Origin of the sequence: Xanthomonas sp. CFBP 8445, from assembly GCF_025666235.1 — a bacterium.
GTDB lineage: Bacteria > Pseudomonadota > Gammaproteobacteria > Xanthomonadales > Xanthomonadaceae > Xanthomonas_A > Xanthomonas_A indica.
Genome location: NZ_CP102594.1, coordinates 1,172,144 through 1,633,516, shown reverse-complemented (window position 1 = coordinate 1,633,516; position 461,373 = coordinate 1,172,144). Strand labels below are relative to the sequence as shown.

351 protein-coding genes, 2 tRNA genes, 2 other RNA genes, 2 pseudogenes and 1 riboswitch (2 of these 358 only partly in view) are annotated in these 461,373 nt (G+C 69.6%); of the genes and pseudogenes, 178 read left to right on the top strand and 179 right to left on the bottom strand.

Annotated features, from left to right (window positions below; translation table 11 throughout):
* The 3 genes from NUG21_RS06830 to NUG21_RS06820 form a co-directional block, all read left to right on the top strand.
* Positions 1-592: the 3' end of a DUF4153 domain-containing protein gene (locus NUG21_RS06830; protein WP_263392649.1), read on the top strand. The gene continues 1,202 nt to the left of window position 1, outside the view; only the last 592 of its 1,794 coding nucleotides appear in the window; its start codon lies beyond the left edge, outside the window; its stop codon occupies positions 590-592.
* A 14-nt stretch (positions 593-606) separates the two neighbouring features.
* The gene (locus tag NUG21_RS06825) at positions 607-1,146 is read left to right on the top strand and encodes a DNA-3-methyladenine glycosylase I (RefSeq protein WP_160946400.1); all 540 of its coding nucleotides are present in this window, start codon (positions 607-609) and stop codon (positions 1,144-1,146) included.
* Positions 1,147-1,229: 83 nt separating this feature from the next.
* Positions 1,230-2,144, top strand: coding sequence for a DUF72 domain-containing protein (locus NUG21_RS06820; RefSeq protein ID WP_263392648.1), 915 nt, complete (start codon positions 1,230-1,232; stop codon positions 2,142-2,144).
* 124 nt (positions 2,145-2,268) lie between these two features.
* On the opposite strand, the gene NUG21_RS06815 is transcribed toward NUG21_RS06820, so the two are convergent.
* The 6 genes from NUG21_RS06815 to NUG21_RS06790 form a co-directional block, all read right to left on the bottom strand.
* The gene (locus NUG21_RS06815) at positions 2,269-2,985 is read right to left on the bottom strand and encodes a YitT family protein (RefSeq protein ID WP_263392647.1); all 717 of its coding nucleotides are present in this window, start codon (positions 2,983-2,985) and stop codon (positions 2,269-2,271) included.
* 151 nt (positions 2,986-3,136) lie between these two features.
* The gene (locus tag NUG21_RS06810) at positions 3,137-3,307 is read right to left on the bottom strand and encodes a hypothetical protein (protein ID WP_263392646.1); all 171 of its coding nucleotides are present in this window, start codon (positions 3,305-3,307) and stop codon (positions 3,137-3,139) included.
* A gap of 43 nt (positions 3,308-3,350) precedes the next feature.
* Entirely contained in the window at positions 3,351-4,850 is a 1,500-nt protein-coding gene (locus tag NUG21_RS06805; RefSeq protein ID WP_263392645.1) for a GGDEF domain-containing protein, read from the bottom strand.
* Positions 4,847-6,127, bottom strand: coding sequence for a WD40 repeat domain-containing protein (locus NUG21_RS06800; RefSeq protein WP_263392644.1), 1,281 nt, complete (start codon positions 6,125-6,127; stop codon positions 4,847-4,849). Before NUG21_RS06800 ends, NUG21_RS06805 begins: the two co-directional genes overlap by 4 nt.
* Before the next feature lie 156 nt (positions 6,128-6,283).
* Entirely contained in the window at positions 6,284-7,414 is a 1,131-nt protein-coding gene (locus NUG21_RS06795) for a PilT/PilU family type 4a pilus ATPase (protein ID WP_160946405.1), read from the bottom strand.
* A 118-nt stretch (positions 7,415-7,532) separates the two neighbouring features.
* Positions 7,533-8,570 (bottom strand): type IV pilus twitching motility protein PilT, encoded by a 1,038-nt coding sequence (locus NUG21_RS06790; protein ID WP_160946406.1) that lies wholly within the window; start codon positions 8,568-8,570, stop codon positions 7,533-7,535.
* A gap of 122 nt (positions 8,571-8,692) precedes the next feature.
* Here NUG21_RS06790 and NUG21_RS06785 point away from each other — a divergent pair, with 122 nt between their 5' ends.
* The 5 genes from NUG21_RS06785 (at position 8,693) to NUG21_RS06765 (ending at position 12,276) form a co-directional block, all read left to right on the top strand.
* On the top strand, positions 8,693-9,343 hold the full coding sequence (locus tag NUG21_RS06785; protein ID WP_263393047.1) for a YggS family pyridoxal phosphate-dependent enzyme: 651 nt from the start codon (positions 8,693-8,695) through the stop codon (positions 9,341-9,343).
* Positions 9,344-9,659: 316 nt separating this feature from the next.
* Positions 9,660-10,688: a hypothetical protein gene (locus NUG21_RS06780; RefSeq protein WP_160946530.1), complete on the top strand. Its 1,029-nt coding sequence runs from the start codon at positions 9,660-9,662 to the stop codon at positions 10,686-10,688.
* A 131-nt stretch (positions 10,689-10,819) separates the two neighbouring features.
* On the top strand, positions 10,820-11,665 hold the full coding sequence (gene proC, locus NUG21_RS06775; RefSeq protein ID WP_263392643.1) for a pyrroline-5-carboxylate reductase: 846 nt from the start codon (positions 10,820-10,822) through the stop codon (positions 11,663-11,665).
* Positions 11,666-11,726: 61 nt separating this feature from the next.
* Positions 11,727-11,802: non-coding RNA, sX9 sRNA (locus NUG21_RS06770), on the top strand.
* Positions 11,803-11,823: 21 nt separating this feature from the next.
* Positions 11,824-12,276 carry a DUF4426 domain-containing protein gene (locus NUG21_RS06765; protein WP_263392642.1) on the top strand — a complete coding sequence of 151 codons (453 nt, stop codon included), beginning with the start codon at positions 11,824-11,826 and terminating at the stop codon, positions 12,274-12,276.
* A gap of 939 nt (positions 12,277-13,215) precedes the next feature.
* On the opposite strand, the gene soxR is transcribed toward NUG21_RS06765, so the two are convergent.
* Entirely contained in the window at positions 13,216-13,653 is a 438-nt protein-coding gene (gene soxR / locus NUG21_RS06760) for a redox-sensitive transcriptional activator SoxR (RefSeq protein WP_160946410.1), read from the bottom strand.
* 102 nt (positions 13,654-13,755) lie between these two features.
* Between soxR and NUG21_RS06755 the strand changes: the two genes are divergently transcribed.
* Entirely contained in the window at positions 13,756-15,141 is a 1,386-nt protein-coding gene (locus tag NUG21_RS06755) for an MFS transporter (RefSeq protein WP_263392641.1), read from the top strand.
* 146 nt (positions 15,142-15,287) lie between these two features.
* Here the strand turns inward: NUG21_RS06755 and NUG21_RS06750 are convergent, their stop codons facing one another.
* Together NUG21_RS06750 and pdxH are read right to left on the bottom strand one after the other, a co-directional pair.
* Positions 15,288-16,088, bottom strand: coding sequence for a cobalamin-binding protein (locus NUG21_RS06750; protein WP_263393046.1), 801 nt, complete (start codon positions 16,086-16,088; stop codon positions 15,288-15,290).
* A 67-nt stretch (positions 16,089-16,155) separates the two neighbouring features.
* A complete protein-coding gene (gene pdxH / locus NUG21_RS06745; protein WP_160946412.1) occupies positions 16,156-16,755 on the bottom strand; it encodes a pyridoxamine 5'-phosphate oxidase in 600 nt (199 codons plus the stop codon).
* A gap of 133 nt (positions 16,756-16,888) precedes the next feature.
* Here pdxH and NUG21_RS06740 point away from each other — a divergent pair, with 133 nt between their 5' ends.
* Complete coding sequence (locus NUG21_RS06740) at positions 16,889-17,431, top strand: shikimate kinase (protein ID WP_263392640.1); 543 nt, start codon at positions 16,889-16,891, stop codon at positions 17,429-17,431.
* Complete coding sequence (gene aroB, locus NUG21_RS06735; protein ID WP_242159430.1) at positions 17,428-18,537, top strand: 3-dehydroquinate synthase; 1,110 nt, start codon at positions 17,428-17,430, stop codon at positions 18,535-18,537. The genes NUG21_RS06740 and aroB overlap by 4 nt, the downstream gene beginning before the upstream one ends.
* A gap of 77 nt (positions 18,538-18,614) precedes the next feature.
* Here the strand turns inward: aroB and NUG21_RS06730 are convergent, their stop codons facing one another.
* Positions 18,615-19,433, bottom strand: a complete 819-nt coding sequence (locus NUG21_RS06730; protein ID WP_263392639.1) for an AraC family transcriptional regulator — start codon at positions 19,431-19,433, stop codon at positions 18,615-18,617.
* A gap of 111 nt (positions 19,434-19,544) precedes the next feature.
* On the opposite strand from NUG21_RS06730, the gene NUG21_RS06725 reads away from it, so the two are divergent.
* Positions 19,545-20,570, top strand: a complete 1,026-nt coding sequence (locus NUG21_RS06725; protein WP_263392638.1) for an alpha/beta hydrolase — start codon at positions 19,545-19,547, stop codon at positions 20,568-20,570.
* Between the two features lie 68 nt (positions 20,571-20,638).
* Here NUG21_RS06725 and NUG21_RS06720 read toward each other — a convergent pair whose 3' ends face one another.
* The 5 genes from NUG21_RS06720 to NUG21_RS06700 form a co-directional block, all read right to left on the bottom strand.
* Positions 20,639-22,081, bottom strand: a complete 1,443-nt coding sequence (locus tag NUG21_RS06720) for an efflux transporter outer membrane subunit (protein ID WP_263392637.1) — start codon at positions 22,079-22,081, stop codon at positions 20,639-20,641.
* Positions 22,081-25,281, bottom strand: a complete 3,201-nt coding sequence (locus NUG21_RS06715) for an efflux RND transporter permease subunit (protein WP_263392636.1) — start codon at positions 25,279-25,281, stop codon at positions 22,081-22,083. Before NUG21_RS06715 ends, NUG21_RS06720 begins: the two co-directional genes overlap by 1 nt.
* On the bottom strand, positions 25,278-26,495 hold the full coding sequence (locus tag NUG21_RS06710) for an efflux RND transporter periplasmic adaptor subunit (RefSeq protein ID WP_237473100.1): 1,218 nt from the start codon (positions 26,493-26,495) through the stop codon (positions 25,278-25,280). The genes NUG21_RS06715 and NUG21_RS06710 overlap by 4 nt, the downstream gene beginning before the upstream one ends.
* 334 nt (positions 26,496-26,829) lie before the next feature.
* On the bottom strand, positions 26,830-27,153 hold the full coding sequence (locus NUG21_RS06705) for a cupin domain-containing protein (RefSeq protein WP_242080780.1): 324 nt from the start codon (positions 27,151-27,153) through the stop codon (positions 26,830-26,832).
* The gene (locus tag NUG21_RS06700) at positions 27,150-27,773 is read right to left on the bottom strand and encodes a cysteine hydrolase family protein (RefSeq protein ID WP_263392635.1); all 624 of its coding nucleotides are present in this window, start codon (positions 27,771-27,773) and stop codon (positions 27,150-27,152) included. The genes NUG21_RS06705 and NUG21_RS06700 overlap by 4 nt, the downstream gene beginning before the upstream one ends.
* 92 nt (positions 27,774-27,865) lie before the next feature.
* Here NUG21_RS06700 and NUG21_RS06695 point away from each other — a divergent pair, with 92 nt between their 5' ends.
* From NUG21_RS06695 to mdtD, 4 genes are all read left to right on the top strand, one after another.
* A complete protein-coding gene (locus NUG21_RS06695; protein ID WP_263392634.1) occupies positions 27,866-28,819 on the top strand; it encodes a GlxA family transcriptional regulator in 954 nt (317 codons plus the stop codon).
* A gap of 66 nt (positions 28,820-28,885) precedes the next feature.
* Positions 28,886-29,140, top strand: a complete 255-nt coding sequence (locus NUG21_RS06690; RefSeq protein WP_263392633.1) for a WGR domain-containing protein — start codon at positions 28,886-28,888, stop codon at positions 29,138-29,140.
* Positions 29,141-29,150: 10 nt separating this feature from the next.
* Complete coding sequence (gene hemE, locus NUG21_RS06685; protein ID WP_263392632.1) at positions 29,151-30,218, top strand: uroporphyrinogen decarboxylase; 1,068 nt, start codon at positions 29,151-29,153, stop codon at positions 30,216-30,218.
* Between the two features lie 288 nt (positions 30,219-30,506).
* Positions 30,507-31,937 (top strand): multidrug transporter subunit MdtD, encoded by a 1,431-nt coding sequence (mdtD, locus tag NUG21_RS06680; protein WP_160946423.1) that lies wholly within the window; start codon positions 30,507-30,509, stop codon positions 31,935-31,937.
* Positions 31,938-32,091: 154 nt separating this feature from the next.
* Here mdtD and NUG21_RS06675 read toward each other — a convergent pair whose 3' ends face one another.
* Positions 32,092-35,667, bottom strand: coding sequence for a hybrid sensor histidine kinase/response regulator (locus NUG21_RS06675; RefSeq protein WP_263392631.1), 3,576 nt, complete (start codon positions 35,665-35,667; stop codon positions 32,092-32,094).
* A 92-nt stretch (positions 35,668-35,759) separates the two neighbouring features.
* Positions 35,760-39,332 carry a hybrid sensor histidine kinase/response regulator gene (locus NUG21_RS06670; RefSeq protein WP_263392630.1) on the bottom strand — a complete coding sequence of 1,191 codons (3,573 nt, stop codon included), beginning with the start codon at positions 39,330-39,332 and terminating at the stop codon, positions 35,760-35,762.
* Positions 39,333-39,563: 231 nt separating this feature from the next.
* On the opposite strand from NUG21_RS06670, the gene NUG21_RS06665 reads away from it, so the two are divergent.
* The 3 genes from NUG21_RS06665 to NUG21_RS06655 are packed head-to-tail and all read left to right on the top strand — an operon-like array spanning position 39,564 to position 41,392.
* Positions 39,564-40,247 carry a YceI family protein gene (locus NUG21_RS06665; RefSeq protein ID WP_263392629.1) on the top strand — a complete coding sequence of 228 codons (684 nt, stop codon included), beginning with the start codon at positions 39,564-39,566 and terminating at the stop codon, positions 40,245-40,247.
* Entirely contained in the window at positions 40,244-40,810 is a 567-nt protein-coding gene (locus NUG21_RS06660) for a cytochrome b (protein WP_160946427.1), read from the top strand. Before NUG21_RS06665 ends, NUG21_RS06660 begins: the two co-directional genes overlap by 4 nt.
* Positions 40,811-40,822: 12 nt before the next feature.
* A complete protein-coding gene (locus NUG21_RS06655; protein ID WP_160946428.1) occupies positions 40,823-41,392 on the top strand; it encodes a YceI family protein in 570 nt (189 codons plus the stop codon).
* A gap of 76 nt (positions 41,393-41,468) precedes the next feature.
* Here NUG21_RS06655 and NUG21_RS06650 read toward each other — a convergent pair whose 3' ends face one another.
* Entirely contained in the window at positions 41,469-42,101 is a 633-nt protein-coding gene (locus NUG21_RS06650) for a glutathione S-transferase family protein (protein WP_019797883.1), read from the bottom strand.
* Between the two features lie 74 nt (positions 42,102-42,175).
* Positions 42,176-42,424, bottom strand: coding sequence for a glutaredoxin family protein (locus NUG21_RS06645; protein WP_263392628.1), 249 nt, complete (start codon positions 42,422-42,424; stop codon positions 42,176-42,178).
* A gap of 87 nt (positions 42,425-42,511) precedes the next feature.
* On the opposite strand from NUG21_RS06645, the gene NUG21_RS06640 reads away from it, so the two are divergent.
* The 5 genes and pseudogenes from NUG21_RS06640 to NUG21_RS06620 all read left to right on the top strand — a co-directional run bounded on the left by NUG21_RS06640 (position 42,512) and on the right by NUG21_RS06620 (position 50,645).
* On the top strand, positions 42,512-43,894 hold the full coding sequence (locus NUG21_RS06640; protein WP_048490425.1) for an L-serine ammonia-lyase: 1,383 nt from the start codon (positions 42,512-42,514) through the stop codon (positions 43,892-43,894).
* A 111-nt stretch (positions 43,895-44,005) separates the two neighbouring features.
* Positions 44,006-47,092, top strand: coding sequence for a ligand-binding sensor domain-containing diguanylate cyclase (locus NUG21_RS06635; RefSeq protein ID WP_263392627.1), 3,087 nt, complete (start codon positions 44,006-44,008; stop codon positions 47,090-47,092).
* Positions 47,093-47,160: 68 nt separating this feature from the next.
* On the top strand, positions 47,161-48,171 hold the full coding sequence (locus NUG21_RS06630) for an alpha/beta fold hydrolase (protein ID WP_263393045.1): 1,011 nt from the start codon (positions 47,161-47,163) through the stop codon (positions 48,169-48,171).
* 422 nt (positions 48,172-48,593) lie between these two features.
* Positions 48,594-49,007, top strand: a pseudogene (locus tag NUG21_RS06625) (Ig-like domain-containing protein); the annotation flags it as partial.
* 399 nt (positions 49,008-49,406) lie between these two features.
* A complete protein-coding gene (locus tag NUG21_RS06620; protein ID WP_263393044.1) occupies positions 49,407-50,645 on the top strand; it encodes a glycoside hydrolase family 18 protein in 1,239 nt (412 codons plus the stop codon).
* Positions 50,646-50,800: 155 nt separating this feature from the next.
* Here NUG21_RS06620 and NUG21_RS06615 read toward each other — a convergent pair whose 3' ends face one another.
* Genes NUG21_RS06615 through NUG21_RS06605 form a run of 3 tightly spaced genes read right to left on the bottom strand, consistent with a single transcriptional unit; the run spans position 50,801 to position 54,134 of the window.
* Complete coding sequence (locus NUG21_RS06615; protein ID WP_263392626.1) at positions 50,801-51,886, bottom strand: homoserine dehydrogenase family protein; 1,086 nt, start codon at positions 51,884-51,886, stop codon at positions 50,801-50,803.
* Entirely contained in the window at positions 51,883-53,100 is a 1,218-nt protein-coding gene (locus NUG21_RS06610; protein ID WP_017909760.1) for an O-succinylhomoserine (thiol)-lyase, read from the bottom strand. Before NUG21_RS06610 ends, NUG21_RS06615 begins: the two co-directional genes overlap by 4 nt.
* A complete protein-coding gene (locus tag NUG21_RS06605; protein WP_160946434.1) occupies positions 53,097-54,134 on the bottom strand; it encodes a homoserine O-succinyltransferase MetX in 1,038 nt (345 codons plus the stop codon). Before NUG21_RS06605 ends, NUG21_RS06610 begins: the two co-directional genes overlap by 4 nt.
* 70 nt (positions 54,135-54,204) lie before the next feature.
* A riboswitch (SAM riboswitch) is annotated at positions 54,205-54,323 on the bottom strand.
* 244 nt (positions 54,324-54,567) lie between these two features.
* Between NUG21_RS06605 and NUG21_RS06600 the strand changes: the two genes are divergently transcribed.
* From NUG21_RS06600 to NUG21_RS06585, 4 genes are all read left to right on the top strand, one after another.
* Positions 54,568-55,302, top strand: a complete 735-nt coding sequence (locus NUG21_RS06600; RefSeq protein ID WP_263393043.1) for a M23 family metallopeptidase — start codon at positions 54,568-54,570, stop codon at positions 55,300-55,302.
* Between the two features lie 127 nt (positions 55,303-55,429).
* Positions 55,430-57,034: a peptide chain release factor 3 gene (locus tag NUG21_RS06595; RefSeq protein ID WP_263392625.1), complete on the top strand. Its 1,605-nt coding sequence runs from the start codon at positions 55,430-55,432 to the stop codon at positions 57,032-57,034.
* Between the two features lie 108 nt (positions 57,035-57,142).
* Positions 57,143-57,814 (top strand): PAQR family membrane homeostasis protein TrhA, encoded by a 672-nt coding sequence (locus NUG21_RS06590; protein WP_010344180.1) that lies wholly within the window; start codon positions 57,143-57,145, stop codon positions 57,812-57,814.
* Between the two features lie 52 nt (positions 57,815-57,866).
* Positions 57,867-59,840: an AsmA family protein gene (locus NUG21_RS06585; RefSeq protein ID WP_263392624.1), complete on the top strand. Its 1,974-nt coding sequence runs from the start codon at positions 57,867-57,869 to the stop codon at positions 59,838-59,840.
* A 142-nt stretch (positions 59,841-59,982) separates the two neighbouring features.
* Here NUG21_RS06585 and NUG21_RS06580 read toward each other — a convergent pair whose 3' ends face one another.
* The 3 genes from NUG21_RS06580 to mtgA form a co-directional block, all read right to left on the bottom strand.
* The gene (locus NUG21_RS06580; protein ID WP_263392623.1) at positions 59,983-60,411 is read right to left on the bottom strand and encodes a CBS domain-containing protein; all 429 of its coding nucleotides are present in this window, start codon (positions 60,409-60,411) and stop codon (positions 59,983-59,985) included.
* The gene (locus NUG21_RS06575) at positions 60,371-61,393 is read right to left on the bottom strand and encodes a glycosyltransferase family 2 protein (RefSeq protein WP_263392622.1); all 1,023 of its coding nucleotides are present in this window, start codon (positions 61,391-61,393) and stop codon (positions 60,371-60,373) included. Before NUG21_RS06575 ends, NUG21_RS06580 begins: the two co-directional genes overlap by 41 nt.
* Before the next feature lie 197 nt (positions 61,394-61,590).
* Entirely contained in the window at positions 61,591-62,334 is a 744-nt protein-coding gene (gene mtgA, locus NUG21_RS06570; RefSeq protein WP_263393042.1) for a monofunctional biosynthetic peptidoglycan transglycosylase, read from the bottom strand.
* 81 nt (positions 62,335-62,415) lie between these two features.
* Between mtgA and NUG21_RS06565 the strand changes: the two genes are divergently transcribed.
* The 3 genes from NUG21_RS06565 to NUG21_RS06555 all read left to right on the top strand — a co-directional run bounded on the left by NUG21_RS06565 (position 62,416) and on the right by NUG21_RS06555 (position 67,385).
* Positions 62,416-63,309: an Hsp33 family molecular chaperone HslO gene (locus tag NUG21_RS06565; RefSeq protein WP_263392621.1), complete on the top strand. Its 894-nt coding sequence runs from the start codon at positions 62,416-62,418 to the stop codon at positions 63,307-63,309.
* Positions 63,310-63,424: 115 nt separating this feature from the next.
* On the top strand, positions 63,425-64,285 hold the full coding sequence (locus NUG21_RS06560; protein ID WP_242080763.1) for an XOO1806 family protein: 861 nt from the start codon (positions 63,425-63,427) through the stop codon (positions 64,283-64,285).
* 220 nt (positions 64,286-64,505) lie between these two features.
* Complete coding sequence (locus tag NUG21_RS06555; RefSeq protein WP_263392620.1) at positions 64,506-67,385, top strand: TonB-dependent receptor plug domain-containing protein; 2,880 nt, start codon at positions 64,506-64,508, stop codon at positions 67,383-67,385.
* A 123-nt stretch (positions 67,386-67,508) separates the two neighbouring features.
* Here the strand turns inward: NUG21_RS06555 and NUG21_RS06550 are convergent, their stop codons facing one another.
* Positions 67,509-68,120: a TetR/AcrR family transcriptional regulator gene (locus NUG21_RS06550; RefSeq protein WP_019797016.1), complete on the bottom strand. Its 612-nt coding sequence runs from the start codon at positions 68,118-68,120 to the stop codon at positions 67,509-67,511.
* A 139-nt stretch (positions 68,121-68,259) separates the two neighbouring features.
* On the opposite strand from NUG21_RS06550, the gene NUG21_RS06545 reads away from it, so the two are divergent.
* From NUG21_RS06545 to NUG21_RS06535, 3 genes are all read left to right on the top strand, one after another.
* Positions 68,260-69,177 carry an alpha/beta fold hydrolase gene (locus NUG21_RS06545; protein ID WP_263392619.1) on the top strand — a complete coding sequence of 306 codons (918 nt, stop codon included), beginning with the start codon at positions 68,260-68,262 and terminating at the stop codon, positions 69,175-69,177.
* Positions 69,174-71,660, top strand: coding sequence for an acyl-CoA dehydrogenase (locus tag NUG21_RS06540; RefSeq protein WP_160946445.1), 2,487 nt, complete (start codon positions 69,174-69,176; stop codon positions 71,658-71,660). Before NUG21_RS06545 ends, NUG21_RS06540 begins: the two co-directional genes overlap by 4 nt.
* A 68-nt stretch (positions 71,661-71,728) precedes the next feature.
* Positions 71,729-72,205 (top strand): hotdog fold domain-containing protein, encoded by a 477-nt coding sequence (locus NUG21_RS06535; protein WP_263392618.1) that lies wholly within the window; start codon positions 71,729-71,731, stop codon positions 72,203-72,205.
* Between the two features lie 42 nt (positions 72,206-72,247).
* On the opposite strand, the gene NUG21_RS06530 is transcribed toward NUG21_RS06535, so the two are convergent.
* Positions 72,248-72,601, bottom strand: a complete 354-nt coding sequence (locus NUG21_RS06530; RefSeq protein WP_010344196.1) for a DUF1304 domain-containing protein — start codon at positions 72,599-72,601, stop codon at positions 72,248-72,250.
* Between the two features lie 82 nt (positions 72,602-72,683).
* Positions 72,684-74,030 (bottom strand): NTP/NDP exchange transporter, encoded by a 1,347-nt coding sequence (locus tag NUG21_RS06525; RefSeq protein WP_263392617.1) that lies wholly within the window; start codon positions 74,028-74,030, stop codon positions 72,684-72,686.
* Positions 74,031-74,239: 209 nt separating this feature from the next.
* Here NUG21_RS06525 and NUG21_RS06520 point away from each other — a divergent pair, with 209 nt between their 5' ends.
* Together NUG21_RS06520 and NUG21_RS06515 are read left to right on the top strand one after the other, a co-directional pair.
* Positions 74,240-75,838 (top strand): GMC family oxidoreductase, encoded by a 1,599-nt coding sequence (locus NUG21_RS06520; protein ID WP_263392616.1) that lies wholly within the window; start codon positions 74,240-74,242, stop codon positions 75,836-75,838.
* A 416-nt stretch (positions 75,839-76,254) separates the two neighbouring features.
* Positions 76,255-77,607: a serine hydrolase domain-containing protein gene (locus tag NUG21_RS06515; protein WP_184502665.1), complete on the top strand. Its 1,353-nt coding sequence runs from the start codon at positions 76,255-76,257 to the stop codon at positions 77,605-77,607.
* A 1,316-nt stretch (positions 77,608-78,923) separates the two neighbouring features.
* On the opposite strand, the gene NUG21_RS06510 is transcribed toward NUG21_RS06515, so the two are convergent.
* The 10 genes from NUG21_RS06510 to nudE form a co-directional block, all read right to left on the bottom strand.
* Positions 78,924-79,364 carry a hypothetical protein gene (locus NUG21_RS06510; RefSeq protein WP_019797776.1) on the bottom strand — a complete coding sequence of 147 codons (441 nt, stop codon included), beginning with the start codon at positions 79,362-79,364 and terminating at the stop codon, positions 78,924-78,926.
* 1,202 nt (positions 79,365-80,566) lie between these two features.
* Positions 80,567-80,962, bottom strand: coding sequence for a glycine cleavage system protein GcvH (gene gcvH, locus NUG21_RS06505; protein WP_017910465.1), 396 nt, complete (start codon positions 80,960-80,962; stop codon positions 80,567-80,569).
* 94 nt (positions 80,963-81,056) lie between these two features.
* Positions 81,057-82,163 carry a glycine cleavage system aminomethyltransferase GcvT gene (gene gcvT / locus NUG21_RS06500; RefSeq protein ID WP_263392615.1) on the bottom strand — a complete coding sequence of 369 codons (1,107 nt, stop codon included), beginning with the start codon at positions 82,161-82,163 and terminating at the stop codon, positions 81,057-81,059.
* A 221-nt stretch (positions 82,164-82,384) separates the two neighbouring features.
* Complete coding sequence (locus NUG21_RS06495) at positions 82,385-82,816, bottom strand: NfeD family protein (RefSeq protein ID WP_160946452.1); 432 nt, start codon at positions 82,814-82,816, stop codon at positions 82,385-82,387.
* Between the two features lie 3 nt (positions 82,817-82,819).
* The gene (locus NUG21_RS06490; RefSeq protein WP_242080756.1) at positions 82,820-83,782 is read right to left on the bottom strand and encodes an SPFH domain-containing protein; all 963 of its coding nucleotides are present in this window, start codon (positions 83,780-83,782) and stop codon (positions 82,820-82,822) included.
* Between the two features lie 67 nt (positions 83,783-83,849).
* Complete coding sequence (locus NUG21_RS06485; RefSeq protein WP_019798030.1) at positions 83,850-84,152, bottom strand: Mpo1-like protein; 303 nt, start codon at positions 84,150-84,152, stop codon at positions 83,850-83,852.
* Between the two features lie 421 nt (positions 84,153-84,573).
* Positions 84,574-84,897: a YnfA family protein gene (locus NUG21_RS06480; RefSeq protein ID WP_263392614.1), complete on the bottom strand. Its 324-nt coding sequence runs from the start codon at positions 84,895-84,897 to the stop codon at positions 84,574-84,576.
* Complete coding sequence (gene mazG / locus NUG21_RS06475) at positions 84,894-85,670, bottom strand: nucleoside triphosphate pyrophosphohydrolase (RefSeq protein WP_160946536.1); 777 nt, start codon at positions 85,668-85,670, stop codon at positions 84,894-84,896. The genes NUG21_RS06480 and mazG overlap by 4 nt, the downstream gene beginning before the upstream one ends.
* 129 nt (positions 85,671-85,799) lie before the next feature.
* Positions 85,800-86,600, bottom strand: a complete 801-nt coding sequence (gene cysQ, locus NUG21_RS06470) for a 3'(2'),5'-bisphosphate nucleotidase CysQ (protein WP_242161068.1) — start codon at positions 86,598-86,600, stop codon at positions 85,800-85,802.
* Positions 86,597-87,139, bottom strand: a complete 543-nt coding sequence (gene nudE / locus NUG21_RS06465) for an ADP compounds hydrolase NudE (protein ID WP_202406913.1) — start codon at positions 87,137-87,139, stop codon at positions 86,597-86,599. Before nudE ends, cysQ begins: the two co-directional genes overlap by 4 nt.
* Positions 87,140-87,225: 86 nt before the next feature.
* On the opposite strand from nudE, the gene bioA reads away from it, so the two are divergent.
* Positions 87,226-88,617: an adenosylmethionine--8-amino-7-oxononanoate transaminase gene (bioA, locus tag NUG21_RS06460; protein ID WP_263392613.1), complete on the top strand. Its 1,392-nt coding sequence runs from the start codon at positions 87,226-87,228 to the stop codon at positions 88,615-88,617.
* A complete protein-coding gene (locus NUG21_RS06455) occupies positions 88,608-89,339 on the top strand; it encodes a 16S rRNA (uracil(1498)-N(3))-methyltransferase (RefSeq protein WP_263392612.1) in 732 nt (243 codons plus the stop codon). Before bioA ends, NUG21_RS06455 begins: the two co-directional genes overlap by 10 nt.
* Before the next feature lie 468 nt (positions 89,340-89,807).
* Here NUG21_RS06455 and NUG21_RS06450 read toward each other — a convergent pair whose 3' ends face one another.
* Complete coding sequence (locus NUG21_RS06450) at positions 89,808-90,830, bottom strand: glucokinase family protein (protein WP_263393041.1); 1,023 nt, start codon at positions 90,828-90,830, stop codon at positions 89,808-89,810.
* 874 nt (positions 90,831-91,704) lie between these two features.
* On the opposite strand from NUG21_RS06450, the gene NUG21_RS06445 reads away from it, so the two are divergent.
* The 18 genes from NUG21_RS06445 to NUG21_RS06360 all read left to right on the top strand — a co-directional run bounded on the left by NUG21_RS06445 (position 91,705) and on the right by NUG21_RS06360 (position 125,753).
* Positions 91,705-94,389 (top strand): TonB-dependent receptor, encoded by a 2,685-nt coding sequence (locus tag NUG21_RS06445; protein ID WP_263392611.1) that lies wholly within the window; start codon positions 91,705-91,707, stop codon positions 94,387-94,389.
* A 99-nt stretch (positions 94,390-94,488) separates the two neighbouring features.
* Positions 94,489-96,183 carry an alpha-L-fucosidase gene (locus NUG21_RS06440; RefSeq protein WP_263392610.1) on the top strand — a complete coding sequence of 565 codons (1,695 nt, stop codon included), beginning with the start codon at positions 94,489-94,491 and terminating at the stop codon, positions 96,181-96,183.
* Positions 96,180-97,235, top strand: a complete 1,056-nt coding sequence (locus NUG21_RS06435) for a glycosyl hydrolase family 18 protein (protein ID WP_263392609.1) — start codon at positions 96,180-96,182, stop codon at positions 97,233-97,235. The genes NUG21_RS06440 and NUG21_RS06435 overlap by 4 nt, the downstream gene beginning before the upstream one ends.
* 119 nt (positions 97,236-97,354) lie before the next feature.
* Entirely contained in the window at positions 97,355-99,847 is a 2,493-nt protein-coding gene (locus NUG21_RS06430; protein ID WP_263392608.1) for a family 20 glycosylhydrolase, read from the top strand.
* A gap of 16 nt (positions 99,848-99,863) precedes the next feature.
* A complete protein-coding gene (locus NUG21_RS06425; RefSeq protein WP_263392607.1) occupies positions 99,864-102,563 on the top strand; it encodes a beta-mannosidase in 2,700 nt (899 codons plus the stop codon).
* 11 nt (positions 102,564-102,574) lie between these two features.
* Positions 102,575-105,250, top strand: a complete 2,676-nt coding sequence (locus tag NUG21_RS06420; protein WP_263392606.1) for a glycoside hydrolase family 3 C-terminal domain-containing protein — start codon at positions 102,575-102,577, stop codon at positions 105,248-105,250.
* A 635-nt stretch (positions 105,251-105,885) separates the two neighbouring features.
* Positions 105,886-108,858 (top strand): TonB-dependent receptor, encoded by a 2,973-nt coding sequence (locus NUG21_RS06415; RefSeq protein WP_263392605.1) that lies wholly within the window; start codon positions 105,886-105,888, stop codon positions 108,856-108,858.
* Positions 108,859-109,756: 898 nt separating this feature from the next.
* Positions 109,757-111,676, top strand: coding sequence for a beta-galactosidase (locus tag NUG21_RS06410; protein WP_263392604.1), 1,920 nt, complete (start codon positions 109,757-109,759; stop codon positions 111,674-111,676).
* Entirely contained in the window at positions 111,673-113,043 is a 1,371-nt protein-coding gene (locus NUG21_RS06405; RefSeq protein ID WP_263392603.1) for an APC family permease, read from the top strand. Before NUG21_RS06410 ends, NUG21_RS06405 begins: the two co-directional genes overlap by 4 nt.
* On the top strand, positions 113,040-113,975 hold the full coding sequence (locus tag NUG21_RS06400) for a carbohydrate kinase family protein (RefSeq protein ID WP_263392602.1): 936 nt from the start codon (positions 113,040-113,042) through the stop codon (positions 113,973-113,975). Before NUG21_RS06405 ends, NUG21_RS06400 begins: the two co-directional genes overlap by 4 nt.
* Positions 113,950-115,392 (top strand): family 4 glycosyl hydrolase, encoded by a 1,443-nt coding sequence (locus NUG21_RS06395; protein WP_263392601.1) that lies wholly within the window; start codon positions 113,950-113,952, stop codon positions 115,390-115,392. The genes NUG21_RS06400 and NUG21_RS06395 overlap by 26 nt, the downstream gene beginning before the upstream one ends.
* A gap of 170 nt (positions 115,393-115,562) precedes the next feature.
* On the top strand, positions 115,563-117,002 hold the full coding sequence (locus NUG21_RS06390; protein ID WP_263392600.1) for a glycoside hydrolase family 125 protein: 1,440 nt from the start codon (positions 115,563-115,565) through the stop codon (positions 117,000-117,002).
* Positions 117,003-117,115: 113 nt separating this feature from the next.
* Positions 117,116-119,458 (top strand): GH92 family glycosyl hydrolase, encoded by a 2,343-nt coding sequence (locus NUG21_RS06385; protein WP_263392599.1) that lies wholly within the window; start codon positions 117,116-117,118, stop codon positions 119,456-119,458.
* 117 nt (positions 119,459-119,575) lie between these two features.
* Positions 119,576-121,420: a glycoside hydrolase family 35 protein gene (locus tag NUG21_RS06380; RefSeq protein ID WP_263392598.1), complete on the top strand. Its 1,845-nt coding sequence runs from the start codon at positions 119,576-119,578 to the stop codon at positions 121,418-121,420.
* Between the two features lie 305 nt (positions 121,421-121,725).
* On the top strand, positions 121,726-122,562 hold the full coding sequence (locus NUG21_RS06375) for a DUF4393 domain-containing protein (protein ID WP_263392597.1): 837 nt from the start codon (positions 121,726-121,728) through the stop codon (positions 122,560-122,562).
* Between the two features lie 150 nt (positions 122,563-122,712).
* Positions 122,713-124,395 (top strand): ATP-dependent nuclease, encoded by a 1,683-nt coding sequence (locus tag NUG21_RS06370; RefSeq protein ID WP_263392596.1) that lies wholly within the window; start codon positions 122,713-122,715, stop codon positions 124,393-124,395.
* A 303-nt stretch (positions 124,396-124,698) separates the two neighbouring features.
* Positions 124,699-125,049 (top strand): SymE family type I addiction module toxin, encoded by a 351-nt coding sequence (locus tag NUG21_RS06365; protein WP_263392595.1) that lies wholly within the window; start codon positions 124,699-124,701, stop codon positions 125,047-125,049.
* A gap of 248 nt (positions 125,050-125,297) precedes the next feature.
* Positions 125,298-125,753, top strand: coding sequence for a hypothetical protein (locus NUG21_RS06360; RefSeq protein ID WP_263392594.1), 456 nt, complete (start codon positions 125,298-125,300; stop codon positions 125,751-125,753).
* A gap of 226 nt (positions 125,754-125,979) precedes the next feature.
* On the opposite strand, the gene NUG21_RS06355 is transcribed toward NUG21_RS06360, so the two are convergent.
* Positions 125,980-126,987: a zinc-dependent alcohol dehydrogenase family protein gene (locus tag NUG21_RS06355; RefSeq protein WP_263392593.1), complete on the bottom strand. Its 1,008-nt coding sequence runs from the start codon at positions 126,985-126,987 to the stop codon at positions 125,980-125,982.
* Between the two features lie 151 nt (positions 126,988-127,138).
* On the opposite strand from NUG21_RS06355, the gene NUG21_RS06350 reads away from it, so the two are divergent.
* Positions 127,139-127,525: a winged helix-turn-helix transcriptional regulator gene (locus NUG21_RS06350; protein ID WP_019797807.1), complete on the top strand. Its 387-nt coding sequence runs from the start codon at positions 127,139-127,141 to the stop codon at positions 127,523-127,525.
* A 408-nt stretch (positions 127,526-127,933) separates the two neighbouring features.
* Here NUG21_RS06350 and NUG21_RS06345 read toward each other — a convergent pair whose 3' ends face one another.
* From NUG21_RS06345 to NUG21_RS06335, 3 genes are all read right to left on the bottom strand, one after another.
* Positions 127,934-128,650, bottom strand: coding sequence for a hypothetical protein (locus NUG21_RS06345; protein WP_263392592.1), 717 nt, complete (start codon positions 128,648-128,650; stop codon positions 127,934-127,936).
* An 85-nt stretch (positions 128,651-128,735) separates the two neighbouring features.
* The gene (locus NUG21_RS06340) at positions 128,736-129,200 is read right to left on the bottom strand and encodes a hypothetical protein (protein WP_263392591.1); all 465 of its coding nucleotides are present in this window, start codon (positions 129,198-129,200) and stop codon (positions 128,736-128,738) included.
* 348 nt (positions 129,201-129,548) lie between these two features.
* Positions 129,549-130,925 carry an alpha-L-fucosidase gene (locus NUG21_RS06335; RefSeq protein WP_263392590.1) on the bottom strand — a complete coding sequence of 459 codons (1,377 nt, stop codon included), beginning with the start codon at positions 130,923-130,925 and terminating at the stop codon, positions 129,549-129,551.
* Between the two features lie 112 nt (positions 130,926-131,037).
* On the opposite strand from NUG21_RS06335, the gene NUG21_RS06330 reads away from it, so the two are divergent.
* Positions 131,038-132,129, top strand: coding sequence for a sialidase family protein (locus NUG21_RS06330; RefSeq protein ID WP_263392589.1), 1,092 nt, complete (start codon positions 131,038-131,040; stop codon positions 132,127-132,129).
* A 74-nt stretch (positions 132,130-132,203) separates the two neighbouring features.
* On the opposite strand, the gene NUG21_RS06325 is transcribed toward NUG21_RS06330, so the two are convergent.
* The 10 genes from NUG21_RS06325 to pilG all read right to left on the bottom strand — a co-directional run bounded on the left by NUG21_RS06325 (position 132,204) and on the right by pilG (position 152,823).
* Entirely contained in the window at positions 132,204-132,974 is a 771-nt protein-coding gene (locus NUG21_RS06325) for a copper homeostasis protein CutC (RefSeq protein ID WP_263393040.1), read from the bottom strand.
* A gap of 14 nt (positions 132,975-132,988) precedes the next feature.
* Positions 132,989-134,053 (bottom strand): glycosylasparaginase, encoded by a 1,065-nt coding sequence (locus tag NUG21_RS06320; protein ID WP_242080722.1) that lies wholly within the window; start codon positions 134,051-134,053, stop codon positions 132,989-132,991.
* A 1,007-nt stretch (positions 134,054-135,060) separates the two neighbouring features.
* Positions 135,061-139,818 (bottom strand): RHS repeat-associated core domain-containing protein, encoded by a 4,758-nt coding sequence (locus NUG21_RS06315; protein WP_263392588.1) that lies wholly within the window; start codon positions 139,816-139,818, stop codon positions 135,061-135,063.
* Between the two features lie 315 nt (positions 139,819-140,133).
* Positions 140,134-140,610 carry a chemotaxis protein CheW gene (locus NUG21_RS06310; RefSeq protein ID WP_263392587.1) on the bottom strand — a complete coding sequence of 159 codons (477 nt, stop codon included), beginning with the start codon at positions 140,608-140,610 and terminating at the stop codon, positions 140,134-140,136.
* Positions 140,611-140,683: 73 nt separating this feature from the next.
* Positions 140,684-142,021, bottom strand: coding sequence for a chemotaxis protein CheB (locus tag NUG21_RS06305; protein ID WP_263392586.1), 1,338 nt, complete (start codon positions 142,019-142,021; stop codon positions 140,684-140,686).
* Positions 142,008-149,321 carry an Hpt domain-containing protein gene (locus NUG21_RS06300; RefSeq protein WP_263392585.1) on the bottom strand — a complete coding sequence of 2,438 codons (7,314 nt, stop codon included), beginning with the start codon at positions 149,319-149,321 and terminating at the stop codon, positions 142,008-142,010. The genes NUG21_RS06305 and NUG21_RS06300 overlap by 14 nt, the downstream gene beginning before the upstream one ends.
* A gap of 111 nt (positions 149,322-149,432) precedes the next feature.
* Entirely contained in the window at positions 149,433-151,469 is a 2,037-nt protein-coding gene (locus NUG21_RS06295; RefSeq protein WP_263392584.1) for a methyl-accepting chemotaxis protein, read from the bottom strand.
* A 40-nt stretch (positions 151,470-151,509) separates the two neighbouring features.
* Entirely contained in the window at positions 151,510-152,040 is a 531-nt protein-coding gene (locus tag NUG21_RS06290) for a chemotaxis protein CheW (protein WP_017910264.1), read from the bottom strand.
* A gap of 1 nt (position 152,041) precedes the next feature.
* Positions 152,042-152,404 (bottom strand): response regulator, encoded by a 363-nt coding sequence (locus tag NUG21_RS06285; protein WP_010343242.1) that lies wholly within the window; start codon positions 152,402-152,404, stop codon positions 152,042-152,044.
* 17 nt (positions 152,405-152,421) lie between these two features.
* Positions 152,422-152,823: a twitching motility response regulator PilG gene (pilG, locus tag NUG21_RS06280; protein ID WP_003472648.1), complete on the bottom strand. Its 402-nt coding sequence runs from the start codon at positions 152,821-152,823 to the stop codon at positions 152,422-152,424.
* A gap of 242 nt (positions 152,824-153,065) precedes the next feature.
* On the opposite strand from pilG, the gene gshB reads away from it, so the two are divergent.
* From gshB to NUG21_RS06265, 3 genes are all read left to right on the top strand, one after another.
* Entirely contained in the window at positions 153,066-154,016 is a 951-nt protein-coding gene (gene gshB, locus NUG21_RS06275; RefSeq protein WP_263392583.1) for a glutathione synthase, read from the top strand.
* Complete coding sequence (locus NUG21_RS06270) at positions 154,013-154,894, top strand: energy transducer TonB family protein (RefSeq protein WP_263392582.1); 882 nt, start codon at positions 154,013-154,015, stop codon at positions 154,892-154,894. The genes gshB and NUG21_RS06270 overlap by 4 nt, the downstream gene beginning before the upstream one ends.
* A 393-nt stretch (positions 154,895-155,287) precedes the next feature.
* Entirely contained in the window at positions 155,288-158,296 is a 3,009-nt protein-coding gene (locus NUG21_RS06265; protein WP_263392581.1) for a TonB-dependent receptor, read from the top strand.
* A 59-nt stretch (positions 158,297-158,355) separates the two neighbouring features.
* Here NUG21_RS06265 and NUG21_RS06260 read toward each other — a convergent pair whose 3' ends face one another.
* The 5 genes from NUG21_RS06260 to mrcB all read right to left on the bottom strand — a co-directional run bounded on the left by NUG21_RS06260 (position 158,356) and on the right by mrcB (position 165,180).
* The gene (locus tag NUG21_RS06260; protein WP_263392580.1) at positions 158,356-159,276 is read right to left on the bottom strand and encodes an ADP-ribosylglycohydrolase family protein; all 921 of its coding nucleotides are present in this window, start codon (positions 159,274-159,276) and stop codon (positions 158,356-158,358) included.
* Positions 159,273-159,977 carry a tRNA (adenosine(37)-N6)-threonylcarbamoyltransferase complex dimerization subunit type 1 TsaB gene (gene tsaB, locus NUG21_RS06255; RefSeq protein ID WP_160946493.1) on the bottom strand — a complete coding sequence of 235 codons (705 nt, stop codon included), beginning with the start codon at positions 159,975-159,977 and terminating at the stop codon, positions 159,273-159,275. The genes NUG21_RS06260 and tsaB overlap by 4 nt, the downstream gene beginning before the upstream one ends.
* Positions 159,978-160,038: 61 nt before the next feature.
* Positions 160,039-162,042, bottom strand: a complete 2,004-nt coding sequence (locus NUG21_RS06250) for a DNA repair helicase YoaA (protein ID WP_263392579.1) — start codon at positions 162,040-162,042, stop codon at positions 160,039-160,041.
* 161 nt (positions 162,043-162,203) lie between these two features.
* Positions 162,204-162,725: a tetratricopeptide repeat protein gene (locus NUG21_RS06245; RefSeq protein ID WP_160946495.1), complete on the bottom strand. Its 522-nt coding sequence runs from the start codon at positions 162,723-162,725 to the stop codon at positions 162,204-162,206.
* A 22-nt stretch (positions 162,726-162,747) separates the two neighbouring features.
* The gene (mrcB, locus tag NUG21_RS06240) at positions 162,748-165,180 is read right to left on the bottom strand and encodes a penicillin-binding protein 1B (protein ID WP_160946496.1); all 2,433 of its coding nucleotides are present in this window, start codon (positions 165,178-165,180) and stop codon (positions 162,748-162,750) included.
* Between the two features lie 92 nt (positions 165,181-165,272).
* Between mrcB and NUG21_RS06235 the strand changes: the two genes are divergently transcribed.
* Complete coding sequence (locus NUG21_RS06235) at positions 165,273-167,369, top strand: glycosyltransferase (protein WP_263392578.1); 2,097 nt, start codon at positions 165,273-165,275, stop codon at positions 167,367-167,369.
* Positions 167,370-167,895: 526 nt separating this feature from the next.
* On the opposite strand, the gene NUG21_RS06230 is transcribed toward NUG21_RS06235, so the two are convergent.
* Positions 167,896-169,419, bottom strand: a complete 1,524-nt coding sequence (locus tag NUG21_RS06230) for a hypothetical protein (RefSeq protein ID WP_317852487.1) — start codon at positions 169,417-169,419, stop codon at positions 167,896-167,898.
* 121 nt (positions 169,420-169,540) lie between these two features.
* Complete coding sequence (locus tag NUG21_RS06225; RefSeq protein WP_263392576.1) at positions 169,541-171,694, bottom strand: RelA/SpoT family protein; 2,154 nt, start codon at positions 171,692-171,694, stop codon at positions 169,541-169,543.
* 607 nt (positions 171,695-172,301) lie between these two features.
* Between NUG21_RS06225 and pqqB the strand changes: the two genes are divergently transcribed.
* From pqqB to NUG21_RS06195, 6 genes are all read left to right on the top strand, one after another.
* Positions 172,302-173,201 (top strand): pyrroloquinoline quinone biosynthesis protein PqqB, encoded by a 900-nt coding sequence (gene pqqB / locus NUG21_RS06220; protein WP_263392575.1) that lies wholly within the window; start codon positions 172,302-172,304, stop codon positions 173,199-173,201.
* A gap of 34 nt (positions 173,202-173,235) precedes the next feature.
* Positions 173,236-173,982, top strand: a complete 747-nt coding sequence (pqqC, locus tag NUG21_RS06215; protein ID WP_263392574.1) for a pyrroloquinoline-quinone synthase PqqC — start codon at positions 173,236-173,238, stop codon at positions 173,980-173,982.
* Complete coding sequence (gene pqqD / locus NUG21_RS06210; protein WP_263392573.1) at positions 173,979-174,257, top strand: pyrroloquinoline quinone biosynthesis peptide chaperone PqqD; 279 nt, start codon at positions 173,979-173,981, stop codon at positions 174,255-174,257. Before pqqC ends, pqqD begins: the two co-directional genes overlap by 4 nt.
* A complete protein-coding gene (pqqE, locus tag NUG21_RS06205; protein ID WP_263392572.1) occupies positions 174,254-175,375 on the top strand; it encodes a pyrroloquinoline quinone biosynthesis protein PqqE in 1,122 nt (373 codons plus the stop codon). The genes pqqD and pqqE overlap by 4 nt, the downstream gene beginning before the upstream one ends.
* Before the next feature lie 97 nt (positions 175,376-175,472).
* Positions 175,473-175,985, top strand: coding sequence for a hypothetical protein (locus tag NUG21_RS06200; protein WP_160946503.1), 513 nt, complete (start codon positions 175,473-175,475; stop codon positions 175,983-175,985).
* A gap of 12 nt (positions 175,986-175,997) precedes the next feature.
* Complete coding sequence (locus NUG21_RS06195) at positions 175,998-177,773, top strand: chloride channel protein (protein ID WP_263392571.1); 1,776 nt, start codon at positions 175,998-176,000, stop codon at positions 177,771-177,773.
* 789 nt (positions 177,774-178,562) lie between these two features.
* Here the strand turns inward: NUG21_RS06195 and hrpA are convergent.
* Complete coding sequence (gene hrpA, locus NUG21_RS06190) at positions 178,563-182,696, bottom strand: ATP-dependent RNA helicase HrpA (protein WP_263392570.1); 4,134 nt, start codon at positions 182,694-182,696, stop codon at positions 178,563-178,565.
* Between the two features lie 93 nt (positions 182,697-182,789).
* Here hrpA and NUG21_RS06185 point away from each other — a divergent pair, with 93 nt between their 5' ends.
* From NUG21_RS06185 to NUG21_RS06170, 4 genes are all read left to right on the top strand, one after another.
* Complete coding sequence (locus NUG21_RS06185) at positions 182,790-183,356, top strand: Dps family protein (RefSeq protein ID WP_263392569.1); 567 nt, start codon at positions 182,790-182,792, stop codon at positions 183,354-183,356.
* 424 nt (positions 183,357-183,780) lie between these two features.
* Positions 183,781-185,589 (top strand): DNA helicase RecQ, encoded by a 1,809-nt coding sequence (recQ, locus tag NUG21_RS06180; RefSeq protein WP_263392568.1) that lies wholly within the window; start codon positions 183,781-183,783, stop codon positions 185,587-185,589.
* 148 nt (positions 185,590-185,737) lie between these two features.
* Entirely contained in the window at positions 185,738-186,232 is a 495-nt protein-coding gene (locus NUG21_RS06175) for a hypothetical protein (RefSeq protein ID WP_263392567.1), read from the top strand.
* Between the two features lie 595 nt (positions 186,233-186,827).
* On the top strand, positions 186,828-187,454 hold the full coding sequence (locus tag NUG21_RS06170) for a TetR/AcrR family transcriptional regulator (RefSeq protein WP_160946509.1): 627 nt from the start codon (positions 186,828-186,830) through the stop codon (positions 187,452-187,454).
* A gap of 285 nt (positions 187,455-187,739) precedes the next feature.
* Here NUG21_RS06170 and NUG21_RS06165 read toward each other — a convergent pair whose 3' ends face one another.
* Positions 187,740-188,648, bottom strand: coding sequence for a LysR family transcriptional regulator ArgP (locus tag NUG21_RS06165; RefSeq protein WP_263392566.1), 909 nt, complete (start codon positions 188,646-188,648; stop codon positions 187,740-187,742).
* Positions 188,649-188,753: 105 nt separating this feature from the next.
* On the opposite strand from NUG21_RS06165, the gene NUG21_RS06160 reads away from it, so the two are divergent.
* Positions 188,754-189,371, top strand: a complete 618-nt coding sequence (locus tag NUG21_RS06160; protein ID WP_019797197.1) for a LysE/ArgO family amino acid transporter — start codon at positions 188,754-188,756, stop codon at positions 189,369-189,371.
* A gap of 258 nt (positions 189,372-189,629) precedes the next feature.
* Here the strand turns inward: NUG21_RS06160 and NUG21_RS06155 are convergent, their stop codons facing one another.
* The 16 genes from NUG21_RS06155 to NUG21_RS06080 all read right to left on the bottom strand — a co-directional run bounded on the left by NUG21_RS06155 (position 189,630) and on the right by NUG21_RS06080 (position 203,103).
* Positions 189,630-190,223 carry a hypothetical protein gene (locus NUG21_RS06155; RefSeq protein WP_263392565.1) on the bottom strand — a complete coding sequence of 198 codons (594 nt, stop codon included), beginning with the start codon at positions 190,221-190,223 and terminating at the stop codon, positions 189,630-189,632.
* A gap of 225 nt (positions 190,224-190,448) precedes the next feature.
* A tRNA-Lys gene (locus NUG21_RS06150) sits at positions 190,449-190,524 on the bottom strand.
* A 64-nt stretch (positions 190,525-190,588) separates the two neighbouring features.
* A complete protein-coding gene (queC, locus tag NUG21_RS06145; protein ID WP_263392564.1) occupies positions 190,589-191,254 on the bottom strand; it encodes a 7-cyano-7-deazaguanine synthase QueC in 666 nt (221 codons plus the stop codon).
* A gap of 211 nt (positions 191,255-191,465) precedes the next feature.
* Positions 191,466-192,143 (bottom strand): 7-carboxy-7-deazaguanine synthase QueE, encoded by a 678-nt coding sequence (gene queE, locus NUG21_RS06140; RefSeq protein ID WP_019798162.1) that lies wholly within the window; start codon positions 192,141-192,143, stop codon positions 191,466-191,468.
* A gap of 46 nt (positions 192,144-192,189) precedes the next feature.
* Positions 192,190-193,017, bottom strand: a complete 828-nt coding sequence (gene ybgF / locus NUG21_RS06135) for a tol-pal system protein YbgF (protein WP_242161130.1) — start codon at positions 193,015-193,017, stop codon at positions 192,190-192,192.
* Positions 193,018-193,023: 6 nt separating this feature from the next.
* Positions 193,024-193,542 (bottom strand): peptidoglycan-associated lipoprotein Pal, encoded by a 519-nt coding sequence (gene pal / locus NUG21_RS06130; protein ID WP_010344309.1) that lies wholly within the window; start codon positions 193,540-193,542, stop codon positions 193,024-193,026.
* 68 nt (positions 193,543-193,610) lie between these two features.
* Entirely contained in the window at positions 193,611-194,930 is a 1,320-nt protein-coding gene (gene tolB / locus NUG21_RS06125) for a Tol-Pal system beta propeller repeat protein TolB (protein WP_019797276.1), read from the bottom strand.
* A 170-nt stretch (positions 194,931-195,100) separates the two neighbouring features.
* Positions 195,101-196,102: a cell envelope integrity protein TolA gene (tolA, locus tag NUG21_RS06120; protein WP_019797277.1), complete on the bottom strand. Its 1,002-nt coding sequence runs from the start codon at positions 196,100-196,102 to the stop codon at positions 195,101-195,103.
* Complete coding sequence (tolR, locus tag NUG21_RS06115; protein ID WP_010344312.1) at positions 196,092-196,529, bottom strand: protein TolR; 438 nt, start codon at positions 196,527-196,529, stop codon at positions 196,092-196,094. Before tolR ends, tolA begins: the two co-directional genes overlap by 11 nt.
* Before the next feature lie 37 nt (positions 196,530-196,566).
* Positions 196,567-197,343: a protein TolQ gene (gene tolQ, locus NUG21_RS06110; RefSeq protein WP_017907448.1), complete on the bottom strand. Its 777-nt coding sequence runs from the start codon at positions 197,341-197,343 to the stop codon at positions 196,567-196,569.
* On the bottom strand, positions 197,340-197,834 hold the full coding sequence (ybgC, locus tag NUG21_RS06105; RefSeq protein ID WP_242080911.1) for a tol-pal system-associated acyl-CoA thioesterase: 495 nt from the start codon (positions 197,832-197,834) through the stop codon (positions 197,340-197,342). Before ybgC ends, tolQ begins: the two co-directional genes overlap by 4 nt.
* Positions 197,835-197,839: 5 nt before the next feature.
* Positions 197,840-198,874: a Holliday junction branch migration DNA helicase RuvB gene (gene ruvB / locus NUG21_RS06100; protein ID WP_160946513.1), complete on the bottom strand. Its 1,035-nt coding sequence runs from the start codon at positions 198,872-198,874 to the stop codon at positions 197,840-197,842.
* A 131-nt stretch (positions 198,875-199,005) separates the two neighbouring features.
* Positions 199,006-200,847, bottom strand: coding sequence for a potassium transporter Kup (locus tag NUG21_RS06095; protein WP_237473108.1), 1,842 nt, complete (start codon positions 200,845-200,847; stop codon positions 199,006-199,008).
* 133 nt (positions 200,848-200,980) lie between these two features.
* Positions 200,981-201,565 carry a Holliday junction branch migration protein RuvA gene (gene ruvA / locus NUG21_RS06090; protein WP_010344317.1) on the bottom strand — a complete coding sequence of 195 codons (585 nt, stop codon included), beginning with the start codon at positions 201,563-201,565 and terminating at the stop codon, positions 200,981-200,983.
* 124 nt (positions 201,566-201,689) lie between these two features.
* The gene (ruvC, locus tag NUG21_RS06085) at positions 201,690-202,286 is read right to left on the bottom strand and encodes a crossover junction endodeoxyribonuclease RuvC (protein ID WP_263392563.1); all 597 of its coding nucleotides are present in this window, start codon (positions 202,284-202,286) and stop codon (positions 201,690-201,692) included.
* A gap of 82 nt (positions 202,287-202,368) precedes the next feature.
* Complete coding sequence (locus NUG21_RS06080) at positions 202,369-203,103, bottom strand: YebC/PmpR family DNA-binding transcriptional regulator (protein WP_010344319.1); 735 nt, start codon at positions 203,101-203,103, stop codon at positions 202,369-202,371.
* Positions 203,104-203,408: 305 nt separating this feature from the next.
* Between NUG21_RS06080 and NUG21_RS06075 the strand changes: the two genes are divergently transcribed.
* Complete coding sequence (locus NUG21_RS06075) at positions 203,409-204,311, top strand: hypothetical protein (RefSeq protein ID WP_263392562.1); 903 nt, start codon at positions 203,409-203,411, stop codon at positions 204,309-204,311.
* Positions 204,312-204,406: 95 nt separating this feature from the next.
* On the opposite strand, the gene NUG21_RS06070 is transcribed toward NUG21_RS06075, so the two are convergent.
* The 5 genes from NUG21_RS06070 to aspS all read right to left on the bottom strand — a co-directional run bounded on the left by NUG21_RS06070 (position 204,407) and on the right by aspS (position 208,059).
* The gene (locus tag NUG21_RS06070; RefSeq protein ID WP_263392561.1) at positions 204,407-205,033 is read right to left on the bottom strand and encodes an esterase/lipase family protein; all 627 of its coding nucleotides are present in this window, start codon (positions 205,031-205,033) and stop codon (positions 204,407-204,409) included.
* Between the two features lie 7 nt (positions 205,034-205,040).
* Complete coding sequence (locus NUG21_RS06065; protein ID WP_263392560.1) at positions 205,041-205,352, bottom strand: I78 family peptidase inhibitor; 312 nt, start codon at positions 205,350-205,352, stop codon at positions 205,041-205,043.
* Between the two features lie 99 nt (positions 205,353-205,451).
* Complete coding sequence (locus NUG21_RS06060) at positions 205,452-205,970, bottom strand: GNAT family N-acetyltransferase (protein WP_160946517.1); 519 nt, start codon at positions 205,968-205,970, stop codon at positions 205,452-205,454.
* Positions 205,971-205,973: 3 nt separating this feature from the next.
* Positions 205,974-206,276, bottom strand: coding sequence for a hypothetical protein (locus tag NUG21_RS06055; RefSeq protein WP_019797556.1), 303 nt, complete (start codon positions 206,274-206,276; stop codon positions 205,974-205,976).
* Between the two features lie 31 nt (positions 206,277-206,307).
* A complete protein-coding gene (gene aspS, locus NUG21_RS06050) occupies positions 206,308-208,059 on the bottom strand; it encodes an aspartate--tRNA ligase (RefSeq protein WP_019797557.1) in 1,752 nt (583 codons plus the stop codon).
* A 160-nt stretch (positions 208,060-208,219) separates the two neighbouring features.
* On the opposite strand from aspS, the gene NUG21_RS06045 reads away from it, so the two are divergent.
* Positions 208,220-209,173: a DUF3011 domain-containing protein gene (locus NUG21_RS06045; protein WP_263392559.1), complete on the top strand. Its 954-nt coding sequence runs from the start codon at positions 208,220-208,222 to the stop codon at positions 209,171-209,173.
* 173 nt (positions 209,174-209,346) lie between these two features.
* Here the strand turns inward: NUG21_RS06045 and NUG21_RS06040 are convergent, their stop codons facing one another.
* Together NUG21_RS06040 and NUG21_RS06035 are read right to left on the bottom strand one after the other, a co-directional pair.
* Positions 209,347-209,685, bottom strand: coding sequence for an FmdB family zinc ribbon protein (locus NUG21_RS06040; RefSeq protein ID WP_263392558.1), 339 nt, complete (start codon positions 209,683-209,685; stop codon positions 209,347-209,349).
* 71 nt (positions 209,686-209,756) lie between these two features.
* The gene (locus NUG21_RS06035) at positions 209,757-211,040 is read right to left on the bottom strand and encodes a cation:proton antiporter (RefSeq protein ID WP_263392557.1); all 1,284 of its coding nucleotides are present in this window, start codon (positions 211,038-211,040) and stop codon (positions 209,757-209,759) included.
* Positions 211,041-211,548: 508 nt separating this feature from the next.
* Here NUG21_RS06035 and NUG21_RS06030 point away from each other — a divergent pair.
* Both NUG21_RS06030 and NUG21_RS06025 read left to right on the top strand, forming a co-directional pair.
* Positions 211,549-213,879: a TonB-dependent receptor gene (locus NUG21_RS06030; RefSeq protein WP_317852486.1), complete on the top strand. Its 2,331-nt coding sequence runs from the start codon at positions 211,549-211,551 to the stop codon at positions 213,877-213,879.
* Between the two features lie 70 nt (positions 213,880-213,949).
* Positions 213,950-216,118 (top strand): phosphocholine-specific phospholipase C, encoded by a 2,169-nt coding sequence (locus NUG21_RS06025; RefSeq protein WP_263392555.1) that lies wholly within the window; start codon positions 213,950-213,952, stop codon positions 216,116-216,118.
* Between the two features lie 114 nt (positions 216,119-216,232).
* Here the strand turns inward: NUG21_RS06025 and NUG21_RS06020 are convergent, their stop codons facing one another.
* Together NUG21_RS06020 and bla are read right to left on the bottom strand one after the other, a co-directional pair.
* The gene (locus tag NUG21_RS06020; RefSeq protein ID WP_263393039.1) at positions 216,233-217,174 is read right to left on the bottom strand and encodes an alpha/beta hydrolase; all 942 of its coding nucleotides are present in this window, start codon (positions 217,172-217,174) and stop codon (positions 216,233-216,235) included.
* Between the two features lie 314 nt (positions 217,175-217,488).
* Positions 217,489-218,397: a class A beta-lactamase gene (gene bla, locus NUG21_RS06015; RefSeq protein WP_263392554.1), complete on the bottom strand. Its 909-nt coding sequence runs from the start codon at positions 218,395-218,397 to the stop codon at positions 217,489-217,491.
* Positions 218,398-218,495: 98 nt separating this feature from the next.
* On the opposite strand from bla, the gene NUG21_RS06010 reads away from it, so the two are divergent.
* A complete protein-coding gene (locus tag NUG21_RS06010; RefSeq protein WP_263392553.1) occupies positions 218,496-219,374 on the top strand; it encodes a LysR substrate-binding domain-containing protein in 879 nt (292 codons plus the stop codon).
* A gap of 208 nt (positions 219,375-219,582) precedes the next feature.
* On the top strand, positions 219,583-219,873 hold the full coding sequence (locus NUG21_RS06005; RefSeq protein ID WP_237473104.1) for a hypothetical protein: 291 nt from the start codon (positions 219,583-219,585) through the stop codon (positions 219,871-219,873).
* Positions 219,874-220,308: 435 nt separating this feature from the next.
* Here NUG21_RS06005 and NUG21_RS06000 read toward each other — a convergent pair whose 3' ends face one another.
* Together NUG21_RS06000 and NUG21_RS05995 are read right to left on the bottom strand one after the other, a co-directional pair.
* On the bottom strand, positions 220,309-220,824 hold the full coding sequence (locus NUG21_RS06000; RefSeq protein ID WP_263392552.1) for a YcxB family protein: 516 nt from the start codon (positions 220,822-220,824) through the stop codon (positions 220,309-220,311).
* Between the two features lie 94 nt (positions 220,825-220,918).
* Complete coding sequence (locus NUG21_RS05995) at positions 220,919-222,778, bottom strand: ABC-F family ATP-binding cassette domain-containing protein (protein WP_263392551.1); 1,860 nt, start codon at positions 222,776-222,778, stop codon at positions 220,919-220,921.
* Between the two features lie 254 nt (positions 222,779-223,032).
* On the opposite strand from NUG21_RS05995, the gene NUG21_RS05990 reads away from it, so the two are divergent.
* The 4 genes from NUG21_RS05990 to NUG21_RS05975 all read left to right on the top strand — a co-directional run bounded on the left by NUG21_RS05990 (position 223,033) and on the right by NUG21_RS05975 (position 232,459).
* The gene (locus NUG21_RS05990; RefSeq protein WP_263392550.1) at positions 223,033-225,423 is read left to right on the top strand and encodes a TonB-dependent receptor plug domain-containing protein; all 2,391 of its coding nucleotides are present in this window, start codon (positions 223,033-223,035) and stop codon (positions 225,421-225,423) included.
* Between the two features lie 200 nt (positions 225,424-225,623).
* A complete protein-coding gene (locus tag NUG21_RS05985; protein WP_263392549.1) occupies positions 225,624-228,005 on the top strand; it encodes a TonB-dependent receptor plug domain-containing protein in 2,382 nt (793 codons plus the stop codon).
* Between the two features lie 861 nt (positions 228,006-228,866).
* A complete protein-coding gene (locus NUG21_RS05980; protein ID WP_263392548.1) occupies positions 228,867-231,251 on the top strand; it encodes a TonB-dependent receptor plug domain-containing protein in 2,385 nt (794 codons plus the stop codon).
* Between the two features lie 776 nt (positions 231,252-232,027).
* Positions 232,028-232,459, top strand: coding sequence for a hypothetical protein (locus tag NUG21_RS05975; protein ID WP_317852485.1), 432 nt, complete (start codon positions 232,028-232,030; stop codon positions 232,457-232,459).
* On the opposite strand, the gene NUG21_RS05970 is transcribed toward NUG21_RS05975, so the two are convergent.
* Positions 232,449-233,960 (bottom strand): MASE1 domain-containing protein, encoded by a 1,512-nt coding sequence (locus tag NUG21_RS05970; protein ID WP_263393038.1) that lies wholly within the window; start codon positions 233,958-233,960, stop codon positions 232,449-232,451. The genes NUG21_RS05975 and NUG21_RS05970 overlap by 11 nt on opposite strands.
* 513 nt (positions 233,961-234,473) lie before the next feature.
* On the opposite strand from NUG21_RS05970, the gene ybaL reads away from it, so the two are divergent.
* The 9 genes from ybaL to NUG21_RS05925 all read left to right on the top strand — a co-directional run bounded on the left by ybaL (position 234,474) and on the right by NUG21_RS05925 (position 247,044).
* Entirely contained in the window at positions 234,474-236,153 is a 1,680-nt protein-coding gene (gene ybaL / locus NUG21_RS05965; protein WP_263392546.1) for a YbaL family putative K(+) efflux transporter, read from the top strand.
* Between the two features lie 210 nt (positions 236,154-236,363).
* Positions 236,364-237,095, top strand: coding sequence for an HpcH/HpaI aldolase family protein (locus NUG21_RS05960; RefSeq protein WP_263392545.1), 732 nt, complete (start codon positions 236,364-236,366; stop codon positions 237,093-237,095).
* A 28-nt stretch (positions 237,096-237,123) separates the two neighbouring features.
* Positions 237,124-239,253, top strand: coding sequence for a TonB-dependent receptor family protein (locus NUG21_RS05955; RefSeq protein ID WP_263392544.1), 2,130 nt, complete (start codon positions 237,124-237,126; stop codon positions 239,251-239,253).
* A gap of 249 nt (positions 239,254-239,502) precedes the next feature.
* The gene (locus tag NUG21_RS05950; protein WP_263392543.1) at positions 239,503-240,729 is read left to right on the top strand and encodes an ATP-grasp domain-containing protein; all 1,227 of its coding nucleotides are present in this window, start codon (positions 239,503-239,505) and stop codon (positions 240,727-240,729) included.
* Positions 240,726-242,522: an IucA/IucC family protein gene (locus NUG21_RS05945; protein ID WP_263392542.1), complete on the top strand. Its 1,797-nt coding sequence runs from the start codon at positions 240,726-240,728 to the stop codon at positions 242,520-242,522. The genes NUG21_RS05950 and NUG21_RS05945 overlap by 4 nt, the downstream gene beginning before the upstream one ends.
* Complete coding sequence (locus NUG21_RS05940; protein WP_263392541.1) at positions 242,519-243,691, top strand: MFS transporter; 1,173 nt, start codon at positions 242,519-242,521, stop codon at positions 243,689-243,691. The genes NUG21_RS05945 and NUG21_RS05940 overlap by 4 nt, the downstream gene beginning before the upstream one ends.
* On the top strand, positions 243,669-245,426 hold the full coding sequence (locus NUG21_RS05935; RefSeq protein ID WP_263392540.1) for an IucA/IucC family protein: 1,758 nt from the start codon (positions 243,669-243,671) through the stop codon (positions 245,424-245,426). The genes NUG21_RS05940 and NUG21_RS05935 overlap by 23 nt, the downstream gene beginning before the upstream one ends.
* A complete protein-coding gene (locus NUG21_RS05930) occupies positions 245,423-246,676 on the top strand; it encodes a type III PLP-dependent enzyme (protein WP_263392539.1) in 1,254 nt (417 codons plus the stop codon). Before NUG21_RS05935 ends, NUG21_RS05930 begins: the two co-directional genes overlap by 4 nt.
* A gap of 53 nt (positions 246,677-246,729) precedes the next feature.
* The gene (locus NUG21_RS05925; RefSeq protein ID WP_160948372.1) at positions 246,730-247,044 is read left to right on the top strand and encodes a PsiF family protein; all 315 of its coding nucleotides are present in this window, start codon (positions 246,730-246,732) and stop codon (positions 247,042-247,044) included.
* A 129-nt stretch (positions 247,045-247,173) separates the two neighbouring features.
* On the opposite strand, the gene NUG21_RS05920 is transcribed toward NUG21_RS05925, so the two are convergent.
* A complete protein-coding gene (locus NUG21_RS05920) occupies positions 247,174-248,250 on the bottom strand; it encodes a sterol desaturase family protein (RefSeq protein WP_263392538.1) in 1,077 nt (358 codons plus the stop codon).
* Between the two features lie 117 nt (positions 248,251-248,367).
* Positions 248,368-249,636 carry an MFS transporter gene (locus tag NUG21_RS05915; protein ID WP_160948374.1) on the bottom strand — a complete coding sequence of 423 codons (1,269 nt, stop codon included), beginning with the start codon at positions 249,634-249,636 and terminating at the stop codon, positions 248,368-248,370.
* Positions 249,637-249,665: 29 nt separating this feature from the next.
* On the opposite strand from NUG21_RS05915, the gene NUG21_RS05910 reads away from it, so the two are divergent.
* Positions 249,666-250,496, top strand: coding sequence for an AraC family transcriptional regulator (locus NUG21_RS05910; protein ID WP_263392537.1), 831 nt, complete (start codon positions 249,666-249,668; stop codon positions 250,494-250,496).
* Between the two features lie 100 nt (positions 250,497-250,596).
* Here the strand turns inward: NUG21_RS05910 and NUG21_RS05905 are convergent, their stop codons facing one another.
* Entirely contained in the window at positions 250,597-250,968 is a 372-nt protein-coding gene (locus NUG21_RS05905) for a winged helix-turn-helix transcriptional regulator (protein WP_263392536.1), read from the bottom strand.
* Positions 250,969-251,065: 97 nt separating this feature from the next.
* On the opposite strand from NUG21_RS05905, the gene NUG21_RS05900 reads away from it, so the two are divergent.
* A complete protein-coding gene (locus NUG21_RS05900; RefSeq protein ID WP_263392535.1) occupies positions 251,066-251,815 on the top strand; it encodes an SDR family NAD(P)-dependent oxidoreductase in 750 nt (249 codons plus the stop codon).
* Between the two features lie 63 nt (positions 251,816-251,878).
* Here the strand turns inward: NUG21_RS05900 and NUG21_RS05895 are convergent, their stop codons facing one another.
* Positions 251,879-253,915: an FUSC family protein gene (locus NUG21_RS05895; RefSeq protein WP_263392534.1), complete on the bottom strand. Its 2,037-nt coding sequence runs from the start codon at positions 253,913-253,915 to the stop codon at positions 251,879-251,881.
* Positions 253,916-253,962: 47 nt separating this feature from the next.
* Between NUG21_RS05895 and NUG21_RS05890 the strand changes: the two genes are divergently transcribed.
* Positions 253,963-254,913 carry a LysR family transcriptional regulator gene (locus tag NUG21_RS05890; protein ID WP_263392533.1) on the top strand — a complete coding sequence of 317 codons (951 nt, stop codon included), beginning with the start codon at positions 253,963-253,965 and terminating at the stop codon, positions 254,911-254,913.
* A 189-nt stretch (positions 254,914-255,102) separates the two neighbouring features.
* On the opposite strand, the gene NUG21_RS05885 is transcribed toward NUG21_RS05890, so the two are convergent.
* From NUG21_RS05885 to clpB, 3 genes are all read right to left on the bottom strand, one after another.
* Positions 255,103-256,389, bottom strand: a complete 1,287-nt coding sequence (locus NUG21_RS05885; RefSeq protein WP_263392532.1) for an O-acetylhomoserine aminocarboxypropyltransferase/cysteine synthase family protein — start codon at positions 256,387-256,389, stop codon at positions 255,103-255,105.
* 126 nt (positions 256,390-256,515) lie between these two features.
* Positions 256,516-257,166: an HAD-IA family hydrolase gene (locus NUG21_RS05880; RefSeq protein WP_263392531.1), complete on the bottom strand. Its 651-nt coding sequence runs from the start codon at positions 257,164-257,166 to the stop codon at positions 256,516-256,518.
* A complete protein-coding gene (gene clpB, locus NUG21_RS05875; protein WP_160948381.1) occupies positions 257,166-259,751 on the bottom strand; it encodes an ATP-dependent chaperone ClpB in 2,586 nt (861 codons plus the stop codon). Before clpB ends, NUG21_RS05880 begins: the two co-directional genes overlap by 1 nt.
* 216 nt (positions 259,752-259,967) lie before the next feature.
* Between clpB and NUG21_RS05870 the strand changes: the two genes are divergently transcribed.
* Positions 259,968-260,672, top strand: coding sequence for a glutathione S-transferase (locus tag NUG21_RS05870; protein ID WP_263392530.1), 705 nt, complete (start codon positions 259,968-259,970; stop codon positions 260,670-260,672).
* Positions 260,673-260,887: 215 nt separating this feature from the next.
* Here NUG21_RS05870 and NUG21_RS05865 read toward each other — a convergent pair whose 3' ends face one another.
* The 4 genes from NUG21_RS05865 to NUG21_RS05850 all read right to left on the bottom strand — a co-directional run bounded on the left by NUG21_RS05865 (position 260,888) and on the right by NUG21_RS05850 (position 264,723).
* Entirely contained in the window at positions 260,888-261,721 is an 834-nt protein-coding gene (locus NUG21_RS05865; protein WP_242080598.1) for a DUF3014 domain-containing protein, read from the bottom strand.
* Between the two features lie 308 nt (positions 261,722-262,029).
* The gene (locus tag NUG21_RS05860; protein WP_263392529.1) at positions 262,030-263,628 is read right to left on the bottom strand and encodes a hypothetical protein; all 1,599 of its coding nucleotides are present in this window, start codon (positions 263,626-263,628) and stop codon (positions 262,030-262,032) included.
* A 100-nt stretch (positions 263,629-263,728) separates the two neighbouring features.
* Positions 263,729-264,169, bottom strand: a complete 441-nt coding sequence (locus NUG21_RS05855; RefSeq protein WP_263392528.1) for a GNAT family N-acetyltransferase — start codon at positions 264,167-264,169, stop codon at positions 263,729-263,731.
* Between the two features lie 74 nt (positions 264,170-264,243).
* Positions 264,244-264,723: a DUF3574 domain-containing protein gene (locus NUG21_RS05850; RefSeq protein ID WP_263392527.1), complete on the bottom strand. Its 480-nt coding sequence runs from the start codon at positions 264,721-264,723 to the stop codon at positions 264,244-264,246.
* A 244-nt stretch (positions 264,724-264,967) separates the two neighbouring features.
* Here NUG21_RS05850 and NUG21_RS05845 point away from each other — a divergent pair, with 244 nt between their 5' ends.
* From NUG21_RS05845 to NUG21_RS05820, 6 genes are all read left to right on the top strand, one after another.
* Complete coding sequence (locus tag NUG21_RS05845; protein WP_263392526.1) at positions 264,968-267,406, top strand: TonB-dependent receptor plug domain-containing protein; 2,439 nt, start codon at positions 264,968-264,970, stop codon at positions 267,404-267,406.
* A gap of 329 nt (positions 267,407-267,735) precedes the next feature.
* The gene (gene otsB, locus NUG21_RS05840; protein ID WP_263392524.1) at positions 267,736-268,488 is read left to right on the top strand and encodes a trehalose-phosphatase; all 753 of its coding nucleotides are present in this window, start codon (positions 267,736-267,738) and stop codon (positions 268,486-268,488) included.
* 76 nt (positions 268,489-268,564) lie between these two features.
* Complete coding sequence (locus tag NUG21_RS05835; RefSeq protein ID WP_160948495.1) at positions 268,565-270,346, top strand: glycoside hydrolase family 15 protein; 1,782 nt, start codon at positions 268,565-268,567, stop codon at positions 270,344-270,346.
* Positions 270,343-271,713 (top strand): alpha,alpha-trehalose-phosphate synthase (UDP-forming), encoded by a 1,371-nt coding sequence (gene otsA / locus NUG21_RS05830; RefSeq protein ID WP_160948496.1) that lies wholly within the window; start codon positions 270,343-270,345, stop codon positions 271,711-271,713. Before NUG21_RS05835 ends, otsA begins: the two co-directional genes overlap by 4 nt.
* 363 nt (positions 271,714-272,076) lie before the next feature.
* On the top strand, positions 272,077-274,509 hold the full coding sequence (locus NUG21_RS05825) for a membrane-bound PQQ-dependent dehydrogenase, glucose/quinate/shikimate family (RefSeq protein WP_263393037.1): 2,433 nt from the start codon (positions 272,077-272,079) through the stop codon (positions 274,507-274,509).
* A 308-nt stretch (positions 274,510-274,817) separates the two neighbouring features.
* Entirely contained in the window at positions 274,818-276,674 is a 1,857-nt protein-coding gene (locus tag NUG21_RS05820) for a methyl-accepting chemotaxis protein (RefSeq protein WP_263392523.1), read from the top strand.
* A 19-nt stretch (positions 276,675-276,693) separates the two neighbouring features.
* Here the strand turns inward: NUG21_RS05820 and NUG21_RS05815 are convergent, their stop codons facing one another.
* The 4 genes from NUG21_RS05815 to rluD all read right to left on the bottom strand — a co-directional run bounded on the left by NUG21_RS05815 (position 276,694) and on the right by rluD (position 279,544).
* The gene (locus NUG21_RS05815) at positions 276,694-277,113 is read right to left on the bottom strand and encodes a thiol-disulfide oxidoreductase DCC family protein (protein WP_242080905.1); all 420 of its coding nucleotides are present in this window, start codon (positions 277,111-277,113) and stop codon (positions 276,694-276,696) included.
* Between the two features lie 10 nt (positions 277,114-277,123).
* Positions 277,124-277,666, bottom strand: a complete 543-nt coding sequence (locus tag NUG21_RS05810; RefSeq protein WP_263392522.1) for a DUF4166 domain-containing protein — start codon at positions 277,664-277,666, stop codon at positions 277,124-277,126.
* Positions 277,651-278,424 carry a peptidoglycan editing factor PgeF gene (gene pgeF / locus NUG21_RS05805; protein ID WP_263392521.1) on the bottom strand — a complete coding sequence of 258 codons (774 nt, stop codon included), beginning with the start codon at positions 278,422-278,424 and terminating at the stop codon, positions 277,651-277,653. Before pgeF ends, NUG21_RS05810 begins: the two co-directional genes overlap by 16 nt.
* 112 nt (positions 278,425-278,536) lie before the next feature.
* Positions 278,537-279,544 carry a 23S rRNA pseudouridine(1911/1915/1917) synthase RluD gene (gene rluD, locus NUG21_RS05800; RefSeq protein ID WP_160947590.1) on the bottom strand — a complete coding sequence of 336 codons (1,008 nt, stop codon included), beginning with the start codon at positions 279,542-279,544 and terminating at the stop codon, positions 278,537-278,539.
* 116 nt (positions 279,545-279,660) lie between these two features.
* Between rluD and NUG21_RS05795 the strand changes: the two genes are divergently transcribed.
* The 4 genes from NUG21_RS05795 to NUG21_RS05780 all read left to right on the top strand — a co-directional run bounded on the left by NUG21_RS05795 (position 279,661) and on the right by NUG21_RS05780 (position 284,048).
* Positions 279,661-280,536: an outer membrane protein assembly factor BamD gene (locus tag NUG21_RS05795; RefSeq protein WP_019797124.1), complete on the top strand. Its 876-nt coding sequence runs from the start codon at positions 279,661-279,663 to the stop codon at positions 280,534-280,536.
* 275 nt (positions 280,537-280,811) lie between these two features.
* Entirely contained in the window at positions 280,812-281,759 is a 948-nt protein-coding gene (locus NUG21_RS05790; RefSeq protein WP_019797125.1) for a glycoside hydrolase family protein, read from the top strand.
* 52 nt (positions 281,760-281,811) lie between these two features.
* Positions 281,812-282,549 carry an ATP-binding cassette domain-containing protein gene (locus tag NUG21_RS05785; RefSeq protein WP_263392520.1) on the top strand — a complete coding sequence of 246 codons (738 nt, stop codon included), beginning with the start codon at positions 281,812-281,814 and terminating at the stop codon, positions 282,547-282,549.
* Positions 282,550-282,590: 41 nt separating this feature from the next.
* Positions 282,591-284,048 carry an ABC transporter permease/substrate-binding protein gene (locus NUG21_RS05780; RefSeq protein ID WP_263393036.1) on the top strand — a complete coding sequence of 486 codons (1,458 nt, stop codon included), beginning with the start codon at positions 282,591-282,593 and terminating at the stop codon, positions 284,046-284,048.
* Positions 284,049-284,297: 249 nt separating this feature from the next.
* Here NUG21_RS05780 and NUG21_RS05775 read toward each other — a convergent pair whose 3' ends face one another.
* On the bottom strand, positions 284,298-285,506 hold the full coding sequence (locus NUG21_RS05775) for an aminotransferase class V-fold PLP-dependent enzyme (protein ID WP_263392519.1): 1,209 nt from the start codon (positions 285,504-285,506) through the stop codon (positions 284,298-284,300).
* A gap of 70 nt (positions 285,507-285,576) precedes the next feature.
* Between NUG21_RS05775 and egtB the strand changes: the two genes are divergently transcribed.
* Both egtB and egtD read left to right on the top strand, forming a co-directional pair.
* Positions 285,577-286,866 carry an ergothioneine biosynthesis protein EgtB gene (gene egtB / locus NUG21_RS05770; protein WP_263392518.1) on the top strand — a complete coding sequence of 430 codons (1,290 nt, stop codon included), beginning with the start codon at positions 285,577-285,579 and terminating at the stop codon, positions 286,864-286,866.
* Positions 286,863-287,846: an L-histidine N(alpha)-methyltransferase gene (gene egtD, locus NUG21_RS05765; RefSeq protein WP_263392517.1), complete on the top strand. Its 984-nt coding sequence runs from the start codon at positions 286,863-286,865 to the stop codon at positions 287,844-287,846. The genes egtB and egtD overlap by 4 nt, the downstream gene beginning before the upstream one ends.
* Before the next feature lie 193 nt (positions 287,847-288,039).
* Here egtD and NUG21_RS05760 read toward each other — a convergent pair whose 3' ends face one another.
* The 4 genes from NUG21_RS05760 to sucC all read right to left on the bottom strand — a co-directional run bounded on the left by NUG21_RS05760 (position 288,040) and on the right by sucC (position 294,638).
* Positions 288,040-289,677, bottom strand: coding sequence for an NAD+ synthase (locus NUG21_RS05760; RefSeq protein ID WP_160947583.1), 1,638 nt, complete (start codon positions 289,675-289,677; stop codon positions 288,040-288,042).
* A 458-nt stretch (positions 289,678-290,135) separates the two neighbouring features.
* Positions 290,136-292,232 carry a pyrroloquinoline quinone-dependent dehydrogenase gene (locus NUG21_RS05755; protein WP_263392516.1) on the bottom strand — a complete coding sequence of 699 codons (2,097 nt, stop codon included), beginning with the start codon at positions 292,230-292,232 and terminating at the stop codon, positions 290,136-290,138.
* Positions 292,233-292,570: 338 nt separating this feature from the next.
* Positions 292,571-293,446, bottom strand: coding sequence for a succinate--CoA ligase subunit alpha (sucD, locus tag NUG21_RS05750; protein ID WP_026144653.1), 876 nt, complete (start codon positions 293,444-293,446; stop codon positions 292,571-292,573).
* Positions 293,447-293,468: 22 nt separating this feature from the next.
* Positions 293,469-294,638 (bottom strand): ADP-forming succinate--CoA ligase subunit beta, encoded by a 1,170-nt coding sequence (sucC, locus tag NUG21_RS05745; RefSeq protein ID WP_010342227.1) that lies wholly within the window; start codon positions 294,636-294,638, stop codon positions 293,469-293,471.
* A gap of 377 nt (positions 294,639-295,015) precedes the next feature.
* Here sucC and NUG21_RS05740 point away from each other — a divergent pair, with 377 nt between their 5' ends.
* Positions 295,016-296,629, top strand: coding sequence for a sensor histidine kinase (locus tag NUG21_RS05740; protein WP_263392515.1), 1,614 nt, complete (start codon positions 295,016-295,018; stop codon positions 296,627-296,629).
* Between the two features lie 82 nt (positions 296,630-296,711).
* Positions 296,712-298,100: a sigma-54-dependent transcriptional regulator gene (locus NUG21_RS05735; RefSeq protein ID WP_242080579.1), complete on the top strand. Its 1,389-nt coding sequence runs from the start codon at positions 296,712-296,714 to the stop codon at positions 298,098-298,100.
* Between the two features lie 161 nt (positions 298,101-298,261).
* Here NUG21_RS05735 and pilB read toward each other — a convergent pair whose 3' ends face one another.
* Genes pilB through NUG21_RS05720 form a run of 3 tightly spaced genes read right to left on the bottom strand, consistent with a single transcriptional unit; the run spans position 298,262 to position 300,962 of the window.
* Positions 298,262-299,995, bottom strand: a complete 1,734-nt coding sequence (gene pilB / locus NUG21_RS05730) for a type IV-A pilus assembly ATPase PilB (RefSeq protein ID WP_160947580.1) — start codon at positions 299,993-299,995, stop codon at positions 298,262-298,264.
* A 40-nt stretch (positions 299,996-300,035) separates the two neighbouring features.
* Positions 300,036-300,509, bottom strand: a complete 474-nt coding sequence (locus tag NUG21_RS05725) for a pilin (RefSeq protein ID WP_160947579.1) — start codon at positions 300,507-300,509, stop codon at positions 300,036-300,038.
* Positions 300,510-300,542: 33 nt separating this feature from the next.
* Entirely contained in the window at positions 300,543-300,962 is a 420-nt protein-coding gene (locus NUG21_RS05720; RefSeq protein WP_019799634.1) for a pilin, read from the bottom strand.
* A 364-nt stretch (positions 300,963-301,326) separates the two neighbouring features.
* Here NUG21_RS05720 and NUG21_RS05715 point away from each other — a divergent pair, with 364 nt between their 5' ends.
* The 3 genes from NUG21_RS05715 to coaE are packed head-to-tail and all read left to right on the top strand — an operon-like array spanning position 301,327 to position 304,099.
* The gene (locus NUG21_RS05715) at positions 301,327-302,586 is read left to right on the top strand and encodes a type II secretion system F family protein (RefSeq protein WP_263393035.1); all 1,260 of its coding nucleotides are present in this window, start codon (positions 301,327-301,329) and stop codon (positions 302,584-302,586) included.
* Positions 302,587-302,592: 6 nt separating this feature from the next.
* Complete coding sequence (locus NUG21_RS05710; RefSeq protein WP_010342233.1) at positions 302,593-303,456, top strand: prepilin peptidase; 864 nt, start codon at positions 302,593-302,595, stop codon at positions 303,454-303,456.
* A 13-nt stretch (positions 303,457-303,469) separates the two neighbouring features.
* Positions 303,470-304,099 (top strand): dephospho-CoA kinase, encoded by a 630-nt coding sequence (coaE, locus tag NUG21_RS05705; protein WP_019797203.1) that lies wholly within the window; start codon positions 303,470-303,472, stop codon positions 304,097-304,099.
* Positions 304,100-304,208: 109 nt separating this feature from the next.
* Here the strand turns inward: coaE and NUG21_RS05700 are convergent, their stop codons facing one another.
* From NUG21_RS05700 to rimK, 3 genes are all read right to left on the bottom strand, one after another.
* Positions 304,209-305,543 (bottom strand): sensor histidine kinase, encoded by a 1,335-nt coding sequence (locus tag NUG21_RS05700; protein ID WP_160947577.1) that lies wholly within the window; start codon positions 305,541-305,543, stop codon positions 304,209-304,211.
* On the bottom strand, positions 305,536-306,213 hold the full coding sequence (locus NUG21_RS05695; protein ID WP_010340533.1) for a response regulator transcription factor: 678 nt from the start codon (positions 306,211-306,213) through the stop codon (positions 305,536-305,538). The genes NUG21_RS05700 and NUG21_RS05695 overlap by 8 nt, the downstream gene beginning before the upstream one ends.
* A 639-nt stretch (positions 306,214-306,852) precedes the next feature.
* Positions 306,853-307,746 carry a 30S ribosomal protein S6--L-glutamate ligase gene (gene rimK, locus NUG21_RS05690; RefSeq protein WP_263392514.1) on the bottom strand — a complete coding sequence of 298 codons (894 nt, stop codon included), beginning with the start codon at positions 307,744-307,746 and terminating at the stop codon, positions 306,853-306,855.
* Between the two features lie 285 nt (positions 307,747-308,031).
* On the opposite strand from rimK, the gene NUG21_RS05685 reads away from it, so the two are divergent.
* Complete coding sequence (locus tag NUG21_RS05685) at positions 308,032-310,341, top strand: TonB-dependent receptor family protein (protein WP_263392513.1); 2,310 nt, start codon at positions 308,032-308,034, stop codon at positions 310,339-310,341.
* Positions 310,342-310,593: 252 nt separating this feature from the next.
* Here the strand turns inward: NUG21_RS05685 and NUG21_RS05680 are convergent, their stop codons facing one another.
* Complete coding sequence (locus NUG21_RS05680; protein WP_263392512.1) at positions 310,594-312,618, bottom strand: phosphocholine-specific phospholipase C; 2,025 nt, start codon at positions 312,616-312,618, stop codon at positions 310,594-310,596.
* 266 nt (positions 312,619-312,884) lie between these two features.
* Here NUG21_RS05680 and NUG21_RS05675 point away from each other — a divergent pair, with 266 nt between their 5' ends.
* Positions 312,885-313,505: a histidine phosphatase family protein gene (locus NUG21_RS05675; protein ID WP_019796140.1), complete on the top strand. Its 621-nt coding sequence runs from the start codon at positions 312,885-312,887 to the stop codon at positions 313,503-313,505.
* Between the two features lie 80 nt (positions 313,506-313,585).
* Here the strand turns inward: NUG21_RS05675 and NUG21_RS05670 are convergent, their stop codons facing one another.
* Positions 313,586-314,194 (bottom strand): FMN-dependent NADH-azoreductase, encoded by a 609-nt coding sequence (locus NUG21_RS05670; protein ID WP_263392511.1) that lies wholly within the window; start codon positions 314,192-314,194, stop codon positions 313,586-313,588.
* A 71-nt stretch (positions 314,195-314,265) separates the two neighbouring features.
* Here NUG21_RS05670 and NUG21_RS05665 point away from each other — a divergent pair, with 71 nt between their 5' ends.
* A complete protein-coding gene (locus NUG21_RS05665; protein ID WP_263392510.1) occupies positions 314,266-315,228 on the top strand; it encodes a LysR family transcriptional regulator in 963 nt (320 codons plus the stop codon).
* Positions 315,229-315,442: 214 nt separating this feature from the next.
* On the opposite strand, the gene NUG21_RS05660 is transcribed toward NUG21_RS05665, so the two are convergent.
* Together NUG21_RS05660 and NUG21_RS05655 are read right to left on the bottom strand one after the other, a co-directional pair.
* Positions 315,443-315,516, bottom strand: a tRNA-Gly gene (locus NUG21_RS05660).
* A gap of 265 nt (positions 315,517-315,781) precedes the next feature.
* Entirely contained in the window at positions 315,782-317,605 is a 1,824-nt protein-coding gene (locus NUG21_RS05655; protein ID WP_242080565.1) for an autotransporter outer membrane beta-barrel domain-containing protein, read from the bottom strand.
* Positions 317,606-317,789: 184 nt separating this feature from the next.
* Here NUG21_RS05655 and thiS point away from each other — a divergent pair, with 184 nt between their 5' ends.
* From thiS to NUG21_RS05635, 4 genes are all read left to right on the top strand, one after another.
* The gene (gene thiS / locus NUG21_RS05650; RefSeq protein WP_010341814.1) at positions 317,790-317,990 is read left to right on the top strand and encodes a sulfur carrier protein ThiS; all 201 of its coding nucleotides are present in this window, start codon (positions 317,790-317,792) and stop codon (positions 317,988-317,990) included.
* Between the two features lie 64 nt (positions 317,991-318,054).
* Positions 318,055-318,849 (top strand): thiazole synthase, encoded by a 795-nt coding sequence (locus NUG21_RS05645; protein WP_019796478.1) that lies wholly within the window; start codon positions 318,055-318,057, stop codon positions 318,847-318,849.
* A gap of 10 nt (positions 318,850-318,859) precedes the next feature.
* Positions 318,860-319,618 carry a tRNA (guanosine(46)-N7)-methyltransferase TrmB gene (trmB, locus tag NUG21_RS05640; protein WP_263392509.1) on the top strand — a complete coding sequence of 253 codons (759 nt, stop codon included), beginning with the start codon at positions 318,860-318,862 and terminating at the stop codon, positions 319,616-319,618.
* Positions 319,619-319,734: 116 nt separating this feature from the next.
* Positions 319,735-321,603, top strand: a complete 1,869-nt coding sequence (locus NUG21_RS05635) for an SLC13 family permease (protein ID WP_019796679.1) — start codon at positions 319,735-319,737, stop codon at positions 321,601-321,603.
* Between the two features lie 31 nt (positions 321,604-321,634).
* On the opposite strand, the gene NUG21_RS05630 is transcribed toward NUG21_RS05635, so the two are convergent.
* The gene (locus tag NUG21_RS05630; RefSeq protein ID WP_019796678.1) at positions 321,635-321,973 is read right to left on the bottom strand and encodes a Rieske (2Fe-2S) protein; all 339 of its coding nucleotides are present in this window, start codon (positions 321,971-321,973) and stop codon (positions 321,635-321,637) included.
* 203 nt (positions 321,974-322,176) lie between these two features.
* On the opposite strand from NUG21_RS05630, the gene NUG21_RS05625 reads away from it, so the two are divergent.
* The 5 genes from NUG21_RS05625 to NUG21_RS05605 all read left to right on the top strand — a co-directional run bounded on the left by NUG21_RS05625 (position 322,177) and on the right by NUG21_RS05605 (position 326,429).
* Positions 322,177-322,449 (top strand): hypothetical protein, encoded by a 273-nt coding sequence (locus NUG21_RS05625; RefSeq protein ID WP_017910413.1) that lies wholly within the window; start codon positions 322,177-322,179, stop codon positions 322,447-322,449.
* Between the two features lie 119 nt (positions 322,450-322,568).
* Positions 322,569-323,276 carry a fumarylacetoacetate hydrolase family protein gene (locus NUG21_RS05620; RefSeq protein WP_160947567.1) on the top strand — a complete coding sequence of 236 codons (708 nt, stop codon included), beginning with the start codon at positions 322,569-322,571 and terminating at the stop codon, positions 323,274-323,276.
* Positions 323,277-323,386: 110 nt separating this feature from the next.
* Complete coding sequence (gene mscL, locus NUG21_RS05615; RefSeq protein WP_019798175.1) at positions 323,387-323,806, top strand: large-conductance mechanosensitive channel protein MscL; 420 nt, start codon at positions 323,387-323,389, stop codon at positions 323,804-323,806.
* Between the two features lie 93 nt (positions 323,807-323,899).
* Positions 323,900-325,315 (top strand): M28 family peptidase, encoded by a 1,416-nt coding sequence (locus NUG21_RS05610; protein WP_263392508.1) that lies wholly within the window; start codon positions 323,900-323,902, stop codon positions 325,313-325,315.
* 61 nt (positions 325,316-325,376) lie between these two features.
* On the top strand, positions 325,377-326,429 hold the full coding sequence (locus NUG21_RS05605) for a LacI family DNA-binding transcriptional regulator (RefSeq protein WP_263392507.1): 1,053 nt from the start codon (positions 325,377-325,379) through the stop codon (positions 326,427-326,429).
* A 231-nt stretch (positions 326,430-326,660) separates the two neighbouring features.
* Here the strand turns inward: NUG21_RS05605 and NUG21_RS20965 are convergent.
* The 3 genes and pseudogenes from NUG21_RS20965 to NUG21_RS05590 form a co-directional block, all read right to left on the bottom strand.
* Positions 326,661-326,972 (bottom strand): annotated as a pseudogene (locus NUG21_RS20965) (cytochrome P450); the annotation flags it as partial.
* 623 nt (positions 326,973-327,595) lie between these two features.
* Positions 327,596-327,685: a tryptorubin family RiPP precursor gene (locus NUG21_RS05595; RefSeq protein ID WP_017911958.1), complete on the bottom strand. Its 90-nt coding sequence runs from the start codon at positions 327,683-327,685 to the stop codon at positions 327,596-327,598.
* 198 nt (positions 327,686-327,883) lie between these two features.
* Entirely contained in the window at positions 327,884-328,726 is an 843-nt protein-coding gene (locus tag NUG21_RS05590; RefSeq protein WP_263392506.1) for a TrmH family RNA methyltransferase, read from the bottom strand.
* Positions 328,727-329,219: 493 nt separating this feature from the next.
* Between NUG21_RS05590 and NUG21_RS05585 the strand changes: the two genes are divergently transcribed.
* Positions 329,220-330,278, top strand: coding sequence for a hypothetical protein (locus NUG21_RS05585; protein WP_263392505.1), 1,059 nt, complete (start codon positions 329,220-329,222; stop codon positions 330,276-330,278).
* 43 nt (positions 330,279-330,321) lie between these two features.
* On the opposite strand, the gene NUG21_RS05580 is transcribed toward NUG21_RS05585, so the two are convergent.
* A complete protein-coding gene (locus NUG21_RS05580) occupies positions 330,322-330,879 on the bottom strand; it encodes a GNAT family N-acetyltransferase (protein WP_242080558.1) in 558 nt (185 codons plus the stop codon).
* A 152-nt stretch (positions 330,880-331,031) separates the two neighbouring features.
* Here NUG21_RS05580 and NUG21_RS05575 point away from each other — a divergent pair, with 152 nt between their 5' ends.
* Both NUG21_RS05575 and NUG21_RS05570 read left to right on the top strand, forming a co-directional pair.
* Positions 331,032-331,775 carry a polysaccharide deacetylase family protein gene (locus NUG21_RS05575; RefSeq protein WP_160947560.1) on the top strand — a complete coding sequence of 248 codons (744 nt, stop codon included), beginning with the start codon at positions 331,032-331,034 and terminating at the stop codon, positions 331,773-331,775.
* Entirely contained in the window at positions 331,772-332,893 is a 1,122-nt protein-coding gene (locus NUG21_RS05570) for a glycosyltransferase family 4 protein (protein WP_263392504.1), read from the top strand. Before NUG21_RS05575 ends, NUG21_RS05570 begins: the two co-directional genes overlap by 4 nt.
* Positions 332,894-332,930: 37 nt before the next feature.
* Here the strand turns inward: NUG21_RS05570 and NUG21_RS05565 are convergent, their stop codons facing one another.
* The 5 genes from NUG21_RS05565 to cysD form a co-directional block, all read right to left on the bottom strand.
* The gene (locus tag NUG21_RS05565) at positions 332,931-336,056 is read right to left on the bottom strand and encodes an efflux RND transporter permease subunit (RefSeq protein WP_263392503.1); all 3,126 of its coding nucleotides are present in this window, start codon (positions 336,054-336,056) and stop codon (positions 332,931-332,933) included.
* Positions 336,053-337,147, bottom strand: coding sequence for an efflux RND transporter periplasmic adaptor subunit (locus tag NUG21_RS05560; protein WP_263392502.1), 1,095 nt, complete (start codon positions 337,145-337,147; stop codon positions 336,053-336,055). Before NUG21_RS05560 ends, NUG21_RS05565 begins: the two co-directional genes overlap by 4 nt.
* A gap of 157 nt (positions 337,148-337,304) precedes the next feature.
* Positions 337,305-339,989: a M1 family metallopeptidase gene (locus NUG21_RS05555; protein WP_263392501.1), complete on the bottom strand. Its 2,685-nt coding sequence runs from the start codon at positions 339,987-339,989 to the stop codon at positions 337,305-337,307.
* A 245-nt stretch (positions 339,990-340,234) separates the two neighbouring features.
* Positions 340,235-342,178, bottom strand: coding sequence for a sulfate adenylyltransferase subunit CysN (gene cysN / locus NUG21_RS05550; RefSeq protein ID WP_263392500.1), 1,944 nt, complete (start codon positions 342,176-342,178; stop codon positions 340,235-340,237).
* 44 nt (positions 342,179-342,222) lie between these two features.
* The gene (gene cysD, locus NUG21_RS05545) at positions 342,223-343,131 is read right to left on the bottom strand and encodes a sulfate adenylyltransferase subunit CysD (protein ID WP_160947554.1); all 909 of its coding nucleotides are present in this window, start codon (positions 343,129-343,131) and stop codon (positions 342,223-342,225) included.
* Between the two features lie 194 nt (positions 343,132-343,325).
* Here cysD and NUG21_RS05540 point away from each other — a divergent pair, with 194 nt between their 5' ends.
* From NUG21_RS05540 to NUG21_RS05530, 3 genes are all read left to right on the top strand, one after another.
* Entirely contained in the window at positions 343,326-345,200 is a 1,875-nt protein-coding gene (locus tag NUG21_RS05540) for an assimilatory sulfite reductase (NADPH) flavoprotein subunit (RefSeq protein ID WP_263392499.1), read from the top strand.
* A gap of 140 nt (positions 345,201-345,340) precedes the next feature.
* Positions 345,341-347,065, top strand: a complete 1,725-nt coding sequence (gene cysI / locus NUG21_RS05535; RefSeq protein ID WP_263392498.1) for an assimilatory sulfite reductase (NADPH) hemoprotein subunit — start codon at positions 345,341-345,343, stop codon at positions 347,063-347,065.
* Positions 347,062-347,802: a phosphoadenylyl-sulfate reductase gene (locus NUG21_RS05530; protein ID WP_019796752.1), complete on the top strand. Its 741-nt coding sequence runs from the start codon at positions 347,062-347,064 to the stop codon at positions 347,800-347,802. The genes cysI and NUG21_RS05530 overlap by 4 nt, the downstream gene beginning before the upstream one ends.
* 358 nt (positions 347,803-348,160) lie before the next feature.
* On the opposite strand, the gene NUG21_RS05525 is transcribed toward NUG21_RS05530, so the two are convergent.
* The 3 genes from NUG21_RS05525 to NUG21_RS05515 all read right to left on the bottom strand — a co-directional run bounded on the left by NUG21_RS05525 (position 348,161) and on the right by NUG21_RS05515 (position 352,120).
* A complete protein-coding gene (locus NUG21_RS05525) occupies positions 348,161-349,594 on the bottom strand; it encodes a PepSY-associated TM helix domain-containing protein (RefSeq protein ID WP_263392497.1) in 1,434 nt (477 codons plus the stop codon).
* Positions 349,594-351,648, bottom strand: coding sequence for a TonB-dependent receptor (locus NUG21_RS05520; protein WP_263392496.1), 2,055 nt, complete (start codon positions 351,646-351,648; stop codon positions 349,594-349,596). The genes NUG21_RS05525 and NUG21_RS05520 overlap by 1 nt, the downstream gene beginning before the upstream one ends.
* 67 nt (positions 351,649-351,715) lie before the next feature.
* Positions 351,716-352,120, bottom strand: coding sequence for a DUF2946 family protein (locus tag NUG21_RS05515; protein WP_263392495.1), 405 nt, complete (start codon positions 352,118-352,120; stop codon positions 351,716-351,718).
* 413 nt (positions 352,121-352,533) lie between these two features.
* On the opposite strand from NUG21_RS05515, the gene arsC reads away from it, so the two are divergent.
* Positions 352,534-352,959 carry an arsenate reductase (glutaredoxin) gene (gene arsC / locus NUG21_RS05510; RefSeq protein ID WP_019796721.1) on the top strand — a complete coding sequence of 142 codons (426 nt, stop codon included), beginning with the start codon at positions 352,534-352,536 and terminating at the stop codon, positions 352,957-352,959.
* A gap of 132 nt (positions 352,960-353,091) precedes the next feature.
* Positions 353,092-354,294, top strand: coding sequence for a GAF domain-containing sensor histidine kinase (locus NUG21_RS05505; protein ID WP_160947546.1), 1,203 nt, complete (start codon positions 353,092-353,094; stop codon positions 354,292-354,294).
* 403 nt (positions 354,295-354,697) lie between these two features.
* On the opposite strand, the gene NUG21_RS05500 is transcribed toward NUG21_RS05505, so the two are convergent.
* Together NUG21_RS05500 and NUG21_RS05495 are read right to left on the bottom strand one after the other, a co-directional pair.
* Positions 354,698-355,285: an LURP-one-related/scramblase family protein gene (locus NUG21_RS05500; protein ID WP_160947545.1), complete on the bottom strand. Its 588-nt coding sequence runs from the start codon at positions 355,283-355,285 to the stop codon at positions 354,698-354,700.
* A 547-nt stretch (positions 355,286-355,832) separates the two neighbouring features.
* Positions 355,833-356,816, bottom strand: coding sequence for a LysR family transcriptional regulator (locus NUG21_RS05495; RefSeq protein ID WP_160947544.1), 984 nt, complete (start codon positions 356,814-356,816; stop codon positions 355,833-355,835).
* 167 nt (positions 356,817-356,983) lie between these two features.
* On the opposite strand from NUG21_RS05495, the gene cobA reads away from it, so the two are divergent.
* Complete coding sequence (cobA, locus tag NUG21_RS05490; RefSeq protein WP_263392494.1) at positions 356,984-358,168, top strand: uroporphyrinogen-III C-methyltransferase; 1,185 nt, start codon at positions 356,984-356,986, stop codon at positions 358,166-358,168.
* Positions 358,169-358,193: 25 nt separating this feature from the next.
* Positions 358,194-359,153: a cysteine synthase A gene (cysK, locus tag NUG21_RS05485; RefSeq protein WP_242080543.1), complete on the top strand. Its 960-nt coding sequence runs from the start codon at positions 358,194-358,196 to the stop codon at positions 359,151-359,153.
* On the opposite strand, the gene NUG21_RS05480 is transcribed toward cysK, so the two are convergent.
* Positions 359,081-359,611, bottom strand: coding sequence for a tetratricopeptide repeat protein (locus NUG21_RS05480; RefSeq protein ID WP_263392493.1), 531 nt, complete (start codon positions 359,609-359,611; stop codon positions 359,081-359,083). The genes cysK and NUG21_RS05480 overlap by 73 nt on opposite strands.
* Positions 359,612-359,691: 80 nt before the next feature.
* Complete coding sequence (locus tag NUG21_RS05475; protein WP_263392492.1) at positions 359,692-360,816, bottom strand: nucleoside hydrolase; 1,125 nt, start codon at positions 360,814-360,816, stop codon at positions 359,692-359,694.
* 274 nt (positions 360,817-361,090) lie between these two features.
* Between NUG21_RS05475 and NUG21_RS05470 the strand changes: the two genes are divergently transcribed.
* Positions 361,091-361,597: a methyltransferase family protein gene (locus tag NUG21_RS05470; protein ID WP_160947540.1), complete on the top strand. Its 507-nt coding sequence runs from the start codon at positions 361,091-361,093 to the stop codon at positions 361,595-361,597.
* A gap of 22 nt (positions 361,598-361,619) precedes the next feature.
* On the opposite strand, the gene NUG21_RS05465 is transcribed toward NUG21_RS05470, so the two are convergent.
* Positions 361,620-362,123, bottom strand: coding sequence for a hypothetical protein (locus NUG21_RS05465; protein ID WP_263392491.1), 504 nt, complete (start codon positions 362,121-362,123; stop codon positions 361,620-361,622).
* 125 nt (positions 362,124-362,248) lie between these two features.
* Here NUG21_RS05465 and NUG21_RS05460 point away from each other — a divergent pair, with 125 nt between their 5' ends.
* The 3 genes from NUG21_RS05460 (at position 362,249) to NUG21_RS05450 (ending at position 370,522) form a co-directional block, all read left to right on the top strand.
* Entirely contained in the window at positions 362,249-362,791 is a 543-nt protein-coding gene (locus tag NUG21_RS05460) for an O-acetyl-ADP-ribose deacetylase (protein WP_160947538.1), read from the top strand.
* A 251-nt stretch (positions 362,792-363,042) separates the two neighbouring features.
* Entirely contained in the window at positions 363,043-364,740 is a 1,698-nt protein-coding gene (locus NUG21_RS05455) for a ShlB/FhaC/HecB family hemolysin secretion/activation protein (RefSeq protein ID WP_263392490.1), read from the top strand.
* A 13-nt stretch (positions 364,741-364,753) separates the two neighbouring features.
* The gene (locus NUG21_RS05450; protein ID WP_263392489.1) at positions 364,754-370,522 is read left to right on the top strand and encodes a GLUG motif-containing protein; all 5,769 of its coding nucleotides are present in this window, start codon (positions 364,754-364,756) and stop codon (positions 370,520-370,522) included.
* A 172-nt stretch (positions 370,523-370,694) separates the two neighbouring features.
* On the opposite strand, the gene NUG21_RS05445 is transcribed toward NUG21_RS05450, so the two are convergent.
* Complete coding sequence (locus tag NUG21_RS05445) at positions 370,695-372,767, bottom strand: sensor histidine kinase (RefSeq protein ID WP_263392488.1); 2,073 nt, start codon at positions 372,765-372,767, stop codon at positions 370,695-370,697.
* Positions 372,768-372,834: 67 nt separating this feature from the next.
* Between NUG21_RS05445 and NUG21_RS05440 the strand changes: the two genes are divergently transcribed.
* The gene (locus NUG21_RS05440) at positions 372,835-373,518 is read left to right on the top strand and encodes a response regulator transcription factor (protein WP_263392487.1); all 684 of its coding nucleotides are present in this window, start codon (positions 372,835-372,837) and stop codon (positions 373,516-373,518) included.
* Positions 373,519-373,685: 167 nt separating this feature from the next.
* On the opposite strand, the gene NUG21_RS05435 is transcribed toward NUG21_RS05440, so the two are convergent.
* The 7 genes from NUG21_RS05435 to NUG21_RS05405 form a co-directional block, all read right to left on the bottom strand.
* Positions 373,686-374,690, bottom strand: a complete 1,005-nt coding sequence (locus NUG21_RS05435; RefSeq protein ID WP_010341500.1) for a class I fructose-bisphosphate aldolase — start codon at positions 374,688-374,690, stop codon at positions 373,686-373,688.
* Positions 374,691-374,808: 118 nt separating this feature from the next.
* Positions 374,809-376,218 carry an HD-GYP domain-containing protein gene (locus tag NUG21_RS05430; protein WP_263392486.1) on the bottom strand — a complete coding sequence of 470 codons (1,410 nt, stop codon included), beginning with the start codon at positions 376,216-376,218 and terminating at the stop codon, positions 374,809-374,811.
* Positions 376,219-376,322: 104 nt separating this feature from the next.
* Positions 376,323-377,789 carry a pyruvate kinase gene (gene pyk / locus NUG21_RS05425; RefSeq protein ID WP_026144035.1) on the bottom strand — a complete coding sequence of 489 codons (1,467 nt, stop codon included), beginning with the start codon at positions 377,787-377,789 and terminating at the stop codon, positions 376,323-376,325.
* Between the two features lie 233 nt (positions 377,790-378,022).
* Positions 378,023-378,673 (bottom strand): HAD-IA family hydrolase, encoded by a 651-nt coding sequence (locus tag NUG21_RS05420; protein WP_263392485.1) that lies wholly within the window; start codon positions 378,671-378,673, stop codon positions 378,023-378,025.
* Positions 378,670-379,845 carry a phosphoglycerate kinase gene (locus tag NUG21_RS05415; protein ID WP_263392484.1) on the bottom strand — a complete coding sequence of 392 codons (1,176 nt, stop codon included), beginning with the start codon at positions 379,843-379,845 and terminating at the stop codon, positions 378,670-378,672. Before NUG21_RS05415 ends, NUG21_RS05420 begins: the two co-directional genes overlap by 4 nt.
* 209 nt (positions 379,846-380,054) lie before the next feature.
* Positions 380,055-381,413 carry a DUF3999 domain-containing protein gene (locus NUG21_RS05410; protein WP_263393034.1) on the bottom strand — a complete coding sequence of 453 codons (1,359 nt, stop codon included), beginning with the start codon at positions 381,411-381,413 and terminating at the stop codon, positions 380,055-380,057.
* Complete coding sequence (locus NUG21_RS05405; RefSeq protein ID WP_263392483.1) at positions 381,413-384,154, bottom strand: DUF2339 domain-containing protein; 2,742 nt, start codon at positions 384,152-384,154, stop codon at positions 381,413-381,415. Before NUG21_RS05405 ends, NUG21_RS05410 begins: the two co-directional genes overlap by 1 nt.
* A gap of 216 nt (positions 384,155-384,370) precedes the next feature.
* Between NUG21_RS05405 and NUG21_RS05400 the strand changes: the two genes are divergently transcribed.
* A complete protein-coding gene (locus NUG21_RS05400) occupies positions 384,371-385,168 on the top strand; it encodes a cache domain-containing protein (protein WP_263392482.1) in 798 nt (265 codons plus the stop codon).
* Between the two features lie 184 nt (positions 385,169-385,352).
* On the top strand, positions 385,353-385,808 hold the full coding sequence (locus NUG21_RS05395; protein WP_237473304.1) for a hypothetical protein: 456 nt from the start codon (positions 385,353-385,355) through the stop codon (positions 385,806-385,808).
* 237 nt (positions 385,809-386,045) lie between these two features.
* Here the strand turns inward: NUG21_RS05395 and gap are convergent, their stop codons facing one another.
* A complete protein-coding gene (gene gap / locus NUG21_RS05390; protein ID WP_019796921.1) occupies positions 386,046-387,047 on the bottom strand; it encodes a type I glyceraldehyde-3-phosphate dehydrogenase in 1,002 nt (333 codons plus the stop codon).
* Positions 387,048-387,206: 159 nt separating this feature from the next.
* Here gap and NUG21_RS05385 point away from each other — a divergent pair, with 159 nt between their 5' ends.
* The 3 genes from NUG21_RS05385 to NUG21_RS05375 all read left to right on the top strand — a co-directional run bounded on the left by NUG21_RS05385 (position 387,207) and on the right by NUG21_RS05375 (position 389,636).
* Positions 387,207-387,836 carry an OmpW/AlkL family protein gene (locus tag NUG21_RS05385; protein ID WP_019796920.1) on the top strand — a complete coding sequence of 210 codons (630 nt, stop codon included), beginning with the start codon at positions 387,207-387,209 and terminating at the stop codon, positions 387,834-387,836.
* Positions 387,837-388,070: 234 nt separating this feature from the next.
* On the top strand, positions 388,071-388,691 hold the full coding sequence (locus tag NUG21_RS05380) for an OmpW/AlkL family protein (RefSeq protein WP_160947527.1): 621 nt from the start codon (positions 388,071-388,073) through the stop codon (positions 388,689-388,691).
* Between the two features lie 132 nt (positions 388,692-388,823).
* Positions 388,824-389,636, top strand: a complete 813-nt coding sequence (locus tag NUG21_RS05375; protein WP_160947526.1) for a S1/P1 nuclease — start codon at positions 388,824-388,826, stop codon at positions 389,634-389,636.
* Positions 389,637-389,724: 88 nt separating this feature from the next.
* Here NUG21_RS05375 and trxC read toward each other — a convergent pair whose 3' ends face one another.
* From trxC to NUG21_RS05355, 4 genes are all read right to left on the bottom strand, one after another.
* The gene (gene trxC, locus NUG21_RS05370; RefSeq protein ID WP_242080529.1) at positions 389,725-390,168 is read right to left on the bottom strand and encodes a thioredoxin TrxC; all 444 of its coding nucleotides are present in this window, start codon (positions 390,166-390,168) and stop codon (positions 389,725-389,727) included.
* Positions 390,165-390,644, bottom strand: coding sequence for an OsmC family protein (locus tag NUG21_RS05365; RefSeq protein ID WP_019797577.1), 480 nt, complete (start codon positions 390,642-390,644; stop codon positions 390,165-390,167). Before NUG21_RS05365 ends, trxC begins: the two co-directional genes overlap by 4 nt.
* 79 nt (positions 390,645-390,723) lie before the next feature.
* On the bottom strand, positions 390,724-393,927 hold the full coding sequence (locus NUG21_RS05360) for an efflux RND transporter permease subunit (protein ID WP_263392481.1): 3,204 nt from the start codon (positions 393,925-393,927) through the stop codon (positions 390,724-390,726).
* Between the two features lies 1 nt (position 393,928).
* Complete coding sequence (locus NUG21_RS05355; RefSeq protein WP_263392480.1) at positions 393,929-395,104, bottom strand: efflux RND transporter periplasmic adaptor subunit; 1,176 nt, start codon at positions 395,102-395,104, stop codon at positions 393,929-393,931.
* A gap of 157 nt (positions 395,105-395,261) precedes the next feature.
* Here NUG21_RS05355 and NUG21_RS05350 point away from each other — a divergent pair, with 157 nt between their 5' ends.
* The 7 genes from NUG21_RS05350 to NUG21_RS05320 all read left to right on the top strand — a co-directional run bounded on the left by NUG21_RS05350 (position 395,262) and on the right by NUG21_RS05320 (position 399,678).
* Positions 395,262-395,630 (top strand): rhodanese-like domain-containing protein, encoded by a 369-nt coding sequence (locus NUG21_RS05350; RefSeq protein ID WP_160947522.1) that lies wholly within the window; start codon positions 395,262-395,264, stop codon positions 395,628-395,630.
* A 4-nt stretch (positions 395,631-395,634) separates the two neighbouring features.
* Positions 395,635-395,985: an ArsR/SmtB family transcription factor gene (locus NUG21_RS05345; protein ID WP_019797877.1), complete on the top strand. Its 351-nt coding sequence runs from the start codon at positions 395,635-395,637 to the stop codon at positions 395,983-395,985.
* Positions 395,982-396,812: an MBL fold metallo-hydrolase gene (locus NUG21_RS05340; protein ID WP_263392479.1), complete on the top strand. Its 831-nt coding sequence runs from the start codon at positions 395,982-395,984 to the stop codon at positions 396,810-396,812. The genes NUG21_RS05345 and NUG21_RS05340 overlap by 4 nt, the downstream gene beginning before the upstream one ends.
* 117 nt (positions 396,813-396,929) lie before the next feature.
* Positions 396,930-397,709: a molybdate ABC transporter substrate-binding protein gene (gene modA, locus NUG21_RS05335; protein WP_160947520.1), complete on the top strand. Its 780-nt coding sequence runs from the start codon at positions 396,930-396,932 to the stop codon at positions 397,707-397,709.
* Positions 397,710-397,718: 9 nt separating this feature from the next.
* Positions 397,719-398,414 carry a molybdate ABC transporter permease subunit gene (gene modB / locus NUG21_RS05330; protein WP_160947519.1) on the top strand — a complete coding sequence of 232 codons (696 nt, stop codon included), beginning with the start codon at positions 397,719-397,721 and terminating at the stop codon, positions 398,412-398,414.
* Positions 398,415-398,442: 28 nt separating this feature from the next.
* Positions 398,443-399,060, top strand: a complete 618-nt coding sequence (locus NUG21_RS05325) for a molybdenum ABC transporter ATP-binding protein (RefSeq protein ID WP_263392478.1) — start codon at positions 398,443-398,445, stop codon at positions 399,058-399,060.
* Between the two features lie 60 nt (positions 399,061-399,120).
* Complete coding sequence (locus NUG21_RS05320; protein ID WP_263392477.1) at positions 399,121-399,678, top strand: flavin reductase family protein; 558 nt, start codon at positions 399,121-399,123, stop codon at positions 399,676-399,678.
* A 44-nt stretch (positions 399,679-399,722) separates the two neighbouring features.
* Here NUG21_RS05320 and NUG21_RS05315 read toward each other — a convergent pair whose 3' ends face one another.
* Genes NUG21_RS05315 through NUG21_RS05305 form a run of 3 tightly spaced genes read right to left on the bottom strand, consistent with a single transcriptional unit; the run spans position 399,723 to position 402,122 of the window.
* Positions 399,723-400,319 carry a hypothetical protein gene (locus NUG21_RS05315; protein WP_019796613.1) on the bottom strand — a complete coding sequence of 199 codons (597 nt, stop codon included), beginning with the start codon at positions 400,317-400,319 and terminating at the stop codon, positions 399,723-399,725.
* Positions 400,316-401,764 (bottom strand): TonB family protein, encoded by a 1,449-nt coding sequence (locus NUG21_RS05310; protein ID WP_263392476.1) that lies wholly within the window; start codon positions 401,762-401,764, stop codon positions 400,316-400,318. The genes NUG21_RS05315 and NUG21_RS05310 overlap by 4 nt, the downstream gene beginning before the upstream one ends.
* On the bottom strand, positions 401,754-402,122 hold the full coding sequence (locus NUG21_RS05305) for a BlaI/MecI/CopY family transcriptional regulator (RefSeq protein ID WP_019796495.1): 369 nt from the start codon (positions 402,120-402,122) through the stop codon (positions 401,754-401,756). The genes NUG21_RS05310 and NUG21_RS05305 overlap by 11 nt, the downstream gene beginning before the upstream one ends.
* A 274-nt stretch (positions 402,123-402,396) precedes the next feature.
* On the opposite strand from NUG21_RS05305, the gene NUG21_RS05300 reads away from it, so the two are divergent.
* The 7 genes from NUG21_RS05300 to NUG21_RS05270 all read left to right on the top strand — a co-directional run bounded on the left by NUG21_RS05300 (position 402,397) and on the right by NUG21_RS05270 (position 413,440).
* Positions 402,397-404,352 carry an acetyl-CoA hydrolase/transferase C-terminal domain-containing protein gene (locus tag NUG21_RS05300; RefSeq protein ID WP_263392475.1) on the top strand — a complete coding sequence of 652 codons (1,956 nt, stop codon included), beginning with the start codon at positions 402,397-402,399 and terminating at the stop codon, positions 404,350-404,352.
* 229 nt (positions 404,353-404,581) lie between these two features.
* Positions 404,582-405,700: a phosphatidylinositol-specific phospholipase C1-like protein gene (locus NUG21_RS05295; RefSeq protein WP_263392474.1), complete on the top strand. Its 1,119-nt coding sequence runs from the start codon at positions 404,582-404,584 to the stop codon at positions 405,698-405,700.
* 132 nt (positions 405,701-405,832) lie between these two features.
* Positions 405,833-408,571, top strand: a complete 2,739-nt coding sequence (locus NUG21_RS05290; RefSeq protein WP_263392473.1) for a TonB-dependent receptor — start codon at positions 405,833-405,835, stop codon at positions 408,569-408,571.
* Positions 408,572-408,840: 269 nt separating this feature from the next.
* Complete coding sequence (locus NUG21_RS05285; protein ID WP_242080518.1) at positions 408,841-409,575, top strand: DUF3348 domain-containing protein; 735 nt, start codon at positions 408,841-408,843, stop codon at positions 409,573-409,575.
* Between the two features lie 10 nt (positions 409,576-409,585).
* Complete coding sequence (locus NUG21_RS05280; protein ID WP_263392472.1) at positions 409,586-412,042, top strand: DUF802 domain-containing protein; 2,457 nt, start codon at positions 409,586-409,588, stop codon at positions 412,040-412,042.
* A complete protein-coding gene (locus tag NUG21_RS05275) occupies positions 412,039-412,689 on the top strand; it encodes an OmpA family protein (protein ID WP_160947511.1) in 651 nt (216 codons plus the stop codon). Before NUG21_RS05280 ends, NUG21_RS05275 begins: the two co-directional genes overlap by 4 nt.
* The gene (locus tag NUG21_RS05270) at positions 412,679-413,440 is read left to right on the top strand and encodes a DUF2894 domain-containing protein (RefSeq protein ID WP_263392471.1); all 762 of its coding nucleotides are present in this window, start codon (positions 412,679-412,681) and stop codon (positions 413,438-413,440) included. The genes NUG21_RS05275 and NUG21_RS05270 overlap by 11 nt, the downstream gene beginning before the upstream one ends.
* A gap of 195 nt (positions 413,441-413,635) precedes the next feature.
* On the opposite strand, the gene tkt is transcribed toward NUG21_RS05270, so the two are convergent.
* From tkt to NUG21_RS05205, 13 genes are all read right to left on the bottom strand, one after another.
* The gene (tkt, locus tag NUG21_RS05265; protein WP_019796904.1) at positions 413,636-415,636 is read right to left on the bottom strand and encodes a transketolase; all 2,001 of its coding nucleotides are present in this window, start codon (positions 415,634-415,636) and stop codon (positions 413,636-413,638) included.
* Between the two features lie 227 nt (positions 415,637-415,863).
* Complete coding sequence (locus NUG21_RS05260) at positions 415,864-417,153, bottom strand: dicarboxylate/amino acid:cation symporter (protein WP_242080513.1); 1,290 nt, start codon at positions 417,151-417,153, stop codon at positions 415,864-415,866.
* A 382-nt stretch (positions 417,154-417,535) separates the two neighbouring features.
* Positions 417,536-419,242 carry a BatD family protein gene (locus NUG21_RS05255; RefSeq protein ID WP_263393033.1) on the bottom strand — a complete coding sequence of 569 codons (1,707 nt, stop codon included), beginning with the start codon at positions 419,240-419,242 and terminating at the stop codon, positions 417,536-417,538.
* 47 nt (positions 419,243-419,289) lie between these two features.
* Positions 419,290-421,122 carry a tetratricopeptide repeat protein gene (locus NUG21_RS05250; protein ID WP_263392470.1) on the bottom strand — a complete coding sequence of 611 codons (1,833 nt, stop codon included), beginning with the start codon at positions 421,120-421,122 and terminating at the stop codon, positions 419,290-419,292.
* Entirely contained in the window at positions 421,119-422,141 is a 1,023-nt protein-coding gene (locus NUG21_RS05245) for a vWA domain-containing protein (RefSeq protein WP_263392469.1), read from the bottom strand. Before NUG21_RS05245 ends, NUG21_RS05250 begins: the two co-directional genes overlap by 4 nt.
* Positions 422,138-422,605 (bottom strand): DUF4381 family protein, encoded by a 468-nt coding sequence (locus NUG21_RS05240; protein ID WP_263392468.1) that lies wholly within the window; start codon positions 422,603-422,605, stop codon positions 422,138-422,140. Before NUG21_RS05240 ends, NUG21_RS05245 begins: the two co-directional genes overlap by 4 nt.
* Complete coding sequence (locus tag NUG21_RS05235) at positions 422,602-423,534, bottom strand: DUF58 domain-containing protein (protein WP_263392467.1); 933 nt, start codon at positions 423,532-423,534, stop codon at positions 422,602-422,604. Before NUG21_RS05235 ends, NUG21_RS05240 begins: the two co-directional genes overlap by 4 nt.
* A 67-nt stretch (positions 423,535-423,601) precedes the next feature.
* Positions 423,602-424,621 carry an AAA family ATPase gene (locus NUG21_RS05230; protein ID WP_010340870.1) on the bottom strand — a complete coding sequence of 340 codons (1,020 nt, stop codon included), beginning with the start codon at positions 424,619-424,621 and terminating at the stop codon, positions 423,602-423,604.
* Positions 424,622-424,775: 154 nt separating this feature from the next.
* Positions 424,776-426,671: a type IV pilus secretin PilQ gene (locus NUG21_RS05225; RefSeq protein WP_263392466.1), complete on the bottom strand. Its 1,896-nt coding sequence runs from the start codon at positions 426,669-426,671 to the stop codon at positions 424,776-424,778.
* A gap of 20 nt (positions 426,672-426,691) precedes the next feature.
* Positions 426,692-427,228 carry a pilus assembly protein PilP gene (locus NUG21_RS05220; protein WP_160947502.1) on the bottom strand — a complete coding sequence of 179 codons (537 nt, stop codon included), beginning with the start codon at positions 427,226-427,228 and terminating at the stop codon, positions 426,692-426,694.
* Positions 427,225-427,890 carry a type IV pilus inner membrane component PilO gene (locus NUG21_RS05215; protein WP_184502654.1) on the bottom strand — a complete coding sequence of 222 codons (666 nt, stop codon included), beginning with the start codon at positions 427,888-427,890 and terminating at the stop codon, positions 427,225-427,227. Before NUG21_RS05215 ends, NUG21_RS05220 begins: the two co-directional genes overlap by 4 nt.
* Positions 427,887-428,675 (bottom strand): PilN domain-containing protein, encoded by a 789-nt coding sequence (locus NUG21_RS05210; RefSeq protein WP_263392465.1) that lies wholly within the window; start codon positions 428,673-428,675, stop codon positions 427,887-427,889. Before NUG21_RS05210 ends, NUG21_RS05215 begins: the two co-directional genes overlap by 4 nt.
* Positions 428,675-429,733 (bottom strand): pilus assembly protein PilM, encoded by a 1,059-nt coding sequence (locus tag NUG21_RS05205; protein ID WP_017908825.1) that lies wholly within the window; start codon positions 429,731-429,733, stop codon positions 428,675-428,677. Before NUG21_RS05205 ends, NUG21_RS05210 begins: the two co-directional genes overlap by 1 nt.
* Before the next feature lie 218 nt (positions 429,734-429,951).
* Here NUG21_RS05205 and NUG21_RS05200 point away from each other — a divergent pair, with 218 nt between their 5' ends.
* On the top strand, positions 429,952-432,384 hold the full coding sequence (locus NUG21_RS05200; RefSeq protein WP_263392464.1) for a penicillin-binding protein 1A: 2,433 nt from the start codon (positions 429,952-429,954) through the stop codon (positions 432,382-432,384).
* Between the two features lie 155 nt (positions 432,385-432,539).
* Positions 432,540-433,184 (top strand): hypothetical protein, encoded by a 645-nt coding sequence (locus NUG21_RS05195; protein WP_160947499.1) that lies wholly within the window; start codon positions 432,540-432,542, stop codon positions 433,182-433,184.
* Positions 433,185-433,376: 192 nt separating this feature from the next.
* On the opposite strand, the gene NUG21_RS05190 is transcribed toward NUG21_RS05195, so the two are convergent.
* From NUG21_RS05190 to NUG21_RS05150, 9 genes are all read right to left on the bottom strand, one after another.
* Positions 433,377-434,666, bottom strand: coding sequence for a citrate synthase (locus NUG21_RS05190; RefSeq protein WP_026143410.1), 1,290 nt, complete (start codon positions 434,664-434,666; stop codon positions 433,377-433,379).
* 290 nt (positions 434,667-434,956) lie between these two features.
* Positions 434,957-435,199 carry a type B 50S ribosomal protein L31 gene (locus NUG21_RS05185; RefSeq protein ID WP_010341537.1) on the bottom strand — a complete coding sequence of 81 codons (243 nt, stop codon included), beginning with the start codon at positions 435,197-435,199 and terminating at the stop codon, positions 434,957-434,959.
* Positions 435,200-435,352: 153 nt separating this feature from the next.
* Positions 435,353-436,291, bottom strand: coding sequence for a nucleoside hydrolase (locus tag NUG21_RS05180; RefSeq protein ID WP_242160571.1), 939 nt, complete (start codon positions 436,289-436,291; stop codon positions 435,353-435,355).
* A 275-nt stretch (positions 436,292-436,566) separates the two neighbouring features.
* Positions 436,567-438,714 carry an ATP-dependent DNA helicase RecG gene (gene recG, locus NUG21_RS05175; RefSeq protein WP_263392463.1) on the bottom strand — a complete coding sequence of 716 codons (2,148 nt, stop codon included), beginning with the start codon at positions 438,712-438,714 and terminating at the stop codon, positions 436,567-436,569.
* A gap of 9 nt (positions 438,715-438,723) precedes the next feature.
* On the bottom strand, positions 438,724-439,107 hold the full coding sequence (locus NUG21_RS05170; protein WP_010341827.1) for a RidA family protein: 384 nt from the start codon (positions 439,105-439,107) through the stop codon (positions 438,724-438,726).
* A 246-nt stretch (positions 439,108-439,353) separates the two neighbouring features.
* Positions 439,354-441,525 (bottom strand): RelA/SpoT family protein, encoded by a 2,172-nt coding sequence (locus NUG21_RS05165; protein WP_019797021.1) that lies wholly within the window; start codon positions 441,523-441,525, stop codon positions 439,354-439,356.
* A gap of 101 nt (positions 441,526-441,626) precedes the next feature.
* Positions 441,627-441,926 (bottom strand): DNA-directed RNA polymerase subunit omega, encoded by a 300-nt coding sequence (gene rpoZ, locus NUG21_RS05160; RefSeq protein ID WP_010343101.1) that lies wholly within the window; start codon positions 441,924-441,926, stop codon positions 441,627-441,629.
* A gap of 112 nt (positions 441,927-442,038) precedes the next feature.
* A complete protein-coding gene (gene gmk, locus NUG21_RS05155; RefSeq protein ID WP_019797020.1) occupies positions 442,039-442,665 on the bottom strand; it encodes a guanylate kinase in 627 nt (208 codons plus the stop codon).
* Positions 442,666-442,818: 153 nt separating this feature from the next.
* Positions 442,819-443,679 (bottom strand): YicC/YloC family endoribonuclease, encoded by an 861-nt coding sequence (locus NUG21_RS05150; RefSeq protein ID WP_242080501.1) that lies wholly within the window; start codon positions 443,677-443,679, stop codon positions 442,819-442,821.
* A 108-nt stretch (positions 443,680-443,787) separates the two neighbouring features.
* On the opposite strand from NUG21_RS05150, the gene rph reads away from it, so the two are divergent.
* From rph to pepQ, 7 genes are all read left to right on the top strand, one after another.
* Complete coding sequence (gene rph, locus NUG21_RS05145) at positions 443,788-444,513, top strand: ribonuclease PH (RefSeq protein WP_263392462.1); 726 nt, start codon at positions 443,788-443,790, stop codon at positions 444,511-444,513.
* Positions 444,510-444,899: a VOC family protein gene (locus NUG21_RS05140; RefSeq protein ID WP_160962186.1), complete on the top strand. Its 390-nt coding sequence runs from the start codon at positions 444,510-444,512 to the stop codon at positions 444,897-444,899. Before rph ends, NUG21_RS05140 begins: the two co-directional genes overlap by 4 nt.
* Positions 444,896-445,507, top strand: a complete 612-nt coding sequence (rdgB, locus tag NUG21_RS05135; RefSeq protein ID WP_160945308.1) for an RdgB/HAM1 family non-canonical purine NTP pyrophosphatase — start codon at positions 444,896-444,898, stop codon at positions 445,505-445,507. Before NUG21_RS05140 ends, rdgB begins: the two co-directional genes overlap by 4 nt.
* Before the next feature lie 134 nt (positions 445,508-445,641).
* Complete coding sequence (gene hemW, locus NUG21_RS05130) at positions 445,642-446,871, top strand: radical SAM family heme chaperone HemW (protein ID WP_263392461.1); 1,230 nt, start codon at positions 445,642-445,644, stop codon at positions 446,869-446,871.
* Between the two features lie 92 nt (positions 446,872-446,963).
* Positions 446,964-449,342 carry a DUF1631 domain-containing protein gene (locus NUG21_RS05125; RefSeq protein WP_263392460.1) on the top strand — a complete coding sequence of 793 codons (2,379 nt, stop codon included), beginning with the start codon at positions 446,964-446,966 and terminating at the stop codon, positions 449,340-449,342.
* A complete protein-coding gene (locus NUG21_RS05120) occupies positions 449,339-449,680 on the top strand; it encodes a PilZ domain-containing protein (protein WP_160945310.1) in 342 nt (113 codons plus the stop codon). Before NUG21_RS05125 ends, NUG21_RS05120 begins: the two co-directional genes overlap by 4 nt.
* Positions 449,681-449,944: 264 nt before the next feature.
* Positions 449,945-451,270: a Xaa-Pro dipeptidase gene (gene pepQ / locus NUG21_RS05115; protein ID WP_263392459.1), complete on the top strand. Its 1,326-nt coding sequence runs from the start codon at positions 449,945-449,947 to the stop codon at positions 451,268-451,270.
* A gap of 13 nt (positions 451,271-451,283) precedes the next feature.
* Here pepQ and NUG21_RS05110 read toward each other — a convergent pair whose 3' ends face one another.
* From NUG21_RS05110 to NUG21_RS05100, 3 genes are all read right to left on the bottom strand, one after another.
* A complete protein-coding gene (locus tag NUG21_RS05110) occupies positions 451,284-452,291 on the bottom strand; it encodes a hypothetical protein (protein ID WP_263392458.1) in 1,008 nt (335 codons plus the stop codon).
* 173 nt (positions 452,292-452,464) lie between these two features.
* A complete protein-coding gene (locus NUG21_RS05105) occupies positions 452,465-453,796 on the bottom strand; it encodes an aminopeptidase P N-terminal domain-containing protein (RefSeq protein ID WP_263392457.1) in 1,332 nt (443 codons plus the stop codon).
* The gene (locus NUG21_RS05100; RefSeq protein WP_242080493.1) at positions 453,796-454,341 is read right to left on the bottom strand and encodes a YecA/YgfB family protein; all 546 of its coding nucleotides are present in this window, start codon (positions 454,339-454,341) and stop codon (positions 453,796-453,798) included. Before NUG21_RS05100 ends, NUG21_RS05105 begins: the two co-directional genes overlap by 1 nt.
* 210 nt (positions 454,342-454,551) lie before the next feature.
* Between NUG21_RS05100 and NUG21_RS05095 the strand changes: the two genes are divergently transcribed.
* From NUG21_RS05095 to NUG21_RS05050, 10 genes are all read left to right on the top strand, one after another.
* On the top strand, positions 454,552-456,735 hold the full coding sequence (locus NUG21_RS05095) for a putative bifunctional diguanylate cyclase/phosphodiesterase (protein WP_263392456.1): 2,184 nt from the start codon (positions 454,552-454,554) through the stop codon (positions 456,733-456,735).
* 67 nt (positions 456,736-456,802) lie between these two features.
* The gene (locus tag NUG21_RS05090) at positions 456,803-457,024 is read left to right on the top strand and encodes a TIGR02449 family protein (protein ID WP_017910437.1); all 222 of its coding nucleotides are present in this window, start codon (positions 456,803-456,805) and stop codon (positions 457,022-457,024) included.
* Positions 457,021-457,314 carry a cell division protein ZapA gene (locus tag NUG21_RS05085; protein ID WP_160945316.1) on the top strand — a complete coding sequence of 98 codons (294 nt, stop codon included), beginning with the start codon at positions 457,021-457,023 and terminating at the stop codon, positions 457,312-457,314. Before NUG21_RS05090 ends, NUG21_RS05085 begins: the two co-directional genes overlap by 4 nt.
* Positions 457,315-457,412: 98 nt before the next feature.
* Positions 457,413-457,597, top strand: a non-coding RNA gene (ssrS, locus tag NUG21_RS05080) — 6S RNA.
* 160 nt (positions 457,598-457,757) lie between these two features.
* Positions 457,758-458,537 carry an acyl-CoA thioesterase gene (locus NUG21_RS05075; protein WP_263392455.1) on the top strand — a complete coding sequence of 260 codons (780 nt, stop codon included), beginning with the start codon at positions 457,758-457,760 and terminating at the stop codon, positions 458,535-458,537.
* Between the two features lie 81 nt (positions 458,538-458,618).
* Positions 458,619-459,212, top strand: a complete 594-nt coding sequence (locus tag NUG21_RS05070) for a 5-formyltetrahydrofolate cyclo-ligase (RefSeq protein WP_242080489.1) — start codon at positions 458,619-458,621, stop codon at positions 459,210-459,212.
* Positions 459,209-459,679 (top strand): EVE domain-containing protein, encoded by a 471-nt coding sequence (locus NUG21_RS05065; protein ID WP_263392454.1) that lies wholly within the window; start codon positions 459,209-459,211, stop codon positions 459,677-459,679. Before NUG21_RS05070 ends, NUG21_RS05065 begins: the two co-directional genes overlap by 4 nt.
* 98 nt (positions 459,680-459,777) lie before the next feature.
* Positions 459,778-460,425, top strand: a complete 648-nt coding sequence (gene rpiA / locus NUG21_RS05060; RefSeq protein WP_242080487.1) for a ribose-5-phosphate isomerase RpiA — start codon at positions 459,778-459,780, stop codon at positions 460,423-460,425.
* 170 nt (positions 460,426-460,595) lie between these two features.
* Positions 460,596-461,045: a DUF192 domain-containing protein gene (locus NUG21_RS05055; protein WP_019796090.1), complete on the top strand. Its 450-nt coding sequence runs from the start codon at positions 460,596-460,598 to the stop codon at positions 461,043-461,045.
* A gap of 119 nt (positions 461,046-461,164) precedes the next feature.
* Positions 461,165-461,373: the beginning of a SirB1 family protein gene (locus tag NUG21_RS05050; protein ID WP_019796091.1), read on the top strand. The gene runs 637 nt beyond the window's last position; only the first 209 of its 846 coding nucleotides appear in the window; its start codon is at positions 461,165-461,167; its stop codon lies off the right edge, out of view.

The window sequence follows — 461,373 nt, the reverse complement described above, 5'->3', positions numbered from 1 at the left end:
GGACCTGGCCTACCTGCGCTTCGACAGCGGCCGCCGCGGCTACCGTGCGGTACAGGCCCTGCGCGAGGTGCCCGCCTTCGCCGACGACCCGGTGCAGCGCGAACGCCTGCAACGCATGCTGCAGCGGCAGCAGCGCTGGGGTGGCGACACCAACGATGCGCCACGCAGCACCGATCCGCTGCAGGTACGCCAGCGCATCGCGCTGGCCGCCGCCAGCGCCGATCCCGACGCCGCCTGGTGGCAGGCGTTGCTGGCCGGGCGCATCGAGGACGCCAACTGCCGGCGCGAGGGCGCGCAGTGCGTGGTCCTGCGCCGCGACCTGGACGGCGATGGCCATGATGACGTGCTGCTGTGCAATGCCAGCGTCGGCTACGGCGTCGAATGCCGCATCCACACCGACGTGGGCAGCGGCTGGCGCGACGTGGCGCGCACGCACTTCTTCCCCCGTCGCGGCGACAACGCCGAGGCGCTGTACCAGGCGCTGCGCGACGGCAAGCTGCAGTTGCTGCCGCGGCGCTGGCCCGACCTGCAGCTGCCGGGAACCCGGCGGACCGAGGTGTACGCCGCCGACCCCAACGACCAGACCGACTGACGGACACCCGCCGCATGAGCAGCTATTGCGATATCGCCCCCGGGCACCCGGTGCATGGCCACTATCACGACCACGAGTACGGCGTGCCGCAACGCGCCGACGCCGACCTGTTCGAGCGGCTGGTGCTGGAGATCAACCAGGCCGGGCTGAGCTGGGAGCTGATGCTGAAGAAACGTGCAGGGTTCCGCGCCGCCTACGCCGGGTTCGACGTGGACACGGTGGCGGCCTTCGGCGAGGCCGACGTGCTGCGCCTGCTCGGCGACGCCGGCATCATCCGCAACCGGCTCAAGGTGCAGGCGGCGATCCACAACGCGCAGGTGATCCAGCGCCTGCGCGCCAGCCACGGCAGCTTCGCCGCTTGGCTGGACGCGCAGCACCCGCGCAGCAAGGCCGAGTGGATCAAGCTGTTCAAGCGCACCTTCCGCTTCACCGGCGGCGAGATCACCGGCGAGTTCCTGATGAGCCTGGGCTACCTGCCCGGCGCGCACCGCGAGGACTGCCCGGCGTTCGTGCGCATCGCGCAGCTGGATCCGCCATGGATGCGCGCTGGCTGAAGCCCGCTGCGCGAGGCCCGGCACGACACCGCCTTGCCGCCGCCTGCACGGGCGCTGCACGAGGCCGCCGGCATGGTCGGCGCATGGCTTTGCGCATCGGCATTTCCGGCTGGCGCTACCCCCGCTGGCGCGGCGTCTTCTACCCGTCCGAGCTGACCCAGCGGCGGGAGCTGGAGTACGCCGCGCATTGCTTCCGCACGGTGGAACTCAACGGCTCGTTCTATTCGCTGCAGACCCCGAAGAGCTACGCCGCCTGGCATGACGCCACGCCACGCGGCTTCGTGTTCGCGGTCAAGGGGCCGCGCTTCGTCACCCATCTGAAGCGGCTGCGCGACTGCGAGCAGCCGCTGGCCAACTTCTTCGCCTCCGGGCTGCTCGCGCTGGGACCGAAGCTGGGGCCGCTGCTGTGGCAGTTGCCGCCGTCGCTGGCCTTCGACCACGACCTGCTGGACGCCTTTCTCTCGCTGCTGCCGCGCACCAGCGAGGCCGCCCTGGCGCTGGCGCGCAAGCACGACAGCGCGCGCATGCGCGATCGCAGCCTGCTGCAGATCGACCGCAACCGGCGCCTGCGCTATGCGCTGGAGGTGCGCCACCCCAGCTTCGCCACGCCGGAGGCGGTGGCCTTGCTGCGCCAGCACCGGGTGGCCCTGGTACAGGCCGACACCGCCGGCAAGTGGCCGTACCTGGAAGACGTGACCGCCGACTTTTTGTACCTGCGCCTGCACGGCGATGCGCAGCTGTACGCCAGTGGCTACGACGACAAGGCGCTCGACGCCTGGGCCAGGCGCATCGACGCCTGGCACCGGGGCAGCGAGCCTGCCGACGCGCAGCGGGTCGGCCCGCGCGCGCCGGCGCGGGCGCGGCGCAACGTGTACTGCTATTTCGACAACGACATGAAGGTGCATGCGCCGTTCGACGCGCGGCGCCTGGCGCAACGGCTGGGCGTGCCGACGCCGTGCCCGGCGCGCGGCGATGACGACAGCGACGGCGACGACTGAGGGACGTTTCGCGTCACGGGAGTTTGCGGCAGTGCTGTCGGATACGCCGACGCCCTTATCCCGCACGAATGGCTTCGGCCGTGACAGGCGTTCCCGAGCGCACACAGGCGACCGGCAGCGGATCTCACACGCCCATGTAGCGCCCGGCGCGGTGGTTGAACATCAGCACCAGGCTCAGCACCACCGCGCCGATCGCCGAGTACAGCACCTGTTGCGGCGCCAGCAACCAGAACGCCACCGCCATCAGCGCCGCGTCGAAGCCCATCTGCACCTTGCCCGCGCTCCAGCCGCGGCTGCGCTGCAGGTAGACCGCGAGGATGCCGACGCCGCCCAGGCTGGCGCGGTGGCGGATGAAGAACAGGATGCCGAGCCCGACCAGCGCGCCGCCGACCAGCGCCGAGAACAGCGGCGTCATCGTCGCCCACTGCGCCCAGCGCGGCAGCAGGTCGGTCAGCAGGCCGCAGGCGGCGACCGCGACGAAGGTCTTCAGGGTGAATTCCCAGCCCATGCGCCGCACCGCCAGCCAGTAGAACGGCAGGTTGACCAGCACGAACATCAACCCGAAGTTCCAGCCCAGCGCGTAGTGCAGCAGGAACGCCACGCCGGCCATCCCGCCGATCATCAAGCCGCCATGGGCGAACACCGCCAGCCCCAGCGAGGCCACCAGGGTCGCCAGCAGCATGCCCTGCACGTCCTCGGCCACGCTGTGGCGTAGCGTGCGCGCATCCTGCACGGTACCGGCCGAATCCGGCGGCGGGGTCAGCGGTCCGGCGGTGACGACGGTGCCGTCGTCGGGCAACGGGTCCAGGTCCGGACGCAGATCGGAATCGGGAAGGCTCACGGGAGGGGGCACGGCGTGGGGGGCGGTATTAGACACCAGGCAGGGAGTGGTTGCACATGAAACTTTGAAGTCTCCAGCGGATCGTCCCCGCGACGCGTCGGCAGCCGCATGCCGATCTGCGGCCTCCCCGATTGCGCCTGGCTTCGGAGGCCTATTGCTGCGGCAGATCGACGTCGATAGTCAGGCCGACGGTCACCGCCCTCACCATCGAGATCATCACCAGCAGCGCCACCGGCCCGGCGATCGCCAGCCATGCCCAGGTCCAGGCGGTGAAGCGTTCCGCGGCGGCATGTGTGGCATTCCTGGCTGACCGACCCCTCATCCGCCCCTTCGGGGCACCTTCTCCCAATGGGAGAAGGGAATCATCAGCGAACTGCCACGGCACGGTGCCGCCGCTTGTCCGCATACATCGCCGCATCGGCGGTTTCGAGCAATTCCTCCAGCGCCTCCGCGTCCAGATCCCGCCGATGGCACAGGGCCAGGCCGAAGCTGGCCGACAGCCCGGTCGCGAAGCCGTCGTCCTCGCCGGGCGTGGCAAGCGAGGCGCGCAACGTGTCGATCAGGGCGCGCGCCCGCTCCGGCGTGGTCAGCGGCAGGTACAGCGCGAATTCGTCGCCCCCTCGACGCCCCAGCAACTGGCCCGGGCGCAGGCAGTGCCGGCAGCGCTTGACGAAGGCGCGCAAGGCGGCGTCGCCGGCGGCATGCCCGAACTGGTCGTTGATCGCCTTGAGGTTGTCCATGTCGGCGACGATCAGCGCCAGCGGACGCGGATCCTGTGCGGCCACGTGCAGGTCGTTGAGCACCTGCTCCAGGAATCCCGTCCGCGACAGCGCTGCGGTCACCGGATCGCGCACCAGCGCACGGCGCAACCGGGTGTTGTCGGCGTAGAGCCCGGGCACGGCCAGGCCGAAGTAGCTGTTGGCCGCCAGGCTGATCATGGCGAACTGCAGCGCCAGCGCCTGCGCCTGGAGCCGCAGCAATGGCGTGGCCAGGGCGATCAACAGGCTGAAGGCGGCGATCGCCACCAGCGCCTGCAGCATCCCGTGGGTATGCACGATCCACAACTGGATCACCACCACCACGAACAGCGCGAACACCACCGCCGGCTGTTTCGGCAATGCCGCCGCCAACGACATCACCGCCAGGGTGACGCCAAGCAGCAGCGCGAGCTTGATCAGATAGGCCGAGACGCTGCCAGCCGGCGCGATCATTCCCGACAGGCGCGGAATCCCCGGCTGCGGCGTGATCTGCAGCCGCTCGGCCAGACGCAGCACCGCCACGATCGCCAGCGGGCCGAGCGCCAGCAGGCCGGCGTAGTCGCCGATGGCCCACGGGATCAGCTGCGCCAGCATGCTCGGCAGGTCGAGGGCGCCGGTGACCGCCAGTCCCGCGCCGCCCAGCACGGCCGACAGCAGCGCCGCCACGCCGCCCCCGAGGATGAAGCAGGTGACCACACGTGGCAGGCTGCTCGAGGACACGCCCTGGCCGACCCGGCGCAGCAGCCAGGCCAGCCCGCCCCAGATGCCGAACTGTTGCGCGGTGAACAGCAGCGCATACCCCAGCACCGCCCGACCAGGGACGCCAGCGTGGCCGCTGGTGCGATAGAAGCTGAGCAGCGTGGCCAGCACGCAGGCGATGGCGATCGCCGGCGCGCCGCGCCAGCCCAGCACCATGAACGTGGCCAGCGTCACTGCCACCGGCGGGAACCACAGGCTGGCGTGCAGTTGATAGTCCAGGACCCGCGCCAACTCGAAGACCGCCAGCCACGCCACCACCAGCACCGCCGACAGCACCAGCAGCGCGCCGGGACGGCGCAGCGCCGCGACACGCCCAGGGAACGACGCCTCGGCGTCCCAGCCTGTCATCCATCCGCCTCCGAGCGGCCGCGGCCGATGGCCGAACCGGGGCCGACGAAGGCAGTGACCGTGCTGTCGTCGCTGCCGCCCACCACCACCGTGGCATCGCTGTTCAAACGGATCGGCCAGCTCATGTTGGCCGTGCCATAGGACCACTGCAGCGCACCGTCGACCGCACTCCAGACGGTGAACGTGCCGGGCGTGCCGTCGGGATGCCCATCGGCCAACCCCAGCCACTGGCCGCCCGGGTCGAACGCCAGGTCGTTGGGCGAGTGCGCGCTGTGCGCGGTCCACCGCAGCGTCGCGGCGGTGCCGGCGTCGGCGTACACGGCGACGATGCCACCGCCCGTGAGGTTGCCGGCGATCGCGACCTTGTCGCCGGCGCGATCGCAGGCCACCCCGTAGATGGTCGTGGCGCCCTCGGGCACCGATGCGGTCCAGACCGGCGCGGGGTTTTGCTGGAACGCCACCACGTCGAAGGCGTACAGCGTGCCGTCGCTGGCACCGACGTAGGCCCGGCGCCCATCGCCGGACAGCGCCGCGGCATGCACGCGCGCCTGCTTGGGCAACTGCCAGCGCGTCGGCGTCACCGGTTGTCCCGATGCGATCGAGAACAGGATGATCTCGCCCTGCGCGCTGGCCACCAGCCCGGTCGTGCCGTCGGCGGCGATGCCGGTGGCGACGACGCTGTCGGCGCTGTCACCGGTCCCACCCGCGGTCAGCGCGATGCACGCAGGCGGGGCGGAGAAGGCCGCGTCGCCATCGCGGTAGAACAGATAGCCCTGGTCGGCGCCGGCCAGCAAGGTCCGTCCGCAGGCGTCCAGCGACACCATGTTGCCGCGGACCGGGAGCGCAAAGGACAGCAGTTCGTCGCCACCGGGGATCGCCCAGGCGCTGACGAAGCCCGCATACGGCGCCTGGCTCTTCCAGCCGCAACTCGCCACGGCGCCGCCGTTCGCCGCCACGTCGACCCAGTACACGCCCTGCCAGCCTTCGAATTCCTTCGTCAGCAGGCGGTTGCCGGCCCGGTCCCAGGCATAGGTGCCGAAGCACCCCTGCTGGTCGTCGCACACGTCGCTGCGCGTCGCCGCGGGCGCGATGCGTTCGAAGATCTTGCGTTGCTCGACCGGCACCGCCTCGAGCCCGGGAATCTGCGACAGGCCGCCGTACTGGTGGAAAAAGGTGCCGGCGACGATGACGTTGCCATCGTCGGATACCGCCACCGAATTGATGTAGTAGCCGGCGTGCGGCTGGATCGACCAGAGCACTTCAGGCGCGTCGTTCATCGCGGCTTCTCTCCCTTCGGCTGAAGCGTCCGCGCTGGACTTCCGGCGAACGCCTGACTGACAACACGACACCCGTGCACCACCTGTAGATCGCCACTGCGACGTGGGTTGCCCGCCATCGCATCGAGCGCCCGGCCTTGCGCTTGCAAGACGGACTCAGCGCACCTCGGCGATCTCGACCCCGTCCAGGCCCTGCGCCAGGGTGCGTGCGTCGCCGCCCTGGGCCAGCTTGATGCGCAGGCGCACCTCGTTCTGCGAATCGGCGTGGCGCAGCGCATCCTCGTAGCTGATCTCGCCGGCCTGGTACAGCTCGAACAGGCTCTGGTCGAAGGTCTTCATGCCCAGGTTGGTGGACTCCTTCATCACGTCCTTGAGCTTGTGGATCTCGCCCTCGCGGATGTAGTCCTGCACCAACGGCGTGCCGAGCATGATCTCCATGGCCACGCGGCGGCCCTTGCCGTCCGGGGTCGGGATCAGCTGCTGCGCGACCACCCCGCGCAGGTTCAGCGACAGGTCCATCAGCAACTGGCTGCGGCGGTCTTCGGGGAAGAAGTTGATGACCCGGTCCATCGCCTGGTTGGCGTTGTTGGCGTGCAGGGTGCACAGCACCAGGTGGCCGGTCTCGGCGAAGGAGATGGCGTGATCCATGCCCTCGCGGGTGCGCACCTCGCCGATCATGATCACGTCCGGCGCCTGGCGCAGGGTGTTCTTCAGCGCGTTCTCCCAGCTGTCGGTGTCGATGCCGACCTCGCGCTGGGTGATGATGCAGCCCTCGTGCTTGTGCACGAACTCGATCGGGTCCTCGATGGTGATGATGTGCCCGGTGGAATTCTGGTTGCGGTAGCCGATCATCGCCGCCAGCGAAGTCGACTTGCCGGTGCCGGTGGCGCCGACGAAGATGATGATGCCGCGCTTGGTCATCGCCAGGGTCTTGATCACCGGCGGCAGGTTCAGCTCGTCCACGCTGGGAATGCGCGTCTCGATCCGGCGCAGCACCATGCCGACCTGGTTGCGCTGGTAGAAGCAGCTGACGCGGAAGCGCCCGACCCCGGACACGCCGATGGCGAAGTTGCACTCGTGGGTCTTCTCGAACTCCTCGCGCTGCGCCGGCGTCATCACGTTCAGCACCAGGTCGCGGCTCTGCTGCGGGGTCAGCGGCGTCTGCGTGATCGGGGTGATCTTGCCGTGGACCTTGATCGCCGGCGGCATGCCCGAGGTGATGAACAGGTCCGACGCCTTCTGGTGCGCCATCAGTTTCAGGAAGGAGGTGAAGTCGATGGTGCTCATGGCGTGCTCCTTCGGAGCCGGGAGTGGGGAGTCGGGAGTGGGGATTGGTAACGGCGGGCATCCTGGGATCGGAGAGACTCGCTTGTGCGAATCCCCAATCCCGAATCCCCAATCCCCGCTACTCGAACAACCGCTTGTCCTTGGCGTACTCGCGGGCCTGGTTGCGGGTGATCAGGCTGCGCTTGACCAGATCCTGCAGGTGCTGGTCCAGGGTCTGCATGCCGCTCTGCTGGCCGGTCTGGATCGCCGAGTACATCTGCGCCACCTTGTCCTCGCGGATCAGGTTGCGGATGGCGGGGGTGCCGACCATGATCTCCCAGGCCGCGGTGCGGCCGCCGCCGACCTTCTTCAGCAGCGCCTGCGAGATCACCGCACGCAGCGATTCGGACAGCATCGAGCGCACCATCGGCTTCTCGCCGGCGGGGAACACGTCGATGATGCGGTCGATGGTCTTGGCCGCCGAGCTGGTGTGCAGGGTGCCGAACACCAGGTGGCCGGTTTCCGCCGCGGTCAGCGCCAGGCGAATGGTTTCCAGGTCGCGCAACTCGCCGACCAGGATGATGTCCGGGTCTTCGCGCAGCGCCGAGCGCAGCGCCTCGTTGAAGCCGTGGGTGTCGCGGTGCACCTCGCGCTGGTTGATCAGGCACTTCTGCGAGGTGTGCACGAATTCGATCGGATCCTCGACGGTGAGGATGTGGCCGTACTCGTTCTTGTTGATGTAGTCGATCATGCCGGCGAGCGTGGTCGACTTGCCCGAACCGGTCGGCCCGGTGACCAGGATCAGGCCCTGCGGCTGGTCGATCAGCTGGCGGAAGATCGGCGGACAGCCCAGGTCTTCCAGGGTCAGCACTTCCGAGGGAATGGTGCGGAACACCGCGCCGGCGCCGCGATTCTGGTTGAACGCGTTGACGCGGAAGCGCGCCAGGCTGGGAATCTCGAAGGAGAAGTCGACTTCGAGGAATTCCTCGTAGTCGCGGCGCTGCTTGTCGGACATGATGTCGTAGACAAGCGCGTGCACCTGCTTGTGGTCCAGCGCCGGGATGTTGATGCGGCGGACGTCGCCATCGACCCGGATCATCGGCGGCAGGCCCGCGGACAGATGCAGGTCGGACGCCTTGTTCTTGACCGAGAACGCCAATAGTTCAGCGATATCCATACGCTGCTTTTCCCCTTGGGCTGCGACTGGAAGGATGATTCCCCGGCCGGCAGTATAGCGCCCTTCCCTTTGCCGGAACGCCGCCTGTGCCCCTCTCGCCGCTGCAACAGATCCGCCTGGACATGGACCGCGCCGCCGACGCCGCAGGGCGGCCGCACGCGCAGTTGCTGGCGGTGTCCAAGACCCAGCCGGCCGAGGCCGTGGCGGCGCTGGCCGCACAGGGGCAGCACGCCTTCGGCGAGAACTACGTGCAGGAAGCGGCGGCCAAGATCGCCGCGCTGGCCGAGGCCGGACTGGAATGGCATCTGATCGGCCACCTGCAGTCGAACAAGGCCGAGCTGGCGGCGACGCTGTTCGACTGGGTGCAGACCGTGGACCGGCCGAAGCTGGTCGCCGCCCTGGCCAAGGGCCGTGCTTCCGCGCGCGCGCCGCTGAACGTGCTGATCCAGGTCAACATCGACGACGAGGCCAGCAAGCATGGCTGCCAGCCCGACGCCGTGGACGCCCTGGCCGCGGCCATCGTCGCGCAGCCGGCGCTGGCCCTGCGCGGGCTGATGGCCATTCCCGCGCCCTGGCCCGAGGCCGCACGCCGCATCGACGCGTTCGCGCGCATGCACGCCCTGTTCGCGCGACTGCGCGCCGCGCATCCGCACGTGGACACCTTGTCGATGGGCATGAGCGGCGACTTCGCCGACGCCATCGCCGCCGGCGCTACCATGGTGCGGGTCGGCACCGCCCTGTTCGGCGCGCGCGGCCCGCGTGTTGCGGGCTGATCCGCTGCTGTCGCGCCGCATGACCGCAGGACTCGTGACAGGGTGATGATTTGTCTACGAACGTTTCAAAATCGGTTCACTAACATCGGAATTCTGTCGTAGCCGATCCTATTGAAAACCATGGCGTTTCGGGATGAATGAAAGGTTCGCTCCGACACCGTTTGCTGAACCGTGCGACACGGTTGCGAACCGTTAATTCAGTCACGTTTCAGATGCGCGCGCTTCGGCTTCCATGGCGGCGACCGCGGCTCATCCGCAGGTCCATCGCCGAATGCGCTCGGCTCCAATGAGGTCACAGATGCAAGCATCCACCCGATTGCTGTTCGCCTCCTGCTTCGTCGGTCTGCTGCACGTCCCCGCGGCCATGGCCGCGCCGACGGCGACGCCGGCCTGGACCAACGAAGAGGCGATGATGTCGCCCGCGGAAGTCCAGGCGCGCACCGCCTGGCGCGAGACCATGGCGCATCAGCCGACCCCGGCGGAAGGCTGCTTCCATGCCAGCTTCCCCGATACGCAGTGGCAAACGGACGTCTGCAAGACCCTGACCCGCCGTGTGCATCCGATCCCGCACAAGATCCTGTTCGGCGCCACCGAGACCACTGGCAACGGCTACGACTACGCGCTGCGTTCCAGCAGCCTGATCAGCAAGGTCGTGGGCAGCTTCCCGCAGGTCACCGGGGTAACCTCGGAGAAAGGCGTCGGCGTGGCCTCCTTCGGCGGCGGCGGCATCCTCGGCCCGAACGAGTACTCGCTGCAGATCAACTCCAACTACGACGCCACCACCAGCGTCTGCGGCGGCCGCTCCGGCTGCACCGTGTGGCAGCAGTTCGTCTACGCCACCGACTACGAAACCCAGGGCCAGGCCGCGGTGTTCATGCAGTACTGGCTGATCGGTTACGGCAGCAGCTGCCCGAGCGGTTGGATGAGCGGCGGCGGCTCGGACTGCTACCGCAACAGCAACGCGGTCAGCGCGCCGGACGTGCCGGCCACGCAACTGGCCAACCTCAAGCTGACCGGTTCGGCCACCGCCAACGGCAACGACACCATCACCTTCACCAACAACGGCACCGCCTACAGCGTCAGCGCCAAGGACAGCGTGGTCAAGCTGGCCACGGTGTGGAAGGACGCCGAGTTCAACGTGGTCGGCAACGCCGGCGGTTCCAGCGCCAACTTCAACTCCGGCTCGTCGATCACGGTGAAGGTGGCCGCCACCAACGGCTCCACCGCCGCCCCGACCTGCGCGGCTAATGCCGGCAGCACCGGCGAGACCAACAACCTCAACCTGGGCAGCTGCTCGGTGGCCGGCGGCAGCACCCCGTCGATCACCTTCACCGAGTCCAACTGAGGCCGCCGCGCCGGTCCGCACACAGCGGCCGGCGCGTTCTCGCGCGGCACGATCCGGTTGCGCCGCACCGCAGCACTGCGGCGCGGCGCAGCCGCTACCATGACGCTCCCTCTTCGCGACGGTGTTGCGCCATGGCTTCCGCTTCCTCCGATTCCCACGCCGCCGACATCGCCTTCATCGGCGGCGGCAACATGGCGCGCAGCCTGATCGCCGGCCTGGTCCGGCAGGGCGCCGATCCGCGCCGCATCCGCGTGGCCGAGCCGGTGGCGGCGCTGCGCGAGGCGCTGGCCGCCGAGTACGCGGTGCAGGCGGTCGCCAGCGCGGCCGAGGCCGCCGATGGCGCGGCGCTGTGGATGTTCGCGGTCAAGCCGCAGGTGCTGCGCGGGGTCTGCACCGACCTGGCCGCGTTGGCGCAGGCGCAGCGGCCGCTGCTGGTGTCCATCGCCGCCGGCATCACCACCGCACAACTGGACCGCTGGCTCGGCGGCGGCCACGCCCTGGTCCGCGCGATGCCGAACACGCCCGCCCTGCTCGGCGCCGGCGTCACCGGCCTGTTCGCCAGCGCCGGTGTCGATGCCGGGCAGCGCGCCCATGCCGAGCGCGTGCTGGCCGCTGCCGGGGTCACCGTGTGGGTCGAGGACGAGGCGCTGATCGATGCGGTCACCGCGGTGTCCGGCAGCGGGCCCGCCTACGTGTTCCTGCTTGCCGAGGCGATGGAAGCGGCCGGCATCGCCCAGGGCCTGCCTGCCGACACCGCGCGCACCCTGACCCTGCAGACCGTGCGCGGCGCGGCGCGCATGCTCACCGAGTCCGGCGAAGCGCCGAGCGAACTGCGCCGCCGGGTGACCTCGCCCAACGGCACCACCCAGGCCGCGATCGAGACCTTCCAGCACGGCGGCTTCGAGGCGTTGACCGCGGCCGCGATCGCGGCGGCGGCGGCACGCGGGCGGTCCCTGTCCGCCGCCAACGACGACTAAGCGCCGCCGACACCACCGCTGCGCAACCGCCAGGCGGGCGCGGACGGTGCTCGGCATCCCCATGAACCGCTTGTACACTGCGCTTCCGGCGCGCCGTCCCGCACCCACTGGCGACCGCGCGCAACGTTGTGCTCGCCACTCTGAGCCGGAGAACGCCGATGCGTGTCCTGCCCGCTGCGCTGCTGTGCCTGGCCCTGGCCGCCTGTTCGGACCAGGACACCCCACGTCCGGCGACGCTGCTCGCCGCCACCCCGGCGCAGGCCGACTTCGGCGCGCTGCGCGTGCACTACAACGCCTTGCCCACGCTGGCGATGAGCGAGGACGTGGCACGCCGCTACGGCATCGCCCGCGAGGCCGACACCGCGCTGGTGATGATCGCGCTGCGCACCCTGCACGGCGGCGAGGAAGCGCCGGCCGTGGGCACGGTGGAGGCGGTGGCGACCGACCTCAGCGGCCAACGCCAGCCGGTGGCGCTGCGCGCGGTCCGCACCGACGCCTACACCGACTACGTCGGCACCGTACGCAGCAGTGCCCACGACCAATTGCGCTTCGTGGTGCAGGTGCGCACTGCCGACGGCAGCGGCACGGTGCGCTTTACCCGCAATTTCTAGCGTGCGCAGCCTGGTGCGCGCACCGTCCCCACCTGCAGGAGCGGCTTCAGCCGCGACCGGGCGTTACCGGTAACGCCCGGTCGCGGCTGAAGCCGCTCCTACGAACAGTTCGGCAGGCCGATCTATGCACGCCAGGCGCGGTCAGCACAGGCGTCCGTTGTGGGAGGGACTTCAGTCCCGACTGCATGCAGCATCAGGCGCCTTTCCTATTCGCTCGTCGCTGCTGAAGGGCGCGGTGAAACGCCACATATCCAGCACTCTCGACAAGCTCGGCACTCGCGCCGCGCTCAAGGCGATCACCCTGCGCATTCTTTGAGCGCACAAGCAGCAGCGCCGCGACATCCACCGGCATCGCGTCGGGACTGAAGTCCCTCCCACATCACCTCGACCCACATCGCATCGCCGTCGCGTCTCGTAGGAGCGGCTTCAGCCGCGACGGGCTTTCCCGGTAACGCCCAGTCGCGGCTGAAGCCGCTCCTACGAGCAGCTCGGCAGGCCCATCTATGCACGCCAGGCGCGGTGAGCACAGGCATACTTTGTGGGAGGGACTTCAGTCCCGACTGCATGCACCATCAGGCACCCTCCTCTCTACTCGTGGCGATTGACGGGCGCGGCGAAGTACTACGTCTCCAACATCTTCGACAAGCTCGGCACTCGCGCCGCGCTCAAGGCGATCAGCGTGCGCATTCTCTGAGCGCACAAGCATCAGCGCCGCGACATCCACCGGCATCGCGTCGGGACTGAAGTCCCTCCCACACCACCTCGACCCACATCGCGTCGCCGTCGCGTCTCGTAGGAGCGGCTCTTGTCCCCGGTTTTGGATCAGCCGCGACCGGGCGTTACCGGGAAAGCCAGGTCGCGGCTGAAGCCGCTCCTACGCAGGCCAGACCTGGCGACCGCACCGACATCACGCGCGGTTGCCGCGCGCAGACGCACCGCTCAGTCCTCCGCCCAGCGCTGCGGGCCGTCGCCGTGCGCGGCGAGAGTATCGGCCGGGTTGCTCAGCCGGCAGCGGCGCAGCGACAGGCAGCCGCAACCGATGCAGTCGGTGAGCTGGTGGCGCAGGCGGGTCAGTTGCAGGATGCGCGCGTCCAGCTCCTCGCGCCAGGCCGCCGACATCCGCGCCCACTCCGCACGGGTCGGCGTGCGCGCGTCGGGCAACTGCGCGAAGGCGGCCTTGACGCTGTCCAGCGGCACGCCGACGCGTTGCGCCACGCGGATCACCGCCAGCCGGCGCAACACGTCGCGGGTGTAGCGGCGCTGGTTGCCGGCGGTGCGCATGCTGCGGATCAGGCCCTTGCTCTCGTAGAAATGCAGCGCCGACACCGCCACGCCGCTGCGCGCGGCGACCTGCCCCACGCTCAGTTCCTCCTGCATCGCTTGACCTCGAGTCCGGTTGAGGTTGCATGCTGCATGGCCTGCAGGCGCCGATGCAAGTCGCTGCCGGCAGCCGTCCATCCGCTTTTCCCAGGTATCCCGATGCAAGACCACGCCACCGCCGACGCTGCCCCACCCGCCCCTGTCGCTGCCGGCTCCGTGCTGGCGCCGACCTATCGCGCCACCACCATCGGCATGGTCGCGCTGGTGTCGCTGATCGCCTTCGAGGCGCTGGCGGTGGCCGCGGCGATGCCGACCGTGGCCCGCGAACTGGACGGCCTGCGGCTGTACGCGCTGGCCTTCGGCGGCACCCTGGCCACCAGCGTGATCGGCATGACCGTGGCCGGGCGCTGGAGCGACCTGCATGGGCCGGCGGCGCCGCTGTGGGCCGGGCTGGCCTGCTTCGTGTGCGGCCTGCTGCTGGCCGGCTTCGCTCCGTCGATGACGCTGCTGCTGGCCGGTCGATTGGTGCAGGGGCTGGGCGCCGGCGCGATCTCGGTGGTGCTGTACGTGTTGGTCGCGCGGCTGTATCCGCAGACGATCCGCCCGCGCATGTTCGCCGCGTTCTCCGCCGGCTGGGTGGTGCCGTCGCTGATCGGCCCCAGCATCAGCGGGCTGATCGTCGAGCACGTCGGCTGGCGCTGGGTGTTCCTGGCGGTGCCGCTGCTGGCGCTGCCGGCGGCGGCGCTGCTGTGGCCGGCATTGCGGCGCCTGCCGCCCGCCGCGAGCGCGGACGGCGCCAGCGGCGCGTCGCGGCTGTGGTCGCTGGGCGCGGCGGCCGGCGTCTGCCTGCTGTACCTGGGCGGCCAGCAGCGCGGCCTGTGGACGGTGCTGCTGTTGCCGTCGGCGCTGGCGCTGCTGGTGCTGTGCACCTGGCGGCTGCTGCCGACCGGCACCCTGCGCGCCGCGCGCGGCCTGCCCAGCGTGATCGCGCTGCGCGGCATCGCCGGGTCGGCATTCTTCGGCTGCGAGGCGTTCCTGCCGCTGCTGCTGTCGCGCGAGCGCGGGCTGTCGCCGGTGTGGGCGGGCGTGGCGCTGAGCGCTGGCGCGCTGGGCTGGTTCGCCGGCTCCTGGTATCAGGGCCATTACGGCCGCGACGCCACCCGCCTGCAGCGGCTGCGCCTGGGTGCCGCGCTGATGGCGCTGGGCATCGCGGCCACCACGCTGGCACTGCTGCCGGCGGTGCCCGCAGCGCTGGCGATCGGCGGCTGGACCGCCACCGGCCTGGGCATGGGACTGATCTATCCGACCCTGGCGGTGCTGACCCTGACGCTGTCGCCGCCGGCGCGGCAGGGCCGCAACAGTTCGGCGCTGCAGTTGAGCGAGGCGATCGCGGTGGCGACCACGCTGGCGGTCGGCGGCTCGCTGTTCGCCGCGCTGCTGGCGTACTCGGCGGCCGCGGCCTATCTGTCGACGTTCGCCGTCGCCGCGCTCATGGCCCTGCTCGGCCTGGCCATCGCCGGCCGTACCCAACCGGCGCCCGGCTGACGGATTCGTCGCGTCCGGCGCCTGCCGTGGCGTGGTGGCGTGCGCGAAGGAGAATCGCGGAAGCGACGATGGCTCACGACCGCGATGACGCGGCCATGGACGCACGTCGCGCCCGTTCGGATGGCGGCCTGGCAGGCAAGCGCGCCCTAGCGCGCGCCCACGCCCCTGGCCCAGGCCTGGATGATGTCGGCGATGGCGCGCACGCCGTCGGTGAGCGCGGCCGGCCCCGGTTGCAGGATCAGCGGCGACTTGATCTCGAACAGTTGCCCGTCGCGCACCGCCGGAATCGCCGCCCAGCCCGGCCGCGCGGCGACGCGCTCGGGGCGGAAGCGCTTGCCGCACCAGGAGCCGAGGATGATGTCCGGCGCGCGCCGCACCACCTCGTCGCCATTGGCGAGGATCCGCGCCTTGGCCAGCGGCTGCACCGACAGTTCCGGGAACACGTCGTCGCCGCCGGCGATGCCCACCAGTTCGGCCACCCAGCGGATGCCGGTGATGATCGGCTCGTCCCATTCCTCCAGGTACACCCGCGGCCGCCGCGACAACGTGGCGGCCTGCGCGGCGATGGCGTCCAGGCCGCGCTGCAGCTCGTCGGCATAGGCTGCGGCACGCGGCCCGGCGCCGACCAGCGCGCCGAGCCGGCGTACGTAGTCGAGGATGCCGTCGACGCTGCGATGGTTGGCGATCCATACCTCCACGCCATGCCGCACCAGTTCGGCGGCGATGTCGGCCTGGATGTCGGAGAAGCCGATCGCCAGGTCCGGCTGCAACTTCAGGATCTCGTCGATCTTGGCGCTGGTGAAGGCGCTGACCTTGGGCTTGTCGCGGCGCGCCTGCGGCGGGCGCACGGTGAAGCCGCTGATGCCGACGATGCGCTGCTGCTCGCCGAGCGCGTACAGCGTTTCGGTCGGCTCTTCGGTCAGGCAGACGATGCGCTGCGGGCCCATGCTCACCGTGCCTCGCGCGGACACGCGTTGCCCGCGGCGGCGATGCGGCAAGCCGGGCCGGCGCCCCTCACGGAAACAGCATCCGCTTGCTCCAGTGGCCGGCGGCGTCGGCTTCGTAGCGCCAGCGCTCGTGCAGGCGGTACTTGGCGCCGTACCAGAACTCGACACTGCGCGGCACCACGCGGAACCCGCCCCAGCCGTCCGGGCGCGGCACCTCGCGGCCCTCGAAGGTGGCCTCGGCCTTGGCCACGCGCTCCTCGAATTCCTCGCGCGAGGCCAGCGTGCGCGACTGCGCCGAGGCCCAGGCGCCGATCTGGCTCATGCGCGGGCGCGAGGCGAAATAGGCGTCGGCCTCGGCCGCGGCGACCAGTTGCACCTCGCCGTCGATGCGTACCTGCACCCCGTCCTCGCGCATGCGCCGCCACAGGAACAGCAGCGAGGCCTGCGGATTGGCCTGCAGCTCGCGGCCCTTCTGGCTGTCCAGGTGGGTGTAGAACACGAACCCGCGCGCGTCGTAGGCCTTCAGCAGCACCACCCGCGACGACGGGCGCGCCTCCAGCGTGGCCGAGGACACGACCATGGCGTTGTATTCGGCCTCATCGCTGGTGCGCGCCTCGGCGAACAGGTCGGCGAACGTGGACAGGGCTTCGGCGTAGAGATCGGGCATGGCGACAGGCACTCGGCGGACGATGCGCCATTGTCGCGCCATGCACCGCGCGACGCACGCCTCGCCGCGCGGCGCCCGCCCGAGGGGTCTGCGCGGCGCGCGAGGCGGCATCGGTCTCTGCTAGCATCGGCAGATGAATCCCGCCCCCAACCTGGTGCTGGTCGGCCCGATGGGTGCCGGCAAGAGCGTCATCGGTCGCCGCCTGGCCGAGCGCTTCGGCCTGGTCTTCGTCGACAGCGACCAGACCATCGTCGAGCGCACCGGCGCCAGCATCGCCTCGCTGTTCGAGCACGCCGGCGAAGCCGGCTTCCGCGAGCACGAGCGCGCGGTGCTGGAAAGCATCCTGAGCACGCCTGGCCACCTGATCTCCACCGGCGGCGGCGCCGTGCTCAACCCCGACAGCCGCCGCGAGATGCGCGAGCACGGCTTCGTGGTGTACCTGCGGGTCGGCGTGGCCGCGCAACTGCAGCGCCTGCACCGCGACCGCAGCCGCCCGCTGCTGCAGCGCGGCGACCGCGAGCAGGTGCTGCGCGACCTGCATGCGGTGCGCGAACCGCTGTACCGCGAGGTCGCCGACCTGATCCTGGACACCGACCACTTCACCCCGGCCGAAGCCACCGCACAGCTGGTCGTGCGCCTGGCCGCGTCGTGGAAACTTCCGGAACCCACTGCATGACGGCAGCATCGCGCACGGTCGAGGTCACTGGCGACCCGGCCTACACCATCCGCATCGGCCCCGGCCTGCTCGACGACGGCACCGCCCTCGCCACCCACGTGCGCGGACGCCACGTCCTGCTGCTCAGCGACAGCCAGGTGGCGCCGCTGTATGCCGCGCAGGTCCGCAGCGCGCTGCTGGCGGCGCGCCCCGAATTGCAGATCGGCGACTTCGTGATCCCCGCCGGCGAGGCCTCCAAGACCCTGGACCACTTCGCCGCAGCGATCGCCGCACTGGCCGCCCTCGGCGCCACCCGCGACGCCTGCGTGCTGGCGCTGGGCGGCGGCGTGGTCGGCGACCTGGCCGGCTTCGCTGCCGCCTGCTGGATGCGTGGCGTGGATTGCGTGCAGTTGCCGACCACGCTGCTGGCGATGGTCGACTCCTCGGTCGGCGGCAAGACCGCGGTGGACATCCCACAGGGCAAGAACCTGGTCGGCGCGTTCCATCCGCCGCGCGCAGTGCTGGCCGACACCGCCACGCTGCGCAGCCTGCCGCCGCGCGAACTGCGCGCCGGGCTGGCCGAGGTGATCAAGTACGGCGCCATCCGCGACCCGCTGTTCTTCGAATGGCTGCATGCCGAGCGGCGCGCGCTGCTGGCCGGCGAGCCGGCGGCGCTGGCGCAGGCCATCGCGCGCAGCTGCGAGCACAAGGCCGAGATCGTCGCCCGCGATCCGCTGGAGAAGGGCGAGCGCGCCCTGCTCAACCTCGGCCACACCTTCGGCCACGCCATCGAGACCGAACAGGGCTACGGCGCCCCGGACAACGCCAACCTCAACCACGGCGAAGCGGTGGCGGTGGGCATGGTGCTGGCTGCCGAACTGTCGGCCCGGCTGGGCATGGCCAGCGCGCAGGACACGGAGAAACTGCGCGCGCTGCTGCAGGACTTCGGCCTGCCGACCGCGCTGCCGGCCGGGCTGGCGCCGGAGGCGCTGCTGGCGCGCATGCGCCTGGACAAGAAGAACCTGGCCGGGCGCCTGCGGCTGGTGCTGTGGCGCGGCATCGGCCACGCCGAGATCGTGCCCGACGTGGACGAGGCCGAGGTGCTGGCGGTACTGGCCGCCGGCTGAGCCGGCGCAGCGCTTACGCAGCAGTCGCCCGCGCGCGCCGGTGGCGCTGGCGCGCCTGCACACGCCCCCAGCCGCACTCAGCGTGCCTGCCTCCACGCGCGCGGGCTCTGCCCGACCTGCGCCTTGAACACGCGCGACACCGCGGCCTCGCTGCCGTAACCCACCTCGTCGGCAAGCTGCTTCAGCGGCCGTCCTTCGCGCAGGCCGCGCTGCACCAGGGCAATGCGCCAGTCCTGCAGGTACTGGCCCGGCGTGCAGCCGAGGGTCTCGCGAAAACTGCGCGCGAATGCACTGCGCGACATGCCGGCACGGGCGGCCAGGCTCTCCAGCGTCCACGGCTGCGCCGGGGCGTCGTGGATGCTGGTCAACGCCAGCCGCAGCCGCGCATCGGCCATCCCGGCGAGCATGCCGCCATCGGTAAGCCCCTGCTCCATCAGTTCGCGGATCACGTGCACCAGCACCACCTCGAACAGGCGATTCAACACCGCCTGGCGCCCGCAATGCTGGGCGAACGCTTCCTCGAACAGCAGGTGCAGCAGCGTCTCACCCTGGCGCAGCGTGTCCAGCGGCAGGCAGATGCAGGCCGGCAAGGCGCGCACCAGCGGATTGGCCGCGCCGCCGCTGAAGCGCAAATGCGCGCAGGCGAAATCCGCGCCGCGCTGCGCATCGGTCTCGAAGCGGTGCGGCATGGCCTGCGGGTACAGCAGCAGGCTGGGCCGGTCGATCCGCAGCACGCTGCCATCGCCGTTGTGGACGACCACGCTGCCCTGGCGCAGCAGATGCAACTGGCCGCGGTCGCCATCGTCGAGCCGGTGCAGGCCGCACAGCGTGCCGGCGTGGAAGACCTCGGCGCTGACCGAGAAGTGGGTCAACAAGGCGGCCAGGCGGTCGGTCACTCAGGACTCCGGGTAAAGTTTCGTGGACGATTCGCCACCCATCGTATCGCCTTGGCGCGCAAAGTCACTCCTGTCGCCGGCACCCTGCCCGGCATGCCACAGGAAACCGCCATGAAGACCCTGCGTCCCTTGCTCGCCACCTCGCTGCTGGCCGGTGCGATCGGCGCCGCCAGCGCCGCAACGCCGGCCGACCAGCCCGCGCCGTTGCGCCCGGTCGCGACGTTCCTCGACGCGCTCAACGGCAGCGGCGGCAAGCCGATCGAGCAGCTCACGCCGGCGCAGGCGCGGCAGGTGCTGCGCGATGCCCAGGCCAATACGCCGTTGCCGCCGGCCGAGGTCAGCCGCACCACCATCCGGGCCGACGGCAAGCCGCTGAACCTGGTGATCGTGCGGCCGCCGCACACCGCCGGCCAGGTGTTGCCGGCCTTCATGTTCTTCCACGGCGGCGGCTGGGTGCTGGGCGACTTCCCGACCCACGAACGCCTGATCCGCGACCTGGTCAACGCCTCCGGCGCGGTGGCGGTCTATGTGGACTACACGCCGTCGCCGGAAGCGCAGTACCCGGTGGCCATCCACCAGGCCTATGCCGCCACCCGCTGGGTCGCCGAGCACGGCGCCCAGATCGGCGTGAACGGCAAGCGCCTGGCGCTGGCCGGCAACAGCGTCGGCGGCAACATGGTCGCGGCGGTGGCGCTGCAGGCAAAGGCCGCAGGGACGCCGGCGCTGCGCTACGACCTGATGCTGTGGCCGGTGACCGACGCCCGCTTCGACGATGCGTCGTACCAGCAGTTCCAGAGCGGCTACTTCCTCACCCGCAACATGATGACCTGGTTCTGGGACAACTACACCACCGACCCCAAGGCCCGCGCCGAGATCACCGCCTCGCCGCTGCGCGCCACCCCGGCGCAGCTGGCCGGCCTGCCGCCGACGCTGATCCAGACCGCCGAACTGGACGTGCTGCGCGACGAGGGCGAAGCCTTCGGCCGCAAGCTGGACCAGGCCGGGGTGACGGTCACGGTGACCCGCTACAACGGGCTGATCCATGACTTCGGCCTGCTCAATGCCCTGCGCGATGTGCCCGCGGTGCGGACCGCGATCCAGCAGGCGGGCGACGGCCTGCGCGAGCACCTGAAGTAAGCGCACCAGCGGCGGCACGCCATGCAGCGTCCCGGCTGCAGCGTGCCGCCAACCCGCGCCCCGCGCACTCAGGGCTGGGCGCGCTCCAGCGACGCATCCCCGCCCAGGGTGCGATAGAGCGTCACCCGATTGGTCGCCGCGGTCAGTTCCACCGCGACCAAGCTGCGCTGCGCGGCGTAGTAGCTGCGCTGCGCATCCAGGTTGGACAGCGCGCTCTCCACGCCGACGCGGTAGCGCTGCGCGCTGGCATCGTAGGTATTGGCGGCATCGGTGAGGAGAGCGTGCTGCGCGCGCAACTGCGCATCGATGGTGCCGCGCCGGGCCAGGGCATCGGCCACTTCGCCGAAGGCGGTCTGCAAGGACTTCTCGTAGCTGGCCACGGCAGCGTCGCGCTGCGCCTCGGTGTAGCGCACGTTGGCACGCGCCGCGCCGCCATCGAATAAGGTATAGGCGGCGCTAGCACCCGCCGAGCCGTTGAAGGCGTCATGGGTGAACAGGTCCGACAGCGCCGTGCTGGTCAGCCCCAACAGGCCACTCAGGCTGATGCGCGGAAACAGCGCGGCGCGGGCGGCGCCGATCTCGGCATTGACCGCGCGCAGTTCGTACTCGGCCTGCACCACGTCGGGCCGGCGCAGCAGGATGGCCGTGTCCAGGCCGGCCGGCGGATCGCCGATGCGCGCCGCGGCCTCCTCGATCGAAGCCGGCAGCAGTGCCGGATCGACCGGAGCGCCCACCAGCAACTGCAGCGCATTGACGTCCTGCGCCATCGCCGTGGCCTGCGCGGCCAGGTCGGCCTGCGCGGCATGCAGCACCTGGTTGGCCTGGTCCAGCGCCGAGTGCGGCACGATGCCGCCGTCCACGCGCTGCGCGGTCAGCGCCACGCTTTCGCCGGCGCTACGCACGGTGTCCTGCGCGATCGTCAGCAGGCTGCGGTCGCTGGCATAGGTCAGCCAGGCCATGGCGATGTCGCCGACCAGGGTCAGGCGCGTGGCGCGCGCCGCCGCCTCCTGTTCCAGGTAACGCTGCTGCGCGGCCGCGGTCAGTGCATGCAGCCGGCCGAACAGATCCTGCTCGAAGGCGGTGACGCCCACGCCCAGGTCGTAGCTGCTCGCATAGCCCGCCGCCGGCGCGGCCGCGGCGTTGCCGCCCTGCGCCCCGTCGGCCGGGGCCGCGCCCTTGCCGCGGTAGGACCGCGCATAGGTCGCGCTGGTACCCACCTCCGGCAGCAACGCGGCGCGTTGAATGCGGTACTGCGCCCGCGCCTGGGCGATAGAAGCGAGTGCGATCCGCAGATCGCGATTGTGGTCCAGCGCCTGCGCGATCAGCGCCTGCAGCCGCGGGTCGCCGAACACCTGCCGGTAGCCCAGCGACGGCAGCGTGGCCTCGTGTTGCGCCAGGTAGGCATCACCGACCGGCCACGACGGCGGAATCGGCGCAGCGGGCCGCACATAGGCTGGCGTCAGGCTGCACGCGGACAGCAGGCACGCGGCGCCGATCACGAGCGCGCGCATCAGGCCGGCTCCGGCCGCGTCGGCGCGGACGGTGGCGCCGCGCCGTCGCGGCGCGCGCGGCGGCGCGCCAGCCATTCGGCCATCGCGATGTGGAAGGCCGGGGTCAGGTACAGGGTCAGCGCCTGCGAGAACAGCAGGCCGCCGACCACGGCGATGCCGAGCGGGCGCCGCGCCTCGGCGCCGGCGCCGACGCCCAACGCGATCGGCAACGACCCCAGCACCGCCGCCAGGGTGGTCATCATGATCGGGCGGAAGCGCACCGTCGCCGCTTCCAGCATCGCCGCACGCGGCTGTTTCCAGCGTTCCTCGCCGGAGCGCTCCAGGTCCAGCGCGTAGTCCACCATCATGATGCCGTTCTTCTTGACCAGCCCGACCAGCAGGATCAGGCCGACGAAGCTGAAGAGATTGAGCTCCTGGCGGAACAGCACCAGCATGAGAATGGCGCCGAACCCGGCCAGCGGCAGCGAGGTCAGGATGGTGATCGGGTGCAGCGCGTTCTCGTACAGGATCGCCAGCACGCCGTAGATCAGCAGCACGGTGATCAGCAGCAGCATCGGCAGCGTCTTCATCGAATTCTCGAAGGCCTGCGCCGAACCGGCGAACTGGCCGCTGATGGCGCGGGCGTCGCCCTTGCCCAGGGTCTGCGCCATCAGGTTGCCGATGCCGGCGGCGGCATCGCCCAGCGACACGCCCGGCGCCAGGTTCATCGACAAGGTCACCGCCGGCAGGCCGGCGTAATGGTTGATCGCCACCGGCCCCACGCCCATGCGCACGTCGGCCACCGCGCGCAGCGGCACCATCGGCCCGCCGGCCGCGGTCAGCACCGCGCTGGTGCCGGAACTGCTGTTGGAGGTCTGCGTGCCGATCGCGGTGATGCCCGGGTTCTGGTTGCCGTTGAACGACAGCGCATCCAGGCCGTTGAGGTCGGCCTGCGCCGCGGGATCGACCTGCAGCAGCACCTCGTACTGATCGGTGTCGCCGTAGATGGTGCTGATCTTGCGGCCGCCGTAGGCGCTGGCCAGGGTGTCCTGCAGGCCGGCGGCAGTGACGCCCAGCGCGGCGGCCTGCTCGCGGTGCAGCACCACCTCGATCTCCGGGTTCTTGAGCTGCAGGTCGCTCTGCGGATCCTGCACGTCGCGCAGTTGCCGAATGCGTTGCAGGATGGTGTCGGACTGGGCGTACAGCGCCTTCTGGTCGGTGGACTGCAGCACGTACTGCAGCGATCCGTTCGAGGCCGTCGGCCCCATGTCGATCGCCGGCGGATTGCGCATGTTGAGGGTGATGCCCTGGATCGCGGCGACCTGCTTGCGCACGTCCTGGATCACCTCCTCGGCGCTGCCGCTGCGCTCGGACAGCGGCTTGAGCCCGATCAGCAGGCGCCCGCTGTTGCTGAGCGCGTTGTCCGAGCCGATCACCGATTCGACATTGGCCACGTTGGGATTGCGCTGGATGATCTTCACCACCGCCGCCTGCTTGGCGACGAAGTCGGCGAAGGCGGTGCCCTCCGGCACGCGGGTGTCGCCGTCGATCTTTCCCGAATCCACCTGCGGGATGAAGCCCTTCTCGACTACGGCATAGACGCCGGCGGTGCCGACCAGGGTGGCCAGGCCGATGACGCACATCAGGCCGATGCGCTCGGTCGCCCAGGCCAGCGAGCGCGCGTAGCCGCGTTCGCTGGCGTCGACCAGCCGGTCGAAGCGCTCGAACACCCAGCCCGTGCTCTTCCTCGGGTCGAGCCAGCGGCTGGCGAGCATCGGCGTGAGGGTCAGCGAGACGATGCCGGACAGGATCACCGCGATCGCGATGACCATGCCGAACTCGGAGAACAGCCGCCCCACCAGCCCGCCCATGAACACGATCGGCAGGAACACCGCCGACAGCGACACCGTCATCGACAGCACGGTAAAGCCGATCTCCCGCGAGGCGGCGATGGCCGCGTCCATGCGACTGGCGCCCTGCTCGGCGTGGCGGACGATGTTCTCGATGACCACGATGGCATCGTCGACCACGAAGCCGACCGACAGGGTCAACGCCAGCATCGAGATGTTGTCGAGGCTGAAGTGCAGCAGGCGCATCACCGCGAAGGTGCCGATCAGCGAGGTCGGCAGCACCAGCGCCACGATCAGGGTCGCCATCCAGCTGCGCAGGAACAGCAGGATCACCACGATCACCAGCACCAGCGAGCCGACCAGGGTCCACTCCACGTCCTCCACCGAGGCGCCGATGTAGTCGCCGCGGTCATAGAGCACGTCGAGCTGGGCGTCGCCGGGCAGCTGCGCACGGATTCCCGGCAGCGCCGCCTGGATGCCCTGGGTCACCGACAGCGTGTTGGCGCCGGGCTGGCGGTGGATGTTGATCTCGATCGCGCGCTGGCCGTTGAGCGAGGCGGCGGTCTGCAGGTTCTCGACGCTGTCCTCGGCATGGCCGACGTCGCGCAGGCGCACCGGCGCGCCGTCGGCATAGGTCAGCACCATGGCATCGAAATCGGCCGCGCGCTTGAGCTGGCCGTCGGCGCGCACGGTATAGGACCGCGCACGCCCCATCAGCGTGCCGGCCGGCGCGTTGCTGTTGCCCGCCTGCACCGCCGAGACCACCTGATCGAAACCCAGGTGGCGGGCGGCGAGCAGGTGCGGATTGACGAACAGGCGCACCGCGTACTTCTGCGCGCCGTTGACGTCGATCTGGCCGGCGCCCGGCACCGAGGCCAGGCGCAGCGCCACGCGGTCCTTGGCGAACTGGTTGAGCAGCGGCAGCGCGATGGTCCTGGAGCGCAGGATCAGGTGCATGATCGGCGCGGCGCTGGGGTCCTCCTTCTGGATCTGCGCCGGGTTGATCTCGCGGGGCAGCAGCCCGGCCGCCTGCGAGACCGCGTTCTGCACGTCCTGCGCCGCGGCATCGACATTGCGGCTCAACGCGAACTGCAAGACGACGCGGGTGCTGCCGACGCTGCTGGTCGAGCTCATCGTGTCCAGCCCGGGCAGGCCGCTGAACTGCCGTTCCAGCGGCGTCGCCACCGCCGCGGCCATGGTCTCGGGATTGGCGCCGGGCAGCGACATGTTGACGGTGATGGTCGGGAAGCTGACGTCGGGCAGCTCGCTCACCGGCAGCGCGAAGTAGGCCATGGCGCCGGCCAGCACCAGCCCGATCATCAGCACCGAGGTCATCACCGCGCGGTGGATGAACAGCGCCGACAGGTTCACGCAGGCCGTCCCGTCGCCGCCCCGTTCGGCGTGGCGTGCGGGTTGCCGGATTGCACCGCGGTGCCGTCACGCAGTTCGTTGGGCACGGTGAGGATGACGCGATCGCCCGCGTGCAGGCCCTTGGCGATCACCGCCTGCCCATCGACCATCCGCGCCACGCTGAGTGGCCGCGCCACCGCGCGCCCACCGACCACGCAGTACACGTATGGCCCCTGCTGTCCCTGCTGCAGCGCGCTCTCGGGCACCGACAGCGCCTGCGGGTCCTCCGCCAGGATCACCCGCACGGTGACGAACTGCCCCGGCCACAGCGTGGCGCCGGCGTTGGCGAAGCGCGCGCGCAGCTCCAGGGTGCCGCTGCTGGTGTCGAAGGCATTGTCGAGAAACGCCAGTTCGCCGCGGTCCAGCAGCGTGCCCTTCACCGCATCCAGCGCCAGTACCGGCAGCCCCAAGCCCTGATGACCCAGCGGTGCGGCGCGCACGGCATCGACCTGCACATGCGCCAGGGCGAAGCGCACCTCGATCGGCGTGCTGACGTTGAGCGTCACCAGCGCGGTGCTGGACCCGCTGGACACCAAATTGCCCGGCTTGACCGCGATGGCGCCGGCGCGGCCATCGATGGGGGCGCGGACCTGGGTGTAGGCCAGCGACAGCTGCGTCTGCTCGACCTGCGCCTGGTCGGCGGCGACGGTGCCACGCAGCGAGCGCAGCGTGTCGGCCGCGGTGGTGTAGGTCTTGGGATCGACCGCGCCGGTCCTGGACAGCTTGGCGTAGCGCGCCTCGGTGTCGGCCGCATCCGCCGCCAGCGCCTGGTCGCGGGCCAGGGTGGCGCGCGCCTGCGCCAACGCCGCCCGCAGCGGCCGCGGATCGATGGTGAACAGCAATTGCCCGGCGTGGACCTGTTCGCCGTCATGGATCAGCACCGACTGCAGCACCCCGTCGGCCTGCGCGCGCACCTCCACGGTCTGCGGCGACAGCAGGGTGCCGGAGGTCTCGATGATGTCCGGGACCCGGTGCGGCGCGACGGTCATGGTCTGCACGCGCAAGGGTTCGGGCGCCGGCGCGGACTGCTGGCGGTGCGCGCGCCAGTACCAGCCGCCGAGGATCAGCAGGCACAGCGCGGCCAGTCCGGCGAAGACGGTGATCCGGCCCAGGCCGCGCGCCTTGCGTGGCGTTTGATCAGCGCTTGCGCGCCGACGTGGCGCGCGCAGCGGCATGACATCGTCGAAGGTGGCAGCAGGCCGCGCGGGATCCCGTCCCGCGCCGACATCAAGGTGCTGCCCAGGGAACCGCCCATCGCTCTGGCTTCGCATGCCGGCCGCGTCCGCACTCGTGGTGAATGGCGATGCCGTGACACCAGGATCTCTGTGCGCACGCAGCGGCATAGCCTGTCCCAATGACGCCAGATCGACAGTGATGGCTCCGTGATAGAACGCACAGCATCAGGTGCGGTATGCGCCGCGCTCTGCACACGTCATCGACGGAACCACGTCTCCGCCACCGCGTAGGCGAGGACCGCAGCGCGTGCCGGCCAGGAGTGCGCCCGAACGCTCACGGACTGCCGTCGCGCTCCACCACCAGCACCCGCGCCGCGCCCTGCGGGTGCGCCACGTGCTCGGTACCCTCGGGCGCATGGAACACGTCGCCGGCCTGCAGCAATGCCGTCTGCTCGACGCCGTGCACGCGCCAGCGCATCTGCACCTGTCCGTCCAGCACCACGAACACCTCCTGGCCATCGTTGACGTGCCAGACATAGGGCTGGTCGGTCCAGTGGATGCGCACGCCGATCCCGTCCAGCAGCGCCACCGGCAGCGCCTCCCAGGCGCGGGTGCCGGTGAAATCGCGCGCCCGCAGCACCCGCGGCGCGGCGCTCATGCCAGGCCCCGCGCGCGGCGGCTGGACTGCAGCACGTTGTCGCGCGGCAGCGGCCGCCCCGCCTGCACCGCCGCGATCCACTGCGCGGTGTCGGCGACCGCGGCGAAATTGCTGTGGAACACCACTCCGAACACCCGGTGGATCTCCTCGGCGCTGGCCTGGCCGGCGGCGTTGGCGTACGGCAGCGCACCGCTGGCGTCGCCCAGCACTTCCACCGCCAGCCCGCGGTGGAAGGCCTCGTACACGGTGGAGGCGTTGCAGTTGTGGGTCATGTAGCCGGCCACGGTGAGGGTGTCGATCGCCTGTGCCTGCAGCCAGTCGGCCAGGTCAGTCCCGGCGAACACGCTGGGCTTGGTCTTGCGCAGCAGCCGCGTGTGCGGCCGCGCGGCGACCTGCGGGTGCAGGTCCCAACCGGGGCTGCCGTCGGCGAACACCGGCGCCTGCGCCGGCGCGGTGTGCTGCACCACCAGCACCGGCACGCCGTGCGCCTGGGCCGCGTCCATCGCCTGCAGGAGGTTGGGCAGCGACTGCGCCACCGGCGGATGGGCGATGGGCAGCGCGCCGTCGAAGTAGGCATTCTGGACATCGATGATCAGCAGGGCGCGGCGGGGAGAAGACATGCGGTGGCTCCAGAGCGAAGAGGCGGCCAGTGTCGGCGGGCGGGTGCGCGGCGACGAGTGGCCCGAAACACCGTTTTCGCTAAAATCGGGCCATGTCGCCGCATCGCATCGCCGTGGTCGCCTTCGACCGCATCAGCCCCTTCCACCTCGCGGTGCCCTGCCAGGTGTTCGAGGCGCGGCCCGACACCGGCCTGCCGGCCTTCGACCTGCGCGTGTGCGCCGCCGAGCCGGGCCTGCTGCGCACCGACGCCGGCTTCGCCATCCAGGTGCAGCACGACCTGGACGCGCTGGACGGCGCCGACACGGTGATCGTGCCGTCCTGGCGCGATGCCGCCGAGCCGGCCCCGGCGGCGCTGTGCCAGGCGCTGCGCCGCGCCCACGCGGCCGGCGCGCAGGTGGTGGGCCTGTGCCTGGGCACCTTCGTGCTGGCCGACGCCGGCCTGCTCGACGGCCGCCCCGCCACCACCCACTGGGCGGCGCTGGCGCGCTTCGCGCAGCGCCACCCGCAGGTGCGGCTGCAGCCGGACGTGCTGTACGTGGACGACGGCGACGTGCTGACCTCGGCCGGCACCGTGGCCGGCATCGATTGCTGCCTGCATCTGGTCCGGCGCCGCCACGGCGCCGAGGTTGCCAACCGCATCGCCCGGCGCCTGGTGGTGGCGCCGCACCGCCAGGGCGGGCAGGCGCAGTACGTCGAACAGCCGCTGCCGGCCAATCGCCGCGACGCCCTGCTCGGCCCGACCCTGGACTGGATGCTGCAGCGGCTGGAGCAGCCGCTGCGCCTGGACGCGCTGGCCGCGCACGCGCGGATGAGCCGGCGCAGCTTCACCCGGCAGTTCCGCCAGGTGACCGGGACCACCGTGGTGCAGTGGCTGGCGCACCAGCGCCTGGTCCGCGCCCAGCAGCTGCTGGAGCGCACCGACCTGGCCCTGGAGCGGATCGCCGCCAGCTGCGGCTTCGGCAGTGCCGGCGCGCTGCGCCAGCAGTTCGCGCGCACCCTGGGCGTGCCGCCCTCGGCCTACCGCCGCGGCTTCCGTGCCGGTTGAGGCCGGCCCGCTGCGTTCCGCCGGCCGCGCCACGTCGCCCGCACCGGCACCCGCTACAATCGGCGCATGCGCGTCTTCCTCCAGCAACGCCCCGACGGCAACGAGCCGCCACGCTACCTGCAGTTGACCCTGCAGCCGGACCTGTTCGGCGGCTGGGAGCTGCTGCGCGAAAGCGGCCAGATCGGTGGCCGCGCGCAGCTGCGGCGCGAACTCTATCTGCAGCAGGAAGACGCCAACGCCGCCTTCGAGAAAGCCCGCGACGCCCAGCTCAAGCGCGGCTTCCAGGTCATGTTCACCCGTGGCGCCGAAGCGCCGCGCTAAGGAATCCCCCATGCTCAAGAACGACCGCCTGCTGCGCGCGCTGCGCCGCGAGCCCGTGGACCAGACCCCCGTGTGGCTGATGCGCCAGGCCGGGCGCTACCTGCCCGAGTACCGCGCCACCCGCGCCCGCGCCGGCAGCTTTTTGGCCATGGCCAAGACCCCGGAGCTGGCCTGCGAGGTGACCCTGCAGCCGCTGGCGCGGTTCCCGCTGGACGCGGCGATCCTGTTCTCGGACATCCTCACCATTCCCGATGCGATGGGACTGGAGCTGTACTTCGTCGAAGGCGAAGGCCCCAAGTTCCGCCATCCCGTGCGCGACGCGGCGGCGATCGCCAAGCTCGGCGTGCCGGACATGGAGACCGAGCTGCGCTACGTGATGGACGCGGTGCGGGTGATCCGCCGCGAACTGGACGGCAGCGTGCCGCTGATCGGCTTCTCCGGCAGCCCCTGGACCCTGGCCTGCTACATGGTCGAGGGCGGCGGCAGCGACAACTACGCGCGGATCAAGGCGCTGGCGCTGAACGATCCGGCCGCGCTGCACGCGCTGCTGTCGGTCAACACCGACGCGGTGATCGCCTACCTGGCGGCGCAGCGCGCGGCCGGCGCGCAGGCGCTGCAGGTATTCGACACCTGGGGCGGCGTGCTGAGCCCGGCCATGTACCGCGAGTTCTCCCTGCCTTACCTGCAGCGCATCGCCCGCGAACTGGCGCGCGGCGATGGCGCCGAGCGCACCCCGCTGATCCTGTTCGGCAAGGGCAATGCGCCCTATCTGGAAGAACTCGCCGGCTCCGGTGCGGAAGGCGTGGGCGTGGACTGGACCATCGACCTGGCCGACGCCGCGCGCCGCACCGGCGGCCGCGTCGCCCTGCAGGGCAACCTGGACCCGGCGATGCTGTACGGCGCGCCGGAAGCGATCGACCGCGAAGTGCAGCGCGTGCTGCGCAGCTATGCCGACGGCAACGGCGGCGCGCTGGACGGCCATGTGTTCAACCTCGGCCACGGCCTGTCGCCGGACATGCAGCCCGAGCATGTCGGGGCGTTGGTGGCGGCGGTGCAGCGGCATAGTCGGCGCGGTTGAACCCAGGATTCGGGATCGCAGTCTCGCGCACGGTCGGCGATCTGACCGTGCGCTCAATCTTTTGCGCTTCGTAGGAGCGGCTTCAGCCGCGACAGGATGTTGCGGGAATGCCCGTCGCGGCTGAAGCCGCTCCGACGCAAACATGCGCATGCCGCCGTCTGCGCAGCCCTGCACGGCGCCGCTCGCTGAGCGCGGGCTGCATCGCCCACACGCACTGCACGCGGCTGCACGACACGGCGACGCGATCTGCGCGATCCTATTGCTCCCCCCGCGTCACCCTGCGTGCCGATGTCCGCGCCCTCCTCCGATCCGATCGCCGTTCCCAACGCGCGCAGTTTCCGTCCGCTGCTGTGGCTGGTGTCGCTGGCCATCTTCATGCAGATGCTCGATGCCACCATCGTCAACACCGCGTTGCCGGCGATGGCGCGCAGCCTCGGCGAAAGCCCGCTGCAGATGCAGTCGGTGGTCTTCAGCTATGCGCTGGCGGTGGCGATGTTCATTCCCGCCTCGGGCTGGATCGCCGACCGCTACGGCACGCGCCGCACCTTCCTGACCGCGATCGTGCTGTTCACCCTCGGCTCGCTGCTGTGCGCGGCGGCGCCGCGGCTGCCGTATCTGGTGGCCGCGCGCGTGCTGCAGGGCATCGGCGGCGCGATGCTGCTGCCGGTCGGCCGGCTGGCGGTGATGCGCTCGGTGTCGCGCGCGCAGTTCCTCAGCGCGATGAGCTTCATCGCCATCCCCGCGCTGATCGGGCCGCTGGTCGGGCCGACCCTGGGCGGCTGGCTGGTGCAGGTGGCGTCCTGGCATTGGGTGTTCCTGATCAACCTGCCGATCGGCGCGATCGGGTTCGCCGCGGCGCTGAAGATCATGCCGGACTTCTACGGCGAGCAGCGCACCCGCTTCGACCTGGTCGGCTACGCGATGCTGGCCTTCGGCATGGTCGCACTGTCGCTGGCGCTGGACGGCATCTCCGAGCTGGGCCTGCGCCACGCCTTCGTGATGCTGCTGGCGATCGGCGGGCTGGCGGCACTGATCGGCTACTGGCTGCACGCGGCCAATGCGGCGGCACCGCTGTTCCCGCTGCACCTGTTCAAGGTCGTCAGCTTCCGCATCGGCATCCTCGGCAACCTGTTCTCGCGCGTGGGCAGCGGCAGCATGCCGTTCCTGATCCCGCTGCTGCTGCAGGTGGGCCTGGGCATGAGCCCGATGGACGCCGGGCTGATGATGATCCCCGTGGCGCTGGCCGGCATGGCCTCCAAGCGCGCCGCGGTGAAACTGGTGGAACACTTCGGCTACCGTCGGGTGCTGATGACCAACACGGTGCTGGTCGGCACCGCGATGGCCAGCTTCCTGCTGTTCGACGCCGGCCAGCCGCTCGGCTGGCGGCTGCTGCAGCTGGCGCTGTTCGGCGCGGTCAACTCGCTGCAGTTCACCGTCATGAACACGGTGACCCTGCGCGACCTGGACCGCGACCAGGCCAGCGCCGGCAACAGCCTGCTGTCGATGGTGATGATGCTGGCCACCGGCTTCGGCGCCGCGGCCGCGGGCAGCCTGCTGGCGGCGTTCAACACCCACCTCGGCGATACCCACGGCGCCACCGCGGCGCTGCACGCGACCTTCGTCTGCGTCGGCGCCATCACCCTGACCTCGACGCTGATCTTCTGGCAGTTGCCGGATACCCGGCCGCATCCGAAGCAGGTGGAAGAGGTGGCGGAGTAGCCGGGATTGGGGATTCGGGATTTGGGATTCGTAACGGCGGCGCGTTGCGGGCTGGGGCTCTCGTAGGAGCGGCTTCAGCCGCGACGGGGCATCACCGGGAACGCCCCGTCGCGGCTGAAGCCGCTCCTACGACGACGGCGGCGCGACGCGCGGGCTAAGCGCCACCGTCGTTGCCATCGCGCTCCCCGGCTCCTGGCACTTCGTCGACGCCCGGCTTCCCCTCCACCGCGTCGGCCAGCATCTCGCCGGTCACCGGTTTGCGCAGGAAGCCGCTGAAGCCGGCGGCGCGGGCCTGCGGTTCGGCGTCGGCGTCGGCGCGGGCGGTGACCGCGATCAGCGGCATGCCGTAGCCGAAGGCGCGCAACTGCCGCGCCAGGGCCAGGCCGTCCAGGCCCGGCAGGTCCAGATCCAGCAGCGCGATGTCGAAGCTGCTCGCCGCCGCTTCGGTCAGCGCGGCCAGCGCGTGCGCGGCATGGGTGACGTGGTGGCCGCGCGCGCGCAGCAGGCCGCCGACCACCTCGGCCACGGTCGGGTCGTCCTCGACCAGCAGGATCCGCTGCGGCGTCGCGGCGCTGCTGGAGCCGCGGGTGTCGCGTGGCGCCTGCGGCAGCGGCTCGGGCGTCCACGGCAACGGCAGCTCGACCAGGAAGCGCGTGCCGGCACCAAGGCGGCTGCGCAGTTCGATGCGTCCGCCCATCGCCACCGCCAGTTCCTGGCTGATCGCCAGGCCCAGGCCGCTGCCGCCGTAGCGCGCGGCGGTACGCGGTCCGTCGGCCTGCTCGAAGCGCTGGAACAGCCGCGCCTGCTGTTCGGCATTGATGCCCGGCCCGGTATCGGCGACCTCGAAGCGCACGCCCTGCTGCGGCTGCAGCGGCGCCACCCGCAACTGCACGCTGCCGTGCTCGGTGAACTTGATGGCGTTGTTGAGCAGGTTCAGCAGGATCTGCCGCACCCGCGTGGCGTCGCCGCGCGCGGTGACGTGCGGCGGCATGGCGTTGTCCAGGGCGAAGGCGAGACCGCGGCCGCGCGCCATCGGCCCCATCATCGCTTCCAGCTCGGCGATCAGCCGGCCCAGGTCGAACGGCTGCTGCTCCAGTTCCAGCCGCCCGGCCTCGATCCGCGCCAGGTCCAGCGCATCGTTGACCAGGCGCAGCAGGTGCGAGCCGGCGTCGCGGATCGATTCGGTGTAGCGGCGCTGCTTGGGGTCCAGCGGCGTGGCCAGCAGCAGTTCGCTCATGCCCAGCACGCCGGTCATCGGCGTGCGCACTTCGTGGCCGAGCGTGGCCAGGAAGCGAGTCTTGGCCAGCGAGGCCTGCTCGGCCACTTCCTGCTTGTGCACCGCCAGTTGCCAGGCGGCGCGCCGGCGCAGGCGCCGCCGGTACAGGTAGGCCAGCAGCCACAGCGCCAGCACCGCCAGCACCGCCAGCCCGGCCACGCCCCAGGGGCTGCGCCACCACGGCGGCAAGACGCGGAAGTGCAGCGTGATCACCTTCGACCACACCTTGTCGGCGGTACGCGCCTGCATCTCCAGGGTGTAGTGGCCCGACGGCAGCCGCGAGAACAGCCGCTCGCCGCTGGCACCCACGTCGACCCAGTCCGGGTCGTAGCCGCTGAGGCGGAAGCGGTAGGTATTGGCGTCGGTGTCGGAGAACGACAGCAGGCGCGCGACGACGTGCAGATCGCGGTCGCCTTCCTGCAGCGCGATATGGTCGGCATGCAGCAGATCCAGCCCGCGCTCGCCGCGGCGCACGCCGATGCGCTCGATCACCAGCGGCGGCTGTCGCCGCGACGGCACCACCTGCGCCGGCTCGAACAGCACCACCCCGTCCGGGGTGCCGCCGAGGATCTGCCCGCTGCGCGCCTGCACCAGGGTGCGGGCGCGGAACTCCTGGTTCGGCAGGCCGTCGTGCACGCCATAGGAGCGGATCGCCTTGCTCGCCGGATCGACCCGGATCAGCCCGCGCACGCTGCTCAGCCAGGCCACGCCACTGGCGTCGACCACCAGGCCATTCGGCGCCAGGGCCGGGAATTCCTGATCGGCATCGATGCGGTCGAGCAGGCTCAGCCGGCGGCCATCCCACAGATAGCGCTCCAGCTGGCCGACGCCGGCCAGCCACACCACATTGCCGTCGCTGATCGCGAAGGTGCTCAGCGGCCGCTGCGGCGCGCCGGGCACGGGCGCGAAACGCGCCTGCGCCGGATCCCAGGCGAGCAGGCCGTGCTGCCCCAGCAGCCAGAGTTGGCCCTGCGGCCCAGTCCGCACTTCCGCCACCACCAGTTCCGCGGGCAGGCCGGCGGTTCCCGGCACCATGGTGCGCAGCACGCGGCCGTCGAGGTCACGCACCTGCACGCCGCCGATATCGCTGAAGATCCACGCGTGGCGGTCGCTGCTGAAGGCGATTTTCTCCACTTCCGCCGGCATCGCCGGGTCGGCGGCGGCATCCTTGGCCCAGCGACGCACCTCGCCGCTGACCGGGTCGTAGCGCAGCAGCCCGCCGAAGGTCGCCGCCCACAGCCGCCCTTGCGGGTCCTCGGCGATCGCGCGCGACCAGTCGCGCCCGAACATCGCCTGCATGTGCCGATGCACGACACCGGTGCCCGGATCCAGCTTGTCCAGCACGCCACGCGTGCCGGCCAGCCACACGCCGCCATCGCGTGAGGCGGCGGTGCCGAGCACGTAGGGATTGCCCATCGACTCCGGGTCGTCCACGCGGTAGGACAGTACCGAGAACTGCTGCCAGTTCGCCGGCAGGTGCCACAGGCCGGCATTGGAACTGGCGAACCACAGGCCGCCCTCGCGGTCCTCGAAGGCCAGTGCCCAGTTCGGCTTGACCAGCCCGTGCGCGGAGTTGCTGTACAGCGGCACGTTGCGGATCACGCCGGACTCGCTCTCGCGGCCCAGCCCGTCCATGGTGTCGAACCAGCGCGTGCCGTGGCGGTCGTGGACCAGCATCGCCAGCACGCTCTCGTCGGACACGTTGCGCCAGTACGGCTCCACCACGCTGGCATCGGCGCGCAGCAGGCGCACCCCGCCCTGGGTGGACACCCACAGGGTATCGTCGCGCTCGGGCGTCAGCCCCTGTACCTCCGGCCGCGGCAGCGCGGCGGCGTCGACGCGCTGGAAGTCGTGTCCGGTCCAGCGCGCCAGGCCACTGCGGGTTCCCACCCAGAGGGTGCCGTCGGCCGTGGTCGCCAAGTGCGTGACGGTCGCCGAAGGCAGGCTGCGTGCATCGCCGGGAATCGGCATGAAGCGGCGCAGGCGGCCGTCCGGCTGCACCTGGTGCAGGCCGCCGGTGGCCGTGCCGAACCAGATGCTGCCGTCCGGCGTGGAGGCGATCGCCCACACCGTGGTGCCGCCGATCTGCGGATAGGTGCTGCGATCGTAATAGCGGAACTGGCGGCGGTCGGCCGAGAGCATGCCCAGGCCGGCGCCGTCGGTCCCGAACCAGACCCGGTTCTGCGCGTCCACGTGCACGCACCAGATCTTGTTGGCGTGCAGGCCGTCCTCGATCCGCCAGATGCGGTAGCCGCGTCCGTCGAAGCGCGCCAGGCCGTCGCTGCTGGCCAGCCACAGATAGCCGAGCTTGTCCTCGGCAAAGCCATTGATGCTGTTGGACGGCAGGCCATCGGCCACGGTGAGCTGGCGCGGCTGCGGCGTCGGCGGCACTGCCGCGCCGGCGACGCCGGACCACGCCAGCAGCAGCCATCCCAAGATCCGTCTCGACCGCATCGCCTCTGTCTCCCCCGGCGGGCATCCGTCCCGCGTCACCGGTGCCATCGTCGGCGATAAGCGCCGGCGCTGGCAACCGGCCCGGCATCGGCTCAGAGTGGCGGCGGCGCGCCGTCCAGCACCGCGTCGATCGCGGCTTCCAGCATCTGCCCGGTGACCGGCTTGCGCACGAACCCTGCGAATCCGGCCGCGCGCGCCGCCGCCTCGGCCTCGCCGTCGGAACGCGCGGTCACCGCCAGCAGCGGGAAGCCGTAGCCCAGCGTACGCAACTGCCGCGCCAGCGCCAGGCCGTCGAGTGCCGGCAGGTCCAGGTCGAGCAGGCCGATGTCGAAGCCGCCCTGGCTGGCCTCGGTCAGCGCCTCCAGGCCGTGCGCGGCCCAGACCACCTTGTGCCCGCGGCCGCGCAGCAGTTCGACCATCACCTGGGCCACGGTCGGTTCGTCCTCGACCAGCAGGATGCGCAGCGCGGTGCGCGCCCGTGGGGCCGCCGCCGGCACCACCACCGCCGGTTCCTGCGCCGGGCGCCAGCGCAGCGGCAGCCCCACGCGGAAACGCGCACCGTGCCCGAGCCGGCTCTCGACCTGGATGCGCCCGCCCATCGCCATCGCCAGTTCCTGGCTGATCGCCAGGCCCAGGCCGCTGCCGCCCTGGCGCACCGCGGTGCGCGGACCGTCGCCCTGTTCGAAACGCTGGAACAGCCGCGCCTGCTGCTCGGCGCCGATGCCCGGGCCGGTGTCGGTCACCTCGATGCACAGCCCGTGGCTGTCCTGCGCCGGCGCCACCTTCAGCGCCACCGAGCCGCTGTTGGTGAACTTGATCGCGTTGCCGAGCAGGTTCAGCAGGATCTGCCGCACCCGCAGCGCATCGCCTTCCACCGTGGTCGGGCCGGGCATGGCGTCGTGCAGATCGAAGCGCAGCCCGCGCGCCTGCGCCAGCGGCGCCATCAGGTTGACCACCTCGGCGATCAGCGCCTGCAGCGCGAACGGCTGCGACTCCAGGCGCAGGCGCCCGGCCTCGATCCGCGCCAGGTCCAGCGCGTCGTTGACCAGGTGCAGCAGGTGGGTGCCGGCGCGGCGGATCGACTCGGTATAGCCGCGCTGCTTGGGATCCAGCGGCGTGGCCAGCAACAGTTCGCTCATGCCCAGCACCCCGGTCAGCGGCGTGCGTACCTCGTGGCCGAGCGTGGCCAGGAACCGGGTCTTGGCCAGCGAGGCCTGCTCGGCCAGTTCCTGCTTGTGCAGGGCCAGCTCCCAGGCGTGCTGGCGGCCCAGGCGGCGCCGGTAGGCGCGCAGCGACACCAGCAGCAGCAGGCCGGCGGTGGCGAGCATCCCGACGATGCCCCAGACGCTGCGCCACCACGGCGGCTGCACCCGGAACGGCAGGCGCAGCGTCGGCGACCAGGCACCGTTGCGGGTGCGCGCCTGGATCTCCAGCACCTGCGCGCCGTCGGGCAACTGCGGCAGGGTGCGTTCGCCGCTGGCGCCGGTGCTGACCCAGTCGCGGTCGTAGCCCGGCAGGCGGAAGCGGTAGACGATGTGCTCGGGATCGATGTAGGACAGCAGCCGCACCGCCACCCGCAGGTCGCGGTCGTCCGAGCGCAGGGTGAAGTCGCCGCGCGTCGGCAGGGTCAGCAGGCGCGGGCCGCGCCGCACCTGCACGCTCTCCATGCTCAGGGACAGCGGCACCGGCACCGGATCCGGCTGCTGCGTGTCCAGCAGCGCCACGCTGCCGTCGGCAGCCGCGGCCACCAGCACGCCGTCGGCGGTCATCAACAGGCCGCGCCGCACCAGTTCCTGGCTGCCGAGCCCGTCGCGGGTGCCGAACGCGCGCACCGCCGGGGTGCGCCGCGGATCGACCCGGAACAGGCCGCGGCGCATGCCCAGCCAGGCGCGGCCCTGCGGATCGGCGACCAGCGCGCTGGACTCGGTGGCCGGCAGGCCGTCGGCCACCGCGTAGCGCTGGCTGCGCTGCCAGTGCGTGCCGGTGTACCGCCACAGCTCCAGGCCGGACAGGCGATGCACCCACAGCGTGCGCGCGTCGGCGAAGGCGAACGACTGCACCTTCTCGCCGGCCAGCTCCGGCGGCGTACGGAACTGCCCGGCCGCCTCGTCCCAGTGCTGGAAGCGCTCGGCGGCCACCCACGGCACCCCGTCGGGGGCCATCGCGAAGGCGGCGATGTCGGTCCCGGCCAGGCCGTGCTGGCCGCCGGGGATGTTCTGCAGGACGTGGCCGGCGCCATCGCGCACCTGCAGGCCGTAGCCCGGCGCGGCGATCCACAACCGCTGGCGCGCGTCCAGTTGCAGCCAGGCCAGGGTGCCGTCCGGGATCGCATCGACCTCGCCGGCGGCGCGGGTCCAGCGCTGCAGGTTGCCGCCGTCCAGCGGGCCGCGCAGCAGCGTGCTGCTGCCGCCGATCCACAAGGCCCCGCGGGGATCGTCCAGCACCGACAGCATGCGTCCGCTCGGCGCACCATTGGCCCAGTGCGGCGCGCTCAGCGCACCGCTGGTGGTGTCGAGGCGAAACACGCTGGCGCCGGAGCCGAGCAGCCAGGCCCCGCCGGCGCGCGCCGGCGCCAGGCCGACGTACTGGTCGGCGGGCAGGCCCTGCGCGGTGCCCAGCACCGCCAGGCGGCGCCAGTCCGGGCGCAGGTAGCCCAGGCCGCGCGTCGGCAGCGGTACCCACAGGCCGCCTTCGCGGTCGCGCAGCACCGCCTCCACCACGCTGGCGCCGGACACCGCCGCGCCACCGGTATCCACCCGCCGCGCCGGCCCGTCGGCGGGCTTGTGCCACAGGCCCTCGCCATTGCCGAGCCAGTAACCGCCGGCGCCGTCCTCGGCGATCGCGCTGACCGCGCGGTGCAGCGCATCGACCCAGTCCGCGCGCCGCCAGCGCCCGGCATGGTCGCGCCGGAACAGGCCGGTGTTGCCGCTGAACCACAGGCCGTCGCCGAGCGGGGTGATCGACGTGATCACCTGCGCCTTGTCCGGCACGCCGTCGTCGATGCGATACGCGCTGACGCGCTGGCCGTCGTAGCGCAGCAGGCCCTTGAAGGTGCCCACCCACAGCACCCCGGCATCGTCGAAGGCCAGGGTCAGCACCGCGCTGTCGAGCAGCGCGTCCACCGCCGGGTCGCCGGCGCGGATGCGCTGCACCCGGCCATCGCCGCCCAGCCGGTACAGGCCGCCGCGGTAGGTGCCGAAGAACACCGCGTCGCCGCGGCTGGCGATGGCGAACACCTCGTCGCTGCGCATCGCCGGCTGCGTGGCCATGTTGAAGTGGCGGAAGCCGCGGCGGTCCGCGCCGAGCACGCTCAGCCCGCCGCCCTCGCAGGCCACCCAGATGCGGTCGCGCGCGTCGATGTGCATGTCCTGCACGTAGTTGCAGCGCAGCGAGGCCGGATCGGCCGGGTCGTGGCGCCAGACCCGGAACTCGCGTCCGTCGTAGCGGGCCAGGCCGTCGCCGCTGGCGATCCAGAGATAGCCGTCGCGGTCCAGCTGCAGCGCGGAGATGTCGCTGGACGGCAGTCCCTGCTCGCTGGAGAACACCCGGAAGCGCGGCAGTTCCGGCACGCCGGCGCAGGCGTCGGCGCAGAGGCCGGCCAGCGCCAACAGGCACAGCAGCCCCCAGCGGCGCCACGGGCGTGGGGAACGCGGGATGGGGGACATGGACATCGGCTCCGGCATGGGACGTCGGCGGATGAACACCGGCGCACTGCCGGGGCCGGACGCGCGCGGCGGCCGCTCCGTGTGCCGCTCGCCGCGGCAGCGTTCTTATACCCCGCGCCGGCGTAAAAATCACACCTGTCGCGGCATGCAACGAACCGTTACGCGCCGCAGGTACGCAGCCGGGCCGGACTGTGACTAGAATCCGGCGACCTCCCAGCGCGGCGCCGCTCCATGCTCAAACCCTCTCTCGTGGCCCTCCTGCTGGCCTTGCCGGGCGCCGTCTTCGCCGCGCCGGTGCAGTACGCGCTGGACCCGGTGCACACGCGGGTGCTGTTCGCGATCGAGCACGCCGGGTTCTCCAAGGCGCTGGGCACCGTGTCCGGCAGCACCGGCACCCTGGTGTTCGACCCGGACGACTGGCGCAGCGCGCGGCTGCAGGCGCGGGTGCCGTTGCAGCGGCTGGACCTGGGCGACGAGAAATGGAACCGCGCCGCGCTGGCGCACAACCTGCTCGATGGCGAGCACTACCCGGAGGCGCAGTTCGTCTCCACCCGCGTGGAGCCGATCGACGCGCAGCACGCCAAGGTGATCGGGCAGTTGACCCTGCACGGCGTCACCCGCGAGGTGACCCTGGACGTGACCCTGAACGCTGTGAAGCGCCATCCGCTGCCGCCGTTCCGCCGCACCGCCGGCTTCTCCGCCACCGCCACGCTGCAGCGCGCCGACTTCGGCATCCGTTCCTGGCCGTCGGTGATCGGCGGCACGGTGGAGCTGCGCATCGAGGCCGAGGCCACCCGCGAAGGCGGCGCCAAGGCCGAGCCGGATCCGGCACCGAGCAGCACACCGGCCGCACCCACCGATACCCCCGCGCCGGCGGCGCCCGCCGCGGCGGCCGTGCAGGACGACACGCCATGAGCGCACGCAATACCGCCGACCGCTGGGGCAGCGTCAGCCAGACCCTGCACTGGTTGATCGCCGCCCTGATCCTGCTGCTCGGCGTGGTCGGCCTGACCATGGGCGAGTTGCCGAAGACACCCAAGTACTTCTGGGTCTACACCGCGCACAAGTCGCTGGGCCTGACCGTGCTGGCGCTGGTGATCGTGCGGCTGGGCTGGCGCCTGTACGCCGGCGCGCCGAAGCCGGTGCCGGGCACGCCCGGCTGGCAGGAGCGCATCGCCGGCGCCACCCACGTGCTGCTGTACGTGATGATCTTCGCCATCCCGCTGTCCGGCTGGCTGTACGACTCCAGCAGCGGCCTGCGCCCGTTCCGCTGGTTCGGCCTGGTCGCCGTGCCCAAGCTCAGCCCGCCCGACGAACACCTGCGCGACCTGTCGCACGCGGTGCACGAGTGGGGCTTCTGGCTGCTGATCGCGGTGGTCCTGGCGCATGCCGGCGCCGCCTTCTACCACCACCTGTTCCAACGCGATGCCACCCTGGCGCGGATGCTGCCGCGCGGTTGGCTCACCCCCAAGTCCTGAGGAGCCGTTCCGATGTCGACCCGTTTCGCGTCCCCCGCCGCCGTCGCCGCCAGTCTGGTGGCCCTGCTCGCCGCCGCTCCGGCGGTCCAGGCCGCCGACTATGTGCAGGCCCCCGGCTCGACCCTGGTGTTCGCCAGCAAGTACGACGGCGAAGTGTTCACCGGCCAGTTCCCCGGCTTCGACACCAAGCTCAGCTTCGACCCGGCCAACCTGGCCGGCGCCAAGCTCGACGTGACCATCCCGCTGGCCGGCGCCAAGAGCGGCAACAACGACCGCGACTCCACCCTGCAGGGCCCGGACTTCTTCAACGTCGCCAAGTTCGCCACCGCGCACTACCGCGCCGACAAGTTCCGCGCGCTGGGCAACAACCAGTTCGCCGCCGACGGCACCCTGGAGTTGCGCGGCGTGTCCAAGCCGGTGACCCTGACCTTCACCTGGACGCCGGGCGCGCAGCCGGTGCTGGCCGGCAAGGCCACGGTCAAGCGCCTGGACTTCGGCGTGGGCGGCGGCGACTGGGCCGATACCAAGACCATCCCCAACGAAACCGCGATCAGCACCAAGGTGGTGTTCAAGGCGAAGTGATTCGCCACAGGCCGCGGCGCGCGGCCGCTGAGCGGCGGATTTCCTCGTCGGGTCCGCCGCTTTTTTTATGTGCGGCTCAGGCGACGCCGGCGCACTGCACGACGAAACCGGCGCGGCGGCCGAGGCGCTGGTAGTAGGCGTCCACCGCCTGCAGCGACGGATGCTCGAACGGCGTGCGGTACCAACGATGCACCGACAGGCCGATGGCGATGTCGGCCAGACTAAAGTGCTCGCCAGCGACGTAGCCACCGGTGTCGCCCAGGTGCTGGTCCAGCACCGCCATGAATCGCGCCCAGGCCGCGAGCGAGGCCTGGATCTGTGCAGGTTCGGCCGGATGCGGCGCCCCGCGCACCAGCGCCAGTAACGCATAGCGCCACGCGCCATTCAGATCCGACGCCTGCCAGTCCAGCCATTGATCGACCCGCGCTCGCGCCTTGGCCTCGGTTGGATACAACACCCCGTCGCCGTAGCGATTGGCGAGGTAGCGCAGAATGCTGTTGGATTCCCACAACACGAAATCGTCGTCCAGCAACACCGGCACCATCCCATTGGGATTGAGTGCGGCGGTCGCTGACCCGGACCTCACTGGCGTCGCCAGCACGGACGGCGCGCCGACGTCCTGCTGCCGGAACGGCAGCGCGAGTTCGATGCACGCCCAGTGGACCTTGCGGACGTTGATGGACGTACGGTTGCCGAGAATGGTCAGCATAGGCCAGGTTCAAAAAAGCCTGCAAATCCAGGCACAAAGCAGAATGACGAGGCTGGCCACGCACCGCAAGCCGGTCATCGCCTTTCGGGTGGGGCCGAGCAGATCGCCAGCCACGCGCGCACGCCGGCGGCATCGAACGGCCAGTCCAGTTCGCGCCCGTCCGCAGCGCACAGCACCGGCACGCGCACGCCATAGCGTGCCTCCAGCGCTGCGTCGTCGTCGATGAACACGCTGACCGGCTCGGGCACGCGCGCCTGCGCCAGCACCTGCAGGGCCTGGTCGCACAGATGGCAGTCGTCGCGCTGGTACAGGGTCAGGGACATGCTCGCGTCCAATGCTGCGCTGCGGGCCTGTGCCGTGCGCCGGAAGCATAGAATAGACGGTCTTTCGCCCACCCCTTCGGCACGCGCATGGCTGTCAGCACCTTCGACCTGTTCAAGATCGGCATCGGACCGAGTTCCTCGCATACCGTGGGGCCGATGCGCGCCGCCGAGCGCTTCGTGCACCGCTGGCTGTTCGACCAGGGCCGCCTGCAGGACGTGGTGCGGGTGCGTGCGGAGGTGTTCGGCTCGCTGGCCCTGACCGGGCGCGGCCACGGCACCGACAAGGCGGTGCTGCTGGGCCTGGAAGGCCAGCGCCCGAACCTGATCGACCCGGACATCATCCCCGGCGCGCTGGAGCGCATCCGCGGCAGCAAGCGCATCAACCTGCTCGGCCAGCACGAGATCGCCTTCGACGAGAAGCGCGACCTGGCGATGAACAAGCGGCAGAAGCTGCCGTACCACACCAACGGCATGCGCTTCACCGCCTATGCCGCCAACGACGAAGTCATCGCCACCCGCGACTACTACTCGGTCGGCGGCGGATTCGTGGTCAACCAGGACGACGCCGCCGACGACCGCATCGTCGCCGACGAGACCCCGCTGCCCTACCCGTTCAAGAGCGGCGACGAACTGCTGGCGCAGGCTGCGCGCAGCGGCCTGAGCATCGCCGCGCTGATGTTCGAGAACGAGAAGTGCTGGCGCAGCGAGGACGAGATCCGCGCCGGCCTGCGCGAGATCTGGGGCGCGATGCAGGCCTGCGTGACGCGCGGCATCCGCGAGGAAGGCACCCTGCCCGGCGGCCTGCACGTCTCACGGCGCGCGCCGGCGCTGTACCGCGAGCTGTCGTCCAAGCCGGAAGCGGCGATGCGCGATCCGCTGACCACGCTGGACTGGGTCAACCTGTACGCGCTGGCGGTCAACGAAGAGAACGCCGCCGGCGGCCGCGTGGTCACCGCGCCCACCAATGGCGCGGCGGGCATCATTCCGGCGGTGCTGCACTACTTCGACCGCTTCTGCCCCGGCGCCGACGAACAGCGCGTGTTCGACTTCCTGCTCACCGCCGCGGCGATCGGCATCCTGTACAAGGAAAACGCCTCCATCTCCGGCGCCGAGGTCGGCTGCCAGGGCGAGGTCGGCGTGGCCTGCTCGATGGCGGCCGGCGGCCTGGTCGCCGCGCTCGGCGGCAAGCCGGGGCAGATCGAGAACGCGGCCGAGATCGGCATGGAGCACAACCTCGGCCTGACCTGCGACCCGATCGGCGGCCTGGTGCAGATTCCGTGCATCGAGCGCAATGCGATGGGGGCGGTCAAGGCGATCAACGCCAGCCGCATGGCGATGCGCGGCGACGGCAAGCACAAGGTGTCCCTGGACAAGGTGATCCGCACCATGCGCGACACCGGCCGCGACATGCAGGACAAGTACAAGGAAACCAGCCGCGGCGGGCTGGCGGTGAACGTGATCGAGTGCTGAGCCGCCTTGGACGCTGGCCCGTGCGATCGCCAGCGTCCCCGCCGCCGCGCGGATAAAGATCGGCGCGGCGATGCCGCTAACGCAAGAGACGTCGGCCGATCCGGCATTGGCATGCTCTTGCGGTTCCCACACACCTCCTGGCGCCTGCTGGCGCTACAGCTGGCCATGCTCTCGACAGCGTGGAGCGCGAGTGTGCCGCAGGCACGGGCACTGCAGCCGGACAAGCAGTTCAATCACTACGAGCGTGAAGGCTGGGGCCTGGACCAGGGCCTGCCGCAGCTGAGCGTGCAGGCGTTCGCGCAGGACCGCCAGGGCTACCTGTGGATCGGCACGATGGGCGGGCTGACCCGCTTCGACGGCGTGCGCATGACCTCGTTCAACGAAGGCGCGCCGGCGCATCTGCCGGGCAACCTGATCAAGGCGCTGCACGTCGATCCCGCCGGCACGTTGTGGATCGGCACCTACCGCGGCCTGTCGCGCTACCGCGACGGACGCTTCTCCACGCTGCTGCCGCAGGATCCGCAGGCGCCGCTGCTCAACATCGAGGCGATCGCCACCGATGCGCGCGGCACCGTGCTGGTCGCGGCGCAGGATGGCGTGTACGCGGTGCAGGACGATCGCCTGCAGCTGCGTTACCGCATCGCCGGCGGCGCCTCTGCGCTGCTGCCGCGCACCGACGCGCTGTGGGTGGGGACGCGCGGCGCCGTGCTGCGCTTCGTCGCCGGCCAGGACGCGCCGGAGGCGCTGGCACTGCCGCAGGAGGCCGGCGCCGCGCCGGTGCAGCACCTGCTGGAGGCGCAAGGCACGGTCTGGGCCGGCACCCACGACGGCCTGCTGTTGCGCCGCGACGGGCGCTGGCAATGGCTGCCCGATGCCAGCGGCCTGAGCCGACGCGCGGTGCAGGCCCTGTTCGAGGACAGCGACCGCAACCTGTGGGTGGGACAGCCCGGCGCGCTGCTGCGCGTGCGCGATGGCGCGATCGTCGAGCGCAGCCCGGAAAGCAAGCAGAACATCGGCGTCAACGCCATCTTCGAGGATCGCGAGCGCAACCTGTGGCTGGGCAGCAGTTGGAACGGCGCGACCCGGCTGTGGAACGGCTGGACCCGCCGCTACAGCACCCACGAAGGGCTGGACGACGCGCTGGTCTGGACCCTGGCCCGCGACCCGGACGGATCGCTGTGGGTCGGCACCGACAGCGGCCTGTCGCAGCTGCGCGCTGGCCGCTACCAGCAGCACCTGAGCCTGGCCCAGTTGCACAACGAGGCGCCCTACACCTTGCTGGCCGAACCCGGGCAACTGTGGATCGGCACGCGCCATGGCGCCGCCCTGTACCGCGACGGCCGGCTCAGCCAGCCGGCCTGGATGGCGCCGCTGCGCGACCTGCAGGTCAGCGGCATCGTCCGCGACCGTGCGCAGCGGCTGTGGTTCGCCAGCGACGACGGCCTGTTCCGCAGCGACGGCACGCGGCTGCGCCGCTACGGCACGACCGACGGCCTGCGCGATCCGCGCGTGCGCCTGGTCCACGAGACCCGCGGCGGCCGCCTGCTGGTCGGCGCGCAGTCGGGCCTGTACGAACTGCGCGGCGAGCGCCTGGTCGCCCTCGCCCCGCCGGGCTCGGCGCTGGCCAGCGCCGACATCACCGCGATCCACGAACTGCCCGATGGGCAGTGGCTGGTCGGCACCCTCAACGAGCAGTTGTGGTTGTTCGACGGGACGCACTGGTATGCGTTCGGCGAGCAGGACGGGCTGCCGGTGAACGCCGCCTTCTTCATCGCCGACGACGGCCGCGGCGGGATCTGGGTGGCCGGCCTGCGCGGGGTCTACCGCGTGCGCCTGGCCGACCTGCAGCGCCACGCGGCGTCGCCGCAGGCGCCGCTGAACGCCGAGCTGATGCTCACCGAGCGCGCGCAGCGCCACGGCGGTGTGCAGGGCATGTGCTGCAACGGCGCCGGCAACGGCAAGGGCTTCATCGAGCACGGCGCGCTGTGGCTGCCCAGCCGCGACGGCGTGGTCGCCCTGGACACCGCCGGCATCGTCAAGAATCCGGTGGCGCCGCAGCCGGTGGTGGAGCGGGTACGCGCGCTGGGCCAGTGGCTGACGCCGCAGGCGCTGCCCGCGCCGCTGCCCGAAGCCGCGCGCGACCTCGACTTCGAGTTCACCGCCGCCTCGTTCCAGGCGCCGCAGAACGTCGAGCTGCGCTACCGGCTGCTCGGCTACGACCGCAACTGGCGCACCCTCGACGACATCCGCCAGCGGTCGGTCAGCTACACCAACCTGCCCGGCGGCGACTACGTGTTCGAGGTCACCGGCAGCAACAACGCCGGCGTGTGGGCGGCGGCGCCGGCGCGGCTGCCGCTGCGCATCGCGCTGCGCTTCCAGGAAACGGCGTCCTACAAGCTGCTGCTGGCACTGGGCGCGTTCGCCCTGCTGCTGTCTGCCGTGTGCCTGGCGCGGCTGCACAACCGGCGCCAGCGCGAGATCCTGGAGCGCCAGGTGCGCGATCGCACGCAGGCGCTGCAGGCAGCCAACCAGCGCCTGCAGGAGGCCAGCTTCACCGACGAACTGACCCAGTTGCGCAACCGCCGCTACCTGTCGCTGCACATTCCCAGCGACATCGCGCTGTACCGGCGGATGGCCGCCAACGACGAGGACATGCTGTCCTCGGGCATGCTGTTCGCGCTGATCGACATCGATCACTTCAAGTCGATCAACGACAGCGGCGGCCATCACACCGGCGACGCGGTGCTGCAGCAGATGGCGCAGTTGCTGGTGCGGCTGACCCGCGAAAGCGACTACGTGGTGCGCTGGGGCGGCGAGGAGTTCCTGCTGGTGCTGCGCTCGGCGCCGCGCGAGAACCTCACCATGGCCGCCGAACGGCTGTGCCGCGCGGTGGCCGCGCACCCGTTCGTGTTCGACCACGGCCGCCAGGGCCGGGTCACCTGCTCGATCGGACTGGCCGAATTCCCGTTCGTGCACGATCCCGACAACCTGCTCGGCTGGGAACAGCTGCTGGTGCTGGCCGACCGCGCGCTGTACCAGGCCAAGGCCAAGGGCCGCAACGGCTGGGCCGCGTACCGGCCGGTGCTCGGCGCGCAGGCCGAACAGGTGCTGGCGGCGCTGCAGGAACCGCTGAGGCAGATGCAGCGCCACGCCTGCCTGACCCTGGTGCACAACGGCGGCAGCCTGCCGCCGGCGTAATGCGTTGACGCCTCGCACGCGTGGGCCGGGCTAAGGTCATGGTCCACCACGCCTGCCGCCCCGCTCCCATGCGCCATTGCCTGCTGCTCGCCGCCCTCGCCCTGTCGCCGCTCGCATCCGCCACGGCCACCGACGCATCGCCGCGCTACGGCGCGCAACTGGAAGGCTTCGCCTATCCCTACCCGGTGCACTGGTACCGCTTCGATTCGCAGCGCCAGTCGCTGCAGATGGCGTACATGGACGTGGCCCCGACCGGCACGCCGAACGGGCGCACGGTGGTGCTGCTGCACGGCAAGAACTTCTGCGCGGCGACCTGGGAATCGACGATCGCCGCGCTGGTGGCACAGGGCTACCGGGTGCTGGCACCGGACCAGATCGGCTTCTGCAAGTCGAGCAAGCCGCAGGCCTACCAGTTCACCTTCGCGCAACTGGCGGCCAACACCCATGCGTTGCTGCAACAGGCCGGGGTGACCCGCGCCGTGGTCGTCGGCCATTCGATGGGCGGCATGCTCGCCGCGCACTACGCGCTGCAGTATCCGCAGGACGTGAGCCAGTTGCTGCTGGTGAACCCGATCGGGCTGGAGGACTGGAAGGCGGCCGGCGTGCCCTGGCGCAGCGTCGACGCCTGGTACGCCAAGGAGCGCAGGACCGACGCGGCCTCGATCAAGCAATACCAGCAGAGCGTCTACTACGGCGGACAGTGGAAGCCCGAGTACGACCGTTGGGTGAGCATGCAGGCGGGCCTGTACGCGGGCCCCGGCGGCGACCGCGTGGCCTGGAACCAGGCACTGACCTCGGACATGGTGTTCAACCAGCCGGTGGTGCGGCGCCTCCCGCAACTGCGCGTGCCGACCACGCTGTTCATCGGCCAGCGCGACCGCACCGCGATCGGCAAGGATCTGGCGCCACCGGCGCTGGCCGCGACCCTGGGCGACTATCCAGCCCTGGGCAAGCGCGCGGCCGCGGCGATCCCCGGCGCGCGCCTGGTCGCCTTCGACGACCTCGGCCATTCCCCGCAGGTGGAAGCGCCGCAACGCTTCAATGCCGCGTTGCTCGAGGCGCTGGTCAAGGCGCCCTGACCCCACATTCGCCACGCCATTGGTGCCGGCACGGCGGCACGAACGCGGCTTGCGCGCATCATGGCGGCGTGCCGGCGGCGACAGCACGTCGCCTGGGGCGCCGCACGCACCTCGCCCCCGCCACGCACCGTGCCAGCCCGCGCCCCGCATACGCAGACGTGCCCGATATGCAGCCATTGCGCTGCAGCATCAGCCGTTCATGAAAACGCTGTCATCGCGGTGATTTTGGATACATCTCGCATTCGTCTGAATTGTCTGTTGACAACGTTGTCTTCTGGCCAGAACCCTGCGCCTGCCCGGTCCGCGCACGAACGCCACACGACGTCGGCGCCACACGCTCCCGGGTGATCGGATCCAAGGAACCAGACAGCGGCGAACCGCCGCTCCTCAGTCGCGTTACCTACCGCATCGGAGGCGTCACCATGCACACGAAATCCGCTGGATCGTGGTTGCTGTTCTGCTGTTTCGTCCTGGCCGGCCTCGTGCCCGGCCAGGCCTGGGCCGCCGCGTGCAGCGGGGTCGCCGCCTGGAATCCGGCCACGATCTACGCCGCCGGCGATACCCTGACCTACGCCGGTCACCTGTACCGCGCCAACGGTCCGATCTGGAACACCGCGCCGACCTACTGCACCAGTTGCGGCTGGTATCAGGACCTGGGCACCTGCGACGGCAGTTCGGCCAACCAGCCGCCGAGCGTGGCCCTGACCGCGCCCACCGCCGGCACCCGCTTCGTGGTCGGCAACACCATCACCCTGCAGGCCTCGGCCAGCGATGCGGACGGCAGCGTGGCGCGGGTCGAATTCTTCCGCGGCGCCACCTCGCTGGGCAGCGTGAGCGGCGCGCCCTACACGCTCGCCTGGAGCGGCGCGGCGGCCGGCAGCTACAGCCTGACCGCCGTGGCCACCGACAACGCCGGCGCGCGCAGCACCTCCGAGGCGGTCGCGATCACCGTCGCGGCGCCATCGAGCGACACCACCGCGCCCAGCGTGCCGACCGGCCTGGCCGCGGCCACGCGCGCCAGCAACGCCATCACCCTGAGCTGGAATGCCGCCGCCGACAATGCCGGCGGCAGCGGCCTGGCCGGCTACGACATCCTCCGCAACGGCAACCGCGTGGGCACCTCCACCACCACCGCCTACACCGATTCGGCGCTGACCGCCGACACCGCGTACGCCTACGCGGTCCGCGCCCGCGACAACGCCGGCAACGTCTCCGCCAGCAGCGCCACGCTAAGCGTGCGCACCCTGCCCGCCAGCGCCGGCGGCGGCAAGCGCGTGATCGGCTACTTCACCCAATGGGGCATCTACGGCCGCAACTACCAGGTGCGCGACATCCAGGCCAGCGGCGCGGCCGGCTACCTGACCCATATCAACTACGCGTTCGGCAACGTCCGCAACAACCGTTGCGAAGTCGGCGTCACCCAGCCCTCCGACAGCAGCACCGGCGCCGGCGGCGACGCCTTCGCCGACTACACCAAGGCATTCTCCGCCGCGCAGAGCGTGGACGGCGTGGGCGACACCTGGGACCAGCCGCTGCGCGGCAACTGGAACCAGTTGAAGAAGCTCAAGGCCGCGCACCCCGGGTTGAAGGTGCTGATCTCGCTGGGCGGCTGGACCTGGTCGCGCGGATTCTCCAGCGCCGCGCGCGCCGAGAACCGCCAGGCCTTCGTCGCCTCCTGCATCGACGCCTACATCCGCGGCAACCTGCCGGTCACCGACGGCGCCGGCGGCAACGCGGCCGCGGCCGGCGTGTTCGACGGCATCGACATCGACTGGGAATACCCGGTGGCCTGCGGCATCGCCTGCGGCACGCCCGAGGACCGGCAGAACTTCACCGCGTTGCTGGCCGAGTTCCGCCGCCAGCTCGACCAAGTGCGGCCGGGGCTGCTGCTGACCGTGGCGGTCGGCGCCGGCATCGACAAGATCCGCGTCACCGACCCGAACCTGTACGCGCAATACCTGGACTACCTCAACGTGATGACCTACGACTTCCACGGCGCCTGGGATCCGCAGACCAACCATCACTCCGCGCTGTTCGAATCGCCGGCCGATCCATCCAGCGGCGACCAGCGTTACTACAACAGCAACGACGCCATCCAGGCCTTCCTCGACCGTGGCGTGCCGGCCGCCAAGCTCAATCTCGGCATCGGTTTCTACGGGCGCGGCTGGACCAACGTGCCCAACGTCAACCACGGCCTGTACCAGAGCGGCAGCGCCGCGGCGGGCACCTACGAGGCCGGCATCGAGGACTACAAGGTGTTGCGCGGCCGCGCCGGCACCAGCTACGTCGACGCGCAGGCGCGCGCGCACTGGAAGTACGACGGCAGCACCTTCTGGAGTTACGACGACCCGGCACTGGTCACCGAGAAGATGAACTACGTCAGGGCCCAGGGCCTGGGCGGCGCGTTCTTCTGGGAATTCAGCGGCGACTATCAGGGCGAGTTGCTGAAGACCATGGGCCAGGGGCTGCAATGAGCTGAGCGCCGGCCGCCGCGCTACGTGCGGCGGCCGCATCGCATGACCCACACGCATCGGCGTGCAGTCAGCGTCGCCGCACGCCGGCTTCCCATCGGTATCACCCCAGCCCGAACCGCGAGGCCCGCACCTGATGCGGGCCTCGCTTGCGTCGCTCAGCGCACTGCGATCCGCAGCACGTCGTCGAGCAAGGCCGCCGCGGTGACGTCGGCGCCCGCGCCCGGCCCCTGGATCAGCAGCGGCTGCTGCAGATAGCGGTCGCTGTGGATGGCGACGCGGTTGTCGGTGCCGGCACCGCTGGCCAGCGGATGCGTCGATGGCAGCGCGCGCAGGCCCACCGAGGCGCCGTGCGCATCGAAGCGGCCGACGAAGCGCAGGCAGGCACCTTCGGCCTGCGCCTGCGCCAGGCGCGCCGCCAGCGGCGCGTCCAGTTGCGCCAATGCCGCATCCAGTTGCGCCAGCGGCACCGCGGCCAGCGCAGCCGGCACCAGCGACTCCACCTGCACCTGCTCAGCGCGCAACGGCAGGCCCGCGGCACGGGCCAGGATCAGCAACTTGCGCCGCACGTCCTCGCCGGACAGGTCCTCGCGCGGATCGGGTTCGGTGTAGCCGGCGGCCGCAGCCTCGCGCACGCACTCGGAGAAGGCGCGGCGGCCGTCGTAGCGATGCAGCAACCACGCCAATGACCCGGACAACACGCCTTCCACCGCATGGATATGGTCGCCGCCGGCAACCAGCGCACGCAGGCTGCTCAGCAATGGCAGCCCGGCGCCGACCGTGGCGCTGTCGCCGTAGTGGGTACTGGCGGCATGCCGCGCGGCATGGATCTGTTCGGCACGCGCCAGCGCAGCGCCCTGGCCGAGCTTGTTGGCGGTGACCACGTGCACGCCGCGCCGCAGCCACTCGGCATGGCGCTGCGCCACCGCTTCGCTCGCGGTGGCGTCGACCACGATGTCGCCCCGGGCCAGGTCGTCCGGCAGCGTCACCGCCTGCGCTGTGCGCGCGGCGGCATTGGCCGCGGCCAGCGCCTGCGCCGGCGTCACCGCGCAATCGGCAACGGTGCGCGAATTGGCCAGCCAGGCGAAGGTCGGCAGGCCCGGGCGGCGCTGCTGCAGCGCCTGGTAGCGCGCGACGAAGGCGCGGCCGACGGTGCCGGTGCCGAGCAGGCCCAGCCGCGCGGTGGTCGCGATGGGCGCCGCACGCAGCGGCGCCGATGGCGCATCGGCCAGGCCGCTGCTCACGCGTCCACCCGTTTGCGTGCCAGCGCCTCGCCGGCGCGCTGCGCGCGCTGCAGGCCCGCCTGCAGGTCGGCGACCAGGTCCGCGCTGGATTCGATGCCCACCGACAGACGCAGCAGGCCGTCGGAAATGCCGGCCTTGGCGCGCGCCTCGGCGGTCATCGCCGCATGGGTCATGGTCGCCGGGTGCGCGATCAGGCTCTCCACGCCGCCCAGCGATTCGGCCAGGGTGAAGTAGCGCAGGCCGTCGACGAAGGCGCGCACCTCGGCCTCGCCGCCGGCCAGTTCGAAACTGATCATCGCGCCGAAGCCGCGCTGCTGCCGCGCCGCCACCGCGTGGCCCGGATGCGAGGCCAGGCCGGGGTAGTACACCTGGCGCACCGCGGCGTGCGTGGTCAGCAGCTCCACCACCGCCTGCGCGTTTTCCTGGTGCGCGCGCAGGCGCGCGTCCAGCGTGCGCAGGCCGCGCAGGGTCAGGAACGCATCGAACGGCGAGCCGGTCAGGCCCAGCGCATTGGCCCACCACACCAGTTGCTGGTGCAGTTCGGCATCGGCGGCGATCACCGCGCCGCCGACCACGTCGCTGTGGCCGTTGACGTACTTGGTGGTGGAGTGGATCACCAGGTCGGCGCCGAACGCGATCGGGGTCTGCAGCGCCGGCGACAGGAAGGTGTTGTCGACCACCGCCAGCGCGCCGGCCTTGTGCGTGGCGTCGATGACGAAGCGCAGGTCGGTGATGCGCAGCAGCGGGTTGGACGGGGTCTCGATCAACACCAGCTTCGGCGCCTGCGCCAGCGCATCGGCCAGCGAGCGCGGATCGGTCAGGTCGGCGGTGATCAGCTCGAAGTGGCCCTTCTTGGCCAGCGCGTTGAACAGCCGCCAGCTGCCGCCGTATGCGTCGTGCGGCACCACCAGCTTGTCGCCGGGCTGCAGCAGCGCGTTGAGCACCAGGTTGATCGCGCCCATGCCGGTGGCGGTGATCACACCGCCGGCGCCGCCTTCCAGTTCCGCCAGCGCTTCGCCGAGCAGGTCCCGGGTGGGGTTGCCGCTGCGGGTGTAGTCGTACTGGCGCTTGTTGCCGAAGCCGTCGAAGCTGAAGTTCGACGACAGCACGATCGGCGGGGTCACCGCGCCGTAGGCGGTGTCGCGGTCGATACCGGCGCGGACCGCAGCGGTGGCGGCACTACAGGGCAGATCGGTGTCGTGGGCAGTGCTCATGCGGCAACTCCGGTGGGGCGAAGGGCGGTGGCGAGAATCGCGTCGATGCGATCGGTTTCTTTCAGGAAGGCGTCGTGGCCGTAGGGCGAACGCAGCACGCGCAGGCTGCCGCGCGGGCCCAGCCCTTCGACCAGGGTGACCAGGTCCGACAGCGGCACCAGGCGGTCGCCTTCGACCGCCACCACCACCGTGGGCACGGCGACGGCGGCCGGATCGATGCGGTGCAGGTCGATGGATTCGGACAGGCGCAGGTAGGCGTTGACCTGGGTGCGCGCCACGTACTGCGCGCCGGCGGCGTCCAGGTAGTCCTCGGCGGCGACGCGGACGCGGCCGTTGATCACTTCCGGCGCCGCGTCGAAGCGCTCGCCGAATTCCTCGGGGGTGCGATAGCTGAGCATGGCGAACTGCCGCGCCAACGACAGCCCGTGGCTCTCGGCGCACTGCAGCTGACCCAGCGCCACCGCGCGGCGCTGCAGCGCGCGCCAGGCCGCGGCATACGGATGCGCGCGGTGCGCGCCGCTGACCGCGATCAGCTTGTGCAGGCGTTGCGGATGCCGCACCGCCAGTTGCAGGCCGACCAGCGCGCCGTAGGAGTAGCCGACGAACCCCTGCAATTGCGCGATGTCCAGCGCGTCCAGCAGCGCGGCGATGGCATCGGCCTGGTCGGCGCTGTCGATCGGCGCGTCCAGGCTGCCGTCGGCGCCGACGAAATCGAATGCCAGCAGCCGCCGCTGGGTCGGATCCAGCGCCCGCCCCGGCCCGACCAGGCCTTCGGCCCAGCCCTTCTCGGGAAAGCTGGCGTTGGCGGCCAGATGACGGTGCGCGGAGATGCCGCCGGCGACGAACACCACCGGTGCGACGACCGGGCCGCTCAACTCGTAGCGCAGGCGCAGCAGTTGCACGCCGGCATGGCGCAGCGGCAACGCGACGGCGACCTCGCCACGCATCGCGTGCACGCCGTCGGCCGGCGCGGCAACGCGGTCGTGGGACGGAGTGGCGGAGGTGGAGCGATCAGGCGAGTTCACGAGGCGCATGGCGGTATCCAGGGAGGAACGGCCATCGAGCTTCGCGGAGCTCGCGTTCGCCATGCAGAGGGCATGGATCGAACCATCTTTCGGCGGACGCGGTGGTCCCCGCAGGATTTGGCACCTACACGGTCGCTTGCGCGTCCGCTGGCTGCCCCGGCATCAAAGGGCCTGTCCCTCCGCCGGTCTCGATGGTGGAGCCACGATGCCAGCGATTTTCGGCAATGTCAATCTCTTTATTCGGATGAAGCGATATGATTTTTCGATCCCCGGCCTCGGCGATACTCCGCTTCCCCCATCGCTGCCCCTGTCCGTGCGCCGACGCCGCCCCCGCCGCTGGCTTGCCGTGGTCCTGTCGTTCGCACTGGCGACCGGTGCGCCCGCGCAGCCGCTGCTGCGCTGGAATGCCCCGCGCCCCGTGCCGCCACCGCCCCCGGCATGGCTGGAAGTGCAGGCCCGCGACAGCGGCCTGCGCGAGGTCGCGTTGGGCAATCCGCTCGGCGGCCCGGTGCAGATCCGCCTGCTGGGCGACCGCGCCGGCTTCACTGCCGTGCCCGCGCTGCCGCTGACCGTGGAATTGGCCGCCGGCGAGCGCCGCGTGGTCGCGCGCCTGTATCCGCCCGGTGACCTCGCCGAGACGGGCGGCGACGGCGCCCGGCTGCGCATCGAGGCGGTGCCCGGTTCGCCGCGCGCCCATGCCGACGCGGTGCTGTATGCCCTGCCCTTCGCCGATCGCCCGGTGCGCATCGATCAGGGCTTCGGCGGCGCGTTCAGCCATCGCGATCCGGCCAATGCCTATGCGCTGGACTTCGCCCTGCCCGAGGGCACGCCGATACTGGCCGCGCGCGAGGGCGTGGTGATGGAGGTACGCGACGACTTCCGCGAGTCCGGCACCGATCCACGCCTGGGCCAGGCCGCCAATCTGGTGCGGGTGGTGCACGCCGACGGCAGCATGGCGATCTATGCGCACCTGGCCGCCGGCGGCGTGCAGGTGCGGGTCGGCCAGGCGGTGCGGCGCGGCGAGCGTCTCGGCCTGTCCGGCAATACCGGCCTGAGCAGCGGCCCGCACCTGCATTTCGCCCTCCAGCTCAACCGCGGCCTGCGCCTGCAATCGGTGCCGTTCCGGATGGCCGGGCCCTTGGGCGAACTGCATTTCGCCCATCCCACCCCGCCCTAGCGCCATCACCGACAGGCCGGCAAGCCCCCGCATCGCGAAGTGCGCAACTGAACGGCCCTGCCGGCAAGCCCGCTATAATCGGCGGCTTCCTCCGTTGCCGATGACGCCCCTTGCGGGCGTGCCGCCCATGTCCGAAGTCGCCACCGAAGCTGCGCGCCGCCGCACCTTCGCCATCATTTCCCACCCCGACGCCGGCAAGACCACGCTGACCGAAAAGCTGCTGCTGTTCGGCGGGGCGATCCAGATGGCCGGCTCGGTGAAGGGCCGCAAGGCCGCGCGCCACGCCACCTCGGACTGGATGGCGCTGGAAAAGGAGCGCGGCATCTCGGTGACCTCGTCGGTGATGCAGTTCCCGTACGAAGGCAAGATCATCAACCTGCTCGACACCCCCGGCCACGCCGACTTCGGCGAGGACACCTACCGCGTGCTCACCGCGGTGGACTCGGCGCTGATGGTGATCGACGTGGCCAAGGGCGTGGAAGAGCGCACCATCAAGCTGATGGAAGTCTGCCGGCTGCGCGACACGCCGATCATGACCTTCATCAACAAGCTCGACCGCGAGGGCAAGGATCCCATCGACCTGCTCGACGAGGTCGAGACGGTGCTGGGCATCGAGTGCGCCCCGGTGACCTGGCCGATCGGCATGGGCCAGCGCCTGAAGGGCGTCGTGCACCTGGTAACCGGCGAGGTGCACCTGTACGAGCCCGGCCGCAACTTCACCCGCCAGGATTCGACCATCTTCCCGTCGCTGGACGCGCCTGGCCTGGCCGAGAAGATCGGCGAGCAGATGCTGGCCGAACTGCGCGAGGAACTGGAACTGGTACAGGGCGCCAGCCACGCCTTCGATCTGGCGGCCTACCGCGCCGGCAAGCAGACCCCGGTGTTCTTCGGCTCCGGCGTCAATAACTTCGGCGTGCAGCCGCTGCTGGACTTCTTCGCCGAGCACGCGCCGCCGCCGCAGCCGCGCGCCACCACCGGCCGCCAGGTGCAGGCCGGCGAAGACAAGCTCACCGGCTTCGTGTTCAAGATCCAGGCCAACATGGATCCGCAGCACCGCGACCGTGTGGCCTTCATGCGCATCTGCTCGGGCCGTTTCGCCGCCGGCATGAAGACCCTGCACGTGCGCACCGGCAAGGAGGTCAAGCTGGCCAACGCGCTGACCTTCATGGCCAGCGACCGCGAAATCGCCGCCGAGGCCTATCCCGGCGACGTCATCGGCATCCACAACCACGGCACCATCTCCATCGGCGACACCTTCACCGAGGGCGAGTCGCTGTCGTTCACCGGCATTCCCAACTTCGCCCCGGAACTGTTCCGCCGCGCGCGCCTGCGCGATCCGCTCAAGCTCAAGCAGTTGCAGAAGGGCCTGGCGCAGTTGTCCGAGGAAGGCGCCACCCAGTTCTTCCGGCCGCTGATGAGCAACGACCTGATCCTGGGCGCGGTCGGCACCCTGCAGTTCGACGTGGTCGCCTACCGGCTCAAGGACGAGTACGGCGTGGACGCTAGCTTCGAGCCGGTCGGCGTGGTCACCGCGCGCTGGGTGCACTGCGACAACCCTAAGAAGCTGGAAGAGTTCCGCGAGAAGAACGCGATGAACCTGGGCATCGACGCGGCCGGCGAACTGGTCTACCTGGCGCCGACCCGGGTCAACCTGCAGTTGGCGCAGGAACGTGCGCCGGACGTGCGCTTCGCCGCCACCCGCGAACACGCGCACAGCCTGGCGGTGGAATGACCGCCCTGTGACCGCGGGCGTGCGCCGGATGAGCGCACGCCCAACGGCGTCGCAGTCCTGCGCCGCAGCGGATGCGAACCGCTCGCAATTGCGCTACCGTGCGGACCCATGGATGCAGACCGGTCGCCCGCTTACTCGAACGCCGACGCGCAGCCTTCCACGGACTGGCGCGACGAACTCGCCAGTGCGCTGACCCACGGCCTCGGCGCGATCGCCGCGCTGGCCGGCGGCTCGGTGCTGATCACACTCGCAGCCATCTACGGCGACGGCTGGCAGCTCGCCACCGCCATCGTGTTCAGCGTCACCTTGCTGCTGCTGTACGTGGCGTCCACCCTGTACCACGCCATTCCGCATCCAGGCGCCAAGGCGCGCCTGCAGATCTTCGACCACTGCGCGATCTACCTGCTGATCGCCGGCACCTACACCCCGTTCACCCTGATCGGCCTGCGCGGCCCGTGGGGCTGGGGCCTGTTCGCGGCGATCTGGACCATCGCCGTGGCCGGGGTGATCTTCAAACTGTTCTTCACCGGCCGCTTCCGCCTGCTCTCCACCATCCTGTACATCGCCATGGGCTGGCTGATCGTGGTGGCGATCGAACCGCTGCTGCGTTCCATCGATGCCTGGACGTTGGGCTGGCTGCTGGCCGGCGGCCTGTTCTACACCCTGGGCACGTATTTCTATCAGCGCGACACCGTGCGCTACTTCCACGCCATCTGGCATCTGTTCGTGCTCGCCGGCAGCGTCTGCCACTTCGTGGCGGTGACCGGCCAGGTGCTCTGAGGCGGCCGCTCGCTTTCGCACCCCGTGCACGGCGGCTGCCTAGGATGGCCGCATGGCTCCCGACCCTGCTTCCGCATCCGGCGCACGCCGCCGCTCCTGGCCCTGGCGGCGCAACGACGGCCGCCTGCGGCGCTGGCCATTCGTGCTCGGCGCGCTGGTGCTGCTCCTGCTCGTCATCATCCTGATCTTCGACTGGAACTGGTTCAAGGCGCCGGTGGAACGGGCGGTGCAGGCACGCACCGGCCGCGCCTTCCATATCGACGGCAACCTGGATGTGGACCTGGGCCGCATCGTCACCGTGCGCGGCGATCGCCTGCGCTTCGCCAATGCCGACTGGTCGAAACAGCCGCAGATGGCCAGCGCCGACCGTGCCGAACTGGATATCGCGCTGTGGCCGCTGCTGCGCGGCCGCGTGCGCATTCCCGAGATTCGCCTGACCAAGCCCGATCTGCTGCTGGAGACCGGCCCGGCCGGACAGCCCGGCAACTGGGCGTTCGGCCAGTCCGACGACGGCGGCAGGCCGGTGGTGCTGGGCGCCTTGCTGGTGCAGCAGGGACATCTGCGTTTCCAGGACCCGGTCGGACGCACTGAGATCGACATCGCCGTCGACAGCCAGGTCGGGCAGCGACGCCGCGGCGACGCCGCGCCGCCGATCGCGGTCAGCGGCGACGGCCGCTGGCGCGGCAATCCCTTCACCCTGAAAGGCAATACCGCCTCGCCACTGGAACTGAGCGAGAGCGACCATCCGTTCCGCGTCGACCTGCGCGGCAGCGCCGGCAGCACCCGCGCGCACATGCGCGGCACGCTGACCAATCCGTTCCAGTTGCGCGTGTTCGACCTGCAACTGCAACTGGCCGGCGCCGACATGGCGCATCTGTATCCGCTGCTGGGCATCGCCATCCCCTCCACGCCGCCCTACCAACTCGACGGGCGTCTGCAGCGCGACGGCGAGCGCTGGCGCTATCAGGACTTCCGCGGCCGCGCCGGCGACAGCGACCTGGCCGGCACAGTGCAGATCGACACCGCCGGGCAGCGCCCTTTCCTGCGCGCCGACCTGCGTTCGCAACGCCTGGATTTCGACGACCTGGCCGGCTTCGTCGGCGCGCCGCCGCGCACCGGCGCCGGCGAGACCGCCAACGCCGAGCAGAAGGCGCAAGCGGCCAAGCTCGCCGCCACCGACAAGGTGCTGCCGTCCACCCCGTACGACCTCGGCAAGCTGCGCGCGATGGATGCCGACGTGCGTTGGAAGGCGCAGCGCATCAATGCGCCGTCGTTGCCGCTGGACGACATGGACGCGCACCTGAAGCTCGATGACGGCGTGCTCTTGCTGCAACCGCTGAACTTCGGCGTGGCCGGTGGCGACCTGCGCTCGGACATCCGCATGGATGCGCGCAAGCCCACGCTGTTCACCCGTGCGCAGGTGTCGATCCGCGGCGTGCAGTTGGGCAAGCTGTTCCCCGACGGCAAGCTGGCCAAGGAAGCGGCGGGTGCGGTCGGCGGCGAGATCGCCTTGGCCGGCAGCGGCAACTCGATCGCGCAGATGCTCGGCAGCGCCGACGGCAACGTCGCCGTCGGCATGGGCAAGGGCCGCATCAGCAACCTGGTGATGGAACTGGCCGGTCTGGATATCGCCGAATCGCTGAAGTACCTGGTGACCAAGGACCGCGAGATCCCGGTGCGCTGCGCGTTCGGCGACTTCGGCGTCCAGCGCGGGGTGATGACCTCGCGCGCCCTGGCCTTCGACAGCACCGACACCCTGCTGGTCGGCAGCGGCACCATCGACCTGGGCCAGGAGCGCCTGGACCTGCTGCTGAAGGCGCAGCCCAAGGACCACAGCATCCTCGCCCTGCGCTCGCCGCTGCGCGTCGGCGGCACCTTCAAGGACCCGAGCTTCCGCCCCGACTTCAAGGCCCTGGGCGTACGCGGCGCGATCGCCGTCGCCCTGGGCAGCATCGCCCCGCCCGCCGCGCTGCTGGCCACCATCGAGACCGGGCCGGGCAAGGATATTCAGTGCGGCGGCAAGTAGCCGCGGGATTCGGGATTCGAGATTAGGGATTCGCAAAAGCAGACTGCCGGATCACCGCCAGATCCGGATGGGTGATTCGCGCGGCGCAACCGGCGCACGCGCGCCCCCGCTCTTACGAATCCCCAATCCCGACTCCCCAATCTCAGCTCCTGATGTACTCCTGCAACTGATCAAGTTCCTGGCGCTGCTCCTCGATCACCGCCTTGACCAGGTCGCCGATCGAGATCACGCCGATCACGCGGCCGGCGTCCACCACCGGCAGGTGGCGGATGCGTTGCCCGGTCATCAGTTCCATGCACTGCTGCACGCTCTGCGACGGGTCCACGGTGTGCACCTTGCTGCTCATGATGTCGCGCACCGGCGTGGTCGCCGAGGAGCGGTCCTGCAGGACCACCTTGCGTGCGTAGTCGCGCTCGGACAGGATCCCGGACAGCTGTCCGTCCTGCATCACCAGCACCGCGCCGATGCCCTTGGCGGCCATCAGCCGCAGCGCCTCGATCACCGCCGTGCCCGGCGCGACCGCGTGGATCTCATTGCCCTTTTCGCTCAAGACCTGCCGTACCGTGCGCATCGCTGCCTCCCGGTTCGCTGGATCGCACGGCCGAGCATACTCCTTCGCCCGGTGCACGCCAGGTCTCCACCAGGTACAGCGGGCGTTGCTTGGATTCCTCGTACAGCCGGCCCAGGTATTCGCCGATCAGGCCCAGCGCGATCAGCTGCACGCCGCCCAGGAACAGGATGACCGCCATCATCGTCGGCCAGCCGGCCACCGGATCGCCCCACAGCGCCGCCTTGACCACCACCCAGATCGCGAACACGAAGGCACCGACCGCCGTCGCCAGCCCCAGGTAGGTCGCCACCCGCAACGGCGCGGTGGAGAACCCGGTGATGCCGTCCAGGGCGAAATTCCACAGCCGCCACAGACTGAACTTGCTGCGCCCGGCCAGCCGCGGCGCGCGCCGGTACGGCACCGCCAGGCGGCGGAAGCCGATCCAGCCGAACAGCCCCTTCATGAAGCGGTGGCGCTCGCGCAACTGCCGCAGCGCGGCCAGCGCGCGCGGCGACAGCAGGCGGAAATCGCCGGTATCGGCCGGGATCGGCGTCTTCGACAGCCGCCCGATCACCCGGTAGAACAGCGCCGCGGTGCCGCGCTTGAGCCAGCCCTCGCCTTCGCGCACCAGGCGCGTGCCATAGATGTCGTCGTAGCCGGCGCGCCAATGCGCCACGAACTGCCCGATCAGCTCCGGCGGATCCTGCCCATCGGCATCGAGCAGCATCGCCGCGCCGCGCTCGACACAGTCCAGGCCCGCAGTCAGCGCCAGTTCCTTGCCGAAGTTGCGCGACAGGCGCAGCGCGCCGACCCGCGGATCGGACGCGGCCAGCGCCTGGATCGTCTCCCAGGTGGCATCGCGGCTGCCGTCGTCCACGTACAGCACCCGCCCCTCCAGCCCAGGCACGGCGTCGAGCGCGGCAAGGATGCGCGGGTGCAGCAGCGGCAGGGTCTGCGCCTCGTTGAACGCAGTGACGACGACAGTGAGACGTTCGGATTCCATCGGCGGATGGTACGGAGCGGCCTGCGCGTCCACCAGCGGCGGGGCATCGCCTGGCAAAAGGGAACTTCTCCCTTCTCCCACTGGGAGAAGGTGCCCCGAAGGGGCGGATGAGGGTCCGCCTGCCGCCGAACCCCAATGCGCACGTGCGGCCGTACCCTCACCCCAACCCCTCTCCCGGTGGGAGAGGGGCTTCAGGCCTACGGCGCCTGCAGGTAGGCCGGGCCGCCCAGTTGCCGGGTCTGGCGCTGGATCCAGTTGGCCCGCCCCTGCACATAGGGGCCGGGGCGCGTGGCGTTGTAGCGCTGCGGCGCCGGCAGCACCGCCGCCAGCAGCGCGCTCTGCGCCGGGGTCAGCTGCGCCGCGTCCTTGTTCCAGAAGCTGCGCGCCGCCGCCTGCGCGCCGTACACGCCGTCGCCGAACTCGGCCACGTTGGCGTACACCTCGAGAATGCGCTGCTTCGACCACAGCGCCTCGATCAGCACCGTGTACCAGGCCTCCAATCCCTTGCGCAGCCAGCTGCGGCCCTGCCACAGGAACAGGTTCTTGGCGACCTGCTGGCTGATCGTGCTGGCGCCGCGCAGGCGCCCGCCACGCGCGTTGTGGTCGCGCGCCTTTTCGATCGCGTCCAGGTCGAAGCCATGGTGGCTGGGAAAGCGCTGGTCCTCCGCGGCGACCAGCGAGATCGGCAGGCTCGGCGCGATCTGCGCGGTGTCGCGCCAGTCGTAGGCGATGCGGTACGACCAATCGCCACTGGCCCAGGCGCCGAGCTGGCGCTCCAGCATCATCGCCGAGAACGGCGGGTCGACGAAGCGCAGCAGCAGGACCTGCGACACGCTCGCCAGCACGAAGACCAGCGGCGCCAGCAGCAGCCAGCGCCGCCAGCGCCTGGCCCGTGGACGCGCCGGCGCAGCGCCACTTGCATCGCGTCGCGCCGCCCCCATTCCTATGCTCTCTTCGATCTGGTCCACCGTGACGATCCACTCTCGTGCGGTCGCCATCTTCCCATGCGCAGCGAGGCCGCAATGCATTCTTCCGACGATCGTCTGACCCGCTTCCTGCTGCCCGGCGCCGGGGTGCGCGGTGTGCACGTGCGCCTGCACGACACCTGGCGCGAGATCCTGGCGCCGGCCAGCTACCCCGCCGCGGCCACCGAACTGCTGGGCGAGGCCTGCGTCGCCGCGGCCCTGTTCACCGGCCACACCAAGGTCGACGGGCGTCTGTCGGTGCAGTTGCGCAGCCAGGGCGTGCTGCGCACCCTGTTCGCCGAGTGCACCGCGGCCGGCACGCTGCGCGGCATCGTCCAGTTGAGCGAAGGCCAGGACGCGCCGCGCGACCTGCGCGCCCTCGGCGACGACGCCCTGCTGGCGATCACCATCGAGAACCCCGGCCTGGACCCGCGCGAACCGCAGCGCTACCAGAGCCTGGTGGCGATGTCCTCGGCCGAGCTGGACGAAGCCTTCGAGGACTACTTCCGCCAGTCCGAACAGTTGCCGACGCGGCTGATCCTGGCCGCCGACGGCAGCCATGCCGCCGGCCTGCTGCTGCAGAAGCTGCCTGGCGACGCCGGCGACGAGGACGGCTGGAACCGCGCCGGTGCGCTGTTCGAAACCGTCGGCGAGGCCGAGCTGCTGGCGACGCCCGCCGAGACCCTGCTGCACCGGCTGTTCCATGAGGAGACCCCGGAACTGCTCGGCGACCGCCCGCTGCGCTTCGGCTGCTCCTGCTCGCGCGAACGGGTGGCGGCGATGCTGCGCTCCCTCGGAGAGGAGGAAGCGCGGGCCGCGGCCGAGGCCACCGGCCAAGTTGAGATCCGCTGCGAATTCTGCGGCCGCCACTATGACTTCCCCTTGACGGAATTCGGAGTATTGTTTGCCGTAACGCAGGCTGAACCGACGCCCTCGGAGCGCTTGCACTAGCGGAAATGCGCGTCGCGACCGGGGAGTCCGACTTGTTAAAGAAACATAAACCCACTAGCATCAACCACCCTGTCCGGCGGGAACTTTCGTGCCCGCCCCAAGTCTCAGACTGCTGATGCGACCCTTCCTGCGCCTACCGCTCGCCCTGCTGATCGCCCTTGCGGCGAGCACGGGCGCGCACGCGCAGAACAAGCCGGCCAACGGCCAGGACCGCACCGTGCTGCCGGTCTGGAACAAGGGCAGCGGCAAGGTCGAGGCGCTGCTGTACCTGGAACCCACCGGCGAACAGGCGGTCGGGGCGCGCTGGCATTTCGGCCGCAACTCCCTGGATGCCGCGTTCGGCCTGTCCTCCGGCGACTCGCTGGGCCTGCTGTGCAACAGCGCCAGCGGCAGCAGCATCAGCGGGCTGGCGAGCCACTGCATGCTGGCCAGCCTGGGCGACGACGACGGCAGCACCGGCCATCATGTCGCCGCCACCACCACCTTCAACCGCCCCGGCGGGCGCCTGTCGCTGTCGGCCGGCACCGGTCGCGAAAACCTCCCCGCTTGGCTGGCCGGCGCCAACAAGACGCCGTCGATGCGGATGGAGCAGAACGACCTGACCGTCTTCGCGCAGCAGAACATCGGCCGCGAGGGTTTCGTGTCGATCGGCGGCACCTACGCCAAGGCCCGCCTGGTGCCGATCGCCGACGCCACCCCGGCCATGCTCGACCGCTGGGACAGCAAGAGCCTGAGCATCGGCGGCGGCTACGGCTCGTTCAGCGCCAACGTCATCGGCCGCGTCGTCGACGCCCCCGGACAGCCGGGCAAGTGGACCGGCCTGGGCGTGGGCCTGACCTGGCGCACCCCGTGGAGCGGCCAGCTGACCGTCGGCGCCGAGAACGTCATCACCCGCGGCAAGAACCCGTTCTCGCCGAACAACATCAGCACCGAAGAGGGGACCATCCCCTATGTGCGCTACGAGCAGGACCTGTAGCGCGCCATAGCGTGCCGCGCTGGCCGCACCTGTCACGAAGCAACGTGATGGAAGGTGATTTTTCTCTGAAATCACACAAAAGTACCACTTCGTTAACGGTACTTTAATTCTTCCTCCGACCGGGCTAACATCCAGGCACCCTGAAGGGATTTGGAATCGCGCTTTCGATTCCGCCCACAGGCAACCTTGGGCTTTACCCCATCTTTCGGAGAGAGAGCTAATGAATTGCAAGACCAACACACTGCGTGATGCAGTGGTGCTCGCGCTTGTTGTGGGCGCCGGTGGCACCGCTGGCGCAGCCGTCGCTCAGGACGCGAACGGCAGCGGCGCCACCAACCTGGATCGCATCGAAGTCACCGGTTCGCGCATCCGTTCCGTGGACGTCGAGACCGCCCAGCCGGTCTTCACCGTGTCCTCTGAGGAGATCAAGAAGTCCGGCCTGGTGAGCGTCGGCGACATCCTGCAGAACCTCACCGTCTCTGGCACCCAGACGTTCAGCAAGGCAGCGGTGCTGACCTCGAACGCCGAACAGGGTGGCCAGTACGTCAACCTGTACAACCTGGGCGAGCAGCGCACCCTGGTGCTGGTGAACGGCAAGCGTTGGACCTCCAGCCTGGCCGGCTACACCGACCTGTCGACCATCCCGAGCGCCCTGATCGATCGCATCGAAGTGCTGAAGGACGGCGCCTCGGCGATCTACGGCTCCGACGCCGTGGCCGGCGTGGTCAACATCATCCTGCGCAAGAATTTCGAAGGTGCCGAAGCCTCGGCGCTGTTCGGCCAGAACGGCCGCGGCGACGGCCAGAAGCAGTCCTACTCGATCACCCTGGGCGCCAGCGGCGACCACTCCTCGCTCGTGTTCGGCGCCAGCTACACCAAGGAAGATCCGGTGTTCGCCAAGGACCGCGAACTGACCCGCACCACCTTTGGACCGAGCCACCCGCTGGACGGCCTCAGCGCCACCGGTCCGTGGGGTCGCTTCAACTACAACGGCAGCACCTACGTCCTGAACCATACCGGCTCGTGGGACGGCAACGGCGTCGGCGCCGATTCGCGCAGCCTCGCCAACTACCACAATGGCCTGACCACCGACGATCGCTTCAACGTCACCCAGCAGATGATGCTGGCGCAGGGCAATGAGACCAAGTCGGTCTTCACCTCCGGCAGCTTCGATATCAACGAGAACATCACCTTCAAGTCGACGGCGATGTACTCCGAGCGCAACTCCACGCGCCAGGTCGGCGGCTACCCGCTGAATGCGACCTCGCAGCGTACGTTCCCGGTCTCCATCAGCGGCCAGAGCTACTACAACCCGGTCGGCCAGGACATCACTTCGTGGTTCCGTCGCATCACGGAGATCCCGCGCGTTTCGGAAAACGACGTCAAGAGCTTCCACTTCGACGCCGCCCTGGAAGGCGCGTTCAATGTCGGCACCCATGGCTGGAACTGGGACGTCGGCATGAACTACAACAAGTACGACGTCACCCAGATCAGCACCGGCAACATCAACTTGCTGGCGCTGCAGAAGGCCCTGGGACCGTCCTTCCTGAATGCACAGGGCGTCGTTCAGTGCGGCACCGCGGCGAACCCGATCGCGCTGGGCACCGGCCTGGCTGCCGGGCAGTGCACGCCGTTCAACATCCTCGGCGGCCCGTCCGCGTCCGCCGCCGATGCGTTGAAGTACATCAGCACCCTCGGCCAGGCTACCCAGCAGAGCGTGAGCAAGCAGTACTTCGCCAACATCACCGGCGGCCTGTTCGACATGCCGGGTTCGGCAGGCGAGTTCGCGTTCGCCGCAGGTGTCGAGCACCGCGAAGTCAGCGGCTACGACTACCCGGACCAGCTCTCCAGCGCGGGCTACACCACCGACCTGGCCGCCGCGCCGACGACGGGCAAGTACAAGACCAACGAAGCCTACCTGGAATTGATGATTCCGGTCCTGAAGGACGTGCCGTTCGCCAAGGAACTCTCGTTCGACGTGGCAAGCCGCTACTCGGACTACGACCGGTTCGGCAACACCACCAACAGCAAGTTCAGCCTGACCTGGAAGCCGGTCGAGGATCTGCTGGTGCGTGGCACCTACGGCAAGGGCTTCCGCGCCCCGACCCTGGACGACACCTTCGGCGGCGGCTCGCAGTCCTTCGATCCGTTCACCGACCCGTGCGATGCGCGCTTCGGCCAGCTGTCCACTCCCGTCGTGGCAGCGCGCTGCGCGTCGGAAGGCCTCTCGCCGAACTTCCGCCAGACCGACAACGCCGGCAGGCCGGTCAGCGCCCGCGAAACGCAGAGCAACTCCGCGTTCCAGGCCGGCGTCGGCAACGCCGAGCTGCAGCCTGAGTACAGCAAGACCCGCACGGTCGGCCTGGTCTTCAGCCCGCACTGGGTGCAGGGCCTGGACTTCTCGCTCGACTGGTACAAGATCAGCATCTCCAACGTGATCACCGCGGTCAGCGCGACCTATGTGCTGAACCAGTGCTACAACGGCGTCACCTCGTTCTGTAACTACACCCGCGATGCGGCCACCGGCCAGGTGGTCAGCCTGAGCCGCGGCAACACCAATCTGGGTGCGCTGGAAACCGAGGGCTACAACTTCGTCGCGAACTATCGCCTGCCGGAATTCGCGGTCGGCCAGTTCTCGCTGCGACTGGACAGCAACTACCTGGTTGCGTTCCGGCAGCAGAGCGACAAGGGCAGCCCCTGGAACGACTACGCGGGCTACTGGAACTACCCGCGCGTTCGGGCCACGCTCGGCGTGAACTGGGTCAAGGGCGACCTGTCGGCCAGCTGGAACCTGCGCTACTACGGCGGCTACCGCGATTTCTGCCAGTACGCCGAAGAGTGCAACGAGCCCAACTACCAGACGCCCAACGCCGGCTGGGGCGGTGGCGTGGGCGCCAACAAGAAGGGAGCCATCACCTATCAGGACGTTTCGATGACCTGGTCGGCCCCCTGGAACGGCGCGGTTACCGTGGGTGCTCGCAACATCTGGAACAAGCAGCCGCCGATCACCTACTCGCTGACCAACAACAGCTCTTCGTCGATCGATCCGATGCTGGACTACGACCGTTACCTGTTCATGCAATACACCCAGCGGTTCTGATACCACCAGTGTTCCGGTAACAAGAACGGCCCCGAAAGGGGCCGTTTTTTTATGCAACCAGCTTTTTCATGCGATTGGCTGGGTATGCGCCGGCGTTCAATGCCGACGCGCCTCGCTGCAGGATCAGCCGGGAATCAAGGTCACGATGACGTGCTCGACGTAGGCCTCGAAGTCCTCACGCGCCTGCTTGGGCTGGTGCAACTGCAGCGACAGCTGCAGGAAGCCGACGTAGGCGGCATAGGCCAGCCGTGCGCGGTGTTGCGCGTCGGTCCGGCTGAGCCCGGCCTGGCGGAACGAGGCGATCAGATACTCCATGCGCCGCTGCGAGACCCGGTCGATCACCGGCCGCACCGCGGGATGGTCGAGGGCCTTCAACAGTTCGCTGTAGATGACATGCGGCTTGACCTCGTGCGCCACCAACTGGAACAGCGCGCGCAGGCGCGTGCGCGGATCCGGCACCTCTTCCAGGCTGCCGAACACCTGCTGCTGCTCGACCAGTTCCCAGCGCTCCAGCGCGGCCTGCAGCAGCGCATCGCGCGAGGGGAAGTGCCAGTAGAAGCTGCCCTTGGTGACGCCCAGGCGCCGCGCCAGCGGCTCCACCGCCACGGCGCTCACGCCCTGTTCGGCGATCAGGTCCAGGGCGGCCTGCGCCCAGTCTTCGGCACTGAGCCGGTTGTTGCGGCCACCGCCGGAAGGGGTGCCGTCGTCGGAGGAAGGAGCGGGCGCGGTATTCATCCGTGGATTTAACCATACGGGGACGTCGGTTGCAGTATGTGGCCTTCACGAGGGCGGCGCAAATGCCCGGCAGCATTGGCTTTTCGCACCCATACTGCATCGTATTGACATGCCGCGCAGGGCGACCATACTATCTCGTATGGTTTCCGCATCCGCCACTGTCCCGCATGCCGCCTCGGCCACCCTCTCGGGCGCCGGCGAGTTGGCGCTGGCCGCGACCGTCACCGGTCCCGGCGAGGCCGGTTCGGTGTTGTTCGCGCATGGCTTCGGCCAGACCCGGCACGCCTGGTCGGCGACCGCCGCGGCGCTGCAGGCGCACGGCTACCGCAGCGTTGCCTACGATGCGCGCGGCCATGGCGATTCCGCACGCAACCCGGCAGACCTTCCTTATCGGGGCGAGCAGTTCACCGACGACCTGATCGTGGTCGCCGGCGAGATGTCGCCGCCGGTGCTGGTCGCCGCCTCGATGGGCGGGCTGTTCGGGCTGATCGCCGAATCGCGCTGGCCCGGCCTGTTCCGCGCGATGGTGCTGGTGGACATCACCCCGCGCTGGCAGCCGGCCGGGGTCGAACGCATCCTCGCCTTCATGACCGCACATCCGCAGGGCTTCGCCAGCCTGGACGACGCTGGCGACGCCATTGCCGCCTACCTGCCGCAGCGCGCGCGCAAGTCGCCGGAGGCGCTGCGCAGCGTGCTGCGCCAGTACGCCGACGGCCGCTGGTACTGGCACTGGGATCCGCGCCTGGTCGAAGAGCTGGCGCGCGACAGCGACCAGCACCAGGGCGCGATCGCGCAGGCCGCCGCGCACGTGCAGTGCCCGCTGCTGCTGATCAGCGGCGGCCGCAGCGACCTGGTCACGCCGCAGACCATCGAAGAATTCCTGTCGCTGGTGCCGCATGCGCAGCATGCGCATCTGCCCGAGGCCACGCATATGCTGGCCGGCGACGACAACGCCGCATTTACCGCCACTGTGTTGCACTACCTGGACGCCCTGCCACCGGCCTGCGCCGGCGCATCGTCCGCCGTCACCGAGTACCTCCCCGGAGCACGCCCATGAGCATCATTGCCCCCTTCCTCGTGTTGTTGCTGGCCGGCGCGTTCGCCGCCTATCACCGCATGCGGCTCGCCGTCTGGGCCGCGTTGAGCGCCACGCTGCTGGTCGCGTGCTGGCTGCTCGGCGCCAGCCACGTCGCCACCATCGTCGCGGCCGTCGTGCTGGCGGTGATCGCGGTGCCGCTGCTGTTGCCGTTCGTGCGCAAGCCGCTGCTCACCGCACCGATGCTGAAGGTGTTCCGCAAGGTGCTGCCGCCGCTGTCGCAGACCGAGCGCATCGCCCTGGAAACCGGTTCGGTCGGTTTCGAAGGCGAACTGTTCACCGGCGATCCGGATTGGCAGAAGCTGCTGAACTATCCCAAGCCGCAGCTGACCGCCGAAGAACAGGCCTTCCTCGATGGCCCGGTCGAAGAGCTGTGCCGGATGACCAACGACTGGGAAATCACCCACGTCCACGCCGACCTGCCGCCGGAGATCTGGAGCTTCATCAAGAAGAACAAGTTCTTCGGCATGATCATTCCGAAGGAGTACGGCGGCCTCGGCTTCTCCGCGCTGGCGCATCACAAGGTGATCCAGAAGATCGCCTCGGTCTCCAGCGTGGTCAGCTCCACCGTCGGCGTGCCCAACTCGCTGGGCCCGGGCGAACTGCTGCTGCACTACGGCTCCAAGGAGCAGAAGGACTATTACCTGCCGCGTCTGGCGGTGGGCCAGGAAGTGCCCTGCTTCGGCCTGACCGGTCCGTTCGCCGGCTCCGACGCCACCTCGATCCCCGACTACGGCATCGTCTGCAAGGGCGAGTGGAACGGCGCCAACGTGCTCGGCGTCAAGCTGACCTTCGACAAGCGCTACATCACCCTGGCCCCGGTGGCGACCCTGGTCGGCCTGGCGTTCCGCATGTACGACCCGGAAGGCCTGATCGGCGACACCAAGGACATCGGCATCACCCTGGCGCTGCTGCCGCGCGAGACCCCCGGGGTCGAGATCGGCCGCCGCCACTTCCCGCTCAACTCGCCGTTCCAGAACGGCCCGATCCACGGCCGCGAGGTGTTCATCCCGCTGAGCCAGCTGATCGGCGGCGTGGAGATGGTGGGCAAGGGCTGGAACATGCTCAACGAGTGTCTGGCCGTGGGCCGCTCGATCACCCTGCCCTCCACCGCCAGCGGCGGCGCCAAGTTCGGCGCGGTCGTCACCGGTGCGTATGCGCGCATCCGCAAGCAGTTCGGCCTGTCGGTCGGCCGCTTCGAGGGCGTGGAAGAGGCGCTGGCCCGCATCGGCGGCAAGGCCTATGCGATCAGCGCGCTGTCGCAGGCCACCGCCGCGGCAGTGGACCGCGGCGACGTGCCGTCGGTGCCGTCGGCGATCGCCAAGTACCACTGCACCACCATGAGTCGCGAGGTCATCAGCGACGTGATGGACGTGGTCGGCGGCAAGGGCATCATCCTCGGCCCGCGCAACTTCGCCGGCCGCAGCTGGCAGGCCGCGCCGATCGCGATCACCGTGGAAGGCGCCAACATCATGACCCGCAGCCTGCTGATCTTCGGCCAGGGCGCGATCCTGTGCCATCCGTGGGTGATGAAGGAAATGAAGGCCGCCGGCAACCCGGACCACAAGGCCGGCGTCGACGAATTCGACCGCAACCTGTTCGGCCACATCGGCTTTGCCATCTCCAATGCGGTGCGTTCGCTGTGGTTCGGCCTGACCGCCGCGCGCATCGGTGCCGCGCCGGGCGATGCCTACACCCGCCGCTACTTCCGCAAGCTGGACCGCTATTCGGCGAACCTGGCGCTGATGGCGGACGTGTCGATGCTGATGCTCGGCGGCAAGCTGAAGTTCAAGGAGTCGCTGTCCGGGCGTCTGGGCGACGTGCTGAGCCACATCTACATGACCAGCGCCATGCTCAAGCGCTACCACGACGACGGTGCGCCGGCCACCGACCAGCCGCTGCTGGCCTGGGCCTTCCACGACAGCGTGCACAAGATCGAGCTGGCGCTGTCGGCGGCGCTGCGCAACTTCCCGATCCGTCCGGTCGGCTGGCTGATGTGGGCGCTGATCTTCCCGTGGGGCCGCCGTGCCGAAGCGCCGGGCGACCGCCTGGGCCACCGCGTCGCCGCGCTGCTGATGACGCCGAACGAAGCCCGCGATCGCCTTGGCCAGGGCGTGTTCCTGACCCCGTGCGAGAACAACCCCGGCGGCCGCATCGCCAGCTATCTGACCAAGGCCGTGCTGGCCGAGCCGGTGGAACGCAAGTTCCTGAAGGCGCTCAAGAGCAAGGGCATCGAGTCGCTGGACTTCGCCTCGCAGCTGGACGAGGCGGTGCGCGAAGGCGTGCTGTCTGCAGACGAGCGCCGTCAGCTGGAGGAACTGCGCGAGATCACCATGGACACGATCAGCGTCGACGACTTCGACACCGACGAGCTGCGTTCGGCGAGCTATTACCAGCGCGCCGCTGCGGCGGCCGACGATGGGCATTCGCGCGAAGCGGCCTGATCGGCCCGACCCTGCGACACCCACGACGGCGGACTTCGGTCCGCCGTCGTGCGTTTGAGGAGACAGCCATGAGCCAACTGCTTTCGCTCTATCACCGCATGCAACGCTGGCCAGCCGGTTCCTGGCTGTTCGCGCGCGCGGTCTGCTTCAAGGCACCCTACTTCGCCAGCATCGCGCCGCGCGTCACCGTCCTGCAGCCGGGCCGCTGCGAGGCGCGCATCGCGCATCGGCGGCGGGTCAGCAACCACATCGGCACCGTGCACGCGATCGCGCTGTGCAACCTGGCGGAACTGGCCGGCGGCCTCATGGTCGACGCCAGCCTGCCGCCGTCGATGCGCTGGATCCCCAAGGGCATGCAGGTGGAATACCGCAGCAAGGCGCTCGGCCCGATGCATGCGGTGGCCACGCCGGATGTGGCGATCGTCGCCGCCGAGCGCGGCTACGACCTGCCGGTCAGCGTGGAGATCCGCGACGCACGCGAGCAGGTGGTGTGCTTCGCGCGCATCGCGATGTGGGTGTCGCCACGCACGTCGGCCTCGGCCTGATCGCTGCGTCGCGTGTGCGGTGTGCGGTGTGCGGTGTGCGGCTCAGTACGCCAGCAGCACCGCGGCGATCGCCAGCGCCGCCGGCAGCGCCTGCACGAACACGATGCGGCGGCTGACGCTCCAGCCGCCGTACAGGCCGGCCACGACCACGCAGCCGAGGAAGAACAGCATCACGTCGACCCGCTGCGCGACCAGGCCCCAGGCCAGGCCGGCGGCGAGGAAGCCGTTGTAGAGCCCCTGGTTGGCCGCCAGCACGCGCGTGGCCTGCGCCTTCTCCGGGCTGTTGCGGAACACCTTCATGCCCAGCGGACGCGTCCACAGGACCATCTCCAGCACCAGGATGTACAGGTGCAGCAGCGCGACCGCGCCCACCAAGATCGAAGCCAACAGGATCATCGTGCTATCCGGCACAGGAAACAGGGCGCCAGCATAGCCAGCGTCCCGATGGGCGGCCAGTCCCCTGCTTCGCGGCGCCGCCTCAGCGCGTCGGCGGTGTGCGTTCCGGCGGCAGCTTGGCCGCCTCGCGCAGCAGCCGCCACGCGCCCAGGGTCATGCCGGAGGCGGCCAGCAGGCCCGCGACGAACACCACCTGCGAGCCGAATCCCGACAGCAGTTTGTACAGCCAGGCGAAGCTGAGGTCGCTGCCGCGGTAGATCACCGTATCGATCGCCGCGCCGGCCTTGTAGCGCCATTCGCGGCCGACCCGCGTGTACAGGGTCTCGCGGGCCGGCTTGGCCAGGGAGAACTCGCCGGCGCGGGTCATCACCTGCACCACCGCCACCAGCATCGGCAGCGGCGAAACCGCCAGCACCGAATAGCCGAGCAGGATCGCGCAGCCGGGGATGAGCAGCGCCGGCCCGATGCCGAAGCGCGACAGCAGCGCGCGGGTGACCAGCAGTTGCAGGACCAGGGTCAGTGCGTTCACCGCCAGGTCGATGCTGGCGTAGAAGGCGGTACTGGCCGCCGCATCGGTGTACAGGCGGCGCACGATCGCCGCCTGTTCGTTGTACAGCAAGGTGCCCACGCCCACGCCGAACACCGACATCAGGGCCAGCCAGCGCAGCAGCGGTTCGCGCGCGATCAGCTTCAGCCCGGCCAGCACGTCGCCGCCCATCGGCGCCTCGCCGCCGACCACGCCGCGCTCGCGTTCGCGGGCGACCGCCCACAGCCGCAGGCGCAGCAGGCAGATCACGCTGACCACCAGGAAGCTGGCCGACACCAGCATCAGGTTGGCGATGCCGATGCGCTCGACCAGGCTGCTGGCGATGACCGGCCCCAGGAACGCGCCGAGCGTGCCGGCGGCGCCTATGTAGCCATAGCAGGCGCGCGCTTCGGCATTGCTGAAGACGTCGGCCATGAAGCTCCAGAACACCGCCACCGCGAACAGGTTGAACACCGAGATCCACAGGAAGAAGGCCATGCCGCGCCCGGGCACGCCGCTGTCGAACAACACGTAGAACAGCAGCAGCGTGGCGATGAAGAAGCCGTACACCACCGGCAGGAACACCCGGCGCGGATAGCGGCTGACCAGCGCACCGTAGACCGGCTGCAACAACAGCATGATCAGGAAGGTGCAGGTGAACAGCACCTGCAGCGCGAACTCCTTCAGCGGCATGCCGTGCGCGGCGAAGAACGCGATCATCGCCGGCGGGAACACGGCGGCCACGTCGGCGGAGGCCCCCATCGCCTCGCGCACCGGCCGCAGCACGTAGTAGCCGCTGAGCAGCGAGAAGAAGTACAGGAACGCCCACGCCAGCGGTGGCGAATCGCGCAGGGCGCCGCGCAGCCGCGCCAGCGCGCCGGGAGCATGCGAGGTGGCGCTCATCGGCGGCGGACCCTGGCGCGGGAACGGGACATCGGCGATTTTCGGGGGCGGAAAACGCGCACGGTAGCTGATGCACCGCAACACCGCCAGCATGCGCGCCCTCCGCCACCCGCGCCCCTCGCGCGCTGCGCCCGGCGGCGGTCCACGCCGAGCATATGCTCTATCCTCGGCGACTAGCGTCGGCGCCAGAAACTCAGGGGACACCGCGGGTGTACGACTACATCATCATCGGCGCAGGCTCGGCCGGCTGCGTGCTCGCCAACCGCCTGAGCGAGGACCGCGACTGCAAGGTGCTGCTGATCGAGGCCGGCCCACGCGACCGCAATCCCTTCATCCACATGCCTGCCGGCCTGGCGCGCCTGGCCAACAACCGGCGCATCAACTGGAACTATCTCACCGAGGCCGAGCCGGCCTTGAACGATCGGCGGCTGTGGTGGCCGCGCGGGAAGGTGCTGGGCGGCTCCAGTTCGATCAACGCGATGTGCTACGTGCGCGGCGTGCCTGCCGACTACGACGACTGGTCGGCCGGCGGTGCCGACGGCTGGGACTGGCGCGGCGTGCTGCCCTACTTCCGCCGCAGCGAATGCAACAGTCGCGGCGGCGATGCGCTGCATGGCAGCGACGGCCCGCTGCACGTCTCCGACCTGCGCTACCACAACCCGCTCTCGGACGTGTTCGTGGCCGCCGCGCAGGAAGCGGGCTTCCCGCACAACCCCGATTTCAACGGCCCGCAGCAACAGGGCGTGGGCCTGTACCAGGTCACCCAGAAGGACGGCGCACGCTGCTCGGCTGCGGTCGCCTACCTGGCGCCGGCGCGCGCGCGGGAGAACCTGCAGGTGGTCACCGACGCGCTGGTGCTGCGCCTGTTGATCGAAGGCGGACGCGTGGTCGGCGTCGCCTATGCGCAGGACGGCCGCGAGGTGCAGGCGCGCGCCGCGCGCGAGGTGCTGCTCAGCGCCGGCGCGGTGAACTCGCCGCAGTTGCTGATGCTCTCGGGCATCGGCCCGGCCGATGCGCTGCGCCGCCATGGCATCGCGGTGCAACTGGACCAGCCACAGGTCGGCGCCAACCTGCAGGATCACCTGGACGTGTGCACGCTGTACCGTACCCGCCCGGGCATCAGCTACGACCGCCGCAACCAGGCCAAGATCGCCTTCGACTATTTCCTGCGCGGGCACCGTGGCGCCGGCAGCAGCAACATCGCCGAGGCCGGCGGCTTCATCCGCTCGCCGTTGGCGCCGGACGCGCGCGCCGACATCCAGTTGCACTTCGTGCCGGCCATGCTCGACGACCACGGCCGCAACCGCCTGCCCGGCGACGGCTTCACCCTGCACGCCTGCCACCTGCAGCCGCGCAGCCGCGGCCGCATCGCGCTCAACGACGCCGACCCGCGCACGCCGGCGCGGATCCAGGCCAACTACCTGAGCGATCCCGACGGCTTCGACCTGCGCATGCTGGTCGAATGCGCGCGCCTGGCGCGGCACATCCTGCGCCAGCCGGCGTTCGACGCCTGGCGCGGCGCGCCGCTGCTGCCGGCGCGCGAGGATCTGGACGAAGCCGGGCTGATCGCCTTCATCCGCGCCAAGGCGGAAACCATCTATCACCCGATCGGCACCTGCCGCATGGGCAGCGACGCGCAGGCGGTGGTCGACCCGCAGCTGCGCCTGCGTGGCCTCGACGGCCTGCGCGTGGTCGATGCCTCGGTGATGCCGCGCCTGGTCAGCGGCAATACCAACGGCCCGACGATGATGATCGCCGAGCGCGCTGCCGACCTGATCCGCGGGCGCATGGTCCTGCGGGAGGGGTGAGGCAGCTGTTGGGGGCGATGCGCACGGGCTGGCGGCGGCGATTCGCCAACCATTGCTACGGCAGTTCTATTGGTGCCGGGTGACCCACCCTCACCCCAACCCCTCTCCCGGAGGGAGAGGGGCGCGAAGCGGCGCCCGGGCGCGAAAGATGAGCGCCGGGAAGCCCGTGCACCAGCCTTACGCGGCACGCCGATTGCATGTCCATAGGCATCCGCCGCAGTCCCCGCCACCGCTCCGCCGGCAGGCCTGCAGACCCCCGCTCGACGCGGGAAATCCCCTGCAGTATCAAGGCGATGCCTATTCATCTTCTCCCAGTTTGTGCATTCGAGAAATCCGGCGCTAGAATCGTTGCCGGCAGCACCTCACAGGCCTCAGGCGCAATGACACAGAACAGCAGGCACCGGCTCCTTCGACCGGTGGCAACCGGGTTGCTCGGGGCATTGTTGCCCTTTGCGATGTCCTCCACCGCACAGACGCCGGCGCCCGCCCAACCGCTGCCGCCGCCGCTGCATACCGAAGCCACCCGCTATACCTCGCCGACCCAGCCGCTGCCCTACCGCGCGTCGCTGACCCAGAGCCAGGTACTGCCGCTGGCCAAGGACTTCGACGTGGCCGCGCTGGAGTCGGTCGCCGAACAATTGACCTATGGCGAGCGCGTGCCCGGTCTGGCGATGGCCATCGTGCACAACGGCCAGGTGCTCAGCGCGCGCGGCTACGGCGTGACCGACGTCAACCGTCCCGAGCCAGTCGATGCGCACACCGTGTTCCGCCTGGCCTCGCTGTCCAAGGCCTTCGCCGGCACCATGGCCGGCCTGCTGGTCACCGACGGCACCCTGCGCTGGGACAGCAAGGTGGTCGATTACGTGCCGGGCTTCCAGCTCAGCGACCCGGTGGCCACGCGCCAGTTGAACGTGGCCGACCTGCTCAGCCACCGCGTCGGCCTCACCTACAACGCCTACGACCGCGACGTCGAATCCAACCTCGATTACTACACGCTCAGCCACAAGCTGGCCTATGCGCCGCTGAAGTGCGCGCCGGGCGAGTGCTACGCCTACCAGAACGTCGCCTTCAGCCTGATCGGCGACGTGGTGTTCGCCGCGTCCGGCAGCTTCTACGAGCAGTCGGTGGAACGCCGCATCTTCAAGCCGCTGGGCATGAACGACGCCAGCATGGGCCTGGCCGGCATCCAGGCCAGCCCGCGCTGGGCGCGCCCGCACGTGCGCAGCCGCAACGGTTGGGTCTCGCTGACGCCCAAGCCCACCTACTACCGCCTGGCGCCGGCCGCCGGCGTCAACGCCAGCATCAGCGACATGGCGCAGTGGCTGATCGCGCAGACCGGGCATCGCCCGGACGTGCTGCCGGAGCCGCTGCTGGCGACCCTGCATGCGCCGCTGATCCTGACCCCGGGCGAGATGCGCTCGGGCTGGCGCCGCGCACGCGTCAACTCGGCCAGCTACGCGCTGGGCTGGCGCGTGTTCGACTACTCCGGCCACCAGGTGATCTTCCATGCCGGTGCGGTGCAGGGCTACCGCGGCCTGATCGCGCTGGTGCCGGAACGCGACTTCGCTGTGGCGATTCTGTGGAACGGCGAAAGCGGCCTGCCCTCGGGCCTGCTGCCGACCGTCCTCGACCGCGCGATCGGCCTGCCGGCGCAGCGCTGGCTGGACGTGGACACCGACTTCGGCAGCGACAACCTGATGGCCGAGCGTCCGGACCCGAAGGACAAGAAGGGCGCGTCCTCGTCCAAGTCGGTAGCCTCGCCGCACTGAGCGCGGCCTCCCGCAGCATCCTCGCAGAAAGGCGGCGCAAGCCGCCTTTCTGCTGTCTGCAGCGCTGACCTACGCTGCGCTTGTGCAGTCCACCCGCCCCGTCGCTGGGACGCAGCCCTGTCCGGTTGCGACGACGCGACACCGCTGCGACGCAGGGGTGCGGCGGTGCGGCGGCATGGCCGCGGCGCGAAATCGCGGGGGAGACGACCGACGACATTCCACGACGAACGCTCAACGACTGCGTCGCCCGGACGGCGGCGGCGGGCGGAGCGCACGTAAGGCGCGGCGATGCGCGCCCTCACCTCCAAGATCGCGCGGGGCGTGCACCGCCCCCTCCCGTCGTCCTCCGCGATCCCGCATCGGATGGACAAGGCACCCCGCATCGCCGCACGCTGCCGCTGGCATGCTGGCAGCTCGGTGCACCGCCGCGCGCGAGCGTTGGGCAGCACGCACACGCAGATCGCGCCTGTCGCGTCTTCTCTCCACGACGATAGTAGTTTGTACGACGGGCTTTACCCGGAACGCCCGTCGCGGCTGAAGCCGCTCCTACAACAGGGCAAGCCGTCTTCGGCTCAAGGTGGCGAAAACAGGTGCTCAGAGATCCACTGCAATCCACGCAATGCGCGGAAACAGCGATGTGCTGCCCATCGTCGGGCAAGGCACGCTGACGCGTTGCATGCGTGGTGCACGATGCCTGGCTGAGCCGCCGGATGTCAGGCGTGCCTCGGTAGCCCCAGCGGTCCCGAACCGACGACCGGTCGCCCCACGTCCGGGTCGATGCATTCAATGCGATCCCCCTCCACTGCCGCCCACCGCCGCCCACCGCCGCGTGGTGGCTGACCTGTCGCTTTCGCGCAGGCCCGTCGCCGCGCCCGCTTGCTCACGTGCGGTGCGCACGTGACCGCCGGGGCGGCACATGCACTCGGGATGACCTGATGGATGCGCAGCGATCGCAGGTACCCGATCGCGCAGCGGTCTTCCCGACATGCAGCCGCGTTCCCATGCGAGACCCACAGGCAGATCCCCACGTGCCGATCTGGCGATCAGCGCAAGGAGAACGGGTCGAGGTGGTTGGAACGGGCGGACGCGGCAGGCGGCCGCTGATCGGCGGTGCGAGACACACGGGCACCATGACCACGTCGCCACCTGGCCAGCCGCACGCGGCGAGCAGTCTTCGAGGATCGAGACGACGGACGCCGCCGGCAGCGTCGGGCAGAGAGGCGCGATGCGATTGCGCACGGCAGGACGCCGCAAATAAAAAACTCCCTCCCCGCTGGGCACCGGGGAGAGAGTCTAGGAACAGCGATCGGGATGGATCAGATCAGCGGCGCGGGCGTGGCCGGCAGCGCGACCGGAGCGGCCTTCTTCTTGCGAGCGGCCGGCTTCTTCTTCGCCACGGTCTTCTTGGCGGTGGCCTTCTTCGCGGCCGGCTTCTTGGCAGCCGACTTCTTCACGGTCTTCTTCGCCGCGGTCTTCTTGGTCGCAGCCTTCTTCGCGGTCTTCTTCACCGCCTTCTTGGCGACGGCCTTCTTCGCGGTCTTCTTGGTGGCGGCCTTCTTCGCCGTCTTCTTCACCGGCTTCTTGGCAACGGCCTTCTTGACCGCCTTCTTCACCTTGGCGACCTTCTTGGCCACCTTCTTGGCGACCTTCTTGACCGCCTTCTTTACCGAAACCTTCTTCGCTGCCGGCTTCTTGGCGGCAGTCTTCTTGACCGCCTTCTTAGCGGCCGGCTTTTTCGCAGCTTTTTTCGTGGCCATGGGATGGCTCCTCGTCAGTGAACTATGGATTGAAAATGCCCAGTTAAAGCAACCTCGCGGCGATGCTCCGCCTGCGGGAACCGCCGGCGCGCACTGCGGGCCGGATCGGATACAGAAACACCCGTACCGGATGTCGATACGGGTGCGATGCCAGGGGAGACGTTGCGTTTCTCGGAGGGAAGCGACTCCAACTCCACCATCTTCGGGTTCCTGGCGGATGTCCAAGTTGTGCTTCGCGTTTTGATGTCGATCCGATTCACTCGCTTGCGCAGCAACGTCTGCTGGGCGAAACCTAATCACGGTTTTTTTTACTGTCAACACTTCCGCGCAATTTTTTTTCTGCTGGCGCGCGCGCCACGCCCACCGCATGCCGCGCCAGCCGCCTTGCCGACGCCTCCGATCGCCGATGCCGGCACCACAAGGAAAACGGCGCGCGCAAAAAAAGCAGGGAAATTTCCGTGTTTTCTGTAACGACACGACGCCGCCATCGCGTTGCGGACGGGGCGCGACGACGCGTCGGCAGCAATCGCGGGAGTGCACGCCAGGCTGTCCGCTAGCTGAAAAAAAATTTCGCGACCGCGTGCGGTTCCGGCATCGCACAAGTGCAAATGCGCAAAAGTGCGCAAACTTTTTTGCGTCGTGCGCCCGTCGCGACGCTCGCGATGCGTCGCGTGCGGCGTCGCCGAGACGTGGCGCGTCGCGCCACTGCGACGCGACCTGCACGCACGTCGCCACCGCACCACAACGCAGGCCACCACCCTCGTCCGCCTCCACGCCAAGCCGCCACCGACACCTTCGCGCGGTTGCGTCGACCGACACCGATCGCACAGGTGGGCGACTGGCGCCGGCGCACACCTCTCAGGCGCGCAACGATGACGTGCGCGACGCACACCACGTCGCCGCTGCCTGTTCCTCGCCACCCCATACCGCGCTCATGCCGCGCCGCACCCGTACCGCGTCGGAAAACCGGCGCCGACGACGCGCGGGTCAGCGGACGTCTCCGCGCGCGGCAACACGCTGCGCTCGCGGTGCAACCGGCGACAGCCTCACGCCGTCTTCGCATCGACGCACGCCGCGACGCCAGCGACATGAGTTACCGCAACGGCCATACGGCAACGCGGACGACGTGGTCGCTGCGCAGGGCCCAAAAAGAAACCGGCCGCACGAGGCGGCCGGTTCGGGTGTCGCGACGGGCGATCGGCTCAGTGGCCGTCGTCCTCGAGCAGTTCGGCGTATTCGTCCGGCGACAGCAGTTCGTTCAACTGCTCGGCGTCGTCCGCTTCCAGCACCAGGATCCAGCCTTCGCCGTAGGCATCTTCGTTGATCGTTTCCGGCTTGTCGCTCAGCGCGGTGTTGACCTCGACCACCTTGCCGCTCAGCGGGCTGTACACGTCCGAGGCGGCCTTGACCGACTCGACCACGGCCACGCCGTTGCCGGCTTCGACGTGATCGCCGACATTCGGCAGCTCGACGTAGACCAGGTCGCCGAGCAGGCCCTGGGCGTGGTCGGAGATGCCGATGGTCACACGACCGTTGCCCTCGACGCGGGCCCACTCGTGGGACTTGAGGAATTTGAGGTCGCCAGGGATCTCGCTCATGGGGCTGCTCCGGAAGAAGACGGTATCGAGGATGGGAGGCTAGTGTAGCGAACCGCGCGCGTGGGGAAGAAGTCGCGCGCGCGGCGGACGGGACTCAGTCGAGCACGCCGGGCTGGACCTGGCCTTCGCGCACGAACGGGAACTTGACCACGCGCACCGGCACCTCCTTGCCGCGGATGTCCACGCGCACCGCGCCCGGCTCGCCGGCCGGCACCCGCGCGAAGGCGATCGCCTTGCCCAGCGTCGGCGAGAAGGTGCCGGACAGGATCTCGCCGTCGCCGTTCGCGGTCAGCACCTTCTGCCCATGGCGCAGCACGCCCTTCTCGTCCATCACCAGGCCGATCATCTGCCGCGGCGCGCCGCCGGCCTTCTGCGCCTCGAGCACGGCGCGGCCGATGAAGTCGCGGCCCTCGTCGAGGGTCACGGTCCAGGCCAGCGCGGCTTCGTAGGGCGACACGGTGTCGTCCATGTCCTGGCCGTACAGGTTCATGCCCGCCTCCAGGCGCAGCGTGTCGCGCGCGCCCAGGCCGGCCGGCTTGACCCCGGCGCCGATCAACGCCTCCCAGAACGCCGGCGCCTGCTGCTGAGGCAGCACGATCTCGAAGCCGTCCTCGCCGGTGTAGCCGGTGCGCGCGACGAACAGCGGCACGCCGTCGACCGAACTCGCCTCGAGCGCGGCGAAACGGCCGAGCTTCTGGGCGGCGGCACGGTCCTGCTCGCGCAGCAGGCCGATCGCCTTGGCGCGCGCGTTCGGCCCCTGCACCGCGATCATCGCGAAGTCGTCGCGCTCGCGCACCTGCACGCCGAACGCCTGCGCCTGCTCACCGATCCAGGCCAGGTCCTTGGCGCGGGTGGCGGCGTTGACCACCAGGCGGAAGAACGCATCGGACATGTAATAGACAATCAGATCGTCGATCACCCCGCCCTGCGGGTTGAGCATGCAGGTGTACAGCGCCTTGCCCGGCACCTTCAGCTTGTCCACCGAATTGGCCAGCAGGTGGCGCAGGAACGCGCGGACCTGGTCTCCGTGCAGATCGACCACGGTCATGTGGCTGACGTCGAACATGCCGGCGTCGCGGCGCACCTGGTGGTGCTCGTCGATCTGCGAACCGTAGTGGATCGGCATGTCCCAGCCGCCGAAGTCGACCATCTTGGCGCCGAGGGCGCGGTGGCTGTCGTTGAGGATGGTCTTCTGGGTCATGGCGCGGGTCCGTGAGAAAAGTCCCCCATTATCGCCGGCAGGGAGCCGGGATTGGGGAGTTGGGATTGGGGATTCGCAAGAGCGGCTGCCTTGAGCCGGAACGTTGGCGCTTGATGGCGCAGTGCCGTAGGAGCGGCTTCAGCCGCGACCCATCATCGGTCCCAAGTCGCGGCTGAAGCCGCTCCTACGAATCCCCAATCCCCGATCCCCAATCCCGGCTTTCAAGCCGCCTGGACCAGCAGCGTCATTCCGTCCACGCCGACGATGCGCACCGTGCTGCCGGCGGGCAGGTCGGGGCCGCCGACGACCCAGAAGGCGTCGTCGACCTTGGCGCGGCCGCGGCCGCCGTGGATCGGCTGGTCCAGGGTCACCACGCGGCCGATCAGTTGCTCGGCGCGACGGTTGAGCAGCGGTTGGTCGCTGGTCCGGCCGCGGTTGCGGAACCAGGTGCGGTACACCTGGATCGAGACGAAGCTCAGCACCACGAACGCGCCGACCTGCAGCAGCAGGGAGATGTCCGGGAACACCAGCACCGCGAGGAACACCGCCGCGGCAGCGAAGCCCATCCACAGCATGAAGGCGCCCGGCGCCAGCGATTCGGCCGCGAACAGCAACAAGGTCAGGGCACCCCAGGCCACTACCTCAATGCGCATGGCTCAGACTCCGGTGCGCGGCGGCACGCGCGGCACTGCCGGCGGGGTGGCTTGCTTGTTCAGCGCCTCGCGCGCCAGTTCGGCGATGCCGGCGATCGAGCCGATGATGCCGCTGGACTCCATCGGCATCAGCACGAACTTCTGGTTCGGCGCGGTGGCCAGCTCCTTGAACGCCTCCACGTACTTCTGCGCGATGAAGTAGTTGATCGCCTGCACGTCGCCTTCGGCGATCGCCTTGGACACCATCGCCGTCGCCCGCGCTTCGGCCTCGGCCAGGCGCTCGCGCGCTTCGGCGTCGCGGAACGCGGCCTCCTTGCGGCCTTCGGCCTCCAGCACCGCGGCCTGCTTCTCGCCGTCGGCGCGCAGGATCTCCGACTGCCGCGAACCCTCGGCCTCGAGGATCTGCGCGCGCTTCTCGCGCTCGGCCTTCATCTGCCGGGCCATCGCATCGACCAGGTCGCGCGGCGGCTGGATGTCGCGGATCTCGATGCGGGTGACCTTGATGCCCCACGGATTGGTGGCGTGGTCGACCACGTTCAACAGCTGCGCATTGATGGTCTCGCGCTGGCTCAGCGATTCGTCCAGGTCCATCGAGCCGATCACGGTACGGATGTTGGTCTGCACCAACGCGATCGTGGCGATCTCAAGATTCGACACTTCATACGCCGCCTTGGCGGCGTCCAGCACCTGGAAGAACACCACCCCGTCCACGCGCACCACCGCGTTGTCCTTGGTGATGACGTCCTGGCTGGGCACGTCCAGCACCTGCTCCATCATGTTGACCTTGCGCCCTACCCCGTACACCACCGGAATCAGGAAATGCAGGCCGGGCGACAGGGTGTGGGTGTAGCGACCGAAGCGCTCCACCGTCCACTGGAATCCCTGCGGCACCATGCGCACGGTCTTGAACAGAATGATCACGCCGGCGGCCAACAGCACCACCGCGAAGAAGAAAGTGGACGGCATCAGGTTGCTCCATTAACCAGAAAAGGAATCGAATCCGCAGTATAGCCAGCGTACGCGCACATGCCGGTCACCAGCGGATGCGGCCCAGCAGCATGTCCTTGAACATCACCCAGTCGCCGGCGAGCGAATACAGCGGGTACTTGAAGGTGGCAGGGCGGTTCTTCTCGAACACGAAATGCCCGATCCAGGCGCAGCCGTAGCCGCAGATCGGCGCCGCCCACAGCCAGCGCGGCTGACCGGTGCACAGCGCTAGCAACACGCTCGCCAGCACGCCGACGCTGCCGACGAAATGCAGCCGACGCGACAGCGGATGGCGGTGCTCGCTCAGATAGAACGGATAGAACGCGCGGAAACTGGCGAAGCGGCGCATGCGATGGCCCTCCCGAGGCGACGCAGGCGTCCAGCATACGCCGGGGCATGGGCGTTCGCTCGCAGCGCGTGGACGCCCTCCTGGGGTGCAGGCGCCGGACACGGATAGGTGGTGGACGACAGCGCCGCGACAGGCATGCCCGCAACGCTGCAGCCTGGTGTAAACCGCGTACCTGGAGGGCACCGCCAGCAAATCGCATCGCCTCGGCACAATGGGCTGCGAACTCACCTGCAGGAGCGGCTTCAGGGCACCTCTAACGCGTTGTGCCGCAACTCCGCGGGGCGCGCCGTGCGCTTCGCAGGAGCGGCTTCAGCCGCGACGCGCGTCACCGAGAGCGCCCGTCGCGGCTGAAGCCGCTCCTACGGAGTCCGCCTCTCATTCGTCGTAAGAGACTTTTCGAGGACCGCCTACCGCGCAGGCCTCAACCCTGCCGCGGCGCGAACATGATCACGGCCATGCCGGCCAGGCACAGGCCGGCGCCGAGCAGGTCCCAGCGCGTGGGGCGCATGCCCTGCACCGCCCACAGCCACAGCAAGGCGACAGCGACATAGACGCCGCCGTAGGCCGCATAGACCCGGCCGCTGGCGACCGGGTGCAGGGTCAGCAGCCAGACGAAGGCCGCCAGGCTGCCTGCAGCCGGCACCAGCAGCCAGGCGCTGCGCTGTTCGCGCAGCCAGAGATAAGGAAGGTAGCAGCCGACGATTTCCGCGACGGCGGTCAGCACGAACAGCAGCAGCGTCTTCATCCGGCCGCGGCGCGCTCTTCGTCCTTGGCGCGCTGCCAGTACGCCTCCTGCTGGGCTAGGGCCAGGCCGTGCAGCGCGCCGCCGTCCTGTTGCGCCAAGCGCTCCATCGCGCGGAAGCGACGTTCGAACTTGAGGTTGGCATGGCGCAGCGCGGCGCCGACGTCGACCTTGGCATGCCGCGCCAGGTTGGCGCAGACGAACAGCAGGTCGCCGATCTCGTCCTGCAGCCGTGCCGGATCGGCCGCGGCGCCATGCGCCAGCTCCGCGCGCACTTCTTCCAGTTCTTCCTGCACCTTGTCCAGCACCGGCGCGGGGCCGGGCCAATCGAAGCCGACCCGCGCCGCGCGCGACTGCAGCTTCAGCGCGCGCTGCCATTCCGGCAGGCCGCGGGCGATGCCGGCCAGCGCCGAGCCGTCGCGCTCGCCGGCGGCGGCACGCTCGGCGCGCTTGATCTCTTCCCACTTCAGCGTCTGCTGCTGGGCATCGGCCACCTGGCTGTCGCCGAACACGTGCGGATGGCGGCGCACCATCTTGTCGCAGATCGCCGCGACCACGTCGTCGAAGCCGAACGCGCCCTGCTCGCGCGCCATCTGCGCATGGAACACCACCTGCAGCAGCAGATCGCCCAGTTCGTCCTTCAACCCGGCCAGATCCTGGCGATCGATCGCGTCGGCCACTTCGTAGGCCTCTTCGACCGTGTAGGCGGCGATGCTGGCGAAGTCCTGCTCCAGGTCCCAGGGGCAGCCCTGCGCGGGGTCGCGCAGGCGCGCCATGATGTCGAGCAGGGCGGGAAGGTCGTAGCGGGCTGGGGTCACGGGCGGGTTCCGGTGCGACGGCACCGCTGCCGCCTGACCCCTAGTGTGGCAGAGCGCGCGCCATGCGGCGCGCGCGTGCGGCGCGGCTCAGCCCAGCCAGTCGCGCCAGGGCTGCGCCGGATCGCCGAGCGCCACGAAGTCGCCATTGAGCAGCGATTCGCGGCGGTTGTAGCGGAACGGCTTGCCGGTCGCGGCGGCCAGCAGCGCACCGCCGGCGGATTGCAGCACGCACTGCCCGGCGGCGGTATCCCACTCGGAGGTCGGGCCGAAGCGCGGATACACGTCCAGGTCGCCGTCGGCGATGCGGCAGAACTTCAGCGAGGAGCCCTGCGCGACCAGTTCGATCTCGCCCATGCGCTGCAGCAGCGCGTCGGTGCGCGCGTCGCGGTGCGAGCGGCTCGCCGCCACCCGCAGCGGCGCGGTGGCCGGGCGCCGCGTGTTCAACGCGGTATCGCGGAAGCCCTCGCGGCGGTACGCCTGCTCGCCACGCACCGCGTGCCAGACGCGGCCATCGACCGGCGCCTGGACCACGCCGAACACCGGCGCGCCCTGGTGGATGAGGGCGATGTTGACGCTGAACTCGCCATTGCGCTTGACGAACTCGCGGGTGCCGTCGAGCGGGTCGACCAGCCAGTAGGTGGTCCAGTGCTGGCGCACCTCCCACGGAATCTGTGCCGATTCCTCGGACAGCACGGGCAGGTCCGGGGTCAGCCGTTCCAGGCCTTCGACGATGATCTGGTGCGCGGCCAGGTCGGCCTGGGTCAACGGACTGGTATCGGCCTTGTGCTCCACCTCGAAGCCGGTGGCGTAGACGGACATGATCGCCGCGGCGGCATCGATGGCGATGGCGATCACGGTTTCGCGCAAATCACTGGTCAGACGGATCATTCGGCGCGACCCAGCCACTCGCGGGCGATGAACAGCGCCGCCAGCGAACGCCCCTCGGAAAAATCCTCACGCAACATCAGTTGATCCAGTTCAGCCAGTTTCCAGGGCACCACTTCCAATTCCTCCGGCTCGTCGCCGGCTAGTCGTTCGGGATAGAGATCTTGCGCCAGCACCAGCCACGACTGGTGGCTCATGTAGGTCGGCGCCAGGGTCATCGCGCGCAGCACGCGCAGTTGCCGCGCACCATAACCGGCCTCTTCCTTGAGCTCGCGGTCGGCCGCCTGCAGCGGCGTCTCGCCGGCGTCGATACGGCCCTTGACCAGGCCCAGCTCGTAGCGGTGCACGCCGGCGGCGTACTCGCGCACCAGCAGCACGGTCTGCGCATCCAGCATCGGCACCACCACCACCGCGCCGTGGCCCGGCGCCTTGAGCCGGTGGAACACGCGGCGTTCGCCGTTGCTGAACTCCAGGTCCAGTTCCTCGACCCGGCGCTCGGTGGCCGATTCGCTGCGCTCGCGCACGGCATGGATGACCGGCAACGGACGGGTCACGCCGGCACCCTGCGGCGCCGGGCGGCGTCGATCGATAGAATGCGCGGAGCGAAGAACCTGTTCATGAGCGCGAAATGCTATCAGACCTGACCGCAGCACAGATGGCCGACGCGTGGCGCCAGCGCGACCTGGCCGTGCTCTGGCACCCGTGCACGCAGATGCGCGAGCACCCCGACACCCTGCCCCTGGTCCCGATCGCACGCGGTGAAGGCGCCTGGCTGATCGACCACGGCGGCCGCCGCTACCTGGATGCGGTGAGCAGTTGGTGGACCAACCTGTTCGGCCACGGCGAACCGCGCATCGCCGCGGCCATCGCCGCCCAGGGCACGCAACTGGAACAGGTGATGCTGGCCGGTTTCAGCCACGAACCGGCGGTGCTGCTGGCCGAACAACTGCTGGCGCTGGCGCCGCGCCAGGAGGGCCGCGCGCCGCTGGCCAAGGTGTTCTATGCCGACAACGGCTCGGCCGGCGTGGAAGTGGCGCTGAAGATGGCCTTCCACTATTTCCAGAACCGCGGCGAGCCCGGGCGCACCCGCTTCGTCGCGCTGGAGAACGGCTACCACGGCGAGACCATCGGCGCACTGGCGGTCGGTGACATCCCGCTGTACCGGCGGGTGTATGCGCCGCTGCTGGCCGAGGCGCTGTTCGCGCCCTCGCCCGACGCCTACCAGGCCGCGCCCGGGCAGAGCGCGCGCGAACGCGCCGATGCCGCCGCCGATGCGCTGGCCGACCTGTTCGACCGCCATCCCGGCGAGATCTGCGCGGTGATCCTGGAGCCGCGCCTGCAGTGCGCCGGCGGCATGCGCATGCACGACCCGGCCTATCTGCGCCGGGCGCGCGAACTGTGCGACGCCAACGGCGCGTTCCTGATCGCCGACGAGATCGCCACCGGCTTCGGCCGCACCGGCACCCTGTTCGCCTGCGAGCAGGCCGGGGTGATGCCGGACCTGCTGTGCCTGTCCAAGGGCCTGACCGGCGGCTTCCTGCCGCTCTCGGCGGTGCTGGCCACCCAGCATCTCTATGACGCCTTCCTCGACGACAGCCGCGAACGCGCCTTCCTGCATTCGCACAGCTACACCGGCAACCCGCTGGCCTGCGCGGCGGCGCTGGCGTCGCTGCGGATCCTGCAGGAGGACGACGTGATCGCGCGCAACCGCAGCACCGCCGAAACCATGCGCGCGTTGTCGGCGCCGTTCGCCGAGCATGCGCACGTGGCCGACGTGCGCCAGGCCGGCATGGTGGTGGCGTTCGAACTCACCCGCAACGGCGACAAGCGCACACCCTTCCCGGCCTCGGCGCGCGTGGGCCTGCATGCCTACCGTGCCGCGCTGGCGCGCGGCGTGGTGCTGCGCCCGCTGGGCGACGTGCTGTACTGGATGCCGCCCTACTGCGTGGATGCCGCGCAGCTGGCGCTGCTGGCCGAGACCACCTTGGCGGCGATCGACGAGGCGGTGGCATGCGCCTGACCCGCTGCCATGTGGACCTGCCGCTGCATGCCGGCGCCGAGCTGAGCCTGCCGGAGGACGTCGCCAACCACCTGCTGCGCGTACTGCGGCTGCGCGAAGGCGACCCCTGCGTGCTGTTCAACGGCGACGGCAGCGATTACCACGCCGAACTGCTGCAGGCAGGCAAGCGCAACGCCAGCGTGCGCATCGGCGCGGCGCGGCCGACCGACAACGAGTCGCCGCTGGCGATCACCCTGCTGCAGGGCGTGGCGCGCGGCGAGAAGATGGACCTGATCCTGCAGAAGGCCACCGAGCTCGGCGTCGCCGCGATCGTGCCGGTGTGGGCCGAGCGCACCGAAGTGAAGCTGGACGCGGCGCGAGTGGACAAGCGCGTGGCGCACTGGCGCAGCGTGGTGATCGCGGCCTGCGAACAGTCCGGTCGCGCGCGCGTGCCGCAACTGAGCGCGCCGCTGGCGCTGGCCGACGCCGCGCGCGCCGCCGCGCACAGCCCATGCCGGCTGACCCTCGACCCGCAGGGCGAACACCGCCTACGCACGCTGGAGATCAGCGGCGACGCGGCAACGATCGCGATCGGCCCGGAAGGCGGCTGGTCGCCGCGCGACCGCGCCACGCTGGAGGCGGCCGGCTTCGTCGGCCTGCGGCTGGGGCCGCGCATCCTGCGCACTGAAACCGCTGGCCTGGCCGCGATCGCGGCGCTGCAGGCGCACCATGGCGACTTGTAAGTTCGGGCACGCCCCAACGTAGGCGGCGCCGCGCCGGACGCGCCGCAGGCATTGGCTTGCCACCGGACGCGACGCCATGCCATCGGACCTCCGTCGGCGTCCTTCCTTCTTATATGTAGCGAAACGGGCGCAGCCACCCACCTGGACTGCAGCCCAGCCAGTCGGGAACGGCGAATCATCGGCTCATGCCGAAGCTGGCCTGCCCTGCAGGAGCGACGCCGAGAGCCTCTCATCACGACGGCCAGCGCACACGTAGGAGCGGCTTCAGCCGCGACCAGGCTTTCCCGGGAAGTCCGTCGCGGCTAAAGCCGCTCCTACAGGACACTTCCCGTTGCTGGCAGGCGCGCCCTGTAGGCGCGATGCGGCAGCGCAAGCGCCGGCATGCACTAGAGATCAAAGCCTGCGGGATGCACTCGCACGCACGCCGGCCGCAGGACGCGGCCTGTGCCGGCGCGACCGCCCAGCGCCTCAGTCGCGCTGCTGCAGGAACCAGTTCGCCGCGCCGATCACCCCGAGCTGGCCGTGCTCGACCAGCTTCACCGGGATCTGCTCCAGCGCCGGACGCATCGCGCCCTTGTTCAAGTAGCGCTCGACGAAACTGCTCGCGGACAGGAACGCCCCGATCTGCGGCAGGAAGCCGCCGGCCAGGTAGATGCCGCCCTGCACGCCGTACAGCAGCGCCATGTCGCCGACCACGCTGCCGAGCAGGCCGCAGAACGCGGACAGCGCCTCGTGCGCGAGCGGATCGTCGCCGGCCAGCGCCGCCGCGGTGATGTCGCTCGGTGCGGCATGCGTGGGCGTGACGCCACGCAGGTCGCACAGCACGCGATACAGATTGAGCAGACCGGGGCCGGACAGGAAATGCTCCACCGGCACATAGGAACGGTCGCGCAACAAGCGCTGCGCCATCGCCAGTTCCAGCTCGTTGCCGACCGGCAGCGCGGCATGGCCGGCCTCGGTGGCCAGCACCACGGCGCCGCCGTGGGTCGGAATCCACACCGCGGCACCGAGGCCGGTGCCCGGGCCGATCACCAAGGCCGGCCCACGCTGCGCCTTGCGCGGCCCGGCCAGATGCAGCACTTCGCTGGCGTCCATCGACGCCGCCGCATACGCCACCGCTTCGAAATCGTTGACCAGGGGCAGCGCCGTCAGACCCAGGCGTTCGCGGATCTCCGGCGGCGACAGCGTCCACGGCAGATTGGTGGTGATGACGCGCCCGTCCTCGAGTGCATAACCGGCACTGGCGATCACGCCGCGGGTCGGCTTCGGCCCCTGCACCTGATCGAGGAATTCACCAATGATCTCTGCCAGGCCGGGATAGTCGGCGCAGCGGTACTTGCGGTAGTCCAGTACATCGACGGCCGGCGCAGGGCCGGCGCCGGCAGCGCGTGCGACCAAGCCGATCCGGACATGGGTTCCGCCGACATCGGCAGCAATGAAAGGCTCGGCGCGCGGCACGGCCGCTGCCACTGATGAACTGCTTGCGGACACGTCTTCTCCCGTTGCGCCAGAGCAGGCGCACGCCGATTCGGCCGATTGATCGATCGAGTGTCCGACCACCTTGACAACGTTGTCAAGGTGAAATTCACCGGTTTGCCGTTTTGTCTTCACCACGTCGCCTTCTTGTGGGTGATCGCCCGGCCGTCGTGAGGGTCGGCCGAGGAGGCCCGTTGCATGGGTGAACATCCGTCGCAAAATTTCGCCGCATCGCACAAATTTTTGCCACATGCCTGGCAACCCGGCAGCCCTTGCCGCGCCTGGGCCTGTCGGTCACAACGGCGGTGTCGCCGCCATCTTCCAGCATGTTTTCTTTTGTAGACAAGCACCTAGAGCAGCCCCCGGACACGCTGTGAAAGCCGGCAGAAAGATGCCGCGGCGAGCCTTGCTTGCAACCGTCAAAACCGCGTGAAACGGGTGTTGACAACGCTGTCAGCGCTACGACAGACTCGGCTCACACAAGTTTTACAACTTCAAGACATGCCACGTTCAGGGGATTCAGATACAGCGACGCATCGCCGCTCCTCCCGCGCCAAGTGGCAGGACGCGCGCTGACGCCGCAATCGGCATCCCCGAACCGACGAGACCACGCCCGCGCCGGGCACGGACGCAGCCGCGCCCGGACCAGGCAGCAGGTGCACTGCTTCATTGCTGGACTTGGTTGTTACCTGCAGGAACACAGGAAGAACCGGCGCCCTCGATGCCGCCGGTTGGCTACTTCCGCGTCAGCGACCGGACGACGCGCATCGAGATGCGATCCGCGCAGCGCCACCAGGCGCGGCGCCCATCCACAAGGCCGGGCAGCGGCCAGCACGCCGGAACATCGGTTGGCACCTCATGCCCAAGTACTCACCCAGAGGTTTAGCCAATGAATAGCCGCACCACGACCTTAGCCATCAGCATCATGGCCGCGCTGTACCTGTCCGGTAACGCCGCCGCGCAGGAAGCGCCCGCTTCCGCCAACGCGGATTCCAAGAACGTCCAGCAGCTGGATGCCATCACCGTCACCGGCTACCGCGCCTCGCTGGAGAAGAGCCAGTCGGTGAAGCGCTCGGCCAACTCCATCGTCGATGCGATCAGCGCCGAAGACATCGGCAAGTTCCCGGACACCAATGCCGCCGAGTCGCTGGCGCACCTGCCGGGCATCAGCGTGGACCGCCAGTTCGGCGAAGGCGAGAAGGTCAGCATCAACGGCACCGACCCGGCGCTGAACCGCGTGCTGCTCAATGGCCAGACCATCGCCTCGGGCGACTGGGGCGGCAACCCGACCGACACCAGCGGCCGCACCTTCAACTACACCCTGCTGTCGCCGGAGATCATCGGCCTGATGGAGGTCTACAAGACTCCGGAAGCGCGCATCGACGAAGGCTCGATCGGCGGCACCGTGATCGTGCACACCCGCAAGCCGCTGGACCTGCCGAAGAACACCATCCGCGGCTCGATCGGCTACAACTACAACGACCGTTCGGAAGAAGGCAATCCGCGCGGCTCGGCGCTGTGGAGCTGGAAGAACGACGACGAGACCTTCGGTGCGTTGATCTCCGCCACCCACGACAAGCAGGACCTGTCGCGCGCCGGCATCGAGTTCTTCGGCTACGGCACCGGCACCACCTACAACGCCGACGGGACCGTCTCTTCGCGAATCAATCCCAACGCGACGATCAATGGCAGTGGCGACATCAATACCGCCAAGTTCCCGGTGGGCATCAACAGCGCCTTCTTCCAGCAGACCCGCGAGCGCAACGGCCTGCAGGGCGCGTTGCAGTGGAAGCCGAACGATCAGAACGAGTTCAACCTGACCGGCATCTACATCAAGGGCAAGTACAACAACTTCAGCGAATCGCGCTACGTCTGCCCGGGCTGCGGTGACCGCGACAAGTTCACCGAAGCCACGCTCAACAATGGCTACATCGTCGAGGGCAAGCTGTCCGATGCGACCGGCAATGGTCAGCCGTACGCGCAGCTCGACACCAACTACCGCGAAAGCACCGTCACCACCAAGAGCCTGAACCTGCGCCACGACTTCTATGGCGACAAGTGGGTGTTCACCACCCAGGCCGGCACCACCGAGGCCACCGGCGGCAAGAACCCCGAGTACCTGATGAAGTTCCTGCTGCAGAAGGGCGGCTACAACTTCAACTACGACGGCAGCAATACTGGCGTCACCTACGACAACGGCAGCGCCTCCAACTGGGGCCTGGTTGGTTCGCCGGCTGGTCTGGCGCCCGGCTCCACCGACAAATCGGCGATGCAGGCCGGCGGCATCTATTACGCCAAGAGCACCGACAAGGAGAAGTACTTCCAGTTCGATGCCGCGCGCGACCTGGACTGGGGCCCGCTGAACAAGCTGCAGGTCGGCTACAAGTACATCAACCACGACAACGGCGTCGACGCCCGCGGCAACCGCATCAACACCACCGATGCGATCTCGCTGACCGACTTCAGCCCCGGCACCACCCCGAGCGGCCTGTACGACGGTCTGGGTGCCAGCGGCGACCTGACCAACTGGTCGACCGCCAACCTCAACTCGGTGATCAGCTACCTGCGCGGCCAGCCGCAGGGTCCATACAAGATCGATTACGGCTCCTCGTTCGACGTCAAGGAAATCACCAGCGACCTGTACGCGCAGTTGAACTTCGAGTCGGGCGCGTGGCGCGGCAACCTGGGTGTGCGCTATGTGGACACCAAGGACAAGTCGCTGTACTGGCAGAGCAATGACGGCGGCGCCACCTACAATCAGACGCAGGTGACCAAGCAGTACTACAAGCCGCTGCCGAGCTTCAACCTGGCCTACGATCTGGACACCGACAAGGTGCTGCGCTTCTCCGTGGCCAAGGTGATGGCACGTCCGCGCTACGGCGACCTGGCCGGTTCGTTCACCATCAACAGCAGCAACGGCAACCTGACCGCCAGCGGCGGCAATCCGGACCTGAAGCCCTACGAGTCGACCAACTACGATCTGGCCGCCGAGTGGTACTTCGCGCCGTCCAGCATGCTGTCGGCGGAACTGTTCTACCGCGACATCAGCTCGTACATCGTCACCACCACCACGCAGCAGCAGCTGACCGACGCGGTGTCCGGGGTGAGCGGCCTGTACTCGGTGAGCTCGCCGATCAACGCTTCCGACGCCAAGGTCAAGGGCGCCTCGCTGAACTACCAGCAGGCCTTCGGCTACGGTTTCGGTCTGCAGGCGAACTACACCTACGCCACCGCCGACGCCAGCACCGGCCTGAACCTGCCGTACCTGTCGAAGAACACCTACAACGTGATCCCCTACTGGGAAAACGGTCCGTGGATGGTGCGCGTCAACTACAGCTACCGCTCCAAGTACTTCACCCAGGTGGGTCGCCTGAACTCGCAGGTGTTCACCGACGAGTACAAGCAGCTGGATCTGACCGCGTCGTATCAGATCAACGACTGGATGAGCGTGAGCTTCAGCGCGACCAACCTGCTCGACTCGACCTACTACTGGTACAACGAGGTCAAGTACGCGCCGATCGGCATGTACAAGAACGGCCGCGGCTACCAGGCGCAGCTGAACTTCAAGTTCTGATGTAGCACCGGCGCGCCACCGTCCCTCCACGGTGGCGCGCTGTTTCGTGTCCGGCGCGGCGGCGCCGGCATCGTCTTCTGCAACAAGGAGTGCCGTTCCATGACGACCGAGACCCGCCCCCGTGCGGACCGATCCCGCCACGCCGGAGCCGCACGCCAGACCCTGGCCAGCGCGCTGGCCCTCATTCTCGCGCTGACGGCCCTGCCCGCCGGCGCCGCGGACGCGCCGTCGCCGACAGCGCCGACCGCCACCACCCTCAGTCCGGAACAGATCGACCAGCAGTGGCTGCAAGCCACTGCCAAGTACGCGCCCGAACGCGCGCGTCTGGTGCGCGAAGCCAACGATGGCGCGCGCGGCGGACCGTTCCGACCCGACTGGACCTCGCTCAAGCAGTACCGCTCGCCGTCCTGGTACGACAACGCCAAGTTCGGCATCTTCATCCACTGGGGCGTGTTCTCGGTGCCGGCCTTCGGCAACGAGTGGTATTCGCGCAACATGTACCAGCAGGGCAGCAAGGATTACCTGCATCACCGCGAGACCTACGGCCCGCAGTCGCGCTTCGGCTACAAGGACCTGATCCCGCTGTTCACCGCGCCCAAGTTCGATCCGCAGGCCTGGGCCACGCTGTTCCGCGAATCCGGCGCTCGCTACGTGGTGCCGGTGGCCGAGCATCACGACGGCTTCGCGATGTACGACTCGCAGCTGTCGGACTGGACCGCGGTGAAGATGGGGCCCAAGCGCGACGTGATCGGCGAGCTGTCCAAGGCGATCCGCGCGCAGGGCCTGCATTTCGGCCTGTCCTCGCACCGCGCCGAGCATGACTGGTTCTTCGACGGTGGCCGCCAGTTCGACTCGGACGTCAACGACCCGCGCTACGCCGGCCTGTACGGCCCCGCACAGGTCCGCCTGCCGGGCAAGGACGACGCCGACGTGCACAACGACTGGACTCCGGTCTCGCAAGCCTGGCTGGACGACTGGCTGGCGCGCACCACCGAACTGATCGACCGCTACGACCCGGATCTGATCTATTTCGACTGGTGGATCGCGCACCCGACCTTCCGCGGCACGTTGCCGACCATGCTCTCGTACTACTACAACCACGGCGCGGCCAAGGGCGGCGTGGTGGTGAACTACAAGCTCGGCGCCTTCCCCGAGGGCGCCGGCACGTTGGACATCGAACGCGGCCAGCTCACCGGCATCCATCCCACCCACTGGCAGACCGACACCTCGGTCAGCAACGCCTCGTGGGGCTATGTCGAGAACGACACCTACAAGACGCCGACCTTCATCATCCACATGCTGGTGGACGTGGTCAGCAAGAACGGCAACCTGATGCTCAACATCGGCCCGCGCGCCGACGGCTCGATCCCGGACACCGAACGCGCGATCCTGCTGTCGATCGGTAAATGGCTCAAGACCAATGGCGAGGCGATCTACGACAGCACGCCGTGGCGCAGCTACGGCGAAGGCCCGACCGAAGTGGTCGGCGGCACCTTCCAGGACACCAAGACCAAGCCGTACACGCCCGCGGATTTCCGCTTCACCACCGGCCACGGCGCGCTGTACGCGATCGAGCTGGGCTGGCCGGCTGACGGCCAGGCGCTGATCCGCTCGCTGAAGCCGTCCGACGGCGTGCGAGGCGTCACCCTGCTCGCCAGCGGCAAGCCGGTGCCGTTCGAGCAGCGCGCCGACGGCCTGCACCTGCGCCTGCCGGCCAAGCCGGTGGGCGAACACGCCTACGTGTTCCGCATCGATCTGTCCTCCCCCACCCCGCCAACGGATCCCTCCCGATGATGAAGCGTTTCGCAGGGCTGCTGTTCGCCCTCGCCCTGGTCTGCGCCCCAGCCATGGCCAAGAACCCGACTGCGCTGTTCTATCTGATGAACACGCAGAAATCGACCAATTCGTTCCTGGCCCACCTCGACAAGATCGATGTGGTGGTGCCGACCTGGTACGGCGTGGACCAGAGCGGCCTGGTCAACGGCACCCCGAACCTGTACCTGTACGAGATCGCCAAGCAGCACAAGCTGCGGGTGATGCCGATCCTGTCGATGACCGCCGGCCGCGACGGCTTCCACAAGCTGCTGCACGACGAGGACGCCAAGCAGCGGATGATCGCCGCGCTGCTGATCCACGGCCGCAAGCACGGCTATTACGGCTTCCAGTTCGATTTCGAGAGCATCGCCTGGACCGACCGCGACGCCTACTCGCTGATGGTCAAGCAGACCGCCGAGGCGCTGCACAACGCCGGCTTCAAGCTGTCGGTGGCGGTGGTGCCGAACGCACCGGGCTACGCCGAAGGCGGCGCATTCGCAAAGTGGATGTGGGAGTACTGGCGCGGCGCCTACGACCTCAAGGCGCTGAGCGCCTCGGCCGACCTGATCAGCCTGATGACCTACGACCAGCACACCCGCTGGACCACGCCCGGCCCGGTGGACGGCATGGTGTGGATGAAGAAGCACCTGGACTACGCGCTGACCCAGGTACCGAAGGACAAGCTGTCGCTGGGCATCGCTACCTATGGCTACCGCTGGTACACCGGCAATCCGGTCAAGCCCGACGGCACCGAAGCCTCCAACATCACCGCCGACTACATCGACGCCGACGAGTCGTTCCCGCTGGCGGTGGAGCAGAACGCCACCGTGCAATGGGATCCGGTGGAGCAGGAGTCGTGGTTCTATTTCTACCGCGACGACATGCGCGAATGGGTGTTCCGCCCGGACGCGCGCAGCTTCCGCGCCCGCTACGACCTGGTCAAGCAGTACGGCCTGGAAGGCTTCAGTTGCTGGGTGCTGGGCGCCGAAGATCCCAAGGTCTGGGACGAATTGCCGACCGCGGCGCGCTGAGCGGCCGCGCGCTCGAGATGCGACACGCGGCGCATGCGGCGCGCGCCGAACGCGCCGCGCTCACCTCAGGCTACCCCGCAGCCTCTACGATACGCATCTCGATCGCTTGAGGTAGACCGATGACTGCAGTGGGTGCACACCCCCGATTGCCGCACCGCCCGATGCTCGCCGCCGCGCGCATCGCGGCGGCCTCCCGCAACGCCTGGCTGGGGTTGTCCCTGCTCGCCTGTGGCAGCCTGCTCGGCGGCTGCGACCGCGCACCGCCGCCGACTCCGGCGCCCGCGGCCAAGCCCGCCGCGGCGCCGCCGCCGGCCCCGAAACACGATGACGACGACGACAAGACGCCGTTGCCGCTGATCCCGGCGCCGGCCAAGGCCGAGCGCGACGGCGGCACCCTGACCATCCGCGCCGGCGCTGCGCTGTCGGTGCCCCTCGACGACCCCGGCGCGCAGCGCGTGGCCGAGCAACTGTCGCAGTTGCTGAGCAAGACCCGCGGGCTGTCGCTGGAGGTGCGCGAGGAGACCATCCCCGCCGACGGCAGCATCCGCCTGCAGCTCAATCCCAATACCGAGGTGGCGCAAGCCGAGGGCTACACGCTGGACGTGGACCCGCGCACCATGCTGATCCAGGCGCGCGAGGAACGCGGCCTGTTCTACGGCGCGATCAGCGCCTGGCAGCTGATGACCCCCGACGCCGGCAAGGGCGAGGTGGACGTGCCGCAGGTGCACATCCGCGACTGGCCGCGCTTCGGCTGGCGTGGCGTGCTGCTCGACGTGGCGCGGCACTTCCATGGCCCTGACACGGTCAAGCGCCTGATCGACGCGATGGCCCAGCACAAGCTCAACGTGCTGCATCTGCACCTGACCGACGACCAGGGCTGGCGCATCGAGATCAAGCGCTATCCCAAGCTCACCGAGATCGGTGCTTGGCGCACCCCGCCCGGCGCCGGCACCCATGGCCTGCCCGATCGCTACGGCGGCTTCTACACCCAGGACCAGATCCGCGACCTGGTGGCCTACGCCGCCGCGCGCCACATCACCATCGTGCCGGAGCTGGACATGCCCGGGCACGCGCAGGCCGCGGTGGCGGCGTATCCGGAACTGGTCGGGGTGACCCGGCAGCGGCCCAAGGTGTCGGTGGACTGGGGCGTCAATCCCTACCTGTTCAACACCAACGACAAGAGCATGACCTTCATCCGCGGCGTGCTGGACGAAGTGCTGCAGCTGTTCCCCTCGCCGTACATCCACATCGGCGGCGACGAAGCGGTCAAGGACCAGTGGGAACGTTCGCCGGCGGTGCGCGCGCAGATGCGCAAGCTCGGCATCAAGGACGCGCATGCGCTGCAGGGCTGGTTCAACCAGCAACTGGCCGACTACCTCACCCAGCACCAGCGGCGCCTGATCGGCTGGGACGAGATCCTGGAAGGCGGGCTGCCCGCGAGTGCCTCGGTGATGTCCTGGCGCGGTGTGGACGGCGCAGTCGCCGCCGCCAAGCAGGGCCACGACGTGGTGCTGGCGCCGGCCGGCTGGATGTACCTGGACAACCTGCAGAGCGCGCGCAACGACGAGCCCAACGGCCGCCTGGCGACGCTGCCGCTGCAGAAGGTCTACGGTTTCGACCCGGTGCCGGCGGCGCTCAGCCCCGAAGAGAGCAAGCACGTGCTCGGCGTGCAGGCGGCGCTGTGGAGCGAGTACATCCCTTCCGCCTGGCATATCGACCATGCGCTGTTCCCGCGGCTGAGCGCGGTGGCCGAGGCCGGCTGGTCGCCGATGGCCGCGCGCGACTGGAACGGCTTCCTGCAGCGCATGCCGGCGCAGCTGGACCGCTACCGCCTGCAGGGCATCGCCTATGGCGACGGCGCCTTCGCCCCGGACATCGCCGTGCAGGGCGGCGACAACGCGGCGCTGGACAGCGGCCAGGCCACCGTGGTGCTGGGCAACCAGGCCAAGTTCGGCAGCTTCCGCTATACCACCGACGGCAGCGAGCCCAAGGCCGACTCGCCGCGCTACACCGCGCCGTTCGCGGTGACCCTGCCGGTCACCGTGCGTGCGGCCACCTTCGCCGACGACGGCCGCCTGCTGGCCGCGCCGCGCAGCCGCATCCTCGACCGCGCCAACCTGCTCAGCCGCGATACCCAGGGCCTGAGCTCGTGCGCCGGCGGCGAACTGGGCCTGCGCGTGCCGCTGCTGCCGGACCTGGCGGAGCAGGACACGCCGGTGTTCAACATCGACCTGTTCACCAGTTGCTGGCGCTACGCCGATGCACGCCTGGACGGCGTCGACCGCATCCGCATCGACGCCGCGCGCCTGGCGCGCAACTACGGGCTGGCGCACGACCAGGCCAAGGTCAAGCGCTACCCGGCGCACAGCGCGCGCGGCGAGTTCGAGGTGCGGCTGGGCGACTGCAAGGGCAAGCTGCTGGCCCGGCTGCCAATGCCGGCCGGCAAGACCCTGGGCGACCAGTTCGCGCTGGAAGCGCGGCTGCCCAAGCAGACCGGCGTGCACGACCTGTGCCTGCGCTCCACCGCGCCCATCGCCGGGCCGTACTACGCCATCGGCGCCGTCCATCTGATCGACACCGCGGCGCAGGCGCCTCCCGCCGCCGCGCACTGACCACGGAGACCCTCGCATGACCCAGCCGCCCCGCCGCTCCCGTTTCGCGTCGCGCACGCGCCTTCCCGCCCGCCTCGGGCTGCTGCTGGCGCTGGTGTTGCCGGCGCTAGGGCAGGCGGCGGCGCCGACGACGCTGTCGCTGCAGCAGGGCTGGCAGGTGCGGCTGGCGCCGGGCGATGCCAACGCCAACGCGCATCCGAAGGCGGCGCAATGGCTGCCGGCGCAGGTGCCGGGCACGGTGCAGACCGACCTGATCGCCGCCGGGGTCGTGCCCGATCCGTTCTATCGCGACAACGAAGCGCAGATCCAGTGGGCCGGGCTGAGCGACTGGCAGTACCAGACCCGGTTCCAGGTCGACGCGGCCCTGCTGGCGCGCCCGCACCTGGAGTTGGTGTTCGATGGCCTGGACACCTTCGCCGAGGTCTATCTCAACGGCAGGAAGCTGCTCGCCGCCGACAACATGTTCCGGCAGTGGCGGGTCGACGCCAAACCGTTGCTCAAGCGCGGCGACAACGTGCTGGAAGTGCGCATCGCCTCGCCGATCAAGAAGATCCAGCCGTGGCTGTCCAAGCAGCCGTATGCGCTGCCCGGCGCCTACGACTCGGCGTTCGGCGACGAGCCGGTGGCGCGGCACAGCTCCACCTACGTGCGCAAGGCGCCGTACAACTTCGGCTGGGACTGGGGCCCGCGCATCGTCACCGCCGGCATCTGGCAGGGCGTGCGCCTGGAGGCCTGGGACGACCTGCGCGTGGACGGCCTGCGCATCGCGCAGCAGCGCGTGGACGCCGACGCGGCGCAGTTGCTGGCGCAACTGCAGGTGCAGGCCGGCCGCAGCGGCGAGGTGCAATTGGACCTGGACGTGCTCGGCCCGGACGGCCAGCGCGTCGGCCAGTTCAGCCAGCGCGCGGTCGTCGACCCGGGCGCCAACACCCTGACCGTGCCGGTGCGCATCGCCAAGCCGCAGCGCTGGTTCCCGGCCGGCTATGGCCGCCAGGATCTGTACACGTTCAAGGCGCACCTGCGCGATGCGGCGGGCGAGCGCTTCGAGGCGCAGCGCGTCACCGGCCTGCGCAGCGTCGAGCTGCGCCGCGAGAAGGACCAGTGGGGCAAGAGCTTCGCCCTGGTGGTCAACGGCATCCCGGTGTTCGCCAAGGGCGCCAACCTGATCCCGTTCGACAGCTTCCCCACCCGCGTCGACGCCGCGCGCATGCGCGGCTTCCTGCAGTCCGCGCGCGACGCCAACATGAACATGCTGCGCATGTGGGGCGGCGGCCACTACCAGCCGGACAGCTTCTACGAGGACGCCGACCGCCTGGGCATCATGATCTGGCAGGACTTCATGTTCGGCGGCGCGATCCCGCCCTACGACGTCGCCTTCCGCGAGAACACCCGCGCCGAGGCCGAGGAGCAGGTCCGGCGCCTCGGCGATCACCCCAGCATCGTGATCTGGTGCGGCAACAACGAAGTGCAGACCGGCTGGGAGAACTGGGGCGACCGGGTCAAGTTCAAGCAGTCGATCGACCCGGAAGAGCGCGAGCGCATCGTCCGCGGCATGACCACGCTGTTCGGCACGGTGCTGCGCGAGGCGGTGCAGAAGTACGACAGCGACACCCCGTACTGGGCGACCTCGCCGGGTACCGATTTCGACGGCGCCGCGGACCAGCCCGACGACGGCGACATGCATTACTGGAAGGTCTGGGGCGGCCCGGCGCTGCCGGTCACCGAATACCTCAACGTGACCCCGCGCTTCATGTCCGAATACGGCCTGCAGTCGTTCCCGGAACTGCGCACCATCCGCGCCTTCGCCGAACCCGGCGACCTGAAGCCGGAATCGCCGGTGATGCGCGCGCACCAGAAGTTCGACAAGGGCAACGGCAACCAGCGCCTGCTGCTGTACATCCGCCGTGCGTTCGGCGAGCCCAAGGACTTCGCCAGCTTCGTTTATTTGAGCCAGATCATGCAGGCCGAGGGCATCACCCTGGCCGCCGAACACCTGCGTGCATCGCGGCCGCAATCGATGGGCTCGCTGTACTGGCAGCTCAACGACGTGTGGCCCGGCGCCTCGTGGTCGAGCCTGGACTACTTCGGCCGCTGGAAGGCGCTGCAGTACCACGCGCGCCGCTTCTACGCGCCGGAACTGATCGCCGCACTGCGCAACGACCAGGGCCAGACGACCGTGTCGCTGGTCTCCGACCGCACCACGCCGCTGGCCGCGCGCTGGCGCATGCGGGTGATGGACCTGTCCGGCAAGGTGCTGAGCAAGACCGAGAAGCCGGTGACCCTGGCGCCGCTGTCCAGTGTGCGCGTGGGCAGCTTCAGCGATGCGCAGTTACTGCGCCGCGCCGATCCGCGCAGCAGCGTGGCGGTGTTCGAACTGCTCGACGGCGAGCGCGTGCTGTCGCGCACCCTGGTGTACTTCGACGCGGCCAAGCACCTGCAGTGGCCGCAGGCCGAGATCCATAGCGAATTGCGTGCCGATGGCGACGGCTATGCGCTGACCCTGAGCAGCGCCACGCTTGCGGCGCAGGTGTGGCTGAGCTTCGGCGACCTCGACGTGACCCAGTCCGACAACGCCTTCGACCTGCTGCCGGGCGAACCGCTGACCGTGCGCGTGCACAGCAGCGCGACGCTGGAGCAGGTGCGCGCGGCGCTGCAGGTGCGCGACCTGGGCAGCACCCTGGCGGGTGCCCCGGCCGAACCGGCGGAGGCGAAGTGATGGGCGGGGAGATGCTCCGCGGATCGGCCGGCGTGCGGTCGCGGCTGAAGCCGCTCCTACAGCCGCTGGCACAGGCGCTGTGTGCGATCGGCCTGCTCGCCGCCCCGCTCGCCCACGCCGACGAGGCCGAGGATCGCGCCGCCGCGCTGGTGGCGAAGATGACCCGCGCCGAGAAGATCGCGCAGGCGATGAACGATGCACCGGCGATTCCGCGCCTGGGCGTGCCCGCCTACGAGTGGTGGAGCGAGGGCCTGCACGGCATCGCCCGCAACGGCGAGGCCACGGTGTTCCCGCAGGCGATCGGCCTGGCCGCGACCTGGAACCCCGAGCTGCTGCATGACGTCGGCACCGTCACCTCCACCGAGGCGCGAGCCAAGTTCAATCTTGCCGGCGGCCCCGGCAAGGACCATCCGCGCTACGCCGGGCTGACCATCTGGTCGCCCAACATCAACATCTTCCGCGACCCGCGCTGGGGCCGCGGCATGGAGACCTACGGCGAGGACCCCTACCTCACCGGACGGCTGGCGGTCGGCTTCATCCGCGGCCTGCAGGGCGACGATCCGGCGCACCCGCGCACCATCGCCACGCCCAAGCACCTGGCCGTGCACAGCGGGCCGGAACCGGGCCGCCACGGTTTCGACGTGGACGTGTCGCCGCACGATTTCGAGGCCACCTACTCGCCGGCGTTCCGCGCCGCCATCGTCGACGGCCAGGCCGGCTCGGTGATGTGCGCGTACAACTCCCTGCACGGCACGCCAGCCTGCGCCGCCGACTGGCTGCTCGATGGCCGCGTGCGCGGCGACTGGGGCTTCAAGGGCTTCGTCGTGTCCGATTGCGACGCGATCGACGACATGACCCAGTTCCACTACTACCGCCCCGACAACGCCGGCTCGTCCGCCGCGGCGCTCAAGGCCGGGCACGATCTGAACTGCGGCTACGCCTACCGGGAGCTCGGCCTGGCCTTCGACCGCGGCGAGGCCGACCAAGCCCTGCTCGACCGCTCGCTGGTGCGCCTGTTCGCCGCGCGCTACCGGCTCGGCGAACTGCAGCCGCGGCGCAACGATCCGTACGCACGGCTGGGCGCCAGGGACATCGACAGCGCCGCGCACCGCGCGCTGGCGCTGCAGGCCGCGCAGCAATCGCTGGTACTGCTGAAGAACGCCAACGCCACCCTGCCGCTGCGCCCGGGCCTGCGCCTGGCCGTGCTCGGCCCCAATGCCGACGCGCTGGCTGCGCTGGAAGCCAACTACCAGGGCACCTCCGTGCAGCCGGTGACGCCGCTGCAGGGCCTGCGCACGCGCTTCGGCGCCGCCCAGGTGGCCTATGCACAGGGCGCGCCGCTGGCCGCCGGCGTGCCCGGCATGATCCCCGAAACCGCCCTGCGCAGCGACGGCAAGCCCGGGCTGCGCGGCGAATACTTCGACAACCTCGACTTGGCCGGTACCCCGCGCGTGCAACGCCAGGACCGCGTGGTCGGCTTCAACTGGGACCACGTGGCCCCGGCCAAGGGCGTGGACAAGGACCGTTATTCGGTGCGCTGGAGCGGCGAACTGCTGCCGCCCGGCCCGGGCGACTACACCCTCGCGGTGCGGGTGGCGCGCTGCTTCGATTGCGCCGGCCACGACCCGGTGCGCCTGTACATCGACGACCAGTTGGTGATCGCCGGCAACGCCGAGGACAAGCACCTGCCAGCCGGCATGCACAACGCCGACGGCCGCAACGTCGAGACCGTGCTGCATTTCGACGACGCGCGGCCGCGCCGCATCCGCCTGGAGCTGGAGCACCGCGGCCAGGACCAGGGCCTGCGTCTGGAGTGGCTGGCGCCGCCGGCGCTGCAACTGGCCGAGGCCGAACGCGCGGTGACGCAGGCCGACGCAGTGGTGGCCTTCGTCGGCCTGTCGCCGGACGTGGAAGGCGAGGAACTGCGCATCGACGTGCCCGGCTTCGACGGCGGCGACCGCAACGACCTGGCCCTGCCGGCGGCGCAGCAGGCCTTGCTGGAACGGGCCAAGGCCAGCGGCAAGCCGCTGGTCGTGGTACTGATGAGCGGCAGCGCGGTGGCGTTGAACTGGGCCAAGCAGCACGCCGACGCGATCATCGCCGCCTGGTATCCGGGCCAGTCCGGCGGCACCGCGATCGCCCAGGCGCTGGCCGGCGACATCAATCCCGGCGGCCGCCTGCCGGTGACCTTCTACCGCTCGACCAAGGACCTGCCGCCCTACGTCAGCTACGACATGAAGGGCCGCACCTACCGCTACTTCAAGGGCGAGCCGCTGTTCCCGTTCGGCTACGGCCTCAGCTACACCCAGTTCGCCTACGACGCGCCACGGCTGTCGACCGCGACACTGCAGGCCGGCCAGCCGCTGCAGGTGAGCACCACCGTGCGCAACACCGGCGCGCGCGCCGGCGACGAGGTGGTGCAGGTGTACCTGCAATACCCGCCGCGCGCGCAGTCGCCGCTGCGCAGCCTGGTCGGCTTCCAGCGCGTGCACCTGCAGCCGGGCGAGACGCGCACGCTGACCTTCGCGCTGGACGCGCGCCAGCTCAGCGACGTCGATCGCAGCGGCCAGCGCGCGGTCGAGGCCGGCGACTACCGCCTGTTCGTCGGCGGTGGCCAGCCCGGTACCGGCGCGGCCGGCGAGGACGCCGCCTTCTCGATCAGTGGACGCATGGCCCTGCCCAAATGAGCGACGGGGCCGCCTGCGTCCCCGTCTACGAAATGCGCCAGCGCTTGCGGCGGTGCAGCGTAACTGCCCGCCGCGTTCACGCCGCCGGGCCGACCGACCGCGCTGCACGGCGCCGGATGAATTTATTTTTCACAACCTATTGACAGTCTTCCGGGACAGAGGTATCGATAACACGTCGGTGCCGCGCATCGACGATGCCAGACGCGCCGAACGCCGCAGCACTTGCGGCGTTTTCCAGGGCAGTTCCAGGGGTGATGTGCCATGTCATGCAGTCGTCGCAGCCAGGACCGATGCCTCGCCGGAGTTCCGGCGCCCTGCATGTCGTCCGCGTACCGCGCGGGCGCATACGGGAGCCGCTGCGCATGACCCGTCGCTACAAGCTGAGCGCGCTGCGTTCGCGCTCCAAGTGCATCGCCGGCTACTCGCCGCCACGCCACTGATCGCCGTTTAACGGTCCGCCCAGCCGGCAGACGCCACGCGTCGGTCGCCGTCCGCTCGTCTTGTCCTGTTCGCACGCCGCCCGGCGTGCGGCCCGAGCGTGCGCGCCTTCCGTCCACCGTGTCTGCCTCCCAGGAACGCAGCGGCGCGTCGCCTTCGGCGCGTGCCCGTACCGATCACGATCAGCGAGGTGTCACGTGGCAACCCATCCGTATTGCAAGCGCAAGGCGCTGTGCGCCGCCATTCTGGCCATCACCGGCCTTGCCGCCACCGCCCCGGCGCTGGCCGGCACCGTGCAGGGCGAACTCAAGGAGCGCAGCAGCGGCAAGCCCGCCGCGCACGCCAAGGTCGCCATCGCCGGCACCGCGCTCAGCGCCGTCACCGACGCGCAGGGCCGCTTCGTCATCGCCGACGTGCCGGCCGGGCAGTACGCGCTGCAACTGGACTATCCCGGTTTCAGCGCCCCGGAAACCACCGTGCAGGTCGCCGACAGCGGCGCCGCCACGGTGTCGATCGCGCTGGACGAGGCCAAGCAGTTGCAGACCATCAGCGTGGCGGCCAATCGCTACGACGCCAGCACGCTGAAGATGAACTCCTCGAACACGGTGGACGTGCTGTCGGCCAACGACCTCGAGCACACCGCCGTGCACAACGTCGCCGAGGCGCTGGGCCTGATCGCCGGCATCAACATCACCTACAGCGGCTCGGGCTACTTCGGCGGCGTCGACGGCGCCGCGCGCGGCGAAGGCATGTTCGCCTCGGTGCGCGGCCTGCCCTCCGAGTACAACGTCAACCTGATCGACGGCGTCACCGTCGCCCAGGGCATGCCGTACAGCCGCAGCGTGCAGCTGAGCCTGCTGCCGCCCTCGGGCCTGCAGACCATCGTCGCCAACAAGACCTCCACCGCCGACATGGACGGCGACGCCATCGGCGGCACCCTGGATTTCCGCACGCCCACCGCCTACGACTACAAGGACGCCACCAGCGGCAGCGTCACCGTCAGCGGCCGCGTCGAGAGCCGCGCGCGCGACTACGGCGGCGACGGCCTCGGCGGCGGCCTGGCCGGCGAGTTCCAGCACAAGTTCGGCGACGAGCAGCAGTTCGGCTTCTACGCCAGCGCCTACTACGACTACCGCACCTCGACCAACAGCGAGGTGGCCGCGGCCACCAGCGCGCTCAACGACGGCTCCTGGAAATTCCTGCACGCCAATGCCGACGGCAGCAACGCGGCCGGCTACGCGCCGCAGGACAACCTGACCAGCACCGGCATGAACGTCGGCGTGGTCGCCGGCTGGGAGCGCCGCTACGGCGGCAATGCCGCCTTCGACTGGAACGTGGACGACACCCTGTCGGTGTACGCGCGCGCCACCTACGCCTACGCCAAGACCGACCAGGGCACCACCTTCGTGCAGTTGCTGCCGCAGGACGTCAGCTTCGTGCCGAGCGCCACGCCCGGCGTGTATTCGCCCAACATCAACCGCATCGCCGCGCGCTTCTGGTACGAGACCAACCCCGAAATCGCCGACTTGGCCACCTTCCAGGTGGGCGCGCGCAAGACCGCCGGCAACTGGACGCTGTCGCCGAACCTGTTCTACAGCTTCGGCGACAACGACCGCCCCGACCACATCGAGATCGACGGGCGCGAGGACAAGTTCAGCCAGGCCAACTTCGCCTACTCCGGCAGCAGCCTGATGCAATACGGCAGCGGCGCCTTCCCCTACCCGCAGCTGACCCCGGCGCTGCTGGCCCAGGTCAACAACATTCCGTCGCTGTACGCCAGCAGCTACGGCGAATCGACCAAGATCTACTCCGGGCAGAAGAAAGGCGGCGCCAAGTTCGATGCGCGCTACGACTTCGCCGACGGCGCGCTGACCACGCTGCAGTTCGGCGTCAAGTACAGCAAGAGCAGCCGCCACTACAGCAACCGCGACTGGTGGACCGGCCCGGTGCCCGACACCAGCACCCTGGGCGACCTGGGCATCTTCAACGGCGGCTACGCGGCGATCTTCCCCGGCAAGTACCACTGGGCCACGCCGCGGGTCAGCGAAGGCGCGGTGGCGCGGGTGATCGCCGACCACCTCACCGACGACGATCTGGATACCTGCGGCAGCGCGTTCTACGTCAACAACTGGAACTGCAACACCATGCGCGGCACCGAGGCGGTCAGCGCCGCCTACGCGATGGCGACGTTCTCCTTCGGCAGCCTGGAAGTGGTGCCGGGCGTGCGCTTCGAGCACACCAGCATCCACAACACCTTCTGGACCACGCCCACCGACAGCGACGGCAACCAGCAGGTCGGCTACTTCGCCGCCAACAGCACGCACTACGACCAGCCGCTGCCGAGCGTGTTCCTGACCTGGCGCCCGGACAGCGCCACCACCTACCGCGCCGCACTGTGGACCAGCTATACGCGGCCGGCGTTCGTGCAGTTGGGCGGCGGCACCCAGATCAACATCTCCAACGGCATCACCACCATCACCCAGGGCAATCCGGACCTGAAGGCGATCACCTCGACCAACCTGGATCTGTCCGGCGAGTGGGCGACCGACCATGGCGGGTTCTTCTCGGTGGCCGGCTTCTACAAGCGCCTGCACCACTACATCTACGACGCCGGTTCCGGCCAGGCCAATTCGGGCACCAGCGGCAGCGGCACGGTGTTCTACCAGATGCCGACCAACGGCGGCGACGGCCGCGTCTATGGCGTGGAAGTCAGCGCGCGGCAGCGCTTCCAGGATCTGCCGGCGCCGTTCGACGGGCTGGGCGTCAGCGCCAATGCCACGCGCCAGCATGCGCACGCGGATCTGGGCATGGTCGGCTTCGAAGACGAGCAGATGCAGTCGGCGCCGAATGCGATGGCCAATCTGGAGTTGTTCTACGAGCGCTCGAAGTTCTCGGTGAACCTGAGCTATCACTTCAGCAGTTCGTATCTGCTGAACTACGACTTCCTGCACCAGAACGCACCGTGGGACGACCTGTGGGCGCGGCCGACGCGGCGGGTGGATCTGCATGCGGGCTATCGGTTCGACAATGGGGTGAATGTGGATCTGTCGATCTCCAATCTCACCAAGGAATACAGTTACTGGGGCCACGTGGGCCGGCACAATCTGGCGGTGTCGGACATCGTGGATGCCGGCATGATGACGCTGTTGACCGTCAAGTACGCGTTCTAGGGCGCCGCGGCGTGCGCACTGGGATGCCGTCGCGGAGCGTTGCCACGCGCTCTGCGGGAGGGACTTCAGCCCCGGCGGTCCTTATCGATTCCGCGTGGACCACGCTTTTTGTGGGAGGGACTTCAGTCCCGACGGGCGTTACCGGTGCGGCCTGGATCAGGCTGCATCGGTGGCCCACTCAAGCAGCGCGCGCCCCGCTTGTCGTAGGAGCGGCTTCAGCCGCGACAGGCTCTACCGACAAAGCCTGGACTATGGCTCTTGTGGGAGGGACTTCAGTCCCGACGGGCCTTACCGCTGCGGCCTGCCTCAGGCTGCATCGGTGGCCCACTCGAGCAATGCGCGCCTTGGCTGTCGTAGGAGCGGCTTCAGCCGCGACAGGCCTTACCGACTTCGACTGCACCACGCTTTTTGTGGGAGGGACTTCAGTCCCGACGGGCTTTACCGGTACTACTTGGGTAGGCAAGCAAAAGCAACAGCTTTCGCCTGACGGCGAGTCACTTTTCTTTGCTTGTGCAAAGAAAAGTAACCAAAAGAAGCCGCTTTACAGCAGCCGAATGGCTGATCAAGCACACCCCGCCTTCGCGCCCGCTGCGCGGGTCCGCTCCGCTAGCGGGATTTTCGGACGGGGCTTGTCTGCTTCGCAGCCAAGTCCGGGGCAGTCGCCTCACGGCGCCTGCCCGCCCGCCGGGGCGAAGCAGTGCTTCGCCTTTTCCCGGCGAGCCCTGCCCCGGCCGAAAACGGCGCACATCCTTGTGCGCCGCCCCCCTGCGGGGGGTTCTGCCCGCCAGCTCCGCCGCTGCGGAGGGGACCCGGGAACAGCAAAAGCTGAAGAGCAACAGCAACAACCAAGGCAACTGCAACTGCAACTGCAACTGCAACAATCCTCGCGGAGCGCGCAATGAAACGCCGCGCATTCTGCCGGTTCGGGTTGTTGGCGCCGTTGGGATTGGCGGCGATGCCGATGCTGCGCGCGGCGGTGCCGGCATCAGCACCGGTGCCGGACGGGCGGCCGCACGCATTCGGCTTCGCGCAGGGGCGTTTCACGCTGGACGGGCAACCTTGGCAGATCCGGAGTGGGGAGCTGCATCCGCTGCGGATCGCGAAGGCGGATTGGCTGCATCGCATCCGCATGACCAAGGCGATGGGGCTGAATACCATCGCGCTGTACCTGATGTGGAATGCGCTGGAAACGGCGCCGGGGCAGTTCGATCTGGACAGCGGCGAGCGCGATTTCGTCGGGTTCATCCGGCTGTGCCAGCAGGAGGGGCTGTGGGTGTATCTGCGCCCGGGTCCGTATGTGTGCGCGGAGTGGACGCTGGGCGGGTTGCCGCCGTATCTGCTGCGCGAAGCGAACATCCGCCTGCGCGACCGCCACGACGCACGCTACATGGCGGCGGTGGAACGCTACATCGGGGCGATCGCGCCGCGCATCGCGCCGCTGATGGCCAGTGCCGGCGGGCCAGTGCTGATGCTGCAGATCGAGAACGAGTACTCGATGCACGGCAGCGACGTCGGCTATCTGCAGGCGCTGGCCGCGCTGTGGCGTTCGCATGGGGTCGACGGACCGTTCTCGCTGGCCGAAGGGCTCAAGGATCTGCGGCGGCGCCAGGCGATGCTGCCCGGCGCCGCGCTGGGGCTCGATGGTCCCGATCTGCACGATCTGCAGGCGGCCACGGCCTTCGCCGGGCAGGCGCCGGTGTGGGTGTCCGAGGGCTACCCGGGCTGGCTCACGCACTGGGGCGAGCCGCAGTTCGCTCGCCGCGACTACACGCCGCTGCTGCGCCGCATCGCCGCCGCCGGCTATTCGTTCAATCTGTACGTGGTGCACGGCGGCACCAACTTCGGCCTCAGCGCCGGGGCCAACGCCGAGGACGACGGCTCGCAGTTCCAGCCGGCGCTGACCAGCTACGACTACGGCGCGCCGATCGACGAGGCCGGCCGTGCGACGCCAGCCTATTTCGCGCTGCGCAAGATCATCACCGCGCAGGCCGATATGCCCGCGCCACCGGTGCCCGCCGCACCGCGCCGCGCGCACTTCGACGCGGTGCAGGCCAATCCCGTGGCCGCGCTGTGGGACAACCTCGGCCCCGCGCTGCAGACCGACACCCCGATCGACAACCAGCGCCTGCTCGGCCAGGACCAGGGCCTGGTGCTGTATCGGCGGCGGATCGGCGCGGGCCAGGCGCTGCATCTGGGGCAGGTCCACGACTACGCGGTGGTGCACCTGGACGGGCGCGAACTGAACCACGTGTCGCGGATGCGGCATCCGCGCCTGCACAGCGCGCTGCAACTGCACTTGCCCGACGCAGAGAAGAACGCACGCGATCTGGAGGTGCTGGTCGACAGCTTCGGCCACATCAACTTCGGCCCGGCGTTGGGCGATCGCAAGGGCCTGCTCGGTCCGGTGCGGCTCGATGGGCAGGACCTGCACGGCTGGGAGGTGCGCGGGCTGGCGCTGGACGCGGACCCCACGCCGTCGCTGCGCCCGCTGCAGGCACCGCCGCAACGCCCCGGCCTGTTCTTCGCTACTGTGTTCACCCTGGACCAGCCCGGCGACCTGCACCTGGACATGCGCGACTGGCGCAAGGGCTATCTGTGGGTCAACGGGCGCCTGCTCGGGCGCTATTGGGACATCGGCCCGCAGCAATGCCTGTATTGCCCGGGCGCCTGGCTGCGCGCCGGCGCCAACCAGGTGCTGATCCTGGATCTGCATCGCCTGCAGCCGGGCCTGCTGCGCTGCGCCAACGGCCTGATACCCACACCTGCAACGCAGGCCTCAGCTCCCCTTCCCTCCCCGCAGGATCGCGCATGCACATGACGTCGCTCGCCGCCCCCGTCGCGTCCTCCGCCGCAGACCAGGGCGCGCCGCCGCGCACGCTCGGGTTCTGGAGCGCGCTGTCGGCCAACCTGCTCAACATGATCGGCATCGGCCCGTTCATCACCATCCCGCTGGCACTGTCGGCGCTGGCCGGGCCGGCGGTGCTGCTGGGCTGGGTGGTCGGCGCGCTGCTGTGCCTGTGCGATGGCCTGGTGTGGGCCGAACTGGGCTCGGCGATCCCGCGCTCGGGCGGGCCCTACCACTACCTGCGCGAAGCCTACGGCCGCGACCGCGCCGGACGCCTGTTCGGCTTCCTGTACCTGTGGCAGACGCTGCTGACCGCACCGCTGTCGGTGGCGGCGGCGGCGGTCGGCTGCGCGCAGTACCTGGCCTACCTGATGCCGGGGCTGAGCCACACCGCACTCACCGGCATTGCCATGGCGCTGTGCCTGTTCAACACCGCGCTGCTGTACCGGCAGGTGCGCTCGGTGCAGCTGCTGTCGTTGCTGGTCAGCGCGGTGGTGATCGCCGCCTGCGTATGGATCGTGCTCAGCGGCGCGCTGCATTTCGACATGACACTGGCGCGCGAGTTCCTGCAGGCGCGGCCGGCCTCGCCGCACGGCTTCTGGCTGGGCTTCGGCGCGGTGGCGCTGATCGCGGTATACGACTACGGCGGCTACAACAACGTATGCATGCTCGGCGGCGAGATCCGCAAGCCGCGCCGCACGATTCCGCGTGCGGTGCTGTGGTCGATCCCGATCGTGGCAGTGCTGTACCTGGGCTTGAACGTGACCCTGCTCGGCGTGCTGCCGTGGCAGCAGGCCGCGCAGTCAAAGGCCGTGGTGGCCGACTTCATGCAGGCCATCTATGGCCCGGTGGGCAGCACCGTGGCGGTGGCGCTGATCGTGCTCGCCAGTTGGGGCTCGGCGCTGGTGGTGCTGCTGGGCTACTCGCGGGTGCCGTATGCCGCGGCCGCGTCCGGCCAGTTCTTCGGCGTGTTCGCGCGGCTGCATCCGCGCGGGCGCTTCCCCACCGTGTCGCTGCTGTTCGTCGGCATCACCTCGGCGCTGGCCTGTCCGCTGTCGCTGGACGACCTGATCGCCACGCTGATGATCATCCAGATCCTGTTCCAGTTCCTGGCGCAATGCCTGGCGGTGGTACTGCTGCGGCGGCAGCCGCGGCGCCGCGCCCGCTTCGCCATGCCGTTGTATCCGTGGCCGCTGCTGATCAGCGTCGGCGGCTGGCTGGCGCTGCTGGCCACCAGCCCGCTGCCGCGGCTGCTGGCGGCGGTGCTGGCGCTGTGCGCAGGCACCGCGCTCTATCTCATCCAGGCCAAACGCGAGGCAGCATGGCCCTTCCAGCAATGAAAACCCACGACGTCGCGGTGGTCGGCGAGGTCTACCTCGACCACATCTTCAGCGGCTTCACCGCCTGGCCCGGGCCGGGCGAGGAAGCGATGGCGCGGCACTACCACCGCGACCTCGGCGGCGGCACCGTCAACACCGCCTGCGGGCTGGCCCGGCTCGGGCGCAAGGTGACGCTGATCGGCGCGATCGGCGCCGGCGACCGCGCCTGGTTCGCGCAGCGCCTGGGCGCCTTCGGCGTCGGCACCGAGGGCCTGGTCGACCATCCCGCCGGTACCGGCGTCACCGCCAGCGTGTCGCTGCACGACGACCGTTCGTTCTTCACCTATCCCGGCGCGAATGCCGCGCTGGAGCCGCTGCTGCGCAGCGCGGCCGCGCTGGAGGCCATGTGCGCCGCGCGCCACGTGCACTTCGCCCTGCCGTTGCCGGCAACGCTGGCGCGCACGTTGCTGCCGGCGTTGCGCGCGGCCGGGTGCAGTACCTCGCTGGACGTCGGCTTCAACCCAGCCTGGCTGGCCGATCCGGACAACCACGCCACCTGCCGCGCGGTCGATCATTTCCTGCCCAACCAGAAGGAAGCGGCCCTGGCCGGCTGCGCCGGCGACGACGCCGCGTCCTGTGCCGCCTGGGCGCAGGCGCTGGGCCTGGCGCAGGTGACGATCAAGCTCGGCGGCGCCGGCGCCTGCGTGGTGGATGCCACCGGCGCGTGGCGGGTCGCCGCGCCCACGGTCGCCGTGCAGGACACCACCGGCGCCGGCGACGCCTTCGATGCCGGCTTCATCGATGCGCTGCTCGACCACGTCGCCCTCGATGCCTGCGCGCAGCGCGGCTGCCTGTGCGGCGCCGCCTGCTGCACCGCGCTCGGCGCGCTCGACGGCCTTCCCGATCCCCCACGTCTCAGGAGTCTCCATGAGCAGTTCCTTTCCCAACCGTAAGCTCGCCCTGATCGGCGGCGGCGGCGTGCGCGCGCCGCTGGTGGTGTACGGCGTCAACGATGCCGCCGAGGCGCTCGGCGCGCGCGAGATCGTGCTCTACGATCCGGACCAGGATCGGCTGGCGCTGATGGTCGCGCTGGGCCGCGCAGTCGTCGCCGAGTTCGGCGGCGAGCTGCAGGTCAACGCCGCCAGTTCGGCGGAAGCGGCGATCGACGGCGCGCACTTCGTGCTCAACAGCATCCGCATCGGCGGCATCCATCAGCGCGCCACCGACGAGCACACCATCATCCGCCACGGCTACGCCGGGCAGGAGACCACCGGCCCCGGCGGCGTCGCCAAGGCGCTGCGCACGGTGCCGGTGGCGATCGAGCAGGCGCGGATGGTGGAGCGGCTCAGCCCCGACGCCTGGCTGGTCAGCTTCACCAACCCGGCCGGGCTGATCACCCAGGCCATCAGCCGCCACACCCGCGCGCGCGTGGTCGGCATCTGCGACACGCCGGTGGAGCTGTTCCACAACATCGCCCGCGCGCTCGGCGAGCCGCCCGCGGACGTGGACTGCGAGTACGTCGGCCTCAACCACCTGGGCTGGATCCGCGCGGTGCGCGTGCGCGGCGAGGACGTGCTCGACCGCATCCTGGCCGACGATGCGATCCTGCGCCAGCTGTACCTGGCGCCGCTGTTCGACTTCGACATGCTGCGCACGCTGCGGCTGATCCCCACCGAGTACCTGTACTTCTACTACGAGCGTAGTCGCGCCCTGGAGAACCAGCGCGCCAGCGGCGCCAGCCGCGGCAGCGAGATCGAACAGCTCAACCACACTCTGATCGCCGACCTGCGCAGCCGCCTCAACGCCGGCGACGGCGGCGGCGCGGTGCAGACCTACGCCGCCTACCTGCAGCAGCGCTCCGGCTCGTACATGCGGCTGGAGGCCGAGGCCGGCTCGGCCTTCGCCGACGACCTCGCGCCGCAGCCGGACCCGTTCCGCGCCAGCACCGGCTACCACCGCATCGCGGTGGACGTGATGAGCGCGCTGACCGGCGCGCTGCCGGGGCGGCACGTGGTCAACGTGCGCAACCAGGGCTGCATGCCGGAACTGGCCGACGACGACATCGTCGAGATCTCCTCCACCATCGAGCGTGACCGCATCACCCCACTGCCGGCACGGCCGATGCCCGAGGCGATCCAGGGCCTGGTGCGCACGGTCAAGGCCTACGAACACGCCGCCATCGACGCCGCGCTCAGCGGCAGCCACCTGGAGGCCTGCAAGGCGATGCTGATCCACCCGGCCATCGGCGAGTGGAGCCCATCGCGGCGGCTGCTGGAGGCCTTGTTCGGCCATGCCGGCAACGGCGACGACGACGGCGAGTGCGTGTGCTCGGGACCGATGCACTGGCATGGCGCGCACCACCACCACTGAGCCGGCAACGTGTGCGGTCGCAGGATGCATCGGACGGCCACACGTTGTAAGGTCGTCGCAAATTGGTCCGTTATAGGTACCATCAACCTGCCCTCCCGGCCGCGGCCGGCGCCTCTTGGTGCCGGCCGCGCGCGGGGAGCGTTCGTCGATTCCACGGAGCGTTCCAGGCCATGCCCACCCGCCGCGACATCCTCCACTTCCTCGGCGCCAGCGCCGGCGCCGCGCTGCTGAGCGGAGCGCTGCCGGCCGCCGCCGCGGCATCGGCCTCCGCCGCCCTGCCCAGCAAGCGGCCGCCACCGGGCAAGCGCCGCTTCGTCAGCGCCGCGGTCGAGCGCCAGTTGCGCACGGTCAAGGCCGGCATCGCCGATCCGCGCCTGGCCTGGCTGTTCGAGAACTGCTACCCCAACACCCTCGACACCACCGTCGAGACCGGCACCCGCAACGGCAAGCCGGACACCTTCGTCATCACCGGCGACATCGAGGCGATGTGGCTGCGCGATTCCTCCGCGCAGGTGCATCCCTACGTGCCGCTGGCCAGGCGCGACCCCGCGCTGCGGCGCATGTACCACGGGCTGATCCAGCGCCAGGCCGCCTGCATCCGCTTGGACCCCTACGCCAACGCGTTCCTGCCCGACGGCACTAGCCAGCGCCTGAAGTGGTCGGTGGCCGACATCACCGAGATGAAGCCCGGCGTCGGCGAGCGTAAGTGGGAAGTGGATTCGCTGTGCTACCCGATCCGCCTGGCGCACGAGTACTGGCGTGCCAGCGGCGACGCCGCACCGTTCGACGACGACTGGCGCGAGGCCATGCACGTGGTGGTGCGCACCTTCCGCGAACAGCAGCGCCTGCACGGCCGCGGACCGTACAGTTTCCAGCGACCCTCGCCGCTGGCCACCGAAACCCTGGTGCTGGACGGCTACGGGCAGCCGACCCGGCCCAACGGCATGATCCATTCGATGTTCCGCCCGTCCGACGACGCCTGCCTGTACCCGCTGTTCGTCCCCGCCAACCTGTTCGCGGTGACCTCGCTGCGGCAACTGGCGACGATGAGCGAGGCGCTGCATCACGACACCGCCTTCGCCGGCGAATGCCGCGCCCTCGCCGACCAGGTCGAAACAGCCACCCGTCAGTTCGGGCAGATGCGCGACGCCGACGGCCAGCCGTTCTGGGCCTACGAGGTGGACGGCTACGGCAACCAGTTGTTCATCGACGACGCCAACGCCCCCGGCCTGCTGAGCCTGGCCTACCTGGGCTGCTGCGATCGCCGCGATCCGCTGTTCCTGCGCACGCGGCAACTGGCCTGGAGCGAGCGCAACCCGTACTTCTATCGCGGCCGCGCCGCCGAGGGCGTGGGCAGCCCGCACAGCGGCCTGGGCACGATCTGGCCGATGTCGCTGATGCAGTACGCCCTGGCCAGCGACGACGACGCGCAGATCCGCCAGTGCCTGCAGTGGCTCAAGACCACCGATGCCGGCAGCGGCTTCATGCACGAAGCCTTCGACAAGGACAACCCGAGCACCTTCACCCGCCCCTGGTTCGCCTGGGCCAACACCTTGTTCGGCGAGCTGATCATCGACCTGCATCAGCGCAAGCCGCACCTGCTCTCGTAGGAGCGGCTTCAGCCGCGACCGGGCGTTCTCGGTCATGCCCCATCGCGGCTGAAGCCGCTCCTACAAAAAACCGAACCCCCACCGCACCGCCGCACACCCCCGAGGACAGCACCATGGCCACACGACGCGGTTTCCTGCAGGGCGCCATCGCCCTGGCCCTGTTCGGCAGCAGCGGCATCGCGCGCCTGGCGCAGGCACGCGCCGGCAGCTACGCACTGCCGGCCGACGCACGCGCCAAAGCCGAGCTCACCCGCAACGTCGACGTGTTCATCGGCACCGGCGGCCACGGCCACACCTTCCCCGGCGCCACGCTGCCGTTCGGCATGGTGCAACTGAGCCCGGACACCTCCAACGCCGATTGGGACGCCTGCTCCGGCTACCACGCCGACAACGGCTCGATCATGGGCTTCTCGCACACCCACCTGTCCGGCACCGGCGTCGGCGACATGCTCGATTTCCTGGTGGTGCCGGCCGTGGGCGAGGTGAAACTGCAGCCCGGCCCGCTCGACGACCCCGACGCCGGCTACCGCTCGCGCTTCGATCACGCCGACGAAGCGGCCTCGCCCGGCTACTACCGCGTGCGCCTGAAGGACAGCGGCGTGCATGCCGAACTCACCGCCACCGCGCGCGCCGGCCTGCACCGCTACCACTTCCCCAAGGGCAAGCCGGCGCACCTGCTGCTGGACCTGTGCCACGGCATGCAGGACAAACCCGAGATCCCCACCCGCGTCGAGGACGCCAGCCTGCGCCTGGTCGACGCGCAGACCGTCACCGGCGGCCGCCGCGTCTACCAGTGGGCCAAGGGCCGCTACCTCTACTTCGCCATGCGCCTGTCGCGGCCGTTCGCCAGCGCGCAGTTGTACGCCGACGACCAGGCGCTGGCCGCGAGCGCGCGCAGCGCCGACGGCAACCGCCTGAAACTGGCCCTGCACTACCCCGATGCCGCGCAGGCGCCGCTGCTGGTCAAGGTCGGCATTTCCGCGGTCAGCGCCGAGAACGCCCTGGCCAACCTCGACGCGGAACTGCCCGACTTCGACTTCGCCCGCGTGCACGCCACCGCCGTGGCCGAATGGGAAAAGGAACTGGGGCGCGTGCGCATCGATAGCGACGACGAGGCGCAGCGCCGCATCTTCTACACCGCGCTGTACCACAGCCTGATCGCGCCGACCCTGTTCAGCGACACCGACGGCCGCTACCGCGGCATGGACCTGCAGGTGCACCAGGCGCCGGCCGGTTACCACAACTACAGCACCTACTCGCTGTGGGACACCTACCGCGCCCTGCATCCCCTGCTGACCCTGGTGCAGCCCGAGCGCGTGCCCGACCTGGTGCAGTGCCTGGTGCGCGGCGCCCACGAATCCCCGCAAGGCGTCGCCATCTGGCCGCTGCAGGGCGTGGAGACCGACTGCATGATCGGCTACCACTCCGCCGTGGTGCTGGCCGAGGCGCACGCCAAGGGCTTCACCGGCATCGACTGGAAAGCCGCCTACCCGGCCTGGCGCAAGCGCGCGATGGACGACGACGTGCACGGCCTGGGGCTGTACCGCAAGATGGGCTACATCCCCTGCGACAAGGTCGACGAATCGGTCAGCCGCACCCTGGAATTCGCCTACGACGACTGGGCGGTGGCGCACCTGGCGCAGGCGGTCGGCGCCGACGACGACGCCAAGCACCTGCGCGAACGCTCGCGCCAGTACCGCAACGTGTTCAACCGCGAAAGCCGCTTCGTGCAGCCGCGGTTGAGCAACGGCCAGTGGGCCACCCCGTTCGATCCGCGCGCGATGGGCCACAGCGCGCAGTGGCGCGACTTCACCGAGTCCAACGCCTGGCAGGCCACCTTCCTCAACCAGCACGACCTGTACGGCTACATGGACCTGTTCGGTGGCCGCGACCACTTCGTCGCCAAGCTCGACGAGCTGTTCACCACCAGCTCCGAACTGCCGGCGGACGCGCCCCCGGACATCGACGGCATGGTCGGCCAGTACGCGCACGGCAACGAACCCAGCCACCACGTCGCCTACCTCTACGCCTACGCCGGGCAGCCGTACAAGACCCAGGCGATGGTGCGGCGGCTGCTGCGCGAGCAGTACCACGACGCGCGCAACGGCCTGTCCGGCAACGAGGACTGCGGGCAGATGAGCGCCTGGTTCGTGCTCAGCGCGCTGGGCCTGTACGCGGTGGACCCGGTCAGCGCCAACTACGTGCTGGGCAGCCCGCTGTTCAAGCGCGCCGAACTGGACGTGGGCAATGGCCGCACCCTGCGCATCGTCGCCCACGGCAACAGCCCGGCCAACGTCTACATCCAGAGCGCCCGCTGGAACGGCAAGCCGTATACCCGCAGCTGGCTGCGCCACGCCGACCTCGCCGCCGGCGGCACGCTGGAGCTGGAGATGGGTCCCAAACCCAATACCGCGTTCGGTGCGGGCAAGGACGACCTACCGCCATCCTTTAGCTGATCCTCGCGTCTCGTAGGAGCGGCTTCAGCCGCGACCGGGCCTTCCCCGCAACGCCCGGTCGCGGCTGAAGCCGCTCCTACACGTAAAACCCGAACTCGCTACCGGAAGAAACCCCACATGCTGCGCCGCTCCCTGTCCGCCCTTGCACTGTCGCTCCTGCTGTCGCTCCCGGCAGCCGCGCAGCCGGCTCCAACCACCGCCTGGCCCGCCTTCGCCACCCAGGGCGATCACTTCATCCGCGACGGCAAGCCCTACCAGGTCATTTCCGGCGCCATCCACTTCCAGCGCATCCCGCGCGCCTACTGGAAGGACCGCCTGCAGAAGGCGCGCGCAATGGGCCTGAACACGGTGGAGACCTACGTGTTCTGGAACTTGGTGGAACCGCGGCCGGGCCAGTTCGACTTCAGCGGCAACAACGACATCGCCGCCTTCGTCGACGAAGCCGCCGCGCAAGGCCTCAACGTGATCCTGCGGCCCGGCCCGTACGTGTGCGCCGAATGGGAAGCCGGCGGCTATCCCGCCTGGCTGTTCGCCGAACCCGGCATGCGCGTGCGCAGCCAGGATCCGCGCTTCCTCGCCGCCAGCCAGGCCTACCTGGACGCGCTGGCCGCCCAGGTCAAACCGCGGCTCAACGGCAACGGCGGCCCGATCGTCGCCGTGCAGGTAGAAAACGAATACGGCTCCTACGGCGACGACCACGCCTACATGCGCCGCAACCGCGCCATGTTCGTCCAGGCCGGCTTCGACAAGGCCCTGCTGTTCACCGCAGACGGCCCCGACGTGCTCGCCAACGGCACCCTGCCCGACACCCTGGCCGTGGTGAACTTCGCCCCCGGCGACGCCAAGAACGCCTTCGCGACCCTGGCCAAGTTCCGCCCCGGGCAACCGCAGATGGTCGGCGAATACTGGGCCGGCTGGTTCGACCAATGGGGCGAGAAGCACGCGGCCACCGACGCCGCCAAGCAGGCCAGCGAATTCGAATGGATCCTGCGCCAAGGCCACTCCGCCAACCTCTACATGTTCGTCGGCGGCACCAGTTTCGGCTTCATGAATGGCGCCAACTTCCAGAAGAACCCCAGCGACCACTACGCCCCGCAGACCACCAGCTACGACTACGACGCCGTGCTCGACGAAGCCGGCCGCCCCACCCCCAAGTTCACCCTGTTCCGCGACGCCATCCAGCATGTCACCGGCATCGCCCCGCCGGCGCTGCCCACACCCATTCGCTTCGCCGAACTGCCGGCCACGCCGCTGCGCGAATCCGCCTCGCTCTGGGACAACCTGCCCGCCGCGGCCGCCACCACCGACACCCCGCAGCCGATGGAGCGCTACGGCCAGGCCTACGGCTACATCCTCTACCGCACCACCGTCACCGGCCCGCGCAAGGGCAGCCTGTACCTGGGCGAAGTGCGCGACTACGCCCGCGTCTACGTCGATCGCACACTGGCCGGCAGCGCCGAGCGCCGCCTGCAGCAAGTGGCGGTGGACGTGGACATCCCCGCCGGCCCCCACACCCTCGACGTGCTGGTGGAGAACACCGGCCGCATCAACTACGGCGCCCACCTCCCCGACGGCCACGCCGGCCTGGTCGACCCCGTGCTGCTCGACGGCAAGCCCCTCACCGGCTGGCAGACCTTCCCCCTGCCGATGGACGATCCGAGCAAGCTCACCGGCTGGACCACCGCCAAGGTCGACGGCCCTGCGTTCCACCGCGGTACGGTGAAGATCGACACGCCTGCCGATACGTTCCTGGACATGCGCGCCTTCGGCAAAGGCTTCGCCTGGGCCAATGGCCATAACCTGGGGCGGCACTGGAAGATTGGGCCGCAGCGGGCGTTGTATTTTCCGGCGCCTTGGCAGCGGAAGGGCGGGAATAGCGTGATTGTGTTTGATCTGGATAGCGCGGCGGATGTGAGTGTGCGGGGGGTTAAGGAGCAGGTTTGGAGTAGCCCAGGTAATTGAGTTACGCGCGAAGCGCGCTATCCGGCACTTCTGGATGGCGCGGCATCAAACAACTTGTCTACAAAAACCAAGGCCGCCGGCGGTTTCGCCGAGCGGCCTTTAACTTGTGATGACCTTCAACAAGTGATAGCGTCGGCCTGTGCGAATTTACTGGAAAATGAACACTGGGTTAGATGCAAGGATTATGCGACAGTGAGCCTCGCAAGAGATCGCAACCGCAATATATACCAATCTGCAATCCGCGGATGGTCTATAGCACACCATTTTCTATCGAATAGCGCTAGCCGTCATTTAGGGGACTTCGCGTGTCCGAGAAAAAAGATGAGCCACTGAGTGCTGCAACAGCTAGCGTCGCGCTGGTGGGCGAACTGATGAAAGCGGCGGGCAACGACCCGAACGTTAAAGAGGCTGCTGGAAATCTTGGGAAAGCAGCACTAACGCTTTCCCGCACTATCAACAACGCACTCTTGCCTCTTGCCGCGGTGAATTTCGCCTTTGAAAAGGCACGCGCGTACTTTGAAGGCAGCTTTCAGGCCGACATTGCGAAAAAAGCAGAAAATATTCCCCCGGAAAACATTCAGGAGCCTAAGGCTTCGGTTGCGGGTCCCGCGCTACAAGCTCTTGCTTTTACGCACGAAGAAGCGTCGCTCAAGAATATGTTCTTGGAGCTGCTTGCTACCGCTATGGATTCGCGGAAGGCGGAGTTCGCCCATCCAGCGTTTGTTGAGATCATTAAACAACTAGATAGCACTGAGGCACCGCAGCTTTTAAATCTATTGAAGGCCAAAGGCTATATTGAAGTTGTATCTATCAACGTGGAAGCGTCGAACGGCGACGGAAAGCGCACTCTGCTTCGCCACTTGGTAGACATGCGGAACACAGCAACACAGCAACCTGTTCGCATACCGCGCTTCCCAGTGATGCTGGACAACTGGGCTCGCTTGGGTTTGATTGAAGTGCGTTACGACGCGTGGCTGCCCGGCCCAAATGCGTACCGTTGGGTCGAATCCCGGCCAGAGTTTGTCGAACTTCGGCAGAAGCATGGCTCGCCAGATACTCCCGTCGGCTTCGAGAAAGGAATCATTGGCCGTACAAATTTAGGGGATGAATTTGCAAAAGCCATCGGATCGGCGTCGCTATAATGACTGGCAACCACCCCAATTAACGAGATTCATCGCGAAAGATCGGAACTGGAATGCTTAACACCAGGAAAGGCAGCGCAACATGCACCACCGGCTAGTTCAACATGCCATTTTATTTCGAACAGTAGTTATTTCACACGAGGAAGTCCAATGCGCCTTCTAAAGTTCTCCGTAACAAACTTCCGAAGCATTACCTCAGCCCATAGTGTCACACTTTCAAATTTAACCGTATTTGTTGGCCGCAATAATGAAGGAAAGTCCAATCTGATGCGTGCTCTAGAGGCTGCAATGGGCCTACTTTCAATCCACGCAATGGGTCGTATCACAGGCCCAAACACAATTCCCTACAATTCTCGCGCTTACCTGTGGAAGCGCGACTTCCCCATTCAGCATCAAACTCGCAAGTCTGGTCTCAAGAGCATATTCAGGCTCGAATTCTCCCTGGATGATCCAGAATGCACTGCATTCAAGGAAGAGATTGGCGTTATGCTCAATGGCTCTCTCCCATTGGAAATCTCGATAGGAAAAGCCGATGAGCCAACGTTTAGAGTGGTAAAGTCCGGGCGAGGCTCAGGCACACTTTCTAACAAATCTTCTCAAATTGCACTATTTGTAGCAAGAAGAATATATTTTAATTACATTCCTGCAGTACGGACTGACAAGGAATCTTTAGCTCTCATTGAAAAGATGCTTTCCGAAGCATTACGGACTTTGGAGAATGACTCAGAGTATGAACAAGCACTGACTGCGATCGCTAAAATTCAGCAGCCAATACTGGAAGAGATTGCGAGAAGAGTCGAGGAGCCGCTGAAAGAATTCCTCCCAAATATTCAATCCGTCAGACTTGAGGTATCAGATATTGGACGGCGCCATTCTTTGCGACAGAACATTAGCGTTCTTGTAAATGATGGCACAGAAACTGATATTGGAATGAAAGGTGACGGAGTGAAGAGCCTCGCCGCCCTTGGCTTGATGAAGAGCGCAAATAATAGGGATGGAGCTCATATTCTAGTAATTGAGGAGCCCGAGTCTCACCTACACCCTTCCGCCATCCATCAAGTCAATGAAATTATCAATCAAGTTGCAGAAAGCGCACAAGTATTAGTTACCACTCACAACCCACTTTTTGTGGTGCGCGACTCAATCCATTCCAATGTGATTGTAAGCGATGGATCGGCTGTTCCAGCTCGCTCGATTAGTGCCATTCGAGATGTTCTGGGAATTCGCGCATCCGACAACCTTACACATGCCAACTATTCTCTAGTCGTCGAAGGACATGAAGATGTCATTTCGCTCAAGGCGCTTTTGCCAGTTCTTAGTAAAAAGCTAGGAAAAGCGCTCAAAGAAAATGCGCTCGTAATTGACCAGATCGGCGGAGCAGGCAATCTAACGTACAAAGCGTCCTTATTAAAAGGCTTCCTGTGCCTGACACATGTCCTACTGGATCACGACGACGCTGGAAAATCTGCTTTTGAAAAGGCTGAGAGAGACGGCGTCCTAGCTCTATCGGACTGCACTTTTACCGTTTGCAACGGAATGACGGAATCTGAGTTCGAAGATGTTTTAGAGCTTTCTTTGTACAAAGACGTTGTGCTGAACAGGTTTGGCGTTGACCTCGGCGCGAAGCACTTCAGGTCAAACAAAAAGTGGTCGATGCGTGTAAGAGATTGCTTCCTCTCTCAGGGAAAACCTTGTACGGACGCAACGCTCGCAAAGGTGAAGCTGGCTGTCGGGGAACAAGTTGCAGCCAATCCCAACTCCGCTCTCAGCTCTCACAAGCGCTCTTCAATCGATGCTCTCGTCGCATCTCTGGAACGGTTGGTAAAGAACTAAGAAACCGCTAAGCGTCGGCTTAACCGAATTCCTCCCTCCCCAGCCGTTGACATTCCGAATAGCCAGTAGCACCATCCCCTCCAAGGAGCGTAGAAACTCCTCACGTAGCGGCACCCACCTCCGTCAAACCGGTGGGTTTTTTGTGCCTGTTCGCAGGCGCACTCCGACGCACCGTCTGCGTCGGGAGGGCGGCGAATACAACACCCTTCGGGGAAATAAGCCCGCCGGCTACGTGCGGTTTCTAACCTCCCGACATCCCGTCGCCGTTCGGCGCGGGTTCCTGTCTGCCAAGGAGGCTGTGCCATGCGTCAACCGTCACCCCGCCCCGCCGCTCCCTGCAAGCGCAAGTCGCACAAGCATCGCCACTGCCCGCAGTGGACGATCGTCGAGTCGTCGCTCACCCCCATGCTGACGCCCGAACAGGTCGCCGCCGCCAACGCCGCCGATCTTGCCCGCGCCTCGCGCCCGCCCCGCCGCCCACGCCCGCCACAGCAGTGCACCGTCGGCTGCGGCCACTCCGCCAACGGTAAGCGCACGCCCGCACTACGCTTGGGCGGCCGCTGGATGGAAGAACTGGGCTTCACCATCGGCAGTACGCTGCGCGTGCAGGTACGCGACGGCGAACTGGTGGTAAGCATGGCCAGCAAAAGCTGACGCGGCCTTCGCCCACCACACATCGGAAGATCGCTGGAAATGGTAAGCATCAGGCCCGCATACCGCCCGCGCAAAACATCCAACTCAACAGATAAATGAACCCGCCCCCATTAGTCCAGGGCTGAGACCTCGTTCTGGTCTAGCTGAACGGACTTACCTTGTAGACAAACGTCACCAGATCTTGTGGCTGGCAAGGGATGGGCATAGCGTCTTGGTATCAGCGCCTATCCGCCACGGAAGAGCAAACCATGCACCTCGCAAAGAACCTGCTGAAAGCGGTATTCGCGGCTCAGCTCCTCGTTGCTCCCCTCGTCGCCGGCGCCGCCCCCTCGTCGCAATACACCATCACGACCACGGCAACCTATGCCGACAAGTCTCCTGAAAAGCAGGCGGTTGTGGCTTGGCTTCAGCAGCATGCTCAGTACGTCAACGGGCATCTCATCGGGGAGTTCGATAAGCTGCAGGACGTTACCGTAACGTATACCCGTACAACGGACGGTCGAGTGCGCCCGCAATCGCCAGGGGATGCGCCGCCAAACCCGCTACCGCCCGGTCAGCCCGGAGACACATATTCCGTCTCGAACTGCACAGGTGGCGTCTCCCAGTCATGGAGCTACAAGTTCGTTTCTGGCTCGAACGGAGGCACCTGGGTATTGGTCGATTACAAGTATTCGAAGAAAGCCTGCGGCTCCGACGGGGCTTGAGCTAAGCGTAGCGTCGACATCTGCGGCAAGGATCTGCGAACAAGAAAAACGGGCCTAAAAGGTCCGTTTTCTTTGCTGAAATTTTAGCCTGGATGGGCAACCTGTCAGCCCAGACCACCGGCACTACCTCCGTGGCTGCCTACCAATGAAGCGGCCGGTCGCCGTTCGAATGACTCCAACAGCTGCCGCGGTCGGTGCAACAGCACCGACCGCTCGGGCATCTCCGTCAGATCGACAAGCACAGCTTCCCGAAATGCTTCCCCGCCGCCTGATGCGCAAACGCGTCGGCGATGTCTGCCAGCGCGAAGGTCTGGTCGACCACCGGTTTGATGCCGGTTGCGTCGAGGGCGCGGACCATGTCGCGCTGGTGGCGGCGGCTACCGACGATCAGGCCCTGCAGGGTCTGGTGGCGTTGCATCAGCGCCACGGTCGGCACTTGGCCGGCAATGCCGGTCAGCACGCCGATCAAGGCAATGTGGCCGCCGATGCGGCAGGCCTGGATGGATTGCCCCAGGGTGTCGGGGCCGCCCACTTCGATCACCACGTCGACGCCGCGGCCGTTGGTGTAGTCGAGCACCTTGGCCGCCCAGTCGGTATCGCGGCGGTAGTTGATGGTGAAGTCGGCGCCCAGCGCCTGCGCACGCGCCAGCTTCTCGTCGGAGGACGAGGTGGCGATCACCGTGGCGCCCATGTGCTTGGCGAACTGCAGGGCGAAGATCGACACGCCGCCGGTGCCGAGCACCAGCACGGTGTCGCCGGCCTTCAGGTGCGCGTCCACCACCAGTGCGCGCCATGCGGTGAGCCCCGCGGTCGTCAACGTCGCCGCCTCGGCGTGGCTGTAGCCGCGCGGTGCGTGCGTGAACCAGTGCGCGGGACGAACGACGTATTCGCGTGCATAGCCGTCGACGCCGTCGCCGGGCACGGTGGCGAAATCGGCGATGGTCGGGCCGCCATCCAGCCAGGTCGGAAAGAACGTCGAGACGACCGCGTCGCCCACGGCGAACTCGTCCACGCCTTCGCCCACCGCCTCCACCACGCCGGCACCGTCGGACATCGGGATGCGGCCGTCGGCGCTGGGCATGCGGCCGGTCACGACGCCCAGGTCGTGGAAGTTGAGCGAGCTTGCATGCACGCGCACGCGGAGTTCGCCGGCGCCCGGCTGGCCGGGGTCGGGCAGATCGACGAGGCGGAGGTTCTCGAGGCCAGCGGGCTGGCGCAGGGTGATGGCTTTCATGAGCACGACATCCTTAGCGGAAAGGTGGCGAGGAGGCAGCGCTGCAGCAGTTGCAGCGCGACCGCGTTGCAGGCATTGTCGGGATGCACTTCCTGCATCGCAAGAACGTACAATTTTCGCAGGTACTATCAATTTTGTAGGTACAACGACCATGCGTCTGAAACGTCTGGATGGCAAGAGTGGCTGCGCGGTCGAAGTCACGCTTTCGGTGATCGGTGGGGTGTGGAAGCCGGTGATCCTGTTCCACCTGCTCTCCGGCAAGAAGCGCTTCATGGAACTGACGCGCCTGGTTCCCAATGCCACGCAGCGCATGCTGACGCTGCAGTTGCGCGAGCTCGAGGAGGACGGCGTCATCGTGCGCCACGTCTATCCGCAGGTGCCGCCCAAGGTCGAATATGCGCTGACGCCGCTCGGCGCATCGCTCGCGCCGGTGCTGATCAGCCTGCGCGAATGGGGCGAGTCGTACCGCAGCAGCGAACTGTCGCGCGCACCGGCCGACGCGCCGGAATGCGTGGCTGGTGTCGCGACAGCTACTTGATTCGGGCAGAAGCTTCCAGAAAACGGGCGCACGCTTCACGAGGCGACGTCGGCGTGGTTGTAAGCACGGGGCGGCGTCGCGGAGCGTCGATCGCCGTGCGCGACATCGTTGCAGATGCGAGGCCAGCCCACGCAAAGGAGCCTTCAATAGCGAAGGAAGGCCCACTGGCGTGAATCAACGGTCATGCAGCAGCAGCGAACGACGCCTGTCGGTCACCGAACCTTGGAAGGCGTCGGGACTGAAGTCCCTCCCACAGGGGCACTGGCCAACGCACGGCAAGTTCTTGGGAGCTACCGCTGCCGCAACGCGCGTTAGCGGAATTGCCCGTCGCGGCTGCAGCGGCTGCTGCAGCAAGCACAACAACGTGCCACGCTGCACCGTCGCACAGCATGTCGTAGGAGATGCCGCTCAAGATTTCGGCGGGGTGTTGTTCTTGAACGCCTGCAGCACCGCCAGCAAGCTGGCCGGGTTGTCGGGGGCACCGGCCTGGGTGATCTTCTCCACCGCCCCGGCCGTGGCACCCGGGCTGTACGTCTGCCCCGCCTCCGGAAGAGTCGCCTGTGCCCACGTGCTGCTCTGCTGTTGTGCAAACACTGCGCTCTCGAACAGCGTGCCGACCGATGATGGCGGCGGCGCAATCGGGTCCTGCGCACGCGCTGCGCCCATTACTGCCTGCATCTGTTGTGCGAGCGCGGCGACCTGGCGATCGACCTCCTCCTTTACCTGGCGCCTGATCGTGTCGGCCAGCAGGTCGGCCTGTTGGCCCACCAACGTCGGTCCATCGCCGAGACCCTTCGGCCAGTTCCTGTCCTGCTCCGCCGCGGCTGCGGCCGCGGCCGCATCGTGGACCGCCTGGTCGCCCTCGCGCATGGCGGTATCGGCGCTGCGCATGGCGGATTCGGTGGCGCGCCTGGCCGCATCGATCCGCTGCTGCGTGCGTTCGATCTCGGCAGCGCGTGACGACGCAGACGAGTTGGGCGTCTCGCTCGCCGACTTCGGCGTGCTCTGAGCCGCCACAGCGAACGCCCGCAATTGCGCGCGCTCGTCCTCGGACAGCTCACGGCCCAGCCACTGACGGGTCATGTCGTACAAGGCCTGGGTTTTCGAATCCGGCGTCTCGGTCATGCGCTGCTCCCTGCGGGTGGCGGTGTGGTGGTCGCATGCTCTCATGCGGCACCCCACTGCCGCATGCTCAGCGTGTGCTTAACGACTAGGTGCCATCGGAGTGATCGGAGGCGCCGTTGGTGCTGTCAGACTGCGCGGCCCCCGAGCCCGATGCAGCCGGCGCCACGGCAACGACGGTATCGCTTGGTGGGCCGATTCGCTGTAATTGCAGGGCATCCTCGGCCGGCGGTGCCTCCATTTTCTTGAGCAAGACGGCTTGCGCCGCCAAGGCCGCCTTGCTGTCCTCGCCGTAATAGCTGGCCGCCGCCGTCATGACCAGACCCGATGCCTGTTTGATGCGCGTTTCAGCACCCGCCCCGACCGGGGCCGGCGCATTGGCTAGGACCGCGGCGAGCGCAGACTCGGGCGCCGCGCCGGACGTTGCCGGCAATGCGCCGATCTGTGCGGCGTGGCCGTCGCGATGTTCGCTCGGCCCGACGGCTGCAGGTGCCTGCACGGTGGCTTGCCCTGCCTCGCCTGGCGTGGTTTCGTCGTTTGCATTCGGCGGCATCGTGTTGTCCTCGCAGGGGCTTGGCAGCGATGTGGGTTGCGTCGACGCGTGCGTCGCGGCACCGGCAAGATACGGGTGTGACTGCAGCGTACCGCGTCGGGCGACTGCGCCATCGACCTCCGATCACGAATCGCGTGGAGTGGCTGCGCTTGTGCCCTACTCTCACCGGCACCCGTACCCTCACCCCCGACCCCTCTCCCGCGGGGAGAGGGGAGTTTCGCAGCTCATTTTGGAGCCGCGGCGCCTGCACGCCGGCGCCGCGCCGCAAACGCCGCGCCACAACTCCAACGAAAAAGCCGCACCCGGCTTCACGCCGGGCGCGGCTTCGGTCTTACGTCGCGGGCAGATTCAACGCGGCGCGGAAGCCCCTACGTTGAACAGCTGGAACTCGCGGATATGTGCGGCATCGACGCTGGACAGGATGTTCAGGCGCACGCGCGAGGCGGTGACCGCGGGGAAGTGGTCGATCTTCATGTGGCCGATCGCCTGCGCCTGCGCGACCTTGACCCAGGCGCCGTCGCGGAACACTTCCACCGCGTACTTCTGCACCAATTGGCCGTCGTTGAGCCATTCCATCGACATTGCCGTGTCGAAGGTCACCGGCTGCTTGAACTGCAGCTCCAGCGTGGCGTGGTGCGTGCCGTCCGGCGCGCTCCAGAACGTGTCGCGGTCGCCGTCCACCGCCGCGGCGATGCCGTCGTCGTTCTTGAGCCGGCCACGCACCAGGTTGCGGTCGGCGCCGTAGCGCGCCTGCAGCGCCCGGCCCATTTCCTCCAGCCGCTTGACGTCGGCCTCGGGCAGCAGGCCGCGCTTGTCCGGGGCGATGCCCAGCACCAGTTGGCCGCCGCGGCCGACGCTGTCTTCCCAGATCTGCACCAGCTCGTCGACGCTCTTCAGCGTCTGGTCGCTGTTCGGGTGCCAGAACCACTGCAGCTTGTGCAGCGGCGTGTCCACCTCGACCGGGCGCCAGCGCAGGTAGCCGTGGCGGTCGATGGTGTTCCAGTTCTCGCCCTCGATCACCCCGGCTTCGTTACCGACCCAGCGCACGTCGCCGTACTCGAACAGCGCGGTGTCGGCGAAGACCATGGCGTTGGGCTGGTAGGTGCGCAGTTCCTCCATGTACTTGTCGAAGTTGTACACGTGGCCGGCGCTGCCGGCGCCGTCCAGCCACCACTCGGTGAGCGGGCCGTAGTGCGAGGCCAGGTCCACAAGCTGCGCGGCATAGAACTTGTCGTAGGCCTTGGGATCGGCGTACTTGGGCTCGTGGCGATCCCACGGCGACAGGTAGATGCCGAAGCCCATGCCTTCCTTGCGCACGGCCTCGCTGGTCATCTTCACCAGGTCGCCCTTGCCGCCGAGCCACGGGCTGTTCTTCACCGAATAGGCGCTGTCCTCGGTGGGCCACAGCGCGAAGCCGTCATGGTGCTTGGCGACCAGGATCAGGTACTTGGCGCCGGCCGCCTTGGAGGCGCGGGCCCACTGCGCTGGGTCCACCTGGTCCGGCGCGAACACCTTCGGGCTGGCGGTGCCGTCGCCCCACTCGCGATCCAGGAAGGTGTTGGTGCCGAAATGCACGATCACCCCGAATTCCAGGTCCTGCCAGGCCACCTGCTGCGGCGACGGTTTGACCTCGGCGAAGTTCTCGGCGAGCAGCGGCGGCGCGGCCAGGGCGGTCAGGCCGAGCGCGGCCAGCCAGCGGAGCGGAGAGAGCGGGCGGTTCGGCATGGCGGATCCTCGCAATCGTCGGTCGGGCAGGCAGCGCTGCCGGTGGTGTCAGCATATGGTATTTAATTGATGATAAATAGGTATCCCCGTTTGCGGGACAGGACCGTACCACATGATGTCACCTTCGCTGTTTCCCCTGCTGTCGCTGTTCGCCGTGCGCGCCATCGCCGGTCCGGCCGCCGTCGCCCCGCCGCAGGTGCCGCCCTCGCCCATCGTCTACAGCGAATTCGTCAACGCGCAGGCGCCGACCGCGCAATGCCACGCCTCCACCCTGGTGGAAACCCGCGATGGCCTGCTCGCGGCCTGGTTCGGCGGCCGCCACGAGGGCGCCGACGATGTCGCCATCTGGGTGGCGCGCCGCGACGCCAACGGCTGGCAACCGGCACAGCGCGTGGCGGATGGCGCACAGGCGCAGGGCGCACCGCTGCCGACCTGGAACCCGGTGCTGTTCCAGCCCGCGCAAGGGCCGCTGCGGCTGTTCTACAAGGTGGGCCCCGACCCGAAACGCTGGTGGGGCATGCAGACCACTTCCAGCGACGGCGGCCACCACTGGTCCACGCCCGAGCACCTGCCCGCCGGCATCCTCGGTCCGATCAAGAACAAGCCGGTGCAGTTGCCCAGCGGGCGCATCCTCAGCCCCAGCAGCAGCGAGGACGCGGGCTGGGTCGCGCACATGGAATGGTCCGACGACAACGGCGCGCACTGGACCCGCGGCCCGGCGATGAACGACCCGGCCAGGATCGGCGCCATCCAGCCCAGCGTGCTGCTGCACAAGGACGGCCGCCTGCAGGCGGTGGGCCGCAGCCAGCAGAACCACGTGTTCAGCACCTGGTCGCGCGACCAGGGCCGCACCTGGGAACCGATGACCCTACTCGACCTGGCCAATCCCAATTCCGGCACCGACGCGGTGGTCCTGGCCGACGGCCGTTCCCTGCTGGTCTACAACCCCACCGAGGCCGGCAAGGACTGGTGGGACGGCCGCGGCATCCTCGCCGTCGCCCTGTCCGACGACGGCCTGCACTGGACCCGCGTGCTGACCCTGGAAGACAGCCCCAAGGACGAGTTCTCCTACCCCGCGGTGATCCAGACCCGCGACGGCAAGGTGCACATCAGCTACACCTGGAAGCGCACGCGCATCAAGCATGTGGTGCTGGATCCGAAGCGGTTGGGTGTGGAGTCAGCGGCGCCTGCTGGCGGCAGGTGAATCGTGCTCGGGACCCGGGGCCCGGGACCGGGGACCCGGAGAAGCAAGAGCAAGAGCGCTCCCTGGCGATCGGATCAGACTGTGAAATGGGCCTTTTCGGGCCCCGGGCCCAGGGTCCCCGGTCCCGGCTCCTCCAACAACGCCACCATCCGCCGCACGCGTGCCACGTCGGTCTGCATGCGATCACCGCCCAGGCTGCGCACATGCGGATGTGACGAAAGCGCCCGCGACGCCAACGGCCCACGGGCCGAGCCATGGAACTCGCGGGCCCCGGTGCGCGCACGCAGCTGCGCCAAGTTGGCCTCGGTGACGCCGGATCCCGGCATCACGCTCAAACGCGCACCGGCCTGCTGCACCAACGCGGCGATCATGTCGACGCCCTCTTCCGCGGTCTCGCGCGCACCGGAGGTCAGCACACGCTCGCAGCCCAGCGCGATCACGTCCTCCAGGGCACGCTGCGGATCGGCACTGACATCGAAGGCGCGATGGAAGGTGACGCCGAGCGGCCCCGCCGCAGCGATCAACTCGCGCATCGTCGCCATGTCGACCTCGCCAGCCGCGGTCAGCGCACCGAGTACCACGCCATCGCAACCCAGGCGCACGCACTGCTCCACGTCGCGACGCATCGCCTCCACCTCCGCCGCGTCGAACACGAAATCGCCGACCCGCGGGCGGATCAGCACGTACAGCGGAATGCGCAGCCGATCGCGCACCGCTGCCAGCGTGCCGAACGACGGCGTCAGCCCGCCGCCATCCAGGCCGCCGCACAACTCCACCCGCATCGCACCGCCCTCCTGCGCGGCCAGCGCCGAGCCGATCGCATCGGCCGCCACTTCCAAGCCCATCGGTACGCTCCCGCTCATGCCGCCGGCGCCGCGAAATGGCTCTGCCCGGGCAGCAACAGATCCTGCCGCTGCGCATCGCAGACCGCGTAACTGAAACCGGGCTGGATCGCGAACGCGCCGACCTCGCCGCGCTTGTTCATCGCCAGGAATCCGACCTGCAGGTCGCGGGTGAGCTGCGGCTTGCGCCGCACGATGCGCATCACCACCTCGCGGCAGGCCTCGGCCGGACTCTTGCCCTGCCGCATCATCTCCACCACCGCGAAACTGCCGACATTGCGGATCACCTCCTCGCCAACGCCGGTCGATGTCGCCCCGCCCACTTCGTTGTCGACGTAAAGACCGGCACCGATGATCGGACTGTCGCCGACCCGGCCGTGCATCTTCCACGCCATGCCACTGGTGGTGCAGGCGCCGGACAAGTTGCCGTGCGCATCCAGCGCCAGCATGCCGATGGTGTCGTGGTTGTCCTTGCCGCCGGGCAGCGTGCCGCGGCGATAGGCGCGGTTCTCGATATTGGCCTCGGGCGCGTAGTGGGAGGTCTTCAACCACTCCTTCCACGCCTGTTCGGAGTCGGGCGTGAGCAGCTTGGTGCGCTCGAAGCCCTGCGCCAACGCGAACTGCAGCGCGCCATCGCCGACCAGCATCACATGCGGCGTCTTCTCCATCACCCGCCGCGCCACCGAGATCGCATGCACGATGTCTTCCAGCGCCGCGACCGACCCGCAGCCGCCGGTGTGATCCATGATGCAGGCATCCAGCGTGACCCGCCCATCCCGGTCCGGATAGCCGCCCAGCCCCACCGTGTGATTGTCCGGATCCGCCTCCGGCACCCGCACCCCAGCCTCCACCGCATCCAGCGCCGCACCACCGCGCGACAGCACCTGCCATGCCGCCTGGTTGGCGGCAACGCCGAAGTCCCAAGTCGAGATCACCCGTGCTGCACCCTGTGGCAAGGGGCCGATGCCGGTCTTGGCTTGCGCCTTGGCCACGGCGGCGCGTGCGCCCGGCAACACACCGCCCAACCCGGCGGCCAGGGCGCCGAAGGCGGCAGTTTTCAGGAAGTGGCGGCGTTGCGGCATGGGGAGGCTCCGGCGTTGGGAGGGCACGCGGGACGGGTGCGCGTGGCCTTACATCATGCGGCAGAGCGGGATGGGATTAAACGGCCTGCTCGGCGTTACAGAGTTGGCTTGGCCGCTTGCTACGCCAGGATTGCATCGAAGCATGTCTGAACGTTTATCAAGCTCATCGCGCACTTAGGAGAGTGTCAACGCTAGAGGTCAATCATCCAGCCACTACAACCTAGTTGGCACTTTGCATAAACCTCCAAGCCCCCACTAGAAACCCGCTCAATATAATAGAATTTCTTTACATCTCGCACCTTCAGCGGACCGAGCCCCTCTCCGCTACACTTATAACAATAACCCCGATAAGGTCACCTCGCTCCAAATACAAACATGAAAACAATTTCGCAACCACTAAAACCGCGAAGAAATTTGCTTATCTTCCTCAATGACGCAGCAATTAAATCACTTACTACGAGTTCGAAAGCAACGCGACACCATCCACCCTGCAAGAACATAAATTGCCATGCAACACAAAAAGAATAAAAAAACTCTTATGTAACTTCCAAACAGTTCAAGATGGTAAGCAACGCCAATGCATAAAACGACGAACGCCAAGTCTACTAGCTTTTTTTTGGACATTCATCGCTCCATTATTTTGTATTCAATCCAACTTTTTGTCTTATCGTTGTCACTGAGCTTGGCCAGTGCGCTGTTGGCGTCATACAAGCATTTCAGCAAAGTTTGGAATTGCCCGCCGCGCCGCATCAGCAAAGCAATTCCACTGCGGAAGGGCTCCAAAAATAAAATAAATTAACTCTTCTTCAAATATTTATCATATGAATATGATGCAAGCGCAAGAACATCCACAATAGCTAAACCCATGAACAACATGACGAGCAACCTATAGACCCTGAGCCCAATAAAATACTCTATCGCCCAACATGAAATAAGCCCAAAAAATGCAAGCAAAAATATCGAAAAACCGACAAGCAATTTCTGATCAGATCTGATTTTTTGCCAGTTTATTTTGTGCATAGAAATGTCCTTGTCTGACATTGCTGAAAGCCACCGGAGACCTGACTACCTATACCAGCATTTATTCCTAAAGATGCATTTCCATCCTTGGAAACTTCAACCGAACCTTTGGCCCCAGCTCCTTCCATTGCACCTATCTGCAATTGAACCGAGCTACTTTTCCCTTCAGACAAACCGCCCGTCCCACAGGAGAAACCTGCTGTCCCACCTAGTCCCCCAATGAACCCACCGGCCACCGGCGTAGTACCACACCCCTTCATATATAAGCAAATCTTGCCACTCGTATCGAGGGCAATGCCACCCTCACCACTGCCTCCTGCGGCAAAATTTCCGTAGGAGCCACCTAAGCTGAGCTGAAAATTCAACTCTCCGCGATATCCGTGTTTTTGAGACTCTCGCCAGCGTTCTCTTTGCACTCCGGGGGGGAATGACCACCAGCCAGGAGACTCAAGGCCGTAAAGATCTTTTGAATAAGCAGGATTAAGGCCCACATAGGCGTACGTACTCATACCTCCGCCCAACCCAATCGGATCACTCTGCACATACCGCCCCGTACCGGGCTCATAGTCGCGGAAGTAGTTCTGGTTGAGCCCACTCAGCGCGTCATAGCGCTGCCCCGGGAACCGCATATCGAACACAAAGGCCGTGCCGTCCTTGTCCGGGTCCTGGTCTGGGGCGGTGGCGCCGAAGGCTTCGCCCTTCAGGTCCCAGCGCCAGATCGCCACGTCGCGTACCGGGTCAATTACCGCGCGCGGGGTGCCCAGGTGGTCTGGTTGCACATAGCGCAGCGTGTTTTTGGCGAGTACGCCCACCGGCAGGTCATCCAGCCAGATCGCCTGCTGCACGACCGCACCGTTGTTGTCGTAGTCGCCCAGCCAGTGACCACTCTCGTCGTACAGCGTGTAGGTATTGGTCTTGCCCACCCGCCTGACCTGCTCGCCACGGCCATTGTAGGCATAGTTCGCCACGGTGGTGCTGCTACGCTTGACCTGTGTCAGCCGGCCGTTAGCGCCGTACACGTACTGCACGGCGGTGCCGCCGATCGCCGTGGTGTTGCCGGCCGCGTCATAGCTACGTGCGGTGCCGGCCACGCTGCTCAGGCGATGGCTGGTGGTCGGATAGCTGTAGGTCTGGGTGCTGGTGTTGACCTTGGCGCTGAGGCGGTTGCCGGTGGCGTCATAGGTGTAGCCGTCGATCACCGTATCGGTCGGACCATCCTTGAACGCGGTCAGACGGCCCAGCGGGTCGTAGTCCAGTTTGATGACCGGTGCGGTGTTGCCGGGCGCGGTCAGCGCGCTGAGATTGCCGACCGGGTCGAACGCGAAGCCCACCGCAAGGCCATCGCTGCGCGTGTCGTTGACCGCCAGCGGGCGGTAGTCCTGATCCAGCACGCGCTGCATCGGACGGCCGTTGCCGTAGGTCCACCCGGCGACCGGGCCGAACGGATAGTAGGTGGCCTGGTTCAGCAGCACCTGGCGGGTGCCGCCAGGTGGGGTCACGCCGACCTCGGTGGTCTGGCCCTGGGCGTTGCGTACGTAGTCCACCACCGCCCCATCCGGGTAGGTCAACCGGCTAAGTTGCCCGGCCTTGGTGTAGGCGTAGCGGACCACGAACACCTTGCCGTTGGTGGTCTGCACCTTGCGCACCAGACCGCCGAAACGGTCGTAGCAGTAGTCGGTGCTGCCGCTGCCGTCCTGCATCCGGGTCAGGTGGCCGACGCCGTAGGTCTCGCCGCTGGCGCAGGTGCTCTGGCTGACGTCGTAGGTGTAGCTGACGTTGAGGCTGGTGGTCGGATAGCCGACCTGGGTCAGGCGGTTCAACGCGTCGTAGCCGTAGCTGGTCTTGATGTTGCGCGCATCGGTCTGGGTGGCGCGGTTGCCGGCGCTGTCGTAGGTATACGTGGTGCTGCCGGTGTCTGGGCTGGTGAGCTTGGTCAAGTCGCCCAGGCCGTTGTAGGCATAAGTAGTTTCCAGGCCCTTGGGGTCGGTGACCTTGGTCAGGTTGTCCAGCGCGTCGTAGCCGAACTTGGTCTCGGCAGCGATGCCGCCCACATCCTGCAGGGTACGCGCCAGGCGGTTGAGCGGGTCGTAGTCGTTCTGGGTGACATGTCCGAGCGCGTCGGTGACGGTCTTGGTGTTGCCGTTTGGATCGTAGCCGAAGTCGGTCGGATCACCTTGTGCGGTGGCCTGCGTCACCAGTTGGCCGAGCTGGTTGTACACCCGCGAGAGCGTGCGCTTGAGTGTGCCCGATGCGTCCTTGGTGTCTTCCTTGGATCGGTTGCCGGCATTGTCCAGCGTGTAGTGGATGGTGTTGCCGGCGTTGTCGGCGATATCCGTCAACCGGTGTGCGGCGTCGTAGGTGAAGCGGGTGAACGCGCCATCAGGCTGCGTCACCTGCTTGACCAGACCAGTCGGCCAATAGTCGATCGCGGTAATGCGGTCGTCGCTCTCGCTGCTGTCGTCGGACCCGCGCACCTTGCTGGCGGTCAGCCAGCCACGCGGGTGGTAGGTGTAGTCGGTGACCACGCCGTTGGCGTTCTTCGCCGACAGCACGCGGCCGGCGCCGTCGTAGGCCAAGTACTCGGTGATTTGGCCCAGCGCATGGGTCACTTTCCACAGGTCGCCCTTGCGGTGTGCGCAGCTGGTCGGGGACGTGGCGCAGGTGGTGTCGTCGGCGGGGTAGTAGGTGAACGTGGTGGTGTCGTTGACGTCAGTGCGCGCGCCGTCGACCGTCTTGGGCAAGCCGAGTATCGGGCAGGCACTGTCGGTCGCGGCCACGTCCGCCGCTTCGCAGTAGCTGTAGGTGACAGTGCGCTGCTTGCCTGAAGCCGTGTCGCTGCTCGTCATCTGCACCGGCTGCAGGCGATCGTTGTAGCTGTAAGACACGGTGCGCCCGCCGGTCTGCACCGACAGCAAGCGATTGCTGCCGGCCGCGGTGCGTGTCGTCGTGGTGCGCTCCTGGGGCTGCCCGACCGCCTCGCGCACGGTGTGAATGTTCACCGCGACACCGTTCTCGGTCGCTTCGGCATAGCTGTGCTGGGTCTGGACGCCACGGCGATCGGTGACGCTGCTCAGCCGGCGGCGGAAGTCGTTGGACTGGTCATTGTAGCTGTACTGCAGCGTGCCGTCGGTCCTAGCAACGGCGGCCACCTTCGGCGAGACACCACCGGCATCGGTCATCGTGTAATCGTTGACATCGCCCAACGCGTCGGTGACGCGGGTACCGGCGGCGGAGTACGCCAGGGTGATGCCGTCGATGCCACCGGCGTGCTGGCTGGAGATCGCACGACCGACCTCGTCGTAGGCGAAGGTGCTGAAGCGCTGGCCGTCTTCCGTGGTCACACCGGTCAGATGGCGCGGGAAGCGCGTGTCCTCATAGTGATAGATCCGGCTCTTGCCGTCTGCATACGTGACGCCAGTCAGGCGCTGCTGGTCGTAGCTGTAACTGACCAGTTGCACCCCACCGGAGACGACGCCGCTGATCAGTGCATCGTCGTTTTCGTCTGCATACACCAGTTCGAGGGAGCGCCCCTGCAGCGAGGCGATACTCTGCAAGCGCCCACGCGCGTTGTAGCCATACACCCATCCACTGCCATCCTCGGCCATGCGCGAGACCAGCTTGCCCTTGGCATCGAAGGTGTAGATCGCATCCTGGCGATACAGGATCCATTGGTCGCTGTTGGCGACGATGCGCTCGTCCGAGGCGTTGGCCGCGCGATATTCAGAACCCATCTTGCGGAACGGCACGGCATAGCCGCTGCCTTCCACCAGGCCAAGCGTATCGCCCTGGATCGTCAGGTGCAGACTGTGCGAGAAGGTCCAGCCAGGGCCGAATCCACCCGTGTTCAGCGCGATACCCGAGTGGTAATAACGCGTCAGGGTGATCCACCCAAGATCCAGGTCGCGCTCGGTCTGGAATTTCTCGCCGGTCTTGACGTCGCAGGGGTTGCCTCGCATTCCGGAGTTGCCGCCATTTTTTTGCGTCTCGCATTGCAACGTCGAGACTTCGATGGTGGCGAAGATCTCTTTGTTGGTGCAACCTTGGTCGCTAATGTGCCAGGACGCGTAAGGCTTCGGGCATTCGGAGCGCCGCGTACGGCTCATATACGTGATGTACTCGTCGGGGCCGCTGCAATCTTCATAATAGGTATGAGCGCTGTATCCTCTGCTCTGACCTTCGATGCCGATGTCATACTCGGGATACGGGCCAGAGATAGCTCGCCAAGCCTCTACCGGCGAGACTGAAGCTGGAGGGCACGCGGGCTTTGTAGCGCTGACTTCCTGGGCAAGAATGATGGCTGCCTGCTCTTCGGTCGGAATCTTGGAGGTGTGCCAAGTGGTATACATCCACTCTTCGTCAATGGCTTTGGTACGACCCATCCAATAGGTGATCACCGATGACCCATTTTCCTTGACGACGGTGTCCTTGATCGTATCGACGTACTGGTACGCGTCCTCCATGTTTTGAGGCCCAGGAATCGCCTTGATCGCGGCCTCCGCTTCGGCTTGGGTGGAATAGACACCACGGTCATTCCCCTCCGCATCGCGTAGCTGGAACTGCTGCTTCTTCCCTTCTGCCGCTGCGAATGCGGCCCCTGACAGAAGGAGCAGCATCGCGATCAGAAGCGCGAAGCGCATGGCGCCGAAATAAGTGGGAGTGCGGGCGGTAGTGATCATTGCGCGTCCTTGCAAGAAGTCCATCAATTCGGTCGAATCAGGGAGCAGCAGGATGTCGAGCGGGTCCATGGGACTCGACCGGCCTCCTTCTGACGCGCAATAGCGCATAGCCAACGGCGGCCGCTGGTGCGGTCGCAAGATCGGGGCCATCCAAATAAAACGCCTGGCATTGGCCAGATCGGCTCATCCCTGAGCGAAGCAGTACAGCGAACGGAAACCACACGTTGCGCATACGACAATCCTTGTCATGACGATCGACGATGCTAGACGAAGCCACTTACCCTGGCAACACGCTGAAGCGCGCTCTGCTCAAGCAGGCAGAACATCGGCGATGGAAGTTGCAGCTTGCAGTCAGAAGCAAGACGGCCGCAAGACTGATCGCCCCTACTCTGCCACCGCAAACCGCTCCACCACCATCCCCTCGATCGCCTCCAGATCCGGCAGCAACGCGCTCTGCTCGCCGAGCAGCACGCGCATATGCACGCCGGGCGGGAGGGTTTCTTCGGAGGCGTCGGCGAGCAGGCCGTCGCGGGGGACGGAGATCAGTTGCGGGAAGGATTGGGTGAGCAGGGCCACGTATGGCAGGTCGGGATTGCCGCCCAGGGCCTTGAGCACGACGATCTTGTTGTTGGTGGCGACGGTCTCGGCGCCCAGGCCGGTCAGGCGGGCGAAGGAGACCAGCGGGACTTTCCAGCCGTACCAGGCGATCTGGCCGAGCAGCCAGTGCGGAGCGTCGGGCAGCGGTTCGACCGGAACGCGCGACATCACTTCGGCGATGGTGGCGTTGGGCAGCAACACGCGCTCGCTGCCGGCCAGGATGAGGACACCGCGGATTTCGTCGTTGCTGGCGTAGCTGCTCATGGAGTGACTTCGTCCTGAAAGCGGAAAAAACGCGCGGTGCGGGCGCGGCGGGGAATGGGGTGTGCCGCCTCGCTCAGCCGCTCCACCGCGCGGTCAAGGCCTGGGCCAGTTGCGCCGGATCGCCGCCGGGATGGCCCTGCAGGATCAGTTGCGCGCCGGCGGCGGGGTCGTAGCAGCCGTCGCCGGATTGCCCGGCCACCCAGGCGCCCTGCGCGGCAAGTGCCAGTACGGCGTCGACCTGTTGCGGATCGCTGCCACTGAGCAGCAGCACTGCGCTGTGCGCGGCCGGCAGGCCGGCGACCACCGAGGCGCCGGCGTCCTGGGCGACGAAGCGCAGGCCGGCGGTGCCCTGTACGCCGACGTCGTCGGGCAGGATGTAGACGTTGCCGGGGGCGACCGGCTCGCCGGCCTCGGCCAGCAGCACCGGCAGCGCGGACACGCGCGCGATCTGCTTGACCAGGTTGCCGTAGCGGCCGCCATCCAGGCGCAACTGCACCAGCAGCGGCAGCGGGAAGCGTTCCGGCAGTGCGGCGAGCAGGCGGCGAATCGCGTCGGGGCCGCCGATGCCGGCCATCACCAGCACCGCCCCACGCGCGACGTCGGCGCGGGTGCCGGCGCCGCTGGTGGACACGGGCTCTTCCGACTCCAGCGCGACCAGCGACAGGCCTTCGGTCGAAAATTGCGGTTCGCGTTGCGGCACGCGCGGCGTCGCGATCAGCGGCGTATCGTCGTCGACCAGCGACCAGGCACTGGCCGGCAGCGCCGCGGGTGCGGCTGTCGGCGCAGCCGGTGCGGCATCGGCAGGCGCTGCAGCCGGGAACGCCGGCGCGTCGCTGGCGGCAGCCTCGGCGCGCGCAAACTGCAGCTCCTCGAAGCCGGGGGCGACATCGGCCGGCGGCTGCCAGGTGTACATGCCATCTTCTGGCGCGGCCTCGGCGAAGCTGGTGGCTTCGTCGACGTGCAGGCCGATCGGCGCGGCGTCGTGCAGTTGCGCCGGCGTCGCCGGCAGGCCCGGCTCCGGCTGCAGGCCGGCCTCGGTCTCGCGGCCGGGCGGCAACACGTCCTGGTGGCCTTGCAGCTTGGCCGCCAGGTGCCGCGCCCAGCGCTGCACTTCCCAGCCTTCGCGGCGCGCGGCCAGTTCGGCCTCGTCGAAGATCACGGTGACGCCGGGCAGCGCCAGCGCCACATCCAGCCGCTCCAGCGCGTCCTCGATCGCCGGCTCCAGCGCGATCAGCACCGCACTGGGCCCGGCATCGGCCAGGGTCTGCGCGTCGATCGCACCGGGGTCGTCCTCCAGCACGATCGCGGCGCCGACCAGATGCAGCGCTTCGCGCAGGCGCTCGCGCGCCTTGCCGGGACGGGCCAGCAACGCGACCGGCGTGGCGGTGGCGTCGCCGTCATTCGCGAACACGGGCGATCCCCAGCAGGTCGTAGACGTTGCGCATCAGATCCAACTCTTGATAAGGCTTGCCGAGGTAGCGCTGCACGCCCAGTTCGAAGGCGCGCTGGCGGTGCTTTTCGCCGCTGCGCGAGGTGATCATCACGATCGGCACGGCGGCGTAGCGCGGGTCGGCGCGCATCGCGGTCGCCAGTTCGTAGCCGTCCATGCGCGGCATCTCGATGTCCAGCAGCATCAGGTCGGGCACGCGCTCTTCCAGGCGTTCCAGCGCCTCGACGCCGTCGCGCGCGGACACCACGTCGAAGTTGTGCCGTTCCAGCACGCGGCCGGTGACCTTGCGCATGGTCAGCGAGTCGTCGACCACCATCACCAGCGGCACGCGGCGCTGTTCGGTCGGGACCGCCTCCACCACCGGCCGCTGCGGCTGCGCCAGGTAGCGGCGCACCAGCGGGGCGATGTCGAGGATCACCACCACGCGGCCGTCGCCGGTGATGGTGGCGCCGTAGATGCCGGGCACCGAGGCGATCTGCAGGCCGACCGGCTTGACCACGATTTCGCGGTTGCCGAGCACCTGGTCGATCGCCACCGCCGCACGCAGATCGCCCGCGCGTACCAGCAGCAGCGGCACCTGCGCTTGGCCTTCGGCCCGCGCCGGCGCCTGTCCGACCAGCGAGCCGAGGTCGTACAGCGCGTACTCCTCGCCGCTGTAGCGGTAGCCGCCGCTGCCGGCCTCGAAGCGTTCGCGGCCGATGCGGCCGATACCGCTGACCGACGCCACCGGCACCGCGAAGGTGGTGTCGCCGATCTGCACGAACACCGCCTGGGTCACCGCCAGGGTCTGCGGCAGGCGCAGGGTGAAGGTCACGCCCTGGCCGCGCACCGAGTGGATGTCCACCGAGCCGCCGAGCTGGCGCACCTCGTTGCGCACCACGTCCATGCCCACGCCGCGGCCGGCCAGCTGGCTGACCTGGTCGTAGGTGCTGAACCCGGGCGCGAAGATCAGCGCATCCAGTTCGTCGTCGGACAGCGCCGCGTCGGCGGCGACCAGCCCGCGCTGCTCGGCGCGGCGGCGGATCGCCTCGCGGTCGAGTCCGGCGCCGTCGTCGGCCACTTCCAGCACGATTTCCGAACCTTCGCGACGCAGGCGAATGGCGATGTTGCCCTCCTCCGCCTTGCCCGCGGCGCGGCGCTGTTCCGGCGCTTCCAGGCCGTGCGCGACAGAGTTGCGCAGCATGTGCTCCAGCGGCGCGACCATGCGATCGAGCACGTTGCGGTCGAGTTCGCCATGGGTGCCTTCCAGGCTCAGGTGCACCTGCTTGCCGGTCTCGCTGGCGGCCTGGCGCACCACGCGCCGCAGCCGCGGCACCAGGCCGTCGAACGGCACCATGCGCGCGCGCATCAGCCCGTCCTGCAGCTCCGAACTGACGCGCGACTGCTGTTGCAGCAGGCCGTCGTACTGGCGTGCCAGGTCGTCGAGCACGCCCTGCAGGCCGCCCAGGTCGGCCGCGGACTCGTTGAGCGCGCGGCTGAGTTGCTGCAGCGTGGAGAAGCGGTCCAGTTCCAGCGGGTCGAAACTCTGCTCGGCCTGGTCCTGTTCGCGCTGGTAGCGGGCGACGATCTGCGCCTCGGTTTCCAGATCCAGACGCCGCAGCTGGTCGCGCAGACGCGCGTTGGTGCGGTCCAGTTCGGCCATCGCGCCACGGAATGCGCCCAACTGCTGCTCCAGCCGCGAGCGGTAGATCGCCACTTCGCCGGCGTGGTTGACCAGGCGGTCGAGCAGGTCGGCGCGCACGCGCACCTGTTCCTGCATCGGCCGCGCGATCGTCGACTCGTCGTCGAGCGTGCCCTCCGCCGGTAGCGGTGCCGACAGCGGCGCCGCCACGGCGGCCAGGGCTGCGGCGGCCAAGGTGTCGTCGGCTGCCGCGACCGTCGCCGCGGCGACGGTGTCGGCATCGCCGACGGCGACGGGCGCCTGCCCGTGCGCGCGCGCGTCGAACGCGCCGATCAGGTCTTGCGGCATCGCCACCGCGCGATGGTTGCCGGTCAGGGTCAACAACTGGTGCAGGCGATCGAAGCCGCGCTCCAGCAATTGCACGTCCTGGCGGTCGAGTTCGGTGCGATGCGCGGCCACCACCTCCAGCAAGGACTCGATGCCGTGGCCGAGGTCGCCGATGGCGTTGATGCCGGCCATGCGCGCGCCGCCCTTGAGCGTGTGCAGGTCGCGCTGCAGGCCGCCGAGCACGTCGCGGTCCTGCGGCGCGGCGCGCAGCTCGGCGATCAGGCGATCGCAGTGGTCGAGCAGATCCTTGCCTTCGTCGACGAAGATATCGACCAGTTCGCGATCGAGGTCGGCGAAGTCCAGCGGGCCGAGATCGGCGGCCGACAGATCGGTCCGCGCGCCATCGGCCGCGGCATGCGCGGCGTCGGCCTCGAACGGCGCGGGTGCGGCCGCCTCCGGCGCGTGCTGATGGCTGTCTTCGTGGAGGTCGTCGGCAGACGCTGCCGCGTCGGCATCGGCCGCCGTGGTCGTGTCGCCCTGAGCGGCGTCGGCCTGGGGCGCATGGTGCGCTTCGTCGGACGCCACGTGATGCGTGTCCGTCGCCTCTGCGGTATCGGACGGCGGTATGTGCGCGGCATGGTCCGCTGCAACGGCCGCGTCCTGCGGCACGCCATCGCGTGCGCCGTCGATCGGCTCGACGTGCTCTGCCTGCGCTTCGGCGTCGGTGTGCGCGTCCGCCGCGTCCGCGGCGAGGGAAGCTGCACCGCCCGCGTCCGTCACCTCGGCCGGATGCGATGCGCCATCTAGCGTGGCATCGCCATGCTCGGCGGCGGCCTCAGTATCGTCGTTGGCCGAGGCTGTGCCGTCGTGGCGCCAGCCGCTCGACGACGCCGACGGCTGCTGCCGCAGACCGATTGCGGGAGCAGCCTCGTTGAGTTGCTGCTCGTGCGCTTCGTCGGTGTCGTCGGTGGGCGCATCGGCGTCGCGGTGCGCGGCGTCGTGATCCGGTCCCTGCGCCGCTTCCGCGTGTGCGGACGCATCCTGGCTGTCGTTCGCCTGCGCGTCGGTTGCCTGGTCCTCGCCATCGCGGTCTGCTGCCGCGTGGTCGGACGCCTGCGCCTCCTGCGCGTGGACGGCTACGTCCTGGATGTCCGCCTGCACGTCGATTGCGTGAGCCTCGGCATCACCGTCCGCTGCCGCGTGATCGGGTGCCTGCGCATCCTGCGCGTGCGCGGCTGCGTCCTGGGTCTCCTCGGTTTGCGCATCGGTCGCGCGATCCTCGGAACCCTGCGCCTCGCCATCGTGTTCCGGCACTTGCAGTTCCTGCACCTCGACTTGGGTGCCGGTGGCAGCATCCGCGGCGATCGCATCCGCGGTCGCATCCTGCTCCGCGCCAGGGTCCAGCGCCTCCGGCGCCGACTCGTCCGGCACCTGCTCGGCGCTCAAGGGCGCCTCGACCGTCAGCTCATCGAGCTGGCCCTCCTGCGCCAATGCTGCCTGTTCGTCGGCCTCGCGGTCGTCATGCGTCGTCGTCGCGTCAACCGACGCCGTGTCGTGGCTCGGCGGCTGGTCCTGCGCGGACGCCTCTGCCGCAGGCGACGTGTGCTCGCTCGCCGATGCCGGCATGGCCGCCTCAGCGTCAGCGTCAGTGTCAGTGTCGAGCGTGGCCCCGGCTTCAGCCTGCGTGGACTCCGGTACCGCGTCCGCGGGGACGTCGACAGCACGCTGGTCGGAGGCGCTTTCATCGGCCTGCCCAGCCGCGTCGTCCGCCGGCAGCGCCTCGTGCAGATGCGCGGCATCGCCCACGAACGCCGACAGGTCGTCGGCCGCGGTGAGTTCCACCGCCTGCACGGCCTGTGCATCGAGGCCGGCATCGGCCGGTGCCGACGCGGACAGGTCTTCCTCGTCCTCGTCGTACGCGATCGGCGGCCACTGCACTTCCGGCAGCGTGTCAACCAGCGCACGCAGGCGCTGCGACAGTTCGGTGAACGGCGGAATCACCGGCGACGGCGCCTGCAACTCGGCAATGGTGGCGGCGATGGCACGCGCCGACTCCTCGAGCGCGCGCACGCCGTCGGCGCTCGGCACGCTGCCCGACGCCAGGGCGCGCTTGACGTAGCTCTCGGCCGGGCCGGTGACGGCGGTGATCTCCGGCACGTCGGTCATCGCGAACGCACCGCTCATGGTGTGCATCGCGCGCAGCAGTGCTTCGGTCGCCGGTTGCGGCGCGTGCTGCAGCCAGTCGTGCACGGTCTCCAGATGGGTGCCGACCTCGGCTTCGAGGATCTCGCGCAGCACGCTGTCCACCGACGCCGGTGTGCCCGCACGCGGCGTGGCCGCCGCCTGCGGAGTAGCGAAATAGAAGGCGTCCTCGCCGGCGGCGATGCGCTCGGCCACGGCCTGGATCGCGTCCAGGTCGGCCTGCACCGCGCCCTCGCCGCGCAGCGCGGCATTGAGTTGCGGCAGCACGGCGTAGGCCTGCTCGACCATGGCCACCACCGCCGGGCTGGCGGGGCGCGAGCCGTCGAGCACGCGGTTGAGCATGCTCTCGATCTTCCAGCTGAACTCGCCGAGCACGCGCGCGCCGACCAAGCGGCCGCTGCCCTTCAAGGTGTGGAACACGCGGCGGATCGGACGCAGGCTTTCCATGTGGGCAGGCGCGGCGCGCCAGGCCGGCAGCAGCGTGCCGAGATTGACCAGTTCCTCGTCGAACTCCTCGAGGAACACGGCGCGGATCTCGTCGTCGATCTCGCCATCGCCGTCGATAAAACCGGTTTCGAGGGCAGGCGTTGCGGTAGCGGGCGCGGCGCCGGGCGCGGCGCTCGCCTCCGCGGCGGCGGGTGCGGCATGCTCGCCGCCGGGCGCGGCAGAGGTGACATCGAATTGCGCCGCGGCCGCTTCCAGGTCGGCGAGGAACGCCGCTTCGGCGTCCGACACCGGCGCAGCGGTCTCGGCAGTTGCAGCGTGTTCCGGCGCCGGCTCCAGCGTCGCATGGTGCTCGGGTTCCGGCTCGGCATGTGCCGGCACCGATGGTGCGTCGGTGACGGCATCGCTGTGCGCTTCCTCACCGCTGCTGGCAAGGTCGGCATCGGCATGCGCCGCGCCATCGAGGGCAGCGGGAGAATCGGTCTCGCGGACGCCGTCGGCGGCGGCAACTTCCTCGGTCCCGGTCGGGCTTGCGTGCGCGGCACCTTCGTCTTCGACAGCGGCGTCGAAAGACTCCGCCTCCCCTGCCGCGTCGAGGCGCTCGCCGTGCGCGATGTCGGCGCCGACGTCGGCCAGCGAGAACGCCGACTCCTCGTCCTGCGAGGCCGGAGTGGCATGCCAATCGAGTGCAGGTTCTTCGTCGGCCGCCATGCTCGGCGCATCGGCGAACGCCGGCGCGTCCTCCAGTTCGATGACCAGCGGCGGCGTGGCGGCGTCGGTGTCTTCCGCAGCGGCCGGCGCGTCGACGATGATCAGGTTGGGATCGTCGTACTCGCCCAGGCCCGCGAACGCGGCCGGCGTCTCGGCCGGCGCAGCGTCGCTGTACTCGGCGGCCACCGGATCGAAGCCGACGACCTCGGAGGCGGACGCCGCGGAAGTGGCGGCCGCCTCGTCCTCCTGCGCGAACGCGGGCGGCGTCTCCGGCCGCAGCGCGTCCTGTTCCAGCACCAGGGAATCGAGGCTGATGTGCAGCGGCTCGGCGGTGCCGGTCCAGCTGTCCTGTTCGGCCGCGACCGGATCGAAACTGAGCGCCTGCGACGGCGCCGTGGACTCCTGCGCGGCTTCGTCGCGCACGTCACCCTCGTCGGCCGGCACAGAGGCTGATTCGGCCGCAGCATCGGGCTCGTCCGTGGCCAGGCTCCACTGCGGCGCCTGCGGTGCGGACGGCGCAGCATCCTGCGTGCGCGGCGTGGTCTCCGGGGCGTCCTCGGCCGGCGCCAGATCCCAGGCCGGCACGGCCGGCGGGGCGATGGACGCGGGCGCGGACTCGACGATGCGATCGGCAGCCAACGGCGGCGGCGGCGCAACCGATTCGGCCGCCTCGCTCCCGCTCGGCAACACGCCCGGCGCGGCCGGCGCGGTCTCGGGCAACGGCCAGTAGCGCAGCGCTTCCAGGCTGCTGCGGGTGATGTCGAGGATCTCCTCGCGCCCCGGACGGCGCTCGCGCAGCGCTTCCAGGTAGTACTCGAGGCTGGCCATCGCGTCGGCCAGGGTGTCGAGCTGGCGGCCGCTGGGCACGCGGCGCTTGCCGATCAGTTCGGTGGCGACGTAGCGGCGCACGCCTTCCAAGTAGTCGGCCGGCTGCGGCAGTTCCAGCATGCGCAGGGCGCCGGCGACCTCGCCGAGCAGGCGCGGCACCTCGTCCAGGCGCGCGTGGTCCCAGTTGGTCTCGATGAAGGCGACGAAATGCTCGCGGGCGCTGCCGAAGTTGGCGATCGCCTCGTGCGCCAGCACTTCCACCGTCCGCCGCGCCTCGGCGGCGCTGGCGTCGTCGTGCACGTCGCCGCCGGCGCCCAGGTAGGCGACCTGGTCGTCGAGCGAGGCATCCACGTACAGCAGCGCGCCGGCGATATCCAGCAACAGGCCTTCGTCGGCCTCGCGCGCGCCGTCGACGATGCTGCGCAGCGCATCGCGCTGCTGCACCACCACGCTGCGCGCCACGCCCAGGCCCATCACGCCCAGGGTATCGGCGACGCTGCCCAGCTCGTCGACCTGGGTCTGCAGCGCGGCGACGTCGCCGCCGGTGCGCAGGTGCAGGTCCAGCGCGTCCTTGACCCGCAGCAGCTCTTCCTTGATCGCGGTGCCGACGGTGTCGAGTAGTTCGCGGTTGCGCCCGGCGAGGCTGCCGCGCGCGTGGTCCAGTTCGGCCTCGGTGGCGGCGGCAGCGTCGGGCGCCAGCGCGAACAGCGCGCCCTCGCTGAGCCCGGCTTCGCCGCGCGCGGCGCGGATCTCGTTGAGCAAGGGCAGCAGCACGATCGGAATGTCGCGGTGGCCGTCCTGCAGGCGCTCCAGGTAGTCCGGCAGCAGCACGGTGCCGCGCATCAGCGTGGCGCAGGCCTCGTCGCGGTCGGCCGCCTGGCCGTTCTGCACTGCCGTGGCCAGCAGTTCCAGCTCCTCGGCGACCATCGCCGGCGCGTACAGCTCGACCATGCGCAAGGTGCCCTGCACCTGGTGCAGGTAGCCGGCGCAGAAACGCATGCGCCCGGTGTCGGCCGGTTCCTCGACGAAGGCTTCGATCTCGCCGCGGACCTGGCGCAGGGTCTCGTCCAGTTCCGGCTTGACCCAGCCCAGCGCGGCATGGCTCATCGCATCGCGCAGCGCGCTCATCGCCGCGTCTCCACGGCCGGGCACGCGCCGCGCCGCGCGAGCGCGGCGACGGCATGCGGGAGTTGTTCACGGTACGTCATGTGCGCTTCCTTCCACCCGGTTCCGGCCCGCTTACGCCGGCAGCTTGAAGTCGGCGACCGAGCGCCGCAGGTCCGCCGCCAGTTGCGCCAGGCGGCCGATCGATTCGGCGGTCTGTCCCGCGCCCTGCGAGGTCTGTCCGGTGATCTGCCGGATCACGTCCATCGTCTGGGTGATGTCGATCGCCGCCGCCGACTGCTGGTGCGCGGCGATGGAGATGTTCTTGATGAGGGTGTTGAGCGCGTTGGACACACGCTCGATCTCGGTCAGCGCGGTGCCGGCGTCCTCGGCCAGGCGCGCGCCGGACACCACTTCGGAGGTGGTCTGCTCCATCGAGCTGACCGCTTCGTTGGTGTCGGCCTGAATGGTCTGCACCAGACCTTCGATGCGGCGGGTGGCGCCGGAGGTGCGTTCGGCCAGGCGCTGCACTTCGTCGGCGACCAGGGCGAAACCGCGGCCGGCCTCGCCGGCCGAGGCGGCCTGCACCGCGGCGTTGAGCGCCAGGATGTTGGTCTGCTCGGAAATGTCGTTGATCAGTTCCACGATCGAGCCGATCTCCTGGGTCGACTCGCCCAGGCGCTTGATGCGCTTGGAGGTCTCCTGGATCTGGTCGCGGATCTGGTCCATGCCCTGGATGGTCTCGCGGACCACGCCGGCGCCCTCGGCCGCGATCACCACCGAGCGCTGCGCCACTTCCGCCGATTCGGTGGAGTTGCGCGAGACCTGCTCGATGCTGGCGGCGATTTCGTTGATGCGGACCGAGGCCGAACCGATCTGCTCGGCCTGGTGGCCGGCCGCCTCGGCCAGTTGCCGCGCGGTGGCCTGGGTTTCCTCGGTGGACACGGCGACCTTGGCCGAGGTGTCGTTGATGGTGGTCACCAGGTGGCGCAGCTCGTCGACGGCGTAGTTGATCGCGTCGGCGATGGCGCCGGTCATGTCCTCGGTGACCGAGGCCTTGACCGTCAGGTCGCCTTCGCCGAGCGAGCTGATTTCGTCGAGCAGGCGCATGATCGCCTGCTGGTTGCGGCTGTTGTATTCGACCTGGGTCTGCAGGCGGATTTCCTGCTCGCGGCTGCGGCTGCGCACCGTGGTCCAGACGAAACCGATGATCGACAGCAGCGCCAGCAGGCCGGAGATCACGCCCAGCCAGAAGTTCGGGAACCACCGGGTATCGCGGGTGGAACCGAACGCGGAAAACGCATCGAACAGCTTCTTGCTGTCCTCCAGCATCTTGCCCGAGCCGGCGGTCAGCGCCGCAGCGGCGGATTGCGCGGCGAACAGGCTGCGCGAGCTGGCCTGCAGCGCGTCCAGGTCCTTCTTCATTTCGGCCCATTGCGCCTGCGACTGCTCCAGCGCGGCCAAGGCGGCGGCGTTGCGCACCGGAGCGATGCCCAGTTCCTCGTTGCCGTTGCGCAGGCCCTCGAGCATCTGCCCGAACACCACCGAGTCGCGCGCCAGCGCATCGCCGGCGCTGGCGGCGCCGCGGCCGCCGGCGCGCATTTCGGTGACGCGGCGGGCCATGGTGCCGGCCACCACCACCTGCTGCAGGGTGTTGTAGATCTGCGCGGCGGGGGCGCCGCCGACGGTCATCGCGCGCACCACCTCGTTCAACTGCGCCTGCAGCTGCGGCACGCCGCCGACGAAGCGGTCGGCGTTGCCGGCCAGCGCCAGCACCGCCGGTTCGCTGTCCACCACCTGCTGCGCGTTCTTGGCCAGCGGCGCCCAGGTGCCGTTGAGGGTCTGCAACGGCCCGGCCACGCCGGTCTCGCTGGCATAGCGCGCATTGAGCCCGGCGACGGTGCTCTCCACCTTCGCCTTGGTCTGCTTGAACTGCTTGAAGGTCTCGGCGTTGCCGGACACCGCGTCGCGGGCCTGGTTGGCCAGCTGTTGCGACAGCACCTGCAGGTCGGCCGCGCCGGTGCTGGCGCCGGCCAGGCGGTTGCCCTGCCAGGTGGCCACGCCGGTGTTGGCGCCGAACACGACCAGCGACAGCGCCAGCAGGCCCAGCCAGAAACTCGTGCCCACGCTGCCGAGCTTGCTGGCCTTGCGGGCGTCCGGAGCAGTACTCATGATGCGACCTCGGTCTTCGATGCGGAGGCAGCGCGCGCGCTCAGGCGGCGGCTTGCCGGAATTCGGGAGTGCGCGACAGCAGCGACAGCGAGAACACGCCCCAGTCCTGGGCGTCGCCGCGGAAGGCGCGGTCGATGAAGTGCGCGTAGCGGCCCTGGGCCAGATCGCCCGGCTCCACCGCCTGCGCCTCGGTGAAACTGCGCTGGCCGAACAGCTCGTCGATGGTCAGGGCCACGTCGCCGCCGCTCTGGCGCATGATCAGCACGCGCTGGCCTTCCTGCAGCGCGGTGCGCTCGCCTTCCAGGAACTGCTTCAGGTCGACCACCGGGAACAGGTTGCCGCGCAGGTTGCCCACGCCCAGCAGCCACGGCTGCGCGCCCGGCACCGGGGTGACCGGCGGCATGCGCACGATTTCCACCACTTCGCGGAAGTCCGAGACCAGGTGGCGCTTGCCGACGCGGTAGCCGACCCCGCGCCAGACGTCGTCGTCGAAGGCGCGTTCGGGCATCTGCACGGCGTGCGCCAGGCTGCGCCGCTCGTAGGCCTCGAGGATGTCGAAGGGCGAGCGCATGTCAGCCCACCAGCTGGTTGATGCGGGCGATCAGTTCGTCTTCCCGCGGCGGCTTGACGATGTAGTCGGTGGCGCCCTGGCGCATGCCCCAGACCTTGTCGGTCTCCATGCTCTTGGTGCTGATGATCAGCACCGGGATGTGCCGGGTGGCCTCGTCGCGCGACAGCGCGCGGGTGGCCTGGAAGCCGCTCATGCCCGGCAGCACCACGTCCATCAGCACCAGGCTCGGCGCCTGCTCGCGCACCAGCTTGATCCCGTCCTCCGCATTGTCGGTGGACAGGACCTGGTGCCCGGCTTTTTCCAGCCATTGCGTGAACACCGCCCGGTCGGTCGGTGAGTCCTCGATCAACAAGATACGGGCCATGCTGCCTTTCCCCCTGGTCAGGCGTTGACGTATGTACGGATCGCGCCCAGCAGCTCTTCGCGTGTAAAGGGTTTGGTGAGGTACTGCTCGGACCCGACGATGCGCCCGCGCGCCTTGTCGAACAGGCCGTCCTTGGAGGACAGCATGATCACCGGCGTGGCCTTGAACAGCTGGTTGCCTTTGATCAGCGCGCAGGTCTGATAGCCGTCCAGCCGCGGCATCATGATGTCCACGAAGATGATCTGCGGCTGCTGGTCGGCGATCTTGGCCAGGGCCTCGAAGCCGTCGGTGGCCGTCACCACTTCGCACCCTTCGCGCTTCAGCAACGTTTCGGCGGTACGACGGATTGTTTTCGAATCGTCGATCACCATCACCCGCAAGCCTGCGAGTTCCCCACCCGCAGTCGTGTTTTCACTCATCACTTGCCCCCAAGCGCGCGACGCTTCATCGGATCCGGCTTCGCTGCGAAACGCCATGTATCCCAAGACCCGCTGCGACTGTCAAGGCCGCCGCTGCCGGTCTGCGTTGAACCACGTAACAGCACAAACTATGTCACAGTTTGGCGGATCACGTGCGACACCGCGCGGCCGCGGCCAGCACCCGGTGCGCGGCGCCCCCGCCGACCCGCTACCATCTTCCGCTCAGTCTCTCAGGTGCCCCCATGCCGTTCGATGTCATCGTGGTGATGGATCCCATCGCCAGCATCAAGATCGCCAAAGACACGACCTTCGCGATGCTGCTGGAAGCGCAGCGCCGCGGGCACCGCCTGCACTACGTGCGCCCCGGCGGGTTGACCCTGCGCGACGGCCGTGCGCTGGCCCAGGCCGCGCCGCTGCGGGTGCGCGACGACAAGGCCGGCTGGTTCGAGCTGGACGCCTTCGCCGAACTGGCGTTCGGCCCCGGCCAGGTCGTGCTGATGCGCAAGGACCCGCCGTTCGATGCGGAGTTCCTGTACGACACCCACGTGCTGAGCGTGGCCCAGCGCGCCGGCGCGCAGGTGGTCAACGACCCGCAGGGCCTGCGCGACTTCAACGAGAAGCTGGCCGCCCTGCTGTTCCCGCAATGCTGCCCGCCGACCCTGGTGAGCCGCGACGCCGCCACGCTGAAGGCCTTCGTGCTCGAGCACGGCCAGGCGGTGCTGAAGCCGCTGGACGGCATGGGCGGGCGCTCGATCTTCCGCAGCGGCACCGGCGACCCCAACCTCAACGTGATCCTGGAGACGCTGACCGACGGCGGCCGCAAGCTGGCCCTGGCGCAGCGCTTCATCCCGGACATCAGCGCCGGCGACAAGCGCATCCTGCTGGTGGACGGCGTGGCGGTGGACTACTGCCTGGCGCGGATCCCGCAGGGCGACGAGTTCCGCGGCAACCTGGCCGCCGGCGGCCGCGGCGAAGGCCGCCCGCTGAGCGAGCGCGACCGCTGGATCGCTGCCCAGGTCGGCCCGGAGATCAAGCGGCGCGGCATGCGCTTCGTCGGCCTGGACGTGATCGGCGACTACCTCACCGAGGTCAACGTCACCAGCCCCACCTGCGTGCGCGAGCTGGACGCGCAGTTCGGGCTGAACATCGCCGGGCTGCTGTTCGACGCCATCGAGGCCTACCCGGCGCGATGAGCGCGGCGGCCGCGACGCCCGCGCCGCGCATCGGCGAGCGCGAACGGCTCAGCGCCACCCTGGTGCTGTCGCTGATCGTGCACGGCCTGCTGATCCTGGGCGTGGGTTTCGCGATCAACGACGATGCGCCGCTGGTGCCGACCCTGGACGTGATCTTCAGCCAGACCAGCACCCCGCTGACGCCGAAGCAGGCCGACTTCCTGGCCCAAGCCAACCAGCAGGGCGGCGGCAACCACGACACCCCCCAGCGCCCGCGCGACAGCCAGCCGGGCGTGGTGCCGCAGCGCCAGGACGGCCTGGCCCCGCAGGCGCTGCGCGCACAGACCGCGGCCGCCGCGCCGGAGCCGACCCCGCGCGTGGTCAGCAGCGCGCGCGGCGAGCAGCCGCTGCCGGTGGCACAGACCCAGCCGCGCACCGACGACCCACAGCGGCCGGTGGACGCCCAGCGCGAACAGCGCGATGCGGAGATGGCGCGGCTGGCCGCCGAGGTGCACCTGCGCTCGGAGCAATATGCCAAGCGCCCCAACCGCAAGTTCGTCTCCGCCAGCACCCGCGAATACGCCTACGCCAACTACCTGCGCGCCTGGGTCGACCGCGCCGAGCGCGTCGGCAATCTCAACTACCCCGATGAAGCGCGGCGGCGCCGGCTCGGCGGCCAGGTGGTGATCAGCGTCGGCGTGCGCCGCGACGGCAGCCTGGAGAGCAGCCGCATCCTGCGCTCCAGCGGCGTGCCGATGCTCGATGCCGCCGCGTTGCGGATCGTGCAACTGGCGCAGCCGTTCCCGCCGCTGCCGCGCACCGACGACAACATCGACATCCTGCAGGTCACCCGCACCTGGGTGTTCCTGCCCGGCGGCAGTCTGGTGGACGACCGCTGAGCGTAGAGCAGATCAGCCCCTCTCCCACCGGGAGAGGAGTTGGGGTGAGGGTGCGGTGCCACGCAGCGCCTGGTGATAGCAAACAGGTAGAGGCTGCGCCCGACCCTCATCCGCCCCTTCGGGGCACCTTCTCCCGAGGGGAGAAGGAAAGGCGCTAGCCCCTCTCCCCTCGGGAGAGGGGTTGGGGTGAGGGTCCGGCCGCCATGGAGCACCTGGCGGCAAGGGACATAACCATTGGTGCCGCCGACATAACGACGCGGCATTTCTGTGATGGCGTCCCATTAAGGTTAATGGAGCGGGGGAACGTTACCGCGCACATCGCATCATCCAGGACGGGCGGATTCGAGTCGGCGCGGCGTGTCCCCGCCCCACCACCACCCGAGCCGCCCCCGCATGCACAACCACCGCTCCCTCCGCAGGCCCGCCCTGCTCGCCCTGCTCGCCCTGGCACTGAGTGCCGCCCTCGCCCTCCCGCCGGCCCAGGCCCAGTCCACCACCGGCGCCGTCGCCGGCCAGGCGCCGGCCGAGACCCAGCGCATCCTGGTCCGCAGCGACAGCGGCCTCAGCCGCGAGGTCACCGTCGACGCGCGCGGCCGCTACAGCATCGGCCAGTTGCCGTTGGGCACTTACACCATCATCGCCAAGGGCGCCGACGGCAGCGTGCTGGGCAGCCGCGACGGCGTCGGCCTCACCGTCGGCGGCGTCACCGAGGTCTCCTTCGCCCCGGTCACCACCAGCCTGGCCGGCGTCCAGGTCAGCGCCGACCGCGCCGCCGCCGCGATCGACGTGAGCAGCGTGGACTCGCGCACGGTGATCAATGCCGAACAGCTGCAGCGCCTGCCGCTGGGCCGCTCGGCGGAGGCCATCGCGCAACTGGCGCCGGGCGTGGCCGGCAACAGCGGCAGCGGCACCTACATCGGCCCGACCGGCGCGCAGCTGCTCAGCTTCGGCGGCTCTTCGGCCGCGGAGAACGCCTATTACATCAACGGCTTCAATACCACCGACCCGCTGCGCGGCCTGGGCGGGCTGACCCTGCCCTACGGCAGCATCGACCAGTTGGAGGTCTACACCGGCGGCTACAGCGCCAAGTACGGCCGGTCCGACGGCGGCGTGATCAATGCCGTGGGCAAGCGCGGCAGCAACGCATGGCATTTCGGCGGCCAGGCGAGCTGGGAACCGGACGGCCTGCGCTCCGCACCGAAGGACGTGTATGCACCCGGCAACGGCGCGCTGTACCGGCCTGACAGCAAGAACGGCTCCACCCTCAGCACCCAGAGCATCTACGCCGGCGGCCCGCTGATCCAGGACCGGCTGTTCTTCTTCGGCGCCTACGAACTGCAACGGCAGGACGGCGACCGCTTCTACGGCGCGCGCGAGACCACGCCGGGGCCGTACTACTACGACTACCAGTACCGCCGGCCGAGCTGGTACGCCAAGCTCGACTGGAACATCAGCGACAGCCAACTGTTGGAGATCACCGGCGCCTCGAGCCGCTACGTCACCCGCGGCACGTACTCCCAGTACAGCGGGCGCGACATCGGCGCCCTGCGCGGCGCCGCCGACACCACCAAGACCGGCGGCGACCTGTGGAGCGCCAAGTACACCGGCTACCTCACCGATCGCCTGACCTTCAGCGCGCTGTACGGCCAGCAGCGCACCGACGACTACAGCGGCAATCCCAGCTACAACGGCGCGCTGACCTACATTTCCAGCCCGAGCTTCCAGAACCCGGCCTACACCGGCGGTACCCCGATCACCAATGCGCAGACCACCTCGCTGCTGGTCGACCCCGCGCGCGGCAACCGCACCGACAACCTGCGCCTGGATCTGAACTACGCCCTCGGCGCGCACAGCATCACCATCGGCATCGACAACCAGAACGCACGCGCGCTCAACCGCGGCTCGGTGGCCTCGGGCGATGGCTACTACTGGATCTACGGCCAGGCCAGCCCCAACGTGCCGATCAACACCGGGCTCGGCGTGCCGGCCACCGGCGGTTTCCCCAACGGCCAGGACGGCTACTACGTGCGCAAGTACATCTACAGCGCGCTGGCCTCGGTGCGCTCGGCGCAGCGCGCGCAGTACGTGGAGGACAACTGGCAGGTGACGGACCGGCTGCTGCTCAACCTCGGCCTGCGCCTGGACCAGTTCACCAACTACAACCGCGACGGCGCGCCGTACATCAAGCAGACCAGCGGGCAATGGGCGCCGCGACTGGGCTTCAGCTGGGACGTCGACGGCGATGCGCGCTTCAAGGTCTACGGCAACGCCGGCCGCTACTACCTGGCGCTGCCGCTGAACCCGGCGTTCAACGCCGCCGGCGCCACCCTGGCGACGTCGACCTACTACACCTACGGCGGCATCGACGCCAACGGCTATCCCACCGGCCTGACCCAGATCTCCGGCGCGGTCTCGGCCAACAACAACTACGGCATCCTGCCCGATCCCAAGACCGTCGCCACGCAAGGCATCAAGCCCTCGTTCCAGGACGAGTTCATCCTCGGCTTCACCAAGGCCTGGGGCGACAGCTGGGTCTACGGCGCCAAGGGCACCTACCGCGTCCTGCGCAGCGGCGTGGACGACTATTGCGACAGCGATACCGTGTTCGCCGCCGCCGCGGCGCAAGGGCACACGGTGACCCTGGCCAGCAATCCGGTCAGCTGCTGGCTGATCAATCCGGGCCGGGCCAACACCTTCACCCTGGTCGACACCTCGGGCAACTACGTCAAGGTGCCGCTGAGCAACGCGCAGTTCGGCTTCCCGGCGTTCAAGCGCAACTACTACGGGCTCAACCTGTCGCTGGAGCATCCCTTCGACCAACGCTGGTACGGCCGCCTCGACTACACCTGGTCGCGCAGCTACGGCACCACCGAGGGCCAGTTGCTGTCGGGCATCGGCCAGACTGCGGTGTCCACCACCCAGGCCTGGGACTATGCGCAGCTGATGGAGCACACCAACGGCCCGCAGAGCAACGACCACACCCATCAATTCAAGTTCTACGGCTACTACCAGATCAATCCCGCGTGGCTGGTGTCGGCCAACTTCAAGCTGATCTCCGGCTCGCCGTTCAGCGCGCTTGGCTCCTACGGCCCCGACCACACGGACCCCTCCGGCTATGGCACGGACTATCACTTCTACCAGGGCCAGCCGGCGCCCCCGGGCAGCCAGGGCCGCCTGCCGTGGCTGCAGCAGTTGGATCTCGGGGTGTCGTGGCGACCGGCCTATGCCGACCGCAAACTGGCTTTCAGCCTGGACGTGTTCAACGTCTTCAACGGCCAGGCCACGCTGTGGAAGTACCCCTACTCGGAGTCGGACCCGGGCAACCCGGACCCGGTATACGGCGCGGCCCTGCTGCGCCAGTCGCCGCGTTCGCTGCGCCTGAGCGTCAGCTACGACTACTGACCCGCTGCGCAGCAAACCCAACGACGCCGGCCAGGCATGGCCGGCGTCCGCGTCAGCCTTCAGCCGCCAACACTGGCGGCCTGCAGCCGGTCGGCCAGCGCCACGATCTCCGCTGCATCCTGCACGCGCGCGCGCCAGGCCGCGGGAATGCCGTCGATGCCATAGAAGGCGCCGGCCAGCTGGCCGCAGATCGCCGCGGTGGTGTCGGCGTCGTCGCCCAGGTTGGCCGCGCGCAGCACCGCGTCGGCGAAGCACTCGGTGGTCGCGAAACACCACAGCGCCGCCGACAGCGCATCGACCACGTAGCCGGTGCCGCGGATCTGCGCCGCCGGCACCGCCGCATGGTCGCGGACGGCCAGCGCACGCAAGGCCGGGGTCTGCATCGGCGGCGCGCCCGTCGGCTGCAGCACCTGCGCACGGCCCTCGCCCAGCAACGCGGCACGCAACTGGAAGGCGAACAGCCGGCTGGCGTCCAGCACCTCGGCCGCAGCGTGCGTGGTGCGCGAACTGTCGGCGGCACGCGCGGCCAGTGCGTCGGGCCGCTGCGCGTAGAACATCGCCACCGGCGCCAGCCGCATCAGTGCGCCGTTGCCGGCCGCGCGGGGGTCGTCGCTGCCGCTGAATGCCGGCCCGCCCTGCAGATAACGCTCCAGCGCGGCGCGCACCGTATTGCCGATGTCGAAGCACGTGCCGGTGCTGCTCATGTAGCCGTGCCGGTACCAGTTGCAGTAGCGGTTCATCTGGTCGGCGGCGTCGAAGCCCTGCCGGTACAGCAGGCTGTGCGCCAGGCACAGCGCCATCGAGGTGTCGTCGGTCCACTGCCCCGGCTGCAGCTCGAACGGGCCGCCGCCGACCATGTCGTCGATCGGCGTAAAGCTGCCGGGCGCCTTGAATTCCAGGGCGGTCCCCAGCGCGTCGCCCACCGCCAGCCCCAGCAGGCACCCGCGGAAGCGGTCGCCGGGCGTCACCGCGACGCTCATCGTGCGGCCCGCTGCGCCTGTTGCTCGGCCAGGGTCAGGGCGACGTTGTCGCGCAGGTACGCCGGTTCGGCGCGTTCCGGCGCGATCGCCTCGCCGCGCGCGTACGCGGCCGCGGCCAGGGTCAGCACGTCGGCGGCATGCGGCAGCGCCTGCGCGTCGGCGCTGCGCCAGTGCGCGCCGAAGCGGCGCTGCAAGGTGCCATCGACCGCGGCCAGTCCGGTGCCGACCGCGGCCCAGGCCGCTTCAGGTTCCGGCAGCGCGAAGGCCTCCGGACTCAGCACCTGCTCGGCGGTCAGCGCCTGCAGGCCGCCATCGGCCTGCCGCGCGTAGGCCGCGGTGTATACCTCGCCCATGCGCGCATCGATCGCCGCCAGCACCCGCGGCGCATCGGCCGGCGCGCGCAGCGCCAGCACCTGCAGCGTGGACACCGGCAGCACCGGCAGGTCCAGGGCCAGGGCGATGCCCTGCGCGACCGCGATCGCCAGGCGCACCCCGGTGAACGCGCCGGGGCCGCGGCTGAAGGCCACCGCATCGAGCTGGCGGCGGCCGATGCCGGCCTCGCTCAGCAACTGCTCGGCCCAGGGCAGCGCCAGTTCGGCATGCCGCCGCGGCGCCAGTTCGAAGCGCTCCAGCACGCGGTCGCCGACCAGCACGGCGACGGAGCAGGCTTCGGTGGAGGTTTCGAAGGCGAGGAGATTCATTGAGAAGCCGGGAGTGGGGATTCGGGAGTGGGGATTCGCAAAAGCAGGAGCGGCGCGGCGGCTAGTCGGATGGCGACAGGCCGGCCTCGGGATTATCGCCCAGCGGCGGGGCCTCGGCGGCGAAGAACTGGCGGACGTCCTCCACGTCGCGGGTGCGGGCGAACGGCGGCAGCGATTCCAGGAAGGTGCGGCCATAGGACTTGGACAGCAGGCGCGGGTCGCACAGCACCAGCACGCCGCGGTCGCGCTCGCTGCGGATCAGGCGGCCCACGCCCTGCTTGAGCGCAATCACCGCCTGCGGCAACTGCTCGTCGCGGAACGGGTTGCCGCCGTCGCGGCGGATCGCCTCCAGGCGCGCTTCGAACACCGGATCGTCGGGCGCGGCGAACGGCAGTTTGTCGATCACCACCACGCTCAACGCATCGCCGACCACGTCCACGCCCTCGCGGAAGCTGGCCGAGCCGAGCAGCACGCCGTTGCCGGAGGCGCGGAAGCGCTGCAACAGGGTCGCGCGTGGCGCCTCGCCCTGCACGAACAGCGGCCAGGGTCCGTCGCGCAGTGCTTCGGCCGCCTCGCGCAGCGCGCGGTGCGAGGCGAACAGCAGGAAGGCGCGCCCTTGCGAGGCCTCCAGCACCGGCTGCAGCGCGGCGATCAACGCCGTGCCGAAGCCGCGCGCCGCCGGATCGGGCAGCGCCGGCAGGTAGCACAGCGCCTGCCGCGCCCAATCGAACGGGCTGGGCTGCAGCAAGGTCATCGGGTCGCTCAGGCCCAGGCGCGTGGCGATGTGCTCGAACTCGCCCTTCACCGCCAGCGTCGCCGAGGTGAACACCCAGGCCGCGTGCGACGCCTCGCGATGCGCGCGCAGCGGCCCGGACACGTCCAGCGGCGTGCGCTGGCAGCGGAAGCCGCGCGGCGTCAACTCGTACCACAGCACGTCGTTGGACGGCGCGTCCGGTTCCGGCTCGGCCTCGAAATCCGGAATCGGCGCATCCTCGCCGAGCCAGCGGCCCAGCCGCGTGCGCAGTTCGCGCGCGCGCGCCGCGCAGGCGTCGAAGCCGGGAGAGGCCTCGCGCAGCACCGCCAGCGGTTCCTGCAGCCGCACCAGATCGGCCAGCAGCGCGTCGAAGCCGTCGCGCACCTGCGGCTTGGCCAGCAGCCGCCACTGCGTACCGCGCGCCGGCAGCCCTTCCATCGCCGCACGCAATTCGCGCAGGGTCTGTTCCAGCGCCTGCGCCGGCGCCTGCAGGCTGGCCAGCGCACCGGCGACATTCCGGCTCTCGGCCAGGCAATCGCGCACCAGCTCCTGCAGCGGGCGCATGCCGAAGCCTTCGCCGAAAAAGTTCGCCGCCAGTTCCGGCAACTGGTGCGCCTCGTCGATCACGAAGGCCTGCGCGCCGGGCAGTATCTCGCCGAAGCCTTCCTGCTTCAGCGCCAGGTCGGCCAGCAGCAGGTGATGGTTGACCACCACCAGGTCGGCCGCCTGCGCGCGCTGCCGCGCCTGCACCACGAAGCACTCGCCCCAGAACGGACACTCGGTGCCCAGGCAGTTGTCCACGGTGGAGGTGACCAGCGGCAGCAGCGGCGAATCGTCGGCCAGCGCGTCCAGCTCGGCGATATCGCCGAAACGGGTGCGCCCGCTCCAGGCGACGATGCGCTGGAACTGCGCGACCTGCTCGCGCGCGGTGAACCGCGGCTCGCCGCGGGCCTGCTGCAGGCGGTACTTGCACAGGTAGTTGGCACGGCCCTTCAGCAGCGCACTGCTCAGGCCCACGCCCAGCGCCGCCCGCACGCGCGGCAGATCGCGGTGGTAGAGCTGGTCCTGCAGCGCGCGGGTGCCGGTGGAGACGATGGTCTTCAACCCCGACAGCAGCGCCGGCACCAGATACGCATAGGTCTTGCCGGTGCCGGTGCCGGCCTCGGCCAGCAGCACGTCGCGCTGCTCGAACGCCTCGGCGATCGCCGCGGTCAACCGCAATTGCGCCGGCCGCGGCACGAACGCATCGAGCTGGCGCGCAAGCGCACCGCCTTCGCTGAGCGCTTCGGTGCTTGCGTGAGCTAACGACATGGGAATGGGGAGTCGGGAATAGGGAATGGTTGGAGCAGCAGCGCTACCAGCTCACTGTTATTGCCGCCGGCAGAGCGGGAAGACCGAACGCCGCCAGGGTGACGAGCCGCCAGAAACGCAGCTTTTACCCATTCCCAATCCCAACTCCCCAATCCCCGCCCTCAGTACCTCTTGATCCCCGGCACCGTGCACCCCGCGATCTGGGCGTGCGCCGAGGCGGCGTTTTCCTTCTGCCCGCGGGCCAGGCGTGCCTGTTCGATGGTCGCCCAATGGCGACGGCACAGCGGGCCGGTCTGCGAGCCCAGGTCGATGGCGCGCTTGGCGAAGGCTTCGGCCTGCGCATCGTCCTTCTGCAGCAGCGCCACTTCGGCGCGGTCCTGCAACAGCGCCGGGTCGTCCGGCACCAGCTTCAGCGCCTGGTCCAGGGCCGCGGCGGCGCCGGCCAGGTCGCCGGCGGTGCGCTTGCGCTTGGCGCTCTCGCGCAGGTCCTCCACTTCCGGATCGCGCAGCGGCTGCACGCTCAGTTCGGTGTCGTCGGCACCGCCGCTGGCGTCGATGGCGGCGAGGCGCTGCGCCGGCGTGGTGGTGTCCACCGGCGCGGCCGGGGGCGGCGGCGGCGGCGCGCTGACGCAGGAGGCGAGCAGCAGGCTGAGGGCGGCGATGGCGGGAAGACGTGGGGTCATGAGCGGTATCCGGATCCGGGAATCAATGCGCCGGCGGCGGTGCGGCCGCGTCGGCAGGCGGGTCTTTCTTCTTGTCCAGGCCGAACCAGCTGCGCCAGCCGCCGCCCTGGTGCTCGCCCTCGGCGGGCGCGGCTTCTTCCGGCAGCGCCTGCGGCGGCGTGCACGCGGCGTACGCCGGCACGAAGCCGACCACGAACGGGAACTGGCGCGCGCCGGGGCATGTCGCGTCGGTGCTGTTGTACCCCACCGGGTCCATCCACTGCCAGTCGATGCCCTTGCCCTGCACCTGCAGCGGCGCGCTCGGCAGCCGCGAGAAGATGCCCGACCACACCCGCATCGCACCGGTGGCGCCGTACAGGCCGGTCTGCTTGTTCTGGTCGTTGCCGATCCAGATCACCGCCAGGTGATCGCCGGTGTAGCCGGCGTACCAGCTGTCCACGCCGTCGTTGCTGGTGCCGGTCTTGCCGGCTGGCGACAGCTTGCCCAGGCCGTCGCTGAGCAGTTGCCGCGCGGTGCCGTTGCTGACCACCTGCTGCAGCGCCATGCCGACCAGGTTGGCGGCGATGGAGTCGCCCTCCTGCGCCGGCGCCGGGGTCTTGTCGTAACGCTTGAGCAGCTTGCCCTGCGGATCGAGCACGCCGCGCACCGCATGCAACGGCTGGATCTCGCCGCCGGAGGCCAGGAACTGGTACAGCTGCGCCATCGCGTACGGGCTCTGGTCGGTAGCGCCGAGGATCAGCGAGGGATTGACCTCGGCCTCGATGCCGGCCAGCACCTTCACCAGTTGCGCCACGCGCTCCGGCCCGACCTGCATGCCGACCCGCACCGTGGCCTGGTTGTAGGAATGCGCCAGCGCATCGACCACGCGCACGGTGCCGTGACTGCGGCCATCGGAATTGCCCGGGCTCCAGGTGCGGCCGCGGCCCAGTTGCACGGTGACCGGCGTGTCGTCGACCCAGCTGGCCAGCGAAAAACGGTCCGGCTGCGCCAGCGCCAGCAGGTACACGAACGGCTTGAGCAGCGAACCGACCTGGCGCTGCGCCTCGATCGCGCGGTTGAAGCCGGGCTGGGCCACGTCGCGGCTGCCGACCACCGCCAGCACCTCGCCGTTGTGGGTGTCGGTGAGCACCAGCCCCGCCTGCAGGGGCGGGCGCTTCTTGTTGGTTTCCAGCGCGGTGATGGTGCGCGTGACCGCGCCCTCGGCATAGGCCTGCGCCGACGGCGACATGCCGGTGAGCACGCTCAGGCCGGCGCCCTGCAGCGCGCTTTCGGGGTAATCGCGCGCCAGTTGGCGCCGCACCAGGTCGACATAGGCGGGGAAGCGGTTGGCGGCGACCAGGCCGGGTTCGGCCGGCACGCCCAGCGGCGCGGCCAGCGCCTTGCGGTAGGTGGGTTCGTCGATCAGCTCGCTCTCGCGCAGCTTGCCCAGCACGAAGTTGCGCCGGTCCAGTGCGCGCTCGGGGTAGCGCCGCGGGTCGTAGTAGGACGGCCCCTTGACCAGGCCGATCAGCAGCGCCACCTGCTCCGGGGCCAGCGCATCGAGTTCGCGGCCGAACCAGAACTCCGCACCGGACGCGACACCATGCACCGCCTGGCTGCCGCGCTGGCCCAGGTACACCTGGTTCAGATACGCCTCCAGGATGGTGCGCTTGTCGTAGCGCGCCTCCATGATCAGCGCGTACAGGATCTCGTTGAACTTGCGGGTGACCGTCTGTTCCTTGCCGATGCCGAGCAGGCCGCTACGCGCCAGCTGCTGGGTCAGGGTACTGGCGCCCTGCCGACTCTTGCCGCCGGAGCGCACCATCACCCAGGCCGCGCGGACCATGCCGCTCAGGTCGATGCCGTGGTGCGAATTGAAGTCGCGGTCCTCGACCGCCTGCAAGCCGGTGACCAGCAGTTCCGGCACCTCGTCCACGCGCACCAGGCGCCGCTCTTCCTGCTTCTGCCCGTACAGCGTGGCGATGCGCGCCGGATCCAGCCGCGCGGCCTTGAGCGACTTGCGCGTCTGCGCATCGCGCAGCGCCACCACGCGGCCGCCGGCCAGGCCGACCTCGATGCGCCGCGGCGCGACCCGCCCGTCGACGTCGACGTAGCCGCGGCTGGCGATGGTGAAGCGGCTGCCGTCCTGCTGATAGCTGCCGGGGCGCTCGGCACCGGCGTCGGCGCGATAGCTGGCTGCATCCAGTTCGGTCTTCAGCGTCTGCGGGTCCATCGCCGTGTCCGGCGCCAGCACCAGCGGGCGCGCGTAGACACGGGTGGGGATCTGCCAGCGCAGTTCGCCGAAACGCTGGGTGACCTGTTTGTTCAGATAGACCGTGTACGGAATCAGGAAGCCCAGGCCGAGTGCGGCGGCCGCCAGGCCCCAGGTGAGCAGGCGCCGGCGCCATACCGCGGCGGGGCTGTCCAGGGCGTCGTCCTGATCGTCGGTGTCGTGATCGTCGTAGCGTCGGGGCACGGGAATGCGAGAATGTAAATTCCGCCGAGTCTAGCGCAGCCCAGCGGGCAGCGCGGCGCGGCGGCCTCTTCGTTAAGTTGGAGTGGTGCCGGATGTCGATGTCGTGGGCGAATGCGCGCTACGCCCTGAACCGCCTGGCCGGCCTGGTCCGGCGCGGCCTGACCAGCCTGCGCACGCGCGGCTGGCGCAGCACCTGGCAGCGGCTGCGCGTGCATGCGCAACCGCTGCCGCCGCCGCAGCGCGCCCTGTTCGCGGTGGCGCCGACGCCGTTCGCGCCGTTCGCGGTGCCGAACAGTCCGGCGCCGTTGGTCAGCATCGTGATCCCGGTCTACAACCACGTCGACCATACCCTCGCCTGCCTGCGCGCGCTGGCCGCGCATCCGCCGGCCGCCCCTTGCGAGATCCTGGTCATCGATGACGGCAGCAGCGATGCCACCGCGCAGTGGCTGCCGCAGATCGTCGGCCTGCACTACCACGTGCGCGAGCGCAACGGCGGCTTCATCGCCACCTGCAACGACGGCGCTGCACGTGCGCAGGGCCGCTACCTGGTGTTCCTCAACAACGACACGGTGCCGCAACCGGGTTGGCTGGATGCGCTGCTGGACACCTTCGCGCAACTGCCGGAGGCCGGCTTGGTCAGCGCGCAACTGCTGTATCCCGACGGCCGCCTGCAGGACGCCGGCGGCGTGGTCTTCGCCGACGGCAGCGCGTGGAGCTACGGCCGCTTCGAGTCACCCGAGGATCCGCGCTACGCCTACCTGCGCGACGTCGACTACGGCAGCGGCGCGGCACTGGCGATCGAGCGCGCGCGCTTCCTGGCACTGGGCGGCTTCGATACGCGCTACATGCCGGCCTACTACGAGGACACCGATCTCGCCTTCGCGGTGCGCGCCGCCGGCTTGCGCACGCTGGTGCAACCGGCCAGCCGCGTGGTCCACGACGAGGGCACCAGCAACGGCACCGACACCGGCAGCGGGATCAAGGCCTACCAGGTGCGCAACCGCGCGATCTTCGCCGCCAAGTGGGCCGAGGTGTTGCCGCGGCACCTGGCGCCGGGCACGGTGCCGACGCCAGCGCGGCTGCACCGCCAGCAGCGCCAGGTGCTGATCCTGGACGAAGCGCTGCCGCAGCCGGACCGCGACTCCGCCTCGCTGCGCCAGCTCAACCTGATCCGCCTGCTGCTGCAGGAAGGCGCCCACGTGGTGTTCGTGCCCAGCGAGCGCAGCTACGCCAGCCGCCACAGCGAGGCCTTGCAGCGGCTCGGCGTGGAGGTGTGGCACGCGCCGTACCTGAAGAACCTCACCGGGTTCCTGCAGCAGCACGGCGCGCGCTTCCACAGCGTGCTGCTGGTGCGCCACCACGTCGCCCACGCCTGCCTGCCGCTGCTGCGCCGGTTCGCGCCGCAGGCGCGGCGGCTGTTCGATACCGTGGACCTGCACTACCTGCGCGAACGCCGCGGCGCCGAACTCGCCGGCGACGCGCGCCTGCTGCGCGAGGCCGAGCGGACCCGCGCGCGCGAACTGGAGGTCATGGCGCAGGTCGACGTGACCGTGCTGGTCAGCGCGGTCGAACGCGAACAGTTGCAGCGCGAGGCGCCGCAGGTGCGCACGGTGCTGATCTCGAACCTGCACGAGGTCGCCGGTCCCGGCCTGCCGTGGGCGCAGCGCCGCGACCTGGTGTTCGTCGGCGGCTTCCGCCATGCGCCCAACGTGGATGCGGTGCGCTGGTTCCTGCAGGAGGTGTTCCCGGCGGTGCGCCTGCGCTTGCCGGAGGTGCGCTTCCACTGCATCGGTGCGGACATGCCGGAGGACATCCGCCGCCTCGGCGAGGCCACCGCCGGCGTCGAACTGCTCGGCCACGTCCCCGACATCGCCGCCTACATGGACGGCATGCGCATCGCGGTGGCGCCGCTGCGCTTCGGCGCGGGGGTCAAGGGCAAGGTCAACCTGAGCATGGCCCATGGCCAGCCGGTGGTGGCCACCGCCTGCGCGGTGGAAGGCATGCACCTGCGCGATGGCGAGGACGTGCTGATCGCCGACGAGGCGGCGGCGTTTGCCGACGCCATCGCGCAGCTCTACGCCGATCCGGCGCTGTGGCAGCGGCTGGCCGATAACGGCCTGCGCAACATCGCAACCCACTTCTCGCTGGACGCTGCGCGCGCCACGGTGCGGGAGGCGTTCCTGGCCTGAGCGGCGGCGGCGCGCCGTGGTCGATCGCGTCGGGACTGAAGTCCCTCCCACACTCGTGCTGCAGACATCGCCGATGACCCGGCGCGCCCTGCGCAAGGGCACGCGCGCGTCGTACACGACGTAAGCAGGTCTGGTCTGCACATGCGGGAGAGGCTTCAGCCCCGACGCATCTGCCAGCCCCTCGGGACTGGAACACGTCTCTCCCGCCGCGCCTTGGCGAAACGCACCGTCACCTCGTAGGAGCGGCTTCAGCCGCGACGGGCGTCACCGGTAATCCCCGTCGCGGCTGAAGCCGCTCCTACGCGTGTGCAGTCGCCATCACGATGCACAGGCGCCCCAATATGCCTCGCATCACCTGGGCAGCGTTGTCGCGCACCGACACTGCCCAGGCGATGCAGACCAGCCCGCACGCAGCCACAAACACACCCCGATCGCCGGAACCTCTCCGCGCCCCTGTGGGAGGGACTTCAGTCCCGACGCGCAGCACCATCAGCCTAGCGGAAGCCCACAGACTTCACTGCGCCCGCTAGCGCCCAGGACTGAGGCTGCGCAAACGGCGCTCGAAGGCGGCCAGTTCCGGGGTGGACGGATCGATCGCGCGGGCGCGCTGCAGCGCTTGCCGCGCAAAGGTGGCGTCGCCGCCACCCAGGCGCTCGTCGCCGACCGCCAGCCAGCGCTGCGCCAGACGCCGGCGGGCAGTGGCCAGGCCGTTGCCGCCCGGGGCCAAGGCGCGCCAGGCGTCGTAGCAGGCGCTTGCCGCCAGCACCCGGTTGCCGCGCATGGCATCGTCGAAACAGCGTCGCAGCGCGGCCAGCACCCGCTGCTCGGCCGCGCGCACCCGCGCATCGCGCGGTGCCAGCGTCTGTGCCGCGAGCAAGGTGTCGTAGGCGCTGGCGCCGGGCGGGGTCACCCAGTCGCCACGCGCCTCGGCGGCCTGCAGGTCGGCCAGCAGGCGCTGCAGGCGCCGCTCGCGCTCGGCCGGCGACACCCGCGCTTGCGGCGTGGCCTGGCTCTGCCGGGCGCGCTGCAGCGCCTGCTTGGCGTCGGCCAAGGCGCGGCTGTCGGGTGCCAGGGCCTGGCCCTTGCGCAGCGCGCGCTCCGCCTCGCCGAAGCGGAAATCGGCCGCGGCGCGGCTGGCCTGCAGGGCATAGGCCGCCGCCACCCGCTCCAGGCCGTCGCTGGCCCCGGGCGCCTCCGGTACCGCCGCGCGCCACTGCGCGAAGGCGCGCGCCGCCGCGTCCAGGCGCTGCCGGCGCAGGGCCTGCTCGGCGTCGTGCTGCAGGCGCTCCAGCGCCCGGTTCAGTTCCGCCTGGGTCTCGGGCAGGTCGACATGGCCGGCGTCGTAACCGCGCGCGCGCTCCACCAGCGCCGCGGCGGCGGCCAGGTCGCCGCGCGCCAGCGCGCTGCGCGCGTGCTGCAGCAGTTCCGACAGCGCATCCTCGCGGCCTTCCAGCGCCGCGGTGCGCTCAGGCGCGAACTCCAGCACCCGCTGGTACAGCGGCAGGGCCGCGTCCGGGCCATCGTCCAGATGCCCGTCGCGACGCGCCTGCGCCGCCCGCTGCAGCAGTTGATCGATACCGGCGTGCGCGGCCTCGCGCGCGCGCAACGCCGCCTCGATGCGATCGGCATCGGCGCGCGGCACCTGCAGCGCACGCGCCAGGGCCAACGCCTCGCGAGCTTGCGGATAACGGCCGGCGGCCAGCGCCGCGCGCGCCTGGCCCAGCGCCGCGCGCCCGGTCGCGGCCAGCCCGACGCGCGCCTGCATGCGGTCGCCGTCCAGCGCCAGCGCGGCCTCGAAACGCTCGCGCGCGCCGCTGCCGTCGGCGGCGCTGAGCCGGCCCGCGCGCAGCGCCGCGTGGCCCTGGTCGAGCAATTGCTGGATGCGCGTCTCCGGCCAGATCAAATCGGCCAGCGGGCGGCGGAACAGCACCAGCGTCGTGCCCAGCACCAGCAGCACCGCCAGCGCCCAGCGCCAGACACGCCGGTCGCGCCACAGCGGCACCGGCCGCGGCCTGCGCTGGGGTTCGTCCCTGACCTGATCTGGCGGCATGCTCACCGCGCAAGCTTAGCGTTGGCCCGATGACGAACAGCTGTGCGTCGCCTCGCCCCGCCCCGCCGGGGACGGCCAGAGCGGCCGCGGGCACGCCTGCGGCCCCGCGCGGCGCCGGCGCTCAGCCCAGCCGCCGCGCCTCGTGCACGCCCGGCAACGCGTCGAGCTTGCCGAGCAAGGTGGACAGTTGCCCGTAGTCGCCGACCTTCAGCCGCAGCCGCAGTTGCGCCAGGCCGCTGTCGCGCACGTTGTCGCTGTTGATCTCCAGCACGTGCGCCTCTTCCTGAGCGATCAGGTTGGTGATGTCCTTGAGCAACCAGCGCCGGTCCACTGCGCGCACCAGCACGTCGACCTCGTAGCCGCCGCCGGCCTGGCCCCACTCCACCGGCAGCACCCGCTGCGGATGGCTGGCGGCCAGCCGCGCGAACGCCGCGCAGTCGCTGCGGTGCACGGTGACGCCGCGGGTGCGGGTCAGGTAGCCGGCGATCGGCTCGCCGGCCACCGGCTGGCAGCAGCGCGCCAGTTGCACCAGCAGATTGCCCACGCCCTGCACGGTGAACTTGGATTTGCCCAGGCCGGTGCGCCGCGCGGTCGGCCGCGGCATGGCCGGCGCGGCCGGCTGCGCTGCGGCGCGCTCGGCCTCGTGCAGCGCGCGCCCGACCTGGCTGGGGCCGACATCGCCCAGCGCGACCTGGATGTACAGCTCCTCCACGCCCTCGGCATGGAACTTCTTCGCCGCCGGCAGCAGGTCGGCCTGCTGCAGACCCAGGCGCTTGAGTTCGCGCTCCAGCAGTTCCTTGCCGGCCTGCACGTTGCGCGCGCGGTCCAGCTTGTGGAACCAGGCGCGCACCTTGTCGCGCGAGCGCCCGCTGGCCAGGTAACCGTTGGCCGGCAGCAGCCAGTCGCGGCGCGGCTCGGCCTCCTTGCCGGTGAGGATCTCCACGCGGTCGCCGCTGCGCAGCTTGTGGGTCAGCGGCACGATGCGGTTGTTGACCTTGGCGCCGCGGCAGCGGTGCCCGACCATGGTGTGCACGTGGTAGGCGAAGTCCAGCGGCGTGGCGCCTTGCGGCAGGTCGATCACCTCGCCCATCGGGGTCAGCGCATAGACCCGGTCCTCGACCAGTTCGGCGTCCAGCGCCCCGGCCAGCCCGCCCTGCTCGCCGTCCTGCGACTGCTCCAGCAGCTGCCGCATCCAGGTGATCTTGCGGTCGAAGGCCTTCTCCGCGCCCTTGCCGCCTTCCTTGTACTTCCAGTGCGCGGCCACGCCCAGTTCGGCCTGGGCGTGCATGTCGTGGGTGCGGATCTGCACCTCGATCGTGCGCCCCTCCGGGCCGACCACCGCGGTGTGCAGCGAGCGGTAGTCGTTGGCCTTGGGCCGGGCGATGTAGTCGTCGAACTCGCTGGGCACCGGCGCCCACAGCGCGTGCACCACGCCCAGCGCGGCGTAGCAGGCGGCGACGTCGTCGACCATCACCCGCACCGCGCGCAGGTCGTACAGCTGGTCGAAGGCCAGGCGCTTCTTCTGCATCTTCCGCCAGATGCTGTAGATGTGCTTGGGCCGCCCGCTGATCTCCGCGCGCAGGCCCTGCTCGGCCAGCGCCTTGGACAGGATTTTCTTGACCGCCTCGATGTAACGCTCGCGCGCCACCCGGCTCTCGTCGACCTCGCGGGCGATGCGCCGGTAGGTGTCCGGCTCCAGGTGCCGGAACGCCAGGTCCTCCAGCTCCCACTTCAGCTGCCAGATGCCCAGGCGGTTGGCCAGCGGCGCGTGGATGTCGCGGGTCAGCTGCGCCAGCGCGCGGCGCTGCGCCTCCGGCGCCTTGTCGGCCACGCGCATCTGCGCCAGTTGCCGCGCCAGCAGGATCGGCACCACCCGCAGGTCCTGCACGATCGACAGCAGCAGCCGGCGCAGGCCCTCGCTGTTGCGCCCGGCCTCGCGCCCGGCATGCAGCGCCCACACCTGATCGGCGGCGTCCTGCGCCTCCAGCAACCCGGTCACCGCCTGCGCCCGCGCAGGCGGTTCCACCGGCAGCTGCGGCAACTGCGCGCGCAGGCCCGGCAGGTCGAACAGCAGCGCGGCCAGCAGCGCGGCTTCGTCCGCGGACAGCAGCGCCAGCGCATCCAGGGTGTCGGCCAGCACCGGCCACGGCAGTCGCGGCGGCTCGGGCTGCGCCTGCCAGGCTTGCAACAGCGCGGCGCGCAGGGCGGGCGCCAGGGTCGCGGCCGCCGGGCGCTGCAGCAACGCCTCCAGGCCGGAGTGGACGGTGTGGTTCAAGGACGGACGCAGTCGACGAAAACGGTGCTGCCTACACTAACGCGCTTGTGCGCGTTCTCACAATTGCGCCGAGTGCGTCGCCACGACGCGCGGCGCGGACACGCACCGCCAGCTCACTGTGACCCGGTTGCGACTTGCGGTGCTTTTACCGGAATTTCACAACCGCCCCAACCCCCACGCCTATGCTCGAACGCGACGGCAACCGCACGCGTTGCAATCGCAAAGCTGTCCTGCATGCGCCGCTGCCGTCGCCCCCTGGACCGACTCGAAGAGGAACGCACATGAAGAAGTGGAACAAGCCTGTGATCCGCGAGATCTGCGTCGGCGCGGAAATCAACTGCTACGCCTCCGGCGAGCTCTGACTCGCGCAGTCCTCCTTTCCCGCGACCGAAGCGCGACCGGCCAGGGGATGTCTTCCATCCCCGAACATGCCGCGCCGTGCTTGCGCGCGCCTGTGGCAAGAAAGAGCGAGGAAGTGGACATCCGTCCACGCCCGAGCGATGACGCAGCCACGGGCGTGGGCAAACGCGGCCCATCGGGTTGAGCCGCCAGGCTCGACGCGGCGTGTTCGGGGATGGGGGCATCCCCTTATGCCAACGGAGACCGGATGCACCTCATCGTATTGGGATCGGCGGCAGGCGGAGGGCACCCGCAGTGGAACTGTCACACGCCCGCGAGCCAACGCGCGTGGCAGCAACACCCGGGTGCTCAACGCCGTACCCAGGCCAGCATTGCGGTCAGCGTCGACCGCCAGCGCTGGCTGTTGATCAATGCCTCACCGGATTTTCGCCAGCAGGTGCTGGCCACGCCGGCACTGTGGCCGCAGCGCGAGCAGCGCCATTCCCCGATCGAGGCCGTGCTGCTGACCAGCGGCGAGATCGACCATATCGCCGGCCTGCTGTCGATGCGCGAGAGCCAGCGCTTCGACCTGTATGCCAGCGGCCGCGTGCTCGAGTTGCTGGCGCAGAACCCGGTGTTCGACGCGCTGCACCCGGCCTACGTGCACCGCCACCCGTTCGCCCTGGACACGCCGCTGTCGCTGCTGGGGTTGCAGGTCACGCCGTTCGCGGTGCCGGGCAAGGTGCCGCTGTTCATGGAAAGCCGCCACAGCGGCGACCTGGCCGGCTCCGCCGAGGAAACGCTGGGCCTGACCATCGACGACGGCCAGCACCGCGTGCACTACATCCCCGGCTGCGCCGCGCTGACCGAGGCCCTGCGCGCGCGGCTGCAGGGCGCCGAGCTGGTGTTCTTCGACGGCACACTGTGGCGCGACGACGAACTGGTGCAACTCGGCGTCAGCGCCAAGACCGGCCAGCGCATGGGCCACATGAGCATCGACGGCGCGGCCGGCACCCTGCGCGCCTTCGCCGATCTGCAGGTAGCGCGCAAGGTCTTCATCCACATCAACACCACCAACCCGATCCTCGACGCCGGTTCCCCGGAGCGCGCCACCGTCGCCGCGCACGGTTGGGACGTGGCCCACGACGGCATGGAGATCGCGCTATGACCCGAACCCCCGCACCGCCTGCGAGGCCGAGCCCGTGAGCGCCTTGCTGAGCCCAGAGCAACTGGAAACCGCGCTGCGCGCGATCGGCGCGCGGCTGTACCACGACCAGCATCCCTTCCACGCGCTGCTGCACAGCGGGCGCCTGAACCGCGGCCAGGTCCAGGCCTGGGCGCTGAACCGCTACGAGTACCAGCGCTGCATCCCGCTCAAGGACGCGGCGATCCTGGCGCGGATGGACGATCCGGCGTTGCGCCGGATCTGGCGCCAACGCATCGTCGACCACGACGGCAGCAGCGACGGCGAAGGCGGCATCGCCCGCTGGCTGCACCTGACCGACGCGCTCGGGCTGGACCGCGACCTGGTGCAGTCCGGCCGCGGCCTGCTGCCCGGCACCCGCTTCGCGGTGCAGGGCTACCTGCACTTCGTGCGCGAGAAGAGTCTGCTCGAGGCCATCGCCTCGTCGCTGACCGAGCTGTTCGCGCCGGGCATCATCAGCCACCGCGTGGCCGGCATGCTGCAGCACTACGACTTCGTCTCGCGCGAGGCGCTGGCGTATTTCGAGCATCGCCTGCACGAGGCGCCGCGCGATTCGGACTTCGCCCTGGATTACGTCAAGCGCCACGCCGACACCGTGGAGAAGCAGCACCTGGTGCAAAACGCGCTGCGCTTCAAGTGCGGCGTGTTGTGGTCGCAACTGGACGCGTTGCACTTCGCCTACGTGCAGCCGGGCGTGGCCTGGCCGGACGCGTTCGCCCCCGACGCCGCGCAGGCCGCGGCATGAGCACGCTGGACACCGGCAGCCAGCCGCGGCTCGTCGCCGGCGTGCGCCTGCAGCACGACCGCGCCCGTGACCGATGGGTGCTGCTGGCACCGGAACGGGTTATCGAACTGGACGAGATCGCCCACGCCATCGTCTCGCGCTGCGACGGCACCCGCAGCCTGGCGGCGATCGCCGCGGAACTGGCGGCCGAGTTCGAGGCCGACCCGGCCGAGGTCGAACGCGACGTGCGCGAACTGGCGCAGCAGTTGCAGGCCAAGCGGCTGCTGCGCGCATGAGCGCGCCGGTGCCGCCGCCGCTGTCGATCCTGCTGGAGCTGACCCACCGCTGCCCGCTGGCCTGCCCGTATTGCTCCAACCCGATCGAACTGGCCGGCCTGCGCGAGGAACTGGACACCGCCGGCTGGCGCTCGGCGCTGGACCAGGCCGCGGCGATGGGCGTGCTGCAGGCGCACTTCTCCGGCGGCGAGCCGATGCTGCGCAAGGACCTGCCCGAGCTGGTGGCGCATGCGCGCGCACTGGGCCTGTACAGCAACCTGATCACCTCCGGCGTGGCCGGCGGCGCGCCGATGCTGGCGGCCCTGGCCGCCGCTGGGTTGGAGCACGTGCAACTGAGCATCCAGGATGCCGACGCCGCCGGCGCCGACCGCATCGCCGGCTACCGCGACAGCCTGGCGAAGAAGCGCGCGTTCGCCGCGGCGGTGCGCGCGCTCGACCTGCCGCTGACGATCAACGCGGTGATCCATCGGCACAACGCCGAACGTGTCCCGGCAATGATCGAACTGGCGCTGGAGCTCGGCGCCGAACGCCTGGAAGTGGCCCATACCCAGTACTACGGCTGGGGCCTGCGCAATCGCGCCGCGCTGATGCCCAGCCGCGCGCAGATCGACGCCACCGTGGCCGCGGTGGACGCCGCCCGCCTGCGCCTGCAGGACCGCCTGCACATCGATTTCGTCACCCCCGACTACTACGCGCACCGGCCCAAGGCCTGCATGGGCGGCTGGGGCCAGCGCTTCGTCAACATCTCCCCGCGCGGCGACGTGCTGCCCTGCCATGCCGCCGAGACCCTGCCGGACATGCGCTTCGAGAACCTGCGCACGCGCCCGCTGGCGGCGATCTGGGCAGACGGCGAGGCCTTCGTGCGCTTCCGCGGCAGCGCCTGGATGCCCGAGGTGTGCCAGGGCTGCCCGAAGCGCGAGATCGACTGGGGAGGCTGCCGCTGCCAGGCGCTGGCGCTGAGCGGCGATGCCGCGACCCTGGACCCGGTCTGCGAACGCGCCCCGGCGCACGCGGCACTGCAGGCGCTGGCGCAGCGCGAAGCCGCCGCGCCGCCCCCGGATTTCGTGTATCGGCGGCCGCCACGCGCGGCCGTCGCGCCCGCTGCCGCCGAGGACTGAGGCCGGGCGCCGACGCGGTCCCGGGTGCGCCGGCAGGCGGTGCGCCGTCACCGCTTGCGACTACACTACCGCGCATCCCACTGCCCGGATCCCCGCCATGTCCCTTGCGCGTCTCGCTCCCCTGGCCCTGTGCGCGGCGCTCGCCGTATACGCCGCCCCGGCACTCGCCCAGCGCACCGTCTCCGGCGATCTGCAGACCCAGATGTCGCCGCAGGAGTTCAAGGCCGCCGGGCTGGACAAGCTGTCGCCGCAGGAGCTGGCCGCGCTGAACGACTGGCTGCAGGGCAAGGTCGCCAAGGAAACCGCGGTGGCGCTGGAAAAAGCCAAGGAGGAAGGCCGCCGCGAGGTGATCACCAAGAACCGCGGCTTCTTCGACTTCGGCAGCGCCGAGCCGATCGAGAGCACCCTGGTGGGCGAGTTCTCCGGCTTCGCCAAGGGCCGCCACTACGTGCTGGCCAATGGCCAGGAATGGGAGCAGACCGAAGCGGCGAGCCTGGCCAGCGTGCACCGCACTGCGCCCAAGGTGAAGATCACCCCGGGGATCATGGGCGTGTGGTACATGCAGATCGACAACTACAACACCCGCGCCAAGGTCCGTCGCGTCAAATAAGGATCGCGCACCGTGCACCTGCGTCCGCGGCCGGGCCTGGCCGACGCCTCGCACAGCGTCGCCGATGCGCTGCGCCGGCGCCTGCGCGCCAGCGATGTGTGGTTCATCGCCCTGGCCTTGCTGGTCGGCGTGATGGCCGGCCTGCTGACCCTGCTGCAGAGCAGCCTGGCGCATGGCGCGCAGACCTGGCTGTACGGCCTCGAAGCCGACGAGCGGCTCAGCGCCATGTCCGAGCTGAGCGTGCAGCAGTTGCTGGTGCTGCCGCTGGGCGGGCTGCTGGTCGGCCTGCTGGGCATGGCCGCGCGCGCGCGCAAGCGCCAGCTGGTCGACGCCGTCGAAGCCAACGCGCTGTATGGCGGGCGCATGTCGATGCGCGACAACCTGATCGTCTCCGTGCAGACCCTGTTCTCCAACGGCGTCGGCGCCTCGGTCGGCCTGGAAGCGGCGTATACGCAGATGGGCGCGGGCACCGGCTCGCACCTGGGCCGGGTGCTGCGCCTGCGCCGCGCCGACATCCGCACTCTGGTCGGCGCTGGTGCCGGCGCGGCCATCGCTGCCGCCTTCGGCGCGCCGCTGGCCGGCGCCTTCTACGCGTTCGAGATCGTCATCGGCGCGTACTCGCCCTCGGCGCTGGCGCCGGTGGCGGTGGCCTCGCTGGGCGCGGTGTTCGTGTCGCAGCTGGCCGGGGTGCAGCCGTACCTGCTGCCGGCCTCGGCGGCCTCGGCGCTGGAGGCGCGAGACTACGTGCTGTACGCGCTGCTCGGCGTGCTCTGCGCGCTGCTGGCGGTCGCGGTGATGCGCCTGATCGGCGCGATCGAACAGGCCATCAACCGCAGCCCGTTGCCGCGCTGGGCGCGCCCGGTGGCCGGCGGCCTGCTGCTGATCCCGTTGGCACTGATCACCCCGCAGGTGCTGTCCTCCGGGCACGGCGCGCTGCACCTGGACTTGACCAGCCCGACCTCGCTGCGCTGGCTCGGCATCCTGTTGCTGCTCAAGTGCCTGGGTTCGGCCATCTCGCTGGGCTTCGGCTTCCGCGGCGGCCTGTTCTTCGCCTCGCTGTTCATGGGCTCGCTGGTCGGCGGGCTGTTCGCCGGCGTACTGAACCTCGGCAGCGGCATGGCCCTGGTCGACGGCACCGCCGCCTCGCTGGCCGGCATGGCGGCGATGGCCGCCGCCGTGGTCGGCGCGCCGATGACGATGGCGATGCTGGTGCTCGAGGGCACCCACGACTTCGTGCTGGCCAGCGCGGTGATGGTGGCGGTGCTGGTGGCCAACACCATCGTCCGGCAGATCTTCGGCTACTCGTTCTCCACCTGGCGCCTGCACCTGCGCGGCGAGACCATCAAGAGCGCGCGCGACGTCGGGTGGGTCAAGCACCTCAGCGCCGGACGGATGATGCGCAAGGACGTGCATCCGCTGACCGCCACCACCAGCGTCGCCGAGTTCCGCCGCCGTTTCCCGCTCGGTTCGGGCACCCGTGTGGTGCTGGAGGACGAGAACGGCCACTACGCCGGCCTGGTCACCCTGGCCGCCGCCTATGCCGATGGCGTCAACGCCGACGCGGCCATCGTCGACTACGCCGGCAACCGCGACGTCGCCCTGCCCGCCGACACCGACGTGGTCACCGCCATGCGCCAGTTCGACCTGACCCAGAGCGACGAACTGGCCGTGGTCGACGAGCAGGGCAAGGTGCTGGGCGTGCTCAGCGAAAGCTTCGTGCGCAAGCGCTATGCCGAGGAACTGGACAAGCGCCAGCGCGAGCTGATGGGCGAGCGGGTGGATGATTGAGGGGCCGGGATTGGGGATTGGGGATTGGGGATTCGCAGGATTGCTGGCCCCTGCGAGGTTGAGGGCCGTGATCGCATGTCGTAGGAGCGGCTTCGGCCGCGACGCGTTGGCGCAAAAAGGTCGCGGCTGAAGCCGCTCCTACGACGTTTCGGCACGACTCCACTGCGATCTGCTGCATTGACCACACCCACGCGGCCTATCTTTCTTTGTGGGAGGGACTTCAGTCCCGACGCTTTTGGCGGCAATGCGTCGGGACTGAAGTCCCTCCCAAAACGAGCGACATGGTCGATGCGCTGGACGCACGGCGCGCGACAGCAAGCGGCGCAGCTGTGCAGCGGCGTCAGCCGAGCTGCGCTTCGATGCAGCCGGTGGCGACCAAAGCACCTGCAGCGACAAGAACAAGACTCAGCGCCGTCAGGCCCTTGGCGCTCAAAAACACGGCGAATGGTTGCAGAGCGCGTCGTCGTGACCGCTCCACGCGATGTCTCCCTTTGTGGGAGGGGCTTCAGCCCCGACGCATTAACGCCAGAGCATCGGGAATGCAGGACACCTCCACTACCTTCTGGGGTGCACGCGTAGGAGCGGCTTCAGCCGCGACGAGGCCTTGCCTGGAAAGCCGTCGCGGCTGAAGCCGCTCCTACAGATGCAGTGACGCGTATAACGAACGCGGGTGATGAAAACGTGCCCTGACGTCCCTCCCACAGACCGCTGCAAACGCGAACACCGCGGCCACGGGCAGCAGGAACAGCGCGGCAATCTCGCACCCAATCCCCAATCCCCACTCCCGAATCACCGCAGTTGCGCCAACCGCTGCGCGAGCTTCTTGGCCGAGATGCCGGCGCGGGCGCCCAGCTCCTGGGCGAACAGCGACACCCGCAGTTCTTCCAGGTCCCAGCGCAGCGCCTGCCACTCCGGGGTGTCTGCGCGTCCAGCCGCGGCCGCCCCGGCCAGTGCGTCGACGAAGGGCTTCAGCTCCAGCATGCGCGCCTGGTCGCGGGCCGGATCGCGTTTGGCGCGTTCGGCGCGCAGGATCATCGCGCGCAGATAGCGCGGGAACTGCGCCAGCGCGGTGGCCGGGGTCTCGCGCAGGAAGCCCGGATGCAACAAGGCCGCCAGTTGCGCGCGCAGGTCGTCGAGGTTGCCGCTGGCCCAGCCCATCAGCGGCGATTCCAGTTGCGGCTTCAGTTCGGCAGCCGCGCCCATGATCGCCTCGGCCAGCTTCAGCCGTTCCATCGCCTCGCCGAACAACTGTTTGGCGGCGACGTCGCGACGCTGGGCGAAGCTGTCCGCGTCGCGGATCGCCTCCAGCCCCTGCTCCAGCAGCGCGTTCAACGCCGCCTCCACCAGGTCGCCGCGCAGGCGTTCCTGCGACTCGATCGCCGCGTACAGCAGCCCGGTTTTGGGCGACACCGGCAACTGCTTGCGTGCCTGCTTGACCTTGTCGGCCAGGGCGATCTCCAGCAGCCGGCGTACGCCACGCGGATGCGCGGCCTCGGCCTGCGCACGGTCGGCGAAGATGCGCAGCGCGGCGCTGTCGCCCTCGTCCACCAGCGCCGGATACGCCGGCACGCCGGCTTCGCCCGGCACCTGCAGCGGAATCGGCGTCGCCGGGAATTCGCGCAGCCCGGTCGCGGCCATGGCACGGCCGGCGCGCGCGGCGAAGGCCTGCCCGGCACGTTCGCCGAAGCGCGCACGCAGCGCGTCCAGGTCGCGCGATTCGGCCAGCACCTTGCCGGCATCGTCGCGCAGGCGCAGGTTCATGCGCAGATGCGGCTCCAGCGTGCTCTCGTCGAACTCCAGCGCACTCAGCGGCGCGCCGGTGGCACGCTGCAGGAAGCGCGCCAGCTCACCACGCATGTCGTCGGCGCTGGGCTGCGGGAATGCCTCGTAGAACGCACGGGCGAAGTCCGGCGCCGGCACGTAGTTGCGGCGCAGCGCCTTGGGCAGGCTGCGGATCAGCGCCGCGGCCTTGTCGGTCACGAAGCCGGGCGCCAGCCACGACAGCCGTGCCGGATCCAGCGCGTTGAGCAGGTGCACCGGCACCTCCAGGGTCACGCCGTCGTCGGCCGCGCCCGGTTCGAACCGGTACTGCAGCGGCAGCCGCGCATCGCCCAGCGGGAAGTACTTGGGATAGCGCTCGGCCTCGCTGCCCTCGCCCGGCAGCAGGTCGGCCAGCGACCAGTGCAGCGTGCGCCGCTGCTCCGGCGCCAGCGCCTTCCACCAGGCGTCCAGGCCGGAGGCGGAATGGATCTCGCCGGGAATCCGGTCCAGATACCAGCGCGCCTGCCAGTCCTCGTCGGCGACGATGCCGGCGCGGCGCAGCTTGGCCTCTTCCTCGTGTGCCTGCGCCAGCACCTTCTGGTTGTCGGCGACGAAGCTGGCACGGGTGTTGATCTCGCCCGGCACCAGGCCCTGGCGCACGAACAACTCGTGCGCACCGGGCGGATCGATGCGGCCGTAGTGCACCGGCTTCTTCGGCGCCAGCACCAGCCCGAACAGGCTGATCTGCTCGGAGGCCAGCACCTGCCCCTGCGCGCGCGACCAGTGCGGATCGAAATGCTTGCGCGCCAGCAGGTGCGGCAACTCCGCGATCACCCAATCCGGTTCGATCGCAGCGTTGGTCAGGCCCCACACCTTCTGCGTGTCCAGCAGCGTCGCAGGCAGCACCCACGGCGGCGGCTTGCGCGCCAGCGCCGAGCCGGGGAACAGCAGGAAGCGGCGCTGCCGCGGCGCCAGGAAATCGCCTTTCTCGGTGCGGTGGCCCACCTGGGTCGGCAGGCCGGCCAGCAAGGCGCGGTGCAGCGCCTGGTAGGCCGCGGCGCGCTCGCGCTCGCTGGCGCGCGGCGCCTCGCCCGACTCGGCGGGCGCCGGTGGCGGGGTCTGGACCGGCGGTGCGGGCGTCGCCGGCGTGCCGGTGCCGCGGCCTTCGCGGGCCAGGCGCGCGGCGCGGTGCAGCTGCCCGCGGGTCGCGCGCGCCGCGGTCTCGGCATCGCGCGCCGACGCGGGCGCGGAAGCGCCGGCCAGCAGCGGCCGCAGGGAGGCCTCCGCCGGTTCCTCGGTCCAGCCCAGTTCCGCGCACAGCAGATGCAACTGGCGGTGCAGTTCGCGCCACTCGCGCATGCGCAGGAAGCCGAGGAAATGCCGCCCGCACCAGTCGCGCAGCTTGGACTGGGTCAGGTCCTCGTGCGCCTGCCGGTAACCGTCCCACAGGCGCAGGATGCCGACGAACTCCGAGCGCGCATCGGCGAACTTGGCGTGTGCGTTGTCGGCCGCCTCGCGCGCCTCCGGCGGGCGCTCGCGCGGGTCCTGGATGCCCAGGAACGCCGCGATCACCAGCATCGACCGCAGGCAGCCGTGCTGCTGCGCCGCCACCAGCATCCGCGCCAGCTTCACGTCCACCGGCAGCCGCGCCATCTTGCGGCCGATCTCGGTGAGCTTGCGCAGGCCATGGCGGTCCGGCTCGCCGACCGCGCCCAGTTCCACCAGTTGCTGCCAGCCATCGGCCACCGCGCGCTCGTCCGGCGGCTCCAGGAACGGGAAATCCTCGATCCGTCCCAGCCCCAGCTGCAGCATGCGCAGGATCACACCGGCCAGGCTGGAGCGGCGGATCTCCGGATCGGTGAATTCCGGCCGCGCCTGGAAATCGGCCTCGGCGTACAGCCGGTAGCAGATGCCCTCGGCGACGCGGCCGCAGCGGCCCTTGCGCTGGTTGGCGCTGGCCTGCGAGATCGGCTCGATGTGCAGGCGGTCGAGCTTCTGCCGCGGGCTGTAGCGCTTGACCCGCGCATAGCCGGGATCGACGACGTAGCGGATCCGCGGCACCGTCAGCGAGGTTTCAGCGACGTTGGTGGCCAGCACCAGGCGCCGCCGCGGGCCGGGATTGAATACCCGGTCCTGGTCGGCGTTGGAGAGCCGCGCGTAGAGCGGCAGCACCTCGGTCTCGCGGTACTTGCGCCGTTCCAGCGCATGGTGCGCATCCCGGATCTCGCGCTCGCCGGGCAGGAACACCAGCACGTCGCCGCGCGGATCCAGCCGGGTGATTTCGTCCACGGCCGCCACGATCGCCTGGTTGACGGTGCGGTCGCCGGCGCTGTCGCCGCCCTCGGCATCGGCATCTTCGCCCGGCTCCTCCAGCGGCCGATAGCGCACTTCCACCGGATAGGTGCGGCCTTCCACGCTGATCACCGGCGCATCGTCGAAATGCGCGGCGAAGCGCGCGGTGTCGATCGTCGCCGAGGTCACGATGACCTTCAGATCCGGGCGCTTGCGCAGCAGCTGCTTCAGATAGCCGAGCAGGAAATCGATGTTAAGGCTGCGCTCGTGCGCCTCGTCGACGATGATCGTGTCGTAGCTGGACAGCCAGCGGTCGCTGGCGATCTCGGCCAGCAGGATGCCGTCGGTCATGAACTTGATCCGCGTCTGCTCGCCGACGCGGTCGTTGAAGCGCACCTGGAAGCCCACCGTCTCGCCCACCGGCGTGCGCAGCTCCTCGGCCACACGGCTGGCCACCGCGCGCGCGGCGATGCGCCGCGGCTGGGTGCAGCCGATCATGCCGGCGGCGCCGCGCCCGGCGGCCAGGCACAGCTTCGGCAACTGCGTGGTCTTGCCCGAGCCGGTCTCGCCGGCGATCACCACCACCTGGTGGTCGCGGATCAGCGCCACGATGCGCTCTGCCTCGCGCGCGATCGGCAGCTGCGGATCCAGGGTGATCGCCGGCTGCTGCGCCGCGCGCGCGGCGCAACGCGCCTGCGAGGCCTGCAGCGCCTGCTCGAACGTGGCCTCCAGCGCAGCATTGCCGGGCGCGGCCTGCCAGCGCGACCATAGGCCCAGCAGGCGGCCGCGGTCGCGGGTCAGCGCGCCGTCGATCGCGGCGCGGCGTTCGCGCAGGCGTGCCGGCACGGAGGGTTTTTCGATAGCGTTCATCAATCGGATGCCATTGAACGTTGAATCACAGCACATGCTTTAGTCTGTCTATTGTGACGCCATCTCATCCGTAACCCCCAGGAGGAACTTCCCATGGCCAAGAGCAAGACCCCCGGCAAGACCAAGAACTCCACCAGCAAGGCCATCGCCGGCCAGCCGCTGGCCGGGCTGGCGCCGTCTGCGCCCAACATCGATATCGGGATCGGCGGCGGCGATCGCAAGAAGATCGCCGACGGCCTGTCGCACTACATGGCCGACGCCTTCACCCTGTACCTGAAGACCCACAACTTCCACTGGAACGTGACCGGGTCGATGTTCAACTCGCTGCACCTGATGTTCGAGACCCAGTACACCGAGCAGTGGGCGGCGCTGGACGACGTCGCCGAGCGCATCCGCGCCCTGGGCTTCAACGCCCCCGGTTCGTACAAGGAATACGCGGCGCTGACCTCGATCCCGGAAGAGGAAGGCCTCAGCGACAGCGCCGACTGGCGCGAGATGGTGCGCCAGCTGGTGGTCGGCAACGAAGCGGTATGCCGCACCGCGCGCAAGGTACTCAAAACCGCCGACGACGCCGGCGACGACCCGTCAGTGGACATGCTGACCCAGCGCCTGCAGACCCACGAGAAGTACGCCTGGATGCTGCGCTCGCTGCTGCAGTAAGGGATGCCGCCCTGCCTGCCTGGCAGGCAGGGCGCGCCGCTAGGCTGGGCGACGCTGCGCGCGCTCCGCCGCGCGCATTGGGCGGCAATGCATTCCGGTCGCTGCCTCGTCACGCCTGGCTCTCGTTGTAGGAGCGGCTTCTTGTAGGAGCGGCTTCAGCCGCGACCAACGCTCAGGACAAGGCCCGGTCGCGGCTAATTCCGAAAGGAGACAAGCGCCGCTGCTACCGGGACCTGCGAGGCGCCAGCCGGGTGCTTTGTGGGAGGGACTTCAGCCCCGACGCCTTGCAAGGTCGGACCAGGCAAGCTTGGTTCGTCATCGACGCACTGCCCGTGAGCCCTACAGAACGCTGCACCTTCGCCTGATACCCACCTGCGGACATCCGGAAGCCAACCGCCCTTGCGCGGCGCGGTATCCTACACAGATGTCTTCCCCCGCCCACGCCTTGCTCAGCCGCGTCTTCGGCTACGACCAGTTCCGCGGCCTGCAACAGGACATCGTCGAACACGTCGCCGCCGGCCACGATGCACTGGTGCTGATGCCCACCGGCGGCGGCAAGTCGCTGTGCTACCAGATCCCCTCGCTGCTGCGCGACGGCACCGGCATCGTGATCTCGCCGCTGATCGCGCTGATGCAGGACCAGGTCGAGGCGCTGCGCCAGCTCGGCGTGCGCGCCGAATACCTCAACTCCACCCTGGACGGCGAGACCGCGCAGCGGGTCGAGCGTGCCCTGCTGGCCGGCGAGCTGGACCTGCTCTACGTCGCCCCGGAACGGCTGCTGACCCCGCGCTTCCTGTCGCTGATCGAGCGCAGCCGCATCGCCCTGTTCGCCATCGACGAAGCACACTGCGTGTCGCAGTGGGGCCACGACTTCCGCCCCGAATACCGCCAGCTCACCGTGCTGCACGAGCGCTGGCCGCAGACCCCACGCATCGCTCTCACCGCCACCGCCGATCCGCCGACCCAGCGCGAGATCGCCGAGCGCCTGGACCTGGCGCAGGCCCGCCACTTCGTCAGTTCCTTCGATCGCCCCAACATCCGCTACACCGTGGTGCAGAAGGACAATGCACGGCGCCAGCTGCTGGACTTCCTGCGCGCGCACCGCGGCAGCGCCGGCATCGTCTACTGCATGTCGCGGCGCAAGGTCGAGGAGACCGCCGATTTCCTGGCCCGCGAAGGCCTCAACGCCCTGCCCTACCACGCCGGCCTGCCGGCCGAGGTGCGCGCCGACAACCAGCGCCGCTTCCTGCGCGAGGACGGCATCGTGATGTGCGCCACCATCGCCTTCGGCATGGGCATCGACAAGCCCGACGTGCGCTTTGTCGCCCACACCGACCTGCCCAAGTCGCTGGAGGGCTACTACCAGGAGACCGGCCGCGCCGGCCGCGACGGCGAGGCCGCCGAGGCGTGGCTGTGTTACGGCCTGGGCGACGTGGTGCTGCTCAAGCAGATGATCGAGCAGGGCGAGGCCGGCGAAGAGCGCAAGCGCGTGGAACGGCGCAAGCTCGACCAGTTGCTGGGCTACTGCGAATCGATGCAGTGCCGCCGCCAGGTGCTGCTGGCCGGCTTCGGCGAGACCTATCCACAGCCCTGCGGCAACTGCGACAACTGCCTGCAGCCGGCCGACGCCTGGGACGCCACGGTGGCCGTGCAGAAGGCGCTGAGCTGCGTGTACCGCAGCGGCCAGCGCTTCGGCGTCGGCCACCTGATCGACATCCTGCGCGGCAACGAAGGCGAGAAGATCAAGCAGTTCGGCCACGACCAGCTCAGCACCTACGGCATCGGCAAGGACCTGGACGCGCGCGCCTGGCGCGGCGTGTTCCGGCAACTGGTTGCCACCGGCCTGCTGGAAGTGGACAGCGACGCCTACGGCGGCCTGCGCCTCACCGACGCCAGCCGCCAGGTGCTCAAGGGCGAACGCAAGATCATGATGCGCCGCGAACTGCCCAGCCGCGGTCGCGAACGCGGCGACCGCAGCGGCAGCCCGCGCACCGGCGTACCGGTGCAGGCGCAGGACCTGCCCCTGTTCAACGCCCTGCGCGACCTGCGCGCCGGCCTGGCCAAGGAGCAGAACGTGCCGGCCTTCGTGATCTTCCACGACAGCACCTTGCGCAACATCGCCGAGCAGCGCCCGAGCAGCCTGGACGAGCTGGCGCGGGTCGGCGGCATCGGCGGCAGCAAGCTGGCCCGCTATGGCCAGCAATTGCTGGACGTGGTGCACGCGCAGGGCTGAGCCGCGGCACCGGTGCCCGCAGCGTCGGCGCGCCGCCGCACGCCGCGCGGCACCGACAGGCCGGGTTCAACGTGGTATTGATAGCGTCAGCGTCATGGCGGAGCGTTCCATCGGCCCCGCCCGGCCCCTTTCTCCTGGCGGATGCCCGATGAACCGCAGCCTCCTTCTCCTCGTCTGCACCCTGCTTGCCGGCCCGGCCCTGGCCCAGACCGCCGATGCCACCAGCGACAGCGAGGCGGCCAAGCGCAAACTCGACCTGAGCGTGCCGCAGCAGCCGATCACCTATGCCGATCCCGGCACCAAGGCCGATCCGCCGGGTGCCTATTACGGCGACACCAGCGGCACCTCGGCCTCGGCACAGAAGGCCGCAGCGGCGCAGGCGCGCGCCGAGGCCCTGCAGGCGCAGGCCGACCGCTGCAACGGCGACGTGCACGGCAGCGTCGCCACCGGCATCGGCTATTCCACGCATGGCGGCAACAGCAACTACCAGGCCGCCAATCTGAACATGTGCAAGACATCGTACACCGACGACGGCAAGCCGCGGCAGATGGGCATCAGCATCAGCGTCGGCCGCGGCGATGGTCCGGTATTCGGCCGCGGCTACTACCCCGGCGCCTACGGCCCGCCGCCGTTCGGCTGGTAAGCGCGGCGACGCACGGGCAGCGCCAACACAACAACCCGCTCCCGCCGCGATCGAACCTCGTAGGAGCGGCTTCAGCCGCGACGGGGCGTTCCCGGCAAAGCCCCTCAAAGCCCGTCGCGGCTGAAGCCGCTCCTACAGCACACTTCCCGAAGCCGTTAGCAGTGCCGCAAGTCGTCTCGGCTGGTACGGACGCAGCCAGGGACTCTTCGGCAGCCACGCGCCCTCCCTCATTCAGGTCCGCAGTTGCCGCACCGCGCAGTACGTCGTCTCGTGCCGGCAACGCCAAGTCCGCATGCACCCCGCTCGCGCGCCTGTGCAGGCAGGCGCCCCCGATCATGCCGCCATGCCGACGGCGCTCGTTGCAAGCGCGAAGCGCGCACCAGCGCACCCATTCAAGAGTGCTGCCGTCACGCTCGTGGCAACAGGATCGACCGACGCGCCACCGCACGCGCGGCAACGACGCATCGCGTCTACAATCGCGCTGCACCGGCGTCTGCGCGTGCGACGGCGACACGCCCAGCAGCATGCGCCTCGCCGGTCGGCACCAGGCCGCCTTCCTCCTTCATGTGGCACCGCTTCCCCCCGAGCTCACGCCATGTCCAACGTAGTCCGGCTGCACAGCGCCCGCGAACGCGAGCAGCGCCTGCACGATGACGTCCTCGATGCGGCCGAACGCTGCATCGTCGAGAACGGCCTCGGCGCCACCACCTTCGAACTGATCGCCGGGACCGCCGACGTGCCCAGCAGCGCGGTGCGCCGGCAATTCGACGACAAGCGCAGCCTGGTCCAGGCGCTGATGGAACGCGGCTACGAGCGCGCGATCCGCACGATGTGGCTGCTGCAGCCACCGCCGCACCAGGACGCCACCGCCTTCATCGCCGGGGCGTTGGAAGAGTGGCTGGTCGCCGACGCCAACCAGCGGCGGCGGCGCCTGGACCTGGAAATGGACCTGGCCGCGGCGCGCGACCCCGAACTGGCGCAGTACGCGCGCCGGCTCAACGTGTCCCTGGTGCAGAACCTGGGCGACCTGCTGCGACGCATGCTGCGCGACCACGGCTGGAGCGGTGGCGAGGCGGAGTTCCAGGCCCGCGTCTATGCGGTCGCGGCGATGTGCGGCGGCCTGCACATGATGATGACCACCGGCGTGGAGCTCAACCGCATGCACCTGCAGTTGATCCTCAGCGAGAGCCTGGCCGGGATCTTCAGTAAGGCGCGCGCGTAGCGCGGCCCGGTGTCGCCCGACGTGCGCGCCTCACGCGCACGCGTCGCGGGATGCTGGTGAACACCCGGCATGCCAAGCGGGTACCGCGCTCAGCTGGATCGCATGCACCGCGCATGGTCGACCGCCACCGTTGCAAGCGTGGCGAACCAGGTGGGCGAGTTCGCAGGACACGCGCATGCCATCCAATCCAGCGTGAAACGCGAACACGATCTCCGCAGCGCCCAGACCGCAACCGCGTCCGCGCGCGGCCCGCACCTTTGCCACACGGCAGTGCGCCAGCACCGATCAGATCGGCGGCAGCTGCCCCTGCATGCGCTGCGCCGCGCTGCGCATGGCCTGGCCGATGTGCTGCAAGGTCCTGGAACGGACCGCGACGTGCTGCCAGTACAGCGGCACGTCGAGCCAGCGCTGCGGATCGACGACGACGATCTGCTGCTGGCGCAGGGCGGCTGCAAGCATCTGCTCCGGCGCCAGGCACCAGCCCAGTCCACGCGCGGCCGCCTCGACGAAGCCGATGGAGGTCGGCAGATAGTGGATCGGTGGGCTCAGCCGCGAGCGGGTGATACGGCGCACGAAGCGCGCCTGCAGCGCGTCCTTGCGGTTGTAGACGATCATCGGGGCGCGCGCCAGCGCGGCCGCATCCAGACCATCGGCGAAGTAGTGGGCGAAAAAGGCCGGCGAGGCGATCGCGCGATAGCGCATCGCACCCAGCGGCAGCACATTGCAGCCCTGCAATGCCTTGCCGACGGAGGTGACGGCACCGAGCACCGCACCACTGCGCAGCAACTCCAGTGTGTGGTCCTGGTCGTCCACGCGGATGTCGAACAGGAACCCGTGCGCGTCGTGCAGGGCCGCCAGCGCGTCCAGGAACCAGGTCTGCAGCGAGTCGTCGTTGACCGCGATGGCGATGCTGCGCGCCACGGCGCTGCCGGCGGGCGCGGGCAGCAAGTCGGCCACCGCCTCGGCTTCCAGCGCCTGCATCGGCCGCACACTGCGCAGCAGGCGCTCGCCGGCCGGTGTCGGCCGGCAGGGAGCCTGGCGCACGATCAGCACCTGGCCGAGCCGGTCTTCCAGTGCCTTGATCCGCTGCGACACTGCCGACGGCGTCAACGTCAGGCGGCGCGCGGCAGCCTCGAAACTTCCTTCTTCCAGCACGGCGGCGAAGGCGGACAGTTGGGGATGAAGCAGATCCATGGCAACGACGCAGATTAGGAATGCTTCACAGCCTACAGAAAAACGAGTTTGGCTAATGCGGGCGGCGCGTGCAGCATGCTCGCCCCACCCACCAGGACCTTGCGCATGTGGCTGCACGCACTGTTGGCCGGCCTCGTCGCCGGCGCCGGCCTGATCGTCGCCATCGGCGCGCAGAACGCCTTCGTGCTGCGCCAGGGACTGCAGCGTCGGCACGTCGGCCTGGTCGTGGTGGTTTGCGCTGCCAGCGATGTCGCGCTGATCGTCCTGGGCGTGTCGGGCATCGGCGCCGTGGTGGATGCCTGGCCGGGCGTGCTGCAGGGATTGCGTTTCGGCGGCGCGGCCTTCATCGGCGCATACGCGCTGCTGGCAGCGCGACGCGCCTGGCGCGGCAGCGGCGGCCTGCTGGCGCAAGGCCAAGACCAGCGAAGTTGGCGACGCGTCCTGCTGACCTGCCTGGCCTTCACCTTCCTCAATCCGCACGTGTACCTGGACACCATGGTGCTGTTGGGCAGCCTCTCGACCCGTTACCCGGGACAACTTTGCTGGGCGTTCGCACTCGGCGCCTGCCTGGCCAGCGTGACCTGGTTCTGCAGCCTGGGCTACGGCGCGCGTCTGCTGCAGCCGGTGTTCCGCAAGCCCGCTGCGTGGCGCGTGTTGGATGCGGCAGTCGCGCTGTTCATGCTGGGACTGTGCCTGTCGTTACTCCTGCAACCCCTGGGGTAAGCGCTCAAGGGCATTGACGGCCCACACGGCGCGACTGCACCGCTGCAGACACGCCGACACCCCAGGCCGCCAAGCACATGCCAGCACTGCCGCATTCCGAATTGCCCTCCGCTTCAAGACGACGAGGATAGACTTTCATAATCGCGCGCGGGGGCATGCGCTTCAGCTGCCCGCCGAGCGCGACGAGAAGCCAGCAACAAAACCCCGGCGCATGGCCGGGGCTTGGAGGATGCTGATCGTGGCGCCTACAGCGTCGGGTCAATCCCAGAAATTGTTGTAGTCGCGCGGCTTCTTGTCTGGTGCCTGGGAGCTGACCAGTTGGCAGTCGGTCGAGACCGGCGGATTGCCCGTGTCGATCGAAGCACAGACGAAACGCGCCAAGTCGCCAAGCTTGGCACCTGTCGCTGGGACGCGAGCGCCACCTTTCAGGGTGGTGCTTCCCGCGCCAACGTCGACGACGGTCCCGACGATCTGTGGGCGCATGTCGTCGTCCGGCAGGCTGGCAATCGTGAGTTGCTTGCGCACGACCGTATAGCGGCCGGACTGGGCGGCGTGCGCAGGCACGGAAAGTACCGCCAGCACGGCGATAAGAAGCAAAACATTGAATCGCACAACAAAGCCCCCTGTAGACAGGTTCCAGCATAGCAGGTTCAGCAGCGCGTTCAGGTGCCTGATGCCCTCGGCTTCGGCTGGCTCTTGCGGGCGGCATGCAGCCGACGCTGCGGGCGAAGCGACATTGGCATACACATGCAGTGCGGCCAGAAGGTCGCCCGCGTCGCGATCAAAGCGACGCCAGGCTTTCGAAAAGCGCGCTCGGCAACACTGTACGAAGCGCGCGATCACGGAGGACATGATCGCTGCGAGCGATCGCGTTGCGCTGCGCTGCGCGACATGAAGCATTGAGGCAGAACGCAGTTGGATGATGAGGACTCAGGCCACGCAATACGGATGTGGTGCGGCAGCGTTATGGCCACGCGGTGCCGACCATGGAACCAGCGAAACTGCCGTTAATTTCAGGAGTGATGTCAGGAGCCGGCGAAAAATCACCAAAGGCGACGCCTAACGCGTGGATCGAAGTGGTGGGCCGTGATGGATTCGAACCATCGACCAAAAGATTAAAAGTCTTCTGCTCTACCGACTGAGCTAACGGCCCAAAACAAGACCCCGGCGTTGCACCGGGGCGCGTAGTCTACCCCAGCACGGGGCGTTTCGCGAAATCAGGCGTAGCGGGTCGGGTCGGCGACGCCGGCGTCGGCGAAACCGGCCGCGCGCAGGCGGCAGGCGTCGCAATGGCCGCAGGCGCGGCCGGCGTCGTCGGCGCGGTAGCAGGACACGGTGAGGCCGAAATCCACGCCCAGGCGCACGCCCTCGCGCACGATGTCCGCCTTGCTCATGTGCTGCAACGGCGCATGCACGCGCAGCCCGGCGCCCTCCACCCCGGCCTTGGTCGCCAGGTTGGCCAGGGTCTGGAACGCATTGATGAACTCGGGGCGGCAGTCGGGATAGCCGGAATAGTCCACGGCGTTGACCCCGCAGAAGATGTCGGCCGCGCCCAGCACCTCGGCCCAACCCAATGCCACCGACAACATGATGGTGTTTCGCGCCGGCACGTAGGTGACCGGGATGCCGTCGCCGCCGGCGTCCGGCACCTCGATGTCGTCGGTCAGCGCGGAGCCGCCGATGCTGCGCAGGTCCACATTGACGGTCTTGTGCGCCACCGCGCCCAGCGCCGAGGCGACCCGCGCGGCCGCATCCAGTTCGGAGGTGTGGCGCTGGCCGTAGCGCACGCTCAAGGCATGCACCGCGAAACCCTGCGCACGGGCGATGGCGACGACGGCGGCGGAGTCCATGCCACCGGAGAGAAGGACGACGGCGTTTTTCATGGGGGCGGGGATTCGGGAGTGGGGATTGGGGATTTGCAAAAGCGGCGGCACGTGAGCGGATGGGATCCACATGGTGCATTTGACCATGCAGGAGCGGCTTCAGCCGCGATGAAAGTTCGGACAAGATCCGTCGCGGCTGAAGCCGCTCCTACGAATCCCGAATCCCTAACTCCCGCCTTTCCACAGCCGAATGGCAGGTCATCCCGGCCGCTCAGCGCCCCGGCTCGTCGTTCCACAGCAGCTTGTGCAACTGCATCTGGAACCGTACCGGGAGGCGGTCGGCGACGATCCAGTCGGCCAGGTCGCGCGCGCTCAGCTCGCTCTTGCTTGGCGAGAACCAGACCGTGCAGCGGGTGTCCAGCCGGTGTTCGGCGACCACGGCGCGCGCCCATTCGTAGTCGGCGCGGCCGCACAGGACGAACTTGATCTGGTCGCGCGCGGTCAGCAGCGGCAGGTTCTCCCAGCGGTTGCGGTGCGCCTCCTGCGACGCCGGGGTCTTGATGTCGAGCACCCGCGACACGCGTGGGTCGACTTCGGCGATATCCAGGGCGCCGGAGGTCTCCAGCGAGACGTCGTAACCGGCATCGCACAGGCGCTGCAGCAACTGCAGGCAGCGCTTCTGTGCCAGCGGCTCGCCGCCGGTGACGCAGACGTGGCGCACGCCGTGGCGCGCCACCTCTTCCAGGATCGCATCGATGTCCCACCATTGCCCGCCGTGGAAGGCGTAGGCGGTGTCGCAGTAGCTGCAGCGCAGCGGGCATCCGGTCAGGCGCACGAACACCGTGGGCCAACCGGCGCTCTCGGCCTCGCCCTGCAGCGACAGGAAGATCTCCGTCAGCTTCAGGCGGGGCAGCGGGCTTTGGACGATATCGCTGGGAACGGCGGCCATGGCGGGAGAAAAGTGCTCCCGCGACGGCGGCGGCAGCGTAAGGGGCTCAGCGCAACTGCTGGCCGATACGGATCGACTGCAGGCGGTCCTGCGCGGTGCGCGCGGCATCGGAGCCAGGATACTTCGCGCCGACCTGTTGCAGGGTCTGCTCGGCGTCCTGGACGCGGCCTTCGCCGTACTGGGACAGACCCAGCTTGAGCAGCGCGCCCGGTGCCTTGTCGTGGGTCGGATAGCGGCCGATCAGGTCCTGGAACTGGGCCTCGGCCAACTGGAAATTCTTGGTGGCGTAATAGCTCTCGCCGAGCCAGTACAGCGCGTTCGGCGCGTACACGCCGTTCGGGTAGGCCTGCAGGAAGCTCTGGAACAGGTTCGCCGAATCGGCGTACTTGCCTGCCTTCAGGGCGTCGAAGGCGACGTTGTAGGCCGCCCGCTCATCGCCGGCGGCCGCCAGGGTACCGGCGTCGCCGTGCACCGACGGCGGCGGCTCGGCGACGGCGGACGGCTTGCCTGCGGGCGCGGCCGGCGCGGCAGCCGGTGCGGCGCCATTGGCCGGCGGCAACGGCGGCGTCGCCCCTGCCCCTGCACCACTTTCGAGCCGGCCCACGCGGCCATCCAGGTCCAGGTACTGGTCCTTGATCTGCTGCTTGAGCTGGTCGTTGCTGTGCTGCAGTTGTTCGATCGTGGCCTCCATCGACTGCATCTGCGTCCGCAGCTGGTTGAGCTGGTTCAGGATGTCGGTGTTGGCCTGGGTATTCATGGCCTGCTGCTCGAGCGCGGAAACGCGGTCGGCCAGGCTCGCGCGTTGCGCATGAGCCGGCGCGGCGGCCACGAGGGCCGCCGCGACGATCATCGATGTAAGGACACCGATACGCATCTTTTCTTACTGCGCCGTGTAGACGATCTCGACGCGACGGTTCTGCGACCAGCAGGACTCGTTCGACTCGGTGCAGACCGGACGCTCTTCGCCGTAGCTGACCACGGTCAGCTGCGCAGCCGAGCCACCGTTGGCCTGCAGCGCCGAGGACACGGCGTTGGCACGACGCTCGCCCAGGCCCATGTTGTACTCGCGCGAACCGCGCTCGTCGGTGTTGCCCTGCAGGGTGATGCGCGAGGACGGACGGTCACGCAGGTACTTGGCGTGGCAGGCCATGATCGCCTGGAACTCCGGCTTCACGGTGTCCTTGTCCAGGTCGAAGTAGACCACGCGCTGACGCAGGCAGGAATCGGTGTCCAGGTCGCCCGGGCCATACAGACCGGAGGTCGACGGGCCGGTCGGGGCGGTGGTACCGGTGGTGCCGGTGGTGTCGGTCTGGGGCTGTTCCTTGACCTTCTTGGCGCAGCCGGCCAGAGCTGCAACGGACAACAGCGAAACAAGCAGAACGCGGGTGGTCTTGTTCATGGCGATACCTTGTGGCTCCTGGGCCGATGAGGGGTTCAACAGCGAAATATTAACACCAAACTTACATGTCAACGTGCAGTGCGATACGGCGACCAGGACGGCTCGCGCACGTCGCCATCGGCAAGCACCAGACGCTGCCGCACGCGGGCATCGGCCGAGACCGCGTACAGGACGCCACGGCCGCCTTCACGCGCCGCATACAGCACCATGCTGGCGTTGGGAGCGAAGCTCGGCGACTCGTCCAGCGAACCGGTCGACAGCGTGTTCCAGCGCGGCGAACCCAGGCTGCGGTCCATCATCGCGATCTTGTAGGTATTGCCGCTGCCCTGGGCCACGACCAGCTTGTTGCCGTCGAAGGACACGCTCGGGGTCGCGTTGTAGTTGCCCTGGAAGGTGATGCGGGTGGCGCTGCCGCCGGTGGCCGGCACCTGATAGATCTGCGGACGGCCGCTGCGGTCGGAGGTGAAGTAGATGCTGTTGCCGTCCGGTGCCCAGGTCGGCTCGGTATCGATGCCGAAGTGGTTGGTCAGCTGGGTCAGCTGCTTGCTGCCCAGATCCATCACATAGATCTCCGGGTTGCCGCTGCGCGACAGCGCCAGCGCCAGCTTCTTGCCGTCCGGCGAGAACGACGGCGCCCCGTTGATGCCGCGGAAGCTGGAGACCAGCTGGCGCGCACCGGTGGCGATGTCCTGGATGTAGATCGACGAGTTGCCGCGCTCGAAGCTCACGTAGGCCAGCTTCTTGCCGTCCGGGCTCCAGTTCGGCGACAGCAGCGGCTCGGCCGAGCGGACGATGGTCTGCGGGTTGTAGCCGTCGGAGTCGGCCACCATCAGCGCATAGCGCATCGCCCCGCCCTTGCCGCTGGCGGTGACATAGGCGATGCGGGTCCAGAACGCGCCGCGCACGCCGGTGATCTTCTCGTAGATGGCGTCGGCCATCTGGTGGGCGACGTCGCGCATGGCGTTGGCGCGGGCGGTCATCGCCAGGCCGAGCATGCGCTCGCCCTTGCCCACGTCGAACAGTTCGTACTCGACGCGGTAGGCGCCCTCGCCGGCGTCCATCACCCGGCCGACGACCAGGTAGCTTTGCTTGAGCGCGCGCCAGGTGGCGAACTGCACTTCGCTGCCGCGGGTGGGGCGCTCGACGATCTGCGACTCGGGCAGGTTGCGGAACTGGCCGGAGCGATCCAGATCGGCGCGGACCACCGCAGCGACGTCGGTGCTCGGCGGGGTCGCCGAGCCTTGGTACGGCATCGGCACGACGGTGATCGGGGTCGCCGAGGCATTGCCGCCGACGATGTCGATTTCCAGGCCCTTGTCCTGCGCGGACGCGGCGAGAGGCAGCAACAGGGCGGTGAGAACGGCAAGCCAGCGCGGCAGTTTCTTCATGGGTCGCTCAGCAGGATCGGAAAGGCGCAAGAGATAGCAATGCGCGGGTGAACGTATTCGCAATCATGAACCATCGCCATGTGAAGCCGATGGCAGGACGCGGCACATTATCGCCCATCGCCCGGGGGTGGATGGCCGGCCGCGCGCAAACGCAGCGGCGGCGGCCGGTCTCACTGGTCCTGGGCGGTGAAGTTGAACGTCAGGTTGCGCGCGAACACGGTCTCGAAGCCGCGATAGGGCAGCGGCTGCGCGCGCAGCACGGCGGCCTCGATCGAGCGGCGGCCGGCCTCGTCGTACGGGCAGTCGGGACTGACCTTGGCCTCCATCACCTGGCCGCCGGGAATCTGCGTGATCGAGATCTTGCACTTCTGCCCCAGCGGCACCGAATCCGGACGCACCCACTGACTCAGCACCGCCTGCTGGATCGCCGCGGCGTACTTGGCCTGCAGGTCGGTATTGGTGCCGTTCTGGCCCGGCGCCTGCTGCGGCGTGGTGGCCGCGGCCGCCGAGGCCTTCTTGGCGTTCAAGTCGGCGATCTGCTGCAGCTTCTGCTGGGCCAGCTGGGCCTCGCGCTCCAGCTTCTCGCGCTGCTTGCGGATGTCGGCGATCTTCTTCTGCCGCTCCTCTTCCTGCTGCGCGGCCAGGCGCTGCTTCTGCTCGGCCTCCTGCTGGCGCTTCTGCTCGGTCAGGTCGATCTGTTCCTGGCGGCGCTTGGCCTCCTGCTCCTGCTTCTCCTTTTCCTGGGAGATGGCGGTGCGGGTGGCGCGGTCCTGGTCGACCTTGTCGGGCACCGGAACGAAGTCCTGCGCCTTCTGCTGCTGCGGGGTCGGCGCCTGCTGCGGCTTGGGCGTGGGCAGCGGCTGCGGCGGCGGCACCGTGTCTTCCTCGGCGACGTCCTTGACCGGTTCGGGCAGCGGCTCGGGCAAGGGCTTGGGCGCGTCCTTCACCGCCTTCTGCGCCGAGCGCACGTCGGCGGCCGAGACCACCAGCGAGGCCTCGACCATCGGCGAACCGGCGGCCGGTTCGACCTGGCGCACCGGCGACCACCACCAGGCCAGGAAGAACAGCAGCGCGATCAGCACATGCACCAGCAGCGCCAGGGCGACCCCGTAGATCAGGCCCTTGTCGTCGCCGCGGTGCAGCGGCGGGCGGGAGTCGGCTTCAGCGTGCATTGTTTCCGGGCTGACTCATCAGGCCGACCTTGGGCACGCCGGCCTGCTGCAGCATGACCATGGTGTCCATGACCAATTGATAGTTGGAGCTGCCGGGCGCGGCGACGAACACCGGCACGTCCTTGTTCTGGCCGACGAAGGCCTGGATCTTCGCCTTCAGTTCCGGCGCGGCGATCTTCTCCGGCTTGCCGTCCTGCAAGGTCAGCGTGTAGCGGCCCTCGGCATCGACGGTGACGATCACCGGATCCTTCTTGCTCTCCACCGAGCGCGCGGTGGAATCGGGCAGGTCCACGTCCACGCTCAGGCTGAGCAAGGGCGCGGTGACCATGAAGATGATCAGCAGCACCAGCATCACGTCGATGTACGGCACGACGTTGATCTCGGACTTGAGCTTGCGGCGCTTGCGGCGGGAAATGGCGGCAGTCATGCGGGAATCCTGGGAGTCGTGGGCAGGCGGGCGACGCTCAGTCGCCGCTGGCCTGGCGCTGCAGGATGGAGCTGAACTCTTCGGAGAAGGTCTCGAAGCGCACGGCCAGGCGCTCGACCCGGGTGGTGAAGCGGTTGTAGGCCCACACCGCCGGGATCGCCACGAACAGGCCGATGGCGGTGGCGAACAGCGCTTCGGAGATGCCCGGCGCGACCGCGGCGATGCCCGCCTGCTGACCGCTGTTGATCATGTCGTGCATGGTCACCATGATGCCGAACACGGTGCCGACCAGGCCCACGTAGGGCGCGGTGGAGCCGATGTTGGCGAGCAGTTCCAGGTTGCGCTCCAGGCGGTCCACTTCGCGCGCGTAGGTGGCACGCATCGCTCGCTGCGCGCCTTCCAGTTGAATTCGGGCATCGAGCCGGCGCTTGTCGCGCAGACGGGTGAATTCGCGGAAGCCGGCCTCGAAGATCGCCTCCAGCCCGCCGACCACGCGGTTGCGGTCGGTGGCGCCGGCGTAGAGCTTGCTCAGGTCGGTGCCGGACCAGAAGCGGTTCTCGAAGTCGTCGGCCTCGCGGTTGGCGTCCTTGAACACCTTGCCCTTGCGGAAGATGATGACCCAGCTGATCAGCGAGCCGAGCAGCAGCAGCAGCACGATCACCTTGACCGGCAGGCTGGCCTTGACCATCAGGTCCAGGTAGTTGATGCCGCCGTGGGCGGCGGTGCTGGCGACGGCCTGGGTGGCGGTCTGGGTCACGTCCTGCGGCAGCGCCTCCACCACCGTGTCCTGCAGGGCCAGGAGCAATGCGATCATCCGTCGTTCCTCAGTAATTCGGCTTCAGTGATTTCAAGAACTTTCAATGCATCGTGCAGCGCGTCGTCCATGCCGCGCGGGCGGAAGCTGCCGGCGCTGAGCGCCGCCACCCGCACCTGCGCGCGCAACAGCAGTTCCCCGTCGTCGCGGCGGATCGACTGCGCGAACACCAGGCTGGCGCGCTTGCACTGCGACAGCGCGACGCCGACCTGCAGGGAGTCGTCCAGGCGTGCCGGGCGCAGGAAGTCGAGCTGCATCGCGCGCACCGCAAACACCAGGTCGTGTTGCAGGCGCAGGCGCTCCTGACCATACCCCAGCGCCCGCAACCACTCCGTGCGCGCCCGCTCCAGGAAGGCCACGTAGCGCGCGTGGTAGACCACGCCACCGGCGTCGGTATCTTCCCAGTAGACGCGTGTCGGCCAACTGAATAGACGCCGGGAGTGGGGATTGGGGAGTGGGGATTCGCCGGGCGACGGCGTGTTCGGGTCGATCGCGGTCAAAACAGCGCTCCTGTATCCCCAATCCCCATTCCCGAATCCCGCTTGGGCTGCAGGCCCAAGTGCAGATAGGCCTTGTTGGTGGCCATGCGGCCGCGGGCGGTGCGGATCAGGTAGCCCTGCTGGATCAGGTAGGGCTCGATCACGTCCTCCAGGGTGCCGCGTTCCTCCGACAGCGAGGCGGCCAGCGACTCGACGCCGACCGGGCCGCCGTCGAAGTACTCGATGATGGTGCGCAGCATGCGCCGGTCCAGCTCGTCGAAGCCCTCGGCGTCGACCTTGAGCATCTGCGTGGCGGCCTGCGCGACCGCCAGGTCGATCTGCCCGCCGGCACGGACCTGGGCGAAGTCGCGGACCCGCCGCAGCAGGCGGTTGGCGATGCGCGGGGTGCCGCGCGCGCGCCGGGCGATCTCGGCGCAGCCGTCGGCGTCGCAGGCGATGCCGAGGATGCTGGCGGAGCGGCGCACGATCTGCGCCAGCTCGTCCGGGGTGTAGAAGGCCAGGCGCTGGACGATGCCGAAGCGGTCGCGCAGCGGCGCGGTCAGCAGGCCGGCGCGGGTGGTGGCGCCGATCAGGGTGAACGGCGGCAGGTCGATCTTGATCGAGCGCGCGGCCGGCCCCTCGCCGATCATGATGTCGATCTGGAAGTCTTCCATCGCCGGATACAGCACTTCCTCGACCACCGGCGACAGCCGGTGGATCTCGTCGACGAACAGCACGTCGTGCGGCTGCAGGTTGGTCAGCAGCGCCGCCAGATCACCGGCCTTCTCGATCACCGGGCCGGAGGTGACCCGCAGGTTGACCCCCAGCTCGTTGGCGATGACGTGGCTCAGCGTGGTCTTGCCCAGGCCCGGCGGCCCGAAGATCAGCACATGATCCATCGCCTCCCCGCGCGCCTTGGCCGCCTCGATGTAGATCGACAGCTGCTCGCGCACCGGCTGCTGGCCGAGGTAGTCGTCCAGCCGCTTGGGGCGGATGCTGGCCTCGGCGACCTCATCCTCGCGGGTGGCGCTGCTGGCGATGATGCGGTCCATTTAGAGCCGGGATCGGGAAGTGGGGATTCGGGATTGGTCGCGCAATAGTATCGGCTGCGGGACGGTCCCGGCGCCATGGCCTTGACCAATCCCGAATCCCGACTCCCCAATCCCGGCCGCCGCAGGCGGCCTCAGATCTCCACCTGCGCGCCCAGTTCCACCAGGCGGTTGCCGGGGATGCGGAAGAAGCCGGTGGCGGGGGCGGCGTTGCGGTGCATGACCGCGAACAGCTTGTCGCGCCAGATCGGCATGCCGCGGTTGGCGCTGGCCACGATGGTCTCGCGGCTGGCGAAATAGGTGGTGTCCATCGGGTCGAAGTAGATCCCGCCCTGGTCGCAGGAGCGCATCAGCGCCAGCGGCACGTCCGGGGTCTCCATGAAGCCGAAGCGCACGTAGACGCGGTAGAACTCGTCGCCGATCGCGTCGATCTTCAGCCGCTGCCCGGCCGCCGCGTACGGCACCTGCAGGGTCTCCACGGTCAGGAACACGTTGCGCTCGTGCAGCACCTTGTTGTGCTTGAGGTTGTGCATCAGCGCGTGGGGGACGACCATCGGGTCGGCGGTCAGGAACACCGCGGTTCCGGGCACGCGCACCGGCGGCGCCAGCATCAGCCCGGGCAGGAAGGTGTCGAGCTTGATGCCGTCCTTGCGGATCTCGTCGTGCAGCAGCTTGCGGCCGCGGCGCCAGGTGCGCATCAGGGTGAACAGGATCAGGCCCAGCAGCAGCGGGAACCAGGCGCCGTCCAGGAACTTGATGATGTTGGCGTAGAAGAACGCGCAGTCCACCGCCAGGAACACCAGGGCGAACAGCCACAGCAGCGGCGCCGGCACGCGCGGGTTGGCGCGCGCATAGATGACCATCAGCACGGTGGTGATCAGCATGGTGCCGGTCACCGAGACGCCGTAGGCGGTGGCCAGCGAGGTCGAGTCGCCGAACCCGATCACCGCCACCACCACCAGCGCCAGCAGGCACCAGTTCACCGCCGGCACGTAGATCTGGCCGATGGTGGAATGCGAGGTGTGGCGGATGTGCATGCGCGGGATGTAGCCCAACTGCATGGCCTGGCTGGCCACCGAGTAGGCGCCGGTGATCAGCGCCTGCGAGGCGATCACCGTGGCCGCGGTGGCCAGCACGATCATCGGGTACAGCGCCCACTCCGGCACCGCCTCGTAGAACGGATTGCTGACCGCGGCCGGGTCGCGCAGCACCAGCGCGCCCTGCCCCAGGTAGGTCAGGGTCAGCATTGGCAGCACCACGAACTGCCAGGAGCGGCGGATCGCCTTGGCGCCGAAATGGCCCATGTCCGCGTACAGCGCCTCGCCGCCGGTCACCGCCAGCACCACCGCGCCGAGCACGAACACCGCGTGCCAGTTGTGCTCGGCGAAGAAGCGCACGCCCCACCACGGGTTCAGCGCATGCAGTACTTCCGGCGCGCGCGTCATGTTGTAGACGCCGATCGCGCCCAGCGCCACGAACCAGACCAGGGTGATCGGCCCGAACGCCTTGCCCACCCGCTCGGTGCCGTAGCGCTGGGCCATGAACAGCATCCCCAGCACCACCAGGGTGATCGGCACCACGAACGGCTCCAGCTTGGGCGCGGCCACCTCCAGGCCTTCCACCGCCGACAGCACCGAGATGGCCGGGGTGATCACGCCGTCGCCGAAGAACAGCGAGGCGCCGAAGATGCCGAGGATGCCGACCACGTACATCGAGCGCGAGCCGCCCGGCAGGGTCCGCTGCGCCAGCGCGGTCAGCGCCATGATGCCGCCCTCGCCGTCGTTGTCGGCGCGCATGATCACGGTGACGTACTTGACCGTGACCACCAGCATCAGCGCCCAGAACACCAGCGACAGGATGCCCAGCACGGTGTCGTGGTCCGGGGTCAGCCCGTAGTGCGGCGAGAACGCCTCCTTGAGCGTGTACAGCGGACTGGTGCCGATGTCGCCGAAGACCACGCCGATGGCGGTCAGCATCACCCCAAAGCCCGTCTTGGCGTGCGGATCGTGGCTGCCCGGGCGGGCGGCGGAACTGGAGGAGCTGGACATGGTGGGAAGAGTAGCGCCAGAACGTGAAGAAAGAGCGGGGAGAGCCAGGCCGACCGGGCGGTCAGCGCAGCGCCGCCTGCAGGGCCTTGCGGATCACCGTGGCGACCTCGTCGCCGTCGGCGGCGGCGTCGCGCGCCATCTTCGCCGCCTCGGCCGGCTTGTAGCCGAGCTGCTGCAGCGCCACCGTGGCCTCGGACACCGCGTCGGTGCCCAGCTGCCCGGTCACCGGCGCGCCGCCGCTGAAGTCGGCCGCGCGGTCGCGCAGTTCCACCACCATGCGCTCGGCGGTCTTCTTGCCGATACCGGGGATGCGGGTCAGCGCGGTGACGTCGGCGGCGGTGATCAGCCGCGCGAACTCGTCCACGCTGACCCCGGACAGCACCGCCAGCGCGATCTTCGCGCCGATCCCGCTGACCCGCTGCACGTCGCGGAACAGTCGCCGCTCGCCCTCGCGCAGGAAGCCGTACAGCGACACGCTGTCCTCCTTCTGCGCATAGTGGGTGAACAGGATCACGTCGCGACCGACGTCGGGCAGGTCGTAGAAGGTGCTCATCGGCGCCTCCAGCTCATACCCCACCCCGCCCACGTCGATCACCAGCCACGGCGGCTGCTTGTAGGCCAGGATCCCGCGCAGACGGCCGATCATTGGGCGCCTCCTTGGAGGCGCCGGGATTGGGGATTCGGGATTGGGGATTCGTCAAAGCGGGGCCGGCGCGCACGCGCCCGGCTGTTGCCAATCCCCAATCCCCAATCCCCAATCCCGGCTCTACTCATTTCCTGCTCCACGCCTGCTGCGTGCTGACGCCCAGGCGCTGCGCGGTGGCGCGCACGTGGGCATGGGTGATGGCGACGGCCAGCGCGTCGGCGGCGTCGGCCTGAAGTTTGCCGGTCAGGCTCAGCATGAGACCGACCATGTGTTGCACTTGTTGCTTCTCCGCCGCGCCCTTGCCGACCACGGCGAGCTTGATCTCCTTGGCGGCGTACTCGTGCACCGGCAGGTCGCGCAGCACCGCCGCGCAGATCGCCGCGCCACGGGCGTGGCCGAGCTTCAGCGCCGCGTCGGCGCTCTTGCCCATGAACACCCGCTCGATCGCCACTTCCTGCGGCCGGTACTCCTCGATCAGCGCGTCCAGCCCGAGCAGCAGGCGCTTGAGCCGCAGCGCGAAGTCGCCCTCGCCCAGCAACACCAGCGGCGCATGGTGCACGTGCCGGGTACGGCCGGCCGCGTCCACGTCGATGATGCCCACGCCGGTGCGCTGCGAGCCAGGGTCGATGCCGAGGATGCGGGTGGAGCCGGGATTGGGGATTCGGGAATCGGGAATCGGGAAAGCAGCGCCCGTGCGGGCAGAGATGCCCGTGGCAGCCATCGACGTCTGCGATGCCTCCGGCACAGGCACGGCGCTCTTCCGGGTCCCGGGTCCCGGGTCCCGGGTCCCGGCTTTCATGGTGTCAGCCCCCGTCACTCAGCGCGGCCTGGTCCACGTTGGAATAGACGTTCTGCACGTCGTCCAGGTCTTCCAGCATGTCCAGCAGCTTGCGCACCTGCACCGCGGTGTCGCCGTCCACGGCGATGTCGTTGTCGGCGCGGAAGGTGATTTCGGCATGGTCGGCGGCCAGGCCAGCCGCGTCCATGGCGTCCTTGACCGCCTGGAACGCTTCCGGTGCGGTCAGCACGTCGATCGCGCCGTCCTCGGGATAGACCACGATGTCGTCGGCGCCGGCCTCGATCGCCGCCTCGGTGATCTTCTCCTCGTCGGCGCCGGCGGCGAAGCTGAGCACGCCCAGGCGCTTGAACATGAAGGCCACCGAGCCGTCGGTGCCCATGTTGCCGCCGCACTTGCTGAAGGCATGGCGCACGTCGGCCACGGTGCGCACGCGGTTATCGGTCAGGCAGTCGACGATCACCGCCACGCCGCCCGGGGCATAGCCCTCGTAGCGCACTTCCTCGTACTCCACGCCTTCCAGTTCGCCGGTGGCCTTCTTGATCGCCCGCTCGATCACGTCCTTGGACATGTTGGAGGCCAGCCCCTTGTCCATCGCCACGCGCAGCCGCGGGTTGTTGGACGGATCGCCGCCACCGGCGCGCGCGGCGACGCCGATCTCGCGGATGATCTTGGTGAAAATCTTGCCGCGCTTCGCATCGGATGCGTTCTTGCGGGCTTCGATCGAGGGGCCTCTACCCATGGGGCGTTCCGGACAGTTGTAAGGACAAGGCGCGGATTTTACCTGATGCCGCGCACATCCCGGGGTCCGGCCACGCCGGTGACTCGCCGGAACCTGCGCCATGCCCGGTCGCTCGCCACCGGGAGCGCCGCTGCCCCGCGCTGGCCGACACGCCTGCCACAGCGCACACCAGGGCCGTGGTGCCTATCAAGCAGCGGCGGACTGTCTACCCGCAGGCACAGCGGCGTGCGAGAACTGTCAGCCCCATGGGAACGCTGAACGCACACGAGTCGCGCCCGCGTTCCATCGCACCGAAGGAGATCCCCATGTCCCGCAGTACGTCCATCCCCGTCCCGTTCCTGTCGCTGGCCCTGCGCTGCCTGGGCCTGGCTGCGCTTGCCGCCCCGGGCCTTGCCAGCGCCCAGACCGACGCCTTCCGGGGGCGCTACAGCGCCGGCTTCACCACCTATGCGATCAGCGGCCAGGAACCCCGCGCGGCGGGCAAGTACCCGGTCTACGTGCATATCGGCGGGACCGGCGAGAACTACCAGAGCAATTGGGCGATGGCCGCGGTGAATGCCGCGGCGGCCAAGGGCTTCGTGGCCGCCTCGGTGGAGTACGACAACACCAGCTTCGGCAGCTGCGGCGTCATCGGCAACCGCGCCAAGGCCATCTTCGATGCGCAGAATCTCAACAGCGCCATCGCCCAGATTTGCGCCCGCGACAAGGCCGACTGCTCCAAGGGCGTGGTGACCGGCGGGCTCAGCCAGGGCTCGATCATCTCGGTACTGGCGCACGACTACGATCCCCGGGTCGCCGCCTCGTTCGGCCAAGGCACCGGCGCGACCTACACCGCCTACTACAACCTGGCGTCCTGCATCGCCGACGGCAACCATTCGCTGCCGTCCGATCGCCTGCGCATCATCAACGGCGAGCGCGACATGTTCGTCGGCGGCACCGAGAACATCGCCCGCACGCAGGCGCAACTGGTCACCGGCCTGCGCTGCGACGGGCAGCAGTCGTGCTTCAGAAGCAACGGCAGCGGCTGGTACATCGTCAAGAACCGGGAGGTGCAGGACCTCTACGCCGACCACTGCTTCATGGGCTTCGGCGGCTACCCCGGCACCCAGTGCACGGGACTTCTGGTCGACGGCAACTACCGCAGCGGCACCGCCGCCTGGGCGCTCAATCCCACGCTGGACTGGTTGAAGACCTTCGTGACGCCATAAGGCACGGCATCGCCCCGCACCGGCGCCAAGGCGGTCGCGGAGACCGACGCGGCGCGGCCGACGCCGCAGGGCGTCGGGTTCTGGCGGCCGCCGGCTCAGGCGGCGAAGCGACCGTCGCGCAGGAACGCGGCGGTCTGCCGCGCGGCCTCCACCGAGAACAGCAGGCCGCTGTGGCTGGCGCGGACCTGGCAGTGATCGCCCAGGCCGGGCACGCGGGTCTCGGCCAGGGCCACGCTGCCGTCGGACTCCGGCCCCAGCGCGGCGAAGCGCGCGCCCAGCCCACGCGCCACGGTGCCAGCGACCATGCCGACCTCGGCCGGCCCGTCCCAAGGTGCCACGCCCCGCTGCAACAGCGCCGCGCTGCGGCCCAGCGCCAATCCGAGCCGCCGTTGCGCCAGGGCACGCGCGGCGGCACTGCCGGCCAGCGGGCTGCCCAGGCACACCACCCGGGTCACCGGGAGCGAGGGCACCTGCCGCAAGGCCTGCAAGGCGATCAGGCCGCCGAGGCTATGCCCGACCAGCGCCACCGGACCGATGGCGGCCATACGTTCGATGCGGGCGTGCAGCCGTGGGAGCGCGGCTTCGGCGCCGCCGAACGCGGTCGAATAGCCGAAGCTGGCGACGCGCCAGCCATCGCGACGCAGGCGCAGCGCCAGCGGCAACAGCCACGGCCGCGCGTTCCAGATGCCATGCAGCAACAGCACCTGCGGCGCGACGGCCATGCGGGGTTCAACCGCAGGTGGTGCGGACGATGTGATTGCTGCCATCCAGGAACACGTTGAGCCGGTCCAGGCGCAGATCGCGGGTCACCGCCTGGCCCGGCGCGATCGGCCGCACCACGCCGGCTCCGCTCTCCTTCCAGACCCGGCTCATGGTCGCCTGGGTGGCCTCCTGGCCGACCGCCCAGGCCACGGCCTCGACGTTGCAGCGGCCATCGCCCTGCACAGTCGGCCCGCCACTGGCCGGCTGCAGTTTGGCCGGCGGCGCGCACGCGGCCAGCAACGGCAACACGGCGGCGATTCCCATCCACGGTCGGAACATGACGCGCTCTCCTGCAGGCTGGACAGGCCAGCACTCTAGCGCGCCTGCGTTGCCGCGGTGTCGACGTGGCGGCGACTGGGGCGCGCCCGGCTGCAGGCCTCAGGCCGCGCGCGGCGGCCGGCGCAGGATGAATTCCAGGTCGCGCACCTGCCCCACCGGGAACTCGTAGGTGCCGACCTTCTCGAAGCCGTAGCGCGCGTAGAAACGCTGCGCGCCCAGGTTCTCCGACCACACGCCGACCCACAGCGTGCGCGGGCCGTCGCGCTCCAGCCAGGCCAGGGCGGTCTCGAACAGCCTCGCACCCCAACCGCCGTTCTGGTGCGCACGCAGCAGGTACAGCCGCTTCAGTTCGCCATCGCCGGGACGCACCTCGGCATGCGGCAGGCCGCAGGGACCGGCCGCGGCGTGCCCGACCACGGCGCCGTCGTGCTCGACCAGCCAGATCGCGTAGTCCGGATGCGCCAGCACCACCTGGGCGCGCTCCAGCGAATAGGCCTCGTCGAGGAAGGCCTGCAGGTCCTGCGCCGGATACAGATGGCCGAAGGTTTCGCAGAAGGTGGCCGCGGCGATGCGGGTCACCGCGGCGGCATCGTCCGGCGTGGCGCGGCGAATCAGCACGGCTCAGCGCGCCGGGTGCGCGGCGTCGGCGTCAGCCTCTTCGCCGTCGTCCTCGTCTTCGTCGTCGCCGTCTTCCTCGTCCTCTTCTTCCTCTTCGTCTTCCTCGTACTCGTAATCGTCCTCGCCGAAATCCTCGCCGTCCCAACGGCCCTCCGGATCCGGCACGAACGCCAGCGGCGCGTTGGCGCCGCTGCCAGCGCGCACCAGCCAGCCGCCGAACACGCGCGCGCGCTGGGTGACGATGGCCTCCACTGCGCCCTCGTTGCCGAGGGTTTCCCACTCCAGATTGAATGCGGTCTCGCTCATGTGTCGGCCTGCTACGGTTGGGAGAACGGGATCACTGCGCCTGCGGGCGTACCTGCACGTGCACTTCGGCCAGCTGCACGTCGGCGATCGGCGACGGCGCGTCGGTCATCAGGTCCTGCGCGCCGGTGGTCTTGGGGAACGGGATCACGTCGCGGATCGACTCGGTACCGGCCATCAGCGCGGCGATACGGTCGATGCCGAAGGCGATGCCGCCGTGCGGCGGCGCGCCATAGTTCAGCGCATCCAGCAGGAAGCCGAACTTGGCGCGCGCTTCCTCGGCGCCGATGCCGAGCAGCTCGAACACCGCGCTCTGCATGTCCGGACGGTGGATACGGATCGAACCGCCGCCAATCTCGTTGCCGTTGAGCACCATGTCGTAGCCGCGCGAGACCGCGGTCTTGGCGTGCGTGCGCAACTCGGCGATGTCGTCCACCGCCGGCGCGGTGAACGGGTGATGCAGGGCCACGTAGCGCTGCGCCTCCTCGTCCCACTCGAACATCGGGAAATCGGTGACCCACAGCGGTCGCCAGCCGTCGGCGATGAGGTTGAAGTCCTTGCCGGCCTTCAGGCGCAGCGCGCCCATGAAGTCGGAGACCTTGCCGTAGGCGCCGGCGCCGAAGAACACGATGTCGCCGTTGCCGGCGCCGACGTGGGCGAGCAGCGCGGCGAACGCGGCCTCGCCGAAGAACTTCTGGATCGGCGAGCTGATCTCGCCGCTGTCGGCGATCTTGACGTAGGCCAGGCCCTTGGCGCCGTACTTGGCGGCGTGCGCGGCGTATTCGTCGATCTGCTTGCGCGAGAGGCTGGCGCCGCCGGGAATGCGCAGCGCGGCGACGCGGCCATCGGGATCGGCGGCCGCAGCGCTGAACACCGCGAAGTCGCTGTCCTTGACCAGCTCGGCCACGTCAGTCAGCTCCAGCGCGATGCGCAAGTCCGGCTTGTCCGAGCCGTAGCGGCGCATGGCCTCGGCCCAGGTCATGCGCGGGAATGCGGCATCCAGTTCGACGTCGACCACTTCCTTGAAGATGGCGCGGACCATCGCCTCGACGAAGTCCTGCACGTCGCGCTCGCGCACGAAGGCGAACTCCATGTCGAGCTGGGTGAACTCGAGCTGGCGGTCGGCACGCAGCGCCTCGTCGCGGAAGCAGCGCGCGATCTGGTAGTAGCGGTCGAAGCCGGCCACCATCAGGATCTGCTTGAACAGCTGCGGCGACTGCGGCAGCGCGTAGAACTCGCCCGGGTGCATGCGCGCCGGCACCAGGAAGTCGCGCGCGCCTTCCGGGGTGGCCTTGGTCAGGATCGGGGTCTCGATGTCCTGGAAGCCGCGCTCGTCCAGGTAGCGGCGCAGCGCCTGCACCAGCTTGATGCGGGTGCGCTGCATGCGCTGCATCTCCGGGCGGCGCAGGTCCAGGTAGCGGTACTTCAGGCGGGTTTCCTCGCCCGGGTTCTCGTGCGCGTGGAACGGCAGCGGCGCGGCCTTGTTGAGCACGGTGATGGCCGTGGCGATGACCTCGACCTTGCCGCTGCGCAGCTTGTCGTTGACCGCATGCCGCGCGCGCACCACGCCCTCGACCTGCAGCACGTCCTCGTAGCCGAGGCTGGCGGCGACCTTGAACACCTCCGCGTTCTCCGGCTCCACCATCACCTGCACGATGCCTTCGTGGTCGCGCAGGTCAATGAAGCACACGCCGCCGAGGTTGCGGGCCACGTCGGTCCAGCCGGCCAGGGTAACGGTTTGGCCGATCAGGGTCTCGTCGACCAGGCCGCAGAAGTGGGTACGCATCGCTAGCTCCAACAAACAGGGGGCGGCCGGCGCAGAAGGCGCCGGCAAGCCCGGTATTCTGCGGCGGCGCGTCGGCGCGGGCAAATCGCGCATGACTCATCCTGGCTTAAGTCGGCCTGCGGCTATAGTCCGCGCACCATTCACGGGGAGGAGAGAACCCATGTTGAAGCCCCTTGGCACCTGGCTGGTGATCGCCGCGCTGGCCCTGGCCAGCGCCCCGGCCGCGGCCCAGAGCGCCCGCGCCTACGCCCCGCAAGACCTGCGGCAACTGTCGATCCCCGCCCGGGTGCGGGTGATCGAGCGCGAATACGCCGACCAGTCGCGCGGCCGGCAGATCCCCGACGACCAGCTCGAGTTCTACCTGGACCAGATCGACCGCGGCTGGGGCTTCGGCAACATCCAGCAGGACATCGCCACTTCGCTGCGCGGCAGCGGCGGCGGCTGGCGGCAGGAACCGGGCTTCGACGGCCGCACCGTCGCCTGCTCCAGCAACGATCGCCGCCGCCAACAGTGCGCAACCCCGTTCCGCGGGCCTGCCCGCTTGGTCGGCACCCTCTCCGACTCGCCCTGCATCGAGGGCCGTACCTGGGGCTCGGCGCCGGGCGTGGTGTGGGTGGACCAGGGCTGCCGCGGCCGCTTCGTCGAAGGTCGCGGCGATTGGGGCGGCAACTGGGGCGGTGGGGGCGGTGGCGCGGCCGGCACCGTGCGCTGCGAGAGCCAGGACCAGCGCCAGCGCGTGTGCCCGACCGGCTGGCGCAACGCCATGCTGGTACGCCAGCTGTCGGACACCCGCTGCATCGAGGGCCGCACCTGGGGCTCGCGCGATGGCGCGGTGTGGGTCGATGACGGCTGCCGCGGCGAGTTCGCCCCGGGCCGCGGCGGTGGTGGCGGTGGCTGGGGACCGGGCCGGCCGCCGCTGGACAGCGGCTATACGGTGACCTGCAGCAGCGACGACAAGCGCCTGCGCACCTGCGCCTGGGACCGCCGCCAGGGCCGCCCGGTGCTGATCGAACAGCTGTCGGGCACCACCTGCGCGGAAGGCCGCAGCTGGGGCTACGAAGGCAATACGGTGTGGGTCAACGGCGGCTGCCGGGCGCGCTTCGGCGCGCGCTGAGCCAGGCGAATGCGGGCCGCCCGCGATGTCGGGCGGCCCGATGCCGGCGTGAGAAGTCGATTTCCAGGGGCGGCTCGTGCCTTTTGGGGACTACCGCGACCGGGTGACGCCGGTCGCGGCTGAAGCCGCTCCTACGAGGAGCCGCGCCTGGCGCGGCTTGGCCAGGGCGGGACTCAGGTCGCCGCAGGCTTGGCCGCGGCGGGCGCCGGCGCCGGGGCGGCGGCAGCCGCCGGCTTGGCCGGGGCGTCGGACGCAGCTGTAGCCGCGGGCTTGGCCTCGCTGCTGCCGCCGGTGCTGCCCGACTCGGCGAGGTTGCGCTTCTTGTCGCCGTCCTTCTTGAAGTCGGTCTCGTACCAGCCGCTGCCGGACAGGCGGAACGCCGGTGCAGTGAGCTGGCGCTTGACCGCCTGGGCGGCGCAGGACGGACAGGTCTCAGGATCCGGATCGGACAGTTTCTGCAGGCGGTCGAAGCTGTGACCGCATGCGGCACATTGGAAAGCGTAGATCGGCATGGCGGCAAAAACGCGAGAGCAACGGAGGCGGCCAGTATGGGGGCCGCACGCCGGCTTTCAAGCGTTCTTGCTCATGCCGGCCCGGGCTGGGGCCGCGGCGCCGTCTCCGGCGCGCCCACGGGCGGCGTTGGCGCCTCCGCTACCGGCGCCTCGGCGACCGGCGCGTCCGGCGCCGCCGGTGCCTGCGCCGACGCGGGATCCGCCGGCGCAGCCGGCGCCGCTTCCAGCGGGCTGACGTCGAATGGCATGCGCAGCAACAGCGCCGGCAGCAGCGTGGTCAGGGCCGCGTACAGCAGCAAGGCGCCGAACAGGGCGTCGGCGATGGCGAAGCGGTCGCGCAGGATCCCGGCCAGCACCAGGGTGAAGATCAGCGTCGGCGACAGCGCCAGCGAGACCCGCAGGCTGCTGCGCGCACCTTCGCCGAACAGCACCCGCCGCTGCAGCCACAGAATGCCGATGCGCAGCGGCAGCACGCAGGCGGTCAGCGCCAGGCCCAGGCCCAGCGCCTGCAGGCTCAGCGCCCCGCTCGGCACCTTGGTGCCGGCATTGAAGAAGTAGAACGGCACGAAGAACGAGGCGAACAGGCGCACCGCCTGCAGGTTCTCGTCGGAGGCCAGCAGCGGCATGCGCTGGCGCAGCAGCCGCGCCACCAGCCCGGCGATGAACGCACCGACCAGGTAGTACACGCCCAGCGAATAGGTGATGTAGGCGGCGATCAGGCCGACCATCACCAGCAGCGAGAATTCCGAGCCCGGTGCCTGCGGCGCTACCCAGCGCCCCAGGGCCACGAACAGCAGCGGCAGGCCGACCAGCATCGCCACCAGCGCCAGGCTGGACAGGCCCATCTGCCAGGGATCGCCGGCCTGCAGGATCACGAACAGCGCCGCCAGCGCCAGCAGCTCGCCGGCGATGGCCTTGCTGGTGACCCAGAAGCGTTCCTCCTCGTCCAGCCCCAGCCGCCCCAGCGACTCGATGATGAAACCGGTGGACGGGGTCAGCAGGGCCAGCGCCAGCAGCCCGGCCGCCTGCCACGGCAGCGCCGCGTAGCGCCAGGCCAGCCAGCCGACGCCGAACAGGGTGCCGCCGCGCACCACCAGATGCAGCAGCAGCGGCCACAAGCCGCGGCGCAGCGCCTTCGGGTCCACTTCCAGGCCGGCGAACAGGAACAGCGACGAGATGCCGAGCGTGGCCAGCAGGGTCACCACCGGGTCGTGCGCGCGCGGTCCCATCGCCAGCATCGCGATGATGCCGAACAGCAGACAGGTCAGCGGCGCCGGCATCTTGAAGCGCTGCAGCGCGCGCGGGATCACCAGCAGGGCGAAGATCAGCAGCAGGTAGATCAGTTCGTGGCTCATCGGGCAGGAGGTTCCATCGCGGGCCCGCCGGCGGCGGCAGCGGCGATGATGCCGGTTCGCCCGTGTTGTGCGCCATCACGGCGAAGCGCCGGCTGCGGTCGCGGGCCCTGCGTAGCGTCTGCGTGCAGCGGCGCGTCCACGCGAGGCACTGCCTGCCTGCGGCAAATCCGCACCGCATCCAGGCATCCGTGCCCGACACGAACGTGTCACCGGCGCACACGCCGCGCACGCGAACGCCCTCCCGGGCAGCCGCGCAAACGCAACGGCTCCGCCTCGACCGCCGCCCCCCCCCCCCCCCGTTGCCGCTGCGCGTAGCGGGCGACATCGCCCCGCCTCGATTCATGCAGATTTGCGCATGATGCATGGATTCGCAAGATCCCGGTCATATGCACGAAACCGCTCGATCGGACCATGAGCGCCCCTCACGCAAGCCACGCAACCGATGACCGTTTCGGCGTATTTCCGCACCCCCGCCCCAACCCTGCTGGCCCTGGCGCTGGCCGCCAGCATCGCCTCCGCCCACGCCACCGAGGCCACCGACGCAGCGGAGCCCGCCACGCCTGCCGACAGCAGCGACCGGGTCTCGACCCTGGACCAGGTGCAGGTGCTCGGCCAAGCCACCACCTACGCCAAGATCAACGTCAGCAAGGAAGCGCTGGACCGCCAGTTCGCGATGAGCAGCGTCAACGACGCGCTCAACGAACTGCCCGGCGTGATCGCCACCGAGGCCGATGCGTTCGGCTCCTCCGACTGGGGCACCCAGATCAGCATGCGCGGCTTCGTCACCAACCGCGACGACCAGCAGATCGGCACCACCATCGACGGCGTGCCCAACGGCGGCTCGGCCTACGGCGGCGGCTCCAAGGCCAACCGCTTCATCGACACGCTGGACCTGGAGACGGTGGAGGTCAGCCAGGGCACCGCCGACATCGCCTCGCGCTCCAACGAAGCGCTGGGCGGCACCCTCAACTTCCTCACCAGCGAACCGCTGGACCAACAGCGCGTGCGCATGGCCTTCGGCATCGGCGACAACCAGGCGCGCAAGTACTACGCGCGCTACGACAGCGGCGACCTCGGCGGCACCCGCGCCTGGGTCAGCGGTTCGCATGCCAGCAACGACGACTGGATCGACGGCAGCGGCCACACCACCCGCGACCACCTGGCCGGCAAGTTCGTCAGCGACCTCGGCGCATGGACGCTCAGCGGCTACCTGTCCTACGACGATGCCAACGAATCCGAATACAGCAGCGTCACCCCGGCGCAGTTCGCCACCGATCCGGACCACGATCTGCTCACCGGCAAGCTCACCGGCATCCCCTACTACGACCAGAACTACCGCTCCGGCTCGCGCGCGCTGCGCAAGAACACCTTCGGCTACCTGCGCGGCCTGTTCGACGGCGGCAACGGCTTCAAGGCCACCCTGACCGGCTACGCGCACCGCATGAAGGGCCGTGGCGACTGGATTCCGCCGTACCTGGTCGACGTCACCAACGACGGCGCGGGCCAGCCCGAGTCCGAATACACCGGCGGCCATACCGTGTACGGCGGCAGCGCGCTGGGCAAGCTCTACTTCGTCACCCCGAGCGGCGCGGCCGCGAGCATGCTGCCGGGCTGCGCCGACACCGCGACCCTGCCCGCCGAGTCCAACCCGGCCTGCTACCCGGCCGGCTCGCTGCCGGTGCAGTCCTACCGCCACAGTCATTACGACAACCAGCGCGGCGGCGTCACCGCCGACGTGGAATGGGCGCAGGACTTTGGTGGACTGCACAACACCGTGCGCGGCGGCCTGTGGCTGGAACGCTACGACCGCAGCGTCACCCGCGACTGGCACCGCCTGCTCGACGTCGGCACCAACATCGCCTTCGACCACGTGCCGTACTGGGTGCAGTTCAAGGACGACTATCGCACCGACGAGCAGATGTACTACGCCGAGGACGTGATGCGCTACGGCGACTTCGCCTGGCGCGTAGGCGTCAAGCAGTTCTTCGTCGACCAGACCCGCGACCGCCGCATCGGCGACGCCGCGCACATCGAATCGGATTCGCACTCCGATCCGCTGTTCTCCGCCGGCCTGACCTGGACCACGCCGATCAAGGGCGTGGAAGCCTTTGCCGGTTTCTCGCAGAACTTCGCCGCGATCCCCTCTGGCGTGCTCGGCGAGACCGATCCGCTGGTGCTGAGCAAGGTCAAGCCGGAAACCGCCGACAACATCGAGGTGGGCCTGCGCATGAGCCGCTGGCCGCTGACCGGCAGCATCACCCTGTACGACATCCGCTTCGACAACCGCATCGTCTACGTGCCGGCCAACTTCGTCACCGGCATCGACTACCTAGGCGAGACCGACGGCGTCTACGAGAACTTCGGCGGCGTGCACTCGCGCGGCGTGGAGCTGGCGCTGGGCTACGCCTGGGACAACGGCTGGCGGCTCAACGGCGCCTACACCTACAACAAGGCGACCTACCTGGGCAGCGGCAACGCCGCGCGCGACCAGGCGCTGGAGATCGCGCCAGGCTCGCAGGTGATCGGCCAGCCGCGCCAGACCCTGGTGCTGTCGGCCGACTGGCAGGGAGAGCGCTTGCACGGCGGCCTGTCCGGCCGCTACCTCGGTCGGCGCTACCTGGATGCGGCCAACAGCGCGGCGCTGGATGCGGTGACCACCTTCGACGCCAATCTCGGCATCGCCCTGGGCGGGCTGTCGCCGCAGTTGCAGCAGGCCAGGCTGGACCTGGTGATCAGCAACCTCACCGACAAGCGCTACCTCAACGGCGTGGACGGCAGCGACAGCGCCTTCATCGCGCCGCCGCGCACCGTCGGCCTGACCTTCATGGTCGACCTGTAACCGGCGCCGTGGCAGTCTCGCGGCGGCGGCCGCTCCCGGCCGCCGCCGCATTGCGCTTTCCCGGACCAGCATGACCGACCAGACCCGCCGCCGGCTGCTCCGCGCCGGCCTCACCGCCAGCGCCGCCGCCCTGCTGCCGCCGAGCATCGCCCGCGCCGCGGCGATCGCCCCGGACGTGCGCAGCGGCACCATCGACGACCTGCAGCACGTGGTGATCCTGATGCAGGAGAACCGCGCCTTCGACCATTACTTCGGCAGCCTGGCCGGCGTGCGCGGCTTCGGCGACCGCTTCCCGATCCCGGCACCGACGCTGCCCGGCATCGCCCCGCGCACGGTGTGGCTGCAGCCCAGCGCCGACGGCAGCCGCCAGCTGGCCCCGTTTCCGCTGCGCACCGCGCACAATTTCGCCACCATGCGCGTGCAAGGCACGCCGCACACCTGGCCGAACGCGCAGCAGGCCTGGGACCACGGCCGCATGGGCCAGTGGCCGGCGGCCAAGCGCGACCACGCGCTGGCCTATTACGAACGCGACGACCTGCCGTTCCAGTTCGCCCTGGCCGAGGCATTCACCGTGTGCGATGCCTACCACTGCGCGATCCAGGCCGGCACCAATCCGAACCGCGTATTCCTGTGGACCGGGCAGAACGATCCGCACGCCCGCGCCGGCGGCCCGGTCATCGCCAACTCGCACGACAACTTCCCGGAACTGGGCGGCGACCCGGACGACTACCGCTGGCCCAGCTATGTCGAGGCCCTGCAGCAGGCCGGCGTGTCCTGGCAGATCTACCAGGACATGGCCGACAACTTCACCGACAACCCGCTGGCCGGCTTCGCGCCGTTCCGCGCGGCCTGGCGCGGTGCGCCCGGGCACGATCCGCAACTGCGCGCACGCGGCGTCTCCAGCCGCAGCCTGTCGCAGTTGCGCGAAGATGTATTGGCGGCGCGACTGCCGTCGGTGAGCTTCATCATCGCCGATGCCGCCGGCAGCGAGCATCCCGACCCGTCCAGCCCGGCGCAGGGGGCGGCCTACACCGCATGCGTGCTCGACGCGCTGACCGCCGACCCCAAGGTGTGGGCGCGCACCGCCTTGCTGCTGATGTTCGACGAGAACGACGGCTTCTTCGACCACGTGCCGCCACCGGCGCCGCCTTCGCCCGACCCGTCTGCGGCCGGCGGCCGGGCCGGCGCTTCCAGCGTGGACACCGACGGCGAATACCACCTGCACCCGGCGCCGGGCGACGCCAAGGCCGACCCGCCGGAACTGCGCGGGCGTCCCTACGGCCTCGGCCCGCGCGTGCCGCTGTACGTGATCTCGCCGTGGAGCCGCGGCGGCTGGGTCGATTCGCAGGTCTACGACCACACCTCGGTGCTGCGTCTGCTGGAACGCCGCTTCGGCGTCGCCGCCAGCGGTGTGAGCGCGTGGCGCCGCGCGGTCTGCGGCGATCTGCTCGACGCCTTCGATTTCCGCCAGGCCGATACCCGCCCCTTCGTCGCCGACCTGCCCGACGTGCGCGCGGCGGCAGCGCGTGCCGCCGCATTGCACGAGCACGCACTGCCGCCGCTGCCAGCGCAGGTGCAGGCGCCGCGCCAGGCGTTCGGCGTGCGCCGCGCGCGTGCCCTGCCGTATCGGCCGACGGTGCAGTTGCAGTACGGACGCGAACGCGGCGAGGTACAACTGCACATGGCCAACACCGGGGCGGCGGCGGTGCTGCACGTCTACGACCGCTACGACCTGGCCGCACTCCCGCGCCGCTACACGGTGGGCGCCGGCGCGACGCTGGACGGCACCTGGACCACCTACGACGGCGACTACGATCTGTGGCTGCTCGGCCCCAACGGCTTCCATCGCCACTACCGCGGTGACCTGAGCGCTCCGCTGCTGCAGGCCGACATCACCCAGGACCCGGACGATGCGCAGGCGCTGTGCCTGCTGTTGCGCAATCCTGGGACCGCGCCACTCAGCGTGTCGCTTGAACCGGCCGCCTACGCACAGGCACAACCCCGCCAACGCGTGACGCTGGCACCCGGCACCGAGCAGCGCATGCGCTGGAGCGCCAGGCCGAGCGGCGGTTGGTACGACCTGTGGCTGGTCCAGGACAACGCACGCCAGCGCCTGGCTGGCCGCGCGGAAAACGGCAAGCCCGGCATCAGCGATCCGGCGATGGGCGGACCGGCGCGGCTGTATCAGGAGCCCGCCGGAGGCGGGCGGGATTGGGGAGTCGGGAGTGGGGATTCGTGACAACGTCCGGGATTGGGGATTAGGGATTTGGGATTCGTGAAAGCGCAATCCGCGCGCCGACACGCTTTTGCCAATCCCGAATCCCCAATCCCGGCTGTTACGAATCCCGAATCTCTAATCCCGGCTCTCAAGCACCCCGATCGTCCGCAGCCAGGTCTCCACCAGCTGCGGCCACTGCGCGATCGGCAGGTCCTTGGCGCGCAGGCCGAAGGCATGACCGCCCTTGGCGTAGATATGCATTTCCGTCGGCACGTCGGCGTGGTTGAGCGCGACGAAGTACGCCAGCACCTGCGAGATGCCGTCCACATCATCGTCCTGCGCCTGCAGCAGGAAGGTCGGCGGGGTGTCGGCGACGACGCGGATGTCCGGACGCAAGGCCAGATCGGTGAAATCGCGGGTGTCGGCGTCCTCGTCCTCGTGCAGCCACAGATGGCCCGGATACACGGCGATGGCGAAGTCCGGGCGGCAACTGACGCGATCGGCGGCATCCACCAGCGAATAGGTGCGTTCGGCGAAATGCGTACTCACCGCGGCCACCAGATGGCCGCCGGCGGAAAAGCCCATCACTCCGATCTTGTGCGGGTCCACGCCCCAGGTCGCGGCCTGCTGGCGCACCAGGCCCAGCGTGCGCTGGGCGTCCTGCAGCGCGGTCTGGACCTTGGGGTAGTAGCGATGGCCATCGACCCAGGTCGGCCCCGAGTTCGGCACGCGGTACTTCAACAGCACGCAGGTGATGCCGCGCGCGGTCAGCCAGTCGCAGATCTCCGTGCCCTCCAGGTCCATCGCCAGCATCTGGTAGCCGCCGCCGGGAAACACCACCACCGCGGCGCCGGTGTTGTGGCCCTGCGCCGGGTACACGGTCATGGTCGGCCGGCTGACGTCGTGGATGGCCGGCCACCACGGCTTGCCCGGGCCGGGTCCGGCCGATTCCGGCTTCGGATGCGGCAATGCGTCCGGCACCGCGCCGGGCCAGATCGGCACCTGCACGTGGCCCGGCGTGGGATCCCACGCCCGCGCCTGCGCGGCGTGGGCAAACAGACCGAGGGCGATGGCCAAGGAACAGCACACGAATCGACGCACGGGACGCTCCGAACAGGATGGGGAATGGACGGGACCGCACGCGCAGGGCGCACGGCCGCGGCGGCTATGGGGGGTACGACGCAGGTGATCGCGCGTGGCATCGGCACGATGGCAACGCCGATGATCGCGAGCGGCGTCTCGTACGAATGGCTGTTGTCCCCGTTTGTGGGATCAGTCGCGACGGACCTTCCCGGTAAAGCCCGTCGCGGCTGAAGCCGCTCCTACGGAAGAGCGACCTGCATCCGGCGCGATTGCCGCGAACGCAGGCGATACAGCGCGCGCAATGCCGCCTAGCCGGTACGCAGCGTCTGCGCAGGCAGCGACGCCACCACCGCCTGCGCCACCGCTTTCAGCGCCGCATCGCGCGCGGCGCTGTCGACGGTCGCGCCGTTGAGATACGCGGTGAGCAACAGCGGCGTGGCCCGCCCCGGCGCCCACACGATGGCGATGTCGTTGCGGGTATCGGTGCCGTTGCTGCCGGTCTTGTCGCCGATCCGCCAATCCGCCGGCAGGCCGGCACGCAAGCAGTCGTTGCCGGTGCGGTTGTCGCGCATCCAGCCGATCAGGCGCTGCCGCGACGCGGGCTGCAGCGCCTCGCCGAGCAGCAGAGTGCGCATCGTCGCGGCCATCGCCGCCGGCGTGGTGGTGTCGCGCAGATCGCCGGCGACGACGTCGTTCATGCTTGGCTCGTTGCGGTCCAGGCGGGTCTGCGCGTCGCCCAGCGCACGCAGGAAGCGAGTCACGCCAGGCGGGTCGCCGACCAGCGGCAGCAGCAGGTTGGCGGCGGTGTTGTCGCTGTAGATCATCGCCGCCTGGCAGAGCTCGGCCACGCTGAGCGCGCCGCCGACATGGCGCTCGGACACCGGCGCATACGCCAGCAGATCCGCCTTGCGCACCGGCAGGCGCCGCTCCAGGGCCAGTTCGCCGCGATCGACCCGCTGCAGCACCGCTCCCGCCAATAGAAATTTGAAGGTACTGCACAGCGGGAAGCGCTCGTCCTGGCGCTGTCCGCCGAGCGTCGCGCCGCTGCCGTCGAGCAGGCTCACGCCGAGCCGGCCGCCACTGCGGCGCTCGATCTCGGCCAGCCGCTGCTGCAGCGTTTGCGCTGGGTTTTGCACCGTTTTCGCCTGTACCGCAGCCACCGCCAGCAGGCTCGCGCCCATGCCCACGCCCTGCAGGAACCGTCGTCTCGTCAGCATCGTCCACCTCCGTCGGGAGCCAGGATGATGTCCGCATTGACCCGCCCCCACCAGCGAGGTTATTCAATCGCACCCATGAGCCGAATTGATACCTGGCGATGACCCGCCCGCACCTGCCGCTGAACGCCCTGCGCGCCTTCGAGGCCGCGGCGCGGCACCAGAACCTGACCCGTGCCGCCGCCGAGTTGTGCGTGACCCAGGCCGCGCTGAGCCACCAGATCAAGCACCTGGAGGCACGCCTGGGCGTGCTCCTGTTCCAGCGTCTGCCGCGCGGCGTGGCCCTGACCGACGAGGGCCTGCGCCTGCATCCAGTGCTGACCGAGGCCTTCGACCGCATCGCCTCCACCCTGCAGCGCTTCGCTGGCGGTCGCTATCGCGAGACGCTGAGCGTGGGCGTGGTCGGCACCTTCGCGGTCGGGTGGCTGCTGCCGCGGCTGAACGCCTTCCATGCCGCGCATCCGGATATCGAACTGCGCGTGTACACCCACAACAACCGGGTCGACCTGGCCGGCGAAGGCCTGGACCTGGCGATCCGCTTCGGCGACGGCGACTGGCAGGGGCAGAGCGCCACGCCGATCCTGGACGCCCCTTTCGCACCGGTCTGCGCGCCGGCGCTGGCACCGCGGCTGCGCACGCCCGCGGATCTCGCCAGGACCACCCTGCTGCGCTCCTACCGACTGGACGAATGGCCGCGCTGGCTGCAGGCCGCCGGTGCGCCCGAGATCCAGGCCGGTGGCCCGATCTGCGACGCCTCGCTGACCCTGGCCAGCATCGCCGCGGCCGGCCACGGCGTGGCCCTGCTGCCACTGCGACTGTTCGCCCAGGACCTGGACGCCGGGCGCCTGGTCTGTCCGTTCACCACCCGGATCGACCTGGGCCGCTACTGGCTGACCCGGCTGCGCTCGCGCGCGGAAAGCGACGCCGGGCGGCGCCTGCGCACGTGGTTGCTGGCCGAGCAGGCGCTGCACCCGGAGTGAGCGGCGCCGCCAGCGCTGCACGTCGCGCCCCCAGCCCACTCGCCGCCCATCCGGCACGTGCTTTGCTAGTCCTACCAGCAGGGCCTGACAGCGATGTGAAGAATTTGTGCACTGCCGCTTGGCGGGCGTGTAGACACGAAATATGATCCTGGTCGCAGTGGCAATGTGCGCCGGGGATGGCGCTCACCGTTCAGGGGGAAACATGTTGATGAACCGTGTTGTCCTGACCGCCCGTCCGGGCCTGGTCTCGCGTGACGTCGTGCTGGCAGCCGCATTGAGCTGCCTGTGTGTACTGCATCTGGCCTACTTCCTGCGCGGCGGCGCCAGCGAATGGCACTGGGCGCTCAGCGCCGCGGGCCTGGCGCTGATGGCGCTCAAGGCCGGTCTGCGGCCGACGCCGACCGCCCGCCCCTCGCTGCAAAGCCTGCGCTCGCGCACGCCGCTGGACTGGGCCGCGATCGCCGGCGGCCTGCTGGTCGTGGCCAGCGCCGCCGCCTGAGCGTTACAGACCGGCGCTCTCGCGCTCTGGCCTCGCCTGGAGCCGCGTCAAGAAGCGATTGAAGCCCCTCTCCCACCGGGAGAGGGTTGGGTGAGGGTACGCCGGCATGCACGGCCGGCTACTCTGACTCCCTGGCACCCGCACCCTCATCCGCCCATTAGGGGCACCTTCTCCCGCGGGGAGAAGGAACCACTGGCAATGTCTGACACATGAGCCAACACCTCCACTGTTGATTGAATTGCTGGAAGCCCAGTTGCGCCTCTCCACGCGCGACCACCGCCCTTGCGGGTAGAGCTTTTCGCTGGCTGGGGGGGTGAGGCGTCGGGGCTGAAGCCCCTCCCACAGGGGTCCCGCTCGCGCTCCCGCCGTGCCTGAACCAGGCACGGACATCCACATCTCATGCATGTGCAGCGCAGGCCGCAACCGCGGCGCCTGCTACACGCTGCGCCTGCCGGTTCCGGTCCCCACCCGCGCCGCCAGCCGCCGGAACGCATCGCGCTGCGCGGCATCGGCGAACCAGGAGGTCGGCACCACGTCGAACGCGCGCGCATCGTGGTACAGCAGCAACACCTGCGGACTCTCGCGATAGCGGACGTAATCGCGCCAGCGGCGGCGCACCTCGCCGTTCGGCCAGGTAATGCGGATGCCCGCCTCGTCCCATGCATAGGTGTAGCGATGCTGCAGCTGCTCCTGCTGCGCATAGAGGAACAACAGCTTGCTCGGCAACACCCAGCCGTACCACAGCCCCAGCCAGATCGGGCCACCGCAGCCAACCCCGAGCAGCAGCGTGCCCAGCATGCTCGCCAAGGACCCGGGCGCGGTAAACAACAGCAGCCCCAAGCCGAGCACGAACGCAACACCCACCACGATCAGCGCGCGGCGCAAGCGATATCGATAATGCAGGCGCTGCGCGACGCGGTAATCGTCCAGGCGGATGTTGCCGCTGATCATCGTCGTCTCTCCCTGAGGGCGTGACCGACGCGGGCCGGGAGTACGGGACGGACAGCCGGACGTGGGGCACGCCTGGCCGCCGCAGCGCAACGCCTCAGGCGCCGTCGATCAATTCCATCCACGCCTGCTCGGCCTGGGCCAGGTCGCGCGCGGTGGCCTCGCGATCGCGGCCCAGCACCGCCATCTTCTCCGCATCGGCGTAGTGCTTGGGATCGGCGAGCTGGCGGTCGAGTTCGGCCAGGGTCGCTTCCAGTTCGCCCACGCGCTTCTCGGCGGCGGCCAGCTTGTGCGGGTTCGGCGGCTTCTTCGCCGGCAGCGGCTTGACCGGCGGCGGCGGGGTCGGCGCGGCCTCGGCCAGCTTCTGCTTGGTGCCCTGCGCGGCCGGCCGCGTGCGCAGCCACGCGGCGTAGGCGTCGAGGTCGCCGTCGAACGGCTCCACCACGCCGTCGGCCACGCGCCAGAACGTGTCGCAGACCAGGCCGATCAGGTGGCGGTCGTGCGAGACCATCACGATCGCCCCCTCGAAATCGCTCAAGGCCTCGGCCAGCGCCTCGCGCATCTCCAGGTCGAGGTGGTTGGTCGGTTCGTCGAGCAGCAGCACGTTGGGCTGCTGCCAGGCGATCAGCGCCAGCGCCAGGCGCGCGCGCTCGCCGCCGGAGAAGCCATCGACCGGCTCGAACGCGCGGTCGCCGGGGAAATTCCACTTGCCGAGGAAATCGCGGAACGCCTGGTTGCTGGCCTCCTTGTCGATCTCGCGCATGTGGTCCATCGGCGACTGCCCTTCGTGCAGCGACTCCACCGTGTGCTGGGCGAAGTAGCCGATGCGCAGGTCCGGATGCGCCATGCGCTCGCCGGCGATCGGCGGCAGTTCGCCGACCAGGGTCTTGACCAGGGTGGTCTTGCCGGCGCCGTTGGGGCCGAGCAGCCCGATGCGCTGGCCGGCCTCCAGGCCGAAGCCGACGTTGTGCAGGATCACCGCGTCCGCGCCGTAGCCGGCCTCGGCGTGGTTGAGGCGGATCAGCGAGAACGGCAGCTTGGCCGGCGGCGCCAGCTCGATGCGGAACTCGCGCTCGGCGCGCACCGCCTCGGTGCCGGCCAGCTTCTCCAGGCGCTTCATCCGGCTCTGCGCCTGTGCCGCCTTGGAGGCCTTGGCCTTGAAGCGGTCGATGAAGCTCTGCAGGTGGGCGCGCTCGGCCTGTTCCTTCTCGTGCGCGATCTGCTGCTGGCGCAACTGCTCGGCGCGCTGGCGCTCGAAATCGGTGTAGCCGCCGGTGTACAGCTTGGCGCCGCCGTTGTGCAGATGCAGGGTGTGGGTGGCGACGTTGTCGAGGAACTCGCGGTCGTGCGAGATCAGCAGCAGCGTGCCCGGATACTTCAGCAGCCACTGCTCCAGCCAGTACACCGCGTCCAGGTCGAGGTGGTTGGTCGGTTCGTCGAGCAGCAGCAGGTCGCTGGGCATCATCAGCGCGCGCGCCAGGTTCAGGCGCACGCGCCAGCCGCCGGAGAACGAGGACACCGCGCGCTGGTGGGTCTCGGCCGGGAAGCCGAGGCCGTGCAGCAGCTTGCCGGCGCGCGCCTCGGCATCGTAGGCGCCCATCTCGGCCATTTTGGTGTGCGCCGCTGCGACCGCCTCCCAGTCCTCGCGCGCGGTCGCCTCGGCCTCTTCGGCCAGCACCGCGGCCACCGCGGTGTCGCCGCCGAGCACGAAGCTCAACGCCGGGTCCGGCAGCGACGGGGTCTCCTGGGCGACGCTGGCGATGCGCACCTTGCCGGGCAGGTCGACGTCGCCCTTGTCGGCCTCGAGTTCGCCCTTCACCGCCGCGAACAGGCTGGACTTGCCGGCCCCGTTGCGGCCGACCACGCCCACCCGGTAACCGGCATGCAGGGTGAGGTCGACATTGGACAGCAACAGCCGCTCGCCGCGGCGCAAGGCGAAATTACGTAGGGAAATCAAGGCAGGGCACTCGGCTAGCGAGGCGGAAGTGTAGCCGCTTCGCCCGCGGCGGCCCACCCGCGAGGCCACCCGGCGCGGTCCGGGGCCGCCTCCGGGGCGCCGCAAAAATCCGACCCAGGTCCTTTTTTGTATACGCGCCGGCGTGAAAAACGGATTTCAATCCGATGGCACGCGCTGCACTGCAGCATTCACCCGCCCCCACCGGAAATCGCCAGACCCACGCCAATCCCCCCAGCCACTGGAGTCTCCGCCCGATGACGCAACGCCGCCTCCCCCTCGTCAGTGCCGTCCTGCTCGCGCTCGCCTCCGCCAACAGCCTCGCCCAGTCCCAGCAGGCACCGACCACGCTGGACAACATCATCGTCACCGGCACCCGCATCGCCGACCGCACGGTGGCCGAATCGCAATCGCCGATCGACATCATCGCGCCCGAGGCGCTGCAGGCCACCGGTGCCAGCGACCTCGCCAGCGCGCTCGGCAAGCTGTTGCCGTCGCTGAACTTCCCGCGCCCGGCGATCAACGACGGCAACGACGCGCTGCGCCCGGCGACCCTGCGCGGCCTGTCGCCGGACGCGGTGCTGGTGCTGCTGGACGGCAAGCGCTACCACACCACCTCGCTGGTCAACTACAACCCCTCGGTCGGCCGCGGCTCGGCGCCGGCCGACCTCAACTCGATCCCGATGTCGGCGATCGCGCGCATCGAGGTGCTGCGCGACGGCGCTTCGGCGCAATACGGTTCCGACGCCATCGCCGGTGTCATCAACATCGTGCTCAAGCACGGCGCCAAGGCCGGCAGCAACAGCGTGACGGCCAACGGCGGCATCATGGACAAGGGCGACGGCGCGCAGAACGGCATCGACGGCTCCTACGGCCTGGCCTTCGGCGGCGCGCCGGACGGCGAGGCGCCGGGCTGGGTGCGGGTGTCGTGGAACTACCAGAACGCGATGAACACCAATCGCGCCGAGAACACCGACAAGGCCACCACCCTGGCCGGCGCCGCCAACCCCAGCGGCGTTCCCTACGAGCGCTACGGCGACCCGGCGGTCAAGACCTATCAGGGGCTGGTCAATTTCGGCTACGCGCTGACCCCGCACGTCGACCTGTACGGTTACGCCAACTTCAGCCGCCGCGAGGTGCTGTCCAACGGCTACTACCGCGCCTGGGACAACAGCGACCGCAACGTGCAGGCGGTCTATCCCAACGGCTACCTGCCGCAGATCTACAACCCGTCCAACGACCGCGCCGCCGTGCTCGGCGTCAAGGGCAGCACCGACAACGGCTGGACCTGGGACGTCTCCGCCGACTACGGCAAGAACGACGTCACCTTCGATCTGCGCAACACCATCAACACCAACCTGTACTGGAGCACCGGCGCCTCGCCGACCCGCTTCAACGCCGGCGGCTTCCGCAACGAGCAGAACGCGCTCAACGCCGACTTCAGCAAGTCCCTGGACTGGGGCCTGGCCTACCCGGTGAACCTGGCCTTCGGCACCGAGTACCGGCAGGACAAGTACGCCGTGGTGGCCGGCTCGCCCACCTCGATCTACTTCGACCCGAACGCCATCAACCCCGAGACCGGCGCGCCCTACCCCGGCGGCTCGCAGGTGTTTCCCGGCCTGTCGCCTTCGGTGGCCGGGCGGTTCCAGCGCCACAGCAAGGCGGTGTACGCCGACCTGGAAGCGGACCTGAGCGAGCGCCTGTCCGGCGGCGTGGCCGCACGCTACGAGGACTACAGCGACGCCGGCACCACCCGCTCGGGCAAGCTGTCGGCGCGCTACCAGCTCAACGACGCCTTCGCCGTCCGCGGCACGCTCTCCAACGGCTTCCGCGCGCCCTCGCTGGCGCAACAGAACTACGCCTCGGTGGTGACCCTGCCGGTGGACGGCGTGCTCAGCCAGATCGGCACCTACCGCACCTCCGACCCGGTGGCCATCGCCCTCGGCGCCAAGCCGCTGTCCCCGGAGAAATCCACCAACTACAGCGTCGGCGTGGTCTGGCAGCCCGGCGGCGGCTTCAACGCCACCCTGGACCTGTACCAGATCCGCATCTGGGACCAGATCCTGTATTCGGACCAGATCTCGCTGGCCGAACCGATCGGCCAGGTCAGCGCCGCGCAGTTCTTCGTCAACGGCGCCACCACCCGCACCCGCGGCGTGGACTGGGTGAACAACTACCTGCTCGACCTCGACCGCGCCGGCACCCTCAACCTCAGTTTCAGCGCCAACTACAACAAGATCGAGATCCTGGAGATCTCCGATCCGAACTTCGGCCGCGCCAGCCAGGGCCTGCTGACCGACGCCACCCCGCGCACCAAGTACGTGCTCAGCGGCGACTGGACCCTGGCCGGCTGGACCCTGCACGGCGACGCCACCCGCTACGGCGCCATCACCCGCCGCGGCGACGAGGCCGACGGCAGCCAGGACCAGGCCTTCGCCGCGCGCTGGCTGCTCAACCTGTCCACCAGCTACGCCTGGCACGACCTCACCTTCACCGTGGGCGCCGACAACGTCACCAACCAGTACCCGACCCGGACCGCCCTCAACAACATCTACGACGACCGCCCCAACGGCCTGCAGTACTCGCCGCTATCGCCGTTCGGCTTCAACGGGCGCTACTGGTATGGGCGGGTGAGCTACCGCTTCTGAGACAGCCAGGGAACGCGGCATGGCCGCAGGGCGCGGCCATGCTCCGGCGCGGGCGACTTAGAACGTAAAGGAATAAGAACATGCGCTTGCATCCTGCGACGCAGCACGCATGTTAAAAAATAATAAGACGCCCCTGGGACGCGGCCCGCCATGCCAGCCGCCGCGCCCCGCCTGCCGTTTCGGCACCTGCTGGAGTTTTCATGAACCGTCCGTTGTCGCTGCTGGCGAGCGCCGTGCTCGCCGCCCTCGCCGCTCCCTCCGCCTTCGCCCAAACCGCTGACGCGCCCAGCACGCTGGACACGGTGATCGTCACCGGCACCCGCGTCAGCGACCGCACCGTCGCCGAGTCGCAATCGCCGATCGACATCATCACCCCCGAGGCGCTGCAGGCCACCGGCACCTCGGAACTGGCGACCGCGCTGTCGCGCGCGCTGCCCTCGCTGAACTTCCCGCGCCCGGCGCTGACCGACGGTACCAGCGGCATCCGCCCGGCGCAGTTGCGCGGGCTCTCGCCCGACCAGGTGCTGGTGCTGGTCAACGGCAAGCGCCGCCACACCTCGGCGATGATCAACGTCAACGGCACCATCGGCCGCGGCGCCTCGGCGGTGGATCTCAACGCGATCCCGATCGCCGCGATCGAGCGGGTGGAAGTGCTGCGCGACGGCGCCTCGGCGCAGTACGGCTCCGACGCCATCGCCGGCGTGGTCAACATCGTGCTCAAGGGCGCCGGCGAAGGCGGCAGCCTGGCGGTGGAGCACGGCCAGTATTCGGCAGGCGACGGCGCCAAGTCGCAACTCTCCGGCGATGCCGGGGTCGGCTTCGGCGACGGCCGCGGCAGCCTGCACGTGGCCGGGCAGATCAGCCAGCAGGACGCCACCAACCGCGCCGGCCCGTACCAGGGCACCGCGCCGAACACCGGCAACTATCCCGGCATCGGCCAGACCACCTTCGTCTACGGTGATCCCAAGGTCGACGCCACCGCGGTCTCGGCCAACGGCGAGTTCCGCTTCAGCGACCACCTCACCGGCTATGCCACCGCGATCGCCAGCAACCGCGACATCACCTCGTTCGCGTTCTACCGCTCGCGCAACCACAACGGCCAGACCGCGCTGCTGGCCCAGGTGTATCCCGACGGCTACGTGCCGCAGATCGAGCAGTACTCCAAGGACCGCTCGCTGGTCGCCGGGCTGAAGGGCAGCACCGCCGGCGGCTTCGCCTGGGACATCAGCTACAACTACGGCTACAACAAGGTCGATTTCCACACCGCCAACAGCATCAACTACAGCCTCGGCGCGGAGAGCCCGCGGCGCTTCTACGACGGCGCGCTGGAGTACACCCAGAACGCGGTCAACGCCGACTTCACCCAGCCGCTGGAGTGGGGCCTGGCCTATCCGGTGACGCTGTCCTTCGGCGCCGAATACCGCCAGGAGAAGTGGAACCAATCGCCGGGCGAGCCGGCCTCGTACACCGGCACCACCGGCGGTGCGCAGGGCTTTGCCGGTTTCGCGCCGCTCAACGCGGTGCATTCGGACCGCCACAACTACGCGGTGTACGCGGGCCTGGAGGCCGACCTCACCGACAAGTTCTCCGCCGGCCTCACCGGCCGCTACGAGGACTACTCGGACTTCGGCAGCAAGACCTCCGGCAAGCTGTCGGCGCGCTATGCGTTCACCGACAAGGTGGCGCTGCGCGGCACCGTCGCCAGCGGCTTCCGCGCGCCGTCGCTGGCGCAGCAGCAGTACCAGGCCGTGACCAGCAGCTACATCAACGGCAGCTTCTTCGAATCCGGCACCTTCCCGGTGAACAGCGCCGTGGCCCAGGCGCTGGGCGCCGCGCCGCTGAAGGCCGAGACCTCGCTGTCCTACAGCCTGGGCCTGGTGCTGCAGCCGGTCGAGCGCCTGTACCTGACCGTGGACGCGTACCAGATCGAGATCGACGACCGCATCCTGCTGTCGTCCAACCTCAACGATGCGGCGGTGCTGGCGCAATTGCGCCAGCTCGGCTACAGCAATGTCACCAGCGTGCGCTACTTCAGCAACGCCGCCGACACCCGCACCCGCGGCGTCGACGTGGTCGGCACCTACAGCATCCCGTTCGCGGCCAGCACGCTGGACCTCACCGCCAGCTACGGCTACAGCAAGACCGACATCACCCATGCGGTGACCCAGCCGCAGGCGCTGGCCGCGATCGGCTCGACCCAGACCACGCTGGGCCGCGACGAGATCGGCCGCCTGGAGGACAGCTATCCGAAGGACAAGCTGATCCTCAGCGGCACCTGGAAGCTGCCGAAGTGGGACCTGAGCCTGGCCGCCACCCGCTACGGCGAATTCACCGTGCGCAATTCGGCCACCGCCGCGCGCGACCAGACCTACAGCGCGGACTGGGTGGTCGACGCCTCGGCCAGCTTCAAGCCCAGCACCAACTGGACGCTGACGCTGGGCGCGGACAACGTGTTCGACCAGTACCCGGACAAGACCGCCAACCTGATCAACTCGACCTACGGCATGCTCCCGTACAGCAACTACTCGCCGTACGGCTTCAACGGCGCCTACGTGTACGGGCGGATCAATTACCGCTGGTGATCGCGGCCCGGGCGTGGATGGCGCCTACGTTATGCGGCATGACGACGGCCCGGGTTTCCGGGCCGTTGTTTTTGCGGGCGGGGATTGGGGATTTGGGATTCGGGATTCGGGATTCGGGATCGGCAATTTATCGGTTGCGACGTGTTCGCCTGCCTAGTTTTGTGGGAGCGGCTTCAGCCGCGACGCGATCGCGCAGGGGTCGCGGCTGAAGCCGCTCCTACGAAACACGAACGACGTTGCCGCACGGCATCTCCCCTGGCTCAACCCAGCGACAACCGCTGGAGGCGATCGGCGATGGTGACTTCGCCACCACCCTCGCCTGCGTGCCTCTCCATCCCGTCATCAAGGCACGAGACGAACGCACCGCGCGCGCCGGCCTGGCCTCCGCAGCGTACGCGGTGACACCCGTAGGAGCGGCTTCAGCCGCGACACTTCATCGATAGCGCGTCGAAGCGGACGATGTTGCTGAAACGACCAGCCGCGCGCTGGCGACCACCTATGGCGACGCCGCCACGGTCAATCCACCGGATGACGCCCGCGGTCACGTGGCCCGCAACTCACGGCCGCGCAGCCCGCAGCGTCACGCAGGATGCGCACACGATCCCGCGCAGGCACGGCGCAGGCACCGCGCCGTCGCGCGTGCCCGGCCATTTTGTCTACAACCCCGGCAAATCCGCGGATCTGCGCTGCCGCAATGCCTGCAGCGGTGGTTGCAATTGCAACCGCAGCGTCGCGTTTAACGGAATATTGACTCCGCTGACATCAACCGGTAATCCCTAGCGGGCGTCGCCGCATCCGCCAGGGGACAAGGGGAGCGCGCATGCAGCGACGCACTCCCCCACTACTGGAGCCGCCTCCCCCATGACGCGCACGCTCACTCCGCTCGCCCACGCCGTCGCCCTGTGCCTGGCCACGTCCGCCGTTTCCGTCCACGCGCAGACCACCGGCAACGCGCAAACGCTGGATACCGTCATCGTCACCGGCACCCGCGTGGCCGACCGCACCGTGGCCGAATCGGCGTCGCCGATCGACATCATCGCACCGGAAACGCTGCAGTCCACCGGCACCACCGAACTGGCCACCGCGCTGTCGCGCGCGGTGCCCTCGCTGAACTTCCCGCGCCCGGCGATCACCGACGGCTCCGACGCGGTGCGCCCGGCGCAATTGCGTGGGCTCTCGCCGGACCAGGTGCTGGTGCTGGTCAACGGCAAGCGCTACCACACCACCGCCCTGGTCAACCTCAACGGCGCGCAGGGCCGCGGCTCGTCGCCGGCCGATCTCAACACCATTCCCATCGCCGCGGTCGAACGCATCGAAGTGCTGCGCGACGGCGCCTCGGCGCAATACGGCTCCGACGCCATCGCCGGCGTCATCAACATCGTGCTCAAGGGCAGCGGCAGCGGCGGCAGCCTGGCCGCGCGCTACGGCAAGTACAGCGCCGGCGACGGCGAGCAGTACCAGCTCTCCGGCGATGCCGGACTCACCTTCGCCGAGACCGGCAGCGTGCACTTCGCCGCGCAGGCCGGCCACCAGGACCAGACCGACCGCGCCACGCCGTACCAGGGCCAGGTACAGCAACGCTACGGCGACCCCGACGTCGACCAGGGCGCGTTCTCCTACAACGGCCAGTACAGCCCGGCCGACTACATCACCTTCTATTCCTACGCGATGCTCAGCCGCCGCGAGGTGCTGTCCAACGGCTACTTCCGCTGGTCCGGCGACAACCGCAATCGCCCGGAAATCTACCCGGACGGTTTCCTGCCGCAGATCTACAACGTCAGCAAGGACGTGTCCTGGGTCGGTGGGGTCAAGTCCAGCACCGCCGGCGGCCTGGCCATCGACCTGAGCTACAACTACGGCCGCAACGACCTGAGTTTCGACGTGCGCCACAGCCTCAACAACAGCCTGGGCCTGGCCAGCCCCACCGAGTTCTATGCCGGCGCGCTGCAGGTCACCCAGAACGTGCTCAACGCCGACTTCAGCAAATCGCTGGAGGTCGGCCTGGCCTACCCGGTCACCCTGGCCTTCGGCGCCGAATGGCGCGGCGAGAAATTCAACGAATCGCCGGGCGCGCCGGCGTCCTACGTCAACGGCGGCATCCCCTCGGCCAACGGCACCGTGCTGCCGGGCGCGCAGGTGTTTGCCGGCTTCAAGCCCAGCGACTCCGGCCACTACGACCGAAACAGCTATTCGGCCTACCTCGACCTGGAAGGCGACATCACCGACAAGTTCTCCGCCGGCCTGGCCGGGCGCTACGAGAACTACAGCGACTTCGGCGACACTGCCACCGGCAAGCTGTCGCTGCGCTATGCCTTCAGCCCCAAGGTCGCGCTGCGCGCCACCGTCTCCACCGGCTTCCGTGCGCCCTCGCTGCAGCAGCAGTATTTCCAGTCGGTCGCCACCAACTTCATCAACGTCGCGCAGCCCGACGGCAGCATCGCCGCCACGCCGTTCGAGATCGGCACCTTCCGCACCGACAACCCGGCGGCGATCGCGCTCGGCGCCGAACCGCTGAAGGCCGAGAAGTCCAAGAACTACGGCCTGGGCCTGGTGCTGCAGCCGGTGGACGCGCTGTACATCACCCTCGACGCCTACCGCATCGACATCGACGACCGCATCGTGCTCTCGGAGAACCTCACCTCCACGGCCGTGCGCAACTACCTGCAGGGCAACGGCTACGCCGGCATCGGCGGCGGCCGCTACTTCACCAACGCCATCGACACCAAGACCGAGGGCGTGGATGCGATCGGCACCTACAAGCTGGCGCTGCCCGCCAGCAGCCTCGATCTGACCGCCGGCTACAACTACAACAAGACCGACATAGAGAAGATTGCCGGCAACCCGGCGGTGCTGGAAGCGATCGACCCGACCGCGGTGCGCATCGGCCGTGCCGAGATCGGCCGCATCACCCGCGGCTCGCCGCGCGACAAGTTTTTCCTGAGCAGCGTGTGGTCGCCCGGCGCCTGGGCCTTCACCGCCACCGCCACGCGCTGGGGCGAGTTCACCGACTTCGGCACCACACCTGCCGCCGATCAGACCTATGCGGCCAAGTGGACGCTGGATCTGTCGGCCGCCTACACCCTGGGTCGCTGGCGCGTGACTGTCGGCGGCGACAACGTGCTCAACGAATACCCCGACCGCTTGCGCGCCGGTGCCGGCACCCGCACCTACCTGCCGTACAGCACTTCCTCGCCGTTCGGCTTCAATGGCGCCTTCGCCTACGCCAACGTCAACTACAGCTGGTAAAGCGCAGGCGGCGGTGTCCCGGCACCGCCGCCGTCTTCGTCGTCGGCAATGCCGCGACCGCACGCGCGCGACGGCGGTGTGCGATGACATGCGGCAACACAACCGTGCAACAGGATGGACTGCGTGCCAATGCAGTGGCGATACGGATTCGGCATGACACATGCGCGCCGACCTGAAAGATGCTGTTCGGCGCGCAGCGCTACGACATCGCCACTCCTATCGCGTTTACAGCGCCACCCACCTGATCGCGGCGGCCACGCAAATGCGTCAAGCATTCGTCGCGCAACGCAAATGCATCGGTTAATACGTGCAGCCATCTGGTCGCATCCAGTGTCGATGTCCGACACAGGACCGGCGCGCCACGCTCGAGAAATTCCAGGCGGCGACGCGATCGTCTTACCTGCAATGCGGTGCGCGGACGATAGACAGCGGCACTCGATCCAGCGCGCCGCCAGCGAAGACCCGCACGTGTAGAGCGCGCTCGGCCATCACGCCGCGCACGCATGGCCGCTTATGGCATGGAAACTGCAGTGAGCACAGCGCCCGACACCCCGGCGACGCCGGATCGGTCACGCGATGCTGCGATGACCTGGGGCCATACCTGAGCAAGCCGATGCGGCGCACTTTTCGGGAATCATTTCCCGAAATATAAAAGTGATGCACATCACAAGTATGAATCGTTTGATTATTTGTCAACAGTGGCCTGTTGCGATTCGCGTAATGTGGAATCGCCTGAACGGCAGGCAAAAAAACCCCATCAGGGGAAGGACCGTGTCATGTGGAAAACCTCAAAAATAGCGGTGCTATCAGGCATCGTGGCGTGCTCGGCGCTCGCGTCGAGTGCCTATGCGCAAAGCTGTTGCCCGAGCGGCGGCAATGGCAGCCCGATCGCCATTCGCGGTCTGGGTGAAAGCGCGCCGGCGGCGACTAATCTGTCCAGCAACCCGTCGGCACGCATCTACCAGTTCGAGCGTAACGGCGTGACCTATCTGCAGATCAACGACACCACCGGCCAGGTGCGTGGCGCGATCGGCCGCGTCGGCGACACCGCATGGGTGACGCCGATGGGCAAGGACGTGGATCGGGTGAGCACCGTCGACACCTTCGACAGCAGCCGCGGCACCGTGGTCTACGACGCGCGTTACTTCACCGTGCAGCTGGCCAGCGGCGCCAACGGCGACGTCTGGACCGTGACCATCAAGAAGTAACGGTCCTTTCCAGCGGCTCGGAGATCAGAAAACTGATCTTCTGCTCATGGCGGCGCCGGCAGGTGCCGTCATGAGCCTTCAACCGGCTGGCCAACTCCCAGTCCATCTCGTCGGCATTGTGAGGCTTGCGCCCAGCACCCGGCATCGCCGCATCGGCTTCCACCGTCACCACCACGCCGCGCTTGCCACGGGCCGACCAGACCCGCGCCGCGATCGTGTGCCGGCCCGCATCGGGCAGGATTTGCATGGCATTGAGTACGCAGCGATACGCCGCCAGTTGCAGCCCGATCGACAGCCGCCGCGAATCTCCGTGCAGGCGCGCCTCGACCTCGGTGTCGCAGGCATTGGCGAAGGCGATGGAATTCAGCGCGCCATACAGGCCATGGGTTTCGATATCCAGCGGATACAGTGCGGCAACATAGTCGTCCAGCAGCTGCGCCTGGATCACCCCGGTGCGGTTCATTTCCATCGCCGCCGCGTAGTGGCCGTGCTGCTTCAGCGTGGTGGCGATGTCGCGGCGCAGCTTGTTGATGTGCACGTGGATATCGGTGTACTCGATCACCCGGTTGCGCAGGGTGCGCTCGGCCGACATGTAGCTGGCCTGTGCCACCTGCAGCGCCTCCTGTTCGGCGAAGCCCAGGCGTCGGGCCTGATCCATCACCCCGGCGATACGGGTACCGAGCACGAACAGCGTGGTGGCGGCGAACGACACCAGCATCTGCACGTAGAAAGTTTCCAGGTCAAACGCACCGGCGTGATGCGACTTGGCCAGCGCCATCGCCACCGCGATGTCGGCCATGACGATGCCGACGGCGGCCCCGCGCCACTCGTGGCCCAGGGTCAGCCAGAAACCCGGCACGATCATCATCACCAGCAGGAACTGCCGCGCGACACCGTCCGGTACGTTCATCGCGGCCGCGAACAGGGCTGCCACCATCAGCGCAGCGCGCAGGCTGTCGTGCATCAGGCCTCGCGATATCAGCGCCGTGCCCTCGCGGCGTACCCACAGCAAGGCCGGCAATACGAACACCAGGATGCCGAGGTAATTACCGACCCAGAACTTCAGCGCGTTCTCGACGTTGATGTCGGTCACCGGCCCATCCAGCAGCCAGTTCAGCGCCTTATTGATCAGCACACCCCACAGCGCCATGCCCAGCACCACCGGCAGCAGCCGCTGCTGCCAGACCATCACGTCGGGCACGCGACGGCGGAACCACAGCGGCACCAACGCCGACAACGGCATCAGCAGCAGCGGACTCAGATACGCCCAGGCAGCACTCTGACCCTCGTCGATCATCGGCACACGCAACGCCATCAGCGCCGCGGCATCGCCGAGCAACAGATAAGGCCACAGCCGCAGCGGCATGAACAACAACACGGCTGCGCGCAGGCCGGCCGGCAGGAACCATTGGTCCAACGACAGCCGCCACGACAGCAGATAGCCGGCGCAGTAAACGGTGCTGAGCAGTAGTCCCTTCGCGAATGAATTCAGTCTAGCCATGCCACCCTGTCCTGGCAGGACACCAATGGGCGCAAACATACACCAGGGAATGGGCCGAAACAGTAGACAGTTAACGTCCATCATTGGATGTAATGCCTTTCCTGACAGGGAGTTGCGTGCAGCACCCGATCCTTGCGACCTCCATCCCAGTCGCGCTGTCGGGGAGTGGCCGTCAGGGCCATGATGAAGGGCCGACGCCGGCGCCGGCTGCGCAACGATCGCCGCCGGGCCGCCCTCTTTGACCGTACCTGAGAGAATGGATCGGTCGCGTGCGGACGGGTCCAGTTCCTCCCAGCCGGCCCCACCTGCTCCGATCAGGCCACGGCGTGCCGAGCCTGGCTGGGCACGCCGCTGGCCGGGCTCGCCCTGTCGCAACTGCGTTCCGCGGGCAGGGACGCAGACGCGCGCGCCGGATGCCTGCAGCCACTGTGGTCACTCCATGCCTGCTACACCGATTTGCCGACAAAAGCCCCGATCGGCGACACTCCAGGCTTCCTTGTTCTGCGATCCTGAATGCATCACGACACCAGTCTCATCGACATCATCGCGGTCGGGCTCGCGCTCGCCTTCATCCTCGGCACGCTCGCCCACCGCCTCAAACTCTCGCCGCTGGTCGGCTACCTGATGGCGGGCATCTGCGTGGGTCCGTTCACGCCCGGCTTCGTCGCCGACCAGGCCCTGGCCACCCAGTTGTCGGAACTGGGGGTGATGTTGCTGATGTTCGGGGTGGGGCTGCACTTCTCGCTCGAAGACCTGATGGAAGTGAAGTGGATCGCGATCCCCGGCGCGCTGGCGCAGATCGCGGCCGCCACCCTGCTCGGCTGGGGGCTGGCCTGGAGCATGGGCTGGCCGACCCTGCACGGCCTGGTGTTCGGCCTGGCGCTGTCGGTGGCCAGTACCGTGGTGCTGCTGCGCGCGATGGAGGAACGGCGCCTGCTGGAGACCCTGCGCGGGCGCATCGCGGTCGGTTGGCTGATCGTGGAAGACCTGGTGATGGTGCTGGCACTGGTGCTGCTGCCGGCGCTGGCCGACGCGCTCGGCGGCAAGGGCGCCGATACCGGCTCGATCCTCGGCGCGCTCGGCGTGACCTTGCTGAAGATGGCCGCGTTCGTGGCGGTGATGCTGGTGGTCGGCCGCCGCGCCATCCCGTGGGCGCTGGAAAAGGTGGCCGCGACCGGTTCGCGCGAATTGTTCACCCTGTCGGTGCTGGCGATCGCGCTGGGCGTGGCGTTCGGCTCGGCCACCCTGTTCGGCGTGTCGTTCGCGCTGGGCGCGTTCTTCGCCGGCATGCTGCTGAAGGAATCGGAGCTCAGCCACAAGGCCGCCAACGATTCGCTGCCGCTGCGCGACGCCTTCGCGGTGCTGTTCTTCGTCTCGGTGGGCATGCTGTTCGACCCGCACATCCTGCTCGAGCATCCCTGGCAGGTGCTGGCCACCTTCCTGACCATCACCGTCGGCAAGTCGCTGGCCGCGTTCGTGATCGTGCGGGCCTTCGGCCATCCCACCGGCATCGCCCTGACCATCTCCACCAGCCTGGCGCAGATCGGCGAGTTCTCCTTCATCCTGGCCGGCCTGGGCGTGAGCCTGGCGATCCTGCCCGAAACCGGCCGCGACCTGATCCTGGCCGGCGCGCTGCTGTCGATCATCGCCAACCCGCTGCTGTTCACCTGGCTGGACCGCTGGCAGGCGCGGCAGGCGGTGGAGGCGCCGGTGACGGTGGAACCGGAACTGCCCCCGGGGCCATCGCTGGACCTGGTCGACCATGCCATCGTGATCGGCTACGGCCGGGTCGGCAGCGCGCTGGCGGCCGTACTGCGCGAGCGCGGCGTGCCGGTGCTGGTGATCGACGACAACCGCGACCACGTCGAACGCGCGCATGCCGACGGCATCCCCGGCATCCGCGGCAGCGCCGCCGCCGACCGCGTGCTGGCCGAGGCGCATCCGGAAAAGGCCAAGATCGCGATCCTGGCGATCCCGCAGCCGCTGGAGGCCGGCGAGGCCCTGGCCAAGCTGCGTGCGCTGAATCCGGCGCTGACCCTGCTGGCGCGGGCGCACAGCGATGCCGAGGTCAAGCATCTGCTCGACCATGGCGCCGACGGCACGGTGATGGCCGAGCGCGAGCTGGCGTATTCGCTGGCGGAAATGGTGATGGCGACGCCGCCGTACCGGGGGATGCGCGCCGCCGCACGTTGAGGCCTTGACCGCAGGGATTGGGGATTGGGGATTGGAGATTGGGGATTCGCAAAAGCGGCTCCTCTTCGGAGAGTGGGTCGCAGCGAAAAGCGCGGTAGCGCACAGAAAGCGTCTACGGAGGCCGTGGAGACCTGCAGCGAATCTTCTTGATAAGCATTCTCGTTTGCGGCAGGATTGCGCTCCCTTCCCCAGTTCCGCTCGCCCTCCCCCATGGCCTGCAAGATCGGGTTGCTCAACTCCGTGCCCAGTGCCCTGCTGTGCGAGATGTTCGGGCATGTCGGCTACGACTTTGCGGTCCTCGATCTGGAACACGTGCTTCGCTCGCCGGCGGAGTTGGAACATGCCATCCGCGCCTGCGAGCTGGGCGGCTGCGAAGCCTGGGTGCGGGTGCCCGAGGTCGATGCCAAGCTGATCGGCCGGGTGCTCGACGCCGGCGCCCGCGGCGTGGTGGTGGCCGGGCTGGACAACGCCGAACAGGCCGAGCGCGCGGTCGCCGCCGCGCACTTCCCGCCGCACGGCCGCCGCGGCATCACCGGCGGCCGCGTCACCGGCTTCGGCAGCGTGGCCCTGGCCGACTACATCGCCCACAGCCGCGAGCGTCTGCGCGTGATCCCGATGATCGAAAGCGCCGCCGGCGTGCGCGCGCTGCCGCAGATCCTGCAGGTGCCCGGCGTGTCGCTGGTCATGGAAGGCGCGCTGGACCTGGCGCTGGACCTGGGTGTCGGCCCGCAGCCCACCCACCCGCAGGTCTGGGATCACCTGCTGGCGATCGATGCGGCCTGCCGCGCCGCCGGCGTTCCGTTCTGCCCCAATCCCCGCGACGCCGCGCAACGCGCGCACTGGCTGGCACAGCCGGACCTGCAGTGGCTGTTCGCCGGCGAAGACCGCGCGCTGCTGCAGGCCGCATTGCGCCAGCGCGCGGCCGACCTGCGCCGTCGCTGACCGTTTTCGTGCCTTTGGAGTCGTCGTCTTGATCGCTTCGCTTTCCCCTTCGCTGCTGGCCGTCGCCCTCGTCGCCGCCATGCTCGCTCCCACCAGCGTGCGCGCCGAGGACGTCCCGCCCGATGCCGACGCGCAGGCGCGGATCCGCCAGCTCGACGCGGTGCAGGTGCAGGGCAGCCTGCTCGGCCGCTCCACCGTCGAGGACGTGCAGCACTACGCCGGCAGCCGCCAGGTGATCGACAGCACGCAGCTGCGCAGCGGCGCCAACCGCTCGCTGGACGAGGCGCTGCAGAAGGTGCCGGGCATCAAGGTGTTCGACGAGACCGGCACCGGCGCGCTGCCGCAGATCATGCTGCGCGGGCTGTACGAGAGCCGCAGCGGCCGCGTGCAGGTGCTGGAGGACGGCATTCCACTGGCGCTGGCGCCGTACGGGCAGACCAGCCTGTCGCTGTTCCCGGTCGGCATGAACCAGATCGACCGCATCGACATCGTGCGCGGCGGCGCCGCGGTGCAGTACGGCCCCAACAACGTCGGCGGCGTGATCAACCTGATCAGCCCGGACATCCCCACCACCTGGACCACCACGCTGGGCCAGAAGGTCACCGCCGGCGGCGCCGGGCATTACCTGAGCGACACCGCGATCAGCACCGGCGGCTACGCCAGCGAGACCTTCGGCCTGCAACTGGATGCGAACTGGACCAAGGGCGACTATTGGCGCGAACACAGCGCCACCGACATCAAGAACCTGCGCCTGCGCGCGGAGTGGTGGCTGACGCCGGACAAGCTGCTCAAGGCCCGCGTGCAGCGCTATGTCGCCGACATGGACATGGCCGGCGCCTTGTCCACCGCCGACTACCTGCGCGATCCGCGCCAGTCGACGCGGCCGCTGGATGCATTCACCGGTCGCACCACCCGCGCCTCGCTGGTCTACCAGCAGGACTTCGGCGACGTGGGGCCGTTCCAGGACCTGCGCCTGGACTGGAGCAACTTCAGCGCGCGCAGCAGCCGCAACTTCATCGTCGGCATGCGCCAGGCGTCTAGCGAGACCTGGCGCGCGGACCTGCCGCCGCAACTGCGGCAGAGCGCGCCGCGCGATTTCCGGGTCTACGGCAGCGAGCCGCGACTGAGCTGGACGATGGGCGACGGTGCAGTGCGCCAGCAATGGACGCTGGGCGCGCGCGCGATCAACGAGGACATCGACTTCCTGGTCGGCAACACCCGCCTCAGCGATGGCCTGTACACCCTGGTGCGCGACTGGCGCTTCAAGGACCGCGGCGCGGCGGCCTATGTCAGCGACGCGATCGCGTTCGCCGACGGCCGCGTCACCGTCACCCCCGGTCTGCGCTACGAGCAGGTCGATTCGCGCTACTACAACCTGGCCAGCGGCGCGCGCACCCGCAACAAGACCGACGACGTGCTGCCCGGCCTGACCCTGGGCGTCCAGGCCAGCCCGCAGTGGTACCTGTACGCCGACGGCCAGCGCTCGCTGCGCGCGCCGCAGGTCACCCAGATCATCTTCGGCGACAACCTCGACGCCGAACTGGCCTGGAACTACGAGGCCGGCGCGCGCTACCAGCCCAACGCGCGCACCCGCGTGCAGTTCGGCGGCTACCTGATCGACTTCGATCAGCAGATCCAGCTCGACAACACTACCCGCACCTACCGCAACCTCGGCAAGACCCGCCACCAGGGCGGCGAAGTGGAAGTGCAATGGAGCCCGGCGCACCTGCGCGCGCTGACCCTCAACGCCGGCTACGCCTATCTGGACGCACGCCAGAAGTCCGGCGTGTACGACGGCCTGCGCGTACCCTACACCTCGCGCAACCAGATCACCCTCGGCGCGTCGTACCGGCCCGAATCCGGTCATACCACCGTCGCCGTTTCCAGCTATTACTTCAGCCGTGCCTTCAGCGATGCGGCCAACACCGTGCAGGAAAACGCGATCGCCTCGGTCGGCGAACTGCCCTCCTACTGGGTGTGGAACGCGCAGCTGAGCCAGGTACTCAGCGAAGGGACCAGCGGCAAGCTCAGCGCGTCGCTGGCGGTCAACAACCTGTTCGATCGCAAGTACTGGTACCGCGGCATCGACACCAGCCCCTGGGGCCGGCAGCCGGCGCCGGGCCGCAGCGTCACCGTCGGTCTCGAGTACACGTTCTGATCCATCCCGGCGTCGGACGACGACGCCGGACGCCGCACCACCGCGTGCCAGCACGGCGCGCCGCCGCCCGCGGGAGACGCGGGCCAGTGCAACGGACGCAGCCGCGTCCTTCCCTACCCAGCGCGCGCCCGATGCGATGCGCCAGGCAACCACGCGACCCTGCCGCAGCCGCGGCGCATGCCTCCCGTGTCCGCCTCCGCGCGGCCGCGCCGGCGGCGTGCGTGCGCCTGCGCCCGACGAGACCCGCACATGACCCCGCACGACGCTCCCCTGCTGATCCTCAGCCACGTCTGCCACCCGGCGGTGACCGATGGCTTCCTCCCCGCCGCGCAGCGCCTGGGCGTGCCGGTGCTGCTGCTGACCGACCACCGCCACGCCCACCTCGACCACTTCCGCCGCCATCCGCCAGCCGCACCGATGCAGGTGCTGGAGTGCGACGTGTTCAATCCGCTGGGCGTGCTCGACCTGCTCGGCAGCCTGCCGCAGCCGCCACGCGCGGTGTTCAGCAACAGCGACCATCTGCAGGCCAGCGCCGCCGTGGTCGCCGCCGCGCTCGGCGTGCCGAGCAAGGATTGGCAGGTCTGCTACGCGGCCAAGAACAAGGCGGCGATGCGCCAGCGGCTGCGCGCGCTCGGTCTGCCGACGCCGTGGTTCTGCAGCCTGGCGCCGGGCGCGATGGCGCCCGCGCAGGCTCCCTGGCCGCTGATCGCCAAGCCGCGCGAAGGCGTGGCAAGCATGGACGTGCGCCACTGCGCCGACGCGACGGCGCTGCAGACCTATCTCGATGATTTCTGGCAGCGCCACCCGCAGCGCAGCGTGCTGCTGGAAAGCGTGCTGGACGGCCCGCTGTTCACCCTGGAAACGCTCGGCGACGGGCGCAGCCTGCAGCCGATCGGCGGCTTCGACGTGCAACTGTCGGCACCGCCGCATTTCGTCGAGTGCGAAGCGCGCTGGCGCGGCGCCACCGACACGCCGGTGCTGCAGCAGGCGCTGGCGCAACTGCAGGCGTTCGGCATCGGCTTCGGCGTGTGCCACAGCGAATTCATCCTCACCGCCGACGGCCCGGTACTGGTGGAGATCAACTACCGCAGCATCGGCGACGGCCGCGAATTCCTGCTCGATCGGCTGTTCGGCGGGCACTGGTTCGACAGCGTGCTCGGCCTGCACCTGGGCCGGCCGCTGCCGACGCTGCAGGCGCGCCGCGCGCACGCCCTGGTGCGCTACTACGTGGCCGAGCGCGACGGCACGCTGGCGGTGGCCAGCGCCGACCACGGCAGCAGCGACGCGCACTGGGAGGCGCGCTACCGGCGCCTGCGGCAACCCGGCGACGCGATCCGCCTGAGCCATTCCAACAAGGATTACCTGGGCGTGCTGGACGTGCTCGCCGACACCGAATCGGACCTGCAGCGAGCGCTGGCCAGCACCGAGGCATCCCTGCACTGGCGCATCGACACCACCATCGGAGCAGCCGCATGAGCCAGGACGCCGACCGCCACTACATCGACCTGCGCGTCATCGACGCCTGCCTGCGCGAAGACCTGCGCGGCATCGTCAGCCGCGGCGCCGCCGCCACCCCGCCGCCGGCGGTGCTCGCCGCCTGGCCGCAGGTGCCGCTGCCTGCGGACGCCATCTGGTGGCGCATCGCGCACCTGCCCGACGGCGAACTGTGGCTGCCGCTGCGCCGCGCCGGCTACCTGCAGACCGTGAGCGCCTGCAGCGACGGCTGGGTGCTGCACACCGGGCAGCACAGCGCCTACGAATCCGGCGCGGCGCAGTGGCTGGCGCGGCTCGGCGCCGGGCTCGATGCGCAGACCCAGGCGCTGCACCGCGCCTACGTCGAGGAAGCCGACTGCGCAGTGCGCCAGCGCGCGCTCGCGCGGCAAGCCTACGCGCAGCAACAGCCCCTGCTGGCCACCGCACTGGACGCGGCCGACGCGCACGAACGCGCCTACCGCTGCGAACAACTGGCCAGCCACCGCGACCATCCGTTCTATCCCAGCGCGCGCGCCAAGCTTGGCCTGGACGACGCCGACCTGCCGCGCTACGCGCCGGAGTTCGGCCCCAGCTTCGCGCTGCGCTGGCTGGCGCTGCCAGCCGCGCAGGTCACCCAGACCACGCCGCCGCCGGCCTTCTGGCCGCGCCCGAGCATGCTCGGCCTGGACCCGGCACTGGACGCCGATCACGTCGCCTGGCCGCTGCATCCGCTGATCTTCGCGCGGCTGGGCGAGGACGGCTTCGCCGTGCCCGACGGCGCGATCGCCGCGCCGCAGCCGTGGCTGCAGGTACGCCCGTCGCTGTCGCTGCGCACGGTGATCCCGCTGGCGTTTCCCGATCATCACCTGAAGCTGCCGGTGCCGATGCGCACGCTCGGCGCGCTCAACCTGCGCCTGATCAAGCCATCCACGCTGTACGACGGGCACTGGTTCGAACGCGTGCTGCGCGATCTCGCCGCGCACGATCCGGCGCTGGGCGAACGCTACCTGCACGTGGACGAGGCGCATGCCGGCCATGTCGGCGAGACCCGGCACCTGTCCTACCTGCTGCGCCGCTATCCGGCGCTGCCGGAGGCGACCCTGGTCCCCGTGGCCGGTCTGTGCGCGGCGCTGCCGGACGGCCGGCCGCTGGCCGTGCACCTGGCCGAGCGCTTCCATGGCGGCGACCTGACCGCCTGGTGGGACAGCTATCTGGCGCTGATGTGCCAGGTGCACCTGCGGCTGTGGCTGCGCTACGGCATCGCGCTGGAGGCCAACCAGCAGAACAGCGTGCTGATCTACGCCGCCGGGCGTGCGCCGCGGCTGCTGATGAAGGACAACGATGCGGCGCGGGTGCTGCTGTCGCGGCTGTACGCGCAACGGCCGGCGCTGGCCGCGTTGGGCACGCCGCGCGACACACGCATCGCGGTGCAGGACGACGCCGCGCTGGCGCGGATGTTCTGCACCATCATTTTGCAGCTGGATCTGCAGGCGGTGCTCGAAGGACTTGCGGAATGGCAGCCGGGACTGCGTGCAACGCTCTACGCGCTGCTGCGCGCGCGCCTGCACGGCACCCTGCGTACCTTGCGCGAAGAGGGCATCGATATCGCCCCGGCGCAGACGCTGCTGGATGCACCGAAGCTCCCGGTGAAGTACCTGCTCAGCGCCGGCAGCCTGCTCGGCAAGCAGATCACCGGCGCGGCGGACATCAACAAGTTCTACGGCGACAGCGCGCCCAACCTGCTGCGCGAGGATGCGCTGGCGGCGCGTGCGGCCGCGGCCGGGGCGGCGCGATGAAGCGCCTGCTCGGCCCGGTGCTGGCCGCGCACTACCTGGCCGCCTTCACCGCGCTGGGCATGCCGCTGTTCCTGCCGCAGGTGCTGCAGCAGCTGGCGCCGGGCGCAGCGATCGGCTGGAGCGGCGTGCTCTACGTGCTGCCGACCCTGTGCACCGCGCTCACCGCCAGCGCCTGGGGCCGGCTGGCGGATCGCTACGGACGCAAGCGCTCGCTGCTGCGCGCGCAACTCGGCCTGGCGTTGGGCTTCGTCATGGCCGGCTTCGCGCCGAACCTGGGCTGGCTGGTCGCCGGTCTGGTCGTGCAGGGCGCCTGCGGCGGCTCGTTGGCTGCGACCAATGCCTATCTCAGCAGCCAGGCGCAGAGTGGCTCGCTGGCGCGGGCGCTGGACTGGACCCAGTTCTCGGCGCGCCTGGCGATGGTCACCGCCCCGGCGCTGCTCGGCCTGGCCACCGCGCTGGGGCCGGCGCAGTCGCTCTACCGCTATCTGGCGCTGCTGCCGCTGCTCGCCTTCGCGCTGAGCTGGCGCTTGCCGGCCGATCCGCCGCGCGCGCCGGCGCCACGCGCGTCCACGCCCGCCGCGCCACACCTGGATGCGGCGCAGCGCCGCCAACGCTGGGCGCTGTGGACCACCCAGTTCCTGTTCTGCTTCGCGATGGTGGTGACCTTTCCCTATTTCCTGCCGTACGCGCAGGCCCACGGCATCGGCAGCAGCGCGGTCGCCGGATTGCTGTACAGCCTGCCGCACCTGGTCTATCTGGTGCTGATGCCGTGCTGGCGCGGTCGCGACCACCGCGTGTCGCCGCTGCCGGCGGGGCTGGCGCTGTTCGCCCTGGCCTGCCTGCTGCAGATGGCGCCGCCGGCGCCGGGCTGGTTGATCGCCGCGCGGCTGCTGTTCGGCCTGGGCATGTGGATGGCGCTGCGCGGCCTCAACCGCAGCCTGGCCGAGATCGCCGGCGGGCGCGGCGCCGGCCAGTTGTTCGGCCGTTTCGATGCGGCCGGCAAGTACGCCGGCGTCGCCGGCGGCGTCCTCGCCGGCGCCCTGGTGCAAGGCCATGGCCTGGCCGTGCCGTTCCTCGCCGCCGCCGCGGCCGCCCTGCTGGCGCTGCTGCCGGCCCTGATGCTCACGTCCGTTCGGAGAACCGTCCATGTCCCCGTTGCCGATGCATGACCCGTGGTACGACAGCCTCGCGCAAGCGCAGGCGATCACTTGCTGGCTCAACTGCTACCTGCGCGAAGTCGCGCTCGCTCGCGGCCTGGCTGACTTCGACTACCGCGGCTTGGACCGGCCCGGCGTGGCCGCCGCCGGCGAACGCTGGCTACGCCTGCAGCTCCCCTCGGGCGCGACGCTGTGCGTACGCCTGGCGCATGCCGACGGCCTTGGCCGCTGCCGCTTCGCCTCGGCGCCCTACCTCAAGGCCGACGGCCGTCCCTGGCACTGCCTGGACGCAGAGGCGCTGGTGCGCCTGCTGTTGCAGGAGCTGAGCGAAGGCGAACAGGCGCCGAACCTGGAACTGCTGGCGCAGAGCGCCAACAGCATCGCCATCACCGCGCAGCTGTTGCGCCAGGCCGAGGTCGCGTCGCCCACCGGCGAGGCGCTGATCGACGCCGAGCAGTCGATGCTGTGGGGTCACGCCTTCCATCCCACGCCCAAGAGCCGCGAAGGCGTGCCGCTGGAGCAGGTGCTGGCCTGCGCGCCGGAAGCGCGCAGTGTCTTCCCGCTGTTCTGGTTCCGCATCGACCCACGCCTGTACCGCGCGCAGGGCGATGACGTGCGCGCCACGCTGGCGCAGGCCGGCGGCGGCGCCGACCTGTACCCCTGCCATCCGTGGGAGGCCGAGCGCGTGCTGGCGCATCCGCTGCTGCGCCAGGCGCAGGCGCGCGGCTGGATCGAACCGCTGGGCGAACGCGGCCTGGCGCTGCGCCCGACTTCGTCGGTGCGCACGCTGTACCACGCCGAGCTCAATCATTTCCTCAAGCTGTCGGTGCATGTGCGCCTGACCAACTGCGTGCGCAAGAACGCCTGGTACGAACTGGAAAGCGCGGTGGCGCTGACCCGCCTGCTGGCGCCGGACTGGCAGGCGCTGGCGCAGCGCGTGCCCGGCTTCCACGTACTGCTGGAACCGGCCGCCACCGACCTGGACTTCTCCGCGCCGGAGGCCGACGCGCAGGCCTGCCGCGAACTCGGCGAGAGCTTCGGCGTGCTGTACCGACAGGCGATCCCCGCGGCGCAACGGGCGCGCTATCGCCCGCAGGTGGCCGGCGCGCTGTTCACCCACGACGCGCGCGGCCAGCCGGCCTGCGCCGCCGCGCTGCAGACACTGGCGCAGCGCAGCGGCAGCAGCGTGGAGGCCGCCACCGCAGCCTGGTTCCGCGCTTACGCGCAGTTGCTGCTGGACGGCGTGTGGAGCGCCTGGTTCGGCTACGGCATCGTGCTGGAGCCGCATCTGCAGAACACCGTGATCGGCTGCGAGGACGGCCTGCCGACACAGGTGTGGATCCGCGACCTGGAAGGCACCAAGCTGCTGCCGTCGCGCTGGCCGGCCGCACGCCTGCCGGGCATGTCCGAGACCGCGCGGCAGTCGCTGTACTACAGCGCCGAACGCGGCTGGAACCGCATCGCCTATTGCGCGCTGGTCAACAACCTGGCCGAAGCGATCTTCCACCTCGCCGATGGCCACGACCGCCGCGAACGCCAGCTGTGGCAGATCGTCGGCGACATCGCCCGCCGCTGGCAGCAGCGCCACGGCGCGCAACCGGCGCTGCAGGCCCTGCTCGATGGCGCGCCGCTGCCGGCCAAGAACAACCTGCGCCTGCGCCTGCTGCAGCGCGCCGACCGCCATGCCGACTACAGCTTCCTGCTCAACCCGATCGGCAGCGCCGCGCTGCGGCAGGTGGCGGCATGAGCCTGCGCATCGATCCCGCCCCGCTGCAAGCGGCGCTGGCGCGGCTGCGCGCACAGGCCGACGGCCCGGTCTGCGCCTATGTCTACGACCTGGCGGCGCTGCAGGCGCACGCGGCGATGCTGCGCGCACACCTGCCGGCCGGGTGCGAGCTGTTCTATGCGGCCAAGGCCAACGCCGAGCCGCCCGTGCTGCGCACCTTGGCGCCGTGGGTGGATGGCTTCGAAGCGGCCTCCGGCGGCGAGCTGCAGTGGCTGCACACGCACCAGCCAGGCCGCCAGCTGCTGTTCGGCGGCCCCGGCAAGCTCGATGCCGAGCTGCAGCTGGCCGCCAGCCTGCCCGACTGCAGCGTGCACGTGGAAAGCCTGGGCGAGTTGCAACGGCTGGCCCGCGTCGCCGCGTCGAGGGAGCGGCCGCTGTCGGTGTTCCTGCGCCTGAACATCGTGGTGCCGGGCATGCAGGACACGCGCCTGGTGATGGGCGGGCGGCCCTCGCCGTTCGGCCTGGACGTGGACGACCTGGACGCGGCGATGCAGGTGCTGCGCGGCGCGCGCGGGCTGCGCCTGGACGGCTTCCACTTCCACCTGCTGTCGCACCAGCGCGATGCGCAGCTGCAGTTGCGCCTGATCGCGCACTACCTGCAGACCGTGCAGGGCTGGCGCCAGACCTATGAGTTGGGACCGCTGACGGTGAACGCCGGCGGCGGCTTCGGCGTGGACTATGCCGATCCGGCGGCCTCGTTCGACTGGGCCGCGTTCTGCGCGGGCCTGCCGACGCTGCTGCGTACGCACGGCGAGGGCCTGCGCCTGCGCCTGGAGCCGGGCCGCTACGTCAGCGCCGCCTGCGGCTGGTACCTGATGGAGGTGCTGGACATCAAGCGCAGCCATGGCGCGCAGTTCGCCATCGGCCGCGGCGGCACCCATCATTTCCGCACGCCCGCCGCGCAGGGCCACGATCATCCGTTCCTGGTGCTGCGCGGCACGCAGCCGCCGGTGCTGCGCGATGCACGGGTGACCCTGGTCGGGCAACTGTGCACGCCCAAGGACGTGCTGGCCCGCGACCAGCCGGTGGCCGCGCTGGCGCCGGGCGACTGCCTGGCGTTCCCGTTGGCCGGCGCCTACGCCTGGAACATCTCGCACCAGCAGTTCCTGATGCATCCGCCGCCGCAGATGCTGTTCCTCGACGACCCGGCGCAGGCCGCGGACGCCATGCCGCAGCGCCGCATTGCCGACCCGGCCACCGCCGCGTCATGATCCGCTCGCCCGTGCCGGCACACCCTGCCGGCACACCCTCCGGAGCTGCCGCCATGACCCGTTCCGCTCGCTTCGCCGCCACCTGTTTGCTGCTGAGCTTTACTGCCGCCCCGCTGCTGGCCACCGCCGCGACCAAGCCACAAACCGCACAACAGACCTTGATGGCCAAGTGTTCGGCCCAGAACAAGGGCAAGAAAGGCGACGAGTACAAAAGCGCGCAAAAAGCCTGCCTCAGCGGTGGCAGCGCACCGGCGGCGGGCAACGCCTCGCAGCAACGGATGAAGGACTGCAACGCGCAAGCCGCCACGCAGAAACTGCAGGGCGACGCCCGCAAGACCTTCATGAGCGGCTGCCTCAAAAAGCAGTGAACTGACTAGCCCCTCTCCCCCCGGCGACCGAAGGAAGTCCCCGTGGGAGAGAGGGGTTGGGGTAAGGGTACGACAGCCAGCGAGGCCGGCAACAACCGTGTTGCCAGACGTCGCCGCTCTTACGAATCCCTAATCCCTAATCCCCATTCCCAAATCCCGGCCCTTCTCGGCCTGCACCGGCATGCCACCGTGATCCACTGGGATCGGCGCATAGTCCTCGCCAAACGCGACCTCGCCCGGCGTCCATCCGGAGCGCCGCCGCACCGCGCCCCAGAAGCGCTTGAGTCCTTCCACCTGCAGCGCCACCAGGCCCAGCTCGTTGTCGCGGTCGACCATCGGATCGCCCACCCCGGTCGGTCGCACCGGCTCGCCGTAGAGCGCCGTGCCGAACAGCACGTCCCAGAACGCGAACACCTGGCCGAAGTTGCAGTTGTGCAGGCCGGGCCGCTCCGGATCCACGCGCATGTGGTGTAGGCGATGGAACGGCGGATCGACCAGGAGTTTGTTCAGCACCGGGCCGAAGCCGAAGCGCGTGTTGGCGTGCGACAGGTTCTGCACCAGTTCGCCGAGCAGCATCAGCCAGGCGAACTCGTCGGCCTCGATGCCGAAGGCAATGCCCACCCCTGCCAGCACGAACGACTGCAGCGTGCCGTCCAGGTAGTTGCTGCGGTCGTTGGCCCAGCAGCTGAGCTGGCGCTGGCTGTGGTGCATGCTGTGCATGGCCCACCACCACGGCATCCAGTGCTGCACCCGGTGCATCCAGTAGTAGGTGAAGTCGTAGGCCAGGTAGTACAGCGCGAACAGCGCCAGCGGATGCCGGTCCAGCCACGGCCACAGATGCCGAAGGCCGGTCTCCGGCGCCGCCGCGGCATTGGGATCGGCGCCGCCCAGCGCGTTGACCACCGGGGTCAGGATCAGGAACGAGAACAGCGGGAACACGCCGATCAGCATCAGCCAGGTGTAGTGGAAATCGATGCGCGCCAGCCGCCGGTGTTCCCAACGCTCGGCCGGCCACAGGCTTTCCAGCGGCCGGAACAGCACGCCGATGATGGACAGTTGCAGCGCGGCCACCAGCAGCGAGGCGGCGATGTCGTGCGGATCGTCGCTGAGGCCGCTCAGGTGCAGCGCCGCCAGCAGCGGCGCCACCGCGTGGCTGGCGACCAGGTCGACCAGCGTGGACCAGGCGTGGGCAATGGACGAAACCATGGCGATGACAGGCATGCGAAGACGGCGATGGGGGCACGACGGCCGGCGCGACAGCATGCTGCCGCTGGCTTTCGCCAAGCTGTCCGCGTCGGCCGAGGCCGGCCGCCACTGCCCGCGCTAGTGCGCCGCGGCGGCGCCCGGGCGCCGGCTCGGCAGCAACGCCGCGACGATCCCCAGCAGCGGCAGGAACGACATCACCTGGTACACGAAGACGATGCCGCGGTGGTCGGCGAGCAGGCCCAGCACCGCCGCGCCCAGCCCGCCCATGCCGAAGGCGAAGCCGAAGAACAGCCCGGAGATGGTGCCGATGCGCCCAGGCATCATTTCCTGCGCGTAGACCAGGATCGCCGAGAACGCCGAGGACAGCACGAAGCCGATCAGCACGGTCAGCGCGGTGGCCGCGTGCAGGCCCACGTGCGGCAGCGCCAGCGCGAACGGCGCCACGCCCAGGATCGACACCCAGATCACCGGCTTGCGGCCGATGCGGTCGCCGACCGGGCCGCCGATCAGCGTGCCCAGCGCCGAGGCCAGCAGGAACGCGAACAGATGCAACTGCGCGCTCTGCACCGAGACGCCGAAGCGCTGGATCAGGTAGAAGGTGTAGTAGCTGCTCAGCCCGGCGATGTAGAAGTACTTGGAGAAGATCAGCAGCAGCAGGATGCCGACGATGCGCACCACCATGGCGCGCGGCAGCGCGGGCGCCGTGGCGACCGGCCGCGGCGCGGCGCGCGCGGCCTGCAGGTGCAGCGCGTACCAGCGCCCGACATAGGACAGCAAGGCGATGCCGAGCAGCGCCGCACCGCCGAACCAAGCCACGCTGTGGCGCCCGTTGGGCACGATCACCGCCGCGGCGATCAGCGGCCCCAGCGCGGTGCCGGTGTTGCCACCGACCTGGAACACCGACTGGGCCAGGCCATGGCGGCCGCCCGAGGCCAGCCGCGCGATGCGCGAGGATTCGGGATGGAAGATCGCCGAGCCGATCCCGACCAGGGCCGCGGCCAGCAACACCATGCCGAAGCTGGGCGCATAGGCCAGCAGCAACAGTCCGCACAGCGTGGAACCCATGCCCATCGGCAGCGAATACGGCGCCGGTCGGCGATCGGTGCGCAGCCCGATCAGCGGCTGGAACAGCGAGGCGGTGATCTGGTACGTGAGGGTGATCAGGCCGACCTGGGCGAAGCTGAGCTGGAACTGGCCCTTGAGCACCGGGTACAGCGCCAGGATCAGCGACTGCATCATGTCGTTGATCAGGTGCGAGGAGGTGATGGCCGCGAGCACGCCGGCGGCAAGCCTGCGCGGTGCGGCAGTGGAGCTGGCGGCGGTGGGACTGGCGGCAGGAGCGGAGGCGGGGGTGGCCGCGGACGCGGCGGGGCGCAGAGAGGACATGGCGGAACGGGCAGCGCGAGGGTGGACGCATGGTAGGCTTCCCGGCCCCGACCTTCCCGCGCGACATGACCATTCCCTATCGCGAAAAGGACATGGCGCAACCGCCGTCGCCGCGCAATGCGGACGACGCCGCAGCCGACGTGGTGTGCAAGGCCACCGACTACCCCGGCGACAGCGCCATCCCCCCGCATCGCCATGCCCGCCACCAGTTGGTCTACGCGGTGTCCGGGCTGATGGTGGTGCGCTCGGGCCAGGGCCACTGGGTGGTGCCGAGCACGCGTGCGCTGTGGATGCCGGCCGGCACCGAGCACAGCGTGCGCTGGATCGGCATGCTGCGCATGCGCAGCCTGTACATCCGCCCCGACGCCATCGCCGGCATGCCCGACACGCCGGCCGTGGTGGCGGTGGAGCCGTTGCTGGAAGCGCTGATCCGCAGCGCCGCCGAGATCCCCTGGGACCATGCCACCGACTCGCGCGACGGGCGGCTGATGCGGCTGATCCTGGACGAACTGCATGCGCTGCCGGCACTGCCGCTGTACCTGCCGCAGCCGCGCGATCCGCGCCTGCTGCGCATCGGCGCCGCACTCGACGCCGACCCGGCCGACCCCACCACCCTGCACGCCTGGGCCGCGCAACTGGAGGTGGACGTCAAGACCATCCAGCGCCTGTGCCAGCGCGACCTGCGGATGCGCTTCGGCCAATGGCGGCAGCAACTGCGCCTGCTGCGCGGACTCGAACGGCTGGCCGCAGGCGACCGCATCATCGACGTGGCGATGGACCTGGGCTACGACAGCCCCAGCGCGTTCACCGCCATGTTCAAGCGCCAGTTCGGGCAGCCGCCGAGCCAGTTCTTCCGGTAGCGGCCCCGAGGCGGCGGCGCATCGACCGCGCAGTCACCAGCACGCGGCCAGGCACCGGCGTCTGACCATGCAGCATCGCTGCCGGCCATGGCACCGGCGATCAGGCATTGGACCTGGATTTGGAGGCGGCGGACGCGCGACGCGCGCTGATGCGCTCGACCATCTGCATGTGCTGCGTGCCCCACTCGCACAACCCTGCCAGCGCCGCCGCCAGGGACTGCCCGAACGGCGTCAGCGCGTACTCGACCCTGGGCGGGATCTCCTGGAAGTCGGTGCGGGCCACGACCTGGTCGCGTTCCAGTTCCTTGAGCTGCTGGATCAGCACCTTGTCGGTCACGCCGCCGATGGCACGCCGCAACTCGCCGTAGCGGTGCACGTGCTTCGCCAGGTTGTAGAGGATCAGCGGCTTCCACTTGCCGCCAAGCACGGACAGGGCGGCCTCGAGACCGCAACTGAAGGTGGCGTTCGCCATGATCCGACCGCTCCGAAGGCACTTACCAAATGGTGCATACTATTCAAAAGAATAGCCCAGTTCTACAGTGGCGCCTCCCCATTCTCTGGAGTGCAGCATGCGCAGGCTCGAGGGCAAGATTGCAGTGGTGACCGGCGGCAACAGCGGCATCGGTCTGGCAAGCGCGATCCGCTTCGCCGCCGAAGGCGCGCAGGTCGTCATCGTCGGGCGTCGGCAGGAGGAACTGGACAAGGCGTTGCGCCTGATCGGCGCCGACGCCGTCGCCATCCAGGGCGACATTTCGAAGCTGGACGATCTGGACCACGTCTTCGCCCAGGTCGAAGCCAGCAAAGGCCGCATCGACGTGCTGTTCGCCAATGCGGGACTGGGCGACTTCCAGCCGCTCGGCTCGATCACCGAGGATTCCTTCGATCGCACCTTCGGCGTCAACGTCAAAGGCACGCTGTTCACCGTGCAAAAGGCGCTGCCGCTGATGCGCGCCGGCGGTTCGGTGATCCTCACCGGTTCCACCACCGGCAGCATGGGCACGGCGGCATTCAGCGTCTACAGCGCCACCAAGGCCGCCCTGCGCAACTTCGCCCGCAGCTGGGCGCTGGACCTGAAAGGCACGGGCATCCGCGTCAACGTGCTCTCGCCCGGGCCGATCGCAACGCCCGGGCTGGACTCGGTGCTGTCCGGCACGGGCCAGCAGGAGGCGATCCTCGACGGCATGACCGCGCAGCTCCCGCTGGGCCGCATCGGGCGCGCGGAAGAGGTCGCGGCGACGGCGCTGTTCCTGGCCTCGGACGAGAGCAGCTTCATGACCGGCAGCGAGGTGTTCGTGGACGGCGGATTCGCGCAGGTCTGAACGACGCGACGCCGGTTCCGCCCTGCCGGCACAGCCCGGCCGACCGGTCGAATCGCGCGCCGATCAGGACGGCAGCGGCGCCGAGGGTGTCAGCAGCGCCTGCGCTTGCACGCGTTCCTGCGCGCCCGCCTGCAGATACTCGCGTGCGCACAGCGCCATGTCCCACAGCAGCATCGCCGTGTGCCAGTGCGCCTGCGCCTGCGCGTCCTGGCGGTCGCCGGCCAGGACCGCATGGTGGCGCGCCGCGCGCATGGCCTGGTGGGCAACGCCCGGCAGGTCGCCGCGCGCGAGCCGGCGCAGCACCGCACGCACCCGCGGCCCCGGCGCGCCACCGGTCCGCGCCAGATCAAGCGCGTCGCTGCCCATGCCCAGCGCGCCGAGCAAGGCGGCCAGGTCGCGCTGCAGCGTCGCCTCCGGCAGCGCAGCGGCCAGGCCCAGGCGCGCGCGCATGCGATCGGCCATCAGGCCGAACCAAGCCCGTCGTTTCATGCGCCGCGGATGCAGCGCGATCGCCGCGAGATCGGCATCGACCGAACGCCGCAGCCGGCGCACGTATCGCCCGGCCCCACTGGGCAGCAGCACGGTGAACATCAGCACGCCGATGCCGATCCCCAGCAAAAGCGTCAGCGCGCCATTGAACAGTTGCACCACGCCGGTATTGGTGCCGTTGAGCGGCCCCACCAGATCGATGAAGAAGATCGAGCCGCTGGCCCCCAGCGCGGCGGTCGACGGCCGCCGCATCGCCAGGCCGGCCAGGATCAGGAACGGCGCCAGCACCACCACCAGCCCGGCGAAATCCTCCACCCATGGCAGCAGCCAGACGATGCACACGAAGGCCGCCAGCGCCGACAGCCCGGCGCCCTTGAGAAAGCCGAGACCGCCGGACACCGGATCGGGTCGGGTCGCATACAGCGCGCACACCACGCCAACGATGGTCACCATGCCCGAACCGGCACTCCAGCCGCTGTAGACCCAGAACAAGGACGCCGCCCCCACCGCCAGGAAGGCGCGCAGTGCGTTGTACGCCGCCTCGTGCAGGTCCCGATGGCGGCGTGTGGCGAAGCGGTGGCGCGACGGCCGGCCCTGTTCGAACGCGGCCTGTTCGTGCTGGCTGGCCTGCAGGTCGCGCACGATGTTGCGCGCGTGTTCCAGCGCGAAGGCACGGTCGAAGGCCTCGCGCCGATGCGCGCACAACCGGCGCAGGCGGCGATGGCGCTGCTCGAGCAGATCCAGTGCGGCGGCCAGTTGTTCCCGGCCAGGCAGCCGGCCCTCGGCGCGCTGGACCAACACATCGTGCACGCCGCGCAGCGCGCGCGAAGGCGCGCGTCCATCCAGGCCGACCCGGCACGATTGCGCCGCCGACAGTTGCGCCAGCATCAGGTAACTGATGTGCCGCAGGCGCCCGCCCAGCCGCGCGATCTCGCGCGAGCGCGCGGCGGCATAGTCGACCGCATCGTTGAGCGCCAACGCGCTGGCGAAGAAGCCGTGGATCTGCGTGCCGGTCGCCTCGCCGCGCAGCAGCCGCGCGGCCAGCGCGCTGCCCTGGCGCAGATACGCCTCCAGCCGCGCCTCCAGTGCCGGGCGCGGCGACGCCGGCGAGAAGATCGACGCCATCGCGCCTTCGACCAGGATGCCGAGCAGGATCTCGGTGGCGCGCGCCACGGCGATGTCGAACACCTGCTGCGGATGGGCGGTGGAGGACATGCCCACGATCATCGCCGTGTAGCCGGCCAGCACCACGCCATAGCTGCGGAAGGCCGAGACCACGCTGGCCATGCCGGTGCACACGCCCAGCCACAGCGCCAGCGCGATCATGAACAAGGGCGGCGCCTGGCCGAACAGGCCCATCAGCACCACGGCCATGCCGGCCCCCACCAGCGTGCCGACGATGCGGTTGCGCGCCTTGACCACGCTCATGCCGCGGTCGGCCTGGGCCACGATGAAGACCGTCATCGCCGCCCACTTGGGGTCTTCCATCGAACACAGCAGCGCGATGGCCAGCGCCAGCAGCGCGGCAGCCGTGGTCCGCAGCGCAAACCACAACGCGGGCGGAGGACGGAAGCGGACCATCGACACCGGGTCGAAGCAGGGCAGGCGCATGGCCATCATCGTAGAAGCAGATCGCCTGCGAGATAATGGCACCAGAGATGGATAGACTCTTGCCAGAAACGGAAGAAAACCGGCGCGCCGACGGCGTCGACTTCGACAGCGTGCGGCTGTTCCTGCGCGTGGTCGAACACGGCAGCCTGACCGCCGCCGCGCGCCAGGCGCGGGTGCCGTTGACCAGCGTCAGCCGTCGCATCAAGGCGCTAGAACGAGCACTGGGCGTGCAACTGCTCCATCGCACCACCCGGCGGCTGGCGGTGTCCGAGGCCGGGCGCGCCTTCTATGCCAGTTGCGTGGAGGCCGAGCAGACCCTGCAGGATGCGGTGCAGGCCGCGCGCGACCTGCGCGCCCAGGCGCGCGGCACCCTGCGTGTGCTGGCTCCCTATGCGCTGGGCCTGCTGGTGCTGGAGCCGCAGCTGGCGCGATTCCGCCAGCGCCATCCGGGCGTGCAACTGGCGCTGACCTACGACGATCAGCCGCTGGACCTGCTCCGCCATGGCCTGGACGTTGCGGTCCATGTGGGGCCGCCGCTCCATTCCAGCTACGTGGCGCGGCCGTTGGGCGCCTCGCGCGGCATCCTGGTGAGCAGCCCCGATTATCTGGCCCGCGCCGGCACGCCCGCCCACCCCAAGGAGCTCATCGGCCATGCCGTGCTCGCGGTCGGCGCGGATGCGCCGCTGGTCGCCTGGGCGTTGCGGCACAGCGCCGGCGAAGCGATCGAGCTGACCCTGCGGCCGGTGCTGATTTCAAACGAATCGACCACGGTGATCCGCCAGGTCGCCCAAGGGGCCGGGATCGCCCTGCTCTCCCAGCCGCTGGTCCAGTCGCGGCTGGACCAAGGCCAGCTGGTGCGCCTGCTTCCAGGCTGGCAGCGCTGGCCGGATCTGGAGATCACCGCGCTCTACCCCCGTCGCGCCACCCAGGAGCGCAAGGTCCGCGCCTTCGTCGATTTCCTGCTGGAGATCTTCGCCGATTGGCGCGTGTCCGATTGAAAGGCGCCTCTCTCATCACCCGCCTCCGGCCCAGCGCGCCGGAGGCGAGTTCCCCGGTAGGAGCGGTTTCAGCCGCGATGGGCTGCCGGGAACGCCTCGTCGCGGCTGAAGCCGCTCCTACAGGACACTTCAGGCCCTGAAGCCCCCAAGCAGGGTTGCAGAAGCTCCATCGCGGCGAGGCCGCCGCGCTCAGGCCTGCGCCAGCGCCTGCCGCAGGTCGGCGAGCAGGTCATCGATGTGCTCGATGCCCACCGACAGCCGCACCGTGTCCTCGCTGACCCCGCTGCGCTGCAACTCCTCGGGCGAAAGCTGGCGATGGGTGGTGGATGCCGGATGCGTGGCCAGCGACTTGGCGTCGCCGATGTTGACCAGGCGGGTGAACAGTTGCAGCGCGTCGAGGAAGCGCGCGCCGGCGGCGCGACCGCCGCGCAGGCCGAAGGTCAGCACGCCGGAGCCATGCCCGCGCAGGTACTTCTGCGCCAGCGCGTGTTCGGGATGGTCCGGCAGGCCGGCGTAGTTGACCCACTCCACCTTGGCTTCGCCCTGCAGGTGCCGCGCCAGCGCCAGGGTGTTCTGGTTGATCCGGTCCATGCGCAGCGGCAGCGTCTCGATGCCCTGCAGGATCTGGAACGCGTTGAACGGCGACAGTGCCGCACCCGTGTTGCGCAGCGGCACCACCCGCGCACGGCCGATGTAGGCGGCCTCGCCCAGCGCCTCGGTGTAGACCACGCCGTGGTAGCTCACGTCCGGCTCGTTGAGGCGGCGGAAGCGCTGCGCGTGCGCCGCCCACGGAAAGCGCCCGGAATCGACGATCGCCCCGCCCAGGCTGGTGCCGTGGCCGCCCAGGTACTTGGTCAGCGAATGCACCACGATGTCGGCGCCGAAGTCGAATGGCCGCAGCAGGTACGGTGTGGGCACGGTGTTGTCGACGATCAGCGGCACGCCGTGGGCGTGGGCGATGGCGGCCACCGCTTCCAGATCGGTGACGTTGCCGCGCGGATTGCCGATCGACTCGACGAAGATCGCCTTGGTGCGCGCGTCGATCAGCCCGGCGAACGCACCGGGATCGCGGTAGTCGGCGAAGCGGGTCTGGATGCCGGACAGCGGCAGCGTATGCGCGAACAGGTTGTAGGTGCCGCCGTACAGCGCGCTGGAGGAGACGATGTTGTCGCCGGCCTCGGCGATGGTCTGGATGGCGTAGGTCACCGCCGCCTGCCCGGAGGCCACCGCCAGCGCGCCGATGCCGCCTTCCAGCGCGGCGATGCGCTGCTCCAGCACATCGGTGGTGGGGTTCATGATGCGGCTGTAGATGTTGCCCTGCACCTTCAGGTCGAACAGGTCGGCGCCGTGCTGGGTGTCGTCGAAGGCGTAGGCCACGGTCTGGTAGATCGGCACCGCCACCGCGCGGGTGGTCGGATCGGGACGGTAGCCGCCGTGCACGGCGATGGTTTCCAGCTTCCAGTTCGGGTCGGACATGGGCGGCTCTCGGCAACGGGAGCGCAGACGATAGCGCCGCGCGCGGCGGCGAATGCAAACCTGCGGTTATGAAGCCATGCCGCGGGGTTGTCAGCGCTTCGGCGGCGCCGCGGCCGCATGCCGGCCTCAGGCGTCGCCGAGCGCGCCCTCGGCGAACAGCCAGGTGCGCAATGCCGCGGCGTCGACATAGCGCTCGGCACGCAGGCCCAGGCCGCGCGCGGCCTCGACATGGGCCGCCGTGTCATCGACGAACAACACCTCGTCGGCGGCCATCCCCAGCTGCGCCAGCGCATGCGTAAAGATCGCCGGTTCCGGCTTGATCGCGCCGACCTCGCTCGAATTCACCACCGCATCGAACGCATCGGCGATGCCGAGCGCCTGCAGATCGCGCGACAGGCGCGAGGTGGCGTTGCTCAGCAGCACCACCGGCAGGCGCTGGCGCACCTCGCGCAGTAGCGCCAGTACCGGCGCGTTGAGCCGGGCCGCCGTCGGCGCGGACCATGCGGCGACCAGCGCACTGGCGTCCGCAGCCGGGGCCAGCGCGGCGATGCGCGTGGCGACCTCGGCCAGCCAGTGCGCGTCGCTGGTGGCGCCACGGATCGCCGGCTCCAGCAGCGCCGGCGCAAAGGCCACCGCACGCAGGCTGCCCGGCGGTGCGCCGTGCGCGAGCTCCAGCGCGGCGTCGTCGTCGGGCCACAGGCGCAGCACGCCGTCCATGTCGATCAACAGCGCGCGCGCCGTGGGCGCGGCGGTGCGCGCCTGCGCGATGCGCCCCATCAGGCCTTCTCGAACACCAGCTTGCCACCCTCGGCCTCGACCCTGATGGTGTCGCCGCTGAGGAACTGGCCGGACAGGATCTGCTGCGCCAGCGGATTCTCCAGTTGCGCCTGGATCGCGCGCTTCAGCGGGCGCGCACCGTACACCGGGTCGAAGCCGACATTGCCGAGCAGCTCCAGCGCGCGGTCGCTCAATTCGATCTTCAGGCCGCGCTCGGCCAGGCGCTTTTCCAGGCCGTGCAACTGGATGCGCGCGATCGACTTGATCTGCGCCTTGTCCAGCGGATGGAACACCACGATGTCGTCCAGGCGGTTGATGAACTCCGGGCGGAAATGCGCCTGCACCACGCCCATCACCGCCGCCTTCATCTGCGTATAGGCCTCGGCGCTGCCGTCGCCGCTCAGTTCCTGGATCTGGTGCGAGCCCAGGTTGGAGGTCATCACGATGACGGTGTTGCGGAAGTCCACGGTGCGGCCCTGGCCGTCGGTGAGGCGACCGTCGTCGAGCACCTGCAGCAGGATGTTGAACACGTCGCTGTGCGCCTTCTCCACCTCGTCGAGCAGGATCAGCGAGTACGGCCGGCGCCGCACCGCCTCGGTGAGGTAGCCGCCTTCTTCATAACCCACGTAGCCCGGAGGCGCGCCGATCAGCCGCGCCACCGAGTGCTTCTCCATGAACTCGCTCATGTCGATGCGGATCATCGCGTCGCTGCTGTCGAACAGGAACTCGGCCAGCGCCTTGCACAGCTCGGTCTTGCCGACGCCGGTGGGGCCGAGGAACAGGAACGAGCCGCTCGGCCGGTTCGGATCGGACAGGCCGGCGCGCGAGCGGCGCACCGCATCGGACACCACCTTGATCGCTTCTTCCTGGCCGACCACGCGCTGGTGCAGCTCGTCCTCCATGCGCAGCAGCTTGTCGCGCTCGCCCTCGAGCATCTTGTTGACCGGGATGCCGGTCCAGCGCGACACCACCTCGGCGATCTCCTCGGCGGTGACGCGGTCCTGCACCAGCTTGAAATCGTGCTGTTCGGCTTCGTTGGCCGCCGCCAGCTGCTTCTCCAGGTTCGGCAGCAAGCCGTACTGGATCTCGCTCATCTTGGCGTAGTCCTGGCGCCGCTGCGCCGCCTCCAGTTCCACCCGCGCCTGCTCGATCTGCTCCTTGATCTTGGTCGCACCCTGCAGCGCCGCCTTCTCCGAGCGCCACACCTCGTCCAGGTCGGAGAACTCGCGCTCGAGCTTGTCGATGTCGCTCTCCAAGTCGGCCAGGCGCTGCCGCGAGGCCTCGTCCTTCTCCTTCTTCAGCATCTCGCGCTGGATCTTGAGCTGGATCAGGCGCCGTTCCAGGCGATCCAGTTCCTCCGGCTTGGAGTCGATCTCCATGCGGATGCGGCTGGCGGCCTCGTCCATCAGGTCGATGGCCTTGTCCGGCAGCTGGCGGTCGGTGATGTAGCGGTTGGACAGCGTGGCCGCGGCAACGATCGCCGGGTCGGTGATCTCCACGCCGTGGTGCACCGCGTAGCGCTCCTTGAGCCCGCGCAGGATGGCGATGGTGTCCTCCACGCTCGGCTCGCCGACGAACACCTTCTGGAAGCGCCGCTCCAGCGCCGCGTCCTTCTCGATGTACTTGCGGTACTCGTCCAGGGTGGTGGCGCCGATGCAGTGCAACTCGCCGCGCGCCAGCGCCGGCTTGAGCATGTTGCCCGCGTCCATGGCGCCATCGGCCTTGCCGGCGCCGACCATGGTGTGCAGTTCGTCGATGAACAGGATGATCTGGCCTTCGTTCTTGGCCAGGTCGTTGAGCACGCCCTTGAGCCGCTCCTCGAACTCGCCGCGGAACTTGGCGCCGGCGATCAGCGCGCCCATGTCCAGCGACAGCACGCGCTTGCCGCGCAGGCCTTCCGGCACCTCGCCGTTGACGATGCGCTGGGCCAGGCCTTCGACGATGGCGGTCTTGCCGACGCCGGGCTCGCCGATCAGCACCGGATTGTTCTTGGTGCGCCGCTGCAGCACCTGCACGGTGCGGCGGATCTCCTCGTCGCGGCCGATCACCGGATCGAGCTTGCCGCTCTCGGCACGCGCGGTGAGGTCGATGGTGTACTTCTCCAGCGCCTGGCGCTGTTCCTCGGCGTTCTCCGACTGCACGGTCTCGCCGCCGCGCAACTTGTCGATGGCGGCTTCGAGCTTCTTCTTGTCGGCGCCGGCCGCGCGCAGCGCCAGGCCCAGCGCACCGCTGTCGTCGGCCGCGGCCAGCACGAACCACTCGCTGGCGATGAACTGGTCGTTGTGCTGCTGCGCCAGCTTGTCGGTCTGGTTGAGCAGGCGGCTGAGGTCGTTGCCCATCGACAGGTTGCCGGGCTGGCCGCTGACCTTGGGCAGCTTGTCCAGCGCCTCGCCGAGCCGCTCGCGCAGTACCGGCACATTGACGCCGGCCTGCGCCAGCAACGGCCGGGTGCTGCCGCCGGCCTGGTCGAGCAGCGCGACGAACACGTGCACCGGCTCGATGATGGTGTGGTCGCGGCCCACGGCCAGCGACTGCGCGTCGGCCAGGGCCTGCTGGAAGCGCGAGGTGAGCTTGTCCATCCGCATCGGGAAGTCCTCTGAAGGAAAGGGCCGGCCGTGCCGGCATGCCAGCAAAATGCGGCTGGCCGTCCCTGTTTCAAGGCCGACGGCGCGTCTGTATACGCTTGGCAAGGCCGCCGCGACGCGGTGTGCCGGCCGTGGTGGCCGGGCACCGGCGGTCACACGCCGCTACCGGAACCGCAGTTACCCTCGGCGACCATGTCCCCACGCGCAGGAGCCGCCATGCACTACGAGCTGTACTACTGGACCGGCATCCAGGGCCGCGGCGAGTTCGTGCGGCTGGCGCTGGAGGATGCCGGCGCCGGCTATCGCGATGTCGCCCGCGAGCAGGGCGACGCGGCGATGCAGCCCTTCCTCGACGGCGCCCACGCCGGTGCGCGGCCGTTCGCACCGCCGTTCCTCAAGGCCGGCCGGCTGGTGATCGCCCAGGTCGCCAACATCCTGCACTACCTCGGCCCACCGCTGGGCCTGGTGCCGGACAGCGAATCGCGGCGGCTGCAGGCGCTGCAATTGCAGTTGACCATCGCCGACCTGGTCGCCGAGGTCCACGACAGCCACCACCCCATCGCCAGCGGGCTGTACTACGAAGACCAGAAGGCCGAGGCGCAGCGCCGCGCCGAGGACCTGCGCAAGCAACGGCTGCCGAAGTTCCTGGGCTACTTCGAGCAGGTCCTGGACCAGGGCGGCGGCCGCCATGTGCTGCGCGAGCATTCCTACGTGGACCTGTCGCTGTTCCAGCTGATGAGCGGACTGGACTACGCCTTCCCGCAGGCGATGAAAAAACTGTCGCCGAAGCTGCCACGGCTGCGCGCGCTGCAGCAGCGCGTGTGCGAGCGCCCGGCGATCGTCGCCTACCTGGCGTCGCCGCGGCGCCTGCCGTTCAACGAGAACGGCATCTTCCGGTATTACCCGGAGCTGGATGGGTGAGCGGGGCGACGGCCTTGTCATTTACCGGAAGACCGCTGTCCCGGCAGGCTGGCAGATGACGAATAAAAGGGGTGCACCGAAGCATCGCGACTGTAGGAGCGGCTTCAGCCGCGATGGGCATTCCCGGTAATGCCCGTCGCGGCTGAAGCCGCTCCTACAAGAACAAAAAGCCCGCGGGCGCGGCCACGTGACGCGGCACGCGCCTCGCGTCCGGCTCAGGTCCGCGTCAGCGCCTCGCGCACCGCACGCAATTGCGCCTTCACCGCCGCGGCCTGGGTCGGGCCCATGCGCAGCAGCGCCTTCTGCCCGATCGACAGCGACTCCAGCGCCGGATCCACGAAGCGGTACTTGCCGCGCACCGGGTCGACCTCCACTGCGAGCGGCGCCGTCGGCGTCGGGGTCTGCAGCAGGTGGTCGATCACCTGCACCAGGCGGTCGTTGAAGTAGCCCTGCGGATAGCCCAGTTCCACGTAGGCTTGCTGGAACAGCGGATAGAAGCGCCGGTAGGCCGCCACCGCCGTACCCGGATCGGCCCGGGTGAACGCCTCAACGTAGGGCGCGTAACGCTGCGCATTGGCGTCGGCGATGACGCTGGCGCCGCTGGCATCGGTGCTCACCTGCAGCTCGCCCGGCACCGGCTTGAGTGCCAGCGCGCGCGCGGTGACGCGGCGCTGAGTCAGGTTGTCGACCATGGTCACCAGGCGCTGGATCAGGTGGTCGCGCAGCAGCAGCGCCAGCGGCGCGTCGCCGCCGGCCAGCGTGCTCAGCGCCGCCCAGGCCGCGTCGTCGCTGGCGGCCAGCGCCGGAATCGCCGCGTCGGCGGCTTCCGCGGCATCGATGGGGTGCTGGATCGGCGGCGGCGCTGCAGCCGCGGCCGGCGCGTCAGGTGTGGCAGGCGGGGCCACGGCGGAGGGCGGCGCAACCGCTGCAGGCGCCGGCGCGGCGGCGGGCCACAGCGCCGCGATGTTGTCGCGGAACAACCACGCCGCGGCGGCGGCCACCAGCACGGCGACCAGGATCCACGGCCAGAACGAATGACGCGGCTGCATGGGATGCACATCTCCATCGGACAATGGACGTGTGACCGCGGTGACGTGTGCCGGTTCCAGCATGGGACGGCTGGCGTTCAGTCTCGACGCACCTCACCGGGAGAGCACCCACTACTGCGCATCGGCGCGCCATGAGCGTCGCGGGCCTGCGACACCTATTTCATGCCACAGGCCGCAGGCGCGCGCGGCGGCGCGGGAATGTCAGCAGACCCTGGCGGTGGTGCCAGAGGAACGGCACCACCGCCGCCGCGCGATCGAGCGGCGGCCGCGCGACCTCACGCGAGACGGCTCGTCCACCGCAGCACCGCTCACTCCACCAGCACCGCGCGCGGCTTCTGCAGCGACAGCAGGCCGAGCAAGGCAGCGAGCACCAGATAGCCGCCGACGAACTGCCAGGCGATCAGCTTCGGCACGCCGCTCAGCGTCCATGGCAGATACAGGCCGCCGCGCGGGTCCACCGAATGGATCAGCCCGAACAAGGTCAGCCCAGCCGCCACCAGCAGGAACGCCGCGGCGCGACGCAGGCGGCCGTCGACCATCGCCGCGACCGTGGCGATCCACAGCATCGCGGTGATGATGAAGCCGTTGCCCAGGGTCAGGATCACCGCCAGCTCCGGCAGGCCGTGGCCGTCCAGGGTGGTGGTGAGCTTGGCCAGCTGGTCCGGGGCGATCCAGCCCGGCGCCTTGATCGCCAGCAGGTAGGCCACCGACGGCAGGAAGCCCAGCACCATCGCCCCGGCGTGGCGCTTGGGCGTGGCCTGGAAGGCCTGGGTGGTGATGTCGATGGCGACGTAGACGATGATCGGCGCCAGCACCGCCATCGGCAGCCACTGCACCAGGCCGGCGACCAGCCCGAGCATGCCGCCCAGGCCGATGAACAGCCCGGTGAGCAGGGTGTAGCCGCTGCGCGAGCCCATGTGCTTGTAGGCCGGCTGGCCGATGTAGGGCGTGGTCTGGGCGACGCCGCCGCAGACGCCGGCGATCAGGGTCGCGCCGGCCTCGACCAGCAGGATGTCGCGGGTGCGGTAGTCGTCGCCGGCGGCGCGCGCGCTTTCGCTGACGTTGATGCCGCCCACCACCATCAGCAGGCCGAACGGCAGCAGCAGCGGCAGCAGCGGCACCGTGTCGGCCAAGCCGGCGACGAAGCCCAGGCTCGGCCACGGCAGCACCAATTGCGGCGCGATCCACTGCGGCGCCTGGTGACCGGGAATGCCGATCCCCGCCGCATTGGCCCAGTAGTACAGCCCGGTACCCAATGCCAGCGCCACGGGTACCCCGGGCAGGCGCCACGGCAGCCGCCCCTTGGCGATCAGCACGTACAGCAGCAGGCCCAGCACCACCAGCCCGACCAGCGGCGTGCGCAGCGTCTCCAGCAGCGGCAGGAAGCCCATCAGCACGATGGCGATGCCGGCGATGGAGCCGAGCAGCGCGGCGCGGGGCAAGGCGCGGGTCACCGCGTCGCCGAAGAACGACAGCACGGTCTTCAGCGCGCCCATCACCACCAGCGACGCCATACCCAGGTGCCAGGTGGCCAGCGCCGCGGCCTGCGGGTCCATGCCCTGTTGCTTGTAGCGCACGAACGCCGGGCCGAGCACCAGCAGCGCCATGCCGATGCTGGTCGGCGCGTCCAGGCCCAGCGGCATCGCGGTGACGTCGCTGCGGCCGCTGCGCGCGGCCAGCCGCCGCGCCATCCAGGTGTACAGCAGGTTGCCGACCAGCACGCCGAAGGCGGTGCCGGGAATCATCCGGGTGTAGATGACCTCGGCGGGGAACTGGAAGAGGCCGACCAGCGCCAGGGTGATGAAGCCGAGGATCGACAGGTTGTCGACCACCAGGCCGAAGAAGCCGTTGAGGTCGCCGGCGACGAACCAGCGCAGGCGCGGCGAAACGGGAGCGGGACTGGACATGCGGGCAGTGGCGGCGTGGGGAGTCGAGGGATGGTAAGGGGAGGCGGCACCGGCGGATCGGTGCACGCGCAGGATGCGGTTTTCCGGAGGCAGCGCGCCGCTACGGCGACAGCTCCAGATGCAGGAACTGGTTGAACGCGCTCGGCACGTAATCGCCGAACGCCGGCCCGTTGCGGAAGCCGCGCCGGCGATACAACGCCAGCGCCGGCTCGAACGCCGCGCCGCTGCCGGTCTCCAGGCTCAGCCGTTGCAGGCCTTCGGCACGGGCGAGCGCGATCAGGTGGTCGAGCAGCGCCGCGGCCGCGCCCTGGCGCAGGAACGCCGGATGCGTGCGCATCGACTTCAGTTCGCCGCCGCCCGCGTCCGGCACGCGCAGCGCGCCGACTGCGGCCAGCGCGTCGTCGCGCCACACGCTCCACACCCGCACCTGCGGCTGCCGCAGACCGGACAGATCCAGCGCGTATACGCTGCCCGGCGGCGACTGCGCATGCATCTGCTGCAGGTGGTACTCCAGCAGCGCCCGCACGGTCGGGTCGTCCAACTCCCCCGGCCGAATCACGAACGACCCCACCGTCACCGCAGCGCTCCGCCCGTGCGAATCCCCATTCCCCGCCGTCAAAACGACACGTCCACCGCCTGCCGCGCCCACAGCACCGACTGGTGCCCGGTGGCCTGCTTCCACGCCAGCCGGATCGCCTCGATGTCGGCGCGGCGCTGCGGGGTGTCCTCGTGCAGGATCACCAGCACCTTGGTGTTGAGCCGGTTCGGCTCCTTGGCGCCACGGAACAGCCACTGGCCGTAGGCATCGAACACGGTCAGGCCATCGGGAAAGCGCGGCGTGACCTCCTTGTCCAGGAACGCGCGCCAGCGCGCCTCGCTGATCGGCTCGGCCTGCGGGCGGTCGGCCGGGCCGCTCTCCTCCCCCACGCCGAAGTACAACTCGCTGCGCACCCAGCCGCTGGCCTGCGCCGGCCGCGCTGCATCGCCCTGCATGGTCGCGCTGACCTTGCTCGGCGCGGTCGGCGTGGACGGCGCGACGCTGGCGCACGCGCTCAGGGCCAGGAGGACGGCGATCAACGGGGCACGCAGCAGCATCGGCAGGATCTCGGTGGGAACGGAAAGGGAACGGGCGATCGTAGGCCAGGCGCGGTCCGGACCCGGATAACCGGCGGGCATGAGCTCATGCCCGACAGCACCGAACACGCGGCTCGCACATCGCCTTAACGTCGGGCTAATATATCGCTTCATCCGGATGGATGCAGCAACCTTTGCCGACCCCAGTCGCCGCCACGGCCGGCGCGGCCGGTCTTGATGGTCATCGTTTCAGGAGAGAACCCCCATGTCGTCCCCGTTCGTCAGGCCGTTGAGCCTGGCCGTCGCCCTGGCCCTGGCGGCCCCCGCCCTCGCCCAGGACGCCGCCCCCGCCACCGCGACCAATCTGGACACGGTGATCGTCACTGGCACCCGCGCCAGCGGCCGCACCGTGCTCGAATCCACCGCCCCGGTGGACGTGCTCAGCGCCGAGGACATCCGCAAGGCCGGCGTGGTCAACGGCGAACTCGGCAGCGCGCTGCAGGCGCTGCTGCCCTCCTTCAACTTCCCGCGCCAGTCCAACTCCGGCGGCGCCGACCACGTGCGCGCCGCGCAGTTGCGCGGGCTCTCGCCCGATCAGGTACTGGTGCTGGTGAACGGCAAGCGCCGCCACACCTCGGCGCTGGTCAACACCGACAGCAAGATCGGCAAGGGCACCACGCCGGTGGACTTCAACGCCATCCCGATCAGCGCGATCAAGCGCATCGAGGTGCTGCGCGACGGCGCCGGCGCGCAGTACGGCTCGGACGCGGTGGCCGGGGTGATCAACGTGATCCTCGACGACGACCCGGACAGCGGTGCGCTGGAAGCCAGCTACGGCGCCAACCACACCGACGTCAAGCCGATCCACCGCACCCTCACCGACGGCCAGACCGGCTACGCCAGCGGCAAGGTCGGCACGCGCCTGGGCGAGGACGGCGGCTTCTTCAAGGTCGGCCTGGAACTGAAGAACCACGAGGCCACCAACCGCGCCGGCTTCGACCAGATCCCCTCGTTCGAGGAACAGACCCCGGCCAACCTGGCACTGGCCGGCAAGCGCAACTACGCGCTCGGCGACGGCGCCAGCAAGGATCTCAACGCCTGGATCAACGGCAAGCTGCCGTTCGGCCAGGGCAGCGAGGTCTACGCCTTCGGCACCTACAACCAGCGCGACACGCGGGGCGACAACTACTTCCGCTACCCCGACGGCCCCGCCAACTGGACCCAGGTGTATCCGCAGGGCTACCGCCCGGTGTCGCTGGGCGAGAACCGCGACCTGCAGGCGGTGCTCGGCGCGCGCGGGCAGTGGGGCGAATGGGCCTACGACGCCAGCCTCGACTACGGCCGCAACGACTTCACCTACCGGCTCAAGCATTCGCTCAACGCCTCGCTGGGCCCGGGCAGCCCGACCCGCTTCAAGACCGGCGACTACGCCTTCGAACAGGGCGTGGCCAACCTCGACCTGAGCCGCAGCTTCGACGCCGCCGGCGCCACCCACACCCTGGGCACCGGCGTGGAACTGCGCCGCGAGCACTACCGCACCCGTCCGGGCGACCCGGCCAGCTACGCCGCCGGTCCCTACACCGACCGCCCCACCGGCGCCCAGGCCGGCGGCGGCCTGACCCCGCAGGATGCGGCCGACCTGTCGCGCAACGTCGCCAGCGTCTACGCCAGCGTGTCCAGCCAGTTCGGGGACAAGCTCTCCACCGACCTGGCCGCGCGCTACGAGCACTACCAGGACTTCGGCGGCGAACTGACCGGCAAGCTGGCCGCGCGCTACGAGTTCGTCCCGGCGTTCGCCCTGCGCGGCGCGATCTCCAACAACTTCCGCGCGCCGTCGCTGAGCCAGATCGGCTACGAAGCCAGCTCCACCGGCTACAACGCCAACGGCCAGCTGCTGCAGGGCCGCCTGCTCTCGGTCGACAACCCGATCGCGCAGGCGCTGGGCGCCCGCACGCTGCAACCGGAGAAGTCGCGCAACTACAGCCTGGGCTTCACCAGCCGCGTCGGCAGCCACTTCGACCTGTCGCTGGACCTGTTCCAGATCGACATCGACAAGCGCATCGCGCTGTCGGAAAGCATCGACGGCGACGCCCTGACCGACTTCGTCGTGCAGCGCTTCGGCATCGCCGGCCTGCAGAGCGCCAGCTTCTTCGTCAACGCCGCCGACACCCGCACCCGCGGCGCCGAGCTGGTCAGCAACTGGCGGCAGGCGCTGGGCGATGGCCAACTGCAGTTGACCGGCACCTGGAGCTACGCCAAGACCGAACTGGAGAACGTGGTGGCCACGCCGGCGCAACTGCTGGCGCTGAATCCGGACTACGTGCTGTTCGGCGTGGAAGAGCGCAACACCCTGACCGAAGCGACGCCGCGCACGCGCGCGCAACTGGCGGCGAACTGGAGCGATGCGCACTGGTCGCTGCAGACCCGCGTCACCCGCTACGGCAGCGCCACCCGCGTGTTCGACTTCGGCGGCGGCTTCGACCCGGAGCAGACCTACAGCGCCAAGTGGCAACTCGACGCCGAGGTCGAATACCACCTCACCCCGCAGTGGAGCGTGGCGGTGGGTGGACAGAACCTCACCGACGCCTACGCCGACCGCTCCAAGCCCGACATCGCCTACTACGGCAACCTGCCCTACGACGTGCTCTCGCCGATCGGCAGCAACGGCGCTTACTACTACGGCCGGGTGCGGTACACCTTCTGACGGAGGGGGCCGGGATTGGGGAGTCGGGATTGGAAATTCGTAGAAGCGGTGCGTCCGCACTCGTGGAGCGCTACCCAATCCCGAATCTCCATTCCCCAATCCCGGCATCTGCAGAGGGCCGGGATTCGGGAGTCGGGATTGGGGATTCGCAAAAGCGGTGCGTCGGCACTCGTGAAACGCCACCCGATCCCGAATCCCGAATCTCCAATCCCGTCATCTGCAGACAGCCACAGCCGCTGGACGCCCGCTTTTACGAATCCCCAATCCCCACTCCCCAATCCCCGCCCCAATCCACCTGACGCTAACGCTGTCCCGTTCATCATGAACAGATGGCAGACGCGCTCCCCCTCCGACCGCCGCCGCCGCGCCTGGACGATGCCTGCGCATTGTTCCTGGACGTGGACGGCACTCTCATCGCCTTTGCCGAACGCCCCGACCAGGTGCAGTTGCTGCCCGAGGTGCGTGAGGCGATCGGCCGCCTGCACCAGCGCCTCGGTGGCGCGGTGGCCTTGGTCAGCGGACGTCCGCTGACGCAACTGGACGCCCTGTTCGCGCCGCTGCGGCTGCCGGCCGCCGGCCTGCACGGCCACGAGTTGCGCAGCGACGCCGACGCGCAGGCGGCGATGCCCGCCGATACCTCGCAGTTTCTGCATGCGCTGCATGCGCGCGCCGCGCACCTGCGCCAGGCGCATCCGGGCGTGCTGGTCGAGGACAAGGGCGCCAGCGTGGCGCTGCACTGGCGCGCGGCGCCGAGCGCCGCCGAGGCGGTGCTTGGGTTCGCCCACGCCCAGATCGCCGACCTGCCCGGCTACCGCCTGCAGCCCGGCGATCACGTGGTCGAGTTCGTGCCCGAAGGCAGCGACAAGGGCGTGGCGCTGACCACGCTGCTGCAGCAACCGCCGTTCCGGGGGCGCCGCCCGGTGTTCGTCGGCGACGATCTCACCGACGAATTCGGCTTCGCCGCGGCCAACCAGGCCGGCGGCTGGAGCGTGCTGGTCGGCGCCCGCGCCGACAGCGTCGCCACCTATGCGCTGCCCGATCCACGCGGCGTACACGCCTGGCTGCGCGATAACGCCGGATGAGGGCGCCGCCGCGCCCGCCCGCCCGCGTCCCGTGGTCGCTTCCCCCACTGCTTCCGCACAAGGATCCGTCCGTTCCATGAGTTCCCCCAATCTCGACCTCGGCGTCATCGGCAACGGCAGCTTCGGCGCCCTGATCGACAAACGGGCCAGCGTGGTGTGGAGCTGCCTGCCGGCCTTCGACGGCGACCCGGCGTTCTGCGCCCTGCTGTCGCCGCGCGCGCATCCCGGCGGCGATTTCAGCATCGAGCTGGAAGACTTCGTCGACAGCGATCAGCACTACCTGGCCAATACCGCGATCCTGCGCACGGTGCTGCGCGATGCCCACGGCGGCGCGGTGGAGGTGATCGACTTCGCGCCGCGCTGGCGCAACCACGGCCGCTTCTACCGCCCGGTCAGCATCATCCGACAGGTGCGGCCGCTGGCCGGCAACCCGCGCATCCGCGTGCGTGCACGGCCGCTGGCGGACTGGGGTGCGCGCCAGCCGGAGAGCACCTGGGGCAGCAACCACGTGCGCTGGCTGTTGCCGGACTTCACCCTGCGCCTGACCACCGACGTGCCGGTGCGCTTCATCCGCGACGAGTTGCCGTTCGTGCTTGCCCACCCGGTCAACCTGATGCTGGGCGTGGACGAATCGCTGACCCGCTCGCTGACCGGCTACATCCAGGAAGCGCAGGAGCGCACCGAGGAATACTGGCGCGAGTGGGTGCGCTACCTGTCGGTGCCGCTGGACTGGCAGGACGCGGTGATCCGCAGCGCCATCACCCTGAAGCTGTGCCAGTACGAGGACAGCGGCGCGATCATCGCGGCGATGACCACCTCCATTCCGGAAGCCCCGGACACCCCGCGCAACTGGGACTATCGCTACTGCTGGCTGCGCGACGCCGCCTTCGTGGTGCGCGCGCTGAACCGGCTCGGCGCCACCCGCACCATGGAGCAGTTCCTCGGCTACATCTTCAACATCGCCACCACCGACGGCAGCCTGCAGCCGCTGTACGGCATCGGCTTCGAGGCCGCGCTGGAGGAACACGAGGTCGAGTCGCTGGCCGGCTACCGCGGCATGGGCCCGGTGCGGCGCGGCAACCTGGCCTGGATCCAGAAGCAGCACGACGTGTACGGCAGCGTGGTGCTGGCCTCCACCCAACTGTTCTTCGACCTGCGCCTGAAGGACCCCGGCGACACCCACACCTTCCTGCGCCTGGAACCGCTGGGCGAGCGCGCCTTCGCGCTGCACGACGTGCCCGACGCCGGCCTGTGGGAGTTCCGCGGCCGCGCCGAGGTGCACACCTACACCAGTGCGATGTGCTGGGCCGCCTGCGACCGCCTGGCCAAGATCGCCGCGCGGCTGGGCCTGGAGGAGCGCGTGGCGCACTGGCGCGAGCGCGCAGACCGCATCCACGCACGCGTACTGGCCGAGGCCTGGAGCGCGGAGCTGGGGCACTTCACCGACACCTTCAACGGCCACCGGCTGGACGCCTCGTTGCTGCTGTTGGCCGACATCGGCTTCATCGCCCCGGACGATCCGCGCTTCATCGCCACGGTCGAAGCGATCGGCCGCGACCTCAAGCATGGCGATGCGCTGTACCGCTACGTGGCGCCGGACGACTTCGGCGAACCGGAGACGAGCTTCACCATCTGCACGTTCTGGTACATCGACGCGCTGGCCGCGATCGGCCGCAAGGACGAGGCACGCGAGCTGTTCGAGCGCATCCTCGCCCGGCGCAATCACCTGGGCCTGCTGTCGGAGGATCTGGCCTTCGACAACGGCGAAGCCTGGGGCAATTTTCCGCAGACCTATTCGCATGTCGGCCTGATCATCGCCGCCATGCGTTTGTCGCGCAGTTGGCAGGAGGCATCATGAGCAGACTGGTCGTGGTATCCAACCGTGTGGCACTGCCCGGCGAGAACCGTGCCGGCGGCCTGGCGGTGGGCTTGCTGGCGGCGCTGAAGGAACGCGGCGGCGTCTGGTTCGGCTGGAGCGGCAAGACCGTGCGCGGCGACAGCGGCGCAATGCACGAGCAGACCCAGGGCGACATCCGCTTCGTCACCATGGATCTGAATCGCGCCGACCTGGACGCGTACTACAACGGCTTCGCCAACCGCACGCTGTGGCCGTTGCTGCACTTCCGCCTGGACCTGGTCGACTACGACCGCGCCACCCGCGAGGGCTATCGCCGGGTCAACGCCATGTTCGCCGACAAGCTCGCGCCGATGCTGCGCGAGGACGACACGGTGTGGATCCACGACTATCACCTGATCCCGCTGGCCTCGCTGCTGCGCGAGCGCGGCATCGGCTGTCGCATCGGCTTCTTCCTGCACGTGCCGTTCCCCTCGGCCGACCTGATCCAGGCGCTGCCGGACCACGCACGGCTGTTCTCCGGCTTCTACGCCTACGACCTGATCGGCTTCCAGACCCGCCGCGACGTCGACCGTTTCCAGGCCTACGTGCGCCTGTTCGGCGGCGGCAAGGTGATCAAGGACGGCGTGCTGGAAGCGCCGGGCGGCCGCCGGTTCCGCGCGGCCATGTTCCCGATCGGCATCGACACCGAACTGATCGCGCAGCAGGCGCGCGCGGCGATGTCCAAGCCGGCGGTGCGCGACCTGCGCAGCAGCCTGCGCGATCGCCAACTGGCGATCGGCGTGGACCGGCTGGACTACTCCAAGGGCCTGCCGGAACGCTTCCTCGGCTTCGAGCGCTACCTGGAGCGGCATGCGGACCAGCGCGGCAGCCTCACCTACCTGCAGATCGCGCCGGTCTCGCGCGGCGACGTCACCGAGTACAAGCAACTGCGCAACCAGCTCGAGCAGATCGCCGGCCACATCAACGGCGGCCATGCCGAGCCGGACTGGACCCCGCTGCGCTACGTCAACCGCAACTTCACCCACGCCACCCTGACCGGCTTCTATCGCGCCGCGCAAGTCGGCCTGGTGACGCCGCTGCGCGACGGCATGAACCTGGTGGCCAAGGAATACGTGGCCGCGCAGGACCCGGAGAATCCCGGCGTGCTGGTGCTGTCGCTGCTGGCCGGCGCCGCCGACGAACTGAAGGAAGCGCTGCTGGTCAATCCGCACGACCTGGACGGCGTCGCCGACGCCATCGCCACCGGCGCGTCGCTGCCCAAGGCCAAGCGCATCGAGCGCTGGCAGGCGATGATGGATCACCTGCGCAAGCACGACATCAATGCCTGGCGCCAGCGCTACCTGCAGGCGCTGGAAAGCCTGCGCTAGCGGCGGCATAGGCTTCGTCCGACGTGGCGCGCACAAAGCCTGCGCGCGCCGCGATCCTGGCTCACTACGTCGTCATGCGGCGGTCGCCACTGCGCGGCATGACGCAGTGTTCCGCGTGCCATCACGGCCCGACGACCTGCACCGCCTAAAATAGCCCGCACGCGCCGCGCCGATTCCCGCCGCTTTCCGAATACGCGGCAGCGCGGTCGCTGCCTTGCGATGCGCGCCGCGGTTGCGGCCCCGCCCTCGCCTCCCCCTCCACGATCCGCCTGCACCGCCGCCATTCGCGCCACGCGCCAGGGATCCTCGTCGGATGTTTCGCTCATGACCGCTGCTTCCTCCCCCCACGGACCTGGCCGCTGGCTGTTCGCCGGCTATGCCGTCCTCATCGCCGTGATCGGCGTCGCCCTCGCCATCATGGGCGGGCAACTCGTCGCCGTCGGCGGCTCCTGGTACTACCTGCTCGCGGGCGTGGCGCTGGCCGCGTCCGGCGTGCTGCTGGCGCTGGGCCGCCGCGCCGGCCTGTGGTTGTTCGGCGTCACCCTGGCCGCCACCATCGCCTGGGCCCTGGCTGAGGTCGGCCTGGACGGCTGGGCGCTGATCCCGCGCCTGGCGATGGTGTCGGTGCTGGGCCTGCTGCTGTTGCCGTTCTGGAAGGTGGCGCGCTGGCGCCTGGCGCCGGTCTCCGGTATCGGCTACCTGCTGGTCGCCGGCGTGCTGCCGGTGCTGGGCGCGGCACTGGTGTTCGTGCCGCTACTGTTCCCGCGCACGGTGGAACTGGCCGACCCCAGCCTGGCCGCGCAGCGCCCGCAGGCCGCCTTCAGCCGCGCCACGGTGGACAGCCCCGACGGCAACGTCGCCGGCAACCACGACGCCGGCAACTGGACCGCCTATGCCGGGTCCAATCTGTCCAATCACTACAGCCCCGGCGCGCAGATCACCCCGGACAACGTCAAGGACCTGAAGATCGCCTGGGAATTCCACACCGGCGACCTCAAGCCGGCCGGCTCCAAGCTCGGCTACGCGTTCCAGAACACCCCGCTGAAGGTCGGCGACCTGGTCTACATCTGCACGCCTACGCAGAAGGTGATCGCGGTGGAGGCCACCACCGGCAAGGAACGCTGGCGCTTCGATCCGCACACCGATCCGAAGGCCATGGCCGGCGTCGCCGCCACCACCTGCCGCGGCGTGTCCTACTTCGAGGCCACCACGCCGGTCGCCGAGTGCGCCAAGCGCATCTTCTGGCCAATGGTGGACGGCCGCCTGGGCGCGCTCGACGCGCTCACCGGCAAGCTCTGCGACAGCTTCGGCACGCACGGCTATGTCGATCTGAACAAGGACACCGGCAACACCAAGCCCGGCTTCGTCGGCCCGACCTCGCCGCCGGTGGTGATGCGCGGCGTGGTGATCCAGCCCACCGGGCAGATTCGCGACGGCCAGGAGCGCGACGCGCCGTCCGGCGTGGTGCGTGCCTTCGACGCGGTCAGCGGGCAGCTGCGCTGGGCCTGGGACCTGGGCAACCCGGCGATCGATGCGGCCCCGCCGGCCGGCCAGACCTACACCCGCTCCACCCCGAACGTGTGGTCGCTGATGGCCGCCGACGACCAGTTGGGCCTGGTCTACCTGCCCACCGGCAACGCCTCCGGCGACTTCTTCGGCAGGCAGCGCACGCCGCAGGAAGAGGAGTACACCGCCTCGCTGGTCGCCCTGGATGCGGCCACCGGCAAGGAGCGCTGGCATTTCCGCACCATCAACCATGATCTGTGGGACTACGACATAGGCCCGCAGCCGAACCTGGTTGACTTTCCGATGCCCGGCGGCGGTACCCGCCCGGCGGTGATCCAGGCCACCAAGTCCGGCCAGGTGTTCGTGCTCGACCGCGAGACCGGCGCACCGATCATGCCGGTGGAGCAGAAGCCGGTACCGCAGGGCACCGACCACGGCGACTGGACCGCCAGGACCCAGCCGGTGTCGCCGGGCATGCCCAACACCGTCGGCGCGCCGAGCAAGGACTACGAAACCCTGGTCGAATCCGACGCCTGGGGCATCACCCCGTTCGACCAACTGGTGTGCCGCATCCAGTTCAAGCGGCTGCGCTACGAGGGCATGTTCACCCCGCCGAGCCTGGGCGGTTCGCTGGCCTTCACCGGCAACCACGGCGGCATCAACTGGGGCGGCGTGTCGGTGGACCTGCAGCGCGGCATCATGGTGATGAACAGCAACCGCCTGCCCTACACCGAGCAGGTGTATCCGCGCCAGGAAATGCAGGCGCTGGGCGTGGTGTCGGTGTTCAACGGCAAGAGCAGGACGCCCGGCTACATGGCCCAGGAAGGCCTGCCCTACGGTGCGCGCAAGGAGCCGTGGATGTCGCCGCTCAACACCCCGTGCGTGGCGCCGCCGTGGGGCTATATCTCCGGCGTGGACCTGCGCACCCAGCAGGTGATCTGGCGGCGTCCGCTGGGCACCGGCTACGACCAGGGCCCGATGGGCATTCCGTCGAAGATGAAGTTCGAACTGGGCACGCCCAACAACAGCGGCTCGCTGGCCACCGCCGGCGGCGTGACCTTCATCGGCGCGGCGCTGGACAACTTCCTGCGCGGCTACGACACCCAGACCGGCAAGCTGCTGTGGGAAGTGCGCGTGCCGGCCGGTCCGCAGGCCGCACCGCTGAGCTACACCGTCGATGGCAAGCAGTACATCGTCGCCGCGATCGGCGGCCACGACCGCATGGATACCAAGGCCGGCGACAGCGTGATCGCCTGGACCCTGCCCGACGCGAAGGCGCCGGCGAAGTAAGCGTCCGCCCATCCCGCCACCGGCCCACAGTGGGTCGGTGGTGAGGACGGTCAGCCCGGCCACGCGCGAGCCGGCATGCCCGTCTGGCCTGCCGCGGGTTCCCCGCGCAGCGCCCCTGCTGCTGTAGCGCGTCACCCTCTCGCGCCTCGCTGCCGACGCCGCACAGGCATGCAGGCCATGTGAAGTTTCCGACGAACGGCAGCTGCCGGCGATCCAGCACGCCGCGCAATGCGCCGATACTGGCTGTACCCCCGCGAGATCGCGTCGCCCCTGCGGCGTTGCCCGTTGTTTTTCAGCCGGTGCATACCATGCCCTCGCCATCCGCCGCTCTCCGCCCGACCATTCCCGCGTGGCTGCGCCTGCATTCGGCGCAGCTTGCCCTGGCCCACGTGCTGGTGCTGCTGGCGCTGACCGGCTACGCGCTGCATGTCGGCCGCACGGTCGGGCCGACCGGATCGGCGCTCCCGCGCATACTGCCGGCGCTGCTGGTTGCCGCCGCGGTCGCCGCGGCGCTGGTCTGGGCCGGCAGACGCAGCGCGCCACGCGCCCTGCACCGGGCCACGCAGGCGCTGCAGGCGCTGGGCGAAGGCCGCTTCGAGCACCGCGTGGACCTGACCGGCGACGCGGCCGAAGTGGCCCTGCTGCGCGCGGTGCAGAACGCACAACAGGCGCTGGCCGCACGCCAGGCGCAGGCCGAGGCGGAACTGCGCCATGGCCGCTTCGTGATCCAGGCGCTGGACGATCTCGACACCATGGTGCGCATCGCCGACGACGATGGCCGCGTGCATTTCGCCAATCGCAAGCTGCTGCAGATGCTGCGGACCATCGAAGCGGACGTGCAGCGCTTCCGCCCGGAATTTCGCGCCGAGCAGTTCGTCGGCGGCAGCATCGGCGACATCTATCCGGACAGCCAGGCGGCGATCGACCGCATGCGTGCGCTGACCGGCTCCAAGCGCGTGCGCGCGCCGTTCTTCGGCCGCCAGATCGATTTCGTGTACAGCCCGATCAACGGCGCCGACGGCCGCCGCCTCGGCACCATCGCGCAGTGGGAAGAGGTGACCGCGCAGGTCAGCGCCGAACAGGCGCTGGCCACGGTGATCGAGGCCGCCGCGCGCGGCGATTTCAGCCAGCGCATCGAGACGGCGGCGATGGACGGAGTGCTCAAGTCGCTGGCCGACGGCGTCAACCGCATCGCCGATGCGGTGGAGAGCAACCTGGCGCAGCTGGCGGCGGCACTGGCGGCGCTGGCCGAAGGCGACCTCACCCATCGCGTCGACGGCCAGGCCCAGGGCGTGTTCGCGCAGTTGCGCGAGGACACCAACCGCACCGTGGCCAAGCTCACCGAGATCATCGTCGGCATCCAGGACGCGGCCGAGACCATCCGCCGCGCCGCCGCGGAAATCGCCGCGGGCAACACGGATCTGTCCGATCGCACCGAACAGCAGGCGGCGAGCCTGGAAGAGACCGCCAGTTCGATGGAGGAACTGACCTCGGCGGTGAAGCAGAACGCGGACAACGCGCAGCAGGCCAACGGCCTGGTGCAGAACACCGGCGAGGTCGCCCGGTCCGGTGGACAGGTGATGGACGAGGTGGTGGCGACGATGCGCGCGATCAGCGCGTCCTCGCAGCGCATCGGCGAGATCATCGGAGTGATCGACGGCATCGCCTTCCAGACCAACATCCTGGCGCTCAACGCCGCGGTGGAGGCCGCGCGCGCCGGCGAGCAGGGCCGCGGCTTCGCCGTGGTCGCGAGCGAGGTGCGCTCGCTGGCGCAGCGTTCGGCCGATGCGGCCAAGGAGATCAAGGACCTGATCGAGGCGTCCACGCGCACCGTCGGCGAAGGCGCGGCGCTGGTCAATCGCGCCGGTGCCACCATGCACGAGATCGTCGGCTCGGTGCAGCGGGTGACCGGCCTGATCGGCGAGATCAGCGCCGCCAGCGGCGAACAGTCCAGCGGCATCGAACAGGTCAACCGCACCGTGGCGCAACTGGACGAAGTGACCCAGCGCAACGCCGCCCTGGTCGAGGAAGCCACCGCCGCCGCGCGCAGCATGGAGGAACAGGCCGGCGGGCTGGCGGCCGCGGTCGGCGTGTTCCGCCTCGACAGCGGCCGCGCCGACGGTAGCGACGGCAAGGTGCTGCCGTTCGCGCGCGGTGCCGGCTGAGCCGGTCCGCGCAGCGCGCTCACTCCAGAAACCGCGCGCGCTGTTGCGGCTCCGGCAGGAAACACTGCGCGGTGGTGCCGAACCAGCGATGGCGGTTGCGCGCCAGCAGCCGATAGCCGGCGTCGCGCCAGCGCCGCGGCAGCAGGCGCAGCAGCGCGACACTGCGCCACACCCCGCCAAGCCCGGCGATCACCGCGATCGCCGCGTCCGAGTCGGTCAGTGCAGCATCTGGCGTCAGCAGCAGGAACGACAGCGGATCGGCCGGATCCAGCCCGTGAGCGCGCAACAGCGCGCTGCCGCGCGGCGACTGCATCGCCGCAAAGCGGTAGCGGCCGCGATGGTCATGGCGCAGCAGGAACCGCACCCAGCGGCTGCACAGCGCACACACCCCGTCGAACACGACGATGGCCGCGCCCTCCGGCGCCGTGGGCGCCACCACCGGCGGCGGCTCAGGCCGGCGCAAGCCAGCCCTCGTAGCGGATGAACGGGCCGATCCACGGCAGCGTCACCGCAATCAGAAACGCATAGCGGCCGTCGCGCTGGTCTTCGCGGCAGTGCACGGCGGCCAGCCAGCGCCGCGGCAGCGGCAGCACGCCGAAGGCCCAGGCCCGCGCCACGCGCCATTCGATGCCCGCGCCGTCCACCCGCAGCGCGAATTCGAACACCACCGCGCCCAGGCGCTCGCGCAGCCGGCCGCGGTGCAGCCACAGCCGCGACGGCATGGCATGCCGACCGAAACGGCGCTCCCAGCACTCCCCGCGCACATCGGCGCGGAACACCACCTCCACCGGCGTGGCCGGTTCGGTGCGCGGCAGCCGCACCAGCCACGCGCACAGCGGCAGCAGGAGATGCCGGCCGCGGACGACCTCGGCCTGGCCGACGTAGCGCGACTGCGGCCCCGGCGTGTGCAGCGCGCGCAACACCGGCGGCAACTGCGCAAACGCCGGCCCCAGCACCTGCGCGAACAGCGGCGCGGTCAGGGCGCGATCCACGCCAGGGTCGCCATGCGCCCGCTGCGGCGGTCGCGCCGATAGGAGTAGAAGCGCTGCGCATCGGCGATGGTGCACAGGCCGCCGCCGTGGATCTGCTCCTGCGCCATGCCGGCCGCGACCAGGCGTTGCCGCGCCAGTGCGTACAGGTCCACCCGCCAATGTCCGGGCCGGGTGTCCACGAACGCAGCGGCGGCGGCCGGATCGTGGCGCAGGAAGGCCTCGCGGACGTCGACGCCGATCTCGTAGTGCTGCGGCCCGGCCGCCGGGCCCAGCCAGGCCTGCAGCTGCGCCGGCGACGTGCGCAACGCGGCCACGGTGGCCTCCAGCACGCCGCCGGCCAGCCCCTGCCAGCCGGCATGCGCTGCCCCGACCTCGCTGCCGTCGCGCGCGGCGAACACCACCGGCAGGCAGTCGGCGGTGAGGATCGCCAGCACCACGCCCGGTTCGGCGGTGACCGCGGCGTCGGCGGTCGGCTCAGCGTCGAGTCCGGTGCCGTGCGGCGGTCCGTCGAAACGCAGCACCTGCACGCCGTGTACCTGCCGCAGCCAGTGCGGCGGCGTCGGCAGCGCCAGCCGCTCGGCCAACTCGTCGCGGTTGCGCTGCACGGTGGCCGGGTCGTCGCCGTCGGCGGCGCTGCGGTTGCCCAGGTTGAAACGGTCGAACGGCGGCCTCGAGGCGCCGGCGCCAGTGCGCACGGTGGTCAGCGCGTGGACCCGCGGCGGGGCCGGCCAGTCGGCCTGCAGGGCGAAGTCCGGCATCAGCAGCACCCTCGGCCGACAGCGGCCGCCTTGCCGCATCGCGGGCGTCCCCGGCCGCAGCCCCAGACGGCGCCGCGTGCCACGGCGCAGGAAACCGGCGACGTGGCCATGCTCAGCGCCGCGCCCGCTCGGCCGCCGCCTGCGCATCCGCGCGCAGGGAGGCCATCAGCTGCTGCAGGTCGGCCGGCACTGCGGCGGTGGCTCGGACCGGTTCGCCACTCAGCGGATGCTTGAACTCCAGGGTCTCGGCGTGCAGCGCCTGGCGCTTGAAGCCGCGCAGTTCGCCGATCAGTTCCTCGCTGGCGCCCTTGGGCAGCTTCAGCGGGCCGCCGTACAGCGGGTCGCCGACGATGGGGTGCTTCAGGTGTGCCATGTGCACGCGGATCTGGTGGGTGCGGCCGGTCTCCAGGCGGCATTCCAGGGCCGTATGCGCACGGAAGCGCTCGCGCAGCCGGTAGTGGGTGACCGCATCGCGGCCGTCCTCGCGTACCGCCATGCGCAGGCGGTCGCGCGGATGGCGGTCGATTGGCGCGTTGGCGGTGCCGCCGGAGACCAGCGCCCCGACCACCACCGCCAGGTATTGCCGGTGCACGTCGCGCGCGGACAGCTGCGCCACCAGCGAGGTGTGCGCCTGCAGGGTCCGCGCCACCACCATGGCGCCGCTGGTGTCCTTGTCCAGGCGGTGCACGATGCCGGCGCGCGGCAGCGCCGACAGCCCCGGATCGCGGTACAGCAAGGCATTGACCAGGGTGCCGCTGGGGTTGCCGGCGCCCGGGTGCACCACCAGCCCGGCCGGCTTGTTCAGCACGATGACCTGGTCGTCCTCGTACAGCACCTCCAGCGGGATGTCCTCGGGCAGGGCGTGGGTCTGGGTGTCCAGCACCGCGTGCAGGCTGGCGATCTCGCCGCCGCGCAGCGGATCGCGCGGCCGCGCCGGGGCGCCGTCGAGCAGGGCGTCGCCGGACTTGATCCATTCGGCCAGGCGCGAGCGCGAGTATTCGGGGAACAGTTCGGCCAGCACCGCGTCGAAACGGCGGCCGGCGGCATGGTCGGGCACGCGCGCCTGGCGCGGGCCGTCGCTGGCGGCGTCCTCGGGGAGGTCCGGGGGGGTATTGGGCATGGCAGGGGCACGGCTTGGGTCGGAAAAGGAGAGTCGCGGCGGCCGTAGTCAGTCGCAGGACAGGCCACTAGGCTATCATCGCCCCTTCGTATTCCTGCCCTGCCGCGCCCGAACCCATGATCCGACGCTCCGTCCCGCTGTCCGCGCACGTCCGTTTCATCGCCCTGCTGCTGGTCACGCTGGTCGTGGCGACGGGTTGCCACCGTCAGAAGAAGAACCCCGAGGAAGGGATGCCGGTGGAGCAGCTCTACCAGAAGGCGCATGCGCAGATGGAGAGCGGCAACTGGGCCGGCGCCGAGAGCAGCTTCAAGCGGCTGATCGCGCAGTACCCGTACGGCAACTACACCGAGCAGGCGATGATCGAAAGCGCCTACGCCCAGTACAAGGCCGGCAAGCACGACGACGCGGTGTCCACCATCGACCGCTTCATCCGCACCTACCCGACCCAGCGCAACATCGCCTACATGTACTACCTGCGCGGGTTGTCCAACTCCAACCGCGACACGGTGTTCCTGCGCCGGGTGTGGTCGCTGGATCCCAGCCGCCGCGACCTGTCTACCCCGCAGCAGGCCTACGCCGACTTCAACACCGTCGCCGAGCGCTACCCGAACAGCCGCTACGCCGCCGACGCGCGCGAGCGCATGATCGCCCTGCGCAACGTGTTCGCCCAGCACGAGCTGGACAACGCGCTGTACTACCTGCGCCGCGACGCCTGGGTGTCGGCCGCCTCGCGCGCCACCTACCTGCTCGAGACCTACCCGCAGAGCGCCTACCAGTACGATGCGGTGGCGGTGCTGGCCGATGCCTACACCCACCTCGGCAACAAGACCCTGGCCGCCGACGCGCGCCGCGTGCTGGAGCTCAACGATCCGCAGCATCCGTGGCTGACCGGCAACTGGCCGAAGTACCCGTGGATGATCCGCAAGCTCAATCCGTTCGCCGGCGAGAAGTCCGCCGCCACCGGACAGTCCAACTCGCAGATGCAGCGCTGATCCATCGCGCCGGCGGGATGCACACCGACAGGGGCCGCAAGGCCCCTGTCGCGTTCTGGGGGACCACTACGGCGCCGCCCTCCCCTGCAATGGCGGGCCGATCCGGCCTGGTACTCGGCGGCGAAGACCGCGCGGCAGCGCGACGGTGCCGGGCCTGCCCCGCGCCGCGGACTGCGACGCACGCCCCAATCCGGACGATTGTCGGCCAGACCGCTGCGCAGCCTTGCTAGGCTGCCCCCACACCTCCTCCGTGCCGATCCGCTGGGACCCTGCCCATGCCCATCCTGCGCCCGCTGTTGTGGTTGTTCGCCGCCGTCTTCTCCGCCGCTGCCGCCCTGCCGGCCACCGCAGCACCGGCCATCGTGTACGGCGTCAACGGCCACGACGGCCGCCAGGCCTATCCGCTCAGCCAGAGCGAGGCGGTGTTCCGCCTGCTCGACCAGCGCAACCTGCGCAGCTACCGCTTCGACGTCGACCCGCGCAACTTCACCGTGCTCGACAAGTTGGTGCAGCTCTCGCGCAAGTACAACATCGCGCTGCGGCCGATGGTGTATCCGATGTCGCAGGAGATCGGCTACGCGTTGGCGCGACGCTATGCCAACGACATCAAGGTCTGGGAGATCGGCAACGAGCAGGACCTGGACCGTGCCGCCGCCCCGGCGCGGATCGCGGCGATGACCACGATGTACCGCGGCATGAAGCAGGCCTCCGACGAAGTGGGCGCCGGCCTGCAGTTCACCATCAACATCACCGCCTGCAACAGCGACGATCATTCGGCCACCGCGCGCTGCCCCGGCGACCGCAACGGCTCACTGTGGTTCCTCGACCAGGCCAAGGCCGCCGGCTTCGACTTCGACCGGATCAGCTTCCACTACTACGCCTTCCACGGGGAGCGCGGCTACTGGATGGACCTGTATCTCGGACAATTGCGCGCCGCCGCGCAGAAATACGGCACCAAGGTGTACGTCAACGAGCTCAACTGCGCCGAGATCTACACCGGCAACACCGATGGCGGCTACCCCGGCGACGGCGCCTGCTACGACAGCGTGGCGGAACTGCTGCAGACCCTGCGCAGCGACTACGCCGACGTGGTCGCCGAGATCAATCTCTACGAACTGCTCGACCAGCCGGACCAGCAGGGCGCGGAGGCCCATTTCGGCCTGATGTACGACCTGAGCCGGCCGAAGCCGACCCTGGGCCTGCTGACCGACGCCGCCCGCTGAGCGTGCCGCGTCTTCGCGCGGCGTGGTCGCCGCCTACGGCTATGCTGCGGCGATGTTCGAACTGCATCGGGTCACCCGCCGCTACGGCGACACGCTGGCACTGGACCAGGTCGATCTTTGCATCGCCCCGGGCCGCACCACCGCGTTGATCGGCCCCAGCGGCGCCGGCAAGTCCAGCGTGCTGCGCCTGCTGCTGGGACTGGAATGGCCGGATCGCGGCGAGGTGCGCTTCCAGGGCGAGCCGCTGCGCTGCGCCACCCTGCTGGCGCAGCGCCGGCGCATCGGCTACGTGATCCAGGAAGGCGGGCTGTTCCCGCACCTGAGCGCGCGCGACAACGCCGCCTTGCTGGCGCGCACGCTGGGCTGGACGCGGCCACGCATCGCCGCGCGCCTGCACGAACTGGCGGCCTTGTGCCGGCTGCCGGAGGCGCTGCTGGCGCGCTATCCGGCCGAGCTGTCCGGCGGCCAGCGCCAGCGCGTGGGACTGATCCGCGCGCTGCTGCTTGACCCGCCGGTGCTGCTGCTGGACGAACCGCTGGGCGCGCTCGATCCGATCGTGCGCCGCGAACTGCAGACACAGATGCGCGAGTTGTTCGCGCTGCTGGGCAAGACCGTGGTGCTGGTGACCCACGACGTCGCCGAGGCCGCCTACCTGGGCGACACCCTGGTGCTGATGCGCGGTGGCCGCGTGCTGCAGGAAGGGAGCGCACGCCACCTGCTGGAGGCGCCGGCCGATCCGTTCGTCGGCCAGTTCCTGCAGGCGCAGCGCACCCTGGAGGATGCGCGGTGACGTCGCCAGGCGCGCACTGGCGCGCGGTCGTGCTGGTCGTTTTGGGCGCTGTGGCCAGCCTGTCGGGCCTGCCGGCCGCTGCCGCGGAGACCAAGGTGGTGGTCGGCTCGAAGAACTTCACCGAAGCGGTGGTGCTGGGCGAGATCGCCGCCGGCGCCGGGCGCCAGGCCGGGGTCGAGGTCGAGCACCGGCGCCAGCTCGGCGGCACCCGCATCCTGTGGCGCGCGCTGGAGCAAGGCGCGATCGACGCCTATGCCGAATACACCGGCACCCTGGCCGCCGAACTGCTGCAGATGCCGGGCGCCGACGACGCCGCGCTGCGGCAGGCGCTGGCGCAACGCGGCCTGGCGATGAGCGCGCCGCTGGGCTTCGACAACACCTATGCGTTCGGCATGCGCCGGCAACGCGCGCAGGCGCTGGGCATTGTGCGCCTGTCCGACCTGGCCGCGCATCCGACGCTCAAGTTCGGGCTGAGCAACGAATTCGTCTCGCGCGCCGACGGCTGGCCCGGCGTGCGCGCCGCCTACGGGCTGCCGCAGACGCCCACCGGCCTGGACCACGACCTCGCCTACCGCGCACTGGACAGTGGCGCGATCGACCTCACCGACCTGTACAGCACCGACGCCGAGATCCCCGCACACGACCTGCTGGTGCTGCAGGACGACAGGCATTACTTCCCGCGCTACGCCGCGGTGTTCCTTTACCGCGCCGACCTGGCGCAGCGCGCGCCGCGCTTCGTGCAGGCGCTGCAGGGACTGGGCGGACGCATCGACGCGACGACCATGCAGCGGCTCAACGCCGAGGCCAAGCTCGACAAGCGCGCCGAGAGCGCCATCGCCGCGCACTGGCTGGGCATCGCCGCACCGGCGCAGGACGGACGCCTGCAACGGCTGCTGCAACGCACCCGCGAACACCTGGCACTGGTCGGGCTGTCGCTGGGCCTGGCCCTGCTGGTGGCGCTGCCGCTGGGCATCCTGGCGGCGTACCGGCCACGGCTCGGCCAGGGAGTGCTGGCGCTGACCGGCGTGCTGCAGACGCTGCCGTCGCTGGCGGTGTTCGTGTTCATGATCCCGCTGTTCGGCATCGGCGCCAAGCCGGCGATCGCCGCGCTGTTCCTGTACAGCCTGCTGCCGATCGTGCGCAACACGCACGCCGGCATCACCGGCATTCCTCGCGAGTTGCGCGAGACCGCCGCCGCGCTCGGCCTGCCGCCAGGCACCCGGCTGGGGCGGATCGAACTGCCGCTGGCGCTGCGCACCATCCTCGCCGGCATCAAGACCGCGGCAGTGATCAATGTCGGCACCGCGACCCTGGGCGCCCTGATCGGTGCCGGCGGCTACGGCCAGCCGATCCTCACCGGCATTCGCCTGGACGACCTCGGCCTGATCCTGGAAGGCGCGGCGCCGGCCGCGCTGCTGGCGCTGCTGGTGCAGGGCCTGTTCGAGCTGCTGGAACGGGCGCTGACCCCGCGTGGATTGCGCCTGGCAGCGCGGCGGTGAACCAGGCGCCACGCCACGGGCGTCAGAGGTGCGACCGGCCGTGGCAACCGCCACCCGCGCGAAACGCTTCACACCGGAATGCGGTCGCGGCCGAAGCCGCGCCTACGGCGTGCATGCCGCTTCCTCGTAGGAGCGGCTTCAGCCGCGACCAACGAAGCCATGCACCCAACAGGATCGCCGATCCGGACCGGTGATCGACTGCGTTCCCCATCGAAACTGAAGCCAGACAACGATCGCACACACGTGCGTTCACGCACGCGCCGCAGCCACCATCTCTTGGGCAAGGCCACGCATCGCCTCCGGCGTCAGCTGCAGATACGGGGCGATGCGCAGCGCACCATGGCGATGGGTACAGATGATCTGCGCAGACTGCAGCCATGGCAGCAACACCGGCATCGTCGATGCCGGCGGACGCAGTGCGTACAGGTGCGGCGCGTGCCCCGGCACGGTCCAGTCGCCCGCGCCCAGCGCGTGCAGTTCGGCGTCGAAGGCCGCGCCAAGCTCGCCGAGCCGCTGTGCGATGCGCGCCGGCTGCCACCGCTGCACCTGCTGCAGCGCGGCGCTGGCCATCGCCAGGCGCAGCGGATCGGCGACGCCGCCGGCATCGAAGCGGCGCGCGCCGCTGCGGTACGGCGGCGGCGCTTCGGCCGGGAACTGCCAGTCGCCGCCCGGATCGCGCGCCTGCCAGTGCTGCTCGAACGGGACGCCGTGCGCGCGCCAGTGCGGCGAGGCCCACAGCCACGCCAGCCCCATCGGCCCGAGCAGCCATTTGTGCCCGACCGACACCACGAAATCCGGCCGCCAGGCGTCCAGGCGCACCGGCAGCACGCCCAGGCTCTGGCTCAGGTCCAGCACCAGCATCGCGCCGGCCGCATGCACGCGCGGCGCAATGCGGTCCAGATCCAGCAGGCTGCCGTCGCGCCAGTAGGCATTGGGCAGGGTGGCCACGCGCACGCGCGGCTGCGCCTCGAGCGTGGCCAGCACCGCGTCGGTCCAGTCCTGGCCCGGCGCCGGCCGCACCACCGCGAGGTGCGCGCCGCTCTCGGCGCAGCGTTGCTGCCACGCCAGCAGGTTGGAGGGGAACTGGCCATCGAGCAGCAGCACCGCATCGCCGGGCGCCAACGGCACCTGCCGCGCCGCGATGGCCAGGCCGTAGGCCGCCGACGGCACCATCGCCACCCCTTCGCTGTCGCCCGAGAACACGGTGGCTGCAGCCAGCGCGCGCAGGTCGTCGATCTGCGCGCGCCAGGCATCGAAGGACAGTGTCCACGGCGCGATCGCGTCGGCCAACGCCGCCTGCCCTGCGGCCAGCGCACGGTGCAGGCGCGGCCCTTTGCTGGCGGTGTCCAGGTAGCGCACTCCCGCCGGCAAGGCGAACGCATCCGCCGCGGCATCGAGGTCGACCAGTTCGCCGGCGCAAGCCGGACCGGCAGCATGGGGCGAGGCGATCGTAGACATGTGTCTAGGGTAACGCCACGGTCCGCGACGCGTGACGGTCCGTTCACGCCGCTGCGCTAAGACTGCATCGATGCAAGCGATCTCTCCGGCGTCACCGCCCTCGCCCATCGTGTCCGTTGCGACGCTGGCGGACCGCCTGCGCCGCGTGCGCGCCCGCAGCCGTCATCTCGCCGCGCCATTGAGCGAAGAAGACGCGATGGTGCAGAGCATGGACGACGCCAGCCCGGCCAAATGGCATCTCGCGCACACCACCTGGTTCTTCGAGCGTTTCGTGCTTGGCGCCGATCCGGCGTACCGCGCGCACGATCCGCAGTGGGATTACCTGTTCAACAGTTACTACCAGAGCATCGGCCCGGCGCATGCGCGGCCGCATCGCGGCCTGCTGTCGCGGCCCTCGCTGGCGCAGGTGCTGGAGTACCGGAACGAGATCGAAACCCGCGTGCTGGCGCAGTTGCAGGCCGGCACGCTGGCGCCGCAGACCCTGCAGATCCTGGAACTGGGCCTGCAGCACGAGCAGCAACACCAGGAGTTGCTGCTCACCGACATCAAGCACGCGTTCTGGCGCAATCCACTGGGCCCGGCCTATCGCGTCGACCTGGCGACGCAGCACGCGCCGGCGTCCCCGCTGCGCTGGCTGCAGCGCGATGAGCAGATCAGCGAGATCGGTGCCGCGCCGTGGCCGGCGCATGCCGACTTCGCCTACGACAACGAATCGCCGCGGCATCGCGTGCTGGTGCCGGCGCATGCGCTGGCCAGCCGCCCGGTGAGCAACGCCGAATACGCCGAGTTCATCGCCGATGGCGGCTATCGCACGGTCGGGCTGTGGCTCAGCGACGGCTGGGCCAAGCGTTGCGCCGAGGACTGGCAGCGCCCGCTGTACTGGCATGCCGACGGCGCGCGCGAATTCACCCTCGGCGGCTGGCGCGAACGCGATCCGCATGCGCCGGTGTGCCATCTCAGCCTGTTCGAGGCCGATGCGTTCGCGCGCTGGGCCGGCGCACGCCTGCCGACCGAAGCGGAGTGGGAACAGGCGGCCGCCGGCGTCGCTATCGCCGGCAACTTCGTCGAGCGCGACGCGCTGCATCCGCAGTCGAAGGCGCCGGCCAGTACCGGCCTGCAGCAGTTGTTCGGCGATGTCTGGGAATGGACTGGCAGTGCCTACCTCCCCTACCCCGGCTTCCGCCCGTGGTCGGGCACGCTGGGCGAATACAACGGCAAGTTCATGAACGCGCAGTGGGTGTTGCGCGGCGGCAGTTGCGCCACGCCGCACGATCACATCCGCGCCAGCTACCGCAATTTCTTCCCCTCCGATGCGCGGTGGCAGTTCGCCGGCGTGCGCCTGGCCAAGGATCCCGCATGAACGCCGCAACCGCCCGCGCCCTGACCGAAGCCGCCCTCACCGATCTGCATCCGCAGGCCGACGACATCGCCGCCGACGCGATCGCCGGCCTGTCGCACAGCCCCAAGCAGCTGCCGTCCAAGTACTTCTACGACGCCGAGGGCTCGCGCCTGTTCGAGGCGATCACCCGCCAGCCCGAGTACTACCTGACCCGCACCGAGCTGGACCTGCTGGAAGCGCGGATGCCGTCGATCGCGCAGGCGGTGGGCACCGGCGCGCATGTGGTGGAACTGGGCAGCGGCAGCGGCCGCAAGACCCAGCTGCTGCTGGACGGCCTGCGCATGCCGGTGGCCTACACTCCCATCGAGATCTCCCGCGACATGCTGATGTCCAGCACCGCGCGGCTGGCCGAGCGCTTCCCGCACATTCAGATGCTGCCGGTGTGCGCCGACTTCACCGCGCCGGTGGCGCTGCCGGCGCCGCAGCGCGGCGCGCGCCGCACCCTGGTGTTCTTCCCCGGCTCGACCCTGGGCAACTTCACCCGCGAGGACGGCATTGCCCTGCTGCGCTCGATGCGCCAGACCATGGGCGCGGACGGTTGCGCGCTGATCGGCATCGACCTGGTCAAAGACACGGCGCTGCTGGAGGCGGCCTACAACGATGCCGCCGGGGTCACCGCCGCATTCACGCTGAACCTGCTGCGCCGACTCAACCGCGAGATCGGCAGCGACTTCGACCTGGCGCAGTTCCGCCATCATGCCGTCTATTCGGAAGCGCGCGAGCGCATCGAGACCTTCCTGGTCAGCCAGTGCGCCCAACAGGTGACGGTGGCCGGGCAGCGTTTCGATTTCGCCGAAGGCGAAGCGATGCAGGTCGAGTACAGCCACAAGTACACCGACCAGAGCTTCGCGGCGATGGCCGCCGAAGCCGGCCTGCGCGTCAGCCATGGCTGGAATGCGCAGGACGATGCGTTCGGGCTGCGGTTGCTGCAGGCGGTCTGAGGGGCCGGGATTGGGGAATCGGGATTGGGGATTCGCAAAAGCGAATACGGCGCGATGCCGTAGTTTCCTGTCAACGGGACCCGCGTGACATCCCTCGTAGGAGCGGCTTCAGCCGCGACGGGCTTTACCGGTAAAGCCCGTCGCGGCTGAAGCCGCTCCTACAGATGAGACAGCTGCCAGGTCGACGACCGCGTCAGGCCTGGTACCCGTTGCTGATCGGATAGCGCCGCTCGCGTCCGAAGGCGCGGCGCGACACCTTGGGCCCCGGCGCGGCCTGGTGGCGCTTCCACTCGCTGATGCGCACCAAGCGCACCACCCGGTCGACCACCTCGGCGGCATAGCCGGCGGCGACGATTTCGTCGCGCGATTCTTCCTGGTCGACGTAGCGGTACAGGATGCCGTCGAGCACGTCGTACGGCGGCAACGAATCCTGGTCGGTCTGGTTGGCGCGCAGTTCCGCCGAGGGCGGCCGCGTGATCACCGCGGGCGGGATCACCGGCGTGCCGCCGACCGTGTTGCGCCACTTCGCCAGGCCGAACACCTCGGTCTTGTACAAGTCCTTCAGCGGCGCATAGCCGCCGCACATGTCGCCGTAGATGGTGGCGTAGCCCACCGCGTACTCGCTCTTGTTGCCGGTGGTCAGCAGCAGACCGCCGAACTTGTTGGCCAGCGCCATCAGGATCACGCCGCGGCTGCGCGACTGCAGGTTCTCCTCGGTGACATCGGGCTCGGTGCCGGCGAACAGCGGGCCGAGCGCGCTCAGCAGGCCCTCGAACGCCGGCTCGATCGCCACCGTCTCCAGCTTCACGCCGAGGACGCGGCACTGGTCCGCGGCCAGGTCGTTGGACAGGTCGGCGGTATAGCGCGACGGCAAGCGCACCGCGGTGACGTTGTCCGCGCCCAGCGCGTCCACCGCCATCGCCAGCACCAGCGCCGAATCGATGCCGCCGGACAGGCCAAGCCAGACCTTGGAAAAACGATTCTTGGCGCAGTAGTCCTGCAGCCCGCGCACCACCGCGCGCCAGGCCAGCGCATCCATGCTCTCGTCGCCATCGTCGGTCCAGCGCAGCGGCGCGAAACGGCGCGCGGCGGTGTCGTATTCCACCACCAGCCACTGGTCGGTGAAGGCGGCCGCCGCCGGATGCACGGTGCCGTCGCCGTCGGCCACCACCGAGGCGCCGTCGAACACCAGCGCGTCCTGGCCGCCGACCACGTTGAGATAGGCCAGCGCCGCACCGCTCTCGCGGCTGCGCTCGGCCAGCAGGGCGTCGCGCTGCGCATGCTTGCCGCGCTCGTAGGGCGAGGCATTGGGCACCAGCACCAGTTCCGCGCCCGCCCGCACGGTCGCCGCCAACGGCTCCGGGAACCACAGGTCCTCGCAGATCACCAGGCCCACCGGCGTGCCCTTGACCTCGAACACGCAGTTCTCGCCGTCCGGGTCGACGTCGAAATAGCGGCGCTCGTCGAACACCGCGTAATTGGGCAGTTCGCGCTTGCGATAGGTCCGCTCGATGCGGCCGCCGCGCAGCACGCTGGCGGCGTTGTAGACCACGCTGCCGGCGCTCTGCGGCCAGCCGACCACCGCGACGATGCCGTGCACCTGCGCGGCGATGCGCTGTACCGCGCGCTCGCAATCGGCCAGGAAGCCCGGCCGCAGCAGCAGATCCTCCGGCGGATAGCCGCTGACCGCCAGTTCCGGGAACAGCACCACGTCGGCGCCGTATTCGTCGCGCGCCTCCTCGATCAACGCGATGATCCGGTCGGTGTTCTGGGCCACGGCGCCGACCGGGAAATCGAACTGGGCCATGGCGAGACGGAGGGAGGCGGACATAGGCAACCTTGCAGGAACGAAGGGAAGACAGGCAGGCGCCACGCGAGGGCATCGCACCTGCTGCGGCGCCGCGGCATCGCGTGGCGCCCTGCGCAGTGTAGCGCTGTGCCGGGTTGCGGCCGGTGATGCGCATGCCGCCACGTTGGAGTGCAGGCATGTAGGCCAGGCAAGCCACATCTTGGGTGCGCACATGGCGGCAGCCGCGGCGATGCCACAGGACGCTCCCTATGGCGCACGCGCTTGAGAAAGCCGCTTGGCCAGGCACCCCGCGTCGCGACTGAAGTCGCTCCCACGGCAACATGCACGACCAACAGCAATCGCTGGCGCATGCACCGCGCGTCGCCGCCGAAGCCGCGCTCACTCCAGGGACAGCACGTGCTGACGCGTCACTGTGGGCGGGACTTCAGTCCCGACTGCATCAACCCCGAAGCGCCGGCCAGCCACCACCACCATGTGCTTCAGCGGGCGCCAGCACCAGCCCGTGCACGCCGCCGCCGGCGCCAACGCCGCAGCAGCATCGCCAGTCCCGCACACAGCCCCAGCGCGGCGACGCCCAGCACCGCCATGCGCACGGCGGTGCCGTGCTGGAACACCACGTCCTTGCCCTCGCCGTCGAGCGTATAGGCGACCACGTAATCGCCCATCGTGCCCATGCCCTCGCGACCACCGGCGGCGATCACCACGTACTGCTTGCCGCCTACCGCATAGACGGAGGGCGTGGCCTGGCCGCCGGCCGGCAGCTTGGCCTCCCACAGGGTCTTGCCGGTGGCGCTGTCGAGCGCGCGCAGGCGCGCATCGGCCGCCGCGGCGATGAAGGTCAGGCCGCTGGCCGTGGTCACCGCACCGCCGAGCAGTGGCGTGCCCACCTCCAGCGGCAGCCAAGGCAGCTTCTCTTCCAGGGTGCCGAGAGGGCGCTCCCAGGCGATCTTGCGCGTGCGCAGGTCCACCGCCACCAGCCGCCCCCACGGCGGCTTGACGCAGGGAATGCCGCTGGAGGAACTCAGCACGCCGCGGCGCATGTCGTACGGCGTGCCCTCCATGTCGTTGAACTGCTGGTCCGGATGGCGCGCGTGCTCGGCCTTGCTGAACTGCTCGCGCGGGATCAGCGCCACCTGCATCGGCAGGTCCGACACCGGAAGGATCGCCAGCTGCCGCTGCGGATCCACCGCGATCCCGCCCCAGTTCACCCCGCCGGCCCAGCCGGGCAGCGCGATCGTGCCGCGCACGCTGGGCGGGGTGAACAGGCCTTCCGAGCGCAGCCCGGCGATCAGCGCGGCGCATTCGCGGCGCGCGCCCGGCGTCGCGCCCCAGGCATCGGCGGCGGTCAGCGGCATATGCCGCGCCAGGCGCAACCCCGGCTCGGGCATCGGCTGGGTCGGCGAGGCGCGCTCGCCCGGCACGTCGGAGGCCGGCACCGGCACCTCGCTGATCGGGAACAGCGGCGTGCCGTCGCGACGGTCGAAGGCGAACAGGAAGCCGGTCTTGGTCGCCTGCAGCACCGCCGCGCGCGGCCCCTGCACGGTCTGCACCGTGGTCAGCACCGGCTGCGAGGCCAGGTCGTAGTCCCACAGATCGTGATGCACCAGTTGCTGCGCCCACACCCGGCGCCCGCTGTGCAGGTCCAGCGCCACCAGCGAGTCGGTATCGCGGTTGTCGCCGAGGCGCTCGCCGCCGTAGTAGTCGGGACTCGCCGAGCCGGTCGGCACGTAGACCAGGCCCAGCGCCGGATCCACCGACAGCGGCGCCCAGGCATTGCCGCCGCCGACCGTGGCCGCCTGCGCCGGCTGCCAGCCGGCGGCGGTAGCCTTGTCCGGGTCGCGCGGCACCGGATCCCACCGCCACAGCTCACGGCCGCTGCGCGCGTCGTAGCCGCGCACCACGCCCTGTTCCAGCGCATGCCCGCGGTTGTCACCGATCGAACTGCCGACCACCAGCACGTCGCCGGCCACCACCGGCGGCGAGGTCACCGCATAGTTGGACCAGGCATCGCTGGCGTTGTCGTGCACGTCGATGCCGGCATGCAGGTCGATCGTGCCGTCCTTGCCGAACCCGGCGCAGGGCCGGCCGTCGACGGCATCCAATGCGATCAGCCGCGCATCCAGGGTGCCGAACACGATGCGCTCGCGGCACGCCCCTGCTGCGGCCTGGGTGTCGCGCCAGAAACTCACTCCGCGCGAGGCCGGATCGCTGTAGTGCTTGTCGCGCCGCACCTTGGCATCGAACGACCACAGCTCGCGGCCGCTGGCCGCATCCAGGGCGAAGGCGATGCCGGTGCCGGTGGTGAGGTACATGCGTCCACCCAGCACCAGCGGATTGGCCTCGAAGCGACGCCGTTCCGGATCGGGCAGGCCCGCGCCGAGTTCGCCGGTGCGGAACGACCAGGCGATGCGCAGCCGGCCGACGTTGTCCGGGGTGATCTGGGTCAGTGGCGAATACTGCCCACCACCGGGCGCGCCGGCGTAACTGGCCCAGTCGCCCGGCGCCGCCGCGCAGAGACCACCGATGCCCATCGCCATGCCCGCCCCGCATACCGCCGCCCGCCATCGCCTGATCACGCATCCGCTCCCGTCACTGCCGAAGAAAGTGGCGTCAATGTCGGCACCGCGCCGGACCGTGTCAGCGCCGCAGGGACGGCATCACCCGGCCAGGGGACCAATGGCGGGGCGGCAGGGACGAATGGCGACCACCGGGGTGGCGCAACTGTTTGATTGCGCAGACGGTGGTGGGCGGCAGTGCGTGGCCACCCCATCCGCCCCGTCGCGCCAGGGACGCCGCACCAGTGCCGCGCACCGCATCCTCGAAACGAAAAAGGCCTCGCTCGCGCGAGGCCCTTCCGGACAGCGGCGGCGACAACGACGCACCCGAAGGCGGTCGCTGCCGCGGCGCTGGCGGCTTACTTCACCAGCGAGGCGATCGCTGCACCCAGGTCGCCCGGCGAGCGGACGGTCTTGACGCCAGCGGCTTCCATCGCCGCGAACTTGCCCTCGGCCGTGCCCTTGCCGCCCGAGGCGATCGCACCGGCATGGCCCATGCGCTTGCCGGCCGGCGCCGAAGCACCGGCGATGAAGCCGACCACCGGCTTCTTGACGTGCTTGGCGATGTACTCGGCACCGGCTTCCTCGGCGTCGCCGCCGATTTCGCCGACCATGATGATGCCTTCGGTCTGCGGATCCTCGTTGAACAGCTTGAGGCAGTCGACGAAGTTCAGGCCGTTGATCGGGTCGCCGCCGATGCCGATGCAGGTGGACTGGCCCAGGCCGACTTCGGTGGTCTGCTTGACCGCTTCATAGGTCAGCGTGCCCGAACGCGAGACGATGCCGATCTTGCCCGGCTTGTGGATGTGGCCCGGCATGATGCCGATCTTGCACTCGCCCGGGGTGATCACGCCGGGGCAATTCGGCCCGATCAGCACGGTTTCCGGGAACGAACGGGTCAGCACGTTCTTGACGCGCAGCATGTCCAGCACCGGGATGCCTTCGGTGATGCAGACGATGACCTTGATGCCGGCCGCAGCCGCTTCCAGGATCGCGTCGGCCGCGAACGGCGGCGGCACGTAGATCACCGAGGCGTCGGCACCCGTGCTCTGCACGGCATCGGCCACGGTGTTGAACACCGGCAGGTCGATGTGGGTTGTGCCGCCCTTGCCCGGCGTGACACCGCCGACGACCTGGGTGCCGTACTCGATCATCTGGGTGGCGTGGAAGGTGCCCTGCTGGCCGGTGAAGCCCTGCACGATCACCTTGGTGTTCTTGTTGATCAAAACAGACATTGGAGTTCCTTGGTGTCGTGGATCAGGCGGCGTTCTTGACAGCTTCAACGACCTTCTTGGCGCCGTCGTTGATGTTGTCGGCCGGGATGATGGCCATGCCGCTGTCGCGCAGCAGCTGCTTGCCTTCTTCCACGTTGGTGCCTTCCAGGCGCACCACGACCGGAACCTTGACGCCCACTTCCTTGACCGCCGCGATGATGCCCTCGGCGATCATGTCGCAGCGGACGATGCCGCCGAAGATGTTGACGAAGATGCCTTCGACCTTGTCCGAGGACAGGATCAGCTTGAACGCCTCGATCACGCGCTGCTTGTTGGCACCGCCGCCCACGTCGAGGAAGTTCGCCGGCTCGCCGCCGTTGAGCTTGATCACGTCCATGGTCGCCATCGCCAGACCGGCGCCATTGACCATGCACCCGATGTTGCCGTCCATGGTGACGTAGTTGATGTCCAGCTCCGAAGCGGTCACTTCGGTCTCGTCTTCCTGGGACTTGTCGCGCATGGCGACCAGTTCCTTGTGGCGGAAGTTGGCGTTGTCGTCGCTGTTGAACTTGCCGTCCAGCGCGTACAGGTTGCCGTCGTCCAGGATCGCCAGCGGATTGATCTCCACCAGCGCCAGGTCCTTCTCGTTGAAGATGCGGTACAGGTTGACCATGATGCTGGCGAACTGGCCGGCCTGCTTGGCGGTCAGGCCCATCTTGAAGCCGATGTCGCGGCCGTGGTAACCCTGCACGCCCTCGACGAAGTCGACGTTGAGCGTGTGGATCTTGTCCGGGGTCTCGGCGGCGACCTGTTCGATCTCCATGCCGCCCTCGGAGGAGGCGATGTAGCTGATGGTGCGGGTGCCGCGGTCGACCAGCACCGACAGGTACAGCTCCTTGACGATCTCGCCGGCGGTGGTCACCAGCACCAAATTGATCGGCAGCTCGACGCCGGCGGTCTGGTAGGTGGCCATCTTGGTGCCGAGCAGCTTCTCGGCAACGGCCTTCACGTCGTCGGTGGTCTTGCAGAACTTGACACCGCCAGCCTTGCCGCGGCCACCTGCGTGGATCTGCGCCTTGACCATCCAAGGGCCAGCGCCCAGCGACTTGGCGGCTTCAACCGCTTCTTCCGGAGTCGCCGCGACCTTGCCGGCCGGGACCGGGATGCCGTACTCGGCAAGCAGTTGTTTTGCCTGATATTCGTGGAAATTCATGCGTCACCGTGGGAAAAGGAACGGCCGTCCCGCAGCGATCCGGGCCCTGAGTGGCGGCCGGGAGCGGTACGGACGGGACGCCTATTGTCGCCGACCCAGGGCGGCGGCGCAAAAGCGCCCGCGGTCCGGCCCGGCTGAGGCCTCAGGGGAGGTCCGCGGTGGCGCCACAGGGTGGAGCGGGACCGGCCCGCACGCGCCCTGCCGCGCCCGCCCCGCCTCGTTCCACCGTCCCTTGCACGACCGCCGGCGGCGGCGATCGCGGTTTCGCCCGTCGCGGGCGGTGACGAGCCAGGCTAGTCGCCGACGACCCGGCCGCCATCCACGTACACGGCACCGCCCCTATACTCGCGCCGTCCGCTGCCCGCCCGGAGTCCGGCTTGCCCACCAGCGCCTCGCTCATCGATCGCATCGAGTCCATTCCGCGCCGCGAGCTGTATTTCTTCGCGCTGTACCGGGTGCTGGTGGCCGGATTGATCGCCGCCCTGGTGTTCAGCCCGCTCAGCGTGCTGGTGGGCGAGCCGCGCTATCCGCAGCTGGCCAGCACCCTGTCCACCGCCTACCTGGCGGTGGCGCTGGCGCTGCTGGTGTGGGGACGCAACGAGGCGCACCTGGCGCCGATCGTCGGCTTCAGCGCCGTGGCCGACATCGTCGCCGCGACCCTGGCCGCGCACGCCCTGCCCGCGGCCAGCGCCGGCATCGCGATGATGCTGCTGTTCAACGTCGCCGCCGCGGCGATGCTGCTGCGCCTGCGCGGCGGCCTGGCCATCGCCCTGATCGCCTCGGCGGCGACGCTGGCCGAGTACATCTGGAGCGTGCTGGACGGTGCCGACAACACCCGCAGCTTGGCCGAACTGGCGATGTTCGCCACCAGCTACCTGGCGGTGGCCTACATCTGCAACGGCCTCGGCCAGCGCGCCCGCACCAGCCAGAGCCTGGCCGAACGCCGCGGCGCCGAGGTGGCCAACCTCTACGAAATCAACGAACTGATCATCCGCCGCATGCGCACCGGGGTGCTGGTGGTGGACGCGCAGAACCGGGTGACCCTGGCCAACGAGGCCGCGTCGGCCCTGCTCGGCGACACCGACGGCAACAGCGAGAGCGGCCGCCTCGACCTGCTCAGCGCCGCGCCGGAACTGGCCCGGCGCCTGCAGCGCTGGCGCAACGGCTGGAACCAGGACGAGAGCCCGCTGCAGCTGTCGCCGGATCAGCCGGAAGTGCAGCCGCGCTTCGCCCGGCTGCTGGCCGAAGGCGACCTGACCCTGGTATTCCTGGACGATGCCACGGTGGTGTCGCGGCGCGCCGAGTCGCTGACCCTGTCGGCACTGGGCCGTTTCTCGGCCAGCCTGGCCCACGAGATCCGCAATCCGCTGGCCGCGATCAACTACGCCTCGCAGCTGCTGGAGGAATCGCCGGCGATCGGCGATGCCGACCGCCGCCTGCTGCAGATCATCCACCAGCAGTGCCAGCGCACCAACGGCATCGTCGAGAGCGTGCTCGGCCTGGCCCGGCGCGAGCGCTCCAATCCGGAGAACCTGGATCTGGGCGCGTTCGTGCGCCGCTTCGTCCTGGAGTACCGGCAGACCCTCTCGATCGAGACCGACAGCCTCGAGTCGATCCTCGCCCCGCAGCCGGTGCATGCGCTGGTCGATCCCAAGCACCTGCACCAGATCCTCAGCGCGCTGGTGCACAACGCGCTCAAGTACGGGCGGGTGATGGAAGAACCGGCGCGGGTGCGCCTGCGCGTCGCGCTGCAGGAGCGCAACGCCATCGTCGACGTGATGGACCGCGGCCCCGGCATTCCCGAGGCGGTGGCGGCGCAGTTGTTCCGGCCGTTCTTCACCACCTCCGAGCACGGCACCGGGCTGGGCCTGTATATCGCCCGCGAACTGTGCCGGGCCAACCAGGCGCGATTGGAGTACGTGCCGGTGCCGGCCGGCGGCGCGTGTTTCCGCGTCGCCCTGCCCGGTCCACACGCCATGCTCAGCGGCTGATAGGTGAGAATCGCTCCGCCAGCGCGCGGCCGGCGCCGGTAAATTGGCACATGCCCCGGTTCCTACGCTATCTTCCCTGCACATGAACGAAACCCGAAGTGCCCTGGTCGTCGACGACGAGCGCGACATCCGCGAGTTGCTGGTCCTGACCCTGGGCCGGATGGGGCTGCGCATCAGCACCGCCGCCAACCTCGCCGAAGCGCGCGAATTGCTGGCGAGCAACCCCTACGACCTGTGCATCACCGACATGCGCCTGCCCGACGGCAACGGCATCGAGCTGGTCAGCGAGATCGCCAAGCACTACCCGCGCACGCCGGTGGCGATGATCACCGCCTTCGGCAGCATGGACCTGGCGGTGGAAGCGCTGAAGGCCGGCGCCTTCGACTTCGTCAGCAAGCCGGTGGACATCCAGGTGCTGCGCGGCCTGGTCAAGCATGCACTGGAACTCAACAACGAGAGCCGCGCCGCGCCGCCGCAGCCGGCCCCGGAACAGGCCAGCCGCCTGCTCGGCGCCTCGGCGGCAATGGACGCGCTGCGCAGCACCATCGCCAAGGTCGCGCGCAACCAGGCGCCGGTCTACATCCTCGGCGAGTCCGGCGTGGGCAAGGAGCTGGTCGCGCGCACCATCCACGAACAGGGCGCCCGCTCCGCCGGCCCGTTCGTGCCGGTGAACTGCGGCGCGATCCCCGCCGAACTGATGGAAAGTGAGTTCTTCGGCCACAAGAAGGGCAGCTTCACCGGCGCCCATGCCGACCAGGCCGGCCTGTTCCAGGCCGCGCACGGCGGCACCCTGTTCCTCGACGAGGTCGCCGAACTGCCGCTGCCGATGCAGGTCAAGCTGCTGCGCGCGATCCAGGAGAAATCGGTGCGCCCGGTCGGCGCCGCCAGCGAAGTGCCGGTGGACGTGCGGATCCTCTCGGCCACGCACAAGGACCTGGCCGACCTGGTCGCCGAGGGCCGCTTCCGCCACGACCTGTACTACCGCATCAACGTCATCGAACTGCGCGTGCCGCCGCTGCGCGAGCGCGGCGGCGACCTGCCGCAACTGGCCGCGGCGATCCTGGCGCGGCTGGCCAAGAGCCACGGCCGCCCCACCCCGCTGCTGTCGCCCTCGGCGCTGGACGCCCTGAGCAGCTACGCCTTCCCCGGCAACGTGCGCGAACTGGAGAACATCCTCGAGCGCGCCCTGGCGATGGCCGAGGACGACCAGATCAGCGCCACCGACCTGCGCCTGCCGCAACCCGGCAACCACGCCCGCAGCGCCGCCGAGGCCGCCCCGGCGCTGCCGCGCGGCGTGGTCGACATCGACCCCAGCTCCTCCGCCCTGCCGTCCTACATCGAGCAACTCGAACGCGCCGCGATCCAGAAGGCGCTGGAAGAGAACCGCTGGAACAAGACCCGCACCGCCGCGCAACTGGGCATCACCTTTCGGGCGCTGCGCTACAAGCTGAAGAAGCTGGGGATGGAGTAGGAGGGCCGGGATTAGGGAGTCGGGATTGGGGATTCGCAAGAGCGAAGAGCGGAGTCCGAGCCGTCGGATCACCAGGTGAGGTGGCTAGGCAACAGACGAAGGCGTAGGCCGCCGTGCGCCGTTGCCAATCCCCAATCCCGACTCCCCAATCCCCGCCCCCATCAATCCTTCGTCACCCGATTGATCTCGGCCAGACTGGTGATGCCGTTGCGGGCCTTGAGCAGGGCCGACTGGCGCAGGTCCTTGACCCCGATCTTCTGCGCGGCGCTGGCGATGTCCATCGCGTTGCCGCCCTGGAGCACGATCGCCGCGATCTCGTCGTTCATCGGCATCACCTGGTAGATGCCGGTGCGGCCCTTGTAGCCCTCGGTACAGTCGTCGCAGCCGACCGCCTCGTACAACTGGATGCCGGCGGCGACCTCCGCCTCGGTGAAGCCCTCGGCCAGCAGGGCCTTCTCCGGCAACTGCACCGGGCGCTTGCAGTTGTTGCACAGGCGCCGCGCCAGGCGCTGGGCGATGACCAGGGTTACCGAACTGGTGATGTTGTAGGGCGCGATGCCCATGTTCATCAGGCGCGCGATGGTCTGCGGCGCATCGTTGGTGTGCAGGGTGGACAGCACCATGTGACCGGTCTGCGCAGCCTTGATCGCGATCTCGGCGGTCTCCAGATCGCGGATTTCGCCGACCATGATGATGTCCGGATCCTGGCGCAGGAACGAGCGCAGCGCCGCGGCGAAGGTCATGCCGCGCTTGTTGTTCTGCTGCACCTGGTTGACCCCGGGCAGGCGGATTTCGACCGGATCCTCGGCGGTGGAGATGTTGCGGGTGTCGTCGTTGAGGATGCCCAGCGCGGTGTACAGCGACACCGTCTTGCCCGAGCCGGTGGGACCGGTGACCAGGACCATGCCATACGGTTTGTGGATCGCATCCAGGAACAGCTTCTGCTGCTCCGGCTCGTAACCGAGCTTGTCGATGCCCAGCTTGGCCGCGCTGCCGTCGAGGATACGCAGCACGATCTTCTCGCCGAACAACGTCGGCAGCGTGCTCACACGGAAGTCGATCTGCTTGTTCTTGGACAAGTTGAGCTTGATGCGACCGTCCTGCGGGACCCGCTTCTCGGCGATGTCCAGCTGCGCCATCACCTTCAGGCGCGCGGCGATGCGCTGGTTGAGCTTGACCGGCGCCTTGGCCACGCTCTTGAGGAGGCCGTCGATGCGCAGGCGCACCCGGTAGTCGTCCTCGTAGGGCTCGAAATGGATGTCGGACGCGCCGCGGCGGATCGCATCGACCAGCACCTTGTTCACGAACTTGACGACCGGGGTGTCCTCGCCCTTGGCGTCGATGCCGGTGTCGCCGCTGCTGCCCATGTCCTCGTCGCCGCCGCCGACATCGAGGTTGTCCATGCCCTCGTCGTCGCCCAGCGCGCTGCCGAGCGAGTCGTTGCTGGCCTGCCACTGCTCCAGGGTCCGGCGGATCTGGTCCTCGTCGACCAGGATCGGCTCTACCGTCAGGTTGGTGTGGAACTTGATGTCATCCAGCGCCCGGGTCTGGGTCGGATTGCTGATGCCGACGAACAAGCGGCTGCCGCGCTTGAACAACGGCAGCACCTGATGCTTCTGCAGCAGTTCCTCGCTGACCAGCTTCATCGCGTTCTGGCTGGCGTCGAAAACCGAGACATCCATCAACGGCATGCCGAACTCCACCGCGTTGGCGGCGGCCAGTTGCGCGGCAGTGACCAGCTTCTTCTCGGAGAACCACTGCGGCAGCGGCACCTTGGCCTCGCCCGCCTGGGCCATCGCGGCCCGCGCCGCAGCTTCGTCCAGCGCGCCATCCTGCACGAGACGGCGGGCGATACCGGTGATGCCGACCAGATTTGGAGTCATCAACGCGCTCATGTTGCCACCTCAGCTTACGATGAAAGAGCGGGCATGCATCTCAACCGCAGCCTCCTGGCCTGTAAGGTACCTCAAAGGCGCTCGCGTCACACGTCCAAACACCTTCCACATTGCGCTTCAAGTACAGGATCTTTCCTTCTACCTTTGAATTACCTGAAACACGGCAACCGAGCTGAACCACATAATTACTAGTCACATCAACGCTCACTGCGGAGCAAGAAGCAGCAGCTTTGACCCCGATGTAATCGGCATCGAGGAGAGAAGCATCCCGCTGCTCCGCGATGGCAGTTTCGATCATGGTCTTTCCCGGCCGTAATATCGCCAAGGCAGCCGTCGTTTGGCTTCTCGCGACATATCCCTGGTAGACAGGGAACCCTATAGCAGCAAGGATAGCCACTATGGCAACAGCCACCATCAATTCAATCAAAGCAAATCCGCGCACATGCCCCCCTTCATTTGCGCACCAAAATATGTAAGCCTCACCTGACAACTCTAGAAACAAAGAAGCCCCCATTCGGGGGCTTCCTGTGAACAACGGAGCTACAACTCAGCCCGCAGCGCAACTGCCCGGACGATACTTGGCGTCCAGGGTGCTGGTGCAAGTCCATGCACCGTTTGCGTCGCGCGTCCAGATGATCGTCTTGGTGTTGAACTTACCGGCATTTCCGCCCTTCGCGGTACACGTGATATTGCCAGTAGCAGTGGCACCCAGCGTAACGTTGCAATAGGTGGTGGTAGCCGGAATGCCGATGTAGCCATCATCCGTCGCAGTGGTGCTGGGAGTCTTGCCCTGGTTAATCGCGGTCTCAAAACCCACCTTCCCAGGCGTGATTTCAGCCAGAGCCGAGGTCGCCTGGGACTTGACGACATAGTCCTGGTACATCGGGATCGCGATAGCGGCCAGGATGGCGATGATCGCAACCACGATCATCAGTTCGATCAGGGTAAAGCCCTGTTGCTTCTTCATTGTGAACCCCTAGAGATGGAATGAGGTGGTGGTAGGCACTCGCCCGCGGATCATACTCCCCGAGCGCCGCGGCGAAGCGCCACGTGCGAGGTGATAGAAGCAGACGGCGTGCCAACTTCTCACATCGCCCGGCCCCATGCCTCGTGGGCCCATCATGCCCTAGCAGGCAGGGCAAGAGGCAGATAAATCAGCAATTTGCGACAGAATGGGCCATCTGCCAAATTTCGGCGAAAAGTGACGCAAGAGGTCACATCAATGGACAAGGGACCTTGCCGACGCGACCCCACGGGTGTCAGACGCCCAGGAAACCGATACCATGCTTGGCATGTCCGCCCGGGGATGGCCGGACGGGGGAGACGACCTGATGTCCGCAACTCGCAGCGCAGTCAAGAAAGAGCCGGTCGCGCGCAATACCAGCCAACAGCTGCCCTTCGTCTGGGAGGGCACCGACAAGCGCGGCATCAAGATGAAGGGCGAGCAGATCGCCAAGAACGCCAATCTGTTGCGCGCAGAACTGCGCCGCCAGGGCATCACCCCGTCGGTGGTCAAACCCAAACCCAAGCCGCTGTTCGGCGCGGCGGGCAAAAAGATCACCCCGAAGGACATCGCCTTCTTCAGTCGCCAAATGGCGACGATGATGAAGTCAGGCGTCCCGATCGTGGGTTCGCTGGAAATCATCGCCAGCGGGCACAAGAACCCGCGAATGAAGAAGATGGTCGACCAGATCCGCACCGATATCGAAGGCGGTTCATCCCTGTATGAAGCGATCAGCAAACATCCGGTGCAGTTCGATGAGTTGTATCGCAACTTGGTCAAGGCCGGCGAAGGCGCCGGCGTGCTCGAGACCGTGCTGGAGACGGTTGCCACCTACAAAGAGAACATCGAGGCACTGAAAGGCAAGATCAAGAAGGCCTTGTTTTACCCCGCCATGGTGATGGCGGTTGCCCTGATCGTTACTTCGATCCTACTGGTCTGGGTCGTTCCGCAGTTTGAGGACGTGTTCAAGGGCTTCGGTGCGGAGCTACCGGCCTTCACCCAGATGATCGTTGCTGCATCTCGCTTCATGGTGGCTTACTGGTGGATGCTGTTGCTCTTGTTGATCGGCACCATCGGCGGCTTCATCTTCGCCTACAAACGTTCGCCCGCGATGCAGCATGGGATGGACCGACTGGTGCTCAAGGTGCCGATCATCGGCCAGATCATGCACAACAGCTCGGTCGCGCGTTTCTCGCGCACCTTGGCGGTGACCTTCCGCGCCGGCGTACCGCTGGTGGAAGCGCTGGACATCGTCGCGGGCGCTACCGGCAATAGCGTCTATGAGACTGCCGTGCTGCGTATGCGCGACGACGTATCGGTCGGCTACCCAGTCAACATGGCGATGAAGCAGACCAACCTGTTTCCCCACATGGTCATCCAGATGACCGCGATCGGTGAAGAAGCCGGTGCGCTGGATGCGATGCTGTTCAAGGTGGCCGAGTACTTCGAACTGGAAGTCAACAATGCGGTCGATGCCTTGAGCAGCCTGATCGAGCCCTTGATCATGGTGTTCATCGGCACCATCGTCGGCGGCATGGTCATTGGCATGTACCTGCCGATCTTCAAGCTGGCCTCCGTCGTTGGATAAGCATTAATGGCATTTCTCGATCAACACCCCGGCCTCGGCTTCCCGGCCGCGGCCGGACTCGGCTTGCTGGTGGGCAGCTTCCTCAATGTGGTGATCCTGCGCATGCCCAAGCGCATGGAGTGGCAGTGGAAGCGCGATTCGCGCGAGATCCTGGAGCTGCCGGACATCTACGATCCGCCGCCGCCCGGCATCGTGGTGGAGCCGTCGCACTGCCCGCACTGCAAGCACAAGCTGGCCTGGTTCGAGAACATCCCGCTGTTCAGCTGGCTGGCGCTGCGCGGCAAGTGCCGCTACTGCCATGCGCCGATTTCGCCGCAATACCCGCTGGTGGAACTGCTCACCAGCCTGCTGGTGGTCGCCAGCGTGTGGCGCTTCGGCTTCGGCTGGCAGGGTTTCGGCGCGATCGTGTTCAGTTGTTTCCTGGTGGCGCTGTCCGGCATCGACTTGCGCACCCGCCTGCTGCCCGACCAGTTGACCCTGCCACTGATGTGGCTCGGCCTGATCGGCAGCATGGACAACCTGTACATGCCGGCCAAACCCGCTCTGCTCGGCGCCGCGGTCGGCTACTTCTCGCTGTGGTCGGTGTGGTGGCTGTTCAAGCAGATCACCGGCAAGGAAGGCATGGGCCATGGCGATTTCAAGCTGCTGGCCGCGATCGGCGCCTGGTGCGGCCTGAAGGGCATCCTGCCGACCATCCTGATCTCGTCGCTGGTCGGTGCGATCCTAGGGTCGCTGTGGCTGGCGGCCAAGGGCCGCGACCGCGCCACGCCGATCCCGTTCGGCCCCTACCTGGCGATCGCCGGCTGGATCACCTTCTTCTGGGGCACGGAGATCGTGGAGACCTACATGCGCTGGTCGGGACTGCGCTGACGGAGCCTGCGGCTTGACTGATTTCGTCGTCGGCCTGACCGGAGGCGTGGCCTCCGGCAAGAGCGAACTGAGCCGCCGCTTCGAGGCCAAGGGTGTCGTCGTCGCCGATGCCGACCTCGCCGCCCGCGCAGTCGTCGCGCCGGGCCATCCGGCGCTGGCGCAGATCGTGGCGCGCTTCGGGCCGCAGATCCTGCAGGACGATGGGCAACTCGACCGCGCCGCCTTGCGCCAGCGCATCTTCGAGGACACGACGGCGCGCCGCGACCTGGAAGCGATCACCCATCCCGCCATCCGCCGGTTATTGCAGGAACAGTGCCGCGAGGCCGCAGGACCGTATGCGATCGCGGCCATTCCCCTACTGACCGAAGTCGGCGCACGCGCCGCCTATCCCTGGCTCGACCGGATCCTGGTGATCGACGCCCCCGAGGCGCTGCAGCATGCGCGCCTGATGCAGCGCGACGGCATCACCGCCGACCTGGCGCAGCGCATGCTGGCGGCGCAAGCGACCCGCGCCGCGCGCCTGGCCATTGCCGACGACGTGGTGGTCAACGACGGCGCTGCGACGGAACTGCAGGAAGCGGTGGAGAAGCTGGACAGGCAGTACCGTGCGCTGGCTGCGGCCAAGGCGTCAGCTTCTTTGTAGATAGTCGCCCTTGTTCCCTTTTGGGATCAGCTGCGTTCAATCTTTACCGGGAACGCCCGGTCGCGGCTGAAGCCGCTCCTACGAAATGGACGAAGCGTCGTCGCCAGCCTCACGCCGGCTTGAACCACAGCGTCGCCACCACGCCCTTGGTCGCGCCCGGACGGACGTTGACCTGCCAGCCGTAGAGGTCGCAGAGCCGGCTGACGATCGACAGGCCGATGCCGCCGCCCTGCGAATGGCCGGCATGGGTGCCGCGGTAGCCGCGCTGGAACAGCTTGGCCGCGTCCTCCTCGCTCAGGCCCGGGCCCGAGTCGATCACCTGCACCGCGTCGCTCAGCACCCGCACCACCACCTGCCCTTCCTGGGTGTACTTGACCGCATTGCCGATCAGATTGCCCAGCGCCACCGACAGCGCCGCTTCCGGCGCATCGATGGTCAGGTTGCGCTCGCCTTCCAGCAGCAGTTGCAGCGGCTTGCCACCCAATTGCGCACGATGCGATTCGATCAATTGCTCGGCGACCTTGGCGACGTTGCTGTGGCCCTGCCCGCGCTCGTTGCGCGACAGCAGCAGCAGCGACCCGATCAGGTCGCTGCACTGCTGTTCGGCACGCTGGATGCGCTGCAGGCGCTGCAGCACCTTCTCGTCGAGATTGGGTCGGGTCAGCAGCAGCTCGGTCGCGCCGCGGATCACCGCCAGCGGCGTACGCAATTCATGGCTGACGTCGGCGTTGAACTCGCGGTCGCGCTGCACCACTTCGGTGAGGCGCGCCGAGTAGTCGTCCAGCGCCTCGGCCAGCTGGCCGACCTCGTCGTCGGGAAAGTGCGGCGCCAACGGCTTGGGATCGCTGCTGCCGCGATAGGCGCGCAGGCGCGCGGCCAGGTCCGACACCGGCCGCATCACCCGCGACGCCGACCACCAGCCGATCACCAGCGACAACGCGCTGAACACCAGCACCGACAGGATCAGGGTGCGCTTGAGCTGCACCTCGCCCTGCATGGTCTGGGTCAGGTCGTAGGCCATGAAGAACCACGCGTCCGGGGTCTTGCGGACGCCGACCTTGTAGGCGAACGCTTTGCCATCGGCGTCGGTGCCCGACATCATGTGGATGCCGTCGCTCAGACGCTCCCATTCCGGGAAATCGCGACGCAGGCCATCCAGCTTGTCGGGGCGGTAGACGAAGCCCTTCATCTGCTGGACCGGGATCGCCAGGTTGCGCCCACCGCTGGCCACGTAGCTGCGCCAGGACGCTTCCAGGTTGCGGTTCATCACGTCCTCGACCAGCTGGTTCTCCACGCGCGCGCGCGCCCAGTTGGTGGCGAACGCGAACAGCGCGGTCAGGCCGAAGCCCAACAGCACGAACGAGAGGATGATGCGGCTGCGGAGACGGCGGCGGTAGCGCCCGCGCCGCCGCACGACCCGCGGCAACGCCGGCGCTTCAGGCATCGGGCGCGGCGATTCGGTAGCCGATGCCGTGGCGGGTCTGGATCATCGGCACGTCGAACGGCTTGTCCACCACCGCGCGCAGGCCGTGGATATGCACGCGCAGCGAATCGGAGTCGGGCAATTCCTCGCCCCACACGCGAGTCTCCAGTTCCTGCCGGGTCACCACCGCCGGAGCGGCCTCCATCAGCGCCTGCAGGATCTTCAGCGCGGTGGGATTGAGCTGCAGCAGCTTGCCCTGGCGGCGCACTTCCAGCGTATCCAGGTTGTATTCCAGGTCGCCGGTCTCCAGCACCCGGGTGTGCACGCCCTTGCCGCGACGCGACAGCGCGTTGAGCCGCACTTCCACTTCCTGCAGCGCGAACGGCTTGATCAGATAGTCGTCGGCGCCGGAATCGAATCCGGCCAGCTTGTTGTCCAGCGAGTCGCGCGCGGTAAGCATCAACACCGGGGTCTGCTTGCGCGCCTCGTTGCGCAGCTTGCGGCAAACCTCGATGCCGTCCATGCCCGGCAGGTTGAGGTCGAGCACGATCGCGTCGAACTCGTGCACCACCGCCAGGTGCAGACCAGTGACACCATCGGCGGCGAAATCGACGGTATGGCCGCGATCCTCGAGGTAGTCGCCCAGATTGGCAGCGATGTCGCTGTTGTCTTCGATCACTAGAATTCGCACCAACATTTACCCCGTCAGTCGTACTACTTGCCAGTGGAGGGCGCCATATCGATACCGCGCCTCCTCGTTGTCCATGACGATATGCCGCCACGGTCCTGCAATGCATTTTGGTGAATGCTCAGCGACGCCTCGCCTCGCGGCCCACCTGGCGGTTCGCTGCGTCAGACAGCGCCTCACCCCGATTAGTTCTTACATCGGCGCAGAGCGCTCTGCAGGGGCGCGAACATCACGCCCAGCGGTCGCAAGCTTGCGCCCAGACACGATCGCCTACTCTCTGGGAACGTTTGTACCGTCTCGATCGCTGGCGGATTGTACTGAGTTGCTGCGCGAACACTTTCTTCACGTTCATGGGCGCCTCACCTTGGCTCCCTGCTTTCACGCACGTCCCAGCATCGCTCCCTGCCGCATGTAGTGCCTGGCAATGTAGCTTTCGCCGAAACATTGCCGCAAGCACACGCCCGACATAGCCCGCTCCGCCACGTTCCCAACAAAAAGACCCAGGCAGCGACACTGCCTGGGCCGAAAGTTTTCTATCCCGATTACCGTTCCTGCTGAGGAGGGCAGAGCTGCGGTCCGAAGAAGCTTACGCAGTGCGGAATTAAACCGGTGTTAAGCCAGAACCCGTGACCACAGATTCCGCTAACCCACTGATTTCTTTCGCTTCAGGCAAGCTTCGAGGTGTTCGATGACCTTGCCGGCGATATCCAGTCCGCAGACCGTCTCGATGCCTTCCAGACCCGGCGTGGAGTTGACCTCCAGCACCAGCGGGCCCCGCCTGGAGCGAATCAGGTCGACGCCGGCCACGCCCAGGCCCAGCGCCTTGGCCGAGCGGACCGCCACTTCCTGTTCGCCGCGGCTGGCCGTGGTGCGCTCGGCGGTGCCGCCCAGGTGCAGGTTGGAGCGGAAGTCGCCCTCCGGCGCGGTGCGGCGCATCGCCGCCACCACCTGGTTGCCGACCACGAAGCAACGCAGGTCGGCGCCCTCGGCCTCGCCGATGAACTCCTGCACCAGGAAGTTGGCATACAGCCCGCGCAGCGCCTCGACCACGCCGCGCGAGGCGCTGGCCTTCTCGGTCAGGATCACCCCGGTGCCCTGGGTTCCTTCGTTCAACTTCACCACATGCGGTGGCGGGCCGAGCATGGACAGCAGGTCGCCGGTGTCGTCCGGGTTGTCGCCGAAAACGGTCATCGGCATGTCGATGCCCTTGGCCGCCAGCAACTGGTGCGCACGCAGCTTGTCGCGGGCGCGCAGGATGGCGTCGGAGGGATTGGGCGTACAGACGCCCATCATCTCCAGTTGCCGCAGCACCGCCGTGCCGTAGCGGGTGACCGAGTTGCCGATGCGCGGAATCACCGCATCGTAGCCGGTGATCGGCTTGCCCTTGTAATGCATGGTGAAGGCGCCGGCGGCGATGCGCATGTAGCAGCGCAACGGGTCCAGCACCCGCACCGTGTGCCCGCGTTCGCGGCCGGCCTCGACCAGGCGCCGGGTCGAGTACAGCTTGGTGTTGCGGGACAGGATGGCGAGCTTCATCGAAGGCGGGCGCGGCGGTGGCAGGCCCGGCATCATACGTCGCGTCACCGGCACTGCGATGCCGCGCGTCGTCGCAGCCGCCGCCGGCGCGGCAAGGCGGGGATGCGCGGTGATCGCCATCACCCACGGTCCGCGCGCTGTCCCACAGCCGACATCGGACCGCCCCGAAACGTTCACAAAACCGTTGCATCGTGGCGGGCGGGCCGCGTTCGGCCCGGTATACCGGCTGCCCGCGCCCCGCGCGGCAGGTCCGGCACGTCTCCCCCTCATGATTGGTGACTTTCGATGACCCCCACTTCAAGATCCTTGCGCCCGCACGCGCTGGTGCTTGCCGTCGCGTCCGCCCTGCCGGCCTTCGCCGCGCTGGCCGAGACCGCGCCGGCCGCCGCCACCGCAACCGCCGATGCGGCGGCCAGCGCGAGCGGCAACGATGCCACCATGCTCGACGCGATCACCGTCGTGTCCAGCGGCACCACCCGCCAGGTGCAGCGCATCACCCGTGAGGACATCGGAATCGCCGCTCCCGGCACCAGCGCGCTGAAGGTGCTGGACAAGCTGCCGGGCGTGCAGTTCCAGTCGGCCGACCCGTTCGGCGCCTACGAATGGTCCACCGCGATCAGCCTGCACGGCTTCGACCAGAGCCGGCTCGGCTTCACCCTGGACGGCGTGCCGCTGGGCAACATGAGCTACAGCGTCAGCGACGGCCTGCAGGTGACCCGCGCGATCATTTCCGAGAACGTGGCCTCGGTGGAACTGGCGCAGGGCGCCGGCGGCCTGGGCACGCCGTCGAGCAGCAACCTCGGCGGCACCGTGCGCTACTACTCCGCCGATCCGGATGCCGACGCCGGCATCCGCTTCAGCCAGACCCTCGGTTCCGACAGCACCCGCCGCACCTACCTGCGCGGTGACACCGGCGACATCCACGGCTTCTCGCTGTACACCTCGCTGGTGCACGGCGAAATGGACAAGTGGAAGGGCTACGGCAACAACGAGTACAACCAGGCCAATGCCAAGGCGCTGTACCAGTGGGGCGACGGCAACCGGGTCAGCCTGTACCTGGACAGCTCGCACCGCAAGGAATACGACATCATGGACCTGTCGCTGACCTCGCAGCGGGTCCTCGGCTGGGACTGGGACTACCTGATGCCGGACTGGAACAGCGCGGTGCAGATCGCCAATGCGCTCAACGGCAAGGGCAGCTACCCGGCCAGCCTCAACGGCCTGCCCGCCGACTACGGCAAGGCCGATGCGTCCTACTACTCCGGCGCCGGCCTGCGCCGCGACAACCTGGCCGCGCTCAGCGGCGCGTTCAACCTCGGCGGCAGCGCCACGCTGAACCTGACCGGCTACTACCACGACAACAACGGCGAAGGCCAGTGGACCACGCCGTACGCCGCGTCCTCGGCCAGCGTGCCGCTGTCGATGCGCACCACCGACTACCGCCTGAACCGCCATGGCGTCACCGGCGCGCTGAACTTCACCGTGGCCGGCAACGAGATCGAGATCGGCGGCTGGTACCAGAACGCCAAGACCGTGCAGGAGCGCAACTACTTCCTGCTCGACGGCCCGTTCACCGATCTGTACTACTTCAACAAGAACGGCACCCTGTTCGCGCGCGGTTTCGCCCAGCACTACGACACCGACACCACCATGGTCTACGCGCAGGACACGCTGCGCCTGATGGACGAGCGCCTGACCCTGAACTTCGGCGCCAAGAAGCTGATCGTCGACACCACCGCGCAGTCGCAGGTGCCGTCCGCGTCCAACGCCGCCGGCGAGATCAAGGCCGACTCCGACCTGCTGCCGCAGGTGGGCGCCAACTTCAAGATCGACGAGCACCAGGAGGTCTACGCCTCCTACAACAAGAACATGGCCGGCTTCGGCTTCACCCCGTTCCAGGAATCGCAGGCCGCGTTCAACGCGATCAAGGGCTCGCTGGAGCCGGAGACCGCGCAGACCTACGAACTGGGCTACCGCGTGCGCGGTGCCGGCGTGGAAGCGTCGCTGGCGCTGTACCACACCACTTTCGACGACCGTCTGCTGGTGACCTCACCGTGCAGCGCGATCCAGACCTGCTCGGCCACGCTCAACAACGTCGGCTCGGTGCGCAGCCAGGGCGCCGACCTGGCGGTGATCTGGCGCCCGATCGAACAGCTGCGCTGGCTGAACTCGCTGTCCTACGACGATTCGACCTACCAGGACGACTACCTCAACGGCGGCGTGGTGGCGACCTCCGGCAAGCGCGTGGTCGGCATCCCCGAGTGGATGTTCTCCAGCAGCCTGGCCTACGAAAACGCCGGCTGGCACGCATCGCTGGACGGCAAGTACACCGGCCGCCGCTACATCAGCTATCTCAACGACTCGTCGGTGCCCAGCTACTGGCGCTTCGACCTCAGCGCCGGCTACGACTTCGGCCAAGTCGGCATGTTCCAGAACCTGGGCCTGAGCGCGAACGTCACCAACCTGTTCGACAAGCGCTACTTCGCCACCGTCGGCACCAACGGCTACGTCGTCTCCGACCCCAACGGCTACAACCAGACGCTGATGGCCGGCGCGCCGCGCCAGTTCTTCGTCACCTTCAGCGGCAAGTTCTGAGCCGAGGCGACACCGCCAGTGAAGGCACCCTGCGCCGCCGCTGCACCTGCAGCGGCGGCGTTTGTTCTTGGGGTCATGCAAACGTGCGGAGTGCTGTAGATCAGCCGCGAAGAATAGGCTGGTGTGTCACGCGCGCGAAGCGGTCGCGGCTGAAGCCGCTCCTACGATAGCCGGATGGCCCGTAGGAGCGGCTTCAGCCGCGACCCGATACCGCCAGCAACAACCAAGCCCCGCGCTGGAAGGCGGCGACCGCTACGCGTCGACCGTGCGGCCGATAGCCGGATCACTCATGCTGGGGCGGCCGGTTTCGATGTGTCCGGCCAGGCGGCGGCGCCATTGCGGCAGGGTGGCACTGTCGATGGTCAGGTCGTACCAGTGGTGCTGCGCCTGCAGCGGCAGGCGCAGCACGGTGCGTTCGCCGGCGGCCAGCGTGAGCGCCTGCGCGTCGCCATCGCCGCGATACCCGTCGCGCACGCGCAGCGCGCACGGCTGCGTGCCGGCATTGACCAGCGACAGCAGCAGGCATTGCGCGGCGGCATCGTAGTCGGCTTCGGCCTGCAGACCGGCATCGCCGATCCCGTCGCCATGGAACTCGCGCAAGAAACCGTTGGGCCCGTGCACGCGCAACGCGTAGCCGGCATCGGCGGCATCGCCGCGCCACGCGCGCGCATCCTGCAGCTCGCTGCCGGCGGCGAGCGTGTAGAACCAGGGCCCGGCCACGCCATCGTCGGCATAGACATTGAGCGCCACGCCGGCCGCGCCGCGGTTGCGCATGCGCAGGACCCGCGCCTGCGGCTGCACCTGCAGCCGCACGTCGAAGTCGTAGGGCAACGCGCGCGCCGGGCGCTGGCCAGGCTCCTGTACCGGCAGCGCCTGTTGCGCAGGACGCTGCGGCGGCGGCAGCGTCGCGGTGGCGTCGATGCGGGCGATGTAGTCGCGGGTGTCCGGCAACGCCACCGGCGCCGGATCGTGGCCGACGAAATCCAGCGTGGAGGTCAGATCGCCGGCGACGGCGCGGCGCCAGGGATTGATGTTCGGCTCCATCACGCCGAAACGGCGTTCGAGGAAGCGCAGTACGGAGGTGTGGTCGAACACCTGCGAGTTCACCCAACCACCGCGGCTCCACGGCGACACCACCAGCATTGGCACCCGCGGCCCCAGGCCGACCGGCACGCCGTGATAGTCCTCGCCGTGCAGGTCCACGTTGCTGGCGCCCAGCTCTGGCCGGATCGCCGGCAGCGCCGGCGGCACGTGGTCGAAGAAGCCGTCGTTCTCGTCGTAGTTGATCAGGAACACCGTCTTCGACCAGACCTCCGGCGAGGCGGCCAGCACCTCCAGCAGGCGCGCGCTCAAGGATTCGCCATAGGCCGGCGTCGCCTCGGGATGCTCGCTGAGCAGGTACGGTGCCACGATCCACGACACCTGCGGCAGCGTGCCGGCGCGCACGTCGCGCGCGAACGCCGCCGCCAGATGTTCGCCGCGCGAGGCCTTGGCGTTGTCGGCGGTGGAGCCGGGCACGATGGCGCGGCCGCGGCGGTACAGCGGCGAGGCGCGGTCCAGCTTGCGAAAGTTGGCGAAGTACGGATGGCTGTTGTCGCCGTAGTTGTCGAACTCCTGATAGACCTGCCAGCTGACGCCGGCCGCCTGCAGGCGCTCGGAGTAGGTGCTCCAGGTGTAGCCGGGAAAGCGCGGATTGTCGCGCGCCATGTCCGCGGTCCAGTTGCCGTCGTCGCGGTTGTTCACCGCCTGCTCGCCGTCGTTGCCGACGCTCAGCCCGCTGGTGCCGGTGAACATGTACATACGGTTGGGATTGGTCGGGCCAAACAGCGAGGCGTGGTAGCCGTCGCAAATGGTGAAGGCGTCGGCCAGCGCGTAGTAGAACGGCAGATCCTCGCGCTGGAAGTGACCCATGCTCATGGCGCTCTTCTGCGCGATCCAGGCGTCGTGGTGTTTCCAGGTTTCGTGCGAGCCCTTCCAGTCGTGGTTGAGATCCTTCATCCACTGTGCGCTGCTGGTCTGGCTGTTGAGCCGGAACGGCAGCACATAGCGATCGCAGCCCTTGCGCTCGGGCTGGTACCACACCGGCTTGCCGCTGGGCAGCCGCAACGGCCGCGGATCGCCATAGCCGCGCACGCCGCGCAGGCAGCCGAAGTAATGATCGAAGGACCGGTTCTCCTGCATCAGGATCACCACGTGCTGCACGTCCTGCACCGTACCGGTGATCCGCGCCGGCGGCACCGCCAGCGCACTGCGGATGACGCCGGGCAACAGCGGCATGGCCGCGCCGGCCCCCAGGGCCAGGGACGCGCGGGCGAGGAAACGACGACGGCTGTGTTCGACCACGGGAAGCAGGACCGGCAACGAGCAAACGCTCAGGCGTCGGCCAGCCTAGCGCTGGTCGATGAAGCGGGTTTGACAGTCGGCCAGCGGCTGTCGAACAGCCGACGGTCGCGACGCGCCAGCGACCAGACACCGCGCATCGAGGACATGGCACCGCCTCACCGCTCAGCATTGGTTCGACAAGACAATGAGAGAAAGGCGACATGACCACCCTGATCCTCGCCCGCCATGGGCATGTCGACTGGATTGCACCCGAGCGCTTCCGCGGGCGCGCGGAACTGCCACTATCGAAGCTTGGTGAGCTGCAGGCCGCGGCGCTGGCGACCCGAGTCGCGCAAAGCTGGGCACCGGACGCGATCTACACCAGCCCGCTGTCGCGGTGCGTACGGACCGGCGCCGCGATCGCGCGGACGACCGGCGTGCCGGCCAAGATCCTGCAGGACCTGTCCGACATCGACTATGGCCAGTGGCAGGGGCTGACGCACGACGAAGTGGCTGCGCGCTGGCCCGAGAGCGCGCGCACCTGGTTTGCGATGCCGGACCTCGCACTCATTCCAGGAGGCGAAACGCTGGCGGACGTGCTGGTTCGCGCCATGAAGGTGCTGCACAACATCCTGCATCATCACAGCGGCCAGACCGTCGTCCTGGTCGGCCACGACAGCATCAACCGGGTGCTCCTCCTGCAATGCCTCGGGCTGCCGCTGGCGCGCTACTGGCGCATCAAGCAGGAGCCGTGTTGCGTGAATGAAATCGCGATCGAGGAAGGCAACTTCACCCTGCATCGCCTCAACGAAACCCATCACACGCTGGGGCTTCGCGTCTAGTGCAATCCGACGCCCTTGCTTGCGGCGTTGGAAGGCACTGCCGTGCAGGCAACCGCGGTCGCGATTCACGACGATCCCATTTACCCTAGCTGCTTCGCCAGCGCCGCGGCCTCCGCGATGGCCTTCTCTCGAATGGCCGTCACGTCGCCGAGCGCCGTGCCTTCCGCACGCACCGCTCGCACGTCAGAAAGACCAATCAGGGACAGGATGGTTTTCAAGTAGGGCAACAGGTAATCGTAGTTTGCGCCATCGCCGTGCGAATAGATGCCTCCGCTGGCGACAAGTGCGATCACCTGTTTCCCCGCCGGCAGAAGGCCTTGCGGCCCCTCTGGGGTATAGCGAAAGGTCTTGCCGGCACACACCACATAGTCGAGCCATGCCTTGACCGAGGCCGGCAACGAGAAGTTGTACATCGACAAGCCCATGACGATGACGTCGGCCTGTTCCACCTCGCGAATCAGTGCATCGCAGAGCGCCGCGGCCGCGTCGTCCGCCTGTTCCGGCCGGCCGAGATACAGAGGAAGCATCTCCGGCTGCATCGCCGGCAAGGGTTCCTTGACCAGGTCGCGCTGCACCACCACGGTCGCTGGATGGGCAAGCAGGTGCGCTTGCACGTAGGCATGCACCATTGCACGGGAAATCGAGCCAGACACATTGATGCTGCTGTTGAGAACGAGAAGCCGCGTCATCGAGAAACTCCGTCAGGAAAGATGCGCTACGCTAACGAAGCTCGAAAACTTAAAAAACTGCTGCCAACCTGATGATGACCATCAAGATTCCAGATGGAGATGCGTTCTCGCTCGATCAACTGCGCATTTTCATCGCGGCAGCCGACCACGGAAGTTTTTCTGCTGCGGCACGCGCACTGGGCAAGGCGCAATCGTTGGTGAGCCACAGCATTCAACGCATGGAAGAGCAACTTGGCGTGACGCTTTTTGACCGAAGCGCCTACCGCCCTGCGATCACGAGCGCCGGCAGTGCCCTCCTGACTCGGGCGCGTCGCATCTGCGACGAGGTGAATGTGTTCCAGGCGCTGTCGAGAGACCTGGCGTCTGGCGCCGAGGCCGAAGTCAGACTGGCCGTGGACACGCTGTTCCCGATGTGCGACCTCTACCGCGCCTTACGCGCGTTCAGCACTGCCTGGCCAGCCGTTTCGCCCAGCGTGCTCATGCACAACGCAGGCGAGGCGGCGGAAAAGGTGCTGGACCGACAGGCCAGCATCGGCTTGTTGGACGGGACGTCCGAGGTTCACCCCGAGCTGGAGGCGGTGACCGTGGCCACCGTGCCGATCATTACCGTGGCCTCGGCACATCATCCTTTGGCCGCGATCGCGAAGACTGTCGCAGCGGAAGACCTGAAGGACCATGTGCAAATCGCACTGCTCGATCCAGCGGCGAGGTCCAGAACGGACACGTCCTTCCATTCGCCCAATGTCTGGCACATCGACGACCTGGGCGCCGCCTACGGCATGTTGCTCGCCGGACTGGGATGGGGAGGCATGCCGCAGCACATGGTGATCAACGACCTGGCGGCGGAACGGCTCGTCGAATTGGCCTCCGCGACCTGGAAATCCGACCAAACGCTTCGAATCACGGTGGCGAAACGCAAAGACGCCACGCTTCGGCCCGCAGCGGACTGGTTGTGGCGCCGGCTTGCGGGGATCGATTCCGATGGTCCAGATCCACAAGCGCCTCTGTCCCCGTGCATGGAACGCGTTCGCTAGCGCCAGCGGAATGCAGGCAAGCGCCAGACGCGCAGCATCGGCCGTTGACCAGAGAGGGTGGACGAGGACGATACGAGCCGAGTCGCCGTTGCGGACTGGGGCATCACCCAGATGCGTACACGGTGACCAGAACGGCGCGACAGCGGGAAAGGTCGCAGGACATTCAACCGCTCGATTGCGGAGCGCGCACATTGTCCGGGACGCTTGCAGGACGTGGAGCGGGCGATGGGAATCGAACCCACGTCAGTAGCTTGGGAAGCTACAGCTCTACCATTGAGCTACGCCCGCGTTGCCGGTGCAGTCTATGCGCTGGGCCGGGGGTTGCGCAAGAAATCGGCGCGATGCGGTCTGCAGCGCGCGGGCGATCCCAGCACTCCCCAGCAGCGTGCCCGGGAAAATGCAGAAGGGCTTCAGCCCCGACGGCTCGAGTCCGAGCCGTCGGGGCTGAAGCCCCTCCTACACCCGGCATCCAATGCCGTTGGTGTACCTCACCATCCTCTGCCCTACCCTGCCCGGCACGCAGCCGGGCAAGGCGGGTGACGTCGAGCAGTGCTTAGAAGCTGCCGCCGAAGTTCACGAACAGCGAGGTGTCGTGCGCGCGCGACTGGCCGGTGGTGGTGGCGATGCCGACGTTGCTCTCAAAGCCCCACAGCTTGGTCCGCGCGCCCAGCACCACCGACGCGTAGTTGCGGTCGAAGTCGATGCCCGGCACCGCGTACTCGCCCAGGTCGGACATGGTCTGCAGCCACGCGGTGGCTTCCTGGTTCTTCTTGAACTCGTGGTCGTAGGTGGCCTGCAGGTACGGCTTCACCGTGCCGGCGTCGATGCTGGCCTTCCAGCCGATGCGGCCGACCATCGACTCGACGTCGCGGTCGCTGTAGCCCAGCGCGCTGGAGTTGGGGTTGCTCTCGGTGTAGCCGTCGAGCTTCACCTTCTGCCAGATCGCCGCGGCCACCGGGCCGTGCTTGAAGCTGCCTTCGCCGAACTCGTAGCCGCCCTGCAGCGCCGCGGTCAGGTTGCTGCCGTCCGGCGAGCCCTTGTGCTCGATGGTGGCCGGGCCGAGGTTGACCTTGCGGGTGACGTCGTAGCTCAGCCAGGTGTAGCTGACCTGGGCGTTGACCCAGGCATGCTCGCCGTACCAGCCAGCGAAGCCGCCCAGGGTGCTGTCGTCCTGGGTGTAGTCGCCGCCGCGGTTGCCGAAGTCGGCATCGGTGCGACCGAAGCCGCCGAAGCCGCCGAACACCCACTCGCCACGCGACCAGTCCACGCCGAACAGGCCGGCCGGCGCCATGCCGTCGTACAGGTCGCCGTGTTGGTAGCGCTGCATGTCGCCGCGCAGGTTGCCCCACCAGCGCACGCCGTCCGCCTCCGGGCGGCCATCGACGTGCCAGGCGACCTGGTCGGCGCGCGAGCGGCCGACCATCTGCGCCGAGTGGGTCAGGATCTGCTGGGTGCGCGGGCCCTCCAGGATCGACAGCGCGTACTGCGCCAGCAGCTCGTGGGTGCGGCCGGTCGGATGCACGCCGTCGGCGAACACGTAGGTGTCGGCCGCGTCGGCGCTGACGTAGCTGGTCGGGTTGCAGGTCAGCGACTGCGCGGTGACCTGCGGCTGGCAGGCGGTGCCGGTGACATTGGTGAAGCCGTAAGTGCCCGGGTTGGCCACCACTTCCTGCAGCAGGTGGAAGGTATCGACCGGGATCACCCGCAGCCCGGCGCTCTTGAGGCCGGAGAACAGCGCGGTGTTGTAGGCGGTGGCCAGCGCAGTGCCCTGCGCCATCGCCGCGGCGCCGCCGGCGCGGAAGCGCGGGGTGATGCCGACGTCGGGCAGGTTGTTGACCATCACGTAGCGCGCGCCGGCGTTCTGCAGGCTGGCGACGATGCCCACCTCGGCGGTCACCGCATTGCCGATGGTGGCCTGCACCGGCGCACCGCCGGCGATCGCGAACAGGTCGTTGGCGCCGCCCCACACCGAGTACAGCGCATTCGGGTCGGCCTTGCCGCCGTTGGCCGCCAGGTAGTTGCTGGCCTGGGTCGCCAGCGACGGCGCCACGCCCAGGGCGCTGGCGTTGGCCACGCCGACGCGGGCATTGCCGGCGGCATAGTCGTCGCCGATCTGGCCGTTGCCGTTGGCGGCAGCGTTGGTGCCGTAGTACTGGGCCACGTGTTGCGCCCAGACGAAGTCCGGGTTGGTGGTGAACTGGCCCGTCACCGCCTGCACCGAAGCCGGCAGCAGCGGACGGTAGTAGCCGGCGTCGGTGAGGCTGTCGCCGAAGAACACGGTGCGGCTGTAGGTGGTGGACTGCGCGAACGCAGGCGCGGCGGCGAGTACGATCGCGGCGGCGAGCAGCGAGCGGAGCGGACGGACGGACGAAGTCATGGAAGCCCTCCCGGGCAGAAATGGAACACAGAAATGGAACACGAAGTGGAACGAAACCGAGGTGCGGCCGCACCATACGTCGCCGCATGGCCGACATCATTTCACCTCTGCCGGACACGCTCACGTTGCACTGCCGCAAGAACACGACTCGCACGCCGGTGGGCGCGCATTGCACAATGATGGCATGAACATCGAATTGAACGGCAGACAATGCACGCTGGCGCCGGCCACCACGGTGGCCGCGCTGCTGCAGGCCGAGGGGCTGGGACAGCGACGAGTCGCGGTCGAGGTCAACGGCGAGATCGTGCCGCGCGGGGCACACGCCACGCACGAACTGCATGCCGGCGACCGGGTCGAGATCGTGCACGCGCTGGGCGGGGGCTGAATCGCGCCGCCGCGCGCCACGGCGCGGACTCGGCAGGGCCGGTGCGATGGGCGATAATCCGCCGATGAACGCTCCCGCCCCCCACGATGCGCTGGTGATCGCCGGCAAACCCTACCGTTCGCGCCTGCTCACCGGCACCGGCAAGTTCGCCGATCTCGAACAGACCCGCCTGGCCACCGAGGCCGCCGCCGCGCAGATCGTCACCGTGGCGATCCGCCGCAGCAACATCGGCCAGAACCCGGGCGAGCCCAACCTGCTCGACGTGCTGCCGCCGGAGCAGTACACCATCCTGCCCAACACCGCCGGCTGCTACACCGCCGAGGATGCGGTACGCACCTGCCGGCTGGCGCGCGAACTGCTCGACGGCCACAACCTGACCAAGCTGGAAGTGCTGGGCGACCAGCGCACGCTGTTCCCGGACGTGGTGCAGACCCTCAAGGCGGCCGAAATGCTGGTGGCTGACGGCTTCGAGGTGATGGTCTATACCAGCGACGACCCGATCCTGGCCAAGCGCCTGGAAGAGATCGGCTGCGTGGCGGTGATGCCGCTGGCCGCGCCGATCGGCTCCGGCCTGGGCATCCAGAACCGCTACAACCTGCTGGAGATCATCGACAACGCCAAGGTGCCGATCATCGTCGACGCCGGCGTCGGCACCGCCTCGGACGCGGCGATCGCGATGGAGCTGGGCTGCGACGGCGTGCTGATGAACACCGCCATCGCCGGCGCGCGCAATCCGGTGCTGATGGCCAGCGCCATGCGCAAGGCGGTGGAAGCCGGCCGCGAGGCGTTCCTGGCCGGGCGCATCCCGCGCAAGCGCTACGCCAGCGCCTCCTCGCCGGTCGATGGGCTGATCGGGTGAGGCCGCAGGCATGACCGACCCGTTCTCCAGCGCCGGCGCCAAGACCCCGCCGAAACCCTTCACCGTCGAGGAAGGGCACCGCCAGGTGCGCAGCTTCGTGCTGCGCCAGGGCCGCTTCACCCCGGCCCAGCAGCGTGCGTTCGACGCGTTGTGGCCGCGCTTCGGCCTGGATTACAGCGGCCAGCCGCGCGATCTGGACGCCACCTTCGGCCGCAGCGCGCCCAAGGTGCTGGAGATCGGCTTCGGCAACGGCGCCGCCTTGCGGCATGCCGCGCAGCACGACCCCAGCCGCGACTACATCGGCATCGAGGTGCATGCGCCGGGCGTCGGCCGCCTGCTCAATGCGCTGGCCGAGGACGGTGCCGACCACGTGCGCCTGTACCACCACGACGCGGTGGAGGTGCTGCAGCACGAGATCGCCGACGGCAGCCTGGACGAGGTTCGCATCTACTTCCCCGACCCCTGGCACAAGAAGCGCCACAACAAGCGGCGCCTGCTGCAGCCGGCCTTCGCCGCGCTGCTGGTACGCAAGCTGCGCGATGGCGGCCGCCTGCACTGCGCCACCGACTGGGCCGACTATGCCGAGCAGATGTGGGACGTGCTCGACGCCACCCCCGGCCTGGTCAACCGCGCCGGCCCGCGCGGCCACGTGCCGCGCCCAGACTGGCGCCCGCAGACCCACTTCGAGACCCGCGGCCAGAATCTGGGGCATGGGGTGTGGGATTTGCTGTATGACAAGCCGGGGTTGGGGAGTCGGGATTCGGGATGAAGAGCGAATCCGCCACGTTCCGGACACAATGCATCCGCGGCATGCCATTACCGCGGCCGGTGCTGGTTAGCGCCGTTAGCTAATCCCGAATCTCCAATCCCCAATCCCGGCCCCCAATGGATACCGCGCTGACGCTGACCACCGATATGAAGCTCGTGCTCGGGCTGGTGGGCTTCACCATGGCGATGTTCGTGTTCGAGCGGATCCGTGCCGACGTGGTGGCGCTGGTGGTGCTGGTGGTGCTGGGGGTGACCGGGTTGATCGCGCCGGAGGAGCTGTTCAGCGGTTTCTCCGGTAATGCGGTGATGAGCATCATCGCCACCACCATCCTCGGTGCCGGGCTGGAGCGCACCGGTGCGCTGAACCGGCTGGCGTCGTGGCTGCTGCGCCGCGCGCGCGGGGTCGAGGAGCGGCTGATGCTGCTCACCACCGCCATCGCCGGGCTCAATTCCTCGTTCATGCAGAACCCCTCGGTGATGGCGCTGTACCTGCCGGTGGCCTCGCGCCTGGCCGGGCGCACCGGGCTGACCCTGCAGCGGCTGCTGCTGCCGATCGCCGCGGCCATCGTGATGGGCGGCGCACTGACCATGGTCGGCAACTCGCCGCTGATCCTGCTCAACGATCTGCTGCAGTCGGCCAACAACAACCTGCCTTCGGGCATGGCCACCATCGAGCCGCTGCGCATGTTCGCGCCGCTGCCGATCGGCGTGGCGCTGCTGCTGGCCTCGCTGATCTACTTCCGCGTGCGCGGCGACAAGGCGCTGGCCGAAGAAGAGCGACTGATCAACGACGGCGTCACCCCGGCGCGCACCGAGAGCTACTTCGCGCGCACCTACGGCATCGAAGGCGATGTGTTCGAACTGATCGTCAGCGCCGACAGCCCGCTGGTCGGCATGACCCTCGGCGAAGCCGAGACCGTGCACAACGCCCCCCTGCTGCTGGCCCTGAAGACCGGCAACGACACCCGCCTGGCACCGCCGGCGGACATGCGCATCTGGGTCGGCAGCGTGCTCGGGGTGATGGGCGCGCGCCAGCAGGTCGCCGATTTCGCGCAGAACCAGTTCCTGCGCCTGTCCTCGCGCCTGCGCAACCTGGGCGACCTGTTCAACCCCAGCCGCGCCGGCATCTCCGAGGCGGTGATCCCGCCGACCTCGCGCTTCATCGGCAAGAGCGCGGCCGAGCTGCGGCTGCGCAAGCAGGCCGGCATCAGCCTGCTGGCGATCAACCGCGACAAGCAGGTGATCCGCGAGGACGTGCGCAAGGTGCCGCTGCGCGCCGGCGACATGCTGGTGTTCCACAGCATCTGGCAGGACCTGGCGCAGGCCTCGGAGAGCCGCGATTTCGTGGTGGTCACCGACTACCCCAAGGGCGAGCACCGCCCGCACAAGTTCAAGATCGCGATGACGATCTTCGCCCTGACCATCCTGATCGCGCTGACGTCCAAGCTGCCGGTGGCGCTGACCCTGATGACCGGCGTGGCCGGCATGCTGCTGACCGGCGTGCTGCGCATGGACGAGGCCTATGCCTCGATCAACTGGAAGACCGTGTTCCTGATGGCCGGGCTGATCCCGCTGGGCTGGGCGATGGACAGCAGCGGCGCGGCGGCCTGGGTCGCCGGCCACACCATCGCGCGCTTGCCCGAGGGCATCCCGGTGTGGGCGCTGGAGATCGCGCTGGGCCTGCTGACCACCGCGTTCTCGCTGGTGATCAGCCACGTCGGCGCGACCATCGTGATGGTGCCGATCGCGGTCAACCTGGCGCTGGCGGCCGGCGGCAATCCCACCGCGTTCGCGCTGATCGTGGCGCTGTCGGCGTCCAACAACCTGATGACCGCGTCCAATCCGGTGATCTCGATGATCACCGGCCCGGCCAACTACCAGCCGCGCGAACTGTGGCGCGTCGGCGGCCCGCTGTCGCTGATCTACACCCTGGTGGTGGTGCTGATGGTCAACCTGATGTCGATGGGCTGGTGGCACGCGCTGTAGCGCGCGCCGCATCGCAAGCGCGACCTGCGCGCTAGACCAGCACCACCTGCCCTGCCTGCACGTCCACCGGCACCGCGTGCAGGCTCTGGCCGCGGCACGGGCCGGACACGCACAGGCCGTCCTGCAGGTCGAACGCGGCGCCGTGCGCGGCGCACACCACATGGCCCTCGCGGCTCTTCAGGAACTGCCCCGGCGCCCAGTCCAGGCGGCGCCCGGCATGCGGGCACACGTTCAACCACGCGCGCACACTGTCGCCTTCGCGGTACAGCAGCAGCGATTCGGACTCGTCGCCGAGCAGCGCCTCGGCCTCGGCCAGTTCGCCGGGGACAAGGTCGTGCAGCGACGCCAGCACGTTGGAAGAGTCGGTCATGGGCTACAGGCGCGCACAGCGATGGGGCCGCAATTCTGGCACGGACGCGCGAGCCCCGCGCCGGTGCGCGGCTTCACTCCACGAGGACATGCAAGCGGTTGAACGCAAAGTGTTAATTTTTCGCTTAACGAAGTTTTCACTCCGTCACATAAAACAGCGCCGATACTGCGCCCCTTCGGTTCAAACTGAAACAGAGTTCTGCCATGCGTGCTCGCCTCTTCAATTTCGACCAATTCCGGCATGTCTTCGCGCCGCGCAAGCCGCGCCATCCGCTGGTCAAGCTGGCGGTCGGCCTGCTCGGCCTGGCGATCCTGGCCGGGCTGGTGTTCGTCAGCGTGTTCGTGGGCGCGGCGATGATCCTGGGCGGCATCGCCATGAAGCTGCTGAGCCAGCGCGGCAAGCGCCCGGCCACCGCGCGCCGGCATGTCGTCGATGGCGAGTACCGGGTGGTGCGCAAGCCGGCGTTGCCGTTGTAAGGCGGGGATTGGGGAGTCGGGATCGGGGATTCGCAAAAGCGGATTCCATATGCCTGTTGGATTTGGGTTGAACCCATCGCGGTAGACTGCTGCATCCCCTTCTCGTTGGATGCATGCCCATGAAAGACCTGTTCGCCGCTGCCGAGGCTCCGCGCGTTCCCGTGCGCGGCCAGGGCCTGTTCCCGGTGCATCGCATCTACTGTGTGGGCCGCAACTTCGCCGACCATGCGCGCGAGATGGGCGCCAGCGCGCCGGCCTCCAAGGCCGAGCGCGGCCAGCCGACCTTCTTCATGAAACCGGCCGATGCGCTGGTGATCGGCGACGAGGCCATCCCCTACCCGTCCGCGACCCAGGACCTGCACCACGAGGTGGAACTGGTGGTGGCGCTGGGCCAGGACGCGCCGGTCGGCGTGCTGCCGGTGGAAGCCGCCGACGCGCTGATCCTGGCCTACGGCGTGGGCCTGGACCTGACCCGTCGCGACCTGCAGGCCGCCGCCAAGGCCAAGGGCCTGCCATGGGATATCGCCAAGGGCTTCGATGCGTCCGCGCCGATCAGCGAGCTGATCCCGGCTGGCGAAGTCGGTGCGCTGGAGGCGCTGAACCTGTCGCTGGAAGTCAACGGCGAGGTGCGTCAGCAATCGCTGCTGGATCAGATGATCTGGAACGTGCCGGAGATCCTGCACGAACTGTCCAAGCTGTTCGCGCTGCGCGCCGGCGACCTGGTGTTCATGGGCACGCCGGCCGGCGTGGCCGCGCTGCGCCCGGGCGACCGCTTCAGCGCGCGCCTGGAGAACGTGGCCGAACGGCACGGCCGCATCGTCGGCTGAAGCCACGCGCATGGTCGCGCGCCGTGCGCATGCCGTGATCCGACGACCACAGTCACTGCGCTAGGCTAGCGCCGCGGCGACAGGCCCGCACTGACAAGAGAGGAGTTCCGATGAGCATGATCCGCGAATTCAAGGAATTCGCCATGCGCGGCAACGTGCTGGACCTGGCGGTCGGCGTGGTGCTCGGCGCCGCGTTCGGCAAGATCGTCACCGCGCTGGTGGAGAAGATCATCATGCCGCCGATCGGACTGCTCGTGGGCGGCGTGGATTTCTCGCGTTGGGCCTGGACGCTGAAGGCGGCCACGGTGGACGCGGCCGGCAAGCCGGTGCCGGCCGTGGTGATCGGCATCGGCGATTTCCTCAACACCATCATCCAGTTCGTGATCGTCGCTTTCGCCATCTTCATGCTGGTCAAGGCGATCAACCGCATCGCGCGCAAGGAACCGCCGGCGCCGAAGGCCCCGAGCGAAGAAGTGCTGCTGCTGCGCGAGATCCGCGATTCGCTCAAGCACGAGCCGCGCCCCGAGTAAGCGCGACGGCGTGCGCGGCCTTCGCATGGAGGCCGCGCCGTGCACGACGGCGAGGCACTGCTAAGCTCGCTGTTCCTGTCCACGGAGTCTTCCATGCGCCGTCTCGCCGTCGTCATCGCTGCCGTCCTGAGCCTGTCCTCCCCTGCCGTCGCCGCCGAGGCCACGCGCATTCCGGAGGCGGCGCTGCGCGATGCGGCGACGTTGCGCGAGCGTGCGCTGGCCGACGACACCGGCTGGAAGGTGGTCGAATCGCTGACCACTGAAATCGGCCCGCGCCTGGCCGGCAGCGAGGCCGACGCACGCGCGGTGGCCTGGGCCACGGCCAAATTCAAGGCACTGGGTTTCGACAAGGTGTGGACCGAGCCGGTGACGTTCCCGAAGTGGGAGCGACGCAGCGAACACGCGCAGGTGCTCGGCGCGCATGCGCAACCGCTGACCGTCACCGCGTTGGGCGGCAGCCCCGGCGGCACGGTCGAGGCCGAGGTGGTGCGCTTCGCCGACCTGGCCGCGTTGCAGGCGGCGCCCGCGGACGCGCTGCGCGGCAAGATCGCCTTCGTCGATTACCAGATGCTGCGCACGCGCGACGGCAAGGACTACGGCAATGGCGGCGCGGTGCGCAGCAAGGGGCCGTCGGAAGCGATCCGCAAGGGGGCTATCGGCTTCGTGATGCGCTCGGCGGGCACCGATTCGCACCGCGTGCCGCATACCGGCATCACCCGCTTCGACGAGGGACTGACGCCGGTGCCGGCGGCGGCGCTGTCGGTGCCCGATGCCAACCAGCTCACGCGCCTGCTCGCGCGCGGCCCGGTACGCCTGCGCCTGGCGCTGGACTGTGGCTGGGACGGCACCGCCACCTCCTACAACGTGATCGGGCAGATCACCGGGCGCACGCTGCCCAACGAGGTCGTGCTGATCGGCGGGCACCTGGATTCGTGGGACCTGGGCACCGGCGCGGTCGACGACGGTGCCGGCGTCGCCATCAGCATGGCCGCCGGGCATCTGATCGGCCAGCTCGAGCAGGCGCCCAAGCGCAGCATCCGCGTGGTCGCCTTCGCCAACGAGGAGCAGGGACTGTACGGCGGCAAGGCCTACGCACAGGCGCATGCCAAGGACGTGGCGCGGCACCAGATCGCCGCCGAGAGCGACTTCGGCGCCGGCCGCATCTACGCGTTCAACACCGGCTCCGGCGATGCTGCCGGCTCGCGTGAGGCGACCCGGCAGATCGCCGAAGCGCTGGCGCCGCTCGGTATCGCCTATGCGCCCGATGCCGGCGGCCCCGGCCCGGATGTCGGTCCGCTCGCGGCCAAGGGCGGCGCCTGGGCGTGGCTGGCGCAGGACGGCAGCGACTACTTCGATTTGCATCACACCGCCGACGACACCCTGGACAAGATCGACCCGAAGGCGCTGGCGCAGAACGTTGCCGCGTATGCGGTGTTCGCGTATCTGGCGGCGCAGGCCGATGGCGGTTTCGGCAGCCAGGCCAAGACAGTGGAACCGCCCAGGGAGTAAAGTGCACCGGACCTGCGCAGGACGCGCGCAGGCGCTCCCTTCCGCAGCAGCGCCAGGACCTTTGATGGGCATACGGCAACGTCGCGCGGGCTCAGCGGTGACGTTGCTGGATGTGGCCCGCCATGCGGGCGTGTCGCCGATGACCGCTTCGCGCGTGATCAACCGCCACCCGCGCGTGAGCGCGACCATGCGCGAGCGCGTCGAGGCGTCGATCCAGGCGCTCGGCTACCGCCCCAACCTCGCCGGCCGCTCGCTGCGCACTGCAGGACTGGCGCGCATCGGCGTGCTGTACAGCAATCCCAGCGCGGCCTACCTCAACCAGTTCATGCTCGGCGTGCTGGAGCGGAGCAGCCTGGAAGGCTGCCAGGTGCTGGTGGAGAAGAGCGAAGACAGCGACAGCCAGCGCGCCGCCACCGAACGCCTGCTCGATGCCGGCGCCGATGGGCTGATCCTGCCGCCGCCGCTGTGCGATGCGCGGCAGACCATCGCCGAACTGGACGCGCGCGGTATCCCGCTGGTGGCGGTGGCCACCGGCGCGCCGTTGCCCGGGGTCAGCTCGGTGCGCATCGACGACTACGCGGCCGCTTGCGCGCTCACCCAGCACCTGCTCGACCTCGGCCACCGCGACATCGGCTTCGTCAGCGGCGATCCCGGCCACACGCCCAGCGCGCTGCGCAGCCGCGGTTTCTTCGACACCATGGCCCGGGCCGGACTGACGGTGGCGCCGGAGCGCGTGGCCGAGGGCATGTTCACCTACCGCTCCGGCCTGCTCGCGGCCACCGCGCTGCTGCAGGTCGCGCCGCGCCCCAGCGCGATCCTGTGCAGCAACGACGACATGGCCGCGGCGGCGCTGGCGATCGCGCACGGGTTGCGCCTGCGCGTGCCGGACGATCTGTCCATCGCCGGCTTCGACGACACGCCGGTGGCGACCACGATCTGGCCGGAGCTGACCACCATCCACCAGCCGGTGGCGGCGATGGGCGGGGCGGCAGTGACGCTGCTGCTCGGCGAGATCCGCCAGCGCCGCGATGGCCTGCCCAGCCGCGGCACCCACCAGGTGCTGGACTACACTCTGGTCACGCGCGCGTCCACCGCGCCGCCTGCAGCGGGCTGATCGCGACGGCGACGCGTGCGCTGCCGCTCAGGCGCGCGCGTGCCGGACCACGTCGACCTGGGCGACGCCCAGCAGGCCGGTCAACGGCACGTCGGCGCGGCGTTGCCGCGGGTCGGCCACCAACCCCTGGTCGCGCAGCAGGTCCAGTAGCCGCTCGGCCAGCGGCATGACCATGTGCCGGCCCCAGCAACGCTCGGACGCATGCCCGAACGGCAGGTAGCCCGGCAAGGCATCGGGATCCACGCCGTCCCAGCGCTCCGGGCGGAACGCCTCCGGCTCCTCCCACAGCGCCGGATCGCGATGGCTGAGCAGGGGCAGCACCAGCACGTCGTCGGCGGCGCCGATGCGCGGATCCAGCGCGCCGTATTCCGGCGAGGCGTTGCGCAGGATGTTCCAGGACGGCGGCAGCAGGCGCAGGGTTTCGTAGAGCAGGTTGCGGTTGGAGACGCGCAGGTCGAACGGCGACCCCAGCCACAGCGCATTGGCGACCAGGGTGGAAATGGTGAAGCACACCGGCGCGGCGGTGCGCCGGTACAGGCCCATCGCATCGCGGCGCGCGCGGTAGCCGTCGGCCGCCGACAGCAGCGTGGCCAACGCCGATGCCTCCGCGCCAGGCGCCAGCGGCGCGAGCGCGCCGGCGGCGATCACGGCCCAGGTCAGGCGCGGCGTCAGTTCCAGGGTGCGGTCCATCAGCAGGCGCAGCCGCCACGGGTCGCCGCCGAGCAGCAGGTCGCGCAGATAGACATGGCCGACATGCGGCCACGGGCCGGACAGGTCGAGCGTCGGCGGCGGCGGGCGTTTCAGCGCCTCGCGTACATCGCGGCCGATCGCCTGCATCAGCTTGGCGGCCTCGCTGCGCGCGATCGAGCGGCCGTGCAGCGGCTTGAAGGTCGGCCGTTCGTACTCGGTGGCGGGCCGCGCCGCGAGCAGGCGGTCGCTCAGCGCGGCGCCGGCGACGCCGACCGTGTCGGCATCCAGGCGGAAGGCCTCCTGTCCCACATGCGTGCGCAGCAATGCCTGCAGACGCGGCGCGAAGACCGTGGCGCGCGCGTCCCGGTCGACCAGGGTGGCGGACATCGCGAATCTCTTGGAGGAACGGCGCCCGACGCAGCGTCTCCGCCGGGCACCGGCCGCACGCGACAGCGCGCGGCAACGCACAGGGGCGCTCAGTACCAGATGTACCAGGCGTACGACTTCAGCGGCTTCTTCGACGAGAGCAGGTGCTTGATGGAGAACAGCAGCTTCATGAGCGATATCTCCGCAGGAGTGACGACGACCCTTTCGGGGGAGGACTGCGCGGTCTCGCTGGCGCGCATCGCGCGGGGACGCGATCGCATCGACGAGGCGCGCCTGCACGCTACGCCGCCGACCGTCGCCCCGCAAACCCGAAACAGGCACGTGCGCACACTATTTCGTAGCCAAATGCCGGCCGTCCTCAACGCGTGACGCCGTGCTCAGCGCGCAGCGGATCCGTGCGGATGCCGGCTGCGCCAGGTCCCCAGCAACACCGCGGTGGCGGCGGCGACATTGAGGCTTTCCACCGCGCCGCTGCCCGGGATCGACAGGCGCAGATCGCAGGCCTGCGCGAAGTCGCGATCCATGCCGTCGCTCTCGGCGCCCATCACGTAGACCAGGCGTTGCGGCAAGGCCGTTGCGAACAGATCGTCGCCGCCGGCCACCAGCGTCGCCGCCAAGGCGAAGCCCGCGCCGCGCAACTGCGCCTGCGCCTGCATCGCCGGCGGCAGCCGCACCAGCGGCACCGCCTCGGCACCGCCCTCGGCCACGCGCGCGGCGGCACCGGACAGCGCCAGCGCGGCTTGCTCCGGCAACAGGATCGCGCCCGCGCCGAAATGCGCCGCCGAACGCAGGATCGCGCCGAAGTTGTGCGGATTGCCCACGCCATCCAGCCACAGCGCCACCACCGGTCCCGGCGCCAGCGTCTGCAGCCAGTCGGCCAAGGCCAGCGGCGCGACGCGCAGCACGTCGGCGACCACGCCCTCGTGGTGGCTGCTGGCGGCGAGCTTGTGCAGGTCGGCCTCGTCCACCACCCGGTAGCCGACCCGGTTGGCCACGCACCACTTCAGCAGCGGCTGCAGCGCCGGGATCCGCGCCTCGCTCAGGTACAGCTTGCGGATCGCCTCCGGACGCCGCGCGTACACCGCACGCACGGAGTTGAGGCCGTACAGGCGCAGTTCGTTGCGGTTGGTCGCGGCCGCCGCACCCTCACCCCCGGCCCCTCTCCCGGGGGGAGAGGGGGGATTGCCACCGCGCGGGCGGTTGCCCCAGGGCGAGGTCATGGGCGCACGCCCGTGGCGCAGGCGCGCCACGCCGGAGCGGCGCAGCGGGAACGAAGGGCATGACGCATGGGGACTCTCCTGGAAGCGCGTGGACCACGCGCCGGGAACGGCGCGCTTCGGGCATTTTCGCTCATCCGCGTGGCGCCGGCTGCCCCAGTGTGGTCATCGCGGCGCCGGCACTTGTCTACGTCACGCCACACGAAGCGCAAACCGGATCGCGGCGACGACCGAGAAACAGTTCACCCTCGCCCCACACCATGCGGGATTCCCGACAATGCATGAGGAAATCCGACAAGCGCGCGATGCGCGTTGGGTCCATGGTCGCCACTCCCACGGCCACCACGCAGGCATTTATCGAGAGCAGGCACGCCCCGCACCACGCGCTTCGCAGACGGGAGGCAAGCCACGACCGACGGCGCCGCTACGCGCCGCGCCGTCGCGCCGCACAGCCTCCCGAGAACGCATTCCGCATTCTCATGACAAGGCGACTCCCATGCATTCCGACTTCCGCCCTTCCCGGACCGCACGCTACCGCGCCTGCGCCGCATTGTTGCTGACGCTGACACTCTTCGGCCTCAGCGCCAGCGCAGTGGCGCAAACCGCCGCTCCCGATGCGCGCCTGACCCGGGTCGGCGCCCTGCGCGCCGTGCACAAACCCAGCAACGTCCCCGACGACTACATCCAGACGCCTTTCGGCTACTTCGCGCCCGCCTGCGTGCGCCAGGTCCATCGCAACGAACGCATCCTCGGCGACGGCGGCCTGCAGCGCACCGACGGCGTGCGCGAACAGGCGCAGGCCTGCACCCAGGACAACTTCACGCCCAACGGCATCCGGGTAAAGCCCGACGGGCGCGGCCCGGATGGCCGGCAGGTCCGCGGCAGCGCCGCGCTGGTGGGCTCCAGCGCGCGTCGCGCGGTGCCACCGCCGATCACCCACGACTGGGTGCAGGCGGCCATCGACGTGACCGGCAACAAGATGGGCCGCATCGTCGCCAGTTGGACGGTGCCGCAGAACCCGACCAACGTGGCGCAGCAGACGGTGTACTTCTTCCCCGGGATGCAGAGCGACGATCCGACCATCCTGCAACCGGTGCTGGGCTATCGCGGCGACAGCAACACCTGGGACCTGAGCAGTTGGAACTGCTGCCAGGACGGCATGGTGTGGTACAGCGAGTTCATCCCGGCCAAGGCCGGCGACCGGATCGTGGGCGACACCTATGCCACCTGCAACAACGGCAAGCCCTGCTCGAACTGGAACGTCGACACGCGCAACGTCACCAGCGGCCAGAGCGTGCGGCTCAGCACCACCTACGACATCAACTCTCGTACCCACCTGGTGGTGGGCGGCGCGCTGGAAGTGTACGCGGTGGACAGTTGCGACCAGTATCCACCCGACCGACGCATCACCTTCAACGCGATCGGCGTGTACGACTACCGCATGCAACGGGTGACGTCACCGGCGTGGGTATCGTACATCGACAGCTCCGGCTTGGATGTGCAGTGCAACTACGCCGTGGACACCACCGCCGCCTCGGCGACCATTTCCTACTGAGGCCGTGCCTCCTGCGCGTCGCTCCGAACGAGCGACGCGCGGATCAGGCTGCCGGCCAGGTCCGGGCAAACAGCCGCAAATCGCGTCGTTTCCCGTCGCGTACCGACACCTCGGGGCGCACGCCGATCTCGGCGAAGCCGTTCTTCTGCAGCACCCGCGCCGAGCCGCGATTGTCCGGCAGCACCAGCGCCTCGATCCGCTGCAGTCGCAATGCCGGCACCGCCCAGTCCAGGTAGGCGGCGACGATGCGGGTCATCCGCCCCTGGCCCCAATACGCACTGCCGAGCCAGTAGCCGAGCTCGGCCCGGTCCGGCGCCGGCTGCGCCGCGGCATGCAGGCCGATCCCGCCGCAGGCCTCGCCACCGATCTCGATCGCCAGCACCGGGTCGTTCAGGTCGATCACCTGTCCGCCCAGGAAGGCCTCGCCGTCGGCACGCGTGTAGGGGTGCGGAAAACGCCGGCTCAGCCCGCGCGCCACCTGGGCATCGTCGGCGTGGCGCACCAGCGCGTCCAGGTCGCCGGCACACCAACGCCGCAGCACGATGCCATCCAGATGCAGTTGCAGATCGCGCCAGGGGGCGTCGGCGGCGGTCTCGGACATCGGCGGCTCCTGTGCTGCGGGCGCCCAGCATAGCCGCCGGCTGTGGCGCGCGATCGTCTACGGCTGAGGGTTTTTCCTGACAGACCAGCGAAAGCCAGCGCCGCTAGACTCCCGCGCCGCACCTCGCCCTTCTGTCCAAGAGCCGTTCCCCGATGCCCTCCGACACCGCCGCCACGGCCCGCATTCCGATCTTCATGTACCACAACGTGGCCGAAGCGCCGCGTCACCTGCAGGTGTACCGCAGCCTGTACGTGAGCCCGGGCCGCTTCGCCCGGCAGATGCGCCTGCTGCAGCGGCTGGGCTACCGCGGCGTGTCCATGTCCGACGCCATGCCGTACCTGCGCGGCGAGCGCCAGGGCAAGGTCGCGGTGGTCACCCTGGACGACGGCTATCTGGACAACCTGCATGCGGCGCTGCCGGTGCTGCAGCGGCTGGGCTTCACCGCCACGGTGTACATGGTCAGCGGCTGCATCGGCCGCCACAACGTGTGGGATGCGCAGAAGCTGGGCATCGAGAAGCCGCTGATGAACCTCGCCGAGTTGCGCCAGTGGCGCGCCGGCGGCATGGAGATCGGCGCGCACACCCGTTCGCACCCGCACCTGACCCGGTGCAGCGATGCGGCGCTGCGCGAGGAGATCGGCGGCTGCAAGCGCGAGCTGGAGGACCTGCTCGGCGAGGCGGTGCCGCAGTTCTGCTACCCCTACGGCGATGTCGACGACCGCGTCGCCGACGTGGTGCGCGAGGCCGGCTACACCGCCGCCACCAGCACCCGCCGTGGCCGTGCGCCGGCCGGCTCGGACCCGATGCGCTACCCGCGCATCCAGGTCGCGCGCCACCACCTGCTGCCGCAATTCGCGCTGCGCGCCTTCACCGCGTACGAGGACCGGCGGGGATGAAATTCCTGTTCGTCGGCACCAATCCCGAAAACACCGGCGCGGCCACCCATTTCGTGGCGCTGGCGCAGGCCCTGGCCGGCGTCGGCCACCAGGTCGAGGTGATCGCCTGCGAGGGCGGCCTGATCGCCGACGAGCTGCGCCGCAGCGGCATCACCGTGCACGTCGGGCACTTCCACAACGTGCTGGATCCGGATGGCTACGGGCCGCTGCTGCGGGTGGCGCGACGCAGCCGGCCGGACTGGCTGGTCGGCAACTTCGGCAAGGAGTACTGGCCGCTGCTGCTGGCCGGGCGGGCGCTGGGCATCCCCGTCACGCTGTTCCGCCACCGCACCCCGGCGATGAGCGCGCTGTCCGGCTATGCCATCCCGCGGCTGGCGGCGCGCTTCTTCGCGGTGTCGCACTACGCGCGCCAGGCCTACCTGGAGCGCGGCGTCCCGGAAGCGCTGGTGCAGGTGCTGTACAACCCGGTGACGATGGAGCGGCTGCGCCCGGATCCCGAACGCGGCCGCGCCATCCGCGCCGCGCAGGGCTTGCCCGAGGATGCGATCGTGCTCGGCTACAGCGGGCGCATGCATGCCGGCAAGGGCATTTTCCCGCTGCTGGAGGCGGCCTCGGCGGCGATGGCGCAGGAGCCGCGGCTGCACTGCCTGTGGCTGGGCGATGGCCCGGACGCGGCGCAGTTGCAGGCGCAGGCTGCGACGCAGCCGCATGGCGAACGCCACCGCTTCGTCGGCTGGGTCAACGACACCACGCCGTACTACAACGCGATGTCGATGCTGGCGTTCCCGTCGCTGGCGCCGGAAACCTTCGGCCGGGTCTCGGTGGAGGCGCAGGCCAGCGGCGTGCCGGTGCTGGCCAGCCACGTCGGCGGCACCGCCGAGACGCTGGACCCCGGGGTCAGCGGCGAACTGCTCACGCCCGGCGACGTGGATAGCTGGCGCGATGCGATCCTGCGCCTGTGCGATGGCGAACGCCGCCAGCGCATGGGCCAGGCCGGGCGCGACTTCGTGCAGCGCCATTTCGGCGGCGCGGTGATCGCCGCGCAGTTCGTGCACCTGTTGCAGCAGCCGCGCTGCGCGCCGCAGCCGCTGGCGTCGTCGCGCACCGATCCGGCCTGAGCACGCGCGCTGCGCGCACGCGCCTGGGCGATCCCGCTCAGGCGTGGCCGCCGACCGAAGGCGTCCGCGCTTCCAGTTCCTGCAGGCGCTGCTGCACTGCGTCCGGCGAGCGCGTGTACGGCGCCAGCAGCGCGTAGAACGCCGGCACCACGAACAGCGACAGCAGCGTGGACACCGACACGCCGAAGATCACCACGATGCCGATGGTGGCGCGGCTGGCCGACCCCGGGCCACCGGCGACCACCAGCGGGATCGCGCCGACCACGGTGGCCAGCGAGGTCATCAGGATCGGCCGCAGCCGCACCGCGGAGGCTTCGACGATGGCCTCGCGCACGCCGCGCCCGGCGTCGCGCAACTGGTTGGCGAACTCGACGATCAGGATGCCGTTCTTGGCCGCCAGCCCCACCAGCATGACGATGCCGATCTGGCTGAACAGGTTGAGCGTGCCGCCGCTGATCGCCAGGCCGATCAGCGCGCCGAGCACGCCCAGGGGCACGGTCAGCATGATCACCAGCGGGTGGATGAAACTCTCGAACTGCGCCGCCAGCACCAGGTACACGATCAGCAATGCCAGGGCGAAGGTCAGCAGCACTGCGCCACCGGCCTGCTGGTACTCGCGCGATTCGCCCTTCCAGTCGAGCTGCGCGTAGTCGGGCAGTTCCTCGCGCGCCACCTGCTGCGCCCAGGCGATCGCCTCACCGAGTGGATAGCCCGGGGCCAGGCCGGCGTTGATGGTGATGGCGCGCAGGCGGTTGAAGCGGTGCAGGTTGCCCGGCTCGGCCACTTCGCGCAGGGTCACCAAGTTGGACAGGGGGATCAGTTGGCCGCTGTCGGCACGCACGCGGATTGCCGCCAGGTCCGCCGGGTTGGCGCGGCCGTCGCGGCTGGCCTGCAACATCACGTCGTATTCCTCGCCGTTGTCGACGAAGGTGGTGACCTGGCGCGAGCCCATCAGCGTCTCCAGCGCGCGGCCGATCTCGGTCACCGGCACGCCGAGGTCGGCCGCGCGCTGGCGGTCGATCTCCACGCGCATCTGCGGCCGGGTTTCCTTGTAGTCCGAGTCGGCGCCGACCAGGCCCGGGTTGTCGGCGATGCGCGCGAGCAGGCGGTCGCGCCATTGCGCGATCTCGGCGTAGTCGGGGCCACCGAGCACGATCTGGAACGGCTGCCCGCGACTGTTGACCAGCCCGCCGCCGACCTGGGTGCGCGCGCGCACGCCGGGCAAGGCGCGCAGTTCCTCCTGCAGCGTGGCGGCAACGTCGGCAGTGGCCACGTCGCGCTCGCTCCAGTCGCGCAGGAACACGCTGACCCGGCCGGTGTGCATCTCCTCGCTGGCGCCGAAGCTGCCGGGCACGCGCGGGTTGGCGCGCGCGATCGGCTGGCCGTCGCCGCGGTGGCGGTCGAGGATGGCCTCGACCTGATGCATCTGCCCCACGGTGTAGTCGAAGCCGGCGCCTTCCGGCGCGTCGATCATCACCTGGAACGAGCCGCGATCCTCGGCCGGCGCCAGTTCCGAGGGAATCATCCGCGCCAGCAGCGCACTGGCCGCCAGCGCCGCCAGCATCAGCGCGCCGAACAGCCAGGCGCGGCCGACGTGGCGTTCGAGCACGCGCCGATAGCGCCCGCTCAGCCCCTGCAGCCGTGCCTCGACCCAGCCATGCACGCGGTTGGGCCGTTCGCTGGCATGCGCCTTGAGCAGCTTGGACGACATCATCGGGGTCAGGGTCAGCGCGACGAAGGCGGAGATCGCCACCGCCGCGGCCAGCGCCACCGCCAGTTCGCGGAACAGGCGCCCGGTGTTGCCTTCGAGGAAGCCGACCGGCAGGAACACCGCCACCAGCACTGCGGTGGTGGCGATCACCGCGAAGGCGACCTGCGCGGTGCCGCGCCGCGCCGCCACCAGCGCCGGTTCGCCAAGGTCGACGCGGCGCTGGATGTTCTCCACCACCACGATCGCATCGTCCACCACCAGGCCGATGCACAGCACCAGCGCGAGCAGGGTCAGCAGATTGATCGAGAAGCCGAACGCATACAGCGCGATGAACGCAGCGACCAGGCACACCGGCACCGTCACCGCCGGAATCAGTGCCGCGCGCACGCTGCCAAGGAACAGCCAGATCACCACCAGCACCAGCACCACCGCCTCGATCAGAGTGTGGTAGACGCGTTCCACCGAGGCATCGATGAACACCGTGGAATCGAAGGCGACGAAGATCTGCGTGCCCTTGGGCAGGGTCTGCTGGATCTGCTGCGCCGCCGCGCGCGCGGCGCGGGCCACGTCCAGGCTGTTGGCGGTGGAGGTCTTGACGATGCCCAGGCCGACGTTGGGCACGCCGTTGCTGCGGAAGTAGGCGCGGCGCTCGGCCGAGGCCAGTTCCACCTTGGCCACGTCGCCCAGCCGCACCACGTAGCCGTCGCGGCCCTTGCCCAGCGGGATCGCGGCGAAGTCCGCCGGCGTGCGGTAGCCGCGCTCCACGCGCAGGGTGAAGTCGCGATCGGCCGATTCCAGGCGGCCGGCCGGCAGTTCCACGTTCTCGCGGGCCAGCGCGTTCTCAACGTCGGTCACGGTGAGCGCGCGCGCGGCCAACTGGTCGCGGTCCAGCCAGATCCGCATCGCATAGCGCTGGCGCCCGCCCAGGCGCACCTGGGCGACGCCGTCGATGCTGGAGAGCCGGTCCACCACGTAGCGTTCGGCGTAGTCGGACAACTGCAGCGCGTCCATCGTGCTGGAGCTCATGTTGAGCCACAGGATGGCATCGGCATCGGCCTCGACCTTGGCGATCTCCGGCGCGTCGGCCTCGTCGGGCAGGCGGTCGAGCACGCGGCTGACCGCGTCGCGCACGTCGTTGGCAGCGGCCTCGATGTCGCGGGTGGCGCGGAACTCGATGCTGATGTCGGCCACGCCATTGGAGCTGCGCGCCTGGATCGTCTCGATGCCTTCGATGCCGGCCAGCGCGTCCTCCAGCACCTGGGTGATGCGGCTTTCCACCACCGCCGCCGAGGCGCCGGGGTAACGCACCTCCACCGAGACGATCGGCGGATCGATCGCCGGCAGCTCGCGCAGGGTCAGCCGGCTGTACGCCATCACCCCCAGCACCACCAGCAACAGGCTCATCACCGCGGCGAACACCGGCCGGGTAATGGAGACGTCGGACAGCTTCATCGCGCCAGATCCGCCGCGGCGCTGCCGCTGCGCGCGCCGCCGTGAGCGCTGGCGGCGGCATCGACCACCGCCACGCCCGGACGCAGCTTGCCGGTGCCCTCGACCACGATGCGCTGGCCGGGTTGCAGGCCGTCGACGATCTCAACCAGGCCGTCGCGGCGCGCGCCGGTGCGCACATCGGCGCGGGCCACGGTGGCGTCGGCGCCGACCCGATAGACGAAGGCGTCGCGTCCCACCTGCACCACCGCGATCTCCGGGATCACCAGCGCCTGCCGGGCGGGCCGGTACAGGCGCACGTCCATCAGCATGCCCGGGCGCAGCGCGCGGTCGGCATTGTCGAACGCGGCGCGCACGGTGACCGCACGGGTGGCGCTGTCCACGCGCGCATCCACCGTGGCGACCTTGCCTTCGAAGGCGCGCCCCGGATAGGCCACGCTGCGGCCGCCGACGGTATCGCCCGCCTTCACCGTCGACAGCGCCGCCTCCGGCACCTGGAAATCCACGTAGACCTGGGCCACGTCGTCGAGCGTGGCGATGGTGGCGTCCGGCGTCAGCAACGCGCCGGGGCTGACCTGGCGCAGGCCGAGCACACCGGCGAACGGCGCGCGCACGCTGCGGTCGCCGATCTCCGCGCGCATCTGCAGCACCCGCGCCTGTGCGGCGTCGCGCAGCGCGCGTTGCGTATCGAGTTGCGCGCGCGAGACCAATTGCCGCCCGACCAGCTCGCTCTGCCGCCGGTACAGTTGCTCGGCCTCGGTGTAGGTGGCCTCGGCCTCGCGCAGCGCCGCCTGCTGGCCCTGCCCGCGCAGCGTGACCAGCGGCGCGCCGGCCGCCACTTCCTGGCCGCTCTCGAAATGCACGCGCTCCACGATCTCGCTGACCTTGGCGGTCAATGTCACCGACTCGCGGGCCTTGACCGTGCCCAACGAGGACAGGCTGTCGTTCCACTCACGGGGCTGCACCGTCTGCAGCGTCACCGGAACCGCAGTGCCGGCGCTCGTCGGCGCCGACGGCTCGCCGCAGCCGGCAAGCGCGAGCGACGACAACAGGAGGCACACCAGGCGGACGCCGGCGCGTGGTCGGTGCGGCATGGAGATCCCGGACGCGTGGAGTTCGACGCAGTCTAACGGCCCGGCGTGACGAGCGTTGACACGCGGCGACCATGACCGACGACCCTTGCCGGCCCCGGCATGCGCTGCGCGGTGAGACGCAGCGCACGGGTGGCGCGGCCTGCGCCGCGCCCGTTCGTCACCCTCTGCGCGGCGCGACGGCGATGTGTTGCCGCTCGCGCAGCGCACTGCACAGGCGAATGCTTTCGGCGGTCTGCGCCAGGCCGCGGTCGGCACCGCTGAGCGCCTTCAGGCGCGGGGTGAAGAACGCCTCCAGCCGGTCCGCTTCGGCAGCGTCGCAGCCGCCGGCGGCAGCCAACGCCGGCAAGCGGCCGCCGTCGAAGGAGCCGGAGCGCGCCACGATGCGATCGAAGTGCGCGGTGTACCAGGGCCACATCGACGCATGCGTGGCCGGCTCGGCATGCGCGCCCATCAGCAGGCGGGTCATCTCGCCGACCTTGATCGCATCGGTCAGGGCGAAATCGCGCACCTTCTGCAACTGCTGCGGATCGCGCACGGCGCCGAGCGCGGCGATCATCGCGTTGCGCTGGGCCGGTTCGCCGTGACCGCGCAGGGCGGCGATCAACGCGTCCACCGCCGGCGCGCCGCGCTCCTGCACCGCCACGGTCAGCGCGGCATCGAGCAGATCCGGATTGGCGGCAGCGAAGTCCAATGCGCCGCCCTTGCCCGCCAGCACCGCATCGCCCTGGGCCAGCAGCGCCTGCCGCACCGCCGGCACCCCCATGGTCACCCCGAGCAGCTCGGCCAGCTCGGAGCGCAACGCAACATCGTCGTCGCTGTCGCCGGCGCGGCGCTGATACCCCAGCGCCTGCAGGCGTGCGCCGAATGCGGCCTCGGTGGCCTGACGCAGCATGGCGCGCTGTGCGTCGTCGCGGGCCAGGACCCGCCAGATCCAGCCGATGCGGTCGTTCAGCGCGGTCGCCACCGCCGTGGCCTTGGCCGGCGCCAACTGCTGCATCGCCGCGATCACATCGGCGGTGTCGGCCTCTCCGGTGCGGAACGCACTGTCGATGGCATCGGCATAGGCCAGCTTCTCGGCGTCGTCGAGCGCATCGAGGTGGCGGCCGAGCGCCGCCAGTTGCGGCTTGGGCAGGGCGAAGCGGTAGTAGCCGGTGCCGCCGGCGTTGGGCATCACCCAGCTGTCGGCGTCGGCGCCGGCGAGCGCGAGGCGGCCGTCGCTGGCGGACAGCATCTGACAGGCGCGGCGCACGCCCTGGCGCGTGCCGTACTTGACGCACACCGGCACGCCCCAGGTCTGCGCGGCGCTGCCGCGCGAGCCCAGCGGCAGGAAGCGCTGCTGGTGCAACTGCAGCACCGCACCGCCCGCCTCCGGCTGCAAGCGCACCTGCAGCGAGGGCACGCCCGGCTGATCCAGGAAACTGCGGAACGCCGCCTTGAAGTCGGCGTCCTTGCCGGCCGCGGCGGCGATGGCGTCGACCAGGTCGTCGGCGGTGGCGTTACCGAAGCGGTGCGCGCGGATATAGGCGCGCATGCCGCTGCGGAAGGTGTCCTCGCCGACGAACTGTTCGAACATGCCCAGCACCGCGGCGCCCTTGCGGTAAGTGATGCTGTCGAAGGCGGTCTCGATGTCGCCGTTGCCGGTGATCGGCTGGCGGATCTTGCGTGCGCTGACCAGGCTGTCGTTGTTCATCGCGTCCTGCGCGGCGCTGATGCGGTCCAGGTCGGCGCGGTACTGCGGCCGCAGGCGCATGGTGATCTTCTGCTGCATCCAGGTGGCGAAGGCCTCGTTGAGCCACAGGTCGTCCCACCAGGCCATGGTCACCGTGTCGCCGGTCCACTGGTGCGCCAGCTCGTGCGCGGTGACGTTGAACGAGCCCTCGACGTTGTGCCGCGGCGAATCGTCGTCCAGCAACAGCAGCCAGTCGCGGAACGTCACAAAGCCGGGGTTTTCCATCGCACCGGCGGAGAAGTCCGGTGCGGCCACCAGGTCCAGCTTGTCGAACGGATAGCCGAAGTCGTAGTAGTCCTCCAGCGCGGCGATGATCTCCGGCGTCTGCTGCAGCGCGCGCCGGATGCGCGGCCCCTGTCCATGCGCGGCCACGCCGCGCAGCGGGACGGACTGCGGACGCTGCGGCGTGGCCGGCAACGCCGGCCCGTCGACCACGTCCCACGGCCCGACCGCATAGGCCACCAGATAGGTCGGCAGCGGCACGGTCTCGGCGAAGCGCACGGTCTTCCAGCCCTTGCCGGCCGGCTCGGTGGACGTGGCGCGGGTGTTCGCCAGCGCCTGCTCGCCCTCGGGCACGGTCAGGCGCAGTGCGAACGGCGTCTTCAGTGCCGGCTCGTCGAAGCCGGGAAAGGCATAGCGTGCGCTGATCGGCTCCATCTGGGTCAAGGCGTAGGCATGCCCCTGCGCCTTGACCTGGTACAGGCCCTGCAGCTGCTGGTTGAACGGCGCGCGGTAGACGAAGGTGAGGGTCAGTTCCTGCGGCTGCAGCGTGCGTCCGAAGGCGATGCGGGCCACGCCCGCCTGCGCGTCGGCCTGCGTGTAGCGCACCGGGAACGAGGCGCCATCGGCGGTGCGCAGCGTGGCCTTGCTCACGCGCAATTCCTTGCCGTGTAGCCACAGATGATCGGACGCGCGCTCCAGGCGCACGCGGATGGTGGCGGTGCCGTCGAAATCGGTGCGTTCCGGATCGATCTTCAGATCCAGCGCATAGTGCTCGGGGACCGCCCAGGCCGGCAGGCGCCCGGTCGGCACCGCATCGGGCGCCTGCGCGCAGGCCGCGCCGCAGCACAGCGCGAGAACGGAGAACAGCACGCGACGGGACAGAGCTGGCATGGACGGGGCCTTCGCCGATGAGGAGGGCGACGACTTAAGCATGCGCGGCGGCGGCTGTCACGTGATGACGCCAGCAGACCCTCGCGCGGCGGGAAAGGTTCTCGTAGGAGCGGCTTCAGCCGCGACCGGGCATCACCGGGAAGGCCGGGTCGCGGCTGAAGCCGCTCCGACGACAGGTGTGCTGTGGCGTGGCGCGGCGAGACGATCCACACCGGCCACGCCAGCCGCAACGTCAGGATCCCGCCTCAATCCTGCAGCCCCAGCGCCGCCAACACCTGCGCGGCCAGCGCTTCCACGTTGTCGCCATCGGCGTGCAGGTGCAGTTCCGGGCGCTCCGGCGCTTCGTACGGCGAATCGATGCCGGTGAAGTTGGGGATCAGGCCGGCGCGCGCCTTGGCGTACAGGCCCTTGACGTCGCGCGCCTCGGCCACCGGCAGCGGCACGTCGACGAACACCTCGAGGAATTCGCCTTCGCCGAAGCGCTCGCGCGCCAGTTGCCGCTCGGCGCGGAACGGCGAGATGAAGCTGACCAGCACGATCAATCCGGCATCGGTCATCAGCCTGGCCACTTCGGCGACGCGGCGGATGTTTTCGACGCGGTCCTCGGCGGTGAAGCCCAGGTCGCGGTTGAGGCCATGGCGCACATTGTCGCCGTCGAGAATGAAGGTGTGGTAGCCCAGCGCGTGCAGACGCTTGTCGACCAGGTTGGCGATGGTCGACTTGCCGGCGCCGGACAGGCCGGTGAACCACAGCACCTTCGGCGTCTGCCCCTTGATCCGCGCACGCGCGGCCTTGTCCACGTCCAGGTGCTGCCAGTGCACGTTGCCGGCACGGCGCAGCGCGAAATCCAGGGTGCCGGCGGCGACGGTGGCGTTGCTGTGGCGGTCGATCAGGATGAAGCCGCCGAGCGTGCGATCCTGCGCATACGGAGCGAAGGCGATCGGCTGGTCCAGCGCCAGGTTGCAGTAGCCGACCTCGTTGAGTTCCAGTCGCTTGGCGGCCAGCCGCTCCTGCGTGTTGACGTCGATGCGGTGCTTGATCTCGGTGACGCTGGCGGCCACGGTGCGCGCACCGATCTTCAGCCAGTACGGGCGACCGGGCAGCAGTGCGGCATCGTCCATCCACAGCACGTGCGCGGCGAACTGGTCGGCCACCTCCGGCGGATCGTCGGCGGCGGCGATCACATCGCCACGGCTGACATCGATCTCCTCGGTCAGGGTCAGCGTCACCGCCTGCCCGGCCACCGCGCTCGGTACCGGTTCGGCACCGACCAGCACCTGCGCGACCTGCGCGCGCCGCGCCGACGGCAGCACCACCACCGCATCGCCGGGCTGCACCGCGCCGGACGCCACGGTGCCGGCGAAGCCGCGGAACTGCGCGTGCGGGCGGTTGACCCACTGCACCGGCAGGCGCAGGCCGCTGTCGCCGCTGCGCGCGCCCAGCTGCACGCTTTCCAGGTGTTCGAGCAGCGCCGGGCCGGCGTACCAGGGCGTGCGCACCGAGCGCTGCGACAGGTTGTCGCCCTCCAGCGCCGACAGCGGGATGCACTGCACGTCGGCAATGCCCAACTGCGTGGCGAGCGCACGGTACTCGGCGGCGATCGCGTCGAACGTGTCCTGCGCGAAGTCGACCAGGTCCATCTTGTTGACCGCCAGCACCACGTGACGGATGCCCAGCAGCGCGACGATGTAGCTGTGCCGGCGGGTCTGGGTCAGCACGCCCTTGGCGGCATCGACCAGCACCACCGCCACGTCGGCGGTGGAGGCGCCGGTGGCCATGTTGCGGGTGTACTGCGCATGCCCGGGGCAGTCGGCAACGATGAACTTGCGCCGGTCGGTATCGAAGTAGCGGTAGGCCACGTCGATGGTGATGCCCTGCTCGCGCTCGGCGGCCAGGCCATCCAGCAACAGCGCATAGTCGATGGCCCCACCACGGGTGCCGTGACGCTTGCTGTCCGCGCCAAGCGCAGCCAACTGATCGTCGAACAGCCGCTTGCTGTCGTACAGCAAGCGCCCGATCAAGGTGCTCTTGCCGTCGTCGACGCTGCCGCAGGTGATGAAGCGCAGCAGCGGCTTGTGTTCGTGTTGCTGCAGGTAGGCGGCGACGGCGTCGCCGCCTACGGGATTGGGGATTGGGGATTGGGGATTCGTCACAGCGCTCCCTCCCGACACCGCATCCGCCGCCGACATCCGCTCTTGCGAATGCCCAATTCCCAATCCCGAATCCCGGCTCATCAGAAATAGCCCTCCACCTTCTTCTGCTCCATCGAGGCACCCGGGTCCTGGTCGATGATCCGGCCCTGGCGTTCGGAGGTGGTGGCCTGCAGCATCTCGGCGATGATCGTCTCCAGGGTGTCGGCCTGCGACTCGATCGCGCCGGTCAGTGGGTAGCAGCCGAGGGTGCGGAAGCGCACGCGGCGCAGGTGCGGGGTTTCGCCGGGCCGCAGCGGCAGGCGTGCGTCGTCGACCATGATCAGCGCGCCGTCGCGTTCCACCACCGGGCGCTCGGCGGCGAAGTACAGCGGCACCACCGGAATCGCTTCGCGGTAGATGTACAGCCAGATGTCCAGCTCGGTCCAGTTGGACAGCGGGAACACGCGCACGCTCTCGCCGGGATGGATGCGCGGGTTGTACAGGTTCCACAGCTCCGGGCGCTGCTGCTTGGGATCCCAGCGGTGGTGCGCGTTGCGGAACGAAAACACCCGCTCCTTGGCCCGCGCCTTCTCCTCGTCGCGGCGCGCGCCGCCGATGGCGGCATCGAACTTCCACAGGTCCAGGGCCTGCTTCAGCGCCTGGGTCTTCATCACGTCGGTGTGCACGCTGGGGCCGTGGCTGAACGGGCCGACGTCCTGGGCGACGCCATCGGGATTGATGTGCACGCGCAGCTCCACCCCGGTCTCGGCGGCGCGGCGGTCGCGGAAGGCGATCATCTCGCGGAACTTCCAGCGCGTGTCCACGTGCAGCAGCGGAATCGGCGGCTGCGCCGGCGCGAATGCCTTGAGCAGCAGATGCAGCAGCACCGAGCTGTCCTTGCCCACCGAATACAGCAGTACCGGGTTGCGGAACTCCGCGGCGACCTCGCGCAGGATGTGGATGCTCTCGGCCTCGAGACGGTCGAGATGGGACAGGGCGGACGCACTCATCGAAACGGCGGCGGCAGGCAGTGGAGACCGGACCGAAGCGTAGCAGCGGTCGTGGCGGTCGGGGCGGCAGTGTGCGTCGCGCCAGGCACCTCGCAGAAATAAGCCCCGGGCATGAGCCGATAACCCCTGTTCCTTTCTGCACCGCGCAACGCTTCCCTAACATCGGTCATCCCTTCCCAACACCCGGACCGGCCATGACCGCCGCCTCGCCCGCGTTGCCGCCCAGCCCCTTGCCCGAGGAGCGCAAGGCACTGCTGGCGCGGACCGTGGAAGGCCTGGACGCGGCCGGGCTGTGGTGGCTGTCCGGCTACGCCGCCGGCCTGGCCCAGGCGCAGGGTCCGGCGACGCCGGCCCTGGCCGTGGTCGCCGGTGCCGCCGCGGCGCCCTCGCCCACGCCGCAGCTGAGCATTGTCTACGGCAGCCAGACCGGCAACGCACGCCGCGCCGCCGAACAGGTGGCGGCCGAGGCCGAGGCAGCCGGGCTGGCGGTGCGCCTGCTGCGCGCCGACGTCTATCCCACCCGCGAGCTGAGCAACGAGCGCCTGCTGTACGTGGTCATCAGCACCCAGGGCGAGGGCGACCCGCCGGACGATGCGATCGGCTTCGTCGAGTTCCTGCAGGGCCGGCGCGCACCCAAGCTGCCGCAGCTGCAGTACGCCGTGCTCGGCCTGGGCGACTCCAGCTACGCCGACTTCTGCGGCATCGCCCGGCGCCTGGATGCGCGCCTGGCCGAACTGGGCGCGCAGCGGCTGCTGCCGCTCGGCGAGGCCGACCTGGAGATAGAGACGGTGGCGGCGCCGTGGCGCGCGCAGGCACTGGCGCAGGCACGCGACATTCTGGGCCGCACGCCCGCGACGCCGTCGGCCACGGTGACGCCGCTGCGTGGCACCGCTGCGTCAGCGTGGAGCCGCACACAGCCGTTCGCCGCCGAGGTGCTGGCCAACCAGGCGATCAGCGGCCGCGATTTCAAAGGACCGCGCTACGCCGCGCACGGCCAGGCCGACAAGGACGTGCGCCACCTCGAACTGTCGCTGGCCGGCAGCGGTCTGCACTACGAACCCGGCGACGCCCTGGGCGTACGCCATCGCAATCCGCCTGCGCTGGTCGAGGCGATCCTGACCGCGACCCGACTGGACGGTCACGCCGAACTCACCGCCGATGGGCAGACACTGTCCCTGCACGAGTGGCTCAGCGGCCACCGCGAACTGACCCGGGCCTCGCGCCCGTTGCTCAGTGCGGTCGCCGAACGCGCCGGCGCGAGCGCGCTGGCCGAGTTGCTCGACCCCACCCAGACCGCCGGCCTGGCGGCGCTGCTCGCCGATCACCAAGTGATCGACGTGCTGCGCCGCTGGCCGGCGGATTGGGACCACGCCGCGCTGCTGCAGGCGCTGCGGCCGATGGTCCCGCGCCTGTACTCGATCGCCTCCAGCCGCAAGCGGGTCGGCGACGAAGCCCACCTCACCGTCGACGTGCTGGCCTACGACGCCCACGGCCATGCCCACGGCGGCGCCGCCAGCGGCTATCTGGCGGCCCTGGCCGAAGGCGACAGCGCGCCGGTGTACATCGAACCCAACGAACGCTTCCGCGTGCCGGCCGACGGCAGCCGCGACATCCTGATGATCGGCCCCGGCACCGGCGTGGCGCCGTTCCGCGGCTTCGTGCAGGAACGCGCCGAAAGCGGCGCCAGCGGCCGCAACTGGCTGTTCTTCGGCGCCCGCCACTTCAACCGCGACTTCCTCTACCAGGCCGAATGGCAACAGGCACTGCGCAGCGGCGAACTGCACCGGCTGGACCTGGCGTTCTCGCGCGACGTGCAGCCGCTGCGCGGCGGCACCGCTCCTTCCAAGGTGTACGTGCAGCAGCGCCTGCGCGAACACGGCCGCGCCGTCTACGACTGGCTGCAGCACGGCGCGCACCTGTACGTGTGCGGCGCCATCGCCATGGGCAAGGACGTGCACGCCACCCTGCTGGACATCGTCGCCGAACACGGCGCCCGCAGCCCCGAAGACGCCGCCGCCTACCTCAGCCAGCTACAGCAGGAGGGGCGGTATGCGCGCGATGTCTATTGAGGCGGGGATTGGGGATTCGGGATTGGGGATTCGTCAGAGCCGCTATCCCTGCACTGCGAACTGTCGAAGGTGCTGACCCGTCGCCGCAGCGCCGACCGCTTTCCAATCCCGAATCCCCAATCTCGAATCCCGGCCCTTCAATGTCCCACTCCGTCGAAGACATCAAGCACCACAGCCAGCGCCTGCGCGGGTCGCTGCTGCAGAGCCTGGCCGATCCGGTCACCGGGGCGCTGCGCGAGGACGATCAGACCCTGATCAAGTACCACGGCAGCTACCAGCAGGACGACCGCGATCTGCGCGAGGAGCGGCGCCGGCAGAAGCTGGAGCCGGCCTACCAGTTCATGATCCGCACGCGCACTCCGGGCGGGGTGGTGGATCCGGCGCAGTGGCTCAAGCTCGACGCCATCGCCACCACCTACGGCAACCACTCGCTGCGCATCACCACGCGCCAGGCGTTCCAGTTCCACGGGGTGATCAAGCGCGAACTGAAGGCGACCATGCAGGCGATCAACGCCGCGCTGATCGACACCCTCGCCGCCTGCGGCGACGTCAACCGTAACGTGCAGGTCGCCGCCAATCCGCTGGCCTCGCAGGCGCACGCCACGCTCTACGCGGATGCCGCGCGCGTGTCCGAACACCTGCTGCCCAACACTCGCGCCTACTACGAGATCTGGCTGGACGAGGAGCAGGTCGCCGGCAGCGGCCAGGAGGACGAGCCGATCTACGGCAATGCCTACCTGCCACGCAAGTTCAAGATCGGCTTCGCGCTGCCGCCGATCAACGACGTCGACGTGTTCGCCAACGACCTCGGCTTCATCGGCGTGCTCGACGCCGAGGGCACGCTGGCCGGCTACAACGTCAGCCTCGGCGGCGGCATGGGCGCCAGCCATGGCGATGCGGAGACCTACCCGCGCGTGGCCAACGTGGTCGGTTTCATCGACCGCGCGCAGTTGCTCGATGTGGCCACCGCCGTGGTCACCACCCAGCGCGACCTGGGCAACCGCACCGTGCGCAAGCGCGCGCGCTTCAAGTACACCATCGACGACCACGGCCTGGATACGGTGCTGGCGGAAATCGAGCGCCGCGCCAGCGTGCGCCTGCAGCCGGTGCGCGACTTCGCCTTCGAGCACAACGGCGACCGCGAGGGCTGGCAGGCCGGCGAGGACGGCCGCTGGCACCTGACCCTGTCGCTGCCGGCCGGACGCATCGCCGACCACGTCGACGGCGCACAGCACCTCAGCGGCCTGCGCGCGATCGCCGTGCACCTGCGCGACGCCGGCGACGGCGCGCACTTCCGCATGACCGCGAACCAGAACCTGGTGATCGCCGGCATCCCCGCCGCGCAACGCGCGACGATCGACGCACTGGTGCGCGCGCATGCGCTGGACGCCGGCAACCGCGCGCCGACCGCGCTGGCGCGCGCGGCCATGGCCTGCGTGGCCCTGCCCACCTGCGGCCTGGCGATGGCCGAGGCCGAACGTTACCTGCCGGCCTTCGCCGCACAACTGCAGCCGCTGCTGGCCCGCCACGGCCTGGAGGACGCGCTGATCCTGCTGCGCCTCTCCGGCTGCCCGAACGGCTGTTCGCGGCCGTACCTGGCCGAGATCGCCCTGGTCGGCAAGGCGCCGGGCCGCTACAACCTGATGCTCGGCGGCGACCACCGCGGCCAGCGCCTCAACACCCTGTACCGCGAGAACATCGCCGAGCCGGAGATCCTCGCCGCGCTGGAACCGCTGTTCGCGCGCTATGCCAACGAGCGGGACGCGGACGAGCGCTTCGGCGACTTCCTGCACCGCACCGGCGTGGTCGCGCTGCCCGCCTACCCCACCCACCGTCACCTGATTCCGTCGGAACTGCACGCATGAGCGCTCTGCCCGCCGCCTCCCAAGACGCCCCCGCCAACGCACCGGTGCCGGCCCTGGATCTCGATGCCGCCAATGCGCTGCTGGCGACGCTGCCCGCGCCGGAGCGCGTGGCCTGGGCGTTGCAGCACGGCCCAGCCGAAGCCGCCCTGTCGTCCAGCTTCGGCGCGCAATCGGCGGCCACTCTGCACCTGCTGACCCGGCAGCGCCCGGACATCCCGGTGATCCTGATCGACACCGGCTACCTGTTCGCCGAGACCTACCGCTTCGCCGACGCGCTGACCGAGCGGCTCAAGCTCAACCTCAAGATCTACCGCCCGCTGGTCAGCCGCGCGTGGATGGAAGCGCGCCACGGCCGCCTGTGGGAACAGGGCATGGTCGGCATCGAGCAGTACAACAACCTGCGCAAGGTCGAACCGATGCGCCGCGCCCTGGACGAACTGAAGGTCGGCACCTGGTTCACCGGCCTGCGCCGCAGCCAGTCCGACAGCCGCGCGCAGACCCCGTTCGTGCAGAAGCGCGGTGAGCGTTACAAGATCAACCCGATCGCCGACTGGAGCGACCGCGACCTGTGGCAGTACATGCAGCAGCACGACCTGCCCTATCACCCGCTGTGGGAACAGGGCTACGTCTCGATCGGCGACTTCCACACCACCCGCCGCTGGGAACCGGGCATGCGCGAGGAAGACACCCGCTTCTTCGGCCTCAAGCGCGAGTGCGGGATCCACGAGGATCTCTGACACGCGCCAGCACGCCCTCAGCCTTCTTGTAGGAGCGGCTTCAGCCGCGACAGGCATTACCGACCATACCGTGTCTTTTCCGTAGGAGCGGCTTCAGCCGCGACCAGGCGTTACCGACCACACCGCGTATGTCCCGTAGGAGCGGCTTCAGCCGCGACCAGGCGTTCATGGGAACACCCGGTCGCGGCTAAAGCCGCTCCTACAAGGGCACCCCCTGTCGCATGTGCAAACCCTGACGCCAGCGCCGACTACTGGCCCCTCCTTGTGGGAGGGACTTCAGTCCCGACTGCAGCCAAGTCGGATGCACCGATGGCTTCGCTTATCGCCGCAGAATTAAGCGAATTCCTACACCTTCGACCTAAACCCCCACCACAGGCTCCCGCCGCAGCACCAGCACCCAATCCAGCGCCAGCATCAGCAGCAAGGACAGACCGACCAGCGGGAACAGCAGCCCGCCCAGCACCAGCAGCGCGACCACGCCGCGCAAGGTGCGCCGGTCTGCCGGCAGCGGCGGCACCCCAAGCCTGCCGTGCGGGCGCCGTTTCCACCACATCACTGCGGCACTGACGCACAACAGCACGATGCCCAGGCAGGCGCCGATCAGCACGAGTTGGTTGAGCGTGCCGTACTCCTGGCCCAGATGCACGTTGATGCCCCACTCCAGCGCCTTGGCCAGCGGGCCGTAGTCGGCATAGCGCATGTCCAGCAGCACCTGTCCGCTGTACTGGTCCAGATGGATCACCCGTTGCTGGGCCAGGTCCGGCGGATACACCGAGGCGGTATAGACCCCGCGCACGCCGCGCGGCAATGCCACGCTGTAGCCCGGCGCGATGCCGCGCGCCTGGAACAGCGCCACCGCCGCATCCAGGCCGATCGCCCCCGCCGCCGGCGCGGCATCCGCCATGCCGGCCATGCCGTCGTGTCCGCCGTGGCCATCGTGCGCGCCGTGCGCCGCATGCGGGTCCGCGGCCGGCGGCGACGACTGCGGCAGGCGCGCCTGGCGCAGCGACCACGCCGGCACCTCGCTGTCGCTCAGCCGCTGCGTCGACATCGGCAGATCCACGCGCAGCCCGGATGGATAGCCGTAGTGATGGCCGTTGGCCAGGCGATTGACCTGCGCGCCCCAGAACCACGACCACGGCATGCCGGTCAGCGCCAGGAACAGCAGCAGCGCGCCGACCACGCTGCCGGTGAGCGCGTGCAGGTCGCGCCAGAACACGCGCTGCGCCGGCCGCCCGCGCACCGTGGTCACGCCGCCGCGGCGCCCGCGCGGCCACCACAGGTACACGCCGGTGAGCACCAGCAGGATCGCCCAGCCCGCCGCCACCTCGATCAGCGCGTTGGCGAACCAGCCGACGTAGTCGAGGCTGTGCAGGCGGCGGATCGTCCAGGCCACGGTGCCGTGCTCGGGCAACCGGCCCAGCACCCGCGCCCGGTACGGGTCCACGTAGACGACTTCGCGGTGGCCGTCGGCGGTGGCGATGGTCACTTCCGCCGAAGCATCGCGCCGCGGCGGCGTGGTGTAGCGCAGCGCCTGGCCCGGTTGCGCGGCCAGCGCCGCATCCAGCAGGCGCTGCGGCGCCAACGCCGGCGCGTGCTCCGGCACCGGCACGGTCTTCAGCGCGCGGTGGAAGTAGCCGTCGATCGGCTGCTGGTAGACGAAGGCCGCGCCGGTCAGCGCCAGCCAGACCAGCAGCGGCAGCACCAGCAGGCCGGCGTAGAAATGCCAGCGCCATACCGCACGGTAGAAGCGCGCTGGCGGCGCCTCGGTGGTGATGGCTTTCGTGGCCATCACCAGCCCCAGCTCAGCGTGGCGTACAGCGCGCGGCCATCGCCGGGCGAGTAGCCGGAGGACCCGCTGTCGTACCAGGCGTAGACGTAGTGCCGATCGGCCAGGTTCTTCAGTTGCAGCGAGACCTCGCGCTGCGCGCGCCAGCGCCAGGTCGCGCCGAGATTGGCCAGCGCATAGCCACCATAGCGGCCCAGGGTGTTGCTGCGCTCCACGTAGTAGTCGCCCTGCGCATTACCCCAGGCCGACAGCGTCAGCCGCGGCGTGGCCTGCCAGTCGACACCGGCGGTGGCCAGGTAGTGCGGCACGTTCTCGATCTCCTTGCCGCGGGTGGCCGGCGCGCTCGGATCCGGCGTGACGATCAGCGCGCGTTGCCGGGAATAGGCCAGCCACAGCGTCCAGCGTTCGTCCGGACGCAGGTTCAGTTGCGCATCCCAGCCGCGCCGCAGGGTCTTGCCGACGTTGCCGACCTCGCCGGTGCCGACGCTGCCGTTCACGCCAAGGATGGTGGCCACCTCGTCGGAGGCGCGCTGTTCCCAGTAGGCCACGCGCGCGTCCCAGCGCTGCTGCGCGCCGGCGAACTTGAGACCGCTCTCCCAGCCATCGTTGAACGAGGGCGCGAGGTTGCGCGCCTGGGTGCGGTAGGCGCCGTTGCCGCTGCCGATCTGGAAGCTGCGGCCGATGTTGGCGTACAGGCTGGCCTGCGCGGTCAGCGCATACACCGCGCTCAACTTGGGCTGACGGATGGTGCCGTAGGCGTAGGTGGGATAGCGCGCACCGCTGGCGAGGTCGCGGAACTGCCCGCCGACCCGATCCACCCGGTAGCCGGGCACCAGTTGCAGGCGCGCGGTCGGGCGCAGCACCGCCTGCACGTAGGCGCCTTCGGTATGCAGGTCGAAGTCCCAGTCGCGCAGCGGCGCGGTGCGCACGCGCGCCACCGTGCGATAGCGCTGCGAGACGTTGTCCTGCCATTGCGCATCGACCCCGCCCTCCAGCGCGAAGGCGTCGGCGCGGGCCAGCGCCGGGCGCCAGCTGAGCCTAGCCAGCACGCCGCGCTGGCGCTCGTCGGTGTCGCGCTCCTGCTGCGCGCCGGCGACGGTGAAGCGCACCCAGCGCTGATTGTCGTAGCGGTTCCAGTAAGCCTTGGCGCTGCCCTGCACGCTGTCGGCCAGGCGCGCATCCAGGTGCAGCGACACCTGCGTGGTGTGGCGTTGGCTGCGATCGTCGCGGGCGTAATCGGGGGAGCTGCGCGGTGCGCGCTGCGCCGTGGCGTAATCCAGATACCCCGCCTCCAGCGCCGTGTTGCGGTAGTCGCGCGCGCTGAGCCCGGCGCGCCAGCGCCCGTCCGGATCGGTATAGAACCACTTGCCGGAGAACGCATGCTTGCGCGCGTCGGCATGGTCGCGGTAACCGTCGCTGTCGCGCCAGGCGGCGACGTAGTTCTGGCTCCAGGCGCCGCGCTCGATGCCCTGCGTCGCCTGCACCTCGCGGGTGCCGAAGCTGCCGACGGTGACGCTGGCGCGGCCGTCGTTGCCGCCGCTGCGGGTCAGCACGTCGACGCTGCCGGCGATCGCGTCCAGGCCGTAGCGCGGGTCGTTGGTGCCGCGCACGATCTCGATCGCGGCGATATCCATGGGGAACACCGCATCCAGGTACGGCATGGCGCCGGCATTGTCGTTGCTGGGCACGCCGTCGATCAGCAGCTTGACCGCATTGACCCGGCCCTCGCCATTGAAGCCGCGGAAGGAGAAGCGCCCGGCGTCGGTGCCCATCTTGAACTGGGTCACCTGCACGCCGGGCGCGCGCATCAGCAGTTCCCAGCTGTAGTCCACGTGCTGGTCCTGCAGCAGGTCGCCGCCGAGGATGTCGACGGAACTGAACACGCTGCGCGCGTTGGAACCGGCGGCGAGCGGCGAGGTGGCCTGGACCTTGCCCAGGGTCAGCACGGAATCGCCGGCGGCGCCGGGCGGCGCATCGGCGGCCTGGGCGGGCGCGGCCGCTGCGAGAAGGACACAGCAGCACGCCGCCACGGGCGGCATGGCAGGAAAGCGGGTCATTGCGACACTCCATCGGCACGAGGACATGCCGCAGCGATGCCGCGGCACGGAAACGGCAACCCGTGGATCAGGAGAACAGCGGCGGCCCGCGTACCGGGTGTGCACGGCGTGCGGTGGCCGTGACGGCACGGCGGCGCAGCGCCGCCCCCGGCGCCGGAGGGCAGCGCCAGGGCAGCAACGCCAGCAACAGCGCCACCCACGGCAGCAGCCGCGCGGCGAGCAGGCAATAATCGCAGGCCGGCGCGTGCGCCAGGCCGGCATCGTCGTGATGGCCGCCATGCGCCGCGGAGACGGCACCTGCCAGCGCCGCCAGGCGCAGGCCGCCGCTGGTGCACAGCGCCTGGTCCTGCAGCGCGGCCGCCTCGGCCTGTGCCTGCCGCCACTGGCTGATCGGCGGCGCCAGCAGCAACAGGCCGAGCGCCAGCGCGGCGAGCGCGGCCCAATACGACGGCAACTGGCGGAGACGGACCATCGGCGCATTCTAGAGGGTGCGCTGGCCATTGAAACGCGTGCGACGCCGCGTGCGGCGAAGTGACGCAGGCGCGTCGTGGCGGTGCAGGAAGGACGCGTCCTCGGTCGGCAGGCCGCACTCCGCAATGGCGGCCGCTACCTCCGTCCGGCCGTAGCCCCAGCGCCGTCGTCCTGCCGCCTGCCAGTCGCCCGGCAAGGCGGTCCATGCGTTGCCCGGCCGGATCATCCCGTTTCTGTGGATCGACGCCAGGCCGGCCTTTCCCACCTGGCGACGACCGCCACGGGCGCCGTGCACATGGCGTGCCCGACGCGCGTCGCCCTTGCATGGCACCGCGATTGCGGCACCATCGGCCGCGGCCGCGCAGAAGATTTCCGTACGGTCGCCCTTGTCCCGCCCAACCAACGAGCCGCCGCATGCCCATCATCACGATCTATCACAACCCTGCCTGCGGCACATCGCGCAACGTACTCGGGCTGATCCGCAACAGCGGCGTCGAACCGACCGTGATCGAGTACCTGAAGACGCCGCCGGACCGCGCCACGCTGCAGGCGCTGGCGGCTGCCAGCGGCCAGCCGCTGCGCGCACTGATCCGGCAGAAGGGCACGCCGTACGCCGAACTTGGACTGGATGATCCGGCGCTGGGCGAGGACGCATTGCTGGACGCCATGCTGCAGCACCCGATCCTGCTCAACCGGCCGATCGTGGTTACCCCACTGGGCACGCGCCTGTGCCGGCCCTCGGAGACCGTGCTGGACATCCTGCCATCGCCGCAGCGTGGCGCCTTCGCCAAGGAGGACGGCACGCCGCTGGTCGACGCACAGGGCCGCTGGGTGGGCTGAAGCGCTGACGGCGGGGACCGACGGATTCGCTAAGGGCAGGTGCAGCCCACGCGAGCGCCATGTGAACGCCGCGTCGGCAAAAACCGTGACAGGTACCATAGACTGCGCGTCTTCCTGACCGAGCCGCGCTGCATGTCCACCGTCGAACCCGCCGCCGACCCGGTCTACTGCGCGGTCAAGCCACGCAACGAAGCGCTGCGCCTTGACGCGTTGCACAGCTACGCGATCCTGGACACGCCGCGCGAGCCGGCATTCGACGACATCACCCGGCTGGCGGCGCTGATCTGCCAGGCGCCGATCGCGGTGGTCAACCTGATCGACAGCGAGCGCCAGTGGTTCAAGAGCGAGATCGGGCTGGGCACGCGCGAAACCCCGCTGGCCACCTCGCTGTGCGCGCACGCCCTGCTCGAGGACGACCTGCTGCTGGTGCCGGATACCCGCGAGGACCCGCGCTTCGCCTGCAATCCGCTGGTGACCGGCGAGATGCGCCTGCACTTCTACGCCGGCGCGCTGCTGAAGACCTCCGACGGCCTGGCCCTGGGCACGGTATGCGTGCTGGATCGGCGCCCGCGCCAGCTCAGCTACGAGCAGATCGAAGCGCTGCGCGCGCTGGCGCGACAGGCGATGGGTCAACTGGAACTGCGCAAGGCGCTGCAGCTGGCGCAGGAATCCAACCACTACCGCAGCCGCCTGATGGCCATCGCCGGCCACGATCTGAAGACCCCGCTGCGCACCGCGTCCTACGCGCTGAGCAAGCTGCAGCGCCAGCACGACGCCGCGCAGGACGGCCCGCTGGAGACCGCACGCGCGGCCTTGAACCAGGTCGCCAGCGGGCTCGACCAGCTCGCCACCAATGCCGCCGCCGGCGAATTGCGCCTGCCTGCGCTGCACGACCTGGCCCTGGCCGACGTACTGGCGCCGATCCTGGCCACCTGGCAGCCGCAGGCCGCGGCCAAGGGCGTACAGCTGCGCAGCGTGCCGACCTCGCTGCGCGTGCGCAGCAGCGCTCCCCTGCTGTCGACGCTGCTCGGCAACCTGCTGGGCAACGCGGTCAAGTACACCGCGCAGGGCAAGGTGCTGATCGGCTGCCGGCGCCGGGGCGATCGCGTGGCGGTGGAAATCATCGACCGCGGCATCGGCATGGACGAAGCCGGCCTACGCACGATGTTCCAGGCCTTCCAACAGGCCGACCCGCGCAGCGACGGCCTCGGCCTGGGCCTGTGGATCGTCCGCCGCACCGCCGAGACCCTGGGCTGCGCCGTCGAAGTCCGCAGCCAGCCCGGCCATGGCAGCCGCTTCACCGTGCTGCTGCCGGCAGCAACGGCCGACGCCTGAGTCGCGCTGGCGCAGGTCTCCGCACCCTCGTCTGCCCCTTCGGGGCACCTTCTCCAGGGGGAAGAAGGGGTTGGGGCCTAGCACCGCCTGGGCTGTGGCAAAGAAGCGCCGTTGGGCAGCAGATGCGACACGCCACAGGGAATGCCCGTCGCGGCTGAAGCCGCTCCTACGGGCAATCGCGCATTGGGCTAGCCCTCGGCAGCAACAAGCGAAGCCCTAGGATCTTCCCGCAGCATTGCAGTCGGGACTGAAGTCCCTCCCACAACGGCGCCTCCCACTCAGCGTGGTGGGGCCAGGGTGCAACAGCCGCGAGAAGCCGGCTTTTGCGATTCCCCAATCCCGATTCCCCATTCCCGGCTTCACGCGCTTCCCTAATCCCGATTCCCCATTCCCGGCTTCACCATCACTCCTTCAACACCATATCGATGCACAACACCGCCGCCATGATCAGGATCCGCCGCGGATCCTCGGCCGGCAGGCTCTCGGCGATCGACAGCATGTAGTTGTCTGCGCTGGTGAACAGTTCCTTGCCCAGTCCCGCCCATTTCTTGGACACCTGCGCCAGTTCGCGCTCGCCCTGCACGAAGCGGAAATCCCAGCTGGTCCACTTGCCGCGCAGCGTGCACACCGGCGCGCCCTGGGCATCGAGCACATCGAACTTGCCGCCGATGGAGAAGAACTTCTGGCTGAAGGAGCCCACGCGCCGGTCGTGCTCGTCCAGCACCTCGACCGTGGACAAAAACAGCGACACGCCGCGCCTCACGGTCAGCACCTTGTGCCCGTCCGGCGTGCGCACTTCCACCTGGAACGGGGTCATGCGCTTGTAGTCGGTGAAGCGCAGCAGCTTGGTGAACACGCCCAGGTGCGGCTCGCGGCATTCCAGCAGCTTGCGGTTGCTGTGCGGATCGAATACGTCGTAGTTGTTGGCGGCCTTGAACATGCCGACCTGTTCCTTGACGAAGAACAGGTTGTGCTGGAGAACAGGATGCATCGGGCGTCCTTGCGTTGGGAAAGTCGACGCGCCCCGGGCGTCGGCCACACGGCGGCGGCGCATGGCCGGCAGCCGCCGGCAGTCCAGGGTCGCGGTCCGCCGGGTGGCAGAAGGGGCCGCATGATAGGGGGCGGCTCCGGCCGCGGCAACGCACGCGGCAGTCAACCATGCCCGTGCGTGGTCTTCATTCCAGCATTCCAGCGCAGGCCGCGATGCCGTTGCCCGAAGCCAATCGACGCATGGAGCACGGGGCGTCGCTGTCGTGATTCCCCAATCCCGATTCCCCATCCCCGGCTTCACCGCGCCTTGGCTGGCGATGGCCTGATCAGCCGCGCCAAGCGGCCACGTCGATGCGTCGCTGCGTGGTTTTCGTTCCAGCATCCCGCACAGGCCGCAGTATCGTTGCCCGCATGCCTTTCGCTCGGATGCCTGCCCGAAGCCAGTCAACACATCGAGCACAAGGCGCCGCTGTAGCGATTCCCCAATCCCGATTCCCCATTCTCAGCTTCACCGCGATTCCCCAATCCCGATTCCCGGCTCCCGGCGTCTAGCTGGTGATGGTCTGGGTGAGTTCTTCCCAGCTCGGCGGTGCCGGCCAGTCCGGCTGCTGGTTGCCTTCCATCACCCGGCGCAGGTCGCGCGTGTCGATCTGCGGCGCCAGCACGTGCACCAGCTCCAGCGCGTAGTCGCGCAGTACCCGGTCGCGCGGCAGCACCGCCCAGGCGATGCAGTCCGGAATCTCCGGCGGCGCCGGCCATGCGCGCAGGTCAGTGTCGTTGGCGCTCACCGCCATCTCCGCCAGCAGGCCCACGCCCAGCCCGGTGCGCACGTAGGTCTTGATCAGGTCCGCGTCCAGTGCGGTCAGCGCGATCCGCGGCTCCAGCCCGAGCCGGCCGAAGGCGCGCTGCAGCGAGGAGCCGGCGCGGGTCGAGGATTCGTAGCTGATCAGCGGCTGCGCCGCCAGCGCGGCCATGTCCGGCACCCGCTTCGGCATGTCCAGCGCATGCCCGCGCGGCACCAGCACCAGCCGCCGCCAGCGATACAGCGGCACGGCGATGCCGGCGGCCGGCGCGGTGCCGGCGGTGCTGACGATGGCAATGTCCGCATCGCCCTGGCTGAGCAGGTCCAGCGCCGCACTCTCGGCGGCCTGCTGCAGGTGCACGCTGACCTGCGGATAGGCCTGCTTGATCTGCGCCACCGCCGGCGGCAGCACGAAGCGCGCCTGGGTGTGGGTGGTGGTGAGGGTCAACTGGCCCTGGCTCTCGCGGCGCTGGTTGGCCGCGTAGGTGCGGATGTTGTTGGCCTCGGCCAGCACCGCACGGGCGCGCTCGATCACCTCGCGCCCGGCCGGGGTCACCGTTTCCAGGCTGCGGCCCTTGCGCACGAACAGCAGGAAGCCCAGTTCGTCCTCCAGTTGCTTGAGCTGCTTGGACAGCCCCGGCTGGGTGGCATGCACGCGCGCCGCCGCCAGGGTGATGTTCAGATCGGCATCGGCAATGGCGACGAGATAGCGGAGTTGGGTCAGCGTCATCGGGACGAGGGCGAGGCGCCGCCAGGCGGGACGCTCGACTGTAGTGGAATTCGGCCTTTCACCTTATAACCGAAAGCTATCTGCCTTGGGCATGAAGTCATTTCCTGGGGCTATGAGCCGGCGCTACGGTCGTCACTCCGCCCCTCCCCGCGTTGCGAGCCGTCCCTGTGAGCCCTGCCCCGATTGCCCTGTATCCGGACCTGCGCGACCGGGCCGTGTTGGTGATCGGCGGCGGTGCGGCCGCCGAGCGCCAGGTGCAGGCGCTGCTGGCCGCCGGCGCCGTGCCGCGGGTGGCGGCGCCGAGTCTCACCCCGGCACTGCACGCGCTGGCCGCGGATGGCCGGCTGGCGTGGCTGCGTGGCAGCTTCGATACGGCCTGGCTGGAGACGGTCTGGTACTTGGTGGCCGCCAGCGAGGACGCTGCGACCAACCGACAGGCGCTGCAGGCGGCGGCCGCGCGGCGGGTATTGGCGCAAGCGTTGCCGGCCGAGCCGGTGTCTGCGGCCGAGGCCGCCGATACCGCCACGGGCGAGGCGCTGCCACTGCGCCCGGGCAGCGTGACCCTGGTCGGCGCCGGCCCCGGCGATCCCGGCCTGCTCACCGGCCTGGCGCTGCATGCGTTGCGCCAGGCCGACGTAGTGCTGCACGACCGTCTGGTCAGCCCCGCGATCCTGCACTTGCTGCCGGCCGGCACCGAACGCATCGCCGTCGGCAAGTCGGCCGATGGCCACAGCGTGGCCCAGGAGCAGATCCATGCGCTGCTGCTGGAACACGCGCGGCGCGGACGCCGGGTGGTGCGGCTGAAGGGCGGCGACCCGTTCGTGTTCGGTCGCGGCGGCGAGGAACTGGAATACCTGCGCGCCCACGCCGTGCCCTACGCGGTGGTGCCCGGCATCACCGCGGCGCTGGCCTGCGCCGCGTACGCCGGCATCCCGCTGACCCATCGCGACCATGTGCAGTCGCTGCGCCTGGTCACCGCGCACTGCAAGGATTCGTTCGACACCCTGGACTGGGCCGCGCTGGCGCAGCAACGGCAGACCCTGGCGGTGTACATGGGCGTGGCCGGGCTGGACACGGTGCGCACGCGCCTGCTGCGCGCCGGCCGCGCCGCCGACACCCCGTTCGCCCTGGTCGAAAACGGCTCACGCCCCGAACAGCGAGTAATCACCGGCACCCTCGCCGACCTGCCGGACACCGCCCGCGCGCACGGCGTGCGCTCGCCGGCGCTGCTGATCCTGGGCGAGGTGGCGGCGCTGGCGTCGACCCTGCACTGGTTCGGCGCCGCGCCGCTGAGCGCGGCACCCTCACCTTCCCCGAAGCCGGCCGTGCCTACCCTGGCCCACGCCGCCTGACCCGCACTTTTCGGAGACCCCACGCATGGCCATCTACGACAACATCCTCGACACCATCGGCCACACCCCGATCGTCAAGCTGCAGCGCCTGGCGCCGGCGCACGTGGACCTGTACGTCAAGGTCGAGGCCTTCAATCCCGGCGGCTCGGTCAAGGACCGCCTGGCCCTGGCGATCGTGCTCGACGCTGAGGCGCGCGGCCTGCTCAAGCCCGGCGACACCATCGTCGAGGCGACCTCCGGCAACACCGGCGTGGCCCTGGCGATGGTCGCCGCCGCGCGCGGCTACAAGTTCGTGGCGACGATGGTGGAGACCTTCTCGATCGAGCGCCGCAAGCTGATGCGCGCCTACGGCGCCAAGGTCATCCTGACCCCGGCCGCCGAGCGCGGCAGCGGCATGGTGCGCAAGGCCGAGGAACTGGCCAAGCAGCACGGCTGGTTCCTGGCCCGGCAGTTCGCCAACCCGGCCAACCCGGCCTATCACCGCAGCACCACCGCCGCGGAGATCCTGCGCGATTTCGCCGGCCGCCGGCTCGACCACTTCGTCAGCGGCTGGGGCACCGGCGGCACCCTCACCGGCGTTGGCGAAGTGCTGCGCCTGGCCCGCCCGGAAGTCCGCATCACCGCCACCGAGCCGGCCGGCGCGGCCCTGCTGCAGGGCCAGGAGTGGAAGCCGCACAAGATCCAGGGCTGGACCCCGGACTTCGTACCGGACGTGCTCAACCGCGAGGTCTACGACGAAGTGCTGAGCGTGGAGGACACCGACGCCATCACGGTGTCGCGCCGCCTCGCCGCCGAGGAAGGCATCTTCACCGGCATCTCCGGCGGCGGCACCGTCGCCACCGCGCTGCGCGTGGCCGAAACCGCGGCGCCCGGCGCGGTGATCCTGGCGATGCTGCCCGATACCGGCGAGCGCTACTTCTCCACGCCGCTGTTCGCCGACATCAACGAAGGCAGCGACGACGACTGGCTGGCCGGGTTGCCGTAAGCACATCGCCGCGCCACACAGGCGCGGCATCGCTCGTGCGCGTGCGGATCGAAATACGCCGCCCACGACCCAGGTGCGGCACGCAAGGTGGCCGCCTTCCGGAACGCCGCCATGGCCTCGGCCTCCCGGCCCGCGTTGAGCAGCGCCACGCCGAGGTTGAAATAGGTATTGCGATCGTGGGACTGCAAGCGCACGGCGCGGCGCAGCGCCGTCAACGCGCGCCGGTAGTGTCCGCGATCGCACAGCACTGCGCCCAGGCAGGTGAGCGCGTCGGCATCGGCCGGCACCGCCCTGGCCACTGCGCGCAGCAGCGCCTCGGCCTGCGCCAGCAGCGCATCGGCACGCTGCGCGTCCTGGAACGCCGACATGGCCAAGGCCTTCGCTTGCGCGAGGCGGTCATTGGGCGAGGACGCGCTCATGCGGGCAGAGCCCAGGCAGACGCCGCGCCTGCGCCGCACGCAGGCGGCATCCAGGCGGGTTCGCTGCACGTCACGGCAACGCGCCTTGCGCCGGACTGCAGCTCCGCATGCGCCATGCCTCAGCCCGGCAACGGCGCGCCCAGCGCCGGCGGCTGCGGCGCGGTCAGGCGTTCGATCAGCAACTGTTCGATCGCCTCCACGTCGACCTCGCGCACCACCTGTTGCGCCTGCTCGCCCAAACCCGGCTGGTAGCCCGGCGCCCACGACAGGATGTCGCCGTAGCCGGCGCCGAACTCGGTGTTGGTGTCCACGTACAGGGTCTCGCTGACGGTGGCCAGCTGCGGACGCAGCCACACCGCGGTGGCCAGTTCGTCCCACATCGGGAAGCCGGGTTCGCGCCGGCGCAGCGCATGGCCGATCGGGGTGTCGGCGGCGCTCATCCGCGCCAGCAGCTGCGGGGTCAGTTCGGTGGCGGTGGACGGATCCACCGGCACCATCACCATGCGCCGCCACGGCGCGCGCATCACGATGCTGGCCGCTTCCGGATCCCAGCGGATGTTGAACTCGCGCCGCGGCGAATTGACGAACTCGCGCGCGAACTGCGCCGCCGAGACGCTGTCGCGGCGCTGCCGCGGATTGAGGCTGCCGCCCATGTAGACCAGTTCCTTGGCCAGCGAGGCGAACTCCGGATCCAGCCGCTGCGCCAGCGCCAGGTTGGTCAGTGGCCCGGTGGCGACGATGCTGACCTCGCCCGGGAACTCGCGCACCTTGCGGATCATGAACAAGGCGGCAGGTTCGCTGGCCGCCTGCACCACGCTCGGATTGCCCAGCGGCAGATCCGGGACCACGTCGTGAGCGTGGTAGCGCGGCGCGCTCTGCACCGTGTCGTGCTCGACCCATTGCCGGGTCCAGGCGCCCTTCCACAGCAACTTGCCGTACAGCGCCTCCCAGCGCTCGGTGGCCAGCTCGCTGTTGAGCAGCGGGAACACCGGGCCGGGCAGCACCGGCACCTCGCCGCGCCCGGCGATCTCGAGCAGGCGACGCGTGTGCGCCAGCGCCTCGTCGCGCCAGATGTTGCCGCTGACCACCGAGATGCCGAGCACCTCGACCTCGGGCGATTGCAGCAACAACAGCTGCGCGGGGGTGAAGCCGTCGATGTCGTCTTCGAGGATGACGCGGCGGCGCGGGGCGTTAGCGGATGGTGAGGTGAGCGTGGTGGCGGTACTGGCAGAGGCGATCGGCATGAGGCGGGACGGTCGGTGGCGAAACGGGAAACACGGCGCGATCGGCGCGCGGGCACGCCGCTCGATGCGAGAAGGGCGGCGCGTCGAAACGGAACAGCCGACGTGCCGCGTGGGCGCTAGGGTAATCGGGTTTGCCTGCATCGCCACGCGCGGCGATGCCCCGCGGTGTGCCGGCGCGCGTTGCACCATGACGGGAGGCGACGACGCGCGGCCCGCGCCGATGCCGTGGGCAGCCGCGTAAACTTGGCGCGCCCCCACACCACGGAAGGACTGCATGCACGACCGAACCGATCGACTACCTGCGCGTGCGCAGACGCGGGTGCCGCTGCTGGTCCGCACGACCTCGCCGGCGCATTTCCTGCTGGCGCTGCTGCTCGGCGCGAGCCTGCAGCGCGCGATTCCGCTGCCGCTGCCGCAGGGCGCCACGCTGGCCTGGCTGCAACTGGGCGGCGGCGCGGTTGCGCTCGCCGGTCTGCTGCTGGCGTGCTGGTGCTTCGTGCTGTTCGCGCGCGATCGCACCACCCTGCTGCCCGAGCGCATGCCGGCGCAGTTGGTCTGCCACGGGCCGTACCGGCATACCCGCAATCCGATGTACGTCAGCCTGACCCTGAGCTATCTCGGCCTGAGCATACAGATCGGCTGGCCGTGGTCGGCGCTGCTGCTGCCGTTGCCGCTGCTGGCCCTGCAGTGGGTGGTGATCCCCTACGAGGAAGCGCGCCTGCGCGAGCGCTTCGGCAGCGCCTACGACCGCTACTGCGCGCAGGTCGCGCGCTGGCTGTAGCCACCGGCCACGCCGGCGCGTCTCAGCGCGCCAGCCACCAGGCCGCCGCCGCGGCCAGCAGCAGCGCCAGCAGGAGCCAGCGCCAGCGCCCGCCGCGGTCGCCGGCGCTCACCGTCGAGGCGGCGCCCAGCGTCGGCGCCGTCCGCAGATGCCGTTGCACCAGGTCCAGTGCCTCGCGCAGCGACATGTCCGGGTAGTGCGCGAACACCAGCTTGGCGGCCTCGCGCCGCTCGCCGCGGCGCAGCGCCAGCTCCGCCGCCGGCGGCAGGCGCCGTTCCTCTGGCACGGCCGACGCCTGCGTCCTGGCTGCGGTGTCCGGCCTGGTGGCCACTGCCGGGCCGGAGGCGTGGCGGTCGAGCAGTTCGGTCACCGAGCGTGCCGCGCCGGCCAGCAGCCACGCGTCGACCTGCTCCTTGGCGCTGCGCAGGTCCATGCCGGTGTGGGTCCGCAGCAGCTTGATCGCCTGGATGATCTGACCCTGCGCGAGGGCATCGGCAACCTGCGGGGGCGGCGGGTTCGGGTTCATGTCGCAGGTGCTGAGATCGGGACGCGCCAGTCTTGCCGCCGGCCGGTTAAGCGGCTGTGGCAGCGCGCGACGGCGGTGGCCCTGCCCTCACGTGTCCATCATTCGGCTCCCCTAAAGATCGCGTCATGAACATCGAAATCTGGCAAGGCGACATCACCGAACTCGACGTGGACGCGATCGTCAACGCCGCCAACGAGTCCCTGCTCGGCGGCGGTGGCGTGGACGGCGCCATCCACCGTGCCGCCGGCCCGGACCTGCTGGAAGAGTGCCGGCGTCTGCCGGAACTCAAGCCCGGCGTGCGCTGCCCGGTGGGCGAGGTTCGCGCGACCGCGGGCCACCGGCTCAAGGCGCGGCACGTGCTGCATACCGTCGGCCCGGTGTGGCGCGACGGCGCCCACAACGAACCCGCGCTGCTCGCCAACTGCTACTGGCGCACGCTGCGCCTGGCCGAGCAGATGGGTCTGCACTCGGTGGCGTTCCCGGCGATCAGTTGCGGCGTCTATGGCTATCCGCTGCACCAGGCCGCGCGCATCGCGGTCACCGAGACCGATGCCTGGCAGCGCGCGCACGCGGTGCCCAAGCGGATCATCCTGGTGGCCTACAACGAGGCCACCGCCAAGGCGTATCGGCAGGCGCTGCGCGACGTGCAGTGCGCCACCGCGGCCTGAGCGGCCGACCGCTGGCGAGGCTCAACCAGGCAGCCATTGCCCACCTCTGACCTTGCAAGGCCTGCCTTTCACCCTATGGCGGGCGTTGAAGGGTCCGCAGTAACAACACCCGCACTGCCACTGTGGGTATTTCCCCGACACCGTGTCGGGGGACGCGGCAAAGAGTGATGCCGCGCTCAGATTTGCTCAGATTGATCCGCGGTCGGAAGGCTACATTGCGCGAGCCTCAATCCTAACGCCGCCTTAACATCATGACGATCTCCTGCCGTCCGCGTCCAAGCACGCTGGCGAATGCGCTGTTCGCGCTTCCGTGGGCCGCCGGCCTCGCCCTGACCCTGAGCTGCGTGCCGGCCTTTGCCCAGGAGGCCGCTCCGGCCACCGGCACGGCCGCCGAGGCGACGACCCCGATCGCGGTACAGGCGATCCGCGTCACCGGCGTCAGCGACCATCCGCGCGAGCGGATCGATCCGGCGCGCCTGCAGGCGCTGGCCGACGCCCGCCTGCGTACGCTCGGCGGCGGCACGCTGCCGGCCCAGCTCAGCTTCGCGCAACTGCAGCAGATCGCCGACGCGCTGACCCAGGCCTATCGCCAGGCCGGCTTCCTGGTCGCCCGCGCGTATCTGCCGGTGCAGACCCTGGGACCGGACCAGGTGGTCGAGATCCGCGTGATCGAAGGCCGGGTCGGCAAGATCACCGTCGAGGGCGCGCGCCGCTACGACGACCGCCTGATCGCCAGCCCCGCCCTGGCCCTGCAGGGCCAGATCCTGCGCCAGCAGGACCTGCAATCGGCGCTGCTGTACACCCGCGACCTGCCGGGCGTCTCCGCCACCTCCGTGCTCAAGCCCGGCGCCAATCCCGGCGAGACCGACGTGGTGATCCAGGCCAGCGAGGAGCGTCCGCTGCAGGTCAGCGTCGGGGCCAGCAACTACGGCACCCCGAGCATCGGCCGCTACCGCGCCCAGCTCGGCGTGGACTGGAACAACCCGCTGGGCCTGGGCGACCACCTGTCGGCCAGCTACGCCTATGCGCTGGATCCGGCCAATACCTGGCAGGGCAGCTTCGCCTACCAGGTGCCGATCGCCGGCGTGGACGGCCTCAGCGCCAGCGCGTCCTACACGCGCAGCGTGGTCAACCTCGACAACGGCGCGTTCGCCACGCTCGACATCCACGGTCCGACCCAGCAGACGGCACTGGGCCTGGACTGGAAATTCGTCAATTCCGACGCCTGGCGCGTGCAGAGCTGGCTGCACCTGGTCAAGGAGAGCTCGCGCCTGCAGGGCCTGGGCGTGCTGTTGTCCAAGCAGAAATTCGACGTGGCCGAGCTCGGTACCAGCGTGCGCCACGACGACCGCCAGCGCCACGCCATCGACCTGCTGCAGCTCAGCGTGCGCGGCGCGCTCGACGACGACTCGCCGCAGACCGACTACCTGTACGCCCGCCACGACCGCCACTTCACGGTCGCCCGCCTGAGCTACACCCGGCTGCAGGGGCTGACCGCCACGCAGCGCCTGCAGCTGCGCTTCAACGGCCAGTACAGCGACGACACCCTGACCCCGCTGGAACAGTTCTCGCTGGGCGGACCGACCAGCGTGCGCGCCTTCCCGCTCGGCGCCGCGCTCGGCGACCGCGGCTTCGATTCCGGCCTGGAGTACCAGGTGGACGCACCCGGCTTCGCCACCGCCGCCTCGCCGTTCGGCGGTCGCGCCTGGGGCCAGCTGCTGACCGCCAGCGTGTTCTACGACTACGGCCGGGTCTACCCCAACGGCGCCAACCGCGCCGTGTACGACAGCGTTACCACCTTCGAAGGCGCTGGTGTGGGCCTCGGCTTCCGGCTGCCCGACTGGCACGGGCTCTCGTTCGATCTGGCCGCAGCCAAGCCCACCGGCACCACCCAGCCGGGCGACGGCAAGGACGTGCGCTACTGGGCCCGCTTCGGCCTGACCTTCTGACCTGGGGATCCCCATGAACCGCATCTACCGCCTCGTCTTCAACCGCAGTCTCGGCGTGCTCCAGGTCGCCTCCGAAGTCGCCGCCGGCCACGCCGGCAGCGCTGGCGCGAGCGCTGCGCGCCTGGCCGCGCCGCTGCTGCCCTTCGCCCTGGCCTGCGCACTGGCCGCGCCGGCCTACGCCAGCGGCGTGCCGTCGCTGTCCAGCGCCACCGGCGCCACCGTGTCGCAGAACGGCGGCACGCTGCAGATCGACCAGAACGCCGCCAAGGCCGTGCTGAACTGGAACAGCTTCAACGTCGGCAAGGATGCCAGCGTGGTGTTCGTGCAGCCCTCCAGTTCGGCGGTGGCGCTCAACCTGATCGATGCCAGCCGCGGCGCCAGCGTCATCGACGGCAGCCTGCGCGCCAACGGCAACGTGTTCCTGATCAACTCCGCCGGCATCCTGTTCGGCAACCACGCGCAGGTGAACGTCGGCGGCCTGGTCGCCAGTTCGCTGGGCCTGGCCGGCGACGATGACCACGGCTACCTGCTCGCCCGCGGCGAGCATGGCGCCGCCAGCGTGATCAACCAGGGCAGCATCCGCGCCGGCAACGGCGGCTCGGTCAACCTGGTCGGCAACCATGTCGCCAACCGCGGCAGCATCACCGCCGACGGCGGCGCCATCCGCCTGCTCTCCGCCGACCAGGTCAGGGTGACCATGGACGCGGCCGGCGCCATCGGCATGCAGATGGTCGCGGCCGCCAGCCAGTCGGTGGACGGCGCCGCGGCGGCGGTGGAGAACAGCGGCAGCCTGCGCGCCAACGGCGGACAGATCCTGCTGCAGGCCGGCAGCACCGGGCTGTCGCAGTTGCTGGTCAACAATACCGGCACGCTTGAAGCCACCGGCATCGACACCTCCGGCGGCAGCGTGCGCCTGGTCGGCAGCGGCGGCGACGTCGCCAGCAGCGGCCGCATCGATGTCTCCGGCCCCCACGGCGGCAGCGTGCAGGTGCTGTCCGATGGCGCGGTGAACGTCGATGGCCGCATCGATGCCAGCGGCACCGCGGCCGGCGGCAGTATCCGCATCGGCGGCGGCTACCAGGGCGGCGAACAGTTGCAACACGCCAGCGCGGCCACGGTCGCCAGCGGTGCGAGGCTCGATGCCAGCGCGACCGGCCAGGGCAACGGCGGCTCGGTCGTGGTCTGGTCAGACGGCCACACCGCAGTGCATGGAACGCTGCGCGCCAACGCCGCCGGCAGCGGCAACGGCGGCCTGCTCGAAACCAGCGGCCACACCGTCGACTTCTCTGGGATCGCCGTCGGCGCCAAGGCCGCCGGCCCCGGCAGCGCCGGCACCTGGCTGGTCGACCCGGAAGACCTGACCGTGGACAGCGCGGCGGCCAGCACCATCAGCGGCGCGTTGAATGGCGGCACCAACGTCACCCTGCTCGCCACCCTCACCAACGCCAGCGGTCCGGGCAACGTGAGCAGCGGCGCCGGCGACATCAACGTCAATGCGGCGATCGGCTGGAGCGGCAACTCCACGCTGACCCTGGACGCGTACCACAGCATCCACCTCAATGCCGCCGTCACCGCGACCGGCGACACGGCCGGCCTGGTGCTGAATTACGCCGGCTATACCGAAAACGGCAGCGTCGGCGGCACGGGCGACTACTACGTCAACGCGCCGGTCTCGCTCGGCGGCGCGCATGCCAGCCTGAGCATCAACGGACAGGCGTACCGGCTGATCCACTCGCTGGCCGACGCGGCCACCTATTTCAACACCCCTGGTTCCTATGCGCTGGCCCAGGACATCGATCTGAGCGGCGTCACCCGCAGCAGCGCCCTGGTGTCCTCCTTCCAGAGCAAGCTGGCCGGCCTCGGCCACAGCATCAACAACCTGACCATCTCCGGCGCCAGCGGCTACGTCGGCCTGTTCGGCACCACCAGCAGCAACAGCGTCATCCGCGATCTGCACCTGGGCAATGTGTCCGTCTCCGGCGGCTATTACGTCGGCGGCCTGGTCGGCTACGGCCAGGGCGCGATCAAGAACGTCACCGTCGACGGCAGCGTGACCGGCACCTCGGGCGGCGTCGGCGGATTGACCGGCTACAACCTGGGCTTGATCGACAACGGCGCGTTCACCGGCAACGTCAACGGGCAAAGCGCGGTCGGCGGCCTGGCGGGCAACAACGTCAGCGGCACGATCCGCAATTCCCACAGCACCGGCAGCGTGACCGGCAGCTCCAGCAACACGGGCGGCCTGGTCGGCTACAACGACGGCGGCAGCCTCACCAATACGTATTCCACCAGCACCGTGAGCGGCACCAACTCTGTCGGCGGCCTGGTCGGAACGAACCAGAATGCCGGCACGATCCAGAACAGCTATGCCAGCGGCAGCGTGATCGGCACCAGCTACGGCGTCGGCGGGCTGGTCGGCATGAACTACCAGAGCGCCATCGCCAACACCTACGCCACCGGCAGCGTCACTGCGCCGACCTCGGTGGGCGGGCTGGTGGGCATCAACAATCCGGGCAGCGCAGCCGTCACCTCCAGCAGCGTCAGCAACAGTTACGCCACCGGTGCGGTCAACGGCACCAACAACGTCGGCGGGTTGGTCGGCGCCAATACGGGCAGCGTCAGCAACGCGTCCTGGGACGTCGGCAGCACCGGCCAGGCCAATGCCATCAGCAACGGCGGCAGCGGCAGCGTGACCAACCTGACCAGCTTCGGCAGCGGCAACCGCTACAGCCACACCAGCTACGGCAATCTCGGCAACTGGGCGCTGCTCGCCGGCAGCAGCAATGTCTATGTCGCCAGCGACGGCAACGGCAACCCGACCTGGATCATGATCGAGGGGCAGACGCGCCCGTTCCTGGCCAGCGAGTACAGCACCACCATCGGCAACGCGCACCAGTTGCAGTTGATGGCGTACAACCTGGCGGCCAGCTACAGCCTGTCCGCCGACATCGACGCCAGCCAGACCGCCGGCAGCAATGCCAGCGGCATGTGGAGCAGCGCCGGCTTCAGCCCGGTCGGCGACAGCACCGGCGCCTTCACGGGCAGCCTCAACGGCGCAAACCACACGATCGCCGGGCTGACCATCGCACGCGGCGGCGCGTCCTACGTCGGCCTGTTCGGCAATACCGGCCTCGCCAGCCAGATCGGCAACCTGGCCCTGACCGGCGCCACCGTCGTGGGCACCGCCTACGTGGGCGGCGTCGCCGGCTTCAATGCCGGCACCCTCAGCGGCATCAGCGTCAACGGCACCATGAGCGGCACCGGCAACTTCGTCGGTGGCCTCACCGGCTACAACAATGCCGGGACGATCGCCGGCGTGCAGACCAGCGGCACCGTGGTCGGCAGCGGCGGCCCCTACAGCGGCAACTATGTCGGCGGGCTGATCGGCAGCAACGCCAACGGCACGATCAGCGCCTCGTCCTCGTCGAGCACGGTCTCCGGCGGCAGCAGCGTCGGCGGCCTGGTCGGCAACGACTACCAGGGCAGCTATACCAACGCCTTCGCCACCGGCAACGTCAGCAGCACCAGCACGACCACCGGCAACAACGTCGGCGGACTGATCGGCAATGCCATCCAGAGCACCCTGCAGAACGTCCACGCCACCGGCAATGTCACCGCGACCACCTCGAGCGCCGGCGGCCTGGTCGGCATGGCCGGCGCCGGCAGCATCCAGAACGCGTATGCCAGCGGCAACGTGTCGGGAACCCGGAGCGTTGGCGGCTTGGTCGGACGCAGCTCCGCCACGATCGATACGGCATACGCGACCGGCGCGGTGAACGGCGCGGCAAACGGCACCTCATCCGAACTCGGCGGCCTGGTCGGCACCCTCGACCACGGCAGCCTCGCGTCCACCCACGCCACCGGCAACGTCTCCGGCGGCAGCTTTGTCGGCGGACTGGCCGGCTACAGCGACACCGGCAGCGTCGGCGCGTCCTACGCCACCGGCACCGTGTCCGGGACCAACTATCTCGGCGGGCTGGTGGGCTACAACGACGGCGGCAGCATCGGCAATGCCTACGCCACCGGCAACGTCTCCGGCGACATGTATGTCGCCGGGCTGGCCGGCTACAACGACAACGGCACCATCGCCAACACCTACGCTAGCGGCGATGCCACCGGCACGGCCTATGTCGGCGGACTGGTCGGCGTGAACTACAACAACACCGTGCGCAACTCCTACGCCACCGGCAACGTCTCCGGCACCGGCGCGGTCGGCGGCCTGGTCGGCTCCAACTCCAACGGCAGCATCGTCGCCAGCTTCTTCGCCACCGACATCGGCGGCAATCCGCGGAACGTGGGCCTGAACACGGTCGGCAACAGCGGCGGCAGCATCGACGCGATCAGCGGCGGCAGGTCCTGGAGCGCGCTGAACACGCTGTCCACCTTCACCGACGCCGGCTGGGCGATCGACGACCGCGGCGGCACCGGCCTGGCCTGGCGCCTGTACGAACAGATGGGCACGCCGCTGCTGCGCAGCTTCCTGACCCCGTTGACGATCACCACCGGCGTCTCCGGCCTCGACAAGACCTACGACGGCAACGCTGTCAGCGGCACGCTCGCGTCCTATACGATCGGCGGCGCCTTCGACCCTGGCCTGCTGTTCGGCTCGTCGCTGCGGTACGCGACCACCGGCAATGGGGTCGGCCGCTACACCACGGGCAACGGCACGCTGCAGCTCGGCGGCCTGGCGTCCTCGCAGCAGGGCTACGACATCGCCTACGTGGTCTCCGGCGGTATCAGCATCACCCCGGCGACGCTGACGGTGACGGCGACCTCGGGCTCCAAGACCTACGGCGGCACCGCCAACCTCGGCGGCTACAGCGTTTCCGGCCTGGTCGGCAACGACACGGTGTCCGGCGTCGCGCTGAGCAGCGCGGGCGCCGGCAGCGGCGCGGCGGTGGGCAACTACGCGATCACCGCCTCCGGCGCCACCGGCGCAGGACTCTCCAACTACGTCGTCAGCTACGTCGATGGCAGCCTCCGCGTCGATCCGGCCACCCTGCGTATCGTCGCCACCGACGCCAACAAGACCTACGGCGGCACGGCCAACCTCAGCGGCTACAGCGTGTCCGGCCTGCTCAACGGCGACACCGTCGCCGGCGTCGCCCTGGGCAGCGCCGGCGCCGGTGCCGGCGCCGCGGTCGGCACCTACGCGATCACCGCCTCCGGCGCCAGCGGCGCAGGGCTGTCCAACTATGTCATCAGCTACGTCGATGGCAGCCTCCGCGTCGATCCGGCCACCCTGCGTATCGTCGCCAGCGACGCCAGCAAGACCGTCGGCAGCACCGCCACCCTGAGCGGCTACCGTGTCTCCGGCCTGCTCAACGGCGACACCGTCGCCGGCGTCGCCCTGGACAGCGCCGGTGCCGGCGCCAACGCCGCGGTCGGCAACTACGCCATCACCGCGTCCGGTGCCACCGGCGCGGGGCTGTCCAACTACGCCATCACCTACGTCGACGGCCTGTTGAACGTGGTCCCCGGCAGTGGCGATGGCGGTGGTGCCGGTACCCAGCTGACCACCACGGCCGTGCAGGCGATCAACACCTCGGTCGCCGTCGCAACGACCAGCGATGCCGTCGGCGCGGCACCGACGCGTCAGCAAAAGGCCGACGAAGCCGCCAAGGAACTGGCTGCGGCGACACAGGCCAGCGGCGGTGGCACCGTCACGGCCGCCACCGACTCGATCCTGATCGTCGATGGCGGCATCCGCGCCCCGAGCGTCGCCTGCACCCCGAGCGGCACGTCCAACGCATCCGCGGACAGCTGCATCATCCGACAGTGACCGGGATGGCCTGACGACACCGCGACGGTGTCGTCAGGTCACGGCAACGCCATCACGACGGCTCCCGGCGGCACGCCGGGGCCGCAAGGGCCATCCCGGAACGCACGATCCGGTGCAACCAGGCCCGATCGCGTTCGCCGACGGTGCAGGCCATGCATCGCGCTGCGCGCGATCAGGCATCCGCCGCAGGCGGCAGCCGCGGCACCGTGCGCTGCAGCACCGGCCGACGCGGCAACAGCAACACGAAGCAGACCGATTCGCCCGGCGTCTGCGTGGCCAGCTCCACCGAGCCCCCCAGCCGCTCGGCGATCCGCCGCACCAGATACAGGCCCAGCCCCGCGCCCGGCGCATGCCGCGCGTTCTCGCCACGGTAGTACTTCTGGAACAGACGCTCCTGTTCGGCGGGCGCGATGCGTTCGCCCGGATTGGCGACCTCCAGCCACAGGTGTTCGTCACTGCCGCGCACGCGCACGCGGATGGCCATGCCTTCGGGGCAATGGCGGTCTGCGTTGGCGATCAAGTTGCGCAATGCCACGCGCAACAGCCCGAGATCGGTGAGCAGGCCGTCGTCGTCGGTGAGGAATTCGCAGAGCACCCGGTGCGACGGAAAGTCCAGGCACAGCTCGGCCAGCAGTGCGCGCAGCGCGCACGGCTGCAGCCGCAGTTCCGACGCCGCCTCGCCCATGCGGTCGTCGGCGAGATACTCGTCCACCAGCGCCAGCAGCCGTTGCGCCGCGTCGCGGATGTTGCCGCAGCGCGCGCGATTGCGTTCCGCTGGCGCATCCAGCTTGCGCGCCAGCTGTTGCGCCGAGGTCATGATCACGGCCAAGGGCGTGCGGAACTCATGCGACACCATCGCCACGAAATCGCGCTGTTCCTGCGCGACCTTGCGTTCGGTTTGCAGCAGGGCCCGCAAGTCGTCCTCCAGCGCCTGCCGCCGGCCGATCTCGTTGCGCAGTTCGGCGGTGCGCAGCGTCACTTCGCGCTCCAGCGCCAGGCCGTGGCTGCGTGCCAGTTCCACCGCGGCATCGGCATGCCGCCGTTCGCGCAGCCGGCGCTGCCGCTCGTACCGGGCGATGAGGAAGACGCTCAGCAGCGTCATGTGCAGCATGGTGCCGACTGTGGTGGCGTACTGGGTCCAGGCGTTGACCGGGACGAAGCCGAGGTTGCGCAGGAAGCCCAGCATCACCCCCAGGTAGAACGGGGAGAAGGCGAGCACGAAGAACAGCGCCGGCCGGTAGCGGCGCCACAGCAGATGCACCCCCAACCCCACCAGCAGCAGGATCTCCAGCAGCCCCAGCGCCTGCACCGGCTGCATGCCCCAGGCGTAGTGGCCTGCGAGCACGGCCACCGCACCGCCGAACGCGACCGCCCATAGAAAACGCGTGCCCCAGCGCACCAGACGCGGATGGAACGCGCGCAGGTTCAGCTGCCGGCTGGCGACCTGGAACCCCACCGGCAGGCTGCAGGCGATGCTGATGCCCAGCAGGCTGTCGCTCCAGGCCATCGGCATGCCGGTGACCTGCTGCACCAGGCCGATCGACATCGCTTCGTTGAACACGCAGCCGCCGAGGTAGGCCACGAACAGGCCGCTCATGCGCGAGCGCGTGGCGAGCCAGAACAGCACGTGCAGGCACAGCAGCAGCAGATACAAGCCGAAGTACAGGCCGAACTGCAGGCCCTCGCGCCGCGACTGGTTGTCGAACGGCAACCGTTGCCAGACGTCCAGGCGCGTGACCAGCGCGTTCTTGCTGCGCAACCGCAGCAGCACCTCGTAGTTCCCAGGATGCGAGGGCGCGAACTGGAACACCGGGCTGCGGTAGTCCACCGGCCAGTCGCGCCGCGGCACGCGTTCGCCGCTATGCCCCAGCGCGCGCCAGGCGCCGCCGTCGCTGCGCACGTAGGCCTGCACGTCGTCGAGCAAGGCATTGCTCAATCGCAACATCCAACCGCCGGACGGTACACTTTCGACATGAACAGGCAGGCGCAGCCACACCGGACCGTCGACGAATCCTGCGTTGAGCCCGGCGGGCAGCCGGGTCCAGCCGCGCGCGGCCGCGGCCTGCGCGGCGTCCAGGCGGCCCTGCGGGTCGTCCAGGCGCTGCAGGTAGCCGCTGGTATCGTGATGCGCCGCGGTCAGCGGCAACGCCGCGACCGCATGCGGTGCCGGTGCCGCGGCCAGGCCGACGCCCATTCCCACCAGCAGCCATGCGCCCGCCAGCCAGCGCCACCATTGCGCCATCATTCGCCATACCGCCCCGTTGCCAGCCGATGACGTTACAGCAAACCGCCAGGCGCGAGGATCCGCCGCCATGTCCGAGGTGATCCTGCTCGAGGACGAGCCGGTGCTGTGCGAGGAACTCGGCGAGTTCCTGCAGGATCTGGGCTACGTCGCCACGTGCGTGGACAGCCTCGCCGGCTTCCGGGCGCGGTTCGATCCGACGCGCCACGGCATGGCGGTGATCGACGTGGGCCTTCCCGACGGCAGCGGCCTGGAATTGGTGCGCGAACTGCGCCGCGCCGGCCACCGGCTGGGCATCGTGGTGTTCAGCGCCCACAACACCCCCAGCGATCGCATCGCGGGGCTGGAGATCGGCGCGGACCACTACCTGGGCAAGGGCATCGACCTGGACGAACTGGCCGCGACCCTGGCCGCGCTCGGCCGGCGCCTGGCGCTGCCGCCGCCGACCGCGCGCTGGATGCTGGAACTGGCCGCGGCACGCCTGAACGTTCCCAATGCACCGCCGGTTCCGCTCTCGCGCCAGGATCTGCTGGTGCTGGCCTGCCTGATGCGCCACGCCGGCGAAAGCGTGGGCCACCGCGAGATCGCCGAGGCGCTGGGGGTGAACTTCCTCGACTACGACCGGCGCCGGCTGGACACGCAGATGTACCGGTTGCGGCGCCGCGTCGAAGAGATCAGCGGGCGCGCATTGCCGGTGAAGACCCTGCGCAACAGCGGCTATTGCTTCCACGCTCCGGCCGCGCTGGCGCCGTAAGCGCGACGCCGCGAGACGCGGCGCTGCGCGCGGCTGACGCGCGCTCTGGGCCGCCTGCAGCGGCGATGCGAAAGCACCTCAGCGGATAACCGCAAGCCGCCAGGCCACAAACGAAAAACGCCGGCGATGCCGGCGTTCTTCGTTGCGCATCGACAGTGTCGGGATGCTCAGCCCTGCCACTTGCCCAGCGCGGCCAGGCCGTTTTCCTTGGCGCGTTCGTACACCACCTGCTGCGCCTTGGCGAAATTGCCCTTCATGTCCTGCGCCCACAGCTTCAGCGCGGCCTGCTGCATGGCGCGGCCATAGGAGAAGCTCAGCGGCCACGGCAGGTTGCCGAGCTGGTTCATCGCATTGAGGTGCGCGGTGGACTGCTCGTCGGTCTGGCCACCGGACAGGAACACGATGCCCGGCAGGATCGCCGGCACGGTGCTCTTGAGGCACATCACGGTGGACTCGGCCACTTCCTCGACGCTGGCCTGCTCGTCGCAGTCCTTGCCGGCGATGACCATCGACGCCTTGAGGATGGTGCCTTCCAGGACCACGTTCTGCTCGTACAGCGCGCCGAACAGCGAACGCAGCGTGGCCTCGGTGACCTCGTAGCAGGTCTCGATGTCGTGGTCGCCGTCCATCAGCACTTCCGGCTCCACCATCGGCACCAGTCCCTGCTCCTGGCACAGCGCCGCATAGCGGGCCAGCGCGTGCGCGTTGGTCTCGATGCACACGCCGGACGGGATGTCCTCGCCGATGGTGATGACCGCACGCCACTTGGCGAAGCGCGCGCCGAGCTTGTAGTACTCCTCCAGGCGGGCGCGCAGGCCGTCCAGGCCTTCGGTGATCAGTTCGCCCGGCATGCCGGCCAGCGGATGCGTGCCCTTGTCGACCTTGATGCCGGGGATGATGCCGTGCTCGGCCATGTACTTGGCGAACGGCACGCCATCCTTGGTCTTCTGGCGGATGGTCTCGTCATAGAGGATCGCGCCGGAGATGTGATCGCTCAGCTTCGGCGTGGTCAGCAGCAGCTCGCGGTAGGCACGGCGGTTCTCTTCGACATTCTCGATGCCCACGCCGGCGAAGCGCTTGGCGATCGTGCTGGTGGATTCGTCGATCGCGATGATGCCCTTGCCCGGGGCGACCATTGCCTGTGCGGTTTCGGCAAGCTGTTCGATGCTCATACGGTTCCTGATGGCTGCAACGGGGGAACCCCAAGTATACCGGGCCGGCCTGCATGCATTCCGTTACCGTCGGTGTTGCAAGCGGTTACAGGCGTAGACCGTGCATCTTCCCGGCATGTCAGCCAAGCGCATCCGCCATCGCCTCGCACGGCACTGCTGCATCGGCCTGCGCCGTCTGCAACGGCGCAGCGTCCGCGGCCGGCACCTGCACAGGCGCGGCCTGCGCCGCCGGCAGGGCGATGTCGAGCGCATCGAGCAACGGCCGCCAGTCGTCGGCGCCGCGCGCGCGACGGTGCGCCAGCAACGCCGCATGGCGGCGCAGCCCCGGCAACTGCCAGCGCAGTTCGCAACAGACGCGATCCACTTCCTCGGCCGCCTCCGGCGCGGCGATCAGCCACGGCAGTTGCTCGACCATCTTGCCGGCGCCGGAATCGTGGATGGCCATGATGTAGCCCACGATCAGCAACAGCAGGTGCTGCAGGGCCGCGCGCTCGTCCTCGCGCAGGTCGCCACCGCGCTGCAGGCGCAGGGCTTCGTCGCGCGCCCGTTCCAGGCCGTCGAGCGAGGCCGCCACCACCGCGCGCAGGTGCTGCGGATCGTGCGCCGACGCCGGCTCCGGCACGCAGTCGCGCAACCGCGCGGTTACCAGATCGACCACGTCGCGTGGGAACTGCCCCGGCACCACGCGCAGCGCGATGCGCATCCGCGCCAGCGCGTGCGCCTGCCCCTGCTCGCGCTCGAACAACGCATCCAGCGCTTCGGCGCAGGAGATCAGCCGTCCCAGGGGCGACAACACCGGCGTGCCGACCGGATAGCCGGAGCCGTCAATGCGTTCGTGATGCTCGCGCGCGGCGGCGGCCTGCTGGGCCGAATACACGCCGGATTCGCCCAGCAGCGCCGCGCTGATCACCGGGTGCACGCACTGCATACGCCACTGCGCGAAATCCTGCTGCGCCTCCGGCAGTTCCAGCACCGCCGGATCCACGTACATCTCGCCGAGGTCGTGCAGCAGGCCGACTTCCGCGGCCTCGCGCATCGCCGCGTCCGAGCGCGACAGCAGCGCCGCCAGCCAGGACACCAGCATCGCCACCCGCACCGCGTGCGAGAACGCCGCCGGCCGGGTCTGGCCGAGCGTGGTCAGCAAGGTGCCGGGCGCGCCCAGCGTGCGGGCGCGGGCCAGCGCGGTCATGACCGACTGCACCTCCTCGCCCAGCAGCAGGCGCAGATGCGGGTGTTCGTCCAGTTCGCGCTGCGCGGCCAGTTGCACTTCGCTGGGGCGCAGTTCTTCGCAGAACGCCAGCGAGGATTCCAGCGGGCGCAGCAGGCGCCGCGCGATCAGGCGTTCGCGCAGGCCGGCGTTGATGCGCTGGCCCTTGGCGACCAGCAGGATGCCGCGGCGGTCGCGGATGTCCTCGGTGACCACCAACTCGCGCGTGGCAGAGGCCTGGATCAGGTGTTCAAGGCAGTGCGTGCCGGGGCGCTCGGGCAGTTCCAGCCCGAGCTCGGCGTGCGCGCTCGTGGATGTCATGGGGGTATCGCGCGATCAGGGAACGGTGGATGACGCGCCGTTCCATGCGCGATCGAACAGGGGCTGCCGACGGTGCGGCGGCCTGGGCCGCCGCACCGTGTCCTTCAGAGTTCGCCCAGGCCGCTGGCGCGGCCGTCCGGGCCGACCTCGAGCAGGCGCAGGGTGTTGGTGGCGCCGTGGGTTTCCATGTGCTCGCCGCTGGTGAATACCACGCGGTCGCCCGGCGCCAGCAGGCCAGCTTCGACCAGCACGCGGATCGCGCCACGCGCGGCCTCGCGCGGGGTCAGGCCGCGGCTGTCGAAGTTGATCGGGAACACGTCGCGCATCATCGCCATGTGCCGGCGCGCGCCGTCGTGGCGGGTCACCGCGAAGATCGGCGCCTTGGCGCGGAAACGCGACAGGTAGCGCGGGGTGCCGCCGGATTCGGTCATCGCCACGATCGCGCGCACGCCCACGTGCTGGGACAGGAACATCGTGGCCATGGCGATGGCCTGGTCGGCGCGCTCGAGGTTGCGCGGGGCCATGCCGAAGTCGGTTTCGGTCTCGAACTGGCGCTCGGCGCCCAGGCAGATGCGCGCCATCGCCTCGACCGCACGGATCGGATAGGCGCCGGCGGCGCTCTCGGCCGACAGCATCACCGCGTCGGTGCCATCGATCACCGAGTTGGCCACGTCCAGCACCTCGGCACGGGTCGGGATCGGGCTTTCCACCATCGACTGCAGCATCTGCGTGGCGGTGATCACCACTTTGTTCTGCGCCAGCGATTCCTTGATGATCTTCTTCTGCAGGCCGGGCAGCTCGGCGTCGCCGATTTCCACGCCCAGATCGCCACGCGCGACCATCACCACGTCCGAGGCCTCGACGATCTCGCTCAGGTTCTCGATCGCCTCGGTGCGCTCGATCTTGGACACCAGCGCCGCGTCGCAGCCATGCGCGCGGGCGATGCGCCGCGCCTCGTTCATGTCCTCGGCATTGCGGCAGAACGACACCGCGATGAAGTCGACGCCGATCTTGGCGACGATGCCGATCAGTTCCTTGTCGCGCTCGGTCAGCGCGCCCAGCGACAGGCCGCCGCCCTGCTTGTTGAGCCCCTTGCGGTCGGACAGCACGCCGTCGTTGAGCACGCTGGTGACGATGCGCTCGCCCTGCACCTCGACCACCTTCAGCTGCATCAGACCATCGTCCAGCAGCAGGACGTCGCCCGGGGCCACGTCCTGCGGCAGGCCCAGGTAGCTGACCCCGACCTGGCTGGCGTCGCCCGGCGCGGCATTGGCGTCGGCGATCAGGTCGAAGCGGTCGCCGAGCTTGAGCGACACCTTGCCCTGGGCGAAGCGCTCGATGCGGATCTTCGGACCCGGCAAGTCGGCGAGGATGCCGATCTCGGCGCCGACGCGGGCCGCGGCGGCGCGCACTTCGGCGGCGCGCTTGGCCTGGCCGGACGGATCGCCGTGGCTGAAGTTCAACCGCACCACGTTGACGCCGGCGCGGAACAGATCCTCAAGCACGCCGGGCGGGTCGGTGGCCGGACCGAGGGTGGCGAGAATCTTGGTACGGCGCTGGCGTTCGATCATGACGGCATCCTTGGAAAAGCGCTCAAAGCTAGCACACGCGCCCATCACACGGCATGGCATTTCGGCATAGACGCGCGTGCGGCCGGGCATAGCGAGCGGACAATGCGGGACAGTATGTGGTCATGCCGGGCCCGCAGGCGCCGGCCCGCAGGCGTTACAGGGGCGCGATCGCGGGGTGCGCCACCCCATGCGTGGCGCCCTCGCGTGCGCCGGACGCGCCGGCGCATGCGGACTCAGGCTGCGACGAGTGTCGGCAACTGCGCCGGCGTCTGCGCCAGCACATCGGCGCCGGCCTGGCGCAGTTCCTCGGCATCGCCGAAGCCCCACAGTACGCCGATGCTGCGCATGCCGTGGTGGCGGGCGCCGTCGATGTCCATGCGCCGGTCGCCGATCATGCGGCATTGCGCCGGCGCGACCACCAGCCGCCGCAGCGCCTCGGCGATCAGGTCGGGCTTGGCCCGGCGCGCGCCGTCGTCGCTGGCGCCGACGATCTCCTCGAAGCGAGCGCCGAACGGCAACTGCTCGACGATGCGCCGCGCGAAGCGCTCGTTCTTCGAGGTCACCACCGCCAGGCGGTGGCCGGCCGCGGCTATCGCCTCCACCGCCGCGCCGATGTCCGGGAACACCGTGTGCTCGCGCCAGCCGTGGCTGTCGTAGCGGCTGCGGTACAGGGCCAGCGCCTGTTCCACCAGCGCCGCATCGCCGGCGAAGTGCTGCTGGAAGCTGTCGCGCAGCGGCGGGCCGATCCAGGCGCGCAACTGCGCCGGGGTCGGCAGCGGCTGGCCGAGTTCGGCGAAGGCGTGGCGCAAGCTGCCGACGATGCCGGCCTCCGAATCGACCAGGGTGCCGTCCAGGTCGAAGAACAGGACGTCGGCGGCGCTCACGCGCCGCGCGCCTGCAGTGCGGCCACCGCCGGCAGGGTCTTGCCTTCCAGGAACTCCAGGAACGCGCCGCCGCCGGTGGAGATGTAGCTGACCTGCTCGGCGATGCCGTACTTGTCGACCGCGGCCAGGGTGTCGCCGCCGCCGGCGATGGAGAACGCCGGCGACGCGGCGATCGCCCGCGCCAGGGTCTCGGTGCCCTTGCCGAAGGCGTCGAACTCGAACACGCCGACCGGGCCGTTCCAGACCACGGTGCCGGCCTTGGCGATCAGCTCGGCATAGTGCGCGGCGGTCTGCGGGCCGATGTCCAGGATCAGGTCGTCGTCGGCGACGTCGGTGACCGCCTTCACCGTGGCCTCGGCATCGGGCATGAACTGCTTGGCCACCACCACGTCGCTGGGCAGCGGGATCGCCGCACCGCGCGCATTGGCATCGGCGACGATCTTGCGCGCGGTTTCGAGCAGGTCCGGCTCGCACAGCGACTTGCCCACCGCATGCCCGGCTGCGGCGATGAAGGTGTTGGCGATGCCGCCGCCGACGATCAGCTGGTCGACCTTGTCCACCAGGTTGGACAGCAGCTCCAGCTTGGTCGAGACCTTGCTGCCGGCGACGATCGCCAGCAACGGCTTGGCCGGCTGTTCCAGCGCCTTGGCCAGCGCGTCCAGCTCCGCCATCAGCAGCGGGCCACCGGCGGCGACCGGGGCGAACTTGATCACGCCATGGGTGGAGGCCTGCGCGCGGTGTGCGGTTCCGAAGGCGTCCATCACGAACACGTCGCACAGCGCCGCGTACTTCTTCGCCAGCGCCTCGTCGTCCTTGCCCTCGCCGACGTTCATGCGGCAGTTCTCCAGCAGCACGATCTGCCCCGGCTGCACGTCCACGCCATCGACCCAGTCGCGGAGCAGCGGCACGTCGACGCCGAGCAGCGCGGCCAGGCGGATCGCCACCGGCTCCAGTGAGTCCTCCTGGGTCCACACGCCTTCCTTGGGCCGGCCCAGGTGCGAGGTCACCATCACCGCCGCGCCCTGCTCCAGCGCGTGCTTGAGCGTCGGCACCGAGGCCAGGATGCGCTGCTCGGAGGTGATCAGGCCATTGTCGATCGGCACATTCAGGTCTTGCCGGATCAGCACGCGCTTGCCGGACAGGTCGAGATCGGTCATTCGCAGGATGGACATGTAAGTGCTCGCTTTCGTGGGGTTGCAAAGGGAAAACCGCGCCATCGGTGCAGTATCGGCGTCGGCGTCGGAACGCAAGGTGCACGACCGTCGGCCGATCGCCGCGCAGCGGCGAAACCGCCATTGTCCGGCGTCGGCCGCACAGCGGCAAATCGGTGCGGTGCGATGCCGCGCGCGGCGCAGCGCGCGCACCGTCGCCACGGGATCGATCAGCCGGTGCCGTCGGCGGCGCCGGGTTTGCGCAGCAGGCTGAGCGCGAAGCCGACCACCAGCAACGCACCGCCGACCAGCAGCGCCCACAGCAGCCAGGTCTTCCAGTCGCGCGGCGGCGCTGGCGCCTGCAATGCCGCCGCGCCGGCCAGCGGTTGCGCCGCGCCGAGGCTGGCGGTGGCCGGCGCCCATTGCGGCCCGCGCTGGGCGTGCAAGGCCTGCAGCGCGGCGGCCAGCGGCGCCTGCGCACGCTGCGTGCGCGCGCTGCCGGCGGCCAGCGCATAGGGCGGCGTGCCCTGCGCCAGGAACACCAGCGTCTCCGGCTGGTAGCCCAGACGCAGCGCCGGCCGCTGCCGGCCCGGATCCTGCGTCGCGAGCAGCTGCCAGTAGCGATCGCGCACCGGCGCGGTCAGCGCCTGCGGCGACGAGCGGCTGCCGCCACCGACCTGGTAGGCCAGCCACGGACCGGCGCGGTCCTGCCACGGCGCGTCGGCGCTGTCGCGGCTCTGCACGCGCCATTCGATGGCGTTGTTGCCGGGCAGGGCGACGTCCACGCGCGTCACCGGGTAACGGCCGGGCGACACGAAGGCGTAGCGGTGCTGTGCGGGGTCGGTGCTCACCGCGTCCAACTGTTGCCAATGCCAGTCGGCGGCGACCGGCGCCGGCGCCAGTTCGGCCTCCACCCCGGTCAGCGGCGGCGCGCTGGCGCCGGCCAGCGGCAGCAGGCGCAGATAGCGCACCTGGCGGCCGATGGGAATGCGCAACTGCTGCAGCCGGTGTCCCCGGTTGGCCAGGTCGACCAGGGTCGCATCCGCCACCAGCACCTCCCAGTCGCGCAGATCGTCGCTGCCCTCGACCCGGTAGCGCGCCTGCTGCGGCTGCGCGGCGGCGGCCCATTGCAGCGACAACGCGCGCAGCGGCGCATGCAGCGCGCTGGCGTCGACCAGCCAGCCCGCGCCGGTGTCCGCCGCGCCGCTGGCCACGCGGGTCTGGATGCGGCGCACGCTGCCGTCGCGGTCGCGTTCGGCGATCAGCTCCAGGTCCGCTGCGCGGCCGTCGCGCGAGGCCGGTAGCGGAAACCACGGCAACGGCTGCCGGCGCGGCGCGGTCTCGGCCTGCTCGGCGGCGAACAGCGCGGCCGGCAGCGGATCGCCCGCCGCGTTGAACACCTCCACGTCGCCCAGCGAGGCGCGCTGCGCGCTGCGGTACACCGCATCGTCGAGTTGCACGCGATAGGCGCCGGCATCGGCGTCCTGCAGGGTCAGCGGCCACTGCTGGGCGTAGTCGTCGCGCTGGCTGGCGGCGACTGCGCACAGCGGCAACCAGGCCAGCCACAACGGGAACAGCACGCGTCGGATCATGGGAGGGCCTCCTCGGCCGGTTCGGCGGCGCGTGGCGGTGCCGGCGCCAGATAGCCGACCACGGTACACAACAGCCCGTAAGCGATGAACGAGGCGATGCCGGCGACGTTGCCGAGGTTGCCGCGGTCCACCAGCAACAGCTTGCCCAGCACCACCGCCATCAACACCGCGCCGGCCAGCCACAGGCCGCGTTGGCCGCGCCGCGAACCCAGCACCCAGCCAAGTACGCCCAGCACGCTCCAGACCACGGTCAGGCTGGTCTGCGCCACGCCTGCGCCGAGCACGCCATGCCACGGCACCGCCGCCCAGTCGTGCACCGCATGCAGGGTGACGCTGGTGATCCACAGGAAGCCGGCGCCGGCCAGCAGCTGCGTGCGCCAGGGACGCAGCAGTGCCGGCAGCTCCGGGCTGCGGGTCCAGCGCACGCCCAGCACCAGCAGCGCCAGCTGGGTCAGTTCCAGCGGATTGAGCACCGGCACCCACGGCAAGGGGGCGCTGCCGCCGGGCTGGCCCAGGCTGTACAGCCAGGCCAGCGCGAGCAGGCCGAAGTAGGTGCTCTGCAGCGTACTGCGGCAGGGCGCGAACGCCGCCCCCAGCGGCGCCGCCAGCCAGCTCCAGCGCCACAGCGACAGCGCCGCGCCCAGCAGCCAGGGCGCGATCAGCAGCATCCAGCGCCAGCCGGCGGCCAGGCCGCTGTGCAGCGCCAGCCAGCCGCACAGCAAGGTGGCCACGATCGGCCACACCAGCCACCACACGAACTGCGCCGCGCGTGCCACGCCGCCGCCACTGTCGCGCAGGCACAGCAGGCTGCGCACGCCGAGCGCGGCGTACAGCGCCCAGGCCCAGGCGCCATGCCCGGCGAACGGCTGCCCATGCGCATCGGCCTGCCAGGCCGCAAGCGGCACCGCCAGCGCCAGGCCGCCCAGCGTGGTCGCGGCCAGCGCCGGTGCCGGCCAGCGCCGCTGCGCTTCGGCCGCGAGCCAGCCGCTGACCGCGACCCAGGCCAGCAACACGTCGGCACGCGCGTCGGCGTCGACGAAGCGCAGGATCTCGGCGACGCCGATCCCGCACCACCAGGCCAGTCCCCACAGGTAGTAGCCCAACGCCGTCATGGCGGCGCGCTCACGGCGGTAGCACCAGGCGCTGACGAAGCCGGCCAGGGCCAGCAACAGCGCGCTCATGCAGGTGGCATTGACCACCGCCTGGGTGTCCTGCGCCACAGCGTCCAGGCCCACGATGAAGCCGAGCGCGGCCGCCAGTTGCAGGCTGGCGCCGCTGAGCTGCGGCAGCCAGCGCCGCTGGCGCAGGCCCAGCCACACCAGCGCCGCACCCTCCAGCGCGAACACGCTGGCGGTGGCCCGCGCGGACAGCGCCAACGGCACCGCCAGCGTCGCGAACCCGACCGCCAGCACGGCATACGCCTGCCCCAGCAGCGCAAAGCGCGCACGCCGGATCAGCGCCGCCGCCAGCAGCGCATAGAGTGCCGCCAGGCCCAGCGCGCACAAGGCCAGCGGCAAGCGCTCGCCGCGCAGCAACCCGGCCTGCAGCGAGAACGCGATCAACGGCGTGCCGAACAGCAGGCTGCCGTCGATCAGCGCGCTGCGCGCGGCCGTCTGCCGCCGCGCGTACAGGATCGGGATCAGCAGGTAGAAGGCGAAGAACAGCAGCAGGAACGGCTCGGTGCTGGCGAACTGCTCCGGCCGATACTGCAGCACGCCCCACAGCGTGCCGATGCCGAAGGTGAAGCCGAATCCGAGCAGGTTCAGCACCCGCCAGGGCCGGTACCAGGCGATCGCGAACACCGCCGCGTTGAGCAGCGCGTAGTAGGAGAACAGCGCGACGTGGTTGCCGCTGCCGGTGGACAGCCACAGCGGCGCCAGGAAGCCGGCCAGCGTGCCCAGCACCGCCAGCGTGCGCGAATCCTGTGCCACCGCCAGCACGCACATGCCCGCCACCAGGGCGATGCTCAACGCCAGCGCCGCGCCTGCCGGGATCAGCGCGGACAGCTTGAACGCGGCGAACACGGTCAGCAGCAACACGCCGATCGCCCCGCCCTGCAGGGCCAGGGCGAAGCTGCGCTTGCGTGTGCGCTGGCGCCAGCCGAAGGCCAGGCCGGCCAGCGACGCGGCGGCGATGCCGGCGTAGCGCAGCTCGATCGGCATGCGCAACCAGCCCTGGTCGCCGGCGTACTTGAGCAGCGCGGCGACGCCGGCCAGCAGCACCAGCATGCCGATCTTGACCGGCACATTGCCCTCGGTGAACCAGCGTTTGATGCCGCCCAGCAACCGCTCGATCGGGTCTGGCCGGCGCGGCGCGGTGGGCTGGGCCGGCGCGGCGGCGCGCGCCTGCGCCTGCTGCCGCTCGGCATGCTCCGCCGCGGCGGCCAGCGTGGCGAAATCGTCGGCTTGCGGCGGCAGCGGCAAGGGCGGCGGCAGTGGCGGCGGCGCGCCCGCGCCCTCCATCGCCTGATGCGGACGCACGAGGTCGCGTGACACCTCGCTCGGCCAGGGCTCGGCGGCAGTCTCGGGCTCGGCGGCGGCATCGGCTTGCCCGGTTGCGGCCGCGGCACCGGCCCAGGCCGTCGCAGGCGCTGCCGGGGCGGCGGCCGCCATCCGTGCGACCTGCGCCTCCAGCGCAGCCAGCCGCTGGCGCAGGCGCGACTGCCCCACCAGGGCCACGAGCAACAGCACCGGCACCGCCAGCACCGCCAACACCACCAGCACGATCACCATCTCCATTCGACTCGCCTCTCCATCGCGGTGGCGCGGCGCCGGCGGCCGCATCCGGAGCCCGGCGGCGCCGGACCTGGCGCAGATGGTAGACGAGTTCGGCGCCGCCATCGGCCAGCGCGGAGATGCGGCAGACGCTGGCCGACTGCAGGACGGCGTGCGCCGCACCCGGCGTAGCGAACTGGCGCTGAGCGACATCGACCTGATCGACCGCAACCTCGACGCGTGCAGTTGCGAGTGCGCTGGTGGGCCACCGACGCCACGGTGGCGGCGGCGGCGCGCGCCGACAGCGATGCCGAAGCGCTGGCCTACGCATCGCGCCGCGTGGGTCAGGTCCCGGATTCGTACACGGTCTCCTTCGACCTGATCCTGGCCGGCAGCGATGGCCGCATCCGCGCCAATGGACGGCCGCGGCAGTTCGCCTCGGTCGGCAGCGACGCTTCCGCACAGCCATGGTTCGAGCCGGCCGTGCGCACCCGCAGCGGCGGGACTTCAGCGTCCAGGGCGTGCATGCCAGTGTGCTGGCCGATGGCGAGCGGGCGGGTCCTGGTGTACGCGTGCACGGTCCGCGAGGGCGGCCGCGTCGACGGCCGCGTGCTGGGCGCACTGGGCATCGTGTTGCGATGGGACGCGCTGGCGCAGACGATCGTGCGGCGCACGCCGCTGTCCGAATCCGAACGGGGCCGCAGCCGGGTCTGCATCGTCGACGCACGCGGCGAAATGCTGGACGACTCGGCCGGACGCATGCTGCAGGACCGGCTCGACTTCGACGGCCGCGACGCCTTGTTCAAGCAGCCGCGCAGTGCCCCTGATGATCGACCTCGAGGGCCGATCGCCCTGCATCGCGCATGTCGCCGCGCCGAGCCAAGAACCTACCGCACCGGCTGGCACTCGCCGATCCTGCAGGTGCTGTACACCGCGCGCCCCACCGCGTCCTGCGCAAAAGCGGCAGTGGGTCACAGGGCACCGCGTGGCGTGTCGGCGTGGTTGCGCATGCGGCGGCATGGCGCATCGCGCCAATAACCGGCCAACGGCATCGCCGGAAGGGCACAGGCGCTGCCTGAATGTCTCCTGCCTGCTGTATTGACGGCGTCATTTCGCCATGCCTAAGCTCGGTGCGCCGCGCTGAAGCCGTACCGACGCATCCTCGACGCGACCGGTGCCCTCTGGATTGCAGACGCCACTCCCCAGGTAAACGGACATGACCATGAAACCCTTTCGCACCCTGCTGATCTCGGCCCTGCTGGCCGCGTCCTTCGCCGCTCCCGCCCTGGCCGAAAAGGTCGACAATCCGGAGCTCTACACCCCCGACGCAGTCAAGAAGAACATCGTCATCGGCAAGACCACCAAGGAGCAGGTGCGCGCCATCTATGGCGAGCCCACCTACGTCTCCAGGACGTCCGGGAAAGAAGGGGGCTACGAGAAGTCGTGGAGCTATCGCCCCAGCGAATCGCATGGCGAGAAAGCGCGAAAGACCGCGACCGGCCTGCTGAAGCGGATGCTGCCCGGTTACTACACCGGCCCGGCGATCAACGAGGCGCAGGAGCATGGTGTCGGCGCGCGCAACGTCAAGTCGTACGACCTGGAAGTGGAGTTCGATGCCAAGGGCGTGGTCACCGATTACCAGCAGAGCGAAAGCAACGTCTCCAAGGACGCGCTGTAAGGGCGACCAGGGTGGGGTCGGCGCGCATCGCGCCGCCACCCGCGGCATTCAGGCCGCCGTCGTGGCGGGCAAGCCCATCACCACAGACCTGTCACAGCAAAAAGGAGCGCCGATGCGCTCCTTTTTGTTTGCGTCCTTTCACGGTGTCGGGGGCATGCGACCCGCGGCGGCAGGCCGCCACGGGTCGCATGCCAACACCGCTGCGTCGCCCGCAGTGAACGAGCGGCGCCAGGCGTCTTACTTCGCCACCACCTTGACCATTTCCAGGCACTTGTTGGAGTAGCCCCACTCGTTGTCGTACCAGGACACCAGCTTGACGAAGGTGCCGTCCAGGGCGATGCCGGCATCGGCATCGAAGATCGAGGTGCGCGCGTCGCCGCGGAAATCGGTCGCCACCACCTTGTCCTCGGTGTAGCCGAGGATGCCCTTCAGCGCGCCCTCGCTCTGCGCCTTCACTTCGGCGCAGATCTCGGCGTAGGTGGCCGGCTTTTCCAGTTCCACGGTCAGGTCGACCACCGACACGTCCGAGGTCGGCACGCGGAAGCTCATGCCGGTGAGCTTCTTGTTCAACTCCGGGATCACCACGCCGACCGCCTTGGCCGCGCCGGTGCTGGACGGAATGATGTTCTCCAGGATGCCGCGGCCGCCGCGCCAGTCCTTGTTGCTCGGGCCGTCCACGGTCTTCTGGGTGGCGGTGGCCGCGTGCACGGTGGTCATCAGGCCGCGCTTGATGCCCCACTTGTCGTTGATCACCTTGGCCAGCGGCGCCAGGCAGTTGGTGGTGCAGCTGGCGTTGGAGACGATGGCCTGGCCGGCATAGGTGCTGTCGTTGACGCCGTAGACGAACATCGGCGTGTCGTCCTTCGACGGCGCCGACAGGATCACCTTCTTGGCGCCGGCGTCCAGATGCTTCTGCGCGGTTTCCTTGGTCAGGAACAGGCCGGTGGACTCGATCACCACGTCCACGCCGACCTCGCCCCACTTCAGCGCCGCCGGATCGCGCTCCTGGGTCAGGCGGATCTTCTTGCCGTTGACCAGCAGGTGGCCGCCGTCGACCGCCACCTCGCCTTCGAAGCGGCCGTGCACGGAGTCGTACTGCAGCAGGTAGGCCAGATAATCCGGCTCCAGCAGGTCGTTGATGGCGACGATCTCGATGTCGCTGCCGAAATTCTGCACCGCCGAGCGCAGCACGTTGCGCCCGATGCGACCGAAACCGTTGATGCCGACCTTGATTGCCATTTCAGTAGCTCCTGCGGCCGCGCCTGGCGCGGCGGATGGAAGGGGAACCGCATTCTAGCAGGCCGGCCGCTCCGCGCCGGACACGCCGGTTTGATCAGGATCAAGGCGGCGTGGGGCCGCGCGCCGGACACTGCGCCCACACCCAACAGAGACTCCACCATGCGCACCACCTCCCCCCTCCTGCTCACCGGCCTGGCCGCCGCCCTGACCCTGTGCGCCCTGCCGGCGCTGGCGCAGTCGCAAGGCGACTGGACCCTCGGCATCGGCGCCCACCAGGTCAACCCGAAGTCCGACAACGGCACGCTGGCCGGCGGTACCCTGCCGCTGCGCATCGACAGCAACATTCGCCCGACGGTGACCTTCGAATACTTCGTGCACCAGAACCTGGGCGTGGAAGTGCTGGCCGCGCTGCCGTTCGAGCACGACATCAGCGTCAAGGGCGTGGGCAAGGTCGGCAGCACCAAGCACCTGCCGCCGGTGGTGTCGCTGCAGTACCACTTCAACAGCGCCGGCAAGGTCTCGCCGTTCGTCGGCGCCGGCCTCAACTACACCACCTTCTTCAGCGAGAAGACCACCGGCGCGCTGGCCGGCAGCAAGCTGAAACTGGACGACTCCTGGGGCCTGGCCGCGCACGCCGGCGTGGACTTCGCGCTCACCGAGAAATCGGCGCTGCGCGTGGACCTGCGCTGGATCGACATCGACAGCAAGGTCAAGGTCAACGGCAGCGACCTGGGCACCGCGCACATCGATCCGCTGGCGTACGGGGTGGCCTACGTGATGAAGTTCTGAGGCGTGCGCCGCCGCGACATGCGGCGGCGGCAGGGCGGGCGCCGTTCGCCGCAGCGGCGCCATCCTGGGCACGGACGCGCCGCATCGACGCTGCCGCCGCACCCGCGGCGACACCGGATCGCAGCGCGTCGGCGCCGCTTCTCTGGCAGACTACGCGCCACACGGATGTGGATCGGCGCCCACCGGGCCGACATGGGTTCGCATCCGCCCACTCGTCGTCCACCGGGGTCTTCCATGCCGCCACGCCTGTTCCGTCGCCTTGCCGTCGCCGCCCTCGCCAGCATCGCCCTGCCCGCCGCGGCGCAATCGGCCGGCCACTTCACCACCAGCTACGGCCTCCACGGCATGGTGCCGGGCGGCTCCAACGGCACGCTGCGCGGCAGCGACCAGCGCTTCGACGCCGACACCGCCCCGGCCGTGTCGTTCACCTACGAATACTTCTTCCGCGGCAACCTCGGCGTGGAGATCCAGGGCCTGGTCGGCCAGCAGAAGATCGGCGTGGACGGCGGCGGCGACATCGGCAGCGCCTGGATGCTGTCGCCCACCATCTCGCTGCAGTACCACTTCAACGGCAACGGCGACATCTCCCCGTTCGTCGGCGCCGGCCTCAACTACACCGCCTTCCTCGGCAGCGACGGCAAGGGCGCATTCTCGTCCAACGACGTCAAGTTCAAGGACAGCGTCGGCCCGGCACTGCATGCGGGCGTGGACTTCGCCGTCGGCGAACGCAGCGCGATCCGCGTGGACGCGCGCTGGACCGGCATGCGCAGCGACGTGGAGGTGGAGGGCACCAAGCTCGGCAAGGCCAAGCTCGATCCGGTCACCTACGGCGTCGCCTACCTGATGTACTTCTGAGCCAGCGCGCCAGGCCGCGTCCACGGACGCGCCTGGCCAACGGCGATGCGTCGCTGCCGCCACGCTGAGCGGCAGCGCAACGCGCCCGGCCCGCGTCATGGTCGCGTCGCCCTCGCGGGCTAGAATCCGCGCATGAAAACCTCTTCCCTCGTTTGCACCGCGCTCGCCGCGGCCCTCGCTGCCGCACCGTCCGCCGCCTTCGCCTGGGGCCCGCTGGGCCACCGCCTGGTCGCCGATCTCGCCGCCACCCAGCTCACCCCGCAAGCCCGCGCGCAGGTCCAGACCCTGCTGCAGGGCGAACCCGAGCCGACCCTGGCCGGCGTCGCCAACTGGGCCGACCAGCTCCGCGAACACGATCCCGACCTGGGCAAGCGCAGTGCGCGCTGGCACTACGTCAATCTGGCCGAAAACGATTGCCACTACGAACAGACCCGCGACTGCCCGGACGGCAACTGCGCGGTCGAGGCGCTGCGCCGCCAGGCCGCCATCCTCGCCGACCGCAGCCAGCCGCAGGCTGCGCGCGCGCAGGCGCTGAAGTTCGTCGTGCATTTCGCCGGCGACGTGCAGCAGCCGCTGCATGCCGGCTACGCCCGCGACAAGGGCGCCAACACCGTGCAGATCCAGTTCGAGGGCAAGGGCACCAATCTGCACTCACTGTGGGACAGCGGCCTGCTGCGCAGCCGCGGACTGGACGAGCAAGGCTACCTGGCCGAACTGGAAAAACAGCCGTTGCCGGCGCCATCCCCGGCCGGCAGCGCCCTGCCGCCGCCGGCCGCCGCGTGGGCCGAGGCCTCCTGCAGGATCATGATGCGCCCGGGCTTCTATCCGCCTGGCGCCAAGCTGCCGGCCGATTACGTGACGACCTGGCGGCCGGTCGCCGAAGCGCAGTTGCGCCAGGCCGGTGCCGACCTTGCGGCGACCTTGAACGCAGCGCTGGGCAAGTAAGCTTGGTTGCACGTTGTAGGGGCGGCTTTAGCCGCGACAGGCTTTGCTAGGCAAGCCCGTCGCGACCAAGCCGCTCCTGCAAGACCGTTTACGCCACACCCAACTGCGCCCGCGCCCAGCGCACGATCTCGGCCGTGCCGATGGCGCCGCTGTGCCGGGCGAGTTCGCGGCCCTGGCGCAGCAGGAGCAGGGTCGGGATGCTGCGGATGCCGAAGCGCCCGGCCAGCGCCGGCTGCGCGTCGCTGTCCAGCTTGCCCAGGCGCAGCCGCGGCTCCAGCTGCGCGGCGGCGGCCTCGAAATGCGGCGCCATGGTCCGGCACGGACCGCACCACGGCGCCCACACGTCCACCAGCAGTGGTACATCGCTGCGTTCGGCATGCACGGCGAAGCTGTCGGCGGTCAGCGTCACCGGCGCGGCCTCGAACAAGGCACGATGGCAGCGCCCGCACTGCGGCGCGTCCGTCAGCTTCGCCTCCGGCACGCGGTTGAGCGCGGCGCAATGCGGGCAGGCGACATGCAGCGGCTCGCTCATGCCCCGGCCTCGATGCTCTTGTCGCCGAGCAGCACCGTGCCCTGCGCATCCTTGACCGTGACCTGCACGTCGATGCCCTGGCGTACGCTCTGGGTGACCACGCAGAACTGCTCGAACTGGGCCAGGATCCGCTCCAGTTGCGCGTAGTCCTGGTTGGCGCCGGGCAACTGCAATTCCACCGACGCCTGGGGGATGCGCCAGAACCCTTCCGGATTGCGCATCGGCGTGGCCGTGATGTGCGCGACCACACCGACCGGATCGTTCTTGTACTTGCGCATCGCGAACAGCAGGCTGGCCGCCAGGCAATTGGCGATGCCGGCGAGCAGGATGCGCGTCGGGTTCGGACCGCGCTCCTGGCCCAGCGGTGCGGTTTCGTCGCTCAGCCAGGGCTCCAGTGCGGTTTCGTCGAACTGGATGCGGAACGCGAAGTCCGTGTCCTGCTCCAGGGTGACGCGAATCGGATCGCCGATGGGCATGGCGGAGGCTCCAGGTGCGAAGAAGGCATCTGCGACTCTACGCCGGCGCCGGCAACGGCATGTGGACGTTCTGTCGCGCTCATGCCGACGCTTCGCGTCGCGCCAGTGGGTAGTACAGCAACGGGATGACCAGCAGGGTCAGGGCGGTGCTGACCAGGATGCCGAACAGCAGCGCCACCGCCAGGCCGTTGAAGATCGGATCGTCGAGGATGAACAGGGCGCCCAGCATCGCGGCCAGCCCGGTCAGCGCGATCGGCGGCGCGCGCACCGCGCAGGCCTCGATCACCGCCTGCTCGGCGCTGCGCCCCTGCGCCAGCGCATGGCGGACGAAGTCCACCAGCAGGATCGAATTGCGCACGATGATGCCGGCCAGGGCGATCATGCCGATCATGCTGGTCGCGGTGAACTGCGCGCCGAGCAAGGCATGGCCCGGCATCACCCCGATCACGGTCAGCGGAATCGGCGCCATGATCACCAGCGGCAGCAGATAGCTACGGAACTGCGCCACCACCAGCAGGTAGATCAGCAACAGGCCCACCGCGTAGGCGATGCCCATGTCGCGGAAGGTCTCGTAGGTGATCTGCCATTCGCCGTCCCATTTCACTGCGAAGTCGCCGGTATCGGCCGGCGGCGCGATGAAGTGCTGCTGCAGCGCCTGGCCACCGAGCGCGTGCCGGCGCAGTTGCCCGACCAGGTCGAACATGCCGTACAGCGGGCTGTCCAGGCGCCCGGCTTCGTCGCCGGTGACGTACACCACCGGCCGCAGGTCCTTGTGCGCGATGCTGTCGTCCCAGGGCAGGCGCTGCACCGCGACCAGTTCCGACAGCGGCACCAGTTGCCCATCGCCGCCGCGCACGCGCAGCGCCAGCAGGCGTGCGCTGGCGGCCTGCGCGGCGCCCGGCAGGCGCAGCCGCACCGGCTGTGCCAGCTTGGACGTGCCATCGTGCAGCCAGGTGACGTCCAGCCCCTGCACCGCCGTGGTCAGGGCATCGGCGATGGATGCCTGGCTCACGCCCAGGCGCGCGGCGCGCGCCCGGTCGACCACCAGCGTTTCGCGGGTCGCCGCGCGCTCCACGCTAGTGTCGACATCGACCACGTTCGGCGTGCGCAGGAAACGCTGCTCCAGCAGCAACGCCAGGCGCCGGCTGCGCATATAGTCCGGCCCATAGACCTCGGCCACCAAGGGCGCCAGCACCGGCGGCCCCGGCGGCACTTCCACCACCTTCAGCGAGGCGCCATACCGGCGTGCGATCGCCGCCAGCGGCGGGCGCAGCGCGCGGGCGATGGCATGGCTATGGCGCGTGCGTTGGTGTTTGTCGACCAGGTTCACCTGCAGGTCGCCGACGTTGTTGCCGTTGCGCAGGAAGTACTGCCGCACCAAGCCATTGAAGTTGACCGGCGCCGAGGTGCCGGCATAGCCCTGGTAGTCGTGTACCTCAGACGTGCGGTCGAGCACCCCGGCTAGTTCCACCAACAGCGCGTCGGTGTCCTGCAGGGTGCTGCCTTCGGGCAGATCGACCACGATCTGCAGTTCGGACTTGTCGTCGAACGGCAGCATCTTCAGCACCACCCATTGCAGCCCGACCAGGCCCACTGCGGCCAGCAGCAACGCCGCGATGCCGGCGAACAGCCAACCACGGCGGCGTGCGCCGCGGACCGGATCCAGGAACGGGCGCAGCAACCGCGCGAACAGCCGCTGCAGGCGCGGCGGCGCGTCGCCACCGGCATGGGCCTGCGCGGCATGCGCCGGCACATGCCGCTTCAACAGCTTCAACGCCAGCCACGGCGTCACCACCAGCGCGATCGCCAGCGACAGCAGCATGCCGACCGAGGCGTTGATCGGGATCGGCCGCATGTACGGTCCCATCAGGCCGCTGACGAAGGCCATCGGCATCAGCGCCGCGATCACGGTCAAGGTGGCGAGGATGGTCGGGCCACCGACCTCGTCCACCGCCGCCGGAATCGCCTCGCGCAAGGTCTTGCCGCCGGCGCGCAGATGGCGGTGGATGTTCTCCACGACCACGATGGCGTCGTCGACCAGGATGCCGATCGAGAAGATCAGCGCAAACAAAGACACGCGGTTGAGGGTGAAGCCCATCGCCCACGAGGCGAACAGCGTGAGCGCCAGGGTCAGCACCACCGCGCTGCCGACCACGATGGCCTCGCGCCAACCCAGCGCGAACAGCACCAGCAGCACCACCGAGGCAGTGGCGAACACCAGTTTGTGGATCAGTTTGTCGGCCTTGGCCGCCGCGCTGGCGCCGTAGTCGCGTGTGATCTCCGCATGCACGCCCTGCGGCAGCAACTCGCCACGCAGTGCCTGCAGGCGCGCGCCCACCGCGCGGGTGAGCGCCGCGGCGTCGCTGCCCGGCTTCTTGGCGATGGCCAGGGTCACCGCCGGCGCACGCCCCTGCGCCGGGCCGCCGCGCGTGGGCGGCGCGCCGTACCACACGTAGGCGCTGGGCAGATCGGCGCCAGCCTGCACCTGGGCCACGTCGCGCAACCGCAGTGGCTGGCCGTCGTGCATGCCGATCACCAGTTCGCGCACGGTGTCGGCGTCGGCCAGGAACCGGCCGGCACTGAGCGGCACCGCGCGGCCGCCGCCGATCCGGTCGCCGAGCGGGCGTACCACGTTCGCGCCCTGCAGCGCCTGGCCGAGGTCGGCCACGGTGAGGTCGTAGGCGGCCAGCCGCGCCGGGTCCAGGGTCACCGTCAGCACCCGTGGCGGCGCACCGATGCTGTAGATGTCGCGCGTGCCGGGAATGCGCTTGAGTTCGGTTTCCAGCGTGCGCGCGATCGCGCCCAGGTCGGCGGCGCTGTGCTGCGGATCGTCGCTCCACAGGGTCACGCTCATCACCGGCACGTCGTCGATGCCCTTGGGCTTGATCAGCGGCGCGCTCGCGCCCATCCGCGTCGGCAGCACGTCCAGGTTGGAATACACCTGGTTGTACAGGCGCACCAGCGCGGCCTGCCGCGGCACCCCGACCTCGAATTCGACGGTCAGCACCGCCTGACCCGGGCGGCTCACCGAGTACACGTGCTTGATGCCTTCGATCTCGTCGAGCTTCTGTTCCAGTGGCGTGCTCAGCAATTGCTCGACCTCGCGCGCATCGGCACCGGGCAAGGCGACGAACACATTGGCCATGGTCACATCGATCTGCGGCTCTTCCTCGCGCGGGGTGACCGCCACCGCCGCCAGGCCAAGCAACAGGCCGAGCAGGGCCAGCAGCGGCGTCAGCGGATTGCCCTGGAAGAATGCCGCCAGGCGGCCGGACAGTCCCATCTCAGTGCTCCGCCAGCGCGCGCCGCTGCGCGACCAGGGCCTGTCCGGCGGCGACCGGGTCGCGCGCCACGCGTTCGCCTGCGCGCAGCCCGGCCAGCACTTCCACCCGTTGCGCATCGCGCCGCCCGATCTGCAGCTGACGCAGGACCAAGCGCCCATCGGCCAGGACATAGGCGGCGCTGAGTTCGCCCCGCTGCAGCAACGCCGAGCGCGGAATGCTCAACGGCGTCGCCTCCGCGGCATCGCCGGCCGCCAGCGGAAAGTCGACCTTGGCCGTGGTGCCCGGCGCCGGGGCCGGCTGCAGCGCCGGCAGCGGCACCCGCACCGTCACGCTGTGGCTGCGCGGATCGGCCGTGGGAAACACCGTGACCTGCGGAACCTGCAGGGTACGGCCATCGTCCAACAGCACCTGCGCGCGCGGCGCGGCGCGGACGCCAGCGGCATCGGACTGCGGCACCTGCACCTCGATGCGCTGCGAACCGGGCACGTACAGCGACAGCAACGCCTGTCCAGCCGCCACCGCCTCGCCCGGCTGCACATGGCGTGCGCTGATCACCCCGGCAAACGGCGCACGCACCACCGTGTACGCGGCCGGCTGTTGCGCCTGGGCCACTTGCGCTTCCGCCGCGGCGCGCGCCGCGCGTGCCGCATCGCGGGTGGCGCGCGCCTGATCCAGTTGCGCGCGCGACACGTACTGCGCATCGGCCAGGGCGGCATAGCGGCGGTAGCTGGCCTCGGCCTCGCCGGCGCTGGCCATGGCAGCGCGCAACTGTGCCTGTGCGCTGTCGACCCCGGCCCGCTGTTCCACGGCGCTCAATTGCAGCAGCAGCTGGCCGGCGACGACGCGGTCGCCCACGTCCACCGCCACACTGCGGACGCGGCCGTCGGTTTGCGCGCTCAGATCGGCGTGGTCCACCGCGGCGACCACGCCGTCCCAGGAGCGGGAGGCCATCGCCGCAGGCACCACCGGAGCGGTCGCCAGCGCCGGCAACGGCGGCGGCGCAACCGCGGCGGCGTCATGGCGGCAGCCGGCGAGCGCCAGCATGGCCAGCGACGCGAGCACGCCAGCCACGGTGGCGCGGCCGTTCCCGCCCGATGGCGTGTCCGCGGCCGCACCCGTCCAGCGCAGCCGTTCGGCGCTCCCGGCGCTGCAGATTGGCCAACGACGCACATGCATGATCGAACTCCACAGGAAAGGCACGGTTGCGCCGGTGGCGGGCAAGCCCAGGGGCGGCAGCGGTTGCGACCACGAGGCTGGCCGCGAGATAAATTAGAATTTTCTTATATTAGAGTCAACTGATATGATGAGCGCACTTTCCCGCCGAGCACCCCCAATGCCCGCTTCCTCCGCTCAAGCCTTGGTCGATCGCGCACGCGCGCAGATCCACGAAACCCCCATCCACCCCGATGCCGCCGCCACGCCATTGCCCGGCGAATGGATCATCGACGTGCGCGAACCCGGCGAGTTCGCCATGGGCCACCTGCCCAACGCCATCAACATCCCGCGCGGCATCCTCGAATTCCGCCTCGACGCCGATCCGGCGCTGGCCCGGCGCGATCAGCCGATCCTGCTGTACTGCGCCAGCGGCGGCCGCTCCACGCTGGCGGCGCTGAGCCTGCAGCACCTGGGCTACACCGCGGTGCGCTCGCTGACCGGCGGCTTCCTGGGCTGGACCGCGGCCGGTGGCCCGGTCGATTTCTGAGCCGATGACGCGCCGCGCCGCGCCCGTCCTGGATCCTGCCGCGATGCGTGCGCACGCCAGCGAGGCCGCGCGCCTGCTGAAAGCGCTCGGCAACGAGAAGCGCCTGTTGCTGCTGTGCCTGCTGGTGGACCACGAGCAATCGGTCGGCGAACTGAACGCACGCGTGGAGCTGAGCCAGTCGGCGCTGTCGCAACACCTGGCGCTGCTGCGCGAGGATGGGCTGGTGCAGACCCGCCGCGACGGCCAGACCATCTATTATTCGCTGGTGCCCGGCCCGGTGCAGCGCATCCTCGAGGTGCTGCACGGCATCTACTGCAGCGCCGCGCCGCCCGCCGCCAGCAGGAGCGATCGATGAACCAGCATCCGCACGTCCACGCCTTCCACCACGCCGGTTCCGGCACCTGGAGCTATGTGGTGGAGGACGGCCACGACGCCGCGGTGATCGATCCGGTGGTGGGCTTCGATCCGCAGACCGGCGCGCTGGACGCAGCGCCGGCGCAGGTGTTGGCCGCGTGCCTGGAAGAACGCAGGCTGCAGTTGCGCTGGATCCTGGAGACCCACGCCCACGCCGACCATGTGTCTGCCGCGCAATGGTTCAAGCAGCGCTGGCCACAGGCGACGCTGGCGATCGGCGACGGCATCCGCCAGGTCCGCGCCCGCTTCGCGCCGCAATTCGGCCTGGACACCGATGCGCAGGCGCGCTGCGGCTTCGACCACCTGTTCGCCGATGACGAGCGCTTCACGATCGGTGGGTTGCAGGCGCAGGTGATCGCGGTGCCCGGCCATACCGGCGACAGCGTCGCCTACCTGATCGGCGATGCGCTGTTCCCGGGCGATTCGCTGTTCATGCCCGACAGCGGCACCGCGCGCTGCGATTTCCCCGGCGGCGACGCGGCCACGCTGTACCGCTCGATCCAGCGGCTGTACGCGCTGCCGGAAGCCACGCGCGTGTTCGTGTGCCACGACTACGGCGCAGGCGGCCGCGCGGTCGCTTGCCAGACCAGCATCGGCGAACAGCGCCGCGCCAACATCCACGTGCGCGACGGCATCGACGAAGCGGCCTTTGTGGCCTTGCGCCAAGCGCGCGATGCGACGCTGGCCGAGCCGCGGCTGATGCAGCCGTCGGTGCGCGCCAACATCCAGGCCGGGCGCACCGACGATCTGGCACCGCCGTCGGCGTGAGCAGGCAGCGCGCCGCGGGCGCGCTAGGATGCGGGTCTGCGCCAGCGCTGCGCGACTGCGGTCGCGCGCGCCGCCGCGCTCTGCCGCATCGCCTCCCCGCCCCCGCTGGAGTGACCCATGACCCGACCGTTGCGCCGCCTGTTGTGCCTGTGCACGCTGCTCGTCGCCAACGCGATCGCGCCGGTTTCGGCGCAGACGCCGCTGACCGTGTTCGCCGCCGCCAGCCTCAAGGAATCGCTGGACGAGGCCGCCAGCGCCTACCAGCGCGCCCGCGGCACGCCCGTGCAGGTGTCCTACGCCGCCAGCTCGACGCTGGCGCGGCAGGTGGAACAGGGCGCGCCGGCGGACGTGTTCGTGTCCGCCGACCAGGAATGGATGGACTACCTGCAGCAGCGCAAGCTGATCGACCCGGCGCAGCGCCATGACCTGCTCGGGAACACTCTGGTGCTGGTGGCGCCAGCGGCCAGCACCGCCCAGGTCGATCTGCGCAAGCCCGGCGCACTGCTCGCCGCGCTCGGCGCACAGGGACGCCTGGCGGTCGGCCAGACCGCCAGCGTGCCGGCCGGCAAATACGCGCGTGCCGCGCTGCAGGCGCTGGGGCAGTGGGCCAGCGTGCAGCCGCGGCTGGCCGAAAGCGAGAGCGTGCGCAGCGCGCTGATGCTGGTGGCGCGCGGCGAGGCGCCGCTAGGCATCGTCTACGGGTCCGACGCCCAGGCCGAGCCGAAGGTGCGGGTGGTGGCGACCTTCCCCGCCGACAGCCACGCGCCGATCGTGTATCCGGTGGCGCCGCTGCGCGCGAGCGCACAGGCGAAGAGCGCCGCCGATTTCGTGCGCTGGCTGGGCACGCCACCGGCACAGGCGATCTTCCGTCGCCACGGTTTCTCGCTCGCCCGCTGAGGCCTGGCATTGTTCGACTTCACCGCGCAGGAACTGACCGCGATCGTGCTGAGCGTCAAGGTGGCGCTGGTCGCGGCGCTGGCCAGCCTGCCCTTCGCGGTGGCCTGCGGCTGGCTGCTGGCGCGGCGCCGCTTTTTCGGCAAGGCCTTGCTGGACGCGCTGCTGCACCTGCCGCTGGTGATGCCGCCGATCGTCACCGGCTACGCGCTGTTGCAACTGTTCGGTCTGCAGGGCCCGATCGGCGGATGGCTGTTCGAGCACCTCGGCGTGCAGTTCGCGTTCCGTTGGACCGGCGCGGCGCTGGCCAGCGCGGTGATGGGCTTCCCGCTGATGGTGCGGGCGATCCGCCTGGCCCTGGAAGCCACCGACCGGCGTCTGGAAGCGGCCGCCGCCACCCTCGGCGCCGGCCCGTGGCGGGTGTTCTTCACCATCACCCTGCCGCTGGCATGGCCGGGCGTGGTCGCCGGCGGCGTGCTCGGCTTCGCCAAGGCACTGGGCGAGTTCGGCGCCACCATCACCTTCGTCTCCAACATTCCGGGACAGACGCAGACCCTGGCCTCGGCGATCTACAGCCTGCTGCAGGTGCCCGGAGCCGAGGCCGGCATCTGGCGGCTGGCGGCGGTGGCACTGGCGATCTCGCTGGGCGCCCTGCTGGCCTCCGAGTGGCTGGTGCGACGCCAGCGCGGCGCGGAGGCGGACGCATGAGCCGCACGTGCGCCCGGAGCCGGCCCCCATGCTGAGCATCGACCTGCACCTGCAGCGCGGGCGCTTCGCCCGCCACGTGCGCATCGAGGAACAGGCGCGCGTGGTCGCCCTGGTCGGTCCGTCCGGCGCCGGCAAGACCAGCCTGCTCAACGCCATCGCCGGCGTGCTGCCGCCGCGCAGCGGGCGCATCGCCATCGATGGTCGGGTGCTGTACGACAGCGCCACCGGCATCGACCTGCCGGCGCACCGCCGCGGTATCGGCTACGTGTTCCAGGATGCGCGGCTGTTCCCGCACATGGACGTGCGCCGCAACCTCGGCTACGGCCGCCACGGCCGCGACCAGCCGGCGCGTTTCGCATTGGATGCCGTGGTCGAGCTGCTGGGCATCGGCGCCCTGCTGGGTCGGCGCCCCGACACGCTCTCCGGCGGCGAAGCGCAGCGCGTGGCGATCGGCCGGGCGCTGTTGTCGCAGCCCGCGCTGCTGCTGTTCGACGAACCGCTGTCGGCGCTGGACGCGGACCGCCGCAGCGACCTGATCCCCTACCTGCAGCGGGTGCGCGACGAAGTGCGGCTGCCGATGCTCTACGTCAGCCACCAGGCCGAGGAAGTGGCGCGCATCGCCGACGCGGTGCATCGGCTGGACTGACGCCGACACCGCGTTCACCGCCGCTGGCGAGACTGGGGTCCCAAGTTCCCGGCACACCGCATGCGCCGCTACCGCAAGCTCGACTTCCCCACGCAGGACGTCCGCCGCTTCCTGGAGCCGGGCCCGGTGGTGCTGGTCAGTTCGGCCTGGAAGCAGCAGCGCGACGTCATGACCCTGGGCTGGCACATGGTGCTGGAGTTCTCGCCATCGCTGTTGGCTTGCTGCATCTCCAGCGCCAACCACAGCTTCGCGCTGGTCCGGCGCAGCAAGCAATGCGTGATCAACCTGCCCACTGCCGACCTGGTCGACACCGTGGTCGGCATCGGCAACTGCAGCGGCGCGGACCTGGACAAGTTCGCGCACTTCGGTCTCACCGCCGTGCCCGCCACGCACGTGGCGGCGCCGCTGATCGCCGAGTGCTACGCCAGCTTCGAGTGCCGCCTGCACGACGGCAGCCAGATCGGCAAGCACGGCCTGTTCGTGTGGGAAGTGGTCAAGGCGCACGTCGCCGCCTCGCCCAAGCGGCCGCGCACCCTGCACTACCGGGGCGACGGCCGCTTCATGCTGTCCGGCCCGGAGATCTCGCGGCGGCGCCTGTTCAAGCCGGAGATGCTGTAGGCGAGGCGGCGGACGATGGATGCCGGATGCGCCGGTCGCCACGCTCAGCGTGCGCCGCTCACGCGCCCCGACTGCACGCTGGCCTTGCCTTGACGAACCTCGAAGGTGAATGCATAGGCCAGCGTCACCGGCACTTCCTGCACCGACTGCGCATCGTCGCAACGCCCTTCCTGGGCCGGCCGCCGCGCCGGATCGGCGTAGGTGCAGATCGCCGCCGGCACGAAGCGCCACTGCGCGACCGCGGCCTGCACTGCCTGCAGCAGATCGGCCATCTCCGGCTGCGCACCCGCGCTGCAGTCCGGGCGATCATCCAGCAACGCACTGCGCTCCACCGTGCCCTGTGCGGAGAGAATCACCCGCACGCACACGGTGGTCGGAGCCAGGCTGCGACGCGGCGACTCGGCCGGCAACTGCGGCGTCGGCGCCTGCAGCGGTTGCGGCATGCGGAACACCTGCTGCGGCTGCATCCGATACGACGGCACTGCCGCCGCCCCCGGTGCCGCGCCGAACCCGGTTTCCAGCATGCGCTGATCCACCGAGTCGATGCGCCGGGTCGGTTGTGGCGCCTCTTTCGGCACGTGGCTGGCACAGCCGGAAAGGATCAGCGCCAGCAGCATGCCCGCCCGCCAGTGCGCACTCATCGTACGGTCCGCGCCATGCCGCACAGCGGCGCAGCGCCGCCCTTGCCCGGGAACGTCTTGTCGCACAGGCTCGCCACTGCATCGCCGGCACCTTCGCCCAGGCTGTACCAGCGGTAGTCCGCAGCCTCGGCGACGCCCGACGGCGCCGCCACAGGATCCATTTCCACGTCGAATGCCACCGGGATCTTCATGCGGCTGGGTACCGATCGGCCGTGTTCGGTCGCCGGAGAGAAGCGCCACTTCCAGGCGGCGGTGACCGCGGCAGCATCCAGCGCAGCGCTTCCGCTGCCATGGTCCAGCACGCGCACGCCGCTCGGCGTCCCGTGCACATCCACGTCGACCAACAGGACCAGCTTGCCGGAGACGCCCGCACGCACCGCTTCATCCGGGTATTTCGGGGGCGGCATGTCGATCACCTTGGCAGGCCGCGCTCCGGTCCGCGCGGCGACCACCGACGCCTGCTGCGCCGGTCGTGCCGACGTGCCATCCACCTCACTCCCGACCAGATCGCGTGCCACGCCCATGGCACCTGTTCCAATTGGCAACGCCAGTGCCATCGCACTCCCGCTCAACGCGGCCAGCGTCACCGCCGCGATGCCCAAATGACGCCGCCAACCACGCACCGCCGGACGCCGCAGCAGGGCAATGCGCTGACACAACACGCTGCCCGCCTGCCAGTGGCAGCCGACCGGCAGGGCCAGCGCATCCAGCTGCGTCTGCAGCATCGCCTCGGCATAGTGCCGGCGCGCACCCGGATGGCGTGCCAGCACCGCCGCATCGCAGGCCAGTTCCTGATCCAGACGGAAGCGCGTGGCGGCCCAGTGCAGCAGCGGATTGAACCAGTACACGCAGCGCAGCGCGGCGAGCAGCAGATTGCTGCGGGTGTCGCCACGGGCGATGTGCATGCGTTCGTGCGCCAGCACCAACTGCGCCTGCGGCGGCGGGTAGCGCACAGCGAAGTCCTTCGGCACCACCACCTGCGGTCGCCACGCGCCCAGCACCAAGGGCCCATGCAGCGCATGCTCGGCAACCAGCACACCGTTTTCCCCAGGCCGCAAGCGACCCAGGCTGCGTCGGTAGCGGCGCTGCTGCCGCCACAGCACTGCCGCCGAGGCCACGGCGCCCGCGAGCCACACCGCCAGCCACCAGACCGCGGCGTGGCCGCTCGCCGGCGGGCCGCCGCTGCCCGCGGACAGTTGCGTCTGTGCTGCGCCGACCAGCACTGACGGCATGTCCAGCACCAACCCCGCCGGCAACGCTGGACGCCAGCCGCTCGGCAACAACGCCACCAGCAGCGCCAACGGCACCGCCGTCCACACGGCATAGGCGATGCTCGCGCCGAAGGCGCGTCGCATCGGCACGCGCAACACCAGTACCGCCGCGATGGCCACGCTGACGACCAGCGCGGTACTTCCGAGGTCCCTCACGATCCCATCAATGCTCATCGTCCAGCTCCTGGATCAGTCGTTTGAGTTCGGCGATATCGGCGTCGCTGAGCTTGCCGCGTTCGCTGAAGTGCGCCACCAGTGGCGCGATGCGGCCGCCAAACAGGCGGTCGAGCAGGCCTTCGCTCTGTTGCTGCACCCACTGCGTGCGCTGCAGCAGGGGCGTGTACAGATAGCGGCGGCCCTGTTTGTCGGCGCGGATCGCGCCCTTGTTGAGCAAGCGGTTGAGCAGGGTCTTGACCGTGGGTTCGGCCCAACCGCCATGGCCGGACAAGGCCGCGAACACCTCCTCGGCACTGAGCGGGTGCCGCTCCCACAGCACCTCCATGACCACGGCTTCCGCATCGCTGATCGACATTACGTTTACACCCGTAAATTTTTATCGATTACACGCGTAGACGAAACCGCTGTCAAGCGTTTTTTCCTGCTCCTGCATCGCCACCTCGACACAGACCGAACGGCGGCAACGCGGCGCGACTGCCGTGGCATCCGGACGCTTCCGCGACGACGGATCGCTCGACCGTGACCAACACCGAGCCGCCGCTGGCGCTCGTCAAATCCCGCCGGCCCCTGCGCCGACACAACGGTGCGCCCCCCGAACGCACTGCAATCGGCCGCACACGCTCTAAGCTATGCCGATGACCGATCATCTCGACGACCTCGACGCCGCAGCCGACCTGATCCTGCAGCGCATCGCCGGCCCGCTGCGCGTGGGCGCACCGCTGGGCCTGGGCAAACCGCACCGCCTGCTCAACGCCCTGTACGACCGCATCGAGCACGATCCGACGCGGCCGCTGCAGATCTACACCGCGCTGTCGCTGCATCCGCCGGCGCCCGGCGGCGGCTTGCAGGGCCGTTTCGCGCGGCCGTTCGTGCAGCGCCATTTCGGCGAGGATTTCCCGCGCCTGCGCTACGTGCAGGCGATGCAGCGCGATGCGCTGCCGGCGCACATCCAGGTCGAAGAGTTCTACATGCAGTCCGGCGCGCTGCTGCGCTCGACCCAGGCGCAGCGCAGCTACACCAGCCTCAACTACACCCATGCCGCCGACGCGGTGGCGCAGCGCGCGCCCAACCTGATCGTGCAGAAGGTGGCGCGCGAACCCGACGGCACCCGGCTGTCGTTCTCGTGCAACAACGACATCACCCAAGACACCCTGGCGGCGGTGCAGCGGCGCGGCCTGCCGCGGCCGCTGCTGGTGGCCGAAGTCGATCCGCAACTGCCGTGGATCGGCGGTTGCGCGGCGGTGGAACCGAGCTTCTTCGACGTGGTGGTGACCCCGCCCGGGCCGTATCCGCGCCTGTTCGGGCTGCCGCGGCAGCCGGTCGCCGATGCCGATTACGCCATCGGCCTGTACGCCAGCACCCTGGTGCGCGACGGCGGCACCCTGCAGATCGGCATCGGCACCCTGGCCGATGCGCTGTGCCACGCGCTGGTGCTGCGGCACACCGACAACGCGCGCTACCGGCAGGTGCTGGCGGCGCTGGATCCGGAGCTGGAGCGGCATCCGGCGGTGCGCGAATGTGGCGGCCTGGAGCCGTTTGCGGTCGGCCTGTTCGGCTGCAGCGAGATGCTCAACGAGGGCTTCCGGCAACTGGTCCAGTGCGGGGTGATCCGGCGCAAGGTGCTCGACGACGCGCCGCTGCTGCAGCGTGTGGCCGACGGCAGCGCCGATGCGCAGGACCTGCAGCGCCTGGAGCGCGACGGCGAATACCTGCAAGGCGCGTTCTACCTGGGTTCGCCGGAGTTCTACACCTGGCTGCGCGAGATGGAGCCGCAGGCGCGCAAGGCGATCGGCATGCACCGCATCAGCGAGATCAACCAGCTGTACGGCGGCGAGGCGCTGCGCCGGCTGCAGCGGCGCGAGGCGCGTTTCTTCAACTCCTGCATGATGGCCACCGCGCTCGGCGCGGCGGTGTCCGATGCGCTGGACGACGGCCGCGTGGTGTCCGGCGTCGGCGGCCAGTACAACTTCGTGGCGATGGCGCACGCGCTGGACGACGCGCGCAGCGTGCTGATGTTCCGCGCCATGCGCAGCGACGGCGGCGCGGCGCAGTCCAACGTACGCTGGAACTATGCCCACACCACCATCCCGCGGCACCTGCGCGACCTCTACGTCAACGAGTACGGCATCGCCGACCTGCGTGGCCTGACCGACGAGGATTGCATCGCGGCGATGACCGGGATCGCCGACGTGCAGGCGCAACCCGCACTGCTGGAAACGGCGAAGACCAACGGCAAGCTGGCCGCCGGCTTCACTGCGCCGGCGCACTGGCAGCGCAACCGCGCCGCGCGGGTGCGCGACGCACTGGCGCCGTTCCGCCGCGACGGCAGCCTGCCCGACTATCCGCTGGGCAGCGATTTCACCGAGGTCGAGCAGCGCCTGCTGCGCGCGCTGGCCTGGCTGCAGCGACACACCGCCAGTACGGGCGCCAAGCTGAAGACGATCGCCACGGCTTTGCTGGCGCGTCCCACCGGCGATGCCGCCTGCATGCAGCGCATGGGCCTGGACGCACCACGCAGTCTCGGCGAGCGCCTGGAGGCGACGTTGCTGGCGTCCGCCCTGCAGCGTACGCGCACGCTGCCGTGACACGCCACCGGGCCTGACGCTGCAACGCGCTGGCGCACCGATCGCAGGCGCGATGCGATAAGTGACCGCGCGTCGCACGCGAATGCGATGTGCCGCACGAATGTCGCACATCGGCGGCGATGACACGATTCGGCAACATGCCCGCAGGAACGGCGTCAACTGCGCTCGGGAAGCTGTCGGGATATCGTTACCAAGCGTGGCCGCGATGCACTCCCAACGCCCTGTCCCGATGCCGTCGTCGTTCTCTCGCCGCACCGCGCTGCGCGTGCTGCTGGCGGTACTGGCGCTGTTGCCGTCCGCCCTGCTCGCCGACCCCAAGCTCAACGACCTGCAGTACCTCGGCAGCCACAACAGCTACCACGCCGGCTTCGCGCCCAGCGAAGCGGCGCTGTGGAAACGCCTGGACCCGGCGACGTTCGCCGTGCTGGACTACCGGCACCCGCCGTTGACGCAGCAACTGGACGACGGCGTGCGCCAGCTCGAGCTGGACATCTATGCCGACGCCAAGGGCGGCCGCTATGCGCATCCGGCGATGATCGAGCAACTCGCCAAGGCCGGGTTGCCGCCGGCCCCGCCGGTCGCCGCGCCGGGGGTGATGCAGCAACCGGGCTTCAAGGTCATGCACATCCAGGACCTCGATCAGCGCAGCACGTGCCAGCCGCTGCTGGCCTGCCTGCGCGAGGTGCGGGCGTGGTCGCGACGGCATCCCAGGCATCTGCCACTCTTCATCCTGCTGGAAACCAAGCAATCGACCGTGCCGGCGGCCTTCCCCACGGTGCAGCCGGAACCGTTCGACGGCAAGGCGCTGGATGCGTTGGACGCCGAACTGCGCGCGGTGTTCGCCGCCAACGAGTACATCAGCCCCGACCAGGTGCGTGGCAGCGCGGCCACGCTCAACGCCGCCGTACTCGCGCATGGCTGGCCGGCGCTCTCCGCGGCGCGCGGCAAGGTGGTGTTCCTGCTCGACCAGCGTGGCGTCGGCCCGGCCTACCTGGCCGGCCATCCGTCCTTGCGCGGCCGCGTGTGTTTCACCAATGCCGATCCCGGCACCGACGATGCCGCCTTCGTCGAGCGCAACGACGGCAGCGCCGATGAGATCGCGACGTTGGTGAAGGCCGGCTACCTGGTGCGCACCCGCACCGATGCCGACCTCAAGGAAGCCCTGCGCAACGACACCGCGCGGCGCGACGCCATGCTCGCCAGCGGCGCGCAACTGCTCAGCACCGACTTTCCCGATCACGAGCCGGCCGCCTCCGGCTACGTGGTGCGCTTTCCCGGCGACGCCGTCGCCCGCTGCAATCCGCAACGTCCGCAGGCCGACTGCCACGACGTCGACCTGCGCCACTGATCGCCAGTGGCCGCGCTGCGTCGCGGCCACGCCCTGCACACACGCAATGGAAGGCCTGGGCGATCCGCGCGCCGGCATCGGCGTGTCCGGACCTCGGATCGCAACCGCTGTTTCCCCCAACGAGTCGTGCCCATGCCCGTGTTCCATCGCCCCCGTCCCTTGTGCTGTGCCATCGCCCTTGCGCTGGCGCTCTCGCCAGCCGCCCACGCCAGCGATGCCAACGACCCCGCTGACGCCAATGCGCGCACCACCACCCTGGACTCGGTCAACGTGCAGGCGGCGCAGGCCAGCGCGCCGGGTTCGCTGGACGAACAGCGCCTGTCCAATGGCGTCAACAGCGTGATGAGCAAGCAGCAGATCGACGCGATCCCCTCCGCCGGCATCGCCGACGTGGTCGCGCACCTGCCCGGCCTGTCGGCCTACAGCGACATGCATCTGGGCCAGGCCACCACCGGCGAGAACGCCTACGTCAGCATCCGCGGCCTGGATGCCAGCTACAACAGCTACAGCCTCAACGGCTTCGGCATGCCCGAGACCGATTCGTCCACGCGTGCGATCTCGCTGAACATGCTGGCGCCGTTCGGCATCCAGTCGGTCAAGGTCTCCAAGTCGCCCACCCCGGACCTGCCGGGCGACGCGATCGGCGGCGCGATCGACATGCGCACGCCCAGCGCGTTCGATTTCGACGGCGACTTCTACGGCAAGACCACCGCGCAAGGCCAGTTCAACGCGCTCGCCTCCGACCTCGGCGGCAAGCACACCGGCGGCACGGTGCAACAGGAGTTCGCCTGGAAGTTCGGCGACGACCACGCGTTCGGCATCTACGCCTCGGCCTACTACGGCAAGAACAACAACATGGCGCAGGCGCCCGCGCCCAACAGCGCGTACTTCCCCGCGGACCCGGCACAGGCCAAGGCGGTGGATCTGCGCGATGTCGGCCCGCTGCTCAGCGCCCGCTACAAGTACAGCGTCTACACCAGCCAGATCGAGCGCTACGGCGGCAACCTCGCCTTCGATTGGCAGGGCGATCACAGCGCCTTCTTCGCCCGTGCCATCTACGGCAGCTACAACGTCACCGGCCAGCAGGACCAGTCCAGCGCACGCCTGGAAACCGTCAACAACCAGCCCACCGCGGTGCGTGGCGGCTACTTCAACACCCACGACATCAAGGAAACCCTGGCCACGCTGCAACTGGGTGGGCAGACCACGCTGGACCGCCTGCGCTTCGACTACGGCGGCTCGTTCGGACGCGGTACGCGCGCCCGACCGGACTATGTCGCGGCCAGCCTGTACGGCTTCACCCCGGGCAGCTTCGCGTTCGACCTCAGCGATCCGACCTATCCCGGCATCGGCCCCAGTTCGCCGGCCCTGAAGAACTTCTTCTACAGCCTGGATTCGGCGCTGTTCTGGAAGACCCAGGGCCACGATGCCGGCAGCCACGACAACCGCGCCAGCGCGCATGCCGACATCAGCTACCGCGTGGACGGCGACCTGCTCGACGAGGTCAAGACCGGCCTGTCGCTCGACCACGCCGACCGCGGTTCCTACGATCACCCGTTCTTCCACAAGGACGGCAACTTCATCTACAACGGTCCCTACTTCGGCGGCAGCAACTACGTGTTCCCCAATGCCGGCGGCCCACCGCTGAGCGCGCTGCCCGGCCGTCTCACCTATGCGGCCTTCGATGGCCACTATGCCGGACCGTTCAAGATCCTCGACCGCGACTGGGTGCGCGCGCAGGCGGTGCCCTATAAGTACGTCAACGATCCCAATGGAGCCGGCGTCTACACCGCCAACGACTACAACGCCAACACCACCTCCAGCACCGAGGCGATCTACGCCGGCTACGCGATGGCCACGCTGCATGTCGGCGCGGTGACCGTACTGCCTGGGGTGCGCTACGAACTGACGCGCTACTCGGCCGACGCCTGGCAGTCCAACGGCGACGGCACCAACGGCCGCTTCGTCGGCAGCGGCCGCAGCTACGGCGAGGTGCTGCCCGGCATCAGCCTCAACTACCGCCCGGACGAGCTGACCGTCTACCGCGCCTCGCTGCGGCGCAGCTTCAGCCGCCCGGCGTTCGGCCTGATCTCCGGCGAGACCGTGTACACCGTCGACCCCACCCAGAAAGTCATCGGCATCTCCAAACCCAATCCCGACCTGCAGCCGAGCAAGGCCGACAACGCCGACCTGTCCGCGGAGTTCTACGACCGCAACGGCGGCGTGCTCAGCGCCTCGACCTACTACAAGCGCATCACCGGCTTCATCTACACCTCGCAGTCGGCGACCAGCAACGACAACACGCTCGGCGGCCTGGTCCCGACCGGCACCACCTTCGAGGACGGCGTGCCGGTGACCATGCCGCAGAACGGCGGCACCGCCACGCTGTACGGCGTGGAGCTGGCCGGCAGCAAGCGCCTGCAGGACCTGCCCGGGTTCTGGGGCAATCTCGGCATCGCCGCCAACCTGACCCTGCAGCACAGCTCCGCCGACAGCAAGCGCGCCGACCAACCTGAAAAGACCTGGCTGCCGCGTGCGCCCGAGCGCATCTACAACCTGGACCTGTTCTACGACGACAACCGCCTGCGCGCCGACCTGAGCTACAACTACACCGGCCTGCAACTGCTCGGCCTGACCAGCGACCGACTCAACTACTACCTGCAGCCGGTCAAGTCGCTGGACTTCACCGCCACCTACCACCTGCCGCACGGCATCGATGTCGGCATCGCCGCCAAGAACCTGCTGAACGCGGCCACGTTCTACGAAACCCAGGGCAAGTCCACGCGCTACATGGCCTACGACCCCGGTGCCGATGGCGCCTACGTGGAAACCGGGCGCGTGTACATGCTGACGCTGAGCTACACCTACTGACGCCGCGCCTGCCTCCGGCGCGCCGCGCCGGAGGCCTTGCGGCGCATCGGGCCGCCTGGGCGTGCCCCGGGTGCATGCCGGGGCACCGGTCGGTCCTGCGGGCCGCGTCAGCGAGCGCCCCCGCATCCCCGGGCGCCTGCGCCGCCAGCCCCACCTGGACGCCGCCAGGACCGCGCGGTGCCCGCCACGCAACGGTTTCCGTCCCGCGGAGGCAGGCGCCGGCGGGGGATGTCATTCGCGTGTAAAATTGCGGGTTTTTGACCCCTCACATGGCGAAAGCCCCTCCACGGGCGCCCGTCCCGGGCCCGGCCTTCATTCGCCTGCTGGCGCGCCTGAGCGATGCGCCGATGCCCGCGTCCAGCCCCGCGCTGGCCGACCGGCTCGGCCAATGGATCGACTGGAACCGCGCGGTGGCGGTGTCGCGGGCGCTGGACGGCAAACTGCCCGAGCCCGCCGAAGACGCGCCCGAAGCGCCGGAACCGTCGGCGCTGGAGGCCGAATGCCTGCGCGTGCGCGCCGCGCTGGAAGAAAGCATCGCGCTGGACATCGCCAAGGAGACCGGGAAGCCCGTGGGCAAGCGCCAGCACGACCCCGACGCACCGATCGAGTACGCGCCGTTCCGCCAGCGCTACCTGGCGCTGCAGCGCGCGATGCTCACCGCGACCGGGCGCCTGCGTGGCCTGCTGCGCGATGCCCTGATCCCGCTCTCGCCGGACATGGCGCGGCTGGCCGAGGTCGATGCGGTCATGGAACTGACTCTCAGCCCGCGCGAACAGACCTTGCTGGCGACGGTGCCCAACCTGCTGGAGGCGCATTTCCAGCGCCTGCGCGCGACTGCGGCGGCACCCACTCCCGATCCAACGCTCACCGACGCTCTCCCGGCGCCGTCCGGCGCGGCCTGGCTGGACCTGTTCCGCCAGGACCTGCACAGCGTCCTGCGCGCCGAACTGGACGTCCGCTTCCATCCCATCGAGGCGCTGCTCGCCGCGCTTCGCAGCCGTTGATTTGACCCTCATGCCCAAGACCCTGCTCCATTCCGCCCTGTTCCTCGCCGGCCTCGCCGTGGTCTGCTGGATCGGCGTCGGCTATCTCGGCTCCAACCCGCTGGGCGCCGGCTTCGCCGCGTTGATCGGCCTCTGCTACCTGGCCGGCATCGCCGAGCTGTACCGCTACCGCCAGGCCACGCAGACCCTGCACGGCGCGCTGGCGCAAGCCGACGCCGCAAGCAGCGACCTGGGCGGCTGGCTGCAGCGCCTGCACCCGAGCCTGCGCAACGCGGTGCGCCTGCGCATCGAGGGCGAGCGCGCGGCCCTGCCGGTGCCGGCGTTGACCCCATACCTGGTCGGCCTGCTGGTGCTGCTGGGCATGCTCGGCACCTTCCTGGGCATGATGGCCACCCTGCGCGGCACCGGCCTGGCGCTGGACAGCGCCACCGACCTGCAGGCCATCCGCGCCTCGCTGGCGGCGCCGCTGAAGGGCCTGGGCTTCGCCTTCGGCACCTCCATCGCCGGCGTGGCCACCTCGGCGATGCTCGGCCTGCTCGCCGCGCTGTGCCGGCGCGAGCGCCTGCAGGCAGTGCAGCAGTTGGACCTGCATGCGGCCACTGCGTTGCGCACGCATTCGCTGGCCTACCAGCGCAACGAGGCCTTCAAGCTGCTGCAGACCCAGGCCACGCTGATGCCCGGCCTGATCGAGCGCATGCAGACGATGATGGCGGCGCTGGAACAGCACAGCGCGGTCAGCGGCGAGCGCCTGGCCAGCAGCCAGGACGCCTTCCACAGCCGGACCGAAGCCGCCTACACGCGCCTGGCCGGGGCCGTGGAACACGCCCTGCAGGCCGGCGTGGCCGCGCACGCACGTGCGTTCGGCGACGCGCTGGAACCGGTGGTGCAGCGCACCCTCGACGGCGTAGCGCGCGAGACCGCCGCGCTGCAGGACAGCGTCGGCCAGGCGGTGCAGCGGCAACTGGACGGTCTGTCCAGCGGCTTCGCACAGGCCGCCGAGCAGGCCACGCAGCGCTGGGACAAGGCGCTGGCCGAGCAGCAACGCGCCAACGGCGCGCTGCTGCAGGAACTCGGCAGCGCACTGCAACGCGCCGGCGACGGCCTGGAACAGCGCACTACCAGCCTGGTGGAGGCGACCGCGGCACGCCTGCAGGCCGCCAGCGACGACGCCAGGCAGGCCTGGGCCGAGGCCGTGACGCAGCAGCGCGCGGCCAACGACGGTCTCGCCGCGCGCCATGCGCAGGCGCTGGACACGGTGGCGACCCGTCTGGATGCCACCGCCGAGGCCGCACAACAGGCCTGGGGCGCGGCACTGACGCAGCAGCGTGAGGTCAACGAAGCGCTCGCCACGCGCCACGCGCAGGCGCTGGACACCGTGGCGACCCGTCTGGACGCCACCGCCGGGGCCGCGCAGCAGGCCTGGAGCGCCGCGCTGGCGCAGCAACGCGACGTCAACGAGGCCCTCGCCATGCGCAATGCGCAGGCGCTGGAGACCGTGGCGACGCGCCTGGACAGCACTGCCGAAGCCGCGCAACAGGCCTGGAGCGCGGCGCTGGCGCAGCAACGCGAGGTCAACGAAGCCCTCGCCGTGCGCAACGCGCAGGCGCTGGACACGGCCGCGGCCACCCTGGAACAGCGCGCCGCCGCGCTGGCCGAGACGCTGCAGCAGGCCCATGCCGACCTGCAGGAGGCGCTGGAGGCGCGCGACCAGGCGCGCCTGCGCGCCTGGACCGACAGCTTCGCCAGCATGGCCGCGACCCTCGGCGGGCAGTGGGAACATCACGGCGAGCGCATCGCGCAGCGCCAGCAGGAGATCTGCAGCACCCTGCAGGAGACCGCCGCGGCGATGTCGGAACAGAGCCAGGCGCAGGCGCGCGACACCATCGCCGAGATCGAGCGGCTGGTGCAGGTCGCCTCGGAAGCGCCGAAGGCGGCGGCCGACGTGGTCGCCGAACTGCGCCAGAAGCTCTCCGACAGCATGGTCCGCGACACCGCGATGCTGGACGAACGCAACCGCCTGCTGGCCACGCTGCAGACGCTGCTGGAGGCGGTCAACCACGCGTCCACCGAACAGCGCAGCGCGGTGGACGCCCTGGTCGCCACCTCGGCCGACCTGCTGGAACGCGTCGGCAGCCGCTTCACCGACCGGATCGAAGCCGAGACCGGCAAGCTCGGCGACGCCGCCGCACAGGTCGTCGCCGGCGCCACCGAAGTGGCCAGCCTGGGCGACGCCTTCGCCGGTGCGGTGCAGGCCTTCGGCGAATCGAATACGGCGCTGCTGGAACGCCTGCAGGGCATCGAACAGGCGCTGGACAAGTCGCTGGCGCGCAGCGATGAGCAATTGGCGTACTACGTGGCGCAGGCGCGCGAAGTGATCGACCTGAGCATGCTCTCGCAGCAGCAGATCACCGAGGAACTGCGCCAGCTCGCCGCGCGCCAGGCGCCCGACCAGGCCGACGCGGCATGAGCGACGAGCTGGAACTCGAGGCCGACAGCGGCGCGCCGGTCTGGGCGGTGTTCGGCGACCTGATGTCGGTGCTGCTCGGCGCCTTCGTGCTGATCCTGATCGGGGTGATCGGCGTGCAGTTGCAGCTGGCGAACAAGCTGGACGCGGAAATGCGTCAGCACCAGCGCGAAGCGCAACAGCGCAAGACCCTGGAACAGGCGCTGGCGGTCCCGCTGGCGGCGGGCCGGGTGACCCTGGTCGACGGCCGCATCGGCATCCGCGGCAACGTGCTGTTCGCGTTGAACTCGGATCAGTTGCAGCCGGAGGGCCGCGACCTGCTGAAGAGCCTGGCCGCGCCGCTGGCCGGCTACCTCAAGGCCCGCGACGAGATCCTGATGGTCAGCGGCTTCACCGACGACCGCCAGGTGCGCGAGAGCAACCGCCAGTTCGCCGACAACTGGGAACTGTCGGCCGAGCGTGCGCTGACCGTGACCCGCGCGCTGATCGAGGCCGGCGTACCGGCCGATGCGGTCTTCGCCGCGGCCTTCGGCGCGCAGCAACCGGTGGCGCCGAACGTGGACGAGGCCGGACGCGCCAGCAACCGCCGCGTGGAGATGGCACCGCTGCCACGCATGCGCAAGCGCGCCGCGACACCGCATGCGCCCTGATCCAATCGCCGCCACCGACCGTCTTGCCGCCTGGCGCACACAGCATGCCGAGCGGCTGGACCCGCTGCGCTTCCGCTTCCTCGAAGCGCTGGCACGCCGCACCGAGGCGCAGCGGGGCAAGGCGCGGGAACTGCTGGAGCAGAAGCTGTCCGCCCTGCTCGACGCCTACGCGGCCGCGCTGGCCGCGACGCCGCAGAACACTGTCGATACCGCCGACGCCGCGGCGCACTCGGCCCAGCCGAGTCCGCTGGGTGCACTGCTGGCGGAACATCGTTCGGCTGCCGTCGCCAGCGCCAGCAACGTTGCCACCGAATCCGACGCCGCGCCCGGTCTGGGTGCCGACACCGGCACCGGGACCACCACCGAGCCGCTCACAGCGGCAGCGTCGCCAGCTGACGCAGCGTCGTCGTCCGCAGCGGCGCCAGCGCGCCTCGTCGCGCCACAGTTGCCCGCGGTCGAAGACGCGCGCCGGCTGTGGACCGAGCTGCGCAGCCGCAGCCAGTTGCGGCAGTCGCTGCAACCGGCACCCGCCGACGCCGGTCCGCTGAACTCCGGCGTGCTGGTGCATCGCGCACTGACGCTGATGCGCACGCTCTCGCCCGGCTACCTGCAGCACTTCCTGTCCTACGTCGACGCACTGTCCTGGCTGCAGCAACTGCAGGAGGCTGGCGCACTGGCGACGCCGCAGAAATCCAGTAACGCCGCCGGCAAACCTGCAACGCCGCGCAGCAGGCCGCGCAAGCGCGGTTGAGCCCATCGTCGATGCACATCGCGCCGACAGCGTCGTGGCAGGAGCGGCTTTAGCTGCGACGGGCGTTACAGGGAACGGCGGTCGCGGCTGAAGCCGCTCCTACGAGATCCGCTTTTTCCTCATCCGACACATCCGCACAGGCAAGAAAAAGGCCGGCATACGCCGGCCTTTTCCGTCTTCCATCGCGGGATCGGCTTACAGCGCCTTCGCCGCCGCCACCACGTGCTCGGCGGTGATCTGGAAGTGCTTGTACAGCACATTCGCCGGCGCCGAGGCGCCGAAGCTGTCGATGCCGACCACGGCGCCGTCCAGGCCCACGTAGGCGCGCCAGAAGGCGGTGACACCGGCTTCCACCGCCACGCGCTTGCGCACGGACGACGGCAGCACCGATTCCCGGTAGGCGGCGTCCTGGCGATCGAACACGTCGGTGCACGGCATCGACACCACGCGGGTCTTCAGGCCCGCGGCATCCAGCGCCTGCTTCGCTTCCACCGCCAGGCCGACTTCCGAGCCGGTGCCGATCAGGATCACGTCGGGCGTGCCGCCCTCGGCATCGGCCAGCACGTAGCCGCCGCGCTCGATCTGCTTGATCTGCTCGGCGCTGCGCGGCTGGTGCGGCAGGTTCTGGCGGCTGAACACCAGGCAGCTCGGGCCGTCCTTGCGGGTGATCGCGGCCTTCCAGCTCACCGCCGACTCCACCGTGTCGCAGGGGCGCCACACGTCGTTGTTGGGGATGTAGCGCAGCGACGCCAGGTGTTCCACCGGCTGATGGGTCGGGCCATCCTCGCCCAGGCCGATCGAATCGTGGGTGTAGACGTGGATCGCGTGCGCCGGGATCAGCGCGCTCATGCGCACGCCGTTGCGCGCGTAGTCGCTGAACACCAGGAAGGTGGCGTCGAACGGGATGAAGCCGCCGTGCAGCGCCAGGCCGTTGGCGATGGCGGTCATGCCGAACTCGCGCACGCCGTAGTACACGTAGTTGGCGTTCGGATCGTCGCTGGCGACCGACTTGCTGGCCTTCCACAGGGTCAGGTTGGAATGCGCCAGGTCGGCCGAACCGCCGACCAGCTCCGGCAGCAGCGGCGCGAACGCCTCGATCGCCATCTGCGACGCCTTGCGCGAGGCGATGGTCTGGCCTTCGGCGGCCTGCTTGGCGATGTAGGCGTCGGCCTGGGCGAGGAAGTCTTCCGGCAGCTCGCCATGCGAGCGGCGGGTCAGTTCCGCGGCTTCGGCCGGGTACTGCTTGGCGTACTTGTCGAAGGCCTGCTCCCACTCGGCCTGGCGCAGCGTGCCAGCACCGCCGGCGCGCCAGCCGTCGTAGATCGCCTGCGGGATCTCGAACGGCGCATACGGCCAGTTCAGCGCCTTGCGCGCGCCTTCCAACTCTTCCTTGCCCAGCGCGGCGCCGTGCGAGGATTCCTTGCCGGCCTTGGTCGGCGCACCGAAGCCGATGGTGGTGCGGCAGCAGATCAGGGTCGGCTTCTCGCTCTCGGCGATCGCGGCCTCGATCGCAGCCTTGACCGCGTCGGCATCCTGGCCGTCGACATCGCGGATCACGTGCCAGTTATAGGCCTCGAACCGCGCCGGGGTGTTGTCGCTGAACCAGCCGGCGGTGTTGCCGTCGATGGAGATATGGTTGTTGTCCCAGAACGCGACCAGCTTGCCCAGGCCCCAGGTGCCGGCCAGCGATGCGGCTTCGTGCGACACGCCTTCCATCATGCAGCCGTCGCCCATGAACACCCAGGTGCGATGGTCGACGATCTGGTGCTCGGGGCGGTTGTAGCGCTGCGCCAGCAGCTTCTCGGCCAGCGCGAAACCGACCGCGTTGGCGAAGCCCTGGCCCAGCGGACCGGTGGTGGTCTCCACCCCGGGAGTCTCGCTGCGCTCCGGGTGGCCGGCGGTCTTGCTGTGCAGCTGGCGGAAGCGCTTGAGCTCCTCGATCGGCAGGTCGTAGCCGGACAGGTGCAGCAGCGCGTACTGCAGCATCGAGCCATGGCCATTGGACAGCACGAAGCGGTCGCGGTTGAACCAGTGCGGATTGTTCGGATTGTGGCTGAGGAAGTCGTTCCACAGCACTTCGGCGATGTCGGCCATGCCCATCGGCATGCCGGGGTGGCCGGAATTGGCGGCCTCGACCGCATCGGCGGCAAGGAAACGGATCGCGTTGGCGAGTTCGCGGCGGGTAGGCGTCGTCATGAGGGATCTGTCGGAAGCGGGCGCGTGGCGTCGGGCCCACTATTGTCCCACAGGCGGGGATTGGGGATTCGGGATTCGGGATTCGTAGCGTCACCGGCTGGACACCTCGGATGGCGTAGGAGCGGCTTCAGCCGCGACAGGCGCACCGGGATGGCCCATCGCGGCTGAAGCGGCACCTACCCATGGCCCGTCAGGCGGCGATAGCGCCGCCTTCCCAATCCCGATCCCTAATCCCCGCCGTCCTCGCCCTTGGCCACCAGCGTGGTCAGGGCCAGGTCGCCGGTCACGTTCAGCGCGGTGCGGCACATGTCCAGGAAATGGTTGACGCCCAGGATCATGCCGATGCCGACCGGGTCGACGCCCACCATCGCGCAGATCAGCGCCACCACCGGCAGCGAGCCGGATGGCACGCCGGCAGTGCCGATGCCGCCGAGGATGCACACCAGCATCACCATGCATTGCTGCGCGATGCTCAGTTCCACGCCGAAGAACTGCGCCAGGAAGATCACCGTCACCCCCTCGAACAGCGCGGTGCCGTTCTGGTTGGCGGTGGCGCCGACGGTCAGCACGAAACGCGAGACCTTGTGCGGCAGCCCCATCTGGTCGGCCACGCGCAGCGCGGTCGGCAGGGTGGCGTTGCTGGACGCAGTGGAGAACGCCATCACCGTCGCTTCGCGGGTAGAGCGGAAGAACCACAGCGGCGAGCGTCCGGCCAGGCGCACCGCCACGCCGTAGCTCACCACCATGTGCAGGCCCAGCGCCAGCACCACCACGCCCACGTAAGCGCCCAGCCGCACCAGCAGTTCGAAGCCGAACAGCGCCGCCAGGTTGAACATGAAGCAGGCCACCGCATACGGCGCCAGGCGGATCACCAGGCCGATCAGGGTCATCGAGATCTCGAACACGCCCTCGATGCCGCGGCGCAGCGTCGCCACCTTGGCGTCGTCGCTGAGCACCATGCCCACGCCGAACATCACCGCGAAGAACATCAGCGACAGGATCGCGCCATTGCTGGACGCGGCCGCGACCACGTTGTCGGGCACGATCGACAACAGCATGTCCATGCCGTGCGGCTGGTGCTTGCTCTGGTCGACGATCTGCGCCGTCCGCTCCACGTTCTGCTGCAGCAACTGCTGCGCCAGCTCGCGATCCACGCCGATGCCGGGCTTGAGTACGTTGACCAGCACCAAGCCCAGCAGCACCGCCACACCGGACAGCACCACCGTATAGCCCAGCGTCTTCCAGCCGATCCGGCCGAGCGCACGGATGTCGCCCATCTCCGAAATGCCCATCACCAGCGCCGAGAACAGCAACGGCACGATCAGCATGAAGATCAGGTTGAGGAACAGCTTCGAGAACGGCGTGGTGAGGTACTTGGTCAGCGCCTGCACCCACGCCGCATCGCCGCCCACGCTCATATGCACCGCCAGGCCCAGCACCAGCCCGAGGACGAAGCCGATCGCCATTTTCCAGTGCAACGGCATGCCGGTTTCGGCCTTCACGGGGGTGTCGGTCATGGTGTGCGCCTTGCAAGGAGGAACACCCAGCTTAACAAACCATGAGCAAGCGTCGACATCTCGCCGCTGGTGCGAGCCCTGTGGCAAGGCGCTGTCGATAGACGCAGTCGCGAAAAAAACCTGACAGACAGGCTGGCCAGCCATGACTGCATCAGCACCAAGGCGCACGGCCGGGCGTCAACGTCCTGTGCTCCGGGTGAAGACACGAATGGTACGAAGCTGGATCCGCGCCATTCGCTCGATCACGCTATCGAAATCGTGTCGCGGCTATGGCCACATCCGCCGCCGGTCTTCCGGTACGCACCTGAGAAATCGGCGACAACATCATCGATCACGCTGCGTCGTTGAGAACGATCAGCGTTACGCGCATAACAACAGGAAATCACGCGTCGCGCGGATACAACGGCGGCAAATCGTCCTTGTCCTGCTTGCGCGGCGCAGCGCGCCAACGTGGCCCGGCCCAGAACGCCTGACGCAGCGCGGCACGCGCACCGGTCACATCGCCGCCACCGCCCCAGCGCGCGTGCTGCATGCGCAGCACCGCGTCGCGCTGTGCCGGATCGTCCAGACGCTGCACGACCGTATCCAGGTCGGCGACGCCGGCCTGTGCGCACAGGATCGCCGCGACCTCGTCCAGTCCGCCGCTATCCAGGGCCTTGCGCAACGCCGGCAGCGCGGCGCGGGCGCTTGCAGGCGCCGATGGCGTGCCAGGCGCAGCGTTGGGCGCCGTCGATGGCAGCGCGGCCGCGCCGCGCGGGCGGCGCGCGCGGCGCCAGGCCCAGACCAGGGTCGCCAGCCATAGCACCGCGAAGCCCGCGGCCAATGCCATCCACAGCGGCAACGAAGCGAGCCGTCCGCGCAGCGTGTGCGTCGGCGCCACCGCGTTGTCCGGCGGCACCACGCTCAGCGTCGGCGCCGTCGGACTGAGCGGCGCCGGGGCCGGCGCGGGCACGCCTTGCCCGGGCTGCACCTGCAGGGTCAGGTCCGGCAGGCTGGCCTCGCGCGCGGCGCCGGCGCCGACATCCCACCAGGGCATGCGCAGGCCGCGCACCAGCAACGGGCCCGCCGCCTGCGGCACGATCGAGTAGCGGCGGGTGACGGTCACCTGCGGGCCGCCGTCGACGAAGCGTTCCTGCACCTGCGGCGGCTCGGCGAACACCTGTGCGCCATCGACGCTGGGCGTGGGCAGTTCGGGGAACTGGGCCTGGGTGGCGCCGCGTGCGGTGGCCTCGACCACGATGTCGGCCGCTTCGCCGGCCTTGGCGCGCTGCGGCGTGGCGGTATAGCGCAGGCGCAATTCGTGCAGCGGCAGCCATGGCTGCGGCGCATTGGCCGGCTGCGCGCGCACCTGCAGGGTCTGCGCGGTGCCGCGCGCATTGAGTTCGCCACCACGGCCGAAGTAGTCGTCAAAGAAACCGGTGGGGCCACGACCGCTGAAACGCGCGCCCGGCAACAGCAGCGGTCCGCTGCGTTCGGGGACCAGCAGGTAATGCCGCTCGACCACGGTGTACATGCGTCCGTCGATCTGGCGGCGGTTCTGGATATCGTCGCCGACGCGCTGCAACGACGCGCCCGCCGGTGCGTCCAGGTCCAGTTCGCCGGAACTCAGCGGCACGCCGAGATACAGCCGCACCACCACGCCCACGCTCTGCTGCACATAGGGCTGCGCGTCGTCGACGACGGTCTGCACGAACACATCGGCGTTGCCCACTTGCGCCGGCACATCGGCGGTGGCGGTGGCGGGCGCCGCGGCGCTGGCCGCGCCCACCTCCAACCGCAATGGCGCGGTGCGCTCGTTGCCGACCTGCAGCGACGGGATCTCCAGCGTGCCGGTGCTACGCGGGGTCAGGATCACGCCGAACAGGGACTTCGCCGAGACCGCGCCGTTGACGATCTGCATCTGCCGGCTCTTGACCTCGTTGCTGAGCGCGAAATCCGCGCGCAGCGGCGTGTAGTCCGGGGTCGCCGTCGCCTGGTCGGTCTCGATGTTGAGAGTCACGCCCTCGCCGGCGCCGACGTTGTTACGATCCAGCCACGCGCGCGTGGCGGCGCCCGCCGGCAGCGCCAGCAGCAGCGCGGCCAACACCATCAGCGCTGCGCAGACGCGCCCCCCCTGGCCGAATCGCTTGAAGTGGATCATGGTTCCTGTTCCCGCTGCCTGCGTTCGTGTTCCAGCCTGAATTTGGCGCGCAGCAGATTGCCCGGATCGTCCGGTACCCGCCGCAACCACGCCTCCACCGCCTGGCGCTGCTCGCGCTGCTGCGGCGTCTCGTTCGCGGCGGCAGCCGCGCGTTCGGCGGCCTGCTTGTCGGTGCCGCCCTGCTGCGCCATCGCCTGCTGCATCTGCTGGCGCTGCGCCGCATCGGCCCGCTGTTGCGCCTGCGCATCGCCTGGCTTCGGTGGCGCCTGCTGTGCGTCCCCGGCGCCGTCGCGCCCCTGCTGGCCGTCGCGCTGCTTGCCGTTCTGCTGCTGGCCACCCTGCGCTTGCTGCTGGTCCTTCTGCTGACCATTCTGCTGCTGACCATTCTGCTGCTGGCCCGACTGCTGCTGTCCGTTCTGTTGCTGACCGTTCTTCTGCTGCTGGCCGTCCTTGCCTTGCTGGCCGGACTTGGAGTTCTGCGACGACTGACGCTTGCGCGCGGCCTCTACCGCAGCGCGGTTGGCGATCGCGTCGGCCATCTGCGGATGCAGCTTCAGCGCCTTGTCGTACGCGTCGATCGCCTCGTCGTAACGGCCCTGGCGCGCCAGCGCATTGCCGAGGTTGTACCAACCGGCATCGCTGTCGATGCCTTCGAACTGCTGTTGGGCGGCGGCGAAGTCACCTTTGCGATACGCCTGCACGCCGGCGTCCAGCCGCTGCTGACGGACCTGGTCGGCACGCTCCCACCAGCCGCCTGCAACGGGAGCGGGAGTGGCTGCCTGTGCCTGCGCCGCTGGCTGGGCCTGGGCCGGTCCCGGCAGCGCCAACGGCACCAACACCAACAGCAGCACCGCCGCGCCGCCGCGCCGGCGAAACGCCAGCAGGGCCAGCAACATCAGCGGTGGCAACAACCAGTAACCCTGGTCGAGCCAGACCCGGCCATGGCTTTCGTCGGCGGCCGTGGCGTCCGCTTCCTGCGGCCGCAACACGCCCAGTGCGCGCAGGTCGCTATCGTCGGGCGTCAACGCGGCATAACGCCCCGCGCCGGCCGTGGCCAGCGCACGCAGCGAGCCTGCATCCAGTTGCGCGTGCGCCAGCCGGCCCTGGTCGTCGCGGTAGGCAGCGCCCTGCGCCGTGCCCAATCCCAGCGCGGACACGTGATAGCCCTGCCCGGCCGCATGTGCCGCCGCCTGCTGCGCCTTCGCATCGGCCTGATCGCTGAGCACCAGGATGTCGCCGCGGGAGAAACCGGCCTGGCGCAGCAACTGCGCCGCCCAGTCGATCGCCAGGTCGGTCCGCTGCCCCGCCACCGGCATCACCTGCGGCGACAGCGCGTCGAGGAACAGGCCCACGTTCGCCGCGTCGTCGGTCAGCGGCGCCACCGTGTACGGCTCGCCGGCATACGCCAGCAGCGCCACTTCGCCGCCGGCGCGCTCGTGCAGCAGCCGCGCCAGCTTGGCCCGCGCCTGCAACAGCCGCGACGGCGGCAGGTCGCGCGCATCGATCTGCGCGGACAGATCCAGCGCGATCACCAACGGCGTGCGCGCCTGCCACAGCGGCTGCTGTTCCTGGCGCCAGCTCGGGCCGGCCAGCGCCAGCACGGCCAACGCATAGCCCAGCGCACCCAGCAACAGGCCGGCGCGACCCTTGGCATCGCCGCGCGCCAGCAGGTGCGGCAGCAGATGCGGGTCCACCGTGCGCCGCCAGATGTCGCGGCGCCGACGCCGACGCCACCAGCTCCAGCCCAACAACGGCAGCAACAGCAGCGCCCACAGCCACTCCGGGCGCAACAGGTGCAGGGCCTGGAGAAATTCCACCGCGCGGGTCATTGCCGCCTCCAGGGCCAGATGAAGGACAGCAACGCCAGGGCCAACGCCGCGCCCAGCGGCCAGGCGTAGCATTCGATCCGTGGCCGCACCGCCGGGCCAGCAGACCGTACCGGCTCGAGCCGGTCCAGCTCGGCGTAGATCGAGGCCAGCTCGGCGGTGTCGCGGGCGCGGAAGAAGCGCCCACCGGTGTCCTGCGCGATCTTGCGCAGCGTGTCCTCGTCGACCTGATCGTCGCCGCCGCTCCCCGGGATCGGCAGGCCGAACAACGACATGCCGCCATCGCCACCGAAGGCGATGGTATAGACGCGCACGTGTTCGGCCTTGGCCAGTTCGGCGGCCTTCAGCGGGTCGAGCACGCCGGCGGTGTTGACGCCGTCGGTGAGCACGATCAGCACGCGCTCGCCCTGCTTCTGCTCGCGCAGGCGCTTGACCGCCAGCGCGATCGCATCGCCCAGCGCGGTCTCGCGCCCGGCCAGGCCGACCACGCTGTCGCGCAACTGGTCGCGCACCGTGGCCAGGTCCGCGGTCAGCGGGGTCAGCGCATACGCCTGCTGGCCGAACACCAGCAGGCCGATGCGGTCGCCGTCGCGGCGGTCGAGGAAATCGGCCAGCACCGCCTTGGCCGCGGTCAAACGATCGACCACGCGCCCGCCCAGACTCATGTCCGGCTCGCTCATGCTGCCGGACAGATCCACCGCCAGCATCAGTTGCCGCGCCTGCTGCGGCGGCGCGATGGGCTCGCCCAGTTGCAACGGGCGCGCCGCCGCCGCGCACAGGCAGAACCACGCCAGCCATGCCAGCCACACGCTGGCGCGCCACAGCCCACCACGGGCCGGCGCGGCGGCCGCGGCCTGCAGGCGCTCGCCATAGGGCACGCGCAAGGCCGGCGCATTGCCGCGGCGTGCCGGCAGCAGCAGGTTGGCCAGCAAGGGCAGCGGCATCGCCAGCCACATCCAGGGCCAGGCGAAGCCGGCCACCAGGTCGCTGAGGCTCTGCCACGACGACGGCAACAGGCTCATCGCCGTCCTCCACGTCGCGTCGCCATCAGCACCAGGAACCGGCGCCGTGCCAGCGGCAGCAACGCCTGCACCTGTGCCGGGTCCACGCTGGGCCGATAACCGCCATCAAGCAGCACACGGCCCGGGCCGGCCGAGAACGCCTGGCGCTTGTCGCCACCGTCCAGGAACCGCAGCCAGTCTTCACCCTGCAGTGTCGCCGCGGCAGGATCGCGACGTTGCGCCGCGCGCCGCAGCAACTCCGACACCGCGGCCACCTGCGCCGGCGGTTCGCCCGCGCGCGTTGCCGCGTCGAACTGGCGCTGCCAGCGCTGGACGCGCTGGCGCCGGCGTATCCACACGACCAGCACCGCGGCGATCGCCAGCAGCAGCACTGCCGCCAGCATCCACCAGCCCGGTGCGGGCGGCCACCAGGCCGGCGCCGGCGGCAGATGCACATCGCGCAGGGGCAGTTGCTGCGGGCTCATGCCATCGCCCCCACCGGCAGCAACCACGATTCGCTGGGCGCGTCGCTCAGCAGCACCCGCACCTGCACGCCACGGCCCGGCAGTTCCGCAGCCAGGGTTTCCAGCGGCTGCACGAACTGCGCGCGCCAGCGCTGCCGCGCGGTGCTCGCCAGCAGATCCACTTCCACGCGGCGGCCGCTGGCACAGAACGGCAGGGCCGCGCGCGGCGGCTGCACTTCCAGCGGATCGGCGAGCAGGATCAACTCGACGTCGTTGTGCAGCGCCAGCCCGGCCCAGCGCGCGGAGGGTACCGCCTGGGCGCTGGCCGGATCGGCCAGCACGGTCAGGCGCGACCCTGGACGCAGCAACTTGGCCGCGTGATCCAGGGCCATGCCCAGGCCGGCGTCGTCCTGCGGCGGCTGCGCATACCAGCGCGCCAGCGCATCGAGCACACGCAGCACCCCGCGCGGTCCGGAGGCGGGCGGCACCGGCGCTTCGCTGCGGCTGCCGCGCAGCGCGGCCAGGCGATCGCCCTGGCGCTGCGCCGCCCATGCGGCCACGGCCCCGGCACGCGCAGCCTGCACCGACTTGAAGCGGACGCGCGTACCGAAATACAGCGACGGCGCGGTATCGGCCACGATCAGGCTGAGCCGTTCGCGCTCGGCCTGGAACAACTTGGTGTGGGTGCGGCCGCTGCGCGCGGTCAGCCGCCAGTCGATGTGCCGGACGTCGTCGCCCACCACGTATTCGCGCGATTCGGCGTACTCCATGCCACGCCCGCGCATCGGCGACGGGGCGGCGCCGCTGAGGCCGTGACGGCCGCGACGCGGCGGCGGCACCCGCGCGACGGCCGCGCGCAACGCCACCAGTTCGGTCAGGCTGGGGCGGACGCCCTGCTCGGCCGGCGCGGCGGCCTGCGGCATGCCCGGCGCGGTCGGCTGCGGTGCCATCGTCGTTACTCCGTGCGAAGGCGGGCGGCAGTCAGCCCTGCATCAGGGCGCGCGTACCTGCACCCGGTCACGGCGGCGGCACCTTGTCCAGCAGCGCGGCGACCAGGCGATCGCCATCCCAGCCTTCGGCGGTGGCTTCGTAGCTGGGCAACACGCGGTGGCGCAGCACGTCGGCGGCGACCGCCCGCACGTCGTCGGGCGTGACGAAATCGCGTCCGGCCAGCCAGGCCCGGGCGCGCGCGCAACGCTCCAGCGCGATCGAGCCGCGCGGGCTCGCGCCCCAGGCGATGCGCCGCGCCAACGCGGCGTCGTAGCCGCTGGCGTCGCGCGAGGCCAGCACCAGTTCGATCAGATAACGCTCCAGCGGCGGCGCCATGTGCAGCGCCAGCACCGCACGGCGTGCGGCGAACACGTCTTCCAGCGGCATGCGCGGCGGCGGCGCCTCGCCCGACTCCAGCGTCTCGCGTGCACGCTCGCGCGCCAGGCGCAGGATCTCCGCTTCCGCCGCCGCTTCCGGATAACCGATCCGCACATGCATCAGGAAGCGGTCCAACTGCGCCTCCGGCAGCGGGAAGGTCCCTTCCTGCTCGATCGGGTTCTGCGTCGCCATGACCAGGAACAGCTTCGGCAGCGCGTACGTATGCCGGCCGACGGTAACCTGGCGCTCGCCCATCGCTTCGAGCAGCGCCGATTGCACCTTGGCCGGCGCTCGGTTGATCTCGTCGGCAAGCAGGATTGGATGGAAGATCGGCCCGGGCAGGAACTCGAAGCGGCTTTCCTGCGGACGCCACACCTCGGTCCCGGTGAGGTCGGCCGGGAGCAGGTCCGGCGTGAACTGCACGCGGGCGAAGTCCGCTTCCAGGCGCGAGGCCAGGGCGCGAATCGCCGTGGTCTTGGCCAGACCTGGCGCGCCTTCGACCAATAGATGGCCGTCGGCGAGCAGCGCGATCAGCAAGCGCTCCACCAGCGCCGATTGGCCGACGATGGTCTGGGACAGGCCGTCGCGCAGGGCGACGAAGGCGGCGTGCAGGCGCTGCTGCTCGGGCGCGGCCGGCGGGGAATCGAGGGGCGAGGAGGACGTGTTCATTTGCGCAGTCTGACCGATCACCGGTGAAAATGGTTCCGCGCGCGGCCGCCGCCGCGTGCTGTGAATTCAGGATTTCCTCATCCATGCGGCGTAAACGACGACGGGAGAGGCCTGCGCCTCTCCCGTCGGAGGATCCCGCCTGCGTTTTGCAAACTCAGGCCGGCGCGCGCTTGGCCACGTGCATCACCTTCGGGGTGACGAAGATCAGTAGCTCTGCCTTGGTCTTGTTGCGGCCGCGCTTCTTGAACAAGTTACCCAGGAACGGCACATCGCCCAGGAACGGCACCTTGGAGACGCTGCTGCGATCGTTGAACTCGTAGACACCACCGATCACCACCGTCTGACCATCGTCGACCAGCACGGCGGTATTGATCTCGCGGCGATTGATTTCCGGCACGGTGCCGTAGTTCTGCAAGACCACGTAGCGCTCGACTTCGTCTTTCTTGACGTTCATGTTCAAGAACACACGATTGTCGTCGGTGATGGTCGGCGTCACCTTCAGCTCCAGCAATACTTCCTTGAACTGTACGTTGGGCGTCGCCGCGGTTCCGGCGGTTCCACCGGTGATCGTGACATAGCCGATTTCCTTGCCTTGCCGGATCACTGCCTCGCGCTGGTTGGAGGTCACGATGCGCGGATTGGAAATGACTTCACCCCGCCCTTCTTCTTGCAGGGCAGACAGTTGCAGATCCAGATTGAAGTTCTTGCCGAGCAGGGTGTATGCGAGGCTGGGCAGGGTCTGCGCGCTGGTGAAGGTCGGGCCGCTCAGATCGACATTGAGGCCACGCGTATTGACGCCGCCACCGGCTGCGTTGCTTCCGACCGTGGCGACATTGTCTCCATAGGTGCGTGTTGCGCCGACACCGAACTTGGCGCCCAGGTCGCGGGCGAAGGTATCGGTGGCGATGACGATACGCCCCTCGATCAGCACCTGGTCGACCGGTCGATCGATCACATTGATCAGTTCGCGCATTTGCGCGACCTTCTTCGGGATGTCGCTGATCATCAGCGTGTTGGTGCGCTCGTCGGCGACGATGCGTCCACGCGGCGACAGGAAGCCGTTGTCGTTCTGGCTGTTGCCGTTGCTGCCGCCATTTCCACCGCCACCACCGCCGCCACCGCCGATGCCCTTGGCCTCGGTCAGCGCCTTGAAGATCGCCGTGGCGCTGTGATAGTTGATCTGCACGTAGTCGGTGATCAGGTCCTCGCGGTTCTCGATCGCGATGCGCGCGTCTTCCTTGTCCTGTTCGAACTTGGCCAATTCCTGCTGCGGCGCGACCCAGATCACCTTGCCGTCGCGGCGCTTGTCCAGGCCCTTGGCGCGCAGCACGATGTCCAGCGCCTGGTCCCACGGCACGTTGACCAGGCGCAGGGTGACGCTGCCCTGCACGGTGTCGGACGCGACGATGTTGAGATTGGATTCCTCGGCGATCAGCTGCAGCACCGTGCGCACCGGCACGTCCTGGAAGTTGAAGGTCACCGGCTTGCCGCTGTAGCCGCGCTCGGCCACCTGCGCGGCGGCCTGGCTGACCGTGGCCGCGGTGACCGCGCCGACGGCCGGCGCAGCGGCGCGCGGGGTGATCTCGACCACGTACTCGTTGCCCGACTGGTAGGCCAGCGATTCGAACGGGCCGTTGGTGCTCAGCGTCAGCTGCGCGCCGCCCGCATAGGGCTTGGCATCGATGCGCTGCACCGGGGTGGCGAAGTCGGTGACGTTGAGCGGCCGCTGCAGCTCTGGCGGCAGCATGGCATTGCCGACGTCGACCACCACGTTGTTGCCCTGGGTGCGCAGGTCCGGGCTGGCGCCGGCGCCGTTGAAGGACAGGATCAGCCGCCCCGCACCGCCGTCGCCGCGCTTGAAGTCGACCTTCGACACGGTGAGCTTGGCCGGCGTCGCCGCCGCTGCGGCGGGCGTGGCCGCAGCCGCAGTGGCCGGTGCCGCGCTGGCGACGACCGCGTTCCCGAGCATCGCCGCCAACCCCAACGCGCATAGCCGCATCGTCGCGTGGCGCCGGATGGGGCGCAGGCTCAGGGCTTTGGAAAAAGTCATCGTGCTATCCCCATAATCAATCATTGATCGTCCAGCGCGACGGAGGCGGGACGTTCCAACCAGCCGCCGGCGCCATCCGGCACCAGTTCAATCAAATCGATGCGATCCTCGTGCACCCCGGTCACGCGGCCATCGCTCTGCCCCATGTACACGCCGGGACGCACGCGGTAGGTCACCTTGTCCGGCGCCATCACCAGCGCGACCTGGCCCGCGCCACTCCCCAGCGTGCCGACCATGTTGAGGCTGTCCAGCGGGAACTGCTCCAGCGGTTCCTTGCGGCGGTTCGGGTCCGGGCGCAGGCCGCTGCTGCCGTCGGGGCTGGCCCAGGCATCGCTGAACGGATCGCGCAGGCCCTGCGCCGCATACTCGAAGGTTTCGAACTGCTGCATCACCGGCAGCGGCTCCAGCGGCTGCGCCGGCCGCGCGCGCACTTCCTTCACCCAGTTCTCCAGGTTCGGCGCATCGCCAGGCGTGCTGGTGATGCTGCGGCCGCACGCGCCGAGCACAAGCGCCAGCGCGCCCGCGGCGAGCATCCTGACAATCCGCTGCCGACTCATGCGCCACCGCCTTGCTTGCCGGCCTTCTTCGCCGCCTGCTCCTGTTCTTCCATTTCCTTGTCGTCCAGGTAGCGATAGGTCTTGACCGTACCGGACAGTTCCAGTTCGCCGCGCGCGGTGATGCCATTGCTCTTGTCGCGCGGCTTCAGGTTGATGTCGTGCATGGTCAGGATCACCACCCGCGGCAGCGACGCCACGCCGCTGACGAAGGCACCGAACTGGTGGTAGCTGCCGACCATGCGCAGGGCGATCGGCTTCTCCGCGTAGAACTCCTTCGGTGATTCCGGACCAGGCTGGAACAACTCGTTGGTCAGGCCGCTGGACAGCGCGGTCTGCGAGATGTCGATGATCAGGTCGGGCATCTCGGTCTTGCTCGGCAGCTGCCGCAGCATCTGCTGCAGCACCTTCTCCATCTGCACCAGCTGCTGCTTGAGCGGCTGCAGGTTCACCGCGCGGCCCTGTTCCTTCTCGAAGGTGGCGCGCAGCTCGGTTTCCTTCTGTTCCAGCCCTTCCAGCTCATCGCTCTTGCTGCTGATGAGCAGGAACCACGACATGGCCAGAATGAACAGGGTCACCAGCACGCAGAACACGATCTTGGCCTGCTGGGGCCAGTTGCCGATGTTGTTGAAATCCAGCTCTTTGATGTTGAATTTCTTGCTCATGACGCCGGTCCCTGTTGCGCTGGCGTGGCAGCGGGCGTCGGCGCGGCGGCCGGTGCGGGTGCGGGTGCGGCGGAACCGCCCGCGGCAGGTGCAGATGCACCCGGCGTCTGCGTCGGCATGCCAGGCGCGCCGCCCGCGGGCGCGGCGCCTGGGGTTGCGGGCGCGGCGGAGCCGGCCGGTGCTGTCGCGTCGGCCGCCGGGTCGGCGCTTTCACCCGGCACCGGCAGCTTGACCCGCAGCGTGAACACGTACGGCAGCGCCTTGGTGTCGACGATCGGACCCTTGGCTTCCTTGTCCTGGGCCTTGGCCTCGATCACGGTCAGCTCCGGATTGGTCATCCAGCCAGAGCCTTCGAGGTTGCGCATGTAGGTACTGACCCGCGCGTTGGACTGCGAGCGGCCTTCCAGGGTCAGCATGTCGCCTTCCTGCTTCACCGAGGTCAGCACCACGCCATCGGGAATGGTGCGCACCAGCGAGTCGAACAGATGCACCATCTGCGAGCGCTTGGCCTGCAGTTCCTCGATGACCTGCTTGCGCGCCAGCAGCCGGCGCTTCTTCTCGTCGAGGGTGTCGATTTCCTTGTTCTGCGCCTGGACCTTCTCGATCTCGGTCTGCAGATAGGCGTTGCGTTCGTTCTGGCCGCTGATCTGCAGGTCGTAGTAGAACCAGATCAGCCCCGCCAGCAGCACCCCGGCGAATGCGGCCAGGCCAAGCATCGAATAGAACTCGCGTTCGCGCTGCTTGCGCCGTTCCGCCCGCCAGGGCAGCAGATTGATCTTCGCCATCAGTCGAAGCTCCTCAGCGCCAGGCCGGTGGCGATCATCAGCGCCGGCGCATCCTGGGCCAGCGCATGCGCCTGGACCTTCGGGCCCAAGGTCATCTGCGCCAACGGGTTGGCGACCACCGTGGCCACGCCCAGTTGCTCCTCCACCATCTCCGGCAGCCCGGCCAGGGCGGCGCAGCCGCCGGCCAGGACGATGTGATCGACCCGGTTGAATTCGCTGCCGGCGTAGAAGAACTGCAGCAGGCGGCTGATCTGCTGCACCGTGGCTTCCTTGAACGGCTCCAGCACCTCGACCTCGTAGCTCTCCGGCAGCCCGCCCTGGCGCTTGGCCATGCCGGCTTCCTCGTAGGTCAGGCCGTAGCGGCGCATCACTTCGTCGGTCAGCTGCTTCCCGCCGAACACCTGCTCGCGGCTGTACAGGCTGCGCCCGCCGCGCAGGACATTGAGGGTGGTCATGGTGGCGCCGATGTCGACCAGGGCGACGATGCCGTCGGCTGCCACCGGCAGCTCGCTGGCCACCAGCGCGAAGGCGTTCTCGACCGCGAAGGCCTCCACGTCCATCACCTTGGCCACCAGGCCGCCCAGTTCCAGGGCCGACTGGCGCAGTTCCACGTTCTCCGAACGCGAGGCCGCCAGCAGCACCTGCACCATCTCGGGGTTGTTGGGGATGACGCCCAGCACCTCGAAATCCAGGTTCACTTCGTCGATCGGGTACGGGATGTAGTTCACCGCCTCCAGCTCGACCTGGGCTTCCAGTTCGCTCTCGTCCAGCTCGGCCGGCATCGGGATCACCTTGGTGATCACCGCCGAACCGGCCACGGCGGCCGCGGCATGCTTGGCGCGGGTGCCGGAACGGGTGACGGCGCGACGGATCGCCTCGCCCACCGCCTCGACCTCGACGATGTTCTTTTCGACCACGGCATTGGGCGGCAAGGGTTCGACGGCGTAATGCTCGACGCGGAACCGGTTGCCGTTACGCGAAAGCTGCAGCAGCTTGACCGCGGTCGAGCTGATATCGATGCCGATCAGCGGTTGCTGACTCTTTGGGATAAGCCCCACGGATTTTCCCCTGCCGGCGGGCACTTGGACGCCAATGTTGCGCCAGCGCATTAATAACAAATTTTTTGCAATTGGCAACCGCCCGGTTGCATACCGCGATCCGTGTCACGGCATGACCTGCGGCAGCAAACCCGTCGCATCCCCGGAACCGGCCCCAGCCGTTCCCCGGCGTACTCTATACTCTGCGCCCAAGAAATCTGCAATCGGAATCTCTCGCGATGCCCCGTTTTCGTCGTTGGCTGCGCTGGGCGCTGGTCACGTTCGTCCTCCTTGGCCTGGTCGGCGCCGCTGTGGCAGGCGGGCTGTACTACGTCGTTTCCTCCAAGCTCCCGGACGTGCAGACCCTGCGCAAGGTCGAACTGCAGGAGCCCATGTACGTCTATTCCAGCGACGGCAAGCTGATGGCGCTGTTCGGCGAGACCCGGCGCTACCCCATCACCATGAAGGACGTGCCGGAGCGGCTGAAGCAGGCCTTCCTGGCCACCGAGGACGCCCGCTTCTACGAGCACGGCGGCGTCGACTACAAGGGCATCGCCCGCGCGGTGTGGCTGCTGGCCACCACCAACGACAAGCGCGTGCCGGGCGGCTCCACCATCACCCAGCAAGTCGCCCGCCAGTTCTTCCTGAGTTCGGAATACAGCTACACCCGCAAGCTGGCGGAGATCCTGCTGGCGCGCAAGATCGAGGCCGAGCTCAGCAAGGACGAGATCTTCGAGCTGTATCTCAACAAGAGTTTCTTCGGCAACCGCGCCTACGGCATCGCCGCCGCCGCCGAGTACTACTACGGCAAGAAGCTCAACGAGCTGAGCCTGGACGAGATGGCCTCGCTGGCCGGCATCCCCAAGTTCCCCTCCAGCGGCAACCCGATCAGCAATCCCGAGCGCGCCAAGCAGCGCCGCGACAACTATGTGCTCAGCCGCATGGCCGCGCTGGGCTTCATCACACCGGCCGAGGCCGAGGCGGCCAAGGCGGTGCCCATGCACGCCGCGCCGCACGAGCGCCCGGTCGAGGTCGAGGCGCCGTACGTGGCCGAGCTGGTGCGCCAGGAGATGATCGCGCGCTTCGGCGGCGACGTGCTGGACAAGGGCTACCACGTCTATACCAGCATCGACTCGACCCTGCAGACCGCGGCCAACCATGCCGTGCGCGAGGGCCTGATCGTCTACGATCGTCGACATGGCTGGCATGGCGTCGAGAAGCACTTCGACGTCCCCGCCAATGCCGATGCGGCGGCGCTGGCCAGCCACCTGAGCGGCGTCTACGTGCAGGGCGGGATGCTGCCGAGCATCGTCGCCAGCACCGGCAGCGACGGCAGCGCCACCGTGGTGCTCGCCAACAAGACCGAGCTGGTGCTGCCGGTGGCCGCCAGCCGCTGGACCGGGCGCAGCCCGGCCACCCTGCTCAAGCGCGGCGACCTGGTGCGCATCCAGGCCGGCGACAAGCCGGGCGAATGGGAGATCACCCAGATCCCGCGCGGCCAGGCCGCCCTGGTCTCGCTGGACGCCAACAACGGTGCGCTGCGCGCCATGGTCGGCGGCTTCAGCTATGCCGGCAACAAGTTCAACCGCGCCACCCAGGCGCGCCGCCAGCCCGGCTCCAGCTTCAAGCCGTTCCTCTACGCGGCCTCGTTCGAGAAGGGCTTCAACCCCGCCTCGATCGTGCTCGACGCGCCGGTGGTGTTCCGCGACCGCCGCGGCAAGACCTGGTCACCGCAGAACGACGGCGGCGGCTTCCGCGGCCCGATGCGCCTGCGCGAGGCGCTGGTGCAGTCGCGCAACCTGGTCTCGGTGCGCCTGCTGGACGCCATCGGCGTGGACTTCGCGCGCAAGTACATCAGCCAGTTCGGCTTCCAGGAAGCCGAACTGCCGCCGAACCTGTCGATGTCGCTGGGCACCGCCTCGCTGACGCCGCTGTCGGTGGCGCGCGGCTACACCGTGTTCGCCAACGGCGGCTCGCTGGTCAACACCTGGATCATCGACAAGGTCACCGACCGCGATGGCAAGGTGCTGTTCCAGGAGCATCCGCTGACCGCGTGCCGCAGTTGCGGCAGCGTCGGCGGCAATGCCGCGCCGGTCAGCCAGGTGGTGGACGGCTTCAACTTCGGCGCGGCCACGCCGCCGCCGGCGGCCAAGCCGTCCGCGACCGCCGCCACGCCGGCCGCGGACGAAAAGACCCCGGCCATCGATCCGGAGGCCAAGGTCGCACCGCGCGCCATCGACGAGCGCACCGCTTATCAATTGGTGTCGATGATGCGCGACGTGGTCCAGCGCGGCACCGGCACTCCCGCCAAGGTGCTCGGCCGCGAGGACGTCGGCGGCAAGACCGGCTCCACCAACGACCACCGCGACGCCTGGTTCTCCGGCTTCGGCGGCCCGTACGTGACCACGGTCTGGGTCGGCCGCGACGACTACCGCTCGCTCGGCTACCGCGAGTACGGCGGCAAGGCGGCGCTGCCGATCTGGATCGACTACATGCGGGTGGCGCTGAAGGACCAGCCGATCGCCCGCAACGACCCGCCGGCCGGCATGGTCCAGGTCACCCTCAACGGCGCCACCGAATGGGTCAAGACCGAGGACATGGACCGAATCCAGCAGTTCGACGAAAGCCTGCAGGACCAGAAGACCGACGACGCGGCATTCGACATCTTCTGATCGCCCCGCCTCCCTCGCCCCCGGCGCCCGCCGGGGGTATTGTTTCGCCGGGCGCGCCTCGCCCGGCGGACGCCGCACCACGCAGCGCCGCCTGCTACACCTGAATTTCGCAAGGCTGCGGTACAGTCGGGGCAGGCTTTGAGGGGAGGCGCACCATGCACCACGCTCGGCAACACGCCCGGACCCGCACGCACGAACGCCGTCGCCGGCTGGCGCACGAAGCCGCGCGGCTGATGGCCGAAGGCGGCATCCGCGATTTCCATCAGGCCAAGCTCAAGGCCGCCGACCGGCTCGGCATCCACGACGATGCCTCGCTGCCGCGCAACAGCGAGATCGAGGACGCGCTGCGCGAATACCAGCGGCTGTTCGCCGGCCCGGACCATGCCGGCGAGTTGCGCCGACGGCGCGAGGCCGCGCTGCGCGCGATGGACTTCCTGCACGCGTTCGCGCCACGCCTGGCCGGCCCGGTGCACGACGGCACCGCCGACGCCAACAGCCCGGTGCAACTGCACCTGCACAGCGACGATGCCGAGGCGGTGGCGCGCTTCCTCGAAGAGCACCGCATCCCGGCCGAGTTGCGCAGCCGTCGCCTGCGCCTGGACCGCGAGCGCAGCGAGGACTTCCCGGTGTGGCTGTTCACCGCCGAGGAGCTGACCTTCGACCTGACCGTGCTCCCCTACGACGCGCTGCGCCAGGCGCCGTTGTCGCAGGTGGACGAGAAGCCGATGCGGCGCGCCTCGATGCCGCAACTGCGGCAACTGCTGACCGAGCAGGACATCGCCGACTACCAGGCCGGCTGAACGCGCAGCGCGCCGCGTCGCGGATGCGGACGGTGGACGCGATGGGCGTGGCACCTTTGGGCCGGCGCCCGCACACAGGCTTGCAGCGCGCACCATGAGTCAGCTGACGGCCCCCTTTCCGGCTTCGGCCCCGCCACAAACGAAAAACGCCCCGCAAAGCGGGGCGTTCCGGACAGCCTTGCGGGCGATCGATCAGCGCTTGTCGGCGCTGGTGTAGTCGCGCTTGTCGTAGCCGGTGTAGATCTGGCGCGGGCGGCCGATCTTCATTTCCGGGTCGACCTGCTGCTCCAGCCAGTGCGAGACCCAGCCGGCGGTGCGGGCGATGGCGAACATCACGGTGAACATCTCCACCGGAATGTTCAGCGCCTTGTAGATGATGCCCGAGTAGAAGTCGACGTTCGGGTACAGCTTGCGCTGCACGAAGTAGTCGTCCTTCAGCGCGGCCTCTTCCAGCTTCAGGGCCACTTCCAGCAGCGGGTCGTTGACGCCCAGCTCGCCCAGCACCTTGTGGGTCATCTCGCGGATGATCTTCGCGCGCGGGTCGAAGTTCTTGTACACGCGGTGGCCGAAGCCCATCAGGCGGAAGCTCGAGTTCTTGTCCTTGGCCTTGGCCACGGCGCTCTCGACGTTGTCGGCGGTGCCGATCTCTTCCAGCATCTTCAGCACGGCTTCGTTGGCGCCGCCGTGCGCCGGGCCCCACAGCGCGGTGATGCCCGCGGCAACCGAGGCGTACGGGTTGGCGCCGGTGGAACCGACCAGGCGCACGGTCGAGGTCGAGGCGTTCTGCTCGTGGTCGGCGTGCAGGATGAACAGCAGGTCCAGGGCCTTGGCCACGACCGGGTTCATCTGCAGCTGCTCGCTGGGCACTTCGAACATCATGTGCAGGAAGCGCTCGACATAGCCGAGGTTGTTGCGCGGGTAGCGGATCGGCCAGCCGATCGAGTAGCGGTAGGCGGCGGCGGCGATGGTCGGCACCTTGGCGATCAGGCGGATCGCGGCCAGGCGGCGCTGCTCCGGATCGTTGAGGTCGAGGGTGTCATGGTAGAACGCCGACAGCGAGGCCACGGTGCCGGCCATCATCGCCATCGGGTGCGCGTCGTGACGGAAGCCGCCGAGGAAGTTCTTCAGCGACTCGTGCATCATCGTGTGATGCGTCACTTCGTGGTCGAACTTCTTGAATTCGTCGGCGGTGGGCAGCTCGCCGTTCATCAGCAGGTAGGCCACTTCGAGGAAGTTGGACTTCTCGGCCAGCTGCTCGATCGGGTAGCCGCGGTACAGCAGCACGCCGTTGTCGCCGTCGATGTAGGTGATCGCCGACTTGCAGCTGGCGGTCGCGGTGAAGCCCGAGTCGTAGGTGAAGAGACCGGTCTCCTTGGTCAACTTGGAAATGTCGACGCAATCGTTGCCCAGGGTGGGCTTGAGTACCGGAAGAACGACCGACTTGTCGCCGGCGTTCAACGTGACCTGATCAAGATCGGACACAGTGTGCGCTCCTCGATGGAAGGCGCCTGTCCGATTACGTTGCGAACAGACGCGTGAAGGAAGTCCACGGCAATCGCCACGGATCGCGCCATTATCGCACAGCAGCATTTGCGTCGTCGCTCACCCCTCATGCCGCACGATGGCGGCAGGAAAGCGACACAGCGTTGCATCCTCGCCGCACTTTCACGGGAAGATGACACCGGCGCGGCCGCGCCGGGAAGAGACCATGCAGCGGATAGCAAAACGGCCGCGCAAGCGGCCGTCGCTTTACATCCGTTCGACGGTTCCGATCAGCGCGCGTAGCGCTTCTGGAACTTGTCGATGCGGCCGCTGGTGTCGATGACCTTGTGCTTGCCCGTGTAGAACGGGTGCGAAGCCGAGGAAATTTCGACCTTGATCAGCGGATACTCTTCGCCGTCCTCCCACTTGACCGTCTCTTTCGAGGACATGGTCGAACGGGTCAGGATCTTGAAATCGGAAGTGACATCGTGGAACACGACGTCGCGGTACTGGGGATGGATGTCGGCCTTCATGGGCTCGCACCGTAGGTGGCTGCTGGACAAGAGGGAAACTATAACAGCCCTGCCGCCCTCCACGCAACGTTTACGTCGCGACAGATGCGGTGGCAGCGCCCCGGGGGCCCTGCTCCGGGAGATCCCGCCCGGGTGCGGGCGGGATCGGCAGGCTCAGCCGGCGCCGACGGCTGCCCGCGCCAGGCCCAGGAAGCGGGCGTGGTCGTAGCGGATCAGCATGGTCGCGTTGTCCGGCAGGCCCAGCTGGCGGTTCCAGTCGACCAGGGTGGCGCCGCGGGTATGCACCCCGGACAGCTCGATCTGCATCGGGCGCGCCTGCACCTCCTGGGCACCGTCGGGCTGCAGCGCCCAGGCCATCGCCAGTGCGTCGGCGGCATACCAGTGTTCGCCGCGCGCGTCTTCCGACCACAGCCGGGTCTTGCGCGAGATCAGCTCGTAGAAGCGCGCCTTCGGCGCATCCACCGCCAGCCACTGCTCGACCTCGCGGTGCGGCAGGCCATGCGCCACGGTCGCCTCCCAATCCGCCACCTCGATGTGCGGGAACGCCTTGAACACGATGTGCGCCGCCTCCGGGTCGAAGGCGATGTTGAACTCGGCGGCCGGGGTGATGTTGCCGTGGCAGGTGATCGCCCCGCCCATCACCAGGAAGCGGCCGACGCGCTGCGGCAGGGTCGGGTCCAGCTTCAGCGCCAGCGCGATGTTGGTCAGCGGCCCCAGCGCGACCAGCAGCAGGCGCCCGGCATACTGGTGCGACAGGCGCAAGATCGCCAGCGCGGCATGCTCGGCCTCGGCGCCGCGCGCGGCCGCCGGCAGGTCGACATCGCCGAAGCCGTCCTGGCCATGCACGTGCCCGGCGTCCACCGAGGGATGCAGCAGCGGATCGGCGCAGCCGGCGAACACCGGCACATCCTCGCGCCCGGCCACTTCGCACAGCTTCAGCGCATTGCGCACGGTGTGGCGCAGGCCGACGTTGCCGGCGGCGATGGTCAGCCCGACCACCTCGTGGCGCGGATCGGCGAACGCCATCAGCAGCGCCAGCGCATCGTCCACGCCGGGGTCGGTATCGATCAACAGGGGAATCTTGTCGCTCATGCGTCGCTTCGCTCGTCCATTCGGCCGCCGAGTCTGGCACTGCCGGGCAGGCATGGGAAGGCGCGGGGATTGGGGAGTCGGGATGACCAGCCATTCGGCTGTTGAAAGCGGGGATTCGCAGAGGCTGCGCCACCGCTGTTCGTCGTAGGAGCGGCTTCAGCCGCGACCGGGCGTTACCAGGACAGCCCCATCGCGGCTGAAGCCGCTCCTACGAGAAAGACGTGGCGATATCGCGTTTGCGAATCCCCAATCCCCAATGCCGAATCCCCGCCCCCTCACGCCCCGGCGAACCGCACCGCGCCGCCGACCCAGCGCGCGACGATGCGGTCGGCCAGGACCGGCGCCTCCTCCAGCAGCCGGTCGGCCAGGGCGTGCACGCGCGGCAGCAGGCCGGCGTCGCGGGCCAGGTCAGCCACGCGGAACGCGGCCAGGCCGGTCTGGCGGGTGCCGAGCAGTTCGCCGGGGCCGCGCAGTTCCAGGTCCTTTTCGGCGATGACGAAGCCGTCGTTGGTCTGGCGCATGGTTTCCAGGCGCTGCCGCGCCATCGCCGACAGCGGCGCCTGGTACATCAGCACGCAACTCGACGCCGACGCACCGCGCCCGACCCGGCCGCGCAGCTGGTGCAACTGCGCCAGGCCCAGGCGTTCGGCGTTCTCGATGATCATCAGCGAAGCGTTGGGCACGTCCACGCCGACCTCGATGACCGTGGTGGCGACAAGCAGGTCGATCTCGCCCTGCTTGAACGCGCGCATCGCCGCCTGCTTCTCCGCCGGCTTCATGCGCCCATGCACCAGGCCCACGCGCAGTTCCGGCAACTGCGCCGACAGCGCCTCGAAGGTAGCCTGCGCGGCACTGGCCTCGAGCCGTTGGCCGGCGCCGGCCTGCGCGGGTTTCTCGCTGTCCTCGGCCTCTTCGATCAGCGTGCAGACCCAGTAGGCCTGCCGGCCTTCGGCACAGGCCACGCGGATGCGCTGCACCAGTTCGGGACGGCGCTCGGCGTTGAGCACGATGGTCTGCACCGGGGTGCGCCCCGGCGGCAGTTCGTCGATCGAGGAAACATCCAGGTCGGCATACGCGGCCATCGCCAGCGTGCGCGGGATCGGCGTGGCGGTCATCACCAACTGGTGCGGCACGCCCGCGCCCGAGGCGCCCTTGTCGCGCAGCGCCAGCCGCTGGTGCACGCCGAAGCGGTGCTGCTCGTCGACGATGGCCAGGGCCAGGTCGTGGAAGCGCACCGCCTCCTGCATCAGCGCATGCGTGCCGACCACCACCTGCGCCTCGCCGGAGGCGATCTGCGCCAGGGTTGCGCTGCGCGCCTTGCCGGTGACCTTGCCGGCCAGCCAGGCCACGCGCACGCCCAGCGGCTCCAGCCAACCGCGCAGGTTGGCCAGATGCTGCTCGGCGAGCAGTTCGGTGGGCGCCGCCAGCGCCGCCTGCTTGCGCTTGTCCACCGCCAGCATCGCCGCCAGCGCGGCGACCACGGTCTTGCCGCTGCCGACGTCGCCCTGCACCAGCCGCAGCATCGGCGCCGACCGCTCCAGATCGGCGCGGATCTGCGCGAACACGCGCTGCTGCGCGCCTGTCAGTTGGAACGGCAGCGACTGCTGCAGGCGCTTGGCCAGCAGCCCGCGACCGCGCAGCGACGGCGCCGGCTGGCACTGCAGGGCGATGCGCTGGCGCCGCAGGCTCAGGTGATGCGCGAGCAACTCCTCCAGCGCCAGGCGCTGCTGCGCCGGATGCAGGCCGGCGGCGAGCGCGGCCAGATCGGCCTGCGGCGGCGGCCGGTGCGCGACCAGCAGCGCGCTGCGCAACGAAGGCAAGCCGAGTTCGGCCAGCAACGACGCCGGCAGCAGTTCCAGCGCCGCCTCCTCGGGCAGACGGTCCAGCGCCTGGCCGATCAGCCGGCGTACGGTCGCCGGGCCGACGCCCTCCACCGCCGGGTACACCGGATCCAGGCGATCACCCAACGCCGCGTCGTCGTCCTCGCCGAGGATCTGATAGCTGGGATGCACGAACTCCAGCCCGTGCTGGCCCGGCTTGGGCGTGCCGAAGGCGCGCAAGCGCGCACCGACCGCGAACTGCGCCGCCTGCGCCGCACGGAACTGGAAGAAGCGCAGCACAAGGGTGCCGCGCGAGTCGTCGGCCACCGCCACGCGCAGCATCGGCCGGTAGCGGAAGCCACGGTCCACCGCCTGCACCCGCCCCTCGATCTGCGCGGGCACGCCGGGTTGCAGCGCCGCCACCGTGGTCAGGCGGGTGCGATCCTCATAGCGCAGCGGCAGGTGCAGCCACAGGTCCTGCAGCGTGGACAGGCCGCGCGCGGCGAATTTCTCCGCCAGCTTGGGTCCGACGCCGGGCAGCGTGGTCAGCGGCACCTCGCCTGCCGCCGACAGCGCCGGCGCCGGAACCTGCACGCGCGGCACGGCGGGGGATCAGTCCAGCACCATCACCGCGTCCACTTCGAAGCCCGCGCCCTTGGGCAGGGCCGAGACTTCGATGGTGGAACGCGCGGGGAACGGCGCCTGGAAGTAGTCCTGCATCACCGCGTTGACCTGCGCGAACTGCGCCAGGTCGGTGAGATACAGCCCCAGGCGCACGATGCGATCCAGCGAGCCGCCGGCCGCCTCGGCCACCGCCTGCAGGTTGTCGAAGGCGCGGCGCGCCTGCGCGGCGATGTCGCCGGCGACGATCTCGCCGGTGGCCGGATCCAGCGGGATCTGCCCGGAGAAGTACACGGTGTTGCCGGCGCGCACGGCCTGCGAATACGGACCGATCGCGGCCGGTGCACGGTCGGTATGGATGATCTGGCGGGACATGGCGACTCCGTTGGAAGAATGTCCGCCTAGTTTAGCTGGCGCGCGCGATTGGGGATTGGGGATTGGGGATTCGGGAACAGCGTGACGGCGGGACACGCCGCGGTGCCTGCTTTCAGAAGATTTACGTAGGAGCGGCTTCAGCCGCGACGCCTCACCGATAAAGCGTCGCGGCTGAAGCCGCTCCTACGACGCCAGGGCCAGGCCCGCGTCGAATCCCCAATCCCAACCCCCCAATCCCGGCACCACCTACTGGCGCCGCACGCTCTGCACCGCATTCAAGCGCCGCAGCCGGCGCATCACCTCGGCCAGGTGGTTGCGGTCGCGCACCTGGATGTTGAAGCGCAGCACCGCGGCGTTGAAGTCGCGGTCCAGGTAGTCGACGCGCTCGATGTTGGACTGGCTCTGCGCGATCGCCGCGGCCAGTTGCGCCAGCACGCCGGTGCGGTTTTCCACGTCCACCACCAGCGCGGTGTCGTAGTCGCCGATGACGCTGGTATCCCAGCCGATCGGCACCCAGCGCTCCGGCGATTTGCGCAGTTCGGCCAGGTTCGGACAGTCCAGCCGATGCACCACGATGCCCTTGCCGGCGGTGTGATAACCCATGATCTCGTCGCCGGGAATCGGCTGGCAGCAGTTGGCGAAGCTGACCACGCCGCGCTCGGTGCCATTGATCAGGATCTTTTCCTGCGAATGCTTGGAGTGACCGCCGCCGCGCAGTTCGGCATACGCCATCAGCGCCTGCGCGGCCTGGTTGGGCATCCAGTTGCCCAGCGCCACGTCGGCCAGCAGGGCTTCCAGGCGCGGGTAGCGGTGCTCGCTGAGGAAGGAGTCCAGGCGCCCCTTGGGCAGCCGTTCCAGCGAACTGTCCATCGCCTCCAGCGCGCGGTCGAGCATGCGGTGGCCGAGCTGCACCGCGTCCTCGTGCTCGAGCTGCTTGAGCTGGTGGCGGATCGCGGTGCGCGCCTTGCTGCTGACCACGAACTCCAGCCACTGCGGCTTGGGCGTGGCCGAGCGCGCGGTGATCACTTCCACCGTCTGTCCGCTGACCAGCTTGGTGCGCAACGGCACCAGCTTCTTGTCCACGCGCGAGGCCACCGCGCGATTGCCGACGTCGGTGTGTACCGCATAGGCGAAGTCCAGCGCGGTCGAGTTGCGCGGCAGCGCCAGGATCTTGCCCTTGGGCGTGAACAGGTAGACCTCGTCCGGGAACAGGTCGACCTTGACGTTGTCCAGGAACTCCAGCGACGAGCCGGCGGCGCGCTGCGATTCGATCAGTTCGACGATCCACGCGTGCGCGCGGCTCTGCGCGCTGTTGGGCGAATCGCCGCCGAACTTGTAGGTCCAGTGCGCGGCGACGCCGCGCTCGGCGATCAGGTCCATCTCCTCGGTACGGATCTGCACTTCGATCGGCGAGCCGTAGGGCCCGAACAGCACCGTGTGCAGCGACTGGTAACCGTTGGCCTTGGGAATGGCGATGAAGTCGCGGAAGCGCGCATCCAGCGGCTTGAAGGTCGCGTGCACCGCGCCGAGCGCGTGATAGCAGTCCGGCACGCCCCGCACCACCAGGCGGAAGCCGAACACGTCCATTACCTGGTCGAACGATTTGTTCTCGTCGCGCATCTTGTTGTAGATGCTCCACGGGGTCTTGATCCGGCTGACCAACCGGTGTTCCAGCCCTTCCTTGGCCAGGCGCTGCGACAATTGCACCTCCACCTGCGCCATCGACTCGCGGCGCACCACCGGCTGGCTGCGGATGTGTTTTTCGATGATCGCGTGGCGCCACGGATGCAGCGCGCGGAAGCCGAGATTCTGCAGCTCGGACTTCATCAGGCTCATGCCCAGGCGCTGGGCGATCGGCGCGTAGATCTCCAGGGTCTCGCGGGCGATGCGGCTGCGCGCCTCGGCGCTCTGCGCGCCCAGCGTGCGCATGTTGTGCAGGCGGTCGGCGAGCTTGATCATGATCACGCGCAGGTCGCGCGACATCGCCAGCAGCATCTTGCGGAAGCTCTCGGCGGCCGCTTCCTGGCGGTCGCGGAACTTGAGCTTGTCCAGCTTGGTGACGCCGTCGACCAGTTCCGCCACCGCCTCGCCAAACTCGGCGGCCAGTTCGGCGCGGGTCAGCGGGGTGTCCTCGATGGTGTCGTGCAGGATCGCCGCGATCAGCGCCTCCACGTCCAGGCCGAGTTCGGCCAGCACCCCGGCCACCGCCACCGGATGGGTGATGTAGGGCTCGCCGGACTTGCGGGTCTGCCCCGCGTGCGCGGCCGCGCCGACCTCCCACGCACGGCGCAGCAGCGGGATCTGCTCGGCGGGCAGATAGCTGGCGCTGCGTTCGAGCTGCAGGACGTAGTCGGGGACCGCCTCGTCGGCCGACGGCGGCGCGGCACTGGCGACCTGGGCAGAAGGGCCTGGGTTCATGCGGAAAGACTATGCCAGCGGCGCGTGGACGGCAAACCCGCAAAACGAAACAGCCCGCGGATGCGGGCTGTTCGCAGGACGATCGCGACGCGGGGACGCGATCAGTCGTCGTTCTTGGACATGTCCTCGTCGGCCACCACCTCGGCCGCGGCCCATTCCAGGGCTTCGCGCTCGGCGCGCTCGCGCTCGGCCTTCTCGACCTCGTCGATCAGCGCATTGTCGATCTTGCGCGCGGCGATCTCGCGCAGCGCCAGCACGGTCGGCTTGTCGGCCGATTCGGTGTTGTCGAGGGTGGCCTGCACGCCGTTGGCGAGCTGGCGGGCGCGCTTGGACGCCATCATGACCAGTTCGAAACGGTTGTTAACGACTTCCAGGCAATCTTCTACGGTGATGCGGGCCATGCGGGCTCCCGGCGGGCCGGCAACGGCCACGCGTTCGAATGAGGGAAAGGGCGGGGATTGTAGGGCGGACGCCGCCCAAGATCAACCCCACCCCATTCAGTTCCCTTTGGAATCAGCCAGTTGGCTGTTCCTGCAGGAGGGTGGCGATCAGCGCGGCATGGCGCTGCTGCTGCGGCAGCCTGCGCAGGCGGCTGGCGACGAAGATCGCGCACATCTCGTCCACGGCGGTGTCGAAGTGCTCATTGACGATCACGTAGTCGAAGTCGGCGTAGTGCGACATCTCTTCCCGCGCGGCGGCCAGCCGCTGCGCGATCACCGCCTCGCTGTCCTGGCCGCGCTTGCGCATGCGCTGCTGCAGCGCCTCGCGCGAGGGCGGCAGGATGAACACGCTGACCGCGTCCGGCACCTTGGCCCGCACCTGGCGGGCGCCCTGCCAGTCGATCTCCAGCAGCACGTCGTGACCGGCAGCCAGCTGCGGCTCCACCGACTGCCGCGCGGTGCCCTTCCAGTCGCCGTGCACGCGGGCGTACTCGAAGAAGTCGCCGGCATCGATCATGCGCTGGAATTCGTCGGCGGAGACGAAATGATAGTGCTCGGCATGGCGTTCGCCCGGGCGCGGCGCACGCGAGGTGAACGAGATCGACAGCGCGATCTGCGGATCGCGCGCCAGGGTGGCGTTGACGATGCTGCTCTTGCCGGCGCCAGAGGGGGCCGCCACGATGTAAAGAGTGCCGCGCATAGGATCAGGGGTTCGGGATTGGGGAGTCGGGATTCGCGAGCGAAGCCGCGGGCCGATACCCACGGGGTCGATATGCTACCCGGTATTGGGTCCGACCCGGCCAACGCCGGGATCCGCCGTACCAATCCCCAATCCCGACTCCCGCCATCCCGGCTACTCCAGGTTCTGCACCTGCTCGCGGATCTGGTCGATCAGCACCTTCAGTTCCACTGCGGCGTTGGAGGTGCGGCTGTCCACCGACTTCGAGCCCAGGGTGTTGGCCTCGCGGTTGAACTCCTGCAGCAGGAAGTCCAGGCGCCGGCCAGCCGGTTCCGGCTGGCGCAGCACCCGGCGCAGTTCCTTGATGTGGCTGCCGAGCCGGTCCAGTTCCTCGTCCACGTCGAGCTTCTGCAGCCACAGCACCAGTTCCTGCTCGGCGCGGCCGGGGTCGACCGGATGCGGCAGGTCGGCCAGGCGCGCCGCCAGCTTGGCGCGCTGGCCGTCGCGGATGGCCGGGATCAGCGTGCGCACCTCGCCGGCGATGCGTTCCACCGCATCGACCCGCTCGACGATAGCCGCGGCCAGCTTGCCGCCCTCGCGCTCGCGCGCGGCGACGAACTCGGCCAGCACCTCGTCCAGCAGTTCCAGCGCCTGCGCCTGCAGCGCCGCCGGATCGACGCTCTGCCCCTGCAACACGCCGGGCAACTGCAGCAGGTCGACGAACTGCACCTGCATCTGCGCAAAACGCGCGCCCAGCCGCTGCGCCAGCACGCCCAGCTGCTCGACCAGGGCCTCGTTCACCGCCAGGGTCTGCGCCGCGTCCGGCGCGCGCAGGCGCAGCATCAGGTCGAGCTTGCCGCGGCTGATCCGCGCGGCCACGCGTTCACGCAGTTGCGGCTCCAGCGCGCGCAACTCCTCCGGCAGGCGCACGCCCACCTCCAGGAAACGGTGGTTGACCGAGCGCAGCTCGCACCCCAGCGTGCCCCAGGGAGTGATGCGCTCGGCGCCGGCGTAGGCGGTCATGCTGCGGATCATGCGGTGTTCCAATGCGGACAAGGGGCGGATGTTAACCTAGCGCCCTTTCCTGCCTTGCCGAACGCGGTCACATGCCGCGCATGGCCCCGCCCTTCCCGGAACCCCTGCATGTCCTTCTCCCGTCCCAGCGGCCGCACGGCCGATCAGTTGCGCCCGGTCCGCATCGAACGCGCCTTCACCCGCCATGCCGAAGGCTCGGTTCTGGTCAGCTTCGGCGACACCCGCGTGCTGTGCAACGCCAGCGTCGAGAACCGCGTGCCGGGCTTCCTGCGCGGCAAGGGCGAAGGCTGGGTCACCGCCGAATACGGCATGCTGCCGCGCGCCACCCATTCGCGTTCCGATCGCGAGGCCGCGCGCGGCAAGCAGGGCGGACGCACGCTGGAGATCCAGCGTCTGATCGGCCGCGCGCTGCGCGCCTGCGTCGACCGCACCGCGCTGGGCGAGCGCACCATCACTCTGGACTGCGACGTGCTGCAGGCCGACGGCGGCACCCGCACCGCCGCCATCACCGGTGCCTACGTGGCTCTGGTGGATGCAGTGAACTGGCTGCAGAAGCGCGGCGACCTGAAGAAGCCGGTGGCGCTAGGCGCGGTCGCGGCGGTCTCGGTCGGCGTCTACCGCGGCGTGCCGGTGCTGGACCTGGACTATGCCGAGGACAGCGACTGCGATACCGACATGAACGTGGTGATGAACGACGGCGGCGGCTTCATCGAGCTGCAGGGCACCGCCGAGGGCCACGCCTTCCGTCGCGACGAACTGGACGCGCTGCTCGGCCTGGCCGAGCGCGGCATCGGCGAGCTGCTGGCGGCGCAGCGCGCGGCCCTGGCGCAATGAACCGGCGCCTGGCCCTGGTCACCCTGGTGGTGGCCGACTACGACGAGGCCATCGCCTGGTACACCGGCAAGCTGGGCTTCCAGTTGCTGGAAGACGTGGACCAGGGCCACAAGCGCTGGGTCGTGGTCGGGCCTGGTGATGCGCGCGGTGCGGCGCTGCTGCTGGCGCGCGCCAGCGACGACGCGCAGCGCAGCCGCATCGGCGACCAGACCGGCGGCCGGGTCGGCTTCTTCCTGCACACCGACGACTTCCAGCGCGACCATGCGGCGATGCTCGCCGCCGGCGTGGAATTCCTGGAAGCCCCACGTCACGAACCTTACGCCACGGTCGCGGTGTTCCGCGACCTCTACGGCAACACCTGGGATCTGCTGGAGCCCACCGCATGAAACTGGTCCTCGCCAGCAGCAACGCCGGCAAGCTCGAAGAACTGCATGCCCTGCTCGACGACGTCGGCGTCGACCTGATCGCGCAATCCACGCTCGGCGTCAGCGATGCCGACGAGACCGGCCTGACCTTCGTCGAGAACGCGCTGCTCAAGGCGCGCCACGCCGCGCGCGTCACCGGCCTGCCGGCACTGGCCGACGACTCCGGCATCTGCGTCGACGCGCTGCACGGCGCTCCCGGCCTGTATTCGGCGCGCTACGCCGGCGAACACGGCAATGCGCAGGCCAACATCGACAAGCTGCTGGACGCACTGCACGATGTCCCGGACGCGCAGCGCGGTGCGCATTTCTACTGCGTGCTGGTGCTGCTGCGGCATGCCGAGGATCCTCAGCCGCTGCTGGTGGAGGGCCGCTGGCGCGGCCGCATCGCGCGAGCCCGTGCCGGCACCGGCGGACATGGCTACGACCCGGTGTTCCTGGACCCGGACCACGGCCAGACCGCGGCCGAGATGCCGCTGGCGCTGAAGAACCGCATCAGCCATCGCGCCCTCGCGCTGCAGCAGCTCAAGCAGCGCTTGGCCGACCTGCTGGCGGCGCAACCGACCGGATGAACGCGCCGCGCGCGGGCATCCGACCAGGGCCGGCGCCATGGCCCGCGCGGCCCGTGTCGCGCCACGCCGTCAGGCCCTGACCACCACCCAGCACACGCGCCGCCCGCCTCTCCGCTTCCCCGCCCTCGCCCGCCATGTCGCACGCCCACGACCATTGCCAGCATCCGCTCGGCACCGCCTGCCCGGACCCATCCGCGCACGCCGGCAGCCCGCCGCTGGTGCCGCCGCCGCTGTCGCTCTACGTGCACCTGCCGTGGTGCGTGCGCAAATGCCCGTACTGCGACTTCAATTCGCACGCGGCCAAGGGCGCACTGCCGTTCGACGCCTACGTGGAGGCGCTGATCCGCGACCTGGACCAGGACCTGCCGCTGGTCTGGGGCCGCGTGGTCAACAGCGTGTTCTTCGGCGGCGGCACGCCCAGCCTGTTCCCGCCCGAGGCGATCGACCGTTTCCTGCAGGCCGCCAGCGCCCGGCTGCGCTTTGCCCCGGGCCTGGAGATCACCCTGGAGACCAATCCCGGCACCGCCGAGCACGGCCGCTTCGACCGTTACCTGGCGGCCGGGGTGAATCGCCTCAGCTTCGGCATCCAGAGCTTCGACGATGCGGCCCTGCAGCGGCTGGGCCGCATCCACGACGGTGCCGAGGCCGAGCGCGCGGTGAAGCTGGCGCAGGACGCCGGCTACGCCAATCTCAACCTGGACCTGATGTACGCGCTGCCGCAGCAGACGCTGGCCGAGGCCGAGCGCGACATCGCGCAGGCGCTGGCGCTGCAGCCGACCCACGTGAGCCACTACCAGCTCACCCTGGAACCGAACACGCTGTTCGCCGCGCGACCGCCGCAGGGCATTCCCGAGGACGACGACGCCTGGGACATGCAGGAACGCTGCCAGGCGCTGCTGGCCGAGGCCGGCTACGCGCAGTACGAGGTCAGCGCCTACGCCCGCGCCGCGTACCGCTGCGCGCACAACCTCAACTACTGGACCTTCGGCGACTATCTCGGCATCGGCGCCGGCGCCCACGGCAAGATCAGCTCCGGCGCCGAGCAGAGCATCCTGCGGCGCTGGAAGCACAAGCATCCGCAGGCGTTCCTGGACACGGCCGGGACGCCTGCGGCGATCGGCGGCGACGAATGGATCGCGCCGGAGCGGCGCCCGTTCGAGTACATGCTCAACGCGCTGCGCCTCAACGACGGCTTCGCGCTGCGCGACTTCAGCGCCCGCACCGGCCTGCCGCTGCAGATGATCGCCCCGGCCCTGGCCACGGCGCAGGCCCGCGACTGGCTGCGGGTGGACGCCGGCCACGCCGTGCCGACCGAGCTGGGGCGGCGTTTCACCAACGACGTGGTCGCGCTGTTTCTGCCCTAGGACGGTGTCCTGGCGACGTCGCCGCCTTGGTTGCGGCGACGGATCGTGCTACATACCGCGCAGAAAAGTACAACGGCGATCACAGGATGCCCGTGTCTGCGACCAGGTCGGCCCCGCCGGCGACGCTTGCCAGCGCCGCCTTGCCGGCGCGCGTGCGCGGCCTCCTGCAGGCCCTGAACGCCCAGCTGTGGCAGTCCCTCGAGGGACCGTTGCAGGCGACCCTGGACGACCTGGAGCAGACCCTGTTCGAGCAGGCCGAGCGCGCCCGCAACGGGCAGGTGCAGCAGGACATCTACCAGGAAGCCCAGCGCTTGCGCGCGCAGCGCGCGCGCTTCGCGCCGTTCTGTCAGGCGCACCTGGAAGCCGGATTGGCCGGCATCCGCAGCCCGTTGGCGATGGCCGCCACGCCGCGCGCGGCCAAGGCCGGCGCCACCGCGCAGATGATGACCCTGGTCGCCGACGTGGATATCGACCGCGACATCGTGCTGCACGAGATCGCCCGCCGCGAGGCCACCCGCTGCAACATCCCGCTGCAGTTGCTCGGCCAGCGCTTCGGCGTGCTGGCGGCACGGCCCGCCTTCGAGATCGAGCAGTTGCCGCTGGGACCGCACGCGCTGTGCCGGCTGCTGCGCGATGCCGGCGACGCGCTGGGCCTGGGCCTGGACACACAATTGGCGCTGTACCGCGCCTTCGAACGCCAGGTGCTGGCGGGCTATGGCGAGATCGTTGAACGGGCCAACGTCATGCTCACCCACGCTGGGGTGCTGCCGGGCCTGATCTACCTGCCCTACGTGGCGCGCAGCACCAACGTCGAGCCGGGCGCGCGCCGCGTCGCGCGCATGCCCGCAGGCGCCGCGCCAGCCGCTGCCGCCAGCGGCCCCAGGGGGAGTGGCAGCGCCCCCGGCCAGGCCGCGCCTGCCGCGGGCGTGTCGGCGGGGCCCGCCGCCCCACTGCCGCTGCCGCCAGCGAAGCCGGCGGCCGATGCCGGCGCGCCACCCGCTGGCGGTCCCGATCTGGCCACCCTGCGCCAGCTGCTGGCGGCCGCACGCGCGCATGCCGCGACCGGTGCCGCGGCACCGGCGGCCATGGCCACCGGCGCCGCCCCCCTCCCGTCGCTGCCGGCAAGCGCCGTCGGCGCGGCGCCGGTGCCGACCGCCAGCCTGCTGGAGGCCCTGGGCGAACTGCAGGCGCAGCCGCCGGCCCACAGCACCCTGGGCGGGCTGCGCGGGCGCCGCCACCTGCGCGACGTGCGCGCCGCCCTGCTGCAGGCGCTGCACGCTACCCACGGCGCACAGGCGACGCTGGCACCGCAGCAGGCCGACACCTTCGATCTGCTCGGCCTGTTGTACGGCGAGATCGAACGCGAGGTCCGCCCCGACGCGCCGGCCGCGGGGCTGCTGGAACGCCTGCAGGTGCCGCTGGTGCGCGCGGCGCTGCAGGATCCGGCGTTCTTCGCGCACAGCCGCCACCCGGCGCGGGAACTGCTCAACGCCGTCGCCGAATCGGGCGCGACCTGGCTGGGCGAAGACGACAGCGATCCGACGCTGCTGCTCAAGCTCAACCACGCGGTGGACCGCGTGGTCGAAGAGTACGAAGGCGACGAGGTCGTCTTCGAACAGGCTCACCAGGACATCCAGGCGCAGCAGCGCAGCCTGGCGCACAAGGCAGAGATCGCCGAACGCCGCCACGTCGAGGCCGCGCGCGGCAAGGAACGGCTGGAGCTGGCCAAGCAGACCGCGACCGCCACCCTGGAGGCGCTGTGCACTGCCCGGCAACCGCCGGGCTTCGTGCAGACCCTGCTGCTGCAGGCCTGGTCCGACGTGCTGGTGCTGACCCTGCTGCGCCAGGGCGAGGACTCGGAGACCTGGCGCGAGCGCATCGGCCTGGCCGAGCGCATCGCCGAGGTCACCTGCCAAAGCGACGGCGCGTCCGATGCCGCCCTGGCCGAGCGCGTGTGCCACGCGCTGTTGCAGGTCGGCTACCACCAGCAGGAAGCCGAGGCGATCGCCCGCCGCCTGTCCACGCCGGGCGGCACCGATGCCACCACCTCGCGCACCGAACTCAGCGTGCGACTGAAGGCGCGCACCCGCCTGGGCGACCAGGGCGAGGACGACGAACGGCCGTCGCTGCCGCCACGCACCGAGACCGAACAAGCCGCGTATGCGCGGCTGCGCACGCTGCCGTTCGGCACCTGGTTCGAGTTCGTCGTCAACCAGCAGGGCGACCTGAAACGGCAGCGCCTGTCCTGGTACAGCCCGATCACCGATCGCGCGCTGTTCGTCAACCAGCGCGGCCAGAAGGCCGCCGAGCACACCCTGGACGGGCTGGCGCGGCTGTTGGCGCAGGGCCAGGCCCGCATCGTCAGCGAAGACCGCGCCCGCCTGATCGACCGCGCCTGGCAGGCCGCGGTGCGCGCGCTGCGCACCCTGGCCGGCGCGCCCGCGGCCGACGACGCGATGGAGGGCGCATGAGCACCGACGCCCGCCGCTCGCCGCGCCGCCAGGTCCCGGAGATGGTGCCGGTCCTGGACCTGATGGAAGACGCCGTGGTCGGCCGCCTCGGCAACGTGTCCGAACACGGCATGCTGCTGCTGGCTTCGGCGCCGCTGCACGAGGACGCCCTGTACCAGTTGCGCTTCGCGATGCCGCACGCCGACCGCGAGGTGCAGATCGACGTCGGCGCGCACCTGCTGTGGAGCGAACCTTCTCACGCACCGGGCCAGGCCTGGGCCGGCTTCCGCTTCCTGACCATTTCTCCCGCGCACCGCGACCTGTTGCGGCAGTGGATCAACGCCGCATCCGGCGGCTAACGCCGCCGATCTCGCAGGAGCGGCTTTAGCCGCGACCGGCATTCGCGGGAACGCCTCGGTCGCGGCTGAAGCCGCTCCTACGACAGCCATCCGAGTCCGTTGCGCGCTCCGACTCAAAAAGATCCAGCGGATCGACAAAGCCCCGCGTCGCCGGCGCAGCTTCGGCAACGTACGCTATGCACGCCGCCCACTCACGTCCGCACACCTACACCGTTTCCGGCACACTTGGCGCCCTGTTTCCGCATCGCCGAACGAGCCATTGCCATGCCCCAGCACGACCCCAGCGCCTTGTACGCCGACCACCTGCGCACCCTGACCCGACGCGCCGACGAGGCGCTGGCGCGCGGCGGCTTCGACCACCTGGTGGTCCCCAGCGGCAGCCTGCACTACCAGGTGTTCGACGATCGCGATTATCCGTTCGCGGTGAACCCGCAGTTCAAGGCCTGGCTGCCGCTGACCCGGGTGCCGAACAGCTGGGTGGTGTACACGCCCGGACGCCGGCCGCAGGTGATCTTCCACCAGCCCCGCGACTACTGGCACGTGGTGCCGGACGCACCCAGCGGCTGGTGGGTGGAGCACTGCGACATCCACCTGATCCGCACCCCGGACGAGGCGCTGGCGCTGCTGCCGGATGTCGCGCGCAGCGCGATCCTGGGCGAGCCGCAGAGCGCACTGGGCGGCTACGTGCCGAACAACCCGGCGGAGGTGCTGCAGTACCTGGAGTACCACCGCGCCTACAAGACGCCCTACGAGCTGGCGCTGATGCGCCAGGCGCAACAACTGGCGGTGCGCGGCCATCGCGCCGCCGAGGCCGCGTTCCGCGAAGGCCGCAGCGAGTTCGAGATCCACATGGCCTACTGCGCCGCGGTCGGGCAGGACGCGAACGAACTGCCGTACGGCAACATCGTGGCGCTGAACGAACACGGCGCCGTCCTGCACTACACCGAACTGCAGCGGCAGGCGCCGACGCCGCTGCGCAGCTTCCTGATCGACGCCGGCGCCTCCGCGCACGGCTACGCCAGCGACATCACCCGCACCTACGCCGCCGATCGCGACAGCGACTTCCAGGCGCTGATCGACGCGGTGGACGCCGCGCAGCAGCGCATGGGCCAGGCCGTGCGCGCCGGCGTCGACTACCGGCAGCTGCACCTGGATGCGCACCTGGCGCTGATGGGCGTGCTGAAGGATGCCGGCGTGCTCACCGTGTCGCCGGAAACCGCGGTGGCCACCGGCGTCAGCGCCGCGTTCTTCCCGCACGGCCTGGGCCACCCGATCGGCCTGCAGGTGCACGACGTCGCCGGCTTCGCCGCCAGCGACCGCGGCGGCCGCATCGAACGCCCCGACGGCCACCCCTACCTGCGCATGACCCGCACCCTGGAACCGGGCATGGTGGTGACGATCGAGCCGGGCCTGTACTTCATCGACATGCTGCTCGACGACCTCAAGCAGGCCGGCCACGGCAACAGCGTCGACTGGGCGCGCGTGGAGCAGTTCAAGCCCTACGGCGGCATCCGCATCGAGGACGAGGTGGTGTGCACCGAGGACGCGCCCGAGAACCTGACGCGGCCGGTATTCGCGGCGGCGGCCTGAGCCGCCACCACGGTCACTTGCCGGTCAACGCGTAAGGGCCGCGATTGAAGCTCATCGGGATCAGGTCGTAGCGACGCTGTCCGGCAGCGGCCGGATATGGCGCGGTCTTGAAATCGCGGGCGAGCGCTTCGAGCCCACGTGCCGCGTTCGGCGAGGGCAGCGCCTCCAGCACCAGGGCGGACTCGGGACGTCCGCCCTGGGGATCGCCACGCATCAGGAACAGGCTCAACGCCGGCGTGACCGGCAGGTCCGCCGGGCTGTCCAGCACGGTCTTGCGGCGTTGATTCTCGGCACGCGCGGTGAGCCCGCCCGCGTCCTCGCCATCCTGCGCCTGCAGCGCATCGAGCTGCGCGAACAGCATCCGGTCCAGGACCCGGCCCCACTGCACGCGAAATGCATTGAACCAGGCCAGGCCGATCGCGTCGCGGTCGCCGCTCGGCATCGCCGCATAGCAGCGCTCCAGCAGGTAGGCATGGTAGGCGGTATCGCGATTGCGCTGGCTGGGCCGCACGTGCCGGCCTTCGATCTCTCGCGCCCGCGTGGTGAACTCGCGGTCCAGCGCCACCCAGCCCTGCGCCCATTGCAGCGCCGGCTTGGCATTGCCGGCGGACAGTTCCAGCTCGGCCAGCGAGGCCAACGCCAGCAGTGGGCAGCGCGGCATGCCCAGGCAGCGCTCCAGCCAGTAGCGGGCCGTGTCCAGGTCGCGCGGCACCAGATGCGCCGGATGCGCCTCGCCATTGCGGTAGAGCACACCCAACACGTACGCCGAGGCGCCATCGCCCTTGCCTGCCAGCGCGACGACCTGCGCCAGCATCTGCGCGCGCGCTTCCGGCGCAGAGCGCAGCGACAACAAGGTCTGCAGATCGTCCAGTGCCAGCGTAGGCACCGCGGCCGGTGCGGCTGTCGGCATCGTTGCCGGCGCAGCATCGGCTGGCGCCGCCGGCGCGGTCGCCTGCTGTGCGCCCGCCTGCGCCGAGACGGCCAGGCACAGTCCTGCCGCCAGCAGGCATCGCATCCACATCGTCATGAATCCCCCTTTCAGCTGGTCACTGTGCGCAAGCGGCCGCGCATACGCAAGAGGCGGCTGCCTGGGCTATCACCGGGAATGCAGAATGGGGAATCGCAACAGCAAAAGCGCCAGGTCCGCTAGCTGACCTGTCCGCGCGCGGTCACCGCTTTCCCATTCCCGTTTCCCTATTCCCCATTCCCAGCCATCAGTCCCTCGATCTCCTCGGCGCTGCGCGCCAGGGCATCGGTGAGCACGCGGTGGCCGTCGTCGGTGATCAGCACGTCGTCCTCGGTGCGGATGCCGATGCCGCGCCACTTCGGGTCCGCGTCCTTGTCGTCCGGCGACACGTACAGGCCGGGTTCGATGGTGAACACCATGCCCGGCTCGAGCAGGCGCGATTCGCCGGCCAGCCGGTAGTCGCCGACGTCGTGCACGTCCAGGCCCAGCCAGTGCCCGGTCTTGTGCCGGTAGAAGCGCCGGTACTCGCCGCTGGCCAGGTTCTGTTCCAGGCTGCCCTTGAGCAGGCCCAGCCGCAGCAGGCCTTCGGTCAGGGTCTGCACCGCGGCCAGGTGCCCGGCCTCGTAGGCCACGCCCGGCCGCGCCTGCGCCAGCGCGGCGGCGTGGGCGGCACCGACCAGGTCGTGCAGCGCGCGCTGTTCGGCGCTGAAGCGGCCGTTGACCGGGAACGTGCGGGTGATGTCGGCCGCATAGCCGCGGTACTCGGCACCGGCATCGACCAGCACCAGCTCGCCGTCGCGCAGGCGCGCGGCGTTGGCGCGGTAGTGCAGCACGCAGGCATTGTGGCCGCTGCCGACGATGCTGCCGTAGGCCGGCCAGGCGTCGCCGGCGCGGAATTCGCGCTCGATCTCGGCCTGCAGTTGGTATTCGTGCACGCCCGGGCGCGCCAGCCGCATCGCCGCGCGGTGCCCGGCCACGCTCAGGTCCGCAGCGACCTGCATCAGCGCGATCTCGTCGCGCGATTTGAACAGGCGCTGCTCGTGCAGCAGATGGCCCAGTTCCAAAAATTCGTGCGGCGGCTGCGCGCCATGCCGCACCTGCTCGCGCACGCGCTTGACCCAGCCGATCAGCTTCAGGTCGAAATCGACATCGCGGCCGAAGTGGTAGTACACCCGCGAGCGCCCTTCCAGCAGCCCCGGCAGGATCTCGTCGAGGTCGTCGATCGGATAGGCGTCGTCCATGCCGTAGCGCTCGACCGCGCCTTCCTGGCCCGACCGCGGACCGTCCCAGGCTTCGCGCTCGGGGTCGCGTTCGCGGCAGAACAGCAGCGCTTCGCCGTGGCGGCGCCCGGGCACCAGCACCAGCACCGCATCCGGCTCGGGGAAGCCGCACAGGTACCAGAAGTCGGAATCCTGCCGGTACGGGTAGTGCGTGTCGTGGCTGCGCACCCGCTCCGGCGCGCTGGGCAGCACCAGGATGGCCTGCTCGCCGGCCATGTCCATCAGCTGCCGGCGCCGGCGCGCGTACTCGCCGGAGGAAATCCCGGTGAGCCGCTTCATCAGTTCAGGCGCTGCCGGTGGCGCGGGCCGAGCACGCAGTCGCTGTGCAGCAACAGCGCCGCCACGCGCACGAACTCCTCGATCTCGGCCAGCGCGTCCTCGTCCTCGTCGCCGCTGTCGAAGTCGTCGGCGCTGGCCTGGGCCAGCCGTGCGAGGTCCTGCAGCGCTTCCTGGCCCTCCTCGGACAGTGGCGGCGCCGCCCCTGCGGCCAGGCCGAAGCCGCCGAGGAAGCCGCGACACCAGTCGAACAGCGCATCGGCACGCTCGGGCAGCGGCGCGCCGGCATCGGCCAGCACCAGGTCGAAACCGAAATCGCGGTCGTTCAGTTGCGCAGTCGTGGCCTCGCGCAGGCGATCCAGCGCGTCGCCGCTGCGCGGCGCGGCGATGCTGGCATCGGCCAGCACGGCAGCCGGCCACGCCGGCAGTTCGGCGCCGCCGCCGGCCAGCCAGCCGCACAGGGCGCCGTGCAGTTCGGCTGCCGACGCAGCCAGGCCAAGCGTCCGGCTGGCATCGGCGATCTGGTCGGCAGTGGGAAGTTCGGTCATGGAGCGAAGCCTGTCGGGCGCTGGCCACGGGCCTGTGGCGGCCTGCAGCGGAATCGGGACTGCGCAGTGTAGCAATCGCGTGTGCGCCGCCGCTTGTGGAGGCTTCCGACACGCGCCTACACTCCACCACCCGTTCTTTGACAGAAGTCACTTTCCGCCATGCCATTGGAGCACGTTGCTGCAGGAGCTGCGGAAAGGACCGGCCTGGCCTTGTTCGGCGAGACCTTGCTGGCCGTATGGCCACTGGTGGCCCTCGGCGCGCTGGCGGCCTGCGGGGTGGCGGCGCTGTTCGCCCTGCGCTCGCGCCGGCGCCTGCGCGAGCAGTTGCACCGGCACGCGCAGCTGCAGCAACGCGACCAGCACCTGAAACTGGCGCTGTGGGCCTCGGGCGAGCACTTCTGGGATTACGACCTGCAACAGCGCACGCTGCGGCTGATGCGCGCCGACGAGGCCACGCCGCACGCACAGGACATCGGCCTGGTGATCCGCGAGAACGAGCCGCTGCGGATCCATCCCGAGGACATGGAGCAGGCGCGGCAGGTGCTGCAGGAACACCTGCAGGGCCGCACCGCGATCTATACCGCCGAGTACCGCGTGGACCTGGCCGGGGACGGGGTCTGGCACTGGGCGCGGGTTCGGGGCCGCGTGGTCGACTACGACGCTAGCGGCGCACCGCGTCGCCTCGCCGGCACCGCACGCGACATCACCTCGCACCGCCAGGCCGACCTGGAGCGGCGCATCGCCGCCGAAGTGCTGCGCAGCATGGGCGAGGCGGTTGCCGTCCTCGACGAGGAGCGCCGCTTCATCTCGGTCAATCCGGCGTTCACCCGCATCACCGGCTACAGCGAGCGCGAGGTGCTGGGCCAGCCGATGACGCTGATCGACCACACCCCGGAAACGCCGGCCGCGCCAGTGGCCGAGCACGGCCGGCACTGGCGCGGCGAGGCCTGGAAGCGGCGCAAGGACGGCCAGGAGATCCTCTGCCACCTGCGCCGCAACACCGTGGTCGACGCCGACGGGCGGCAGAGCTTCCAGGTGGTGGTGCTGGAGGACATCACCGACCAGAAGCGTGCCGAGCAGGAACTGCGCTACCTGGCCAACTACGACACGCTGACCAGCCTGCCCAACCGTGCGCTGCTGTCCGAGCGCCTGGCGCGGGCGATCGTGCGTGCGCGGCGCCAGGCCGGCTCGGTCGCGGTGCTGTTTCTGGACCTGGACCGTTTCAAGGACATCAACGATTCGCTCGGCCATGCGGTCGGCGACCGCGTGCTGCGCGCCGTGGCCGAACGCCTGCAGCAGGCGGTGGGGCCGCAGCACACGGTGGCGCGGCTGGCCGGCGACGAATTCACCGTGGTGGTCGAGGACATCGTCAGCCAGGGCGAGGCCGAGGCGGTGGCCGCCCGCGTGCTGGCCGCCTTCGAGGCGCCGCTGCGGCTGGACGAACGCCGCGAGGTCGCGGTCTCCAGCTCCATCGGCATCTCCCTGTTCCCGCAGCACGCGCTGCTGCCCAGCGAACTGCTCAAGCACGCCGACACCGCGATGTACCAGGCCAAGGCCGCCGGGCGCCGCAACGTGCAGGTGTACTCGGCGCGCATGGACGAGGCCACCCGCCATCGCGCCACCCTGGCCAGCACGCTGCGCAAGATCCCGCTGGACCAGGAACTGAAGCTGGTCTACCAGCCGCGCTACTCGCTGCGCACGCAGCGGGTGGTCGGCGTGGAAGCGCTGCTGCGCTGGCACAGCGCCGATTTCGGACCGGTCTCGCCGAGCCAGTTCATCCCGCTGGCCGAGGAGACCGGGCTGATCCTGGAGATCGGCGAATGGGTGCTGCGCCAGGCCTGCGGCGCGCTGCGCGACTGGCGGCGGATGGGGCTGACCGACCTGTGCATGTCGGTGAACGTCTCGGCGATCCAGCTCGAGCGCGGCAACCTGCCGCAGCTGATGGCCGAGATCCTCGCCGAGACCGGCGTGCCGGCCGCCAACATCGAACTGGAACTGACCGAGAGCGTGGTGATGTCGCAGGTCGGCAAGAACGCCGAGTTGCTGCGCGCCTGCCGCGAGCTGGGATTGACCCTGGCCATCGACGATTTCGGCACCGGCTATTCGTCGCTGGCCTATCTGAAGCGCCTGCCGATCAATACCCTGAAGATCGACCAAGAATTCATCGGCGATCTCACCCGCGACCCGGACGACGAGGCGATCACCAGTACCATCATCGCGATGGGCCATTCACTGGCGCTGAAGGTGGTGGCCGAAGGGGTCGAAGACGCCGGCCAGCTGGCGTTCCTGCGCACGCACGGCTGCGACGAGATCCAGGGCCACCTGGTGGCGCCGGCGCTGGAGCCGGACGCCTGCCTGCGGCTGTTGCAGCAACCGCTGCGGCTGCCTGCCTGAGCGCCGGCCATGGCGCCGCCGCGCGGCGTCTTGACCGCCCCTCCGGCGCATGCCTATCGTGAGCGCCATGGACAGCCCTGACGCCCTCGCCGAGCTTCGCGCCCTTGCCGCACGCGTGGAAACGCTGGTCGAGCGCTGCCAGCGCCTGTCCGACGAGAACCGCAGCCTGCGCCAGCAGCAGGAACACCTGATCGGCGAGCGCTCGCAGTTGCTGACCAAGAACGAGCAGGCGCGTTCGCGCGTGGAAGCGATGATCGCCCGATTGAAGTCCCTGGAGCAGCACACGTGAGCGAGCCGGTCAGCGTCCGCATCCTCGACCGCGAGTACACCGTCGGCGTCGAGGCCGAGGAGCGCGACGGCCTGCTCGCGGCCGCGCGCCTGCTCGACGCGAAGATGCGCGAAGTGCGCGGCAGCAACCGCATGGCCGCGGTGGATCGCGTCGCCGTCCTCGCGGCGCTGAATCTGGCGCACGAGCTGCAGCAGCTGCGCGACGAACACGCGCAGCGCGACCGCGAGATGGCGCGCACACTCGCCGATCTCAATCGGCGCCTGGACAGCGTAGTCGATACGGCACGCTGATCCGCACGTGGCGCTGCGATCATCAACGTGAATTGCAACGCACCGAAGCACCGACGAACGGACTAGCCAAGCGCGACGACGGCGCTATACTCCACTTGCGTTCTCTGCTGTGAACGACAGCGTGTGCAAACATTCGCCTTGTCCCTTAATGACGACCACGGGGTGGCGACGGAATCGGGAGTGCAAGTCCGCCTCGTAGCGGGAAGCCCGATGATTCTCCAGCCATCCCACTTGAACCCCGGGTTCAAGGTCGTTTCGCACGCATCGTCACGGCGGAGAATGCAATTCTTCCAGGAAGCGGCGCCGCAAGGCGCCGTTTCCTTTTTGCGCGTCCGCAACGTGCGTGTCCACCACGTCGTCGTTGCCGGCGCAGCGCATGTGCGACGCGTTCTCGCGCCGGCCGAAACCCGGGATACTGGTGCCCCCACCACGGAGATCCCGGATTGCCGACGCTCGCCCAGATCCTCGACCGCTTCGATCCCGCAGCGGGATTCGACGTTCCCGCCAGCTGGCGACAAGGCCGCACCGCCTTCGGCGGACTGTCCGCGGCGCTGGCACTGCAGGCCGCGCTGCGCACGGCGCCGTCCGCGTTGCCGCCACTGAAGTCGGCGCATATCGGGTTCATCGGCCCGGCCGACGGCACCCTGCGCTTCGATACGCAGCTGTTGCGCCAGGGCAAGTCCGCCACCGCGGTCGCGGTCGATTGCCTGGCCGACGGACAGGTCGCCCTGCGTGCCGCATTGCTGTTCGCGCAGCCGCGCCCCAGCCGCATCGCCCACGACTTCCTGCCGGCACGCCCGGCGGTGGTCGGCCCCGACGCGGCGACGCCGATCGCCGACAGCGCGGCCACGCCGGCCTTCGTCGCCAACTTCGAGATGCGCCTGGCCGGCGGCGCGCTGCCGCTGTCCGCCGCGGCCGACCCGGAGTTGCTGGTCTGGGCGCGCCATCGCGACGCCGCCGGCGTGGATCCGAGCGTGGCCTTGGTCGCACTGGGCGACTGCCTGCCGCCGGCCGCGATGACCTGCTTCAGCGCACCGGCGCCGGTCAGTTCGATGACCTGGACCCTGGACTTCCCGCAGCCAGCCAGCGCCAGCGACTGGTTCCTGCTGCGCTCGGCCAGCCTGCATGCCGAGGACGGCTACTCGCTGCAGGACATGCAGATCTGGGATACGGCCGGGCGGCTGGTGCTGTGGGGCCGGCAGACGGTGGCGCTCTACGCGTGATCGCCGCGGCGGTGACCGCGCCTGCTGGTCAGTGCGCGCGCCGGCGCCGACAATAGCGCCAATCCTCGCCACGCCTGCCCGATGACTGCCGACGACCGCGATTCCCTGCGCCAGGACCTGCGTGCGCGCCGCCGCGCGCTCACCGCGCCCGTGCGCCTGGCCGCCGCCGATGCGCTGGCGCAGCGGTTGCTGGACTTGCCGTTCGCGCCGCGGCACGGCCATGTCGGCGGCTACTGGGCCATGGATGGCGAGATCGCGCTGCACCGCTGGCAACTGTCGCTGCCGGACACGGTGCAGTACTGCCTGCCGGTGCTCAGCGGCGACACCCTGCGCTTCGCGCCGTGGCGTCCCGGGCAGCCGCTGCACGCCAACCGCTACGGCATTCCCGAGCCCGACGTCGATCCGGCCACGACCCTGGCGCCGGCGCAGATGGCGCTGGTGGTGACGCCGCTGGTCGGCTTCGACACCGCCGGCGGCCGCCTGGGCATGGGGGGCGGCTGGTATGATCGCAGCTTCGCTTTCCGCCAGCGGCAGGCTCCGCCGCCCTGGCTGGTCGGGGCCGCCTTCGACGCGCAACAGGTCGCGGCCTTGCCGCTCGCCGCCTGGGACGTGGCGCTGGACGCGGTCTGCACCGAATCCCTCACCCTGTCGACCGCGCACGATTTCCCCGCATGACCGCACGCACCCGCTATTGGCTGATGAAGTCCGAACCGGACGCCTTCTCGATCGACGACCTGCAGCGGGTCGGCACCGAACCCTGGAACGGCGTGCGCAACTACCAGGCGCGCAATTTCATGCGCGACGGCATGAAGGTCGGCGACGGCATCCTGTTCTACCACTCCAACTGCAAGGTGCCGGGCATCGTCGGCGTGGCGCGCGTGGCCAGCCAGGCCTACCCCGACGCCACCCAGTTCGACCCGTCCTCCGACTACCACGACCCCAAGGCCACCCCGGAGCAGCCGCGCTGGTATCTGGTGGACGTGGCGTTCGAACGCAAGCTGGCGCGCACCATCGCCCTGGACGAGATCAAGCAGCACGCCGACGCGCTGGGCGCGGGCTTCCCCCTGGTCGCCCGCGGCAACCGCCTGTCGGTGTTCCCGGTCAGCGCCGCGCAGTGGAAGCTGCTGCTTTCGCTCGAATAGCCGGGATTCGGGATTGGGGATTGGGGATTTGCCTCCCAGCCCACCCGTCTACCGCTTCAACGAATCCAATCCCGAATCCCCACTCCCGAGCTCTTCCAATGTCAGACGCCAAACGCCTTGCCGCCGAGAAAGCCATCGACTACGTCCAGGACGGCATGATCGTCGGCGTCGGCACCGGCTCCACCGTCGCCTATTTCATCGACGCGCTCGGCCGCATCGGCCACCGCATCAAGGGCGCGGTGTCCAGTTCCGAGCAGAGCACCGCGCGCCTGCGCCAGCACGGCATCGAGGTGCTGGAACTGAACCACACCGGCAACCTGTCGCTGTACGTGGACGGCGCCGACGAGTGCGATCCGAACAAGTGCCTGATCAAGGGCGGCGGCGCCGCGCTGACCCGCGAGAAGATCATCGCCGAGGCCAGCGAGCGCTTCATCTGCATCGTCGACCCAAGCAAGCAGGTGCAGACCCTGGGTGCGTTCCCGCTGCCGATCGAGGTGATCCCGATGGCGCGCAGCCTGGTCGCCCGCGAGATCCTGGCGCGCACCGGCGGCCAGCCGGTGTGGCGCGACGGCGTCATCACCGACAACGGCAACGTGGTGCTGGACGTGCACCACCTGTCGATCACCGACCCGGTGGCGCTGGAGCGCGAACTGAACCAGATCCCCGGCGTGGTCTGCGTCGGCCTGTTCGCGCGCCGCCCGGCCGACGTGGTGATCGTCGGTGGCGAGCCGCCGCGCGTCTTTTGACGCGCGCTGGCGCGCGCGTGGGATTGGGGAGTCGGGATTGGGGATTCGTAAAAGCGTGGATCCCTGGCTTTCACGAATCCCCCAATCTCCAATCACCAATCCCCGCTCTTGACGCCACGCGCACCATGCAACAAGGTGCGCGCTGTCTTCCTCTTGCCCTGGCCCCGCCCATGTCCCTCTTCCGCGCGTTCGGCGTCCTTCTCCTGCTCGCCCTCAGTGGCTGCGCCAGCGCCGGCGACCATTGGGTGGAACTGGGCGGGCACCGCTACCAGGTCGAGCTGGCGCAGAACGACGCCACCCGCGCGCGCGGGCTGATGTTCCGCGACCAGATGGACGCCGACCACGGCATGCTGTTCATCCACGACCGCGAGGAACCGCAGGCGTACTGGATGAAGAACACCAAGATCCCGCTGGACATCCTGTACTTCGACAACCAGCGCAAGCTGGTGGCGCAGCAGCGCGACGTGCCGCCGTGCTCGGCCGGCGACGCCTGCCCGCCCTACCCCAGCAACGCGCCGGCGCGCTACGTGCTCGAACTCAACGCCGGCCAGGCCGAACAGTTGAAGCTGCAGGACGGCACCGAACTGCGCTTCGGCCCCGGGATTCCGCAGGGCCACTGATCCCCCCGCCGTGCCGGTCGGGGTCGGGAAAACGCCCCGCCACCACGGCGCTGAACCCGACACCGCTGTCGGGAACCGCCGGACTTGATCGGGCTCGGCTTTGCCGCCAGTCTTGGGCCATGGCCGCCCGATTGACATTGCCGAGCTGGAATACCCTGGCCGCTCTGGACGACGATGCCCTGCCGCTGCTGGCGACCGCACTGCTGATCGCCCGCGACGAGTATCCGGAACTGGATGCCGCCCATTACGACACCCTGGCGCAGAGCCACGCCGACCACCTGCGGCACGAGGTGGCGACGATCGAGCAGTGGCCGCTGAAGATGGCGGC

Excerpts from the sequence above, each read along its gene's own strand:
- NUG21_RS05680 (WP_263392512.1), bottom strand. The coding sequence starts at position 312,618 with ATGCCGCTGTTGCCCGGCGTCATCCGCAGTGCGCTGGCGGTGCCGCCG.
- NUG21_RS06400 (WP_263392602.1), top strand. The coding sequence starts at position 113,040 with ATGAAAACCCACGACGTCGCGGTGGTCGGCGAGGTCTACCTCGACCAC.
- NUG21_RS06675 (WP_263392631.1), bottom strand. The coding sequence starts at position 35,667 with ATGCGGTCGAGACGGATCTTGGGATGGCTGCTGCTGGCGTGGTCCGGC.
- NUG21_RS06725 (WP_263392638.1), top strand. The coding sequence starts at position 19,545 with ATGAAGACCCTGCGTCCCTTGCTCGCCACCTCGCTGCTGGCCGGTGCG.
- tolQ (WP_017907448.1), bottom strand. The coding sequence starts at position 197,343 with ATGATCGCATTGCTCCTGGCCCTGCAGGACACGGTGGTGGAGGCGCTG.
- NUG21_RS05940 (WP_263392541.1), top strand. The coding sequence starts at position 242,519 with ATGAAGCGCCTGCTCGGCCCGGTGCTGGCCGCGCACTACCTGGCCGCC.
- NUG21_RS06390 (WP_263392600.1), top strand. The coding sequence starts at position 115,563 with ATGCCCACCCGCCGCGACATCCTCCACTTCCTCGGCGCCAGCGCCGGC.
- NUG21_RS06630 (WP_263393045.1), top strand. The coding sequence starts at position 47,161 with ATGCGCCATTGCCTGCTGCTCGCCGCCCTCGCCCTGTCGCCGCTCGCA.
- NUG21_RS05915 (WP_160948374.1), bottom strand. The coding sequence starts at position 249,636 with ATGTCCTCTCTGCGCCCCGCCGCGTCCGCGGCCACCCCCGCCTCCGCT.
- NUG21_RS05065 (WP_263392454.1), top strand. The coding sequence starts at position 459,209 with ATGACCGCACGCACCCGCTATTGGCTGATGAAGTCCGAACCGGACGCC.
- NUG21_RS05685 (WP_263392513.1), top strand. The coding sequence starts at position 308,032 with ATGACCCCCACTTCAAGATCCTTGCGCCCGCACGCGCTGGTGCTTGCC.
- NUG21_RS06000 (WP_263392552.1), bottom strand. The coding sequence starts at position 220,824 with ATGATCAGCGGCAACATCCGCCTGGACGATTACCGCGTCGCGCAGCGC.
- NUG21_RS05795 (WP_019797124.1), top strand. The coding sequence starts at position 279,661 with ATGATCCGACGCTCCGTCCCGCTGTCCGCGCACGTCCGTTTCATCGCC.
- soxR (WP_160946410.1), bottom strand. The coding sequence starts at position 13,653 with ATGCAGGAGGAACTGAGCGTGGGGCAGGTCGCCGCGCGCAGCGGCGTG.
- gcvH (WP_017910465.1), bottom strand. The coding sequence starts at position 80,962 with ATGAGCGAGATCCCTGGCGACCTCAAATTCCTCAAGTCCCACGAGTGG.
- NUG21_RS06645 (WP_263392628.1), bottom strand. The coding sequence starts at position 42,424 with ATGTCCCTGACCCTGTACCAGCGCGACGACTGCCATCTGTGCGACCAG.
- NUG21_RS06360 (WP_263392594.1), top strand. The coding sequence starts at position 125,298 with ATGCACCTCGCAAAGAACCTGCTGAAAGCGGTATTCGCGGCTCAGCTC.
- NUG21_RS06670 (WP_263392630.1), bottom strand. The coding sequence starts at position 39,332 with ATGTCCCCCATCCCGCGTTCCCCACGCCCGTGGCGCCGCTGGGGGCTG.
- NUG21_RS05195 (WP_160947499.1), top strand. The coding sequence starts at position 432,540 with ATGCACCACGCTCGGCAACACGCCCGGACCCGCACGCACGAACGCCGT.
- NUG21_RS05395 (WP_237473304.1), top strand. The coding sequence starts at position 385,353 with ATGAAACCCTTTCGCACCCTGCTGATCTCGGCCCTGCTGGCCGCGTCC.
- NUG21_RS05215 (WP_184502654.1), bottom strand. The coding sequence starts at position 427,890 with ATGAGCAAGAAATTCAACATCAAAGAGCTGGATTTCAACAACATCGGC.
- hemE (WP_263392632.1), top strand. The coding sequence starts at position 29,151 with ATGCTCAAGAACGACCGCCTGCTGCGCGCGCTGCGCCGCGAGCCCGTG.
- pyk (WP_026144035.1), bottom strand. The coding sequence starts at position 377,789 with ATGATCGAACGCCAGCGCCGTACCAAGATTCTCGCCACCCTCGGTCCG.
- NUG21_RS06075 (WP_263392562.1), top strand. The coding sequence starts at position 203,409 with ATGTCCCGCAGTACGTCCATCCCCGTCCCGTTCCTGTCGCTGGCCCTG.
- cysN (WP_263392500.1), bottom strand. The coding sequence starts at position 342,178 with ATGTCGGCGGCGGATGCGGTGTCGGGAGGGAGCGCTGTGACGAATCCC.
- pqqD (WP_263392573.1), top strand. The coding sequence starts at position 173,979 with ATGAGCACGCTGGACACCGGCAGCCAGCCGCGGCTCGTCGCCGGCGTG.
- NUG21_RS05820 (WP_263392523.1), top strand. The coding sequence starts at position 274,818 with ATGCCCTCGCCATCCGCCGCTCTCCGCCCGACCATTCCCGCGTGGCTG.
- NUG21_RS06510 (WP_019797776.1), bottom strand. The coding sequence starts at position 79,364 with ATGGCCACGAAAAAAGCTGCGAAAAAGCCGGCCGCTAAGAAGGCGGTC.
- gap (WP_019796921.1), bottom strand. The coding sequence starts at position 387,047 with ATGGCAATCAAGGTCGGCATCAACGGTTTCGGTCGCATCGGGCGCAAC.
- NUG21_RS05325 (WP_263392478.1), top strand. The coding sequence starts at position 398,443 with ATGCTGAGCATCGACCTGCACCTGCAGCGCGGGCGCTTCGCCCGCCAC.
- NUG21_RS05665 (WP_263392510.1), top strand. The coding sequence starts at position 314,266 with ATGATGACCATCAAGATTCCAGATGGAGATGCGTTCTCGCTCGATCAA.
- NUG21_RS06575 (WP_263392622.1), bottom strand. The coding sequence starts at position 61,393 with ATGGAATCCGAACGTCTCACTGTCGTCGTCACTGCGTTCAACGAGGCG.
- NUG21_RS06740 (WP_263392640.1), top strand. The coding sequence starts at position 16,889 with ATGAATCCCGCCCCCAACCTGGTGCTGGTCGGCCCGATGGGTGCCGGC.
- NUG21_RS06565 (WP_263392621.1), top strand. The coding sequence starts at position 62,416 with ATGCATTCTTCCGACGATCGTCTGACCCGCTTCCTGCTGCCCGGCGCC.
- NUG21_RS05255 (WP_263393033.1), bottom strand. The coding sequence starts at position 419,242 with ATGGTGTTGGCCGCGCTGCTGCTGGCGCTGCCGGCGGGCGCCGCCACG.
- NUG21_RS05530 (WP_019796752.1), top strand. The coding sequence starts at position 347,062 with ATGAGCGCTCTGCCCGCCGCCTCCCAAGACGCCCCCGCCAACGCACCG.
- NUG21_RS05385 (WP_019796920.1), top strand. The coding sequence starts at position 387,207 with ATGCGCACCACCTCCCCCCTCCTGCTCACCGGCCTGGCCGCCGCCCTG.
- NUG21_RS05100 (WP_242080493.1), bottom strand. The coding sequence starts at position 454,341 with ATGACCGAACTTCCCACTGCCGACCAGATCGCCGATGCCAGCCGGACG.
- NUG21_RS05225 (WP_263392466.1), bottom strand. The coding sequence starts at position 426,671 with ATGACTTTTTCCAAAGCCCTGAGCCTGCGCCCCATCCGGCGCCACGCG.
- NUG21_RS05515 (WP_263392495.1), bottom strand. The coding sequence starts at position 352,120 with ATGGTCCGTCTCCGCCAGTTGCCGTCGTATTGGGCCGCGCTCGCCGCG.
- NUG21_RS05835 (WP_160948495.1), top strand. The coding sequence starts at position 268,565 with ATGAGTTCCCCCAATCTCGACCTCGGCGTCATCGGCAACGGCAGCTTC.
- NUG21_RS06540 (WP_160946445.1), top strand. The coding sequence starts at position 69,174 with ATGAGCATCATTGCCCCCTTCCTCGTGTTGTTGCTGGCCGGCGCGTTC.
- NUG21_RS06665 (WP_263392629.1), top strand. The coding sequence starts at position 39,564 with ATGCTCAAACCCTCTCTCGTGGCCCTCCTGCTGGCCTTGCCGGGCGCC.
- NUG21_RS06425 (WP_263392607.1), top strand. The coding sequence starts at position 99,864 with ATGACCCAGCCGCCCCGCCGCTCCCGTTTCGCGTCGCGCACGCGCCTT.
- NUG21_RS06005 (WP_237473104.1), top strand. The coding sequence starts at position 219,583 with ATGAACCGTGTTGTCCTGACCGCCCGTCCGGGCCTGGTCTCGCGTGAC.
- NUG21_RS05185 (WP_010341537.1), bottom strand. The coding sequence starts at position 435,199 with ATGAAGGCCGACATCCATCCCCAGTACCGCGACGTCGTGTTCCACGAT.
- aspS (WP_019797557.1), bottom strand. The coding sequence starts at position 208,059 with ATGCGTACCCACTTCTGCGGCCTGGTCGACGAGACCCTGATCGGCCAA.
- cysK (WP_242080543.1), top strand. The coding sequence starts at position 358,194 with ATGGCCATCTACGACAACATCCTCGACACCATCGGCCACACCCCGATC.
- trmB (WP_263392509.1), top strand. The coding sequence starts at position 318,860 with ATGACCGACCCGTTCTCCAGCGCCGGCGCCAAGACCCCGCCGAAACCC.
- NUG21_RS06550 (WP_019797016.1), bottom strand. The coding sequence starts at position 68,120 with ATGAATACCGCGCCCGCTCCTTCCTCCGACGACGGCACCCCTTCCGGC.
- NUG21_RS05305 (WP_019796495.1), bottom strand. The coding sequence starts at position 402,122 with ATGTCGATCAGCGATGCGGAAGCCGTGGTCATGGAGGTGCTGTGGGAG.
- NUG21_RS05140 (WP_160962186.1), top strand. The coding sequence starts at position 444,510 with ATGAACCGGCGCCTGGCCCTGGTCACCCTGGTGGTGGCCGACTACGAC.
- NUG21_RS05165 (WP_019797021.1), bottom strand. The coding sequence starts at position 441,525 with ATGAACCCAGGCCCTTCTGCCCAGGTCGCCAGTGCCGCGCCGCCGTCG.
- recQ (WP_263392568.1), top strand. The coding sequence starts at position 183,781 with ATGTCTTCCCCCGCCCACGCCTTGCTCAGCCGCGTCTTCGGCTACGAC.
- NUG21_RS05350 (WP_160947522.1), top strand. The coding sequence starts at position 395,262 with ATGCCCGCTTCCTCCGCTCAAGCCTTGGTCGATCGCGCACGCGCGCAG.
- NUG21_RS06365 (WP_263392595.1), top strand. The coding sequence starts at position 124,699 with ATGCGTCAACCGTCACCCCGCCCCGCCGCTCCCTGCAAGCGCAAGTCG.
- hemW (WP_263392461.1), top strand. The coding sequence starts at position 445,642 with ATGTCGCACGCCCACGACCATTGCCAGCATCCGCTCGGCACCGCCTGC.
- cysI (WP_263392498.1), top strand. The coding sequence starts at position 345,341 with ATGTCCCACTCCGTCGAAGACATCAAGCACCACAGCCAGCGCCTGCGC.
- NUG21_RS05715 (WP_263393035.1), top strand. The coding sequence starts at position 301,327 with ATGTCCGCAACTCGCAGCGCAGTCAAGAAAGAGCCGGTCGCGCGCAAT.
- NUG21_RS06310 (WP_263392587.1), bottom strand. The coding sequence starts at position 140,610 with ATGAGCAGCTACGCCAGCAACGACGAAATCCGCGGTGTCCTCATCCTG.
- NUG21_RS06055 (WP_019797556.1), bottom strand. The coding sequence starts at position 206,276 with ATGAGCGAGACCGCATTCAATCTGGAGTGGGAAACCCTCGGCAACGAG.
- sucD (WP_026144653.1), bottom strand. The coding sequence starts at position 293,446 with ATGTCTGTTTTGATCAACAAGAACACCAAGGTGATCGTGCAGGGCTTC.
- egtD (WP_263392517.1), top strand. The coding sequence starts at position 286,863 with ATGAACGCCGCAACCGCCCGCGCCCTGACCGAAGCCGCCCTCACCGAT.
- NUG21_RS06325 (WP_263393040.1), bottom strand. The coding sequence starts at position 132,974 with ATGGGCTTGGAAGTGGCGGCCGATGCGATCGGCTCGGCGCTGGCCGCG.
- NUG21_RS06650 (WP_019797883.1), bottom strand. The coding sequence starts at position 42,101 with ATGCTGACCATTCTCGGCAACCGTACGTCCATCAACGTCCGCAAGGTC.
- NUG21_RS05360 (WP_263392481.1), bottom strand. The coding sequence starts at position 393,927 with ATGGGACTGTCCGGCCGCCTGGCGGCATTCTTCCAGGGCAATCCGCTG.
- NUG21_RS05760 (WP_160947583.1), bottom strand. The coding sequence starts at position 289,677 with ATGTCCGCCTCCCTCCGTCTCGCCATGGCCCAGTTCGATTTCCCGGTC.
- queC (WP_263392564.1), bottom strand. The coding sequence starts at position 191,254 with ATGAAAAACGCCGTCGTCCTTCTCTCCGGTGGCATGGACTCCGCCGCC.
- NUG21_RS05445 (WP_263392488.1), bottom strand. The coding sequence starts at position 372,767 with ATGATGGCGCAATGGTGGCGCTGGCTGGCGGGCGCATGGCTGCTGGTG.
- NUG21_RS06290 (WP_017910264.1), bottom strand. The coding sequence starts at position 152,040 with ATGCGCTCGCCCTTCGACATCCTCGAGGCCTACGAGCGGCGCAGCCTG.
- NUG21_RS06825 (WP_160946400.1), top strand. The coding sequence starts at position 607 with ATGAGCAGCTATTGCGATATCGCCCCCGGGCACCCGGTGCATGGCCAC.
- NUG21_RS05675 (WP_019796140.1), top strand. The coding sequence starts at position 312,885 with ATGACCACCCTGATCCTCGCCCGCCATGGGCATGTCGACTGGATTGCA.
- clpB (WP_160948381.1), bottom strand. The coding sequence starts at position 259,751 with ATGCGGATGGACAAGCTCACCTCGCGCTTCCAGCAGGCCCTGGCCGAC.
- NUG21_RS05470 (WP_160947540.1), top strand. The coding sequence starts at position 361,091 with ATGCACGACCGAACCGATCGACTACCTGCGCGTGCGCAGACGCGGGTG.
- NUG21_RS06300 (WP_263392585.1), bottom strand. The coding sequence starts at position 149,321 with ATGAGCGCGCTGCGCGATGCGATGAGCCATGCCGCGCTGGGCTGGGTC.
- NUG21_RS05905 (WP_263392536.1), bottom strand. The coding sequence starts at position 250,968 with ATGGCGAACGCCACCTTCAGTTGCGGTCTCGAGGCCGCCCTGTCCGTG.
- NUG21_RS05720 (WP_019799634.1), bottom strand. The coding sequence starts at position 300,962 with ATGAAGAAGCAACAGGGCTTTACCCTGATCGAACTGATGATCGTGGTT.
- NUG21_RS06065 (WP_263392560.1), bottom strand. The coding sequence starts at position 205,352 with ATGTTCCGACCGTGGATGGGAATCGCCGCCGTGTTGCCGTTGCTGGCC.
- NUG21_RS05570 (WP_263392504.1), top strand. The coding sequence starts at position 331,772 with ATGAAATTCCTGTTCGTCGGCACCAATCCCGAAAACACCGGCGCGGCC.
- NUG21_RS05655 (WP_242080565.1), bottom strand. The coding sequence starts at position 317,605 with ATGACTTCGTCCGTCCGTCCGCTCCGCTCGCTGCTCGCCGCCGCGATC.
- NUG21_RS05725 (WP_160947579.1), bottom strand. The coding sequence starts at position 300,509 with ATGGGGGCTTCTTTGTTTCTAGAGTTGTCAGGTGAGGCTTACATATTT.
- NUG21_RS05870 (WP_263392530.1), top strand. The coding sequence starts at position 259,968 with ATGCACTACGAGCTGTACTACTGGACCGGCATCCAGGGCCGCGGCGAG.
- ruvC (WP_263392563.1), bottom strand. The coding sequence starts at position 202,286 with ATGGCTGCCACGGGCATCTCTGCCCGCACGGGCGCTGCTTTCCCGATT.
- NUG21_RS06820 (WP_263392648.1), top strand. The coding sequence starts at position 1,230 with ATGGCTTTGCGCATCGGCATTTCCGGCTGGCGCTACCCCCGCTGGCGC.
- NUG21_RS05975 (WP_317852485.1), top strand. The coding sequence starts at position 232,028 with ATGTGGAAAACCTCAAAAATAGCGGTGCTATCAGGCATCGTGGCGTGC.
- NUG21_RS05980 (WP_263392548.1), top strand. The coding sequence starts at position 228,867 with ATGACGCGCACGCTCACTCCGCTCGCCCACGCCGTCGCCCTGTGCCTG.
- pqqE (WP_263392572.1), top strand. The coding sequence starts at position 174,254 with ATGAGCGCGCCGGTGCCGCCGCCGCTGTCGATCCTGCTGGAGCTGACC.
- NUG21_RS05580 (WP_242080558.1), bottom strand. The coding sequence starts at position 330,879 with ATGTCCGAGACCGCCGCCGACGCCCCCTGGCGCGATCTGCAACTGCAT.
- NUG21_RS06385 (WP_263392599.1), top strand. The coding sequence starts at position 117,116 with ATGGCCACACGACGCGGTTTCCTGCAGGGCGCCATCGCCCTGGCCCTG.
- mdtD (WP_160946423.1), top strand. The coding sequence starts at position 30,507 with ATGTCCGCGCCCTCCTCCGATCCGATCGCCGTTCCCAACGCGCGCAGT.
- NUG21_RS06755 (WP_263392641.1), top strand. The coding sequence starts at position 13,756 with ATGCAAGACCACGCCACCGCCGACGCTGCCCCACCCGCCCCTGTCGCT.
- NUG21_RS05280 (WP_263392472.1), top strand. The coding sequence starts at position 409,586 with ATGCCCAAGACCCTGCTCCATTCCGCCCTGTTCCTCGCCGGCCTCGCC.
- NUG21_RS06345 (WP_263392592.1), bottom strand. The coding sequence starts at position 128,650 with ATGACCGAGACGCCGGATTCGAAAACCCAGGCCTTGTACGACATGACC.
- cysD (WP_160947554.1), bottom strand. The coding sequence starts at position 343,131 with ATGAGTGCGTCCGCCCTGTCCCATCTCGACCGTCTCGAGGCCGAGAGC.
- NUG21_RS06490 (WP_242080756.1), bottom strand. The coding sequence starts at position 83,782 with ATGCCGTCCACTTTCTTCTTCGCGGTGGTGCTGTTGGCCGCCGGCGTG.
- NUG21_RS05310 (WP_263392476.1), bottom strand. The coding sequence starts at position 401,764 with ATGAGCATTGATGGGATCGTGAGGGACCTCGGAAGTACCGCGCTGGTC.
- bioA (WP_263392613.1), top strand. The coding sequence starts at position 87,226 with ATGCTATCAGACCTGACCGCAGCACAGATGGCCGACGCGTGGCGCCAG.
- NUG21_RS05985 (WP_263392549.1), top strand. The coding sequence starts at position 225,624 with ATGAACCGTCCGTTGTCGCTGCTGGCGAGCGCCGTGCTCGCCGCCCTC.
- NUG21_RS05235 (WP_263392467.1), bottom strand. The coding sequence starts at position 423,534 with ATGGCACCGCAGCCGACCGCGCCGGGCATGCCGCAGGCCGCCGCGCCG.
- NUG21_RS05950 (WP_263392543.1), top strand. The coding sequence starts at position 239,503 with ATGACCCCGCACGACGCTCCCCTGCTGATCCTCAGCCACGTCTGCCAC.
- NUG21_RS05945 (WP_263392542.1), top strand. The coding sequence starts at position 240,726 with ATGAGCCAGGACGCCGACCGCCACTACATCGACCTGCGCGTCATCGAC.
- NUG21_RS05365 (WP_019797577.1), bottom strand. The coding sequence starts at position 390,644 with ATGCCCATCGGCGATCCGATTCGCGTCACCCTGGAGCAGGACACGGAC.
- NUG21_RS05260 (WP_242080513.1), bottom strand. The coding sequence starts at position 417,153 with ATGACCGACACCCCCGTGAAGGCCGAAACCGGCATGCCGTTGCACTGG.
- NUG21_RS05380 (WP_160947527.1), top strand. The coding sequence starts at position 388,071 with ATGCCGCCACGCCTGTTCCGTCGCCTTGCCGTCGCCGCCCTCGCCAGC.
- NUG21_RS06040 (WP_263392558.1), bottom strand. The coding sequence starts at position 209,685 with ATGCCGATCTACGCTTTCCAATGTGCCGCATGCGGTCACAGCTTCGAC.
- NUG21_RS05585 (WP_263392505.1), top strand. The coding sequence starts at position 329,220 with ATGCATTCCGACTTCCGCCCTTCCCGGACCGCACGCTACCGCGCCTGC.
- NUG21_RS05150 (WP_242080501.1), bottom strand. The coding sequence starts at position 443,679 with ATGATCCGCAGCATGACCGCCTACGCCGGCGCCGAGCGCATCACTCCC.
- NUG21_RS05295 (WP_263392474.1), top strand. The coding sequence starts at position 404,582 with ATGCCGTCGTCGTTCTCTCGCCGCACCGCGCTGCGCGTGCTGCTGGCG.
- hrpA (WP_263392570.1), bottom strand. The coding sequence starts at position 182,696 with ATGAACGCTATCGAAAAACCCTCCGTGCCGGCACGCCTGCGCGAACGC.
- NUG21_RS06320 (WP_242080722.1), bottom strand. The coding sequence starts at position 134,053 with ATGCCGCAACGCCGCCACTTCCTGAAAACTGCCGCCTTCGGCGCCCTG.
- NUG21_RS06545 (WP_263392619.1), top strand. The coding sequence starts at position 68,260 with ATGGTTTCCGCATCCGCCACTGTCCCGCATGCCGCCTCGGCCACCCTC.
- NUG21_RS06405 (WP_263392603.1), top strand. The coding sequence starts at position 111,673 with ATGACGTCGCTCGCCGCCCCCGTCGCGTCCTCCGCCGCAGACCAGGGC.
- NUG21_RS05635 (WP_019796679.1), top strand. The coding sequence starts at position 319,735 with ATGGATACCGCGCTGACGCTGACCACCGATATGAAGCTCGTGCTCGGG.
- NUG21_RS06485 (WP_019798030.1), bottom strand. The coding sequence starts at position 84,152 with ATGCGCCGCTTCGCCAGTTTCCGCGCGTTCTATCCGTTCTATCTGAGC.
- NUG21_RS06720 (WP_263392637.1), bottom strand. The coding sequence starts at position 22,081 with ATGCGCGCGCTCGTGATCGGCGCCGCGTGCCTGCTGTCCGCGTGCAGC.
- NUG21_RS05520 (WP_263392496.1), bottom strand. The coding sequence starts at position 351,648 with ATGACCCGCTTTCCTGCCATGCCGCCCGTGGCGGCGTGCTGCTGTGTC.
- NUG21_RS06395 (WP_263392601.1), top strand. The coding sequence starts at position 113,950 with ATGAGCAGTTCCTTTCCCAACCGTAAGCTCGCCCTGATCGGCGGCGGC.
- NUG21_RS06695 (WP_263392634.1), top strand. The coding sequence starts at position 27,866 with ATGTCGCCGCATCGCATCGCCGTGGTCGCCTTCGACCGCATCAGCCCC.
- NUG21_RS05850 (WP_263392527.1), bottom strand. The coding sequence starts at position 264,723 with ATGCTGCTGCGTGCCCCGTTGATCGCCGTCCTCCTGGCCCTGAGCGCG.
- NUG21_RS06155 (WP_263392565.1), bottom strand. The coding sequence starts at position 190,223 with ATGTCCTCCGTGATCGCGCGCTTCGTACAGTGTTGCCGAGCGCGCTTT.
- NUG21_RS05785 (WP_263392520.1), top strand. The coding sequence starts at position 281,812 with ATGTTCGAACTGCATCGGGTCACCCGCCGCTACGGCGACACGCTGGCA.
- NUG21_RS06270 (WP_263392582.1), top strand. The coding sequence starts at position 154,013 with ATGAGCGCGGCGGCCGCGACGCCCGCGCCGCGCATCGGCGAGCGCGAA.
- NUG21_RS05775 (WP_263392519.1), bottom strand. The coding sequence starts at position 285,506 with ATGTCTACGATCGCCTCGCCCCATGCTGCCGGTCCGGCTTGCGCCGGC.
- NUG21_RS06635 (WP_263392627.1), top strand. The coding sequence starts at position 44,006 with ATGCTCTTGCGGTTCCCACACACCTCCTGGCGCCTGCTGGCGCTACAG.
- rph (WP_263392462.1), top strand. The coding sequence starts at position 443,788 with ATGTCCTTCTCCCGTCCCAGCGGCCGCACGGCCGATCAGTTGCGCCCG.
- gshB (WP_263392583.1), top strand. The coding sequence starts at position 153,066 with ATGCCGTTCGATGTCATCGTGGTGATGGATCCCATCGCCAGCATCAAG.
- pilB (WP_160947580.1), bottom strand. The coding sequence starts at position 299,995 with ATGAGCGCGTTGATGACTCCAAATCTGGTCGGCATCACCGGTATCGCC.
- NUG21_RS06080 (WP_010344319.1), bottom strand. The coding sequence starts at position 203,103 with ATGGGTAGAGGCCCCTCGATCGAAGCCCGCAAGAACGCATCCGATGCG.
- NUG21_RS05880 (WP_263392531.1), bottom strand. The coding sequence starts at position 257,166 with ATGGGGCGCATCGCGCAGGCGCGCACCGCCGCGCCCACGGCGCGCGCG.
- NUG21_RS05495 (WP_160947544.1), bottom strand. The coding sequence starts at position 356,816 with ATGACGCTGACCCAACTCCGCTATCTCGTCGCCATTGCCGATGCCGAT.
- NUG21_RS06035 (WP_263392557.1), bottom strand. The coding sequence starts at position 211,040 with ATGAGCCACGAACTGATCTACCTGCTGCTGATCTTCGCCCTGCTGGTG.
- NUG21_RS05465 (WP_263392491.1), bottom strand. The coding sequence starts at position 362,123 with ATGAACCCGAACCCGCCGCCCCCGCAGGTTGCCGATGCCCTCGCGCAG.
- NUG21_RS05430 (WP_263392486.1), bottom strand. The coding sequence starts at position 376,218 with ATGACATCCACGAGCGCGCACGCCGAGCTCGGGCTGGAACTGCCCGAG.
- queE (WP_019798162.1), bottom strand. The coding sequence starts at position 192,143 with ATGGCCGCCGTTCCCAGCGATATCGTCCAAAGCCCGCTGCCCCGCCTG.
- tolB (WP_019797276.1), bottom strand. The coding sequence starts at position 194,930 with ATGAAGAAACTGCCGCGCTGGCTTGCCGTTCTCACCGCCCTGTTGCTG.
- NUG21_RS05610 (WP_263392508.1), top strand. The coding sequence starts at position 323,900 with ATGCGCCGTCTCGCCGTCGTCATCGCTGCCGTCCTGAGCCTGTCCTCC.
- NUG21_RS06800 (WP_263392644.1), bottom strand. The coding sequence starts at position 6,127 with ATGAACGACGCGCCTGAAGTGCTCTGGTCGATCCAGCCGCACGCCGGC.
- NUG21_RS05575 (WP_160947560.1), top strand. The coding sequence starts at position 331,032 with ATGCCCTCCGACACCGCCGCCACGGCCCGCATTCCGATCTTCATGTAC.
- NUG21_RS05405 (WP_263392483.1), bottom strand. The coding sequence starts at position 384,154 with ATGGAGATGGTGATCGTGCTGGTGGTGTTGGCGGTGCTGGCGGTGCCG.
- NUG21_RS05865 (WP_242080598.1), bottom strand. The coding sequence starts at position 261,721 with ATGCAGCCGCGTCATTCGTTCTGGCCGTGGATCCTGGTCGCCGTGCTG.
- tolA (WP_019797277.1), bottom strand. The coding sequence starts at position 196,102 with ATGCACGCTGAAGCCGACTCCCGCCCGCCGCTGCACCGCGGCGACGAC.
- NUG21_RS06430 (WP_263392608.1), top strand. The coding sequence starts at position 97,355 with ATGACTGCAGTGGGTGCACACCCCCGATTGCCGCACCGCCCGATGCTC.
- NUG21_RS05925 (WP_160948372.1), top strand. The coding sequence starts at position 246,730 with ATGACCCGTTCCGCTCGCTTCGCCGCCACCTGTTTGCTGCTGAGCTTT.
- NUG21_RS06260 (WP_263392580.1), bottom strand. The coding sequence starts at position 159,276 with ATGAGCGTCGCGGTGACGCCCGGCGACCGCTTCCGCGGGTGCCTGCTG.
- NUG21_RS06350 (WP_019797807.1), top strand. The coding sequence starts at position 127,139 with ATGCGTCTGAAACGTCTGGATGGCAAGAGTGGCTGCGCGGTCGAAGTC.
- NUG21_RS05440 (WP_263392487.1), top strand. The coding sequence starts at position 372,835 with ATGTCCGAGGTGATCCTGCTCGAGGACGAGCCGGTGCTGTGCGAGGAA.
- NUG21_RS06480 (WP_263392614.1), bottom strand. The coding sequence starts at position 84,897 with ATGAAGACGCTGCTGCTGTTCGTGCTGACCGCCGTCGCGGAAATCGTC.
- NUG21_RS06355 (WP_263392593.1), bottom strand. The coding sequence starts at position 126,987 with ATGAAAGCCATCACCCTGCGCCAGCCCGCTGGCCTCGAGAACCTCCGC.
- NUG21_RS06170 (WP_160946509.1), top strand. The coding sequence starts at position 186,828 with ATGTCCAACGTAGTCCGGCTGCACAGCGCCCGCGAACGCGAGCAGCGC.
- NUG21_RS06010 (WP_263392553.1), top strand. The coding sequence starts at position 218,496 with ATGACCCGCCCGCACCTGCCGCTGAACGCCCTGCGCGCCTTCGAGGCC.
- NUG21_RS06230 (WP_317852487.1), bottom strand. The coding sequence starts at position 169,419 with ATGCCGCCAGATCAGGTCAGGGACGAACCCCAGCGCAGGCCGCGGCCG.
- NUG21_RS06690 (WP_263392633.1), top strand. The coding sequence starts at position 28,886 with ATGCGCGTCTTCCTCCAGCAACGCCCCGACGGCAACGAGCCGCCACGC.
- NUG21_RS06555 (WP_263392620.1), top strand. The coding sequence starts at position 64,506 with ATGAATTGCAAGACCAACACACTGCGTGATGCAGTGGTGCTCGCGCTT.
- NUG21_RS05200 (WP_263392464.1), top strand. The coding sequence starts at position 429,952 with ATGCCCCGTTTTCGTCGTTGGCTGCGCTGGGCGCTGGTCACGTTCGTC.
- NUG21_RS06535 (WP_263392618.1), top strand. The coding sequence starts at position 71,729 with ATGAGCCAACTGCTTTCGCTCTATCACCGCATGCAACGCTGGCCAGCC.
- cysQ (WP_242161068.1), bottom strand. The coding sequence starts at position 86,600 with ATGATCCGTCTGACCAGTGATTTGCGCGAAACCGTGATCGCCATCGCC.
- NUG21_RS05340 (WP_263392479.1), top strand. The coding sequence starts at position 395,982 with ATGAACCAGCATCCGCACGTCCACGCCTTCCACCACGCCGGTTCCGGC.
- NUG21_RS06245 (WP_160946495.1), bottom strand. The coding sequence starts at position 162,725 with ATGACCCCACGTCTTCCCGCCATCGCCGCCCTCAGCCTGCTGCTCGCC.
- modA (WP_160947520.1), top strand. The coding sequence starts at position 396,930 with ATGACCCGACCGTTGCGCCGCCTGTTGTGCCTGTGCACGCTGCTCGTC.
- ruvA (WP_010344317.1), bottom strand. The coding sequence starts at position 201,565 with ATGATCGGCCGTCTGCGCGGGATCCTGGCCTACAAGCAGCCGCCGTGG.
- NUG21_RS05220 (WP_160947502.1), bottom strand. The coding sequence starts at position 427,228 with ATGAGTCGGCAGCGGATTGTCAGGATGCTCGCCGCGGGCGCGCTGGCG.
- NUG21_RS05110 (WP_263392458.1), bottom strand. The coding sequence starts at position 452,291 with ATGTGGATGCGATGCCTGCTGGCGGCAGGACTGTGCCTGGCCGTCTCG.
- NUG21_RS05500 (WP_160947545.1), bottom strand. The coding sequence starts at position 355,285 with ATGCATCCTGTTCTCCAGCACAACCTGTTCTTCGTCAAGGAACAGGTC.
- NUG21_RS05790 (WP_019797125.1), top strand. The coding sequence starts at position 280,812 with ATGCCCATCCTGCGCCCGCTGTTGTGGTTGTTCGCCGCCGTCTTCTCC.
- NUG21_RS05290 (WP_263392473.1), top strand. The coding sequence starts at position 405,833 with ATGCCCGTGTTCCATCGCCCCCGTCCCTTGTGCTGTGCCATCGCCCTT.
- NUG21_RS05475 (WP_263392492.1), bottom strand. The coding sequence starts at position 360,816 with ATGCCGATCGCCTCTGCCAGTACCGCCACCACGCTCACCTCACCATCC.
- NUG21_RS06810 (WP_263392646.1), bottom strand. The coding sequence starts at position 3,307 with ATGAGGGGTCGGTCAGCCAGGAATGCCACACATGCCGCCGCGGAACGC.
- NUG21_RS05890 (WP_263392533.1), top strand. The coding sequence starts at position 253,963 with ATGGATAGACTCTTGCCAGAAACGGAAGAAAACCGGCGCGCCGACGGC.
- NUG21_RS06165 (WP_263392566.1), bottom strand. The coding sequence starts at position 188,648 with ATGGATCTGCTTCATCCCCAACTGTCCGCCTTCGCCGCCGTGCTGGAA.
- NUG21_RS06335 (WP_263392590.1), bottom strand. The coding sequence starts at position 130,925 with ATGCCGAACCGCCCGCTCTCTCCGCTCCGCTGGCTGGCCGCGCTCGGC.
- NUG21_RS06765 (WP_263392642.1), top strand. The coding sequence starts at position 11,824 with ATGCGTGTCCTGCCCGCTGCGCTGCTGTGCCTGGCCCTGGCCGCCTGT.
- NUG21_RS05180 (WP_242160571.1), bottom strand. The coding sequence starts at position 436,291 with ATGAGCGACAAGATTCCCCTGTTGATCGATACCGACCCCGGCGTGGAC.
- sucC (WP_010342227.1), bottom strand. The coding sequence starts at position 294,638 with ATGAATTTCCACGAATATCAGGCAAAACAACTGCTTGCCGAGTACGGC.
- NUG21_RS06160 (WP_019797197.1), top strand. The coding sequence starts at position 188,754 with ATGTGGCTGCACGCACTGTTGGCCGGCCTCGTCGCCGGCGCCGGCCTG.
- NUG21_RS06560 (WP_242080763.1), top strand. The coding sequence starts at position 63,425 with ATGCGACCCTTCCTGCGCCTACCGCTCGCCCTGCTGATCGCCCTTGCG.
- NUG21_RS05645 (WP_019796478.1), top strand. The coding sequence starts at position 318,055 with ATGAACGCTCCCGCCCCCCACGATGCGCTGGTGATCGCCGGCAAACCC.
- NUG21_RS05555 (WP_263392501.1), bottom strand. The coding sequence starts at position 339,989 with ATGCCAGCTCTGTCCCGTCGCGTGCTGTTCTCCGTTCTCGCGCTGTGC.
- NUG21_RS05320 (WP_263392477.1), top strand. The coding sequence starts at position 399,121 with ATGCGCCGCTACCGCAAGCTCGACTTCCCCACGCAGGACGTCCGCCGC.
- NUG21_RS06610 (WP_017909760.1), bottom strand. The coding sequence starts at position 53,100 with ATGAGCACTGCCCACGACACCGATCTGCCCTGTAGTGCCGCCACCGCT.
- NUG21_RS05670 (WP_263392511.1), bottom strand. The coding sequence starts at position 314,194 with ATGACGCGGCTTCTCGTTCTCAACAGCAGCATCAATGTGTCTGGCTCG.
- aroB (WP_242159430.1), top strand. The coding sequence starts at position 17,428 with ATGACGGCAGCATCGCGCACGGTCGAGGTCACTGGCGACCCGGCCTAC.
- NUG21_RS05630 (WP_019796678.1), bottom strand. The coding sequence starts at position 321,973 with ATGACCGACTCTTCCAACGTGCTGGCGTCGCTGCACGACCTTGTCCCC.
- NUG21_RS05590 (WP_263392506.1), bottom strand. The coding sequence starts at position 328,726 with ATGACCTCGCCCTGGGGCAACCGCCCGCGCGGTGGCAATCCCCCCTCT.
- NUG21_RS06200 (WP_160946503.1), top strand. The coding sequence starts at position 175,473 with ATGTCCCTTGCGCGTCTCGCTCCCCTGGCCCTGTGCGCGGCGCTCGCC.
- NUG21_RS06285 (WP_010343242.1), bottom strand. The coding sequence starts at position 152,404 with ATGGCCCGTATCTTGTTGATCGAGGACTCACCGACCGACCGGGCGGTG.
- NUG21_RS06700 (WP_263392635.1), bottom strand. The coding sequence starts at position 27,773 with ATGTCTTCTCCCCGCCGCGCCCTGCTGATCATCGATGTCCAGAATGCC.
- NUG21_RS06660 (WP_160946427.1), top strand. The coding sequence starts at position 40,244 with ATGAGCGCACGCAATACCGCCGACCGCTGGGGCAGCGTCAGCCAGACC.
- NUG21_RS05560 (WP_263392502.1), bottom strand. The coding sequence starts at position 337,147 with ATGCCGCACCGACCACGCGCCGGCGTCCGCCTGGTGTGCCTCCTGTTG.
- NUG21_RS06590 (WP_010344180.1), top strand. The coding sequence starts at position 57,143 with ATGGATGCAGACCGGTCGCCCGCTTACTCGAACGCCGACGCGCAGCCT.
- NUG21_RS06045 (WP_263392559.1), top strand. The coding sequence starts at position 208,220 with ATGTTGAAGCCCCTTGGCACCTGGCTGGTGATCGCCGCGCTGGCCCTG.
- pepQ (WP_263392459.1), top strand. The coding sequence starts at position 449,945 with ATGCCCCAGCACGACCCCAGCGCCTTGTACGCCGACCACCTGCGCACC.
- NUG21_RS05245 (WP_263392469.1), bottom strand. The coding sequence starts at position 422,141 with ATGAGCCTGTTGCCGTCGTCGTGGCAGAGCCTCAGCGACCTGGTGGCC.
- NUG21_RS05990 (WP_263392550.1), top strand. The coding sequence starts at position 223,033 with ATGACGCAACGCCGCCTCCCCCTCGTCAGTGCCGTCCTGCTCGCGCTC.
- rluD (WP_160947590.1), bottom strand. The coding sequence starts at position 279,544 with ATGCCCAATACCCCCCCGGACCTCCCCGAGGACGCCGCCAGCGACGGC.
- NUG21_RS06410 (WP_263392604.1), top strand. The coding sequence starts at position 109,757 with ATGAAACGCCGCGCATTCTGCCGGTTCGGGTTGTTGGCGCCGTTGGGA.
- pgeF (WP_263392521.1), bottom strand. The coding sequence starts at position 278,424 with ATGCCGGACTTCGCCCTGCAGGCCGACTGGCCGGCCCCGCCGCGGGTC.
- NUG21_RS06185 (WP_263392569.1), top strand. The coding sequence starts at position 182,790 with ATGGCCAAGAGCAAGACCCCCGGCAAGACCAAGAACTCCACCAGCAAG.
- rdgB (WP_160945308.1), top strand. The coding sequence starts at position 444,896 with ATGAAACTGGTCCTCGCCAGCAGCAACGCCGGCAAGCTCGAAGAACTG.
- NUG21_RS06025 (WP_263392555.1), top strand. The coding sequence starts at position 213,950 with ATGACCGACCAGACCCGCCGCCGGCTGCTCCGCGCCGGCCTCACCGCC.
- NUG21_RS05735 (WP_242080579.1), top strand. The coding sequence starts at position 296,712 with ATGAACGAAACCCGAAGTGCCCTGGTCGTCGACGACGAGCGCGACATC.
- pal (WP_010344309.1), bottom strand. The coding sequence starts at position 193,542 with ATGAACAAGACCACCCGCGTTCTGCTTGTTTCGCTGTTGTCCGTTGCA.
- NUG21_RS06530 (WP_010344196.1), bottom strand. The coding sequence starts at position 72,601 with ATGATCCTGTTGGCTTCGATCTTGGTGGGCGCGGTCGCGCTGCTGCAC.
- NUG21_RS05055 (WP_019796090.1), top strand. The coding sequence starts at position 460,596 with ATGTCCCTCTTCCGCGCGTTCGGCGTCCTTCTCCTGCTCGCCCTCAGT.
- rimK (WP_263392514.1), bottom strand. The coding sequence starts at position 307,746 with ATGAAGCTCGCCATCCTGTCCCGCAACACCAAGCTGTACTCGACCCGG.
- NUG21_RS05090 (WP_017910437.1), top strand. The coding sequence starts at position 456,803 with ATGGACAGCCCTGACGCCCTCGCCGAGCTTCGCGCCCTTGCCGCACGC.
- proC (WP_263392643.1), top strand. The coding sequence starts at position 10,820 with ATGGCTTCCGCTTCCTCCGATTCCCACGCCGCCGACATCGCCTTCATC.
- NUG21_RS06095 (WP_237473108.1), bottom strand. The coding sequence starts at position 200,847 with ATGCTGACCGCCATCGGCGTGGTCTTCGGCGACATCGGCACCAGTCCG.
- NUG21_RS05240 (WP_263392468.1), bottom strand. The coding sequence starts at position 422,605 with ATGAGCCCGCAGCAACTGCCCCTGCGCGATGTGCATCTGCCGCCGGCG.
- NUG21_RS05250 (WP_263392470.1), bottom strand. The coding sequence starts at position 421,122 with ATGACCCGCGCGGTGGAATTTCTCCAGGCCCTGCACCTGTTGCGCCCG.
- pdxH (WP_160946412.1), bottom strand. The coding sequence starts at position 16,755 with ATGCCCGATCTCTACGCCGAAGCCCTGTCCACGTTCGCCGACCTGTTC.
- NUG21_RS05845 (WP_263392526.1), top strand. The coding sequence starts at position 264,968 with ATGTCGTCCCCGTTCGTCAGGCCGTTGAGCCTGGCCGTCGCCCTGGCC.
- NUG21_RS05900 (WP_263392535.1), top strand. The coding sequence starts at position 251,066 with ATGCGCAGGCTCGAGGGCAAGATTGCAGTGGTGACCGGCGGCAACAGC.
- NUG21_RS06315 (WP_263392588.1), bottom strand. The coding sequence starts at position 139,818 with ATGGACCCGCTCGACATCCTGCTGCTCCCTGATTCGACCGAATTGATG.
- NUG21_RS05450 (WP_263392489.1), top strand. The coding sequence starts at position 364,754 with ATGAACCGCATCTACCGCCTCGTCTTCAACCGCAGTCTCGGCGTGCTC.
- mtgA (WP_263393042.1), bottom strand. The coding sequence starts at position 62,334 with ATGGGGGCGGCGCGACGCGATGCAAGTGGCGCTGCGCCGGCGCGTCCA.
- ruvB (WP_160946513.1), bottom strand. The coding sequence starts at position 198,874 with ATGGACCGCATCATCGCCAGCAGCGCCACCCGCGAGGATGAGGTCGCC.
- NUG21_RS06580 (WP_263392623.1), bottom strand. The coding sequence starts at position 60,411 with ATGCGCACGGTACGGCAGGTCTTGAGCGAAAAGGGCAATGAGATCCAC.
- NUG21_RS05885 (WP_263392532.1), bottom strand. The coding sequence starts at position 256,389 with ATGTCCGACCCGAACTGGAAGCTGGAAACCATCGCCGTGCACGGCGGC.
- NUG21_RS06795 (WP_160946405.1), bottom strand. The coding sequence starts at position 7,414 with ATGAGCACCATCGACTTCACCTCCTTCCTGAAACTGATGGCGCACCAG.
- NUG21_RS06655 (WP_160946428.1), top strand. The coding sequence starts at position 40,823 with ATGTCGACCCGTTTCGCGTCCCCCGCCGCCGTCGCCGCCAGTCTGGTG.
- NUG21_RS06495 (WP_160946452.1), bottom strand. The coding sequence starts at position 82,816 with ATGCGCATTGAGGTAGTGGCCTGGGGTGCCCTGACCTTGTTGCTGTTC.
- NUG21_RS06175 (WP_263392567.1), top strand. The coding sequence starts at position 185,738 with ATGAACCGCAGCCTCCTTCTCCTCGTCTGCACCCTGCTTGCCGGCCCG.
- rpoZ (WP_010343101.1), bottom strand. The coding sequence starts at position 441,926 with ATGGCCCGCATCACCGTAGAAGATTGCCTGGAAGTCGTTAACAACCGT.
- NUG21_RS05460 (WP_160947538.1), top strand. The coding sequence starts at position 362,249 with ATGAACATCGAAATCTGGCAAGGCGACATCACCGAACTCGACGTGGAC.
- NUG21_RS05860 (WP_263392529.1), bottom strand. The coding sequence starts at position 263,628 with ATGTCCAGTCCCGCTCCCGTTTCGCCGCGCCTGCGCTGGTTCGTCGCC.
- NUG21_RS05070 (WP_242080489.1), top strand. The coding sequence starts at position 458,619 with ATGACTGCCGACGACCGCGATTCCCTGCGCCAGGACCTGCGTGCGCGC.
- NUG21_RS06595 (WP_263392625.1), top strand. The coding sequence starts at position 55,430 with ATGTCCGAAGTCGCCACCGAAGCTGCGCGCCGCCGCACCTTCGCCATC.
- NUG21_RS05930 (WP_263392539.1), top strand. The coding sequence starts at position 245,423 with ATGAGCCTGCGCATCGATCCCGCCCCGCTGCAAGCGGCGCTGGCGCGG.
- rpiA (WP_242080487.1), top strand. The coding sequence starts at position 459,778 with ATGTCAGACGCCAAACGCCTTGCCGCCGAGAAAGCCATCGACTACGTC.
- NUG21_RS05920 (WP_263392538.1), bottom strand. The coding sequence starts at position 248,250 with ATGGTTTCGTCCATTGCCCACGCCTGGTCCACGCTGGTCGACCTGGTC.
- NUG21_RS06445 (WP_263392611.1), top strand. The coding sequence starts at position 91,705 with ATGAATAGCCGCACCACGACCTTAGCCATCAGCATCATGGCCGCGCTG.
- NUG21_RS06250 (WP_263392579.1), bottom strand. The coding sequence starts at position 162,042 with ATGTCGTTAGCTCACGCAAGCACCGAAGCGCTCAGCGAAGGCGGTGCG.
- NUG21_RS06790 (WP_160946406.1), bottom strand. The coding sequence starts at position 8,570 with ATGGATATCGCTGAACTATTGGCGTTCTCGGTCAAGAACAAGGCGTCC.
- tolR (WP_010344312.1), bottom strand. The coding sequence starts at position 196,529 with ATGACTGCCGCCATTTCCCGCCGCAAGCGCCGCAAGCTCAAGTCCGAG.
- NUG21_RS06235 (WP_263392578.1), top strand. The coding sequence starts at position 165,273 with ATGTCGATGTCGTGGGCGAATGCGCGCTACGCCCTGAACCGCCTGGCC.
- NUG21_RS06295 (WP_263392584.1), bottom strand. The coding sequence starts at position 151,469 with ATGAGTACTGCTCCGGACGCCCGCAAGGCCAGCAAGCTCGGCAGCGTG.
- NUG21_RS06640 (WP_048490425.1), top strand. The coding sequence starts at position 42,512 with ATGGCTGTCAGCACCTTCGACCTGTTCAAGATCGGCATCGGACCGAGT.
- otsB (WP_263392524.1), top strand. The coding sequence starts at position 267,736 with ATGGCAGACGCGCTCCCCCTCCGACCGCCGCCGCCGCGCCTGGACGAT.
- NUG21_RS05285 (WP_242080518.1), top strand. The coding sequence starts at position 408,841 with ATGGCGAAAGCCCCTCCACGGGCGCCCGTCCCGGGCCCGGCCTTCATT.
- NUG21_RS06370 (WP_263392596.1), top strand. The coding sequence starts at position 122,713 with ATGCGCCTTCTAAAGTTCTCCGTAACAAACTTCCGAAGCATTACCTCA.
- bla (WP_263392554.1), bottom strand. The coding sequence starts at position 218,397 with ATGCTGACGAGACGACGGTTCCTGCAGGGCGTGGGCATGGGCGCGAGC.
- mscL (WP_019798175.1), top strand. The coding sequence starts at position 323,387 with ATGAGCATGATCCGCGAATTCAAGGAATTCGCCATGCGCGGCAACGTG.
- trxC (WP_242080529.1), bottom strand. The coding sequence starts at position 390,168 with ATGAGCGAGCCGCTGCATGTCGCCTGCCCGCATTGCGCCGCGCTCAAC.
- NUG21_RS05210 (WP_263392465.1), bottom strand. The coding sequence starts at position 428,675 with ATGGCGAAGATCAATCTGCTGCCCTGGCGGGCGGAACGGCGCAAGCAG.
- NUG21_RS05625 (WP_017910413.1), top strand. The coding sequence starts at position 322,177 with ATGCGTGCTCGCCTCTTCAATTTCGACCAATTCCGGCATGTCTTCGCG.
- NUG21_RS05505 (WP_160947546.1), top strand. The coding sequence starts at position 353,092 with ATGTCCACCGTCGAACCCGCCGCCGACCCGGTCTACTGCGCGGTCAAG.
- pqqB (WP_263392575.1), top strand. The coding sequence starts at position 172,302 with ATGCACCTCATCGTATTGGGATCGGCGGCAGGCGGAGGGCACCCGCAG.
- NUG21_RS05105 (WP_263392457.1), bottom strand. The coding sequence starts at position 453,796 with ATGAAGCGGCTCACCGGGATTTCCTCCGGCGAGTACGCGCGCCGGCGC.
- NUG21_RS06525 (WP_263392617.1), bottom strand. The coding sequence starts at position 74,030 with ATGAGCGCCACCTCGCATGCTCCCGGCGCGCTGGCGCGGCTGCGCGGC.
- arsC (WP_019796721.1), top strand. The coding sequence starts at position 352,534 with ATGCCCATCATCACGATCTATCACAACCCTGCCTGCGGCACATCGCGC.
- NUG21_RS05565 (WP_263392503.1), bottom strand. The coding sequence starts at position 336,056 with ATGAAGCTGTCCGACGTCTCCATTACCCGGCCGGTGTTCGCCGCGGTG.
- NUG21_RS05935 (WP_263392540.1), top strand. The coding sequence starts at position 243,669 with ATGTCCCCGTTGCCGATGCATGACCCGTGGTACGACAGCCTCGCGCAA.
- NUG21_RS06070 (WP_263392561.1), bottom strand. The coding sequence starts at position 205,033 with ATGGCCGTCGCGCCGCAGGTGCTGTTGCTGCATGGCATCTGGAACGCG.
- NUG21_RS06340 (WP_263392591.1), bottom strand. The coding sequence starts at position 129,200 with ATGCCGCCGAATGCAAACGACGAAACCACGCCAGGCGAGGCAGGGCAA.
- ybgF (WP_242161130.1), bottom strand. The coding sequence starts at position 193,017 with ATGCGTATCGGTGTCCTTACATCGATGATCGTCGCGGCGGCCCTCGTG.
- NUG21_RS05525 (WP_263392497.1), bottom strand. The coding sequence starts at position 349,594 with ATGGCCACGAAAGCCATCACCACCGAGGCGCCGCCAGCGCGCTTCTAC.
- NUG21_RS05540 (WP_263392499.1), top strand. The coding sequence starts at position 343,326 with ATGACCGCCGCCTCGCCCGCGTTGCCGCCCAGCCCCTTGCCCGAGGAG.
- otsA (WP_160948496.1), top strand. The coding sequence starts at position 270,343 with ATGAGCAGACTGGTCGTGGTATCCAACCGTGTGGCACTGCCCGGCGAG.
- NUG21_RS05620 (WP_160947567.1), top strand. The coding sequence starts at position 322,569 with ATGAAAGACCTGTTCGCCGCTGCCGAGGCTCCGCGCGTTCCCGTGCGC.
- NUG21_RS06435 (WP_263392609.1), top strand. The coding sequence starts at position 96,180 with ATGATGAAGCGTTTCGCAGGGCTGCTGTTCGCCCTCGCCCTGGTCTGC.
- NUG21_RS06440 (WP_263392610.1), top strand. The coding sequence starts at position 94,489 with ATGACGACCGAGACCCGCCCCCGTGCGGACCGATCCCGCCACGCCGGA.
- tsaB (WP_160946493.1), bottom strand. The coding sequence starts at position 159,977 with ATGAATCTCCTCGCCTTCGAAACCTCCACCGAAGCCTGCTCCGTCGCC.
- NUG21_RS05895 (WP_263392534.1), bottom strand. The coding sequence starts at position 253,915 with ATGCGCCTGCCCTGCTTCGACCCGGTGTCGATGGTCCGCTTCCGTCCT.
- NUG21_RS06420 (WP_263392606.1), top strand. The coding sequence starts at position 102,575 with ATGCTCCGCGGATCGGCCGGCGTGCGGTCGCGGCTGAAGCCGCTCCTA.
- NUG21_RS05120 (WP_160945310.1), top strand. The coding sequence starts at position 449,339 with ATGAGCACCGACGCCCGCCGCTCGCCGCGCCGCCAGGTCCCGGAGATG.
- NUG21_RS06455 (WP_263392612.1), top strand. The coding sequence starts at position 88,608 with ATGCGCCTGACCCGCTGCCATGTGGACCTGCCGCTGCATGCCGGCGCC.
- NUG21_RS05375 (WP_160947526.1), top strand. The coding sequence starts at position 388,824 with ATGAAAACCTCTTCCCTCGTTTGCACCGCGCTCGCCGCGGCCCTCGCT.
- NUG21_RS05415 (WP_263392484.1), bottom strand. The coding sequence starts at position 379,845 with ATGTCCATCCTGCGAATGACCGATCTCGACCTGTCCGGCAAGCGCGTG.
- NUG21_RS06785 (WP_263393047.1), top strand. The coding sequence starts at position 8,693 with ATGGACCGCGCCGCCGACGCCGCAGGGCGGCCGCACGCGCAGTTGCTG.
- NUG21_RS06330 (WP_263392589.1), top strand. The coding sequence starts at position 131,038 with ATGATGTCACCTTCGCTGTTTCCCCTGCTGTCGCTGTTCGCCGTGCGC.
- NUG21_RS06265 (WP_263392581.1), top strand. The coding sequence starts at position 155,288 with ATGCACAACCACCGCTCCCTCCGCAGGCCCGCCCTGCTCGCCCTGCTC.
- ybaL (WP_263392546.1), top strand. The coding sequence starts at position 234,474 with ATGCATCACGACACCAGTCTCATCGACATCATCGCGGTCGGGCTCGCG.
- NUG21_RS05275 (WP_160947511.1), top strand. The coding sequence starts at position 412,039 with ATGAGCGACGAGCTGGAACTCGAGGCCGACAGCGGCGCGCCGGTCTGG.
- NUG21_RS05270 (WP_263392471.1), top strand. The coding sequence starts at position 412,679 with ATGCGCCCTGATCCAATCGCCGCCACCGACCGTCTTGCCGCCTGGCGC.
- mazG (WP_160946536.1), bottom strand. The coding sequence starts at position 85,670 with ATGGCGCGCCTGCGCGACCCCGCGCAGGGCTGCCCCTGGGACCTGGAG.
- pilG (WP_003472648.1), bottom strand. The coding sequence starts at position 152,823 with ATGAGTGAAAACACGACTGCGGGTGGGGAACTCGCAGGCTTGCGGGTG.
- NUG21_RS06605 (WP_160946434.1), bottom strand. The coding sequence starts at position 54,134 with ATGCGCCTCGTGAACTCGCCTGATCGCTCCACCTCCGCCACTCCGTCC.
- NUG21_RS05355 (WP_263392480.1), bottom strand. The coding sequence starts at position 395,104 with ATGCATGTGCGTCGTTGGCCAATCTGCAGCGCCGGGAGCGCCGAACGG.
- NUG21_RS05170 (WP_010341827.1), bottom strand. The coding sequence starts at position 439,107 with ATGTCCCGCCAGATCATCCATACCGACCGTGCACCGGCCGCGATCGGT.
- NUG21_RS05315 (WP_019796613.1), bottom strand. The coding sequence starts at position 400,319 with ATGAGTGCGCACTGGCGGGCGGGCATGCTGCTGGCGCTGATCCTTTCC.
- NUG21_RS06585 (WP_263392624.1), top strand. The coding sequence starts at position 57,867 with ATGGCTCCCGACCCTGCTTCCGCATCCGGCGCACGCCGCCGCTCCTGG.
- thiS (WP_010341814.1), top strand. The coding sequence starts at position 317,790 with ATGAACATCGAATTGAACGGCAGACAATGCACGCTGGCGCCGGCCACC.
- NUG21_RS05960 (WP_263392545.1), top strand. The coding sequence starts at position 236,364 with ATGGCCTGCAAGATCGGGTTGCTCAACTCCGTGCCCAGTGCCCTGCTG.
- NUG21_RS05710 (WP_010342233.1), top strand. The coding sequence starts at position 302,593 with ATGGCATTTCTCGATCAACACCCCGGCCTCGGCTTCCCGGCCGCGGCC.
- NUG21_RS05300 (WP_263392475.1), top strand. The coding sequence starts at position 402,397 with ATGCCGATGACCGATCATCTCGACGACCTCGACGCCGCAGCCGACCTG.
- egtB (WP_263392518.1), top strand. The coding sequence starts at position 285,577 with ATGCAAGCGATCTCTCCGGCGTCACCGCCCTCGCCCATCGTGTCCGTT.
- NUG21_RS06380 (WP_263392598.1), top strand. The coding sequence starts at position 119,576 with ATGCTGCGCCGCTCCCTGTCCGCCCTTGCACTGTCGCTCCTGCTGTCG.
- NUG21_RS05435 (WP_010341500.1), bottom strand. The coding sequence starts at position 374,690 with ATGAGCATCGAACAGCTTGCCGAAACCGCACAGGCAATGGTCGCCCCG.
- NUG21_RS06805 (WP_263392645.1), bottom strand. The coding sequence starts at position 4,850 with ATGACAGGCTGGGACGCCGAGGCGTCGTTCCCTGGGCGTGTCGCGGCG.
- NUG21_RS06750 (WP_263393046.1), bottom strand. The coding sequence starts at position 16,088 with ATGGGCCCGCAGCGCATCGTCTGCCTGACCGAAGAGCCGACCGAAACG.
- NUG21_RS05230 (WP_010340870.1), bottom strand. The coding sequence starts at position 424,621 with ATGAACACGTCCTCCTCGCCCCTCGATTCCCCGCCGGCCGCGCCCGAG.
- NUG21_RS05700 (WP_160947577.1), bottom strand. The coding sequence starts at position 305,543 with ATGCCTGAAGCGCCGGCGTTGCCGCGGGTCGTGCGGCGGCGCGGGCGC.
- gmk (WP_019797020.1), bottom strand. The coding sequence starts at position 442,665 with ATGCGCGGCACTCTTTACATCGTGGCGGCCCCCTCTGGCGCCGGCAAG.
- tkt (WP_019796904.1), bottom strand. The coding sequence starts at position 415,636 with ATGACGACGCCTACCCGCCGCGAACTCGCCAACGCGATCCGTTTCCTT.
- gcvT (WP_263392615.1), bottom strand. The coding sequence starts at position 82,163 with ATGACCCAGAAGACCATCCTCAACGACAGCCACCGCGCCCTCGGCGCC.
- NUG21_RS05970 (WP_263393038.1), bottom strand. The coding sequence starts at position 233,960 with ATGGCTAGACTGAATTCATTCGCGAAGGGACTACTGCTCAGCACCGTT.
- NUG21_RS06710 (WP_237473100.1), bottom strand. The coding sequence starts at position 26,495 with ATGCCGCTGCGCGCGCCACGTCGGCGCGCAAGCGCTGATCAAACGCCA.
- NUG21_RS06705 (WP_242080780.1), bottom strand. The coding sequence starts at position 27,153 with ATGAGCGCCGCGCCGCGGGTGCTGCGGGCGCGCGATTTCACCGGCACC.
- NUG21_RS05455 (WP_263392490.1), top strand. The coding sequence starts at position 363,043 with ATGACGATCTCCTGCCGTCCGCGTCCAAGCACGCTGGCGAATGCGCTG.
- NUG21_RS05910 (WP_263392537.1), top strand. The coding sequence starts at position 249,666 with ATGGTAGGCTTCCCGGCCCCGACCTTCCCGCGCGACATGACCATTCCC.
- NUG21_RS05345 (WP_019797877.1), top strand. The coding sequence starts at position 395,635 with ATGACGCGCCGCGCCGCGCCCGTCCTGGATCCTGCCGCGATGCGTGCG.